At 70.2% G+C, this 327,006-nt stretch carries 296 protein-coding genes, 1 tRNA gene, 6 pseudogenes and 1 riboswitch; of the genes and pseudogenes, 133 read left to right on the plus strand and 170 right to left on the minus strand.

Annotated features, from left to right (window positions below; all coding sequences use genetic code 11):
* Positions 1–494 precede the first annotated feature (494 nt).
* The gene (locus ACFVYE_RS00005; protein ID WP_383975335.1) at positions 495–1,136 is read right to left on the minus strand and encodes a DNA-3-methyladenine glycosylase; all 642 of its coding nucleotides are present in this window, start codon (positions 1,134–1,136) and stop codon (positions 495–497) included.
* A 73-nt stretch (positions 1,137–1,209) separates the two neighbouring features.
* Between ACFVYE_RS00005 and ACFVYE_RS00010 the strand changes: the two genes are divergently transcribed.
* The 3 genes from ACFVYE_RS00010 to ACFVYE_RS00020 all read left to right on the plus strand — a co-directional run bounded on the left by ACFVYE_RS00010 (position 1,210) and on the right by ACFVYE_RS00020 (position 3,239).
* The gene (locus tag ACFVYE_RS00010; RefSeq protein WP_327275987.1) at positions 1,210–1,992 is read left to right on the plus strand and encodes a sporulation protein; all 783 of its coding nucleotides are present in this window, start codon (positions 1,210–1,212) and stop codon (positions 1,990–1,992) included.
* 52 nt (positions 1,993–2,044) lie between these two features.
* Entirely contained in the window at positions 2,045–2,575 is a 531-nt protein-coding gene (locus ACFVYE_RS00015; RefSeq protein WP_383975338.1) for a YbhB/YbcL family Raf kinase inhibitor-like protein, read from the plus strand.
* 157 nt (positions 2,576–2,732) lie between these two features.
* A complete protein-coding gene (locus ACFVYE_RS00020) occupies positions 2,733–3,239 on the plus strand; it encodes an HNH endonuclease (protein WP_093895792.1) in 507 nt (168 codons plus the stop codon).
* A gap of 61 nt (positions 3,240–3,300) precedes the next feature.
* Here the strand turns inward: ACFVYE_RS00020 and ACFVYE_RS00025 are convergent, their stop codons facing one another.
* The 4 genes from ACFVYE_RS00025 to ACFVYE_RS00040 form a co-directional block, all read right to left on the minus strand.
* Positions 3,301–4,068 carry a sulfite exporter TauE/SafE family protein gene (locus tag ACFVYE_RS00025; RefSeq protein WP_383975342.1) on the minus strand — a complete coding sequence of 256 codons (768 nt, stop codon included), beginning with the start codon at positions 4,066–4,068 and terminating at the stop codon, positions 3,301–3,303.
* Positions 4,069–4,130: 62 nt separating this feature from the next.
* Complete coding sequence (locus ACFVYE_RS00030) at positions 4,131–5,060, minus strand: SPFH domain-containing protein (protein ID WP_093895790.1); 930 nt, start codon at positions 5,058–5,060, stop codon at positions 4,131–4,133.
* 146 nt (positions 5,061–5,206) lie between these two features.
* On the minus strand, positions 5,207–5,635 hold the full coding sequence (locus ACFVYE_RS00035; protein ID WP_383975346.1) for an NfeD family protein: 429 nt from the start codon (positions 5,633–5,635) through the stop codon (positions 5,207–5,209).
* A gap of 89 nt (positions 5,636–5,724) precedes the next feature.
* Positions 5,725–6,522, minus strand: a complete 798-nt coding sequence (locus ACFVYE_RS00040; RefSeq protein WP_383975349.1) for an ABC transporter ATP-binding protein — start codon at positions 6,520–6,522, stop codon at positions 5,725–5,727.
* A gap of 143 nt (positions 6,523–6,665) precedes the next feature.
* Here ACFVYE_RS00040 and ACFVYE_RS00045 point away from each other — a divergent pair, with 143 nt between their 5' ends.
* Positions 6,666–7,445, plus strand: a complete 780-nt coding sequence (locus ACFVYE_RS00045; protein ID WP_383975352.1) for a hypothetical protein — start codon at positions 6,666–6,668, stop codon at positions 7,443–7,445.
* A gap of 143 nt (positions 7,446–7,588) precedes the next feature.
* Here ACFVYE_RS00045 and ACFVYE_RS00050 read toward each other — a convergent pair whose 3' ends face one another.
* The 3 genes from ACFVYE_RS00050 to ACFVYE_RS00060 form a co-directional block, all read right to left on the minus strand.
* Positions 7,589–7,837 (minus strand): chaplin, encoded by a 249-nt coding sequence (locus ACFVYE_RS00050; RefSeq protein WP_383975355.1) that lies wholly within the window; start codon positions 7,835–7,837, stop codon positions 7,589–7,591.
* A gap of 145 nt (positions 7,838–7,982) precedes the next feature.
* Complete coding sequence (locus ACFVYE_RS00055) at positions 7,983–8,627, minus strand: response regulator (protein WP_383975357.1); 645 nt, start codon at positions 8,625–8,627, stop codon at positions 7,983–7,985.
* Entirely contained in the window at positions 8,620–9,765 is a 1,146-nt protein-coding gene (locus tag ACFVYE_RS00060) for a GAF domain-containing sensor histidine kinase (RefSeq protein ID WP_383975360.1), read from the minus strand. Before ACFVYE_RS00060 ends, ACFVYE_RS00055 begins: the two co-directional genes overlap by 8 nt.
* A gap of 853 nt (positions 9,766–10,618) precedes the next feature.
* Between ACFVYE_RS00060 and ACFVYE_RS00065 the strand changes: the two genes are divergently transcribed.
* Positions 10,619–11,404: a transglycosylase SLT domain-containing protein gene (locus tag ACFVYE_RS00065; RefSeq protein ID WP_383975362.1), complete on the plus strand. Its 786-nt coding sequence runs from the start codon at positions 10,619–10,621 to the stop codon at positions 11,402–11,404.
* A 96-nt stretch (positions 11,405–11,500) separates the two neighbouring features.
* Here the strand turns inward: ACFVYE_RS00065 and ACFVYE_RS00070 are convergent, their stop codons facing one another.
* Positions 11,501–14,104 carry an FHA domain-containing protein gene (locus ACFVYE_RS00070; RefSeq protein WP_383975365.1) on the minus strand — a complete coding sequence of 868 codons (2,604 nt, stop codon included), beginning with the start codon at positions 14,102–14,104 and terminating at the stop codon, positions 11,501–11,503.
* Positions 14,105–14,491: 387 nt separating this feature from the next.
* Here ACFVYE_RS00070 and serB point away from each other — a divergent pair, with 387 nt between their 5' ends.
* On the plus strand, positions 14,492–15,748 hold the full coding sequence (gene serB / locus ACFVYE_RS00075) for a phosphoserine phosphatase SerB (RefSeq protein WP_389603350.1): 1,257 nt from the start codon (positions 14,492–14,494) through the stop codon (positions 15,746–15,748).
* Between the two features lie 103 nt (positions 15,749–15,851).
* Here serB and ACFVYE_RS00080 read toward each other — a convergent pair whose 3' ends face one another.
* The 4 genes from ACFVYE_RS00080 to ACFVYE_RS00095 all read right to left on the minus strand — a co-directional run bounded on the left by ACFVYE_RS00080 (position 15,852) and on the right by ACFVYE_RS00095 (position 18,253).
* Positions 15,852–16,370, minus strand: coding sequence for a histidine phosphatase family protein (locus ACFVYE_RS00080; RefSeq protein ID WP_093895780.1), 519 nt, complete (start codon positions 16,368–16,370; stop codon positions 15,852–15,854).
* A 74-nt stretch (positions 16,371–16,444) separates the two neighbouring features.
* The gene (locus ACFVYE_RS00085) at positions 16,445–16,651 is read right to left on the minus strand and encodes a hypothetical protein (RefSeq protein WP_383979368.1); all 207 of its coding nucleotides are present in this window, start codon (positions 16,649–16,651) and stop codon (positions 16,445–16,447) included.
* A 151-nt stretch (positions 16,652–16,802) separates the two neighbouring features.
* Positions 16,803–16,913 carry an SGM_5486 family transporter-associated protein gene (locus tag ACFVYE_RS00090; protein WP_266365722.1) on the minus strand — a complete coding sequence of 37 codons (111 nt, stop codon included), beginning with the start codon at positions 16,911–16,913 and terminating at the stop codon, positions 16,803–16,805.
* 26 nt (positions 16,914–16,939) lie between these two features.
* Positions 16,940–18,253: a CynX/NimT family MFS transporter gene (locus ACFVYE_RS00095; RefSeq protein WP_383979371.1), complete on the minus strand. Its 1,314-nt coding sequence runs from the start codon at positions 18,251–18,253 to the stop codon at positions 16,940–16,942.
* Between the two features lie 128 nt (positions 18,254–18,381).
* Between ACFVYE_RS00095 and ACFVYE_RS00100 the strand changes: the two genes are divergently transcribed.
* Entirely contained in the window at positions 18,382–19,056 is a 675-nt protein-coding gene (locus ACFVYE_RS00100; RefSeq protein ID WP_383979374.1) for a FadR/GntR family transcriptional regulator, read from the plus strand.
* 47 nt (positions 19,057–19,103) lie between these two features.
* Here the strand turns inward: ACFVYE_RS00100 and ACFVYE_RS00105 are convergent, their stop codons facing one another.
* The 3 genes from ACFVYE_RS00105 to fabG all read right to left on the minus strand — a co-directional run bounded on the left by ACFVYE_RS00105 (position 19,104) and on the right by fabG (position 21,157).
* On the minus strand, positions 19,104–19,496 hold the full coding sequence (locus tag ACFVYE_RS00105; protein WP_383979377.1) for a hypothetical protein: 393 nt from the start codon (positions 19,494–19,496) through the stop codon (positions 19,104–19,106).
* Between the two features lie 168 nt (positions 19,497–19,664).
* Entirely contained in the window at positions 19,665–20,432 is a 768-nt protein-coding gene (gene fabI / locus ACFVYE_RS00110; RefSeq protein WP_383977647.1) for an enoyl-ACP reductase FabI, read from the minus strand.
* Between the two features lie 5 nt (positions 20,433–20,437).
* The gene (fabG, locus tag ACFVYE_RS00115; protein WP_383977645.1) at positions 20,438–21,157 is read right to left on the minus strand and encodes a 3-oxoacyl-[acyl-carrier-protein] reductase; all 720 of its coding nucleotides are present in this window, start codon (positions 21,155–21,157) and stop codon (positions 20,438–20,440) included.
* Positions 21,158–21,389: 232 nt separating this feature from the next.
* On the opposite strand from fabG, the gene ACFVYE_RS00120 reads away from it, so the two are divergent.
* From ACFVYE_RS00120 to tyrS, 3 genes are read left to right on the plus strand one after another with little or no spacing between them, the layout of a single operon-like run.
* Positions 21,390–22,913 (plus strand): TldD/PmbA family protein, encoded by a 1,524-nt coding sequence (locus tag ACFVYE_RS00120; protein ID WP_383977642.1) that lies wholly within the window; start codon positions 21,390–21,392, stop codon positions 22,911–22,913.
* Entirely contained in the window at positions 22,910–24,304 is a 1,395-nt protein-coding gene (locus ACFVYE_RS00125; RefSeq protein ID WP_383977640.1) for a metallopeptidase TldD-related protein, read from the plus strand. Before ACFVYE_RS00120 ends, ACFVYE_RS00125 begins: the two co-directional genes overlap by 4 nt.
* A gap of 55 nt (positions 24,305–24,359) precedes the next feature.
* Complete coding sequence (tyrS, locus tag ACFVYE_RS00130) at positions 24,360–25,625, plus strand: tyrosine--tRNA ligase (RefSeq protein ID WP_383977637.1); 1,266 nt, start codon at positions 24,360–24,362, stop codon at positions 25,623–25,625.
* 105 nt (positions 25,626–25,730) lie between these two features.
* On the opposite strand, the gene ACFVYE_RS00135 is transcribed toward tyrS, so the two are convergent.
* Entirely contained in the window at positions 25,731–26,006 is a 276-nt protein-coding gene (locus tag ACFVYE_RS00135; protein WP_383977634.1) for a GlsB/YeaQ/YmgE family stress response membrane protein, read from the minus strand.
* Positions 26,007–26,254: 248 nt separating this feature from the next.
* Between ACFVYE_RS00135 and ACFVYE_RS00140 the strand changes: the two genes are divergently transcribed.
* Both ACFVYE_RS00140 and ACFVYE_RS00145 read left to right on the plus strand, forming a co-directional pair.
* Positions 26,255–26,620 (plus strand): DUF3099 domain-containing protein, encoded by a 366-nt coding sequence (locus ACFVYE_RS00140; RefSeq protein WP_389603355.1) that lies wholly within the window; start codon positions 26,255–26,257, stop codon positions 26,618–26,620.
* A 267-nt stretch (positions 26,621–26,887) separates the two neighbouring features.
* Positions 26,888–27,148, plus strand: a complete 261-nt coding sequence (locus ACFVYE_RS00145; protein WP_383977628.1) for a hypothetical protein — start codon at positions 26,888–26,890, stop codon at positions 27,146–27,148.
* Between the two features lie 37 nt (positions 27,149–27,185).
* Here the strand turns inward: ACFVYE_RS00145 and moaA are convergent, their stop codons facing one another.
* The 3 genes from moaA to ACFVYE_RS00160 all read right to left on the minus strand — a co-directional run bounded on the left by moaA (position 27,186) and on the right by ACFVYE_RS00160 (position 30,374).
* Entirely contained in the window at positions 27,186–28,175 is a 990-nt protein-coding gene (moaA, locus tag ACFVYE_RS00150) for a GTP 3',8-cyclase MoaA (RefSeq protein WP_383977625.1), read from the minus strand.
* Between the two features lie 196 nt (positions 28,176–28,371).
* Positions 28,372–30,012 carry a cation acetate symporter gene (locus ACFVYE_RS00155; protein WP_383959477.1) on the minus strand — a complete coding sequence of 547 codons (1,641 nt, stop codon included), beginning with the start codon at positions 30,010–30,012 and terminating at the stop codon, positions 28,372–28,374.
* Positions 30,009–30,374 carry a DUF485 domain-containing protein gene (locus ACFVYE_RS00160; RefSeq protein WP_383959479.1) on the minus strand — a complete coding sequence of 122 codons (366 nt, stop codon included), beginning with the start codon at positions 30,372–30,374 and terminating at the stop codon, positions 30,009–30,011. Before ACFVYE_RS00160 ends, ACFVYE_RS00155 begins: the two co-directional genes overlap by 4 nt.
* 291 nt (positions 30,375–30,665) lie before the next feature.
* Here ACFVYE_RS00160 and ACFVYE_RS00165 point away from each other — a divergent pair, with 291 nt between their 5' ends.
* Positions 30,666–32,201, plus strand: coding sequence for a S8 family serine peptidase (locus ACFVYE_RS00165; protein WP_389603358.1), 1,536 nt, complete (start codon positions 30,666–30,668; stop codon positions 32,199–32,201).
* A gap of 105 nt (positions 32,202–32,306) precedes the next feature.
* A complete protein-coding gene (locus ACFVYE_RS00170) occupies positions 32,307–33,728 on the plus strand; it encodes a CoA transferase (protein WP_389603360.1) in 1,422 nt (473 codons plus the stop codon).
* Here the strand turns inward: ACFVYE_RS00170 and ACFVYE_RS00175 are convergent.
* The 3 genes from ACFVYE_RS00175 to ACFVYE_RS00185 are packed head-to-tail and all read right to left on the minus strand — an operon-like array spanning position 33,718 to position 36,347.
* Positions 33,718–34,761 (minus strand): zinc-dependent alcohol dehydrogenase family protein, encoded by a 1,044-nt coding sequence (locus ACFVYE_RS00175; RefSeq protein WP_383959485.1) that lies wholly within the window; start codon positions 34,759–34,761, stop codon positions 33,718–33,720. The two genes, ACFVYE_RS00170 and ACFVYE_RS00175, sit on opposite strands and share 11 nt — an antisense overlap.
* A 21-nt stretch (positions 34,762–34,782) precedes the next feature.
* The gene (locus tag ACFVYE_RS00180; protein WP_383959487.1) at positions 34,783–35,472 is read right to left on the minus strand and encodes a lysoplasmalogenase; all 690 of its coding nucleotides are present in this window, start codon (positions 35,470–35,472) and stop codon (positions 34,783–34,785) included.
* Positions 35,469–36,347: a sterol desaturase family protein gene (locus tag ACFVYE_RS00185; protein ID WP_383959489.1), complete on the minus strand. Its 879-nt coding sequence runs from the start codon at positions 36,345–36,347 to the stop codon at positions 35,469–35,471. The genes ACFVYE_RS00180 and ACFVYE_RS00185 overlap by 4 nt, the downstream gene beginning before the upstream one ends.
* Before the next feature lie 149 nt (positions 36,348–36,496).
* Here ACFVYE_RS00185 and ACFVYE_RS00190 point away from each other — a divergent pair, with 149 nt between their 5' ends.
* Entirely contained in the window at positions 36,497–39,598 is a 3,102-nt protein-coding gene (locus tag ACFVYE_RS00190) for an NACHT domain-containing protein (protein WP_389603363.1), read from the plus strand.
* Here the strand turns inward: ACFVYE_RS00190 and ACFVYE_RS00195 are convergent.
* The 5 genes from ACFVYE_RS00195 to ACFVYE_RS00215 are packed head-to-tail and all read right to left on the minus strand — an operon-like array spanning position 39,595 to position 44,526.
* The gene (locus tag ACFVYE_RS00195; RefSeq protein ID WP_383959493.1) at positions 39,595–40,308 is read right to left on the minus strand and encodes a VIT family protein; all 714 of its coding nucleotides are present in this window, start codon (positions 40,306–40,308) and stop codon (positions 39,595–39,597) included. The two genes, ACFVYE_RS00190 and ACFVYE_RS00195, sit on opposite strands and share 4 nt — an antisense overlap.
* 25 nt (positions 40,309–40,333) lie before the next feature.
* On the minus strand, positions 40,334–41,557 hold the full coding sequence (locus tag ACFVYE_RS00200) for an amidohydrolase family protein (protein ID WP_383959495.1): 1,224 nt from the start codon (positions 41,555–41,557) through the stop codon (positions 40,334–40,336).
* Entirely contained in the window at positions 41,557–42,834 is a 1,278-nt protein-coding gene (locus ACFVYE_RS00205) for an amidohydrolase family protein (protein ID WP_383959497.1), read from the minus strand. Before ACFVYE_RS00205 ends, ACFVYE_RS00200 begins: the two co-directional genes overlap by 1 nt.
* A gap of 10 nt (positions 42,835–42,844) precedes the next feature.
* Positions 42,845–43,729 carry an SDR family NAD(P)-dependent oxidoreductase gene (locus ACFVYE_RS00210; RefSeq protein ID WP_383959499.1) on the minus strand — a complete coding sequence of 295 codons (885 nt, stop codon included), beginning with the start codon at positions 43,727–43,729 and terminating at the stop codon, positions 42,845–42,847.
* Positions 43,726–44,526, minus strand: coding sequence for an acetoacetate decarboxylase family protein (locus ACFVYE_RS00215; RefSeq protein ID WP_383959501.1), 801 nt, complete (start codon positions 44,524–44,526; stop codon positions 43,726–43,728). Before ACFVYE_RS00215 ends, ACFVYE_RS00210 begins: the two co-directional genes overlap by 4 nt.
* 142 nt (positions 44,527–44,668) lie before the next feature.
* On the opposite strand from ACFVYE_RS00215, the gene ACFVYE_RS00220 reads away from it, so the two are divergent.
* The 6 genes from ACFVYE_RS00220 (at position 44,669) to ACFVYE_RS00245 (ending at position 50,246) form a co-directional block, all read left to right on the plus strand.
* Complete coding sequence (locus ACFVYE_RS00220) at positions 44,669–45,343, plus strand: TetR/AcrR family transcriptional regulator (protein WP_383959503.1); 675 nt, start codon at positions 44,669–44,671, stop codon at positions 45,341–45,343.
* A gap of 29 nt (positions 45,344–45,372) precedes the next feature.
* Positions 45,373–46,371: a DEDDh family exonuclease gene (locus ACFVYE_RS00225; RefSeq protein WP_383959505.1), complete on the plus strand. Its 999-nt coding sequence runs from the start codon at positions 45,373–45,375 to the stop codon at positions 46,369–46,371.
* A 64-nt stretch (positions 46,372–46,435) separates the two neighbouring features.
* Positions 46,436–46,669, plus strand: a complete 234-nt coding sequence (locus ACFVYE_RS00230) for a hypothetical protein (protein ID WP_078852816.1) — start codon at positions 46,436–46,438, stop codon at positions 46,667–46,669.
* A 71-nt stretch (positions 46,670–46,740) separates the two neighbouring features.
* On the plus strand, positions 46,741–47,565 hold the full coding sequence (locus tag ACFVYE_RS00235; RefSeq protein WP_383959618.1) for an SURF1 family protein: 825 nt from the start codon (positions 46,741–46,743) through the stop codon (positions 47,563–47,565).
* Between the two features lie 120 nt (positions 47,566–47,685).
* Complete coding sequence (locus ACFVYE_RS00240; protein ID WP_383959507.1) at positions 47,686–49,485, plus strand: glycoside hydrolase family 15 protein; 1,800 nt, start codon at positions 47,686–47,688, stop codon at positions 49,483–49,485.
* Positions 49,486–49,490: 5 nt separating this feature from the next.
* On the plus strand, positions 49,491–50,246 hold the full coding sequence (locus tag ACFVYE_RS00245; RefSeq protein ID WP_389603368.1) for an SDR family oxidoreductase: 756 nt from the start codon (positions 49,491–49,493) through the stop codon (positions 50,244–50,246).
* Positions 50,247–50,329: 83 nt separating this feature from the next.
* Here the strand turns inward: ACFVYE_RS00245 and amaP are convergent, their stop codons facing one another.
* The 5 genes from amaP to ACFVYE_RS00270 are packed head-to-tail and all read right to left on the minus strand — an operon-like array spanning position 50,330 to position 52,647.
* Positions 50,330–50,908 (minus strand): alkaline shock response membrane anchor protein AmaP, encoded by a 579-nt coding sequence (gene amaP / locus ACFVYE_RS00250; protein WP_383959620.1) that lies wholly within the window; start codon positions 50,906–50,908, stop codon positions 50,330–50,332.
* Positions 50,909–50,913: 5 nt separating this feature from the next.
* Positions 50,914–51,600, minus strand: coding sequence for a DUF6286 domain-containing protein (locus ACFVYE_RS00255; protein ID WP_383959511.1), 687 nt, complete (start codon positions 51,598–51,600; stop codon positions 50,914–50,916).
* Positions 51,597–51,950 carry a hypothetical protein gene (locus ACFVYE_RS00260; protein ID WP_383959622.1) on the minus strand — a complete coding sequence of 118 codons (354 nt, stop codon included), beginning with the start codon at positions 51,948–51,950 and terminating at the stop codon, positions 51,597–51,599. Before ACFVYE_RS00260 ends, ACFVYE_RS00255 begins: the two co-directional genes overlap by 4 nt.
* Before the next feature lie 5 nt (positions 51,951–51,955).
* The gene (locus ACFVYE_RS00265) at positions 51,956–52,147 is read right to left on the minus strand and encodes a hypothetical protein (RefSeq protein WP_327366611.1); all 192 of its coding nucleotides are present in this window, start codon (positions 52,145–52,147) and stop codon (positions 51,956–51,958) included.
* Positions 52,148–52,179: 32 nt separating this feature from the next.
* Positions 52,180–52,647: an Asp23/Gls24 family envelope stress response protein gene (locus ACFVYE_RS00270; RefSeq protein WP_383959514.1), complete on the minus strand. Its 468-nt coding sequence runs from the start codon at positions 52,645–52,647 to the stop codon at positions 52,180–52,182.
* A gap of 92 nt (positions 52,648–52,739) precedes the next feature.
* Between ACFVYE_RS00270 and ACFVYE_RS00275 the strand changes: the two genes are divergently transcribed.
* The gene (locus ACFVYE_RS00275) at positions 52,740–53,441 is read left to right on the plus strand and encodes a hypothetical protein (protein ID WP_389603371.1); all 702 of its coding nucleotides are present in this window, start codon (positions 52,740–52,742) and stop codon (positions 53,439–53,441) included.
* 70 nt (positions 53,442–53,511) lie between these two features.
* Here ACFVYE_RS00275 and ACFVYE_RS00280 read toward each other — a convergent pair whose 3' ends face one another.
* The 3 genes from ACFVYE_RS00280 to ACFVYE_RS00290 all read right to left on the minus strand — a co-directional run bounded on the left by ACFVYE_RS00280 (position 53,512) and on the right by ACFVYE_RS00290 (position 56,616).
* A complete protein-coding gene (locus tag ACFVYE_RS00280) occupies positions 53,512–54,303 on the minus strand; it encodes an enoyl-CoA hydratase/isomerase family protein (RefSeq protein WP_382898823.1) in 792 nt (263 codons plus the stop codon).
* Positions 54,304–54,454: 151 nt separating this feature from the next.
* Positions 54,455–54,676 carry a helix-turn-helix domain-containing protein gene (locus ACFVYE_RS00285; protein ID WP_018518904.1) on the minus strand — a complete coding sequence of 74 codons (222 nt, stop codon included), beginning with the start codon at positions 54,674–54,676 and terminating at the stop codon, positions 54,455–54,457.
* Between the two features lie 341 nt (positions 54,677–55,017).
* Complete coding sequence (locus ACFVYE_RS00290) at positions 55,018–56,616, minus strand: ABC-F family ATP-binding cassette domain-containing protein (RefSeq protein WP_383959519.1); 1,599 nt, start codon at positions 56,614–56,616, stop codon at positions 55,018–55,020.
* Positions 56,617–56,886: 270 nt separating this feature from the next.
* On the opposite strand from ACFVYE_RS00290, the gene ACFVYE_RS00295 reads away from it, so the two are divergent.
* Together ACFVYE_RS00295 and ACFVYE_RS00300 are read left to right on the plus strand one after the other, a co-directional pair.
* Positions 56,887–57,777, plus strand: coding sequence for a neutral zinc metallopeptidase (locus ACFVYE_RS00295; RefSeq protein ID WP_389603373.1), 891 nt, complete (start codon positions 56,887–56,889; stop codon positions 57,775–57,777).
* Between the two features lie 116 nt (positions 57,778–57,893).
* Complete coding sequence (locus tag ACFVYE_RS00300; protein ID WP_383959523.1) at positions 57,894–58,307, plus strand: VOC family protein; 414 nt, start codon at positions 57,894–57,896, stop codon at positions 58,305–58,307.
* Positions 58,308–58,364: 57 nt separating this feature from the next.
* Here ACFVYE_RS00300 and ACFVYE_RS00305 read toward each other — a convergent pair whose 3' ends face one another.
* The 3 genes from ACFVYE_RS00305 to ACFVYE_RS00315 form a co-directional block, all read right to left on the minus strand.
* A complete protein-coding gene (locus tag ACFVYE_RS00305; RefSeq protein WP_383959624.1) occupies positions 58,365–59,675 on the minus strand; it encodes a hypothetical protein in 1,311 nt (436 codons plus the stop codon).
* A gap of 185 nt (positions 59,676–59,860) precedes the next feature.
* Positions 59,861–60,988, minus strand: a complete 1,128-nt coding sequence (locus tag ACFVYE_RS00310; RefSeq protein WP_389603376.1) for an alpha/beta hydrolase — start codon at positions 60,986–60,988, stop codon at positions 59,861–59,863.
* A 124-nt stretch (positions 60,989–61,112) separates the two neighbouring features.
* The gene (locus ACFVYE_RS00315; RefSeq protein ID WP_383959527.1) at positions 61,113–61,772 is read right to left on the minus strand and encodes a class II aldolase/adducin family protein; all 660 of its coding nucleotides are present in this window, start codon (positions 61,770–61,772) and stop codon (positions 61,113–61,115) included.
* A 263-nt stretch (positions 61,773–62,035) separates the two neighbouring features.
* On the opposite strand from ACFVYE_RS00315, the gene ACFVYE_RS00320 reads away from it, so the two are divergent.
* The 9 genes from ACFVYE_RS00320 (at position 62,036) to cobI (ending at position 75,116) form a co-directional block, all read left to right on the plus strand.
* Positions 62,036–63,301: an anion permease gene (locus ACFVYE_RS00320; protein ID WP_383959529.1), complete on the plus strand. Its 1,266-nt coding sequence runs from the start codon at positions 62,036–62,038 to the stop codon at positions 63,299–63,301.
* 35 nt (positions 63,302–63,336) lie between these two features.
* On the plus strand, positions 63,337–63,567 hold the full coding sequence (locus tag ACFVYE_RS00325) for a hypothetical protein (protein ID WP_114243854.1): 231 nt from the start codon (positions 63,337–63,339) through the stop codon (positions 63,565–63,567).
* Between the two features lie 175 nt (positions 63,568–63,742).
* Positions 63,743–63,874, plus strand: a riboswitch (cobalamin riboswitch).
* A 144-nt stretch (positions 63,875–64,018) separates the two neighbouring features.
* The gene (locus ACFVYE_RS00330) at positions 64,019–65,047 is read left to right on the plus strand and encodes a cobalamin biosynthesis protein (RefSeq protein WP_383959533.1); all 1,029 of its coding nucleotides are present in this window, start codon (positions 64,019–64,021) and stop codon (positions 65,045–65,047) included.
* Positions 65,044–66,561 carry a cobyric acid synthase gene (locus ACFVYE_RS00335; RefSeq protein WP_383959535.1) on the plus strand — a complete coding sequence of 506 codons (1,518 nt, stop codon included), beginning with the start codon at positions 65,044–65,046 and terminating at the stop codon, positions 66,559–66,561. Before ACFVYE_RS00330 ends, ACFVYE_RS00335 begins: the two co-directional genes overlap by 4 nt.
* 8 nt (positions 66,562–66,569) lie before the next feature.
* On the plus strand, positions 66,570–70,235 hold the full coding sequence (gene cobN / locus ACFVYE_RS00340) for a cobaltochelatase subunit CobN (RefSeq protein WP_383959626.1): 3,666 nt from the start codon (positions 66,570–66,572) through the stop codon (positions 70,233–70,235).
* Between the two features lie 100 nt (positions 70,236–70,335).
* On the plus strand, positions 70,336–72,345 hold the full coding sequence (locus ACFVYE_RS00345; protein ID WP_383959537.1) for a putative cobaltochelatase: 2,010 nt from the start codon (positions 70,336–70,338) through the stop codon (positions 72,343–72,345).
* Complete coding sequence (gene cobO / locus ACFVYE_RS00350) at positions 72,345–72,944, plus strand: cob(I)yrinic acid a,c-diamide adenosyltransferase (RefSeq protein WP_383959539.1); 600 nt, start codon at positions 72,345–72,347, stop codon at positions 72,942–72,944. The genes ACFVYE_RS00345 and cobO overlap by 1 nt, the downstream gene beginning before the upstream one ends.
* A gap of 10 nt (positions 72,945–72,954) precedes the next feature.
* Complete coding sequence (locus ACFVYE_RS00355) at positions 72,955–74,373, plus strand: cobyrinate a,c-diamide synthase (RefSeq protein WP_383959541.1); 1,419 nt, start codon at positions 72,955–72,957, stop codon at positions 74,371–74,373.
* Positions 74,370–75,116, plus strand: coding sequence for a precorrin-2 C(20)-methyltransferase (gene cobI / locus ACFVYE_RS00360; protein ID WP_383959543.1), 747 nt, complete (start codon positions 74,370–74,372; stop codon positions 75,114–75,116). The genes ACFVYE_RS00355 and cobI overlap by 4 nt, the downstream gene beginning before the upstream one ends.
* 23 nt (positions 75,117–75,139) lie before the next feature.
* On the opposite strand, the gene ACFVYE_RS00365 is transcribed toward cobI, so the two are convergent.
* A complete protein-coding gene (locus ACFVYE_RS00365; protein ID WP_383959545.1) occupies positions 75,140–75,862 on the minus strand; it encodes a ZIP family metal transporter in 723 nt (240 codons plus the stop codon).
* 105 nt (positions 75,863–75,967) lie between these two features.
* Between ACFVYE_RS00365 and cobM the strand changes: the two genes are divergently transcribed.
* From cobM to cobC, 6 genes and pseudogenes are all read left to right on the plus strand, one after another.
* Entirely contained in the window at positions 75,968–76,816 is an 849-nt protein-coding gene (cobM, locus tag ACFVYE_RS00370; RefSeq protein ID WP_383959547.1) for a precorrin-4 C(11)-methyltransferase, read from the plus strand.
* Positions 76,813–78,069 (plus strand): precorrin-6y C5,15-methyltransferase (decarboxylating) subunit CbiE, encoded by a 1,257-nt coding sequence (cbiE, locus tag ACFVYE_RS00375; RefSeq protein ID WP_383959549.1) that lies wholly within the window; start codon positions 76,813–76,815, stop codon positions 78,067–78,069. The genes cobM and cbiE overlap by 4 nt, the downstream gene beginning before the upstream one ends.
* Positions 78,066–79,790 (plus strand): precorrin-3B C(17)-methyltransferase, encoded by a 1,725-nt coding sequence (cobJ, locus tag ACFVYE_RS00380; RefSeq protein ID WP_389603381.1) that lies wholly within the window; start codon positions 78,066–78,068, stop codon positions 79,788–79,790. Before cbiE ends, cobJ begins: the two co-directional genes overlap by 4 nt.
* Positions 79,787–80,395, plus strand: a complete 609-nt coding sequence (locus ACFVYE_RS00385; RefSeq protein ID WP_383959553.1) for a precorrin-8X methylmutase — start codon at positions 79,787–79,789, stop codon at positions 80,393–80,395. Before cobJ ends, ACFVYE_RS00385 begins: the two co-directional genes overlap by 4 nt.
* Positions 80,392–81,300, plus strand: coding sequence for a sirohydrochlorin chelatase (locus tag ACFVYE_RS00390; RefSeq protein WP_383959555.1), 909 nt, complete (start codon positions 80,392–80,394; stop codon positions 81,298–81,300). Before ACFVYE_RS00385 ends, ACFVYE_RS00390 begins: the two co-directional genes overlap by 4 nt.
* Positions 81,233–82,372: pseudogene (gene cobC, locus ACFVYE_RS00395) on the plus strand (Rv2231c family pyridoxal phosphate-dependent protein CobC); the annotation flags it as partial. The gene ACFVYE_RS00390 and the pseudogene cobC, both read left to right, overlap by 68 nt.
* Positions 82,373–82,477: 105 nt before the next feature.
* Here the strand turns inward: cobC and ACFVYE_RS00400 are convergent.
* Positions 82,478–83,506, minus strand: coding sequence for an SCO1860 family LAETG-anchored protein (locus ACFVYE_RS00400; RefSeq protein ID WP_389603384.1), 1,029 nt, complete (start codon positions 83,504–83,506; stop codon positions 82,478–82,480).
* 334 nt (positions 83,507–83,840) lie between these two features.
* On the minus strand, positions 83,841–84,917 hold the full coding sequence (locus ACFVYE_RS00405) for an amidohydrolase family protein (protein ID WP_389603706.1): 1,077 nt from the start codon (positions 84,915–84,917) through the stop codon (positions 83,841–83,843).
* 132 nt (positions 84,918–85,049) lie between these two features.
* Here ACFVYE_RS00405 and ACFVYE_RS00410 point away from each other — a divergent pair, with 132 nt between their 5' ends.
* From ACFVYE_RS00410 to ACFVYE_RS00440, 7 genes are all read left to right on the plus strand, one after another.
* Positions 85,050–86,156 (plus strand): pyridoxal-phosphate-dependent aminotransferase family protein, encoded by a 1,107-nt coding sequence (locus ACFVYE_RS00410; protein WP_383959559.1) that lies wholly within the window; start codon positions 85,050–85,052, stop codon positions 86,154–86,156.
* A 394-nt stretch (positions 86,157–86,550) separates the two neighbouring features.
* Positions 86,551–87,015 carry a diaminobutyrate acetyltransferase gene (ectA, locus tag ACFVYE_RS00415; RefSeq protein ID WP_383959629.1) on the plus strand — a complete coding sequence of 155 codons (465 nt, stop codon included), beginning with the start codon at positions 86,551–86,553 and terminating at the stop codon, positions 87,013–87,015.
* A gap of 94 nt (positions 87,016–87,109) precedes the next feature.
* Positions 87,110–88,378, plus strand: coding sequence for a diaminobutyrate--2-oxoglutarate transaminase (ectB, locus tag ACFVYE_RS00420; RefSeq protein WP_383959561.1), 1,269 nt, complete (start codon positions 87,110–87,112; stop codon positions 88,376–88,378).
* Positions 88,379–88,446: 68 nt separating this feature from the next.
* Positions 88,447–88,845 (plus strand): ectoine synthase, encoded by a 399-nt coding sequence (locus ACFVYE_RS00425; RefSeq protein WP_093539722.1) that lies wholly within the window; start codon positions 88,447–88,449, stop codon positions 88,843–88,845.
* 3 nt (positions 88,846–88,848) lie between these two features.
* Positions 88,849–89,742, plus strand: coding sequence for an ectoine hydroxylase (gene thpD, locus ACFVYE_RS00430; RefSeq protein ID WP_383959564.1), 894 nt, complete (start codon positions 88,849–88,851; stop codon positions 89,740–89,742).
* Between the two features lie 105 nt (positions 89,743–89,847).
* Positions 89,848–90,873, plus strand: coding sequence for a VOC family protein (locus ACFVYE_RS00435; RefSeq protein WP_383959566.1), 1,026 nt, complete (start codon positions 89,848–89,850; stop codon positions 90,871–90,873).
* Between the two features lie 56 nt (positions 90,874–90,929).
* Complete coding sequence (locus ACFVYE_RS00440; protein WP_389603387.1) at positions 90,930–91,151, plus strand: hypothetical protein; 222 nt, start codon at positions 90,930–90,932, stop codon at positions 91,149–91,151.
* Between the two features lie 11 nt (positions 91,152–91,162).
* On the opposite strand, the gene ACFVYE_RS00445 is transcribed toward ACFVYE_RS00440, so the two are convergent.
* The gene (locus ACFVYE_RS00445; RefSeq protein ID WP_383959570.1) at positions 91,163–92,239 is read right to left on the minus strand and encodes an alkene reductase; all 1,077 of its coding nucleotides are present in this window, start codon (positions 92,237–92,239) and stop codon (positions 91,163–91,165) included.
* Between the two features lie 156 nt (positions 92,240–92,395).
* Here ACFVYE_RS00445 and ACFVYE_RS00450 point away from each other — a divergent pair, with 156 nt between their 5' ends.
* On the plus strand, positions 92,396–92,881 hold the full coding sequence (locus tag ACFVYE_RS00450) for a MarR family winged helix-turn-helix transcriptional regulator (protein ID WP_383959572.1): 486 nt from the start codon (positions 92,396–92,398) through the stop codon (positions 92,879–92,881).
* Between the two features lie 41 nt (positions 92,882–92,922).
* Here ACFVYE_RS00450 and ACFVYE_RS00455 read toward each other — a convergent pair whose 3' ends face one another.
* The 4 genes from ACFVYE_RS00455 to ACFVYE_RS00470 all read right to left on the minus strand — a co-directional run bounded on the left by ACFVYE_RS00455 (position 92,923) and on the right by ACFVYE_RS00470 (position 96,695).
* Positions 92,923–93,984, minus strand: coding sequence for an aminotransferase class V-fold PLP-dependent enzyme (locus tag ACFVYE_RS00455; RefSeq protein WP_383959574.1), 1,062 nt, complete (start codon positions 93,982–93,984; stop codon positions 92,923–92,925).
* A 119-nt stretch (positions 93,985–94,103) separates the two neighbouring features.
* Positions 94,104–94,823 (minus strand): DsbA family oxidoreductase, encoded by a 720-nt coding sequence (locus tag ACFVYE_RS00460; RefSeq protein ID WP_383959576.1) that lies wholly within the window; start codon positions 94,821–94,823, stop codon positions 94,104–94,106.
* 136 nt (positions 94,824–94,959) lie between these two features.
* Positions 94,960–95,670, minus strand: coding sequence for an Imm52 family immunity protein (locus ACFVYE_RS00465; protein WP_389603390.1), 711 nt, complete (start codon positions 95,668–95,670; stop codon positions 94,960–94,962).
* A gap of 44 nt (positions 95,671–95,714) precedes the next feature.
* Entirely contained in the window at positions 95,715–96,695 is a 981-nt protein-coding gene (locus tag ACFVYE_RS00470; protein ID WP_383959580.1) for a GlxA family transcriptional regulator, read from the minus strand.
* Positions 96,696–96,765: 70 nt separating this feature from the next.
* Between ACFVYE_RS00470 and ACFVYE_RS00475 the strand changes: the two genes are divergently transcribed.
* From ACFVYE_RS00475 to ACFVYE_RS00500, 6 genes are all read left to right on the plus strand, one after another.
* Positions 96,766–98,184 carry an MFS transporter gene (locus ACFVYE_RS00475; protein WP_389603393.1) on the plus strand — a complete coding sequence of 473 codons (1,419 nt, stop codon included), beginning with the start codon at positions 96,766–96,768 and terminating at the stop codon, positions 98,182–98,184.
* 826 nt (positions 98,185–99,010) lie between these two features.
* The gene (locus ACFVYE_RS00480; RefSeq protein ID WP_383959584.1) at positions 99,011–100,795 is read left to right on the plus strand and encodes an ATP-binding protein; all 1,785 of its coding nucleotides are present in this window, start codon (positions 99,011–99,013) and stop codon (positions 100,793–100,795) included.
* A 120-nt stretch (positions 100,796–100,915) separates the two neighbouring features.
* Positions 100,916–101,335, plus strand: a complete 420-nt coding sequence (locus ACFVYE_RS00485) for a roadblock/LC7 domain-containing protein (RefSeq protein ID WP_383959586.1) — start codon at positions 100,916–100,918, stop codon at positions 101,333–101,335.
* Positions 101,332–101,688, plus strand: a complete 357-nt coding sequence (locus tag ACFVYE_RS00490; RefSeq protein ID WP_383959631.1) for a DUF742 domain-containing protein — start codon at positions 101,332–101,334, stop codon at positions 101,686–101,688. The genes ACFVYE_RS00485 and ACFVYE_RS00490 overlap by 4 nt, the downstream gene beginning before the upstream one ends.
* Positions 101,669–102,286, plus strand: a complete 618-nt coding sequence (locus tag ACFVYE_RS00495; protein WP_383959588.1) for an ATP/GTP-binding protein — start codon at positions 101,669–101,671, stop codon at positions 102,284–102,286. The genes ACFVYE_RS00490 and ACFVYE_RS00495 overlap by 20 nt, the downstream gene beginning before the upstream one ends.
* Positions 102,283–103,539: a cytochrome P450 gene (locus ACFVYE_RS00500; RefSeq protein WP_383959590.1), complete on the plus strand. Its 1,257-nt coding sequence runs from the start codon at positions 102,283–102,285 to the stop codon at positions 103,537–103,539. Before ACFVYE_RS00495 ends, ACFVYE_RS00500 begins: the two co-directional genes overlap by 4 nt.
* Positions 103,540–103,672: 133 nt before the next feature.
* On the opposite strand, the gene ACFVYE_RS00505 is transcribed toward ACFVYE_RS00500, so the two are convergent.
* The 4 genes from ACFVYE_RS00505 to ACFVYE_RS00520 all read right to left on the minus strand — a co-directional run bounded on the left by ACFVYE_RS00505 (position 103,673) and on the right by ACFVYE_RS00520 (position 109,065).
* Positions 103,673–104,902, minus strand: coding sequence for a cytochrome P450 (locus ACFVYE_RS00505; protein ID WP_383959592.1), 1,230 nt, complete (start codon positions 104,900–104,902; stop codon positions 103,673–103,675).
* A gap of 473 nt (positions 104,903–105,375) precedes the next feature.
* Positions 105,376–106,095 carry a DinB family protein gene (locus ACFVYE_RS00510; RefSeq protein ID WP_383959594.1) on the minus strand — a complete coding sequence of 240 codons (720 nt, stop codon included), beginning with the start codon at positions 106,093–106,095 and terminating at the stop codon, positions 105,376–105,378.
* 191 nt (positions 106,096–106,286) lie between these two features.
* A complete protein-coding gene (locus ACFVYE_RS00515) occupies positions 106,287–107,879 on the minus strand; it encodes an ABC transporter substrate-binding protein (RefSeq protein WP_383959596.1) in 1,593 nt (530 codons plus the stop codon).
* Between the two features lie 661 nt (positions 107,880–108,540).
* Positions 108,541–109,065 (minus strand): ATP-binding protein, encoded by a 525-nt coding sequence (locus ACFVYE_RS00520; RefSeq protein ID WP_389603708.1) that lies wholly within the window; start codon positions 109,063–109,065, stop codon positions 108,541–108,543.
* 120 nt (positions 109,066–109,185) lie between these two features.
* Between ACFVYE_RS00520 and ACFVYE_RS00525 the strand changes: the two genes are divergently transcribed.
* Both ACFVYE_RS00525 and ACFVYE_RS00530 read left to right on the plus strand, forming a co-directional pair.
* The gene (locus tag ACFVYE_RS00525) at positions 109,186–110,064 is read left to right on the plus strand and encodes a Scr1 family TA system antitoxin-like transcriptional regulator (protein ID WP_389603397.1); all 879 of its coding nucleotides are present in this window, start codon (positions 109,186–109,188) and stop codon (positions 110,062–110,064) included.
* A complete protein-coding gene (locus tag ACFVYE_RS00530) occupies positions 110,061–110,267 on the plus strand; it encodes a DUF397 domain-containing protein (RefSeq protein ID WP_383959602.1) in 207 nt (68 codons plus the stop codon). The genes ACFVYE_RS00525 and ACFVYE_RS00530 overlap by 4 nt, the downstream gene beginning before the upstream one ends.
* A gap of 88 nt (positions 110,268–110,355) precedes the next feature.
* Here the strand turns inward: ACFVYE_RS00530 and ACFVYE_RS00535 are convergent, their stop codons facing one another.
* The gene (locus ACFVYE_RS00535) at positions 110,356–110,967 is read right to left on the minus strand and encodes a DUF1349 domain-containing protein (RefSeq protein WP_389603400.1); all 612 of its coding nucleotides are present in this window, start codon (positions 110,965–110,967) and stop codon (positions 110,356–110,358) included.
* The gene (locus ACFVYE_RS00540) at positions 110,964–112,484 is read right to left on the minus strand and encodes an aldehyde dehydrogenase (NADP(+)) (RefSeq protein WP_389603402.1); all 1,521 of its coding nucleotides are present in this window, start codon (positions 112,482–112,484) and stop codon (positions 110,964–110,966) included. The genes ACFVYE_RS00535 and ACFVYE_RS00540 overlap by 4 nt, the downstream gene beginning before the upstream one ends.
* A gap of 154 nt (positions 112,485–112,638) precedes the next feature.
* Between ACFVYE_RS00540 and ACFVYE_RS00545 the strand changes: the two genes are divergently transcribed.
* The 3 genes from ACFVYE_RS00545 (at position 112,639) to ACFVYE_RS00555 (ending at position 115,438) form a co-directional block, all read left to right on the plus strand.
* Positions 112,639–113,409 carry an IclR family transcriptional regulator gene (locus ACFVYE_RS00545; protein ID WP_266362358.1) on the plus strand — a complete coding sequence of 257 codons (771 nt, stop codon included), beginning with the start codon at positions 112,639–112,641 and terminating at the stop codon, positions 113,407–113,409.
* A gap of 2 nt (positions 113,410–113,411) precedes the next feature.
* A complete protein-coding gene (locus ACFVYE_RS00550; protein ID WP_383959608.1) occupies positions 113,412–113,885 on the plus strand; it encodes a GNAT family N-acetyltransferase in 474 nt (157 codons plus the stop codon).
* Between the two features lie 101 nt (positions 113,886–113,986).
* Complete coding sequence (locus tag ACFVYE_RS00555) at positions 113,987–115,438, plus strand: peptidoglycan D,D-transpeptidase FtsI family protein (RefSeq protein WP_389603405.1); 1,452 nt, start codon at positions 113,987–113,989, stop codon at positions 115,436–115,438.
* A gap of 108 nt (positions 115,439–115,546) precedes the next feature.
* Here the strand turns inward: ACFVYE_RS00555 and ACFVYE_RS00560 are convergent.
* The 4 genes and pseudogenes from ACFVYE_RS00560 to ACFVYE_RS00575 form a co-directional block, all read right to left on the minus strand.
* Positions 115,547–115,675, minus strand: a pseudogene (locus tag ACFVYE_RS00560) (sugar ABC transporter permease); the annotation flags it as partial.
* Positions 115,676–115,816: 141 nt separating this feature from the next.
* Positions 115,817–117,553: an L-arabinonate dehydratase gene (gene araD, locus ACFVYE_RS00565; protein ID WP_389603710.1), complete on the minus strand. Its 1,737-nt coding sequence runs from the start codon at positions 117,551–117,553 to the stop codon at positions 115,817–115,819.
* Entirely contained in the window at positions 117,550–118,452 is a 903-nt protein-coding gene (locus ACFVYE_RS00570; protein ID WP_383959635.1) for a dihydrodipicolinate synthase family protein, read from the minus strand. Before ACFVYE_RS00570 ends, araD begins: the two co-directional genes overlap by 4 nt.
* A 32-nt stretch (positions 118,453–118,484) precedes the next feature.
* Positions 118,485–119,147 (minus strand): GntR family transcriptional regulator, encoded by a 663-nt coding sequence (locus ACFVYE_RS00575; RefSeq protein WP_383959612.1) that lies wholly within the window; start codon positions 119,145–119,147, stop codon positions 118,485–118,487.
* A 266-nt stretch (positions 119,148–119,413) separates the two neighbouring features.
* Between ACFVYE_RS00575 and ACFVYE_RS00580 the strand changes: the two genes are divergently transcribed.
* A complete protein-coding gene (locus ACFVYE_RS00580; protein WP_389603407.1) occupies positions 119,414–120,646 on the plus strand; it encodes an MFS transporter in 1,233 nt (410 codons plus the stop codon).
* Here ACFVYE_RS00580 and ACFVYE_RS00585 read toward each other — a convergent pair.
* Positions 120,629–121,807, minus strand: coding sequence for a hypothetical protein (locus ACFVYE_RS00585; protein WP_389603409.1), 1,179 nt, complete (start codon positions 121,805–121,807; stop codon positions 120,629–120,631). The two genes, ACFVYE_RS00580 and ACFVYE_RS00585, sit on opposite strands and share 18 nt — an antisense overlap.
* Positions 121,804–122,763 (minus strand): 5-dehydro-4-deoxyglucarate dehydratase, encoded by a 960-nt coding sequence (locus ACFVYE_RS00590; RefSeq protein WP_383959616.1) that lies wholly within the window; start codon positions 122,761–122,763, stop codon positions 121,804–121,806. The genes ACFVYE_RS00585 and ACFVYE_RS00590 overlap by 4 nt, the downstream gene beginning before the upstream one ends.
* 331 nt (positions 122,764–123,094) lie before the next feature.
* Between ACFVYE_RS00590 and ACFVYE_RS00595 the strand changes: the two genes are divergently transcribed.
* Positions 123,095–123,904: an NAD-dependent epimerase/dehydratase family protein gene (locus ACFVYE_RS00595; RefSeq protein ID WP_389603411.1), complete on the plus strand. Its 810-nt coding sequence runs from the start codon at positions 123,095–123,097 to the stop codon at positions 123,902–123,904.
* A gap of 130 nt (positions 123,905–124,034) precedes the next feature.
* Entirely contained in the window at positions 124,035–125,255 is a 1,221-nt protein-coding gene (locus ACFVYE_RS00600; RefSeq protein WP_383979733.1) for a TerD family protein, read from the plus strand.
* Positions 125,256–125,364: 109 nt separating this feature from the next.
* Here ACFVYE_RS00600 and ACFVYE_RS00605 read toward each other — a convergent pair whose 3' ends face one another.
* From ACFVYE_RS00605 to ACFVYE_RS00620, 4 genes are all read right to left on the minus strand, one after another.
* The gene (locus ACFVYE_RS00605) at positions 125,365–125,589 is read right to left on the minus strand and encodes a hypothetical protein (protein WP_327275883.1); all 225 of its coding nucleotides are present in this window, start codon (positions 125,587–125,589) and stop codon (positions 125,365–125,367) included.
* A gap of 78 nt (positions 125,590–125,667) precedes the next feature.
* Positions 125,668–127,248 carry a TROVE domain-containing protein gene (locus ACFVYE_RS00610; protein ID WP_383974367.1) on the minus strand — a complete coding sequence of 527 codons (1,581 nt, stop codon included), beginning with the start codon at positions 127,246–127,248 and terminating at the stop codon, positions 125,668–125,670.
* Positions 127,249–127,792: 544 nt separating this feature from the next.
* Positions 127,793–129,265 carry an alkaline phosphatase PhoX gene (locus ACFVYE_RS00615; RefSeq protein WP_383974364.1) on the minus strand — a complete coding sequence of 491 codons (1,473 nt, stop codon included), beginning with the start codon at positions 129,263–129,265 and terminating at the stop codon, positions 127,793–127,795.
* A 219-nt stretch (positions 129,266–129,484) separates the two neighbouring features.
* Positions 129,485–130,939 carry a hypothetical protein gene (locus ACFVYE_RS00620; protein WP_389603414.1) on the minus strand — a complete coding sequence of 485 codons (1,455 nt, stop codon included), beginning with the start codon at positions 130,937–130,939 and terminating at the stop codon, positions 129,485–129,487.
* 197 nt (positions 130,940–131,136) lie between these two features.
* On the opposite strand from ACFVYE_RS00620, the gene ACFVYE_RS00625 reads away from it, so the two are divergent.
* On the plus strand, positions 131,137–132,984 hold the full coding sequence (locus ACFVYE_RS00625; RefSeq protein WP_383974358.1) for an endonuclease/exonuclease/phosphatase family protein: 1,848 nt from the start codon (positions 131,137–131,139) through the stop codon (positions 132,982–132,984).
* Positions 132,985–133,031: 47 nt separating this feature from the next.
* Here ACFVYE_RS00625 and ACFVYE_RS00630 read toward each other — a convergent pair whose 3' ends face one another.
* Positions 133,032–133,745: an antibiotic biosynthesis monooxygenase gene (locus tag ACFVYE_RS00630; RefSeq protein WP_383974355.1), complete on the minus strand. Its 714-nt coding sequence runs from the start codon at positions 133,743–133,745 to the stop codon at positions 133,032–133,034.
* Between the two features lie 135 nt (positions 133,746–133,880).
* On the opposite strand from ACFVYE_RS00630, the gene ACFVYE_RS00635 reads away from it, so the two are divergent.
* From ACFVYE_RS00635 to ACFVYE_RS00645, 3 genes are all read left to right on the plus strand, one after another.
* Positions 133,881–135,014 (plus strand): lipid II:glycine glycyltransferase FemX, encoded by a 1,134-nt coding sequence (locus ACFVYE_RS00635; protein WP_389603417.1) that lies wholly within the window; start codon positions 133,881–133,883, stop codon positions 135,012–135,014.
* Positions 135,015–135,112: 98 nt separating this feature from the next.
* The gene (locus tag ACFVYE_RS00640) at positions 135,113–135,370 is read left to right on the plus strand and encodes a hypothetical protein (RefSeq protein WP_389603419.1); all 258 of its coding nucleotides are present in this window, start codon (positions 135,113–135,115) and stop codon (positions 135,368–135,370) included.
* The gene (locus tag ACFVYE_RS00645; protein ID WP_383974347.1) at positions 135,367–135,810 is read left to right on the plus strand and encodes a GNAT family N-acetyltransferase; all 444 of its coding nucleotides are present in this window, start codon (positions 135,367–135,369) and stop codon (positions 135,808–135,810) included. The genes ACFVYE_RS00640 and ACFVYE_RS00645 overlap by 4 nt, the downstream gene beginning before the upstream one ends.
* A 17-nt stretch (positions 135,811–135,827) precedes the next feature.
* Here ACFVYE_RS00645 and ACFVYE_RS00650 read toward each other — a convergent pair whose 3' ends face one another.
* Entirely contained in the window at positions 135,828–136,466 is a 639-nt protein-coding gene (locus tag ACFVYE_RS00650) for a DUF4232 domain-containing protein (protein WP_383974370.1), read from the minus strand.
* 210 nt (positions 136,467–136,676) lie between these two features.
* Between ACFVYE_RS00650 and dapA the strand changes: the two genes are divergently transcribed.
* Positions 136,677–137,561: a 4-hydroxy-tetrahydrodipicolinate synthase gene (gene dapA, locus ACFVYE_RS00655; RefSeq protein WP_389603421.1), complete on the plus strand. Its 885-nt coding sequence runs from the start codon at positions 136,677–136,679 to the stop codon at positions 137,559–137,561.
* On the opposite strand, the gene dapD is transcribed toward dapA, so the two are convergent.
* Both dapD and ACFVYE_RS00665 read right to left on the minus strand, forming a co-directional pair.
* Complete coding sequence (gene dapD, locus ACFVYE_RS00660) at positions 137,558–138,547, minus strand: 2,3,4,5-tetrahydropyridine-2,6-dicarboxylate N-succinyltransferase (protein ID WP_383974342.1); 990 nt, start codon at positions 138,545–138,547, stop codon at positions 137,558–137,560. The genes dapA and dapD overlap by 4 nt on opposite strands.
* A gap of 89 nt (positions 138,548–138,636) precedes the next feature.
* Positions 138,637–139,866, minus strand: a complete 1,230-nt coding sequence (locus ACFVYE_RS00665; protein ID WP_383974339.1) for an MFS transporter — start codon at positions 139,864–139,866, stop codon at positions 138,637–138,639.
* A 111-nt stretch (positions 139,867–139,977) separates the two neighbouring features.
* Here ACFVYE_RS00665 and ACFVYE_RS00670 point away from each other — a divergent pair, with 111 nt between their 5' ends.
* Entirely contained in the window at positions 139,978–140,865 is an 888-nt protein-coding gene (locus ACFVYE_RS00670) for a winged helix-turn-helix transcriptional regulator (RefSeq protein WP_383974336.1), read from the plus strand.
* A 105-nt stretch (positions 140,866–140,970) separates the two neighbouring features.
* Here ACFVYE_RS00670 and ACFVYE_RS00675 read toward each other — a convergent pair whose 3' ends face one another.
* Both ACFVYE_RS00675 and ACFVYE_RS00680 read right to left on the minus strand, forming a co-directional pair.
* Positions 140,971–141,507 carry a TetR/AcrR family transcriptional regulator gene (locus ACFVYE_RS00675; RefSeq protein ID WP_389603424.1) on the minus strand — a complete coding sequence of 179 codons (537 nt, stop codon included), beginning with the start codon at positions 141,505–141,507 and terminating at the stop codon, positions 140,971–140,973.
* Positions 141,507–141,827, minus strand: a complete 321-nt coding sequence (locus ACFVYE_RS00680; protein ID WP_351078852.1) for a multidrug efflux SMR transporter — start codon at positions 141,825–141,827, stop codon at positions 141,507–141,509. The genes ACFVYE_RS00675 and ACFVYE_RS00680 overlap by 1 nt, the downstream gene beginning before the upstream one ends.
* A gap of 112 nt (positions 141,828–141,939) precedes the next feature.
* On the opposite strand from ACFVYE_RS00680, the gene ACFVYE_RS00685 reads away from it, so the two are divergent.
* Positions 141,940–143,043 (plus strand): hypothetical protein, encoded by a 1,104-nt coding sequence (locus tag ACFVYE_RS00685; RefSeq protein ID WP_389603426.1) that lies wholly within the window; start codon positions 141,940–141,942, stop codon positions 143,041–143,043.
* Positions 143,044–143,049: 6 nt separating this feature from the next.
* Here the strand turns inward: ACFVYE_RS00685 and ACFVYE_RS00690 are convergent, their stop codons facing one another.
* The 10 genes from ACFVYE_RS00690 to ACFVYE_RS00735 all read right to left on the minus strand — a co-directional run bounded on the left by ACFVYE_RS00690 (position 143,050) and on the right by ACFVYE_RS00735 (position 151,589).
* Positions 143,050–143,415, minus strand: coding sequence for a VOC family protein (locus ACFVYE_RS00690; protein WP_389603428.1), 366 nt, complete (start codon positions 143,413–143,415; stop codon positions 143,050–143,052).
* A gap of 64 nt (positions 143,416–143,479) precedes the next feature.
* A complete protein-coding gene (locus ACFVYE_RS00695; RefSeq protein ID WP_389603430.1) occupies positions 143,480–144,874 on the minus strand; it encodes a DUF3616 domain-containing protein in 1,395 nt (464 codons plus the stop codon).
* A gap of 141 nt (positions 144,875–145,015) precedes the next feature.
* On the minus strand, positions 145,016–145,369 hold the full coding sequence (locus ACFVYE_RS00700; RefSeq protein ID WP_383972177.1) for a metal-sulfur cluster assembly factor: 354 nt from the start codon (positions 145,367–145,369) through the stop codon (positions 145,016–145,018).
* Positions 145,366–145,821, minus strand: coding sequence for a Fe-S cluster assembly sulfur transfer protein SufU (gene sufU, locus ACFVYE_RS00705; RefSeq protein ID WP_114243911.1), 456 nt, complete (start codon positions 145,819–145,821; stop codon positions 145,366–145,368). Before sufU ends, ACFVYE_RS00700 begins: the two co-directional genes overlap by 4 nt.
* Positions 145,822–145,847: 26 nt before the next feature.
* Complete coding sequence (locus ACFVYE_RS00710; RefSeq protein ID WP_093539688.1) at positions 145,848–147,104, minus strand: cysteine desulfurase; 1,257 nt, start codon at positions 147,102–147,104, stop codon at positions 145,848–145,850.
* On the minus strand, positions 147,101–147,865 hold the full coding sequence (gene sufC / locus ACFVYE_RS00715) for a Fe-S cluster assembly ATPase SufC (RefSeq protein ID WP_114243913.1): 765 nt from the start codon (positions 147,863–147,865) through the stop codon (positions 147,101–147,103). Before sufC ends, ACFVYE_RS00710 begins: the two co-directional genes overlap by 4 nt.
* Before the next feature lie 7 nt (positions 147,866–147,872).
* Positions 147,873–148,190, minus strand: coding sequence for a bifunctional 3-phenylpropionate/cinnamic acid dioxygenase ferredoxin subunit (locus tag ACFVYE_RS00720; RefSeq protein WP_093899509.1), 318 nt, complete (start codon positions 148,188–148,190; stop codon positions 147,873–147,875).
* Complete coding sequence (gene sufD / locus ACFVYE_RS00725) at positions 148,190–149,371, minus strand: Fe-S cluster assembly protein SufD (protein WP_383972182.1); 1,182 nt, start codon at positions 149,369–149,371, stop codon at positions 148,190–148,192. The genes ACFVYE_RS00720 and sufD overlap by 1 nt, the downstream gene beginning before the upstream one ends.
* 59 nt (positions 149,372–149,430) lie before the next feature.
* Positions 149,431–150,852 carry a Fe-S cluster assembly protein SufB gene (gene sufB, locus ACFVYE_RS00730; protein ID WP_093899511.1) on the minus strand — a complete coding sequence of 474 codons (1,422 nt, stop codon included), beginning with the start codon at positions 150,850–150,852 and terminating at the stop codon, positions 149,431–149,433.
* Positions 150,849–151,589 carry a helix-turn-helix transcriptional regulator gene (locus tag ACFVYE_RS00735; RefSeq protein WP_383972186.1) on the minus strand — a complete coding sequence of 247 codons (741 nt, stop codon included), beginning with the start codon at positions 151,587–151,589 and terminating at the stop codon, positions 150,849–150,851. The genes sufB and ACFVYE_RS00735 overlap by 4 nt, the downstream gene beginning before the upstream one ends.
* Before the next feature lie 136 nt (positions 151,590–151,725).
* On the opposite strand from ACFVYE_RS00735, the gene ACFVYE_RS00740 reads away from it, so the two are divergent.
* From ACFVYE_RS00740 to ACFVYE_RS00750, 3 genes are all read left to right on the plus strand, one after another.
* Positions 151,726–152,652 carry an ABC transporter ATP-binding protein gene (locus ACFVYE_RS00740; protein ID WP_383972190.1) on the plus strand — a complete coding sequence of 309 codons (927 nt, stop codon included), beginning with the start codon at positions 151,726–151,728 and terminating at the stop codon, positions 152,650–152,652.
* A complete protein-coding gene (locus ACFVYE_RS00745; protein WP_389603435.1) occupies positions 152,649–153,416 on the plus strand; it encodes an ABC transporter permease in 768 nt (255 codons plus the stop codon). Before ACFVYE_RS00740 ends, ACFVYE_RS00745 begins: the two co-directional genes overlap by 4 nt.
* Positions 153,417–153,492: 76 nt before the next feature.
* Positions 153,493–154,506: a heme A synthase gene (locus ACFVYE_RS00750; protein WP_383972195.1), complete on the plus strand. Its 1,014-nt coding sequence runs from the start codon at positions 153,493–153,495 to the stop codon at positions 154,504–154,506.
* A 161-nt stretch (positions 154,507–154,667) separates the two neighbouring features.
* On the opposite strand, the gene ACFVYE_RS00755 is transcribed toward ACFVYE_RS00750, so the two are convergent.
* The 12 genes from ACFVYE_RS00755 to ACFVYE_RS00810 form a co-directional block, all read right to left on the minus strand.
* The gene (locus ACFVYE_RS00755) at positions 154,668–155,663 is read right to left on the minus strand and encodes a sugar kinase (protein WP_383972198.1); all 996 of its coding nucleotides are present in this window, start codon (positions 155,661–155,663) and stop codon (positions 154,668–154,670) included.
* Positions 155,660–156,529, minus strand: a complete 870-nt coding sequence (locus ACFVYE_RS00760; protein WP_383972201.1) for an SMP-30/gluconolactonase/LRE family protein — start codon at positions 156,527–156,529, stop codon at positions 155,660–155,662. The genes ACFVYE_RS00755 and ACFVYE_RS00760 overlap by 4 nt, the downstream gene beginning before the upstream one ends.
* Positions 156,526–157,167 (minus strand): bifunctional 4-hydroxy-2-oxoglutarate aldolase/2-dehydro-3-deoxy-phosphogluconate aldolase, encoded by a 642-nt coding sequence (locus tag ACFVYE_RS00765; protein ID WP_383972203.1) that lies wholly within the window; start codon positions 157,165–157,167, stop codon positions 156,526–156,528. Before ACFVYE_RS00765 ends, ACFVYE_RS00760 begins: the two co-directional genes overlap by 4 nt.
* Positions 157,155–158,003, minus strand: coding sequence for a hypothetical protein (locus ACFVYE_RS00770; protein ID WP_383972205.1), 849 nt, complete (start codon positions 158,001–158,003; stop codon positions 157,155–157,157). Before ACFVYE_RS00770 ends, ACFVYE_RS00765 begins: the two co-directional genes overlap by 13 nt.
* Before the next feature lie 5 nt (positions 158,004–158,008).
* A complete protein-coding gene (gene dgoD, locus ACFVYE_RS00775; RefSeq protein ID WP_383972208.1) occupies positions 158,009–159,154 on the minus strand; it encodes a galactonate dehydratase in 1,146 nt (381 codons plus the stop codon).
* On the minus strand, positions 159,151–159,894 hold the full coding sequence (locus ACFVYE_RS00780; RefSeq protein ID WP_327248583.1) for a FadR/GntR family transcriptional regulator: 744 nt from the start codon (positions 159,892–159,894) through the stop codon (positions 159,151–159,153). The genes dgoD and ACFVYE_RS00780 overlap by 4 nt, the downstream gene beginning before the upstream one ends.
* Positions 159,895–159,934: 40 nt before the next feature.
* A complete protein-coding gene (locus tag ACFVYE_RS00785) occupies positions 159,935–160,693 on the minus strand; it encodes an SDR family NAD(P)-dependent oxidoreductase (protein WP_383972213.1) in 759 nt (252 codons plus the stop codon).
* Positions 160,694–160,799: 106 nt separating this feature from the next.
* Complete coding sequence (locus tag ACFVYE_RS00790) at positions 160,800–162,902, minus strand: alpha-galactosidase (RefSeq protein WP_389603440.1); 2,103 nt, start codon at positions 162,900–162,902, stop codon at positions 160,800–160,802.
* Entirely contained in the window at positions 162,899–163,792 is an 894-nt protein-coding gene (locus ACFVYE_RS00795; RefSeq protein ID WP_389603442.1) for a carbohydrate ABC transporter permease, read from the minus strand. Before ACFVYE_RS00795 ends, ACFVYE_RS00790 begins: the two co-directional genes overlap by 4 nt.
* Complete coding sequence (locus ACFVYE_RS00800; protein WP_389603444.1) at positions 163,789–164,727, minus strand: carbohydrate ABC transporter permease; 939 nt, start codon at positions 164,725–164,727, stop codon at positions 163,789–163,791. The genes ACFVYE_RS00795 and ACFVYE_RS00800 overlap by 4 nt, the downstream gene beginning before the upstream one ends.
* 1 nt (position 164,728) lies before the next feature.
* On the minus strand, positions 164,729–166,018 hold the full coding sequence (locus tag ACFVYE_RS00805; RefSeq protein WP_389603446.1) for an ABC transporter substrate-binding protein: 1,290 nt from the start codon (positions 166,016–166,018) through the stop codon (positions 164,729–164,731).
* Between the two features lie 158 nt (positions 166,019–166,176).
* A complete protein-coding gene (locus ACFVYE_RS00810) occupies positions 166,177–168,288 on the minus strand; it encodes a glycoside hydrolase family 27 protein (RefSeq protein WP_389603448.1) in 2,112 nt (703 codons plus the stop codon).
* A gap of 521 nt (positions 168,289–168,809) precedes the next feature.
* Here ACFVYE_RS00810 and ACFVYE_RS00815 point away from each other — a divergent pair.
* The 5 genes and pseudogenes from ACFVYE_RS00815 to ACFVYE_RS00835 form a co-directional block, all read left to right on the plus strand.
* Positions 168,810–169,985, plus strand: coding sequence for an ROK family protein (locus ACFVYE_RS00815; protein WP_383972219.1), 1,176 nt, complete (start codon positions 168,810–168,812; stop codon positions 169,983–169,985).
* Between the two features lie 162 nt (positions 169,986–170,147).
* Positions 170,148–170,480, plus strand: a pseudogene (locus tag ACFVYE_RS00820) (ABC transporter permease subunit); the annotation flags it as partial.
* 84 nt (positions 170,481–170,564) lie between these two features.
* Positions 170,565–172,400, plus strand: a complete 1,836-nt coding sequence (locus ACFVYE_RS00825) for an alpha-galactosidase D (protein WP_383972222.1) — start codon at positions 170,565–170,567, stop codon at positions 172,398–172,400.
* 138 nt (positions 172,401–172,538) lie between these two features.
* Positions 172,539–174,965, plus strand: coding sequence for a glycoside hydrolase N-terminal domain-containing protein (locus ACFVYE_RS00830; protein WP_389603450.1), 2,427 nt, complete (start codon positions 172,539–172,541; stop codon positions 174,963–174,965).
* 61 nt (positions 174,966–175,026) lie between these two features.
* Positions 175,027–175,170: pseudogene (locus ACFVYE_RS00835) on the plus strand (SGNH/GDSL hydrolase family protein); the annotation flags it as partial.
* 89 nt (positions 175,171–175,259) lie between these two features.
* On the opposite strand, the gene ACFVYE_RS00840 reads toward ACFVYE_RS00835, so the two are convergent.
* A complete protein-coding gene (locus ACFVYE_RS00840) occupies positions 175,260–175,616 on the minus strand; it encodes a hypothetical protein (protein WP_383972231.1) in 357 nt (118 codons plus the stop codon).
* 98 nt (positions 175,617–175,714) lie between these two features.
* A complete protein-coding gene (locus ACFVYE_RS00845) occupies positions 175,715–176,668 on the minus strand; it encodes a heme o synthase (RefSeq protein ID WP_383971879.1) in 954 nt (317 codons plus the stop codon).
* Between the two features lie 455 nt (positions 176,669–177,123).
* Between ACFVYE_RS00845 and tkt the strand changes: the two genes are divergently transcribed.
* The 6 genes from tkt to ACFVYE_RS00875 all read left to right on the plus strand — a co-directional run bounded on the left by tkt (position 177,124) and on the right by ACFVYE_RS00875 (position 184,153).
* Positions 177,124–179,226 (plus strand): transketolase, encoded by a 2,103-nt coding sequence (tkt, locus tag ACFVYE_RS00850; protein ID WP_383971882.1) that lies wholly within the window; start codon positions 177,124–177,126, stop codon positions 179,224–179,226.
* A 34-nt stretch (positions 179,227–179,260) separates the two neighbouring features.
* Positions 179,261–180,379, plus strand: a complete 1,119-nt coding sequence (gene tal / locus ACFVYE_RS00855; RefSeq protein ID WP_189277150.1) for a transaldolase — start codon at positions 179,261–179,263, stop codon at positions 180,377–180,379.
* A 5-nt stretch (positions 180,380–180,384) separates the two neighbouring features.
* Positions 180,385–181,917: a glucose-6-phosphate dehydrogenase gene (gene zwf / locus ACFVYE_RS00860; protein WP_383971885.1), complete on the plus strand. Its 1,533-nt coding sequence runs from the start codon at positions 180,385–180,387 to the stop codon at positions 181,915–181,917.
* A complete protein-coding gene (gene opcA, locus ACFVYE_RS00865) occupies positions 181,914–182,936 on the plus strand; it encodes a glucose-6-phosphate dehydrogenase assembly protein OpcA (protein ID WP_389603454.1) in 1,023 nt (340 codons plus the stop codon). The genes zwf and opcA overlap by 4 nt, the downstream gene beginning before the upstream one ends.
* On the plus strand, positions 182,933–183,715 hold the full coding sequence (pgl, locus tag ACFVYE_RS00870; protein WP_389603456.1) for a 6-phosphogluconolactonase: 783 nt from the start codon (positions 182,933–182,935) through the stop codon (positions 183,713–183,715). The genes opcA and pgl overlap by 4 nt, the downstream gene beginning before the upstream one ends.
* A gap of 78 nt (positions 183,716–183,793) precedes the next feature.
* Positions 183,794–184,153, plus strand: coding sequence for a VOC family protein (locus ACFVYE_RS00875; protein ID WP_389603458.1), 360 nt, complete (start codon positions 183,794–183,796; stop codon positions 184,151–184,153).
* A 9-nt stretch (positions 184,154–184,162) separates the two neighbouring features.
* On the opposite strand, the gene ACFVYE_RS00880 is transcribed toward ACFVYE_RS00875, so the two are convergent.
* The 14 genes from ACFVYE_RS00880 to ACFVYE_RS00945 all read right to left on the minus strand — a co-directional run bounded on the left by ACFVYE_RS00880 (position 184,163) and on the right by ACFVYE_RS00945 (position 198,970).
* Positions 184,163–185,734 carry a PH domain-containing protein gene (locus ACFVYE_RS00880; protein ID WP_383971897.1) on the minus strand — a complete coding sequence of 524 codons (1,572 nt, stop codon included), beginning with the start codon at positions 185,732–185,734 and terminating at the stop codon, positions 184,163–184,165.
* The gene (locus ACFVYE_RS00885; protein WP_383971900.1) at positions 185,731–186,234 is read right to left on the minus strand and encodes a PH domain-containing protein; all 504 of its coding nucleotides are present in this window, start codon (positions 186,232–186,234) and stop codon (positions 185,731–185,733) included. Before ACFVYE_RS00885 ends, ACFVYE_RS00880 begins: the two co-directional genes overlap by 4 nt.
* Positions 186,235–186,238: 4 nt before the next feature.
* Complete coding sequence (gene pgi / locus ACFVYE_RS00890; protein WP_383971903.1) at positions 186,239–187,915, minus strand: glucose-6-phosphate isomerase; 1,677 nt, start codon at positions 187,913–187,915, stop codon at positions 186,239–186,241.
* A gap of 155 nt (positions 187,916–188,070) precedes the next feature.
* Positions 188,071–188,406, minus strand: a complete 336-nt coding sequence (locus ACFVYE_RS00895) for an RNA polymerase-binding protein RbpA (RefSeq protein ID WP_072483070.1) — start codon at positions 188,404–188,406, stop codon at positions 188,071–188,073.
* A gap of 109 nt (positions 188,407–188,515) precedes the next feature.
* On the minus strand, positions 188,516–188,752 hold the full coding sequence (gene secG, locus ACFVYE_RS00900) for a preprotein translocase subunit SecG (protein WP_093899524.1): 237 nt from the start codon (positions 188,750–188,752) through the stop codon (positions 188,516–188,518).
* 114 nt (positions 188,753–188,866) lie between these two features.
* Complete coding sequence (tpiA, locus tag ACFVYE_RS00905; RefSeq protein WP_383067741.1) at positions 188,867–189,643, minus strand: triose-phosphate isomerase; 777 nt, start codon at positions 189,641–189,643, stop codon at positions 188,867–188,869.
* Between the two features lie 6 nt (positions 189,644–189,649).
* On the minus strand, positions 189,650–190,861 hold the full coding sequence (locus ACFVYE_RS00910; RefSeq protein WP_383971908.1) for a phosphoglycerate kinase: 1,212 nt from the start codon (positions 190,859–190,861) through the stop codon (positions 189,650–189,652).
* Positions 190,862–190,970: 109 nt separating this feature from the next.
* Positions 190,971–191,978 (minus strand): type I glyceraldehyde-3-phosphate dehydrogenase, encoded by a 1,008-nt coding sequence (gap, locus tag ACFVYE_RS00915; protein ID WP_383971911.1) that lies wholly within the window; start codon positions 191,976–191,978, stop codon positions 190,971–190,973.
* A 260-nt stretch (positions 191,979–192,238) separates the two neighbouring features.
* On the minus strand, positions 192,239–193,228 hold the full coding sequence (gene whiA, locus ACFVYE_RS00920; protein ID WP_024494235.1) for a DNA-binding protein WhiA: 990 nt from the start codon (positions 193,226–193,228) through the stop codon (positions 192,239–192,241).
* Complete coding sequence (yvcK, locus tag ACFVYE_RS00925; RefSeq protein WP_383971914.1) at positions 193,219–194,253, minus strand: uridine diphosphate-N-acetylglucosamine-binding protein YvcK; 1,035 nt, start codon at positions 194,251–194,253, stop codon at positions 193,219–193,221. The genes whiA and yvcK overlap by 10 nt, the downstream gene beginning before the upstream one ends.
* Positions 194,250–195,221 (minus strand): RNase adapter RapZ, encoded by a 972-nt coding sequence (gene rapZ / locus ACFVYE_RS00930; protein WP_383971917.1) that lies wholly within the window; start codon positions 195,219–195,221, stop codon positions 194,250–194,252. Before rapZ ends, yvcK begins: the two co-directional genes overlap by 4 nt.
* Positions 195,218–197,329, minus strand: coding sequence for an excinuclease ABC subunit UvrC (uvrC, locus tag ACFVYE_RS00935; RefSeq protein WP_383971920.1), 2,112 nt, complete (start codon positions 197,327–197,329; stop codon positions 195,218–195,220). The genes rapZ and uvrC overlap by 4 nt, the downstream gene beginning before the upstream one ends.
* A 119-nt stretch (positions 197,330–197,448) precedes the next feature.
* Positions 197,449–198,327 (minus strand): hypothetical protein, encoded by an 879-nt coding sequence (locus tag ACFVYE_RS00940; RefSeq protein WP_389603463.1) that lies wholly within the window; start codon positions 198,325–198,327, stop codon positions 197,449–197,451.
* 4 nt (positions 198,328–198,331) lie between these two features.
* The gene (locus ACFVYE_RS00945; protein WP_389603465.1) at positions 198,332–198,970 is read right to left on the minus strand and encodes a papain-like cysteine protease family protein; all 639 of its coding nucleotides are present in this window, start codon (positions 198,968–198,970) and stop codon (positions 198,332–198,334) included.
* A gap of 229 nt (positions 198,971–199,199) precedes the next feature.
* Here ACFVYE_RS00945 and ACFVYE_RS00950 point away from each other — a divergent pair, with 229 nt between their 5' ends.
* Positions 199,200–200,126, plus strand: coding sequence for a hypothetical protein (locus tag ACFVYE_RS00950; RefSeq protein ID WP_389603467.1), 927 nt, complete (start codon positions 199,200–199,202; stop codon positions 200,124–200,126).
* Positions 200,127–200,143: 17 nt separating this feature from the next.
* Here the strand turns inward: ACFVYE_RS00950 and ACFVYE_RS00955 are convergent, their stop codons facing one another.
* Both ACFVYE_RS00955 and uvrA read right to left on the minus strand, forming a co-directional pair.
* The gene (locus ACFVYE_RS00955; RefSeq protein ID WP_383971929.1) at positions 200,144–200,572 is read right to left on the minus strand and encodes a Rieske (2Fe-2S) protein; all 429 of its coding nucleotides are present in this window, start codon (positions 200,570–200,572) and stop codon (positions 200,144–200,146) included.
* A gap of 436 nt (positions 200,573–201,008) precedes the next feature.
* Entirely contained in the window at positions 201,009–204,068 is a 3,060-nt protein-coding gene (gene uvrA, locus ACFVYE_RS00960) for an excinuclease ABC subunit UvrA (protein ID WP_383979136.1), read from the minus strand.
* A gap of 175 nt (positions 204,069–204,243) precedes the next feature.
* On the opposite strand from uvrA, the gene ACFVYE_RS00965 reads away from it, so the two are divergent.
* Together ACFVYE_RS00965 and ACFVYE_RS00970 are read left to right on the plus strand one after the other, a co-directional pair.
* Complete coding sequence (locus ACFVYE_RS00965; protein WP_389603469.1) at positions 204,244–204,933, plus strand: maleylpyruvate isomerase family mycothiol-dependent enzyme; 690 nt, start codon at positions 204,244–204,246, stop codon at positions 204,931–204,933.
* A gap of 10 nt (positions 204,934–204,943) precedes the next feature.
* Complete coding sequence (locus ACFVYE_RS00970) at positions 204,944–205,600, plus strand: MBL fold metallo-hydrolase (protein WP_382898691.1); 657 nt, start codon at positions 204,944–204,946, stop codon at positions 205,598–205,600.
* 123 nt (positions 205,601–205,723) lie between these two features.
* Here ACFVYE_RS00970 and ACFVYE_RS00975 read toward each other — a convergent pair whose 3' ends face one another.
* The 5 genes from ACFVYE_RS00975 to ACFVYE_RS00995 all read right to left on the minus strand — a co-directional run bounded on the left by ACFVYE_RS00975 (position 205,724) and on the right by ACFVYE_RS00995 (position 212,850).
* On the minus strand, positions 205,724–206,728 hold the full coding sequence (locus ACFVYE_RS00975; protein ID WP_389603471.1) for a TerC family protein: 1,005 nt from the start codon (positions 206,726–206,728) through the stop codon (positions 205,724–205,726).
* A gap of 255 nt (positions 206,729–206,983) precedes the next feature.
* Complete coding sequence (locus ACFVYE_RS00980) at positions 206,984–208,936, minus strand: TerD family protein (protein ID WP_389603473.1); 1,953 nt, start codon at positions 208,934–208,936, stop codon at positions 206,984–206,986.
* 133 nt (positions 208,937–209,069) lie between these two features.
* Positions 209,070–209,648 carry a TerD family protein gene (locus tag ACFVYE_RS00985; protein WP_073747806.1) on the minus strand — a complete coding sequence of 193 codons (579 nt, stop codon included), beginning with the start codon at positions 209,646–209,648 and terminating at the stop codon, positions 209,070–209,072.
* A 131-nt stretch (positions 209,649–209,779) separates the two neighbouring features.
* Positions 209,780–211,900: an excinuclease ABC subunit UvrB gene (uvrB, locus tag ACFVYE_RS00990; protein WP_383967251.1), complete on the minus strand. Its 2,121-nt coding sequence runs from the start codon at positions 211,898–211,900 to the stop codon at positions 209,780–209,782.
* Between the two features lie 62 nt (positions 211,901–211,962).
* Complete coding sequence (locus ACFVYE_RS00995; RefSeq protein ID WP_383967254.1) at positions 211,963–212,850, minus strand: MHYT domain-containing protein; 888 nt, start codon at positions 212,848–212,850, stop codon at positions 211,963–211,965.
* Between the two features lie 214 nt (positions 212,851–213,064).
* On the opposite strand from ACFVYE_RS00995, the gene ACFVYE_RS01000 reads away from it, so the two are divergent.
* The 3 genes from ACFVYE_RS01000 (at position 213,065) to ACFVYE_RS01010 (ending at position 216,090) form a co-directional block, all read left to right on the plus strand.
* Complete coding sequence (locus ACFVYE_RS01000) at positions 213,065–214,015, plus strand: glycerophosphodiester phosphodiesterase (RefSeq protein WP_383967256.1); 951 nt, start codon at positions 213,065–213,067, stop codon at positions 214,013–214,015.
* A gap of 59 nt (positions 214,016–214,074) precedes the next feature.
* On the plus strand, positions 214,075–214,617 hold the full coding sequence (locus ACFVYE_RS01005) for a methylated-DNA--[protein]-cysteine S-methyltransferase (RefSeq protein ID WP_383967258.1): 543 nt from the start codon (positions 214,075–214,077) through the stop codon (positions 214,615–214,617).
* A gap of 135 nt (positions 214,618–214,752) precedes the next feature.
* Positions 214,753–216,090: an MFS transporter gene (locus tag ACFVYE_RS01010; protein WP_383967336.1), complete on the plus strand. Its 1,338-nt coding sequence runs from the start codon at positions 214,753–214,755 to the stop codon at positions 216,088–216,090.
* Between the two features lie 4 nt (positions 216,091–216,094).
* On the opposite strand, the gene ACFVYE_RS01015 is transcribed toward ACFVYE_RS01010, so the two are convergent.
* The gene (locus ACFVYE_RS01015; protein ID WP_383967261.1) at positions 216,095–216,457 is read right to left on the minus strand and encodes a cupin domain-containing protein; all 363 of its coding nucleotides are present in this window, start codon (positions 216,455–216,457) and stop codon (positions 216,095–216,097) included.
* 133 nt (positions 216,458–216,590) lie between these two features.
* On the opposite strand from ACFVYE_RS01015, the gene ACFVYE_RS01020 reads away from it, so the two are divergent.
* Together ACFVYE_RS01020 and ACFVYE_RS01025 are read left to right on the plus strand one after the other, a co-directional pair.
* Positions 216,591–217,601, plus strand: coding sequence for a pseudouridine-5'-phosphate glycosidase (locus ACFVYE_RS01020; RefSeq protein WP_383967264.1), 1,011 nt, complete (start codon positions 216,591–216,593; stop codon positions 217,599–217,601).
* Positions 217,598–218,494, plus strand: a complete 897-nt coding sequence (locus tag ACFVYE_RS01025) for a carbohydrate kinase family protein (protein WP_383967267.1) — start codon at positions 217,598–217,600, stop codon at positions 218,492–218,494. Before ACFVYE_RS01020 ends, ACFVYE_RS01025 begins: the two co-directional genes overlap by 4 nt.
* A gap of 32 nt (positions 218,495–218,526) precedes the next feature.
* Here the strand turns inward: ACFVYE_RS01025 and ACFVYE_RS01030 are convergent, their stop codons facing one another.
* The gene (locus ACFVYE_RS01030; protein WP_383967270.1) at positions 218,527–219,174 is read right to left on the minus strand and encodes a uridine kinase; all 648 of its coding nucleotides are present in this window, start codon (positions 219,172–219,174) and stop codon (positions 218,527–218,529) included.
* A 79-nt stretch (positions 219,175–219,253) separates the two neighbouring features.
* On the opposite strand from ACFVYE_RS01030, the gene ACFVYE_RS01035 reads away from it, so the two are divergent.
* Positions 219,254–219,472 carry a hypothetical protein gene (locus ACFVYE_RS01035; RefSeq protein WP_383967272.1) on the plus strand — a complete coding sequence of 73 codons (219 nt, stop codon included), beginning with the start codon at positions 219,254–219,256 and terminating at the stop codon, positions 219,470–219,472.
* A 27-nt stretch (positions 219,473–219,499) separates the two neighbouring features.
* Here the strand turns inward: ACFVYE_RS01035 and ACFVYE_RS01040 are convergent, their stop codons facing one another.
* Positions 219,500–220,168 carry a winged helix-turn-helix transcriptional regulator gene (locus ACFVYE_RS01040; RefSeq protein WP_383967275.1) on the minus strand — a complete coding sequence of 223 codons (669 nt, stop codon included), beginning with the start codon at positions 220,166–220,168 and terminating at the stop codon, positions 219,500–219,502.
* 86 nt (positions 220,169–220,254) lie between these two features.
* On the opposite strand from ACFVYE_RS01040, the gene ACFVYE_RS01045 reads away from it, so the two are divergent.
* Positions 220,255–221,466: a pyridoxal phosphate-dependent aminotransferase gene (locus ACFVYE_RS01045; RefSeq protein ID WP_383967277.1), complete on the plus strand. Its 1,212-nt coding sequence runs from the start codon at positions 220,255–220,257 to the stop codon at positions 221,464–221,466.
* A gap of 13 nt (positions 221,467–221,479) precedes the next feature.
* Positions 221,480–222,097: a peptidase gene (locus ACFVYE_RS01050; RefSeq protein ID WP_389603478.1), complete on the plus strand. Its 618-nt coding sequence runs from the start codon at positions 221,480–221,482 to the stop codon at positions 222,095–222,097.
* A gap of 317 nt (positions 222,098–222,414) precedes the next feature.
* On the opposite strand, the pseudogene ACFVYE_RS01055 reads toward ACFVYE_RS01050, so the two are convergent.
* The 3 genes and pseudogenes from ACFVYE_RS01055 to ACFVYE_RS01065 all read right to left on the minus strand — a co-directional run bounded on the left by ACFVYE_RS01055 (position 222,415) and on the right by ACFVYE_RS01065 (position 223,774).
* Positions 222,415–222,500, minus strand: a pseudogene (locus ACFVYE_RS01055).
* A gap of 32 nt (positions 222,501–222,532) precedes the next feature.
* Positions 222,533–223,264, minus strand: coding sequence for a hypothetical protein (locus ACFVYE_RS01060; protein ID WP_383967283.1), 732 nt, complete (start codon positions 223,262–223,264; stop codon positions 222,533–222,535).
* Between the two features lie 100 nt (positions 223,265–223,364).
* Positions 223,365–223,774 (minus strand): annotated as a pseudogene (locus ACFVYE_RS01065) (RidA family protein).
* Between the two features lie 200 nt (positions 223,775–223,974).
* Here ACFVYE_RS01065 and ACFVYE_RS01070 point away from each other — a divergent pair.
* Positions 223,975–224,487: a DUF3574 domain-containing protein gene (locus ACFVYE_RS01070; RefSeq protein ID WP_383967285.1), complete on the plus strand. Its 513-nt coding sequence runs from the start codon at positions 223,975–223,977 to the stop codon at positions 224,485–224,487.
* A 173-nt stretch (positions 224,488–224,660) separates the two neighbouring features.
* A complete protein-coding gene (locus ACFVYE_RS01075; protein ID WP_383967288.1) occupies positions 224,661–224,969 on the plus strand; it encodes a hypothetical protein in 309 nt (102 codons plus the stop codon).
* Between the two features lie 33 nt (positions 224,970–225,002).
* Here the strand turns inward: ACFVYE_RS01075 and ACFVYE_RS01080 are convergent, their stop codons facing one another.
* The 3 genes from ACFVYE_RS01080 to ACFVYE_RS01090 form a co-directional block, all read right to left on the minus strand.
* Complete coding sequence (locus ACFVYE_RS01080) at positions 225,003–226,319, minus strand: SWIM zinc finger family protein (protein WP_389603481.1); 1,317 nt, start codon at positions 226,317–226,319, stop codon at positions 225,003–225,005.
* The gene (locus tag ACFVYE_RS01085) at positions 226,316–229,255 is read right to left on the minus strand and encodes a DEAD/DEAH box helicase (RefSeq protein ID WP_389603483.1); all 2,940 of its coding nucleotides are present in this window, start codon (positions 229,253–229,255) and stop codon (positions 226,316–226,318) included. Before ACFVYE_RS01085 ends, ACFVYE_RS01080 begins: the two co-directional genes overlap by 4 nt.
* Before the next feature lie 193 nt (positions 229,256–229,448).
* Positions 229,449–230,402 carry a slipin family protein gene (locus ACFVYE_RS01090; protein ID WP_389603485.1) on the minus strand — a complete coding sequence of 318 codons (954 nt, stop codon included), beginning with the start codon at positions 230,400–230,402 and terminating at the stop codon, positions 229,449–229,451.
* Positions 230,403–230,659: 257 nt separating this feature from the next.
* Here ACFVYE_RS01090 and ACFVYE_RS01095 point away from each other — a divergent pair, with 257 nt between their 5' ends.
* Entirely contained in the window at positions 230,660–231,007 is a 348-nt protein-coding gene (locus ACFVYE_RS01095) for a hypothetical protein (RefSeq protein ID WP_383967338.1), read from the plus strand.
* Here ACFVYE_RS01095 and ACFVYE_RS01100 read toward each other — a convergent pair.
* The 4 genes from ACFVYE_RS01100 to ACFVYE_RS01115 form a co-directional block, all read right to left on the minus strand.
* Positions 230,991–231,458: a hypothetical protein gene (locus tag ACFVYE_RS01100; RefSeq protein WP_389603487.1), complete on the minus strand. Its 468-nt coding sequence runs from the start codon at positions 231,456–231,458 to the stop codon at positions 230,991–230,993. The two genes, ACFVYE_RS01095 and ACFVYE_RS01100, sit on opposite strands and share 17 nt — an antisense overlap.
* 102 nt (positions 231,459–231,560) lie before the next feature.
* Positions 231,561–232,016, minus strand: coding sequence for a DoxX family protein (locus ACFVYE_RS01105; RefSeq protein WP_383967302.1), 456 nt, complete (start codon positions 232,014–232,016; stop codon positions 231,561–231,563).
* Between the two features lie 110 nt (positions 232,017–232,126).
* Complete coding sequence (locus ACFVYE_RS01110; protein ID WP_383967305.1) at positions 232,127–232,822, minus strand: class I SAM-dependent methyltransferase; 696 nt, start codon at positions 232,820–232,822, stop codon at positions 232,127–232,129.
* A 129-nt stretch (positions 232,823–232,951) separates the two neighbouring features.
* Positions 232,952–234,070, minus strand: coding sequence for an ADP-ribosylglycohydrolase family protein (locus ACFVYE_RS01115; protein ID WP_389603490.1), 1,119 nt, complete (start codon positions 234,068–234,070; stop codon positions 232,952–232,954).
* 82 nt (positions 234,071–234,152) lie between these two features.
* Here ACFVYE_RS01115 and ACFVYE_RS01120 point away from each other — a divergent pair, with 82 nt between their 5' ends.
* Positions 234,153–234,431: a DUF6343 family protein gene (locus ACFVYE_RS01120; protein ID WP_383967311.1), complete on the plus strand. Its 279-nt coding sequence runs from the start codon at positions 234,153–234,155 to the stop codon at positions 234,429–234,431.
* Positions 234,432–234,489: 58 nt separating this feature from the next.
* Here ACFVYE_RS01120 and ACFVYE_RS01125 read toward each other — a convergent pair whose 3' ends face one another.
* The 4 genes from ACFVYE_RS01125 to ACFVYE_RS01140 all read right to left on the minus strand — a co-directional run bounded on the left by ACFVYE_RS01125 (position 234,490) and on the right by ACFVYE_RS01140 (position 238,205).
* Positions 234,490–234,855, minus strand: coding sequence for a tetratricopeptide repeat protein (locus tag ACFVYE_RS01125; protein ID WP_383967314.1), 366 nt, complete (start codon positions 234,853–234,855; stop codon positions 234,490–234,492).
* A 68-nt stretch (positions 234,856–234,923) separates the two neighbouring features.
* Entirely contained in the window at positions 234,924–235,526 is a 603-nt protein-coding gene (gene coaE / locus ACFVYE_RS01130; RefSeq protein ID WP_383967317.1) for a dephospho-CoA kinase, read from the minus strand.
* A 39-nt stretch (positions 235,527–235,565) separates the two neighbouring features.
* Entirely contained in the window at positions 235,566–236,504 is a 939-nt protein-coding gene (locus tag ACFVYE_RS01135; RefSeq protein ID WP_389603493.1) for a PAC2 family protein, read from the minus strand.
* A gap of 84 nt (positions 236,505–236,588) precedes the next feature.
* Positions 236,589–238,205 carry a flavin monoamine oxidase family protein gene (locus ACFVYE_RS01140; RefSeq protein WP_389603495.1) on the minus strand — a complete coding sequence of 539 codons (1,617 nt, stop codon included), beginning with the start codon at positions 238,203–238,205 and terminating at the stop codon, positions 236,589–236,591.
* A 244-nt stretch (positions 238,206–238,449) separates the two neighbouring features.
* Between ACFVYE_RS01140 and ACFVYE_RS01145 the strand changes: the two genes are divergently transcribed.
* Entirely contained in the window at positions 238,450–239,412 is a 963-nt protein-coding gene (locus tag ACFVYE_RS01145) for a right-handed parallel beta-helix repeat-containing protein (RefSeq protein ID WP_383967325.1), read from the plus strand.
* 93 nt (positions 239,413–239,505) lie between these two features.
* On the opposite strand, the gene rpsA is transcribed toward ACFVYE_RS01145, so the two are convergent.
* Entirely contained in the window at positions 239,506–241,017 is a 1,512-nt protein-coding gene (gene rpsA, locus ACFVYE_RS01150) for a 30S ribosomal protein S1 (protein WP_365464810.1), read from the minus strand.
* A gap of 398 nt (positions 241,018–241,415) precedes the next feature.
* On the opposite strand from rpsA, the gene ACFVYE_RS01155 reads away from it, so the two are divergent.
* The gene (locus ACFVYE_RS01155) at positions 241,416–242,228 is read left to right on the plus strand and encodes a class I SAM-dependent methyltransferase (protein ID WP_383967328.1); all 813 of its coding nucleotides are present in this window, start codon (positions 241,416–241,418) and stop codon (positions 242,226–242,228) included.
* A gap of 64 nt (positions 242,229–242,292) precedes the next feature.
* On the plus strand, positions 242,293–244,791 hold the full coding sequence (gene hrpB, locus ACFVYE_RS01160; RefSeq protein ID WP_389603498.1) for an ATP-dependent helicase HrpB: 2,499 nt from the start codon (positions 242,293–242,295) through the stop codon (positions 244,789–244,791).
* On the opposite strand, the gene ACFVYE_RS01165 is transcribed toward hrpB, so the two are convergent.
* The 3 genes from ACFVYE_RS01165 to ACFVYE_RS01175 form a co-directional block, all read right to left on the minus strand.
* Positions 244,778–245,788, minus strand: a complete 1,011-nt coding sequence (locus ACFVYE_RS01165) for a DUF3068 domain-containing protein (RefSeq protein WP_383967333.1) — start codon at positions 245,786–245,788, stop codon at positions 244,778–244,780. The two genes, hrpB and ACFVYE_RS01165, sit on opposite strands and share 14 nt — an antisense overlap.
* Before the next feature lie 40 nt (positions 245,789–245,828).
* A complete protein-coding gene (locus tag ACFVYE_RS01170) occupies positions 245,829–245,966 on the minus strand; it encodes an SPW_0924 family protein (protein WP_107451335.1) in 138 nt (45 codons plus the stop codon).
* Positions 245,967–246,112: 146 nt separating this feature from the next.
* A complete protein-coding gene (locus tag ACFVYE_RS01175; protein ID WP_389603500.1) occupies positions 246,113–247,765 on the minus strand; it encodes a lytic transglycosylase domain-containing protein in 1,653 nt (550 codons plus the stop codon).
* Positions 247,766–247,954: 189 nt separating this feature from the next.
* Between ACFVYE_RS01175 and ACFVYE_RS01180 the strand changes: the two genes are divergently transcribed.
* Positions 247,955–248,794: a DUF4184 family protein gene (locus ACFVYE_RS01180; RefSeq protein ID WP_383976766.1), complete on the plus strand. Its 840-nt coding sequence runs from the start codon at positions 247,955–247,957 to the stop codon at positions 248,792–248,794.
* A 33-nt stretch (positions 248,795–248,827) separates the two neighbouring features.
* Here the strand turns inward: ACFVYE_RS01180 and ACFVYE_RS01185 are convergent, their stop codons facing one another.
* Together ACFVYE_RS01185 and polA are read right to left on the minus strand one after the other, a co-directional pair.
* Positions 248,828–249,196, minus strand: a complete 369-nt coding sequence (locus tag ACFVYE_RS01185) for a hypothetical protein (protein WP_383976764.1) — start codon at positions 249,194–249,196, stop codon at positions 248,828–248,830.
* Positions 249,197–249,343: 147 nt separating this feature from the next.
* On the minus strand, positions 249,344–252,055 hold the full coding sequence (gene polA, locus ACFVYE_RS01190; protein ID WP_389603503.1) for a DNA polymerase I: 2,712 nt from the start codon (positions 252,053–252,055) through the stop codon (positions 249,344–249,346).
* 151 nt (positions 252,056–252,206) lie between these two features.
* Between polA and ACFVYE_RS01195 the strand changes: the two genes are divergently transcribed.
* The 7 genes from ACFVYE_RS01195 to ACFVYE_RS01225 all read left to right on the plus strand — a co-directional run bounded on the left by ACFVYE_RS01195 (position 252,207) and on the right by ACFVYE_RS01225 (position 261,411).
* Complete coding sequence (locus ACFVYE_RS01195; protein WP_389603505.1) at positions 252,207–254,498, plus strand: FdhF/YdeP family oxidoreductase; 2,292 nt, start codon at positions 252,207–252,209, stop codon at positions 254,496–254,498.
* A 101-nt stretch (positions 254,499–254,599) separates the two neighbouring features.
* Entirely contained in the window at positions 254,600–255,070 is a 471-nt protein-coding gene (locus tag ACFVYE_RS01200) for a PaaI family thioesterase (RefSeq protein ID WP_383976759.1), read from the plus strand.
* 669 nt (positions 255,071–255,739) lie between these two features.
* Complete coding sequence (locus ACFVYE_RS01205; RefSeq protein ID WP_389603713.1) at positions 255,740–256,948, plus strand: branched-chain amino acid ABC transporter substrate-binding protein; 1,209 nt, start codon at positions 255,740–255,742, stop codon at positions 256,946–256,948.
* Between the two features lie 110 nt (positions 256,949–257,058).
* Positions 257,059–257,988, plus strand: coding sequence for a branched-chain amino acid ABC transporter permease (locus tag ACFVYE_RS01210; RefSeq protein WP_383979180.1), 930 nt, complete (start codon positions 257,059–257,061; stop codon positions 257,986–257,988).
* Positions 257,989–257,993: 5 nt separating this feature from the next.
* Positions 257,994–259,790 (plus strand): branched-chain amino acid ABC transporter permease, encoded by a 1,797-nt coding sequence (locus ACFVYE_RS01215; protein ID WP_389603508.1) that lies wholly within the window; start codon positions 257,994–257,996, stop codon positions 259,788–259,790.
* 5 nt (positions 259,791–259,795) lie between these two features.
* On the plus strand, positions 259,796–260,698 hold the full coding sequence (locus tag ACFVYE_RS01220) for an ABC transporter ATP-binding protein (RefSeq protein ID WP_383979177.1): 903 nt from the start codon (positions 259,796–259,798) through the stop codon (positions 260,696–260,698).
* Positions 260,695–261,411 carry an ABC transporter ATP-binding protein gene (locus ACFVYE_RS01225; RefSeq protein WP_383979171.1) on the plus strand — a complete coding sequence of 239 codons (717 nt, stop codon included), beginning with the start codon at positions 260,695–260,697 and terminating at the stop codon, positions 261,409–261,411. Before ACFVYE_RS01220 ends, ACFVYE_RS01225 begins: the two co-directional genes overlap by 4 nt.
* Positions 261,412–261,485: 74 nt before the next feature.
* Here ACFVYE_RS01225 and ACFVYE_RS01230 read toward each other — a convergent pair whose 3' ends face one another.
* Positions 261,486–262,148, minus strand: coding sequence for an ANTAR domain-containing response regulator (locus ACFVYE_RS01230; RefSeq protein WP_093896073.1), 663 nt, complete (start codon positions 262,146–262,148; stop codon positions 261,486–261,488).
* A gap of 98 nt (positions 262,149–262,246) precedes the next feature.
* On the opposite strand from ACFVYE_RS01230, the gene ACFVYE_RS01235 reads away from it, so the two are divergent.
* Both ACFVYE_RS01235 and ACFVYE_RS01240 read left to right on the plus strand, forming a co-directional pair.
* A tRNA-Leu gene (locus tag ACFVYE_RS01235) sits at positions 262,247–262,321 on the plus strand.
* Between the two features lie 109 nt (positions 262,322–262,430).
* Positions 262,431–263,207 carry a transcriptional regulator gene (locus ACFVYE_RS01240; protein ID WP_383962190.1) on the plus strand — a complete coding sequence of 259 codons (777 nt, stop codon included), beginning with the start codon at positions 262,431–262,433 and terminating at the stop codon, positions 263,205–263,207.
* Positions 263,208–263,215: 8 nt separating this feature from the next.
* On the opposite strand, the gene pyk is transcribed toward ACFVYE_RS01240, so the two are convergent.
* Both pyk and ACFVYE_RS01250 read right to left on the minus strand, forming a co-directional pair.
* Complete coding sequence (gene pyk, locus ACFVYE_RS01245) at positions 263,216–264,649, minus strand: pyruvate kinase (protein ID WP_383962192.1); 1,434 nt, start codon at positions 264,647–264,649, stop codon at positions 263,216–263,218.
* A 125-nt stretch (positions 264,650–264,774) separates the two neighbouring features.
* Complete coding sequence (locus ACFVYE_RS01250) at positions 264,775–265,479, minus strand: SIMPL domain-containing protein (protein ID WP_383962195.1); 705 nt, start codon at positions 265,477–265,479, stop codon at positions 264,775–264,777.
* Between the two features lie 167 nt (positions 265,480–265,646).
* Between ACFVYE_RS01250 and ACFVYE_RS01255 the strand changes: the two genes are divergently transcribed.
* The gene (locus ACFVYE_RS01255; RefSeq protein ID WP_383962196.1) at positions 265,647–267,452 is read left to right on the plus strand and encodes a bifunctional metallophosphatase/5'-nucleotidase; all 1,806 of its coding nucleotides are present in this window, start codon (positions 265,647–265,649) and stop codon (positions 267,450–267,452) included.
* Positions 267,453–267,546: 94 nt separating this feature from the next.
* Here the strand turns inward: ACFVYE_RS01255 and ACFVYE_RS01260 are convergent, their stop codons facing one another.
* The 3 genes from ACFVYE_RS01260 to pepN form a co-directional block, all read right to left on the minus strand.
* On the minus strand, positions 267,547–268,965 hold the full coding sequence (locus ACFVYE_RS01260; RefSeq protein WP_383962199.1) for a lysine N(6)-hydroxylase/L-ornithine N(5)-oxygenase family protein: 1,419 nt from the start codon (positions 268,963–268,965) through the stop codon (positions 267,547–267,549).
* Positions 268,962–270,359 carry a pyridoxal phosphate-dependent decarboxylase family protein gene (locus ACFVYE_RS01265; RefSeq protein ID WP_389603715.1) on the minus strand — a complete coding sequence of 466 codons (1,398 nt, stop codon included), beginning with the start codon at positions 270,357–270,359 and terminating at the stop codon, positions 268,962–268,964. The genes ACFVYE_RS01260 and ACFVYE_RS01265 overlap by 4 nt, the downstream gene beginning before the upstream one ends.
* A 229-nt stretch (positions 270,360–270,588) precedes the next feature.
* Positions 270,589–273,093, minus strand: coding sequence for an aminopeptidase N (gene pepN, locus ACFVYE_RS01270; protein WP_389603512.1), 2,505 nt, complete (start codon positions 273,091–273,093; stop codon positions 270,589–270,591).
* Between the two features lie 129 nt (positions 273,094–273,222).
* On the opposite strand from pepN, the gene ACFVYE_RS01275 reads away from it, so the two are divergent.
* The gene (locus tag ACFVYE_RS01275) at positions 273,223–273,759 is read left to right on the plus strand and encodes a MarR family winged helix-turn-helix transcriptional regulator (protein ID WP_266362137.1); all 537 of its coding nucleotides are present in this window, start codon (positions 273,223–273,225) and stop codon (positions 273,757–273,759) included.
* A gap of 64 nt (positions 273,760–273,823) precedes the next feature.
* Here the strand turns inward: ACFVYE_RS01275 and ACFVYE_RS01280 are convergent, their stop codons facing one another.
* From ACFVYE_RS01280 to ACFVYE_RS01330, 11 genes are all read right to left on the minus strand, one after another.
* On the minus strand, positions 273,824–274,897 hold the full coding sequence (locus tag ACFVYE_RS01280) for a Rieske 2Fe-2S domain-containing protein (protein ID WP_389603515.1): 1,074 nt from the start codon (positions 274,895–274,897) through the stop codon (positions 273,824–273,826).
* Positions 274,898–274,904: 7 nt separating this feature from the next.
* Positions 274,905–275,126 (minus strand): recombinase-like helix-turn-helix domain-containing protein, encoded by a 222-nt coding sequence (locus ACFVYE_RS01285; RefSeq protein ID WP_383962209.1) that lies wholly within the window; start codon positions 275,124–275,126, stop codon positions 274,905–274,907.
* 22 nt (positions 275,127–275,148) lie between these two features.
* Positions 275,149–276,111, minus strand: a complete 963-nt coding sequence (locus ACFVYE_RS01290; protein ID WP_383962212.1) for a PDR/VanB family oxidoreductase — start codon at positions 276,109–276,111, stop codon at positions 275,149–275,151.
* Positions 276,108–277,775, minus strand: a complete 1,668-nt coding sequence (locus ACFVYE_RS01295; protein WP_389603518.1) for a thiamine pyrophosphate-binding protein — start codon at positions 277,773–277,775, stop codon at positions 276,108–276,110. The genes ACFVYE_RS01290 and ACFVYE_RS01295 overlap by 4 nt, the downstream gene beginning before the upstream one ends.
* A gap of 67 nt (positions 277,776–277,842) precedes the next feature.
* Positions 277,843–278,628 (minus strand): SDR family oxidoreductase, encoded by a 786-nt coding sequence (locus ACFVYE_RS01300; RefSeq protein ID WP_383962219.1) that lies wholly within the window; start codon positions 278,626–278,628, stop codon positions 277,843–277,845.
* A gap of 101 nt (positions 278,629–278,729) precedes the next feature.
* Positions 278,730–279,524, minus strand: a complete 795-nt coding sequence (locus tag ACFVYE_RS01305) for an SDR family oxidoreductase (RefSeq protein ID WP_383962221.1) — start codon at positions 279,522–279,524, stop codon at positions 278,730–278,732.
* On the minus strand, positions 279,524–280,045 hold the full coding sequence (locus ACFVYE_RS01310) for a cupin domain-containing protein (RefSeq protein ID WP_376258901.1): 522 nt from the start codon (positions 280,043–280,045) through the stop codon (positions 279,524–279,526). The genes ACFVYE_RS01305 and ACFVYE_RS01310 overlap by 1 nt, the downstream gene beginning before the upstream one ends.
* A 44-nt stretch (positions 280,046–280,089) precedes the next feature.
* A complete protein-coding gene (locus ACFVYE_RS01315; protein WP_389603520.1) occupies positions 280,090–280,902 on the minus strand; it encodes an alpha/beta fold hydrolase in 813 nt (270 codons plus the stop codon).
* Positions 280,899–281,735 carry an aspartate dehydrogenase domain-containing protein gene (locus tag ACFVYE_RS01320; RefSeq protein ID WP_383962227.1) on the minus strand — a complete coding sequence of 279 codons (837 nt, stop codon included), beginning with the start codon at positions 281,733–281,735 and terminating at the stop codon, positions 280,899–280,901. The genes ACFVYE_RS01315 and ACFVYE_RS01320 overlap by 4 nt, the downstream gene beginning before the upstream one ends.
* Positions 281,732–282,697 carry a VOC family protein gene (locus ACFVYE_RS01325; RefSeq protein ID WP_383962230.1) on the minus strand — a complete coding sequence of 322 codons (966 nt, stop codon included), beginning with the start codon at positions 282,695–282,697 and terminating at the stop codon, positions 281,732–281,734. The genes ACFVYE_RS01320 and ACFVYE_RS01325 overlap by 4 nt, the downstream gene beginning before the upstream one ends.
* A 29-nt stretch (positions 282,698–282,726) precedes the next feature.
* The gene (locus tag ACFVYE_RS01330) at positions 282,727–284,220 is read right to left on the minus strand and encodes an aldehyde dehydrogenase (RefSeq protein WP_383962233.1); all 1,494 of its coding nucleotides are present in this window, start codon (positions 284,218–284,220) and stop codon (positions 282,727–282,729) included.
* A 337-nt stretch (positions 284,221–284,557) separates the two neighbouring features.
* Here ACFVYE_RS01330 and ACFVYE_RS01335 point away from each other — a divergent pair, with 337 nt between their 5' ends.
* Positions 284,558–285,976, plus strand: a complete 1,419-nt coding sequence (locus tag ACFVYE_RS01335) for an MFS transporter (RefSeq protein ID WP_389603521.1) — start codon at positions 284,558–284,560, stop codon at positions 285,974–285,976.
* A gap of 150 nt (positions 285,977–286,126) precedes the next feature.
* Here ACFVYE_RS01335 and ACFVYE_RS01340 read toward each other — a convergent pair whose 3' ends face one another.
* Positions 286,127–287,341 (minus strand): beta-ketoacyl-[acyl-carrier-protein] synthase family protein, encoded by a 1,215-nt coding sequence (locus ACFVYE_RS01340; RefSeq protein WP_389603523.1) that lies wholly within the window; start codon positions 287,339–287,341, stop codon positions 286,127–286,129.
* Positions 287,342–287,755: 414 nt separating this feature from the next.
* On the opposite strand from ACFVYE_RS01340, the gene ACFVYE_RS01345 reads away from it, so the two are divergent.
* From ACFVYE_RS01345 to ACFVYE_RS01355, 3 genes are all read left to right on the plus strand, one after another.
* On the plus strand, positions 287,756–288,592 hold the full coding sequence (locus tag ACFVYE_RS01345) for an alpha/beta fold hydrolase (RefSeq protein ID WP_389603525.1): 837 nt from the start codon (positions 287,756–287,758) through the stop codon (positions 288,590–288,592).
* Positions 288,585–289,139 (plus strand): TetR/AcrR family transcriptional regulator, encoded by a 555-nt coding sequence (locus ACFVYE_RS01350; RefSeq protein WP_389603527.1) that lies wholly within the window; start codon positions 288,585–288,587, stop codon positions 289,137–289,139. The genes ACFVYE_RS01345 and ACFVYE_RS01350 overlap by 8 nt, the downstream gene beginning before the upstream one ends.
* Positions 289,140–289,226: 87 nt before the next feature.
* Positions 289,227–290,051: a hypothetical protein gene (locus ACFVYE_RS01355; RefSeq protein ID WP_389603529.1), complete on the plus strand. Its 825-nt coding sequence runs from the start codon at positions 289,227–289,229 to the stop codon at positions 290,049–290,051.
* 127 nt (positions 290,052–290,178) lie between these two features.
* On the opposite strand, the gene ACFVYE_RS01360 is transcribed toward ACFVYE_RS01355, so the two are convergent.
* Together ACFVYE_RS01360 and ACFVYE_RS01365 are read right to left on the minus strand one after the other, a co-directional pair.
* A complete protein-coding gene (locus ACFVYE_RS01360; protein ID WP_383962250.1) occupies positions 290,179–290,517 on the minus strand; it encodes a chorismate mutase in 339 nt (112 codons plus the stop codon).
* Positions 290,518–290,528: 11 nt separating this feature from the next.
* Positions 290,529–291,422 (minus strand): helix-turn-helix domain-containing protein, encoded by an 894-nt coding sequence (locus ACFVYE_RS01365; protein ID WP_383962253.1) that lies wholly within the window; start codon positions 291,420–291,422, stop codon positions 290,529–290,531.
* A 225-nt stretch (positions 291,423–291,647) separates the two neighbouring features.
* Between ACFVYE_RS01365 and ACFVYE_RS01370 the strand changes: the two genes are divergently transcribed.
* On the plus strand, positions 291,648–293,462 hold the full coding sequence (locus ACFVYE_RS01370) for a beta-galactosidase family protein (protein WP_383962255.1): 1,815 nt from the start codon (positions 291,648–291,650) through the stop codon (positions 293,460–293,462).
* 25 nt (positions 293,463–293,487) lie between these two features.
* On the opposite strand, the gene ACFVYE_RS01375 is transcribed toward ACFVYE_RS01370, so the two are convergent.
* A complete protein-coding gene (locus ACFVYE_RS01375) occupies positions 293,488–294,264 on the minus strand; it encodes a S1 family peptidase (RefSeq protein WP_389603532.1) in 777 nt (258 codons plus the stop codon).
* 224 nt (positions 294,265–294,488) lie between these two features.
* Between ACFVYE_RS01375 and ACFVYE_RS01380 the strand changes: the two genes are divergently transcribed.
* Positions 294,489–295,430: a hypothetical protein gene (locus ACFVYE_RS01380; RefSeq protein ID WP_389603534.1), complete on the plus strand. Its 942-nt coding sequence runs from the start codon at positions 294,489–294,491 to the stop codon at positions 295,428–295,430.
* A 50-nt stretch (positions 295,431–295,480) separates the two neighbouring features.
* Here ACFVYE_RS01380 and ACFVYE_RS01385 read toward each other — a convergent pair whose 3' ends face one another.
* A complete protein-coding gene (locus ACFVYE_RS01385; RefSeq protein WP_389603717.1) occupies positions 295,481–296,401 on the minus strand; it encodes an SDR family oxidoreductase in 921 nt (306 codons plus the stop codon).
* Positions 296,402–296,568: 167 nt separating this feature from the next.
* Between ACFVYE_RS01385 and ACFVYE_RS01390 the strand changes: the two genes are divergently transcribed.
* From ACFVYE_RS01390 to ACFVYE_RS01405, 4 genes are read left to right on the plus strand one after another with little or no spacing between them, the layout of a single operon-like run.
* Positions 296,569–297,312, plus strand: coding sequence for an enoyl-CoA hydratase family protein (locus ACFVYE_RS01390; protein ID WP_383962264.1), 744 nt, complete (start codon positions 296,569–296,571; stop codon positions 297,310–297,312).
* 23 nt (positions 297,313–297,335) lie between these two features.
* Positions 297,336–298,208 carry a CoA transferase subunit A gene (locus tag ACFVYE_RS01395; RefSeq protein WP_383962334.1) on the plus strand — a complete coding sequence of 291 codons (873 nt, stop codon included), beginning with the start codon at positions 297,336–297,338 and terminating at the stop codon, positions 298,206–298,208.
* A complete protein-coding gene (locus ACFVYE_RS01400; RefSeq protein ID WP_383962266.1) occupies positions 298,205–298,945 on the plus strand; it encodes a CoA-transferase subunit beta in 741 nt (246 codons plus the stop codon). The genes ACFVYE_RS01395 and ACFVYE_RS01400 overlap by 4 nt, the downstream gene beginning before the upstream one ends.
* Positions 298,945–300,009: an NAD(P)H-dependent flavin oxidoreductase gene (locus tag ACFVYE_RS01405; protein WP_389603536.1), complete on the plus strand. Its 1,065-nt coding sequence runs from the start codon at positions 298,945–298,947 to the stop codon at positions 300,007–300,009. Before ACFVYE_RS01400 ends, ACFVYE_RS01405 begins: the two co-directional genes overlap by 1 nt.
* 51 nt (positions 300,010–300,060) lie before the next feature.
* Here ACFVYE_RS01405 and ACFVYE_RS01410 read toward each other — a convergent pair whose 3' ends face one another.
* From ACFVYE_RS01410 to ACFVYE_RS01430, 5 genes are all read right to left on the minus strand, one after another.
* Entirely contained in the window at positions 300,061–301,737 is a 1,677-nt protein-coding gene (locus tag ACFVYE_RS01410) for a DEAD/DEAH box helicase (RefSeq protein ID WP_383962271.1), read from the minus strand.
* Positions 301,738–301,915: 178 nt separating this feature from the next.
* Positions 301,916–302,119 carry a cold-shock protein gene (locus tag ACFVYE_RS01415; RefSeq protein ID WP_003969786.1) on the minus strand — a complete coding sequence of 68 codons (204 nt, stop codon included), beginning with the start codon at positions 302,117–302,119 and terminating at the stop codon, positions 301,916–301,918.
* Between the two features lie 348 nt (positions 302,120–302,467).
* A complete protein-coding gene (locus ACFVYE_RS01420) occupies positions 302,468–303,625 on the minus strand; it encodes an acetyl-CoA C-acetyltransferase (protein ID WP_383962274.1) in 1,158 nt (385 codons plus the stop codon).
* A gap of 31 nt (positions 303,626–303,656) precedes the next feature.
* Positions 303,657–304,268 (minus strand): TetR/AcrR family transcriptional regulator, encoded by a 612-nt coding sequence (locus ACFVYE_RS01425; protein ID WP_383962277.1) that lies wholly within the window; start codon positions 304,266–304,268, stop codon positions 303,657–303,659.
* A 30-nt stretch (positions 304,269–304,298) separates the two neighbouring features.
* On the minus strand, positions 304,299–305,081 hold the full coding sequence (locus ACFVYE_RS01430) for an SDR family oxidoreductase (RefSeq protein WP_383962279.1): 783 nt from the start codon (positions 305,079–305,081) through the stop codon (positions 304,299–304,301).
* A gap of 93 nt (positions 305,082–305,174) precedes the next feature.
* Here ACFVYE_RS01430 and ACFVYE_RS01435 point away from each other — a divergent pair, with 93 nt between their 5' ends.
* Genes ACFVYE_RS01435 through ACFVYE_RS01445 form a run of 3 tightly spaced genes read left to right on the plus strand, consistent with a single transcriptional unit; the run spans position 305,175 to position 308,238 of the window.
* On the plus strand, positions 305,175–306,056 hold the full coding sequence (locus ACFVYE_RS01435; protein WP_383962281.1) for an enoyl-CoA hydratase: 882 nt from the start codon (positions 305,175–305,177) through the stop codon (positions 306,054–306,056).
* Entirely contained in the window at positions 306,056–307,201 is a 1,146-nt protein-coding gene (locus ACFVYE_RS01440) for an acyl-CoA dehydrogenase family protein (protein WP_383962284.1), read from the plus strand. The genes ACFVYE_RS01435 and ACFVYE_RS01440 overlap by 1 nt, the downstream gene beginning before the upstream one ends.
* Entirely contained in the window at positions 307,201–308,238 is a 1,038-nt protein-coding gene (locus ACFVYE_RS01445; RefSeq protein ID WP_383962286.1) for an acyl-CoA dehydrogenase family protein, read from the plus strand. The genes ACFVYE_RS01440 and ACFVYE_RS01445 overlap by 1 nt, the downstream gene beginning before the upstream one ends.
* Here ACFVYE_RS01445 and ACFVYE_RS01450 read toward each other — a convergent pair.
* From ACFVYE_RS01450 to ACFVYE_RS01460, 3 genes are all read right to left on the minus strand, one after another.
* Complete coding sequence (locus tag ACFVYE_RS01450; protein WP_383962289.1) at positions 308,218–308,724, minus strand: pyridoxamine 5'-phosphate oxidase family protein; 507 nt, start codon at positions 308,722–308,724, stop codon at positions 308,218–308,220. The two genes, ACFVYE_RS01445 and ACFVYE_RS01450, sit on opposite strands and share 21 nt — an antisense overlap.
* A gap of 103 nt (positions 308,725–308,827) precedes the next feature.
* Complete coding sequence (locus ACFVYE_RS01455; protein WP_383962292.1) at positions 308,828–309,391, minus strand: HutD family protein; 564 nt, start codon at positions 309,389–309,391, stop codon at positions 308,828–308,830.
* Positions 309,388–310,131 carry a vWA domain-containing protein gene (locus ACFVYE_RS01460; RefSeq protein WP_383962295.1) on the minus strand — a complete coding sequence of 248 codons (744 nt, stop codon included), beginning with the start codon at positions 310,129–310,131 and terminating at the stop codon, positions 309,388–309,390. Before ACFVYE_RS01460 ends, ACFVYE_RS01455 begins: the two co-directional genes overlap by 4 nt.
* A gap of 138 nt (positions 310,132–310,269) precedes the next feature.
* Between ACFVYE_RS01460 and ACFVYE_RS01465 the strand changes: the two genes are divergently transcribed.
* Positions 310,270–311,193 carry a rhomboid family intramembrane serine protease gene (locus tag ACFVYE_RS01465; protein WP_383962298.1) on the plus strand — a complete coding sequence of 308 codons (924 nt, stop codon included), beginning with the start codon at positions 310,270–310,272 and terminating at the stop codon, positions 311,191–311,193.
* 117 nt (positions 311,194–311,310) lie between these two features.
* On the opposite strand, the gene ACFVYE_RS01470 is transcribed toward ACFVYE_RS01465, so the two are convergent.
* The 3 genes from ACFVYE_RS01470 to ACFVYE_RS01480 all read right to left on the minus strand — a co-directional run bounded on the left by ACFVYE_RS01470 (position 311,311) and on the right by ACFVYE_RS01480 (position 318,498).
* Complete coding sequence (locus ACFVYE_RS01470) at positions 311,311–312,771, minus strand: glutamate synthase subunit beta (protein WP_383962301.1); 1,461 nt, start codon at positions 312,769–312,771, stop codon at positions 311,311–311,313.
* Positions 312,764–317,323 (minus strand): glutamate synthase large subunit, encoded by a 4,560-nt coding sequence (gltB, locus tag ACFVYE_RS01475; protein WP_383962304.1) that lies wholly within the window; start codon positions 317,321–317,323, stop codon positions 312,764–312,766. Before gltB ends, ACFVYE_RS01470 begins: the two co-directional genes overlap by 8 nt.
* A gap of 440 nt (positions 317,324–317,763) precedes the next feature.
* Positions 317,764–318,498: a VIT1/CCC1 transporter family protein gene (locus ACFVYE_RS01480; protein WP_383962307.1), complete on the minus strand. Its 735-nt coding sequence runs from the start codon at positions 318,496–318,498 to the stop codon at positions 317,764–317,766.
* Positions 318,499–318,762: 264 nt separating this feature from the next.
* Here ACFVYE_RS01480 and ACFVYE_RS01485 point away from each other — a divergent pair, with 264 nt between their 5' ends.
* Genes ACFVYE_RS01485 through ACFVYE_RS01515 form a run of 7 tightly spaced genes read left to right on the plus strand, consistent with a single transcriptional unit; the run spans position 318,763 to position 326,648 of the window.
* Positions 318,763–319,965, plus strand: coding sequence for an ADP-ribosylglycohydrolase family protein (locus ACFVYE_RS01485; protein ID WP_383962309.1), 1,203 nt, complete (start codon positions 318,763–318,765; stop codon positions 319,963–319,965).
* Entirely contained in the window at positions 319,965–321,254 is a 1,290-nt protein-coding gene (locus ACFVYE_RS01490) for an ADP-ribosylglycohydrolase family protein (RefSeq protein WP_383962312.1), read from the plus strand. The genes ACFVYE_RS01485 and ACFVYE_RS01490 overlap by 1 nt, the downstream gene beginning before the upstream one ends.
* A complete protein-coding gene (locus ACFVYE_RS01495) occupies positions 321,199–322,386 on the plus strand; it encodes an ADP-ribosylglycohydrolase family protein (protein ID WP_389603542.1) in 1,188 nt (395 codons plus the stop codon). Before ACFVYE_RS01490 ends, ACFVYE_RS01495 begins: the two co-directional genes overlap by 56 nt.
* Positions 322,383–323,756 (plus strand): ADP-ribosylglycohydrolase family protein, encoded by a 1,374-nt coding sequence (locus tag ACFVYE_RS01500; protein WP_383962318.1) that lies wholly within the window; start codon positions 322,383–322,385, stop codon positions 323,754–323,756. The genes ACFVYE_RS01495 and ACFVYE_RS01500 overlap by 4 nt, the downstream gene beginning before the upstream one ends.
* Entirely contained in the window at positions 323,753–324,637 is an 885-nt protein-coding gene (gene rbsK / locus ACFVYE_RS01505) for a ribokinase (protein WP_383962320.1), read from the plus strand. Before ACFVYE_RS01500 ends, rbsK begins: the two co-directional genes overlap by 4 nt.
* A complete protein-coding gene (locus ACFVYE_RS01510; RefSeq protein WP_389603545.1) occupies positions 324,634–325,833 on the plus strand; it encodes a CaiB/BaiF CoA transferase family protein in 1,200 nt (399 codons plus the stop codon). The genes rbsK and ACFVYE_RS01510 overlap by 4 nt, the downstream gene beginning before the upstream one ends.
* A complete protein-coding gene (locus tag ACFVYE_RS01515) occupies positions 325,830–326,648 on the plus strand; it encodes an HpcH/HpaI aldolase/citrate lyase family protein (RefSeq protein ID WP_389603547.1) in 819 nt (272 codons plus the stop codon). Before ACFVYE_RS01510 ends, ACFVYE_RS01515 begins: the two co-directional genes overlap by 4 nt.
* The last annotated feature ends 358 nt before the right edge of the window (positions 326,649–327,006 follow it).

Consider the following 327,006-nt stretch of genomic DNA (forward strand, 5'->3'; position numbering starts at 1 on the left):
CAACATATCTGGCGTTGACTTTTGGCACGCTGTTGAGTTCTCAAGGAACGGACGCTTCCTTTGTACTCACCCTCTCGGGCTTTCCTCCGGGCTTTTCCCTTCGGTCTTGCGTTTCCGACTCTATCAGACTCTTTCGTGTCCGATTCCCGGTCGAAGCGGGGTTGCTTTCCAGTTCTTCGCTTTCGCGTTTCCCTTTCCGGCGGTTCCAACCTTACCAGATTCTTTTTCGTTCCGTTTCCGGTCCGAATTTGAATTCTGATGGCCTTTGGAGTGGCCTTGCCTTTCGGCGTGTCCACTACATTAACCGATTTCCTTGGCAGCTCATAATCGAGCCGATGGGGTCGAATTACGGCATGCCGAATTCGCACCCGTCAGGGTGATTCGTAGGTAGTGGTTGGCCGCTTCCGGATGCTCGGGGCGGTCCGATGGACCGTACCGACAGCAGTACCCGTTTCAAGCGGCTCGGACTACATTAGGCGGCCCCCAAGGGCGAGTCAAGTTGCGCGGCGGCGTGGCACATGCGCTCTGTAGGGGCTCACCGTGGGGTCTTCGTCGATCCAGAAGCGCCACGGGTGTGTGGCTCCGTCGCCGCCCACTCCGGTGCGCGGACCGTTGCGTACCTGGTCGCGGGGTGGTGGGGTGCCGTGCAGTACGGACAGCGGGGCGCCGGGGTGGGCGATGGCGTCGGTGCCGTTCAGTGCGCGGTCGACATCGAGAGCGGTGGCCAGTCGGGCCGGGCCTTTGGCCAGTTCCTTGTCATTACGGGCCGAGATTCGACGTTTACGAGTGAGGTCGGCGCCGACCTGGATGTCTCCGGCGCGGAGCAGGACACCGCTGGCCTTGCCCTCCGGGCCGCACACCAGGTTGAGGCAGTGCCACATGCCGTACGTGAAGTAGACGTACGCGTGGCCGGGTGGTCCGTACATGACGCTGTTGCGCGGGGTGCGGCCTCTGAATGCATGCGATCCGGGGTCGATCTCGCCGGCGTAGGCCTCCACCTCGGTGAGACGGAGTTCGATGGGGCCGTCGGGGGTGGTGCGCACCAGAGTCCGGCCCAGAAGGTCGGGTGCCACGTCCAGTACGGGGCGGTCGAAGAAGTCACGTGTCAGTGGCGTACGGTCCAAGCCCTCGATCATGGCGTTCGAGGTTACCGGGAACCGACTACGGTCGTGGCGCGTATCTAGGGGTCAGGACCAAGGAGGAGTAAACATGGGCTTCAAGCGGCTGCTCGCGAGCATGGGTGCCGGTGGTGCGTCGGTGGAGACCGAGCTGACCGAACTCAATGTCGTACCCGGCGGGGTCGTCCAGGGAGAGGTGCGGATCCAGGGCGGATCCGTGGATCAGCAGATCGAGGGGCTCTCCGTCGGTCTGCAGGCCCGGGTCGAGGTCGAGGGCCAGGACACGGAGATGAAGCAGGACATCGAGTTCACCAAGCTTCGGCTCGGTGGCGCGTTCGAGGTGCGGGCCGGTGCCGTGCACGTCGTACCGTTCGGGCTCGAGATTCCGTGGGAGACGCCGATCACGATGTTCGCCGGTCAGCATCTGCACGGCATGAACATCGGCGTGACCACGGAGCTGGAGATCGCGCGGGCGCTGGACTCGGGCGACCTGGACCCGATCAACGTGCACCCGCTCCCGGCCCAGCAGGCCATTCTCGACGCCTTCGGACAGCTCGGCTTCGGCTTCCGCAGTGCGGACATGGAGCGCGGCCACATTCGCGGTACGCGCCAGCGGCTGCCGTTCTACCAGGAGATCGAGTTCTTCCCACCGCAGCAGTACCGCGGGCTGAACCAGGTGGAGCTGACGTTCGTCGCGGACGACCGCGAGATGGACGTCGTCCTGGAGATGGACAAGAAGCCGGGGCTCTTCAGTGAGGGCAGCGACTCGTACCGCGCGTTCAAGGTCGGGCTGAACGACTTCCAGGGGACCGACTGGGCGGCTTACCTCAATCAGTGGCTCGCCCAGGTCGGCGGTCAGCGCAACTGGCTCTAGGGTCGGTGGGAGACCTGCTGACAGCAGTGGGGCGATCAGGAGAGGTGCTGACGTGACCGAGCCGAAGAGGGCGCCGCTGCCGCACGACTTCCATCCCGAGGTGCCGTCGTTCACGGTGGTGAGCGAGGATCTCGCGCCCGGGGCTGTGCTGGCGGATGCCCAGGTGTTCGCGGCCGGGAACACCTCGCCGCAGCTGCGGTGGGAGGGATTCCCGGATCGGACCAAGAGTTTCGCCGTGACCTGTTTCGATCCCGATGCTCCTACGGGCAGCGGATTCTGGCACTGGGTGCTCTTCGACATCCCGGTGTCGGTCACGGAGCTGCCGGCCGGTGCGGGCAGCGGGAAGTTCGAAGGCCTGCCGGCCGGTGCCGTACAGGTCCGTAACGACTACGGGTCGAAGGACTTCGGCGGTGCCGCGCCGCCGGCCGGTGAGAACCACCGCTATGTCTTCACCGTGTACGCGGTGGACAGCGAGAAGCTGGGTGTCGACAGTGATGTGTCGCCCGCGGTCGTCGGATTCAATCTGCGGTTCCACACGCTGGGCCGTGCTCAGCTGATCGGTGAGTACATGGGTCCCGCCTAGTACCCGGTGATCCGAGAGTTCCCCTGCTGTTTGCCCTGCCCTGGTCCTGGAGAGATCAGGGCAGGGCATTTTTTTATTGCGTTGTCCATCACGGCCTGCCCGGCCAGAGTTGATCCGGGCCTGCCAGGGGGCGGGCGGCACACGGGAGGTGGGCGAGATGCGGGACACGCTGGTACTGAACGCGAGCTTCGAGCCGCTGTCGACGGTGACGCTGAACCGTGCGGTGGTGCTGATTCTGCAGGACAAGGCTGTCGTCGAGCAGTCGCACCCCGATCTCCGTATGCGTGGCGCCGCCGTGGACATTCCGGTGCCCCGGGTGATCAGGCTCTGCCGGTACGTACGGGTGCCGTTCCGAAGACAGGCGCCGTGGTCCAGAAGGGGCGTGCTGATACGGGACCAGCACCGGTGCGCGTACTGCGGGCGGCGGGCGAGCACCGTCGACCATGTGGTGCCGCGTGCCCAGGGCGGTCAGGACACCTGGCTGAACACGGTGGCGTCCTGCGCCGAGGACAATCACCGCAAGGCGGCCCGGACGCCGGAGCAGGCGGGGATGCCGCTGCTGCGGCAGCCGTTCGTACCGTCTCCGGCGGAGGCGATGCTGCTGGCGCTGGGGGCCGGCGAGCGGTCGGCGCTGCCGGAGTGGCTGGACCGCACCGCGGCGTAGTCGACGTACGCATGTTGTCGTATTGGATGCCCGTCTCCTTGCGGAGGTGGGCATCCGTGTGTCAGCGGAGCAGCAGCTGGACGATGGCGACCGTGCCGACCGCGACGACGAGTATGCGCAGAACAATGGGGCTGAGGCGGCGGCCGATCTTGGCGCCGATCTGGCCACCGAGCGCGGAGCCGACCGCGATCAGTGCGACGGCCGTCCAGTCGAAGTCCGCGACGAAGAGGAAGAAGAGCGCGGCGATGCTGTTGACGACGGCAGCCAGGACGTTCTTCACGGCATTGAGACGCTGCATCGTGTCGTCGAGCAGCATGCCCATCAGGGAGAGGTAGATGATCCCCTGGGCGGCGGTGAAGTAGCCGCCGTAGACGCTGGCAAGCATCAGTCCGACGAAGAGGAGCGGGCCGCCGTCGGGGCGGGCGGGGGTGCCGGTGTGTTCGCGTCGGCGCTGGACCGCTTTGCTGATGCGTGGTTGCAGGATGACCAGGACGAGGGCCAGGGCCACCAGGATCGGCACGATCGTCTCGAAGGCCGTGGAGGGCAGGGCCAGCAGCAGGGTGGCCCCGGTGAGGCCGCCGATCAGGGCGCCGATGGCGAGCTTGAGGACGCGGCGGCCCTGTCCTGCGAGTTCCTCGCGGTAGCCGATGGCCCCGCTGATGGAACCGGGGATCAGACCGAGAGCGTTGGAGACGGTGGCCGTGACCGGGGGCAGGCCGGTGGCGAGCAGCACCGGGAAGGTGATCAGCGTTCCCGATCCGACGATCGTGTTGATCGTGCCGGCGCTGATGCCCGCGACGAAGACGGCGAGCATCTCCCAGGTGGTCATGGCGAATCCCCCGTGCATGATCGGTGCTTGGTGCACTGATCATGCACGAGGGCGTGTACGCGTCAGTCGACCGGGGGCTGCTCTCGGCGTTCCTTGCCGGTGTCGAATCCGGGGGCGCCGTTGCCGAGGTTGCCGAAGGCCCCGCTGAGGCCCTTGAGGGCGTCGCCGATCTCGCTGGGCACGATCCAGAGCTTGTTGGCGTCGCCCTCGGCGATCTTCGGGAGCATCTGGAGGTACTGGTACGAGAGAAGCTTCTGGTCCGGGTCGCCGGCGTGGATGGACTCGAAGACCGTACGGATGGCCTGGGCCTCGCCCTCGGCGCGCAGGGCCGAGGCCTTGGCCTCACCTTCGGCACGCAGGATCGCGGACTGCTTCTCGCCCTCGGCGGTGAGGATCGCGGACTGCCGGGTTCCTTCGGCCTGAAGGATCGCGGCGCGCTTGTCGCGGTCGGCGCGCATCTGCTTCTCCATCGAGTCCTGGATGGAGGTGGGCGGTTCGATCGCCTTGAGCTCGACGCGGTTGACGCGGATGCCCCACTTGCCGGTCGCCTCGTCGAGGACTCCGCGGAGGGCGGCGTTGATCTCCTCACGGGAGGTCAGGGTCCGCTCCAGGTCCATGCCACCGATGATGTTGCGAAGGGTGGTGACGGTGAGCTGTTCGATCGCCTGGATGTAGCTGGCGACTTCGTAGGTCGCGGCCCTTGCGTCGGTCACCTGGTAGTAGATGACGGTGTCGATGTTGACGACCAGGTTGTCCTGGGTGATCACCGGCTGGGGCGGGAACGGCACGACCTGTTCACGGAGGTCGATGCGGTTCCTGATGGAGTCGATGAATGGAACGACGATGTTCAGGCCTGCGTTGAGCGTGCGGGTGTAGCGGCCGAAGCGCTCCACGATGGCGGCGCTGGCCTGCGGGATGACCTGGATCGTCTTGATCAGGGCGATGAAGACGAGCACCACCAGAATGATCAGGACGATGATGATCGGTTGCATCGTGTTCCTCGTTGCCCTTCGGTTGCCGACGGATCGCGATGATCGAGGTCGAGATCGCGGGAGGGGCCGTATGCCTCGACGGCCCCGATCTCATGATGATCGACATCGAGTCTGACAGAACGCGCTCTGCTGTGCGGGTAGTTCGGTCACATGACGACTGCCGTAGCTCCGTCGATGTCGACGACATCGACCTGTTGGCCCGGATCGAAGCTCTGGCCCTCGTCGAGTGCACGGGCGGACCAGATCTCTCCGGCCAGCTTGATCCGGCCACCGCTGCCGTCGACCCGTTCCAGGACGACGGCCTGACGGCCTTTCAGCGCATCGATGCCGGTGGCGAGTTGGGGCCGGTCGTCACGGTGTCTGGCGGCGATCGGGCGGACCACGGCGATGAGGGCCACGGAGACCGCGACGAATACCAGTACTTGGGCCACGATACCGCCGCCGAGTGCCGCGACGACTGCCGCGGCGACCGCTCCGACGGCGAACATGCCGAACTCGGGCATCGCGGTCAGGACGAGCGGGATGCCCAGTCCCACCGCGCCGATCAGCCACCACACCCACGCGTCGATGTCCACGTGGTCATCGTAGGACTGCGGGTGCCCTCGCGGACAGGGCGCGGGCGGACGGCTGCGGCGTTGTGTCCGGAAGCGTCGTCCGGCTGCGGCTACGAGAGCGGCAGTCCGTGGGCCGTGTAGCGGTCGCCGGTGTGCTCGACGACGAGCGGCAGGCCGAAGCAGAGGGAGAGGTTGCGGGAGCTGAGCTCGGTCTCCATGGGGCCCGCGGCGAGCACCTTGCCCTGGCGGATCATCAGGACGTGGGTGAAGCCGGGGGCGATCTCCTCGACATGGTGGGTGACCATGATCATGGAGGGGGCGTACGGGTCGCGGGCCAGTCGGCCGAGGCGGCGGACCAGGTCCTCTCGGCCCCCGAGGTCGAGGCCCGCGGCGGGCTCGTCGAGGAGCAGCAGCTCGGGGTCGGTCATCATGGCGCGGGCGATCAGGGTGCGCTTGCGCTCGCCCTCGGACAGGGTGCCGAACTTGCGGTCGAGGTACTCGGTCATGCCGAGCCGGTCGAGGAAGGCGCGGGCGCGCTCCTCGTCGACGGCTTCGTAGTTCTCGTGCCAGGTGGCGGTCATGCCGTAGGCGGCGGTGAGCACCGTCTGCAGAACGGTCTGGCGCCTGGGCAGCTTCTCGGCCATGGCGACGCCCGCGATACCGATGCGCGGGCGGAGTTCGAAGACATCGGTGCCGACGCCGCCGAGCTGTTCACCGAGGATCTTGGCGGTGCCGGTGCTCGGGAAGAGGTAGCTGGACGCGATGTTGAGGAGGGTGGTCTTGCCGGCGCCGTTCGGGCCGAGGATGACCCAGCGCTCCCCCTCCTTGACCTGCCAGGAGACGTCGTCCACCAGAGCGCGTCCGTCGCGGACCACGGATACGTCCACCAGCTCCAGTACATCGCTCATGGCGCGTTGTCTCCCCATGCAGTGTCGAGATCGTCGCGTGCCTGTGGGCACAGCTCCCAGGGAAATCTACGCCACCGCAGGAGAGCTCCCGGCGCTGGGCCCGTGTGACGACAGGCCCCGGGTCCGTTCCCTAGGCTGTTCCCATGCTTTCGGAACCACGCTCAGGGCTGCTGGCCGCTTGGGGAAACGCACTGCTGGCCGGACTTGTGTCGCCGGACGACGCGGCGCTCGCCATTGTCGGGGAGGACGCGGTGCACCGCGTCGAGGGACTGCCGGGTGAGACGGGGCCTGTCGGGCTCACGCTGGCGCTCGGACGGTTGCGGGGTCTGGGGGTGACCGGTTTCCGGGTCGCGCTGCCGGCTCCCGGGCATCCGCTGGGACTGAGCGGGCCGCCGGACTTCAATGCGCGGGCGTTGGACGCCGAGGAGGCGGTGGTCGCGTTCGGTGCGCCGTACGGGCTGGTTCCCGAGGTGCGTGAGGTGGGCCCGGACGGGGATCTGCACGTCGAGGTGGTGTGGCGTTGTCTGCCGGTACGGGAGGCGCCGCCGGCCGATGTGCCGTCGCTGGGTGAGGCGGAGCGGGAGCTCGCGGAGGCGTTGCGGGATGCGACAGCGGTGCTGTCACGGTTGGATGTGGCCGGTTCCGGGCCGGTGGCGGAGGCGGCGGTGGATGCGTACCGGGCGCGGACGGAGCGGGGGCGCGAGGTACTGGCTCCGGGGTATCCGCCGCGGGCGGTGCGGGTGCTGGAGCTGGCGCAGCGGGTCGGGCTGTTGATCTCGGTGGCGTACGAGAACGGGCACGGCGGGGCGGTGAGCGCGTCGGAGATCTCGGCTCGGCAGGAGGCGCTGAGGCCGGTGGAGCGGGTGGCCCGGCGGGCGCAGGTTGCCGCGTACAACGCGTATGTGGAGGAGCGGGAACGATAGTCCTGGGCGAGATGCCTTGCTGCCCGGAGCCGTCCGGGAGCCGTTTCGTCCTCGATCGCCGGACGGATCGAGCGTGCCGGAGTGGGCTTCGGATGTCGCCGGGCGGGCTCGGTGCGCCCGGCGACACGGGACCGTGAGGTCGGTCAGCCGTTCAGGCCGAAGTTGCCGAAGGCCGGGTTGAGCAGGCCGATCACATTGACGGTGTTGCCGACCACGTTCGCCGGAATGTGCACCGGGACCTGGACGACGTTGCCGCTGACCACGCCCGGGGAGTGGGTCGCGGCACCGTGGGCGCCGGCGCCGTGGCCGGTGGCGGAGGCCGCGCCGGCACCGGCGGCGATGATTCCACCGGCGATCATGGTGACGGCTGCGGCCTTTTTCAGGTTCTTCACTTCAGGATCCTCCTAGCGTGGCTGCGGCCAGCCGCCGCAGCACCCTGGAGAACGCCTCGGGGTCGAACAGGTTGCGCCGTCCGGGTGACATACACCCGACAGTATGAATCTCGGTCCGGAGGGAGACAGTCCGCTTCGGTGCCGGTCAGCCCGCCGCCCCGTGCCGGACGGCCCAGAGAGCCGCCTGGGTCCGGTCCGAGAGATCCAGCTTCATCAGGATGTTCGAGACGTGTGTCTTGACGGTCTTCTCGGAGAGGACCAGTGCTCGCGCGATCTCGCGGTTGGACCGGCCGTCGGCGATCAGGCCCAGTACCTCTCGCTCCCGTTCGGTGAGGGTGCTTCCCCGGCCCGTACCGCCGCCCGCGTCGTCCTGGGCGAGCAGGGCTCCCGCGACCTCGGGCTGGAGCAGGACGTGGCCCGCGTACACCGAGCGGATGGCGCCGGCCAGGGCGTCCGGGTCGACGTCCTTGTATACGTAACCGGAAGCTCCGGCTCGCAGAGCGGGGACTACGGTGCGCTGCTCGGTGAAGCTGGTGACGATGAGGACCTTGGCCGGGTTCTCCAGCTCGCGGAGCTTGCGCAGGGCCTCGATCCCGTCGGTGCCGGGCATCTTGATGTCCATCAGGACGACGTCGGGGCGGAGCTCCTCGGTTCTGGCCACTCCCTCGGCGCCGTCGGACGCCTCGCCGACCACTTCTATGTCGTCCTGGACCTCCAGGAATGTACGCAGACCGCGGCGGACCACCTGGTGGTCGTCGACCAGCAGCACCCTGATGATCTTGTCAGCCACCGGGTACCTCCATCTCGATCGTGGTGCCCTTGCCGGGCGCCGATTCAACGGTGAGCCTTCCGCCGACACCGCTTGCGCGGTCCCGCATCGACACCAGGCCCAGGTGGCGGCCTGCCTGCCGGGTCGCTGTGGGTTCGAAGCCACTGCCGTCGTCGGTGATCCGCAGCAGCGTGCCGCTGCCGTGCCGGGCCAGGGTGACGTCGACGTGCTCGGCGCCCGAGTGGCGCAGTGCGTTGTGCAGGGCCTCCTGGGAGACCCGGAGCAGGGCTTCTTCCTGGGCGGCGGGCAGGGCCCGTACGCCCAGGCTCTCGAAGGTGACCCGGGCCGCGTGGGCACGGTCCAGGACCTGGATCTGGGTACGGAGTGTGGCAATGAGGCCGTCCTCGTCGAGCGCGGCCGGGCGCAGTTCGACGACGGCGGCGCGCAGCTCTTCCACGGCTTCCGCGGCGAGCGCGGCGACCTGGTGGAGCTCGCCCTTGGCGCGAGCCGGGTCGCGGTCCACCAGGGCGGTGGCGGCCTGGGCCGTCAGTCGCAGTGAGAAGAGCTTCTGGCTGACCGCGTCGTGCAGCTCATGGGCGAGCCGGGAGCGCTCCTCGGCGATGGTGAGCTCGCGACTGCGTTCGTACAGCCGGGCGTTGGTGAGGGCGATCGCCGCATGCTGCGCGAGGATCGACAGCAGTTCCTCGTCCTCGGCGGTGAAGCCGCAGCTGCCCTCGGGTTTGGGGCAGCGCTTGTTGGCGAGGAAGAGTGCGCCGATGATCTCGTCGCCGTCCCTGATGGGCAGGCCGATGAAGTCGGACATGTCGGGGTGGGCGGCGGGCCAGCCCTCGAAGCGGGGATCCTTGCGGACGTCGGCAAGTCGCTCGGGCTTCGCCTCGTGGAGCATCGCGGCGAGGATGCCGTGCTGCCGGGGCAGGGGACCGATGGCCTTCCACTGCTCGTCGCTGACGCCGTCGACGACGAACTGGGCGAAGCCGCCGTGGTCGTCGGGAACGCCCAGGGCGGCGTACTCGGCGTCCAGCAGCCGGCGGGCCGAGGCGACGATCGTCTTCAGGACATCACGCACTTCGAGATGCCGGCTCATGGCGAGCAGCGCGGCGCTCACCGCCGCGAGGCCCGACTGTGGGCGATGACTCATGGCCTCACCGTACCGGCGGGACTGGGACGCCGTATCCGCCTGTGGACGGTGCCGATCGGGACGCAGGGACTAGGTCCGGTCCAGGTCCTGTCGGCCCGGGCCGAAGTGCCTTGTGGCGCGACCGGTCACCGCCCGGCTCGTGCCCCGCTGACGCCGCACTCGGGGGGGCGTCGGCGCAAGGCGCACGAGCCGCCGTACCCGGAGCGTCTCGCGGAGCACCTGGGCGGACGGGCGATGGCGGGAGACGGGCAGGCGGATCGTCGCGGTCGGTACGACGGCGGCGCGGGCACTGGAGTCGTCGGCCGGGGCGGACGGGGTGTGCGGGCAGCCTCGGGGTGGACGGATCTGGTGGTGACACCGCAGCGGGGCGTGCGGGCGGCGGACGGTCCGCCGACCGGGCCGCACAAGCCTGAGGCCTCGCATCTGCCGATGCCGGCAGCGGTCGCGGGGCGGGATGCCCTGGCGTCCGGATCCGCCCGGGAGCTGCGCCATCGGTACCTCCGACATGAGTCCGAGGGTGTCCATCCACCGCTCCGAGAGCCGGAAGCTCACAATCTGAATTGCTGCAGCAACGGTTGGTGAGTTCGTTACACGGTCGATGTGAGGCCGGGCATAGGACCCACGTCACTTACGAAGCCGGCTAGTGGATACATAAGCGCCACATCAGTGGGCATGAGCGCGGACCGTCACGTTCGAGCGCGGCCGTGATCCACTATCCGGGGTCGTACGTCACACCTTTGCCACGGGATTTTGCTGGCGCTAAGAATTGCACTCGTCCCCGACGGAGATGCGAAAACACCGCTTCCCGTCTTCGTCCTCCGTGAGGACTCCCGCGATTCGTTAGAGGTCCTGTATGTCCGTGTCCAGCATCCCCGGCAGCCGTCGTCGCCTGAACAAGACCCAGAAGCTCTCCGTCGCGGGTATCTCCGCCATCGCTGTCGCATCGCTCTCGTTCTCGCTCGTCCCCGCCAATGCCGAAGGCAAGCCCGAGGCGCAGACCCCTGCGTCCGCCGCCCCCGTGGTCCTGGCATCGGTCGCCGGTACTCCGCAGGTCAAGGCCGTGCAGGCCAGTATCATCGAGCAGCACTCCACCGCCGAGAAGCTGGTGAAGGCCGCCGACCTCGCCAGGGCCAAGAAGGCCGCCGCCGTCAAGGCGAAGGCCCAGGCCGCCGCGAAGGCCAAGGCCGCCGCCGCTGCCGAGGTCAAGGCCCGTGCCGAGGCGAAGGCCGAGGCCGCCGCCCGGGTGAAGGCCAAGGCCGTCGCCGAGCGCACCGAGACGCAGGCCGCCAGCCGCTCCGCGGCCCGTACCCCGGTCTTCGCCAACAACCTGAACGGCTGGATCAACCAGGCCCTGGCCATCATGAAGGCCCACGGCATCCCCGGCTCGTACGACGGTCTGCACCGCAACATCATGCGGGAGTCCACCGGTAACCCGAACGCGGTCAACGGCTGGGACATCAACGCCCAGAACGGCACCCCGTCCTGCGGCCTGCTGCAGGTCATCCAGCCGACGTTCAACGCGTACCACGTCCCCGGCACCTCGACGAACATCTACGACCCGGTCGCCAACATCACCGCCGCGGCCAACTACGCCGCCGACCGTTACGGTTCGATCGACAACGTCAACAGCGCGTACTGATCGGCTCCGGACGTCCTCGGACGACATACGCACACGCCGAAGGGCGGCGCCCCGCATGGGGTGCCGCCCTTCGGCGTTCCGTGCCGGTGCCCGCGCCTACTTGCGCATGACCTCGGGCTCGTGGCGGCGCAGCAGTCGCGCGACCGCGACGCCGCAGATGATGCCGAGGAGCAGCAGCACCGAGATGTTCATCCCCCACTGACCGGCCGAGTGCTCCCACAGCGGGTCCAGGTCGGTCGGGTTCTTCGGGTCCCACGGCGCCATGAGGTGCGAGAGGTCGAGCGTCGTGCCCGCGCCGGCGATGGCCCAGCGGGACGGCATCAGCCAGGCGAACTGCTCCAGGCCGGGCGATCCGTACACCTGGAAGAGGATGCCGGTGAAGACGACCTGGACGATGGCGAACATGACCAGCAGCGGCATGGTCTTCTCTGCGGTCTTCACCAGTGAGGAGATCACCAGGCCGAACATCATCGAGGTGAAGCCGAGCACGATGATCGTCAGGCAGAGCTCGACGGCCGGCGGCATGATCAGGCCCTCTGCGGGCAGCTCGCGGGTCGCGAAGCCGATGCCGCAGATGATGACGCCCTGGATGGCCGTGATCACGCCGAGGACGATCACCTTGGACATCAGATAGGCGGAGCGGGACAGACCGGTGGCCCGTTCCCGTTCGTAGATGACGCGTTCTTTGATCAGTTCTCGTACGGAGTTGGCCGCACCGGAGAAGCACATGCCGACCGCGAGGATCAGCATGATCGTTCCGGCAGCTCCGTTGAACCGGGACGGCGGCTTCGGCGGGGCCAGGCCGAAGTCGGCCGGGATGACCACGCTGACGACGCCGAGCACGGCGGGCAGGATCACCATCAGGCCCATGAAGCCCTTGTCGGACGCGATCACCGAGACGTAGCGGCGCATCAGCGTCCACAGCTGGGCCGCCCAGCTCTGCGGCTTCGGCGGGCGCATCTGCTGCGGGGGCGGCATGTGTACGGACTGCGCGGCGACGGCGTCGATGTCTGCGGCGTACATCTGGTAGTGCTGCGAACCGCGCCAGCGGCCCGCCCAGTCGTAGTCGCGGTAGTTCTCGAACGCGGAGAAGACGTCGGCCCAGGTGGTGTAGCCGAAGAAGTTGAGCGCTTCCTCCGGCGGGCCGAAGTAGGCGACGGAACCGCCCGGCGCCATGACGAGCAGCTTGTCGCAGATCGCCAGCTCGGCGACGGAGTGCGTGACGACGAGGACCGTACGGCCGTCGTCGGCCAGGCCGCGCAGCAGCTGCATGACATCGCGGTCCATGCCCGGGTCGAGGCCGGAGGTCGGCTCGTCCAGGAAGATCAGCGACGGCTTGGTGAGCAGCTCCAGGGCCACGGAGACACGCTTGCGCTGGCCGCCGGAGAGCGAGGTGACCTTCTTGTCCTTGTGGATGTCGAGCTTGAGCTCGGCAAGGACCTCGAGGATCCGGGCCTGGCGCTCGGCCTCGGTGGTGTCCGCGGGGAAGCGGAGCTTGGCCGCGTACTTGAGGGCCTTGGTGACCGTGAGTTCCTTGTGCAGGATGTCGTCCTGCGGGACCAGACCGATGCGCTGGCGCAGTTCGGCGAACTGCTTGTACAGGTTCCGGTTGTCGTAGAGGACATCGCCCTGGTTGGCGGGCCGGTAGCCGGTGAGCGCCTTGAGCAGGGTGGACTTGCCGGATCCTGACGGGCCGATGACCGCGACGAGCGACTTCTCCGGGACGCCGAAGGAGACGTCCTTGAGGATCTGCTTCCCGCCGTCGACCGTCACCGTGAGGTGGCGGGCGGAGAAGGAGACCTCACCGGTGTCGACGAACTCTTCCAGCCGGTCGCCGACCAGGCGGAAGGTCGAGTGGCCGACGCCGACGATGTCGTTCGGGCCGATGAGCGCGGAGCCGGACTTGGAGAGCGGCTGGCCGTTGACGTAGGTGCCGTTGTGGGATCCGAGGTCACGGATCTCGAAGCGGCCGTCGGGCGTCGCGTGGAACTCGGCGTGGTGGCGCGAGACCTGGAGGTCGGAGACGACCAGTTCGTTCTCGAGCGCACGACCGATGCGCATGACGCGGCCGAGGGCCAGCTGGTGGAACGTGGTCGGACTGCGGTCGCCGTACACCGGCGGGGCCCCCGCGACACCGCCGGGCCCGCCCGCGTGGGGCGTCCTCGCCATGCCCTGCTGATGCGGGAACTGGGGCTGCTGGGGCTGCGCGGGCTGCTGTTGCGGCTGGACCTGAGGGGCCTGCTGCCAGCCCTGCTGCGGCTGTTGCTGCTGCGGCTGTTGCTGCTGCGGCGGAACGGGGGCCTGCTGGCCGGGCCAGCCGACGCCACCCTGCTGGGGCTGCTGGACGGGGGCCTGCTGCGCACCCGCACCCTGCCCGCTGTACACATCGGCGCCCGCTGCGGCGCCGATGCTCAGCCGCGGTCCGTCAGTGGCATTGCCCAGGTGCACGGCGGAGCCGGGCCCGATTTCCAGTTGATGGATCCGTCGGCCCTGCACATAGGTGCCGTTGGTGCTGCCGTGGTCCTCGATGAACCAACTGTGGCCCCCCCAGCTGATCGTGGCATGCCGCCACGACACCCTGGCGTCGTCGATCGTCAGGTCGCCCTGCGGATCGCGCCCAAGGGTGTACGACCTGGACGGATCGAGCGTCCAGGTCCTGCCATTCAATTCCAGTACGAGTTCCGGCACTCCGCGCCCCACTAGTTGTCCCCCGAGTTACCCCCATCACAGGGAGTCTAGGGATGCTGAACATCGTGGGGAACTATTCCAGGAGCAGTCCCCGATACGAAAGTCGGGCGAGGTGAAGACCCAGCCGAGACCTGCGTCGTTGTGCCGTCGAACCGGGAGGAACGGGCTCGGAGAGTGGCAAGTCCCATGAGTGCGCATGAGTGCGTGCGGATCGTGAGCGAACAGGCCGGCCCGAGGCATCCGGGTCCACTCGGATCCGCCCTCGGTCGCCGGGCGTGCCCGAGCGCATGCCGTCCGTCGCCTGCCTGTGCTCCGGGCGGGCGTACGGGGACGACGCGCTGTCCGGTCCTCGGGACGGGCCTCCGGCGCGATGAGGCGGACCGATACGGTGGGAGCACCATGAGCGCACCTCAGCCACCTCAGTCTTCCCCGTTTCCTGAGCCTCCTGAGTCCCGTCAGGGCACGGACACACCCACCCTTCTCGTGAAGATCTTCGGGAAGGACCGCCCCGGGATCACTGCCGGGCTCTTCGACACCCTCGCCGCCTACTCGGTCGATGTCGTCGACATCGAGCAGGTCGTCACCCGTGGCCGCATCGTCCTGTGCGTGCTGGTCACCGCCCCGACCGCGGGCGGCACCACCGAGGGCGACCTGCGGGCGACCGTGCACAGCTGGGCCGATTCGCTGAAGCTGCAGGCCGAGATCATCTCCGGTACGGGTGACAACCGGCCGCGCGGCTACGGACGCTCCCATGTGACGGTGCTCGGGCACCCGTTGACCGCGGAGTCGACCGCCGCCATAGCGGCCACGATCACCTCGACCGGCGGGAACATCGACCGGATCTTCCGGCTCGCGAAGTACCCGGTCACGGCAGTCGAGTTCGCGGTGTCCGGCACCGGGACCGAGGAGCTGCGGACGGCGCTGGCGACGGAGTCCGCCGGAATCGGTGTCGATGTGGCGGTGGTGTCGGCCGGGCTGAGCCGCCGGGCGCAGCGGCTGGTCGTCATGGACGTCGACTCGACGCTCATCCAGGACGAGGTCATCGAGCTCTTCGCCGCCCATGCCGGCTGCGAGGACAAGGTCGCCGAGGTCACCGAGCAGGCGATGCGCGGCGAGCTCGACTTCGAGCAGTCGCTGCACGCGCGGGTGGCGCTGCTGGCGGGGCTCGATGTGTCGGTGGTGGACAAGGTACGCGCCGAGGTGCGGCTGACGCCGGGCGCCCGCACCCTGATCCGTACGCTGAAGCGGCTCGGTTACCAAGTGGGCGTGGTTTCGGGCGGGTTCACCCAGGTCACCGACGATCTGAAGGAACGGCTCGGGCTCGACTTCGCCTCTGCCAACACCTTGGAAGTGGTCGACGGAAAGCTCACCGGACGGGTCGTCGGTGACATCGTCGACCGGGCCGGCAAGGCCCGGCTGCTGCGCAGTTTCGCCGCGCAGGCCGGGGTGCCGCTGGCACAGACCGTCGCGATCGGTGACGGTGCGAACGACCTCGACATGCTGAACACCGCCGGGCTCGGGGTGGCCTTCAACGCCAAGCCGGTGGTCCGCGAGGCCGCGCACACCGCGGTGAACGTACCGTTCCTGGACACGGTGCTGTACCTGCTCGGCATCACCCGCGAGGAGGTCGAGGCAGCCGACGGTCTCGTCGACTGACGCGTACCCGCGTACGAGCAGGGCCCCGGTCGTTTCCGTACCGGGGCCCTGCTCGTACGACAGCGGAAAACCGTACGGCAGCGGGAGCCGTACGACAGCGGGATCAGTCGTTGGGCGTCCAGTACTCGACCAGCTTGCCCACTCCGTGCTCCACGCCCTTCCAGGAACCGGAGAACTCGACGACGGCGAAGGCGGCGGTCGGGAAACCGCCGCGGTTCATCCGGGCCAGGGCGTCGCCCTCGGCCGATTCCGAGAGGGCGTCGGCGACGGCGTGCATACCGGGGTTGTGGCCGATCACCAGAAGGTCGTGCACATCGTCGGGGGTCTCGTTGATCAGGGCGATCAGTTCGCCGGGAGACGCCTCGTACAGTCGCTCCTCATACACGGTCCTGGGACGGTGCGGCATCTCGTGCACCGCCAGCTTCCACGTCTCGCGCGTCCTGACAGCGGTCGAGCAGAGGGCCAGATCGAGGACGATCCCGGAGTCGACGAGTTTGCGGCCTGCGACGGGGGCATCCTTGCGGCCGCGCTCCGCGAGCGGCCGCTCATGGTCGGAATCCTGCGACCATTCCGCCTTTGCATGCCTGAGAAGGACGATCCTGCGAGGTGTATCGACGCTCATACACCTCAGCTTCGCACGAAATGTGCCGCCCGGCGCAGGGTGTTGAAGGGCTCCTGCAGTGGGCGCGGGCGCCGTCAGCGGGTCATCAGGGTCATGATTCGCTCAAGCAACCGGCCGACCGCGGGGTCGGTCGTCGCCGCGTGCGCCTCGCCGGATCCCACGATCAACAGCAGGAGCGCGGCGAACGCGATCGCGGGCAGCGCGACGGCCCACCACGGCAGCCGGACCTCGACGCCGCCCGTGGCCGGATGGGTGGACCGGGTGTGCGTACGGGCCGACATGTCCGCCTCCGTGGGTCATCGGTTCTGATACCCAGAACCTACGGATGCGGGGGCGCCGGTCCCATCCGGTGACCCACCCACTCGACCCTGACCCTGGCCCCCTAGGGGATGGTGGTGCCAGCCCCACCATCGGCCGTCGGGGCCGCGCGGCTCAGGGGGATGCGACCGAGGCGATCACCGCGATGATCACGGTGACCAGCAGCATCGCCCCGAGCACGAGGAGGAGCTTCTTCTGACCGTTCTGGGGATTCGGGTCGAGCACAGGAGACATGGGCTCAGTCTCGCATCTCAGCATTCGTCCTCGATCGTCCGGTCCCGCCCGGCCAGGACTCCGGCCACCATCTGCGGCACCATGAGGCCCGCCATCAGTGCGATCGGCAGCCCCCAGCCACCGCTGTGCTGATGGAGCACGCCGACGAGCAGCGGGCCGGGGATCGAGATCAGATACCCGGTGGACTGTGCGAACGCGGACAGCCGTACCACTCCGGCGCCGCTGCGGGACCGCATGCCGATCATGGTCAGGGCGAGCGGGAAGGCGCAGTTCGAGATACCGAGGAGCAGCGCCCAGGCCCAGGCCCCGCCGGCCGGTGCGAGGTAGAGGCCCGCGTATCCGATGAGCCCGCAGCTGCCGAGGAGGACGACTATCGGGCCCTGGGTCTTCATCCGGGTGGCGACTCCAGGGATGACGAAGGCGAGCGGCACGCCCATCGCCATGGTCACGGCGAGCAGAACGCCCGCCGTACCGGCCGAGACCCCCGCGTCGCGGAAGATCTGCGGCATCCATCCCATGGTGATGTACGCGGCGGTGGCCTGCAGACCGAAGAAGCAGGCCAGGCCCCAGGCGGTACGGCTGCGGGTGATCCTGAGAGCCGGGACGTCCCGGTGGTGGGCGGCGGACTGCCCGGAGGTACCGCGCCGGTCCCGTACCAGCGGAATCCAGGGCAGGATCGCGGCGGCGGCGAGCACGGCCCAGATGCCGAGGCCCGCCTTCCAGCTGCCGCCCAGCGCATTGGTCATGGGCACGGTCACTGCGGCGGCGAGCGAGGTGCCGAGGGCCAGGGCCATCGAGTAGAGCCCGGTCATGGAGCCGACGCGGTCCGGGAACCAGCGCTTGACGATCACCGGCATCAGGACGTTGCTGACAGCGATGCCCATGAGGGCGAGGGCGCTCGCGGCGAGGAAGCCGGCCGTGCCGCCGACGAGGGGCCGGATCACCAGACCCGCCGTGATGGCGATCATGCCGGCGCAGACGACCGCGCCCGGGCCGAAGCGGCGGGCGAGGCGGGGCGCCATGATGCCGAAGACCGCGAAGCAGAGCGGCGGTACGGAGGTGAGGACACCGGCGACGCCGGCGCTCATGTGCAGCCCGTCCTGCACCTCTTCGAGGAGGGCGCCGAGGCTGGTGATGGCGGGGCGGAGGTTGAGCGCGGTGAGGACGAGCCCGACGGTGACCAGCCGGAGCAGCCACGGGGAAGGCCCGGCGGCGGCATGTGCCGTCTGCGGGGCCTGTGGGGCTTGCGGAGCCGGGGTTTTCGTGGGGGCGTCCGCCGTGATGGCGGGGCTCAGGGTCCGGGTCCGGTACTGGGTCTCGTCGTCGGGCATGAGACCCATCATAGAATCATGGGATGATTGATTGTCCAATCCTCCGAGAGCTCCTCTGAGACCATTCGCTGCAAGCAGAGCAACCCCCATCACCTCCCATCACCCCAGCAACCCGAGCAAGGAGCACCATGGCGCTGACGACTCCGCGGCGTTCGGCACTCGCCGACCAGGTGATTGCCCAGCTGAGGAATCAGATCTCCTCGGGCGAGTGGCCCGTGGGTTCACGCATTCCCACCGAGCCCGAGCTGGTGGAGCAGCTGGGGGTGGCCCGTAACACCGTCCGCGAGGCCGTGCGCGCGCTCGCACACAACGGCCTGCTCGACATCCGGCAGGGCTCGGGCACCTATGTCGTCGCCACCAGCGAACTGGCCGGGGTGATGCACCGCCGTTTCGCCTCCGCCGACCCTCGCCATGTCGCCGAGCTGCGCTCCACCCTGGAGTCGTCGGCGGCGCGGCTGGCCGCTGCCCGGCGCACCGAGCGGGATCTGAAGCAGCTGGACGCGCTCATGGCGCGCCGGGAGGAGACCTGGGCCGCGGGCGACGCCGAGGCGTTCGTCGCGGCGGACGCGACGCTGCATCTGGCCGTGGTCGCGGCCTCTCACAACGACGTGCTGACCGGCCTCTACGCCGACCTGGGCGATCTGCTGCGCGACTATCTCAGGGTCGATGTCGGTCATGAGCTGCGACCGGAGAACCACATGGACCACGGCCGGCTGGTCGAAGCGATCCGGGCGGGGGATGCGGAAACGGCGGCGGCCGAGGCCGCGAGTCATGCGCTGCGCTGTCTGGTGGACCGGGTCTAGTGCCGTGACCGGGCGGGGCGACGGGGCAAAGCCTGCCGGGAGGGGCACTAGGCCGGACGGCGTTGAAGCGCGTCCTGCACCCGGTGCGTGATCCAGACGGAGCCGATTTCCTTCCAGCAGCGGTCGTCGAGCCGCACGGTCTGTCCCGGTCCCACGTCGACCGGGGTGGCGTCCGCGTCTATGTCCCACCAGCGGCGGCATTCGGTGTGCAGCTGCACGCGGTCGGTGGAGGGGTACGGGTTGTGGCAGTAGGCGACGACCCGGGAGCCCCGGACCGACGTACGGCATTCGGATCCGGCGGGGTCGGGGCTCGGAGCGACGGGCGCGGACGCCCCGGCTCCTGCCCGCCCCGCCATGGATATGCCCAGGGGAGCGAGAAGTGCGGCGACGGCTATGGAGGCCGCCAGCAGTGCCCAGGTTCGGCGACGTGTGGAGCGCACAGCGACCTCCTCCCCGCAGCCTGACCAAAAGTCCGGTTCCACCACATTCTGCGGTGGATCGACCATCTTTTCGACTTGAGCGGGTCGGGGCCGGGCGCAGACGCACGACGGCCGCGTACCGCCTGATCGAAGGCGGTACGCGGCCGTGTCACAGCCTGTTGTGCGGGATCAGGCGCCCATCATGTGCACGCCGCCGTCGACGTGGATGATCTCGCCCGTGGTCTTCGGGAAGAAGTCCGAGAGCAGTGCGACGACACCGCGGCCGGCCGGCTCCGGGTCGGCCATGTTCCAGGCGAGCGGGGAGCGGGTGTTCCAGACGTCCGCGAGCTCCGAGAAGCCCGGGATGGACTTGGCGGCCATCGAGCCGATCGGGCCCGCCGAGATCAGGTTGCAGCGGATGTCGTCCTTGCCCAGGTCGCGGGCGAGGTAGCGGGAGGTGGCCTCCAGCGCGGCCTTGGCCGGGCCCATCCAGTCGTACTGCGGCCAGGCGAACTGTGCGTCGAAGGTGAGACCGACGATCGAGCCGCCCGCGCTCATCAGCGGCTTGCAGGCCATGGCGAGCGACTTCAGCGAGAACGCCGAGACGTGCATCGCGGTGGAGACGGACTCGAACGGGGTGTTCAGGAAGTTGCCGCCGAGCGCGTCCTGCGGCGCGAAGCCGATGGAGTGCACGACGCCGTCCAGCGAACCGAGCTCCTCACGGACCAGGCCTTCGAGCCGGTCCAGGTGCTCGGTGTTGGTCACATCCAGCTCGATGACCTTGGCCGGCTTCGGCAGCTTCTTGGCGATGCGCTCCGTCAGCGTGGGCCGGGGGAAGGCGGTCAGGATGACTTCGGCACCCTGCTCCTGGGCCACCTTGGCGGTGTGGAAGGCGATGGACGACTCCATCAGCACACCGGTGATGAGGATGCGCTTGCCGTCGAGAATTCCGCTCATGGTGATCAGTGACCCATGCCCAATCCGCCGTCAACGGGAATGACGGCTCCAGTGATGTACGACGCGTCGTCGGAAGCGAGGAAGCGCACTGCGGCGGCGATCTCCTCGGGCTGCGCGTAGCGGCCGAGCGGCACCTGGGACACGATGCCCTTGCGCTGCTCCTCGGTGAGCACCTGGGTCATGTCGGTGTCGACGAAGCCGGGTGCGACGACGTTGAAGGTGATGTTCCGCGAGCCGAGTTCACGGGCCAGCGACCGGGCGAAGCCGACCAGACCCGCCTTGGAGGCGGCGTAGTTCGCCTGCCCGGCCGAGCCGAGGAGCCCGACGACGGAGGAGATGAGGACGACGCGGCCCTTCTTGGCGCGCAGCATGCCGCGGTTGGCGCGCTTGACGACCCGGAAGGTGCCGGTGAGGTTGGTGTCGAGTACGGACGTGAAGTCGTCCTCGGACATCCGCATCAGCAACTGGTCCTTGGTGATACCGGCGTTGGCCACCAGCACCTCGACCGGACCGTGCTTCTCCTCGATTTCCTTGTAGGCCTGCTCCACCTGCTCGCTGTCGGTGATGTCGCACCGGACGGCCAGAACGCCCGCCTCGGTGAGGGCCTGGGGCGGCTCGCCCGAGCGGTACGTGATCGCGACCTTGTCGCCGTTTTCGGCGAAAGCGCGGGCGATGGCGAGGCCGATGCCCCGGTTTCCTCCGGTGACGAGAACCGAGCGGCTCAACGGATCACCCTTTCGATAGCGGTCTGGTACCTCGAAAACCTATCGGTACCACCCGCCTCACGGGGAATCGGCCCCTGACAGCGCCTCACCCCGGGCACTGTGGGGTTCCTACAGAGGTCCACCCTCCGGGTCGCACCGCGCCCGGCTGTGCGCAGGCAACGCCCGATAACCCCGGGTGCGGTCACCGTCCGGCGTGGTTCACTTCCGTGGTGTATCGAGAAGGGAATTCCCTGTGCCCCACGAGGTAGATCAGTCATTCCTGGCCCTGCCCCTGCGGGCCCTCGCCGACGCGGCGCTCGCCCGGGCCCGGGCGCTGGGCGCCGTCCATGCGGACTTCCGCTTCGAGCGGGTGCGCAGTGCGTCCTGGCGGCTGCGGGACGCCCGGCCCTCCGGGACTTCGGACACCACCGATCTCGGGTACGCGGTGCGTGTGGTGCACGGCGGGGCATGGGGGTTCGCGTCCGGCGTGGATCTGACCATGGACGCGGCGGCGAAGGTCGCGTCACAGGCGGTCGCCATGGCGAAGCTGTCGGCCAAGGTGATCGCGGCGGCCGGGTCCGACGAGCGGGTGGAGCTGGCGGACGAGCCGGCGCACGGTGAGCGGACCTGGGTCTCGGCGTACGACATCGACCCCTTCGACGTACCGGACGAGGAGAAGGCGGGGCTGCTCGCCGAGTGGAGCAGCCGACTCCTGGACGCCGAGGGCGTCGCGCATGTGGATGCCTCGCTGATGACCGTCCACGAGAACAAGTTCTATGCGGACACGGCGGGCACCGTCACCACCCAGCAGCGGGTGCGGCTGCACCCGCAGTTCACCGCGGTCGCCGTGGACGGGACCACCGGTGAGTTCGACTCGATGCGGACGATCGCCCCGCCGGTGGGCCGCGGCTGGGAGTACCTCACCGGGACCGGCTGGGACTGGGACGCCGAGCTTGAGCGGATCCCCGGGCTGCTGGCCGAGAAGATGCGGGCGCCGAGCGTCGAGGCGGGGACGTACGACCTGGTCGTCGACCCGTCCAATCTCTGGCTGACGATCCATGAGTCGATCGGCCACGCCACCGAACTGGACCGGGCGCTGGGGTACGAGGCGGCGTACGCCGGGACCTCGTTCGCCACCTTCGACCAGCTGGGGAAGCTGGCGTACGGCTCCCCCGTCATGAATGTGACGGGCGACCGCACCGCCGAGCACGGACTCGCGACCATCGGGTACGACGACGAGGGTGTCGAGGGCCAGTCCTGGGACCTGATCAAGGACGGGACGCTGGTCGGGTACCAGCTGGACCGGCGGATCGCGAAGCTGACGGGTCTGGGCCGTTCCAACGGCTGCGCGTACGCGGACTCGCCGGGCCATGTACCCGTGCAGCGGATGGCGAACGTGTCGTTGCAGCCGGATCCGGGCGGGCTGTCCACGGAGGATCTGATCGGCGGGGTGGAGCGCGGGATCTATGTGGTCGGTGACCGGTCCTGGTCGATCGACATGCAGCGCTACAACTTCCAGTTCACCGGGCAGCGGTTCTTCCGCATCGAGAACGGCAGGCTGGCCGGGCAGCTGCGCGATGTCGCGTATCAGGCCACGACGACGGACTTCTGGGGCTCGATGGAGAAGGTCGGCGGCCCGCAGACGTATGTCCTGGGCGGCGCCTTCAACTGCGGCAAGGCCCAGCCCGGCCAGGTCGCGGCCGTCTCGCACGGCTGCCCCTCCGCCCTCTTCCGGGGCGTGAACATCCTCAATACGACGCAGGAGGCCGGACGATGAGCCGCGTCAGCAAGCCGCACGAGATCGTCGAGCGGGCGCTCGAACTGTCCACCGCCGACGGCTGTGTCGTCATCGCCGACGAGGAGTCGTCCGCGAATCTGCGCTGGGCCGGCAATGCGCTCACCACGAACGGGGTGACGCGGGGGCGGACCCTGACCGTCATCGCGACCGTCGACGGTGCGCAGGGCACCGCGTCCGGGGTGGTGTCGCGGTCCGCAGTCACCGCCGATGACCTGGAACCGCTGGTGCGGGCCGCCGAGGCCGCCGCGCGCGGGGCCGGTCCGGCGGAGGACGCGCAGCCGCTGGTCGGCGGGGTGCCCTCGTCGCCCGATTTCACGGACACGCCGGCCGAGACGGGCTCGGACGTCTTCGCGGAGTTCGCCCCGGCACTCGGCGACGCCTTCGCCCGTGCCCGCTCCGGTGGCCGTGAGCTGTACGGCTTCGCCCACCACCAGCTGACCTCGACGTACCTCGGTACGTCCACAGGGCTGCGGCTGCGCCACGACCAGCCGAACGGGACGCTGGAGCTCAACGCCAAGTCCCCCGACCGGACCCGTTCGACCTGGGCGGGCCGCTCCACGCGCGACTTCAAGGATGTCGATCCGGCCGAGCTCGACGCCGAGCTGGCGCAGCGGCTGCGCTGGGCGGAACGCCGTATCGAGCTGCCCGCCGGGCGGTACGAGACGCTGCTGCCGCCGACCGCCGTGGCCGATCTGCTGATCTACCAGCTGTGGTCGTCGACGGCACGGGACGCCGCGGAGGGCCGGACGGTGTTCTCCAAGCCGGGCGGTGGGACGAGGATCGGCGAGACCCTGTCCGAGCTGCCGCTGTCGCTGCGCAGCGACCCGCACGCACCGGGCCTGGAGTCGGCGCCGTTCGTGATCGCCCATGCCTCGGGGGACGGCGCTTCCGTCTTCGACAACGGTCTGCCGCTGACGTCGACCGACTGGATCCGGGACGGCAGGCTGGAGCATCTGACGACCACCCGGCACACGGCCGGGCTGACCGGGCTGCCGGTCGCGCCGGCGATCGACAACCTGGTGCTGGAGGGCGGCGGGGAGCAGTCGCTGGAGGAGATGGTGGCCGCGACGACCGGCCGCGGGCTGCTGCTGACCTGCATGTGGTACATCCGGGAGGTCGATCCGGCGACACTCCTGCTGACCGGGCTGACCCGCGACGGGGTGTATCTCGTCGAGGGCGGCGAGGTCGTCGGCGAGGTGAACAACTTCCGGTTCAACGAGTCGCCGGTGGATCTGCTCTCGCGGGCCACGGAAGCGGGCCGTACGGAGAAGACGCTGCCGCGCGAGTGGGGCGACTGGTTCACCCGGGCCGCCATGCCCGCGTTGCGGATCCCGGACTTCAACATGAGCTCGGTGAGCCTGGGCGTGTGACCCGCCTAGACTGACTGTTGCCTTTCGATACACGTAGCTGAGGAGACACGGAACCGTGACGGACATCGTCGACGAGCTGAAGTGGCGTGGGCTGTTCGCCCAGTCCACTGATGAGGACGCACTGCGCAAGGCTCTCGCGGACGGTCCCGTCACGTTCTATTGCGGCTACGACCCCACCGCGGCGAGTCTGCACGTCGGCCATCTGGTGCAGGTGCTCACCATGCGCCGGCTCCAGCAGGCCGGTCTGCGGCCGCTCGCCCTGGTGGGCGGGGCCACCGGTCAGATCGGTGACCCGAGGCCGACCGCCGAGCGCACGCTGAACGACCCGGAGACGGTCGCCAACTGGGTGTCGCGGCTGCGGTCCCAGATCGAGCCGTTCCTGTCCTTCGAGGGCGAGAACGCGGCAGTCATGGTCAATAACCTGGACTGGACCGCGGGCATGTCGGCGATCGAGTTCCTCCGGGACATCGGCAAGCACTTCCGCGTCAACAAGATGCTGACCAAGGACTCCATCGCCCGGCGGCTGGAGTCCGACGAGGGCATCAGCTACACCGAGTTCAGCTACCAGCTGCTGCAGAGCATGGACTACCTGGAGCTGTACCGGCGCTACGGCTGCACCCTCCAGCAGGGCGGCAGCGACCAGTGGGGCAACCTCACCGCGGGCCTCGACCTGATCCACCGCCTGGAGCCGGGCGCCGAGGTGCACGCGCTGGCGACCCCGCTGATGACGAAGGCGGACGGGACCAAATTCGGCAAGTCCGAGAGCGGGGCCGTCTGGCTCGACCCGGTGATGACGACGCCGTACGCGTTCTACCAGTTCTGGCTGAACGTGGACGACCGGGACATCTCCCGGTACATGCGCATCCTCAGTTTCCGGAGCCCGGCGGAGCTGGCGGAGCTGGAAAAGGTCACCGAGGAGCGTCCGCAGGCCCGGACGGCGCAGCGCGCGCTGGCCGAGGAGCTGACGACGCTGGTGCACGGCGCCGACCAGTGCGCTGCGGTCATCGCGGCGTCGAAGGCGCTCTTCGGCCAGGGTGAGCTCGGCGAGCTGGACGAGGCGACGCTGAGCGCCGCACTGTCCGAGGTGCCGCATGCGCAGGTCACGGAGCTCGGCCCACTGGTGGACCTCCTGGTGGAGGTCGGCCTGGCTCCGAGCAAGTCGGGCGCCCGCCGCACGGTGAAGGAGGGCGGTGCGTACGTGAACAACGTCAAGGTCACGGACGGCGAGAGCGCACCGGCCCGCGAGGAGCTGCTGCACGGGCGCTGGCTGGTGCTGCGCCGGGGCAAGAAGAACCTCGCAGCCGTCGAGGTCACCGGCTGATCCCTGAACGTCGGCACTGCGGCCGGGCACGCGTGACGCGTGCCCGGCCGCAGTGCGTGTGGCCCGGTGGCCCAGGCCGTCTGTCGGCCCAGGCCGTCTGTCGGCTCAGGCCTTGTGTCTGGTGCCGCGGAACGAGGCCCACAGCATGTCGCCGACACCGACGATGACCACCGCGCCGATCAGCTGGAACAGATGGCGCGTCCAGTCGATGCCCTTGGTGTCGTTGACACCGATCCAGGTGGCGACGGCATTGCCGAGCACGCTGCCGATGATGCCGAAGATCGTCGTCAGCCAGAGTGGGATGTTCTGTTTGCCGGGCAGGATCGCCTTGGCGATCAGGCCGAGCACCAGACCCACGATGATTGCCCACAACCAGCCCATGTCGCCTCCTCGTGCGACGTGATGTCGCGCATGTGCGCCCAGTCTCGGCGCGTGGACCGTACGCCGCATGTCGGACGCGTCCGTACGTGCGGCACGGCTGCCGAAATGCACGAATGCGGCGTGCCCCGGTCTCGAAGCCGTCGCACGCCGGGCGTACGGTGGATGCGGTCCGGTCCGGGGAGCGTCCGGCGCGGGAATGAGGTCTCCTCCGGCCCGCGAGGCGCTGGGGGAAGGGTGGTGGAGACGTGATGCGGAAGCAGAGCGGTGTCGAGGTCTTCCGGATCACGGGGGCCCGGCAGGGGCTCGCGGACGATGTGCGCGGCAGGCAGCGGCGCTATGTGATCTCGATGTCCGTGCGGACGGTTTCGGTGATCCTGGCCGCCGTACTGTGGAACGTCGAGCGGTATGTCGCGATCGTGGCGCTGGCGCTCGGTGTTCTGCTCCCGTACGTGGCGGTGGTCATCGCCAATGCGGGCCGGGAGAACACCCCTTCGCTTCCTTCGACCTTCGTCCCGGCGCCGGTGCGTCCGGCGCTCGACGCGGCGCCCGCGGCCGGATCCGAGCAGTCCGGTCCGGAGGCCGACGGGGCCCGGCGCGGCGGGGAATCGGCATGATCGAACAGGCATAAGCACAGTTGGGGCCGGACCGCACCCAAGGCTCAAGAAAAGCTCAGATCAATCATGAAGTTACGGTGCACCGCACCCCGGTCTGCGTGACATACTTCGTAGGCGCTCCGCATCCCCCGTCGGAGCGACAGACCGACGCCGGGCAGCTCCCCCCGTGGCTGCTCGGCGTCGCTTTTTCGCCGGTTCTCCCGGCAGGGGATGCGTCGGGCGGTCGGCCCGTGGGGCCGGCACAGGCGCTGACCTAGGGTTGAGTCCGTGAACTCCCCCGAATCCGCGGCCGAGAGCGCTGCCGCCGCACCCATCTGTTCCGCCAAGGGCTGCCGTGCCGACGCCGTATGGGTGCTCGCCTGGAACAACCCGAAGCTGCACACCCCGGAGCGCCGTAAGACCTGGCTGGCCTGCGAGGAACACCGGGAGCATCTCTCCTCGTTCCTGGGCGTCCGGGGCTTCCTCAAGGATGTCGTGACGCTGACGGAGTGGGAGTCCGGCGGCGGATCAGGGGCGGACGGGCGCTAGGGCCCCAGGGCCGGGGCAGGACCTGGCCGGACAGGCCTTAGCCGCCGATCGCCGACATCGGCCGCTCGGGCTGCAGGAAGGACGGGTCGTCCAGACCGGATCCGGCCTTCTTTCCCCACATAGCGAGCTTCCAGATCCTGGCGATCTCCTCGTCCGGCGCGTCCGAGCGCAGGGCGCCGCGCAGATCGGTCTCCTCGCGGGCGAACAGGCAGGTGCGCACCTGGCCGTCGGCGGTGAGCCTGGTCCGGTCGCAGGCCCGGCAGAAGGGGCGGGTGACGGAGGCGATGACACCGACACGGTGGGGTCCGCCGTCGACGAGCCAGCGCTCGGCGGGGGCGGAGCCGCGCTCGCCGTCGCCCTCCTCGGTGAGGGTGAAGCGGGTGCGCAACGACTGGAGTATGTCGCCTGCCGTGATCATGCCGTCGCGCTTCCAGCCGTGCTGCGCGTCGAGCGGCATCTGCTCGATGAAGCGCAGCTCGTAGTCGTGCTCGACGGCCCAGGCGAGCAGGTCGGGGGCCTCGTCGTCGTTGAGTCCCGGCATCAGGACGCTGTTGACCTTGACCGGGGTGAGACCGGCGTCGCGCGCGGCTTCCAGGCCGGCCAGCACGTCGTGGTGGCGGTCACGGCGGGTGAGTGTCTTGAAGACGTCGGGGCGCAGGGTGTCCAGCGAGACATTGACCCGGTCCAGACCGGCGGCCTTGAGCGCGGCCGCTGTGCGCTTCAGCCCGATGCCGTTGGTGGTGAGCGACATCTTGGGGCGCGGACTCAGGGCCGCGCATCGCTCGACGATGGAGACGAGCCCCGGGCGCAGCAGCGGCTCACCGCCGGTGAAGCGGACCTCGGTGATGCCGAGCCGGGTGACGGCGACACGGACCAGCCGGACGATCTCGTCGTCACTGAGCAGGTCGGGCTTGGCCAGCCACTGCAGGCCTTCTTCCGGCATGCAGTACGTGCACCGCAGATTGCACCGGTCGGTCAGCGAGACACGCAGGTCGGTGGCGACCCGGTCATAGGTGTCGATGAGCATGTGGGCCCCCTCCCCCAGCAACTTCCGGCTGCGGATCTGGCTCTTCCGGCTGACTTCTCCGAGACTACGCGAGACCTGTGACATCGGAACGGCCCGTTTGCCACGAGGAGCGGCGTGGCCGCGTCGTAGGACTCTACGACGCGGCCACGGAACCGGAGTGACGCGTGGAGCGAACTCCTCGGAAAACTTTCCCCTCTCAGTGCGCCCCGACGCCCGTGAGGGACTTGACCTCCAGCTCGGCGTACTTGCCCTTGTCCGGCTGCTCCTTCGAGAGGAGGGAGCCGATCCAGCCGAGCAGGAAGCCCAGCGGGATGGAGATCAGGCCCGGGTTCTCCAGCGGGAACCAGGCGAAGTCGACGCCCTTGAACATCGACGTCTTCGGGTTGCCCGAGACGACCGGCGAGAACAGCACCAGGAACACCGAGCTCGCCAGACCCCCGTAGATCGACCACAGCGCGCCCTGGGTGGTGAACCGCTTCCAGAAGAGGCTGTAGAGGATCGTCGGCAGATTGGCGGAGGCGGCGACGGCGAAGGCGAGTGCCACCAGTCCGGCGACGTTCATGTCGCGGGCGAAGGCGCCCAGGGCGATCGCGACCGCACCGATGAGGACGGTGGCCCAGCGGGCGGCCCGCATCTCCTCCTTCTCGGTGGCCTTCCCCTTGCGGATGACGTTGGCGTAGATGTCGTGCGCGAAGGAGGACGAGGAGGCGAGGGTGAGCCCTGCGACGACGGCGAGGATGGTGGCGAAGGCGACGGCCGAGATCACGGCGAGCAGCACGGCGCCGCCGGTGGAGCCGACCCCGCCGAGGTACTCGGCGAGCTGCGGGGCGGCCGCGTTGCCGGCCGGGTTCTTCGCCTTGATCTCGTCCGGGCCGATCAGGGCCGCGGCGCCGAAGCCGAGCGCGATCGTCATCAGGTAGAAGGCGCCGATGATGCCGATGGCCCAGTTGACCGACTTACGGGCGGCCTTGGCGGTCGGCACCGTGTAGAAGCGGATCAGGATGTGCGGCAGGCCGGCGGTGCCGAGGACCAGGGCGATGCCGAGGGAGAGGAAATCCAGCTTCGAGGTGCCGGTGGCACCGTACTTGAGGCCGGGCTCCAGGAACGCCGCTCCGTGGCCGCTCTTCGAGGCGGCCGTGCCCAGCAGGTCGGAGACGTTGAAGTTGAACTTCAGCAGCACCAGGAAGGTCATCAGGAGGGCACCGGCGATCAGCAGCACGGCCTTGACCATCTGAACCCAGGTGGTGCCCTTCATGCCGCCGATGGTGACGTACACGATCATCAGTACGCCGACCAGCGCGACGATGAGGATCTTGCCCGCGTCGCTGGTGATGCCGAGGAGCAGGGAGACCAGGACGCCCGCGCCCGCCATCTGCGCCAGCAGGTAGAAGATCGAGACGATGATGGTGGAGACGCCGGAGGCGGTACGGACCGGGCGCTGCCGCATCCGGTAGGCGAGGACGTCGCCCATCGTGTAGCGGCCCGAGTTGCGCAGCGGTTCGGCGACCAGCAGCAGGGCCACCAGCCAGGCGACGAGGAAGCCGATGGAGTACAGGAAGCCGTCGTAGCCGAAGAGGGCGATGGCCCCGGCGATCCCGAGGAACGAAGCCGCCGACATGTAGTCGCCGGAGACGGCGAGTCCGTTCTGGAAGGCGGTGAACTGGCGTCCGCCGGCGTAGAAGTCGGAGGCGCTCTTGGTCTGCCGTCCGGCCCAGACGGTGATGCCCAGGGTCGCGGCGACGAACACGGCGAAGAGCGTGATGATCAGCGGCCGGTGCTCGGTGGTCGAGGAGGCGGCCAGTTGGAGGGCGGGGTGCGAGTGGTACGCGGCGCTCATGCGTCGGCCTCCATACGGGACTTGATGGCCTCGGCCTTCGGGTCGAGCTTCGCGGCTGCGTGGCGCGAGTAGAGCCAGGCGATGAGGAATGTGGTGACGAACTGGGCGAGGCCGAACACGAAGGCCACATTGATGTTGCTGTACACCTTGGTGCCCATGAAGCCGCCCGCGTAGTTGGACAGCAGCACGTACAGCAGGTACCAGAGGACGAAGGCGATGGTCAGCGGGAAGGCGAACGAGCGGTACGCGTGGCGCAGTTCGCCGAACTCCGTGCTCTCCTGCGTCGCGATGAACGCCTCGGTCGTGGTCTCGGCAGGGCGGGTTTCCGCAATGCCCTCGGGCGGCGGTGCATCGGTTGCCACGGAATCTCCTCGCGACGCGGGTGCGGTGGTGGTGGGGACGGTGGATTTCACTGGGGATCCTCGTTATCGGGGGGATGATGCGCCTCCCCCTGACAACGGCACGGAGGGCGCGGCGAAGCGGTTCACCGCGGGTCCGCACTTCTCGAACTCGCTTCTTCGCGGCCGTCCGGCCGAACCGGGTATCCCGAACTCATTGATCAGCAGGGATGATCAGCGATAGCTTCACTCGTCATGTACGCGACTGGGCACACCCCGTGTCCGGTCGACCGGCACGGATGATGTGGAGACCCCATGGCTCATCTGGGATCCAGACGGACGCGCGCACTGACGCTGCCCGTCGGATTGGCACTCACGGCCTCGCTCGGCTTCCTGCCGACGGGCGCCGCCTCTGCCGCACCGGTGGACGCGCAGCCCACGGCGGCGGTGTCGACTGACGGCCCGAAGCTCTCGTACGTGGTCAACACACGGGGCGGTCACGGGACCGTCAAGCAGGTGAAGAAGGCGATAGCCGAGGCCGGCGGCACGGTGGTGATCGCCTATGAGCAGATCGGTGTCATCGTCGTCCACTCGCAGAACCCGGACTTCGCGAAGTCGATCCGCCGGGTCAGGGGTGTCGATTCGGCAGGGGCCACCCGCACCAACCCCATCGTCCCGCAGGCCACCAAGGACATCGGGGTCGAGCAGCCGCTCACCGCCGAGCAGGCGAAGAGCGCGGCTGCGCAGGCGACGGCGGACCAGGATCCGATGGAGCCCCTGCAGTGGGATCTGCCTGCCATCAAGGCGGACCAGGCGCACCGGAAGTCGCTGGGCAGCAGCAAGGTCACGGTCGCGGTCATCGACACGGGTGTCGATGACACCCACCCGGATCTGGCGCCGAACTTCGACCGCGGGGCCTCGGCGAACTGTGTGTCCGGTGCGCCGGACACGACGGACGGCGCCTGGCGTCCGAAGACCGGTGAGAGCGACCACGGCACACATGTCGCGGGCACCATCGCCGCCGCGAAGAACGGCATCGGCGTGACCGGGGTCGCGCCGGGCGTGAAGGTCTCCGGCATCAAGGTGGCGAACCCGAACGGGTTCTTCTACACCGAGTCGGTCGTCTGCGGCTTCGTCTGGGCCGCCGAACACGGCGTCGATGTCACCAACAACAGCTATTACACCGATCCTTGGCTGTTCAACTGCAAGAACGACCCGGACCAGGGCGCCCTGGTCGAGGCCGTCACCCGTGCCACGCGGTACGCGGAGCGCAAGGGCACGGTCAATGTCGCCGCCGCCGGCAACTCGGCCGAGGACCTGGCCGCCGACGAGATCGAGGACACGACCAGCCCGAACGACACCACGCCGGTCACCCGGACGATCGACCCGCGCGAGTGCTTCGACATCCCGACGATGCTGCCGGGCGTGGTGACGGTCTCGGCGACCGGTGCCAAGGGTCTGAAGGCCTCGTACTCGAACTACGGGAACGGTGTCATCGACGTGGCGGCCCCGGGCGGCGACTCGACGGTGTACCAGACGCCCGCACCGCCCGCCACGAGCGGTCTGATCCTGTCCACGCTGCCGGGCGGCAAGTACGGCTACAAGGCCGGTACGTCGATGGCCTCCCCGCACGTCGCGGGTGTCGCGGCCCTGATCAAGTCGACGCACCCGCACGCCTCGGCGGCCGCCGTGAAGGCGCTCCTGACGGCCGAGGCCGACGCCACCGCGTGCGGCGCACCGTACGACATCGACGGTGACGGCAAGATCGACGCCGTCTGCGAGGGTGGCAAGAACCGCAACGGCTTCTACGGGGCCGGTGTGGTGAACGCGCTGAACGCGGTCCGCTGGTAGGTGACACGACGGAGCGGGAGGGGCCCGGAGTCATCGGCCGGCCCCTCCCGCTGCTTGCCCCCTGGTCGCTTCCCGGCTCGTGGCACTCAGTGCCATAGTGCGGGAATGACTCATGCGCGAAAGTCCGGTACGGAGCAGGCCTGGGCGGCGCTCGGCGGTGATCCCGCGCTGCTTGCGCACATCGGGGCGAGCGGCCTGGACGGGCTGCTGCCCGCCCGGCTGCCCGCCATGGAGCTGGCCCGTTCCGCCGTCGCGGTCTGCTCACTGGCCGCCGCCGAACTGGCCGCCCGCCGCACCGCGCGCCCCGTGCCGCAGGTCCTGGTCGATGACGGTGCGGTGGCCACGGCGTTCACGAGCGAGCGCCATCTGCGGATCGACGGGCGCGCACCGACCAACTTCGCCCCGCTGTCCCGGTTCTGGCGCACGGCGGACGGCTGGGTCCGTACGCACGCCAACTACCCGCACCACCGGGCCCGGTTGCTCGCCACGCTGGGGCTGCCCGCGGACACCTCGGACGACATCGCCGTGGACGCCGTCGCCGCCTCGTTCGCCGGGCGCCGGGGACCGGAGATCGAGCGGACGGTGTACGCCGCGGGCGGCCTGGCCGTGGTCGCCCATACGCCCGAGGAGTGGGCGGCCGACCCTCGGGGTGCCGCGGTCGCGGGCACGCCGCTGGTGGCCAGGGACCGTATCGACAGCGCGCCGGTCCGCCGGACGGCGGCGCTCGCCGGTGAACCGCTGCTGCCCGCTGCCGGGTTGCGTGTGCTGGACCTCACCCGGGTCATCGCGGGGCCGGTCGCCACCCGTACGCTCGCGCTGCTCGGCGCGGACGTCCTGCGGATCGACGCCCCGCAGCTCCCGGAGAGCCAGGACGCACACAGCGACACCGGTTTCGGGAAGCGGTCGGCCGACCTGGATCTCGGCAGCCGCTCCGGTACGGCCGCGTTCGACGAGCTGCTGGGCGGTGCGGATGTGGTCGTCATCGGCTACCGGCCCGGGGCGATCGAGCGGTTCGGTCTGACGCCGGAGTCCCTGGCCGCGCGCAGGCCCGGGCTGGTGATCGGGCGAATCTCGGCCTGGGGACACGGGCCATGGGCGCAGCGGCGCGGCTTCGACAGTCTGGTACAGGTGGCCACCGGCATCGCCTCGGCAGAGGCCGCGGCAGGGTCCGAGAACCCGCCCGGTGCGCTGCCCGCCCAGGCCCTCGACCACGGCACGGGCTATCTGCTGGCCGCCGCCGTGCTGCGCGCATTGACCGAGCAGCACGACGACGGCGGCTCCCGGCTGGTCACGCTCTCGCTCGCCCGTACCGCCGCCTGGCTGCTCGACGAGCTGCCCGCCCGGCAGGAACCCGGCGCCGGGGCCGGGAGTTCGTACGACCCGGAGAAGTGGCTCACGGAGACGGACAGCCCGCTGGGCCGGCTGCGTCACGCCCTGCCGCCGGTCGCCTTCGACGGTTCCCCCGCCGACTGGTCGCGCCCGCCCGGCCCGCTGGGGGCGGACGCGACCGCCTGGCTCACGGCTTGATGAGCACCTTCAGCGCCGTCCGGTCGTCCATCGCCTTGTAACCAACGGGGACGTCGTCGAGGCCGATGGTCAGGTCGAAGACGGGCGACGGGTCGATCGTGCCGGACAGCACGTCGGGGAGCAGCTCCGGAATGTACGTGCGCACGGGGGCGACGCCGCCGCGCAGGGCGATGTTCCGGTCGAACATGACGCCGAGGTCCAGGCCGGTGCCGCTGCCGTGCGGCACGCCGACGTAGCCGATGGAGCCGCCGTCGCGGGTGATCCCGACGGCGGTGCGCATGGACTGCTCGGTGCCGACGGCCTCGATCACGGCGTGTGCGCCCTCGCCGCCGAGCAGTTCCCGTACGGCTTCGACGGCCGCTTCGCCGCGCTCGGCGACGACGTCCGTGGCGCCGAAGGTGCGGGCGATGTCCGTACGCACCTGGTGGCGGCCGAGCGCGATGATCCGCTCGGCGCCGAGCCGCTTGGCGGCCATGACGCCGCACAGTCCGACCGCTCCGTCGCCGACGACCGCGACCGTGGTGCCGGGCTTCACGCCCGCGCCGACGGCGGCGTGGTGTCCGGTGCCGAGCACATCGGACAGGGCCAGCAGCGCGGTGAGCAGGTGGTCGTCGGAGGCCGCGGCGGCGGGGAGCTTGACCAGAGTGCCGTCGGCGAACGGGACGCGCACGGCCTCGCCCTGCCCGCCGTCGGAGCCCACCGAGCCCCAGAAGCCGCCCTGCGGGCAGGAGGTGGTCAGGCCCTCCGCGCAGTACGCGCAGGTGCCGTCGGACCAGACGAAGGGCGCGACGACGAGGTCACCGACGGCAAAGCCGGCCACCTCGGAACCCGCCTCCTCGACGATCCCGAGGAACTCGTGCCCGATGCGCTGGCCGGGCTGCCGGGCGGACTCCCCGCGGTACGCCCACAGGTCGCTGCCGCAGATACAGGCCCGCAGAACCCGCAGCACCACATCGGTGGGCTGCTGGATCGACGGGTCCGGCACCTCCTGCACACGTATGTCGTGGGGGGCGTGGATGACGGTGGCGCGCATGCGTGGGGGTCCTTGCTGATCTCAGATACTGATACTCCGCTCACGGTACGCCCCAGGAGTGGCACCGGCCCATTTCGCACCTGGTGCGAGCGCCCCGACAGTCAGCAGGAACTGCGCCGCGATGTAGGTGAGCATGACCCAGAAGTCGGGCGCGGGCAGCTGCGGCCAGTCGGCGATCCCGGTGGCGATGAGCGCGTCGGAGAGAAGGAAGAGCGCCCCGCCGGCAGCCGCGTACCGGCCGAGGGTGCCGGCGCGGTACGCCATCGCCGTGAGCAGCAGGCTGTAGCCGGTCATCGGAATCCGCATGTCCGCCGGCAGCCCGCTCCAGAGCAGCGCGACGAAGGTGGCCAGGACGGCGGCGTACGCGAACCCGACGGGCAGCGAACTGCGGGCACGTCCGAAGAGCCACAGGTAGCAGACGTGACCGGCGGCGAAGGAGCCCATCCCGATGAGGAAGGCGACATCGGCATCGGGCAGCAGCAGCGTGTCGCCGCCCCAGCCGAACAGGAGCGCCGCGATGAGCAGCCGGGGGCCGCGCCGGGCTGCGGCGTAACCGGCCAGCAGCGGCATCAGCAGGGGCTTGGCGACGACGTGGGCGACCGGGACTCCGGCGAGCACGCCGAAGAGGTCGACGGCCGAGGCCACGAGGAAGGCGATGAGCAGCGGGCGCACAAGACGCTCCCGCCGGTCCAGGACGGCGTCGGCGCTCATCCGGTGCGCTCCCGGGCGGGGAGGGCCGTACGGGGGGCCGTTCCGGCCGGCTGCCAGCCGGGCCCGCGGAAGATCCGCCCGGCCCGCTCGCTCCAGTTGCCCGCCGACCGCACGTCGCGGGCGATGGCGGCGTACTCATGGGTGGCGACACGGAGCGGATTGAATGTGTCGATGTTCTTGGTGAGACCGAACACGGGCCGCTCCGTCTCGGCGGTGAAGGACCCGAAGAGCCGGTCCCACAGGATCAGGATGCCGCCGAAGTTCCGGTCCAGGTAGCCACCCTGCGATGCGTGGTGCACCCGGTGGTGGGAGGGCGTGTTCAGTACGTACTCGAAGGGCCTGGGGAGCTTGTCGATGCGCTCCGTGTGCACCCAGAACTGGTAGACGAGGTTCGCCGACGAGCAGAAGGCGAGCGCGGCCGGATGGACACCGCAGGCGATGAGCGGCACATAGAACGGCCAGACGGTCAGCGACGTCCAGGGCTGGCGCAGCGCGGTGGAGAGGTTGAACTTCCGGCTGGAGTGGTGGACCACATGGCAGGCCCAGAGGATCCGGATGACGTGGTGGCCCCGGTGCGACCAGTAGTAGAAGAAGTCCTGCGCGAGCAGCATCAGCAGGACGGTCCACCACAGCACGGGGACGCGGAGCGGCGTCAGCTCGTAGACCGCGGTGTAGATCGCGACGATGGGCACTTTCCACAGCAGGTCGAAGACCAGGCTGCCGAGCCCCATGGTGATGCTGGTGACGGCGTCCTTCGCCTCGTACCCGGCGGCTTCGTCATCGGGGTGGAAGTGGTGGAGGGCCATTTCGAGGACAGTGAGCAGGACGAAGGCCGGTATGGACCAGAGCACGACATCGGGCAGGTTCGGCGGCATGCGAGCACCGTAGAGCCGCAGGTCGGCCGGGGACTAGACGTTGTTACCAACAAGTATGCGAGACATGGTGTCAGCAGTCTTTGGTGACTTCTGCCAATGCGGGCGTCGTACGATCCCTGTACTGGAGCTTCCATGGGGGAGGAACTGCCGTGCAGGGTCTGGAAGTTGCGATGCTCCGGCTGGCCACTACGGTGATCGGCACCGTCGCCAAATCGCTGGTGACGCCGAAGCCCGGCGCGGGCCTGGTCCCGGACCCGGTGCGCCCGCTCCCCCGCCCGGCGAAGCCGGACCGTCTGGCGAAGGTGCTCGGCGGGCGACTGGCCCAGTCGTACGCCGGAGTGCCGGAGCACGAGCGGCTGGCCGCCGTGGAAGCGGTACGGGACACCTTCGCGGCAGCGGGCGAACTGACGGTGGACCGGCTGTTCGCCGTGGACCTGGAGCCCGAACGGCTGCGCGCCGAGCTGTCGGCGCCCGCCGCGGGCCTCTCGGAGCGTGCGGTCGAGCTGTACGAGGAACTGCTCGGCCGGTGCTGCCTTCATGTCGTGGAGCAGCTGACCGCCCAGCCGTCGTTCGCGGCGCGGGCGGCGGTGGAGCAGGTCCGCGCGGCGGAGCGGACGCGGGAGCTGGTGGAGGACGTCCGGGCCCGGGTGGGCCCGCGCCCGGACGCGGCGGCGCTGGACTTCGAGCGGCGGTACGCGGAGTTCGTGGCCGCGGCGAACAGCCGGATGGGGTTGTTCGGGCTGACGCTGGGGCGCTCGGCGAGTGAGTGGCCGTTGGAGACGGCGTACATCAGTCTGGCGGTGAGTTCCCACGACACCGGTCCGCAATGGTGGGAGCTGTCCACGCCGGACCGGGTGACGGTCAGGGCCGAGCAGGCTCTCCTGGAGACCAACCGGCTGCTCCTGCGCGGCCCGGCGGGTTCCGGGAAGAGCACGCTGGTGCAGTGGCTGGCGCTGAATGCCGCACGCCGCACGTTCGACAGCGAGCTGATGGACTGGAACCGCTGCGTACCGTTCGTCCTGCGGCTGCGCGCCTTCACGTCGTACGGGACCCTGCCCGCCCCGGACGACTTCCTGCGCGCGACCGGTGTTCCGCTGCACGGCTCGGCGCCTGCCGGGTGGGCGGACCGGCTGCTGACCGAGGGCCGGGCGCTGGTCCTGGTCGACGGGGTGGACGAGGTCCCGATGCGGCTGCGCAACCGGACCGAGCGCTGGCTCAAGGACCTGATCGCGGCGTACCCCCAGGCCCGGTACGTGGTGACGACCCGGCCGTCCGCCGTCCCGGACGGGTGGCTGGGGCAGCAGGGCTTCGTCGCACACTCGCTGCTGCCGATGGAGCGGGACGACATCCGCGCGTTCATCGGGCACTGGCACGACGCGGCGAGGGCGGAGTGCCTGTCCGACGACGATCGGGAGCAGCTCGACACGTACGAGGGCTCGTTGCGGCGGGCGGTCGGAATGCGCCGGGATCTGGGCCGGCTGGCGACCAATCCTCTGATGTGCGCGCTGCTGTGCGCGCTGAACCGGGACCGGCGGACGCAGCTGCCGCGCGCCCGCAAGGAGCTGTACGACGCGGCGCTGGACATGCTTCTCGTACGCCGGGACACCGAGCGCGAGATCGTGGGCGTGGAGGGCGTCGACCTGACCCGGGAGGAGCAGACCGCGCTGCTGCAGCGGTTGGCGTACTGGCTAATCCGTAACGGGCAGGTGGAGGCGGATCGCGAAGAGGCCGTCGCGATGGTGGCGGAGTGGCTGCGGGCGATGCCACAGGTGCGGGGCACGGCGGAGCAGGTGTTCGCGCACCTGTTGATCAGGAGCGGGCTGCTGCGCGAACCGGCGCCGGGCGCCGTGGACTTCGTGCACCGGACGTTCCTGGACTACCTGGGCGCGAAGGCGGCGGTGGAGGCGCGGGACTTCGGGGTACTGGTGCGCAATGCGGACGATGACGGGTGGGACGACGTGGTGCAGATGGCGGTGGGGCATGCGCGGGTGGACGAACGGGCCGTGCTGCTGAGTAAGTTGCTGCATCGTTCCGAGGAGGAGCCGGAACACCGCCATCGTCTGGTGCTGCTGGCGGCGGCGAGCCTGGACCATGCGCCGGAGCTGCATCCTGGTGTGCGGTCCGAGGTCCAGGCGCGGACGGAGGAGCTGCTGCCGCCGCTGGATCTCGAGGACGCCGACGAGCTCGCCAAGGCGGGTGAGCTGGTGCTGGACCTGCTACCGAAGCCCGGCAACCTGAGCGAGGGGACTGCGGCCGCGATCGTACGGACGGCGGCACTGATCGGGGGAGATGCCGCGTTCGAGGTGATGGTCGGGTTCAGAGAGGACGAGCGACCGGAGGTCTCCCGTCAACTGGCCGAGGGCTGGGGCACCTTCGTGGCCGAGGAATACGCCCGGGAGGTGCTGTCCGCCAGTTCCTGGACCAGGTCATATCTGTACGTTCACAGGCCCGATCAGCTCAGCGCGCTGCCCCACACGCGTGGGGCCCGGCGGATTCACCTGAGCGGCGACCATTGCGATCTCGCCCCCCTGCTTCTGCTGGATGCCCCGGAAGCACTCTTCCTGTACGACAACCATGCACTGACGAACCTCTCCGTCCTGGCCTCTGTGCCCTCGCTGACCGACGTGGGGCTCAGCCGCTGTTCACGGGTGCAGGACCTGAGCCCTCTGGCCGGCCCCGCACTGAGGAGCCTCCTGCTGTACGAGATCAACCCCGAGGTCTCCATCGAGCCGCTGCGCGACATGACGGGGCTCAAGGACTTCACGGCTCAGCAGCCTCTACTCATCGAGAGCGTGGGCGAACTGCCCATCGGCCCTCAGCTCGTCAACCTCGGGCTCTCCCGTCAGACCCGGTATCTGAGTCTCGACGGCATCGAGCGCTGGCCGCACCTGGACTCGCTCACGGTCGGGGGCCCGACCCAGCTCCTCCAGTTGGAACGGCACCCCACCCTCTGCATGCTCACGGGACTGGGAGTGCACGAGGTCGATCACTTCGACCCTCGGCTGATTCCCGCCCTTACCGGGCTGCAGCGGCTCTTCCTGTTCCGCTGCGGAACCGTCGGCGATCTGACTCCCCTGCGCGACCTGCCCGGCCTCACCTCGCTCCGGCTGAGCCACTGCGCCCAGGACGCTCCCCCGATCGATCTGAGCCCGCTTGCCGGAATCAAGCGCCTCACTGTCACGCTGCTGGACAGCACCCGGGCCACCGGCACCGAACTCTTCCCGCCCGAGCGCATCATCCGCCGCTCCTAAACCCCCACCGCCCCCAACAACTGCCCCGCGGCATATGTAACCGCCATCGCCACCGCCCCGCCGCCCATGTTCCGCAGCACCGCGGGCCCCGGCGTCGCGTCCCCCAGCCGTGCGCTCCACCAGCCCGTCAGTGCCAGCGCCGCCAGTACCGACAGCACGGTGATGATCAGCCGCAGCGACGCCGGGGGCAGCACGATCGCCAGCAGCGGCAGCAGCGCGCCCGCCGTGAACGCGAGGAAGCTCGCCCCCGCCGCATGCCACGGGTTCGTCAGCTCGTCCGGGTCGATGCCCAGCTCGACCTCCGCGTGGGCACGCAGCGCATCGCGTGCGGTGAGCTGGAGGGCGGCCTCGCGGGCGACATCCCGGCTCAGCCCCTTGCCCTCCAACAGACCTGTCAGCTCGGCGAGTTCGGCCTCCGGAGCCTCCGCCAGCTCCCGTTTCTCCGTCGCCAGCGCGGCCTTCTCCGAGTCGCGCTGGGTGGAGACCGATACGTACTCGCCCGCCGCCATCGACATGGACCCGGCCAGCAGCCCGGCCAGGCCTGCCGTGAGCAGAGCGCCGCGGTCGCCGGTGGCGCCGGCCACGCCGACGACCAGGCCCGCGGTGGAGACCACACCGTCGTTGGCACCGAGGACCGCGGCACGCAGCCAGTTCAGCCGCGTGCCGAGCCCGTTGCCGTGCGCTTCGTCATGCGCCTGGGTATCCGTCACCCGGGGATGGTCTCACCCGGCCCCGTCACCAGACACGTACCGACCCGCCCGGCGCGAAGGCGGGGCTGGTCGCGTCCGGCGGAACCTCCTTCAGCGGCTCGGCGATCTCTTCGACCGTCGGGCCGACCCCGGCCGCGATGCGGTCGAGCGCCGCCAGGTCGAACCCGTAGACGCGCGCGGCGTTGCCGCCGGTCATCGCCGCGATCTCCTCGGGCGGCAGTCCCGCGTACGCAATCCTCAGGCCCTGCCGTGAGTACGGGGCAGTGCCCTCGTCGTGCGGGTAGTCGCTGCCCCACATGATCTTGTCGAGGCCGATCCGGTCGCGCAGCGGCACCTCGTGGGGCCGCATGAAGCTGGCGCCTACGAAGCAGTTGTCGCGCCAGACCTCACTGGGGCTGTTCCCCATCGAAGCAGCCAGTCCCGCACCGAACTTGGACTCGGCGGTGGATGCCCGGGCCGCCGCCGCGACCAGCCGTCCGTGGTAGTAGTCCAGCATCTCCACGACACCCGGGATCCAGCCGGAGCCCTGCTCGGTGAGGACCAGTTTCAGCCCGGGGTGGCGGCGGAACGCTCCGCCGAAGACCAGGTGCCACAGCGCCCGGTGCGAGAACCAGGTCGTCTCCACCATGAAGACGGCGCGGGCGGCCGGTTCGTCGCCGAGCGGCGGGGAGGCCGAGCCGCCGTGGTGGTTCACCGGTACGTCCAGTTCCTCGCAGACCGCCCACAGCGGGTCGTACACCTGCGAGTACAGCTCAGGAATGCCGGATCCGGGCGGGGCGCCGGGCAGCAGGATGCCGCCGGTCAGGCCCGCAGCCTTGATGCGGCGGACCTCGCGGACCGCCTCCGCCGGGTCGTTGAGGAGGATCTGTGCCACACCCGCGCGCCGGCCCGGTACCTGCGCGCAGAAGTCGGTGAGCCAGCGGTTGTGGGCGCGCAGGCCGGCCCAGCGCTGTTCGTACTCCGTCTGCGACGGCGCGGGCGCCATCAGGGAGGCGGAGGGGAAGAACGGCGGGATGGTGTTGGGGAAGACGACCTCCGCGACGATGCCGTCCGCCTCCAGCTCCGCGACACGGCGTGCGGAGTTCCAGTTGCGGTCGGCGGTGTCGGCGAGGAGGTCCTCGTACGGATTGACGTAAGTCGCCGCCCACGCGTCGAAGTCGTCGTGGTACTTCGCTTCCAGGTAGGGCCTGTAGTCGAGGAGATCGGCTCCGGCATGGCAGTCGGCGGAAATGACCGTGTAGCGGTCCATCACTGAACCCCCAGGACCGGGAAGTCATGATCGGTCAGCCAGTGCCGACCGACCTCGCGCGAGCGCGCCCAGGACGCCTCGACCTCCCTCTGGTCGGCGCTCTGGCCCAGGTCCTCGGGTGTGGGGCCGATGCGCTCGGCGATCGGGGCGAGCTTCGCCGTGTCGAAGCCGAAGACCTCGGCCGCGGCGAGGCCCAGCATGCGCCGGGTCTCGGACACCGGGATGTCGTGGAAGGTGTTGCGCAGCCAGTTCGCGGTGTTCGGCCAGGTGCCTTCGGGGTGCGGGAAGTCGCTGCCCCACAGGATGTTGTCGACGCCGATCTCGTACCGCTGGGCGAGTTCGCGGCGTTTGGTGTTGGTGGCGCAGATGAAGACCTGGCGGTCGAGGTACTCGTGCGGGGGCCGTTTCAGTTCGGCGAACGGGGAGAGTTTCTTTCCGCCGTGGGCGCCGAGGTAGAGCCGGTCCATGAACCAGAGGAGGTTCGGCAGCCACCAGCAGCCGGACTCGGCGACGCCGAACCTCAGCCCGGGATGGCGTTCGAAGGCGCCCGACCAGAGCAGGAACCAGAGCGGGCGGGAAGGCCACCAGGTGACCTCGGAGACGTAGATCCCGAGATGGTCGCCGTACTCGTGGCGCGGGGCCGCACCCGAGTGGGTGACCACCGGCATGGCCGTCTCGGCGGCGGCCGCCCACACGGGGTCGTAACGACGGTCGTGGTACGGGGCCTTGTCCACCCACATGGAGGGGATCATGAGCGCGCCGAGTCCGGACTCCTTCGCCCGGTGGATCTCCGCGACGACCCGGTCCACCTCTCCGGTGACGGGCAACAGGGCGACCCCGCAGTGGCGTTCGGGGTTCTGCGAGACGAATTCGGCGAGCCAGCGGTTGTGGGCCTGCGCGCCCGCCATGCCCAGTTCCGGGTCCTGATCGCCGGAGAGCCCGAGGCCCACGCCGAACGGGGCGGCGGTCCGGCTGTCGACGGCGTCCGCGTCGGGAAAGACGACCTCGGCCGCCACCCCGTCGCCGTCGAGCTCCTTGAGCCGCTGTGCGGCGTCCCAACCGCCCCTCAGCCCTTCCTCGTTGTCGTGGAACCACTTGTCGGCGAAGGCCTCGTTGCGTACACCGAGGCGGGTCATCTCCTCGCGGCGGCGGTCGCGCCCGGCGAGGAAGTCGTCGAAGTCCCGGTGGAAGCGGGGGTCGAGATAGGGCCGGTACTCCTCGGTGGGCAGCCCGGCGTGGCAGTCGGAGGAGATGATCAGGTACGGGTCGTCGGTCATCGCTCGCTCCTCAGTCGAGTATGAAGCTCTCCAGGTACGACGGATTGGTCCGGTCGAGCATCGACTGCGACCTGGCGCGGATCTGCCGGTCGCTGTGCTCGCTGTCCGGCAGCATCCAGAAGCGGTCGGCGCGTATCCCGTCCACGACGGTCCCCGCGACGTCCTCCACCGGGGTGAACTCCACCTCGTGGCCCGCCGCCCGCATGGCGGACTCCCACTGGCCGAGGCTGCGGTACGGGGTCCTGCGCGGGCGCTCCTTGGCGTACCGCTCCGGCCGGTTGCGGTGCGACTCCCACAGCCCGGTACGGAGCATGTGCGGGCCGGGAAAGAGCACCGAGGCGCCGACTGCCGAGCCCTCCGCCTTCAGATGCGCGTAGAGCGACTCGGTCATCGTGACGACGGCGGACTTGGTGACCGCGTAGACGGAGGCGGTGGGCAGCGGGGCGATGCCGCCGTCGCCGGACGAGGTGTTGACGACCCGGCCGGGGTCGCCGCCCTCGATCATCCGGGGCACGAAGGCCTGGACGCCGTGGAAGACGCCCCACACATTGACGGCGAACGCCCACTTCCAGTCGTTCGGCTCGTGCTCCCACATCCGGCCCTCGGCGCCGGATCCGACGCCCGCGTTGTTGCACAGCACATGGACGGCGCCGAACGTGTCGTACGCGGCGTCGGCGAGAGCCTGCACGGAGTCCCGCTCGCTGACGTCGACCACCCGCGCCAGCACCTGCGCACCGTCCTCGCGCAGCTCCCCCGCCGCCTTGTCGAGCGCGCCCTCCTCCACGTCGGCGAGGACGACCTTCAGCCCCTCGGCAGCGAACCTGCGTGCCATCGCGAGGCCGATGCCGCTCGCGGCGCCGGTGACGACGGCGACCTGGCCCTCCTCCAGTCTCATCGGACGCTTCCTTCCGGCGGGCCGTCGTGGATCTGCTGCGGGTCGTCGTAGCGCTGGTGGATGTACGGCAGCAGGGCCCCGGCGCTCACCCGCTCCACGGCCCTGCCCTGCTGGTCGCTGGTCTTCTCGCCGATGGTGAGGTCGACCAGCCGTCGTACGGGGAGGTCGGCGACCGGGTCGTACATCGACTCGCGCAGCACCACATCGCCCGAGATGCGTTCCAGTCTGCGGACCTTCTCGTGACGGGTGCAGTGGATCAGGACGGGGTCGGAGTCGAAGCCCTCGCCGTCCACCGCGGGCAGGAATTTGAAGTAGAAGTCGAGCTTGGTCGTCGGTCGGGGCAGCGGGAGCGGCCCGCTGACCGCGCCGCGCACCTCGACGAACGCGATGCCGTGCCGGGCGAGCGCGGCCCGGACGACGAGGCCGTCGCGTTCGACGGTCACCTCGCCGAGCTTCTTCGGTTCGCCGAACACCTCACGGCCGCCGATCAGAGCCCGTTCATGGGTCATCGGCATGACGAGCGGATACCAGCCCTCGTGGCCGTCGTGGACGGCGGCGACGGCGACGGAGCCCGCACCCAGTGGGTAGCCGGGGAGTTCGACCGTACTGATGTTGGCCCGGACGAGCGGGCGCTGCGCGGGTTTGAGGGGCGGCGGGAGGACGGCCGCCACCGCGTCGGGGTCGCTCTCCCAGAGGGCCACCACACCGGTGGACCAGATGTCGGGGAGTGTGGAGCGGGCCGCGCGGGCCGCCGCGATCTCGGCCTCGGTGCGCGCGCCGTACCGTACACGTGCCATGCCGTACCACCCTTTCTCGATCGTCCGTGAATCGGTTCTCCGTGTCTCGGTTCTGCGTGCCGGTCCTGTAACACAGTTACACCGACGTCGATGAAGGGTAAATAGGCATGCATGTAACGGAGTTCGAGAATCAAGGAGCGCTGTGGCGCGATCGTCACTGACCCGCGAAGAGGTCCTGGACACGGCCGGCGCCCTGGTGAAGCGGCACGGCCCGCAGGCCCTCACCATGCGCGGCCTCGCCGCGGAACTGGGCACCGCGGTCACGTCGATCTACTGGCACGTCGGCAATCGTGAATCGCTGCTGGACGCCCTCGTCGAGCGCACCGTGCAGGAGATGGGCACTCTCCGCCCGGCCGGCCGGACCCCGGCGGCCCGTATCGTCTCCGTCGCCCGCGGCCTGCGCCGCGAACTGCGGTCCAGGCCGCATCTGATCGCGATGGTCCACGAACGAGGGCTCACCGAGCGGATGTTCCTCCCCGCGCAACAGGCCCTCGTCCACGAGGTGCACGCCGCGGGGCTGCGCGGGGCGCGGGCGGCGGCAGCGGTGCGGGCGGTGCAGTTCCAGACCGTCGGCTTCCTGCTCGTCGAACGCAACCGGGAGCGGTCCCCCGTCCAGTCACCCGGCGAGGGCGATCTGTGGGCCGCGTCCACCGCGGACGACGACCCGGCACTGGCCCGCGCACTGACCCGGCCCGCCGACCCGGACCGGCTGTTCGCGGATTCCGTGCGGGCCCTGGTGGAGGGGCTGCTGGCGGGCCCCGTACAACAGGGGTCGCGCCGCGGAACCGGCATGCGGGGGCGGGAGACAGCCGAATAGGAGACTGTCAGTCGCGGCCCGTATTCTCTGTGACCATGCTCGACGACCGCCAGACCGCAGCACCGTGGCCGACCGCCTACCCGCAGGGGTACGCGGTCGTCGACGTGGAGACCACCGGACTCGCACGGGACGACCGGATAGTGTCCGCTGCCGTCTACCGCCTGGACGCGCAGGGCAATGTCGAGGACCACTGGTACACCCTCGTCAACCCTCAGCGTGATCCCGGTCCTGTCTGGATCCACGGGCTGACCAGTGATGTCCTCGAAGGCGCTCCGCTCTTCCCGGAGGTCGCCGCCCAGCTCTCCGAGCGGCTCGCGAACCGCGTGCTCGTCGCGCACAACGCGGCTTTCGACTGGTCGATGCTGGCCCGGGAGTACGCACGGGCCTCGGTCACCGCCCCCGTCGAGCAGCGGCTGTGCACCATCGCGCTCTCCAAGGAGCTGCGGCTGCCGCTGCCCAACCACAAGCTGGAGTCGCTGGCCGCGCACTTCGGAGTCGTGCAGCAGCGCGCCCACCACGCCCTGGACGACGCCCGGGTGCTGGCCGAGGCGTTCCGGCCGAGTCTGCATGCGGCGGCGCGGGGCGGGGTGCGGCTGCCGTTGCTGGAGTGCCGGCCACTGACCGAGTGGTCGGACTCCCCGGTCACACCGCGGGTCGGCTACCAGGCTTCGTACGGTCAGAACAGCTGGCGCCCCTCGCGCAAGCGTCCGGCGTGCCCGTATCCGAACCCCGGGCGGTACGAGAAGGACAAACCTCTCATGCAGGGCATGCGGGTGGCGTTCTCGGGGGACACCTCCGTCGACCGCGAGCTGCTGGAGGACCGGGCCGTGGAGGCCGGTCTGCACGTGGCGACCAGTGTGTCCCGGCTGACCAGCCTGCTCGTCACCAATGACCCGGACTCGGCGACGTCGAAGACGGTGAAGGCGAAGTCGTTCGGCACACCGGTTCTGGACGAGAGCGCGTTCACCCATCTGTTGCGCGATGTGGCGCCGGCGTCGGCGCGGGCGGCCGCGCCGTCATCGGAGTGAACCGGGGGCGACTCGCCCGCCCGCCGCTCGCCCGCCGCCGCCCTTGCGTCCCAACCTGTGGCGCATGGCACGTTGCGAGGTTTGTGGAAACGACTACGGCATGTCCTTCGAGGTGCACGCGCAGGGCGCGGTGCACGTCTTCGACTGCTTCTCCTGCGCCATTCACCGCATGGCGCCCATCTGTGAACACTGCAGGGTCCAGGTCATCGGCCAGGGAGTCGAGGTCGACGGGCACTGGTTCTGCGGCGGTCACTGCGCCCGCGCCGAGGGGAAGGTGGGCATCATCGACAAAGTCTGACCACCGGCCGCCGCGCACCCTTCCCCCACCCCTCCGCGATGCACCCCATGACGCAGTTGTACCGTCATGGGGTGTACCGCTTCCTGTTGACCCGGCAGTGGCTGATCCTCGCCCTCCTCTCCCTCGTCCTGATTCCCACGATGGTCGAGCTGGGCTTCTGGCAGCTGCACCGGCATGAGCACAAGGTCGCGCAGAACTCTCTGATCTCCCACAACCTCAAGGCAAAACCGGTTCCGGTCGCCTCGCTCACCTCTCCGGGTCACACGGTCCCGCGCTCCGACTACTGGCGGGCGGTGACGGCCACGGGTACGTACGACACCGCGCACGAGGTGGTCGTACGCCGCAGGACCTCGACCGACGGCCGGATCGGTGTCCATGTACTGATCCCGCTCGACCTCAAGGGCGGCGGCACGGTCCTGGTCAACCGCGGCTGGGTACCCTCCGCCGACAGCCAGCGCGCCTTCCCCGACGTACCGGCCGTGCCCAGGGGCGAAGTGACCGTCACCGGGCGGCTCAAGGCCGACGAGACGACGAGCACCAGCGGCATCAAGGACATCTCGGACCTGCCGGACCGCCAGGTGATGCTGATCAACAGCGCCCAGGAGGCCAAGAGGCTCTCCCGGCCCGTGCTCGGCGGCTACATCGAGCAGACCGGACCCGAGCCCTCCGGCGACTCCCCGGAACTGATCGCGGCTCCCGACGACAGCTCGATCGGCCCGCACATGGCGTACGCCGTGCAGTGGTGGCTCTTCGCCGCCGGTGTCCCGGTCGGCTTCGTGGTCCTCGCCCGCAGGGAGAAGCGCGACCGGGTGGAGGCCGCGGCCAAGGCCGCCGACGAGGAGCAGGATGCCTCCGAGACGAAGAGGCCGGAGCAGCCGGAACCCGCGACGGCCTGACACCGGCTCCGCCGAGGTGCCGGCGAGCTGCCCGAGAGCCGGCCTCGGCTGTCCGTCGGAGTGACCCCCATCTCTCCTGGAACTGCTTAGCGGGGCCCAGGTTCGGGAACACGCCAGAACGTGACCCCACGCATCGAGGACTATGCCCTCATCGGCGATCTGCAGACAGCCGCCCTGGTCGGCAGGAACGGTTCTGTCGACTGGCTGTGCCTGCCCCGCTTCGACTCGGGCGCCTGTTTCGCGGCCCTGCTCGGCGACGAGGACAACGGCCACTGGCGGATCGCCCCGAAGGGCGCGGACACCTGCACCCGGCGCGGCTATGCGGGTGACTCCCTCGTCCTGGAGACCTTCTGGGAAACGCGCACCGGCACGGTCAAGGTCATCGACTTCATGCCGCAGCGCGACCAGGAACCCGATGTCATGCGGATCGTCGAGGGCATCAGCGGGACCGTCGACATGAGTTCCGTGATCCGGCTGCGCTTCGACTTCGGCTCGGTCGTACCGTGGGTGCGCCGCTCGCAGGGGCACCGGGTGGCGGTCGCGGGACCGGACTCGGTCTGGCTGCGCAGCGAGCCGCCGGTCAGAACGTGGGGCCAGCAGTTCTCCACCTGTTCGTCGTTCACCGTCTCCGAGGGCGAACAGGTGGCGTTCGTCCTGACCTGGCACCCCTCGCACTCGCCCCGCCCCGATCTCGTCGACCCGTTCGGGGCGCTGAGGAGCACCCTGTCCGACTGGACGGAGTGGTCCGCGCAGTGCAAGTACCGGGGCCCGTACCGGGAGGCGGTGATCCGCTCGCTGATCACGTTGAAGGCGCTCACCTTCGGCCCGACCGGCGGCATCGTGGCGGCTCCCACCACCTCGCTGCCCGAGGAGATCGGCGGCGTACGGAACTGGGACTACCGTTTCTGCTGGCTGCGGGACTCCACCCTCACCCTCGGTGCCCTCATCTCGGCCGGTTATCTGGAGGAGGCCGCCGCCTGGCGGGACTGGCTGCTGCGGGCCGTTGCCGGGGACCCGGCCGACCTGCAGATCATGTACGGCCTGGCGGGCGAGCGCAGACTGCCCGAGGCGGAGCTGCCGTGGCTGAGCGGGTACGAGAACTCCAGCCCGGTCCGGACCGGTAACGCCGCGGTCCGCCAGCGTCAGCTCGATGTGTACGGAGAGGTCATCGACTCGTTGCGGCTCGCGCGCGAGGCCGGCCTGGACGACAAGCCTCACGCCTGGAATCTTCAGCTCAGCCTGCTCGGCTTCCTGGAGTCCACCTGGCGCGAGCCGGACGAGGGGCTGTGGGAGATCCGAGGCCAGCGCCGCCACTTCGTGCACTCCAAGGTGATGGCCTGGGTCGCCGCCGACCGTGCCGTACGCACCCTGGAGAAGAACCCTGCGCTGGCCGGCGACGCCGAGCGGTGGCGGGTGATGCGGGACGCCGTGCACCGGGAGGTGTGCGAGAAGGGGTTCGACCCGGTACGGAACACCTTCACGCAGTCCTACGGCTCCCGGAATCTGGACGCCGCGACGCTGCTGATCGCCCGGACCGGGTTCCTGCCGCCGGACGATCCCCGGATGATCGGGACGGTCGACGCGGTCCGGGACGAGCTGGGCAGCGGCTGCCTGGTCCGCCGCTACAGCACGGACGGCAGCTCGATCGACGGGCTGCCCGGCAGCGAAGGGGCCTTTCTGGCGTGCTCGTTCTGGCTGGCCGACGCCCTGCGCCTGACCGGGCGCGCCGAGGAGGCCAGAGAACTCTTCGAGCAGCTCCTGGGGCTCTGCAACGATGTGGGGCTGCTCGCCGAGGAGTACGACATCGTCGGGCACCGGCAGCTCGGCAACTTCCCGCAGGCGTTCAGCCACATCGGACTGGTGGGCACCGCCATGGCGCTGGCCGGGGAGGACACGATGGAGGGCGACACGGCAGGATAGGGCCCATGGATCTTGGACTGAAGGACCGTGTGTACATCGTCACCGGAGCGAGCCGAGGGCTGGGCAATGCCACGGCGCGGGCGTTGGCCGAGGACGGCGCGAGGGTGATCATCACCGGCCGGGACGAGAAGCGCGTCGAGGCGGCCGCCGCCGAGCTGGGGCCGGACGCCGTCGGCCTCGCCGCGGACAACGCCGACCCCGCCTCCGCGCAGCGTCTGGTGGACAGCGCGCACGAGCGTTTCGGCCGGCTCGACGGCATTCTCATCAGCGTCGGCGGACCGGCACCCGGCTTCGTCGCCGACAACACCGACGAGCAGTGGCAGTCGGCCTTCGAGTCGGTGTTCCTGGGCGCGGTACGCCTCGCCAGGGCCGCGGCGGCCACGCTCGGCGAGGGCGGAGTCATCGGCTTCGTACTCTCCGGCTCCGTGTACGAGCCGATCGCCGGGCTGACGATCTCCAACGGTCTGCGCCCCGGCCTGGCCGGTTTCGCCAAGTCCCTGGCCGATGAGCTCGGCCCCCGGGGCATCCGCGTGGTGGGGGTGCTGCCGGGCCGGATCGGCACGGACCGGATGCGTGAGCTGGATGCGCTCTCGGGCGATTCGGAAGCCTCTCGTACGGCCAATGAGGCAGGTATTCCGCTGCGGCGCTACGGCACTCCGGAGGAGTTCGGCAGGACCGCGGCGTTCCTGCTCTCGCCTGCGGCGTCCTACGTGACGGGCATCATGCTGCCGGTCGACGGCGGCTCCCGGCACGGCTTCTGAACCGGCCCGCTCCGCCCTGGATCGCCGGACGGGTTCGACTCCTCAGGCCCCTCCGGCGATCGGGGACACCCTGACAGCAGCCGTCAACTCACCCTTTCGGCACGGTGCTTGACCGCCCTCAACCGCACCTCGGCCGGGAGTTCCGCCAGCCCGGCCGAATCCCGCGCATGGGCCAGTGCCTCGTCGGTGAGGCGGCCGAGCGCCTCGTCCGGCGCCGCGTGCGGCTCCATCAGCAGGCGGATCCTGGCGTGCGGCGAACTGCGCCGGCCAGTCAGCACGACCTGGGCGCGAGCCACCCCGTCCAAGGTCCCCGCCTCATCGGCGAGCACCCCCTCCAGGGCCCGGCCCCGCAGGAGCGCGCCCTCGCCGTCGCCGCTGTCCACCAGCACCTCGGCGAGACGGGCGCGGCGCAGCTGGGCCAGCAGCCACCACAGGGCGAGGACGACCACGACGGCCAGGACCGCGATCACCGTCGGCCACCACCAGCCCTCGCCGCGCCAGCGGTCCCGGTCGGCCACGCTGAGGAGCACATCGCCCTTGCCGTACCAGGGCCACCAGGACGGTACGGAGAGGCCGAGCCCGGCCGCGAGCACCGCACCGCCGCCACAGATCAGCACCAGCCCGGCCAGGCCGAGCAGTACCCGGTTGACGGTCCTGAGCAACGGGCTCACCCCTTCTTCGCGGGACGGCGGACATATACGGACAGGCTCGGTGGCCTGGCCAGGCCCAGTTCCTTGATGCCGGTCCCGAGCACGGTGTCCAGATCGGCCCGTACGTCGTCGAGTTCCCGGAAGTGCGACACCGCACGCACCCCGGCCTTGCTCCGGCCCATCCGGACCCGTACCGACTGCACACCCGACACCTCGATGGCCCGGTCCCGCAGAACCAGTGCGGCCGCGGCCCGGTCGAGGCCGGCCCGTACGCCGGGGCGGTCGCGGCGCATCGGCAGCAGGTCGCGGAGTCCGGGGGTGACGGCGAGCACGAGCAGCCACAGGCCGATCGCCACGGCGGCCGCCGCGCCGGCCAGCACCCAGATGTTGTCCAGCGGCCGGCCGGCGAGCTCGTCGGCCAGCGTGCGGCGCCACTGCATCGCCGGGTGGTCGGCCCGTACCGCCGCCACGTCGTAGAGCAGCAGACCGGTGCCGCCGAGGATCACCAGGGCGAGGATCGCCGCGGGGATGCGGCGCGCGGACCAGAAGCGGCCCGCCCTGCCGCCGCTCTCCGGCTGCGCGGGCACCGGGTCGTAGGCGGCGGACGAGGCGGACTGGTCGAGTTCGGGCACGGTCCCCTGTTCGACGGGCCGGGTGGTGGGCAGCCGTTGCGTACGGTGTTCCGGTTCGTGGGGCTCGGTCATCGGATCCTCCCCTGTGCCGCGATGCTCGCTCCCGTCGGATGCAGGCGCTCGACCTGTACGGCAACCTCGGGCACTTCCATCCCCGCCAACGCCTTTACCCGCTCGGTGACATGCCGACGCACCCCGCCGCACTGGCGGCCGATGTCGGAGGGGTATCCGAGCTCCAGGCTCACCCGGACCCGGGCGGTGTCGCGGTGCACCGTGACCGTGGCGCGCGGCGAGGCGCCTTCCTTCGGCGGCTCGTCGATCGCCTCCTTCGCCGCCTGTGCGGCGATCTTCGCGACCACGCGGTCGGCGATCCGGGTCTCCCCGCGCTCACCGGCGGCGACCCGGCCGCTCACCCCCGACAACGCCGTCACCGCCGTCGGTCGCCGCGCTCGCGACTCCGGAAGAAGTCGCCGGGCTCCAGGTCACCCTCCAGGAAGCGACCCGCGATGAAGCCGATCGCCCCCAACGCGGCCACCAGCAGAAAGGCTCCGAATCCGCCGAAGTACCCGGCGAATCCGAGCGCCATGCCGGCCACCATGCCGACCACAGCCATGTTCATCCTGCGCTCCTCAACTGCCTCGGTCAGGAGGCCTACTGGAGACGTGGCTCGGGTTCTTCTTCTTCCTCGTCGGGCAGCTTCACATCGCTGACCGCGATATTGACCTCCACGACTTCGAGGCCTGTCATCCTCTCGACCGCCGCGACCACGTTCTCCCGTACGTCCCGGGCGACATCGGCGATCGACACGCCGTAGTCGACGACGATCTCCAGGTCGAGGGCGGTCTGTGATTCGCCGACCTCCGCCTTGACCCCTCGGGTGACGGACTTCCCACCTCCGGGTACCCGTTCGCGCACCGCTCCGAACGTACGCGAGAAGCCACTGCCCATCGCATGGACACCGACCACGTCACGTGCCGCCATTCCCGCGATCTTCTCGACCACGCCGTCGGCGATGGTCGTACGGCCACGGGTGGCGGGGTCTCCCCCGCCGCGCTTGGTGATCGGGCTCGATTCCTTGTCGGGGCTCTCGGGACGGTTCCGCTGTGGGGTGTCGGTCATCGCCACTCTTCCCTTCGGGGCAGGTTGGACCTCGTTGCCCACATTAAGCGCGCTTGCCCCGTCTCGCGCCGTGGATGCGGCAGGCTGGGGAAATGACGACGGCTGACAGCCCGCACAGGGCCGACGGATGGACGGCAGCGGTTCGGCAACGGCTCGGCCTCGGCCGGCTGCTTCCGCTGGGCGGTCCGGCGGACGGGGCCTGGATCTCGGAGCGGGCCGCGGCCCGGGTACTGCGCGACGCGGTGGGCGGTCCGGGACCGGGACCGGTGCTCGGGGAGCTCAGGATCTCCGTGGCCGATCCGGACCGGGCCCCGGACGCGGAGGTGGAACCGCCGCCGAGTGCACTGCCGCCGGGACCGCTGCGGATCGAGGCGACCATGTCGGCGATGTCCGGCCGGCCGCTGCCCGCCGCGGCCGCTGCGCTGCGCTCGGCACTGCTGACGGCAGCCGGGCACCGGCTGGGCCTGGTGGTCGCCGAGGTGGATCTCCGGGTGACGGAGCTGCTGGACACACCGCCCGAACGGCGGGTGTCCGCACCGGCCGAGGTGCGCTCGGCGAGGGCGGAGGGGGCGGCGGGGCTCGCTGCCGCGGGTGTTCCGGGTGTCGTGACGCTGACCCGGGTGCTGGGCGACGCGGTGCACGCGGGCCCGGACACCGTACGGGTCGAACTGGCGACGGACTCCGGCCACCGGGCGCTCGATGTGGCACGTGCGGTACGGGGCGCGGTGGCGGATGCGGTGGAGGGGCGTCCCTCGGTCACGGTGCTGGTCACGGCGGTGGTGGAGCGGGACTGACCACCGGACGGGACTGATCGCCGGACGGGACTGTGGAGCGAGTCCACCCGGCGATCGGGGCACAGCCCTCTCAGTCGGTGATGCCCGCCAGGTCGCGCAGACGGCGGCCCTGCGCGGCGCGCTCGGCGACGCGCTGCTCCTCGTAACCACGGGAGACGGCACCGCTCAGCAGCGCCTTGGTCTCCACGACCGCGTCGCGCGGGGCGGCCAGCAGTGCGCCGGCCAGATCGCGGGCGGCTGCGTCCAGTTCGTCGGCGGGGACGACGAGGTTGGCCAGGCCCGTGCGCTCGGCCTCCGCTGCGTGTACGAAGCGGCCCGTGGCGCAGATTTCGAGCGCACGGGCGTACCCCACCAGGTTGACCAGGGGGTGTGTGCCGGTGAGGTCGGGGACCAGACCGAGGCTGGTCTCGCGCATGGCGAACTGCACGTCCTCGGCGACGATCCGCAGATCACAGGCGAGGGCGAGCTGGAAGCCGGCACCGATCGCATGCCCCTGGACGGCCGCGATCGACACGATGTCGTTGCGGCGCCACCAGGTGAACGCCTCCTGGTACTCGGCGATGGTCGCGTCGAGCTCGGCCTCCGGGCCGCGCGCCATGTCGAGGAAGGACGGCTCACCGTCGAACCCCTCGGGGGTGAACGCCTGCCGGTCGAGGCCCGCGGAGAAGGACTTGCCCTCGCCGCGGAGCACAACGACCCGCACATTGCCGGGCAGTGCCCGTCCGGCCTCTGTCAACGCCCGCCACAGAGCGGGGGACTGAGCGTTGCGCTTGGCCGGATTGGTGAGGGTCACCGTGGCAACCGCGTCATCGACGGTGAGTCGTACGCCGTCCTTGTCGAGCACAGAGTCGAGCGAGGTCATGGGGCGCCTCCGGATCGGGTCAGTCAGCACTTCGAGCTAAGTGACTGAACAGTAACCACCCGGCCGACATCACGATCGACCGGGTGGCCACCGCCGAAACCGGTGAGCCCCGGGGCGGGCCGGACGACCTGCCCCGATCCGCCGAAGGCCGTCAGGCCGTGGCGGCCTTCTTGCCCCGTGTCGCTCCGCCGCGTCCACGCAGCGTTACTCCGGACTCACTGAGCATCCGGTGGACGAATCCGTAGGAGCGGCCGGTCTCTTCGGCCAACGCCCGGATGCTCGCACCGGAGTCGTACTTCTTCTTCAGGTCTGCCGCGAGCTTGTCGCGCGCGGCGCCGGTAACCCGGCTGCCCTTCTTCAGAGTCTCGGCCACCCGTGCCTCCTCATGGGAAGTGCGCTCTGGACTCTCATGATCACCCCTCGGAGGCTTCCTGGCCACCCATTCAGCAAGGTCCGTGCAACCGGATTCCTGTCCGGGGAACGGGCCCACACGATCGGAATCCCGCATTCCGCGGGGCTGTGGGGGTGAGTGGGGACAAGCTCGGGATGAACCGGCAGGTCAGGGCCACACGGGGATTGCGGCCCCAAATGGGTGCGCCCGGCAGGTATCTGCCGGGCGCCGCGCCGAGGTACGAGACGTACTCACGCAGATGATGGATCACGCATAGGCCGAATGATCCAGACGAAGTGGATCAGACGGTGACGGGTCCGGGATCAGGCCAGCGCGACCAGGTCCCGGTAGTCCGCGCCCCACAGGTCCTCGACCCCGTCCGGCAGCAGGATGATCCGCTCCGGCTGGAGCGCCTCGACCGCTCCCTCGTCGTGCGTGACGAGGACGACGGCGCCCTTGTACGTACGCAGCGCGCCGAGGATCTCCTCGCGGCTGGCCGGGTCGAGGTTGTTCGTGGGCTCGTCCAGGAGCAGCACATTGGCGGAGGAGACCACCAGGGTCGCCAGCGCGAGACGGGTCTTCTCACCGCCGGAGAGGACGCCGGCGGGCTTGTCGACGTCGTCGCCGGAGAAGAGGAACGAGCCCAGCGTCTTGCGGACCTCGACGAGATCGAGGTCCGGGGCGGCGGAGCGCATGTTCTCCAGGACGGTGCGCTCCGGGTCGAGGGTCTCGTGCTCCTGGGCGTAGTAGCCGAGCTTGAGTCCGTGGCCCTCGATGACCTCGCCGGTGTCCGGCTTCTCGGCGCCGCCGAGGAGCCGGAGCAGGGTGGTCTTGCCCGCACCGTTGAGGCCGAGGATGACGACGCGGGAGCCCTTGTCGATGGCGAGATCCACATCGGTGAAGATTTCGAGCGAGCCGTACGACTTGGAAAGACCCTCCGCCATCAGGGGGGTCTTGCCGCACGGCGAGGGCTCGGGGAAGCGCAGCTTGGCGACCTTGTCGGAGACCCGGACGGCCTCCAGGCCGGAGAGCAGCCGCTCGGCGCGCTTGGCCATGTTCTGCGCGGCAACGGTCTTGGTGGCCTTGGCGCGCATCTTGTCGGCCTGCGAGTTGAGGGCCGCGGCCTTCTTCTCGGCGTTCTGCCGCTCGCGCTTGCGGCGCTTCTCGTCGGCCTCGCGCTGCTGCTGGTAGAGCTTCCAGCCCATGTTGTAGATGTCGATCTGCGAGCGGTTGGCGTCGAGGTAGAAGACCTTGTTGACGACCGTCTCGACGAGCTCGGCATCGTGGGAGATCACGATGAAACCGCCGCGGTAGGTCTTGAGGTAGTCGCGCAGCCAGACGATCGAGTCGGCGTCGAGGTGGTTCGTCGGCTCGTCGAGCAGCAGGATGTCGGCGTCCGAGAACAGGATGCGGGCCAGCTCGATGCGGCGGCGCTGACCGCCGGAGAGCGTATGGAGCGGCTGTCCGAGCACCCGGTCGGGCAGGCTGAGCGCGGCGGCGATGGTGGCGGCCTCTGCCTCGGCGGCGTATCCGCCCTTGGTGAGGAACTCCGTCTCCAGGCGCTCGTACTTCTTCATCGCCTTCTCACGGGTGGCGCCCTTGCCGTTCGCCATCCGCTCCTCGTTCTCGCGCATCTTGCGCAGGATCTCGTCGAGACCGCGGGCGGAGAGGATGCGGTCGCGGGCGAGTACGTCGAGGTCGCCGGTGCGCGGGTCCTGCGGGAGGTAGCCCACCTCGCCGGAGCGGGCGATGGTGCCGCCGGCGGGGTTGCCCTCGCCTGCGAGGCACTTGGTGAGGGTGGTCTTGCCCGCTCCGTTGCGGCCGACGAGGCCGATGCGGTCGCCCTTGGCGATACGGAAGGAGGCGGACTCGATGAGGATGCGGGCGCCGGCGCGCAGCTCGATGCCGGAAGCGGTGATCACGGTAAAACTCCAGGGCGGTGTGGACGGCGGACGGGACGAGGGCGGAGGTGTCTCGACGCCGTCTAATGCACAAGGAGAATTGCCATACGGGTCATTCTACTGGCGGTGTGCAACTGCTTTTCCGCATGCGCTCACGGCACTTGCCGAAATCTCGCTCAGCGCTGCCGCTCCACTCCACCGCGCGACCAAAAAAGGGCATTGCGGTGTGAACTACCCAATACTCGGCGGAGGTGGTGAGATCACCACGGCCGCAGCAGAGGGTGGTGCTCCATGCAGTTCGACGACGACGCCGATCTGGACACGTCCGAGGTCCAGGATGTGCGCGGCAGTCGCATCCCCGGCGGCAAGGCCACCGTGGGCGGCGGCATCGCCGGTCTCATCGCACTGATCCTGGGGCTGTTCTTCGGCGTCGGCCCCGATCAGCTCGGCCTGTCGTCCGGCGGCTCGGGCACGACGGCGACCGCGTCCTCGGCGGCCCAGGTGCAGCAGTCCTGCCGGACCGGGCAGGACGCGAACACCAGGGAGGACTGCCGGATCGTCGCGGTGGTCAACAGCGTGCAGGACTACTGGAAGCAGGAGTTCCGGCGGCGTGGCGGGACGTACACGGATGCGCCGACTGTCCTGTTCACGGACCGCATCGCCACCGCGTGCGGCACCGCGACCTCGGCGGTCGGGCCGTTCTACTGCCCGGGTGACCGGAAGGTCTATCTGGACCTGGGTTTCTTCGACGAGCTGCGGACGAAGTTCGGCTCCAGCGGCGGCCCGTTCGCCCAGGCGTATGTCGTCGCCCATGAGTACGGGCACCATGTGCAGGACCTCATGGGAACTCTGAGCCGCGCGCAGGACAGGCAGACCGGCGCCAACAGCAATGCGGTCAGGGTGGAGCTGCAGGCGGACTGTTACGCCGGGGTCTGGGCGCATCACGCGACGACCACGCCCGACGAATTGACCGGGCGGCCGCTGATCACCTCATTGACACAGGCGGACATCCGGGACGGACTCGACGCGGCGGCCGCGGTCGGCGACGACCGGATCCAGGAGAAGTTCCAGGGCCGGGTCACACCTGAGTCCTGGACGCACGGCTCGGCCGCGCAGCGGCAGCAGTGGTTCACCACCGGCTTCCGCAGCGGAGACATGGCCGACTGCAACACCTTCCGCTGAGCCGGGCCTCTTGAGCCGAGCCGGGCCGTTGTCAGTGGCCGGTGGAAGACTGAGACGCAGATCACAGAGTCAGGTCACAGAAACAGGTCCCGGGAGTACGAGAAGGGGTGAGCGCGATGGCAGGCGCACCGGCCGGCGTTCCGACGATCTATCCGACGATTCTGTACGACGACGCGAAGGCCGCGATCAGGACGCTGACGGAGGGCCTCGGCTTCACCGAGGAAGCGGTGTACGAGGGCGAGAACGGCACGGTGCTGCATGCGGAGCTGTCCTGCGGCAACGGCAGGGTGATGCTTGGCTCCAAGGGCCGCGAGGGTGTCTTCGCCAAGGCGATGCAGGGCGCGGGCCCGGCCGGTGTCTACGTCGTGGTGGACGAGGTCGATGAGCATCACGCCCGGGCCGTGGAGTACGGGGTGGAGATCCTGATGCCGCCGACGGACCAGGACTACGGCTCCCGCGACTTCATTGCGCGGGACGCGGAGGGCAATGTGTGGAGCTTCGGGACGTACGCACCGGGGTCGGCGGACTGACGGGCGGTCGGCCGGACGGGCTCGGGGCCGAGCCCGTCCGACGCGGACTCACCCGCGCTACGCACCGCCCGTGTGCACCTGGAACGCGGCCCGGCGCACGGCTTTGGCCAGCGCCGGGTCCGGGTGCGCGGCGGCCAGGGCCACCAGGACCTGCACGGTGCGCGGGTGGCCGACCGCCCGCACCTCGTCCAGCAGAGCCGGCACCGTGCCCTGGACGGCCGAGTCGAGATGGCGGACCAGCAGCCCGGTCTCGCCGTGGTCCGCGACCGCCGCCGCGGTGTCGACCCAGAGCCAGGTGGCTTCCTCGCGGCTGAGGACGTCCTGGGCGTCCTCGGGGTCCGTTCCGCCGTACTCGGCCAGCCACAGCAGCGCGTAGGGGCGCAGCGAGGGGTCGCCCACGACGGAGCGAACCTCGGGCTCGGCGGGGGCGCCGACGACCCGGAGAGCCTCGAAGGCGAGCCCGCGCAGCAGCGCGTCCTCCCCGCGGGCGACGCCGAGGAGTTCGGCAACGGCGCTGCCGACGGGGCGGGCGGCGAGCCAGGCCCGGTATTCGGCGCGGGCCGGGCCCGGGGTGAGCCGGGCGCAGCCGAGCAGCATGTCCGCGGCGGACTGCTCGATGTTCCCGGCCGGACTCTGGGCCGCGACGCAGATCTGTTCCAGCTTGACCCAGACCGCCCAGTTGCCGAGCGGGGTGAGGGTGGCGTGTCCGGCGCCGAGGGTGAGCGCGCCTACCGCGGCCAGTCCCTCAAGGGCCCAGTCGAGAAGGAGGGAGACCAGGGCTGCGGGGTGTGCCGCGGGGGCGGATTCGGCCGGTGCGGGCGGCGCCTGCGGCCCGTACGGCACCTCGCAGCGCTCCTCGTGGAGTTCCGCGACGCGCTGGCCGAGAAGGTCCAGGAGGGCGGGCACGGTGACCGGGCCCGCCGAGAGCTGGAGGAGGGAGAGCACCTGCGGCACGGCCTCGACAGTCTCTGCGACCGCGGTGGACTCGATGCCCTCGGGCGCGGGGTGGACGAGTGACCAGGCGTCGAAGAGCGCCACCCAGCCGCGGAGCACGGCGGAGTCGTCGCGGTCCCAGGCGCGCAGCCGCCAGCCGGGGCGTGCGGTGTCGCCGTGCAGTTCGACCAGACCGGCGAGCCGGGCCCGGTCCCAGCCGGAGCGCACCTGGGCCGGGGACAACTCCAGGGCTGTCGCGGCCCGTTCGAGGGCCTGGGCGGCCAGGGGCGGCGCGCCGGGGATCGCGCCGTCGGCTGCCCAGCGGGCGATCCGTACGGCGTCGGCGAGGGCCGTCCTGGCCTGGCGGGCCAGTTCCGCCCTGGGAGGGGTGCCCTCCGGGGGGCGGGGAGCCGGCCTGGTGCGCCGGGTGGTCACGGCCTTGCGAGCGGTGACAAGGGGTCGCGGGCGGACAAGTCGCAGCCTGGAGTCGCGCGGGGTACGGGACGTCACGGGGAGCAGTCTTGCCCCTGACGGCCCGAAAGCCCAAACGGAACCCGAATTCGCGGTGGAAGGGGGTGGCGGGCGGGTCCGGCACCAATCGGCCGATCCCTCGCATCGGGTCACATCAGGGGCGTGAGGAAGCGGCGCAGGGCCTCTTCGTAGTGGACCGGGTCGGCATTCCACATCGCCGCATGCGGAGCCTGCGGTACGGCGCGCAGGGTGACCAGGTCCGGACGGCGGGCGGCAAGATCGCGGGACGGCTGCCAGGGGGCCAGGGTGTCGTCCGGGCCGTGGAAGATCAAGGTCGGGACACGCAGCGCCGTTGCGAGGGAGCCGTCCAGGAGCCGGGCGCCGCGCATCCCTGTCTGCCCCTGGGCGGCGCGGACGGCGAGCGGCAGCAGTGCGGCCGGGACACCGCGGGCGACGGCCAGGGCGCGCAGCGTGGTGACCCAGTCCAGGACCGGGGAGTCGAGGACGAGACCGCAGATCCGATTGCGGAGCGCGGAGTTGACGGCCGCGTGCAGCGCCATCGAGGCGCCGGTGGACCAGCCGTGCAGGACCACCTTCTCGGCTCCGTACCGCACGGCGAAGCGGATCGCCGCGTCCAGGTCGCGCCATTCGGACTCGCCGAGGTGAGCGAGGCCGTCCGGGGAACGCGGGGCCCCAGCGTCGCCGCGGTAGGCCGGATCGAGCACGGGCAGGCTCAGATCGTGCAGGAACTCCATGACGTTCATGGGGTGTTCCCTGGTGGTGCCGAGGCCGTGCACGGTGATGACCCAGGTGTTGCGGGGACCGGGCAGGAACCAGGCGGGCAGGGGACCGAGTTCGCCGGGGATCTCGACTTCCCTGTGATCGAGTCCGAGGGCCGATGAGGGGTCGCCGCTGTGCAGCTGCGGGGTGATGCGGACCTCGGCGCCGGTTTCCAGGCTGCCGCGGTTGACTCGTTCCAGTCTGCGGACGACGGTGTCGGGGGCGTGGTGGGCGTGTTCGATCACCGGGCCGACGACGGCGTGGACGTCGTCGCCCACCAGTCCGTACGTACCGGGCCGCAGGGCGGCGAAGGAGCGCGTCAGGGTGACCTGCCCGGCTGCTGTGGCGTGCACTGTGAGTCTGCGGTCGGCGGGGAGCGGTCGTCCGGACGGCACCCCGAGGGCGGCGTCGCTGGCGTACCGGCCGGCCGCGACCGCTGCCGCACCGACGCCGAGGATCGTGGTGACGGCTGCTGCCGTGACTGTTGCCGGGCGCACTGCTTCAGTGTCGGGGGGTGCGCCGCACCCTGCCAGCGGACGCGGGCCGTCCGGTGCCCCGGCAGGGGCAGGACGGGCGGATGGGACGGGACAGCCGGGACGGCGGGGACCGGCAGGGGTCGGGTCAGCCCGGTTGTCCGTATCCCTTCAGTGCCTCCTGTACGTCGCGCAGCCGGGCCGGGGAGAGCAGGGTCGGGGTGTGTCCGGGGACGGAGCTCGCGGTGAGCCAGAGTCGGCAGAGCCATTCCAGCTGGGCGGTCCTGTCGTACGCCTCGTCCAGGGTCGCCCCGTAGGTCACGGTTCCGTGGTTCTGGAGCAGGCAGCCCGTACGGCCCTGCAGAGCGTCGAGCATGTTCTCGGCCAGCTCCTCGGTCCCGTAGCGCGCATAGGCCGCGACCCGGACGGGGCCCCCGAGCATGGCGGCGGCGTAGTGGACCGGAGGGACCTCGGGGACCAGGGTGGAGACGGCCGTGGCGTGCACCGCGTGGGTGTGCACGACGGCGGCCGCGTCGCTGTTCCGGTAGACCGCGAGATGGAGCGGGAGTTCACTGGTCGGGGCCAGTTCGCCGAGGACGCGGTTGCCTTCCAGATCGACGCCGACGGCATCCTCGGGGCGGAGCCGGTCGTACGGCACTCCGCTCGGGGTGACCAGGACCGTCCCGCCGACCCGTGCCGACACGTTTCCCGAGGTCCCGACGACGAGGCCGTCCGCCGCCGTCCTGCGGGCGGTGGCGACGACGCCGTCCCAGGCACGTTCGATCGCGTCCCGTTGCTGATCGCTCATGCGGAGATCCTGTCAGCCCTGGAGGCGAACGGGCATGCGATCGGCGGGATAAGTCACAAACCGGAGAAGTTCATAAAAGGGGTGACAGGGGCGCGAATCGGGTGCGAATCGGCCCTGCGCCCGGTCCGCACCGCACCGCGAAGGACAAACGGAACGACCTGACTCCAGTTGGAGTCACCACAGCGCCCTGCCCAGTTCATCTTCCGTTCATCCAGGTTGCCTACGGTCCACGTGCCAATGACGTCGAACGATTGCCTGGGTAAATGGAACACATCACGCTGCTACTCGCGATTGTGATCGTGACAGCTCTAGTGTTCGATTTCACGAACGGTTTCCACGACACCGCCAACGCGATGGCGACCACCATCTCGACCGGCGCACTCAGACCGAAGACAGCGGTGGCCATGTCCGCCGTTCTCAACCTCGTCGGCGCGTTCCTGTCGGTCGAGGTCGCCAAGACGATCTCCGGCGGGATCATCAACGAGGACGGGCTGCGGACGGAAGTCATCTTCGCGGCACTCGTCGGCGCCATCCTGTGGAATCTGCTGACCTGGCTGGTCGGACTGCCGTCCAGCTCCTCGCACGCCCTGTTCGGCGGTCTGATCGGCGCAGCCGTGATGTCGGCGGGCTGGTCGTCGGTCAACGGCGGCACCGTCGTCACCAAGGTGCTGCTCCCCGCGGTCGCCGCCCCGATCGTCGCCGGTCTGGCCGCACTGCTGGCCACCAGGCTGACGTACCGGATCGGCGGGAAGATCCGCAACGACGCCCAGGAGAAGGCCACTGCCAAGGGCTACCGCGCCGGCCAGATCGCCTCGGCCGGACTGGTCTCCCTCGCCCACGGCACCAACGACGCGCAGAAGACCATGGGCATCATCACCCTGGCCCTGGTCACCGGGGGCGTCCTGCACCCCGGCTCCAACCCGCCGGTCTGGGTCATCGTCTGTGCCGGTACGGCCATCGCACTCGGCACCTACCTGGGCGGCTGGCGCATCATCCGCACCATGGGCAGCGGCCTCACCGACCTCAAGCCGCCGCAGGGCTTCGCCGCCCAGACCAGCGCGGCCACGGTCATCCTGGCCTCCTCGCACCTCGGCTTCTCCCTCTCCACCACCCAGTCCTGCTCCGGCGCCGTGATGGGCGCGGGCCTCGGCCGCCAGGGCGGCGTGGTCCGCTGGTCCACCGCCACCCGGATGTTCGTCGCCTGGGGTCTGACCCTGCCGGCCGCAGGCCTGGTCGGCGCGGGCGCGGAACTCCTCACCAAGCAGGGCACCTGGGGTGTCGTGGTCGTCGCGGCGCTGCTGGTCGCGGGCTCCGGGGCGATCTGGCTGGTGTCGCGCCGCAAGCCGGTCGGCCACGGCGATGTCGCGCCGACAAGCGGCGACGCCGAGCCCGCAGGCGTCGTCACCACGGCCATCGCCGCCGTCAGCCCGCCGCTCACCGCGGCCCAGGCAGCGGCTCAGGACCTCAAGACCACCATTCCGGCTCCGGCCGGAACCACCCAGGACCCGGCGCGACCCGCCACCGTCTAGGCCGGCCACCCGGGCAGGCCGTCTAAGGATTCAGCATGAACATCGACTGGGCAGCCCTCGGCTCCGTCTTCGGCGTCTCCCTCGTCGTCACCGTCGCGCTGGTGGGTTTCTTCACCCTGGGCATCGTCGGTCTCTCCAAGCAGCCCGAGCCGGCGGCGCAGGGCGGCTCCGGCGGCTCGCTGCTGCTGGCCCGCGCCGGCGCGTACGTCTGCTTCGCGCTGTGCGCTGCGGCGGTCGCGTACGGGATCTATCTGATCGTCGCCTGAGCCCTTCCGCACGCACTCCCCCGTCGGGCCGGACACACACCTCGTGTGTGTCCGGCCCGTTGTGGTGTGTCCGGCCCGATGTGGGGCTCAGCACACTGCACCGTCGCAGGTCAACGGCAAGTTGACGGGCGTTCGCGGAGCGTGGTGGACTGCCGGAGCCAATTACGGCGACAGCAGAGGAAGCCGGTGCGAATCCGGCGCGGTCCCGCCACTGTCACCGGGGAGCAGTCCCCCACACCGGAAGTCACGGCACGCGCGAGCGGGTTGGAAGGCCGGGGGAACTGCGGATCCGGGAGCCAGGAGACTCTCGTCGCCGGTCACGTCGAACCAGGGCGCGGACCCTGAGTGAGGACATATCGCCATGCCTGGCTGCCGTGCGTCCGTTGCTGTGGCGCTCTCGACGAGAGCCGCCTGTACGAAGGTCCTTCGAGGCGTAACGGCCGGTTGAGCCGTGCGTGCCGACCGCATTTTCGCGTACGGCGCCACGGCCGGTCTGATCGGCGATCTGCTGCTCGGTGACCCCCGCAGGGGACATCCGGTCGCCGCCTTCGGGCGGGCCGCAGCGGACGTCGAGCGCCGTCTGTGGCGCGACCACCGTGGGTGGGGCGCGCTGCACACGCTCGTCTGCGCCGGAGGCGCCGCGGGTGGTGCCGCGCTGATCACCCGTGCCGTACGCAGTCACCCCGCCGCCTCCGTCGCACTGACCGCGGCCGCCACCTGGTCCGTCGTCGGCGGTACGTCCCTGGGACGTGAGGCGCGGGCGATCGGCGGCGCCCTGGCCGCCGGTGACATCGAATCGGCCCGCGAGCGGCTGCCGCACCTGTGCGGGCGCGACCCGTACTCCCTCGACGGACCGCAGATCGCCCGCGCCGTGGTGGAGTCCGTGGCCGAGAACACCTCGGACGCCGTGGTCGGCGCCCTGGTGTGGGGTGCGCTGGCCGGTGTGCCCGGGCTCGTCGGCTTCCGGGCCGCCAACACCCTCGACGCCATGGTCGGCCACAGGTCGCCCCGCCACCGGCGCTACGGCTGGGCCTCGGCCCGCCTCGACGACCTCGCGGGCTGGCCCGGTGCCCGGCTCACAGCCCTGCTCGCCGTGGCCGCCGGGGGGCGCCCACGTGGAGCGGTACGGGCGTGGCGGGCCGACGCGGCGAAGCACCCCAGCCCCAACGCGGGCCCGGTGGAGGCCTCGTTCGCGGGTGCGCTCGGCGTACGGCTCGGCGGGACCCTCGCGTACGGCGGCCGGGTCGAACACCGCCCCGTCCTCAACGGGGAGACCGGCCGGGCGGTGGAGACCGAGGACATCGAACGCGCGGTACGGCTGTCGCGCCGGGTGAGTGCGCTGGCCCTCGGCGTGTGTGTGGCGGGACGACTGGGCGCGGGCCTCGCCGCACGACGGATCGCAGGACGACGGATCGCAGGACTTCGGTCCGCAGGACTTCAGTTCACAGGACGTCGGATCGCAGGACGGAGACGGACATGAGCGGCGGGCTGCTGGTCGCCGGAACCACCTCGGACGCGGGCAAGAGCGTCGTCACGGCAGGTATCTGCCGCTGGCTCGTGCGCCAGGGCGTGAAGGTGGCGCCCTTCAAGGCGCAGAACATGTCGCTGAACTCGTTCGTCACCCGCGAAGGTGCCGAGATCGGGCGCGCCCAGGCCATGCAGGCCCAGGCCGCCCGGGTGGAGCCGACCGCGCTGATGAACCCGGTCCTGCTCAAACCCGGCAGCGACCGCTCCAGCCAGGTCGTCCTGATGGGCAGGCCGGTGGGCGAGATGAGCGCACGCGGCTACCACGGAGGCAGGCAGGAAGCGCTTCTCGGCACGGTCGTGGACTGTCTGGAGCAGCTTCGGGGCACGTATGACGCAGTGATCTGCGAGGGGGCGGGCAGTCCGGCCGAGATCAATCTGCGGCGCACGGACATCGTGAACATGGGCATCGCACGGGCGGCACGCTTCCCGGTGGTGGTCGTCGGCGACATCGACCGCGGTGGCGTCTTCGCCTCGTTCTTCGGTACGACGGCGCTGCTCGATGCCGAGGACCAGTCGCTGATCGCCGGCTACCTCGTCAACAAGTTCCGCGGCGACGTGTCGCTGCTGGAGCCCGGACTGGAGATGCTGCGCGGGATCACCGGGCGGCAGACCTTCGGGGTGCTGCCCTTCGCCCACGGCCTCGGCATCGACGAGGAGGACGGTCTGAGGGTCTCGCTGCGCGGAGCCGTACGCGAATCGGTCGTCGCGCCGCCGCACGGCGACGACGTGCTGCGCGTCGCGGTGTGCGCCGTACCCCTGATGTCGAACTTCACCGATGTGGACGCACTGGCCGCCGAACCGGGCGTCGTCGTCCGGTTCGTGGACCGCCCCGAGGAGCTGGCCGACGCCGACCTCGTCATCGTGCCGGGCACCCGCGGCACCGTGAACGCGCTGGCCTGGCTGCGCGAGCGCGGCCTCGCCGACGCCCTGGTGCGGCGTGCCGCCGAGGGCCGGCCGGTCCTCGGCATCTGCGGCGGCTTCCAGATCCTCGGTGAACACATCGAGGACGACGTCGAGTCGAGGGCCGGGCACATCGACGGCCTCGGCCTGCTGCCGGTACGCATCCGCTTCGACCGCGAGAAGACCCTTGCCCGCCCCGCCGGCGAGGCGCTCGGCGCCCCCGTCGAGGGGTACGAGATCCACCACGGCGTCGCCGATGTACGCGGCGGCGAGCCGTTCCTGGACGGCTGCCGGGTCGACGCGGTGTGGGGCACCCACTGGCACGGCTCGCTGGAGAGCGACGAATTCCGCCGTCGCTTCCTGACCGAGGTCGCGCGGGCCGCCGGCCGGCGCTTCGTCCCCGCCCCCGACACCGGCTTCGCCGCGCTGCGCGAGGAACAGCTCGACCGCCTCGGCGACCTCATCGAAGAACACGCGGACACCGACGCGCTGCTGCGGCTCATCGAGTCGGGCGCACCGTCAGGACTTCCCTTCATCGCCCCCGGAGCACCTGGAGCACGCGCATGAACGCCCCTATGAGCACCGTGCTGTTGCTGTCGACCGCCGACACGGACCTCCTCGCCGCCCGCGCCTCCGGCGCGCCGTACCGGATCGGGAACCCCACCCGCATCGACGCCCACGAGGAACTCCCCGCACTGATCGAGGGTTCCTCCGTCGCAGTCGTCCGGCTCCTCGGCGGCAAGCGCGCCTGGGAGGACGGGCTGGCCGTCCTCAAGGCGTCCGGCGTCCCCACCGTGCTGCTGGGTGGCGAGGCCGTGCCGGACGCGGAGCTGATGGCCGAGTCGTCCGTACCCGCCGGTGTCGTCGCCGAGGCGCTGCGCTACCTCGTGGAGGGCGGACCCGGAAACCTCGTAGAACTGGCCCGCTTCCTCTCCGACACCGTCCTGCTGACCGGCCACGGCTTCGCCGAGCCGCAGAAGATGCCCGAGTGGGGCCTGCACGGCGGCCGGGAGTTCGTCGAGGGCCGCCCGACCGTCGGCGTGCTCTTCTACCGGGCGCACCAGCTGTCCGGGAACACCTCGTTCGTCGACGTCCTCTGCGACGCGATCGAGGCACGTGGCGCCAACGCCCTTCCCGTGTACTGCGGTTCGCTGCGCGGCGCGGACGCCGGTCTCTACGAACTGCTCGGCAGGGCCGACGCCCTGGTCGCCACGGTGCTCGCGGCAGGCGGCACCCGTGCGTCGGACGCCTCCGCCGGGGGCGACGACGAGGCCTGGGACATCGGCGCGCTCGCCGATCTGAACGTCCCTGTGCTGCAGGGCCTGTGCCTGACCTCCGCGCGCGCCGCGTGGGACGCCTCCGACGCCGCGCTCTCCCCCATGGACGCCGCGATGCAGGTCGCGATCCCCGAGTTCGACGGCCGTCTGATCACCGTCCCGTTCTCCTTCAAGGAGCAGGGCCCCGACGACGTACCGGTGTACCGCGCCGACCCCGAACGCGCCGCGCGCGTCGCGGGAATCGCGGTGCGTCACGCCGTCCTGAAGCACAAGGCGAACGCCGAGAAGAAGCTCGCCCTCGTCTTCACCGCCTACCCGACCAAGCACTCGCGCGTCGGCAACGCCGTCGGTCTGGACACGCCCGCATCGGCGGTGCGGGTCCTGGACGCCCTGCGCGACGCCGGTTACGGAGTCGACGGGCACCCCGACAACGGCGACGAGCTCATCCACCGACTCATCAACGCCGGTGGCCACGATGTGGAGTGGCTGACCGAGGAACAGCTCGCGGCAGCCCCCGCGCGTGTGCCGCTCGCCGACTACCGGGCCTGGTTCGACAAGCTGGAACCGCAGCTGCGCGAATCGATGCTGGAGCACTGGGGCGAGCCGCCGGGTTCGCTGTACGTGGACGGGGACGACATCGTCCTCGCCTCGTTGCAGTTCGGGAACGTGGTGGTGCTGATCCAGCCGCCGCGCGGCTTCGGCGAGAACCCGATCGCGATCTACCACGACCCGGACATGCCGCCCTCCCACCACTACATGGCGACGTACCGCTGGCTGGAGGCCGCAACATCGGAGGGGGGCTTCGGCGCGGATGCCGTCGTCCACATGGGCAAGCACGGCACGATGGAGTGGCTGCCGGGCAAGGGCCTCGGCCTGTCCGCCGGTTGCGGCCCCGACGCCGTGCTCGGCGAACTGCCGCTGATCTACCCGTTCATCGTCAACGACCCGGGCGAGGGCACCCAGGCCAAGCGGCGTGGGCACGCCACGGTGGTGGACCATCTGGTGCCGCCGATGGCGCGCGCCGACACCTATGGCGACCTGGCCAAGCTGGAGCAGCTGCTCGACGAGTACGCGCTGGTCAGCGATCTCGACCCGACGAAGGCCCCGTCGGTCCGGGCGCAGATCTGGACACTGGTGAAGGCCGCCGAGCTGCACCACGACCTCCATGTCGACGAACAGCCCGGCGAGGACGACTTCGACTCGTTCGTCATGCACATCGACGGCTACCTCTGCGAGATCAAGGACGTCCAGATCCGGGACGGCCTGCACATCCTGGGCGGCGGTCCCGTCGACGAGGCGCGGGTCAACCTGGTGCTGGCCGTGCTGCGCGCCTCCCAGGTGTGGGGCGGTACGGCGAACGCGCTGCCGGGGCTGCGGGCGTCGATCGCCGAGCACTTCGGGCTCAGTGAGAAGGAGTTGCTGGCCGAGCCCGGTGCCGCGGTGAAGGTGCCGGTCGAGCTGACCGAACTGGTCGACGGCCCGGCGCGCACCGGTGCGGATGCGATCGACCTGCTGGAGCAGCTGTGCCGCCGGCTCGCCGAGGGCATGGAGGAGCGCGGCTGGGACATCGCGGCTGCGGCAGGACTGGTACGGGACGTACTGGGCTTCGAACTCCCGGACGCGGTGGCCGTGTTGGGCTTCGCGTGCGAGGAGGTCGTACCGCGACTGGCCCGGACGACGGACGAGATCGACCACATTCTGCGGGCGCTGGACGGCGGCTTCGTACCGGCCGGCCCGTCCGGATCGCCCACGCGCGGGCTCGTCAATGTGCTGCCGACGGGCCGCAACTTCTACTCCGTGGACCCGAAGGCGATTCCGTCCCGGCTGTCGTGGGAGGTCGGGCAGTCGCTCGCCGACTCCCTGATCGCCCGGTATCTCGCCGACACCGGCGACTACCCGAAGTCGGTCGGCCTGACCGTGTGGGGCACCTCCGCCATGCGTACCCAGGGCGACGACATCGCGGAAATCCTTGCACTGCTCGGCTGCCGGCCGGTGTGGGACGACGCGTCGCGGCGGGTGACCGGGTTCGAGGTCGTGCCGTCGAACGAGCTGGGACGCCCGCGCATCGATGTGACCGTGCGGATCTCCGGGTTCTTCCGCGATGCGTTCCCGCATGTGGTGGGGCTGATCGACGATGCGGTACGGGCGGTGGCGGAGCTGGACGAGCCGGCGGACGTCAACTACGTACGGGCGCATGCCGACGAGGACACGGCGGAGCACGGCGACCGACGTCGGGCGACGGCACGCATCTTCGGGTCGAAGCCGGGAGCGTACGGGGCGGGCCTGCTGCCGCTGATCGACGCGCGGAACTGGCGGAGCGACGCGGATCTGGCCGAGGTGTACGCGGTGTGGGGCGGTTACGCGTACGGGCGCGGGCTCGACGGGCGGGCGGCGCGCGGGGACATGGAGACGGCGTTCCGGCGGATCGCGGTGGCGGCGAAGAACGTCGACACCAGGGAACACGACTTGGTGGATGCCGACGATTATTTCCAGTACCACGGCGGCATGGTCGCCATGGTGCGGCATCTGACCGGCGAGTCGCCCGAGGCGTACGTCGGTGACAGCGCCACGCCGGACCAGGTGAAGACGCGGACACTGGGCGAGGAGACGCACCGGGTGTTCCGGGCGCGGGTGGTGAATCCGCGGTGGATGGCCGCCATGCGGCGCCACGGGTACAAGGGCGCCTTCGAGATGGCCGCGACCGTGGACTACCTCTTCGGGTACGACGCCACGGCGGGGGTCGTCGACGACTGGATGTACGAGAAGTTGTCGGCGGAGTACGTGTTCGACGAGACCAACCGGGACTTCATGAAGAAGTCCAACCCCTGGGCACTGCGCGGGATTTCGGAGCGGCTGCTGGAGGCGGCCGAGCGGGGGCTGTGGGCGGAGCCGGACGCGGAGACGCTGGAGCGGCTGCGGGCCACGTATCTGGAGCTCGAGGGCGACCTGGAGGGGGACGGGTGAGCGGGGTGCGCACGCCTGCTGACCGGGGGATCCGCTCCCGGACCCCCGCTCCTCGAACGCCCCAGGGGCTGACATCACACCGTTCACCCAAGGAGGCATCGTGAGTACGCCGTACCCGTTCACCGCCATCGTCGGGCAGGACGATCTCCGGCTCGGGCTGCTGCTCAATGCCGTCTCGCCCGCCGTCGGCGGCGTGCTGGTGCGCGGCGAGAAGGGCACCGCCAAGTCCACCGCCGTGCGTGCGCTCGCCGCGCTCATGCCGGAGGTTCCCGTCGTCGCCGGGTGCCGGTTCTCGTGCGACCCGGCGTCGCCCGATCCGGCGTGTCCCGATGGCCCGCATGAGGCCGGAACCGGCGTTTCCCGGGATGCCCGGACGGTCGAGCTTCCCGTCGGCGCGTCCGAGGACCGGCTCGTCGGGGCCCTCGACATCGAGCGGGCGCTCGCCGAGGGCGTGAAGGCCTTCGAACCGGGGCTGCTCGCCGACGCCCATCGCGGGATTCTGTACGTCGACGAGGTCAATCTGCTCCACGACCACCTCGTGGACCTGTTGCTGGACGCGGCCGCCATGGGTGCTTCGTACGTGGAGCGCGAAGGCGTCTCCGTACGGCACGCCGCGCGCTTCCTGCTGGTCGGGACGATGAACCCCGAAGAGGGCGAGTTGCGACCTCAGCTTCTGGACCGGTTCGGGCTGACCGTCGAGGTCGCCGCGTCCCGCGAGACCGATCTGCGGGTCGAGGTCGTGCGGCGGCGTCTCGCGTACGACGACGACCCTGCGCGCTTCGCCGCCGAGTGGGCCGACGAGGAAGGCGCGTTGCGGGCCCGGATCGTTGCCGCGCGTGCGCTGCTTCCCGAAGTTCGGCTCGGGGACGGGGCGTTGCGGCAGATCGCGGCCACCTGCGCGGCCTTCGAGGTCGACGGAATGCGCGCGGACATCGTGATGGCACGGACGGCCACCGCCCTGGCCGCGTGGGCGGGGCGTACGGATGTGCTCGCCGAGGATGTGCGACAGGCCGCTCTGCTCGCGCTCCCCCACCGGCGTCGGCGCAATCCCTTCGACGCGCCGGGCCTGGACGAGGAAAAGCTCGACGACACGCTGGAGCAGAACAGCAGCGAGGACGACGATCCGGACCCGGACGGCCCCGGTGGCGGCGGCCGGCCCCCGCAGGGCGACGGGCCCGACACGCCGCCGCAGCCCGAGGGCGAGGCCGGCGACACGCCCGAGCAGTCCGTGCCCGAGCAGGGGCAGGGCCAGCAGTCCTCCGGGGGCGGTGAGCAGCAGCCCGTACGCGCCGGCGAGCCGTTCCGTACGAAGATGCTGAGCGTGCCGGGTCTGGGCGAGGGCGCGGCGGGGCGGCGGTCCCGGGCGCGTACCGAGCACGGGCGTACGACCGGTGCGCGGCGCCCGCAGGGCGCCCTGACCAAACTGCATCTGGCCGCGACCGTGCAGGCCGCCGCCCCGCATCAGCGGGCGCGGGGGCGGTCGGGGCGGGGACTGGTGGTCCGGCGGGACGATCTGCGGCAGGCGACCCGGGAGGGGCGCGAGGGAAACCTCGTTCTCTTCGTGGTGGATGCCTCCGGGTCGATGGCTGCCCGGCAGCGGATGAGTGCCGTGAAGGGTGCGGTCCTTTCGCTGCTGCTGGACGCGTATCAGCGGCGGGACAAGGTCGGGCTGATCACCTTCCGGGGCAAGGATGCCGAGGTGGTGCTGCCGCCGACGTCGTCGGTGGACACCGCGGCGGCACGGCTGGAGATGCTGCCGACCGGTGGGCGTACCCCCGTCGCGGCCGGGCTGTTGAAGGCCCATGACGTGCTGCGGGTGGAGCGGCTGCGTGATCCGTCGCGGCGGCCGTTGCTGGTCGTGGTGACCGACGGGCGGGCGACCGGGGGGCCGGAGCCGGTGGCGCTGGCGTCGCGGGCGGCGCGGCTGCACGAGGTCGAGGGCATCGCGTCCGTCGTCGTGGACTGCGAGTCGGGGCCCGTACGGCTCGGTCTCGCGGGCAGCCTCGCGCGCGATCTGGGGGGCACCGCCGTCACGCTCGACGAACTGCGGGCCGACTCGATCGCCGGGCTCGTCAAGGACGTTCAGGGAACCAGCAGGAGGGCCGCGTAATGCCGCAGGGACAGCCGACCACCGTGCCGGACGACGGGCTCACCACCCGTCAGCGCCGCAACCGTCCGCTGCTGGTGGTGCACACCGGCATCGGGAAGGGGAAGTCGACGGCGGCCTTCGGGCTCGCGCTGCGCGCCTGGAATCAGGGGTGGCCCATCGGGGTCTTCCAGTTCGTCAAGTCGGCGAAGTGGAAGGTCGGTGAGGAGAACGCCCTGAAGGTCCTCGGAGCCAGTGGCGAGGGCGGGTCCGTCGCCTGGCACAAGATGGGCGAGGGCTGGTCGTGGGTGCAGCGCGACAAGCAGCTGAACAACGAGGAGGCGGCGCGCGAGGGCTGGGAGCAGGTCAAGCGCGACCTGGCCGCCGAGACGTACCGGCTGTACGTCCTCGACGAGTTCGCGTACCCGATGCACTGGGGCTGGGTCGACACCGACGAGGTGATCGAGGTGCTGCGGAGTCGTCCCGGTACGCAGCATGTGGTCATCACCGGGCGCAACGCGCCTCAGAAGCTGGTGGAGGCCGCCGACCTGGTGACCGACATGTCGAAGGTCAAGCACCCGATGGACGCCGGTCAGAAGGGCCAGCGGGGCATCGAATGGTGAGGGGTCCGCGGTGAACGTTCCGCGTCTGGTGATCGCCGCGCCCTCGTCGGGGAGCGGCAAGACGACCGTGGCCACGGGGCTGATGGCGGCCTTCGCGGGGCGGGGTCTTGCCGTGTCCGCGCACAAGGTCGGGCCCGACTACATCGATCCCGGCTATCACACGCTGGCCACGGGGCGGCCGGGGCGCAATCTCGACGCGTACATGTGCGGTCCTGAGCTGGTCGCTCCGCTGTTCGCGCATGGGGCGCGCGGCTGCGATCTGGCGGTCGTCGAGGGCGTGATGGGGCTGTACGACGGGGCGTCGGGGCTGGGCGAACTGGCGTCGACCGCTCAGGTCGCGAAGCTGCTGCGGGCGCCTGTGGTGCTGGTGGTCGACGCGTCGTCGCAGTCGCGGTCCGTGGCCGCGCTGGTGCACGGCTTCGCTTCGTGGGATCCGCAGGTGCGGATCGGTGGCGTGATTCTGAACAAGGTCGGCTCCCAGCGGCACGAGGTGCTGTTGCGGGAGGCGTTGGACGAGTCGGGTGTGCCGGTGCTGGGGGTGTTGCGGCGGGCCGAGCAGGTGGCTGTGCCGTCGCGGCATCTGGGGTTGGTGCCGGTGGCCGAGCGGCGGGGCGACGCGGTGGGCGCTGTCGCGGCGATGCGGGGGCAGGTGGTGGCGGGGTGCGATCTGGAGGCGCTGATGGCGTTGGCCAGGTCGGCGCCTGCGGTGCCGGGTGAGGTGTGGGATGCGGTGGAGGCGGTGGGCGCCTGCGGCGGGGCTGTTCCCCTGCCCGCCCCTTCCCACAACCGGGGCTCCGCCCCGGGCCCCGCGCCTCAAACGCCGGCGAGGCTGAAAACGGTCGCCGTCGCGTCCGGGGCAGCGTTCACCTTCTCCTACGCCGAGCACACCGAGCTGCTTGCCGCCGCCGGGGCCGAAGTCGTGCCGTTCGATCCATTGCGGGACGAGGCGCTGCCCGAGGGCACTCGGGGGCTGGTCATCGGTGGCGGATTTCCGGAGGTGTACGCGTCGGAGCTGTCCGCCAACACGGCACTGCGCAAGGCGGTTGTCGAGCTGGTGGAGTCCGGCGCTCCGGTGGCCGCCGAGTGTGCGGGCCTGCTCTATCTGGCGCGTTCGCTCGACGGGCTGCCGATGTGCGGGGTCCTCGATGCCGAGGGGCGGATGTCCGAGCGGCTGACGCTCGGCTACCGGGACGCCGTGGCGGTCTCCGACAGCGTGCTGGCGGCGCCCGGGACGCGGGTGCGCGGGCACGAGTTCCACCGGACCGTGCTGGAGCCGGGCGCCGGGGCCGAACCGGCGTGGGGTCTGCATCAGCCGGAGCGTCGCGTGGAGGGGTTCGTGCAGCAGGGCGTGCACGCGAGTTATCTGCATACGCATTGGGCTTCGGCGCCCGGTATGGCCCGCCGATTCGTTGAGAGGTGCAAGGGATGAACCACGATCACGGTACGAGCAGGCTGGTCGGCGTCGGTGTGGGGCCCGGTGACCCGGAGCTGGTGACCGTCAAGGGTGTGAACGCGCTGCGTGGTGCCGCGGTCGTCGTCGTACCGGTGATGGACACCGGTGAGCGGGGGCGGGCCGAGGCGACCGTCCTGCACTACGTGGCGGCCGACAAGGTCGTACGTGTGGTGTTCGCGCTGAACGAGCGGACGGACCGGGCACGCCGGGAGGCGGCGTGGGACGCGGCGGGTGAGCGGGTCGCGGAGCTGCTGCGTGCGCATGGTTCGGTGGCGTTCGCGACGATCGGCGACCCCAATGTGTACTCGACGTTCACGTATCTCGCGCACACGATAGGTGAGCTGCTGCCGGGTACGGCCGTGGAGACCGTGCCGGGGATCACGGCCATGCAGGATCTGGCCGCCCGCAGCGGTGCGGTGCTGACGGAGGGCACGGAGCCGTTGACGCTGGTGCCGGTGACCGCCGGGGCCGCGGTGCTCAAGGAGGCTCTGGAAGGCCCCGGGACGGTCGTCGCGTACAAGTTCGGGCGGCTGGCCGCGGAGGTGGCAACGGCGCTGCGTGAGACGGGGCGTACCGAGGACGCGGTGTGGGGTTCGGCGCTCGGGCTGCCCGAGGAGTCGATCCGGCCGGCGGCGGAGCTGGCCGAGGGGCCGTTGCCGTATCTGTCGACGCTGATCGCGCCCGCGCCGCGCGACGGCGGGCGGGGCGGGAAATTGTGAGGCGCCCGGGTGCGGCGCGGTGGTCAGTCCGCGATGCCCACCACAAGCCAGATGAAGCCCACCCCGGCCACCGTGCACAGCAGCGTGGAGCGGGCCGGGTGTTCGTGGTGTGCCTCGGGGAGGATCTCGGCGGCGGCCAGGTAGAGCAGTGCGCCGCCGAAGAAACCGAGATAGCAGCCGAGCGGTTTCTCCGGAAGGGTGAACAGCAGGGTCGTGGCCGCGCCCACGAGCGGGGCCACGGCGTCCGCGAACAGCATGAGCACGGCCTTGCGGCGGGCGTTCCCGTACAGGCTGGTGATCGTGTAGGTGTTGAAGCCGTCGGCGAAGTCGTGCGTGATGACGGCGAGGGCGACGGCGGCTCCCATGCCGGCGCCCACCTGGAAGGCCGCGCCGAGCGCGACACCGTCCATCAGGCTGTGGCCGACCATCGCCGCTGCTGCCGTGAGTCCGACCTGCGGCACTCTCTCCTCGCCCGCGCCGTGTGCCGCCTGGCGTACGGCGAGCAGACGCTCCACCAGGTGGGCGACCAGGAAGCCGCCCACGAACAGCAGCAGGGCCGCGGGGACGCCGAAGACCGGATCGCCCGCGGCGTCGATCGCCTCCGGCAGCAGGTCCAGGCCGACCACGCCGAGCATCAGCCCGCCGGCGAAGCCGAGCACCAGGTGGCGGCGGTCGGTGACGCGTTGGGCGACCCAGCCGCCGGTCAGGGTCATCAGGAACGCGCCGAGCGCCACGAACACCGCCATGCGCTCTTGCTAGCCGATTGACCCCGGTGCGCGCATCTCACCGCGCCCTGCCGTCCGTCCCACTCTTCTGTCCGGTTTTCCCGTTTCCCGAAAGGACCCCGTCCCATGTCCGAAGCAGTCGACGCAGCCGGCACGGTCGCCGCGCCCACCCACGGCAAAGTGACGTTCGTCGGTGCCGGCCCCGGCGCCGCCGATCTGCTGACCTTCCGGGCGGCGCGGGCCATCGCTGATGCCGACATCGTCATCTGGGCGGCCAGCCTGGTGCAGGCGGAAGTGCTGGAGCATGCCCGGAAGGGCGCGGAGATCCTCGACTCGGCGCAGATGTCGCTGGAGCAGGTCGTCGCCGTGTACGAACGCGCGGCCGCCGAGGGGCTGAAGGTGGCCCGTATCCACTCCGGCGACCCGGCGCTGTGGGGCGGCACGCAGGAGCAGGTCGACCGGTGTGCCGGGCTGGGGGTCGCGGTCGAGATCGTGCCGGGGGTGTCGTCGTTCTCGGCCGTCGCGGCGATCGCGCAGCGGGAGCTGACGATTCCGGAGGTCGCGCAGTCCGTGATCCTGACCCGTCTCGGTGGCGGCAAGACGCCGATGCCGCCGGGCGAGGAGGTACGGGAATTCGCGCGCCACGGCACGACGATGGCTCTGTTCCTGTCGGCCGCCCGGTCCGGGCAGCTCACCCAGGAACTGCTGGAGGGCGGCTATCCGACGTCGACGCCGGTCGTGATCGCGTACCAGGCGACCTGGCCCGAGGAGCTGATCCTGCACTGCACGATCGAGACCCTGGAGGAGACGGTCAAGGAGCACAAGCTCTGGAAGCACACCCTCTTCCTGGTCGGCCCGGCGCTTTCGGCTTCGGGGACGCGTTCGCACCTCTACCACCCGGGGCACTTCCACGGTTTCCGCAAGGCCGACAAGGCGGCGCGCGCCGAGCTGCGCGGCCGGCGGTCCGGCTCATGATCCGAGTCTTCGGTACGGGGACGGGCGAGCCGCTCGGTCCCGAGGCCCAGGACGCGGTGGCCGTGGCCACGTTGGTGGTCGGCGCCCGGCGTCATCTGGAAGCCGCGGGGCCGCCGGAGCAGGTCGAGCGCATCGTGCTCGGTCCGCTGGCGCCGGCGCTCGACCGGATCGCGGAGCATGCGCACGGGGGCGGGGCGCGGGTGGTCGTGCTGGCCTCCGGTGACCCCGGATTCTTCGGGATCGTACGGGCGCTGGCTGAGCGTTTCGGGGCGAGTGCGCTCGATGTGCGGCCGGGTTCGCCTTCCGTCGCGGTCGCGTTCGCCCGGCTCGGTCTGACGTGGGACGACTCGGTCGTGGTCAGTGCGCACGGCCGCGACCCGCGTACCGCGGTGAACGCGTGTCTGGCGCACCCGAAGGTGGCCGTCCTGACCGGGCCCGGCGCCGGGCCCGCGGAGCTGGCGGCCGGGCTGGTGCACGGAGCCGAGGGACGCACCCTGGTCGTGGCGACGGCGCTCGGCGATCCGGAGCGGGAGCGCATCGAGAGGCTGACCCCTGCCGAGGCGGTGGCCCGCGACTGGCCGGATCCGGTGAGTGTGGTGCTGTGTCTGGACGAGTCCCGGGTGCTCTCCCCGGTACGGACCGTCGCGGGGCCGCCCGCCGGGCCCGGCCGGTGGGCGCTGGACGAGACGGAGTTCGAGCACCGCGACTCGATGATCAGCAAGTTCGAGGTGCGGGCGCTGGCGCTGGCCCGGCTGGGACCGCGCACCGGTGACCTGGTGTGGGACATCGGTGCGGGTTCGGGTTCGGTCGCGGTGGAGTGCGCGCGGCTCGGCGCGGCCGCCGTCGCCGTGGAGAAGACCTCGGACGGGGTCGAGCGGATCAGGGCGAACGCGGCCGCGCACGCGGTGTACGTGCGCGCGGTGCACGGCTCCGCGCCCGCCGTGCTCGACGGTCTGGGCGACCCGGACGCGGTGTTCATCGGGGGCGGCGGGCGTGAGCTGCCCGCAATCGTGACGGCGTGCGCCCGGCGGGCGCGGCGGTCGGTGGTGGTGGCGCTGGCGGCGCTGGACCGGGTGCCTCAGGTCCGTGCGGCGCTGGCCGATGCCGGGCTCGTGCCCGAGGGCGTGCTGCTGCAGTCCTCCCGGCTGGCGCCGCTGCCCGGCGAGGTGACGCGGCTCGCCGCGACCAACCCGGTATTTCTGCTGTGGGGCACCCGCCCCGCGGTCCGTGCAAGTGAAGGAGCAACCCAGTGATCGGCCTGATCTCCGCCACGGCGGCGGGCACCGTCGCCCGTGACCGGCTGGCCGCGGCCTGGCCCGGCCGTACCGTGGTCTACGAGGGACCGGTGCGCGAGGCCGTGCAGCGGGCGTTCGCCGAGTGCGAGCAACTGGTGTGTTTCCTGGCGACGGGGGCCGTGGTGCGGCTGCTCGCGCCGCTGCTGTCGGACAAGTCCTCGGACCCGGGTGTCGTCTGTGTCGACGAGGCGGGTCGCCATGCCGTGGCGCTGCTCGGCGGGCACCGTGGCGGGGCGAACGCCCTGGCCGGGGCGGTCGGTGAGGTGCTGGGCGCGGCGCCGGTCGTGACTACGGCGACGGACGCGGCGGGGGTGCCGGGGCTGGACATGCTGGGCCTCCCCGTGGAGGGCGATGTGGCGGGGGTGTCGCGCACGATGCTCGACGGGGCGGGGGTGGAGCTGCGGGCGGATGCGGTGTGGCCGTTGCAGCCGTTGCCGTCGAATGTCTCCCCTGGCGCCGGGGGTGCTGCGGTGCTGCATGTCACCGACCGGATCGTGGAACTCGGGTCACAGGCGGCCGTGTTGCGGCCCGCGTCACTCGCTGTCGGGGTCGGCGCGTCCAAGGGCGCGCCGGCCGAGGAGGTCGTCGGGCTGATCCGGGACGCCCTGCGCGAGGCCGGGCTGTCGCCGCTGAGCATCGCGGAGTTGGTGACGGTCGATGCGAAGGCGGACGAGCCGGGGATCGTCGCCGCGGCCTCGCAGCTCGGCGTACCGCTGCGGACGTACGCAGCCGGCGAGTTGGCCCGTATCGAGGTGCCCAATCCGTCCGGCGCGCCGCTCGCCGCTGTCGGAACGCCCTCCGTCGCGGAGGCCGCCGCACTCGCCGCGGGAGGCGAACTCCTCGTACCGAAGCGGAAGTCGAACCCTGTGGGGCGGGCCGCGATGGCCACGTGTGCGGTGGTGCGCCGCAGCCCGCGCGGGCGCCTGGCCGTCGTCGGTCTCGGCCCGGGTGCGCGCGATCTGCTGACCCCGCGGGCCCGCGAGGAGCTGCGGCGGGCCTCGGTGCTGGTCGGGCTCGATCAGTACGTCGACCAGATCAGGGACCTGCTGCGGCCCGGCACCACCATCCTGGAGTCGGGACTCGGCGCCGAGGAGGAGCGGGCCCGTACCGCGGTCGCCGAGGCACGCAAGGGCCATGCGGTGGCGCTGATCGGCAGCGGTGACGCGGGTGTGTACGCGATGGCGTCGCCCGCGCTCGCCGAGGCCGGCGCCGATATCGATGTGGTGGGTGTGCCTGGTGTGACGGCCGCGCTGGCGGCTGCCGCGATCCTGGGCGCCCCGCTGGGCCACGACCATGTGTCGATCAGCCTCTCCGATCTGCACACTCCGTGGGAGGTCATCGAGCGCCGGGTACGGGCCGCGTCCGAGGCCGACATCATCGTGACGTTCTACAACCCGCGCAGCCGGGGCCGCGACTGGCAGCTCCCGAAGGCCCTGTCGATCCTGTCCGAGCACCGGGAACCGGCGACACCGGTCGGTGTCGTACGCAATGCCTCGCGCACCGACGAGAGCAGCCGGGTGACCTCGCTCGCCGGTCTGGACCCGGCGACGGTGGACATGATGACGGTCGTGACGGTCGGCAACACGGCCACCCGGGAGATCGCGGGCCGCATGGTGACACCGCGCGGCTACCGCTGGCAGTCGGCCACCACGGCCCCCGCACAGGAGGGAGCCGAGTGAACCGGCCCTGGGAGAGAACCGTTCACCCCATCGAGCAGGAGTCGTTCCGACGGCTGCGCGCCCGCCTGGACACCTCGCACTTCGCACCGCTGACCCGGGCCGTCGTGGAGCGGGTCATCCACTCCGCGGCGGATCTGGAGTACGCGACGGACCTGGTCTGCGACGAGGCGTCGCTCGTCGTCGCGCATGCGGCGCTGCACGCCGGTGCGCCGGTCGTCACCGATGTGGAGATGGTCGCGGCGGGCATCACCCGCCGCGAGACCGTGTGCCGTCTCAAGGAGGCCAGGTCCGGCCTGGGGCTGACCCGTTCGGCACATGCGATCCGGCTCGCGTACGAGCAGGTCGGAGCCGGTGCGATCTGGGTGATCGGCAATGCGCCGACCGCGCTGGAGGAGTTGCTCGTCCTCGATGCCGCGCCCGCGCTCGTCATCGGGCTGCCGGTCGGTTTCGTCGGCGCGACCGAGTCGAAGGCGGCGCTGCGCGAGAGCGGTCTGCCCGCCGTGAGCAATGTGTCCGAAAAGGGCGGCTCGGCCGTCGCGGCCGCCGCTCTCAACGCCCTGCTGTACCACCCCGTACCCCCCACGAACACCGAGGAGAACCTGTGACCACCCCGTCCACCCAGCCCGCACTGCTCATCGCCGGCCACGGCACCAGGGACGAGGGCGGGGCCGGAGCGTTCCGTGACTTCGTGACCGAGCTGGGCAAGCGCCACCCCGGACTGCCGGTCGCGGGCGGCTTCATCGAGCTGTCCCCGCCGCCGCTCGGCGATGCCGTGACCGAGCTGGTCGAGCACGGTGTGAAGCGCTTCGCCGCCGTGCCGCTGATGCTGGTGTCGGCCGGGCACGCCAAGGGGGACATTCCGGCGGCGCTGGCCCGTGAGAAGGAGCGCCACCCCGGCATCTCGTACACCTACGGCCGTCCGCTCGGCCCGCACCCGGCGCTGCTGAAGGTGCTGGAGCGCCGGGTCGACGCGGTGTTGGGCGACACCGACCGGTCCGAGGTGACGGTACTGCTGGTCGGGCGGGGTTCGACCGACCCGGACGCCAACGCCGAGGTGCACAAGGCGGCGCGGCTGTTCTGGGAGGGCCGTGGTTACGCGGGGGTGGAGACGGCGTTCGTCTCGCTCGCGGCGCCGAACGTACCGTCCGGTCTCGACCGTTGCGTGAAGCTGGGTGCCGGGCGCATAGTCGTTCTGCCGTACTTCCTCTTCACCGGCATCCTGCCGGACCGGGTGCGTCATCAGACCGAGGAGTGGGCCGCCGCCCACCCGGAGCTCGATGTCCGCTCGGCCGAGGTCATCGGTGCGGCCGAGGAACTGTACGACCTGGTCATGGAGCGCTACCGGGAGGCCGTCAAGGGCGATCTGCGGATGAACTGCGACTCATGCGTGTACCGGATCTCGCTGCCGGGCTTCGAGGACAAGGTGGGGCTGCCGCAGCAGCCGCACTTCCACCCCGACGACGACGGCCATCACCACCACCCCCACGGCGGTCATGCACACTCCCACTGAAAGACCCGACGCCACAGGCGCGGGCACGCACGATCTGCGGCACCACGGTGACGCGGAAGTACGGGGCCGGGATCTGACCGATCTCGCCGTCAACGTACGGGCCGATACGCCCCCGGCCTGGCTGAAGGCGCGGATAGCCGCGTCGCTGGGCACGCTCGCCGCGTACCCGGACGGCCGTCCGGCGCGGGCGGCGGTCGCGGCCCGGCACGGGCTGCCCGTGGAGCGCGTGCTGCTGACGGCGGGTGCGGCAGAGGCTTTCGTGCTGATCGCGCGGGCGCTGCCGGCCTGCCGTCCGGTCGTGATCCATCCGCAGTTCACCGAGCCCGAGTCGGCGCTGCGTGTGGCCGGGCACGAGGTGCGGCGGGTGCTGCTGTCGGCCGAGGACGATTTCCGGCTGGACCCGGCGGCGGTGCCCGAGGACGCGGATCTGGTGGTGGTCGGCAATCCGACGAACCCCACGTCGGTCCTGCATCCGGCGGCGGTGCTGGAGAAACTGGCGCGCCCCGGGCGGACGTTGGTGGTCGACGAGGCGTTCATGGACGCGGTGCCGGGCGAGCGCGAGGCGCTGTGCGGGCGTACGGACATCCCCGGGCTCGTGGTGCTGCGCAGCCTCACCAAGACCTGGGGGCTCGCGGGGCTGCGGATCGGTTACGTACTGGCCGCCCCGGAGACGATCCGCGCGCTGGAGGAGGCGCAGCCGCTGTGGCCGGTGTCGTCCCCGGCGCTGGCGGCGGCCGAGGCGTGCATGGAGCCGCGGGCACTGGCCGAGGCGGCTGCCGCGGCGGAGCGGATCGCGGTGGACCGGGACCATCTGGTCGCGGGGCTCAGGGAGTTCACCGAAGTGCGGGTGGCGGAACCGGCCGAGGGATCGTTCGTCCTGGTGCGGCTGGAGGGGGCCGTCGAGGTACGGGAGCGGTTGCGGGCGCTGGGGTTCGCGGCGCGGCGTGGAGATACGTTTCCGGGGCTCGGACCGCAGTGGCTGCGGCTGGCGGTACGCGACCGTGCGACGACCAACCGCTTCCTGCAGGCACTCGACCAGGCACTGCAGACGCTGACCGCGGTCACACGCTGACGGGACGGCCGTGCTCCGTGCCACGCCGACGGGGAGCGGCGTTCCGTCACGCGAACGCCGCTCCCCGCTCCCCTCCTGTGCCCCCCTCGGGCCTTGGTCGAGGGGTCAGTCCTGGGCGCGGCGCCTGGCCACGACCATCGCCCCGGCGCCCACTGCCAGCAGCACGGCCGCCCCGCCCGCGATGTACGGGGTCGTGGAGCTGCCGCCCGTCTCCGCGAGGTTGGAGCCGGCGGCCGGGGCGTGGCCGGTGCCGGTCTGGGGCTTCACACCGCCGCCGTCACCGCCCGTGCCCCCGGACGTGCTGCCACCGCTGCCGGAGGTGCCTCCGCCACTCGTCCCGCCGTTGCCGGAACCGCCGTCGCTGGAACCGCCGTCGCTGGAACCGCCGTTGCCGGAACCGCCGTTGCTGGAGCCTCCGGTCGTCTTCGGCGTCTCGCAGGTCGCCTCGGCGAGCGTGACCTCACCCTGTACGTCGGCGACATTCAGCTTGAGCGGGTTGACCGAGACCTTCAGCTGAAGCGCGGCCGCCGCTGCGGTGCGCGAAGTGGTGCGAGTCTTCGACAGGTCGAGGGTCACCTCGCCGACGCCCGGCACCTTCACCTGGGTGGTACCGCCCGCGGTGAGAGTGATCCGCTTGCCGAGGACCGACACATGCCCCAGCACGTTCGACTCGGCGACCGGCTTCCTGCCCACCTCGCAGACCGCCTTGGAGGTGACCTTCTCGACCTCGATCAGCGAGAGCAGCGGCAGTCCTGGCACATGGACCCGGGCCTTCGCGAGATTGCTGTAGCCCTCGGCCCTGTGCTTGCCGACGGTCGCCCTGGCGGTGGCCACATCGGCGCTCAGCACACTGAACGGCTGTCCGTGGTCCACCCCGTCGAGCCGCACGCTCAGCGCGGTCCTGTCGGCGCTGGCGGGTGCGTGCACTTCATTGAGCGTGGCCTTGAGCGGCACATCGATCGTCTTGTTCAGGAGCGAGACGTCGAGTGCGGTACGGAGCACGACCGCGCTCGCCTTCCCGTCGCCGGTGGTCGTGGTGGTCGCGGTGACGGCCTGCGCCGGGACGGCGACCAGCAGGGCGACGGGAGCGGCGGCGACCGCCAGGGCGGCCAGGCGGAAGGTATTGCTGTTCAAGATGGTGGAACCCCCACAAGAGACATGGAGCCACCGGCGCCGTCCAATGGGGGACATCGCGGGCACCGGTGACCTCGACCCCGAAAGCTTTACGCACGGAGGGTGAACTGGCAGACACCTGACGTGACTTCACTCCAAAGGGGGGTTTCCGCGTATGTATTCGAATATCTCGGTACGTTCGTTCCTCGGAGTCACCCGATCCACTGAGCGCGGACGGTGCGGAGGCCGACTGCGCCGGGGTGCGCGCAAGGGTGCTTCAACGACACGGCAGGGATTCGGTAACCGCCTGTCAACACGGCACACCCCGGTCGGAGGCGGCTCCATGAGCCGCCCCTCAGCCGATCACCCGTCCGTTCAGCACCACGCGTCGCGGCGCCGCCAGCACCCGTACGTCGGCCCGCGGGTCCTCGTCGTACACCACCAGGTCCGCCGGTGCGCCCTCCTCCAGCACCGGCCGGCCGAGCCACCGACGCGCACCCCAGGTCGTCGCGGACAGCGCGTCCAGGGCCGGGATGCCCGCCTTCACCAGCTCGGCGACCTCGTCCGCCACCAGCCCGTGGGCGAGCACCCCGCCCGCGTCGGTGCCGACGAAGACCGGGACCCCGGCGTCGTACGCGGCGCCAACGGTGTCGTAACGCCGCTCGTGCAGCCGTCGCATATGGGCCGACCAGCGGGGGAACTTGGCGTCGCCGCCCGCCGCGAGCGAGGGGAACGTGGCGATGTTGACCAGCGTGGGGACGATCGCGACACCGCGCTCGGCGAAGAGCGGAATGGTGTCCTCGGTCAGCCCGGTGGCGTGCTCGATGCAGTCGATGCCGGCCTCGACGAGATCGCGCAGCGAGTCCTCGGCGAAGCAGTGCGCGGTGACCCGGGCGCCGAGCCGGTGCGCCTCGGCGATGGCCGCCTCGACCGCCTCGCGCGGCCAGCAGGCGGTCAGATCGCCCACCTCCCGGTCGATCCAGTCGCCGACCAGCTTCACCCAGCCGTCGCCGCGGCGCGCCTCCTGCGCGACATAGGCGACCAGCTCGTCCGGCTCGATCTCGTAGGCGTAGTTCCGGGTGTATCTGCGGGGCCTGGCGATATGGCGGCCGGCCCTGATGATCTTCGGCAGGTCCTCGCGGTCGTCGATCCACCGGGTGTCGGCCGGTGAACCCGCGTCCCGCAGCAGCAGCGCGCCCGCCTCCCGGTCCGCGACGGCCTGCTTCTCGCTGGTCGCGGCGTCGACGGCACCGTGATGATCGAGCCCGACGTGACAGTGGGCGTCGACCAGCCCCGGCAGCGCCCAGCCGGTGACGGTCACCGCCTCGTCCGCGCCGGCCGGCCTCCCGTACGAGATCCGTCCGTCGACGACCCAGAGCTCGTCGCGGACGTCCTGCGGTCCGACGAGCACCCGCCCCTTCACGTGCAGCACCTGCGGTGCCTTGTGATCACTCATGAGCAGCACTGTACGAGGCACCGCCCGGCGCCCTGGGTACGCTTCGACGGAAGCACTGTCCGTACGCAGCACCGCGGCCCACCGACCCGATCCGAAGAGAGCACCACCGTGACGCACCCCTTCCTCGACCTCGCCCCGCTCACCGCCGCGCATTTCGCGGCCATCGAGAAGCGGGTGGCCGGCCTCCTCGCCACCGAGCAGGACGTCGTCATCATGCAGGGCGAGGCGCTGCTCCCCCTCGAAGGCTGCATCCGGGGCGGCGCCCGGCCCGGCTCGACCGCGCTGAACGTCGTCACGGGGCCGTACGGACAGACCTTCGGGAACTGGCTGCGGGACTGCGGTGCCAATGTCGTCGATCTGGCGGTTCCGTTCCACACGGCGGTCACCGCCGACCAGGTCGCACGGGCGCTGGCCGAGCACCCGGAGATCGACTTCGTCTCCCTGGTCCACGCCGAGGCGGCGACGGGCAACACCAATCCGGTCGCCGAGATCGGCGAGGTGGTCCGCTCGCACGGGGCGCTGTTCATGCTGGACGCCGTCGCCTCGGTGGGCGCCGAGCCACTGCTGCCGGACCTGTGGGGCGTCGACCTCTGTGTGATCGGCGCGCAGAAGGCGATGGGCGGCCCTGCCGGGGTGTCGGCGGTGTCGGTGAGCCGGCGGGCCTGGGAGCGGATCGCCGCCAACCCCCAGGCCCCGCGCCGCTCGTACCTCTCCCTCCTGGACTGGAAGGAGCGCTGGATCGACGGCGGTCGCAAGGCACTGCTGCACGCCCCCGCCCAGCTGGAGATGCTGGCTCTGGAGGCCTGCGTGGAGCGGATCGAGGCCGAGGGCCTGGACGCGCTGATGGCCCGGCACGCCGCGGCCGCCGCGGCGACCCGTGCGGGTGCGGCGGCGCTCGGCGGCGGTCTGTCGCCGTATGTGCACGAGGCGAAGGACGCGGCGCCCGTCGCGACGACGCTGCGCGCCCCGGCGGGCGTCGACGCCTCCGGACTGGTCGCGCGGGCACTCGCGGCCGACCCGTCGCTGCCGCTGATCGCGGGCGGCGGTGCGCTGTCCAAGGAGATGATCCGGGTCAATCACTACGGTGTGGACGCGACGCGGGGCGCGGTCCGGTCCTCGCTCGCGGCTCTGGGGGCGGCGCTGGCCGATTCGGGCCGGCAGGTCGACTTCGAAGCTGCCCGCAAAGCCGTTTCGGAAACCTGGCCGAGCGAGTAGATCCACACCGGAACGTCAATATTCCATAAATGCGGGGAGCTGCTTTATTCAGAGCAGCTCCCCGCATTCTTCTGCCCGCTTTCCCGGACCCTAAACACCCGAGTTTCCAGGAGCCCGATCCACACAATTCCGTTGCGTCACCCGAGAGTTACGACCTTGTGACCGACTCCACATCGCAGCCGTTATGCCGGATAAATAGCACCCAAAACGTAAGAAAGCACAGCCGGATCGCGCCGGTGCACGCGCCCGCGTGATAACACAGAGGATCACGCCACCCAACCCCTCACGTCGATGCAATTTCAGAATTTGCTGGGTAAATTCAATTCGCATGACCGCCGCACCAGCAGAATTTGCAAGTGCCCGAAGCGAATTCCTCACCATCGACACCCCACGAGTGGAGGACGGAGCCGCGATCTGGCGCATCGCCCGCGACTCCGAGGTCCTGGACCTCAACTCCTCGTACAGCTACCTGCTGTGGTGCCGTGACTTCGCGGCCACCTCCGTGGTCGCCCGCGACGAGACCGGCGGGCCCGTTGCCTTCGTGACGGGATACCTCCGGCCGGACCGCCCCGAGACACTCGTCGTCTGGCAGGTGGCCGTCGACCACGGCCACCGCGGGACCGGACTGGCGGGAAAGCTGCTGGACGCGCTGACCTCGCGGGTCGCAGCCTCGCAGGGCCTGGCCTCGGTCGAGACGACCATCACCCCGGACAACACCGCGTCGGACCGGCTGTTCACCTCTTACGCGCAGCGCCACGACGTGGCCCTGGAGCGTGAAGTGCTCTTCGACGGCGAGCTGTTCCCCGAGGGAACGCATCTGTCGGAAGTGCTGTACCGCATCGGCCCGTTCCACGTCTGAACGCCTCGGCCCGTTCCACGTCCGAGCGCCTCGGCCCGTTCCACGCCTGAGCACACCGCCGCCTGTCACACCCCCCTCAAGCAGGAGATTCCCTGTGACCATCACCCCGCCCGCGCTGAGTGTCTTCGAGACCCTGGAGTCGGAGGTACGGAGCTACTGCCGCAGTTGGCCCGCAGTGTTCGACCATGCGCAGGGCGCCCGTCTGACCGACGAGGACGGCCACACCTACCTCGACTTCTTCGCCGGCGCCGGATCTCTCAACTACGGCCACAACAACCCGGTACTGAAACGCGCGCTGATCGACTACATCGAGCGCGACGGCATCACCCACGGCCTCGACATGGCCACCACCGCAAAACGCGCCTTCCTGGAGTCCTTCCAGAACAACGTGCTGCGCCCGCGTGATCTCCCGTACAAGGTGATGTTCCCCGGCCCGACCGGCACCAACGCGGTCGAGGCGGCGCTGAAGCTGGCCCGTAAGGTGAAGGGGCGCGAGTCGATCGTCTCGTTCACCAACGCCTTCCACGGCATGTCGCTGGGCTCGCTCGCCGTCACCGGCAACGCCTTCAAGCGGGCCGGGGCCGGTATCCCGCTGGTGCACGGCACCCCGATGCCGTTCGACAACTACCTCGACGGCCGGGTACCCGACTTCCTCTGGTTCGAGCGGCTCCTGGAGGACCAGGGCTCCGGTCTCAACCAGCCCGCCGCCGTGATCGTCGAGACGGTGCAGGGCGAGGGCGGCATCAATGTGGCGCGCCCCGAGTGGCTGCGGGCGCTCTCCGACCTGTGCCACCGCCGCGACATGCTCCTGATCGTCGACGACATCCAGATGGGCTGCGGACGCACGGGGGCGTTCTTCTCGTTCGAGGAGGCCGGCATCACCCCCGACATCGTCACCCTGTCCAAGTCCATCAGCGGCTACGGACTGCCCATGTCGCTCTGCCTGTTCAAAGCGGAGCTGGACATCTGGGGGCCGGGCGAGCACAACGGCACCTTCCGCGGCAACAACCCGGCGTTCGTCACGGCCGCCGCCGCGCTGGACGCCTACTGGGCGGACGGACAGATGGAGAAGCAGACCCTGGCCCGGGGCGAGCAGATCGAGCAGGCGCTCCTTGCGATCTGCGCCGAACACGCCCGGCTCGGTGCGCAGTTCCGGGGCCGCGGCCTGGTCTGGGGCATGGAGTTCACCGACAAGTCGCGTGCCGTCGCGGTCTGCGCCCGCGCCTTCGAGCTGGGCCTCCTGGTCGAGACGTCCGGTCCGCAGAGCGAGGTCGTGAAGCTGCTGCCGCCGCTGACCGTCACCCCCGAGGAGTTGGACGAGGGCTTGCGGACCCTGGCCCGCGCAGTCCGCGAGACCGCCTGATCCCGGACCCGCCCCCGACGCGGGTCCGAAGAGAAGCACCGCCGCAGAGAGAAAGGCACCGACCCACCGTGATCGTCCGATCGTTCAGTGACATCGAGAACACCGACCGGCATGTGAAGGCCGCTTCCGGAACCTGGGAGAGCAAGCGCATCGTGCTCGCACAGGAGAAGGTGGGCTTCTCGCTCCACGAGACCACGATGTACGCGGGCACCGAGACATCGATGTGGTACGCGAACCACATCGAGGCCGTCCTGTGTGTCGAGGGCGAGGCCGAGCTCACCAATGACGAGACCGGCGAGAAGCACTGGATCACCCCCGGCACGATGTACCTGCTGAACGGCCATGAGCACCACACCATGCGGCCGAAGACCGACTTCCGCTGTGTCTGCGTCTTCAACCCTCCGGTCACCGGACGGGAGGAGCACGACGAGAACGGTGTCTACCCGCTGTTGACCGAGGAGGGCTGAACCATGACCACCGATGTACGTGCCGATCTGTACCCCACACGCGGCGCAGCCGAGATGATCACGCCCCGTCAGGACCCGGTCATCTGGTCCGCTCCCGGCGCCCCGGGGCCGGTCGCCGTGAAGGAGCTGCAGGGCTTCGAGCGCGACGGCTTCCTCGGCGTGGACCAGCTGATCACTCCGGACGAGGTCGCCGTCCACCACGCCGAACTGGACCGGCTGATCACCGATCCGGCGGTGCGGGCCGACGAGCGCTCGATCATAGAACCGAAGTCGCAAAAGGTACGGTCGGTCTTCGAGGTCCACCGGATCAGCGAGGTCTTCGCCCGGCTGGTCAGCGATGAGCGCGTGGTGGGCCGGGCCCGTCAGATCCTCGGTTCGGACGTGTACGTCCACCAGTCCCGGATCAACGTCAAGCCGGGCTTCGGCGCTTCGGGGTTCTACTGGCACTCGGACTTCGAGACCTGGCACGCCGAGGACGGTCTGCCGAACATGCGGGCCGTGTCCGTGTCGATCGCGCTGACCGAGAACCACGACACCAACGGCGGGCTGATGATCATGCCCGGTTCGCACAAGTCGTTCCTCGGCTGTGCGGGCGAGACACCGAGGGACAACTACAAGAAGTCCCTGAAGATGCAGGACGCCGGCACACCGTCCGACGAGGCGCTGACGAAACTGGCCGACCGGCACGGCATCAAGCTCTTCACGGGCAGGGCGGGTTCGGCGACCTGGTTCGACTGCAACTGTATGCACGGCTCGGGGGACAACATCACCCCGTACCCGCGCAGCAATGTCTTCATCGTCTTCAACAGTGTGGAGAACGCCGCCGAGGAGCCGTTCGCGGCACCGGCGCGGCGTCCGGAGTTCATCGGGGCGCGGGACTTCACACCGGTGAAGTGACGTGCCGGCGAGCTGAACCGGGCAGGGGTGGGGCGACATCCGTCGTCCCACCCCCTCTCCGAACCCGGTGGACCGTGACGGCCGTGAGCGGCGACAGTGTGGCCCATGACTTCACTGGTACGTCACATCACGATCGACTGCGCCGACGCCTACGAGCTCGCCGGATTCTGGTCCGGGGTACTCGGCGCCCCGCTCTCCGACGAGGACGCCCCCGGCGATCTCGAAGCACTCGTCGAGGCCCCCGGTGCCGCGCTGCTGTTCATCTCGGTGCCGGAGCCGAAGAGCACCAAGAACCGTCTGCACCTGGACATTCAGCCGCAGGACCGCACCCGCGACGAAGAGGTGGAGCGGCTGCTCGGCCTGGGCGCCACCCTCGTGGCCGACCACCGCAGGCCGAACGGGCGGGGCTGGGCGACACTCGCCGATCCGGAGGGCAATGAGTTCTGTGTCGAGTGCAGTGCGGCGGAACGGGCTGCGCTGACCGGGACCCGGCTGCCGGTCACGGCGGACGACGTGACCACCGCGGTCCGCCTCGCGGTCGACACGCTCCGGGAGTCCTCGGTGGACGACTGGCTGGTCCCGGCCGGGTCGTTGGAGTGGGACTGCTGGGAGACCACGGAGCATCTGAGCGACGATCTCTTCTCCTACGCGGCACAGCTGGGCCCGCGGCAACCGCCGCTGGAGACATACGTTCCGTACCGCTGGAGCGCCGATCACGAGGGCGGTCCGGCGAACGCGATCTTCGCGGACCGGTCGGCCGGACCCTCCGGACTGCTCCAGACGCTGGAGGCGAGCGGCGCGCTGCTCGCGGCGATGGTACGGACGGCCTCGCCCGAGGTCCGCTCGTACCACTCCTACGGGGTGTCCGACCCGGAGGGCTTCGCCGCCATGGGCATCGTGGAGACCCTGGTGCACGTGCATGACCTCGCCGCGAGCCTGGATGTCCCCTGGGCTCCGCCCGCCGATCTCTGCGACCGGGTGCTGGCCCGGCTGTTCCCGGACGCCCCGAAGGACACCGACCGGTGGGCCGTCCTGCTCTGGTCGACCGGCCGCGCCGGGCTGCCCGGTCATCCGCGGGTCACCTCGTGGAAGTGGCACAGCGCGCCGCTGGACGGGGCCGGCCGGGAGTAACGGGAGCCCGGACGGGCGCGGGCTCCCGCCCTGGGGGTGCTGCCGGAATCGGTGCTGTGAAACAGCCTGTCGTGGGCCTGGCCCACCTGCCCGGCCCCGCCGACCAGGTACTGGCCGTCGAGGCACAGAACCCCCGCCCGCCGCGCGGTGCCGATCCTCGGCCGGGCGAGGGGCTCTGGGTGGTGACCGACCTCCTGAGCCTTCAGAAGGATGTGCTGGACCTCCTCGGGGACGCCCGGTCCCAGGCCGTGTCCGCGGCCCGGCCGGCCGCCCTGTGACCCTCACGGCCTCAGGGCCGGACGGTGTCCAGTGCCGGGTAGTCGACGTACCCCTTCGCGTCCCCGCCGAAGAAGGTCGACGGGTCCGGGGTGTTGAACGGGCCGCCGGCCTTCAGCCGGGCCGGCAGGTCCGGGTTGGCGATGAACAGCGCGCCGTACGAGATGATGTCGGCGATCCCGTCATCGATCACCGAGTGGTCCTCCGGTCCGGTCGGCCCGTCCGTCAGCAGGTTGACGATGAAGGTGCCGGAGAACTGCTTGCGCAGCGCGAGGGTCAGCTCGCGGATTTCCACCGCCTCCAGGACATGCAGATAGGCGAGGCCGAGCGGCTCGATCTCCCGTACCAGCGCGGTGTAGACGGCGTCCGGCGCGGGCTCGTCGATGTCGTTGTACACGTTTCCGGGCGAGATGCGCAGCCCGGTCCGCTCCGCACCGATCTCGGCGGCGACGGCCTTGACCACCTCGACGGCGAACCGGATACGCGCCTCCTCGGAGCCGCCCCACTCGTCGTTACGCAGGTTGGTGCTGGGCGCGAGGAACTGGTGGATGAGGTAGCCGTTGGCGCCGTGCAGCTCGACCCCGTCGAAGCCGGCGTCGACCGCGTTGCGGGCGGCCGCCGCGAAGTCGGCTATGGTCTGCCGGACTTCGTCGCCGGTCAGTTCACGCGGCGTGGTGAAGTCCTCCAGTCCCGCGCCGGTGTAGAGCTGACCGGCGGGCTTGACCGGGGATGCGCTGACCGGGGTCAGTCCGTCCGGCAGCAGGTCCGGGTGACCGATCCGGCCGGCGTGCATGAGCTGGGCGAAGATCCGGCCGCCCGCCGCGTGTACCGCGTCGGTGACCTTGCGCCAGGACGCGACCTGCTCCGCGCTGTGCAGCCCAGGAGTGGAGGGATAGCCCTGGCCCACCGCCGACGGCTGGATGCCCTCCGTGATGATGAGGCCCGCAGAGGCGCGCTGGGCGTAGTACTCGGCGACGAGATCCGTGGCGGTGCCGCCCTCACCGGCCCGGCTGCGGGTCATCGGGGCCATCGCGATGCGATTGGCGAGCTGGGTACCGGACAGGTCGATGGGGTCGAATGCGGTGGTCATGGGGGCTCCCGAGAAAATTATGTGGTCGGCCAATCATCTTGGTACTGCGCCACTGTAGTCCATTACTTGGCCGACCAAGGTAAAGTTCACAGAAAGCGACGCGCTAACCTCCCGACCTGCCGGGAGCGCCGCCCGGCACCACCCCGAGGAGTCCCGATGAAGGCCGATCCCGCCTGTACCGAGCTGCCGAGCGCCGCCCGCGGCGGCCCCGTCAGCCATGCCGTCTCGCGGGTCGCCCGGCTGCACCGGATCGCCGCGGGCAAGCTGCTCAAGGGGCTCGGGCTCTACCCCGGCCAGGAGTTCCTGATGATGTACCTGTGGGACGCGGGTGCGGTGCGCCAGTCCGAGCTGATCAAGGCCGTCGACCTCGACCCCTCCACCGTCACCAAGATGCTCCAGCGCCTCGAACAGACCGGGCACGTCCGCCGCTGCCCCGACCCGGACGACCGCCGGGCCGTCCTGGTCGAGGCCACCGACGGCAGTTGCGCGTTGCACTCCGACGTCGAGCGGGCCTGGACGAATCTGGAGGAGCACACCCTCGCCGGGCTGGACCCGGCCGAACGCAAGGAGCTGGCCCGGCTGCTCGCCAAGGTCGAGGAGAACCTCTGCCACGAGACCGAGGACTGTCCCGAGCGCCGCTGATCCCCCGGTGTCCTGGCGGGTCCACGCGGATCCGGGCGGGTTCAGCCGGAGAGCACGTCCAGGACACGGTCCACATCGGCCTCCGTGTTGTACAGGTGGAAGGCCGCGCGCAGACTCCCCGCCCGGTTCGAGACCATCACCCCGGCCCGCGCCAGCTCCGGCTCCCGCCCGCCGAGTCCGGGCACGGCCACGATCGCCGACTCCCCCGGCACCGCCTCGTGCCCCAGCCCCGCCAGCCCGGCCCGCATGCGGGCGGCGAGCCCGGTGGCGTGGGCGTGGACGGCGTCGATGCCGACCTCGCCGAGCAGCGCGAGGGAGTGCTCGGCGCCGTGGTACGAGAGGAAGGCCGGCGGTTCGTCGTAGCGCCGGGCGGTCGGGGAGAGCCGCTCGACCGGGCCGTACGTACTGTTCCAGGGGGCATCGGAGGCGACCCACGCGGCGAAGACGGTCGGCAGGGTGCGCTGCGCCTCCTCGGTGACGGTGAGGAACGACGCACCCCGCGGGCAGAGCAGGAATTTGAAGCCGCCGGTGACGGTGTAGTCGTACGCCCCGGCGTCCAGCGGCAGCCAGCCGGCCGACTGGGTGGCGTCGAGCAGCGTCCGGGCGCCGTGGGCGGCGGCCGCCGCACGTACCGCGTCCAGATCGGCGATCCGGCCATCGGCGGACTGCACGGAGGAGAAGGCGACGAGATCGGTGCCGGGCCGTACCGCGTCGGCCAGTCCGTCCAGCGGGACGTAGCGCATCCTGAGATCGCCACGGACCGCGAACGGGCTGACGACGGAGCTGAACTCCCCTTCGGGCGCCAGGACTTCGGCCCCCGCCGGCAGCGAGGCCGCGATCAGCCCGACGTGTACGGAGACCGAGCTGCCGGTGGCGACCCGGTCGGCGTCGACACCGGCGAGACGGGCGAAGCCGGCCCGGGCCGCGTCCACCGCCTCGAAGTCGCCGGAGCCGGCCCTGCGACCCGTGGCGATCGCCTCGGCGAGCGCCTTCACCGCGTCCACGGTGCGCCGGGGGAGCAGCCCACAGGTGGAGGTGTTGAGGTAGGCGGTCTCCGGCGCGAACTCGTCGTCCATCGCACGGCTGAGCGAAGTAGTCTCCATGGGCCCAGCCTGAAGCCCCCTTGACTCATCGTCAATTACAAAGAGTCAAGGGGTGCACCCAAGCAATGCTTATGTATGCAGCTGAGCGAGGTGTCGGGCGACGGCGTCGGCCTGCGCGCTCAGGCGTTGCTGCCGGTCTGCGGGACCTCGCAGGCACCATCGGCATCGCACGCCGCGGCGTCTCCGCCGATCGCGGTCAGCGGCCGGTCCTTCCACGCCTGTTCGAGCGCCTGGGCGAAGACCTCGGCGGGCTGGCCGCCGGAGATCCCGTACCGACGGTCGAGCACGAAGAACGGCACCGCGTTGGCCCCGAGCTCGGACGCCTCGCGCTCGTCGGCCCGCACCTCGGCGGCGTACGCCTCCGGGTCGGCGAGGACGGCACGCGCCTCGGCGGCGTCGAGTCCGGCCTCGACGGCCAGCTCGACCAGTACGTCACCGTCGAAGACGGAACGCTCCTCGGCGAAGTTCGCCCGGTAGGCAAGGCCCAGCAGCTCGTCCTGGCGGCCTCGGGCCTTGGCCAGGTGGAGCAGCCGGTGGATGTCGAAGGTGTTGCCGTGGTCGCGGCCCTCGGTGAGGTAGCCGAGCCCCTCTGCCTGCGCGTTGGCCGCGACGTTCGCCTCCATGGCCTTCGCCTCTTCGCGGGTGCGCCCGTACTTCTGCGCCAGCATGTCGATCACCTGCACGGTGTCGCCCTTGGCATGCGTGGGGTCGAGCTCGAAGGACCGGTGCACGACCTCGACCTCGTCACGGTGGGCGAACCCCGACAGGCCCTTCTCGAAGCGGGCCTTCCCTATGTAGCACCAGGGGCAGGCGATGTCGCTCCAGATCTCGACGCGCATGTCTCTTCTTCTCTCCGTGTTCTCGTACGTACAGCTCAGGCGGCGCGGAGCCACCCTCCGCTCCCGTGCACAACGCAGGAGCGGACGCCCTCATTCCCCGGTTGCGCGGGGCCGGTCGTCCCGCCGGTCCGGACGGTCACAGCACGGCCCGGTCCATCGGGCACGGCAGCGGCTGCAGCGCACCGGCGTCGCGCAGCCGCAGGTAGGCCCGCAGTACGTCCTGCACGTTGCCTCGCGGAGCGATGTCGAGGAGAACGCCTCCGACACGGAGCTCCTTGTGCCCGGCCGTCATACCCTCCGGCAGCAGGGCCGCGCGTGCCGGGGAGAGATAGCCGACCCAGCCGATGCTGGGCTCACCGACGACGAAACCCGCATCGTCCTCCAGGGCGTCGAGCACATCGTCGTCGGTGACATCGCCGAAGTCGGGCTCCCATGCCTCGGCGACAGCAGCAAGGAGATTCCCGTCGGAGATCTCGGCGTCGTCCGGCGATCCGACACCGATCACCATCGACTGGTGGAGGAACTCCGAGACGCCGCCCCCGTTCCCGCTGACCTCGATCTTCCAGCCCGGCTCACCCGCGAGGACGAGTCGCAGCCCGAACCCGACACGGTCCGACCAGCCGTCGGCCTCCCGGGCCGCGCGCAGAGCGGCGAGGAGGGAATCCTCGTTCGGCAGGAGATCGGTTGCGGGCCCGGACGAATGGATCTGCCGCCACGTCCACACAGCTCCCGAGCCACCCGCCGGAAGGATCTCGGCAAGCTGGTCCAGGGTGAGCTTCCATCGCCGGGTCAGCGCCTCGGCCGACTCCTTCCGGGCCCCCCAGAAGCCCCGCACCACACGTCGCATGTCCTGCCTCCGCCGCTCTACGCCCGAACCCGCCCCGGGCCGGATCAGACCGTGGCCGCCGCGACCGGCGCCACGGTCAGTCTGCTGAAAGAGGCACGGTACGCGCTCGGGGTGAGGCCGAGGCGGCGCTGGATGTGCTGGCGCATCGAGTCCGCGGTACCGAGGCCGCTGGCGCGAGCGACCCGGTCCATGGGAAGGGTGGTGGTCTCCAGCAGTTCGCGGGCCCGCTCGATGCGCTGGTGGAGCAGCCATTGGAGGGGGCTGAGTCCGGTCTCGGCGTGGAAGCGGCGCGAGAGCGTCCGTACGGAGACGCCCGCGTTGCGGGCCAGGTCGGTGAGGGTCAGCGGTTCGTCGAGGTGCTGCATCGCCCAGGCGCGGGTGCAGGCGAAGGAGACGCCGCGCTCGGGCGGCAGCGGGGTGTCGGTGAACTGCGTCTGCCCACCGGGCCGTACCGGAGCGACGAGGGTGAGTCGGGCGACGCCGTTCGCGACGGCCGCGCCGTAGTCGGTACGGATGATGTGGAGGCAGAGGTCGATCCCGGCCGCGTATCCGGACGAGGTGAGGACCGTGCCGTCCTGGACGAAGAGGACGTCCTTCTGGAGATCGACGCAGGGGTAGCGGTCACCGAGTTCGCCGGTGTACGTCCAGTACGTGGTGGCGGCGCGCCCGTCGAGAAGGCCCGCCTCGGCGAGGGCGAAGGCGCCGGTACAGATGGAGGCGATGCGCTTGCCGTCGGCGGAGGCCCGGCGGAGCGCGGCGAGGATGCGCGGATCGGGCTCCTCGCGGGAGCCGGCGCCGGCGATGATCACGGTGTCCGCGGTGTCGATGACGTCCAGGCCGTGCGGAACGTGCACATCGAGTCCGCTGCTGGTGCGGACGGGACCGGGCTCCGCGGTGCAGAAGAGCGTCTCGTATCCCGGGGCACCGGCGATCTCGACCTTGCTGAACAGCATCTCGGGGATGGCGATGTTGAACATCGACACGGGCGGCGTCGAGATGACGACGACACGGTGCACAGGCGGCATGGCCAGAACCTCCGGAGGTATGGCATTCAGGCCGCTACTGTATGCCGGGGTCGATCGCCAGGCTTGGCACATGCCAACAGAGAACCTCGTTCAAGCACCGGATTCCGCTGCCGAGTTGCCCCGCGACCGGCACGCGCAGAGCCCCTCCCCTTCCCCCTCCCCCACCCTGACCCTGGTGGCCTCCCTGCTCGGCTTCGCGCTGATCATGCTGGACGCGTCGGTGGTGAATGTGGCGCTCCCGTCGATGGGCTCGGACCTCGGCGGCGGAATGGCGGGGCTGCAGTGGGTGGTCGACGCGTACACGATCGCCTTCGCCGCACTGCTGCTGTCGACGGGCGCGTTCTCGGACCGGATCGGTGCGACCCGTGCGTACACCGCCGGGATCACCCTGTTCACGCTGGCATCGGTCGCCTGCGGTCTGGCCCCGAACCTCCCGGCCCTGATCGGCTTCCGGGTGACGCAGGGCATCGCGGCCGCCGTCGTACTGCCGACGACCCTCGCCCTGGTGCGGCAGGCGTACGCCGATCCCGCGCAGCGCGGTCGTGCGGTGTCGCTGTGGGCGGCGGGCGGCACGACGGCTGCGGCGCTGGGCCCCGTCGCGGGCGGAGCGCTGACCACGGCCTGGGACTGGCGGGCGATCTTCTTCATCAATCTGCCGGTGGGCCTGCTCGCCCTCGCCCTGACGTCCCGCGCACCCCGCTCGGCCCGCCGCCCCGCGCCGCTGGACCTGCCGGGCCAGCTGACCGCCGTACTCGCACTGGCCGCGCTGGCCTTCGCGGTGATCGAGCACGGAACCCTGGCCCTGGTGGCGCTCGGGGTGGCGGTCCTGTCGCTGGCCGCGTTCCTCCGCATCGAGTCGCACCACCCGCATCCGGTGGTCCCGCTGGGCCTGTTCCGCAACCGGACGGTGGCGGTGGCGGTGACGGCCGGTTCCGCGCTGAGCGTCGCGTTCTACGGAATGATCTTTGTCTTCAGCCTCTTCTTCCAGCAGGTGCGCGACCAGTCGGCGCTGACTGCGGGCCTGATGTTCCTGCCGATGACCGGACTGCTCGTGGTGGTGAACGTGCTGTCGGGCAGGCTGGCCAATCGCCACGGTCCCCGGCTGCCGATGCTGACCGGTCAACTGCTCGCGGTGGGCGGCCTGTTGCTCCTGCTGCTCGTCGACACGGACACGCCACCGGTGCTGACTTCCCTGCTCCTGGTTCCGCTGGCCCTGGGCGCGGGCCTGGCTCTGCCGCCGCTGACCGCGGCCATGATGGAGGCCGTGCCGACGGACCGGGCCGGTGTCGCCGCGGGCGTCCTGAACGCCGCCCGCCAGGTCTCCGGCGGCCTGGGCGTGGCGGCGTTCGGTGCCTTGGTCGCAACCGGCTTCGAGGACGGCCTCCGGACGAGCCTGGCGATCAGCGCCGCACTGCTGACGCTGACGGCACTGGCAACGACCCGGCTGCCGAGTGGCGGGCCGGCCGCCTCGTCGAGAGACAGCAACTGAGCTGCCGGGAGCGGCGAGAGTGCCGGTACGGCCCGGTGCGGATCGCCGCCGGTCGGCAGCAGTGTTCAGACACTGCCGCCGCTCCACGTATCCCACCCCATGAACAGACCGACGAGCGGACCCCGTAGGGCACAGCCGCTTGCCGCTGCTGCCGGAACCCTGGCAGTCGCAACGGCAGGCGTCTCGACGGCGCGTGCCGGGCCGGGTCCGGCCCACGTCAGAACATGCCCGAGATCCTGCCGGATCCCACCCGGCGAACCAATGCGGTCACGGCACCGGATGGATGGCCGTCGCCCCGGGCTCCGCGAGGAACCCGGGGAACAGAACCCGGCGTACAGCCCGACTCGCCTGCCGCTCGCCTCGCCCGGGGCGTGCCGCCCTTCCGCTGACCGGGGTTCATCTCAGTGGCCGCCGCCCTCGCCGGGTGTTTCAACAGCCCTGGAAGTTGCGTGGGTTCGGCTTCGGCCTGCGCTTGGTTGGCTGGAAAGTGGTTGTTGGTGCCCGGAGTTGACGTGCGGACGGCGTTCACTTTTACAATTTTGACACTTCATCAACGCATTTGCAGCCCGCCTCTATGCGTCAGCCGGGCTGAAAGGATGTCATCTCCCATATCACGGACGGACATTCAGACGGTTGGTTCACGACGAACTTGGGTCACCGGCGGACTGTGCAGATAGTCGGATCTTCTCGCGCGGCAGTGTGGCTAGCATGAGCAGGTACCCGGTCGGAAGATCGCCTTCCTCTTGGCGACCCCCTTTCCGACCTGCGGCCGCCGTGAGTCGGCTGCCCCCGTTTCTTCTGATCTCATGGACCGAGGGACCGCGGAATGTCAGTGCCTGCACCGCTCAGTCAGCACCGGCCGGCGAAGACGCCGCGCACCTCGCCGACCACGCCCCTGGTCGTGCTGGTGGTGAGTGCCGCGGCCGGCGGCGTGTCCGTCGCCCTGGCGCCGTCCGGCGCCCGCGCCTGGGCGCTGACCGTGGCGGCGGTCGCCTGGGTGTGCGTGGCCGCGGCCGTCCTCGTCAGTCACCGGCTCGTCCGGCGGGCCCGGCACATGGTCGCAGCGCAGACCTCCGAGACCGGCCGTCTCAAGGCGCAGTCGACGCAGCTGTCGGCGGAGACCGCGCACCTGGTCAACGTGACACTGCCGGCTGTGGCCGGGCAGCTGCGGGACGGCACGAGCGCGGCCGACGCGCTGGGCAGCGTGCCCCCGCCGTCCGACCCGCAGCTGGGCCGGATCATGCACACCTTCGCCGCCGCCGTCGAGGAAGGCGTGCAGCACGCGGCCGCCCTGGACGGCGAGCGCCGGCAGGCCCAGTACGAGCTGAACGAGGCGGCCACCGCGCTGGAGCGGCTGGCGCAGGAGACCCTGCCCGCCGCGGTCGCCCGGCTGCGCGAGGGCCAGTCCGGCGACACGGTGCTCGCCGAACTCGACCTGCCGCGGCTGCCCGTGGTCCGCACTCCGACCGAGTCGTTCGTCCGCGAACTCGCCCACAGCGAGCGGCGCGCCGCCGCGGCACAGGCCGCCTCCGCCAGGGCGCTCAGCCGCGTCCAGGCCAAGTCCGTCAGCATGCTCGCCGACCTGCGGGACATGCAGGAACGACACGGCGAGGAGGTCTTCGGTGACCTGCTGAAGCTGGACCACAGCACCTCCCAGCTCGGCCTGATGACCGACCGGCTCGCGCTGCTCATGGGCGGCCGGTCCAGCCGCGCCTGGAACAAGCCGATCGTGATGGAGAGCATCCTGCGCGGCGCCGTCGGCCGAATCGCCGCCTACCAGCGGGTGCGCCTGCACTGCTCCACCACCGCCGCGATCTCCGGCTTCGCCGCCGAGGGCGTCATGCATCTGCTCGCCGAGCTGATGGACAACGCCGCGAACTTCTCCCCGCCCATCGACGAGGTGCACGTCTACGTCGAGGACCGCAGCGCCGGCATGGTCGTCACCATCGAGGACAGCGGCCTGAAGATGGCCGACGCGGCCATGCGCCGCGCCGAGGAGGCGGTGTCCGGTCACATGACCGACCTCGCCTCGCTCCAGGGCACCCGGCTCGGCCTCGCCGTGGTCGGACGGCTCGCGGTGAAGTACGGCATCAGCGTCAACTACCGCCCCTCGTCGCGCGGCGGCACCGGCGTCGTCGTCCTGCTGCCCCAGCAACTGCTCGCTCAGCAGCGCGAGTCGGTGTCGCGCGGGGCGGCCGGCCGCCCCGCCGCGGAGACCGCGCCCACGCCGGGCCCCGCCCCCGCCGCCTCGCCCGCCCCGGCGCCCGAGCCCACCTCGCGCCCCGGCGTCCCGGAGCGGCCCGCCGCCCGGCCGGAGCTGCCCGAGCAGGAACAGCCCCGGCGCGCCACCGGCTCCACGCTGAACGGCCTGCCCGTCCGCGCCCCCGGCCGCACCATGGCCGAGGCGGAGCGGGAGCGCGAGCAACGCCGGTCGGCGTCCGAGGCGACATCCGGGGCCGCGTCCGGGACGGCGGACGGAGACCGACCGGAGCAGCGCCCGGCACGCGACGCGGGCGCACGGTTCGGCGCCTTCCACCGCGGGCGCCGGGCCGCGGGCGGCACCGCCGGGCCGGATGCCCGGCCCGAGTCCGAGCCACCGGCCGCCCCGTAGCCGCCGACCCCTTTCCCGTACGGCGCCCGGGGCGTCGGCGCCCACTTCCCGCCCGAGTTCCTGAGATCGGAGGAACGGGCCGGTGACCGGTCAACCGGCACCACCGTCCCATCACCCATCATGCAGACCACCGACAACAGCCTCACCTGGCTCCTCCAGAGCCTCCTGGAGCGCACCCCCGGCACCCGGCACGCTCTGGCCCTGTCCCGGGACGGCCTGAAGCTCTGCTGGACCGAACACCTGACGGTCGACCAGGGCGACCAGCTGGCGGCGATCTGCTCCGGCATCCAGGCCCTGGCCCAAGGCGCGTCCATGGAGTTCGGCGACGGCACCGGCGGCGTCCGGCAGTCCATGACCGAGTTCCACGGCGGCCTGCTGTTCATCGTGGAGGCCGGCGAGGGAGCGCATCTGGCCGTCCTCGCCGAGGAGGACGCCGACCCCGGCGTGGTGGGCCATCAGATGACGGATCTGGTGGAGCAGATCGGCGAGCACCTGCGCGCCGACCCCCGAGAGCCCGTCCCGGGGAGTGCCACGTGGTGATGCGCAAGCCCGTGGACACCGGTGACCCCGACCGGCTCTACACGGTCACGGCCGGCCGGAGCCGCACCGACGACTCCTTCGACCTGGTCACCCTGATCGTCAGTGAGTGCCGGCCCACGGCGGGAATGCAGTCGGAGCACGCCCGGATCCTGGAGCTTTGCCAACACCCCACGGCTGTCGTCGAGATCGCCGCGGAGCTGAAACTGCCCATCACGGTGGTGCGGATCCTGCTCGGCGACCTGCTCGACATGGGCCGCATCACCGCCCGCCACCCGCGCGCGGCGCAGTCCGTCGCCTCGCTCCCCGATTCCGCCCTTCTCAAGGAGGTGCTCCATGGGCTCCGCAACCTCTGAGCCGCCCTCCCACCGCACGCCACTGGCCGACGCGGCGGAGACCGGCCTGAAGATCGTCATCGTGGGCGGTTTCGGTGTCGGCAAGACGACCCTGGTCCGCTCGGTGAGCGAGATCCGGCCGCTGAACACCGAGGAGGTGATGACGCAGGCCGGCGTCGGCGTCGACGAGACCAGTGCGGTCGCGACGAAGACCACCACGACGGTGGCGTTCGACTTCGGGCGGATCAGCCTCAACGAACGCATGGTGCTGTACCTGTTCGGCGCGCCGGGCCAGGAGCGCTTCTGGTTCCTGTGGGACAGGCTGTTCTCCGGAACGCTGGGTGCCGTGGTGCTCGTGGACACGCGCCGGATGAACGACTCCTGGTACGCGATAGACCGGCTGGAGCACCACAGGACGCCGTTCGTGGTGGCCGTCAATCGGTTCGACGACGACACCCACCGGTACTCCCTGGAGGAGATCCGCCAGGCGCTCGCGCTGCCCGAGCACGTGCCGATGCTCGACTGCGACGCGCGGGTCCGGCAGTCCGGCAAGGATGTGCTGGTCACCCTCGTGGACCACCTGTACGAACTGGCGATGGCCCAGGAGGCGACCCCATGACCGACCCCTCTTCCGCGCAACCGGCTCCGCCGGGCTGCCCCGCCCACACCGACGCGGTGCGCCTGGCGGGGCTCGAGTACCAGCAGACGCCGTCGCAGCTGTACCGCGCGATGCGCCGCGAGCACGGCGCGGTCGCGCCGGTGCTGCTCGACGGGGACATCCCGGCCTGGCTGGTGCTCAGCTATTCCGAGGTTACGTACGTGACCAGCCACGACGAGCTGTTCGCGCGGGACTCCCGGCGCTGGAACCAGTGGGAGAACATCCCGGCGGACTGGCCGCTGCTGCCGTACGTCGGCTACCAGCCGTCGGTGCTGTTCACCGAGGGCGACGAGCACCGGCGGCGGGCCGGAGTGATCACTCAGGCGCTGGAGGGCGTCGACCAGTTCGAGCTGGCGCGCAACTGCCAGCTGATCGCCGACCGGCTCATCGCCGGCTTCGCGGGCAGCGGGCAGGCGGAGCTGATGACCGGATACGCGCACGCCCTGCCGATGCGGGCCGTGGTGCAGATGTGCGGGATGCCGACCTCGGGTGAGGACACCCAGCAGCTCGTCGAGGACCTGCGGATCTCGCTGGACGCGGCGGAGGGCGACGACCCGGTGGCGGCGTACGGGCGCGTGGGCGAGCGGCTGCGGCAGCTGGTGAAGGACAAGCGGGAAAACCCCGGTCCGGACGTCACCTCGCGCATGCTGCTGGATCCGGCGGGACTGACGGACGAGGAGATCGTCCAGGACCTGATCTCGGTGATCGCCGCGGCGCAGCAGCCGACCGCGAACTGGATCTGCAACACGCTGCGGCTGCTGCTGACGGACGAGCGGTTCGCGGTGAACGTGTCGGGCGGCCGGCTCAGTGTGGGCGAGGCGCTCAACGAGGCGCTGTGGCTGGACACGCCGACGCAGAACTTCATCGGGCGCTGGGCCGTTCGGGACACCCAGCTGGGCGGGCGGCAGATCCGGGCGGGCGACTGTCTGGTGCTGGGGCTGGCCGCGGCCAACACCGATCCGCAGATCTGGCCGGAGGCGCACGTGGGCGCGGAGAACGCCGCGCACCTGTCGTTCAGCAACGGCGAGCACCGCTGCCCCTATCCGGCACCGCTGCTGGCGGACGTGATGGCGCGGACGGCGGTCGAGACGCTGCTGGAGCGGCTGCCCGACCTGGTGCTGTCGGTGGAGCCGGAGACGCTGACCTGGCGTCCGTCGATCTGGATGCGGGGGCTGACGGCGCTGCCGGTGCAGTTCACGCCGGTGGTGCAGTAGAGCGGGCGCCAGATGACCCGGCAGGGCGGGCGCCCGGTGGCGCGGCAGCCCGGCCCACCCGGTGGTGCGGCAGCGCGGGCACATGGGCCCCTGGGCGGGGCCCATCACCTCGGCGGTGGTGCCGGTATGGCGGTCAGGCGGCCGTCACGGGCGTGAACCGCACTGGCAGGCGCTGCGGTCCGCGGGTGAAGACGCCTTCCTCGACCGGGTCGAAGCCGTCGGCGAGGCGTATGTCGGGCATGGCGTCCAGCAGTTGGCTGATGCCGGTCTCGACCTCCGCCTTGGCCAGCAGCGCGCCGACGCAGAAGTGCCGGCCGAGCGCGAAGGCGAGGTGGTCGGCGGCGGCGGAGAAGGCGGTCGTGGTGGTCAGGTCGTCGCGGAAGATGTCGAAGCGGTCGGGGTCGCGGTAGCGGCTCTCGTCGCGGTTGGCGGCGCCTATCAGGCAGGTGACGGTGACACCGGCGGGTATGGTGCCGCCACTGAGCTTCACCTCGGTCGCGGACTGCCGCATGATCATGTGGACGGGCGGGGTGTACCGCAGGGTCTCGGCGAAGGCCCGCGGGATCAGGTCGCGGTCCGCGCGGACGGCGGCGAGCTGGTCGGGGTGGAGCAGCAGGTTCGCGAAGATGCTGGCGATCGCCTTGTCGGTGGTATCGCCGCCGGCGGCGAGCAGCAGGCTGCAGAACGCCTTGATGTCCTCGTCGCTCATCCGCACACCGTCGACCTCGGCGGCGCACAGCGTGGACAGCAGGTCGTCGCCCAGGTTCTCGCGGCGTTCCCGGATGACCGGCAGCATGTACTCGGCGAACTCGACACGGGTCCGGTCGCCCGCCGCGGCCACCTCGGGGTCGCCCGAGAGGTTGCCGAGGAAGGCGATGACGGACGTGTACCAATGGTGGAAGCGCGCGTGGTCCGCCTTGTCGAGGCCCAGCATGTCGGCGATCACGTTGACCGGGAAGCGGGTGGCGTAGTCGTCGACCAGGTCGGCGGAGCCGGAGTTCCGGAAGGCGTCGATCAGTTCGCGTGAGTTGCGCTCGATGACGGGGAGGAACTTCTCCTGGAGGTCGGCGCCGCGGAAGGCGGGGGCGACGAGGGCGCGGCGCACGGCGTGCTCACGGCCGCTGAGCTGGAGGATCGTCTTGCCGTGCACGGGCTCGATCTGCCAGTCGTAGTTGTCGGTGGTGAACTCGCCGTTCTTGTCCTTGAAGACGTGCTCGACGTCCTCGTAGCGCGAGATGATGTAACTCTGCGTGGCCTCGTGCCAGATGAGGGGCGCGGTGTCGCGCATCAGACGGTACGCCGGGTAGGGGTCCGCGGCGAACTCGGGCGAGAGGATGTCGGGCACCTGCTGCGCGGCGGACATGGGGCTCCCTCAAGGTCAGTGACTGGCTTACGGCACAAGGTAATTGATCAACGGTCAACCAAGACAGCCCCACTGCCTCCCCGGCCGCCCCACCAGCAACCGTTGGCTGAAAACCGCCACTTGAACTTGGCCAAAGCAGCCATGCCGTCGTATCGACCCATGCCTGCATACCTGTTCGCCTGCACCTCGGGGGCGGCGGCGTCCGATCGGGCGGGCGGCCGCGGCGGCCGGGGCGACGTGGGCGGCGCCCCGCGGGTTCCACCGGCCCGTCGGCGGCCCCGCACGCCTGCCTGCGCCGGCGCAACACCAACGCTCGCCACTCTGACCTGCCGGCCAAGCAACGTCGGGAACGCGCCCGTATCCGCAGCAAGAAAGGCATCCGCCGGGGCGGACGCGCTCACGCCGCAGGTCACGAACCGCTCGCCGGCGTGCCGACCGGAACGCCATGGAACACCCTCGTGGCGCGCCCGTGCCTACCCGGGAGTGGTGAAGCGGGCCCGCCACAGGTCGCGGAGCAACGCGATCTCGGCCATGTGGTGAATGAATTCGAGGTTGGCCCCCGCCAGCACGGCGATGAATGGGTTGTCGGGATCGGAGCCGTACGGGTACTGCGAGAAGCCGACCGTGTCGAGCTGCTCGTCGGTGACGGCGGCGACGCTGTCGCGCCAGCGGTCGATCAGCTCCCAGAACCGCTTGAGTGCCAAGGCGGCGGAGGGGGTGAAGTCGACCAGCAGCTTCGGCTCCTGCCGCCGTTCGCCGAAGGTCCACTCCCATTGCCCCGCGAAGCAGGAGTGCAGGTGTCCCAGCCGCCACGCGATGGTGGTGATCGGCGCTTCGTCGGGCTCCGGCGCACCGGTGTGGGCGAGGACCTGCTCGACCCGCTCGACGCTCACGCTCCAGTCATCGGCGATCTTGGCGACGGTCATGCCGCCGGCGGCCTGCCGGGCAACCTCGGCGTACTCATTTGCCGGGATGTCCGGGGCCCCCTTGTCGAGCACCCATTCGCCCGGCCCGTACGCCCTGGGCGTCGACGCCTCGCCCCGGCGCCGGATCGACCAGCAACCGGCCACCGGCTCCCACAGGTACTCCTCGTCACCGAGCCCCGTCAGCTTCACCTGGGCCATCTCCCTGGCCTGGTCGAACTGGTCGAGCAGCAAGCCCGCGCGGCCGGTTCGCGCGCCCTCGGTCTCCATGCCTGGCTCCATTCGTGATCGCGCCTCGTACCTCACTGTGCTCAGGCGGAAGTTAACGGCTCACCTCACGGGGCGCCACCGATTTCCTCGCCGACGAGGCGGTGCGGCACCACCCGCGTCACCGCACTCGTTCAGGCCGTCCTCACCCTCCACGTGACCTGCTCAAGCCGAGGTCGGCAAAGGCTCAGTGCCTAATACGCAGTGGTGAGTTCCCAGAACCGGAAGACAGTCGATGTGTCCAGGCAATTCTGAAGGCCCCGGACGTTCTCGTGGGCGACTGCGTACTGCTTGCCCTGCCAGAGCGGCAGGAGCGGCAGCTCGCGCGCCACGATGTCCTGCAGCTTGATGAACTTCTGCCGGGTGCTCGCGCGGTCGGTCATGGACGAGGTCTGCGGGATGATCCGGTCGATTATCTCGCTGTTCTCGTAATTGTTCGACAGGACGTTGCCCTTGCCGAAGAACGGCTGGGTGAAATTGTCGGGGTCGGGATAGTCCGGCACCCAGCCCTTGACGTAGACCCCGTACTTGCCGTTGGCGATGTCCTTCTCGTACTGGTCGAACGGGACAGTCTCCATCTTGGCGTCGAAGAGTCCGCTCTTGTTCAGCTGACCCGCGATGGTCCGCAGTTCGTCGTCGGTAGCGGGTCCGTACCGGCTCGGGGTGGACCAGAGGGTCAGTTTCACCTTGTCGGTGATACCTGAGTCCCTCAGGACATCCTTTGCCTTCTGGGGCTGCGGGCCATCGCCGTACGTGTCGAAGAAGGAGGTGCCGTGCCCGGTGATACCGACCGGGACGATCGAGTAGAGCGGCGTCGTCGTGGACTCGTAGACCTCGCTCAACAGGGAGTTGCGGTCGATGAGATAGGCGATGGCCTTGCGCACGGCGATCTTGCCGACCACGGGGTCTGCCATGTTGAAGACCATGTGCTGGACCTCGGCGCTGCTCCCCTGGACTACGTCGATACCGTCCGTCCCTGCGGTGGGCGAGGCATCCAGGGCGGCTATCGCCTTGGCGGTGAGGCCGCGGTATGCGACGTCGACCTCGCCCTTCTCCATGGAGGATTTGAGGGCCTGCTGGTCGCCCTCGAAGAGTCGCAGCGTCACGCCGGAGTTCTTCACGTCGGCGGTTCCGTGGTAGCCGGAGTAGACCGAGAAGACGGCCTTCGACTTGTCGATGGAGTCCAGCATGTAGGGGCCGGAGCCAACCGTCTTGCCGCCCTTGAGCAGCCTGTCCTTGGGATAGACGTGACGGTCCACGATGGAACCGGCACCCGATGCGATCTTGCTGGGAAATATCGCATCGGGCACCTTGAGGTGGAAGACGACGCTCTTCTCGCTCGGGGTGCTGATCGACGAGATGGTGGAGAGCAGCGGTGCCGGGCCCGCCGGGTCGTTGATTCCGATCGCCCGGTCGAAGGAGTATTTGACGTCCGCCGATGTGAGGCTGTTGCCGTTGCTGAACTTCAACCCGCCGCGCAGGGTGCAGGTGTAGGTCTTGCTGCCGTCCGAGAAATGACACTCCTCGGCGGCCTCCGGCACAGGGGTGGAACTCCCGGGCGGGAAGCTCATCAAGGACTGGAAGACGTTGTTGAACAGCAGCCAGGACCCCGGGTCGTACCCCGCGGCCGGATCCGTCGCGAGGATGCCGTCGGACATCCCGACGACCATTCTCCCCTTGTCCTCGTCGAATGGCCAGATCTCACCCTGGGAGCCACAACCCGTCAGCAGCACCCCTGCCAATCCCCCGGCGATCAGAGCGCTCGACCGCCTCGTACGAACCTTCACAGAACGTGCCTCATACTCTCGGCCGGCTCCATGGGGGTGTCCCCGGACAACCGGATCGGGTCAGGAAGTACTCGAACGCCGCGACCGTCCAGCACTGTCAGCCCGGCCGGACGCGGTGGTGCGGACCGGCAGCCTGCCCGGACCCGGCGTTCACCAGGAATTCAAGGCGTGGTGACTGGCTGCCAATTTTCCTGCCGGTGAACGAAAGAGGGCAGGTCATGGTCGGTCTCGTGGTGCCGTTCGGCAATCTAGTGGTGCACCGCGCCGCACGGTGGCACATCGTGCGCCAAAAATTCCGGCTGAAAGCCGGTGCTGTTGGCCTGGTATGCCTGGTATCAGATCATGGTTTTCGCGCCGCCCGACCCGGTCGTCACCCCGCCCGACGGACTGACGAACAAACACCGGAGGGGGCGGTAAGCGGGCCACATGGCATCACTGCGGGCCACCCTCCTGGAAACCATGGCGGCCCAACAGCTCCTGATCGCCCTCACGTTCCACCACCGCACCTGCGAGGCCGAAAATCGTCGATCATCCACGGAACACGCGAGGTCCTGACGTCCGTCTTCCGGCCATGGGTGCCCTCATGCCGGTACAGACGCGCATATAGCGTGTGGTGGGTGCGGATGGGCACCATTCCCGGTACGACGAGGTGCGGGAGTACTCACTCGCCACCGGGGGCCCGTTGGTTGTCGGGTCGGGGTGCGCAATCACCGGCAGGGTGTCGCCCGGCGCCCGTTCGCGTCGCGGAGACCTCTGCCCATACCGTCTTGCCGGACGGCGGGTACGGATGTACGCCCCAGTCCGCCGCCAGGGCACCGACGATGATCAGCCCCCGGCCTCCTTCAACGGCCTCCCGGGACGCGGCGGGGAGGCTTTCGCCGCGCGGGTCCGTGACCTCGATCCGCAGCCGTCCGCTCGGGAGGAGAGCAAGCCCGAGGCGGAACCCCCGCCCGTCCAGCCGCCCGTGCATGACCGCGTTCGCCGCCAGTTCGGCGACAACGAGCGCGGCCGCGTCGATGCGCTCGCCGTCACGCGGCCATCCCCATGCCGCCAGTTGCTCCACGGCGAGCAGGCGAGCCAGGCGGGCACCTCGGCGGGTGGCACTGAACAGCTGTGTGAACTGTGGTGCGGAAGTTGCCCGTTGCGGAATTTCGATCTCTGCGGATTCGCTCGTCACACCACTCAGCGTGGCCGAGTGACCGTACGCTGACCAGCAACGACAGCGGTACGTAGCGTGCGCGTACCAGTACGCACGGCGACCGGTACCGGTTGTCCGCCGTGCCGTGACGGCGCACACGGTCGGCCCATGGAACGAAAGCGGGCAGCAATGGAGCTGGACGGTGCGATCGGTGGCGACGACGACTCGGAGGAGGCCACGGACCTGTTCCGGGTGATCGGCCGCCAGGTCCGGCTGCTGCGGGAGCGGGCCGGCCTCACCCAGCGGGAACTGGGCGACCGGCTCGGGTACAGCGAGGACCTGATCCGGTCCTTGGAACGGGGGCGCAGGACACCGCAGCCGGATTTTCTGGACGCGGCGGACGACTTGTTTGAAGCGAGCGGGCTGCTGCGGGCCACGAAGGAGGACGTGGCGCGGGCGAAGGCACGGGCCCGGGTGAAGCATCCTGCGTGGTTCAAGGACTATGCGAAGCTGGAGGCGGATGCCGTCGAGGTCCACGAGTACGGCAGCCACGTCGTACCGGGACTGCTACAGACCGAGGCGCACGCACGGGCTCTGTTCGCCATGCGTAAGCCGTTGCTGGACGAAGCGACGATCGAGCAACGGGTGGCGGCACGACTTGCCCGACAGGAGCTGTTGACTCGGTGGCCTGCTCCGATCGTGACGTGCATCATCGAAGAGTCGGTCCTCCGTAGACCGATCGGCGGCGACGCAGTGCACAAGGCACAGCTGGAGCAGCTGATCGATCTCGGACAACTGAGAAGCCTGGAGCTTCAGGTCATGCCCACCAGGCGTAACGAACACGCGGGCATGGGCGGTCCCTTCATCCTGCTGGCGCCGAAGGGTCGGCCTCAGGTGGCATACCTGGAGGTCCAGAACATCAGCAGGCTGATCACCGATCCGGATGAAGTCCGTATCCTGGCCGCACGTTACGGCAGCATCAGGGCACAGGCACCCACACCATCCGAGTCCCTGACCGTTATCAAGGAGTTGCTGAGACAAGCATGAGCATCGATGACTCTGCGGGCATCACGGTGCCCCTCACGTGGATCAAAAGCAGCTACAGCTCCAACGAAGGGGGAGCATGTGTCGAGGTCGCCACTGCCGGACAGGCAATCCTCGTCCGCGACTCGAAGGACACAGCCCTCCCCCACCTGACACTCACCCGCACCGGCTGGACGCACTTCGTGCGGTACGCGGCCGGGGCCTGAGCCGAGGCGTCGCGGGCCCGAAGACGAACACCCTCGCCCTCCGGGCCGGAGGGCGAGGGTGCAGGTGACGGTGAAGGCGTCCGAGCGCTCAGCTGCCGTCGCGCAGGTCGTCAAGTCCCTTCGTACGGAGGGCGATCCGGTCGAACGTCGCCTCGCAGCCATCGCCGGTCGGTGACTGGACCAGGAAGCCGACCGACGCCTCGGCCGCCTGCTCGGGCTCGCCGAGGGCGAAGACGCGGACGAAGGTCCATTTCTCGCCGTCGGCCGAGGCGTGGAAGGCGAACGCGTTGCCCGTGCGGCTGAGGCGGAGCCAGCAGCTGTCGCCGTCGACGACGAAGGAGTTGACGTCGTCGGAGTGGCCACGGGTGACGACCGTGCAGATGGTGGGGCGGTCCGGGGAGAGCTCCAGACAGAGCTTGGCCCACTCCCGTTCCCCGACGTGGAGGTAGAGCACTCCGGCGTCGAAGGCCGCGGCGAAGCCGACCTTCACCCGGGCGATCAGCTGGAAGTCGCCCCGGGGTGCGGGTCCGAGGAGGCGGGGTGCGTCGCTCACGGTGTCGAGGGCGTCGCCGCCCGGCGGTACGAACCGGTCCTGACGGGCGCCCGCCCGGCCGGTCAGTACGCCGTTCTCGTACGTCCACTCGGCCTCGGGGCCGAACGGACGCAGGTCGAAGGGGAGTTCGGGGAGGTGCCGGGTCATGCGCGGCGGCCGTCCACTCGGCGGGGCAGGTTCAGGGGGTTGTCGTCGCGGAGCTCCGGCGGGAGCAGGACCTCGGGGGTCGTCTGGTAGGTGATGGGGCGCAGCCAGCGTTCGATCGCGGTGGCGCCGACCGAGGTGGAGGTGGAGGTGGTGGCCGGGTAGGGGCCGCCGTGGTGCTGGGCGGGGGCGACGGCCACGCCGGTCGGCCAGCCGTTGACGAGGACCCGGCCGGCCAGCGGGGTGAGGGCCGCGAGGAGTCCGGGGGCGTCGGCGTCGGCGCCGTCCGTGGCGGTCTGGAGGGTGGCGGTGAGGTTGCCGGGGAGCCGGGAGAGGACGGCGGTGATCTCGTCCTCGGAGGCGTACCGGGCGACGACGGTGACGGGGCCGAAGCACTCCTCCAGGAGCGCGTCGTGCGGGCCCTCGGTGGTGAGGAGGTGCGCCGGTACGGTCAGGAAGCCGGCCGCGACGGTGTGGTCGCCGCCCGCGCCGGGGGTGACCGGGGCCTCCACGTCGGGGAGTTCGGCCCGTTCGCGTACGCCTGCGAGGAAGGCGTCGCGCATCCGGTGGTCGAGCAGGACGCCCGCCTCGGTGTCGCTGACCGCATCGGTCAGGGACTTCAGCAAACGGTCGCCGGTCTCGCCGGCCGGGGCCAGGACGAAGCCGGGCTTGGTGCAGAACTGGCCCGCGCCCATGGTCATCGAGCCCCCGAGCCCGGCGCCGATCTGCTCGCCGCGCTCGGCGGCGGCCGCCTCGGTGACGACGACGGGGTTGAGGGAGCCCAGCTCGCCGTGGAAGGGGATGGGGGCGGGGCGGGCCGCCGCCGCGTCGAACAGGGCGCGGCCGCCGCGTACCGAGCCGGTGAAGCCGGCGGCGGCGACGAGCGGGTGCTTGATCAGCTCGATGCCCGCCTCGAAGCCGTGGACCAGGATCAGTACGTCCTCGGGCAGTCCGACCTGCGCCGCGGCCCGGCGCAGTACGGAGGCGCACAGTTCGGAGGTGGCGGGGTGGTCGGGGTGCGCCTTGACGACGACCGGGCAGCCGGCCGCCAGTGCGCTCGCGGTGTCGCCGCCGGGGACGGAGAAGGCGAGCGGGAAGTTGCTGGCCGCGTACACGGCGACGACCCCGAGCGGGATCTTGTAGCGGCGCAGGTCGGGCCAGGGCGGGGTCCTGGTGGCGTCCTCGTGGTCGATGTGGATGTCGAGGAAGGCGCCCTCGTCGACGACCTCCGCGAAGGCCCGCAGCTGGGCTGCGGTGCGGGCGAGTTCGCCGGTGAGCCGGGCCGGGCCGAGTGCGGTCTCCGCGTCGGCGGCCTCGATGACGTGCTCCCCGGCCTCGGCGAGCAGATCGGCCGCGGTACGCAGGAACGCGGCGCGTACGGTGCGGTCGGCGAGCGAGTCGCGTACCGCATGGGCGGCCCGGACCGCTCGGTCGACCTCCTCCGCTGTAGCCTCCACCGCAACCTGCTCACGCGGGTTCCCGGTGCGGGGGTCGACGCTCCAGACTGGTGCTGCTGCCACCGTGATTCCTTCCGCTCCACTGCCACACATCAGAAGTTGTTCGGTATTCTGAACAGAGTTCCTGATCGTGAATATGAAGCGACTCTATTTCCGGGCGTTCAGTGTGGCAAGGAGTCGCAGGGTTTCGTAAGTGGGCTGGAAGGGGCGTAGGGCGATGTCGGTTGCCGAGTCTGGTGGGGCACAGGTCAAGTCCGCGGTGCGGACCGTGGAACTCCTCGAATACTTCGCCGGGCGGCCCGGCATGCACTCGCTCGCCGCGGTGCAGGAGGCCGTCGGCTATCCCAAGTCCAGCCTCTACATGCTGCTGCGCACCCTGGTGGAGCTGGGCTGGGTGGAGACCGACGCGACGGGCACGCGGTACGGGATCGGCGTACGGGCCCTGCTGGTCGGCACCTCGTACATCGACGGTGACGAGGTCGTCGCTGCCGCCCGCCCGACTCTGGACCGGCTCTCCGACGACACGACGGAGACCATCCACCTGGCCCGCCTCGACGGGACGAACGTGGTGTACCTCGCCACCCGGCAGTCCCAGCACTATCTGCGCCCCTTCACCCGCGTCGGCCGCCGGCTGCCCGCCCACTCCACCTCGCTCGGCAAGGCGCTGCTCGCCACCCACAGCGACGAGCAGGTCCGCAAGATGCTCCCCGAGACGCTGCCCGCGCTGACCGAGCACACCATCACCGACCGCGAGAAGCTCATCGAGGAGCTGCACCTCATCCGCGAGCAGGGGTACGCGGTGGACCGCGAGGAGAACACCCTCGGGCTGCGCTGTTTCGGCATCGCCATCCCGTACCGCACCCCCGCCCGCGACGCCATCAGCTGCTCGGTGCCGGTCGCCCGGCTCACGCCCGCGCACGAGCAGATGGTGAAGGACGCACTGTTCGACGCGCGGGACCGGCTGACGCTGGCCACCCGGAGGCTCTGATCATGCGGGTTGCCCTGCGCGAGGTGCGCGACAGCGATCTGTCGTCGTTCTTCGCGTTCATGTCCGACCCGGAGTCCGTCAGGACGGCCGCCTTCACCAGCGAGGACCCCACCGACCGGCATGCGTTCGACGCCCACTGGCGACGGATCCTGGCCGACGGCTCCATCGTGATGCGGACGGTGGTCGTGGACGGCGCGGTGGTCGGCAACGCCGGGGCGTACGGGCCGCCGGACGACCGCCAGGTCACCTACTGGATCGACAGGGCGCACTGGGGCCGCGGGCTCGCGACGGCCGCGCTGCGCGCGCTGCTCGACGTCGTACCGGAGCGCCCGCTGCACGCACGGGCCGCGGCCGACAACACCGGCTCGCGCCGAGTGCTGGAGAAGTGCGGGTTCGCCGTCACCGGCAAGGACCACGGGTTCTCGCACGCCCGCGGCGAGGACACCGACGAACTGCTCTTCACGCTGCCGGGGTGACGGGGGCATCGCCCCCGGCCGCCCCGGCCCGATCATGAGGAATCGGTGAGAAGCGGCACAACCGGGAACGCCGCGCGGCGCGCCGCTCGTCCCTCACTGGGATGAACAAAACGATCAGACACGCCTCGGTCTTCTGCCTGCTGCTGGTCCTCGCCCTGCTGGTGCGGGCGACCTGGGTGCAGGCGTACCAGGCACAGGCGCTCGCAGACGACGAACACAACCGGCGGAACACCATCGCGCAGTACGCGCAGCCGCTCGGCGACATCATCGTGGCCGGGAACCCGGTCACCGGATCGAAGAGGACGGTGGGCAGCGACCTCGCGTACAAACGCACATATACGCAGGGCGAGCTCTACTCTGCCGTCACCGGCTACAGCTCGCAGGCGTACGGTGCCACGCAGATCGAAGGGATCTACAGCCATGTGCTGGACGGCACCGACGACCGGCTGAAGAACCCGATGGACATGCTGACGGGCAAGCAGGCCTCCCCCGGCAACGTCCTGACGACGATCGACCCCGATGTGCAGAAGGCCGCGTACGAGGCGCTCGGCGACGACAAGGGTGCGGCGGTCGCGATCGACCCGAAGACCGGGCAGATCCTCGGCATGGTCTCCACCCCTTCGTACGACCCCTCGACGATCAGCGGGACGGCGGACGGCGACGCCTGGAAGAAGCTGCTCGACGACGAGAGCAAGCCGCTGGTCAACCGTGCGCTGCGGCAGCCGCTGGCACCCGGTTCGACGTTCAAGCTGGTGGTGGCGGCCGCAGCGCTGGAGAACGGGCTGTACGGCTCCGTCGACGAGCGCACGGACAGCCCCAATCCGTACACCCTGCCGGGCACCAGCACCGTCCTGAAGAACGAGAGCGCCTCGGCCCCCTGCGAGAACGCCACGCTGCGCACCGCGCTCCAGTACTCCTGCAACAACGTCTTCGCGAAGGTCGCCGCCGACCTCGGCCAGGACAAGGTCAGGGCGATGGCGGAGAAGTTCGGCTTCAACACCGAGAAGCTCGATGTGCCCGTACGGGCCTCCCAGAGCATCTACCCGTCCGGCATGGACAAGCCGCAGACGGCGCTGACGGGCATCGGCCAGTTCGAGGTCACCGCGACACCGCTGCAGATCGCCATGGTCTCGGCCACCCTCGCCAACGGTGGCGAACTGGCCGCACCGCACATGGTGTCCGAGGTGACGGACTCCAAGGGCAACACGCTCGAGGACTTCGCGGACGGGGACACGAAGCGGGTCGTCTCGCAGTCCACCGCCGAGCAGCTGCGCAGTGCGATGGTGACCGTCGTCGAAGACGGCACCGGCACCAACGCCCGGATCGACGGGGCCGAGGTGGGCGGCAAGACGGGTACCGCGCAGAACGGCGTGGGCAACAGCAAGACCCCGTACGCCTGGTTCACCTCGTACGCGAAGGACAGCTCCAGCGGCAAGGAGGTCGCGGTGGCGGTGATCGTCGAGGACTCGGGCGCGGCCCGCTCGGAGGTCAGCGGCAACGGCCTGGCGGCGCCGATCGCGCAGAAGATGATGAAGGCGGCGCTCAAGGAGTGAGGGAGGCGGGGCGACCGCGGCGAGCGGGGTGAGGAAGAGGCCGACCGCGAACAGCGCGCCGTGACCGGGGAAACGAAGCCGGTGCGTGCGCCCTCGCCGGTCGAGCCGCGGTCGCTGATGGAAGCCCAGCATCAGCAGCCCCGCGGGGGCGATCAGCAGATACGGCAGTCGGCGGGGGCTCGCGGAGCGGCGCCGGGGCACCTTGGGCGGTGTGGCCACAGCGGCGGCTTGGGCCATGACACGTCTCCGTTCTGTCTCAGGTGCTGGCGCGATGCGTGTAGCGCGCAAGCGCTTGCCGCACGGCGTTCGGTATCTCGGACAAGCGGTGCGCCGGAAGTTCGGTCGGCGTACGGGTCGCTCAGCCGGCGTATGGGTCGTTCAGCCGGCGTAGGGGTCGGGCACTTCTCCCTGCCGGGCCAGGAAAGCGAAGTCGCAGCCGGTGTCGGCCTGGGTGATCTGGTCGTGGTACAGCGCCCCGTATCCGCGCCCGTACCGGGTGGGCGGCGGCGTCCATACGGCCCTGCGCCGCTCCAACTCCTCATCGGATACGTCGAGATGGAGAAGACGCGCCTGGACATCCAGGGTGATCGGGTCACCGGTGCGGACCAGGGCGAGCGGCCCGCCGATGTAGGACTCGGGCGCGATGTGCAGCACGCACGCCCCGTAACTGGTGCCGCTCATCCGGGCGTCGGAGATCCGCACCATGTCCCGTACACCCTGCTTGAGCAGGTAGTCGGGGATCGGCAGCATGCCGTACTCGGGCATCCCGGGTCCGCCCTTGGGGCCTGCGTTGCGGAGCACCAGCACATGGTCCGGGGTGAGGGCCAGGGCCGGGTCGTTGATGGTGCGCTGCATCTCCTTGTAGTCGTCGAAGACGACCGCGGGGCCGGTGTGGCGCAGCAGTGCGGGCTCGGCCGCGATGTGCTTGATGACCGCACCGTCCGGGCAGAGATTGCCGCGCAGCACCGCCACGCCGCCCTCGTCCGCCAGAGGGTTGTCGCGTTCCCGGATGACATCACTGTTGTGGACGAGCGCCCCTTCGAGCTGTTCGCGAAGGGTGTCGTACGAAACGGTGGGCCGGTCCAGATGGAGTACGTCGGTGAGCCGGTCCAGGAACCCGGGCAGCCCGCCGGCGAAGTGGAAGTCCTCCATCAGGTACTGGCCGCCGGGGCGGAGATTGGCCAGGACCGGCACGGTTCGGGCGATCCGGTCGAAGTCGTCGAGGGTGAGCTTGATTCCGGAGCGGCCCGCCATGGCGATCAGATGGATGACGGCGTTGGTGGAGCCGCCGAGCGCGAGAACGGTGGCGACCGCGTCCTCGTAAGCCTCCGCGGTGAGGATCTGCGACAACTTCCGCTGCTGCATGATCAGTTCGACGATCCGCAGTCCCGACTGGGCGGCCATTCGGTCGTGTCCGGAGTCGACGGCCGGGATGGAGGAGGCCCCCGGCACGGTGACGCCGAGCGCTTCGGCGGCGGCCGTCAGGGTCGATGCGGTGCCCATCGTCATGCAGTGGCCGGGGGAGCGCGCCAGCCCGTTCTCCAGCTCGGCCATCTCGCAGTCGCCGATGAGGCCGGCGCGCTTGTCGTCCCAGTACTTCCACATGTCGGTGCCGGAGCCGAGAACTTCGTTGCGCCAGTGCCCCGGCAGCATCGGCCCGGCCGGTACGAAGACGGTCGGCAGGTCGACGGAGGCCGCGCCCATCAGCAGCGCGGGCGTCGACTTGTCGCAGCCGCCCATCAGCACGGCTCCGTCGACCGGGTAGGAGCGCAGCAGCTCCTCCGTCTCCATGGCCAGCATGTTGCGGTAGAGCATCGGGGTCGGCTTCTGGAACGTCTCCGACAGCGTGGAGACCGGGAATTCGAGCGGGAAGCCGCCCGCCTGCCAGACGCCCCGCTTGACCGCCTGCGCACGGTCGCGCAGATGGACTTGGCAGGGGTTGATGTCGGACCAGGTGTTGAGGATCGCGATGACGGGCTTGCCGAGGTGCTCCTCGGGGAGGTAGCCGAGCTGCCTCGTCCGGGCCCGGTGGCTGAAGGAGCGCAGCCCGTCCGTCCCGTACCACTGGTGGCTGCGCAGCTCCTCGGGGCCGATTCTGCCGTCCCGGGCCGTCATATCGACCACGCGGCGACCTCGTCGGCGACCTCGTCGCGCTGTGCCTCGGGCAGCACCCGGCTGGGCGGGCGGACATCGCGGCGGCAGAGTCCCAGCGAGGCGAGGGCCTCCTTGACGACCGTCACATTGTTGGCGGACTGCCGGTCGGCGCGCAGTTCCTCGAAGCGGCGGATCTGCTCCCAGACCTTCATCGCGGCCGGGTGGTCACCGGCCCGCAGCGCCTCCAGCATGGCGAGCGAGACGCCGGGGGCGACATTGACGAGCCCGGAGGTGAAGCCGGTGGCACCGGCGGAGAAGTAGGCGGGGGCGTACAGCTCGGCGAGACCGGCGATCCAGACGAAGCGGTCCAGGCCGGCGTCGCGGGCGAAGGCGGCGAACCGTGCGGCGTCCGGTACGGCGTACTTCACGCCGATGACATTGGGGCAGCTGTCGGCGAGCGCGGCGAGGTGTTCGCCGCTGAGCTGCGGGTTGCGGATGTAGGGGACGACGCCGAGCCCGGGGACGGCCCCGGCGATGGCCCGGTGGTAGTCGATCCAGCCGTCCTGCGAGACATACGGGTGTACGGGCTGATGCACCATCACCATCTCGGCACCGGCGTCGCGCGCGTGCTCGGCGGCGGCGACCGCGGTCGGCACGTCGTGCCCGACGCCGACCAGGACCGTGGCGCGGTCACCGGTCTCGTCGATGGTCAGCTCGGTGACGGTGCGCCGCTCTTCGGGGGTGAGCGCGTAGAACTCCCCGGTGTTGCCGTTCGGGGTGAGGGTGCGGACACCGCCGTCGAGGAGCCGCCGCAGCAGTCCGCGGTGGGCGGCCGTGTCGATGGTCCCGTCCTCGGCGAACGGGGTCACCGGGATCGCCACGACATCTGCGAGGGCCGCCTTCAGCGGTGTGAAGTCCATGCGGACAGGCCTTTCGTCGGTGTGCTGGTGGTTCATGCCCGGTCCCCCTCGCTCTCCGCTTCCTCGGGGAACGCGCGGCTGACGAACGACGCGATGTGGTCGTGCAGGGCCCGGGCCGCGGCGTCCGCGTCGTCGGCGAGCGCGAGCCGCAGGATCTCGCGGTGCTCGGCCGCCTCCCGCTCCCAGGACGGGATGGTCGCCCAGGCGACCGTCGACACGAGTGCGGCCTGGTCGCGGACCTCGTCGAGCATCCGGGCCAGCAGTGGGTTGCCGCAGGGCATGTAGAGCGCCCGGTGGAAGTCCCGGTTGGCGAGCGACCTGTCCGCCTTGTCGCCGGCCGAGTCGGCCCGCTCCAGGGCCTCCTGGGCGGCATCGAGCGAGGCCCTGCGGGTGATGGAGCGCCGCAGCGCCTCCGGTTCGAGGAGCAGGCGCACGTCGTACACCTCCCGTGCCATGGCCGCGTCGACCAGGCGCACGGTGACGCCCTTGTACTGGCTCATGACGACGAGCCCGGTACCGGCAAGGGTCTTGAGCGCCTCGCGCACCGGCGTCTTGGACACCCCGAACTGTGCGGCGAGCTCGGTCTCGACGAGCGCCTGCCCTGGTCTCAGCTGCGCGGTGAGGATCGCGTGCTTGATCGCCTCCAGCACGTACTGGGTGCGGGACGGAATCGGGGTGGGCGTCGCAAAGGTCATGGGTGAAGGGCTCTCACATCTCGCATATCGCGTCTCATATATGACGTACGAAGTACGACGCGATGAAGCTAGAGGCGCCGTGAATGTTTCGTCAACGCTTCCGACAGAAGAACTTCGCCGGATTACGACGTGTGCCCTACGCCGATCGCGGGGCCCGGCCACCCCCACCGCGCGGCCTACGACATCTTCCCGATGCCCCGCAACAGCCGTACCGGCCAGCCTGACTGCGTAACGGAAGTGCGGGTCAGGGAGGTTCGGTGGGCGCGATGGCAGGGCCGGCGGCAGGGCGGGTACTACGGGACCGGACGGCGGGGCTGTTCCTGGCAGCGGTCGTCGTCTCCGGATTCGGCAGTTCCGCGATGTCGCTGGCGGCGGGGATCTGGGTCAAGTCGCTGACCGGCTCGGACAGTCTGGCGGCGCTCGCCCTCTTCGCCGTCTGGCTGCCGGTGCTCTTCGGGCCGGCCCTCGGGGCGGTGGCCGACCGATGGCCCAGGAAGCCGCTGCTGGTCTGGTCGAACGTCGTCATGGCCCTGCTGCTGACCACCTTGACCGCGGTGGATTCGGCGGGGCGGATCTGGATCCTTTTCGCGGTGCTCGTGCTGTACGGGACCAGCTTCGTGCTGATGGACTCGGCCGAGTCGGCCCTGGTCGCACAGGCCGTGGACGCCCGCCTGCTGGGCGATTTCAACGGCTTGCGGATGATGGCGAATGAGGGCATGAAGCTGCTGGCCCCGCTCACCGGTGCGGCGCTCTACGCCCGCTTCGGGGGCGCCTCGGTGGCCCTGCTGGACGCGGTCTCCTTCGCACTGGCCGCCGGGCTCTACGGACTGCTGCGGGTACGGAAGCAGGACCCGGCGACGGTCGAGGACCGGGAGGGCGGATGGGCCGCCGGGATGCGGCAGGTCTGGGGGTCGCCGGTGCTGCGGCCGCTGGTGCTCGCCGGATCGGTCACGATGCTGTGCGCCGGGCTCAACGGGGCGACGCTGTACGCCGTCGTGGACGGGAGGCTCGGTCACTCCGCCTCGTACGCGGGTGTGCTCTCCGTGGCACAGGGCGTCGGGTCCATCATGATCGGGCTACTGGCCGGGCCACTGCTGCGGCGGCTGCCGGAACGGGTGTTCACGGCGGCGGGGATCGCCGTGTTCGCGGTGGCGGTGGGCCTGCGGGCGCTGCCGTACGACGCGGTGGCGCTGGTGGCCTGCGGCCTGATCGGGGCCGGACTGCCGTGTGTACTGATCGCCGCGATGACGGCGGTGCAGCGGGAGACGCCGGACGCGCTCCTGGGCCGGACGGCGGCGACCGCCGGCACGCTGATGTTTGCGCCCAACGCGGTGGCGCTGGCGCTCGGTGCGGGGCTGGTCGCGCTGGTGGACATCCGGGTGCTGCTGCCGCTGGTGGGCGCGGCGGCGTTGCTGACGGCGGCCCTGCTGGTCACGGGCCGGCGGGGACCGCTGACGGGGGCCCCCACCGGCCCGCTTCCTTCATCGACCGAGGCGTGACAGCGCTCCGGCGACGGTCCTGAGGTCCGGGCCCGAAGCCAGCCCGGCGTGGTACAGGCGCAGTTGATTCGCGCCGCACGATGCCGCATGCGCGGCGTCGCGCTCCAGCGTGGCGGGGCTGCCGCCCATCCCCGTGACCACGGTGAAGTTGGCCGCGAGCACACCCTCGCGCCCGGCGAACGGGCCGAGTACGCCCTCGCGCGCCGCGTCACCGCCGGTGCAGGGCAGCACCACACCGTCCGCCACGGACAGGATGTGCTCCGGGTCGACACCGACGTTGGCACCACAGCGGTACGGCGCGGGGTCGGCGTGCAGCAGCACCTGGAAGCCCGGCTCCGCCGCCGCCCGAACGGCGGCGACCGCGGACTCCTGGAGCGTACGGGCGACCTGGCCGCGCCACCGGAGGGTGGCGGCGGCGAGGTCGGCACCGAGGAGCTTCTCGATGCCCGACCACCCGGTCTCCGGGGAGCCGGAACCGGACCAGGCCGGTTTCAGCGCGCGGCGTACGGTCGCGGCCAGCTCATCGGCGTCCAGGCCCTGTTCGGCGTATCCGGTCCGGCAGTCGGGGCAGAAGCAGAGCGACATCAGATACTGTGCCGCGTCCCCGAGGCCGACGCCCGCGATCTTGTCGTGGGCGTGCAGATGCGCGAAGCCGTACCAGCCGCAGGACTCCAGCTCGGTACCGCGCGCACCGCCTCGTACCGCCGCCTCCGCCGCCAGAGCGACCAGATACTCGCCCACCGCGGGCCGTGCGATGCACGGCGCCCAGGGGTAGCGGTCGCCGTACGCGTTGACCACGGAGGTGTCCGGATGCTCGGCACCCAGCCGGGAGTTGTGCGCCAGGACCACCCAGGTGTGCACCTCGAGACCGGCGTCGGTGAGGGCCTGTGCGGCTTCGGCGTACGGATCGTCCGAGGTCACCCAGGACTGCTCGTACGGACGCAGTTCGCGCCCCGCCCACCGGGCGGCATCCGGCGGGTAGAGCACCGCGGCATGCTCGGCCGTGACGATACGGCGGCCGGGGTGGCGCGGGGTCAGCGCCCGGGTGGAGTGATAGGCGGCGGCGAGCGTCACCTGCTGGACTCCCAGGTCGGCGACGCGGGCGGCCGCGTCCGGGTCGCCGACGACGTCCCACGGATAGAGGAAGGCCGAGGTCTTCACCCGCGCTGCTCCTGCCCGTACTTCTCCAGCAGGGCGCGGCCGCGCGCGATGATCTCGGTGAGCTCCTCGACGTGGGCGGCGGGCGGCTCGCTGAGCGGGGTGCGGACCTCGCCCACGTCCAGGCCGCCCATCCGGACGGCTGCCTTGACGAGCGAGACCGCGTAGCCGCGGCCCTTGGCACGCAGTTCGACGAGCGGCCGGTAGAAGTGGTCGAGGAGTGCGTTGGCCAGGTCGTCGTCGCCGGAGTCCAGCGCCCGGTGGAAGGCGAGCGCGATGTCCGGCGCGAAGGCGAAGACGGCGGAGGAGTACAGCGTGACGCCGATGCCCCGGTAGGCGAGGCCGGTGAGTTCGGCGGTGGGCAGCCCGTTGAAGTAGAGGAAGTCCTGGCCGGGCAGTTCGGTGCGGACGGCGCTGACGATCCGCTGCATCAGGTCGAGGTCGCCGTAGCCGTCCTTGAGGCCGATGATGCCGGGCGTCCCGGCCAGTGCGACGACGGTCTCCGGGGTGAAGACGGCATTGTCACGCTGGTAGACGATCGTCTCCAGACCGGTGGCCGCGGCGAGCGCCGTGTAGTGGCTCAGCAGCCCTGCCTGGTCGGCGAAGACCAGATACGGGGGCATGGCGAGGAGCCCGTCCGCGCCCGCGTCCTCGGCGAGCTTCGCGTACTGGATCGCAAGCGCCGTGCCGTATCCGGCTCCCGCGACGACGGGCACCTCTCCGGCGGTCTCCTCGACGGCCGCGGCGACGACGAGGCGGAATTCCTCCGGCGTCAGGGCATGGAACTCACCGGTGCCGCAGCAGGCGAAGACGGCAGCCGCACCGGCGTCGATACCGGTCCGCACATGCGCGCGGAAGGCGTCGATGTCGATCGCGCCGTCCGGTCCGTACGCGGTGACGGGGAAGAAGAGCGGCCCGGCGACACGGGTGAGTCGGGCGGCAAGAGGGGCTGAGGTCACGGGCGCTCCCTGAGCAGGTTCAGGCGTGCACAATTCTGATCGGTGTCCATATTTATGAACGCTCTCACGCTAAGGCAGCATCCCGGCACAGGTCAAGGCGGGAGCGCGCAACCCGTCCGATCACGAAGACAGAGTTACCGACTCCACGAGAGACTCCGCGAGAGAGGCACCCGACACTTGACGCCGTACGTCATGACTTCTTAGCTTGTCCATCCATATGAATGCTGTCCATGGATTTGACGTCCCACGGGTACATGTCGCAGGTACCGCAGGGGCCGTGCACGCGCGCGCAGGCCGCGCGCGTGCACCTATGTACCGAGGAGATCCGCGTATGCCCGCTCCCCGCACCGTCCTGCTCACCGGCGCCGCCGGCGGCCTCGGCACCCTGATGCGCGGACTTCTGCCCGCGTACGGCTACGAGCTCCGCCTCTTCGACGTCGCCCCGATCGAGGGCGAGCCGGACGCGATCACGGCCGACCTCGGTGACAAGGAGGCGCTGCGCGAGGCCGTGCGGGGTGTCGACGCGATCATCCACCTCGCGGGCATCTCCCTGGAAGCCTCGTTCGACAAGATTCTGAAGGCGAACATCGAGGGGACGTACAACCTCTACGAGGCCGCGCGCGAAGAGGGCGTCGGGCGCATCGTGTTCGCCTCCTCCAACCATGTCGTCGGCTACACCCCTCGCCCGCTCCCCGGCGACCCGCTGATCCCCGTCGACGCCCCGCGCCGCCCCGACACCTTCTACGGCCTGTCCAAGTCCTTCGGCGAGGACCTCGCCCAGCTGTACTGGGACCGGCACGGCATGGAGACCGTCTCCGTACGCATCGGCTCCTGCTTCCCGGAACCGACATCCGTACGGATGCTCTCGGTCTGGATGAGCCCCGAGGACGGCGCCCGGCTCTTCCACGCCGCACTCACCGCCGGGGACGTGCGGCACACCGTCGTCCACGGCTCGTCCGACAACACCCGGCTGTGGTGGGACCTGACGACGGCCCGCTCGCTCGGATACGAGCCGAGGGACGACTCGGAGCCGTACGCGGCCAAGCTCATCGCCGAACAGGGTGAGCTGGACCCGGACAACCCCGACCACGCCCACCTCGGCGGCCACTTCTGCACCAACCCGCCGATCTGGCCGCACTAGCCGGTCCGGCCGGGCCGGCTAGCCCGGCAGCGCAGCCGCGCAGCCGCGCAGCCGCGCAGCCGCGCCAAGAGTGCGCCAAGGCGGGTGAAGGTAAGGGAACGGCAAAGCCCGGTCGTTCGTTACCCCGTGCATGACCGCTATGACCCCCGGCTCGAACATCCCTCTCTCCGCCGCCCGCGTGGCAGTGGACGTCTCCGCACCGGTGCGGCTCGACGTTTCGGGCCTGCTGCTCACCGCCGACGGCAAGGTGCGCTCCGACGACGACTTCATCTTCTACAACCAGCCCGCCGGCCCCGGCGTGACGTATCGCTCCGGCGGCGGCACCGCACCGGACGCGATCGTGGTGGACACCACCGCGGTCCCGTCCGGCATCGAGAAGATCGTCGTCACGGCGAGCCCGGATGCGGCGGGCCAGACCTTCCAGGGCATCGAGCCCACCGCGACCGTGCGCAACGCCGACGACGGCAGTGTGCTCGCCACGTTCACCCCGCCCCAGCTGGGCGCCGAGACGGCGCTCGTGGTCATCGAGGTCTATCTCCGCAACGGCGCCTGGAAGGCCCGCGCGGTCGGCCAGGGCTATGCGAACGGACTGGCCGGTATCGCCACGGACTTCGGCGTCTCGGTCGAGGAGGAGCCCGCCGCCGCTCCCGCGCCCGCCCCCGTCGCACCCCCGATGCCCGCCGCGGCCCCGGTGGACCCGCGGATCGCCGCGCCTGTGGCCCCCGCGGCCCCGCCGGCCCCGCCCGCCGCCGCTCCCGCGCCCGCCGCCTCCGGCAAGATCAACCTCGACAAGGGCCGGGTCAGTCTCCAGAAGAACCAGACGGTCTCCCTGGTCAAGGGCGGCCGCCCATTGCTCTCCCAGGTCAAGATGGGCCTCGGCTGGGAGCCCGCGTTCCGCGGCAAGGACATCGACCTCGACGCCTCGGTGATCGCCTACGGCCCCAACCGGAACCACCTGGACAGCTGCTACTTCGGCAAGCTCTCCATCCTGAACGGCGCGGTCAAGCACTCCGGCGACAACCTCACGGGCGAGGGCGCGGGTGACGACGAGGTGATCGTCGTCGACCTTGGCCGGATCCCGGCCGAGGCGACCGGTCTGGTCTTCACGGTCAACTCGTTCACCGGCCAGAAGTTCACCGAGGTCGCCAAGGCCTACTGCCGGCTGATCGACGCCACCACCGGCGAGGAGCTGGTCCGCTTCGACCTGACCGGCGCCGAGCCGCAGACCGGCGTGATGATGGCCAAGCTGATCAAGCAGTTCTCCGGCGAGTGGGAGATGACGGCCATGGGCGACTTCGTGAAGTCGCGCACCGTCCGGGGCATGGTGAAGCCCGCCGCCCAGGCGCTGTAGCGCCGCAAAGGTCCCCGACACGGCTTCAGGGGCACCTGCGGGTGCAGGTGCCCCTGAAAGCCGAAGAGCGTGACGGGGACGCGGACGCTGCGCGTGCTCGCCGCCTCTCTCAGAGCTTGGTCAGCTTGGAGTACGGGCTCAGGATCCTCCCCTGTCGCCCCGAGAAGTCGATGAGCACTGCGTCGTTGTCGCCCTCGACAGCCAGGACTCGACCGAGTCCGAACTGGTCGTGCGACACCCTGTCGCCCACATCGAACAATTCGACCGGTGGGGCCGCCTGGGCCGGGCGGTTGAAGGGACTGGAAGGCAGGTATCGCCGGGCTGACTGTTTCATTACCTTGAGTATGCGCCCTGGGAACGCCCGACGCCATGCCCGTCGACTCCTGGGGGCGCACTGATGCCGGATTCGTAATCAGCGATTCCAGGGCCAGTCCGCGTCCCGGCCCGCTTCCAGCAGGGGCACCATGCGGAACGCCGCGTCCGAAAGACCCCCGAAGGTGTGGCGGTTCCCACCTCCCGACGGGGCGTGCCCGACCCGGTATCCGGCCAGGTTCCAGGTGTAGACGGGCACGCCGGCCGGCACGGCCGCGGTGGCATCCGCGGCGTACGAGAACGACGCCTGCTCATCGGTGACGATCAGTACCCGGTCATGGGCCCGGTAGTGACGGCGCACCGCCTCCGCGGTGTTGGTGCCGCCGAGGTCACCGAAGCGCTCCAGGACCTTCAGCACGGACTCGCCCCGGCGATACGTCACCGGTGCGCTGTTCGTACCGAACTGCACCAGATCGGCGTCGGCTGCCCGCAGCGCCAGCGCCGTACCGAAGATCGCGGCGGCGTCGGCCCGGTTGAGCTGTGAGCGGTCCGAGAGCGGCGACCACATCGAGCCCGAGCGGTCGACCAGGACCAGCGTCCGCCCCGGCAGCGCGGGCACACTGCCCAGGGAGTGGCCGAGCGCCTTCTCCAGCGGGTGTGCCCAGCGCAGCGAGGGCGCGTGCTGATAGGCGGCGAGGTAGCGGAACGGGAACTGCCGAGATGCGGCGACCACGGCCGGGTCGCAGATCTTCGCAGCCACCTGCGCGGCGACCTCGTCCGAGACGCCCGCCTCGTCGAAGTTGCGCAGATTACGGACGAGCGCCATCGCGCCCATCGACGGAATCACCGCTTCCCAGGCCTTGGCGTCCATCGGCCCCTGCAGCCAGCCCGCCAGGGCCTCCCAGGTCATGCCTGCGGCAGCCAGCCGGTCCGCACCGTCCGCACCTACGACCACGGCACGCCGCTCCTCGACCGGCAGCTCCATCAGCGCACGGTGCGCGGTGAGGGTGCGGTCGGAGACCGGCACCACGGCCGCCTCCGGGTGGTGGCGGCGGTCGAGGGCGTACCGGAACAGCTCGCCCTGCCACGGCTTCTGCGGGTCGGGCGCGGCGTGCACCAGGTTCAGGATGTCGCCGAAGCGGTAGCCCTTGGACGCGGTGTCGTACTTCAGCAGCGACTTGCCGTTGTAGAGGCGGCGCACGGCATCGGCGATGCCGCGCTTGACGGGCTTGGGCACGGCACGGCCGTAGCGCGAGGTCCAGTACCCGAGGAGTTCGCCGGGCTCGTCGGCGCGCAGCAGAACGGAGTCGACGACCTGCCGGTTGGACGGCCCGTCCTCGGCACCCGCGTCGAGCCGTGCCTTCACGTACTCGGCGGCGCCGACGATCGAAGCGGTACGCATCTGGCCGTCGCGGCGCAGCCAGTGGAGCAGACCGGCGGTCCACTCGGGGTCGGCGACGGCAAGGACCCGCACCAGTTCGGCGAATCGGCTGTCGCGCTGCTCGCCGTCCTCGTAAAAGGTCTGCTGCGAAACGAAATTGGCGACGGCGAGCAGAAAGAGCTCGGATCGATTGTCACGGAGATGTCCACGGCCGCCCTGGTGGGTCGGTGCGGTGCGCCCGGTCGACTTCACGGGCGAGGTGGCGCGGGGCTTGATGATGCGGATGTTGAAGCGTGCCATGTGAATTCCCCCGAATTCATTGGGAGAAGGCACAGCGGGAAAAGGGTGCCCGAGATCAGGAGTCGGCGACGGGCTTGCCTGATGCTCTACCGCTTGAGCTACCGGCCGTGGCCGGACGGGACTTGAACCCGCAACCGTCAGATCCGAGAAGTATCCGTCACCTGCGCACCGGGCACCCCCCGATGTCTGTGCCTCCCGAGATCAGAGTCGGCGGCGGCGATTTTCGTTTCAAGAAGTAGCCGCAGCCTGCGCACCGGGAGGTGCATGCAGTACTTGCCTGTGAAGTTTTGATGTCCAGAGATCGGAGTCGGCGGAACCGACGAAGGCGCTCTGCCTCTGAGCTACGCCTGTACGAATACGGGCGGCGGGACTCGAACCCGCGACATCCTCCTTGGAAGTAGGTCCTGCCTGCGCACCTGGACACAGACAGGACTCTAGAGGGGTGGTTCCGCGGCGCGCGAGGGAATTACGTGCGAAGGGTGGACGCGCACGGGATCACGCCCGAGGAGGATTCCGCGCGGACGGCTTCCGGCGGTGCCGGCCTTCAGTGGCGGTTCGGCTGGCGCTTCCACGGACCGGTGATGGCGAGCATGATGCCCGGCGTCTGGATGTTGGCGTACAGCGTCCTGCCGTCGGGCGAGAACGTGACACCGGTGAACTCGCTGTACTCCGGCTCCTGTTCGCTGCCGATGTTCAGCTCGTTGCGGGCGATCGGGTACGTGCGGCCGCTGTCGGTCGCCCCGAACAGGTGCTGGATGCCGTTGCCGTCCTCGGCGATGACCAGACCGCCGTACGGCGAGACGGTGATGTTGTCCGGGCCGTCGAAGGCGCCGTCCTTCGACGGGTCGGCGTTCACACCGAGGAGCACCTTCAGTGTCAGCGTGCGGCGCTTCGGGTCGTAGAACCAGACCTGGCCGTCGTGCTGGACCGGGCTCTCCTCGCGGGCGAACGAGGAGACGATGTACACGCCGCCGTCACCCCACCACATGCCTTCGAGCTTGCGCGCGCGGGTGACCTCGCTGTCCGCGAACTGCTTGCGCACCGAGACGGTCTTCGCGTCACGGTCGGGTACGTCGACCCAGTCCACGCCGTACACCGTGCCGATCCTGGTGGCGCGGGACAGGTCGTCGACGAACTTGCCGCTGCTGTCGAAGCACTTGGTGGCCTGGAGGACACCGGCGTCGTCGGCGAGCGTGCGCAGCTTGCCGCGGCCGTGCCGGAAGCCGTGCGGCGGAACCCAGCGGTAGAGCAGTCCGTTGGGGCCCGCGGCGTCCTCGGTCAGGTAGGCGTGGCCGCGCTTGGGGTCGATGACGACGGCCTCGTGGGCGTACCGGCCGAGCGCCTTGATCGGGCGCGGGTCGCGGTTGGCGCGCTTGTCGTACGGGTCGACCTCGAAGACGTAGCCGTGGTCCTTGAGCAGGCCGTTCTTGCCGGCCTTGTCCTCGGTCTCCTCGCAGGTGAGCCAAGTGCCCCACGGGGAGGCGCCGCCCGCACAGTTGGTGGACGTACCGGCGATGCCGACCCACTCGGCGGTACGGCCGTCGCGGCGGGTCTCCACCACGGTGCAGCCGCCGGCCGCGACCGGGTCGTAGACGAGACCCTCTGCCAGCGGCACCGGGTGCTCCCAGCCGGCGCGGGTGCCGCTCAGCTCGTGGTTGTTGACGAGCAGGGTGACGCCGCGCGGGCCCTCGAAAGTGGCCGTGCCGTCGTGGTTGGAGGGGGTGTACTCGCCGGACTCCAGCTTGGTGACACCGCTGTGGGTGATGACCTTGTAGGAGAAGCCGGCGGGCAGCGCGAGGAGTCCCTCGGGGTCGGCGATCAGGGGCCCGTAGCCGGGCTCGTGGCTGTGACCGTGACCGTGGTCATGACCGTGGCCGTGGCCGTCGTGGCCGTGCTTGGAGTCCTCTGCGGCCAGGGCACCGGGCGCGGTGGCCAGCGCGGCGACCGTACCGGTCAGGGCGATGCCGGCACCGGTGAGGGCGGACTGTCTGGTGAATTCCCTGCGCGTGAAGGGCATCACGTACTCCTGGAGCAACTGGACGGGTTGTTGGTGCGCCCACAATCGCGCTCCTGTGCCAACACCAGTTGAACTACGGACGACGTCGAGGGGCATCCTTCCTGTGCAGTTGGCCGGATGCGGTCGGCCGGAGTGGATGCCGCGCCCGGTCCGTGCCGTCCGCCGCGAACCGCCACGCTCACGCCGCCCGCGTGAGCGGGCGGCGCAACCGCCCGGGTCTCAGGCCCCTGTCCGCGACCGCGCCTTGAAGGCCGCCTTGCGGGCCTCCTTGGCCTTCTTCTTGTCGCTGTGCAGCCGCCCCATCGCTTCGAGGACGTCCGCCGTCGCCGGGTGTTCCACCCGCCACGCCTCGTCGAAGAAGCCGCTGTGCTGGCCTGCCAGGCCCTCGACCAGGCTCTGGAGCTCTTCCAGCTCGCCCTCGGACTCCAGCTGGGCCGCGATCGTGTCGATGGTGAGCCAGAAGATCATCGACTCCGGCGGTGCGGGTACGTCCGCCGCGCCCAGCTCCGCGAGCCAGACCCGTGCGAGACCGCCCAGTTCCGGGTCGTCCAGCACCGCGCGCACCGCGGGCTCCGCCTCCGCGCCGACCAGGGCGAGCGCCTGCTGGCAGTGGAGGCGGCGCAGCGGTGCCTGCTGGTCCGCGCCGCGTGCCGCCGCGAGGAGTTCAGCCGCGGCGCCGTCCGCGCCGCGCCGGGTGAGCCACAGCTCGACCTCGCTGCGCGCCACCGTCTCGGGGTAGTACGCGATGCCGCCGAGGAGTGCGTCGGCGCCCTTGTCCGCGAGGTCGCCGATCACCGGGGCGTCCACTCCGGCCTCCAGCATCCGGGCCCGGATGCCGTACAGGCCGAGCGGGGTCAGCTTCACCATTCCGTAGCGGGTGATGTCCTCGTCGTCGGCCTGCGGGGCGGCGTCCTCGCCCGCCTCGACCAGCAACGTCTCGTCCACCGGGCGGTATTCGACGATCCCGATGGGTTCCAGGACCCGGAACTGGTCGTCGAGGCGCATCATCGCCTCGGACACCTGCTCAAGGACGTCGTCGGTGGGCTCGCCCATGTCGTCGGGCACGATCATCGACGCGGCGAGCGCGGGCAGCGGAACGGGCGCCGTGTCCGCTCCGCCGTCGCCGACGGTGAGCAGATACAGATTGCCGAGGACCCCGTCGAGGAATTCCGCCTCGACCTCCGGGTCCCAGTCCAGGGCTTCGAAGTCGACCGAGCCGTCCTCGCCGACCAGATCGGCGAGATCATCGAAGACGGGCGCGGTGGCGTCGGCATGGACGGCCTCCAGACCGTCGAGCCAGATCGAGAGGACGTCCTGCGGTGAACCGCCGGTGATCAGCGCCAGATTCTCACCGGCGGCGGCGGTCCCCTCCGCGCCCTCTCCCGCGGCCTCCTCCGGGTCCTCGATGTCGACGAGCCCCGCGTCGACCGCGAGCCGCCACGCCTCGCTCGCCTCCGCCGCACCGTCCTCATCCGCCGTGAGGCCGAGGTGCTCGGCCGCCGCGGGCAGCTGTTCCTCGACGAGCTCGCCACCGGCGCCGACCCGGGTCTCCGGGCCCGCCCAGCGGGCGAGCCGGACAGCGCGGGCGAGCAACGGCGCGGCGAGCGCGTCCCGTGCCAGCTCGGCCTCGGTGTGCAGCCGTACGGGCGGCAGGGTGGGGCGCTCTGCGGACATCAGGTGGTTCTCCTCGGGACGTACGGGGCGTACGGGTTCAGGCGGCCCAAGCGTAGACGCATTTCGCCCCATGCCACCCGGTTCATGCGACGGACAGCGGCAGTCCACCCGGGGGACCTTGACAACTGCCTTGCCCACACAAGAGATTGACGCGCGTAGACCTCCACTCCTGACCCTCGATACCCCCGGAGCCCGTGATGCCCGCCGCATCGTCCAGAACGACCGCTGTCTCCGCCGTAGTCACCGCTGCGCTCGCCGCGGGCCTGCTCACCGGCGCAGCCACCGCCTCCGCGTCCGCCTCCCCGTCCGCCGACGGCCAGGTCCGTATCCACGACATCCAGGGCGCCACCCGGATATCCCCGCTCACCGGCCGGCAGGTCAGCGGTGTCACGGGCATCGTCACGGGTGTGCGGACGTACGGCTCGAAGGGCTTCTGGTTCCAGGACCCCGAGCCCGACGCCGACCCCGCCACCAGCGAGGGCGTCTTCGTCTTCACCGGCTCCGCACCGACCGTCGCGGTCGGTGACGCGGTCACGGTCTCCGGCACGGTCACCGAGTACGTCCCGGGCGGACTCTCCTCCGGCAATCAGTCGCTCACCCAGATCAGCAGGCCCACCGTCGCGGTGATGTCCTCCGGCAACGCCCTGCCCGTGCCGGTGACGGTCTCGCAACGCTCGGTCCCCTCGCGGTACGCCCCGGAGGGTGACCCCGCGGCGGGCGGCTCCATCGATGCGCTCCCCCTCGCCCCGGCCCGCTACGCCCTGGACTACTACGAGTCCCTGGAGGGCATGAACATCCGCATCGGCACCTCTCGGGTGGTCGGCGCCACCGACCCGTACGCCGAGCTGTGGGTGACGGTGAAGCCGCACGAGAACGCAAGCCGCCGCGGCGGGACGGTCTACGGCTCGTACACCGCGCAGAACACCGGCCGGCTCCAGATCCAGTCGCTGGTGCCGCTCGCCGAGCAGCCGTTCCCCACCGCCGATGTCGGTGATGTGCTGTCCGGTACGACCGAGGGTCCGCTCGACTTCAACCAGTACGGCGGCTACACGCTGACCGCCCGCACCCTGGGCACCGTCACCGACAAGGGCCTGCGCCGGGAGACGACCCGCAAGCAGCGCGGCGGCGAGCTGGCGGTGGCGACGTACAACGTCGAGAACCTCGACCCGGGCGACCCGCAGGAGAAGTTCGACGCGCTCGCCGCCGCCGTGGTCGACAACCTCGCCTCGCCCGACATCGTGGCACTGGAGGAGATCCAGGACAACAACGGCGCGAAGAGCGACGGTACGGTCGCCGCCGACCGGACGGTCCAGAAGTTCACCGACGCGATCCTGGCGGCGGGCGGCCCGGCGTACGAGTGGCGTTCCATCGACCCCGAGGACAAGAAGGACGGCGGCGAGCCCGGCGGCAACATCCGCCAGGTGTTCCTCTTCAACCCGGAGCGGGTGTCGTTCACCGACCGCGCGGGCGGCGACGCGACGACGGCGACCGATGTCGTTCGGGAGCGGGGCCGGGCGGCCCTGACCCTCTCCCCCGGCCGGATCGATCCGGCGAACGCGGCGTGGCAGGACAGCCGCAAGCCGCTCGCCGGAGAGTTCAGCTTCCGCGGCCGTACGGTCTTCGTCGTCGCCAACCACTTCGCGTCCAAGGGCGGCGACGAGTCCATCGTCTCGCAGCACCAGCCGCCGGCCCGCTCGTCGGAGGTCCAGCGGCACGCGCAGGCCGAGGCGGTCAACACCTTCGTCAAGAAGCTGCTGAACGTCCAGAAGAACGCGGACGTCCTGGTCGTCGGCGACATCAACGACTTCGAGTTCTCCGGCACGACAAAGGCGCTGACGGCCGGTGACGTGCTGTACCCGGCGGTGAAGTCCCTGCCGCGCCCGGAGCGCTACTCGTACGTCTACCAGGGCAACACCCAGGTCCTCGACCAGATCCTGACCAGCCCGTCGATCGACGGCTTCCACTACGACAGCGTGCACATCAACGCCGAGTTCGCCGACCAGAACAGCGACCACGACCCGCAGGTGCTCCGCTTCCGCCCGTAGCCCGCTCGACGCCAGGGCCTGTCCCGCCCCGATCCGCTGGACAGGCCCTACGCGCCCGCCCTCGGCCTCATGCCGAGCGCGGGCGTGTACCGGTGCACGCCTCCGCCGACGACCCCCGGGTACGACTGCACCCGCTCCCACTGCGGCGTCCTCGACCCGACCCCGTCACCGGGCCCGGCCAGCGCGTCGACATGGGCCTGCGCGCTCTGCCATTCGGCGTAATTGAGTACGCGCGTTCCATCGGTGCTCACATGGAAGTGTCCGGAGATGCCGCCGGGGGCGTGCGCCGGATCGGTCCCCAACGCCTCGAACACGGTGTCCACCCAGTCCCGCTGCCGCGCCTTGTCCGCCCCCTCGAACTCGACGTCGACGATCACGATGCACCCCGGCTCCCGCCCCTCCCCCTCCCGCAGCAGCGCGGAGCGGTACAGCTCAAGGGTGTGCAGCCCGAGCCGCTGGATGCCCGGCACCGCGGCGTCGATGTCCGCGTTGCGCTCGTCCCGGCCGTGCCGGAAGAAGTCCTGATACGCCTGCTCCCCACTCCACTGGGTGTAATGGAACAACGTCTTCCCGTCCTCACCGGCATGGACGGTGTACGAGAGCAGCCCCGGGTGCGGCCACTCACGGCTGTCCCACGCCTTGCGAATGGCCTCGACCGTCTGCCGCTGCCGCTCGGGGGTGCCGACATCCCAGGTGCTCGCCTTGACCAGTCCGACGTCATTACGGGCAAGATCGGGACGGGATTCGAATTGCACGCTCATGCCGGGTCCTCCTGAATGGTGCACCCATGCGGTGCGCCGCTGCCGACCACACTGGTACGTCAAGTGCGCTTGAGGTCAACAACACTCCCCGTTGACGCCGTCAGGCCACCGACAGGACAACGAACGGAGTACCTCATGAAGCTGCGCCTCAAAGCGATCACCCGGGAGGAACATCTGGCGTTCGTCGCGAGCCGGCCCGCCGTGAGCCATATGCAGGTTCCGTCGTGGGGCGATGTGAAGCCCGACTGGCGCGCGGAGAGCATCGGCTGGTTCCACCGGGACGGCGCCGGCCCGGAACGGATCGTCGGAGCCGGGCTCGTCCTCTACCGGCCGATCCCCCGGGTGAGACGCTATCTGGCCTATCTGCCGGAAGGCCCCGTCGTCGACTGGCACGACGCCGGTCTGAGCCGGTGGCTGGATCCGATGCTGGCGCATCTGAAGGCGCAGCGTGCGTTCTCGGTACGCATGGGCCCACCCGTGGTCGCCCGGCGCTGGGACGCCGGGACCGTCAAGGACGCCATCGCCGACCCGGCCACCGGACGGCTGCGCGACGTGGAGGCGGATGTGAACGAGCCGCAGGCCGCCGCGCTCGTGGAACAACTGCGCCGACTGGGCTGGCAGCAGGGCGAGGAGGGCGGCGAGGACGGTTTCAGCGCCGGACAGCCCAGGTACGTCTTCCAGGTGCCGTTCGCCGAGCAGCCGCTGGAGGAGATCCGGAGCAATCTGAACCAGCAGTGGCGGCGCAACATCAAGAAGGCGGAGAAGGCGGGCGTCAAGGTCGTCGAGGGAGGCTACGAGGACCTTCCGGCCTTCTACGAGCTGTACCGCGAGACGGCCGAGCGCGACCGCTTCATCCCCCGCCCGCTCGTCTACTTCCAGCGCATGTGGACCGCGCTGCGGACCGAGGACCCCGACCGGATGCGGCTCTATCTCGCCCATCACGACGGCGAAACGCTCGCCGCGGCGACGATGCTGACCGTCGGGAACCACGTCTGGTACTCCTACGGCGCCTCGACCAGCCGCAAGCGCGAGGTCCAGCCGAACAACGCCATCCAGTGGCGCATGATGAGCGACGCGCACGAGAGGGGCGCGGCCGTCTACGACCTGCGCGGCATCACCGACACCCTGGACGAGAGCAACCATCTCCTGGGCCTGCTGCGCTTCAAGGTCGGCACCGGCGGCCGGGCAGCCGAGTACATCGGTGAGTGGGACTACCCGATCAACAAGGTGCTCCACAAGGTCTTCGCGCTCTACATGGCGCGCCGCTGACCTCACCGTCCCCAAAGAGCGTCGAGCCTTGCTGCTCGGCCTCGGCATGATCGCTTGCCGCGTCCGGGCGGCAGCGGGAACGGTGGGAGATGCTCTCCGTGGCGCACCTCAGCGATCCGCATCTCACCACCGGCGCCCTGGCCGGTGAGCCGGCGGCCGGGCCGAACCCGGCCCTGCGCCGGGTGCTCGCGCTCGATCCGCGGCCGGACGCGGTGGTGATCACCGGTGATCCGGCCGAGTGGGGGCGGTCGGACGAGGGCTCCCCGGGTCACGCGCACGGTGCCGGCCGGCCACGCAGCCGCACCGGTGCCCGGGTACTGAGCGCTCCGGCGCCCGTGCCAGACTCCGGAGCGTGATCCTTCGTACCGCCACCCGCGCCGACCTGCCCGCCGTCCTCGCCCTCCTCGAAGACGAGGAGCGGGTCGTCGACCCGGCCTCGGTCGTGGTCGACGACACGTACGAGAAGGCCTTCGCCGCCATCGAGAGCGACCCGCGCAACGAGATGCTCGTCCTGCTCGACGGCGACACCGTCCTGGGCTGTCTGCAGGCGACCTACATACCCGGGCTCGGCAAGCACGGCGAGGAGCGGGCGCTGATCGAGGCGGTACGGATCAGGGCCGACCGGCGGGGCGGCGGACTGGGCCGGGAGCTGATGAAGCAGACCGTCGACCGGGCCCGGCTGCGGGGGTGCGGGCTGATACAGCTGACCAGCAACAAGCGGCGTACCGACGCACACCGGTTCTACGAGTCGCTGGGCTTCGCCCGCAGCCACGAAGGCTTCAAGCTCGCTCTCTGATTCCCCTTTTCGCCGGGCTACCGGGACGGTTCGGTCCGCCAGGCGGTCATGTTCAGCTCGTCGAGCAGCCGTACGTCGCTTCCCTCCAGCGGGAAGGTGCGCGCCTCCAGGCCGGGGGCCGGTGCGATCTCCAGCGCGTCGCCCTCGATGAGGTCGCCGCCTGTCGGGGTGGAGACCCAGGCGAGGAGCGACCGCATCGTCTCTCCCGGCTTCAGCATGACCTCCTTCGGCCCCGGGTCGCTCCCCATGTAGGAGGAGCCCGGATTCACTGGGACCGGCAGCGGGTCACCGGCGTCGTCCAGGGCCCGGACGGACGGATATCCGTCGACGCGGTACGGCTTGCTGCCGCAGTTGGTGAGGGTGAGGCCGACGGCCCGGTGGCCCAGCGCGGCCTGTACCTCGCCCATGTCGACGACCACCCCGGAGGACGGGCAGCCGGCTCCGCCGACGCCCGCGGTGGGCGTGGGGGCGGGCCCCTGCGCCGACGGGGGCGGCGGCCGGTCGGGGAGCGCGGCGGGGATGCTGGGCAACGGTGACGGCAGCTTGTCGGCGTGCACCCCGTACGAGGCGCTCGGTGTGGGCTCCGGCTCGCCCTCGCCCGCCGGCACGAGAAATCCGGCGCATCCCGAGAGCGACAGGCCCAGCGCCCCGGCCATGAGCACGGCGGCCGTCGGCCTCCGTCTCCCGGTCCTCGCCCGATTCGGTTCCCGCACGCTCATGACCCCGCCCCCGTGTCGGTCCGCCGCATGGATGTTCGATCATGCCAGAGCGCGGAGCCCCCTCCCACAATTGTTGAGCATTTCTTCCTCTTGACCCCAAGAAGAACTAAGTGGACCTTCACGGTCCGGCCGACCGACACTTCAGGGATGACAGCACCCGTAGCCCCCTTCGGCCGCGCGCTCTGCGCGATGATCACGCCGTTCACCGCCTCCGGCGCGTTGGACCCGGACGCCGCCCAGAAGCATGCCGCCTCTCTGGTCGCCGACGGCTGCGACGGTCTGGTGCTCAGCGGCACCACCGGCGAGTCCCCGACCACCACCGACGCCGAGAAGACCGCACTGCTGCGGGCGGTGAGGGCGGCGGTCGGCGACGGCGTGCCGATCGTCGCCGGGGTCGGCAGCTCGGACACCCGGCACACCGCGGCCCTCGCCCAACAGGCCGAACAGGCGGGCGCGGACGGCCTGTTGGTGGTGACGCCGTACTACAGCAGACCACCGCAGGCCGCCGTCGAGGCGCACTTTCGTCGCGTCGCCGACGCGACCGGACTTCCGCTGATGCTGTACGACATCCCCGGCCGCACCGGCACCCGCATCGAGCCGGAGACCCTGCTGCGGCTCGCGGAGCACCCGCGCATCGTGGCCGTGAAGGACTGCGCGTACGACCTGCTCGGCTCCACGAAGGTGATCGGCGCAACCTCGCTGGCGTACTACTCGGGCTGCGAGGAGCTGAATCTGCCGTTGTACGCGGTGGGCGCGGCGGGCTATGTCAGCACGGTCGCCAATGTCGCGCCCCGGCAGCTGAGGGCGGTCCTGGACGCCTTCGATGCCGGGAACACCGCGGGAGCCGCCCGGCTCAACCGGCTGACCGTCCCGCTCGCCGAGCTGATGATGGCCTCCGGACTGCCCGGCACGGTCACGGCGAAGGCGCTGCTCGACGCCGGACCTGTCCGGGAACCGCTGCAGCCCGCCGGGCACGAGGCGACCGACGGGCTGCGAAGGGCGTACGAGGAACTCCTCGCCGCTACGAGCTAGTTGTGGCTGTGCAGGATGTCGTTGAGACCGCCCCAGACCGCGTTGTTCGGGCGGGCCTCGACGGCGCCGGTGACCGAGTTGCGGCGGAAGAGGATGTTCGAGGCGCCGGAGAGCTCACGGGCCTTGACGATCTGGCCGTCCGGCAGCGTGATGCGGCTGCCGGCCGTGATGTAGAGCCCGGCCTCGACGACGCACTCGTCGCCGAGCGCGATCCCGACACCGGCCTCGGCGCCGATCAGGCAGCGCTCGCCGATGACGATGCGCTCCTTGCCGCCGCCGGAGAGGGTGCCCATGGTGGAGGCGCCGCCGCCGATGTCGGAGCCGTTGCCGACGACGACACCGGCGGAGATCCGGCCCTCGACCATCGACGTGCCGAGGGTGCCCGCGTTGAAGTTGACGAAGCCCTCGTGCATGACGGTGGTACCGGAGGCGAGGTGCGCGCCGAGCCTGACCCGGTCGGCGTCGGCGATCCGGACGCCCTTCGGCGCGACGTAGTCCGTCATCCGGGGGAACTTGTCGACCGAGGTGACCTGGAGGTGCAGGCCCTCGGCGCGGGCGTTCAGCCGCACCTTCTCCACGTCGTCGACGGCGACCGGGCCGAGCGAGGTCCAGGCGACGTTGGTGAGGAGACCGAAGAGGCCGTCCAGGTTCTGGCCGTGCGGCCGGACGAGGCGGTGCGAGAGGAGGTGCAGGCGCAGGTACGCGTCGTGGGCGTCGAGCGGCTTGTCGTCGAGCGAGGCGATGACCGTACGTACGGCAATGATCTCGACACCGCGGCGGGCGTCCACGCCGACGGCCTTGGCGGCGCCCTCGCCGAGGAGGTTGACGGCCTGGTCGGGGGTGAGCCGTTCGGTTCCGGCCGGTCCGGGCTCTGCGGTGAGCTCGGGGGCGGGGAACCAGGTGTCGAGAACGGAACCGTCGCCGGCGATGGTGGCGAGGCCGGCGGCGACGGCGCCGGTGGTGCGAGCAGGAGTCGTGTCGGTCATGACACGAACCTAACCGGCGAGGCACCGCCGGAGCCAACCGGTCTCGCCGGATGGTCGCGCGCGGTCCCCGGGAGCCCAGGACCAGCCGGTCAGCCGGGCTGCGCCTGCCGTTCGGGTGCCGGTGCGGGTGCCTCCTCGCGCACCGGCCCGCGCAGCCGCCGCGCCGCCAGCACCGCCGCCCCCGCACCGCCCGCCAGCACCGCGCAGGCCGGCCAGAGCAGTCCGGGCGCCGCGGCGTAGAGGGCGCCGCCGATCGGCGGCGCCAGCACCTGGCCGCTGATGGAGGCGCCCGCGTACAGGCTCTGGAAGCGGCCCTGCGCATGGGAGGGAGCCTGGTCGGCGACGTACGCCGTCGCGGTGGTCTTGTAGAGGATCTCGCCCGCGGTCAGTGACGCCATCATGGTGACGGCGAACAGCGCCCCGGCCCCCGGGATCAGCACCGCGTATCCCAGCCCCACGAGCAGCAGCCCGGTGCCCACGATGCTCAGCGGTGCGCGCCGGCGCAGCGCGTGGGCCGCGGGGAGTTCCAGCAGCAGGATGAGGCCGCCGTTGACGGAGAGCAGCCAGCCGTAGAACTGGGCGCTGTGGCCGTGCTCGGACAGGAAGACGGGCAGCGTCGAGTACTGCTGCCGGTAGACGAGGTCGACGCAGAGGATCGCGGTGAGCAGGACCAGCACGGCGTGCCTGGCCCGCAGCTCCCGCCAGAGCCCGGGCGCACCGGGCTCGCGCACCGGCCGGTTGTGCGCGGTGCCGTGCGCCGGGAGCACCATCGACGCGTATCCGGCGAAGAGCAGCGTCCCGAGGCCGTCGGCGACGAACAGCCAGTCGTACGAGAAGCGGGCGGCGATCAGCGCACCGAGCGGCGGGCCGACGGCGAACGCCGCGTTGCTCCCGGCCCGCACGAGGGCGAAGCTCTGGCGCCGGCCGCCCTCGGGGACGGAGACGGCGACGAGTGCGGCGTTTGCCGCGCGTACGACACCTGCCGCGTACTGCGCGAGCGGCAGCACGCCGTACATCGCCGCGACCGGCAGGACCGGCAGGACGGCAAGCGCCGTCCCGCTCACCAGCGAACCGGTCAGGAGCATCCGGCGGTGGCCGTAGTGGTCGCCGAACCAGCCGCCGGTGAAGTTCCCCGCGACCAGGCCGATGCCGCCGACACCCGCGATCACTCCGGCCTGTGGGACGGTCAGTCCGCGCGGGCCGGTCAGATAGATGAAGAGATAGACGAAGGTGAAGCTGACGACTCCGTTGAGAAAGGAACCGAAGGCCAGCAGCCGTACCGTGCGCGGTACGTCCCGCACGATCCCGAAGAACCTCATTCGCAGCACCCTCCCCGGTGAGTTTCTCTTGGGAACTGACTATGGCATCATGATTTCCTGCAGGTCAATCAGGTGGGAGACGACCGCGGGAGACCGACGGAGGAGAAGCCCATGCCCCAGCGCACCAGCCTGGCCGACGCCGACTGCGCGATCGCCCAGGCGCTCGATGTCGTCGGCGACTGGTGGACCCTGCTGATCGTGCGGGACACGGCGCGCGGGGTGCACCGCTTCGACGCGCTCCAGGAAGAGCTGGGCGTGTCCCGCAAGGTGCTGACCGAGCGGCTGCGGCTGCTGGTCGACGCGGGAGTGCTGTCCCGGGAGCCGTACCAGGACCGGCCGCCCCGGTACGAGTACCGGCTCACCCGGCGTGGACGCGCACTGCTGCCCGTACTGATCGCGCTCCAGGACTGGGGCGACACCTGGGTGATGGGAGACGGGGAGATGATGGCAACGGCCACGGAGGCGTCGAAGGAGGCGGCCCGGGTGCACGCCCTGGTGGGCACGCGCCTGCCCGAGCTGCAACTGCTCGACTACGACGGCGTGTTGCGCGACCCGGTCGCCGGCACCCCGTACACCGTCCTGTACTGCTTCCCCAGCGCCTACGCCCGCCGGGACGCCTATCCGCCGGGCTGGTCCGAGATCCCGGGGGCGAGCGGCTGCACCCTCGAATCCTGTACGTATCGCGACCGGTCGGCCGAGTTCACGGCGGCGGGCGCGACCGTGCACGGGGTGTCCACCCAACGCCCGGACGAGCAGCGGGCGTTCGCGGACGCGGAGCGGCTGCGCTTCCCGCTGCTGTCCGACGCGGAGCTGGAGCTGACGGCGGCGCTGCGACTGCCGACGTTCCGTGCGGCGGGAACCAGCCGGCTGAAGCGGCTGACGCTGGTGGTGGACAGGGGCCGGACGATCCGCGAGGCGTTGTACCCGATCACGGACATCGAGGCGAGCGTGCAGGCCGCGCTGACGGCGATCCGAGGGGCCGGCCCGTCCGGCGGGTGAGGGGCACTTGAGGCCGGAGCGGCCCGGAAGCCCGGCCGCTCCGGCATCCGAGAACAGAGCGGCCCGGCAAACCTGAGCCGTCGGGCTCGATCGAGGGCGGAGCCATCAGCCGACGACGCGCCCCAGCATCTCCCGCGCATACGCCTCGTCGTACTCCCCGCCGGTGAGCAGCACCTGCAGACAGATCCCGTCCATGAGCGCGATCAGCGCCCTCGCCGTGGCCGGATCGGTGCGCCGGGACAGCAACTCGGCCGTGCCGTCGGTCCATTCGGCGGCCACGGGCCGCAATGCGGGCCTGCGGAGCGCGGCAAGATACAGCTCGTACTCCAGCTCGGCCCGCCCGCGCCCACCGGAGAAGTACTCACCCAGCAGCCCGGCCAGTTCCCCGGCGAGGTCGGCGGCCGGGTCCGTCAGGGCCCCGCACTCCCGCATGACCTCGGCGAAGTTCTCGTTCGACCGGCGCAGGGCCGCGATCAGCAGCTCGTCCAGCGAGGCGAAGTGATACGTCGTCGAGCCGAGCGGCACATCCGCCTCGGCCGCGACGGAGCGGTGGCTGAGCCCCGCGATGCCCTTGGCGCCGACCACCCGGATCGCGGCATCGATGATGCGGTCGCGCCGCTCGGGGTCGTAACGGCGTGTCATCAGTGGGCTCCTCCCAGATTCAGCACCACCACTCCGGCGATGACCAGCGCTATGCCCGCCAGCTTGACCAAATTGCCGGACTCCCCCATGAAGAGGATGCCGATGGCGGCGACCGCGGCTGTCCCGATTCCGGCCCAGATGGCATAGGCGGTGCCCATCGACAGCGTCTTCAACGTCTGGGCGAGCAGCGTGAAGGCTATGAGATAGCCCGCGACGGTGATGAGCGAGGGCCAGAGCCGTGTGAAGCCCTCGCTGTATTTCATGGCCGTCGTGCCGGCCACCTCCGCCGCGATCGCCGCGGCGAGCAGTCCATATCCCATGTGTACGAGTGTACGCATCGCTGCGCGCGCCACAGTACGGCAGCTTTGCGCCACCCGGGACGCTACGGTGTCCCGACCAGCACACAGGACGACAACACACAACGGAGCAGCAGTGGCGCAGGACGCAGGGTGGGGCGGCGGTCCGCCGTACGGCGGAGCACCGTACGCAGGGCCACCGGGATGGGGCGGCTGGATGCCGCCGCCGAAGCCCGGAGTGATACCGCTGGCACCCCTCAAGCTCGGGGACATACTCGGCGGCGCCTTCAGCACGATGGGGCGCTACTTCAAGCAGCTGTTCGGCATCGGTGCGGCCGTGTACGGCGGGGCGCTGGTCGTCGTGGGGGCGGCGGCCCTGATCGCGTACTCCGCGGTCAGTGACCCTCTGCACCGGGTCCTCTCGCTCAGCGCCGATGAGGACCCGGCATCGAAGGACCTCACACCGGTACTGATCGCCTTCGGCGCCGTCTGGCTGGTCGCCATGGTCGCGCTCATGATCAGCACAGCCATGATGTACGCGGCCGTTCCCTCGGTCCTGCAGGAGGCCGTACTGGGCAGGCCGACGACCTTCTCCGTCATCTGGCGCCGGGCCTGGGCCCGCGTGCCGGCGTTGATCGGAACGGTGATCCTGACGGCCCTGATCGCGGCGATCCCGGTGGTACTGGCGATGATCGGCTTCCTCGCCCTCATGATCGGCGCGATCGCACTGACGGACGGACCCGGCGCCGCGGTGTGGACCTCGCTCGGCTTCCTGGGCGCCCTGGCCACCGCACCTCTGGCGGCCTGGCTCTGGGTGAAATTCAGCCTGGCCCCCTCGGTCGTGGTCTTCGAGGGGCAGCGCCCTGTGGCGGCACTGCGCCGCTCGTCGCAGCTGGTGCGCGGCGACTGGTGGCGGATCTTCGGGATCAGCCTGCTGGCCTTCGGCATGGCGGCCGTGGCGAACTACTTCATCCAGATCCCGTTCTCGTTCCTCGGCATGTTCTCCGGCGTCATCGGCGGCTCGACCCTGGACGACGACCCGAACCCCGCGGCGATCGCCTTCGCCATGAGCGGCTATGTGGTGATCCTCTTGCTGGGACAGCTGATCGGTCAGCTCGTCTCGGCAACGTTCCCGCAGCTGGTGACCGGACTCCTCTACGTCGACCGGCGCATGCGTACGGAGAACCTGGGCCCGGTCCTCGCCGAGGCGGCGGCCGTACCGCCGCAGTACGGCCACTAGGGCCCCTCAGTCGATGAGCGAGTTCTTCGGGCTCAGCACACAGAACTCGTTCCCCTCCGGGTCCGCCAGCACCACCCAGCTCACATCAGCCCCCTGCCCGATCTCCACCCGCCGTGCCCCGAGCCCGATGATGCGCTCGACCTCGACGGCCTGGTCATCGGGGGCGAGGTCGATGTGCAGCCGGCTCTTGGCCGTCTTCTTCTCCGGCACGGGGACGAAGGTGATACCGGGAACCGCGGACTTGTCGGCGCCGATGACGATTTCGTCGTCGGCCTCGAAGAGCACCTTCCAGTCGAGCACTTGGCACCAGAAGCGGGCGAGCGACGGAAGATCGTGGGTGTCGACGACGATGCTGTAAAAGGAAACGGCCATGCCCGCCGGTCTGCCTGGCGGGCATGGCCGTTCACCACACCGAATCGCGAAGCCGCCCGATGCGTCAGCCGCCGACGGTGAACCAGACGGCCCGGGACTTCTTCCACTCGGCGTGGTCGAGGTCCTTCGCCTCCGTGCCGTCCCCGTACAGATCGGCCGATCCCGCGTCCGTGATCACCTGTGCCCGGGCGCCCGGAACCGTCAGGTCCGGAACGTCGACGACGGCCTCCCAGCCGCCCGGTTCGGCGGTCGGCAGATCGGCCCGCTTGACCGGCGCGTGTGAGGCGACACCGTCCCATGTGTAGAGGGCGTACGGGTCGGAGTTGTCGTCGGCCGCCCAGGAACCGGCCACGATCAGATACTGATCGGCGGCGTTCTTGCGGATGTCCCGGATGCTGAGCCCGCCGAGGTCCAGCTCGATCGGCGTACCGATGACCGCCTTCGCCCCGATGCCGGCCACCTTGTCGAAATTGGTGACAGGCACGATCAGGGCCTTGCCCCCTTCCTTCGGCGGCACGAGAGGCGCCCGGAAGCCGAGGTACGCGGTGGTCGTCGAGCCGGGCGCGAACTCCAGACCCTCGATGTTGAACCCGTCGATCTGCTTGGGCACTTCACCGTCCGCCGTACCTGCGGCGAAGCCGTACCGGTTGCCGTTCGCCCTGTCCCAGGCGACGAGGTCGTCCCGGAGCTTCTTGTACGAGCCGCCGACCGTCAGCTGGGTGGCGGCGCCCGACCCGGTCACCGTCGTGGTGAAGACGGTGTTGCGGTCGGACTTGTACTCGCCGTCCTTGTTGTTGCCGAGCGAACCGGTCCAGTAGACGGTGTTCCCGACCCGGGCCGCGCCCTCGATGTCGATCTCCTTGTCCGCCCCGAGCGCCGAGCCGACGTCCCAGCTCCTCACGGGCGCACCGGATGCCGAACGGCTGTACAGCCGCAGCGTGTTGGACTCGTCGTCGGCCACGACCGCGTACCCGCCGCCGACATCGACGGCGGCCGAGGCGTCCGAGGACCCGGTGAGGTAGCGCGTGTCTGCGGAGTTCTGCACGGCGGCGGACGCTGCGTAGTGCAGCGTCTTGGTGGCGGTCTTGCCGCCGAGCCCGGTGACCTTGATCGTGAGGTCCGTGTAGCCGCGCGCGTGCGCTGCGACCGAGAGCTGCCGGGTGGCGCCGGTCCCCGTCACGGTCACATCACCGGTTCCGGCAACGGACGACTTGGAGCTGGCGGACGCCGCCACACCGAGCGCGGTGACATCGGCGCCGCTCTGCGCGACGCTGACGGTGACCACGGGGTCGCCGGTCGCACCGACGGCACCGGAGAGGTAGGAGACCGAGAGCCCGATCGTCGGCGTTCCGTAACTCGCAGCGTGCGCGGGGGTGTTGACCCCCAAGGCGGCCAGCACGAGCACACCGCCCGCGGCGGCGGCCGCCCGGCGGTTCTGGAGCGAAAGCTGATGCAGCACAGCGTGCCTCTCGTCGGCGTGATGTCGAGGAGCAGGTTGCGGTTCCCGCGCCAACGGCAAAGACACGTCATGCGTACAGCAGACGAACAACGCGGAACGGCCCCCGGCAGAAGCCGGGGGCCGTTCCGCGTTGCAGATGGCTCAGACGTTGAAGCCGAGCGCGCGCAGCTGCTCGCGCCCGTCGTCCGTGATCTTGTCCGGGCCCCACGGCGGCATCCAGACCCAGTTGATCCGCAGCTCGCTGACGATGCCGTCGGTCGCGGACTTCGCCTGGTCCTCGATGACATCGGTCAACGGGCAGGCCGCAGACGTCAGGGTCATGTCGAGGGTGGCGATGTTGGCGTCATCGATATGGATGCCGTAGATCAGGCCCAGGTTGACGACGTCGATGCCCAGCTCGGGGTCGACGACGTCGTACAGGGCCTCGCGGACCTCCTCCTCGGAGGCCGGCTTGGTCGTCAGGCCCTCGTTGGATGTCACCGTGTTCTCGCTCATGCCGTCTTCCCTTCGGACAGCGCTTTCGCCGTCGCGTCCTTCCACGCCATCCAGCTCAATAGCGCGCACTTGACCCGGGCCGGGTACTTCGAGACACCGGCGAACGCGACCGCGTCCTCCAGTACCTCCTCCATCGCGTCGTCCGGCTCCAGCTGGCCCTTCGACTGCATCAGTTCCAGGAAGGTCTCCTGGATCTTCTGCGCCTCGCCCAGCTCCTTGCCGACCAGCAGGTCGTTCAGCACGGATGCGCTGGCCTGGCTGATGGAGCAGCCCTGACCCTCGTACGACACATCGGTGATGGTCTCGCCGTCGTACTTCACCCGGAGAGTGATCTCGTCGCCGCACGTCGGGTTGACGTGGTGCACCTCGGCGTCGCCGTCCCGCAGGCCGCGCCCGTGGGGGTGCTTGTAGTGGTCCAGGATCACTTCCTGGTACATGGAATCAAGCTTCACCAGTCAACCCTCAGCCGCTATGCCTATTAACCGAAAAAGTTCCGTACGTGTTCCAGACCGTCCACCAGGGCGTCGACCTCGGCGGGCGTGGAGTACAGATAGAACGACGCTCGCGTCGTCGCAGGAATTCCGTACCGCAGGCAGACCGGCCGTGCGCAGTGGTGTCCGACCCGGACCGCGATGCCCTGCTCGTCGAGTACCTGGCCCACATCGTGGGGGTGGATGTCGCCGAGCGTGAAGGAGATCGTGGCACCGCGGTCCTCGGCCGTCGCAGGACCGATGATCCTGAGGTCCGGGACCTCCAGGAGTCGCTTCACCGCGTATTCGGTGATCGCGTGCTCGTGCCGGTAGATCTTCTCCATGCCGATCGCCGAGAGGTAGTCCACGGCCGCGCCGAGGCCGACGGCCTGGGCGATCGGAGGCGTACCCGCCTCGAACTTGTGCGGCGCGGGGGCGTACGTCGACGAGTGCATCGACACGGTCTCGATCATCTCGCCGCCGCCGAGGAACGGCGGCAGGTCCTCCAGGAGCTCCTGCCGTCCCCAGAGAACGCCGATGCCGGTCGGGCCGACCATCTTGTGACCGGTGAAGGCCACGAAGTCCGCCTGCAGCGCCTGCACGTCGAGCACCATGTGCGGGGCGGCCTGCGATGCATCGATGCAGACCAGCGCGCCGACCTGCTGGGCACGGCGGATGATCTTCTCGACCGGGTTGATCGTGCCCATGATGTTCGAGACCAGGGTGAAGGAGACGATCTTCGTCTTCTCCGTGATGATCTCGTCGATGTTGGACAGGTCGAGACGGCCGTCGTCGGTGATGCCGAACCACTTCAGCTTCGCGCCGGTGCGCTGCGAGAGCAGCTGCCACGGCACGATGTTGGAGTGGTGCTCCATCTCCGTGGTGACGATCTCGGTGTCGTGGTCCACCCGGTAGGGCTCATCGGCCCAGCCGAGCATGTTCGCCACGAGGTTGAGCGACTCGGAGGCGTTCTTGGTGAAGATCACCTCGTTGCGGCTGGGCGCGTTGATGAACGCGGCGACCTTGTCACGGGCGCCCTCGTACAGCGCCGTGGCCTCCTCCGCGATCGTGTACACACCGCGGTGCACATTGGCGTTGTGCCGCTCGTAGTACTCGTTGAGGGCGTCGAGCACCTGGCGCGGCTTCTGCGAGGTGGCCGCACTGTCCAGGTAAACGATCTTCTTCCCGTCGTGGACCGTACGATCCAGCAGGGGGAAGTCCTTGCGGATCGCCTCGGTGTCGAGGAGGCCCGGCAGCTGTGTCACGCGGAAGCGCCACCCTTCACATATGCCTCGTAGCCCTCGTTCTCCAGCTTGTCGGCGAGCTCGGCGCCGCCGGACTCGGCAATGCGGCCGTTGGCGAAGACGTGCACGAAGTCGGGCTTGATGTAGCGGAGGATCCGCGTGTAGTGCGTGATCAGCAGAGTGCCGACCTCGCCGGTCTCGCGGACCCGGTTGACACCCTCGGAGACGATGCGCAGGGCGTCGACGTCCAGACCGGAGTCGGTCTCGTCGAGGATCGCGACCTTCGGCTTGAGGAGCTCCAGCTGAAGGATCTCGTGGCGCTTCTTCTCACCGCCGGAGAAGCCCTCGTTGACGTTGCGCTCGGCGAACGCCGGGTCCATCTGGAGCTGGGACATCGTCTCCTTGACCTCCTTCACCCAGGTACGCAGCTTGGGCGCCTCGCCGCGGACGGCGGTGGCGGAGGTACGCAGGAAGTTGGAGACCGAGACACCGGGGATCTCGACCGGGTACTGCATCGCGAGGAACAGACCGGCGCGAGCGCGCTCGTCGACGGTCATCTCCAGGACGTCCTCACCGTCCAGGGTCACCGAACCACGGGTGATCGTGTACTTGGGGTGACCTGCGAGGGAGTACGCGAGGGTGGACTTACCGGACCCGTTGGGGCCCATGATGGCGTGGGTCTCGCCCTGCTTCACGGTCAGGTCGACGCCCTTGAGGATCTCCTTCGTGGCGTTGTCGGCCTCGACGGAGACGTGCAGGTCGCGGATTTCAAGCGTTGCCATGGGTGACTCAGGACTCCTGGGTGACGGAGACGAGCACATCGTCCCCTTCGATCTTGACGGGGTATACGGGGACGGGGCGCGTCGCGGGAAGGCCGGACGGCTTGCCGGTGCGGAGGTCGAAGCTGGAGCCGTGCAGCCAGCACTCGATCATGCAGTCCTCGACCTCTCCCTCGGACAGTGAGACGTTCGCGTGCGAGCAGATGTCGTTGATCGCGAACACCTCGCCCTCGGTACGGACGACGGACACCGGGATGCCGTCGAGCTCCACCCGCTTCGGGGTGTCGTCCTCCAGCTCACTCAGCGCACAGGCTTTGACGAAGGCCATCAGACGGAAGCCTTCAGCTCGGTCTCGATCTTTTCGAGCAGCCGCGCCTCGACGTCCGGCAGACCGATCTGCTGGACGAGCTCGGCGAAGAAGCCGCGCACGACGAGCCGCCGGGCCTCCTCGGCCGGGATGCCGCGGGACATCAGGTAGAAGAGCTGCTCGTCGTCGAAGCGGCCGGTCGCGGAGGCGTGACCGGCGCCGACGATCTCGCCGGTCTCGATCTCCAGGTTCGGCACCGAGTCGACCCGCGCGCCGTCCGTGAGAACGAGGTTGCGGTTCATCTCATAGGTGTCGGTGCCCTCGGCCCTGGCCTGGATGAGTACGTCACCGATCCACACCGCGTGTGCGCCTTCGCCCTGGAGCGCGCCCTTGTAGGCGGCGTTGGACTTGCAGTGCGGGGTGTTGTGGTCGACCAGGAGGCGGTGCTCCTGGTGCTGGCCCTTGTCGGTGAAGTACAGACCGAAGAGCTCGGCCTCGCCGCCGGTGCCCGCGTAGCTGACGCGCGGGTGGAGACGGACGAGGTCGCCGCCGAAGGTGACGACGATCGACTTGAACGAGGCGTCCCGGCCGACCAGCGCATTGTGCTGGCCGACGTGGACAGCGGTCTCGTCCCAGTCCTGCACGGAGACGACGGTGAGCTTCGCGCCGTCACCGAGGACGTAGTCCACGTTGGCGGCGAGCACCGCGTCACCGGTGTGGTCGATGACGACGACGGCCTCGGCGAAGGCACCCAGCTCGATGACCTGGTGGCCGTAGGCCACGCCGCCCTCGCCGTGCACCGCGATGCGGATCGGCTCGGTGAGCACGGCCTCCTTGGCGACCGTGACGACGGACGCCTGCTCGAAGGACGTGTACGCCTGGGCGGCGACGCGGTCCACCGGGGTGCCGGCCTTCCCGAGCCGGGAGTCGTCGCGGCCGACGGTCTCGACCGTGACGCCCTCGGGAGCCTCGATCGCGACCTTCACACCGCCACCGGTGGCGACGGCCGTGCCGTCGTGCAGGCCGCGCAGCCGCTCCAGCGGCGTGAACCGCCACTCCTCCTCACGGCCGTGCGGGACCGGGAAGTCCGCGACGTCGAAGGACGGGGGCGCGCTCATGCGCGTGGCGACGGTCGACTCGGCGGCCACCGCGATGGACCCGGTGGTGGTGGACCCCGCCGGAATGTTCTGAGCCTCAGCCATGGCTGTCGTAGTGCTCGCTTTCTCTGTCAAAAGTCGGGGAATTCGGTCGTCAGGCTGTGCTAGCCGACCGAACCCTCCATCTGCAGCTCGATCAGCCGGTTGAGCTCGAGGGCGTACTCCATCGGCAGCTCCTTCGCGATCGGCTCGACGAAGCCGCGCACGATCATCGCCATCGCCTCGAACTCCGTCAGACCACGGCTCATCAGGTAGAAGAGCTGGTCCTCGGAGACCTTGGAGACGGTCGCCTCGTGCCCCATCGACACGTCGTCCTCGCGGACGTCGACGTACGGGTAGGTGTCGGAGCGCGAGATCGTGTCGACCAGCAGCGCGTCACAGAGGACGTTGGACTTCGCGCCCGGCGCGCCCTCGCCGATCTCGATCAGGCCGCGGTAGGAGGTACGGCCGCCGCCTCGCGCCACCGACTTGGAGACGATGTTGGAGGAGGTGTTCGGCGCCATGTGGACCATCTTGGCGCCGGCGTCCTGGTGCTGGCCCTCGCCCGCGAAGGCGATGGACAGGGTCTCGCCCTTGGCGTGCTCGCCCATCAGGTAGACGGCCGGGTACTTCATGGTGACCTTGGAGCCGATGTTGCCGTCGACCCACTCCATGGTCGCGCCCTCGTAGGCCACGGCGCGCTTGGTGACGAGGTTGTAGACGTTGTTCGACCAGTTCTGGATCGTCGTGTAGCGGCAGCGGCCGCCCTTCTTCACGATGATCTCCACGACCGCGGAGTGCAGCGAGTCGGAGGAGTAGATCGGCGCGGTGCAGCCCTCGACGTAGTGGACGTAGGCGTCCTCGTCGACGATGATCAGCGTCCGCTCGAACTGGCCCATGTTCTCCGTGTTGATACGGAAGTAGGCCTGCAGCGGGATGTCGACGCGGACACCCTTGGGCACGTAGATGAACGAGCCACCGGACCACACGGCCGAGTTCAGCGAGGCGAACTTGTTGTCGCCGACCGGGATGACGGTGCCGAAGTACTCCTTGAAGAGCTCCGGGTGCTCCTTCAGCGCGGTGTCGGTGTCGAGGAAGATGACGCCCTGCTCCTCCAGGTCCTCACGGATCTGGTGGTAGACGACCTCGGACTCGTACTGCGCGGCGACACCGGCGACCAGGCGCTGCTTCTCCGCCTCCGGGATGCCGAGCTTGTCGTAGGTGTTCTTGATGTCCTCGGGCAGGTCCTCCCAGGACTCCGCCTGCTTCTCCGTGGACCGCACGAAGTACTTGATGTTGTCGAAGTCGATGCCCGACAGGTCGGAGCCCCAGTTCGGCATGGGCTTCTTGTCGAACAGCCTGAGGCCCTTGAGGCGCAGCTTCAGCATCCACTCGGGCTCGTTCTTCTTCGCCGAGATGTCGCGGACGACATCCTCGGAGAGCCCGCGCTTGGCTGCGGCGCCTGCCGCGTCGGAGTCGGCCCAGCCGAATTCGTACGTACCCAGACCCTCGAGCTCAGGGTGGGCAGTCTCCGTAGGGAGCGTCATGCGGGGTTCCTCCCGGCCGTGCTTGCAGATGCTGAATTGGTGGTCTGTGGTGCTGAGTGGCCGCTGCGCGGAATGTACGTCGTACACACACCGTCGCCGTGGGCGATGGTGGCCAGACGCTGCACATGCGTCCCGAGGAGGCTGGAGAAGAACTCCGTCTCCGCCTCGCACAGCTGCGGATACTGCTCGGCGACATGAGCGACCGGGCAGTGGTGCTGGCACAGCTGCTCGCCCTGCTGCGGGCCGGGCGCGCTACGCGCCGTAGCAGCGTACCCGTCGGCCGACAAGGCCTTGGCCAGCGCCTCGGTGCGCGTCTCGGGATCCGCGGCCTCCATCGCCGTGCGGTACACCTCGGACTGGGCCGCGAACCTGGCCCGGGCGAAAGCGACGACCGCTTCGTCGCCCGAGGTCTCGGCGATCCAGCGCAGCGCGTCCGCGGCGAGCTTGTCGTAGGACTGGTCGAAGGCGTCCCGCCCGCAGTCGGTGAGGGCGAACGCCTTGGCCGGGCGGCCACGGGTCCGCGCCCCGTACACCCGCTGCTCGCGGGCTTCGACGACGCCGTCGGCGACGAGGGCGTCGAGATGGCGGCGGACCGCGGCCTGAGTGAGGCCGAGGCGCTTCGCCAGCTCGGCGACGGTGGACGGGCCGTGGTCCAGGATGGAGCGCGCGACCCGGTTGCGCGTCGAGCGCTCTCCGGTCGCGAGTTCCTCCTGCGGAGCCTCGCCAACGTATTTCACAACGCCATTGTTGCGTAATTCATCGGCCCCTGACAACCACGGTCCGGAACGATCTACGGTGCCGTTCATCACTTAGGGTTACCTAATTCGGCCCCGGGGGACTCACCCGCCGGGCCGCTGCCTAGACTTACCGGCCATGAAGAACGAGCCGGTCGTGCAGATCCGGGGCCTGGTGAAGCGGTACGGCACCAAGACCGCCGTGGACGGCCTCGACCTGGGCATACGCACCGGTACGGTCACCGCCGTCCTCGGCCCCAACGGCGCCGGCAAGACCACCACCATAGAAACTTGCGAGGGCTACCGCCGCCCGGATGACGGGACGGTACGGGTCCTCGGACTCGACCCGGTCACCGAGGCCGCGAAGCTCCGCCCCCGGATCGGCGTGATGCTCCAGTCGGGCGGCGTCTACTCCGGTGCACGCGCCGACGAGATGCTCCGCCACATGGCGAAACTCCACGCCGATCCGCTGGATGTCGACGCCCTGATCGAGCGCCTCGGCCTCGGCAGCTGCGGCCGTACGACCTACCGTCGGCTCTCCGGCGGCCAGCAGCAGCGGCTCGCCCTGGCAATGGCCGTCGTCGGCCGCCCCGAACTGGTCTTCCTGGACGAGCCGACCGCCGGCCTCGACCCGCAGGCCCGCCGCTCCACCTGGGATCTCGTACGGGAACTGCGGGCCGACGGTGTGTCGGTCGTCCTCACCACGCACTTCATGGACGAGGCCGAGGAGCTCGCCGACGACGTCGCCGTCATCGACGCGGGCAAGGTCATCGCCCAGGGCAGCCCCGAGGCGCTCTGCCGCGGCGGCGCCGAGAACACCCTGCGCTTCACCGGCCGCCCCGGTCTCGACCTCGGCTCCCTCCTGAAGGCACTGCCCGACGGCACGGAAGCGGCCGAGCTCACTTCCGGCACGTACCGCATCACCGGCGACGTCGACCCGCAGCTGCTGGCCACCGTCACCTCCTGGTGTGCGCAGCACGGAGTGATGCCGTCCGGCATCTCCGTGGAGCGTCGCACCCTGGAGGACGTCTTCCTGGAACTGACCGGCAAGGAGCTGCGCGCATGAGCGCCGGTACGTACACCCCGCAGGCGGGCGCCGCCCCGCTGTCCCGCATGATCACCGCGCAGACCGCGCTGGAGACGCGGATGCTGCTGCGCAACGGCGAGCAGCTGCTGCTGACCGTGATCATCCCGACGCTGCTGCTGGTGCTCTTCAGCGCGGTCGACATCGTGGACACGGGGGCGGGCAGGTCCGTCGACTTCCTGACGCCGGGCGTTCTCGCGCTCGCCGTGATGTCCACGGCCTTCACGGGCCAGGCCATCGCCACCGGTTTCGAGCGGCGGTACGGGGTGCTCAAGCGGCTCGGCGCCTCGCCGCTGCCCCGCTGGGCTCTGATGACCGCCAAGACGCTTGCGGTACTGGTCACCGAGGTGCTGCAGGTGGTCCTGCTCACGGTGATCGCGTTCGCGCTCGGCTGGTCGCCGCACGGCAACCCCTTCGCCGTGCTGATGCTGCTCGTACTCGGCACCGCGGCCTTCTCCGGGCTCGGGCTGCTGATGGCCGGGACGCTGAAGGCGGAGGCGACGCTCGCCGCGGCCAATCTGGTCTTTCTGCTGCTGCTGGTCGGCGGCGGGGTGATCGTGCCGCTGGACAAGTTCCCGGGCGTGGTGCAGTCGGTGCTGGGGCTGCTGCCGATCGCGGCGCTGTCGGACGGACTGCGGGATGTGCTCCAGCACGGCGCGTCGATGCCGTGGAGCGACCTCGGCATCCTCGTGGTGTGGGCGGTGCTCGGGCTGGGCGCGGCGGCGAAGTTCTTCCGCTGGGAGTGAGCCGGCGGACGCGCTCCGTCGACGTTTCGGGGTAACTCGTCCCCCTCGTGAAAGCTTGCACAAGCCTCCGCCTACGATGGTGCGCGTGCCCAAGCTGACCCGAGCCGAAGTCGCTCAAGCCGCGCGGAACCCGCTCCTGTGCATCGCCGAGCGATGGACTCCGTCCCCCCGCACGGTCCGCCGTGCGGCCATGTCGGCCGTCGTCATGGCCGTGCTCATCGTCGTGACCGGCGGCGCGGTACGGCTGACCGGCTCCGGCCTCGGCTGCCCGACCTGGCCCAAGTGCACCGACGAGAGCCTGACGGCGACGAGCGCGATGGGCTTCCACGGCGCCATCGAGTTCGGCAACCGGATGCTGACGTACGTCCTTTGCGCGGCGGTCGGGTGGGCGATCATCGCCGCCCGGTCCGCGAAGCCCTGGCGGCGCAGCCTCACCCGGCTCGGCTGGGCGCAGTTCTGGGTGGTCATGGGCAACGCGGTGCTCGGCGGCATCGTGGTGCTGGTCGGCCTCAACCCGTACACCGTCGCCGCGCACTTCCTGCTCTCCACGGCGCTGCTCACCGTCGCGATGGTGACCTGGCAGCGGGTCCGTGAGGGCGACGCGGCGCCCCGTCCGCTGGTGGGCAGGGCGGTGTCCCAGCTGACCTGGCTGCTCGTGGTCGTGGCGGGGCTGCTGATCGCGGTCGGCACGGTCGTCACGGGCGCCGGACGGCACGCGGGTGACTCCAGCGACGTCCACCGCATTCCGATCGACTGGAAGATGATCACGCAGCTGCACGCCGACCTGGCCTGGGCCGTGGTGGCACTGACCGTCGCTCTCTGGTTCGTGCTGAAGGCAGTGGACGCGCCGGTCGGTCCGCTCCACCGCGCCCGTGATCTCTTCCTGGTGCTGCTGGGGCAGGGCGTGATCGGTTACGTCCAGTACTTCACGGACACCCCGGAGATCCTCGTCGGCCTGCACATGTTCGGCTCGTGCCTGGTGTGGATCGCGGTCGTGCGGGTGCTGCTGTCGCTGCGTGAGCGCCCGATGGCCGTCGCCGCGGTGCCCGGTGCTGCTGCCGAGCAGCCGGAGCCCGCCGCGGCGGGCTGAGCCTGCGGCTGTGACCCCGGCGTTCGAGGCCGGGTCCACGGCAGCCCGACCTGCCCGTGGACCGGTCCGGCGGGCGGTCGCCACCCGGTGACCGAGCGCCGGGGACGGGCCCGGCCCTCGGTGTCGTGGCGCCGTCGTTGCCCACCCCGCCCGCGGCCGGGTCACTGTCCTCGGGCCCAGTCCTCCGGCGCCGCGTCCAGCAGTTCGGCGATCCGGGCGCGGTCCGGCAGCGGCCCGTGGTCACCGGTGACCCGCAGCGCGGCGCCCGCGGTGAGATGCCCCAGCCGCAGCGCCCGTACGGTGTCCCCGCCGCGCAGCAGCCCGGCGAGGTACCCGGCCGCGAACGCGTCGCCCGCGCCCACCGGTTCGACGACCTCGACCCCTGGGGCGGGCACGGTGTGGACCCGGGCGCCGTCGAACGCGGTGGCGGCCCGCCCGGCGTCCTTGACGACGAGGATGCGCGGCTGGGGCAGCAGCTCCCGCACGGCGGCCGCGTCGGCCAGTCCGTCCCCCCACAGGGCCTGGGCCTCGTCGAGACCGACGAAGGTGATGTCGGCCCGCCGGGCGAGGGCGAGCAGTACGGCGGCCGCCGTGCCGTCCGTCCACAGGGCGGGCCGGTGATTGACGTCGAAGCTGACGGGACAGGGGCGATCATGGGTGGCGGGCTCCAGCAGCGCGGTGACCAGCTCGCGGCAGCCCTCGGAGAGTGCCGGGGTGATGCCGCTGAGGTGGACGAGCCCTGCGGTGCGCACGGCGTCGTCGTCCAGCAGCTCCGGGGTCAGGGCCGAGGCGGCGGAGCCGCGGCGGTAGTAGTGCACCCGGGTGCCGTCGGTGCCGGGGTCCTTGACGAGGAGTCCGGTCGGGCGGTGCGGGTCGGTGCGCACACCGCTGATGTCGACGCCGGACGCGGCCACTTCGGTACGGATCCGGCGGCCGAACGGGTCGTCGCCGAGGGCGGAGACCCAGCGGGCGGGCACTCCGTGGTCGGCGAGGTACATCGCCACATTGGATTCGGCGCCCGCGATCCGTACCCCGAGCTGTCCGGCCCCCTCCAGCGGGGCGGCCGGTTCCGGCACCAGCGCGGCCATGGTCTCCCCGATGCAGGTCACCGGGGGCCGGGCGGGCCATCGGCCCCCCGGACGGGATGCCGGGGTCATGCGGAACTCCCCGGCCGGTAGGCGGCGGTGGGCAGGCCCGGAACCTCGACCCGCACGGCGAAGACCGCGCCGTCCAGCGGTCCGGGTGCGGCGAGACCGTGCCGGGCGCTGGCGACGTACAGGGTGTCCCCGTCGAGGCACAGCCCGGCCGGCTGCACCGCGGGAAGCCGGATCTGCCGGTCCAGGGTGCCGTCGGCGCGGTAGCGGTGGACGGTACCGGTGCCCCAGACCGCGGTCCACAGGGCGCCCTCGGCGTCGACCGTCATGCCGTCCGGGCTGCCCCGGTCGAGCACGGCGAAGGTGTCCGGCGCGCCCGGCAGCCCGCTGTCCGGGTCGACCGGGTAGCGGCGGATGACGCCCTTCGCGCTGTCGGCGAGATACATCACGGTGCCGTCCGCCCCGAACGCCGGGCCGTTGGGCACGGTGAGGCCGTCCAGCACCCGGGTCACCGTTCCGTCGTGGCCGACCCGGTAGAGGGAGCCCGCTCCCTCCTCGGCGTCGTACGCCATGCTGCCCGCCCAGAACCGCCCCTGTGGATCGGCGGTGGCGTCGTTCATCCGCATCGGCGTGGCAGCCCCGTCCTCGGGGCGGCCGAGCCACTCGGGGCGGCCGTCCGGGGTGATCAGGCAGATGCCGGTCCCGGCGGCCGCGATCCAGTGGCCGGGGTGCCCGTGGACGGGGGCGACCGCGCCCAACGGCTCGGTCAGCCGGGCCAGTTCGGTCAGCGGGGCCGTGCGGTCGGCAGGGCCGGTCAGCAGCCGTCCGGTGAGGATGTCGACGAGGACGATGCGGCCGTCGACCGCGCGGATACCCTCGCCGAGCCCGAGCCGGTCCTGCCACTGGACGGCCGGTGCGCCGGCGCTCATCGCCCGGCGTCCGCGGGGAGGCGTACGGCATCGAGGAAGGCGCGGGTGCGTTCGCGCAGCGCGTCGAGGCTGCCCCCGTCGGCCGCGTCGCCGACCAGTGGGGAGCCGACGCCCACGGCGGTCGCGCCCAGGGCGAGATAGCTACGGGCCAGTTCGGCGTCCACTCCCCCGACCGGCACGAACGGCGCGTCCGGGAACGGCCCGCGCAGCGCCTTCAGATAGCCGGGGCCACCGGCCTGCTCGGCGGGGAAGATCTTGTACGCGTCGGCGCCGAGCCGTTGCGCGGCGACGATGTCGGCCGGGGTCATCACTCCGGCCAGTACGGGCAGCCCGAGGCGCTTCGCCTCGGTGACGCCCTCGCAGACGGCCGGGGTGACGACGAAGTCGGCTCCCGCGTCGCGTACCGCCTGTGCGTCCTCGGCGGTCAGGACGGTGCCCGCGCCGAGCGGCGCCGTCGGGCCGAGGGCGGCGCGGGCCCGGCGGATGACGTCGAGCGTGTCCTTTCCGCTGAGGGAGACCTCGATGAGGGCAAGGCCCTCATCGGCCAGGGTGAGTACGGTCCTGAGCGCGGCATCCGCGTCGGCGCCGCGCACGATGGCGACGATCCGGTGGGTGCGCAGCGCGGTCAGCAGATCCACGTGCGGTTTCCCTTTCCCTTCTGTACTGCTGTTGCTGTCTCTGTCTGCGTTGCCGCTTCCGCCGTCACGGTGAGGCGCCAGCGGACCTCGCCGCTGTCCGGGACGCGGGCGGCGTCCCCGTCCCCTGCGGCTGCCAGGTCGAAGACCCGGCCGAGCATCGGCTCGACCCCGATGGAGCGGTACGGCTCCTGCTCGGGAAAGCCCCCGAGGTTGCGCCACAGCGCGACGGACACCGGCTGGCCCTCGGCCTCGACGGCCAGCCGGAGAGTGGCCGCGCCGTCGTGGACGTACACCTGCGGGGTGTCGACGATCGCGCCGACGGCCGTCCCGTCGTCCGGACCGAGCCGGTCGAGCCCGCCGTCCCGGCCGGGCTGCGAGGGCCAGGAGCAGGGGGTCCACTCCGCGCCGCCGTCCGGGTAGAGGCGCATCGGCGCGCCGTCCCTGATCCCGATGCGGGCACCCGGCGCGAGGTCGAGCAGGGCGTGGGCGGCCCACAGGAAGCGGTAGCCGGGGTCCGCCGTGAGCCGGTAGTCGACCACCACCCCGTCCCCGTCGGCATGGATCAGACGGCTGAGTCCGAAGTCGGGGCAGTCGACGGACTCGGTGCCGTCGGCGGCCCGTTGCCAGGGCCGGGCCCAGGCGTCGCCGTGGTCGGGAGTGCCGCGCACCGTCGGTACGCACTCCTCCAGTCCACCGGCGTCGGCGAAGGCGTCGCCCGGACGGACGCCGGGACGGCGCGGCTCCTCGCGATGCCAGAGCCATTCGCGTCCGGCCGCCCGCAGGGACGTCCACCGTCCGCCGTGCGCCGGGTCGGTCCCGATCCGCGGCGGGGTCATGGCGCTCACCACTCGGCGAAGGCGCCGTCGTCGTGCCGCCACACCGGATTGCGCCAGGCGTGTCCGGCGCGGTCGGCCGCGCGGACGGCGTTCTCGTCGACGGTGATGCCGAGCCCCGGCAGGTCCGTCCGCCGGGCCTGTCCGTCGTCGAAGCGGAACGGTTCGGTGTCGACGACGTACGAGAGCAGGTCGGCGTCCTTGTTGTAGTGAATGCCCCGGCTCTGCTCCTGGATGAGGAAGTTCGGGGTGGCGAAGGCGATCTGGAGGCTGGCCGCGAGGGCGATGGGGCCGAGCGGACAGTGCGGGGCGAGCTGTGCCCCGTAGGTCTCGGCGAGCGAGCCGATGCGGTGGACCTCGGAGATGCCCCCGGCGTGCGAGAGATCCGGCTGGGCGACCGCGATCCCGGCCGTCAGGGCGGGCAGGAACTCGGCGCGCCCGTAGAGCCGTTCGCCGGTGGCTATGGGGACGGCGGTGGCTCCGACGAGGGCGGGCAGCAGATGCCCCTGCTCGGGCAGGAGGGGTTCCTCCACGAACAGCGGGTGCAGCGGCTCGATGGCGTGCAGCACCCGGCGGGCCCCGGCAGGACCGAATCTTCCGTGCATGTCGATGGCGACATCGCGGCCGGGACCGAGCACCTCGCGGGCGGCGGCCACCCGTTCGACGACGGCGGCGGTCTCGGCGGGGGTGGCCAGCGGTGAGGTGCGGCCCGCCGCGTTCATCTTGACGGCGGTGAAGCCGGCCTCGACCTGGGCGGTGATCTCCTCGGCGAGCCGGGCGGGTTCGTCGCCGCCCACCCAGGCGTAGACCCGGACCCGGTCGCGCACGGGGCCGCCGAGCAGCGCGTGCACGGGGGCGCCGTAGGCCTTTCCTGCGATGTCCCACAGGGCCTGGTCGATTCCGGCGACGGCGCTGGAGAGTATCGGGCCGCCCCGGTAGAAGCCGCCCTTGCTGAGCACCTGCCAGTGGTCCTGGATGCGCAGCGGGTCCTGTCCGATCAGATATTCGGCGAGGACGTCGACGGCGGCCCGGACCACCTCGGCCCGGCCCTCGACCACGGGTTCGCCCCAGCCGACGACTCCTTCGTCGGTCTCGATCCGGCAGAACAGCCAGCGGGGCGGGACGAGAAAGGTCTCGATGCGTGTGATCTTCACCGGGTCCCGGTCCCCTCGTCGGTGGCCGCGCCGGTGCCGTGGACCCGGTCGAGGTCGCGTACGGCCTGGTCGAGCAGGGCACGCATGGCGCGTTCAGCGGCGGCCGGGTCCTGCGCCCGCACGGCGTCCAGGACGGCACGGTGACTGGGTACGGGGTCCTCGCCGTGCAGCGAGCTGTGCACGATCTCGTCGCGGTGCGCGAGGCCGGACTCGATGACCATCTCCATGCGTTCCAGCAGTTCGTTGTGGGTGGCCGCGAGGAGCGCGCGGTGGAAGGCGAGGTCCGCCTCGACCGCGTGGGCCGCGCCGCCCTCCTGCTCGCCCATCGCGGTGAGGGCCGCTTCGAGTGCGTCGAGGTCGGTGTCGGTGCGGCGTTCGGCGGCCAGCCGGACGGCGGCCGGCTCGATGATGCCGCGGACCTCGCCGAGGTTGCGCAGCAGCGCCAGGTCGGCGCCGGATTCGGGGCCGCCCGCGAACTGCCAGCGCAGCACGTCCGCATCGAGCAGATTCCAGTCGGAGCGGGCTCTGACGAAGGTGCCGCGCTTCTGGCGCGCGTCGACCATCCCCTTGGCCGCGAGGACCTTCAGGGACTCCCGCAGGGCGGTCAGGCTGACGTCAAGTTCGCCCTGGAGCGCCACGAGGTCGAGTGTCGCCCCTTCGGGGATCTCGCCGCTCAGGACCCGGCGCGCAAGAGTCTCCACGGTCTGGCCGTGCACTCCGCGGCGCGCGTATGGCGTCATGTCTGTGTGCCTTTCTGCTGTGCGATGGGTACGGCGGCGCTCAGGCCGAAGCCTTGACGACGGACCAGCCGCCGTCCACGACCAGGCTCGTTCCGGTGATGTAGGACGCTTCGTCGGCGGCGAGGAACGCGATGGCCGCCGCCGCCTCCTGCGGGGTGCCGAACCGGCCCGCGGCGGTCTCGGTGACGCTCTTTCGGCGGTCCTCCTCCGCGACCCGGTCCCAGGCCGCGGTGAGGATGGGTCCGGGCAGCACGGCATTGACCCGCACCTCGGGTCCGTACTCCACCGCGAGCTGTCCGCACAGGGAGAGCAGCGCGCCCTTGGACGCCGCGTAGGCGGGGTGTCCGGGGATGCCCTTGTGGGCGTGGACCGAGGAGGTCAGCACCGCGGCGCCGCGGTGTTCGCGCAGGTCGCGCAGGACCGCCCGGAAGCCGAGGAAGCTTCCGGTGAGGTTCACCGCGAGCTGGCGCTCCCAGGAGGCGACGGTCATCTCGTGGGCGGGGGTGACGTCGACCGTGTAGGCGTTGCTCACCAGGACGCCGACGGGTCCGAAGGTGTGCGCCGCGGCCACGGCCCGCTGCCAGTCGGCCTCGTCGGAGACGTCCGTACGGACGAAGAGGGCCCGGCCGCCCCCGGCGCGGATGCCCTCGGCGACGCTCTCGCCGGGGCCTTCCGCGATGTCCGCGAGGATCACCGCGGCGCCCTCCGCGGCGAGCCGTTCGGCGGTGGCCGCGCCGATGCCCGAGGCGGCTCCGGTGACGACGGCCACCTTGTCTGCGAAGCGGGGGTTCTGGTTCATGGGGCGGGTCGACTCCTCGGGGTTCCTACGTGTTGCCGGCTTGTCGGCGACTCTAGTGACGGCATGTCAGGCGGGTGGCCACTGAACGGTGACCACTGGTCCGTGGCTACTGCCTGATCAGGACGACGAGTTCAGCGTCGTACTGCGCGGTCCAGGCGAACGGCAGTCCGTAGTGCAGCAGATGGGCGCCGCTGTGGACGGCCTCGGTCCGCTGATCGGTGTAGCGGGCGGCCGGGTCCAGGCCGCGCAGCCGCAGCCGGGCGGCACGGCCGGGGACGAGCGGCGCCCCGTCCAGACGTCCGGTGTTCCAGGCGGTGACGGCGATGCGTGTGCCGCCCTCCTCCTCGTACTGGATGCCGCAGGTGGCGTCGGCCGGGGTGCCCAGCAGCCGGACCTCGCCGTGGTGGAGGAGGTCGCGGATCTCCTTGTAGCGGCTCACCCACCCGGCCGCTTCGGTGCGCTGTCCGGCGGACCAGGTGCGGATGTCGGCGCCGATGCCCAGGACCCCGGCCATGGCGGTGACGAAGCGGAAGCCGAGGGAGCGGGGCCGGGGGTCGAAGACGCCGGGCGAGTCGGTGACCCAGGAGCTCATGGTGTGCGGGGCGTGTGCGTGCAGATAGCCGTACTGGATGGCGAGGCGGTCCAGCGGGGCGGTGTTGTCGCTGGGCCACACCACGTCCGTACGGGCGAGGGTGGCGTGTTCGATGCGGCCGCCGCCCCCGGCACAGCCCTCGACGGTGACGTGCGGATGGCGGTCGCGCAGATGGTCGAGCACGCGCAGGTATCCGGCGACGTGGGCGGCGTCCAGGTCCTGTTCCTCGACGGGGCCGCCGCCCGGCCGGCCGCGTTCGGTGGGCGGGCGGTTCATGTCCCACTTGAGGTAGCTGACGGCGTGGTCGCCGAGGAGCCGGTCGAGGGTGGCGATGACGAAGTCCTGGACGTCCGCGCGGCCGAGGTCGAGGAGCAGCTGCTCGCGCACCAGCGTGGCGGGGCGGCCGTCGATCCGGTAGACCCACTCCGGGTGTTCGGCGTACAGCCGGGACGCCGGGCTGATCGCCTCGGGTTCGACCCACAGGCCGAAGTCCATGCCGGTGGCGCGGACCTCGTCGATGAAGTGGTCGAAGCCGTCGGGGAAGTTCGCCGGGTCGGGGTGCCAGTCGCCGAGGCCGCCGGTCTCGTCGTGCCGGCCGGTGAACCAGCCGTCGTCGACGACGAAGAGCTCGGCGCCCATGTCCGCCGCGATCCGGGCGAGTTCGAGCTGGCCGGCGGCGTCGACGTCGAAGCCGGTCGCCTCCCAGGAGTTGTAGAGGACCTTGCGGGTCCGGTTCATCCGCTCGCCGCTGAGCCGGCGCTCGAAGCGGTGCCAGACCCGGGCCAGGCCGTCGAGGCCCTCCGGGCTGAACGCGCAGGCCAGCCGGGGGGTGGTGAGGGTGGTGCCGGGGGCGAGCCGGACGGCGCCCTCGTGGGGCACCCGGCCGGCCGCGACCCGTACCGCGCCGCCCGGTTCGGCATCAACTGTCAGGTGCCAGTTGCCCGACCACTCCAGTGCGACGCCGTACGTCGGGGTGTCGCCCCCGTCCGGGGCTGCGGCGTCCTGGACGGCGAGCCAGGGCGCGTAGGCGTGGCCGGGGACGCCCTGCGTGGAGGCCATCTCGAAGCGGCCACGGGTGAGTTCGAGCTGGGTGCGGGTGAATTCCTGGGACCACTGGCCGGTGAGGTAGGTGAGCCGGGCGCCGTCCGTGACGGGGACGGTGACGGCCGCGGAGTCGATGCGTTCCAGCCGCAGTTCCTCCTCGCCGGTGCAGCTCAGCTCCGTCCAGCGCAGGATCACATCGGTGCCGGGCACGGTCTCGTAGCAGAGGACCGCGCGCAGTCCCTGCGACTCGTCGGTGAAGTCGAGGCGGAGCGCCCGGTCGCCGTCCCGGGTGGCGGAGTCGAAGGTCCACCAGGTGCCGCGCTCCTGCCCCGGGCGCCGGGCGACGAGTTCGGCGCCGGTGAAGGGGCGCAGCCCGTACGGGAGGTACTCGGCGGGGGCGGCGTCGGCGGGGGTGATGAAGTGGGTGCGGTGCGGCCGGTCGAAGGGGGACTCGCCCGTCTCGACGCCGTGCGGACCCCAGGCGACGAGTTCGGCCCAGCGGCCCCCGCCCGCGATCCGTACCGCGTAGGTGGTGTTCTCGGTGCGCAACAGCCACCGGTCGTGCGGGCTCACTTCACTGCTCCCAGATTGAGTCCGGCCACGAAGTGGCGCTGGAATTTGAGGAATACGACGACGGTCGGGGCCGCGGCGATGACGGAACCGGCCGCGATGACGTTCCACATGGAGACGTACTGGCCCTGGAGTCCGATGAGCGAGGCGGTGATGGGCATCTGGCTGTCGGTGCGCAGCACGGTGATGGCCCACAGCAGATCGTTGAAGATCCAGGTGAACGACAGGGCGCTGAGCGCGGCCATGGCCGGCTTGGCGAGCGGCAGGATGATCCGGGTGTAGATCTGCCAGGGTCCGGCGCCGTCGATGACCGCGGCCTGCTGGATCTCCGGCGGGATGGACCGCATGAAGCCGTGCAGCACGAAGACGTAGAAGCCGATACCGAAGCCGACCTGGACGCCGATGAGGGCGTACAGCGAGTCGTACAGGCCCAGCAGCTCACTGAGTTTGGAGACGGGGACCAGCAGGATCTGCGGGGGCAGCAGGTTCCCGCCGAGCATCAGCAGCAGGAGGGTACGGCGCAGCGGTACGTCGTAGCGGCTGAGCGCGAAGGCGGCCGTCGAGGCGAGCAGCAGCGACAGCAGCACCGTCGGCACGGTGACCAGGAGGCTGTTGATCAGGGCGCGCTGCTGTCCGCCGTCGACCCAGGCCTGGCGGAAGCCGTCCAGGGTGAAGGAGTGCGGCAGGCTGCCGACTCCGTGGGCGGCGACGTCGTCGAAGGACCGGACGCTGGTGACCAGGACCAGCGCGATGGGCAGCAGCCACAGCGCGGAGAGCAGTCCGGCGCCGATGTGGAATCCGGCGGTGCCCCAGATCCGGCGTCGTTCGCGCGGCACGGCCGGGGCGGTGTCCTGCGGATCCGTGCGCGGCGTCGGGGCGTGGGCGGCGGTCATGCGTCGGCCTCCCGGAAGGCGCGGACGAGGTAGGACGCGATCACGCCGAAGGCGAGTACGAAGATCACGACCGCGAGGGCGGAGCCGTAGCCCAGTCGCAGCGACTGGAAGGCGGTGGAGTACATGTAGGTGCTGAGGAGTTCGGAGGAGTGGTACGGGCCGCCGCGGGTGAGCGCCCACACGACGTCGAAGGAGCGCAGCGAGTCGATGACGATCACCGACAGGACGACGGCGTTGACACTGCTGAGCTGCGGCAGGGTGATGTGGCGGAACTGCTGCAGGCGGGTGGCGCCGTCCACCTTCGCCGCTTCGTAGAGCACCGGGTCGATGCCCTTGAGGCCGGCCAGGTACAGCACCATCACATAGCCGATCTGGCGCCACAGCGCGGGCACGATCACGGCGTACAGGGCGGTGTCCTGGTCGGCGAGCCAGGCGTGGGTGAGGCCGGAGAGCCCGACCGCTTCGAGGGTCTTGTTGATCAGCCCGTCCGGCTGGTACATCGCCTGCCAGACCAGCGCGGTGGCGACGAGCGAGAACACCACGGGCAGGAAGAGCGCGGCCCGGTAGAAGCCGACGCCCCGGCGCTCCTGCTGGAGCAGGAGCGCCGCGCCGAGGCCGAGGGCGGCCGAGAGACCCCCGAAGAGGAGCAGCCAGATGACGGTGTCCAGGGCGGCGGTCCGGAAGACGGCGTCGCCGAACATCTCGCGGAAGTTGGCCAGTCCGACGAACTCCGGGGCGGAGACCCCGTCCCACTTGGTGAACGAGAGGTAGAAGCCCTGGAGCGCCGGCCAGAACACCCAGAACGCCTCGGCGAGCAGCGGCACCAGGACGAATGCCAGGACGACGGGCGGGACCCGGGTCGCCCGCTTGCGGGCCGGAGGCCGGCCCGCGGTGTGCTCCCGGGTCTCCTTCCGTGCTGCGGTGAGTACCGCCATGTCACTGGCTCCAGATCTTCTGCGCGTCCCGCTGCCAGGTGGTGAGGATCGAACCGATCTCCTTGGGCTTGGCCAGGAAGCGGGTGAGTGCGGTGTCGGCAGTGGGGGCGAGGGCGTCGCTGGAGTCGCGGTTGAAGAACTGCGTGACGTCCGCGGCGCTCTCGATCAGCTTGCGGCCCTTGATGACCAGCGGGGTTCCGCTGTCCTTCGCGTCCGGGTGGGTGGGCAGCGAGGTGCCGGAGGAGCCCTTGAGGTAGATCTCCTGGGCCTCGGCGCCGGCGAGGTAGCGCAGCAGTTCCTTGGTCTCGTCCTTGCGGCCGGTCCGGGCGCTGGCGAAGTAGCCGTCGGTCGGGGCCTCTTCGGCGAGCGGTACCTTCGGGTCGATGACGGGGAACCGGAAGAAGTCGATGTCGCCGAGCTGGTCCTTGGGGGCGGCGTCGGCGAAGAAGGTGCCGATGAGCATCATGCCGGTGCGGCCCTGGAGCAGTGCGGTGGTCGCGTCCTGGAAGGGCAGCGCGGTCCCGTTGGGGTCGAAGTAGGGCAGTGCCTCGCTCCACCGGTCGAAGACCTTGCGGACCTCGGGGTCGTCGAAGCGGTGCTTTCCGGCCAGCAGGTCGCGGTGGTAGGCGGCCCCGTTGATGCGGATGTTGAGGTAGTCGAACCAGGAGGAGGCCACCCAGGGGGTGTTGCCGCCTGCGCCGAGGCCGATCGGGGCGACGCCCTTGCTCTTGAGCTTGTCGCACAGGTCGAGGAACTCGTCCCAGGTGCTGGGCTCCTTGACGCCCCACTTGGCGAAGTTGGACTTGCGGTAGAAGACGCCCCACCAGTAGTAGGTGGTCGGGACGAAGACCTTCTTGCCCGCGGAGTCGGTGCACAGCTTCTTCAGCGCGTCCGAGTAGCCGGCGAGCTCGGGCTTCTCCCAGATGTCGCTGACGTCGAGCAGCAGGTTCTTCTTGGCGTACGACTCCGCCACCGATCCCGGGTACCAGGTGTAGAGGTCCGGCGGGTTGGCCGAGGTGAGGTAGGTCGGCAGCTGCGTACGGAAGGTCTCCGAGGCGACGGTGTTGAGCGAGCCGCGTGCTCCGCCCCGCTTGTTGAAGGCGTCGATCACCTCCTGCATCGCCGACTTGGCCTGCGGTGAGGAGAGGTTGGACTGCAGGGTGACCGCTCCGCCCGAACTCCCCTTTCCGCCGCTCGACGACGAGGCCACGCAGCCGCTGGTCAACGCGGCGGCGCCGACGGCCGCGGCACCGGCGAGGAAGGTGCGGCGACTCTGTGCTGTGGTGTTCATGGGTCTCCCTGTGCGCCCACGGAACGGGGCCCGGCCCCCTGACGGCCGGGCCCTCGTCCGGCTGATACAGACTGACGGGGCACTGGGCCACCGTCAAGATTAATTACTAATTTATTTTTTCTTGCTCGGACCGGACCTGCATCAGGCCTCGCCCTCGCTCAGATCGCGCCCTGGCGGACGAGCCCGGCGACACCGCGGAAGGCCGTCAGCACTCCGCCGTCGGTCCCTGCCACGGCGCCCAGTTCCCCGTCGAAGGCCCCGCTGGCGAAGGTGTTCTGCCGGGACCAGTCGCCCCAGCCGCCGACGGTGGCATAAGTGCGCTGCCACAGGGTGTAGTCACCGGAGCGGGCATAGAGCCGCACCTGGTCCCCGGTGGCGACGAGCGTGGGGCTGCCGCTCACGGTGCCGCCCAGCGAGGTCCAGTCCGACCAGGTTCCGGACGCCTCCCGCACCCGGGTGCGCACCGAGTCGTCGTCGGTGCGGACAGCCAGATGCGTACGCCCCGCCGCATCGGTGACGGCCGAGGGCCGCCCGTACAGCGCCGAGCCCTCCGGGCCCTGGAACGCGGTCCAGCCGGTCGCGGCCCCGCGGGTGTGGATCCGCCCGTCCGTGCCCCGGGCGAAGAGGGTCCAGTGACCCGAGCTGTCGTAAGCGGCGGCCGGGGTGTCGGCGAGCGCGCCGCCGAGCTTCTGCCACCGGCCCCAGCGGCCGTCGGCGTAGGAGATCCGGTAGGCGGCGTCATCCGTGCCCCGGGCGAAGACGTCGATCCGGCCGGGCCCGGCCGAGTACGCGGCGGGCGCCCCCACGATCCTGCCGTGCGTCGGCCCGCCGAGGACGGTGGTCCCCGCGTTCCAGTGCCCGTCGCGCCCGCTGAGCTGCCGCAGCGAACCGTCCGCACCCCGGGTGAACACGCTCAGCCGGTCGCCGTCGCGCACCAGTGCGGGGCTCGCGTCGGACCGGGTGCCCAGCGAGGTGCCCGGGGCCTCGTCCCGGCCGCTCAGCGCGAGGAAGGCGGTGCCGTGCGCGGGCACCTCCACGGTGTACGAACCGGTGTGCGTGCCGCGGCCCTTCCTGGCCCGCAGGTCCCGCACCCCGACCGGGCCGCCCAGTCCGGTGTCGGCGAAGCTCACGGTGCGCTCGGCGGCCCGGTCGGAGCGGTTGAGGAGCACCACCGCCCGCTTGCCGGAGCCCTTCAGCACCTTGCTGTAGACATCGCCGGTGGCGTCGGTCGCGACGCGCACGCCCTGGATCGCCAGGGGGTCCTGGTCGACCGCGATGATCTCCGGGTTGCGCAAGGTGTCGATCATCTGCCTGGGCAGGGTGCGCGGGTCCGAGCCGATGACCAGCGGAGAGCCCATCTCGGCCCACATCACCAGCTGGGTGGTGGACTCCTCGGCGGTCAGCTCGTACGAGCCGTCCGTCAGCTTGCGCATCGGGATCAGGTAGTCGGGGTCGTTGTAGTGGCCCGGCCCCTGCGCCTCCGGGTGCCAGGCGTTGGCGTCCATGCTGCGCAGGATGTTGGGCCACTGACCGGCGGTCGGGGTGCCCCAGGCGATGTCGGTGCCGGTACGCCAGGAGTCACCGGTCGCCGGACCGTACACATAGGCGTTGTGGGCGTCCTGCGCCGGTGTGTGCGGCAGGCCCCAGTCGTCGGTCAGCGGGTTGCAGAGATTGAGCAGCATGCGTCGGCCGGACTTGGCGACGGCATCGCTGAACTCCTTGAACGCGGGCCCCGGATCGGCCTTCTCGGTGATCCCGCAGAGGAAGTCGACCTTGATCGCATCGACCTTCCAGCCGGCGAACTGCTCGGCGTCCTCCCGGTAGTGGCCGCGACTGCCGAGGCCGCACGTCCTGCCGCCGTCGTAGGTCCCGGCGTCGGTGTAGATACCGGCGCGCAGTCCGCGCCGGTGCAGATAGTCCACCAGGGCGGGGATGCCGGAGGGGAACCGGTCCGGGTGCGCGACCAGCCGCCCCTGACCGTCCCGCGGATCGTCGGCCTGCCATCCGCCGTCCAGCCAGACGATGTCGTAACCGCTGCTCTTGAGACCGCTGCCGACCAGGTAGTCGGCGACTCCCCTGACCTGGTCCTCCGTCGGGGCGCCCAGACCGTAGTAGGTGTTCCACCCCATGTACGGGGTCGGCGCGAGGCCGCTGTCGTAGTACGGCGGCGCGCCCTGGGCGGGCCGCTGGTCGGCGTGTGCGGCCGGCGCCGACACGGCGAGCAGTACGGCCGCACCCACGGCGGCCGCGGCGCGCCGGGCAGGCGTCATCCTTGCACCTTGCGAAATCAACTGGTTCTCCCAGGAGTTGGGGATGTCCGGCGTCCGGCCTCCGGAGATCAAGGGGCGGCGCCATGGACAGGACTGTGGCGGTCTCGCCCGACTCCCGTCAATATTTATTACTAATTAAATAAAACTTGATCCCCTCAGGGCATCCGGACCGGATGCGCCGCCACGCCCGCCCAGCCCGGCGCCGGCCCGCGCACGCGGTGACCGGCGACCGGTGACCTTCCATCCGAAGGCGCGGGCGCCGTCGGCGAAGCGCACCCGCAGCGAGGGGGTCCGTACCGCGGTCCGCCGTCGACGGGCGGTTCGTCACCGCGACCGCAGACATCGATCCTCGCGTTCAGGTTGCGCCACGAAGGCAGCGGGCCGCCAACTCCACCTCTGATCAAACGTCAGCTCCACGTCTCAGCATGCGATTTGCATGGATCTCTCATGCGGAGTTGAGATTTCGAAAGAGCCTGCTTCTTTCATTGACAGCAGAAAACAACGCCCTCTACGTTTCGGCCATGCACTCGTCCCCTGGTGCGGAGGCAGTCCCGGTCCCGACTCCGGCCGCTTCCCTGGTCTTCACCACCACGCTCTCGCACGGCCCTCTCACCCGTGCCGAGATCGGCCGTCGGACCGGTCTGTCACCGGCCGCGGTCACCAAGGCCGTACGGCCGCTGATGGCAGCGGGCTATCTCGTCGAGGGGGTGGACGAGGAGGCGCCGCCGTCGCTCGGACGGCCCGCCAACCTCGTACGGGTGGACGGCGGCCGCGCACTGTTCATCGGGGTCAAGGTCACCGGGGACGAGATCATCGCGGTACTGACCGACCTGTGCTGCCGCATCCGGGTCGCCCGGCACGTCCGGATCACCACCCGTGATCCCGGTGCCGTGCTCGCCTCGACCGCCGCACTCGTGCAGGAACTCCTCACGGAGGCCGAAGGGTTCGGGGTGCGGGTGAGCGGCATGGGTCTCGCGGTGTCCGGAGATGTGGACCGCGCCGCCGGAGTGGTCCGCTACTCACCGTTCCTGGACTGGCGCGATGTTCCGCTCGTCGAGCTGGCACAGACCGTGACGGGCCTGCCGGTCACGGTCGACAACGACGTCCGGGCACTGACGGTGGCCGAGCAGTGGTTCGGGGCCGGCGTGGGGGTGCCGGACTTCGCGCTGGTGACCGTCGGCGCGGGCATCGGCTGCGGCCTCGTGGTGCACGGCAGGGTGGTCTCCGGTGCGCACGGGGTGGCCGGCGAGATCGGGCATCTGTCCATCGACCCGCAGGGGCCGCCGTGCCACTGCGGCAACACCGGGTGCGTGGAAGCCATCGCGGGTGACGCCGCGATCATCCGCCGGGTGGCCGAGGTGACCGGGCTGCCGGTCACCGACTCCGCCGAGGCGCTGCGGCTCGCGCACCGGGGCGACCCCGGGGCCCGGGAGGTGTATGCCAGGGCCGGGGAGGCGATCGGCCGCGCCATCGGGGCCGTCGTCAATGTCCTGGGACCCCAGCGGGTGATCATCTCGGGCGAGGGCCTGGCGGCGTACGACCTGTTCGCCGAGCAGATCCGCGACACCTTCGCCGCGGCCGCCTTCGGCACCGCCGCCCAGTGCGACGTGATGACCCGCCCGCTCCCCTTCGAGGTATGGGCGCGCGGGGCCGCGGCCACCGCGATCCAGTCCTTCATCGGTACAGAACACGTATGAGGAGCAGTAATGACGACGCAGAGCCGCACCTCGCCCGCACCGGTCACAGCCGCCGTTGAGTGGTGCGCGGCACGCCCGGAATCGGCGCGGCGGCACCGGCCGCACACCTGCTGACGGCCTGCGGCGGCCCTTCGTCGGCCCCGAGGACGGTGACCTTCGGATCCGAGGGAGACCACGGAGGCGGCGCTGGTCGACGGCGCCCCGCACGGCGCCGGTTCTTCCGGATCGCGCTGCCGCTGTGCCGCCCCGCGTTCGCGGCGCTCGCCACCCTCGAATCGATCCGGATCCACAACGACTTCTCCTCATCGCTCGCCCTGATCGAGACCGGCGACAAGCGCCCGGTCACCTCCGCGCCCGCCAACCTCCAGGGCCAGTACTCACCGATCCCGACCTCATCGCGGTCTGCGCGCTGATGAGCGCGATCTCGACGCTGCTCGTGCATTTCGCGCTCCAGCGCCAGTTCATCAGCGGCCGGCCATCGGCTCGGGCAAGTAGCGAACGGCCCGGCCCGCACCCGGAACACCGCACCACCGCCGAATCCCCTTCCCTTTCGCCGAGAAAGCAAAGAGGTCCCCTCCCATGCGGTCACCCACCCGCCCCGCCGCAAGATCCCTGCGCTCCGCGCTGGTACTCGCAATCACAGCCGGCCTGGCCGTCGCCGTGCCGACGGCGCAGGCCGCACCGTCCACAACCCCCATCATCACCACCGCTGTGGCCGACGCAGCCGGCCCCGTTGAGGACGGCCCGGCCCAGAAGCCGTACATGGGCTGGAGCAGCTGGAGCCTCCAGACCACCTCGTACCCGGGAATCAATCCCGACGGCAACTACAGCTATCTCACCGAAGCCAACGTCAACAAGCAGACGGACGCCCTGGCCTCCAAGCTCAAGAAGTACGGCTACGAGTACATCAACATCGACGCCGGCTGGTGGCGCGGCTGGGACTGGACGCCGGAGTTCGACGCGTACGGGCGCCAGAAGGCCGACAAGGCACGCTTCCCGAGCGGGATGAAGGCGGTCGCCGACCGTATCCACGGCAAGGGCCTCAAGGCCGGCATCTATCTGCCCGTCGGTCTGGAGAAAGAGGGATACGGCGAGGGCAAGCTGCCCATCTGGAACACCGACAACTGCACCACCGGTGACATCGTCTACAGCGATCTGCGGACGACCAACGGCTGGGACAGCTCGTACAAGATCGACTTCTCGAAGCCGTGCGCCCAGAAGTACATCGACTCGCAGGCGCGGCTCATCGCCGACTGGGGCTACGACTTCCTCAAGCTCGACGGCGTGGGTCCGGGGTCCTTCAAGAGCGGCGACAACTACGACAACCGCGCGGACGTCGCGGCCTGGCAGAAGGCCATCAAGAGCACCGGACGGCCCATCCATCTGGAGATCTCCTGGTCGCTCGACATCAACTACGCCAAGGACTGGAAGGCCACGTCCAACGGATGGCGCGTCGACACGGATGTCGAGTGCTACTGCAACACGCTGGTGTCGTGGGAGAACTCCGTCGAGGACCGGTGGCGTGACACCCCCGGGTGGACGCGGTACGCCGGTCCCGGCGGCTGGAACGACCTCGACTCGATCAATGTCGGGAGCGCCGCCATGAGCGGCCTGACCAAGGCCGAGCGGCAGAGTTACATGACCCTGTGGGCGATCGCCAAGTCGCCGCTGTTCAGCGGGGACGACCTCACCCGGATCGACGACTACGGCCTGTCGCTGATGACCAACCGCGACGTGCTGAAGATCAACCAGCAGCCGGGGAAGCCCGCCAAGCCCGTCACCTCGGTCGGTGACGAGCAGGTCTGGGCGTCCGAGAACCCCGACGGCAGCTACACCGTCGCCCTGTTCAACCAGGGTGACTCCGCCTCCCCGGTGACCGCCGACTGGTCGGCCCTCGGCTTCACGGGCCAGGCGTCCGTACGTGACGTGTGGAACAGCGAGAACCTCGGCCGGTACAAGGACGGCATCACCCAGGCCCTGCCGGCCCACGGCTCGCGTCTGTTCACCGTCACCCCGCAGGGTCCCGCGCTGAAGACGACGGCGTACGAGGCGGAGTCCCCGGACAACGTCCTGACCGGTTCCGCGTCCGTCGCCGACTGCGCCGAGTGCTCGGGCACGAAGAAGGTCGGCAACCTGTATCTGGGCGGCACGCTCCAGTTCACGCAGGTCGTCGTCAAGCAGGCCGGCCGCTACCTGATCAACGTCGCCTACACGTCGGGTGATCCGCGGTCGATCGGCGTGTCGGCAAACGGCAAGGCGCCTGTCGCGACAGCCTTCCCGTCCACCGGTGGCTGGGGTGCGGCCGACACGATCAGCGTGCCGGTCACGCTGAAGGCGGGCAGCAACACCGTCACCTTCGACAGCGGTACGGGCTACTCACCCGACATCGACAAGATCGACGTTCCGCTCCGGTAGCCCCGTCGCACAACCGCAGTCGGGGGCGCGTCCCGATCGGCGCGCCCCCGTCCCGTGCTGACCCTGCCCGCGCTCCCGCCCGGATCCCCCGACGCCGTACCGCGTCCTCCACCATGTCCGCAGGAATGGAGTAGTCCCGTGAACGACCAGCATCCGCACACCCCTGCGCAGCCCAGCACCAGCACCAGCCGCCGTCGCGTGCTCTCGCTCGCCGCCGCCGTCGGATCGTTCACCGCTCTCGGCGGCCTCCCCGCCTTCGCCGCCACCGCCCCGCCGAAGCGCCCCACCACGTCCCCGATGCTTGCCGAGGGCCAGGGTTCGACGACGCGGATGTGGTACCGCGCACCGGCCGGCGAGAAGACGATGCTGGAGCGGGCACTGCCGGTCGGCAACGGCCGGCTCGGCGCTCTCGTCGGCAACGACCCCTCGCACGAACTGCTCTTCGTCTCCGACGCCACCATGTGGACCGGCGGGATCAATGACGTACTGGAGCAGGACGGGCAATTCCCGTACGGGCGGGCCGATTTCGGCAGCCTCACCCAGCTGGCGCACGTGACGGTCGACATCCCGGAGCACGATCTCGGCACGGTCAACAGCTACCGCCGCGAGCTCGATCTCGCCCAGGGCCTGGTCACCTCCAGCTACATCCGCTCGGGTGTGTCCTTCGAGCGCCGCGTCTTCGCAAGTCAGCCGGACGACGTGATCGTCGTGCAGTTCTCCCAGCGCGGTGGCGGTCACTACACCGGCACCGTCTCGCTCGACGGCACGCACGACGAGACGACATCGGCGGACGGCGCGCACGACAGCCTTTCTTTCGGCGCCGAGTTCGCCAACGGGCTCCGTTACGGCGCCGCGGTCACCGCGCACAGCATGAGCGGATCGGTCACCACCCAGGGCTCGAAGATCGTCTTCACCCGGTGCGCGGATCTGACGGTCGTGATCAGTGGTGGTACGAACTACTCCCCCGACGCGCAGGCCGGCTACCGGGACCCGGACCTCGACCCGGCCGCACTCGCCAGGACCAAGGTGGGCAACGCCGTACGCCATTCACCCACCACACTGCTGCACACCCATGTGGCCGACTACCGCGACCAGTTCGACGGCATGCAGATCTCGCTGGGCCCTTCCACGGCCGAGCAGCGGGCGCTCGACACCTGGGAGCGGCTGAAGGCACGGACCCAGCAGGACGAGCCCGACCCGGAGTTCGAGGCGCTGTACCTCCAGTTCGGCCGCTATCTGATGATCAGCAGCTCCCGGGGCGGCCTTCCGGTCGCCCTCCAGGGACCGTGGCTGGACGGCAACGACCCGGACTGGATGGGTGATTACCACACCGACATCAACATCCAGATGAACTACTGGATGGCCGACCGCACCGCGCTCTCCCGCAACTTCGGCGCGTTCACCGACTACTGCCTCTCCCAGCTCCCGGTCTGGACGGAACTCACCCAGAGCCTGTTCAACGATCCACGCAACCGGTTCCGCAACTCATCGGGCAAGATCGCCGGCTGGACCGTGGCGTACTCCACGAACATCTACGGCGGCCTGGGCTGGTGGTGGCATCCGTCGGGCAATGCCTGGCTCTGCAACACCCTGTGGGAGCACTACGAGTACACCCAGGACCGGCAGCATCTCGCGAAGATCTACCCGCTCCTCCAGGGCGCCTGCGAGTTCTGGGAGACCCGGCTGCTGACCATGACGGTCACCGACGCGGACACCGGCAAGGAACGTGAGGTCCTCGTCGCCGACAAGGACTGGTCGCCGGAGCACGGCCCCCAGGACGCGAAGGGCATCACCTACGCCCAGGAACTGGTGCGGGACCTCTTCGCGCACTACCGCGAGGCCAGTGCGCTGCTCGGCAGGAACGCCGCGTACAGCAAGACCGTCGCCGGGCTCCAGGAGCGGCTGTACATGCCCGAGGTCAGCCCGAAGACCGGCTGGCTCCAGGAGTGGATGTCCCCGGACAACCTCGGCGAGACCACTCACCGCCACCTCTCCCCGCTGGTGGGCCTGTTCCCGGGCGACCGTATCCGCCCCGACGCCTCGCCCGCGGCGCTGGTGAAGGGCGCGACCGAACTCCTCATCGCGCGTGGGATGGAGAACTTCGGCTGGGCGAACGCCTGGCGGTCCCTGTGCTGGGCGCGACTGAAGCACGCGGAGAACGCGTATCAGCTGGTGGTCACCAATCTGCGGCCGTCCGTCGACGGCAGCAACGGCAGCGCGATGAATCTGTTCGACATCTACGAGACCGGGAAAGGCCGCGGGATCTTCCAGATCGAGTCCAACTTCGGTACTCCCGCCGCCATGATCGAGATGCTGCTCTACTCGCGCCCCGGGCACATCGAACTGCTCCCCGCGCTGCCCGCCGCCTGGGCGCGCTCCGGCTCGGTCACCGGCATCGGGGCGCGCGGCGGTTTCGTCGTCGACCTGAGCTGGCGCGACGGCAGGGTCCGCGAGGCCACCGTCCGCAGTGTCGGCGGGCGCAGGACGACGGTGAGGGCGGGCGGCATCTCGCACGACGTCGACCTCCGCTCCGGGGAATCCGTCACGCTGCGGAACTTCCGGTGAGCGGCGCAGCGCACCGCACCGCGCCGTGATCGCGGTCGTGGCCCTCGCCGCCGCGGTTGAGGTACTGCGCAGTCCGTACGACCCGGAGCGGATCCTGCCGACGTTCGACGGGGGCGACCATCTGCACCCGAGCGACAAGGGGATGCAGGCGCCGGCGGACCCGGTCCGGCTCGGTGGTCCGGAGTGCCACCGCACCGGCGGGTGAGCCGGTACGGGGCCGAAGGGCGGCACGACAGCATCGAGGCCGGTCGGACAGTTGTCCGACCGGCCTCGGTCCGTTCCGCCCGCTCGGGCTCAGCCCTTGTCGGACGGGCCGCCGATCTGGATGCCGGCCATCCGGGTCCACTCGTACGGGCCGGTGTGGACCTTCGCGGCGAACTCCCCGTCGAAGGACTCGTGCATCGTGATCCCGGCCTTCCGAGTGGCGCTCTCGGCGATCGCGTACGACGGGGCGACCAGATCGCCCCAGCCGCCGTCCTCGCCCACGAGAACGATGCGGGTGCCCATCTGCCCGATGTAGGCGAGCTGTCCCTCCGCACCGCCGTGTGCCTTGGAGAAGGCGCCGATCTGCTTGGCGAGCTTCGCCGCCCTGCGCTCCGCGCGGGCCGCCTGCTTGCCGCTCTCCACCTGGGTCTCTGCCGTCTCTGCCATGCTCAAGATGCTACCGACGGGTAGATCAACGTGCGACGGGCGGGACACGTGGCATGGGCCACGTGCCCCGCCCGTCGGCAGGAATCGAGGGAGCGGGACTACCTGAGGAAGGGGTCGACCGCCACGGCGACGAAGAGCAGCGAGACATAGGTGATCGACCAGTGGAACAGCCGCATCTCCTTGAGCTTCCCGCCGGTCACCCCGGCCTTGGCCCGGTTGAGCAGGCCGTGCGCCTCCCAGAGCCAGAACCCACCGGTCAGCAGTGCCACCGCCGTGTAGAACCAGCCGGTGTAACCGAGCGGGGTGAGCAACAGCGAGACCGCCACCATCACCCAGCTGTAGACGACGATCTGGCGTGCCACCACCCGGTTGGAGGCAATGACCGGGAGCATCGGGACACCGACCCGGGCGTAGTCGTCCTTCACCTTCATCGACAGCGGCCAGTAGTGCGGCGGCGTCCAGAAGAAGATGACGGCGAAGAGGATGACCGCGGCCCAGGACATCGAGTCGGTCACGGCTGACCAGCCGATGAGGACCGGCATGCAGCCCGCGATGCCGCCCCAGACGATGTTCTGCGAGGTGCGGCGCTTCAGCAGCATCGTGTAGACGACGACGTAGAAGAGCAGCGCACCGAGCGACAGCGCCGCCGACAGCCAGTTGACCAGCAGTCCGAACCAGACCGTGGAGATCACCGCGAGGGCGATGCCGAAGGCCAGGCACTCACGCGGGCTCACCATTCCGGTGACCAGCGGACGCTGCGACGTACGGTCCATCAACGCGTCGATGTCGCGGTCGATGTACATGTTCAGCGCGTTGGCACCGCCCGCGGAGAGATATCCGCCGATGGTGGTAGTGAGAACGAGCCACAGATCGGGTACACCCTGAGCGGCCAGGAACATCACCGGAACAGTGGTGATGAGCAGCAGCTCGATGATCCGGGGCTTGGTCAGTGCCACGAATGCCTTGACACGGGCCCCGAACGGGCGATGGCCCCTTGGGCTGGGAGTCAAGGCGACCCCTGCGGGTCGGGACTCGACGGCCGTCACGCACACCCCTGACAGAGAAATCCCAGCAAGCTCCGGGCGTGAAGGCCCGGTAAAGACTTGCGCGAACCAGACCACTGTAGACGTTGGGGACAGGCCGCCCTTCGCGGGGGTGGGGTCGTGTTGAAGTGGCGCAGAAGTAAGCAGAAGTAAGGGACGCGCTCATCGGAGTGGCGCACAGGGGGTCTCGCTCACCGGAGTGGCGCAGAAGTAGGAGGGCGCGCTCATCGGAGGGCGCAGGAGTAGGGGGACGTGCTCATCGGAGGGCCCAGAAGTAAGGGGGCACGCTCATCGGAGTAGCGCATAAGTGAGCCGTTGCGCTCATACGGGAGGCGAACTCCGCGGACCGCCTGCACCCTGGAAAGCAGCCGGAAAATGCGCGTTCTGACGGGGGTAGGCTCGACAACGCCCGGTGCGGTAACCAGTCACCGGTTTACAACAGTGGAGAGGAGCCCTGACTCAGGGTGAGCACCAAGCCGACCACCACAGACCTCCAGTGGACCGAATTGGACCAGCGGGCCGTGGACACTGTCCGCGTCCTTGCCGCCGACGCCGTACAGAAGGTCGGAAACGGCCACCCGGGCACCGCGATGAGCCTGGCTCCCGCCGCGTACACCCTCTTCCAGAAGGTGATGCGGCACGACCCCGCCGACGCGGAGTGGACCGGTCGCGACCGGTTCGTGCTCTCTGCGGGTCACAGCAGTCTGACCCTCTACATCCAGCTCTACCTGGCCGGCTACGGCCTGGAGCTCGATGACCTCAAGGCTTTCCGTACCTGGGGCTCGAAGACCCCCGGTCACCCGGAGTACGGCCACACCACCGGCGTCGAGACGACCACGGGCCCGCTGGGCCAGGGCGTCGCCAACGCGGTGGGCATGGCAATGGCCGCCCGCTACGAGCGTGGCCTGTTCGACCCGGAGGCGGCCCCCGGCACCTCCCCGTTCGACCACATGGTCTGGGTCGTCGCCGGCGACGGCTGCCTCCAGGAGGGCATCTCGGCGGAGGCGTCCTCGCTGGCCGGGCACCAGAAGCTCGGCAACCTGGTCCTGCTGTGGGACGACAACCACATCTCCATCGAGGGCGACACGGAGACCGCGGTCTCCGAGGACACCCTGAAGCGGTACGAGGCGTACGGCTGGCACGTCCAGCGCGTCGACCAGCTGCCCAGCGGGGACCTGGACCCGGCGGGTCTGTACAGGGCGCTGCAGGCCGCCAAGGCCGAGACCGGGCGTCCGTCGTTCATCGCGGCCCGCTCGATCATCGCCTGGCCCGCCCCGAACGCCCAGAACACCGAGGCCTCGCACGGATCTGCGCTCGGTGACGAAGAGGTCGCCGCGACGAAGAAGGTCCTCGGCTTCGACCCCGAGAAGTCCTTCGAGGTCTCCGACGAGGTCATCTCCCACACCCGTGAGGCGCTGGACCGCGGCCGCGAGGCCAAGGGCGAGTGGGAGAAGGCGTTCGCCGCCTGGCGCACCGCCAACCCGGAGCGCGCCGCCGAGTTCGACCGGATCTCCGCGGGCGAGCTGCCCGCGGACTGGATGGACAGGCTTCCGGTCTTCGAGCCGGGCAAGAGCGTCGCCACCCGCGCCGCCTCCGGCAAGGTGCTCCAGCAGCTCGGCGAGGTCATCCCCGAGCTCTGGGGCGGCTCCGCCGACCTCGCGGGCTCGAACAACACCACGATCGACAAGACGTCGTCGTTCCTCCCGACGGGCAACCCGCTGCCCGGCGCGGACCCGTACGGCCGCACGATCCACTTCGGTATCCGCGAGCACGCCATGGCCGCGGCCATGAACGGCATCGCGCTGCACGGCAACACCCGCATCTACGGCGGCACCTTCCTGGTCTTCTCCGACTACATGCGCAACGCCGTACGCCTGTCCGCGCTGATGCACCTGCCGGTGACGTACGTGTGGACGCACGACTCGATCGGTCTCGGCGAGGACGGCCCGACCCACCAGCCGGTGGAGCACCTGGCCTCGCTGCGCGCCATCCCGGGCCTGAACATCGTCCGCCCGGCCGACGCCAACGAGACCTCCATCGCCTGGCGCGAGATCCTGCGCCGCCACACCAAGGTGTTCGGCAAGGGAGCCCCGCACGGTCTGGCGCTGACCCGCCAGGGCGTGCCGACCTACGAGGCGAACGAGGACGCGGCCAAGGGCGGCTACGTGCTCTTCGAGGCCGAAGGGCCCGAAGGGCAGAACACGCCGCCCCAGGTCCTCCTGATCGGTACGGGCTCCGAGGTGCACCTCGCCGTCGAGGCGCGCGAGGAGCTCCAGGCCGCCGGTATCCCGACCCGTGTGGTCTCGATGCCGTCGGTCGAGTGGTTCGAGGAGCAGGACCAGGCTTACAAGGACAGCGTTCTGCCGCCGTCCGTGAAGGCCCGGGTCGCGGTCGAGGCCGGTATCGGTCTGACCTGGCACCGGTACGTCGGGGACGCCGGCCGGATCGTCTCGCTGGAGCACTTCGGTGCCTCGGCCGACGCCAAGGTCCTCTTCAGGGAGTTCGGTTTCACGGGCGAGCACGTCGCCGCCGCCGCGCGGGAATCTCTCGCCGCCGCCGCACGCTGACGCCGTTATACGACTAGTAGGAGATGCAATTCTCATGACAGACGCACTCAAGCGCCTCTCCGACGAGGGCGTGGCGATCTGGCTCGATGACCTGTCGCGCAAGCGGATCACCTCGGGCAACCTTGCCGAGCTGATCGATCAGCAGCACATCGTGGGCGTCACCACCAACCCGTCGATCTTCCAGAAGGCGATCTCGCACGGCGACGGTTACGAGCAGCAGCTCACCGACCTCGCCACCCGCAAGGTCACCGTCGACGAGGCCATCCGCATGATCACGACGGCCGATGTACGGGACGCTGCGGACATCCTGCGTCCTGTCTTCGACGCCACGGACGGCCAGGACGGCCGGGTCTCCATCGAGGTCGACCCACGCCTGGCCCACCACACCGATGCCACCGTCGCCGAGGCCAAGCAGCTGGCCTGGCTGGTGGACCGGCCCAACACGCTCATCAAGATCCCGGCGACGAAGGCCGGTCTCCCGGCGATCACCGAGGTCATCGGCAAGGGCATCAGCGTCAATGTCACGCTGATCTTCTCGCTGGAGCGCTACCGCGAGGTCATGGACGCCTACCTGGCGGGCCTGGAGAAGGCGAAGGCCGCGGGCCTGGACCTCTCCAAGATCTACTCGGTGGCTTCGTTCTTCGTGTCCCGCGTGGACTCCGAGATCGACAAGCGGCTCGACGCGGTCGGCACCCCGGAGGCCAAGGCGCTCAAGGGCAAGGCGGCTCTCGCCAACGCCCGGCTCGCCTACCAGGCGTTCGAGGAGGTCTTCTCGTCGGACCGCTGGGCGGCCCTGGACAAGGCGCAGGCCAACAAGCAGCGTCCGCTGTGGGCCTCGACCGGTGTCAAGGACCCCGCGTACAAGGACACCCTGTACGTCGACGACCTGGTCGCCCCCGGCACGGTGAACACCATGCCCGAGGCCACCCTGGACGCCACGGCGGACCACGGGCAGATCACGGGCAACACCATCGCCGGCACCTACGAGCAGGCCCGTGCCGAGCTCGACGCCGTCGCGAAGCTCGGGATCTCCTACGACGACGTCGTCCAGCTACTTGAGGACGAGGGCGTCGAGAAGTTCGAGGCGTCCTGGATCGACCTGCTCAACTCGACCGAGGCGGAGCTCAAGCGCCTCGCCCCTTCGGAGGGCTGACCACCTTGTCTGGTGTTCCCGGAGCCAACCCGCTTCGTGACCCCCAGGACCGACGGCTCCCGCGCATCGCGGGACCGTCGGGCCTGGTGATCTTTGGCGTCACGGGCGATTTGTCCCGTAAAAAGCTGATGCCCGCCGTCTACGACCTGGCCAATCGCGGCCTGCTGCCGCCGGGCTTCTCCCTCATCGGTTTCGCGCGCCGCGAGTGGCACGACGAGGACTTCGCACAAGAGGTCCACGACGCCGTCAAGCAGCACGCCCGTACACCGTTCCGCGAAGAGGTCTGGCAGCAGCTCATCCAGGGGATGCGCTTCGTCCAGGGCAACTTCGACGACGACGAGGCCTTCGAGACACTGAAGGCCACGATCCAGGAGCTCGACAAGGAACAGGGCACGGGAGGCAACTTCGCCTTCTACCTCTCCGTGCCGCCGAAGTTCTTCCCCAAGGTCGTCCAGCAGCTCAAGAAGCACGGACTCGCCGACCAGAAGGAGGGCTCCTGGCGGCGTGCCGTCATCGAGAAGCCCTTCGGCCACGACCTGAAGAGCGCGCAGGAGCTCAACCAGATCGTGCACGACGTCTTCCCGCCCAACGAGGTCTTCCGGATCGACCACTACCTGGGCAAGGAGACGGTCCAGAACATCCTGGCGCTGCGGTTCGCCAACACGATGTTCGAGCCGATCTGGAACCGGAGTTACGTCGACCACGTCCAGATCACGATGGCCGAGGACATCGGCATCGGCGGCCGGGCCGGCTACTACGACGGCATCGGCGCCGCTCGTGACGTCATCCAGAACCACCTGCTCCAGCTGCTGGCGCTGACCGCGATGGAGGAGCCCGGCTCCTTCCACCCGAAGGCCCTGGTCGCCGAGAAGCTCAAGGTGCTCACGGCGGTGGAACTGCCGGAGGACCTCGGCAAGCACACCGTGCGCGGTCAGTACGCGCACGCCTGGCAGGGCGGCGAGGAAGTCCCCGGCTACCTCGAAGAGGACGGCATCGACCCCAAGTCGAAGACCGACACCTACGCCGCGATCAAGCTGACGATCAACAACCGCCGCTGGGCGGGCGTGCCGTTCTACCTCCGTACCGGCAAGCGGCTCGGCCGCCGGGTCACCGAGATCGCGGTCGTGTTCAAGCGCGCCCCGTATCTCCCCTTCGAGTCCGGCGCCACCAAGGAGCTGGGCGGCAACGCCCTGGTCATCCGGGTCCAGCCGGACGAGGGCGTGACCGTGCGGTTCGGCTCCAAGGTGCCGGGCACCTCGATGGAGGTCCGGGACGTCACGATGGACTTCGCGTACGGCGAGTCCTTCACCGAGTCCAGCCCGGAGGCGTACGAGCGGCTCATCCTCGATGTGCTGCTCGGTGACGCCAACCTCTTCCCGCGGCACCAGGAGGTCGAACTCTCCTGGAACATCCTCGACCCGATCGAGGAGTACTGGGACAGGCACGGCAAGCCCGCGCAGTACCCGGCGGGCACCTGGGGCCCGGCCGAGGCGGACGAGATGCTTGCACGAGACGGACGGAGCTGGCGCCGGCCATGAAGATCGATCTCACGGAAACCACTTCCAGCAAGATCAACCAGGCGCTGGTGTCGGCCCGCCGTGCCATCGGCACCCCCGCCATCGGCATGGTGCTCACCCTGGTCATCGTCACCGACGAGGAGAACGCGTACGACGCCCTCAAGTCGGCCGGCGACGCCTCGCGCGAGCACCCCTCGCGGATCATCGCGGTGATCAAGCGGGTCAGCCGCTCGCCGCGCAGCCGCCGGGACGCCCGGCTCGACGCCGAGGTGCGGGTCGGCTCCGACGCGGGAACCGGCGAGACCGTCGTCCTGCGTCTCCACGGCGAGCTGGCCAACCACGCCCAGTCGGTGGTCCTGCCGCTGCTGCTGCCGGACGCCCCGGTCGTGGTCTGGTGGCCCGAGGGCGCCCCCGACGATCCGGCGAAGGACCCGCTGGGCGCGCTCGCCCAGCGCCGGATCACGGATGCGTACTCGGCGGAGAACCCGGGTGACGAACTCGCGGTGCGTGCCCGGTCGTACACCCCGGGCGACACCGATCTGTCCTGGACCCGCATCACCCCGTGGCGCTCGATGCTGGCGGCCGCGCTCGACCAGCAGCAGGTCGACGTCGTCTCGGCGACGGTCGAGGGCGAGTCGGAGAACCCGAGCTGCGAGCTGCTCGCCATGTGGCTCGCGGACCGGCTCAAGGTTCCGGTGGAGCGCACCCAGTCCGCCGGCCCCGGTCTGACGGCCGTGCGGATGCAGACCAAGAACGGCGTCATCGTCCTGGACCGGCCGGACGGTTCGCTGGCCACGCTCTCGATGCAGGGCCAGCCGGACCGTGCGGTGGCGCTCAAGCGGCGGGACACCGCCGAGCTCCTCGCCGAGGAGCTGCGGCGCCTGGACCCGGACAACACCTACGAGGCGACGGTGAAGTTCGGCGTGGAGAAGCTCGGCGGACCGGCGGAGCCGAAGCCGGCCGAGCCCGCCCCCGCTGCCGCCCCTGCCGCCCCTGCCGCCGCGAAGAAGACCGCGGCCAAGAAGGCGGCGGCGAAGTGAGTGCTCCTCAGCTTGTCGTGCACCGCGACAAGGAGCTGATGGCGCAGGCCGCCGCGGCCCGGCTGATCACGAAGATCGTGGACGCCCAGGCCGCGCGCGGTCACGCCTCGGTGGTGCTCACCGGTGGGCGCAACGGCAACGGCCTGCTGGCCGCACTTGCCGAGGCGCCCGCCAGGGACGCGATCGACTGGTCGCGGCTCGACCTGTGGTGGGGCGACGAGCGGTTCCTGCCGGAGGGCGATCCGGAGCGCAATGTCACGCAGGCCCGCGAGGCCCTGCTGGCCTCGGTGCCGCTGACCCCGTCCCGGGTGCACGCGATGCCCGCCTCGGACGGCCCCTGCGGCAACGACGCCGACGCGGCAGCGGCCGCGTACGCCTATGAACTGGCCGCGGCGGCCGGTCCGGAAGACCACGGTCCGGTGCCGACGTTCGATGTGCTGATGCTGGGCGTCGGCCCGGACACGCATGTCGCGTCGCTCTTCCCGGAGCTGCCCGCGGTACGGGAGACCGAGCGCACCGTCGTCGGCGTGCACGGCGCTCCCAAACCGCCGCCCATCCGCATCTCGCTCACGCTGCCCGCGATCCGGGCGGCGCGCGAGGTGTGGCTGCTCGCCGCGGGCGAGGACAAGGCGGAGGCCGCGGAGATCGCGCTCTCGGGCGCCGGGGAGATCCAGGCCCCGGCAGCCGGTGCGTACGGACGCAGCCGCACTCTGTGGCTGCTGGACGCGGCGGCGGCCTCACGGCTGCCGCGCGCGCTGTATCCGCCGGCCTCTCCCTGAGTGGTCGTCAGCACCATTGTGCGCAGGCCCGGTTGACTCCTCGGAGTAGCCGGGCCTGCGGCATGAAAGGCTCGGCCCATGGTGCGTATCAAAACCGTGGTGATGGGTGCGTCGGACGTGCGGCGCGCGGCGGCCTTCTGGAAGGCGGCGCTCGGCTATGTGGAGCGCGAGCCCTCGCAGGACGACTGGGTGGTGCTGGTCCCGGCCGATGGACACGGCGTCGGGCTGTCCCTGGGGCGGAGCGGTACGCCGGTGCAGGAGGTCCCCCGGGTCCATCTCGACCTGTACACCGAGGAGCAGGACGCCGAGGTGGACCGGCTGGTCGCACTCGGCGCGGCGCGGGTCGACTGGGAACTGTACCCGGACGACCCGGATTTCGTGGTGCTCGCCGACACCGAGGGCAACCGGTTCTGCGTCATCGACACGACGCACGGCTGAGCGTCGCGGTCACCGGACCGGCGGGGTGCGCTCCAGGAAGGGCTCCAGCAGGCCGGGCACGGCCTCGGACGCGAAGTCGAGGCCCTCGCTCGCATCCGCGTCGTACGCCGTGTACGCGCCCGCTCCGGCGGCCGTCGTCGCGGTGAGGCTCAGCACCCCGGACCGCCGCTGGAAGTACGTCTGCCTGACCGTCCAGCCGATGACACCGGCCCGTTCCAGCGCGGCGGTCGAGCGCCGGACCGTGCCGGACCGCACCACCAGGTAGTCCCCGCTGATGGCGTGTCCCAGACCGCGGTACGCGTCCCGGGCGAGGAACACCCCGACCGGCAGCCCCACGACGGCGCAGGCGAACGCGATCCAGAGCAGGACGGGTGTCAGCAGCACACCCAGGAGGGCCAGGACGAGTACGGGGGCGGCGGTGGCCCAGAACGCCCGGCGCAGCCGGCGCCCGCGGGCCGCGAGGGGGTGTCCGGTCAGCGGGGCGCCGGTCGGGGACGTGGTCTCACGCAGGACGTCGGCGGCGACCGTGTCGGCGAAGGGCCGGGGCGCGGCGGGCAGCAGGGTGCTGTGGTCGCCGTGCTGCTCCTCGTCGTCCTTGGCCAGTCCGGTGGTGATCGCGTCGACCCGGGCTGCGCCGAACAGCCGGATGCCGAGCGGTTCGACGAGGTCGACGCCGCGCAGCCTCCGCTCCTCGATGGAGACGGACCGCGAGGTCAGCAGGCCGCGCCGGATGCGCAGCGTGCCGCCGGGTTCGCGCTCCAGCCGGTAGCTCCACCACATCTCGATCCACAGGCCGAGCGCGCCGACGACACCGGCGGCCACCGCGGCGACGGCGAGGATCACGATCATGGCGAGCAGTGAGGTGTCCCGGAACCGGTCACCGATCCAGTCGATCACCTGCCCCTGGGCGCCGAACCAGTCGCTGACCTGCATCACGGCGCCTACCGCCGCACCACCGAGCGCGGGGGCGACGAAGGAGACCGGTGCGTAGCGGATCCAGCGCGGGTCGAGGGCGGCGAGCTCGCCCTCGCGATGGGTGCCCGGGATGCCGGTGGCCGCACGTTCCAGCAGCTGGCGGCGGAGCCGTTCGCCCTCGGACCTGGGGACCGGGTCGAGTTCCAGGGTGGATTCGTTGCCGGAGTGCTCGCCGGTACCGATGCGGACGGTGACCAGGCCGAGGACCCGTTGCAGCAGATGGGCGGTGAGGTCGACGCTGCGGATGCGTGTCCGGGCCAGTGAACGCTTCTTGACCAGCAGCAGTCCGGTGTGGAGCTCGACCCGTTCGGCGCCGATGCGGTAGCGGGTGCGGCGCCACCGTACGTAGTCGCCGGCCGCGGCGCAGCCGATCAGCACGATCGCACCGGTCAGCACCCAGGCGACCGCGGGCCCGAACCCGAACCGTCCGGAGAGGCCGAGAGTGGTGGGCACGGCCGCACCGGCCGCCACCCCGGCCGTGACGAGTGCGCTGACGAGGACCGTACGCCGGTCCAGCCGCCGCCAGTCGGCGGCGGTGGCCGCCTCGGGGCCGGTGACGCCGCCCCGGCCCTCGGCATCCGGGGCAACGGCCGCCTCGGAGCTCATGTGGCGTCCCCGGGGGTGTCCCGGGTGATCCGGGTCAGCCGCTCGGCCAGCTCGGCCGCCAGTTCATGGCCCAGTCCCTCGATCCGCACCGCGCCCTTGGACGATGCCGTGGTCACGGTGACCGTGGCGAGCCGGTAGAGCTGTTCGAGCGGGCCGCGCACGGTGTCCACGGTCTGGATCCGGGACATCGGGGCGATCCGCCACTCCTGCCTCAGGACACCGGTTCTGACGTACACCGCTTCGTCGGTGACCTCCCAGCGATGGGTGCGGAACCACCAGAGGGGGAAGAGGACGGCGCAGCCGATGCCGAGGACCGCGAGGATCGCGGCGGGCAGCAGCAGCCAGAACCGGGCGGGCTCGATGAACGCGCCCAGCACGGCCAGCACCACTACCGGCACCGCGGTCAGCAGCAGCCACTGGGCCCGCCACCAGCCGACGGCCCTCGGGTCCAGTGTGTTGTTCGGCGGCCTCAGCCGCACCGTCCGCTCCCCCGTGGTCATCGGTTCAGCGCCCCCTGCGGGCGCGGTACGCCTGGACGAGCGCGGCGGTCGAGCTGTCCAGCTGCTCGCCCCCCTCCGCCGCGGCGGCAGCCGATGTCGACGTCTCGGTCAGCACCGGCTCGATCTTCTTGGCGAGGACCTTGCCGAGTTCGACGCCCCACTGGTCGAAGGAGTCGATGTTCCAGATGGCTCCCTGGACGAAGACCTTGTGCTCGTACAGCGCGATCAGCTGGCCGAGGACGGACGGCGTCAGCCTGTCGGCCAGGATCGTCGTCGTCGGGTGGTTGCCCCGGAAGGTCTTGTGCGGCACCAGCTCCTCGGCGACGCCCTCGGCGCGGACCTCGTCCGGCGTCTTGCCGAAGGCCAGCGCCTGGGTCTGGGCGAAGAAGTTGGCCATCAGCAGATCGTGCTGGGCGACCAGACCGGGCAGCAGGTCGGCGACCGGCTCGGCGAAGCCGATGAAGTCCGCCGGGATGACCTTGGTGCCCTGGTGGATCAGCTGGTAATAGGCGTGCTGCCCATTGGTGCCGGGGGTGCCCCAGACGACCGGTCCGGTCTGCCAGTCGACCGGATTGCCGTCCCGGTCCACGGACTTGCCGTTGGACTCCATGTCCAGCTGCTGCAAGTACGCGGTGAACTTGGACAGATAGTGGCTGTAGGGCAGTACGGCATGCGACTGCGCGTCGAAGAACGCGCCGTACCAGACGCCCAACAGGCCCAGCAGCAGCGGGACGTTGTCCTCGGCGGGGGCGGTGCGGAAGTGTTCGTCGACGAGGTGGAAGCCGTCGAGCATCTCGCGGAACCGGTCCGGTCCGATGGCGATCATCAGCGAGAGTCCGATGGCGGAGTCGTACGAGTAGCGGCCGCCGACCCAGTCCCAGAACTCGAACATGTTGGCGGTGTCGATGCCGAAGTCCGCGACCTTCTCGGCGTTCGTGGACAGCGCCACGAAGTGCTTGGCGACGGCGTCCTGATCGGCCTTCAGACCGGTCAGCAGCCAGTTGCGGGCCGAGGTGGCGTTGGTGATGGTCTCGATCGTGGTGAAGGTCTTCGACGCGATGATGAAGAGCGTCTCGGCCGGGTCGAGATCGCGCACGGCTTCGTGGAGGTCGGCGCCGTCGACGTTCGACACGAAGCGGACGGTGAGCGAGCGGTCCGTGAAGGAGCGCAGCACCTCGTACGCCATGGCGGGGCCGAGGTCGGAGCCGCCGATGCCGATGTTGACGATGTTCTTGATGCGCTTGCCGGTGTGACCGGTCCACTCCCCCGACCTGATGCGGTCGGAGAAGGCCGCCATCCTGTCGAGTACGGCGTGCACGGCGGGCACCACGTTCACGCCGTCGACCTCGATCACCGCGTCGCGCGGGGCACGCAGCGCGGTGTGCAGAACGGCGCGGTCCTCGGTGGTGTTGATCTTCTCGCCGCGGAACATCGCGTCCCGCAGCTCGGCCACGCCGGTGGCCACGGCGAGCTCGCGGAGCAGCCGGAGCGTCTCGTCGGTGACCAGGTGCTTGGAGTAGTCGACATACAGATCGCCGACCCGGAGGGTGTATCCGGTGCCGCGCTCCGGGTCGTCCGCGAAGAGCTGCCGCAGATGTGTCGCCCCGAGCTGCTCGCGGTGCTTGCCCAGAGCGGTCCACTCGGGCGTCTGGTTGAGCCTGGTTCGGCTTGGAGTATTCATCCCGGATATCAGCCCACTTCTTCTCGTGCCTGCAGATGCCCCGCTGCCCTTCCAACTTAATTGATCAGAGGGGTTGACGAGGCAATGGCGAGCTGCGGCACGGCAAAAGCAGTCCGGCCGGACACCCCGTGAGGTGTCCGGCCGGTGAACAACAACTAGATCTCACCCCGGAGTTTTGCCAGGGCCTCGGCGAGAATGGCCTCGCCGTCCGCATCGCTGCGCCGCTCGCGTACGTATGCGAGGTGCGTTTTGTACGGCTCGGTGCGCGGCGGGTCCGGCGGGCTGTCCCGGTCCTGGCCGGCCGGGAAACCACAGCGCGGGCAGTCCCAAGTCTCCGGTACCTGCGCGTCACTGGCGAAGCTCGGCTGCGTCTCGTGCCCGTTCGAGCACCAGAAGGAGATGCGGAGGCGCGGCGCGGACTCGCCCCGCTCGGCCTCCCCCATCGGCCCCGCTCCGACCCGGCTTCCCCGGATCGCGTTGCCACTTGCCACGGTCGTAACTCCCTGCGTGATGGTGCTCGAAGATGCCCCAGTCTACGTAAGGCCCAACGCGCGTCCAGTGAAAGGAGTTACACCCTCACCGGGAATCGCGTACGACGGGTCAACTGTCCAGCTTGATCAGCAGACCAAGCACAACAATGCACGCGAACCAGGCCAGACCGATGAACACGGTGATCCGGTCGAGGTTCCGCTCGGCGACCGAGGAGCCGCCCACGGACGACTGCATACCGCCACCGAACATGTCGGAGAGGCCGCCGCCCTTGCCCTTGTGCATCAGCACCAGCAGCATCAGCAGCAGGCTGAAGACGATCAGGGCGATCTCGAACGCCAAAATCACGGCTGGTCCCTACTTTCCGGAATTCTCTGGACTGCATGTGCGAACAGCGGGGGCCGGGAGGCTACACCCTCCTCGGCCCCCGCAAGGGTACGACGGATCCGCGCTACCGCATACTCACTGGTCGCGGAAGCGGACGATCTTGACGAACTCGTCGGCGTCCAGTGCGGCCCCGCCGATCAGCGCGCCGTCCACATCGGGCTTCGACATGATCTCGGCGACGTTCCCGGACTTCACCGAGCCTCCGTACTGGATACGGACCGTGTCGGCCAGTTCCTGCGAGTACAGCTCGGCGAGGCGGCTGCGGATCGCCCCGCAGACCTCCTGGGCGTCGTCGGCGCCGCAGACCTTGCCGGTCCCGATGGCCCAGACCGGCTCGTACGCGATCACGATCGACTCGGCCTGCTCGGCGGGGATGTCCTTGAGACCACCGTCGACCTGCGCGAGCGTGTGTGCGACGTGGTTGCCCGCCTCACGGACCTCCAGCTCCTCGCCGACGCAGAGGATCGGGGTCAGGCCGTGCTTGAAAGCGGCCTTCACCTTGGTGTTGCAGATCTCGTCGGTCTCGCCGTGGTACTGGCGGCGCTCGCTGTGGCCGACGGCGACATAGGTGCACTTCAGCTTGGCGAGCATCGGGCCGGAGATCTCACCGGTGTACGCGCCGGAGTCGTGCGCCGAGATGTCCTGGGCGCCGTACTTGATCTTCAGCTTGTCGCCGTCCACCAGGGTCTGCACGGAGCGCAGGTCGGTGAAGGGCGGCAGGACGGCGACCTCGACGGCGTCGTAGTCCTTGTCGGCCAGGGCGAAGGCGAGCTTCTGGACGTGTGCGATGGCCTCGAGGTGGTTGAGGTTCATCTTCCAGTTGCCCGCCATCAGCGGGGTACGGGTGCTCATGAAAAGTCAGTCCTCCAGTGCGGCGAGGCCGGGAAGCGTCTTGCCCTCGAGGTATTCGAGGCTGGCGCCGCCACCGGTCGAGATGTGTCCGAATGCGTTCTCGTCGAAGCCCAGGATGCGGACGGCCGCGGCGGAGTCGCCACCGCCGACGACACTGAAGCCCTCGGAGTCGACGAGGGCCTGGGCGACGGCCCGGGTTCCCTCGGCGTAATCAGGGTGTTCGAAGACGCCCATCGGGCCGTTCCAGAAGACGGTGACGGCGTCGGCGAGCTTCGAGGCGTACAGCTTGTTGGTCTCGGGTCCGTTGTCCAGGCCCATGAAACCGGCCGGGATGGCGTCCGCCGGAACGGTGCGGTGCTCGGTCGGAGCCTTGGTCCTGAGGTCCGGGAACTGCTCGGAGACCACGACGTCGACGGGGAGCACGAACTCCACGCCCTTGTCCTCGGCGCGCTTGAGGTACTCCAGCACCGCCGGGATCTGGTCCTCCTGGAGCAGGGAGCTGCCGACCTCGTGGCCCTGGGCCTTGAGGAAGGTGTACGCCATGCCGCCGCCGATGAGGATGCGGTCGGCGCGCTCCAGCAGGTGGTCAATGACGCCGAGCTTGTCGGAGACCTTGGAGCCGCCGAGCACGACAGCGTACGGGCGCTCGACGTTCTCGGTGAGCTTCTTCAGGACGCCGACCTCGGTGGCGATCAGGTCGCCGGCGGCGTGCGGCAGCCGGGCCGGGAGGTCGAAGACCGAGGCGTGCTTGCGGTGGACGGCCCCGAAGCCGTCGCCCACGTACACATCGGCGAGCTCGGCGAGCTGGTCGGCGAACGCGCCGCGCTCGGCGTCGTCCTTCGACGTCTCACCGGGGTTGAAGCGGAGGTTCTCGATGACGGCGACCTTGCCGTCGGTGAGCGCGGCGACCGTGGCGCGGGCGGACTCGCCGACCGTGTCGGTCGCGAAGGCCACGTCGGCGCCGATGAGCTCGCCGAGACGGGCCGCGGCGGGCGCCAGGGAGAAGGCGGGGTCCGGGGCGCCCTTGGGGCGGCCCAGGTGCGAGGCGACGATGACCCGCGCACCGGCCGCGGCCAGCTTCTCCACGGTCGGCTGGACGGCGCGGATGCGGCCGTCGTCGGTGATGGTGGTGCCGCTCAGCGGCACGTTGAGGTCGGCGCGGACGAATACGCGCTTGCCGGTGACCCCTTCGGCGAGAAGTTCGTCGATCGTCTTCATCTTGCTGGACTCCTTGGGATGACGAGAGAGCATGCAACGGGGCTCGAACGGCGCCGCGTTGCGCTGTTCGAGCCCCGTGCTCACATCGAGGTGCCTACCGATTCGGCGGTCAGAGCTGGCTGCCGACGAAGACGGTCAGGTCGACGAGGCGGTTGGAGTAGCCCCACTCGTTGTCATACCAGCCGATGACCTTGACCTGCGTGCCCTCTGCCATGGTCAGCAGCGAGTCGAAGGTGCAGGAGGCCGGGTCCGAGACGATGTCCGAAGACACGATCGGGTCCTCGGTGTAGAACAGCTTGCCCTTGAGCGGGCCTTCCTCGGCAGCCTTCTGGAAGGCGGCGTTGACCTCGTCGCGGGTGACCTCGCGCTCCAGCGTGATGACCAGGTCGGTGACCGAACCGGTCGGGACCGGGACGCGCATCGCGATGCCGTCGAGCTTGCCCTTGAGCTGCGGGAGCACCAGAGCGGTGGCCTTGGCGGCACCGGTCGTGGTCGGGATGATGTTCTCCGCGGCGGCGCGGGCGCGACGCAGGTCGGAGTGCGGGAAGTCCAGGATGCGCTGGTCGTTCGTGTACGCGTGGACCGTCGTCATGAGGCCCTTGACGATGCCGAAGTTCTCGTCCAGAACCTTGGCCATCGGCGCGACACAGTTGGTGGTGCAGGAGGCATTGGAGATGACGTGGTGGTTGGCCGCGTCGTACTTCTCCTCGTTGACACCCATCACGATGGTGATGTCCTCGTTCTTGGCCGGGGCCGAGATGAGGACCTTCTTGGCGCCACCCGCGATGTGCTTCTCGGCGTCGGCCTTCTTGGTGAAGATGCCGGTCGACTCGATGACGATGTCGACGCCCAGCTCACCCCAGGGGATGTCGGCCGGGTTGCGCTCGGAGAGCACCTTGATGGTGTGGCCATCGACGGTGATGCTGTCGGCGGTGTGGCTGACCTCGGCCTTGAGGCGGCCCAGGATCGTGTCGTACTTCAGAAGGTGTGCCGTGGTCGCGGTGTCACCCAGGTCGTTGACAGCCACGATCTCGATGTCCGCACCCTGCTCCAGCAGCGCGCGGAAGTAGTTACGACCGATGCGGCCAAAGCCGTTGATGCCTACGCGGATCGTCACGAACCGATCTCCTCGTTAGGTACGCGGGGTTTCCACCCCGGCGAGTTGTATGAGATGTCCCCGACCGCCTCCGACCCTACCTCTCCGACGGCCCCGGGGTGACATCGAGCGGGGCCGTAAGAACGGCCGAGGCCCATACTCCTCGGTAGGAGTACGGGCCTCCGGATACTCGACCGTACTTGCAGCGATGATTACGGAGCGTCAACGTTCCTGGGAATGCCGCGCGTTCTGTATTCGGCCGACTTCATGGCCGTCGCGGGTCAGCCCACCAGGCCGTCGGCGAGCTCCTCGCTGAGGGTGGATTCCGTGCTCGGGATACCCAGATCCTGGGCCCGCTTGTCGGCCATCGCCAGCAGCCGTCGGATCCGGCCGGCGACCGCGTCCTTGGTCAGCGGCGGGTCGGCGAGCGCGCCCAGTTCCTCCAGGGAGGCCTGCTTGTGCTCCATGCGCAGCCGTCCGGCCGCCGCGAGGTGCTCGGGCACCTCCTCGCCCAGGATCTCCAGCGCGCGCCCGACCCTGGCGCCCGCGGCGACCGCGGCCCGCGCGGAACGGCGCAGGTTGGCGTCGTCGAAGTTGGCGAGCCGGTTGGCGGTGGCGCGGACCTCGCGGCGCATCCGCCGCTCCTCCCAGGCCAGCACCGACTCATGGGCGCCGAGCCGGGTGAGCAGGGCGCCGATCGCGTCGCCGTCACGGACGACGACCCGGTCCACCCCGCGCACCTCGCGGGCCTTCGCCGCGATGGAGAGCCTGCGGGCCGCGCCGACCAGCGCGAGCGCCGCCTCCGGGCCCGGGCAGGTCACCTCCAGCGAGGAGGAGCGGCCCGGCTCGGTGAGCGAGCCGTGTGCCAGGAAGGCCCCGCGCCAGGCGGCCTCGGCATCGCACGTGGCCCCCGAGACCACCTGCGGGGGCAGGCCGCGGATGGGACGGCCGCGGCCGTCCACCAGGCCGGTCTGGCGGGCCAGCTGATCGCCGCCCGCCACCACCCGTACGACATAGCGGGAGCCGCGCCGCAGCCCGCCGGGAGCCATCACGATCAGCTCCGAGCTGTGCCCGAAGATCTCGAGAATGTCCCGCTTCAGCCGACGCGCCGCCATTGCGGTGTCCAGCTCCGCCTCGATCACAATCCGGCCGCTCACCAGGTGCAGCCCACCTGCGAACCGAAGAATCGCCGAGACTTCTGCCTTCCTGCAGCAGGTCCGGGTCACGGGAAGCCGAGAGATTTCGTCCTTCACCGCCGGCGTCATCGCCATGGGCCGATCCTTCCATGCATCCGAAAAATACGGTCGTACGCGGCGGCCAACAGCTCCGGATCATGGATCGGAACGCCGTCGGGTGAGGCCACCGGCGCCAGCTCGACCGCGGCACCGAGCCGCTTGGCGGCGTCGGCGAGGGACTCGCGATCGGGCACGGCGGCTTCGTCGGCCAGCACCACGTCCATGGCGAGTTTAGGGGCGTGTCGTCCCAAAACCTCCAAATGACGCTGCGGAGAGAAGCCATCAGTTTCGCCGGGTTGCGGTGCGAGGTTGAGCGAGAGGACCTTGCGGGCCTTGGTCTCGATGAGCGCGTCGAGCAGTTCCGGGACGAGCAGATGCGGGATCACGGAGGAGAACCAGGACCCCGGGCCGAGCACCACCCAGTCCGCGTCGAGGACCGCCGCGACGGCCTCGGGAACGGCCGGCGGGTCGTTCGGCACGAGGTGGACGGACTGCACCTCGCCCGGGGTGAGCGCCACGGTGGCCTGGCCGCGCACCGTGTCCACGTCATCCGGGCGGGCCGGGTCGTGTCCCCGTACGAGCGCCTGGAGCTCCAGCGGCACGGCGGACATGGGCAGCACCCGGCCGTGCGCCCCGAGGAGCTTGCCGACCAGGTCCAGGGCCTGGACATGGTCGCCGAGCTGCTCCCACAGGGCGACGATCAGCAGATTGCCGACCGCGTGCTCGTGCAGATCACCCTTGGACTGGAAGCGGTGCTGGATGACCTGGGCCCAGGTCTGGCCCCAGTCGTCGTCACCGCACAGGGCGGCGAGCGCCTTGCGCAGATCGCCGGGCGGCAGGACGCCGAGCTCCTCGCGGAGCCGGCCGCTGGAGCCGCCGTCGTCGGCGACGGTGACCACGGCCGTGAGATCGCCGGTGATCCGGCGGAGCGACGCGAGCGACGCGGACAGCCCCATGCCGCCGCCGAGGGCGACGACCTTGGGCTGCGCGCCGCGCTTGCGGCCGGAGATCGCAGAGGTGGCTCTGCGCAGCCGCCGCAGGCGCAGATTACGGCTGGTCACTCGCGCCCCATGTCCCGGTGGACGAGGACCGTCTCGATGCCTTCGGTCGCGAGTCTGGCCGCGAGCTTCTCGGACATGGCGACCGAGCGGTGCTTGCCGCCCGTGCAGCCGACGGCGATCGTCACATAGCGCTTGCCCTCGCGGCGGTACCCGGCGGCGATGAGCTGGAGCAGCTCCGTGTACTGGTTGAGGAATTCCTTGGCGCCGGGCTGGTCGAAGACGTAGGCGGAAACCTCTTCGTTGAGCCCGGTGAACGGGCGCAGTTCGGGGACCCAGTGCGGGTTGGGCAGGAAGCGGCAGTCGACCACCAGGTCGGCGTCGACCGGCAGGCCGTACTTGAAGCCGAACGACATCACCGTGGCGCGCAGCTCCGGCTCCTCGTCGCCGGCGAACTGGGCGTCCATCTTGGCGCGCAGTTCGTGCACATTGAGGCTGGAGGTGTCGATCACCAGGTCGGCGTCGCCGCGCAGCTCACGCAGCAGGTCGCGCTCGGCGGCGATGCCGTCGACGATCCGGCCGTCGCCCTGGAGGGGGTGCGGCCGGCGGACCGACTCGAAGCGCCGGACCAGCGCGTCGTCGGAGGACTCCAGGAAGACGATGCGCCGGGTGACGTGCTTTGCCTCCAGGTCCGCGAGGGACTCGCGGAGGTTGTCGAAGAAGCGGCGGCCCCGCACATCGACGACGACGGCGATCCGGGCCACATTGCCCTGCGAGCGGGCGCCGAGCTCGACCATGGTGGGGATGAGGGCGGGCGGCAGGTTGTCGACGACGAACCAGCCGAGGTCCTCCAGACACTTGGCCGCGGTGCTGCGCCCGGCGCCCGACATCCCCGAGATGATCACCAGCTCGGGGATGGCCGCATTCCCGTCAGCCGTCTCGATCGTGGTGCCCGTACTCACGTGTCCTGCTCCGTCTGCTCGGTCGGTGCTGTTGTGCTCGACTTCGTGTTCGTGTTCGTGCTCAGTCATGTCGTGCTGCCCCCGTCGTCATCTTCAATGATCTCTCCTGTCGCCGTGTTCACGGCGGGCGTGGCCGGGGCAGCCGAGGCCAGGGCGACAGCCACCGATTCCGCAGTCCTGCGGCCTATCCCCGGAACCTCGCAGATCTCGTCGATTGTCGCCTGCTTCAGCTTCTTCACGGAGCCGAAATGCTTGATCAGCGCCTGTTTCCGGGTCTCGCCGAGGCCGGCAACGGCATCCAGGGGGCTGGAGCGGATGCGCTTGGCCCGCTTGGCGCGCTGATACGTGATCGCGAAGCGGTGAGCCTCGTCACGGACACGCTGGAGGAGGTAGAGGCCCTCGCTGGAGCGGGGCAGGACGACGGGGTCGTCGTCCTCGGGCAGCCAGACCTCTTCGAGGCGCTTGGCGAGGCCGCAGACGGCGATGTCGTCGATCCCGAGCTCGTCGAGGGCGCGCTTGGCGGCAGCGACCTGCGGCTGGCCGCCGTCGACCACGACGAGCTGCGGCGGATAGGCGAACCGCTTGGGACGGCCGTCGTCCTCACGGGGCTCGGCGTCCGGATCGGGAGTGGTGTCCGGGACGGAGGTGATGGCTGCGCCAGGGATGGTGTCCACGCCGACGGCCGGGGCGGCCGGGCTGGCCAGGGCTGCCGGAGCGGTTTGCGGGGCCGGGACGGGGCCGGTCGGCGCGGGAGTCTCCTCCCACTCCCCCGTCCGCTCCTTCTCCTGGAGATACCGCTTGAAGCGGCGGCCGATCACCTCGTGCATCGACCGGACGTCGTCCTGGCCCTCGAAGCCCTTGATCTGGAAACGGCGGTACTCGCTCTTGCGGGCAAGACCGTCCTCGAAGACGACCATGGAGGCGACCACGTCGTCGCCCTGGAGATGCGAGATGTCGAAGCACTCGATGCGCAGCGGAGCCGTGTCGAGGCCGAGCGCCTCGGCGATCTCCTCCAGGGCGCGGGAGCGGGTCGTCAGGTCGGAGGCGCGCTTGGTCTTGTGCAGCCCCAGGGCCTGCTGGGCGTTGCGCTGAACCGTCGCCATCAGGTCCTTCTTGTCGCCGCGCTGCGGGATCCGCAGGCTGACATGGGAGCCCCTGCGATCGGCGAGCCACTGGGAGACCGCGTCGGGGTCCTCCGGGAGGGCCGGGACGAGGACCTCCTTGGGAACGGAATCGCCCGTCTCCTCGCCGTACAGCTGCTGCAGGGCGTGCTCGACCAGGCCCGAGGTGTCGACGTTCTCGACCTTGTCGGTGACCCAGCCGCGCTGGCCGCGCACCCGGCCGCCGCGCACATGGAAGATCTGGACGGCGGCTTCGAGCTCGTCCTCGGCGACCGCGATCAGGTCGGCGTCGGTGGCGTCGGCGAGGACGACGGCGCTCTTCTCCATGGCCCGTTTGAGGGCCTCCACATCATCGCGGAGCCGGGCCGCCCGCTCGTACTCCATCTCTTCGGCCGCCGCCATCATGTCCTTCTCCAGGCGGCGGATGTACGTGCCGGTGCGGCCGGCCATGAAGTCGCAGAAGTCGCCCGCCAGTTCCCGGTGTTCCTCGGGGGTGACCCGGCCGACGCAGGGGGCCGAGCACTTGCCGATGTAGCCGAGGAGGCACGGGCGGCCGGTCCTGGCGGCGTTCTTGAAGACTCCGGCGGAACACGTACGCACCGGAAAGACCCGGAGCATCAGGTCGACCGTCTCGCGGATCGCCCAGGCGTGCCCGTACGGACCGAAGTAGCGCACGCCCTTCTTCTTGGCTCCGCGCATGACCTGGACGCGCGGGAATTCCTCGTTGAGCGTGACCGCGAGATACGGATAGCTCTTGTCGTCGCGGTACTTGACGTTGAACCGGGGGTCGAACTCCTTGATCCAGGAGTACTCCAGCTGGAGCGCCTCGACCTCCGTGGAGACGACGGTCCACTCCACCGAGGCGGCCGTGGTGACCATCGTGCGCGTGCGCGGGTGGAGCGCGGCCAGGTCCTGGAAGTAATTGGCCAGGCGCTGGCGCAGGTTCTTGGCCTTTCCGACGTAGATCACCCGGCGGTGTTCGTCGCGGAATTTGTAGACCCCCGGAGAGTCGGGGATCTGTCCCGGCTTGGGGCGGTAGCTGGAGGGGTCTGCCATGTGTCCCACCCTACTTGCGGGCAGTGACAGTGCGGCCTGCTCGGCAGTGGTGCCGTGCTCCGGGGCGCGGGTTGAGGGAGCGCGCCCCGGAGCACGGGGTCAGCGGGTGCCGTTGCCGGTCACGGGGTTTCCCGGTGACGGCGGCGGTTGCGCAGTGCCGTGATGCCGCCGAGGGCGAGCACGACGAGGGCACCCGCTCCGGCGGCGGCCGGCATGGCGGTCGGGGCCGTGGCGGAAGCCGTGCTCGCGGCAGCCACCCGGTGGGTTCCGCCGGCGCCTTCCCGGGGGCCGGAAGCAGTGGCGGACGGTGCGTAGCCCCCCGCCTTGCCGGAGCGGTCGTAACCGGAGCCGGGGAGCTTGTTGCCGTATGCCTCCCGTACCCGGGCGCGGTAGGCGTCGAGTGTGGTGCCGCGGGCGCCGACCGCGCGGACCGCGTCCTGGTCCAGCGGGAGCACCTCGGCGCCCTTCTGGACGTACCAGGCGTCGATCTGCGGCTCGCGGAAGACCGTCCCGCCGGGGAGCTTGTGGGCGCCCGCGGCGGCGTACCGTGTCTCGTCGTCGCCGGTGGCGATGTTCACCACCTGCCAGCCGCCGTCCTTCCCTTCCTTCGGAAGGGTCCACAGGGATGCCTTCTGGCCGTCCGAGGCGACGGCCGTGGTGGCGAGGTAGTCCAGCCTGGCGACGGGCGCGCCCGGTCTCCCCGCGACGAAGTCCGGATCGAGGGTGCGTACGGGGACGGCGGTGCCCTCGATGCGCGGCGCGGCCGCCGACCTTGTGATCTTGCCTTCGCGGGCGAAGAACCGGGACAGGGTGTCCAGGGTCGCGGGGTCGGTGGCCGCTCGACGGGCGGCGGTCAGGGCGGCCGGATCGGCTGCGGGGCCGGCGGCGGCGGCCGCCTGCGGGGCCGTGACGGTGAGCAGGGCGGCGCCTGCCAGAACTCCCGTGGCAGCCAGGGCGGCAGCTGCGGACCGTGCGGTGCGTGCAGTCTTGGAGATCATTCCGTCACGCTCCGATCCGGTACAGCGAGTGGGTCCAGGAGAACTCGTTGTTGCCCACGTACCAGGCGTGCGAGGCCCAGTTGTAACGGTTGCTGGAGGGCCATGGATCGCCCCAGTAGACCCAGCTGTTCGCGTCGTCGTACCCGTACAGGACATGCATGTGGCCACCGCCGGCCGACCACTGGATGCGGGTCTCGACGGGGCGTCCTGCGGCGATCTCGGCCTGGACGGTGGGGTAGCGGAGCCAGCCGGTGACGTACGAACCGGGGTTGATGCCGGCCCAGTCGAGACCGTCCTGGACGTTGCCGAGCGAGGCCTGCGAGTTGGGGCACTCGTAGCCCTGGGATCGGCCGAAGGCGGCGTTGCAGAACTGGTTCTGCGAGTAGGTGCGGCCGAACCAGGTGGCGATGGTGTTGCCGGCTGCCGCCCAGCACCAGTTGGTCTTCTGCTGGGCCTGCATGGTGATGTTCAGGCGCTGGGTGGCGGCGATGCCGCTGTCGGCGGCAGCGGTGCCCTGTACTGCCGGGGCAGTCGTGGTGGGGGTCCGCGCTGCTGAGGCGGTCGCCGTCGGTACGGCGAGCAGTACGGCGGCGAGGACGGCCGTGATCGAGAGCCGTCCCGGTCGGATACTTCGGTTGCGCATTGCGTTCCTCCCGATGCAGGGGGTGTGTGATCGCAGGAGCGCGTCCGGACGCTGTTCGAGGAGCATCAACCGTTGTCGAGGACGGGTCAACACGCTTCAATGCGGGGGAACATCGCGGTGTGAACGGCGTGGCTGATATGTGAACGGCTCTCCCCCGGCCACCTGCGGCACCGCCCCCGCCGATGCGGTCTCCCCACCCCGCGTCGTGAACGTTCACCTGGAGGACCTCATGCAGCACACCGAGGCCGAGCTGGCGCAGGTGCTGCACACCGGCCCGTTCCATCTGGCGCTGCGCACCGCACTCGCGGTGCGCGGGCTGCCGCTCCAGCGGGTGCAGCACCATCTCGCACACCGCGGGGTCAAGGTCGGTGTGACCAGCCTGAGTTACTGGCAGCAGGGGGCCAGGCGCCCGCAGCGCACCGAGTCCCTGCGGGCGGTGAAGGCGCTGGAGGAGGTGCTGGAGCTGCCGGGGAACTCGCTGCTCCGCCTGCTGGAGACCGGGAACGGCCGTGTGGACGCCGACCGTCCGGCCGCGCGCTCGTACCGTTCCCTGATGGAGGCATCCGGCGCGGTGGAGCGGTTGCTCGCCACGATGGGGTCACCGATGGACGGCGGGCTGCACACCGTGGGGCATCACGAGCGGATACGGATCGGGCCCGGCCGGGAACTGCGGCAACGGGAATCGCAGCATGTGGTGCGCGCGCACCGGGACGACATCGACCGCTATCTCGCCGTCCACCGGGGCGATCCGGGCTGCGATCCGGCGCGGGTGGAGGTGGCGGCCCGGGAGAACTGCCGGACGGGACGGGTCCGCTGGGACCAGGAGACGGGAGTGCTGGTCGCGGAGCTGCTCTTCGACACCCGGCTGAGGGCGGGTGACACATACCTCTTCGGCTACGGCTTCGGCGATGCCACGGGAGGGCCGTGCGGCGAGTACGTGCGCGGCTTCAGCTTCGGCGGCGGACAGTACGTGCTGCAGGTGGGCTTCGACGAGGCCGCGCTGCCGGTACGGTGCCGGAGCTTCGCCCAGGTCTCGGCGGGGGCGCCGCGCGGCGCCCGTGCGGATCTCACGCTCACCGGCCGGCACCGGACCGTTCACCTGGTGGAGCAGGGGGTACGGCCCGGCCTGGTCGGCATCGACTGGGACTGGGAGTGAGTCCGGCCCCGAAGGTGTCAGGCCTCGGGGCCCGCGACGAGCTTTCCGCCCTCGATCCTGACCGGGACCGAGGACAGCGGCGCGGTCGCCGGGCCGTGCATGGCCTTGCCCGTCGTCGTATCGAAGCGGCTGCCGTGGCAGGGGCAGTTCCCCACGTTGTCCTCGACCTTGTCCAGCAGGCAGCCCGCGTGGGTGCACTGGGCGCTGAACGCCTTGTACTGGCCCTTGGCCGGGCACGTGACGATGACCCGCTGGTCGCGGTAGAGCTTGGATCCGCCGACCGGAACCTCTTCCGCCGCGCCGAGCTGGACGGGGGCGGTCGGTGTCGGCGTCTCGGCATGACCGAGCTTCGATTCGGTCGAGCAGGCGGCCACTCCCAGCCCGGCGGCGCCGGCGAGAGCGGCGCCCTTCAGCACGGTACGACGGGCGGCGGGCTGGCCGGGCATGCGGTCTCCACTGGTCGGGGGTCAGGGTGCAGAGGGGGTTACCGGGGGCAGCGGAGGCCTCGGAAGCACCAGGGGTACCCGGGGGCATCAGAGCCATCGGTGACAGAACCGACGATACCGGCGGAGATCGAGGGGTCCGTGGCCGGGCCACCCAAGTCCGGTTGTCCCTGGTCAGGGGGCCAGGCGCGGTTGGACAGGCGCGGTTGGACAGGAGGCACGGGGGCGTACGGGCAGGGGCGCGCGGGCGAACCGGGACGCTTCTGGGACGAGCGGGTGGACCGGGGTGCCTGGGGACGTGCGGGCGCGGGGGCGGGGCAGGCCTCACCGAACTCCGGTGGGCGCGCAGCCGTACCGGGGCCTGCGGCGAGGGGCGTGCCGCACCGGCCGAAGCGCCGGCCTCCGATTTTCCGGAGGCCGCCGCTTCGGCGCGGTGCCGTCAGGCCTTGCTCGCGCGGGTCGCCTTCTTCACCGCGGGCTTCTTCACCTCAGCCGTCCTGGCGGTCTTGGCCGTAGCGGACTTGGCGGCCTGGCCCGCACTCGTCCTGGCCGTGGCCGTCTTCCTGACCGGGGCCGACTTCGCAGCGACCGCCTTCTTCGTGGCCACCTTCCGCACGGGCTTACGTGCCGCGGGCACCGAGGCTTCGCTCACCCGGTCCGGGTCCAGGATGCCCTGGAGGAACTTGCCGGTGTGGCTGGCCGGAACCCCGGCGACCTGCTCCGGGGTTCCCTCGGCGACGACCAGACCGCCTCCGTTGCCCCCTTCGGGGCCCATGTCGATGACCCAGTCCGCGGTCTTGACCACATCGAGGTTGTGCTCGATGACGATCACCGAGTTGCCCTTGTCGACCAGCCCGGAGAGCACCTTGATGAGCTTGCTGATGTCCTCGAAGTGCAGACCCGTGGTCGGCTCGTCCAGAACGTAGACCGTGCGGCCGGTGGAGCGCTTCTGCAGCTCGCTCGCGAGCTTCACACGCTGTGCCTCGCCGCCGGAGAGCGTCGGCGCGGACTGGCCGAGCCTGACGTATCCGAGGCCGACCTCGTGGAGCGTGCGGAGGTGACGCGCGATCGTCGGGACGGCCTCGAAGAACTCCAGGCCCTCCTCGATCGGCATGTCCAGCACCTCGGCGATGGACTTGCCCTTGTAGTGGACCTCCAGGGTCTCCCGGTTGTAGCGCGCTCCGTGGCAGACCTCGCACGGGACGTACACATCCGGCAGGAAGTTCATCTCGATCTTGATCGTGCCGTCGCCGGAGCAGTTCTCGCAGCGGCCGCCCTTGACGTTGAAGGAGAAGCGGCCCGGCAGATAGCCGCGCACCTTCGCCTCCATCGTCTCCGCGAACAGCTTGCGGACATGGTCGAAGACACCGGTGTACGTGGCCGGGTTGGACCGGGGCGTACGGCCGATGGGTGACTGGTCGACGTGCACCACCTTGTCGACCTGGTCGTCCCCGTCGACCCGGGTGTGGCGGCCGGGCACCGACTTGGCGCCGTTCAGCTCGCGTGCCAGGTGGGTGTAGAGGATGTCGTTGACCAGCGTCGACTTTCCGGAGCCCGAGACACCTGTGACGGCCGTGAGCACACCGAGCGGGAAGGAGACGTCGATGTCCTGGAGGTTGTTCTCCCGGGCACCGTGCACCGTGAGCCTGCGTGACGGGTCGACGGGGCGCCGGATGTCGGGCATCGCGATCGACTTCTTGCCGGTCAGATACTGGCCGGTGATCGACTCACCGTTGCCCAGCAGCTCCTTGAGCGATCCGGAGTGGACCACCTTGCCGCCGTGCTCACCGGCGCCGGGGCCGATGTCGACGACCCAGTCGGCGACCTTGATGGTGTCCTCGTCGTGCTCGACGACGATGAGCGTGTTGCCCATGTCGCGGAGCCGGACCAAAGTCTCGATCAGCCGGTGGTTGTCCCGCTGGTGCAGACCGATGGACGGCTCGTCCAGCACGTACAGCACGCCGACCAGGCCGGAGCCGATCTGTGTGGCGAGCCGGATGCGCTGGGCCTCGCCGCCGGACAGAGTGCCTGCCGCGCGGTTCAGCGAGAGATAGTCGAGGCCGACGTCGACCAGGAACCTCAGCCGCTCGTTGACCTCCTTCAGCACCCGTTCGGCAATCTTCTTGTCGCGGGCGTTCAGCTTCATCCGGCCGAGGAATTCGGCGCACTCGCTGATCGACATCGCGGAGACCTCGGCGATGGACTTCTCCATCACCGTGACCGCGAGGACGATCGGCTTGAGCCTGGTGCCCTCACAGGTCGGGCAGGGCACCTCTCGCATATAGCCCTCGAAGCGCTCCCGGCTGGAGTCGCTCTCGGCCTCGGAGTGCCGCCGCTTGACGAACTGCACCGCGCCCTCGAAGGCGGGGGTGGTGTAGGCGCGCTCGCGGCCGTAGCGGTTGCGGTAGCGGACCTCGGTCTGGATCTTGTGGCCGTGGAGCAGGGCCTTCTTGGCGCGCTGCGGCAGCCCGGCCCACGGGATGTCCGTACGGAATCCGAGGGCTGTGGCGAGCGCGCCGATCAGCCGCCCGAAGTACTCCTTGGTGTGGCCGTGCGACCAGGGGTGGATCGCGCCCTCGTCGAGCGACTTCTCCTCGTCGGGGACGATCAGCTCGGGGTCGACCTCCATCCGCGTACCGATACCCGTGCAGTCGGGGCAGGCGCCGAAGGGCGAGTTGAAGGAGAAGGAGCGCGGCTCCAGCTCCTCGAAGGAGAGGTCGTCGTACGGGCAGTAGAGGTGCTCGGAGTACATCCGCTCACGCTCGGGGTCGTCCTCGGGGAGGTCGACGAAGTCGAGCACGACCATGCCGCCGGAGAGCCCGAGCGCGGTCTCGACCGAGTCGGTCAGCCGGCGCTTGGCACTGTCCTTCACCGTGAGGCGGTCGATGACCACCTCGATGGTGTGCTTCTCCTGCTTCTTCAGCTTGGGCGGCTCGGAGAGCTGGATGGTCTCGCCGTCGACCCGGGCCCTGCTGTAGCCCTTGGTCTGCAGATCGGCGAAGAGGTCGACGAACTCGCCCTTGCGCTCACGCACCAGCGGCGAGAGCACCTGGAAACGGCTGCCCTCGGGAAGGCCGAGCACCTTGTCGACGATGGCCTGCGGCGACTGGCGCGAGATGGGACGGCCGCACTCGGGGCAGTGCGGCTTGCCGATCCGGGCGAAGAGCAGCCGGAGGTAGTCGTAGACCTCCGTGATGGTGCCGACCGTCGAGCGCGGATTGCGCGAGGTCGACTTCTGGTCGATGGAGACGGCGGGCGAGAGGCCCTCGATGAAGTCGACGTCCGGCTTGTCCATCTGGCCGAGGAACTGGCGGGCGTACGAGGAGAGGGACTCCACGTAGCGTCGCTGTCCCTCGGCGAAAATCGTGTCGAACGCGAGAGACGACTTGCCCGACCCGGAAAGCCCGGTGAAGACGATGAGGGAGTCGCGGGGGAGGTCGAGCGAGACGTTCTTGAGGTTGTGCTCGCGAGCGCCACGGACGATGAGACGGTCGGCCACGCCGGTCCGCACCTTTCTAGAGAGAAGTGGGGGAACTGAGCCCCTGTCCCAGGGTATGGGGGGCGCCACAGCGATGTACGAAGCTTTCGACTCCGAGCGTATAGCACGCGCATTCGATTTACGGACGACCGCAGACTCCTTCACCCGAATGAGTGGCGGGGCTAGGCTCAGCCTCATGATTGATCATGCGCACGACCTGGACGCCGTACGTGAAGCGACCGATCGACTGCTCAGCGCCACCAGGAAATTGGACGACTCCGCACTCGCCGAGCCGTCGCGATTGCCGAGCTGGAGCCGCGGCCATGTCGTTGCGCACCTCTCTCGTAACGCCGACGCGCTCGTAAATGTTCTCCAGGGCCGGCCCATGTACGCAGACAGCGAAACCCGCGACCGCGACATCGAGCGCGACGCAACCCGGCCGAAGGCCGAGCAGTCGGCCGACCTGGCCGAGAGCGCGGCCCGTTTCGTGGCCGCCGCCTCGGCCCCGGCCGACTGGTCCCGCACGGTCACGATGCGCAACGGCGTGACCGACTCGGCCTCCCGGATCCCCTTCCGCCGCCGCATCGAGGTCGAGCTGCACCATGTCGACCTGGGCATCGGCTATGAGCTGGAGGATCTCCCGGACGAGTTCGTCACACGGGAGATCGACTTCCTCGCCGAGCGGTTCGGCGGGCACCCCGATGTCGTGTCCACGAGTGTGGCCGACGACAAGGGTCTGGCGTGGACGACGGGCGGCGGCGCGGAAGGCGGCCCTGTCACGGTCCGCGGTACGGCCCCCGAGCTGCTCGGCTGGCTCTGCGGACGCCGTGACGGCTCGGCACTGACCGTCGAAGGCGGCCCCCTTCCCGCTCTGCCCCCGCTATAGGCTGAGACGTATGACGTACAGCGGAACGGTCAAGGTCGGCGGGCGTGCGGATGTACACGAGTTGACGGATCTGATGATCTCCAAGGTCGCCGTCGGCCCGATGAACAACAACGCCTATCTGCTGCGCTGCCGGGCCACCGGTGAGCAGCTCCTGATCGACGCGGCCAACGAGGCCGGGACCCTGCTGCAGCTGATCGGTGACGACGGCATCACCTCCGTCGTCACCACCCATCGGCACGGCGACCACTGGCAGGCGCTCGGAGAGGTGGTGGCGGCCACCGGCGCGCGTACGTACGCCGGGCGGTACGACGCCGAGGGCATCCCGGTCCCGACCGATGTCCTGGTCGACGACAACGGCACGATCCAGGTGGGCCGGGTCGCCCTGACCGCCCGCCACCTCGTCGGCCACACCCCGGGCTCCATCGCGCTGATCTACGACGACCCGCACGGCGCCCCGCATCTGTTCACCGGGGACTGCCTCTTCCCGGGCGGGGTCGGCAACACGCACAAGGACCCCGAGGCCTTCGCGAGCCTGCTCCACGATGTGGAGACCAAGCTCTTCGACCAGTTGCCCGACGAGACCTGGGTCTATCCGGGCCACGGTCACGACACCACGCTCGGCGACGAGCGTCCGCAGCTGCCGCAGTGGCGCGCCCGCGGCTGGTGACTGCAGCCGCAGGGGCGCTCTCCACCCGTGCAAACACCGGCCGGGGCGGGCAACGGACAGTTGCTCGCCCCGGCCGGTGCCGGTTCCTGCCCGGCCGGACGGCCGCCGGGCCGTCCGCGGCGATCAGGCGTCGATGCTGGAACCCTTCTCCGCGGCCTTGTCCGCTTCCGCGGCCGCCTCGGCCTGCTCCTGCTTCTTGTTGGCGATGAGACTGGTGATCGTGGTGATCACCAGCACGCCGCAGATGACGCCGAGCGAGACCGGGATGGAGATCTCGGGGACGTGCACTCCGGACTCGTGCAGTGCGTGCAGCACCAGCTTCACGCCGATGAAGCCGAGGATGACCGAGAGGCCGTAGCTGAGGTGGACCAGCTTCTTCAACAGCCCGCCGATCAGGAAGTACAGCTGCCGCAGCCCCATCAGGGCGAAGGCGTTGGCGGTGAAGACGATGTACGGGTCCTGGGTCAGACCGAAGATCGCGGGGATGGAATCCAGGGCGAACAGCACATCGGTGGTGCCGATGGCGAGCATGACGACCATCAGCGGCGTCAGGACGCGCTTGCCGTTGTTACGGATGAAGAGCTTGGTGCCGTGGTATCGGTCGGCGACCCCGAAGCGGCGTTCGATCGTCTTGAGGAGTCGGTTCTCCTCGAATTCCTCCTCTTCCTCGTCGGCCCGCGCCTCCTGGATGAGCTTCCAGGCGGTGTAGATCAGGAACGCGCCGAAGATGTAGAAGACCCACGAGAAGTTGGCGATGACGGCGGCACCGGCAGCGATGAAGATCGCTCGCAGCACCAGCGCGATCAGCACACCGACGAGCAGCACCCGTTGCTGGAGGTGGGAGGGGACCGAGAACTTCGCCATGATCAGGACGAAGACGAAGAGGTTGTCGACGCTGAGCGACTTCTCGGTGATGAAACCGGCGAAGAACTCGCCCGACGCCTGGCTCTCGCCGAAGACCAGCAGGCCGAGTCCGAAGAGCGCGGCCAGCGCGATCCAGATGATCGTCCAGATTCCGGCTTCCTTGGTCGTCACGTCATGGGGTTTGCGCCCGATGAAGAAGTCGACGGCAATAAGGGCTGACAGACCAAGAATGGTCAGCACCCAGAGGGTCCATGAAACGTCCACTGCGCCTCCGGCAGTTCGCTACGGCTACTGATCAGCGTCGTCGCTGCCGGAGGTCTCTTCCACCCGGGCGCACGGGCTGCGCACCACGGGCCGACGCCCCGGGACCGGTCACAGTCCGTACTGACGGGCACGCCGCGTATGGGAGTACTCCCCTCCGCTCAAAGAACAGTACAGGGAACACCAAGGAAAGGTAAAGGGGAGGGTAAAGATCTTTCAAAAGAGCAGGTCAGGGGCGTGATACCTAGTCGCTGCCGCTCAGGGACGCCGGGGGTGGCGGGCCGCGGCCACCCTGGCGAGCACCTGCTCGAGCACCTGGCTGCCGGGCGGCATCCTCAGCGGCTCGTACGTCCAGGCGTGGCCCACCCAGGGATCGGCCAGGTGGTCGTCGGCGACCGGGGTGATCCGGAGCAGCGAGCGCCACAGCGGGTCGAGCACCGGCCCGTACGCGCCGGCGTCCTCGCGGTCCGCGACCATCAGCAGATGGACGCCGACCGAGGGCCCCTCGTCCGCGAGGTAGCGCAGCTGGGTGACGGCCCGGTCGTCGAAGCCGTGCGGGAAGTCGTTGACGATCAGCAGCTGTTCGCCTGTGTCGAGGTCCGGCGGAAGCGAATCGGCGGCGCCGGCCCGGATCGCCATCTGCACCAGGTCGACGCGCCGGGTGAGCTGCGCGAGGACCGTGGCCACTCCCCCGGCTCCGGCGGCGGGCGGCCCGGCGAGGGCCCCGGATTCGACCAGGGGGGCGAGCGCTCCGGCCGCCGAGCCCGCGGGGTCGATGACATGGACGGCGAACTCGTCGGCCGGATAGACGGCCAGCAGCCGGGCCGCGTGCGCCACCGCGTTCTCCATGGCCAGGCGGCGCAGTTGGGCGGTGTCCACCAGGGCTGCAGCCTCGGAGGCCGTACGGCCGCTGTCGACCCAGATCCCGCGCTCCAGAGGGAGCCGGACCAGCAGCGGGATTCGCAGGTCGGGGCTCTCGGGCAGATGGAGGTCGCCGATGCGCAGCGCCATCGGGATCTCCATCGGGACGCGATAGGCGTGCCAGACGGGGTTGTCCCATCCCGCGTACGCGGCGGGGAGCGCGGGTTCCACAACGGCGGACTCGGCGGCGAGCTGGGCGAGGTCGCGATCGAGGACCTCACGGGCCCGGGCGGTCAGCTCGTCGCGCTTGGCACGAGCCTGTTCGCGGGCCCGGTCGCCGGCGCCGCCGATCCGGTTGCGCGGGTCGGACAGGGTCCGGTCGAGCTCCTGGTCCATGCGGGACTCTGCGAAGTCGACGGCGCTGCGGTACGCGGCGGTGGTGCGGGCCAGGTCCTCGAACATGCCCCATATCTGGTTGTAGAGGCGCTCCTCCATGGACCAGCCGGTCGCGTCCCCGGCGACGGGCCGGGCGGCGCGGCCCGGCTCGGCGGGCGGGGCGGCGGGAGGGGGCGGCGGGGGTGCGGATGCCTGGCGGCGCGGGTGCGCGTAGTTGATGGGGCCGCCCGTCGTGGCCGCGGACGGCGGGGCGGTGGGCCCGGGGAGCGGCTCGGGGGGCTGGGTGGCCGTCGGCGGTGTGACAGGAGGTCGGCTGCCGTCCGAGGACGGTACGGGGCCCGTGCCGTGACCGACCCGGTCACCGTCCGGGGTGCGCGGCGGGGGCGGTGCGACCGAGCGGGCCATCGCCCGGGCGACGGCGTCCTGGATCGAGTGGGCCAGCTCGGCCGCCTGCGTCAGGCCCTGGTCGGCGAGCATGGCGGCGAGGCCGCCCGCGTAGCCCTGACCGACGGCGCGGACCTTCCAGGCACCCTGGCGGCGGTAGAGCTCCAGGGCTGTGACGGCGGACTCGGTGTCCAGGCCGGTCAGAGTGAAGGTGGCGATCTCGTTGCCTTCGAGCCCGGTGACGGCGACGAACGGTGAGGCGACCGCGCCGAACCGGACCGGTCCGTCGACGCCCGTGGGCAGGGCCAGCAGCACGGTGACCCGGTGCACCGAAGCCGGCAGGGCGTCGAGGTCCACGGCGAGCCGGTGTTCGGCGGCGGCCTGTCCGGACACCTCGAGCCCGGGCAGTTGTGGCGATCCCGGGTGGGCGACCCACTCGGTGCCGTGCACGGTGCCGTCCTCGTCGCCGAGCGTGGCACCGGCCACGACGGGCGTGCCGGCCGATACCCGGATCTCCAGACGGGTCTGGGGCAAGGTGTGGTTCTGCCCCCGGACCAGCTCGGCCGTCATTGCCCTGTCCCCTCGATGAGTTGCTGCTGCGTGGTGCAGTGTCGTGCGGTGCGGCGCGATGTGGTGCAGCTCCCGGCGGCCGATGCCTCCGGGAGCTGCGCGTACCGATATCGACCGGCTGGTGGGGCCGTACCTACAGGTGCGGCAGGATCGCCGGCATCAGGTCCTGGAAGGTGCGGCCGTTGGCCGGGTTGCCGAGGGCGGTCATCTGCCACCCGTTCCCCGAACGGTGCACCTTCGCCATGATCTGGGCCGTGTACTGCCCGCCGCCGTCCAGCGTGTAGCGGGCGAGCTCCTGGCCGTTGGTCTCGTCGACGATGCGACAGAAGGCGTTCTGCACCTCCTGGAACGTCTGGCCGGTGAAGGAGTTCACCGTGAAGACGATCTGGTCGATGTGGACCGGCACCCGCTGCAGATCGACGAGGATCGCCTCGTCGTCGCCGCCCGAACCGGCGCCGCCGACCAGATTGTCCCCGGTGTGCTTGACCGAGCCGTCGTCACTGACGAGGTGACGGAAGAAGACCACGTCGACCGGCTGCTTGTCGGCGAACAGCACCGCCGAAGCGTCGAGGTCGATCTCCCTCGTACGTGAACCGAACAGACCGCGGCGCGGCGCCGCCTGCCAGCCGAGCCCCATCCGCACCGCGGTCAGGGTCCCCCCGTCGCTCTTCTGCAGGCTGATGGCCTGACCCTTGGTCATATTGACCGTCACGCGCTGTCCCCTCTCCGCTTGCCCCGCAACCGTCCGTGCGCGGTTTCCCAGCACCCTACGCAGTCAAACCGAGCGCGTGGCCGCTTGGGGCGTCTTTGTGTCGGTCCTGCAACACACCAGGTGCGATGGGGTCAGGCGAGGCCCGCCTCCCGCATCTGACGCAACTCCTTCTTCAACTCACCGACCTCGTCGCGCAGTCGGGCCGCCACTTCGAACTGCAGGTCAGCGGCGGCTGCCCGCATCCGGTCGGTCATCTCCTCGATGATTCCGGCGAGTTCGGTGGCGGGCCGGTCGGTGACCACCGCGCCGCTGCCCCCGGCCTTCTTGGAGCCTGCCGTCTTGACGCCCAGCGTGGGAACGGGAGCCTTGGCACCCTTCGCCTGGCGGTAGCCGGTGCCGAGCAGCTGCTCGGTGTCGACCTCCTCGCGGGCGATCGTCGCAACGATGTCGTTGATCTTCTTGCGCAGCGGCTGCGGATCGAGGCCGCGCTCGGTGTTGTAGGCGATCTGCTTCTCGCGACGGCGATTGGTCTCGTCGATGGCCTGCGCCATCGCCGGGGTGATCTTGTCCGCGTACATATGGACCTGCCCCGACACGTTCCGCGCGGCGCGCCCGATGGTCTGGATCAGGGATGTCCCCGAGCGCAGGAAGCCCTGCTTGTCCGCGTCGAGGATGGCGACCAGCGACACCTCGGGCAGGTCGAGGCCCTCGCGCAGGAGGTTGATGCCGACCAGTACGTCGTACTCACCGGAGCGCAGCTCGCGCAGCAGCTCGATGCGGCGCAGGGTGTCGACGTCGCTGTGCAGATAGCGGACCTGGATGCCGAGCTCCAGGAAGTAGTCGGTGAGGTCCTCGGCCATTTTCTTGGTGAGGGTGGTGACCAGGACCCGCTCGTCCTTCTCGGCGCGCGTGCGGATCTCGTGCACCAAGTCGTCGATCTGGCCCTCGGTGGGCTTGACGACGACCTCCGGGTCGACGAGGCCGGTGGGGCGGATGATCTGCTCCACGAAGCCGTCGCCCCTGGAGAGCTCGTACTTCCCGGGTGTGGCGGAGAGATAGACGGTCTGGTTGATCCGACCCAGGAACTCCTCCCACTTCAGCGGGCGGTTGTCGAGGGCGGAGGGGAGCCGGAATCCGTGGTCGACGAGGGTCCGCTTGCGGGAGGCGTCGCCCTCGTACATGGCGCCGATCTGCGGCACGGTGACATGCGACTCGTCGAGGACGAGGAGGAAGTCCTCGGGGAAGTAGTCGAGGAGGGTGTTGGGGGCGGTGCCGGGTGAGCGGCCGTCGAAGTGCATCGAGTAGTTCTCGACGCCGGAGCAGGTGCCGATCTGCCGGAGCATCTCGATGTCGTACGTGGTGCGCATCCGCAGCCGCTGGGCCTCCAGCATCTTGCCCTGTTTCTCCAGCTCGGCGAGGCGCTGTTCCAGCTCCTGCTCGATGCCGTTGACCGCCTTCTCCATGCGCTCGGGGCCTGCGACGTAGTGGCTGGCCGGGAAGACGTGGAGGGACTGGTCCTCACTGATGACCTCGCCGGTGAGCGGGTGGAGGGTGGAGAGCGCCTCGATCTCGTCGCCGAACATCTCGATTCGGACGGCGAGCTCCTCGTAGACCGGGAAGATCTCGATGGTGTCGCCGCGGACGCGGAAGGTGCCGCGTGTGAATGCCAGGTCGTTGCGGCTGTACTGGATCTCGACGAAGCGGCGCAGCAGCTGGTCGCGGTCGATCTCGTCGCCGACCTTGAGCTGGACCATCCGGTCCACGTACTCCTGGGGCGTACCGAGGCCGTAGATGCAGGAGACGGAGGCGACCACGACGACGTCGCGCCGGGTGAGCAGCGAATTCGTCGCGGAGTGGCGCAGCCGCTCGACCTCCTCGTTGATCGAGGAGTCCTTCTCGATGTAGGTGTCCGACTGCGGGACGTACGCCTCGGGCTGGTAGTAGTCGTAGTACGAGACGAAGTACTCGACGGCGTTGTTGGGCAGCAGCTCGCGGAACTCGTTCGCCAGCTGGGCCGCGAGCGTTTTGTTCGGCGCCATCACAAGGGTGGGGCGCTGCAGTTTCTCGATCATCCAGGCGGTGGTCGCCGACTTGCCGGTGCCGGTCGCGCCGAGCAGGACGACATCCTTCTCATCCGCACGGATGCGCCGCTCCAGCTCGGCGATGGCCGCGGGCTGGTCGCCGCTGGGCTGGTAGGGACTGACGACCTCGAAAGGCGCCACCGAACGTTCGATCTTCGAAACGGGCCGCATGCAACCACCGTACGACCCACCGCTGACAACCGGGCCGGGTCAGCCGCAGTGCCGGGCCGAGGTCACCATTCTCCCGGCGGCGCGGGATCGCGCGGCCGCGAGTGGAACGACGCCGGGTCGGCATGTGTTCCGAACCGCGGGACCTGCCGCTGGGCCGGGATTCCGGGGGGCCGTCCGGCCCCGTTCATGGCCCCGGGGTCGTCCCAGTCCGGGGTTCCCATCACCATCAGGGGGTCGAACATCACGACCACCGCGGCAAGGAGCAGGAAGCAGCCGGGGCCGATCAACAGTGGCAGGAGAGGGGCGGTCCACCCGTCGGCCGAAGCCGGGTCGGCGAGGGCGCCGGGGTGCAGATGGACGTTCAGCGCGGCCATGCCCGTGTAGTGCATGCCGCTCACCGCGACGCCCATCACGACGCTGGCGCCGAGGCTGGGCAGGAAACCATGGATGGAGACGGCCGCCCAGAGTGCGGTCGTGGCGGCCACCACGGCTATGACGACGGAGAGGGCCACGGTGAACGTTTCGTACTCGAACTGTCCCTCAAGACGCATTCCGGCCATGCCCAGGTAGTGCATGGTGGCCACGCCCAGCCCGGTGATGGTGCCGCCCGTCACCATTGCCATACGGGTGGCGCCTCGGTACCCGACTATGAAGATGCCGATGGCGACCATGCCGATCGCGACGGCGAGGCTGGCGAAGGTGATCGGCTTGTCGTAGCTGATGGTCACCCCTTCGACGGAGAAGCCGATCATCGCGATGAAGTGCATCGTCCAGATGCCGGAGCCTATGGAGGTCGCGCCGAGAGCCAGCCAGCCGGCCTTGAAGGAACGCTCGGTGCGCAACGAACGGCTCGTACAGCGCAGCCCGAGGGCCGCACCGAGGCAGGCCATGAGGAAGGCCGCGACGGGCGTCACCGCCCCGTAGCTGAAACCGTCGATCGTGCCCTGCATGCTCGTACGCCCTTCGCGGAAGCCCGGGTTCGGGGGTGACCATAAGACGCGAGGCCCGGCAGACAAAAGAAGAGCTGCATTTTATCGACATGGAAATCGGCCCGTGACCCGGTCTCACGAGCGGCGTTCACGTTGTGGCCATCCTTCGCCTGTTCCTCGTTGGGGGGCGGCTGCCACTCTCGGCCCGTCCGTAACTCTGACGCAAGGAGTACACGTGTACGCACGCACCGCAACCGCCGCCGTCGCTGCCGCCGCCCTCATGGGTGCCGGCGCGTTGCTGATGTCGACCGCTGATACACAGACCACGGGCAGGAGCACGGCCACGGCCGGGCACACGAGCACAAGCACGAGCATCCGGACCGTGAGCGCCCGGACCACGGACACGAAGCCGGGCGCCCCGGTCGTCTTCGCCCACCGGGGCGCTTCGGCCTATGCGCCGGAGAACACCCTGGCCGCCGTCGACAAGGCCGACGCCCTCGGCTTCGACTGGGTGGAGAACGATGTCCAGTTCACCAAGGACGGTGTGCTGGTGGTCGTGCACGACACCGACCTGAAGCGGACCACCGACGTCGAGGAGGTCTTCCCGGACCGCGCCCCGTGGGCGGTCAAGGACTTCACGGCCGCCGAGATCGCCCGGCTGGACGCAGGCAGCTGGTTCGGTCCGCAGTTCGCCGGAACCCGGGTGCCCACCCTCAAGCAGTATCTGGACCGGATCGAGCGAAACCACCAGAAGCTGCTGCTGGAGATCAAGAGCCCGGAGATCTACCCGGGCATCGAGAAGGAGACCCTGCGGGTGCTGAGCCGGAAGGGGTGGCTCGACCGCAACCACGTCAGGAACAGGCTCGTCATCCAGAGTTTCGGCGCGGACAGCGTGAAGAAGGTGCACCAGCAGCGTCCGGACGTCACGACCGGCTTCCTCGGCACCCCCGCAGTGGCCGATCTGCCTTCGTACGCAGCGTTCACCGACCAGATCAACCCTTCGTACACGTCGATCTCCGCCGACTACGTGACGGCGGTACATGCGCTGAAGGGCGCACACGGCAAGAAGCTCCGGGTCAACACCTGGACGGTCAACGACGCGGCGACCGCGGCGAAGACGGCGGGCTTCGGCGTCGACGGGATCATCACCAACACCCCCGATGTGGTGCGCGAGGCCACGGGCTGACAGCTCGGACGCCACGTCTGCGCGGCCCGTTGTCAGTGGCCGGTCGTACGGTGGTTCCCATGAACAGCAACGGGGTTGTCGAGTGGGCCGTCGTCGAGAGCGACATCGGCCCGCTGCTCCTTGCCGCGACCGACGCGGGACTGGTGAGCGTGGTCTTCCACGCCCGTCCCGAGGTGCGGGAGAAGGCGGTCGAGCAGTTGCGGTCGCGACTCGGTGCGGAGCCGGTGGAGAGTCCCGGCTCCGCACGGCTCGCCGAGCCGATACGTCAGCTCGCGGCGTATTTTGCGGGCTCGTTGCGGGAGTTCTCGCTCGGCCTGGACTGGTCGCTGGCCTCCGGCTTCAACCGCCAGGTGCTCCGCGAGCTGGCGGCCGGGGTGCCGTACGGGGCGGTCGTCGGATACGGGGACCTCGCCGGGCGCGTGGGGCAGCCGGGGGCGGCTCAGGCGGTCGGGGCCGCCATGGGGTCCAATCCTCTGCCGGTGGTGGTGCCGTGTCATCGGGTGGTGGAGAGCGACGGCGGACTCGGCGGGTTCGGCGGTGGCCTCGAAACCAAGCGGAAGCTGCTGGCTCTGGAGGGCGTGCTGCCCCAACCGCTGTTCTGAGTCGGTCGTGGAGACCCGACTCCCCGCGCCGGGGCACCGGGTCCGTGCGCGGCCCGGCCCGGACGGAACCCGGTTTCGTGCCTGTGTACGGGCTGGCACACTGCGCCAGTGACCAACACCTTCGATGCACCTGACATGCCCACCGGGCCCGGCCACCCCGCCGGCCGGGTGACGGCGGCCGAGCTGCCCCGACTGCGGCGCAGAACGTCCGCAGTGCTCATAGCCAGCCAGATACTCGGCGGCCTCGGCGTCCCCATCGGTATCGCCCTGGCCCCGGTCCTGGCCACGGAGGTGAGCGGCTCCGAGGCGCTGTCCGGTCTGGCCCCGACCGCTTCGGTGACGGGTACCGCGCTGCTCTCGCTGCCGCTGGCCGCGCTGATGACCTCACGCGGCCGGCGCCCCGGTCTCGTCCTGGCGTACCTGATCGGCGCGCTCGGCGCGGGGCTCGTGGTGCTGGCCACCGTCGTGGAGAGCTTCCCGCTGCTGCTGCTCGGCATGGCCGGGTTCGGTGCCGGTTCCTCGGCCAATCTGCAGGCCCGGTTCGCCGCCGCGGATCTGGTCGAGCCCGACCGGCGCGGCCGGGCGATCTCCACTGTCATCTGGGCCACGACGATCGGTTCGGTTCTGGGGCCGAACATCGCGGCCCCGGTGGGGCATGTCTTCCGCGGCACCGCGATATCGGAGAAGGCGGGCCCGTTCTTCTTCGCGGCCGGGATCTTCCTGCTGGCCGCCGCGGTGGTCGGGGTGCTGCTGCGGCCGGACCCGCTGCTCACCGCGCGGGCGCTGGCGCCGCAGGACAACGAGTCCCCCGCAGGCCGTTCACTGCGGGCCGGTGTCGCAGCGGTCCGGGCGTCCCCGATGGCGCGACTGGCGCTGGTGACGGTGGCCGTCTCGCACACCGCGATGGTCTCGATCATGGTGATGACCCCGGTCGATCTGGGCCATCACGGAGCCGGACTCCAGCTGATCGGCCTGGTCATCAGCGGCCACATCGCGGGTATGTACGCGTTCTCCCCGGTGATGGGCTGGCTGTCGGACCGGTTCGGCCGACTCGCCGTGATCGGTCTGGCGGTCGGGCTGCTCTCCTGCGCCGCACTACTGGCCGGCACCGCGGGCCCCAGCCACGGTCAGACGGCGGCAGGCCTGTTCATGCTCGGGCTCGGCTGGTCGGCCGGGCTGGTCGCCGGTTCGGCGCTGCTCACCGACTCGGTACCGCAGCCCGCCCGCGCCGCCGTGCAGGGCCTGTCGGACCTGACCATGAACACGGCGGCGGGCATCGGCGGTGCGATCGCCGGAGTGATCGTCGCCCGGGCGAGCTACGGCTGGCTGAACGCGGTCGGAGCATGTCTGCTGCTGCCGATGGCGGCGCTGGCACTGCGCCGGGCGCTCGCCCGGCCGGCCGCGCCCGATGCGCTCGCCTCGCCCGACGCAGCCGGCACACCTGCACCCACGCCACCCACCTTTGACCTCTGAGGTTTCAGAGACTGATGTGGTAGGCCTTGCGCAACGTCTCGTGCACGGTCCACGTCGTTCGGTCGCCCTCGCGCAGCACGCAGGCGTCACCCGGCCCGACCTCCAGCGTCGCCCCGCCCTCGACCACCACGGTCGCGCGCCCGCTGACGACCACGAACAGCTCGTTGGCCTCCGTGTCGGTGACCACGCCCGGCGTGATCTGCCAGATCCCGCGCAACTGCTTGCCGTCGGGCGACTCCCAGAGCACCTTGCCGGTCACCGCGGGCTCACCCGAGACGATCTGTGCGGGGTCGAGCGGTTCCGGTTCGAGCTCGGCGTCCGGAATGTGTACGGCGAACGAGGCGGGAGCTTGATCAAGTGTGGTCATGGCCGGTCACCCTAGCGACCGCTTCGGGGCGACTCGACACCAGGACCGGGAGAACATGCAGCGGGAACGGGTGATTCGGCCGGTATCCCGGCCGCACGTTTGAGGTCGATGCGCCCGCGACAGAGATGTGGACATGTCACTGAATGCGTCGCACAGCGCACACTCCTACGCCCCCGCCCTCTCCACCGAGGTACAGGCGGCCCTCGCCACGCACCACCCCGTCGTGGCTCTGGAGTCGACGATCATCGCCCACGGTCTGCCACGCCCCCGCAATCTGCAGGTCGCCGTGGAACTCGAAGGGCTCGTACGGTCCGCGGGCGCCGTGCCCGCCACGATCGCCGTACTGGACGGACGGGCCCACATCGGTCTGGACAAGGCCCAGTTGGAGCGGGTCGCCGCGGACCCGGCGATGCGGAAGCTGGGACACCGGGACCTCGCACCGGCCCTGGCGACGGGCGCGAGCGGGGCGACGACCGTGTCCGCGACGGCGTTCCTGGCCGCACACGCGGGCCTGCGCGTCTTCGCGACCGGCGGCCTCGGCGGCGTACACCGGGAGTGGACCCGGACCCAGGACGAGTCCGCGGATCTCCGGCTCCTCGCGCGGACCGGCATCACCGTGGTGTGCGCGGGGGTGAAGTCGATCCTGGACGTCCCCGCCACGCTGCAGCGCCTGGAGACGCTCGGCGTCGGAGTGCTCGGTTACGGCACCGACCGCTTCCCCGGCTTCTACCTGAACAGCTCGGGCGAACCGGTCGACTGGACGGTGCGGACGCCCGAGGAGGTCGCGGAGGTGATGCGGGCCCAGGACGCGCTCGGCGGTCCCGGTTCCGCGCTGATCGTCGCCAACCCCGTATCCGTGGAGGACCAGTTGGATCCCGCACTCCACGACCGCGTGCTGGCCGAGGCCCTCGCCGCATGCCGGGATCGCGGCATCGTGGGCCAGGCCGTCACCCCGTTCCTGCTGGACCGGCTGATGCGGGGAACCGGGGGCGCTTCGCTGGAGGCCAATCTGGCGGCCGTACGCGGAAACGTATCGCTTGCCGCGCGGATCTCCGGCGCATGGGCCGTCGCCGCACAGGACACGGCAGCGCACCGGAATGCGCAGGACGCGACATCGCACCGGAATCCGGCGGTCGGCCGATGACCGACGGCGGCCTTCTCGTCGTCGGTGACGTGGTCACGGATGTCGTGGCCCGGCACGGAACGGCGCTGATCCACGGCACGGACACCTCGGCCCGGATCCGCACCGTCCCCGGCGGCGCGGGCGCCAACGTCGCCTGCTGGGCGGCGCGTTCGGGCTGTCGCGATGTACGGCTGCTGGCCCGGGTCGGCGCCGACAGTGCGGCCTGGCACCGGGACGCGCTGCAGCGGGCAGGGGTACGTTGCCTGCTGGCCGTGGACGACGACGTACCGACCGCCACCGTCGTCGCCCTCGTCGATTCCGCCGCCGAGCGCACCTTCCTCACCGACAGCGGTGCCGTGCTCCGCCTCTCCCCCGACGACTGGTCACCATCGATGCTCGACGGCATCGCCCATCTCCATCTCTCCGGGTACCTTCTCTTCGCCGCGACGAGCCGGGCGACGGCCCTGCTCGCTCTGCGGGAGGCCCGGAGACGGCAGATCCCGGTGAGCGTCGACCCGGCTTCGGCCGGCTTCCTCGCCGAGCTGGGCGTCGACCGGTTCCTGACAGCCGTGGAGGGCACAGATCTGCTGCTGCCCAATGCGGACGAGGCCCGGCTGCTCACCGGACTCCCCGAACCGGCGGACGCCGCAGCCAAGCTGAGCCTTCAGGTACCCCGGGTGGTCGTCACGCTCGGCGAGGACGGAGCTCTGCTGGCCGTCGCGGGCGCGGTGACCCGGCGCATCCCGGCGGTCCGGGTGCGGGGTGCCGTGGACTCGACGGGCGCAGGCGATGCGTTCACCGGCGGCTTTCTCGCGGCGCACCTGTCGGGGGCGGACGACGCCTCGGCCGTGGAAGCAGGCTGCCGGTCGGGGGCGGAAGCGGTCACCACCGTGGGGGGCCGCCCCGGTCCATGACACACCCGGCCCCGTGAATCAGCCCCGGCCTGCTACCCGTCTTGCCCCCACCCGGTCCAGGCGGGGTGCAGCGGATCGTCGGCCCGTACGACCGCATCGGCGCGGTCGCCGGGCGCCACCTCGTCCTCGTACCGCGCGAAGGCGGGCAGGGTCCAGCGCTCGCTCTCCTCGGTACGCCGCCGCAGTGCGCCCGGCGACAACCGCAGATGGACACTCAGGTCGAACGGGAACCAGTGCCCCAGCAACAACGGGCCGTGCACCACCAGCACACCGCCCTCGGGAAGGAGTTGATACGGACTTCGAGTGGCCCGGTCCGTCACGGGATCCCAGAGATCGGGCAGTACCCGCCCGCTCCCGCCCGCCTCCAGCGGCCCGAACACCTCGCGCCACAGCGCGCCCGTGTCGAACCAGCTGTCGTAGTACGAGTCGGGGTCCTCCTTGCCGTACTCGTACCGAAGACTCGCCGGCCGCAGGAACCCCTGGGTGGACACGACGAGCACCGCACGCCCCCGGACCCGCAACGCCTGTGCGACTCGCCCGGCCGACTCCCCGGTACGGGCCGCCGGCGCACCGTCGACGGCGACTTTCAGCCAGGGGCCGGCGTCGGCCGGGTTCAGACCGTCGGCGTGCACGGCGAAGGCTTCGGCCAGCCGCTCCCAGGTGATCGCTTCAAATCGCACGCACCCATCATCACCCCGGCCTCGCGCGTCGGCGTCGGCCGTCCCGCCGGCGAGGTTCTTCCTCGTCGGTCCCCGCCAGGTGGTTCTCGGCCAGGCGCACCACGCGGTCGGCGAGCGGACGCAGGCCCGGTTCTCGGTCTGCGGCCGTGTCGGCGAGGCTGCCGATGTCGGCCAGCCACTGCCCTGTGACATCGTCCGGCGCAACCAGATCGGCGGCCGCGTGAACGAGGTGCTGATCTTCCGCGACGGCCCGGCGATCTCCGACTTCGGGGCATACGGGGAGACGCTCGCCGACTGACGGCCGGTGCCGACGCCGGCCCGGCGGTCACTCGCCACGAAGTTCGGCGGCGAGCGGCCCGTCGCCCGACACCTCGATACGTCCGTCCTCGACGGCCTCGGCGAATGTCAGCTCACCCTGCCCGAGCGCCAGGCAGACCTCGACGTCGAGCGCGATACGGGCATCGGCCCGGGCCGCAGGACCGTCCCCGTACACAGCCGCACCGGCCGTCGCGCCACCGGCGCGCACATGGAACTCACCCTCGTCCAGATGGACTTCTACGACTCCCGCATGCGTCAGCCCGTCCAGCGAGCGCAGCAGGGGAAGTGCGAACCAGTGTGCCCGTACCGCATCGGTGGGCCGCCGCTCGGCGAGCGCGGGCGCACCCCACTCGGCGAGCGCGGCAAGTACGGGCAGCAGCCCGTGGCCGCGCTCTGTCAGTTCGTACACCGAGGCCGCGGCGGGCGGCGGCAGCCGGCGGCGGGTGACCAGGCCGCCCTGTTCCATGTCCTTGAGCCGGGAGGCGAGGACGTCCGTACTGACGCCCGGCAGGTCGGCGTGGAGGTCGGTGTAGCGGCGGGGGCCCGCCAGCAGTTCACGGACGATCAGCAGGGTCCACCGGTCGCCCACGGAATCGAGGGAGCGTGCGGTGGCGCAGAACTGGTCGTAACTCCGGCGGCGAGCCGAGCGTGTTGCGGACTGTTGCTGACGTGGCATGCGACGCAGTCTAGACATGTTGTTGGACTTTCCAAGCCCAAGCTTGGTAAAACCAAGTATCGCAATCAGGTCGGGGAGGCCACCGCATGGAATTCCGGCAGTCCAGCAAGCTCGACGAGGTCTGTTACGAGATCCGGGGCCCGGTCATCGAGCACGCCAACGCCCTGGAGGAGGCGGGTCACAGCGTGCTCCGCCTCAACACGGGCAATCCCGCGCTCTTCGGTTTCGAGGCGCCGGAGGAGATCGTCCAGGACATGATCCGGATGCTTCCGCAGGCCCACGGCTACAGCGATTCGCGCGGCATCCTGTCCGCTCGCCGGGCAGTGGCGCAGCGCTACCAGGCCATGGGTCTGACGGATGTCGGGGTCGATGACATCTTCCTCGGCAACGGCGTCTCCGAGCTGATCTCCATGGCCGTCCAGGCACTGCTGGAGGACGGTGACGAGGTACTGATCCCGTCCCCGGACTATCCGCTGTGGACCGCGGTGGTGACCCTCGCGGGCGGCAAGGCCGTGCACTACACCTGCGACGAGGCCTCGGACTGGAACCCGGACCTCGCGGACATGGCGTCGAAGATCACCGACCGGACCAAGGCCGTCGTGATCATCAACCCGAACAACCCGACCGGCGCCGTCTATCCGCGCGAGGTCCTCGAAGGCATCCTCGATCTGGCGCGCAGGCACGGCCTGATGGTCCTCGCCGACGAGATCTACGACCAGATCCTCTACGACGACGCCGAGCACCACAGCGTGGCGGTCCTCGCCCCCGATCTGGTCTGCCTCACCTTCAGCGGTCTGTCGAAGACGTACCGGGTGGCGGGGTTCCGCTCCGGCTGGATGGTGGTCTCCGGCCCGCAGCAGCACGCCCGCAACTATCTGGAGGGGCTGACCACTCTCGCCTCGATGCGCCTGTGCCCCAACGCGCCCGCGCAGTACGCCATCCAGGCGGCGCTCGGTGGCCGGCAGTCCATCCGGGAACTGGTCGCGCCCGGCGGCAGGCTGTACGAGCAGCGCAACCGGGCCTGGGAGAAGCTGAACGAGATTCCCGGCGTGTCGTGCGTGAAGCCGAAGGGCGCGCTGTACGCGTTCCCGCGCATCGACCCGAAGGTGCATCCGATCGTCGACGACGAGAAGTTCGTCCTGGATCTGCTGCTGCGGGAGAAGATCCAGGTCGTGCAGGGCACCGGCTTCAACTGGCCGCGGCCCGACCACTTCCGGATCCTGACACTCCCGTACGCTGACGATCTCGACGCGGCGATCAGCCGCATCGGCCGCTTCCTGACCGGATACCGCCAGTGATCGGATACCCCTGGTGACCTGCCCCGCCTGCCGCGTTCCCGTCCTCACCCAGTTCGCCTCGTTCGAGCTCGTCGGCCCGATCGTGGAGGGCGGACTCGATCCGGCCACCGACCCGGCCTGGGCGGAGTCGGGAGCGGCATCACCGGCCGAGTACGCGCGCTGGGCAGGCCATCTGTGCGGTATGACCTGCCTGCGCATGGCGCTAGGCGCCGGGGCCCCGCCCCTGTTCGCGCTGCGCGACGGTGCGCTCAAGTACGGCGCGTACACGGAGGATGCGGAGGGAGTGATCCGGGGCCTGATCTACGCCCCCTTCGCAGAGTACGTACGCGAGATGCACGGTGTGGACGCCACGGTCCACCGGCATCTCTCGTCGCAGGAGATCCTCGGCCTTCTCGACGGCGGCCGGACGGTCATGGCCTCGGTCCACTACGGCATCCGCCATCCACAGCGGCCGGCTCCGGGGAGGGGCGGGCACCTGGTGCTGCTGACGTCCCGCACGGCCGACGGCACCGGCGTCCACTTCCACAACCCGTCCGGTACGACGGCCACAACGCGTGCCGCGGATATTCCGCTGCCCGACTTCGAGCGCTTCTTCGCGGGGCGCGGGGTGTCACTGCCCGCGGGCGCGTGACGAACGTCCCGGGAAACGGGAGCGGGCCCGGGGGCGTAGCCGGCCCCCGAGCCCTGAAGATGCCACCCATTCGGCACGCCGACACTTTTAAGGACCCGTGTCAGGTTTATGTCGTCGCGTCCTGCCTTTAGACGACCGCAGATCGAAGCTCTGCGGGCCGGAGTCGAACCGGCATCTCGACGCCCATGGGCACGGGCCCGATTGATTCGGCGATCGGTGGCGAATGCTGAGTCTGGAGCAAGAGTCTGAGATTGATCGCGGTCTGCCTCTGCCAGTTGGGCCACCCCGGCCCGTCCGTGTGCGCAGAACGCACAGAATGCCGGGAGGAGGACTCGAACCTCCACTGGAACCGCGTCGTCACGACAAGCTTCAGTTTCAGCTTGCGCTCCTCGCGCACCCCGGCCGAAGTGCTCCGGCCGGGGAATCCATGGTCGGTTACCCGAAGAGGTAACCGAATACCGCATCACCCACCCGCTGGTCGGTGATGTCCACGCCGTTGGCCTCCTCGCGGGCGAACTTCACGGCCTGCTGGAGCTTCTCCACCCGGTCCAGCAGTTCGTTGACCCGCCGTGCGGGGAGAGCTCCGGAGAACTTCACCGTCGTCCAGTACCCGATCGGAATGTCCTCGTAGTACACCTCGACCTGCGCCGGGTGCTTGTCGGTGGCCTCCGCCTTCACATGGTTGCGGGGCACCTTCTTCGTACGAAGAGTCCTCACCGGCTCGGTCTTCCAGGAGTCCGTCGACGGATCCTGTGTCCATGCCTCGGAGGCGTCGAGCACCGGAAGCTTGCGAACAAAGGTGTTGATGTCCGTCAGCTGCTTCTCCAGGAAGAGCAGATACGACACCGGCACCTCGCTCACGAGTACCCGTCCGTCGACCTTCACATCCGCGCGGGCCGAACAGTTCGCCCAGTCCTTCGTGGCGGTCACATCGAAGAGCCGGGTCAGGGTCGTCGCAGTCTCCCGCAGCACGTCCTCGGCCTTGATCTGCACCAGGGTCGACTCGGGCGGCAACTGCTCGCCCTCCTCGTCCTTCGGCTGATACGTCCGCGAGATCCCGGCCAGCAGACCGGTCTTCTGAAGGCCGTGATGCGCCGCCGTCAGGTCCTGGTGAGCCTTGGACTTGACGCCCTTCTCCACTGCGATGATCTGATTGAGTTTCGCCACATCGAGGAAGCTAGCAGCGCCGAGCCCCACGGAGCCAAAGGTTTTCGCGGTGCCGGCCGCCCCAACCGGGCACCGGGGTCCGGGCGTGTGGGTCGCACGCTCAGCCGGGCAGTGCCGCGGTGAGGCCGACCTCGATCAGCTGTCCGGGGAAGCCGGGCCGCGCGACGCCGAGCAGCGTGCTCGCGGTGGTGAACGCGGGCCCGATGACCGAGCCCGTGAGCCGGCGCCAGGCGGCTCCCAGGACCGTGACGTCATCGCTGACCACGTAGATGACCGACCGGACGCCCCGGAAGGGTTCGGCGCCCACGGCCGCCAGGGCGAGCAGGGCATTGGCCGCCACCTGATCGATCTGGGCATCGAAGTCGCCCGGACCCACCGGCGCGCCGCAGCGGTCGAGCGGACACTGCCCGGCCAGGAATACGGTCCCGCCCGCCTCCACCACAGTGATGTGTGATAGCCGGGCGTGGGGTGCAGCTGGTCCGGATTGATCCGGCTGATCTCCTCAGTCATGCGGATGAGCCCGACAGCCCGGGCCACGGGGCGCAGCGGGGTTTCACGGACCCGCGGGCCGACCCGTACGGGTGGTTTCCGGCGGATGCCCATGTCCTGCCGCCGTCCGGCGGGGGCCGCTTGTCACAGTGAGCCGCGCGCATCCGCGCCGCAGGCCCACGCAGACTCCGCCCTCACAGGCTCCGAACGAAGGTCCCGCCGTGCCTCGCTTCCCCCGTCTCACCAGCACGAAGGGTCTCACCGGCCCGAAGCAGCACACCGCACTCACCGCGGCCGCCGCCCTGGCCGTACTGGCCGTGGGCACGCCCGTCGCGTACGCCACACTCGGCGACGGTGTCCCCTCCGCCTCGCAGTCGGCGACATCGGCCGGCGCCGCACGCGGGAAGGCCTACATCGAGACCCGGTTGTTCTTCGGCACCGAACGTCCCGACGGCGGACCGGACGTGACTGATCGCCAATTCCTCGCGTTCATCGACGAGGAGGTCACGCCCCGCTTCCCGAACGGGCTGACCATCCAGGACGGCCGGGGGCAGTGGCGGGATTCCCACGGGGTGATCGAACGGGAGCGCAGTTACGAACTGACGCTGCTCTACCCGGCGTCCGAGGCACGCGTACGCGACGTCCAGATCGAGCGGATCCGGAACGCCTACGAGAAGGCGTACGCCCAGGACTCGGTGGCCCGGATCGAGGAGCACACGACCGCCGACTTCTGACACCGCCCATCGCCCTGCCGCGCCACTCCCCGATCACGCTGCCACGCAGACCACGCGCCCGTCATGTCGTCGATGCCGTGCTGCCTCGCTGAGGGCGGCCCCGGGGCGGTCGGGTACTGTGCCGCGGCCGGGTACCGAGACCAGTCACATGCGCGGAGCAGGGAGCTGTCCACATGGGTGCGCCGATACGCCACTACACAGCCATGACGCCCAACGGTGAGGTGTTCACGGTCAATATGGAGCGGGACTTCCGGTACGACCCGTACCGCGACTTCCTGGTCTGTGCGCACTGCGGCTGGTCGCCGTCGCTCCTGACCATGAAGAAGATCATCGACATGGCCGGGGAACATCTGGCGTCCGCGCACGGCGCCGACCGGGGACTGTCCCAGCAGGAGAACGAGTCGTTCCGGAAAGCGCGGCTGATCGTGCTGCCGATCGTCGTCGTGCTGCTGATCGGTCTCTTCGTCCATCTGCGGAGTTGAGAGGCTGAGGGCCGGTCCGGGGCCGGCCGGGGGTCAGCCTCCGCTGAGTTCCATGAGTGCGCCCACCGGGTCGGAGTCCGGGGTGGCGCGGGGCCACCAGTCGTCCTCGCCCGGCTCGGATTCGTAGCCGTACCAACGGCCGTCGTGGCCGAAGCGGAGCTGAAGTGTGCCGCTGGGGTGCGTGAGGTGGTTGCGCCAGGGTTGGAAGCGGGGGAAGTCGGCGGCTGCGAGCGCGGGGCGGGCGCGGTCGAAGGGGCCGGCCGGAGGATCCCAGGGTGTTTCGAGAACGGCCAGTCCTTCGGCGCCGCCCTGGCGCCAGGCCGCGACGGCTCGGGCCAGGTCGGTGGGGGTGCGGCCGGTGGCGTACGCCAGCTCGCGGTAGAGGGCGCGGGTGGTTGCGGTGAGTCCGGCGGTGGGGCGGGACGCGGCCAGCCGTACCGCGTCCTGCCAGGAGGTGAGGCCGGCGAGCGGGTCCAGGCCGGTGGTGAGGAGCGTGTGTGCACGGGACGCCGCATCCGTGGCGAGGTGGTCGAGGGCGAGAGGGTCGCGGGCGCCGGGCAGGCTCGGGTACGAGGGTGGCTGCCCGGGATGCGGCAGGACCGGGAGCGGGGCGGGGAGGGGCGGGAGGTAACGGTCGGCGAGGGCTTCGCGGGCCGGTACGGACGGGGTGGCAGGGGCCGTGGGGCGTTCCCGGGCGGAGTGTGCGGCGTTACGACGGCCCAGCTCTTCGAGGAGTTCGCGCTCGCCCCTGCCGCGCAGCAGCAGAAGGACGAACGGGTCGGCGTCCAGGAGACGGGCCATCTGGTAGCAGAGGGCGGCCACATGTTTGCAGGGCCAGCCGTGGTCGGGACAGGAGCAGCCGGGGTCGAGATCGCCCGCGGCGGGCAGCAGTCCGACACCGGCCTCGGCCGCCGTGTCGACCAGCGAGTGCGGCATCTCCTTGGTGAGCAGCGAGGCGAGGTGACCGGGGCGGGCGGCGACCGCGTCCAGGAACGTGTCCCAGTCGGCGTCGGTGAGCGAGCGCAGACGCAGCTCGGCGCGGTAGGGGCGGGGGCGGCTGCCGTGCACGTAGGCGACGACCCGTCCGGGGGTGACGGTGATCGCAGCGACCTTGCCGCTGTCGGCGTACGTACGGCCGCGGGAGAGCCGTCCCTCGTCCATCGACAGGGACTCCAGGGCGGCCACCCAGGCGCGGCCCCACCAGCTGTCCGCGAAGGGTTCGTCGCCGTCGGACGTGCGGGGCGGCACGGCCTCGAAGGTGCGCCGCAGATCGTCGGGGCCGGGGCGCGAGCGTGCGACGGGACGGGGCTCGGGGCGGGCGTACGAATGGGGCCGGGGACGGGGGCTCATGACGGCCTCCGGAGCGAGACGAGATCGGCCAGGTCACGATCGCTGAGCTCGGTCAGCGCGGTCTCGCCGGCGCCGAGGACCGCGTCGGCCAGGACCCGCTTGGCCCGCAGCAGCTCGGCGATCCGGTCCTCGACCGTGCCTTCCGCGATCAGCCGGTGGACCTGCACGGGTTGCGTCTGGCCGATGCGGTACGCCCGGTCCGTGGCCTGTTCCTCGACGGCCGGGTTCCACCAGCGGTCGTAGTGGATGACGTGGGCGGCCCTGGTGAGATTCAGTCCGGTGCCCGCCGCCTTGAGGGAGAGCAGGAAGACCGGGACCTCGCCTGACTGGAAGCGGTCCACCATCCGTTCCCGCTCGGCCACCGGCGTGCCGCCGTGCAGGAGTTGAGAGGGGATGGCGCGCGAGGCGAGGTGGGCGGAGAGGAGCCGGGCCATCGTCACGTACTGGGTGAAGACGAGGACGGAGCCGTCCTCGGCGAGGATCGTGTCGAGGAGCTCGTCGAGCAGGGCGAGCTTTCCCGAACGGCCGACGAGGCGGGTCGGTTCTTCCTTCAGATACTGCGCGGGGTGGTTGCAGATCTGCTTGAGCGAGGCCAGCAGCTTCATGATCAGACCGCGGCGGGCGATGCCTTCCGAGGCTTCGATGAACGCCATCGTCTCGCGGACCGCAGCCTCGTAGAGCGTGGCCTGCTCACGGGTGAGGAAGACGGGGTGGTCGGTCTCCGTCTTGGACGGCAGCTCGGGGGCGATGCCCGGGTCCGACTTCTTCCGGCGCAGGAGAAAGGGCCGGACCAGCCGGGAAAGCCGCTCGACCGCTTCGTCGTTGGCGAGCCCGGCAGCCGTCCCGGTGTTCTCGACGATACGGGCGTGCCGGGCCCGGAACGCCTTGAGGGGGCCGAGCAGTCCGGGGGTGGTCCAGTCGAGCAGGGCCCACAGCTCGGAGAGGTTGTTCTCCACGGGGGTGCCGGTGAGGGCGACTCTGGCCGGGGCCGGGATGGTGCGCAGCGCCTTCGCCGTGGAGGAGTGCGGGTTCTTCACGTGCTGGGCCTCGTCGGCGACGATCAGTCCCCAGGTGTGGCCGGCGAGTTGCGCCGCGCTCGAACGCATCGTGCCGTATGTGGTCAGGACGAAGCCGCCGTCGGGTTCGTCGAGTGTGCGGTCGGTGCCGTGGAAGCGGCGCACGGGCACGCCGGGGGCGAAGCGGTTGATCTCCCGGTGCCAGTTGCCCAGGAGGGAGGCGGGGCAGATCACCAGGGTGGGCGCGGGGTGGGCACGGTGCAGATGGAGGGCGATGAGGGTGATCGTCTTGCCCAGGCCCATGTCGTCGGCGAGGCAGCCGCCGAGGCCGAGTGAGGTCATCCGGTCCAGCCAGGCGAGGCCGCGCAGTTGGTAGTCGCGGAGCGTGGCGTCCAGGCCGGGCGGTGGGGCGATGGTGGTGTCGTCGGCGGTGATGCGGGTACGGAGTGCGGCCAGCGCTCCGACGGGCACCGCTTCGACCTGTTCGCCGTCGACCTCGGCGCTACCGGTCAGGGCGACGGCAAGGGCGTCGACCGGATCGAGCAGGCCGAGCTCCCGCTTGCGCGCCTTGCGTACGAGCGCTGGGTCGACGACGACCCACTGGTCCCGCAGGCGCACCACCGGCCGGTGGGCTTCCGCGAGAACGTCCATCTCCGCCTCGGTGAGCTGCTCTTCGCCCAGCGACAACTGCCAGTTGAAGGCGAAGAGCTGCTCGGCGTCGAAGAACGAGGTGCCGTCGGTGGCCGAGCCGGGAGCGGGTCGCACGACGGCTGCGGCGGTGAGGGAACGGACGAGCTCCCTGGGCCAGTGGACGCTCACCCCGGCCGCGGCCAGCCGGGCTCCGGCGTCGCCCAGCAGCTCGTACAACTCGTCCTCTTCGAGTGCGAGCACGTCGGGCACCGGCTGGTCCAGCAACCGCTCCAGCGGTGCCCAGACACGGGCGGCGCGGCGCAGTGCGAGCACTGCGTCGATCCTGGCCCGCGGGCCGAACGGCTCCCCCACCCCGCCGAGCCACAGTGCGGCGGCGTCGACAACATAGGTCGGGTCGGCCAGGCTGTGCACCTGGGTGATGGCCGCGGCGGCGTGCCGCGCGGCGCCGGGACGGGCATCCGCGGCCGTACCGGAGGCCCAGTCGTCGTCGGAGGCGTCGGGGGTGTCGTACGTATCGGCCGTGTCGAAGAGTTCGTACGCCGACAGGTCGAGACGCAGCGAGACCCGTACGCCCGCATCGAGCCCGGCCGCGACCTCGACGGCCCAGTCGCGGGCTCCTGGCAGATGCTGGGCCTCACGGGCTGCAAAGGCCGCACCCATCGCGTACGCCGCGGCGGGTGTACGGGGCAGGGCATCGGCAACCGCGTCGAGGAACGCCCCGATCAGCCACTCCGGGTCGGGGACTTGAAGTGGTGTGCGATCCGGGAGCGGCACCGCGTGCCCCTCGACCGGCATGGCGGCCGCGATCGCCCGGAGATGGGCGATGTCCTCGGCGTCGCGCGGTCCGGCCCGCCAGGCGTCGTGGTCGTCGCCCGTCAGGCCGGGGAGCAGCCTGCCGCGCGCCACCAGGTTGAGCGCCTGGAGTGCGGCGGCACCCCAGCAGCGGGTGGCGGGGTGGGCGGACTGCTGGTGCCGGGCGCGGGCCAGCAGTGGCAGGGCATCGGTCACGGGCAGCAGGACGGCGGGCACCGTACGCCGACGGGCGCCGTCCTGTTGTCCATGCCGACGGACGACGGTGATCTCTGTCGAGGTCGGACCGGGTGTCCAGTCCTCGGAGTCCGCGGAGTCACCCGGCTCCGGGAGGGGGCCGCCGTCGGGATCCCAGAAGGCGACGCGCCCGTCCCGCGGCAGCGATGCGGGCAGGAAGACAGCGGCACAGCTCAGGAGGCGGGCAGCGGACGCGTCCAGCTGATGTTGTGCCGTGGTCATCGGTCCCCCCTCCCGTCCCGCCCTGATCCTCTTGATCGTCTTGATCCTTATGACTCCTGCGAGTCTAGGCGGGGGGTCTGACAGCCGGTCGCGCACCCGCATTCCAGCAGGTCAGATGCGATACAGGCCTTGATACTGCCTTGCCGACGGGCCGACTGGACCGGCCCGGGGGCAGGGAACGGCGCGGTTCGGCTCAGTGCCTGGCGAGCGGCTTCGGGCGAGGGGGCCGCGCGGGCGCCGTGCCCGCGGGGACAGCGGGCGCGGAAGCGGGAGGGGGCGCGGGCGCCACGGACGGCTGCGGCTGCGCCTGTGCGGGGCGCTGTGCCTGTGCGGGCTGCTGCGGCGGCCGCACGGTCTGCTGCGGCTGCGTCACCTGCTGCTGCCCGGGCTGCTGCGCCCGCTCCAGGAAGCGGAGCAGCTCCACCGGGAACGGGAGCACCAGCGTGGAGTTCTTCTCGGCCGCGACCGCAACCACCGTCTGCAGCAGGCGCAGCTGGAGCGCGGCCGGCTGGGAGGACATCTCCTTCGCCGCCTCGGCGAGTTTCTTGGAGGCCTGAAGCTCGGCGTCCGCGTTGATGACGCGGGCTCGCCGCTCACGGTCGGCCTCGGCCTGACGGGCCATGGAGCGTTTCATCGTCTCCGGCAGCGAAACGTCCTTGATCTCCACCCGGTCGATCTGCACACCCCACCCGACCGCTGGGCTGTCGATCATGAGCTCAAGGCCCTGATTCAGCTTCTCGCGGTTGGACAGCAGATCATCCAGATCGCTCTTGCCGATGATCGACCGCAGTGAGGTCTGTGCCATCTGCGACACCGCGAACCGGTAGTCCTCCACCTGGATCACGGCACTCGCCGCATCGACCACCTTGAAGTAGATGACCGCGTCCACCCGCACCGTCACGTTGTCCCGGGTGATTCCGTCCTGGGCGGGCACCGGCATCGTCACGATCTGCATATTGACCTTGCGCAGCCGCTCGATGCCGGGGAGCACCATGGTGAAACCGGGCCCTCGCACATCATCACGGAGCCTGCCGAGCCTCAGTACGACGCCCCGCTCGTACTGCTTGACGACCTTGGCCGCCGCCGCCGTGTACAGCGCGCCCGCCGAGGCCGCCCCCACTATTGCGATTACGAGCTCCTGGACCATGACGGCCCCCTGAACGCCGGAAACATCTGAAACACCGAAATCAATCGCTATTACCACGGTATGCCCAGTATCAACCGATATGAACATAGATCCGAGGCTCACCCGGTACGACTGTCGCCCGGCCGGCCGCGCACCGGATGCCGGGCCACCGGGGAGCAGGCAAGGTGACCAGCGTCAGCACGTTCTCCGTGGCGCATGCGGCTGTGGCGTACGCCGTGCTGACGGATGAGCCGGACGAGACAGACGAGGACCCGCCCATGCCCGTGATCGATCACCGGCGCCGCCGTCTCGGCATCGCAGCCGGGACCGCGCTCCTGACCCTCACCGTCGCAGGCTGTTCCGGCCTCGGCCGGACCGCGGTCGGGCCGATCATCTACACGACCGAGCGGGACGCCGTGATCATGGTGAACAGCCCTTCGGTGAAAGGCTGCCACCCGCTTGCTCCCGCCGGCGCCAAGGAAGTGAGTAATGGCACCCTGATCGACATCATTCTGTACCGCACACCCAACTGCACCGGTCCGGGTACGACGTACCTCGCGACCACGTTCAGTGACGTCAACGGGGCGGGCGCCCTGCCGTGGCGCAGTTTCAGCACGGTCCACTGACCGGCCGCACGCGGAGCGGAAAGCCGCTGAAGGGTGTCCGCCGGCGCTCGGTGCCGAAGTTGATGGAGCCGGTCTCGGCGGCCTGGATCACCGGGCCGCCGATGCCGGGCGTCCCGCTGATCGTGTTGTGCACGTCGCCCGCGGGTGCCGACTCGGTGAGGGTGGCGCGGAGCTCGTCCGCCGCCTGCGGATCCGCGGCGAGCCTGCGGCGCAGCCGTGCGCGCCATTCGGCCTCGACGTCCCCGGCCGGCGGGTCGTCGCCCTCGTCCCGCGCGGCGGTCAGCTCACCGCGCGAGGCCTCCAACTCGCCGGTCACCACCGCCTCTTCCTCGGTCGTCGCTCCGTTCCGCGCGAAGAAGGCCACCAGCCGTTCGCGCACCTGGCCCCAGGAATCGGCCACCATGTGCTGCACGAGCGCCGTTGCCACCGATGCCGCCAACTCGGCTTCCACCGAACCTCCTTCGACCGTGGAGTACACGCCGTCGGCTACCGCCGTCCACGTCGGCGGCCCGGCACCGAGCTGCCGACGTGGACGAGAGCCGCTCCATAGCCGCTACGCACGCCTTCGGACGAGCGCGACCAGTTCCGCCGTACGCGCCCGCCGCTCCCGGGCAATCAGGACGAGCAGCACGATGAGCAGCGCCGGCATGATCGCGTTCACCCGGTCGAGCAGCGTCAGTTGGACGATGGAGGCGCCGGCCATCAGTCCGCAGAAGGCCATGGCCGCCACTCCTGCCAGGACCGGGATCAACAGGGCAATGGCCCCTGCCATCTCCAGCCCTCCGATGGTGTACATCGCGGCCTGGTTCCAGCCCATCCGGTCGAAGGACTCGATCGCCGTCTCATGGGCGATCAGCTTGGCGAATGCGCTGAACCCGAAGAACAGGGCAAGTACGACGCGTGCGGCGGTCAGCGCAACGGCCCCGCGGCTGCGACCGCCTGCTCGATTGTCGGAAGAGGTGGCAAGGGCGGCAGCGGGGGTGCTCCGGACCGGTGTGCGCTCGGACATCAGGGTCTCCTCGGGAAAGCTTCGCATGGTGTTGCCCACGAAGAGATAGACCGGTCCGCGGTCCGGAACTCATCGCTTCCCGGACCGCGGATCTCCTTCGCTCCGAGGAGCTACTTCGGAAGGGCCCGAACCCAGACCCCGTCATCCGTGAGATACCGGTCGACGGTCAGACCCGCCGCGTCCAGGTACCCCTCGAACTGCTCCTTCGACAGCTCCCGCGCCAGGAATGTCTGGGTCCATCGCGCATCGTCGAAGAGGTACTCGGCATGCACCGAGTTCACCCCGTCCCCCACGGGCTCGGCCGAGACGATCCGTACGGTGCAGCCGCCCGGATCGACCCGTTCCCGCGGCAGGTCGGTGTGGTAGTCGGCGCCCTCGCGCTGGATGAGTACGACCCCGCCGTCCTTGACGTGGCGCCGGCAGGCACGCAGCATCCCGTCACGCACCCGGTGCTCGCTCGCGTGCACGAGGAACGACGCCAGCATCACCACGTCGAACGTCTCGTCACCGAGGTCCAGCGACTCGATGGGGCTCTGTACGGTGCGGGCGCCGCGGATGTGCTCCAGCATCTGTGCCGACTCGTCCACGGCGGTGACGTCGAAGCCTCGCTCGATCAGCGGATGGGTCACCCGGCCCGCCCCGCAGCCCAGTTCCAGAATGCTTGCCCCGGCGGGTACGGCCGCCGCGATCACCTCCGGTTCCTCGCCGACGGACAGCCGTCTGTACAGTTCGACCGCGCAGCCGTCCGGCGTGATCGCGCCGGGGCCCGTCCCTGAATATCCCTCACGCACCAGTCGTCCGCTCATGTAGAGCCGAACGAACGGACGCCGATGGCCGTTCCTGACACGCAGTCTTCCCGTCACACCGAGCGACAGGCGACCAGGGCGGCGGTGACGCGCCGACAGGTCGTCGGTGCGCAATGTACGGGCCGGCCGTCAGTACGCCGGGTATCGGTCGGCCGGCCACACGACGGCGTGCTCGAACTCCACGCACAGATCGTCGGCCACCTCGGTGATCACCGCTCGCCCTTCGGTCGCCACCAGCCAGGACGGCGGAAGGTGTACGTCCCCGTGGCGCGCGCCGAGCAGATTGCCACAGACCGCACCGGTGGAGTCGCTGTCGCCCGAGTGGTTGACCGAGAGCAGCAGCGACTGGGCCACCTGATCGGCACCCGGCAGCACGAGGGCGCAGTACACGGCGATGGCAAGGGCCTCCTCGGCGACCCAGCCCGCGCCGAGCTTCTCCACCTTCTCGGCCCTCGGCTCGCCCTCGGCGGCCAGGTCGACGGCCGCGCGCAGCGCCGCCGTCGTCTCCTCGTGCCCCGGGTGGCGGCCCAGCAGTTCCATGGCCCGCAGCACCGCACCCGCCATCGAGTCGCCGTCCAGAAGATGGGCGACGATCGCGGCGAATGCCCCGGCCGCATACGCACCGGTCGGGTGGCCGTGGGTGATCTGCGCGCACCAGTAGGCGAGCCGGAAGCCCACCTGGGCGTCCTCCCCCACCAGTCCGAAGGGGGCGGACCGCATCACCGTGCCGCAGCCCTTGGACCCGGTGTTGACGGGACCGGGCTCACCGAGCCGCCCCGTCGGTTCCGGGACGTGGCCGGTCGCGAGCCCCGTCAGGCAGGCATTGCCGGGGGCCCGGCGCGCGTACAGCCAGGGCTGCTGTCTGAGCCAGCCGGTCCGTACCGGGTTGTCGGCTCCGCCGGCCGGCGGAGTGGGGTGGTTCTGGGTGTCCAGCCAGCGCAGATAGGCGTTCCGCACGATCCCGATCTCGGCTCCGCCGATACCCTTCGACATCGCCCGGGAATGGGCCCTGATCAGCCCTTCGGCCGTGAACAGGGTCATCTGCGTATCGTCCGTGACACGTCCGACGACCCCCTCCTCGTCCGCGACAAGTCCTTGCACACCGTGTTCACCGTGCGCGCGACGGATACCGGCGAGCGAAAGGAACTCCACCGGGTTCCCCAGGGCGTCCCCGACCGCCCCGCCCAGCAGACAGCCCCGGACCCTCGCCCTGCGGCCGGTACGGTCCCCCCACGATGTGCCGTTCACGCACGATCCCCTCAATCCGATCCCATGCCGACATGTCCCAAAACACCGTCGCGGGTCCATCCTGGTAGGAGAGGCGATCGCCATGCGTACTGGTAATGAACCGACGACTGCACGCAGTCCTCTGCGGCTGCGGCTCTGTCTGAGTCTATGGGGGCTGGCCTGGGCCGTCTTCGGCCTGGCTGCGTTCACGCTGACCGACCGCCCGGGCTGGGCCGCGGCCTGCGGTCTGCTGCTCCTGCTGGTCCTCGTGGACATCGTGGTGATCGTCCACCACATCCACCAGGGCCCGCACTACCAGCCGGGACGCAATATCCCGCCGTACGAACCCGACCACGGCGGACGCGGCAGGTACGGGCACTGACGCGGACGCGCCGGGGCCGGGACGAGCTGCGGCGCACGCCCGGGCCCGGCAGCGGTCGTCACTCTGTACGGAAGCGGGCCGCGTTCAGATACTCCGGGTTCGGATCGAGTGCGGCGGCCAGCCGGAAGTGGCGGGCGGCCCGGTCGGAGCGGCCGGAGCGCTCGAAGGTGCGGGCGAGCGCGAAGTGCGCGAAGGCGTTGTCCGGTTCGCGTTCCAGGACGAGTTCGAATTCGAGCTCGGCAGGGCGCAGTTGCGCGGCGGCGAAGAAGGCACGGGCCCGCAGCAACCGGGCGGCCGTGTTCTCCGGATGGGACGCGATCACCGAGTCCAGGAGCTTGACCGCGCCCCGGGGGTCGCGCGCCGCCAACAGGTGTTCGGCCGCGCGGAAGTCGATGACGTCGGTTTCCGGGGTCCTCTCGGGCACGATCGCATCCTTCCCTTCACTACCGGGTTCTCAACGTCCGGCCGCCGTCCGGTATTCCGATCCGGAGATCAGCCGACCGCGGCCCGTTGGGTCAGCTCCGACCAGACCTTGCGGACCTGCGGCTCCAGTTCCTCCAGCGGTCCGTCGTTGTCGACGATCAGATCGGCCACGGCACGCCGCTGTTCCCGGGTGGCCTGCGCGGCCATGCGGGCGCGGGCCTCGGACTCGGTCATGCCGCGCAGCCGCACGAGCCGGTCGAGCTGGGTCCCGGGACTGGCGTCCACGACGACGACCAGGTCGTAGAGCGGCGCGAGACCGTTCTCGGTGAGGAGGGGAACGTCATGGACGACGACCGAGTCGGGGCCCGCGGCCCGCTCCAGCTCGGCGGAGCGGGCGCCTACCAGCGGGTGGACGATCGCGTTGAGGGTGGCGAGCCGGTCGGCGTCGGAGAAGACGATCGAGCCGAGCTTCGGCCGGTCCAGGGTGCCGTCGGCGGTGAGGATGCCGGCACCGAACGCATCGACGACGGCCGCGAGACCGGGGGTCCCCGGCTCCACGACCTCCCGGGCGATCCGGTCCGCATCGATCAGCACGGCTCCGTATCCGACGAGCAGCCGTGACACTTCACTCTTGCCGGCGCCGATCCCACCGGTCAGACCCACTTTCAGCATGCCGCGCAGCCTAGTACGAGGGGTGACGGGCGCGGCCGGTCAGGCGTCCCCCTCGCGCTCCGCGAGGAATCGCTCGAATTCGAGACCGATCTCGTCGGCGGACGGCAGGTCGACCGGCTCGGCGACCAGGTTGCCCCGGGTCTCGGAGCCCGCGACCGCGTCGTACTGGTGCTCAAGGCCCTCCACGAGCGAGACGAGCTCCTCGTCGCCCTGGTCGATCTGCCGGTCGATCTCCGTCTGGGTGCGGTGAGCCTCCGTCCGCAGCGCATGGGCGACGGTCGGCAGGACCAGACCGGTCGCGGCCGTGATCGACTCCAGGGCGGTGAGCGCCGCGTCCGGGTAGGCGGAGCGGGCGACGTAGTGCGGCACATGGGCGGCGACACCGAGGACGTCGTGTCCGGCCTCCATCAGCCGGTACTCCACCAGTGCCTCGGCGGAGCCGGGCACCTGCGCCTCGTCGAACGGGCTGCGGTGGCCGGGCATGAGATCCGTGCGGTTGCCGTGCGGGGTGATGCCGACGGGGCGGGTGTGCGGTACGCCCATCGGGATGCCGTGGAAGTTCACCGCGAGGCGGACACCGAGGCGTTCGACGATCTGTTCGATGGCGGCGGCGAAGCGCTCCCACTCCACGTCCGGCTCTGGCCCGGAAAGCAGCAGAAAGGGTGCTCCGGTGGCGTCCTGGACGACCCGTACGTCAATCGTCGGGGTCTCGTAGGCCGCCCAGCGGTCGCGCCGGAAGGTCAGCAGCGGGCGCCGTGCGCGGTAGTCGACGAGCCGGTCGTGGTCGAAGCTGGCAACGACCTGGTGCGGCAGCGTTTCGAGCAGGCCGTCGACGATCTGCTCACCGGTCTCACCCGCATCGATGTATCCGTCGAAGTGATAGAGCATGACCAGGCCGGCCGACTCCTGGGCGAGCGCCATGTCGACGACGGCCAGTCCCTTCGGCTCCCATTCGTACAAACTCTGCGGATCAGGCACGGTTACCGCTCCTCCTCGTGTTCTTGGAGAAGAACGCCCGGCGGGGCACGGGCATTCCCGGACCGTGCCCCCTCACCCGGCGTTTCATGCCAGAACGCGGGTGTGCAACGCCGTCACCGCCTTCCGCGCGGACGTGAACGCGCCGTGCTGCCAGGCGTCCGCGTAGCTCAGATAGTCACCGGCGAAGTAGACGCGTCCGGCGGCCTGGTTGAGCGGTGCGAAGGCCGGCGCGTCGGGGCCTCCCGACAGGGAGTGCCAGGAGGCCTCCAGGTACGGGGTCTGCCGCCAGTGGTGGGAGAACGCCGTGGCGAGCTCCGTACGGTACTTGTCACCGTGGATCTTCACGCCCTGGGCGATGGCCCGTGCCTCCCTGTCGCGCGGGGTGAGAGCGGCGTACGCGTCGGCGTTGGAGCCGGTGTTGTAGTACCCGATGATGGTGCCGCGCTTGCCTTGGTGGCCGTAGGACGGGTACCAGATGTGGGACAGGTCCATGTCCGTCTCCGTGATGCCGCCGTAGATCCGGTGGTCGCTCTCCCACCAGCGGCTCTTGTACTCCAGCCCGATCTTGCCGGCCGAGGACGGCTTGCAGGCCTCCAGGGCGCTCTGGACGGCCGGGCCGAGGTTGTGGGCGGTCTTGGCCAGAATGTTGGGCGGCAGTGCGGCGATGCAGTAGTCCGCTTCGATGCTGCGGGTGCGGCCCGACTGGGTGTAGGTGACGGTGACGCCGTGAGCCGTGTCGGTGATCTCGGTGACGGCCGCGCCGGTGCGGATCCTGCGCTCGCCTATCGCCCGGGTGAGCGCGGCGGGTATCCGGTCCATGCCTCCGACCGGCTGGAACATCAGCATCGCCTGGTCGTACTCGAACTCGAAGGCGAAGTACCGGCCGACGCCGCTCGCGAACACCTCGGAGGCGGAGGGCACGGAGCCGAGCTCCTCACCGGGGGTGCCGGCGGCCGCGGGGTCGATGCGGTAGCCGCGCCGGGGGCTGCCGGTGTAGGCGAGGGAGTCACCGATGTCACCGAAGTCCTTGAGGAACTCCAGGAGTCGTTCCTGGTCCTCCGCAGTGATCCGACGGTCGAGCGCCCCCATGTCATTGGCCTTGGAGAGGAGTTCGGCAACATAGCCGTACACGTCGGCCTTGGCGGTTCGATAGCGCACCGGGGCCTTCATGCCGGCCTTCTCGTTGAAGATATAGGCATTGGCGTTCACGTTGGTGAACACCTCGATGGGGACGTCGAGTTCGCGACAGTAGTCGAGGGTGACCATCCACTGCGGGATCCGACCGGGCCCCGCGTTCATGTACTGCCCGTCACTGAAGTGCGCGGTCTGCTGGTTGCCGTAGGTGTCGGTGGTGGAATCGCCGCCGCGTACGGTGAAGTTGCGGCCGCCCGTACGGCTCCGGGCCTCCAGGATCGTACAGTCGTAGCCCGCCTTGCCCAGTTCGTACGCGGTGGTGAGTCCGGCGATGCCGCCGCCGACGATCACGACCTCGGCCGCAGCCTTCCCCTTCAGCGTGAAGTCACTTCTGCTGGGTGCGTAAAAGGCGGGTTCGCGGCTTGCCGCCTGGGCTGTGGGGGCGAGGCCGAGGGCCCCCATGGTCGCGAACATCGCGCCCGCGCCACCCGTGATCCCTACATTGCGCAGAAACGTGCGGCGGCTCGCGCCCGGCATCACGGGCGAGTTGTGCGAAGTGTGTGTCATGTCCCGGCTCCCCTTCGGATCTTGAGGTTGCCGGGATCCTGGCAAGGGTGTGTTACGGGCCGTCAGTTACTCGTGTATCCCGCACGTTTCCCTCTGTTCACCCCACCCGGCGCCGCCATGAACAATGGTCCAGACCTTGACATGGCCACACCTCACCCCTACCGTCACTGGGCAGCACGTTCAGAGACTCGCCCCAAGTTCACGTACGAGAACTCTCGAACTCCTTCGACGGGAAGGCACCCCCATGCGTACCCGCACGCTGCTCCCCGCCCTGCTGGCCACCGCGCTCGCCGCCGGCAGCCTCGCCCTCGCCTCCGCCACCGCCGCGGACGCGGCGACGGCCATCGATGTGAGCACCGCCGCCCAGCTCAAGTCAGCCCTCACCGCCGCAGCCCCCGGCGACACGATCCACCTGGCCGACGGCATCTACACCGGCAACTTCAAGGCGACCGTCCCCGGCACCGCCTCCGCCCGGATCACCCTCACCGGATCCGCCAAGGCGGTCCTCACGGCCGGCGGCGGCTACGGACTCCACCTCAACGGCGCCTCCTACTGGACCGTCCAGGGCATCACCGTCACCGGCGGCCAGAAGGGCATCATGGCCGACACCGCCACCGGGGTCGTGATCGATTCGGTGACCGTGCACGATCTGGACATGGAGGGCGTCCACTTCCGCAAGTCCAGCAAGAACGGCGTCATCAAGAACTCGCGGATCTACGACACCGGGCACGACGGCCGCGGCATGGGCGAGGGCGTCTATGTCGGCACGGCGGGCGATCTCACCGACAGGAGCGACCAGGTCCAGATCCTGAACAACACGATCGGACCGGGGGTCGGCGGCGAGAACATCGACATCAAGGAGGGCACCACCGGGGCGCAGATCATCGGCAACACCTTCGACGGCAGCGGGCTGACCGGCGCCAACTACGACGACTCCTGGGTCGACGTGAAGGGAAACGACGTCCTGGTCGAGGGCAACAAGGGCTCCCGTACGACCAACAACGGCTACGAGACCCACACCCAGCAGAGCGGCTGGGGCTGCGGCACCGTTTTCCGCAACAACACCTCGGACCTGGCCGGCTCCACGGGCGACAAGCAGATCGCGTTCAACGTGACCAACTACAGCACGAGCTGCCCGACCACCGTCTACAGCAGCAACACGGTGACCGGCGGCAAGGGCCTGACCAACATCACCGTTACTCCATAACCCCGCCGCAGATACGAGTGAGGCCCGCTCCCCGAAGGGAGCGGGCCTCACTTTCAGCTACTGCAGCCGATCACCGGCCGGAGGGACAGAGCGTCAGCTCTGGCCGCCCGCCAGCTTCTCGCGCAGGGCAGCCAGGGCCTCGTCCGACGCCAGGGCGCCGGAGTTGTCCGCGGACTCCGAGGAGTACGAGCCGCCACCGGTGCCACCGGAGGCAGCCGGGGCACCGCCGGCCGGGGCAGCAGCGCCCTCGGCCGCAGCGGCCTCGTCGGCCTCGCGGGACTTGATGACCTGGGCCTGGTGCTGCTCGAAGCGCTGCTGCGCCTCGGCGTACTGCGTCTCCCACGCCTCGCGCTGGGTCTCGTAGCCCTCGAGCCAGTCGTTGGTCTCGGGGTCGAAGCCCTCGGGGTAGATGTAGTTGCCCTGGTCGTCGTAGGACGCGGCCATGCCGTACAGGGTCGGGTCGAACTCGACCGAGGCCGGGTCGGCACCGAAGGACTCGTTGGCCTGCTTCAGCGAGAGGCTGATGCGGCGACGCTCGAGGTCGATGTCGATGACCTTGACGAAGATCTCGTCGTTGACCTGGACGACCTGCTCCGGGATCTCCACGTGGCGCTCGGCCAGCTCGGAGATGTGGACCAGACCCTCGATGCCCTCGTCGACGCGCACGAACGCACCGAACGGAACGAGCTTGGTGACCTTACCGGGAACGACCTGCCCGATCTGGTGCGTACGGGCGAACTGCTGCCACGGGTCTTCCTGCGTCGCCTTGAGCGACAGCGAGACGCGCTCGCGGTCCATGTCGACGTCGAGAACCTCGACGGTGACTTCCTGGCCGACCTCGACAACCTCGGAGGGGTGGTCGATGTGCTTCCAGGACAGCTCGGAGACGTGCACGAGACCGTCGACGCCGCCGAGGTCCACGAACGCACCGAAGTTGACGATCGAGGAAACGACGCCGGAGCGGACCTGACCCTTCTGCAGGGTCGTGAGGAACGTCTGGCGGACCTCGCTCTGGGTCTGCTCCAGCCAGGCACGGCGGGACAGGACCACGTTGTTGCGGTTCTTGTCCAGCTCGATGATCTTGGCCTCGAGCTCCTTGCCCACGTAGGGCTGGAGGTCGCGGACGCGGCGCATCTCGACAAGGGAGGCCGGCAGGAAGCCACGGAGGCCGATGTCGAGGATGAGACCACCCTTGACGACCTCGATGACGGTACCGGTGACGATGCCGTCTTCTTCCTTGATCTTCTCGATCGTGCCCCAGGCACGCTCGTACTGAGCGCGCTTCTTGGACAGGATGAGGCGGCCTTCCTTGTCCTCCTTCTGGAGAACCAGGGCCTCGATCTCGTCGCCGACCTTGACGACCTCGTTGGGGTCGACGTCGTGCTTGATCGAAAGCTCGCGGGAGGGGATGACGCCTTCGGTCTTGTAACCGATGTCGAGCAGGACCTCGTCCCGGTCGACCTTCACGATGACGCCGTCGACGATGTCGCCGTCGTTGAAGTACTTGATCGTCTCGTCGATCGCGGCGAGGAAGGCTTCCTCGTTACCGATGTCGTTGACCGCTACCTGCGGGGTGGTGGCGGTGGTCTCGGTGCTGCTCGTCATGTGGGAAAGGGCTCCGGTACGGACAGTGAGTCGTAGGTACTGCTACGCCGGGAGCCCGTATCGCCTCTGCAGAAGCCGGACAGCCCGGGAAACACCGAACCCGCTGGGCGGGAGGCGCCTCGTGAACCGAGGGGACATACAACAGACGCGAGCGCGGCCTGCTAGGTCTGAGGCGCGCAGGCTCGCAGCGCAACTTGTAGCATACGGGGACAGCCGGGCACGGTCAATGCGCGAAGGCGCACACCGGGGGCACAACGGCCCATATCCGGCACAATTCGTGTTCTCCGAGGCCACATCGGCCCCGGGAGATAATCCGTGGGTACGGAGCCGTACTCACGGGTGCCCCTGGGTGCCCACCGCGTGCGGCGGGGTGAAGGCAAACTACAACGACGGACACGATGAGCCAAGAGATCTACGCGGCCGAACCCGAAGCGACCCGCCGCAGCGCGTCGGAGGCCGAGAGCAGCCGGGCAAGTCGCGGCTGGTGGGACCGGAACGCCGACGAGTACCAGAGCGACCACGGCTCCTTCCTCGGCGACGACCGTTTCGTCTGGGGCCCGGAGGGGCTCGACGAGGCCGAGGCCGGTCTGCTCGGCCCCGCCGAGTCACTGAAGGGCCTCGACATCCTGGAGATCGGTGCGGGCGCGGCGCAGTGCTCGCGCTGGCTGGCCTCCAAGGGCGCCCGCCCGGTGGCCCTGGACCTCTCGCACCGGCAGCTGCAGCACGCACTGCGGATCGGCGACGAGGTCCCTCTGGTGGAGGCGGATGCCGGGGTGCTGCCGTTCCGGGACGGCTCCTTCGACCTGGCTTGCTCCGCCTACGGCGCGGTGCCGTTCGTCGCCGATCCCGTGCAGGTGTTCCGCGAGGTGCACCGGGTGCTGCGCCCCGGGGGCCGCTGGGTCTTCTCGGTGACGCATCCGGTCCGCTGGGCGTTCCCGGACGAGCCGGGCCCCGAGGGCCTCTCAGTCGCGTCCTCGTACTTCGACCGCACTCCCTATGTCGAGCAGGACGAGCAGGGCAATGCCGTGTACGTCGAGCACCACCGGACGCTGGGCGACCGGGTGCGGGACGTGGTGGCCGGCGGATTCCGGCTGGTCGATCTCGTCGAACCGGAGTGGCCCGCCTGGAACAACCAGGAGTGGGGCGGTTGGTCCCCGCTGCGCGGCAACCTGATCCCGGGGACGGCGATCTTCGTCTGCGTCCGGGACTGATACGGAGGTCCTGGTACCGGTCTCGGGGTACGGGAGCCCCGGTGCCTCGTACGAGACTGGGAGCGTGATCCGTACCGACGCCCTGGACCAGTTGCCCGTACGCACCGCTGTGCCCGCCCTGGAGCGGGCCCTCGACGACCGCGGTGTCGCGGTGCTGTGCGCGCCGCCCGGCACCGGCAAGACGACCCTCGTACCGCTGGTCCTGGCCGGTCTGACCGGTGGTGGCCCGGTGCGCAGGGTGGTGGTCGCCGAGCCGCGGCGCATCGCGGCACGGGCAGCGGCGCGCCGCATGGCGTGGCTCATCGGTGAGCAGGCCGGCGGGCGGGTGGGCTTCACGGTCCGCGGGGAGCGGGTGGTGGGCCCCCGCACCGTGGTGGAGGTGGTGACCACCGGGGTGCTGCTCCAGCGGCTGCAGCGCGACCAGGAGCTGGCCGGGGTCGATGCGGTGATCATCGACGAGTGCCATGAGCGGCATCTGGACGCGGACACGGTCGCCGCGTTCCTTCTCGATGTGCGGGAGGCGATCCGGCCCGATCTGCGGCTGGTCGCCGCGTCCGCGACGACGGACGCGGAGGGCTGGGCACGGCTGCTGGGCGACGCTCCGGTGGTGGAGGCGCAGGGTGTTTCGCATCCGGTGGAGGTGGTGTGGGCCCCGCCCGCCGGGCCGGTGCGGCCGCCGCACGGGATGCGGGTCGATCCGGCGCTGCTGACGCATGTCGCCTCGACGGTGCGCCGGGCGCTCGCCGAACGGCAGGGCGATGTGCTCTGTTTCCTGCCCGGTGTCGGCGAGATCGGGCGGGTCGCGGGGCAGCTGGCGGGGGTGGCCGCCGAGGTGCTCCAGGTGCACGGGCGGGCTCCGGCGGCGGTGCAGGACGCTGTGCTGGCCGGGTCGTCCGACAGTCGGCGGGTGGTGCTGGCGACCTCGGTGGCGGAGTCGTCCCTGACAGTGCCCGGGGTGCGGGTCGTGGTCGACTCGGGGCTGGCCAGGGAGCCGCGTACCGATCACGCGAGGGGGCTGAGCGCGCTGACGACGGTACGGGCGTCGCAGGCGGCGGGGCGGCAGCGGGCGGGCCGGGCCGGGCGTGAGGCGCCGGGGGCGGTGTACCGGTGCTGGGAGCAGGCGGAGGACGGGCGGCTGGCGCGGTTCCCGTCCCCGGAGATCAAGGTCGCGGATCTGGCGGCGTTCGCGTTGCAGGCAGCGTGCTGGGGCGATCCGGACGCGTCGGGGCTGGCGCTGCTCGATCCGCCTCCCGCAGGTGCGATGGGCGCGGCGCGCGAGGTGCTGACGGCAGTCGGCGCGGTGGACGCCGACGGGCGGGTGACCGACCGGGGCGTACGGATGTCACGGCTCGGCCTGCATCCGCGGCTGGCGCGGGCCCTGCTGGACGGCGCTGCCGAGGTGGGCGGCCGCCGGGCGGCCGAGGTCGTGGCGCTGCTGAGCGAGGAGCCGCCGCGCGAATACGGGGATGATCTGGCGGCCGCGCTGCGTACCGCCCGGCGGGGCGGGGACGGCTATGCGGCGCGTTGGCGGCAGGAGGTCCGGCGGCTGTCCTCGTCGGTCGAGGACGTGGGCGGGGGTTCCGGTCCGGACGATGGAGCCGTCGGCCTGGTGGCTGCGCTGGCGTTCCCGGAGCGGGTGGCGCGGGCCCGGGGCGAGGGTGCGTTCCTGATGGTGTCGGGCACGGGTGCGGAGCTGCGGGACGGGTCGGGGCTGCGCAGCGCCCCGTGGCTGGCGATCGCGGTCGCCGACCGGCCCGCGCACGCGGCGTCCGCGCGGGTGCGGCTCGCCGCCGTCATCGACGAGGACACGGCGCGGACGGCCGCCGGGCATCTGCGGTTCGCGGGCGAGGAGGTCCGCTGGGCCGACGGCGATGTGGTGGCCCGCAGGGTGGAGCGGCTGGGTGCCGTCGAGCTGTCGGTGCGCCCGCTGAAGGAGCCGGTGCCCGAACTGGTGCGCGAGGCGCTGATCGAGGGTCTGCGGCGCGAAGGGCTCGGGCTGCTGCGCTGGACGCGTGAGACCGAGCAGTTGCGGGAGCGGCTCGCCTTTCTGCACCGGACGTTGGGCGCGCCCTGGCCGGACGTGTCGGACGGTGCACTGCTGGACCGTACCGATCAGTGGCTGGAGCCCGAGTTGTCACGGGCCCGGCGGCGCTCCGGTCTCGCGCGGATCGACGCGGGGCAGGCGTTGCGGCGGCTGCTGCCGTGGGCGACCGGTGAGGCGGCCCGGCTGGACGAGCTGGCGCCGGAGCGGATCGAGGTGCCGAGCGGCTCCCGTATCAGGGTGGAGTACGGCGGGGCGCAGCCCGTACTCGCGGTGAAGCTCCAGGAGCTGTTCGGCCTGCAGGAGACCCCGAGGGTGGCCGGGGTGCCGGTGCTGGTCCATCTCCTCTCCCCCGCCGGCCGTCCCGCGGCCGTCACCGCGGATCTGGCGTCGTTCTGGCGGGACGGCTACCGGGCCGTGCGGGCGGAGCTGCGCGGCCGCTATCCGAAGCATCCGTGGCCACAGGACCCCACGACGGTGGAGGCGACCCGGTTCACGAAGGCGCGGCTCAGGCGGGAGTAGGTTCCGGGTCCGGGTCGGGAGCCGGTGCCCCGTCGGGCCGTTCGCCGTCCGGGCGCCGGGAGCGCGCCTCCAGCCACAGGGCGAGCGCGAGCAGGCCGGCGCCGAGGACGACGAAGCCCCAGGGCAGGTAGGAGGTGAGCAGCAGGACCAGCACGCGCTGGGACTTGACCAGGGCGACGATCGAATCGACGTAGTCCTCGCGCATCTTCACATGCCCGGCGAACGCGGTGACGGTGTCCTGGGACATGCCCATCGCCTTGGCGTTGCGCAGCTCCTCCTTGTGGATCTCCTCGCCGTTGACGGGCGCTCCGGTGACCGGGTCGACCCAGAACATCCGCTTGGTGGTGTACCAGCGGGTCATGCCCGTCTTGGCGACCTGTTCCGCGGTGACGCCCTTGATGGGCATCTTCTTCGGCATCGGGACCTTGGTCCAGGGGATGGTCTGCTCGAAGTAGTAGACGTCCATGCCGTGGAAGGTGCGGGTGCCCTTGTAGTGGATGGGCGAGCTCGTACGGGTCTGGGCGTCGAAGTACTCGTAGTCGCGCTTCTGGGTGAGGAAGGGCCACTTGAACTCGATGCCCTCGCGCCTGACCGGGTCGCCGTCGACCGATTCGCCGGTGGCGTGGACGGGGGCCTGGCTGTGTGCGTCGAAGATGTAGCGCTCGGGGATCTCGGAGACCATCTTGCCGTTCGGGTCGGCGACGTAGCTGAGGGAGTCCCAGACGACGACGTCGCGGCCGGAGCTGCGCTCGATCTTCTCGGACTCCTCCACATTGCCCTTGAGGGTCTGCACGATGGTGACCTTGGGGACCTGCTTGACCTTCATGTTGTCGTTGTAGTCGAGGAGGGTGGCGGGCTTCGCCTCCAGCACCGTCTCCTGGTACTGGCTGGGCGGGATCTTCGCCAGCCTCGGGAAGGCGTACCAGCGCAGCAGTGGCGACATGGCGGCGAAGAAGACGGCGAAGGCCAGGAGTACGAGGCTGGCTCTGCGGCGCATGGTGGTGCCCTCCCTCAGCTTCTGTTGCTTCTTCCGGTGGCTAGTTCTTGGGGCCCGGGACGGTGGTCAGCAGGGGTTTGGGCGAGGTCTCTCCGGGCGGGGCGCCGATCGTGGTGATGGTGAAGACGAGCGCGAGGGCTGCGGCCAGCCCGATGGCGGCGGCGACGAGGGCACGCATGCCGGTCCTCCCGGGGAGCACGGATCTGATGGATCGTCAGGGTTGGGGCACCGTAGCAATGCGGGCGCGAGATGAGAACACGTGGAACAGCCCCTCTGCCGGGTGGTGGCGGAGGGGCTGTCGTGAGTGACGTGCGGCCGGGCGGGTCAGGCTGCGGGGGCCTGCGGGGCCTCGACCTCGAGCTCGATGACGACCGTGGCGCCGCCCTCGGTGGTGAGGCGCAGCTTGTACGTTCCCGCGGTGCCGTCGGCGTAGATCTTCGGGAGCTTGAGGATGCCGTCGGCGTCGGTCTCGAGGTCCGTGAGGGTACGGACCGTCTTGCCGTCCGCATCCTTGAAGTACGGGCCCTTGTCGTTCTCCACCGGCTCCGCGGCATCGGTGATCATGGTTGCGGTGACGGCGACACCGGCGGCGACCGCGTCCTTGTAGGTGGCCTTGACCTCGACGGTGTCGGCGAACTCGGCGCCGGGTGCGGCGGTCAGTGCCTTCTCGTCGGTCCTGGCGATGGCATCGGCCTGCCGGGCGGTGACGGTCGCGGTGTAGGTGACGGCGGGCAGTGAGCGGCCGGTGGGGACGGCCCGCACCGTGAACTGCCCCGTCTTCTCGCCCGCCTGCAGCACCGGGGCGGTGACTGTGCCGTCGGCTCCGGTGAGGAGGGTGACCGCGTTCTTCCCGCCGGCGAAGGTGGCGTCCGTGTCACCGGCGATGGTGAAGGTCACGGACGCCTTGGCGAGCGAATCGCCGAGCTTGTTCTCGGCCCGCACCTTGATCCGCTCGGCAAACGCGTCGCCCGCGGTCGCGGTGAGCGTGCCGGTGCCGGCGTTCTCCACGCGTGCGACGGTCTGGGACGGCGGGGGCGTGGGTGGGGTGGGCTTCGGACTGGTCGGAGTGCCGCCGCCCGGCCTCGGCGGCTTCGGGCTCGGAGGCGGGGTCGGGGAGGCGCCGGGGGTACCGGGGTTCGGGCTCGGGTCCGTACCGCCGCCGAGGCCGGGCGGGACCGCGCCGGTGCCGTCGGGGATCTCGTGGGTGCCGCGCTTGTAGTAGTCGAACCAGGAGCGGACCGTACGGAGGTAGGCGTCCGAGTGGTTGTAGCTCAGGACCGCCCGGTCGAGATCCGTGGCCATGGACAGATCGCGGGAGCCGGCGCAGAGATAGCGTCCGGCGGCGAGCGCCGCGTCGTAGATGTTGTTGGGGTCCTTGCGGCCGTCTCCGTTGCCGTCCTGGCCCCAGGTTGCCCAGGTGGACGGGATGAACTGCATCGGGCCGACGGCACGGTCGTGCGTCGAGTCCCCGTCGTACGCCCCGTTGTCGGTGTCCTTGATCATGGCGAAGCCCCGGCCGTCGAGGACCGGGCCGAGGATCGGGGAGAACGTGGTGCCGTTCGCGTCGACCCTGCCGCCGCGGGCCTGGCCGGACTCGACCTTGCCGATCGCGGCGAGCAGCTGCCACGGCAGCCGACAGGCGGCGTCGCTGTCGGCGACGGTCTGTTCGGCCTTCTTGTACGCGGCCAGGATCGAGGCCGGTATGCCGGATTCCGCACTGCCGGTGACGGGCAGATTCGTTGACGTCCCCGGCTTGTTGGGCGTGTTCAGTGGCGGCAGGTCCGTGTAGTACGGCGAGTTGCCGGTGGCCGCGGAGTCGTCGGGCGAAGGTGTCGTTCCGGCGGACTGCTGATCGTCACTCCCGGTGGCCAGCGTTGCGCCAGGGGCCCCTGAGGCGGAGAGTGCCGCCACGGCGACTGCGGCCACAGCGGTCGTGGTCGCCCCCTTGCGAAGTCGGCGACCGAATTGCGCTGCCATACCTCTGGCCCCTCCCCTTCGACGGCTGTCCGCGCTCCCCAGCGCCAGGACTCAGGCGACACTACGGCAACTTGTGCCGCCGGAACACCGTGCACTGACCGGTTCTTACCTGTTTTTCACGTTCCGGACAGCAAGTTGTACGGCAGTCGTCGGGCAGGCGACGGCGGCGGCTCACGCATACTTGCCGCCATGCCGTTCACACTCAGTCATGCCGCGGCCGTGCTGCCGGGGATACGGCGGAACGGAACGGCGCGCGGGCCGCTCCTCGCCTCTGCCCTCGTCGCGGGTTCGTTCGCCCCCGACATGACGTACTACGCGGACACCGCGATCCCGGGCGCCATGGAATTCGGGCAGGTCACCCACTCGGTGTGGGGCGTGTTCACGGTCGATGTGCTGATCACCGCGGCCGTTGTGGCGCTGTGGCTGCTGCTGCGCGAACCGTCGGTGGCGCTGCTGCCGAGGGCCTGGCAGGGGCGGGTGCATGCGTTCGTGCGAGGGCAGCGGTGCGGATCCGACCGAGGGGCGTGGGGTGTCCGGGACGGTGGGTGGTTCGTACTGTCGGCGGTCATCGGGTCCGCCACTCATGTCGTCTGGGACGCCTTCACCCATCACGACCGATGGGGTGTGCGGTTGGTGCCGGTGCTCGACGGGAGCGTCGGCGGGTTTCCCGTGTTCCAGTTGGTGCAGTACGGCAGTTCGGCGGTGGCACTGGCCGTGCTCGCCTGGTTCACGGCTTCGGGGCTGCGGCGCACCGGGGCGCGCCCGGTCCCGCCGTCCGTGCCGGTGCTGGGCCGTCGGGGGCGGTGGTCGGCGGGGGTGCTGCTGAGCGTCTGCGTCCTGCTCGGCGTCGTGCACCGGTGCGCACGCTGGTATGCGTACTTCGGGCACATCGACACCCCGCTGGACATCATCCCGACCGCCTGCTTCGGCGCCGGGGCGGGACTGGCGGTGGGCCTGGTGCTGTACGGGGCGTGGATGCGGCTGCGGCGGTCGCGCGCTTCCGTGCCCTCGGTCGCCGGACGGGCCTAGCCAGTGCCTCTCGGCCGGCGCCTCTCGTTCGGATCAGGCCGGACCGGGCCCCGCCGTCGCGGCCCGGCTGCCGCGGCGCAGGCCGATGAGCTCGGCGACCGTGTCCGGCCGGCGTGCGGCGCGCGCCTCGTCATCCCGTGTGCCGGCGACCTGGGCGGCGGCCTCCGGCCAGTCCCGCAGGCATGCGGACGCGGCACCCGACGGCAGGGGCTCGGCCGGCCCGGCCGGGTACGCGAGGCCGGGCCGGACGATCTTCGCGACGTACGTCACCGAGCGCGGCAGCACACCGAGCCGGTCGAGGGTGACGGCGGCGATCGCACCGTCGCCGAAGAGCGCGGTGCGGAAGGTGTCGCGGCTGAGGCCGTGGCGCAGCAGCGCCTCGGTGCCGGTGGCGGCGAGCACCGTACGACCGCACCAGCCCCGGAACCCGACCAGGTCACGGCGTACTGACGCTTGGACCGGAGTGCCTCAGCGGCGCATGAGCCCCGCGACAGCGGCGCGCGCCCGGTCGTCAGGGTTCCTCGCCCGGGCCCGTCCGGCGCCGCCGCGTCAGTGCGCTGCGGACTCCCAGTCCGTACCGACACCCACCGATACATCCAGCGGAGCGCGCAACTGCACGGCCGTGGACATCTCGTGGCGGAGGATCTCCTCCACCTGCGCCCGCTCGCCCCCGGCGATCTCCAGGACGATTTCGTCGTGGACCTGGAGCAGCATCCGGGACTTCAGCTTCGCCTCGGTCAACACCCGGTCGACCTGGAGCATGGCGACCTTGACGATGTCCGCAGCCGTGCCCTGAATCGGTGCGTTGAGCGCCATGCGCTCGGCCATCTCGCGGCGCTGGCGGTTGTCGCTGTTGAGGTCGGGGAGATAGCGGCGGCGGCCGAAGACCGTCTCCGTGTAGCCGGTGGCCCTGGCCTCCTCCACCACACGGTGCAGATAGTCACGCACTCTGCCGAACCGCTCGAAGTAGGTGTCCATCAGACCGCGCGCCTCGCCCGCCTCGATGTTCAGCTGCTGGGAGAGGCCGAACGCGGAGAGCCCGTACGCGAGTCCGTAACTCATGGCCTTGATCTTGCGGCGCATCTCCGGGTCGACGGCCGACTTGCCGACGCCGAAGACCTGCGAGGCGACCGTCGTGTGCAGGTCCTCGCCGGAAGTGAACGCCTCGATCAGGCCCGCGTCCTCGGAGAGGTGGGCCATCACTCGCAGTTCGATCTGGCTGTAGTCGGCCGTCATCAGCGTTTCAAAGCCCTCGCCGACGACGAAACCCCGGCGGATGGCCCGGCCCTCGTCCGTACGGACGGGGATGTTCTGCAGGTTCGGATCGGTGGAGGAGAGCCGGCCGGTCGCCGCCACCGTCTGGTTGAACGTGGTGTGGATACGGCCGTCCGCCGCGATCGTCTTGATCAGGCCCTCGACGGTGACCCGCAGCTTCGCCTGCTCGCGGTGGCGCAGCATGATGACCGGCAGCTCGTGCTCGGTCTGCGCGGCGAGCCAGGCCAGGGCGTCGGCGTCCGTCGTGTACCCGGTCTTCGTCTTCTTCGTCTTGGGCAGGCCCAGCTCGCCGAAGAGGACTTCCTGGAGCTGCTTGGGCGAACCGAGATTGAACTCGCGGCCGACCGCCGCGTGCGCCTCCTTCACCGCCTGCTGCACCGCACCGGCGAACTGCTGCTCCATGCCTTCCAGATGGGCCCGGTCGGCGGCGATGCCGTGCCGCTCCAGACGGGCGAGCAGAGCGGACGTCGGCAGCTCCATGCCGTGCAGCAGATCGGTCGCGCCGACCTCTGCCAGCCGGGCGGTGAACGCATCGCCCAGATCCAGGACCGCGCGGGCCTGCGCCATCAGGGCGTCGGCCTCGGCCCGGTCGTCCGCGCCGAAGGCCAGCTGGCCGTCGGACGCCGCCGCGGGGGCCAGCTCCCGGCCCAGATACTCCACCGTCAGCGCGTCCAGCGCGAAGGAGCGGCGGCCGGGCTTGACCAGATAGGCGGCCAGCGCGGTGTCCATCGTGACGCCGTCGACCTGCCAGCCGTGCTCGGGAAAGACCCGCATGACGCTCTTCGCGTTGTGCATGACCTTCGGCCGCCGCGCGTCGGCGATCCAGGCGGCGAACGCCTGCTCGTCGCCCTCGTCGAGCTCCGCGGGATCGAACCAGGCCGCCGCCCCGTCGGCCGCGGCGAGCGCGATCTCGGTGACCGTGCCGCTGCCCACCGCCCAGGTGTCGACGGTGGCGACGCCGAGCGGCTGCCCGCCGTGCTCGGCGAGCCAGGGCGCCAGCTCGCCCGCGCCCAGCACCGCGCCGTCCAGCTCGATGCCCGCGGCGGGCGCCGGGGTCTCGTCCTCGGCCGCGCCCGGGTCGACGGCCAGCAGCCGCTCGCGCAGGCTCGGGTTACGGATCTCCAGGACGTCCAGCACGCCCGTCACCGCAGTGCGGTCGTACGGTGCGCGCTCCAGGTCCTGCGCGGTCTTCGGCAGCTCCACGTCGCGGACCATCTCGGTCAGCCTGCGATTGAGCCGCACCGCGTCCAGGTGGTCCCGGAAATTCTGCCCGGCCTTGCCCTTGACCTCCTCGGCGCGCTCCACCAGCTCGTCGAACGAACCGAACTGGTTGATCCACTTCGCGGCGGTCTTCTCACCCACACCGGGGATGCCCGGAAGGTTGTCCGACGGGTCACCGCGCAGCGCCGCGAAGTCCGGGTACTGCTGCGGCGTGAGCCCGTACTTCTCCTCGACCTTGGCCGGGGTGAAGCGCGTCAGCTCCGAGACACCCTTCGTCGGGTACAGCACGGTGACGTTGTCCGTGATCAGCTGGAACGAATCCCGGTCACCGGTGACGATCAGCACCTCGAAGCCGGCCGCCTCGGCCTGGGTGGCCAGCGTGGCGATGACGTCGTCCGCCTCGAAGCCGTCGACCGCGAAACGGTCGGCGTGCATCGCGTCGAGCAGCTCGCCGATCAGCTCGACCTGACCCCTGAACTCGTCCGGGGTCTTCGAGCGGTTCGCCTTGTACTCGGGGAACTCCTCCGAGCGCCAGGTCTTGCGGGAGACGTCGAACGCCACCGCGAAATGCGTCGGCGCCTCGTCACGCAGCGTGTTCGCCAACATCGACGCGAAGCCGTACACCGCGTTCGTCGGCTGCCCCGACCCTGTCGTGAAATTCTCCGCAGGCAGCGCAAAGAACGCCCGGTACGCCAGGGAGTGCCCGTCCATCAGGAGCAGGCGCGGTCGGTTGTCTGCCGTCTTCTTCGATGCCGTCTCAGCCACGCCCCCGATCCTGCCACGGACCACTGACAATCCCGACCGGACATGGCTCGCCGGACTCTCTGTCGGTGCCTCGTGACAGGATCGAGGCAGGAACACGTACTGCATCACCGCGCACCGCGCAGTGATGCAGTTGCTCAAAGGGGAGCAAGAAATGGCCACGAAGCCGCCCACAGGTGACCCGGTCCAGGATGCGCCGCAGGTCGAGCCGGCGCAGCACGCCGCCGCCGGACTGCCGGCCGTCGCGCACAGCCTGCTCATCGCCCAGCAGCAGATGGGCGTGCGGCGCACCGCGCAGACCCTCCTCAAGGTCAACCAGAAGAACGGCTTCGACTGCCCCGGCTGCGCCTGGCCCGAGGGCGACAAGCGGCACACGGCGGAGTTCTGCGAGAACGGCGCCAAGGCCGTCGCCGAGGAGGCGACGCTGCGCCGTGTCACCCCCGACTTCTTCGCCGCGCACCCGGTCGCCGATCTCGCCTCGCGCAGCGGGTACTGGCTGGGCCAGCAGGGGCGGATCACCCAGCCGATGTACCTCCCCGAGGGCGCCGAGCGGTACGAGGCGGTGACCTGGGAGCGGGCCTTCGGAATCATCGCCGAGGAGCTGGGCGCGCTCGCCTCCCCCGACGAGGCCCTCTTCTACACCTCGGGGCGCACCAGCAACGAGGCGGCGTTCCTGCTCCAGCTGTTCGCCCGCGAGTTCGGCACGAACAACCTCCCCGACTGCTCCAACATGTGCCACGAGTCCTCCGGCTCTGCGCTGACGGAGACCATCGGCATCGGCAAGGGCAGCGTCTCGCTGGAGGACCTCCACCAGGCGGACCTGATCATCGTCGCCGGGCAGAATCCCGGCACGAACCATCCCCGGATGCTCTCCGCCCTGGAGAAGGCCAAGTCCGCGGGCGCGAAGATCATTTCGGTGAATCCGCTGCCCGAGGCCGGCCTGGAGCGGTTCAAGAACCCGCAGACCCCGCTCGGCATGATCAAGGGCGCCGCGCTCAACGATCTCTTCCTGCAGATCCGTATCGGCGGCGACCAGGCCCTCTTCCGGCTCCTCAACAAAATGATCCTGGAGACCGAGGGCGCCGTCGACGAAGCCTTCGTACGGGACCACACCCACGGTTACGAGGACTTCGTGGCCGCGGCCCGCGAAGCCGACTGGGAACAGACCCTCGCCGCCACCGGCCTCGACCGCAGCGACATCGAAGAGGCCCTCGCGATGGTCCTCGCCTCGAAGCGCACCATCGTGTGCTGGGCAATGGGCCTCACCCAGCACAAACACTCCGTGCCGACCATCCGCGAAGTCGTCAACCTCCTTCTGCTGCGCGGCAACATCGGCCGCCCCGGCGCCGGAGTCTGTCCCGTCCGCGGCCACTCCAACGTCCAGGGCGACCGCACCATGGGCATCTTCGAACGGCCCGCACCCGAATTCCTCGACGCACTCGACAAGGAATTCTCGATCACCTCACCGCGCCACCACGGCTACGACGTCGTCCGCTCCATCCAGGCCCTGCGCGACGGCGACGCCAAGGTCTTCTTCGCCATGGGCGGCAACTTCGTCGCGGCCACTCCCGACACAGAGGTCACCGAGGCCGCGATGCGCCGCGCCCGCCTCACCGTCCATGTCTCCACCAAGCTCAACCGCTCGCACGCCGTGACCGGCACCCGCGCGCTGATCCTGCCGACGCTGGGCCGGACCGACAAGGACGTCCAGGCGAGCGGCAAGCAGTTCGTCACGGTCGAGGACTCCATGAGCATGGTCCACGCCTCGCGCGGCAACCTCACCCCGGCGAGCCCGCATCTGCTCTCCGAGCCCGCCATCGTCGCCCGCCTCGCCCGCGCCGCCCTCGGCCCCGGATCGGCCACCCCCTGGGAGGAGTTCGAGAAGGACTACGCGACGATCCGCGACCGCATCTCCCGCGTCGTCCCCGGCTTCGAGAACTTCAACGCCCGCGTCGCACACCCCGGCGGCTTCACCCTCCCGCACGCCCCGCGCGACGAGCGCCGCTTCCCCACCGCGACCGGCAGGGCCAACTTCACCGCCGCACCCGTCGAGTACCCCGAACTCCCCGAAGGCAGGCTGCTGCTGCAGACCCTGCGCTCGCACGACCAGTACAACACCACGATCTACGGCCTCGACGACCGCTACCGCGGCATCAAGGGCGGCCGCCGCGTCGTCCTGGTCAACCCCGACGACGCCCGCACCCTCGGCCTGGCCGACGGCGCGTACGCCGACCTCGTCAGCGAATGGAAGGACGGCGTGGAGCGCCGCGCCCCCGGCTTCCGCATCGTGCACTACCCGACCGCCCGGGGCTGCGCCGCCGCCTACTACCCGGAGACCAATGTGCTGGTCCCCCTCGGCTCCACGGCCGACACCAGCAACACCCCCGCCAGCAAGTCCGTCGTCGTGCGCTTCGAGAACGTGCAGGGGCAGACCGCCCAGAGGTAATCCGTACCCACAACCCACTAAGCGTTCGCTCAGTCGTCTGATAAGAACGATGCACACAGCAATAAAGCTATGAACCACGCAGACGATCGGAGCCGGACCCCATGGGCGAGCACACCGCACCCAAGTTCCCCCAGGAGATCATCGACGAGTACGCCGCACTCGGCGTCGATCTGCCCGCACTCTTCTCCGCCGGCCACCTCGGCGAGCGGATGGGCGTCACGATCGTCGAAGCCTCCGCGGACCGCGTCGTCGGCACCATGCCCGTCGAGGGCAACACCCAGCCGTACGGACTGCTCCACGGCGGCGCCTCCGCCGTCCTCGCCGAGACACTCGGCTCGGTCGGCTCCATGCTCCACGGCGGCGCCAACAAGCTCGCCGTCGGTGTCGACCTGAACTGCACCCATCACCGAGGGGTACGGAACGGACTCGTCACAGGCGTCGCCACCCCCGTACACCGCGGCCGCTCCACCGCCACGTACGAGATCGTCATCACCGACGAACACGACAAGCGGGTCTGCACCGCCCGCCTCACCTGCATGCTCCGCGACGCACCGCAGAACAGCGCCGCCTGACGGGCCGAAACACACCGCACGACACCCCCGACACCACTGCCCGGCCGGACCGCATTCCGGCCGGGCATTGCCATTCCCGCCCACAACCACCCATCCACAAGGCATCATTGAGCAATCGAACCGGCCAACACCCTTGACCACACGGCTGCTTGTATGGCCAACTCAGCACCCCGGCCACACCCGACACACACCCCGCGCACACAACACCGCGTCGACCACATCACCCCAGATGTAACACTGCGTAACAAGTGCGCAATGCGCAAACATCTCCGCGCAGCACTCCGACCCGGCCCCGCAGGCACCGGGCGGCTTGTCGCGCCCTCGCGAGACCCTCCTCGCCCCTCACCGCGCGACAGCAGCAAGATCGGCTCAAGCCCCTTAGCAGAGCTGCGCGTTCTCACGATGCGGTCACTTCACCGACCGGTAAAAAGCCGTACATGTCCGCACAGCCACCTCAAGCCTTGCTCAAGGGCATAACAAGACAGTCACATCCTGCGGCGGACCCATCCCGGACCCCCACACCTGCGCCTAGAGTCACCGCCAGTCACCGCGCCGCCGGGCGCGTCTGCAGCACGGCCCTGTACCAACCAGTACGGCCCGGCGAACGACACGGCACCTCAAGCAGAGGAGGCCGCGCCAGGGAAAGGACCTTTCGTGCGACACCGTTCTTTGCTCATCCTCACCACAGTGCTCACCACAGGAGCACTGACACTCACCGCCTGCGGGTCGCGCGACGACAGCAACAAGAGCAGCAGCGGCGACACCCAGACCGTCGTCATCGGCGTCGACGCGCCCATCACCGGCGACCTGTCCGCCCTCGGCCTCGGCATCAAGAACTCCGCGGACCTCGCCGCCAAGACGGCGAACAAGGAAAAGACCGTCCCCGGCATCAAGTTCGAGGTCAAGCCGCTCGACGACCAGGCACAGCCCTCCGTCGGCCAGCAGAACGCCCAGAAGTTCATCGACGACGACACCGTCGTCGGCGTCGTCGGCCCGCTGAACTCCGGCGTCTCCCAGTCGATGCAGAAGCCGCTCAACGACGCCTCCCTCACCCAGGTCTCCCCCGCCAACACGGGCACCGAGCTCACCCAGGGCGAGAACTGGAAGACCGGCGACAAGAAGCGCCCCTTCAAGACCTACTTCCGCACCGCCACCACGGACCAGATCCAGGGCGCCTTCGCAGCGAAGTACCTCTTCAACGACGCGAAGATCAAGCAGGTCTACCTCATCGACGACCAGAAGCCGTACGGCGCCGGTCTCGCCGCCTCCTTCAAGGCGACCTTCACCACCCTCGGCGGCAAGATCGTCGGCACCGACCACGTCAACCCCGACGACCGCGACTTCAACGCCGTCGTCACCAAGGTCAAGAAGTCCGGCGCCAAGGCCGTCTACTACGGCGGCGAGTACCCCGCCGGCGCACCCCTGAGCCAGCAGCTCAAGGACAGCGTCCAGATCCCCCTCATGGGCGGCGACGGCATGTACAGCGCCGACTTCATCAAGCTCAACAAGAAGGCCCAGGGCGACATCGCCACCTCCGTCGGCAAGCCCGTCGAGGAACTCGACTCCGCCAAGAAGTTCATCGCGGACTACAAGACGGCCGGATACAAGGACGCCTACGAGGCCTACGGCGGCGGCACCTACGACGCCACCTGGGCAATCATCGAGGCCGTCAAGCTCGCCGTCTCCGAGAACAACGGCAAGCTCCCCGACGACGCCCGCGTCAAGGTCCTCGACGCCATGAGCAAGGTCAAGTTCGACGGCGTGACCGGCCCCGTCTCCTTCGACGAGTACGGCGACACCACCAACACCATGATGACCGCCTACCAGGTCGACGGCGGCAAGTGGACCTCCAAGCTCAGCGAGGCCTACAAGCCCTGACCCCCAGCCGTGCCCTCCCGGACACGCACTGACTGACCCCAGACCGCGCGGGAGCGCTACCAGCGCTCCCGCGCGGTGCCATATCCGAACCACTCCACGGAGGCCCTGCGGTGAACGAACTGCCGCAACAGCTGGCCAATGGACTCATCCTCGGCGCGATGTACGGTCTCATCGCGATCGGCTACACGATGGTCTACGGAATCATCCAGCTCATCAACTTCGCCCACGGCGAGATCTTCATGATCGGAGGCTTCGGAGCTCTCACCGTGTACCTCTGGATGCCGGCCGGCGTCTCCCTCCTCGCAATCATCCCACTCATGATCATCGGCGGCGTCATATGCTCCGTCGCCGTCAGCACAGCCGCCGAACGCTTCGCCTACCGGCCCCTGCGCAACGCCCCCCGACTGGCCCCGCTGATCACCGCGATCGGACTCTCCCTCGCACTCCAGCAGGCCATCTGGAAGTGGTACCCCGACGCCAAGAAGGACCGCTCCTTCCCCCAGTTCAAGGGCGAAGCGATCGACATCTTCGGCGCCCACATCCAGCGCGGTGACCTCTTCGTCCTCATCACGGCACCCATCTGCATGCTCGCCCTCGGACTCTTCGTCTCCAAGACCCGCTCCGGCCGCGGCATGCAAGCCACCAGCCAGGACCCCGACACCGCAAAGCTCATGGGCATCAACACCGACCGCATCATCGTCATGGCCTTCGCCATCGGTGCCGCGTTCGCCGCCGTCGCCGCCGTCGCCTACGGGCTCAAGAACGGCCAGATCGGCTTCAAAATGGGCTTCATCATGGGCCTCAAAGCCTTCACCGCAGCCGTACTCGGCGGCATCGGCAACATCTACGGCGCCATGCTCGGCGGCGTCGTACTCGGCATCGCCGAATCCCTCGCCACCGGCTACATGAGCAACGTCCCCGGCATGGAACTCTTCGGCGGCGGCGCCTGGAAGGACGTATGGGCCTTCGTCCTCCTCATCATCGTCCTGCTGCTCCGCCCCCAGGGCCTGCTCGGCGAACGCGTCGCGGATCGGGCGTGATACCGATGACCACCAACCACACCACCGCACCCGGGGCCGCCCCCTTCCTCGCGATCCCCGCAGCCGCGGCCCGCATCGGCACCCTCGCAGGCGCCACCGTCGCACTCGCCGGCACCTTCCTCGCCTGGACCTGGACCAGCGAATTCCCCGGCGACCTCACCGTCACCGGCTACCCCGGCGGCCTCCAGGTCCTCACCCTCATCAGCGCCGCACTCACCCTGCTCCTCGCACTGTCCGGGTACGGCATCCGAGGACTCCGCTGGCTCACCCCCGGCGGCACCAACAGCCCCGTCCGCCTCCTGGCACTCGGCACCTTCGGCACCACCGGCTACACCATCGGCGCCATCGCCTACGACCTCGGCGGCGTCGTCAACCTCGAACCCGGCGCCTGGGTCAGCGGCATCGGCGCACTCATCGCCGCCGTCGCCGCACTCGGACTCCCCGGCGACCAGCCGATCCCCGACACCACAACAACCGGCGCCTGGCAACGCTTCCGCAACAGCCTCGGCGCCCCGTCGGCCCCCCGCGCCAAAGCACTCCCCGACTGGGCCGAGATCCTCATCATCGCCGTGTCGTTCGGCATCGGCCTCTACGTCTTCGCCTACGGCATCGACACCGACTACACCGAACTCTTCATCGGCTTCCTCATCACCGTCGGCTTCGGCTTCACCGCACTCCACCGAGCCGGACTCGTCTCCCGCCTCACCGCGCTGACCACAAAACACCGCAACATCACCCTCGCCGCCGCCCTCGTCGCCGCCGTCTGCTTCCCATTCACACAGCAGAAGGAGGAATACGCGCTCATCGGCGCCAACATCCTCATCTTCGGCACCGTGGCGCTCGGCCTCAACGTCGTCGTCGGCCTCGCCGGCCTCCTCGACCTCGGATACGTCGCCTTCCTCGGCGTCGGCGCCTACGCCGCCGCCCTGGTCTCCGGCTCCACCATGTCGGCCATCGGCGTCGAATTCCCCTTCTGGGCCGCCGTCCTGACCGGCGCCGGCGCCTCGCTCGTCTTCGGCGTCCTCATCGGCGCCCCGACCCTGCGACTACGCGGCGACTACCTGGCCATCGTCACCCTCGGCTTCGGTGAAATCTTCCGCCTCACCGTGAACAACCTCAACGGCAACAGCGGACCCGACCTCACCAACGGTTCCCAGGGCATCCCGAGCATCCCCGACCTCAACTTCTTCGGATTCGACTTCGGGATCAAGCACGACATCCTCGGCTTCACCCTCGGCAGGTCCGCCAACTACTACCTGCTGATGCTCGTCTTCACAGCCGTCGTCGTCCTCGTCTTCCGCCGCTCCGGAGAATCCCGCATCGGCCGCGCCTGGGTCGCCATCCGCGAGGACGAGACCGCAGCCACCGCCATGGGCATCAACGCCTTCCGGCTCAAGCTGCTGGCCTTCGCCCTCGGCGCCACCCTCGCCGGCCTCGCCGGAACCGTCCAGGCACACGTCAACTACACGGTGACGCCCGAGCAGTACCAGTTCGCCGGCTCCGTACCGCCCAACTCCGCATTCCTCCTCGCCGCCGTCATCCTCGGCGGCATGGGAACCCTCAGCGGACCCCTCGTCGGCGCCGCACTGCTCTACCTCATCCCGGCCAAGCTGCAGTTCATGCAGGACTACCAGCTCTTCCTCTTCGGCGTCGCACTCATCCTCCTGATGCGCCTGCGCCCCGAGGGCCTGGTCGCCGACCGCAGGAAGCAGCTCGAATTCCACGAGACCGACCAGCTCGACGTACCGGAGCCACGGCAGTCCGAAGAGACCGACGCCGGCATCGCCAAGGCGGGGGCGTGACCACCATGACCACCACCACGAAGACCGCCACCACCGTCCTCGACGCAAGCGGCGTCACCATGCGCTTCGGCGGCCTCACCGCCGTACGCAACGTCGACCTCACCGTCAACGCGGGCGAGATCGTCGGCCTCATCGGCCCCAACGGCGCCGGCAAGACCACCTTCTTCAACTGCCTCACCGGCCTCTACGTCCCCACCGAGGGCAAAGTCAGCTACAAGGGCACCGTCCTGCCGCCCAAACCCCACCTCGTCACCCAGGCAGGCATCGCCCGCACCTTCCAGAACATCCGGCTCTTCGCCAACATGACCGTCCTGGAAAACGTCCTCGTCGGACGCCACACCCGGACCAAGGAAGGCCTCTGGTCCGCCCTCCTGCGGCTCCCCGGCTTCACCAAGGCCGAAAACGCCAGCCGCGAACGAGCCATGGAACTCCTGGAGTTCATCGGCCTCCAGGACAAGGCCGACCACCTCGCGCGCAACCTCCCCTACGGAGACCAGCGCAAGCTGGAAATCGCCCGCGCACTGGCCAGCGACCCCGGGCTCCTCCTCCTCGACGAGCCCACCGCCGGCATGAACCCGCAGGAAACCCGCGTCACCGAAGAACTCATCTTCGCCATCCGCGACCAGGGCATCGCCGTCCTCGTCATCGAGCACGACATGCGGTTCATCTTCAACCTCTGCGACCGCGTCGCCGTCCTCGTCCAGGGCGAGAAACTCGTCGAAGGCACCTCCGACGTCGTCCAGAGCGACGAACGCGTCGTCGCCGCCTACCTCGGCACCCCCTTCGAAGGCGCCCCCGGCGCCGAAGAAGTCGCCGAAGTCGAAGCCGCCGAAGCAGGCGCCACCAAGACAGCCGACACCACCAGCACCACCGACACCACCAGCACCGAGGAGGAGGACACCCGATGACCGCACTGCTAGAGGTCGAGGACCTCCGCGTCGCCTACGGCAAGATCGAAGCCGTCAAGGGCATCTCCTTCACCGTCGAAGCCGGCCAGGTCGTCACCCTCATCGGCACCAACGGTGCGGGCAAGACCACCACCCTGCGCACCCTCTCCGGGCTCCTCAAGCCCGTCGGCGGCAACATCCTCTTCGACGGCAAACCGCTCAACAACGTCCCGGCCCACAAGATCGTCTCCCTGGGCCTCGCCCACTCCCCCGAGGGACGCCACATCTTCCCCCGGCTGACGATCACCGAGAACCTCCAGCTCGGCGCCTACCTCCGCAACGACAAAGCAGGCATCGAAAAGGACATCCAGCGCGCCTACGACCTCTTCCCCATCCTCGGGGAACGCCGCAAGCAGGCCGCCGGAACCCTCTCGGGCGGCGAACAGCAGATGCTCGCCATGGGCCGCGCCCTGATGTGCCGGCCCAAGCTCCTGATGCTCGACGAACCCTCCATGGGCCTCTCCCCGATCATGATGCAGAAGATCATGGAGACCATCGTCGAACTCAAGGCACAGGGCACCACCATCCTGCTCGTCGAGCAGAACGCCCAGGCCGCGCTCTCCCTCGCCGACCACGGCCACGTCATGGAGGTCGGCAAGATCGTCCTCTCCGGCACCGGCGCGGACCTCCTCCACGACGAGTCCGTCCGCAAGGCCTACCTCGGCGAGGACTGAACCCCGCCCGACCGAACGAGTAGGGCCCGCACCCCGATCGCTCCGGGGTGCGGGCCCTACTCAGATACGCGCGCCTACTGGTCGCCGTCCTTCGCCGCCCTCTTCTTCTCCTCGGCGTCCTCGATCAACGCCTCGGCAAGCTGCTGCATGGACAGCCGGCGGTCCATCGACGTCTTCTGGATCCAGCGGAACGCGGCCGGCTCCGACAGACCGTAATCCGTCTGCAGAATGCTCTTCGCGCGGTCCACCAGCTTCCGCGTCTCCAGCCGCTGGGCAAGGTCGGCAACCTCCCCCTCCAACGCCTTCAGCTCCGCGAACCGCGACACCGCCATCTCGATGGCAGGCACCACGTCGCTCTTGCTGAACGGCTTCACGAGATACGCCATCGCCCCGGCGTCCCGCGCCCGCTCGACGAGATCGCGCTGCGAGAACGCGGTGAGCATCAGGACCGGCGCGATGGACTCCTCGGCGATCTTCTCCGCGGCGGAGATCCCATCCAGGATCGGCATCTTCACATCGAGGATGACCAGGTCCGGCCGGTGCTCCCGGGCAAGCTCGACGGCCTTCTGACCGTCACCGGCCTCACCGACGACCGCGTAGCCCTCTTCCTCCAGCATCTCTTTGAGGTCGAGACGGATGAGCGCCTCGTCCTCGGCGATGACGACGCGGGTCGTCAGCGGCGGAACGTGCGACTTGTCGTCGTCGGCGACGGGCTGGGGCGACTCGGGGGCGGTCACGGGGCTCCTTGTTCCGGGGCAGGTACAGCTCCCTTGAGCCTACCCACCTGCGGTATGGTGGTCGCGCAGCGGGTCGAAGAACGCCTTCGATTCTGTGAGCCCCGGTAGCCCAATTGGCAGCAGGCAATGGATTCAAAACCCATACAGTGTCGGTTCGAGTCCGACTCGGGGCACTTTTCCTTTGATTCCAAGGTCACCGAGGAATAGTGGAACTTCACATGAACGTGTGAATGCTTGCCTATTCCACCTGCGGGTCATCAAGATCCAGACAGGATCGGCCCTGTGTACGACCTTGATACGCGCAAGCGCGCTCTGGCACTCATCGCCCAAGGCTTCAGCCAGAACTCCGTAAGCAAGCAGACCGGCATTTCGCGTGCCGCCCTCCGCTCGTGGCAGACACGAATAGAACCCCTCGGCTGGAACCGCGCTGCGGACTGTCCAAGGTGCGGCGACATGCCGAGCGATCCTGAAAACCCCGCCGCGTACGCCTACTTACTGGGCCTCTATCTCGGCGACGGCTGCATCAGCTCCGCCAAGAGGGGCGTGTACTTTCTCCGTATCGCCTGCGCCGATGCCTGGCCCGGCCTCATCGACGCCTGTGCCGAAGCCATGCAGATCGTGCGTCCCGGAAACAAGGTGTTCCGGATGCAGCGTCAGGGCTGCCAGAACGTGACGTGCTACAGCAAGCACTGGCCCTGTCTCTTCCCCCAGCACGGTCCCGGCAAGAAACACGACCGCAAGATCGCTCTCGAACCCTGGCAGCAGAGCATCGTGGATGCCCGTCCGTGGGAATTCATCCGCGGCCTCATCCACTCCGATGGATGCCGGATCACCAACTGGACCACGAAGCTCATCGGCGGCGAACAGAAGCGCTACGAGTACCCCCGTTACTTCTTCACCAACAGGTCGGACGACATCCGCAAGCTGTTCAGCGACACACTCACCGCTGTCGGGGTCGAGTGGACGACCCTCGCACGAGGGAGCAACCCGCTCAACATCTCCGTCGCCCGACGGGCGTCCGTCGCTCTCATGGACGCCCACGTCGGGCCGAAGTACTGACGACCGATCTACTTCGGGCTGTCGTCCTCACCGATGTGATGCACCCGGACCAGGTTCGTCGAGCCCGCGACTCCCGGCGGGGAGCCGGCCGTGATGACCACGACGTCGCCCTTCTCGCAGCGGCCGATCTTCAGCAGTTCCTCGTCGACCTGGGCCACCATCGCGTCCGTCGATTCCACGTGCGGGCCGAGGAAGGTCTCGACGCCCCAGGTCAGATTCAGCTGGGAGCGGGTGGCCGGGTCCGGGGTGAAGGCCAGGAGCGGGATGGGTGAGCGGTAGCGGGAGAGGCGCCTGACCGTGTCGCCGCTCTGGGTGAAGGCGACCAGGAACTTGGCGCCCAGGAAGTCGCCCATCTCGGCCGCCGCGCGGGCCACCGCGCCGCCCTGGGTGCGGGGCTTGTTCCGGTCGTTCAGGGGCGGGAGGCCCTTGGCGAGGATGTCCTCCTCGGCGGCCTCGACGATGCGGGACATCGTGCGGACCGTCTCGATGGGGTACTTGCCCACGCTGGTCTCGCCGGAGAGCATCACCGCGTCCGTGCCGTCGATGACCGCGTTGGCGACGTCGGAGGCTTCGGCGCGGGTGGGGCGGGAGTTGTCGATCATCGAGTCGAGCATCTGGGTGGCGACGATGACCGGCTTGGCGTTGCGCTTGGCGAGTTTGATCGCGCGCTTCTGGACGATCGGCACCTGTTCCAGGGGCATTTCGACGCCGAGGTCGCCGCGGGCGACCATGATGCCGTCGAAGGCGGCGACGATGCCGTCGATGTTCTCGACGGCCTGGGGCTTCTCCACCTTGGCGATGACGGGGAGGCGGCGGCCCTCCTCGTCCATGATGCGGTGGACGTCCTCGATGTCTCGTCCGCTGCGTACGAAGGAGAGGGCGATGATGTCGGCGCCGGTGCGCAGGGCCCAGCGGAGGTCTTCGATGTCCTTCTCGGAGAGTGCGGGGACGGAGACGGCGACGCCGGGGAGGTTGAGGCCCTTGTGGTCGGAGACCATGCCGCCCTCGATGACGGTGGTGTGGACGCGGGGGCCGTCCACGTCGGTGACTTCGAGGGTGACGCGGCCGTCGTCGACGAGGATGTGTTCGCCGGTGGTGACGTCGGCGGCGAGGCCGTCGTAGGTGGTGCCGCAGGTGTGGCGGTCGCCTTCCATGGGTTCGACGGTGATGGTGAAGCTGTCGCCGCGTTCAAGGAGTACGGGGCCTTCGCGGAAGCGTCCGAGGCGGATCTTCGGGCCTTGAAGGTCGGCGAGGATCCCGACGCTGTGTCCGCTCTCGTCGGAGGCTTTGCGTACACGGTGGTATCGCTCTTCGTGTTCGGCGTAGGTGCCGTGGCTGAGGTTGAGGCGGGCGATGTCCATTCCCGCTTCGACCAGTGCCTTGATCTGGTCGTATGTGTCGGTGGCGGGGCCCAGGGTGCAAACGATTTTTGCTCGGCGCATGGTTTGAGCCTAGACCTTACCTACGGGTAGTTATTTGGCTCCGCATGACGACCCAACAACCTTTGGGTGAAGGGTTATTGACAAGTGTTGAATTGTGCGACGGGGTGCTCGGATGAGCATTCTCTTTATAGCTTTGGCGGTGACATGGTGAAGCGGGCGTTCACCTGTGCGTAGACCGTCTGGCGTTGCGGTTCGAGGTCGAGGGCCGGGGCGGGTTCGGCGGCTGCTCCGCCGTATGCCGCGCGGCCCCGGAGGCCTCCGGGTGCGACGGGCATGGCTGTGGCCGGGGCGGTGTTCTCCGCGCCGAGGTCGGCGAGTTCGACCAGGGCGGTGAGGTGGGCTCCGAGGGCGTCGGCGTATTCGCGGGCGCGTTGGACGGCTTCGCGTACGGCCTGGCGGCGGGCGTTCGCGTGGGCGGGTGAGTCGGGGCGCAGGGCCCACCAGGGGCCGTTGACGCGTGTCATGTCGAGGTCGGCGACGCGGGTGGTGAATTCGCCCAGTGCGGTGAAGTCGTTGAGGACGGCGGTGACGTGGACGCGGCCGTGGTAGGCGCGGATTTTTTCGTCGCGGCCGCGTTGGGTGAGTTCGGGGGTGATGGAGAATGCGCCGGTTTCGAGTTTTTCGACCGCTTGTCCGTAGGAGCGTGCGAGTTCGAGGACGTGGTTGTTGCGTCGGGTGAGGTCTTCGAGGGCTGCGCGGCGGTCTTTTCCGCGGGCGCTGACGGTGATGCCGATGTGGGCGGTCTCGGGGTCGACTTCGAGGCGGGCTTCGCCTCGGACGGCGACGCGGGGGTGGTCGGGGGTGCCGTAGGGCGGCGGGGTGTCGGCCATGGGTCCACTCTCGCATCCGGGTAGGACAACGGGTGGTCATCAGATCGAAACCCGCAAGGGGTGTTGCCGGGTGTGGCTCGTGGGTCATTATCTACGCGCGTTGTGCACTGCGAGAACTGAGCTGTACGAGAACTGAGCTGTATGAGAACTGAGATGTGGGAGACGAAATGCCGCTGAACCGTAGGACGTTCCTGGGCACATCGGCGGCTGCCGGTGCCGGTGTGGCGATCGCTGGTGGTTCCGCCGTTCCCGCCGCGGCCCACGGTCATGGGCACGGCCACGGGCGTCCGCCGAAGCGGTACTCGTTCACCGTGATGGGCACCACCGATCTGCACGGGAATGTCTTCAACTGGGACTATTTCACCGACAAGGAGTTCGACGACAAGGCCCACAACGATGTCGGTCTGGCGAAGATCTCCACGCTGGTGGACCAGGTGCGCCGGGAGAAGGGCCGCCACAACACCCTGATGATCGATGCGGGTGACACGATCCAGGGCACCCAGTTGTCGTACTACTACGCCAAGGTCGATCCGATCACGGCGAAGCGCGGCCCGGTGCATCCGATGGCGCAGGCGATGAACGCGATCGGCTATGACGCCGCGGCGCTCGGCAACCACGAGTTCAACTACGGCATCCCGGTGCTGCGGAAGTTCGAGGAGCAGTGCGACTTCCCGCTGCTGGGTGCGAACGCGCTGGACGCGAAGACGTTGCGGCCGGCGTTCGCCCCGTACGTGATCAAGAGGATGCGTACCCCGCACGGTCCGGATGTGAAGGTCGCGATCCTGGGTCTGACCAACCCGGGCATCGCCATCTGGGACAAGGCGAATGTCAGCGGGAAGATGGTGTTCCCCGGTCTGGAGGAGCAGGCGGCGAAGTTCGTGCCGCGGTTGCGTTCCATGGGTGCGGATGTCGTGATCGTGTCGGCTCACTCGGGCAGCAGCGGTACGTCGTCGTACGGTGATCAGATCCCGTATGTCGAGAACGCGGCGGGTCTGGTGGCCGAGCAGGTTCCGGGTATCGACGCGATTCTGGTCGGGCATGCGCATCTGGAGATTCCCGAGTACTTCGTGGAGAACAAGCAGACCGGCAAGAAGGTGGTGCTCTCCGAGCCGTTGAAGTGGGGGCAGCGGCTGACGCTGTTCGACTTCGATCTGGTGTGGGAGAAGGGCCGCTGGGTGGTGGAGAAGGCGGGTTCGCAGGTGTTGAACTCCAATACCGTGGCCGAGGACCCGGAGATCACGAAGCTGCTCATGGATGAGCACAAGAAGGTCGTGGCGTACGTCAATCAGGTGATCGGCACGTCCACGGCGGCGATGACGACGGCGGAGGCGGCCTGGAAGGACGAGCCGATCATCGATCTGATCAATGTCGTCCAGGCGGAGACGGTGAAGGCGGCGCTGGCGGGTGGTGAGTACGCGGCGCTTCCCGTTCTCTCGCAGGCGTCCTGTTTCTCGCGTACGGCGCAGATCCCGGCCGGGAATGTGACGATCAAGGATGCGGCGGGTCTGTATCCGTTCGAGAACACCCTTGAGGCGCGGCTGCTGACGGGTGCGCAGGTCAAGGATTATCTGGAGTTTTCGGCCCGGTACTACGTGCAGACGGCGGCCGGTGCTCCGGTGGACACGGCGAAGCTGACGAATGCGGACAACACTCCGGACTACAACTACGACGCGGTGTCGGGTCTGACGTACGAGATCGACATTGCGAAGCCGAATGGTTCGCGGATCGTGAATCTGTCGTTCGAGGGCAGGCCGATCGATCCGGCGGCGCAGTTCGTGCTGGCGGTGAACAACTACCGGGCGAGCGGTGGTGGCAATTTTCCGCATGTGCCGGGTGCCAAGCAGTTGTGGGCGAACTCGGAGGAGATCCGTAACACGATCATCGGCTGGGTGCAGGCGAAGGGTTCGGTGGATGGTGCGCAGTTCGCTTCGGTGGACTGGCGTCTGACGCGGGACGGTGCGCCGGTGTTCTAGGCGGTCGCCCTTTGGGGTGTGGTGGTGTGTGTGGGCGGCCGTCTTTTCCTTGTGGAGGGGCGGCCGCCTTCTGTCTGTGTGTGGGGGGCGGGTGTCAGTTGCCTTGGGCGAGGGGGATGAGGTCGGGGTTCTGGGTGGGGACGGTCGGGTTCTGGGGGGTGAGGCCGAAGGTGGTGAAGGCGGTGCGTTCCGGGAGGGGGTAGGCGTTGGTGCCGGTGAGGTTGTTGAGGATGGTGGCGCTGCGCCAGGCGGCGAGTCCGAGGTCGGGGGCGCCGACGCCGTGGGTGTGGCGTTCGGCGTTCTGTACGTAGACGTTTCCGGTGACGGTGGGGTCGAGGACGAGGCGGAACCGGTCGTCGATGCGGGGGCGTGCGGAGGCGTCGCGGTGCATGTGGGGGTCGAGGCCGGTGAGGATGCGGTCGAGGGAGCGTTCGCGGTAGCCGGTGGCGAGGACGACGGCGTCGGTGGTGAGGCGGGATCGGGTGTTCTGCTGGGTGTGTTCGAGGTGGAGTTCGATGCGGGTGTTGGCGACGCGTCCTGCGGTGCGTACGGAGACTCCGGGGGTGAGGGTGGCGTCGGGCCAGCCGCCGTGGAGGGTGCGGCGGTAGAGCTCGTCGTGGATGGCGGCGATGGTGTCGGCGTCGATGCCTTTGTGGAGTTGCCATTGGTGGGGGACGAGTTCGTCGCGTACGGATTCGGGCAGGGCGTGGAAGTAGCGGCTGTAGTCGGGGGTGAAGTGTTCCAGGCCGAGTTTGGAGTACTCCATGGGTGCGAAGGCCTGGGTGCGGGCGATCCAGTGGAGCTTTTCGCGGCCTGCGGGGCGGGAGCGGAGGAGGTCGAGGAAGATTTCGGCGCCGGACTGTCCGGATCCGATGACGGTGATGTGTTCGGCGTCGAGGAGTGTTTCCCGGTGGTGGAGGTAGTCCGCGGAGTGGATGACGGGGACGGATTCGGCTTCGGCGAGGGGTTTGAGGGGGTCGGGGATGTGGGGCTCGGTGCCGATTCCGAGGGCGATGTGGTGGGTGTATGTGCGGCCGAGTGCTTCGGCTTCGCCGTCGGTGTCGAGTTGGGTGAAGTCGATTTCGAAGAGGCTGCGTTCGTTGTTCCAGCGGACGGCGTCGACCTGGTGGCTGAAGTGGAGGCCGGGGAGTTGGTCGCTGACCCAGCGGCAGTAGGCGTCGTATTCGGCGCGCTGGATGTGGAAGCGCTCGGCGAAGTAGAAGGGGAAGAGCCGGTCGCGGCTGCGCAGGTAGTTGAGGAAGGTCCAGGGGCTTGCGGGGTCGGCGAGGGTGACGAGGTCGGCGAGGAAGGGGACTTGGAGGCTGGCTCCGTCGATGAGGAGGCCGGGGTGCCAGTGGAAGGCGGGGCGCTGTTCGTAGAAGGCGGCGGCGAGGGGGTGGGGGTTGCCGGGGATGCCGTGGGCGAGGGCGGCGAGGGAGAGGTTGAAGGGGCCGATGCCGATGCCGACGAGGTCGTGTGGCTGGTCGGTCTCAGGGGTGGGCAGGTCGGTCATCGGGGGGTGTTGCCTTCCGCGAGGTCGTTGGCGAGGTGGTTGACGAGGTCGAGGAGTGTGCGGAGGTTTTCGGGGGTGGTGTGGGGGTTGAGAAGGGTGGCTTTGAGCCAGAGGCGGTTGTCTGTGTGGGCGCGGCCGAGTACGGCGTGGCCGCGGGTGAGGAGGGTGCGGCGGATGGTGGCGACGGTGTTGTCGTCGGCGTCGGTGGGGCGGAAGAGGACGGTGCTGATGGTGGGGCGGTCGTAGAGGTCGAGGGTGGGGGTTTTGGCGATGAGGTCGGCGAGGTGGTGGGCGGCGGCGACGGTGTGGTCGATGAGGTCGGCGAGTCCGGTGCGGCCGAGGGCTTTGAGGGTGACGGCGATTTTGAGGGCGTCGGGGCGGCGGGTGGTGCGCAGGGAGCGGCCGAGGAGGTCGGGGAGGCCGGCTTCGGTGTCGTCGTCGGCGTTGAGGTAGGAGGCGCGGTGGTGGAGTGCGTGGAGGTGGGTGCGGTCGGGGACGGCGAGGATGCCTGCGGATGCGGGTTGCCAGCCGAGTTTGTGCAGGTCGAGGGTGACGCTGTGGGCGCGGTCGAGGCCGTGGACCTTGCCTCGGTGGGTGGGGCTGAAGAGGAGGGGGCCGCCGTAGGCGGCGTCGATGTGGAGTTCGGCGCCGTGGGTGGTGCAGAGGTCGGCGATGTCGGCGAGTGGGTCGATCTGGCCGGTGTCGGTGGTGCCTGCGGTGGCGGTGACGAGTAGGGGGCGGTGGAGTTCGGTGAGGGCTTCGTCGAGTGCGGCGAGGTCCATGACGCCGGTGGGGGCGGGGATGACGACGGGTGTGGGGAGGCCGAGGAGCCAGGCGGCGCGGGTGATGCTGTGGTGGGCGTTGGCGGCGCAGATGGTCTGTACGGGGCCGTTGCGTTCGCGGGCGAGGAGCAGGGCGAGTTGGTTGGCTTCGGTGCCGCCGGTGGTGATGAGTGCGTCGGGTGAGGGCCGGCGGGGGTAGATCTCGGTGGCGAGGGCGGCGGTGAGGTCGGCTTCGAGGGCGGAGGCTGCGGGGGCTTGGTCCCAGGAGTCCATGGAGGGGTTGAGGGCGGAGGCGGCGAGGTCCGCGGCGGTGGCGAGGGCGAGGGGCGGGGTGTGGAGGTGGGCGGCGCAGAGTGGGTCTGCGGGGTCTGCGGCGCCTTCGGTGAGGGCGCTGACGAGGGTGCGCAGTGCGTCGTGGGGGCCGGTGCCGTGGTCGGGGATGACGGGGTGGGTGGCGGTGCGCATCCGGGGGGTGACGGCGTCGGGTCCGCCTGTGGGGAGGGGGCCGTCGCGGCGGTGGGCGCCGTCGTGCAGTGCGGTGAGGACGGTGTCGATGAGGGGGCGCAGGGCGGCGGGGCCGGTGGTCGAGCCGGCGAGGGGCGGGGTGGGCATGGTGGCGGGGCCCTTCGGGTGCGCATGGGTGGACATGCCAGCTTGTCCGGGTTTTCGGGGGTGCGGCCGCAGAGCTCGGTGATCTGAACTCGAAAGGGGGATGTGGGAGGGATGGGGGGTCGTTGTCGGGGGTTTCGGTGGTATGGGTGTGGCGCCGGATATGGGTGTGCCCGGCGCCTCCCTGTGGGGTGGGAGTGGCGCCGGGCACGGGTGGTGCCGACCCTGACGGTCAGTGGGTGTCGCGTACGGCGAGGGCGCGGCGCAGGTCGTCGATCTGGTCGATGAGCTTGCGGCGCAGGGCCGGGATGAGGTCCTTGTCGTTCAGGGCTTGTTCGCCGAGGTGGAGGCTGTCGGCGTCGACGGCGTACGCGGGGAAGGCGTGGCGGCCGGCGGCTTCGGCGATGGCGGGGCCGCGGCGGGTGGCGAGCCGGGTCGCTTCGGGGTAGTAGCGGGGCACGTAGTCCTGTACGAGGTCGGCTTGTTCGGGCTGCCAGAAGCCCTGGGCGGTGGCGGTGAAGAGGTAGTTGGAGAGGCTGTCGTCGTTGAACAGGGCGTGCCAGGCGGCGGCCTTGGCCTCGGGGGTGGGGAGGGCGGCCCGGCAGCGGGCGGCGCCTTCCTGTCCGGTGGCGCTGGGGTCCTGTTCGAGTTCGGCGGCGATGGCGGTTTCGTCGGTGGCGCCGAGGACGGCGAGGCGGGTGAGGATGCGCCAGCGCAGTTCGGGGTCGAGTTCGGGTCCGCCGGGGACGGTGCCGTTGGTGAGCCAGTCCTGGATGGTGTCGGGCTGGGTGGCGGCGTCGATGAGGTGGCGTACGGCGACCAGGCGCAGGCCGGGGTTGTGGCCGTCCTCGGTGCGGCGGATGAGGTCGCGGCACAGGGCGGTGAGGGTGGCGAGGGCGGCGGGGCGGTTCTCCGGGGCGAGGTAGCGGCCGGCGATCTGGTTGTCGGCGAAGGCGAGTACGCCCTGGGCGAGGGCGAGGTCGGTCTCGTGCGGGAGGTGTGCGCGGGCCGCTTCGAGGTAGGTGGTGGGGGCGAGTTCGCCGTCGCGGACCAGGTCGCGGGCGGTGTTCCAGACGACGGCGCGGGTCAGTGCGTCGGGGATGCCGGACAGGTCGCGTACGACGGTGTCCCAGGACTTGGCGTCGAGGCGGACCTTGGCGTAGCTGAGGTCGCCGTCGTTGAGGACGACGAGGGCGGGGCGCCGGCCGGGCAGCGCCTTGACCGTGTCGTTCTGGGGGACGTCGATCTCGAACCGGTTGCGCAGGACGAGGCGGTCGGGGCCGGAGTGGGCGTCCGGGGCGTGGTCGTATGCGCCGACGGCGATGCGGTGGGGGCGGCTGCCGTCGCGGTCGACGGTGAGGGACCACATGCTGTCGGACTCCTCGACCCGGGGGGTGAGGGTGTCGACTCCGGTGGTGCGCAGCCAGGCGTCGGCCCAGGCGTGGACGTCGCGGTCGGTGGCCGATGCGAGGTTGTCGATGAAGTCGGCGAGGGTGGCGTTGGCGAACTTGTGGCGGGCGAAGTGGGTGTTGATGCCGGCCAGGAAGTCCTTCTCGCCGAGCCAGGCGACGAGTTGGCGCAGGGCGGATGCGCCCTTGGCGTAGGAGATGCCGTCGAAGTTGAGCATCGCGGACGCGGTGTCGGGGACGGCTGCCGGGTCGGGGGCGACGGGGTGGGTGGAGGGGCGCTGGTCGGCGTCGTATCCCCAGCCCTTGCGGGCGACGCCGAAGTCGACCCAGGTGTCGGTGAAGCGGGTGGCCTCGGCGAGGGTCTGGTAGCCCATGTACTCGGCGAAGGACTCGTTGAGCCAGATGTCGTCCCACCAGGCGAGGGTGACGAGGTCGCCGAACCACATGTGGGCCATCTCGTGGGCGATGACCATGCCGCGGGTCTGGCGTTCGGTGTCGGTGACGGCGGAGCGGTAGACGAACTCGTCGCGGAAGGTGACGAGTCCGGGGTTTTCCATGGCGCCGGCGTTGAACTCGGGGACGAATGCCTGGTCGTAGGAGTCGAAGGGGTAGGGCTCGTCGAACTTCTCGTGGAAGCGGTCGAAGCAGGCGCGGGTGATGTCGAGGATCTCGTCGGCGTCCGCGTCGAGGTACGGGGCCAGTGAGCGGCGGCAGTGGATGCCGAAGGGCAGTCCGGCGTGTTCGGTGGTCACGGAGTGCCAGGGGCCTGCGGCGACGGCGACGAGGTAGGTGGAGATCAGCGGGGTGGCTGCCAGGGTCCACCGGCCGTCGCCCCGGTGCTCGGCGATGCCGTTGCCGAGGACGGTCCAGCCTTCGGGGGCGGTGACGGTGAGCTCGAAGACGGATTTGAGGTCGGGCTGGTCGAACGCGGCGAAGACGCGCTGGACGTCTTCCATGAACAGCTGGGTGTAGAGGTACGTTTCGCCGTCGGTCGGGTCGGTGAAGCGGTGCATGCCTTCGCCGGTGCGGGAGTAGCGCATGGCGGCGTCGATGCGGAGTTCGTGTGTGCCGGCGGTGAGTGCGGTGAGCGGGAAGCGGTTCTCGGTGAGGTCGGCGGGGTCGAGGGGCTGTCCGTCGAGGCTGATCGAGCGCAGGGTGGCCGGCTTGAGCTCGACGAACGTGTCTCCGGCCGCGGCTGCGGTGAACTGGATGACGGTGCGGGAGTCGAAGGTCTGCTCCCCTCCGGTCAGATCGAGGTCGATCGTGTACCGGTGTACGTCGAGGAACTGGGCTCGGGTCTGCGCTTCGTCGCGCGTCAGTACGGACATGCGCCCATGCTGCCGTACGGCCCGGGCGGTGCGCAGGCGGGTTCTCCCAGGGCTGAGCGGGAGGGATCGGTGGGCCTTTCAGGGCTAAGATTCTTACCCATTGTGTTCCTGTACGGAGGAGTGCCCGGAATGGCGAAGAACGCGGCTTCCGCTTCCGCGACGCGGCAGGACGCGGTGGCGTCGATCGTGGAGGACTGGCGGCGGGAGCGGCCGGATCTGGATACGGCTCCGTTGGAGGTGTTCGGCCGGCTGCACCGGGCGTTCCTGCGGTACAGCGCGGCGATCTCCCGGCCGGTGGAGCGCAAGGGCCTGTCGATGGCCGGATTCGATGTGCTGACGGCGCTGCGCAGGGCGGGGGCGCCGTTCCGTCGTACGGCGGGTGAGCTGGCCGATTCCGGTTTGATCAGTTCGGCGGGGGTCACTCTGCGGATCGACCGTCTGGAGAAGGACGGGCTGATCCTGCGGGAGCGTGATCCTCAGGATCGTCGGGTGGTGCACTCGCGGCTCACGGACGAGGGTCTGTCGACGATCGACGAGCTGTTCGCTGAACATTTGGACAATGAGCGGCGGATGCTGGCGGGGCTGACTCCCGCGGAGTGCCGGCAGCTGGCGCGGCTGCTGGAGAAGCTGGAGCGGTCGGTGCTGGCGGCGGAGGAGGACGCGTAGTCGTCCCTGATCGCCGGACGGGCGGAAAATCCGAGCCCGTCCGGCGGTTGAGGGCGTCTCGGGTTCAGTCCGTCGCGCCGGCCTGCGCTTCCGCCTCCGTGCGGTACATGCGGCGTACGCGGACCACACCCAGGTCGTGCTGGTACAGGTTCTCCGCCTGGTCGGCATCGGTGCGGAGTTCTTCCAGCATGATGCGGTCCTGTTCGAGGACCTCCCAGTGCCGGTCCTCCAGCACGGTCTTGTACAGGAACCGCCAGGTGTCGCGCTGCCAGTCCGTCACCCGCCGGTAGCGCCAGAAGAAGACGGCGCAGCGCTCCTCGTCGATGGGGGTGGCCATGCCCACGATGCCGAAAGGTCCTCCGGGGCCCGCGGTGGGCGGGTACGGGATGGTGAGGTCGACCCAGTCGGCGCCGGTGCGGCAGAGCTCGACCCAGTCGAAGTTGACGCCGCTCTGGTCGGTCTTCTCGAAGAAGAAGCCGCGTTCGGTCTCCCGGATGCGGAAGCGGGCGGTGGTCTGCCCCTCGGACATGCTGTGCGAGTCGCGGTGCAGGAACGACCCGTGCATCGGGTCGAGCAGATTCTCCACGGCGTAGCGCCAGTTGACGTTCCACTCGGCGTAGCAGAGGAACGCCGTGGTGCCGGGGTCGGTGAGCTGCTCGGGCAGTACGAGCGGTGCCGGTTCGGGATGCCGGCCGTCGCCGAAGTAGGCGAGGATCGCGCCGCCGGTCTCGATGACGTGGGGTGCGGCGACGAGCTGTTTGCCTTCGAGGTTGCAGCCGGGCAGCCCGGGGACGGCGGCGACGGTGCCGGTGCCGTCGACCTGGACGCCGTGGTACCAGCAGGCGATGCGGTCGCCGAGGTGTTTGCCCAGGGAGAGGCGGGCGCCGCGGTGGGGGCAGCGGTCCTCCAGCATGTGCAGGGTGCCGTCGGCGCGGCGGAAGAGCAGCCATTGTTCGCCGAGGAGGGTGAGCCGCTTCATGCCGCCGGCGGGGACGAAGTCGGAGGGGCAGACGGCGTACCACTGGTTGCGGATGCCGGTGGCGAAGAGCCGGTCGGCGGTGCGGTTGCCGGGGCGGGCGACTTCGGAGGGCCGGGTGGCCTCGCCGCTGACCGTCGCGGTGGTGGTGTCGGTGGTCATGGTTGTCTCACGCTCCCAGTCGTCGCATCTCGCTGCGGAAGGTGTCCTCGGTCCACGGGCTGCCGTCGGGGGCGGGCAGGTCTCGGGCGTTGAGTCCGGCGACGAGGCCGGGCAGGTCGTGGGTGCCGGTGCCGAAGACCTCCTCGATCACTGCGGCGAGCTTCTTCTCGTACGGGGTCGGCTCGGCGCTGCGTGCCTGGTGGGGGTTGAGGTACTGCGTGGTTGTCATGTCGGCTCCCTTCGGGGGCGGTTCACAGATCGAGGACGAGACGCGGGGTGCGGGAGCGGGAGACGCAGAGCATCATCGAGGTGCCCGCCGCCTTCTCGCCCTCGGAGAGCAGGAAGTCCCGGTGGTCGGGGGTGCCTTCGAGGACCTTGGTCTCGCAGGTGCCGCAGATCCCGTCGCGGCAGGAGGACGGCACGGTGATCCCGGCGCCCTCCAGTGCGTCGAGTACGGAGCTGCCGGGGCCGACCTCGACGGTGCGCCCGGTGCGGGAGCAGATGACGTCGAAGCCGGTGTCCTCGCCGTCGCGCGGCGGTGCCGCGGGGGCGGCGAAGCGTTCGGTACGGGCGGCCGGGCAGCGTTCCTCGACGGCGGCGAGCAGGGGTTCGGGTCCGCAGCAGTAGACCTGGGTGCCTGTGGGAACGTCCCCGAGGAGGGTGTCGAGGTCGATGTGTCCGCGCTCGTCCTGGGGTACGAACTCGACTGATCCGCCCGGGATTTCGGCCAGCGCGGCGAGTTCTGTGCCGAAGGCCATCGAGGTGCGGCTGCGGCCTCCGTGGACGAGCCGCCAAGGGGTCCGGGTGCGGGCCGCCTCGCGGGCCATGGCGAGGATCGGGGTGATGCCGATGCCTCCCGCGATGAAGAGGTATGCCTCGGCGTCGTGGTCGGCGTCCAGCTCGAAGTGGTTGCGGGGGCCCTGGACCTGGAGGATCTGGCCGGGCCGCAGCTGGGTGTGGATGTGGGCGGAGCCGCCGCGGGATGCGGGTTCCCTGAGGATGCCGATGCGCCAGCGGGTGGTGTCGGCCGGGTCGGAGCACAGGGAGTACTGCCGGATGTGCCCGCCGGCGTGTACGTCGATGTGGGCGCCGGGCTGCCAGGCGGGCAGCGGGCTGCCGTCCGGGTGGGTGAGTTCGACGCCGAGGACGCCGTCGGCCTCCCATGTCATCCGGTGGACGAGCAGGTCGAGGCGGGTTTCCTGGGTGCTGGTCATTGCGGGGTGCCTCCCTGTCCGGTGGCGGTGGCGGTCGCGGGGAGCTTGACGGGCGGGGTGAACGGGGTGTTCATCGGGCCGAGTGCGGCGAGGTCGATCTCGACGAGGACCGGCCCCTCGGAGGCGGTGGCCTCCTTGATGACGGGGGCCGCGTCGGCTTCGGAGGCGATCCGGGCGTACGGGAGACCGACGGCGGCGGCGAGCTGCTCGAAGTCGGGGGTGGTGAGGTCGACGCCCGAGCGGCGCGGGAAGTGGTTGTCCTGCATGTTGCGCAGGACGCCGTAGCCGCCGTCGTTGAAGACGAGGAGGGTGAGGTCGGGCTTCTCCTGGGCGAGGGTGAGGAGTTCGCCGAGGTGGACGGCGAGGCCGCCGTCGCCTGCGATGACGACGGTGGGAACGTCCGGGCGGCCGAGTGCGGCACCGATGCCCATGGCGAGGCCCTGTCCGATGCCGCCGCCGCGCGGGAAGACGTTGGTGGCCGGGTCGTTGATCTCCAGGAGCCTGTTTCCCCAGGTGGAGGAGGGGATGGTGACGTCGCGGGCGATCACGGACTCTGGCGGGCAGGCGTCGCGGATGGCGTCGTTGATGGCGGCCTGCGGTCCGATGGCGTGGCGCTGTGCGCTGCGGGCGTCGGTGCGGGCCTTGCGTACGCGGGCCGGCCAGCTCGCCTCCGTGCTGCCGCTCGTCACGCGTCCCAGGAGTGCGGCGAGGACGGCCGCCGCGTCGCCGTGCAGGGCGCAGGTGGCCGGGTAGACGCGGCCCGGTGCGGCCGGGTCCAGGTCCAGCTGGATGTGGGCCGGGGGGAGTTCGAGGGTGTAGTCGGCAGTCTCGTTGGAGCGGAAGTGGGTGCCGATGGAGAGCAGCACGTCGGCTTCGGCGAGCAGCGCGCGGCCCGCGGGGGCGGTGGCGTAGTTGCCGAGGACCCGCTGGTCGGACTCGGGGACCGAGCCGCGGCCGGAGTTGGAGGTGACCAGTCCGGCGTTCAACGCGTCGAGCAGTGCGGCAAGTTCGGGGCGGGCACTGTTGGCTCCGCCGCCCGCCCAGACGAGAGGGCGGCGCGCGGCGGACAGCAGCGCGGCGGCCTCGTCGAGGAGTGCCGGGTCGGGCAGGGCGGGCGCGGGTGCGGTCCGCACGGGTGTACCGGTGAGCTGCTGGGGGGCGAACTGCAGGTCGATGGGCCATTCGACGCTGACCGGGCCGTGCGGGGCGGTCAGCGCGCGGGCGGCGGCGTCGCGCAGGATGTCGCCCGCGCTCGCGGCGTCGGTGACGGTGACCGCATGGGTGGAGACCGCGCGGAGCATGCCGAGCTGGTCCTTGGTCTCGTGGATGAAGCCGCGCCCGGAGCCGAGGTACTCGCTGTCGATCTGTCCGGTGATGTGGAGGACGGGGGTGCCGGAGCTGAGGGACTCGATGAGGGAGCCTGCCGCGTTGCCCGCTCCCGTACCTGTGCTGGTCAGGGCGCAGCCGAGGCCGCCGGTGGCTCGGGCGTAGCCGTCGGCCGCGTTGACGGCGGCGGCTTCGTGGCGGACGGGGACGAAGCGCAGATCGCGGTCGACGGCTTCGACGAGCGGCAGGTTGTGCACGCTGACGATGCCGAACACCGTGTCGACGCCGAGTCCGCGCAGCGTCTCGACGAGCAGGTCGCCGCCGTTGGGTTGGGTCATGTCGTTGCGCTCCTGAGGGGGGTTCGGTGGGTTGCGGTCTGTCCGGCGGATCGGGGTCGGACAGGTCCTAGGCGATGGCCCGGTTGACGCCGCCGCAGACGTCGACGGTGGTGCCGGTGATGTACGAGGCCTTTGGTGAGAGCAACGCCGTTACGGCGTAGGCGACTTCGTCGGCGTTGCCGAGGCGGCCCAGTGCGATGCCGCGGTCGGCGGCGAGTTCGGCCTGCCAGGCGGCGTAGTCGAGGGGGCTGCCGGAGGCCGCGTACCGGCGTTCCCACTGCCCGGTGTCGACGAGGCCGAGGCAGACGGAGTTGACGCGGATGCCGTCGGGGGCGAGTTCCTTGGACAGGGAGGTGGAGAGGTTGAGGATGCCGGCGCGGGCCGCGCTGGTCGTCATCAGCCGGGTCTCGGGCTGCTTGGCGAGGACCGCGTTGATGTTGACGACAGAGGCGCTGCCGGATTTCCGCAGGTGGGGCAGGGCGGCATGGAGGGGGTTGAGGACGCCGAAGAACTTGAGTTCCAGTTCGTCGCGCCAGTCGTCGGCGGTGGTCTCGGCGAAGGGTTTCATCCGGGAGGCGCCGGCGTTGTTGACGAGTCCGTCGAGGCCGCCGAATCGTTCGGCTGCGGCTTCGGTGAAGGCCCGTACGGCGGCTTCGTCGCGTACGTCGCAGGGTGCGTGGTACAGCCTGTCCGGTCCGGCGAGACCGTCGAGGGCTGCGGTGAGGGCGTCGGCGCGGCGGCCGCAGGTGGCGACGCGGGCGCCTTCGGCGAGCAGCATCCGGACCGTGGCGAGGCCGACGCCGGAGCTGCCGCCGGTGACGAGGATGCTGCGACCGGCGAGGCCGAGGTCCATGTCGTACTCCTTGGTTCGAGGGGGGTGTCGCGCGGGCGGGGGCCGCACCGGGGTCGGTCGAGGGGTGTCCGGTGCGGCGTGCCCGTCCGGGCGTGAGGGGTTCAGTGCATCGTGAAGCCGCCGTTGACGGCAAAGGTCTGGCCGGTGATGTAGCCGGACTCGTCGCCGACGAGGAAGGCGATCAGGCCGACCAGGTCCGCCGGTTGCTGCGGCCTGGAGATCGCCCTGCCCAGCCTGTACAGCTCGTGCCGTTCGGCGGGGATGTCCACGGAGGACTCCCCCTCGGTCAGCCCTGGGGCGACCGCGTTGACGGTGATGCCGAGGTCGCCGGTCTCGCGTGCCATGGCCCGGGTCAGGGAGATCACGGCGCCCTTGGAGGCGATGTAGTGGGCGAGTCGGGGCGATCCGTACAGGGCCGCGTCCGAGGCGAGGTTGACGATCCGGCCGCCGCCGCCTGCCACCATGAGCGGCAGGAGGGCTCGGGCGACGAGCCAAGGACCACGGGCATTGACCGTCATGATGCGGTCCCATGCCTCGATGTCGATCTCGTGGAACGGTTTGCCGCCGACCGCGTTGGCCAGACCGGCGTTGTTGACCAGTCCGTACAGCCGGGTGGAGTCGCCCGCGAGGGCCGCGGCGAGGGCGTCGACGGAGTCCGGGTCGGCGACGTCGAGCGGATGGAAGTCTGCTGCGATGCCTTCGGCGCGGAGCTCGTCGGCGGCCTGCCTGCCGGTGGCCTCGTCGAGTTCGGCGATGACGACGCGGTGGCCGTCGCGGCCGATCCGGCGGGCCGCGGCCAGTCCCAGGCCGCGGCCGGCGCCGGTGACGACGACCGTACGAGAGGCATCCGCCGCACCGGAGGTGCCCGGTGTACGGGAGGTGTCGTCGGTGGCCATCAGTCGCGGGTGATGCCGTGCATCGGGGAGTGCTCGGGGTAGGTCGGGACCTGCGGCTTCTGCGTACCGATGATCACGCAGAACAGGGCGTCGGTGTCGCCCTCGTTCTTCAGCGAGCGGGCCACTCCGGCGGGCACGACGATCATGTCGCGGTAGCCGAGGGTGCGGTACTCGACCTCGTCGGCGCCGCGGTGGATGCCGACCCTGACCTGGCCCTCCAGGACGAAGAAGGCTTCCTCGACGTCGTGGTGGGTGTGCTCGGGGCCCTCGGCGCCCGGCGGCAGCAGCATGTTGGAGAAGGTGAAGCCGCCGGACGGGATGATCCGGTTGTCGTTCTCGTGGTTGCCGGTGGCGCCGGAGCCGACGTAGCGGATCTGTGCGCGCTTGTACTGGTCGCCCGCCTTCGCCTGGAAGGAGAGGGTGTTCCAGTCGGGCTCGCGGGAGTCCTTCGTGGCGATCAGCGAGTCGGTGTACTTCGCGAGGTCGCCGTCGGTCTCGTAGGGGGTGTTGTCGATGGGCACGGGATGCTCCTCGGGTCGTTGCTGCGGGTGGGGGCGGGCCGTCGTCACGCGGGGATGCGGGCGACGACGTGGAGGTGGGCGCGGACCCAGGCGTTGAATGCCTCGGGCCGCTCCTGGTTGGAGAGGTGGCCGGCGCCGGAGAGGGTCACGTACACGGACCTGGTGAGGGCGCCGGCGATGGCCTGCGACTCCTCGGTTCCGGTGACGGTGTCCTCCTCGCCGCACAGGACGAGGGCCGGTGCGGTGATCGCCGGCAGGTCGCCGGTGAGGTCGGCCTCGGCCATCGCCTCGGCCGCGTACCCGTATCCGGGCGTACGGACGGAGGCGGCCATGGTCGCCACGACCCGTTCGACGAGTGCGGCGGGCGCGTCGCCGGAGACCAGGCGCGGGCCGCGGGCGGCGGCGAAGGCGTCCGGCCCCTCGGCGGCGAGCTGGGCCGAACGGCCGCGCATGGCCTCGGCCTTGTCGGGGTGGGTGCCCGAGCCGCGGCTGGAGTCGGCGACGATCAACGAGGCGACGAGGTCCGGGTGGCGGACGGCGAGGCGGAGTGCGATGACGCCGCCCCAGGAGACGCCCAGGACATGGGCTCGGCCGCCGCGTTCGCGGATGAGTGCGGCGGCGGTGTCGGCGTAGCCGTCGAGGCCGGGGGCGCGGTCGGGGTCGGCGGAGGCCGCGTAGCCGGGGGCGTCCCAGGCCACGACCCGTACCCGGTCGGAGAGTGCGGCGAGTTGCGGGGCGAAGGCGGCGGACGAGGAGCCGATGCCGTGCAGGCACAGGAGCAGCGGTGCGTCCGGGTCTCCGGCCTCCACGGTGTGGACGGTCCCGTCGGCCGGGGCGGCGGTCGCAGGAGCGGTCACAGGATCTGTCCCGCCCGGCCGACGACGGCGCCGAGGCTGCGGAGCACGGCGTGCGGCACGACCTGGCTGGTGGCGGGGTTGGCCGCGTCGGGCCGGTGGGCGACTTCGAAGCGGTAGGTGCCGTGCGGCCCTGCGGCCTCGATGACGTGCCGGGTGAGGGTGGCGGCCGGGTCGGCGACGACGACGACCTCGACGAGGTCGGGGTCGCCGGTGGCGAGGGCGACGGATGCGGCGACGTTGGTGGACTTGGGGAACTTCACCGGGACGTCGCGGGCGGTGCCGCGCATCACCTCGACCGGTTCGGTGGTGGTCCGCAGCCGCTCGGTCAGCTCGGCGTCCATCCATGGCTGGTGGAGGGTGGCGGGCAGCTTGGTGGTGGTCAGGGTGACGGAGGTGAGGGCGCCCAGGCCCCGTACGGCCTGGAGGAGGTCGAGTCCGCCGACGGCGCCGCCGGTGAAGTAGACCCGGCCGGGTCCGGCCTTGCGCAGCCGCTCGACGAGCTCGGCGTCGACGAGCGCGCCGGTGGAGGCGATCAGCAGGTCGGCGCCGCTGTCGAGGACCCGCTCGGCCCACTCGCGTACTACTGCCTGGCCTGCGGCTTCGACGATCAGGTCGCAGACGGCGAGTGCGTCCTCGAACGACAGCTGGGGTGCGGGGGCGTCGACGAGGGGCCGGTTGTCGACGATGCAGGTCAGTTCGGCGCCGGGGATGTGTCCTTCGGCGAGGGCGGTGCCGACGACGCGGCCGATGGCTCCCCAGCCGACGAGTCCGATGCGTCGCGCGGAGCGCGTGGGGCGTGCGGCGGGAGTGGGGCGGGTGGTGGTGGCGGTCATGCGGACACCTCGTCGGTGGCGGGGGCCAGTGGCCCGGGGTCGGGTTCGCCCGCCATGTGGCAGCGGATCTTCTGGGACGGCGGACCTGCTGTCCCCCACAGGTCGGAGAGCTCGGGGACCCGCCGCCAGACCTTGGCGATCCAGGCGTCCTCGACGATCTGGGCGACCTCGGAGGTGTATTCGCAGACGAGTCCGGCGGGGTCGGTGAAGTACGAGAAGGTGTTGTTGCCGGGACCGTGCCGGCCGGGCCCCCACTGGGGGTCGATGCCGTGGTGGCGGAGCCGTCCCAGGCCGCGCATGAAGTGGTCGACGGACGTCATCTCGTACGCGACATGGTTGAGGGAGGCCCACTCCGCCTGGTTGAACGCGATGCAGTGGTGGTCGGCGTTGCAGCGCAGGAAGGCCATCTGGTGCTCGGACCAGTCGGAGACCCGCAGCCCGAGGACCGAGGTGTAGAAGGCGACGGCGGCGTCGATGTCGGTGGTGTTGAGGACGGTGTGGGTGACGCCGACGGGTACGGCACTGTCGCGTCCGCGCGGGGCGACGGCGTGGGTCTGGGCGCTGAGCTCGATCAGCCGGCCTTCGGGGTCGGTGAAGCGGAGCCCGTAGCCGCCGCCGACCTGGTCGAGGGGGCCGGGGCCGGCGACGGGGACGATGCCGCGGGCGAGGAGCCGGCGGGCGGCCTCGTCGATCTCGGCGGGGGTGGCGACGGCGAAGGTGATGCGGCCGAGGCCGTTGCGTTCGCCGCGGGTGAGGGCGAGGACGTGGTGCTCCTCGCCGGTGCCGCGCAGCCAGGTGGCGTCGGTTTCCCGTTCGACGGGTTCCAGTCCCCAGACCTCGGTGTAGAAGTCGGCGGACTCGGTGAAGGCGGGGGTGTGCAGCTCGACGGAGCGCAGGGCGCGCAGCCGGGCGATCGGTTCACGCTGCCCGGTGGGGCGGGCGTGGAGGTTCTCGTAAGCCATGACGTTTCCCAACTCCTCTCTCTGCGGCATCAGTTGACGGCCCAGGGCAGCGGCGTGGTGTCGGTGCCCCAGTAGAGGGACTTCTGCCGCTGGTAGCCGCGGATCAGATCGCGGCCCTTCTCGGTGCCGATGCCGCTGTCCTTCAGCCCGCCGAACGGGGTGGAGATGCTGAACTGCTTGTACGTGTTGATCCAGACGGTTCCCGCGTCGATCCGGCGGGCCAGCCGCCAGGCCCTGGCGTGATCCCGGGTCCAGATGCCGCAGGCGAGTCCGTAGACGCTGTCGTTGGCCTGGGCGACGAGGTCGTCCTCGTCGTCGAAGGGCAGGGCGACGACGACCGGGCCGAAGATCTCCTCCTGGCAGACGCGGGCGGTGTTGGGCAGGCCGTCCAGGACGGTGGGGAGGTAGTAGGCGCCGTCACGGTAGAGGTCGCCTTCGGGTGCCGCTCCCCCGCATCGCACAGTGCCGCCCTCCTCGCGGGCCAGGTCCACGTACGCGGCGACGCTGTCGCGGTGCTTGTGGTGGACGAGCGGGGCGACCCGGGTGTCCGGGTCGGTGCCGGGTCCGATGCGCAACTTCCGGGCACGGGAGACGAGTTCGCCGACGAACTCCTCGTACCGTGCACGGGCGACGAAGAGCCGTGAACCTGCGATGCAGCTCTGCCCGCTGGACGAGAAGACGCCGTACATGACGCCCGCCAGGGCCTGCTCCAGGTCGGCGTCCTCCAGGACGATTGTCGGGGACTTCCCGCCGAGCTCCAGCGATACGGGGATCAGCTTGTCGGCGGCGACGTGCGCGAGGGTGCGCCCGGTGTTCGTGCCCCCGGTGAAGGTGATCTTCCCGACGGCCGGGTGGCGGACGATCGCGTCGCCGATGACGCTGCCGCGGCCCGGCAGCACGGAGAGCAGCGCGGCCGGCAGACCGGCTTCGGTCAGGGCCCGGTGGACGAGGCGGCCCAGGGCGAGGGCTACGAGCGGGGTCCATTCGGCGGGCTTGAGGAGTACGGCGTTGCCCGCGGCGAGTGCGGGGGCGAGCTTCTGGGCGTCGCTGGCGATGGGCGAGTTCCAGGGGGTGATCGCGCCGACGACGCCGATCGGCTCATGGACGCTCATCGTGACGTACGGGCCGCGGGACGGGGTGATCGCGTCCTCGGCGGTCTCCAGCGCGGCGGCGGTGTAGCGGAAGGTGCCGGCCGCGCTGAGCACGAGGGCGCGGGTCTCGGTGCGGCACTTGCCGGTGTCGGCGGTCTGGAGTGCGGAGAGCCGGTCGGCGTCCTGTTCGACGAGGTCGGCGATGCGGTGGAGCAGCCTGGCTCGGAGGTGGGCGGGCAGTTCGCGCCAGGCGGGGTCCTGGGCGGCGTGCGCGGCGGCGGTGGCGGCCTCCTCGACATCGGCGAGGGATGCGGCGTGCACGGTGGCGATGACCTGGCCGGTGGCCGGGTCGACGGTCTCGATGAGGGCACCGCGGCCCTGTCGCCACTGTCCCGCGACCAACGCCTCGTCCAACACCTCGTCGGCAAGCATCAGTTGGCCTCCTGCTATCGAATCGGTTACCTCAGGGCTAAAAATCTAAGTGCTTAAGTAATTGATCGCAAGACCCCAAGGCAAAATCTCTTTTGCCCTGGAGGTCTTGACGGCGACCACCGGCGAACCGGTAAAACTTAAGCGCTAAGAAACTAGGCGCTTACAGAGAACAGTGGCCGGAGAACGGCGACGGAGAACAGTGGGCGAGTTCACAAGCTCACGAGCCCCGCACGGCCGCCCGCACCCGTACGCTCGGCTCACCCCCGCACCCCACTGAACTCTTCTACGCCTGGCTCCCCAACGGCTCCGCCCCCACACGGAGCAGGAGGAACCCCGGATGAGCACCGACATCTCGCAGGACGACTCGCCCGACGCCGCACGGGCCCGGGCCACCCGCGCGTCCATCGCCGCCCGCTTCGAACGGCTGCCGCTCTCCCGCTGGCATGTCACCGTCCGGCTCATTGTCGGCGTGGTCACCTTCTTCGAGGCCTTCGACCAGCTGCTGATCGCGTACGCCCTGCCGGAGCTCCGCCGGGAGTGGCACCTGACCACCGGTGACGCGACGGCGGTGCTCACGGTCGGCTCGGTCGGGATGCTCATCGGCGCCCTGCTGTCGGGCCGCCTGGCCGACCGGTTCGGCCGGGTAAGGGTGATCGCGTACTGCGTGGCCGCCTCGGGCGCGGTCAGCCTGGCCCTCACCGCGTGCACCTCACTGACCCCGTTCCTGGCACTGCGCTTCGTGCAGGGTCTGGCGATCGGCGGCGAGGTGCCGGTGGCGGCGGCATTCATCAGCGAGATCACCCGGAGCTTCAAGCGCGGCCGCTTCGTCCTGCTGTACGAACTGGTCTTCCCGGCCGGCCTGACGATCGGCGCCCTGGCCGCGGCCTGGGTGGTTCCGGCGGCCGGCTGGCGCGTGATGTTCGCGATCGCCGCCGTGCCCGGGCTGCTCGCCTTCCTCGTCCAGCGCAAGGTCCCCGAGTCACCGCGCTGGCTGGCGGACCGGGGCCGGCCGGCCCAGGCCGAGACGGTGATGGCCGAGATCGAGGCGAAGGTATCGGCGGCGACGGGCGAACCGTTGCCACCCCTGAGCGCCCCCGCCACTGTTTCGGGCCCCTCGACGCCAACGAACCCCGCCCCTTCAGGCATGCGCGGCCTCTTCACCGGCCGCTACCGCCGCCGCACGGTCGTCGTCGGCGCGATCTGGTTCACCGGTTACTTCGTGAATTACGGCATCACGTCGTGGCTGCCCAGCATCTACAAGGACGAGTACGGCCTCACCCTCTCCGACGCCCTGCTGTACTCCACCGTCACCTCGGTCGCGGGCCTGCTCGGCTGCCTCGTGGTTGCCCTGACGGTGGACGTCCTGGGCCGCCGCAAGATCATCGCGATCTTCCTGGGCGGCGCGGCGGCACTCCTGCTCACCCTCGCCGCACTGGGCGCCCACACGCCCACCCAGGCCCTGATCTGGACCTCCCTGTCGGCGGTCGGCTTCTTCGGCGCCAACATCTGCCTCTACCTCTACACACCGGAGCTGTACCCGACGAGGATGCGCGCCCTCGGCTGCAGCGTGGGCGGCGCGGTCAACCGCCTGGGCGTGATCCTGGGCCCGATCCTTGTCGGCATGGTGTACGCGGCCGGGGACGGCGTCGCGCCGGTGTTCGTGATGCTGGGGGCGGTGGCACTGGTGGGCGCGGTGGTGGCGGGCACGTTCGCGGAGGAGACGGCGAACCGCCCACTGGAGGAGATCTCGCCGTGAGGGGCGCGCACCCCGCCATGAGGTTGAACTCGTGATGCCGTGACCGGCCTGATGGTCAGGTCGGTCTGAGCAACGACACGACATCCCGAGTGGGCGGCAACCGGGCCCGAGGGGCCCATGCCGCCCGGCGTGGCGGTCAAGGTCTCGTCGTCACTCGGTGAAGACGAGACTGACGTTGTGTCCGCCGAACCCGAACGAGTTGGCCAGCGCAGCAGACCACTGACCGGTGCGCCGCTCACCGCGCACCACGTCCAGTTCCACGCGCGGGTCGAGTTCGTCGAGGTTGAGCGTGGCCGGCACCGTGCCGTCCTTGAGCGCGAACAGAGCGGCCATGGCGCCAACCGTTCCGGACGCACCCATCATGTGACCTGTCATCGACTTCGTCGCCGTCACCGCAGCGTGGCTGCCGATCACTCGGCCGATCGCCTCGGCCTCCGCCAGGTCACCGGACTCCGTCGAGGTGGCGTGGGCGTGCACGATACCGATGTCCGCCGGGGCCAGTCCGGCGTCGCGCAGCGCCAGTTCCATGGCGAAGGCCTGGCCTTCCGCGTCGGAGGCCGTGATGTGGTTCGCGCTCGAACTCACGGCACTGCCGGCCAGCGTGCCGTAGGCACGTGCTCCACGGGCCCGGGCGAACTCGGCGCGTTCGAGCACCATCATCCCCGCGCCCTCGCCCATGACGAACCCGGACCGCTTGACGTCGAACGGGCGGGACACGGCCTCTGGGTCCACGGACTGCGTCGACAGGGCCTTCATCTGGGCGAATGCCGCGATGGTGAAGGGGTGCAGGCATGCCTCCACCCCACCTGCGACGACCACGTCCGCCCGCCCGCCGCGGATCAGATCCTGCCCCAGGGCGAGGGCCTCCGCCCCGGACGCACAGGCACTCACCGAAGTCCTGGCGCCTCCCTTCGCGCCCAGGTCCATGCTCACCCAGGCAGCCGGCCCGTTGGGCATCAGCATGGGGACTGCGAACGGCGACAGCCGGCGAATCCCGGCGCGTTCGAAGACGTCGTCCTGCCCCAGCGTGGTGAGGACACCACCGGTCCCAGTACCGATGACGACGGCGAATCGTTCCGGCTCGACCTGCGGAGGACCGGCGTCCTGCCAGGCTTCGCGCGCGCTGAGGATGGCGGCCTGCTCACCGCGGTCCAGCTTCCTGGCCTCGGCCCTCGGAAGCAGGGAGGCAGGGTCCACCGTGAGCCCGGCCGCAACGTGCACGGGCAGGTCCGCGGCCCACTCCTCCTCCAGGAAACGCACCCCCGACTTACCGTCCAGCAGCCCCGACCACGACGACGGCGCATCGGCTCCCAGTGGCGTCATCGCACCGACGCCCGTCACCAGCACACGACTGTTACGGGTCACACGAGCCTCCTTGAATTGTCTAGATGTTACATAGTCCCTGACTTGCCCTCATGGGGATCATGCCAGCGTTCAGAAGGGAAATCGGGATAGGAGTCGACTGATTCGAAAGCGAGAGATTGTCCTGTTCCAACAATTAAGTAGCCAGCTTCACTCCAATCACCCCGCCGCGTCCCCGATCACCCCGAACCTCGAATGGGGTTGCCGTCGGTACATGACCGGGGCATGGGCCCTCTGGATCGGAGTCGGGGTTCTGATCTTCCGGGCGCCGTCCACGCGCTCGTACGCGATGTTCGCCGCTGCCGCATGGCGCCTCCCGACCGAAAGGCTGGGTGCGCGCGGAATCCGGGAGGGTTGACGCAGCTCGGCTAATTACATTAGCTTTATGGCTACATTCATTAGCTCCGGAGGGTGGACGTGACCGAGTTCGTGACGATTGACGGCGCACAGCTCGCGTACGAAGTGACCGGCGAGGGCCCGCTGATCGTGCTGGCCCACGGCATGGGCGACAACAGGGCGGCCTACCGAGATGTGGCCTCCCGGCTCGCGACGGCAGGATTGCGGGTCGCCGCCATGGACCAGCGCGGCCACGGTGAGTCCAGCACCGGTTGGGCGTCCTACACCCGTACCGACGCAGCGGCCGACCTCCTCGCCCTGATCAGGCATCTGGGTGGCCCCGCCGTCATCGTGGGCCACTCCTTCGCCGGCGGCGCCGCCACCATCGCCGCGGCCCAGGAGCCCGAACTGGTCAGCGCCATCGTCGAGATCAGCCCGTTCACCCGCGCACAGAAGATCAGCCCGAGTGCTCTGCTGTCCCACGCCCGCTACCGCAAGGGCATGAGCCTGCTCATGGGCGCCGGCCTGCTGCGCAGCGTCGGGCTGTGGAAGCGCTACCTCGACCATGCCTACCCGGGAGTCAGGCCCGCCGGTTACGCCGGCCATGTCGCCGCCCTCGACGCCGACCTGCGCAGGCCCGGCCGGATGGCCGTCGTCAGCAGGATGGGCATGTCCGCGCCCACGGACGCCGGCGCCCGCCTCGGCGCCATCCAGTGCCCCGCCCTGGTCATCGAGGGCACGCTCGACCCCGACTGGGTCGACCCCGGGGCCGAGGGGGAGGGCATCGTGGCCGACATGCCCGCAGGGCTCGGTCGGCTCGAGGTGATCGAGGGAGCCGGTCACTACGCGCATGTCCAGTTCCCGGACGAAGTCGCCACGGCCATCCTGGCCTTCCTCGAGGTCGGCGCGCGTGGCTAGGGCAGCGCTCACCACGGATGCCGTCGTCGATTTCGCGCTGCTGATCATCGACGAGAGCGGCCCCGCCGCCCTGACCTTGTCGGCGGTGGCCGGCCGGGCAGGCGTCGCCACCCCGTCCCTCTACAAGCACGTGCGCAATCTGGCCGAGCTGCGCGACCTCATGTCGGCGCGGATCATGAACGAGATCGCGGACCAGGTCGGTGAGGCCGTGCTGGGCCGCTCCGCCGACGAGGCGATCCGCGCGCTCATGATGGCCTGGCGGCACTACGCGCTGCAGCACCCGCACCGCTACTCGGCGCTGATCCAGACGCCCGAGCCGCGCACGGTCGAGGCCGGGACGCGACTGATCAACATCATGCTCGCCACTTTCCGTGCGTACGGAATGGCAGATTCCGCAGCGATCCACGCAGCCCGCTGCCTGCGTGCGGCCGTCCACGGCTTCGCAGTTCTGGAGGCCGAGGGCGCGTTCGGGCTCCCGGAGAAGCTGGACGAGAGCTACGACCTGCTGATCCACATGATGATCACAGGCCTGCACGCGCCTCGTTGATCAGGCCATGATGAGAGACCTCTGACCAAGCACATCACAGAACCACATCATCAACGACAACCGAGCTCGGCGGGAGTATCGGGGCAGATGGACCATATGGGGCAGGCAGTGTCCGAAGCGGTGCGTGGGGCTCCGGGGGCGGGCGCGGACGTCGCACGGCGGCGGGCCGTGGGGGTCGTGCCATGGGGAGTGGCGGCGGGTGCGGTTGCCTGGTGTCTCGCGGGAAGCCGGCGCGCCGCGCACATGGAGAACTACCCCTGGAACGTCTGGACTCCGATCGGTTACGGCGCGGTCAAGGGCGTGTTCCTGGGGCTGCTGGCCGGCTGGTGTGCCGTGCTGAGCCTCCGGGTCGGCCGGGCGGCCTGCCGGAAGGACAGCGGGGCAGCGCGTTTCGCGGGGCTGGTCTTCGGCGGCGGGCTGCTGGGCGGGGTGGTGCCCGGGTCGGTCCGGGACTTCATGGGTGCGCCGCAGCCGCGGACCCTGTACTACTTCGACGGGCCGAGGCCCGAATCAGAGTGGTACTGGCGGCCGTTGCTGTCCGAGTGGCTGACCTACACGGTGCTGCCTGCACTGGGCTGCGCGGTGCTTCTGACAGCGGGTGCTCTGGTGTCCGCCCGGTCCTCGCGCCGTGAAAGCGTCGGCTGGGCGTTGCCCGCCCTGGTGGGAGCGGGACTGCTGGTCCTCCCGCACTACGCGGCCGCCGGGCTGCCCACGCCACAGGGCAACGGCGACCATGTCAACGAGTCGGCCTCGGCCGGGCTCGTCGTTCTAGCCACGGGGCTCGGTCTGCTCGTGAGTGCCTGGGTGGCGTGGTCGAGGCGCAGACGCTCGATCGGGCGGTCCGGCCCGTATCCGTCGCACCGGGCGGGCGAACCGCCCCCAGTTCGAGGCGAACCGCCCTCAGCTCATTAGGAAGTGGAGAGCTATTACCGCCAGTCCCCCACTCCCGAGGCCACCAAGCCGATCCCGATCAGTCCCTGGTGGGCGAAGGAACGGAAGAACCCCCGCTCGGCCCGCAGGGACCAGCCCCCGGCCCCGTTCACGACCCGGCGCCGGTCTCCCCGTTCGTCGCCGACTCCTCCGCGATCCGTTCATGGTGGCGGATGACCTCCGCCACGATGAAGTTCAGCAGTTTCTCCGCGAAGGCCGGATCCAGATGCGCGCTCTCCGCCAGCTGCCTCAGCCGGGCGATCTGCCGGCTCTCGCGGGCCGGGTCGGCCGGGGGGAGCTGGTGGGCGGCCTTGAGGTGGCCGACCTGCTGGGTGCATTTGAAGCGCTCGGCGAGCATATGGACAACAGCGGCGTCAATGTTGTCGATGCTCTCGCGCAGCCGGTTCAGTTCCGCGTTCACGGACTCGTCGATGTCCCTCGTGGTCATGGTCAGCGAGCTTAGACGGCCGGGCCCAGGGGGGTGATCGTCGGTGGGTGTTCCGGGTCCGGGACCTGGTCGCTCCAGCCGCCCGGGACGCTGCGGCCCTGCTGATCGCGGAACCGGACCGGGGCGGTGCCGACCCGGCGGGCGAAGAGGCGGGAGAAGTACGCCGGGTCGTCGTAGCCGACGCGTCGGGCGACTGCGGCGACCGGCAGGTCGGTGGCGGCGAGGAGCTCCTTGGCGCGGCCGAGCCGGATGCCGAGGAGGTAGTCCTTCGGGCTGCAGCCCGCGCCCCGCCGTACCGCCGTGCGCAGTTCGGCGGGTGTCATTCCGTGCCGGGCCGCGTGCTCGGCGACGGAGAGCGGCTGGAAGGCGTCGCGGGCGAGGGCCTGCAGGACCGGGTCGCCGTCGGGGCTGACATCGGCGCGGGCCCGGCGCAGGGCGACGAGGAGTTCATGCACGGCGGCGCCGGTCTCGACCTCCAGCAGCGGGTTGCCGCGCCGTGCCGCGCGCACCATCCGCCCCACCGCTGCACGGGGGGCCGCCGTGTCGGCGAGCGGGACGAGCGGGCGGTCGGGTTCGATGTAGCCGAGCTCGGTGTACGTGGCGGTGGCGGGGCCGGTGAAGTCGACGAAGCTCTCGTCCCAGCCGGTGCCGGGATCGGCGCCGTAGTGGTGCGGGGTGCCGGGGGTCAGCCAGATCAGGCTGGGCGCGATGACGGGCACCCGGCGGCCGTCGGCTCCGATGAACCAGCCGCTGCCGGAGTTGATGACGACGGCCACATGGTGGTCCAGGGTGCGCGGGCCGACCGTCGGCAGGGCGCCGTGCTGCAGCCCCACGCCCAGGCAGACGAGGCCCAGCCGGTGGTGGAGCGGGCTGGGAGTGAAGAAGCGCATCCAGGTGTGGTACATCGGCCTTCCTTCCTCCCCTTTTCTTTGCGTCGGTCCGAGCATTTCCTGTCCGAACAATTGTGTCCAAACAGCAGTGATCTTTGTCCATGGACCGGCCGCACGCCAGGGGGCGAAGGTTGGTTGCAACATTCCTCCCGGGTTCGCCCGCTCCGTGGTGCGTGCCGTCGTGCGACCCCTGGGCGGCGCGGCTCCGGGGGACCGCACGCACAGGAGAGTACGAGCACGATGGCTGACTTCACCGTGGGGGACGACCACTTCCGGCTCGACGGGAAGCCCGTACGGCTGCTGTCGGGGGCCCTGCACTATTTCCGGGTCCATGAGGCGCAGTGGGACCACCGGCTGTCGATGCTGCGCGCCATGGGTCTCAACTGTGTCGAGACGTATGTGCCGTGGAATCTCCATGAGCCGCAGCCCGGCCGCTTCCGGGACGTGGCGGCGCTGGGCAGGTTCCTGGACGCGGCGCAGCGGGCCGGACTGTGGGCGATCGTCCGCCCGGGACCGTACATCTGTGCCGAGTGGGAGAACGGTGGTCTGCCGGCCTGGGTGACGGGGCGGTTCGGGCGACGGGTGCGGACCCGTGACGAGGAGTACCTGAGTGCCGTGGAGCGGTGGTTCACGGCGCTGCTGCCGCAGGTGGTGCAGCGGCAGATCGGGCTCGGCGGCCCGGTGATCATGGTTCAGGCGGAGAACGAGTACGGGAGCTACGGCACCGATCGGGTCTATCTGCAGCGGGTGGCCGGGATGCTGCGGGAGCGCGGGGTGACCGTGCCGTTGTTCACCTCCGACGGTCCGGAGGACCACATGCTCACCGGCGGCTCCGTGCCGGGGCTGCTCGCCACGGTGAACTTCGGGTCGGGTGCGCGGGAGGCGTTCGAGGTGCTGCGCCGCCATCAGCCGAAGGGGCCGCTGATGTGCATGGAGTTCTGGTGCGGGTGGTTCGAGCACTGGGGTGCTGCGCCGGCGGTGCGGGATCCGGCGGAGGCTGCACAGGCCCTGCGGGAGATTCTGGAGTGCGGGGCGTCGGTGAATGTCTACATGGCGCACGGGGGGACGAATTTTGCGGGCTGGGCGGGGGCGAACCGCTCGGGTCCGGTGCAGGACCAGGATCTTCAGCCGACGGTGACGTCGTACGACTACGATGCGCCGATCGACGAGTACGGGCGGCCGACGGAGAAGTTCTGGCTGTTCCGGAAGGTTCTGGCGGAGTTTGCGGACGGTCCGCTTCCGGAGCTGCCGCCGGAGCCGGTCGGGCCCCCGGCGCCGGTGCGGGCGGAGCTGACCGAGTGGGCGCCCCTGTCGGTGGCCCTGGAGGTACTGGGCGACCCGGAATGGGCGGAATCCGGTGTTCCGCCGACGTTCGAGGAACTGGGCGTGGACCGGGGCCTGGTGCGGTACGAGGTCACCGTTCCGGGTTTGCGACGCCCGTATGCACTGGGTGTGTCCGGGCTCCGGGACCGTGCGGTGGTGCATGTGAACGGCGTCCGGCAAGGTGTGCTGAGCGGCGAGAACGCCACCCTCGACGAGCCGGTGGCCGGGCCCGCGGAGGTCGAGCTGTGGGTGGAGTCGCTGGGCCGGGTCAATTACGGGCCGCGGCTGGGTGAGCCGAAGGGCATCACGGGCGGCATCCGGCACGAGCGGCAGTATCTGCACGGGGTACGGGCGCGGGGGCTGCGGCTGGCCGCTTTCGAGGAGCCGGGTGCGGTGGACGCGGTGCCTTTCGGCGGGGTCGCCGAGAGGGGCCGTGCCGGGTTGTACCGGGGTTCGTTCGAGTCGGCGGAGTCGGGACTCGCGGGTCTTCCCGATCACGCGGGGCTCGAACTGCCGGGCTGGACGCGCGGGTTCGTCTGGGTGAACGGTTTCTGTCTGGGACGGTACTGGTCGGCGGGTCCGCAGCGGACGCTGTATGTGCCGGGTCCGGTGCTGCGGGAGGGCGTCAACGAGGTATGGGTGCTGGAGGTGGAGGGCGCCGGGGATCCATGGGTGGAGCTGGGTCCGGGTGTGCCCGTCCGGACGGGCACACCCGGGGGTGCTCAGAGCTGATCGGTGGGACCGGCCGGGGCCTGGGTCAGAGCGTGGCCGCCGCGGAGGCGATGTTGGCGGCGAACGTCGAGACCTCGCTGTACACACCCGGGTAGCCGGGCTCGGCGCAGCCCTGGCCCCAGCTGACGATGCCCACCTGGATCCAGGCTCCGGCGTTGTCCTTGCGGAACATGGGGCCGCCGGAGTCGCCCTGGCAGGTGTCCACGCCGCCCGTGTCGATCAGTCCGGCGCAGATCTCGTCACCGGGGACGAGGTCGCTGCCGTATGCGCCCTGGCAGACGGCGTCGGAGACGAACGGCACGGTGGCCTTCAGCAGATACCGCTGCTGGCTTCCGCCCTCGGTGGCGGCGCCCCAGCCTGCGATGTTGAAGGTGCCTGTGTTGTACGTGGTGTTGGTGGCGATCTTCAGGGTGGGCAGGTCGATGGGCTTGGCGAGCTTGATCAGTGCCCAGTCCTTGCCCTTGCCGTTGTAGCCGGGGGCCTGGAGGACCTTGGTGGACTTGACCTTGACCGCGCTGGAGGACTGGAGGTCGACGACGCCCGCGGTGGCGGTGATGGAGGTGTTGTTGCCCGAACCGTCCACACAGTGCGCGGCGGTGAGGACGATGTCCTTGGCGTAGAGAGCGCCGCCACAGCCCATCGACAGCCGGACCATGAACGGGAATTCACCCTGGGCGGCGCGGGTTCCGCCGACGACCGGGGTGGGGGCCGCGGACGCTCCGGCGGGCTGGAGGCTGACGGCCGCGAGGACCACGGCGGCTATGACGGAGCATCTCTTCACGGCGCGCAGAAGCTGCTTCAACGGACTGCCTTCTTTCGTGGGGGGTTCTTGTGGGGGGTTGTACGTGGGGGTGCGTGCCCTCGCCCGGGGTCCTGGCCACGGGCAGCAAAGCCCCGTTGGTCATGCCCCCGACAAAGGCATGATTCGGATTATCGGGAAATGATCACGGCCCCCACAAGGTTCACTTTTCGGCCAAGATCACTCACGTCGCTGCGGCTACAGTGGAGGCCGGTCGAACGTCGCGGATGGGGGGCGGGGACGTGACGGACAACAGCCGGAACCACGGCCGGGGCGGCGGAAGTCCGGTCGTCCACGGCTTCCCTCATCTCGGCACCGTCCGGTCCGCGATCACGGCGCTGTACCGCAGGCTGTCGTACGACGGTGTCCGCGGTTACGCCACGAGCCTCGCCCCCGCCGACGCCGCCTTCTCCGACCAGGACGATCTGTACCTCGGCGCCCAGCGGGTGGCGCGGGCCATGGTCCAGCATCTGCACCTGCCGGACGCCCGCATGATCGTCGGCTTCCGGGCGATGGAACACGCCGCCGGTGTCGAACTCGCCGCGGGGCCCGAGTACTTCATCGAACTCAACGACCGCTTCCGCACCCATCGCAGGGACATCGGCGCCGCACTCTCGCACGAGGTCATGCATGTGCTGCTGCACCGCCTCGGCCTGGAGTTCCCCGGTACGCGCGACAACGAGATCCTCACCGACACCGCGACGACATATCTGGGCGCGGGCTGGCTGCTGCTGGACGCCTTCCGTGAGGACGCCGTCTCCAGCCAGAAGCTCGGCTATCTCACCCCGGAGGAGTTCGGATACGTCCTCGCCAAGCGGGCGTTCGCCTTCGACGAGGATCCCTCCCCGTGGTTCACGAGTCCGCAGGCGTACACGGCGTACACGAAGGGGCGCGCCCAGGCCCTCCACGACACCCGGCAGCCGCCCCTCGCGGCGGCCGGCTGGGCGGGCCGGCACCGCTACGCCAAGGACCGGCGGTACGCCCGGGACCATCCGGGTGCACAGGCGGCCCCGGGCCCCGACGCCCCGTACACGTTCGAGAACGGCCCGCAAGGACTCCGGGTCTCCTTCGCCTGCCCCACCTGCCATCAGCGCATCCGCGTTCCGGTACGCGGCCGGGTACGGGCCCGGTGCGGGTTGTGCCGGACGGTCCTGGACTGCAGCACCTGAAGCAACCGGGGGGTCCGCCCCGCACCTCGCACACCGGAGAGGATGAATAGTCAGCCTCGCCGACGGCTGGATTTCGCCCCGTACACCGGCTGCGCCGGCTCCGCCTCCGACAGCAGCTTCCGTGCCGCTTCCCCCGCCTCCGCCGGCGCCCACCGTGCCCCCCGGTCCGCGGTGGGACCGGGGCGCCAGCCCTCCATGACCGTGATCCGGCCGGCCTCCGTCTCGAAGATCCGCCCGGTCACCCCGTCGCTCGCGGCCGAGCCGAGCCACACCACCAGCGGGGACACGTTCTCGGGGGCCATCGCGTCGAACTCCCCCTCCCCCGGCGCCGCCATCGTCTCCGCGAACGTCTGCTCGGTCATCCGGGTCCGTGCCGCCGGGGCGATCGCGTTGACCTGGACCCCGTACCGTCCCATCTCCGCGGCCGCGACGAGCGTCAGCCCCACGATGCCCGCCTTCGCAGCGGAGTAATTGCCCTGTCCGACGCTCCCGAGCAGCCCCGCACCGGAGCTTGTGTTGACCACTCGGGCCACCGGCGCGCGGCCTGCCTTCGCCTCGGCCCGCCAGTGCGCGGCGGCGTGCTTCAGCGGCAGGAAGTGGCCCTTCAGATGGACCCGCATCACCGCGTCCCAGTCGTCCTCGTCCAGATTCACCAGCATCCGGTCGCGCAGGAATCCGGCGTTGTTGACCAGTGTGTCCAGCCGCCCGAAGGCCTCCAGCGCGGCAGTGACCAGCGACGCCGCCCCCTCCGTCGTGGCGATGTCGCCGCCGTGGGCGACCGCTTCGCCGCCCGCCGCCACGATCTCGTCGACCACCTGCCGGGCCGGACCGGCCGAGCCCCCGTCGCCGTCCGGGCCGACGCCGAGATCGTTGACCACGACCTTTGCCCCCTCGGCGGCGAAGGCGAGCGCGTGGGCACGGCCGAGCCCGCGCCCTGCACCCGTCACGATCACGACGCGCCCGTCGCACAGCCCACCGACGCTTCCTCCGCCGTCTCCCCCTTCGCTTCCCCTTTCACTTCCCCTGTCCCGTCCGTCGCTGCTTGCGGTCATCACACATCTCCTTGTTGGCGATGCGGGGGCAGGCTGCTACCTTCCACACCTAACAAATGTTTGGTGGAAAGGTAGCTGATTCGCCCATGGGTGTCTCCACCGCAAGTCCCGGCAAGGGCATCTCCCTCGTCACGGTCGACTACCCGCCCGTCAACGCGCTCCCCGTACAGGGCTGGTACGACCTCGCCGACGCCCTCCGTGCCGCGGGCCGCGATCCCGGGGTCCGCTGTGTCGTGCTGGCCGCCGCCGGGCGTGGATTCAACGCGGGCGTCGACATCAAGGAGATGCAGCGCGACACCGGTCACACCGCCCTGATCGGCGCCAACCGCGGCTGCTACGAGGCGTTTTCGGCCGTGTACGAGTGCGAGGTCCCGGTCGTCGCCGCGGTGAACGGCTTCTGCCTCGGCGGCGGCATCGGCCTCGTCGGCAATGCGGACGCGATCGTGGCGAGCGACGATGCGACATTCGGCCTGCCCGAGCTGGACCGGGGCGCGCTCGGCGCCGCAACCCATCTCGCCCGGCTCGTGCCGCAGCACCTGATGCGCGCGCTGTACTACACCTCGCGCACCGCCACCGCCGCGGAACTGCACGCCCACGGCTCGGTCTGGAGGGTTGTACCGCGCGATGGACTTCTGGATGCGGCAATGGAGCTGGCGGGCGAGATCGCATGCAAGGACGGGTATCTGATCCGGCTGGCCAAGGCCGCGATCAACGGCATCGACCCGGTGGACGTACGCCGCAGCTACCGCTTCGAGCAGGGCTTCACCTTCGAGGCCAATCTCAGCGGTGTCGCCGACCGCGTCCGCGACACCTTCGGCAAGGAGGCATGACCGTGACCGGAATCGGTACCGACATGAGGACCGACAAGACCATGACAGCGCAGGACGTCGTCTCCCGGCTCAGCAGCGGGATGACGATCGGCATCGGCGGCTGGGGCTCCCGCCGGAAGCCGATGGCACTGGTCCGGGCGCTGCTCCGCTCCGGGATCACCGACCTCACCGTGGTCTCGTACGGCGGCCCCGACGTCGGCCTGCTCGCCGCCGCCGGCAAGATCCGCAAACTGGTCGCGGCCTTCGCCACACTCGACTCGATCCCGCTCGAACCCCATTTCAGGGCGGCCCGCCAGCGCGGCGCGTTCGAGCTGATGGAGGTCGACGAGGCCATGTTCATGTGGGGGCTGCACGCCGCCGCGAACCGGCTGCCGTTCCTCCCCGTCCGTGCCGGAATCGGTTCGGACGTGATGCGGGTCAACCCGGGCCTGCGAACGGTCACTTCGCCGTACGAGGACGGTGAGGAGTTCGTCGCGATGCCCGCCCTGCGGATGGACGCGGCGCTGGTCCACATGAACCGCGCCGACCGGTTCGGCAACGGCCAGTACCTCGGCCCCGACCCGTACTTCGACGACCTGTTCTGCGAGGCCGCCGACAACGCGTACGTCTCCTGCGAACGCCTGGTGGAGACTGCAGAGTTGACCGAGAAGGCGGCCCCGCAGACCCTCCTCGTCAAGCGGCACTCCGTCACCGGTGTCGTCGAGACCCCGAACGGCGCGCACTTCACCTCCTGCGTCCCCGACCACCCGCGCGACGAAGCGTTCCAGAAGGCGTACGCGACCGCGGCCGCCGACCCCGACGCCTGGGCGGCCTTCAGCGACCGCTTCCTGCCCGCACAGGGCGACGAGAAGAGCTATCAGTCGGCCGTCCAGACCTGGCACGAGGAGCAGAAGTGAGCAACCGGACCGCGACCCGGGCCGAGTACTGCGTGATCGCCTGCGCCGATGCCTGGCGCGACAACGGGGAGGTGCTCGCCAGCCCGATGGGACTCGTCCCGTCCGTCGGCGCCCGGCTCGCCAAACGAACCTTCTCGCCCGATCTGCTGCTCACCGACGGCGAGGCGCTGATCGTCGGCCCCGACGGCACGACGGAGGGCTGGCTGCCGTACCGCCAACACCTCACCGTGGTCACGGGCGGCAGGCGTCACGTGATGATGGGGGCGAGCCAGATCGACCGGTTCGGCAACCAGAACATCTCCTGCATCGGCGACTGGGAACAGCCCGCCCGCCAGCTCCTCGGCGTACGCGGCGCCCCGGTCAACACCCTGAACAACCCGGTCAGTTACTGGGTGCCCAAGCACTCCACCCGGGTCTTCGTCGAGCGCGTCGACATGATCTGCGGGGTCGGTTACGACAGTGCCGCGGCGGCCGGTCCGTCCGCGACCCGCTACCACCGCATCCCGCGCGTCGTCACCGATCTCGGCGTCCTCGACTTCGCGACCCCGGACCGCTCGATGCGCCTCGCCTCGCTGCACCCCGGCGTCACCGCCGACGAGGTCCGCGAGGCCACCGGCTTCGCGCTCACGATCGCGGACGACGTCCCGTACACGCGGGAGCCGACCGCCGAGGAGCTGTGCCTGATCCGCGAGGTCATCGACCCGGAGGGCACCCGGAACCGCGAGGTCAGGGTCTGATGCGGACCGCGCTCACCGATCTTGTCGGCGTCCGCCACCCCATAGTCCAGACCGGCATGGGCTGGGTCGCGGGCCCCCGCCTGGTCTCCGCCACGGCCCGCGCGGGCGCACTCGGCATCCTGGCCTCCGCGACGATGACCGTGGAGCAGTTGCGGGCAGCGGTACGGGAGGTCAAGTCCCGTACGGACGAGCCGTTCGGCGTCAATCTGCGCGCCGACGCCGGTGACGCGCGCGAGCGGGTACGGATCATCGTCGACGAGGGCGTGAAGGTGGCGTCCTTCGCGCTGGCCCCTTCGAAGGAGCTCATCGCCGAGCTGAAGGACGCGGGTGTGGTCGTGATCCCGTCGATAGGTGCCCGGCGCCATGCCGAGAAGGTCGCGGCGTGGGGCGCGGACGCGGTGATCGTGCAGGGCGGCGAGGGCGGCGGCCACACCGGTGATGTGGCAACCACCGTGCTGCTGCCCCAGGTTGTCGACGCGGTGGACATCCCGGTGATCGCGGCGGGCGGCTTCCACGACGGCCGGGGCCTGGTCGCTGCGCTGGCGTACGGGGCGGCGGGCATAGCGATGGGTACGCGGTTCCTGCTGACGTCGGACTCGACCGTGCCGGACGCGGTGAAGGCCCGCTATTTGGCGGCGGGCGTCAAGGACGTAACGGTCACCACGGCGGTGGACGGGCTCCCGCACCGGATGCTGCGTACGGAGATGGTCGCCGCGCTGGAGAACGCGGGCCGGATCCGGGCGTTGGCCCAGGCGGTGCGCCGGGCGGCGGAATTCAAGCGGATCTCCGGGACCGGCTGGTCCCGGATGGTGCGCGACGGTCTCGCGATGAAGCACGGCAAGCACCTGTCCTGGAGCCAGGTCCTGCTGGCAGCCAACACCCCGATGCTCCTGAAGGCGTCCATGGTCGACGGCCGCACGGATCTGGGCGTGATGGCATCGGGCCAGGTGGCGGGGCTGATCGAGGACCTGCCCAGCTGTGCGGAGCTGGTGGAGCGGGTGATGGGGGAGGCCTGCGCGGCGCTGGGCGCGGTGTCGAGCGCCGTACGCCCGTCCGGCGATTGAGGACGGAGCGGCGACCGGACCGGATCCGGTCACCGCACGTCATCCGTACCGCTATGCGGCCCTGCGGCCACGCCCAGCCGCCGCACCACCGCGTCCGGCCCCGGCCCCGGAACGCCCGGCCCCGGCACCGCGTGCCTCGCCACGGCCACCACCGGCCCCGGAACCGGCGCCACGAGCCGAGCCGCCCGCACCGCCGCCGCGGGCGGAGGAACCCCCCGTGCCCCGGCCTTCACCGCTGCCGCCCTGCCCGGCACCACCGCGCCGGCCCCGGCCGCGGCTGCCCGAGCGGAAGCCCGCGCCACCGGCCGCGGCCCCGCCCGACCGCGTGCGCGGCTTCGGCGGGGTCGGCTGGGGAACCTCGATGACGATCGCGACGCCGGACGGCTCACGGGCGCCGGTGATCCGGGTGAGTTCCTCGTCGCTGGACTTGATCCGGGTGGTCCGCGGAGCGATGCCCGCATCGGCCATCAGCCGGGTCATCTCCCGCTTCTCCTCGGGCAGCACCAGGGTGACGACGCTGCCGGACTCCCCGGCACGCGCCGTGCGCCCGCCGCGGTGGAGGTAGTCCTTGTGATCGGTCGGCGGGTCCACGTTCACGACCAGGTCGAGGTCGTCGACATGAATGCCGCGCGCCGCCACATTCGTCGCGACGAGCGCGGTGACCTGACCGTTCTTGAACTGGTCCAGCGTCCGGTTGCGCTGCGGCTGCGAACGCCCGCCGTGCAGGGCGGCAGCCCGTACACCGCTGGCGAGCAGCCGCTTGGCGAAGCGGTCGGCGGCACGCTTGGTGTCCACGAACATGATCACCCGGCCGTCGCGGGCGGCGATCCTGGTGGCCACGGCCTTCTTGTCGGTCTCGTCGGCCACGTGCAGCACATGGTGCTCCATGGTGGTGACCGCGCCCGCGGACGGGTCGACCGAGTGCACGACCGGGTCGGTCAGGAACATCTTGACCAGCCGGTCGATGTTCTTGTCCAGGGTCGCGGAGAAGAGCATCCGCTGGCCGTCCGGCTCGACCTGCTTGAGCAGCGCGACGACTTGCGGCATGAAGCCCATGTCCGCCATCTGGTCGGCCTCGTCGAGGACGGTGATGGCGACCTGGTCGAGGCGGCAGTCGCCGCGCTCGATGAGGTCCTTCAGCCGTCCGGGCGTGGCGACGAGCACCTCGGCGCCGCGGCGCAGCGTGCCGGACTGCTTGCTGATCGACATGCCGCCGACGACGGTGGCCAGACGCAGGTTCACGGACGTCGCGTACGGCGTCAGCGCGTCGGTGACCTGCTGGGCGAGCTCACGGGTCGGGACGAGGACCAGCGCGAGCGGGGCGCGCGGCTCGGCGCGCCGTCCGCCGGTGCGGGCCAGCAGCGCGAGACCGAAGGCGAGGGTCTTGCCGGAGCCGGTGCGGCCGCGGCCGAGGATGTCCCGGCCGGCGAGCGAGTTCGGCAGGGTGGCGCCCTGGATCGGGAACGGATCGGTGACGCCCTGCGCGGCAAGGGTTTTCAGCAGGGCTGCGGGCATGTCCAGCTCGGCGAACGCCTCGACGGCGGGCAGTGCGGGGGTCATGGTTTCGGGCAGGGCGAATTCGCCCTGCGGCGGCGTGGCCCTGCGACGGGGCGACGCCTTGCCGGATCCCTTGCCGGAACCCTTAGCGGTTGCCATTGCCGGGGCCGTGCCGCGCCCCCTCGACGGGCGGTTGCGGGCGGGTCGGTCCTGGCGTTCGGAGCGGGTCATACGGAATTGCCCTCCTGGGGGATTCCTGAGGATTCCTAGGGATTCCTGGGAACTGCGTGGGACTGCTGGGGAAGCACTGCGGGAACGGCGCGCTTCTTCGCCATGTCCCGGGGACAGCACAAGCCGGGACCCGCACCTTCACGGTGCGGGCCCCGGCTGCGAGGTACGCGTCCGGCAATTAGGCCGGGACGATGTTCTCCGCCTGCGGGCCCTTCTGGCCCTGCGTGACGTCGAAGGAGACCTTCTGGCCCTCCTGGAGCTCACGGAAGCCCGAGGTGGCGATGTTGGAGTAGTGGGCGAAGACGTCGGCGCCGCCGCCGTCCTGCTCGATGAAGCCGAAGCCCTTTTCCGAGTTGAACCACTTCACGGTTCCAGTAGCCATGTCATTCTCCTAAAAGAGGTGCAGTGCCGGAAATCCGCACTTTACGAATTCCAAGTCGCCGCATTGAGCCCCATCCGGAGAAAGCCGGAAAACAATAATGCGCCTGAGGAAGCATTCCCGTCAGGCGCACATAAAGTTCATGGGTACCAAAACTGCAACTCGGCAACCGTAGCACGTTCTGCCGACCGGCGGCGGAACACGCCACGCCGCCGGCCGGCGGATTTCTGCCCGGGCCCTTGGGGCAACTGGCCCGGAGCGAGCTCCGAACTCCGCCGAAACTTGTTCCCGGAGCTCTGTCGGAGCGGTTCGTGGACCTGGTCAGTGGCCGGTCAGGGGCCGGGGCGGGGGTCAGAGCCGTTCGATGATGGTGACGTTCGCCTGGCCGCCGCCCTCGCACATGGTCTGCAGCCCGTAGCGGCCGCCGGTGCGCTCCAGCTCGTGCAGCAGCGTCGTCATCAATTTTGTACCGGTTGCGCCGAGCGGGTGACCCAGGGCGATCGCGCCGCCGTTGACGTTGACCTTGTCCGGGTCGGCTCCGGTTTCTTTCAGCCAGGCCAGGACGACCGGGGCGAATGCCTCGTTGATCTCGACCAGGTCGATGTCGTCGATGGTCATTCCGCTCTTTTTGAGCGCGTGCGCGGTGGCCGGGATCGGCGCCGAAAGCATGCGGATCGGGTCCTCGCCGCGCACCGACAGGTGGTGGATGCGGGCGCGCGGGGTGAGACCGTGCTCGGCCACGGCGCGTTCGGAGGCGATGAGCATGGCTGCGGCCCCGTCGGAGACCTGCGAGGAGCAGGCGGCGGTGATCGTGCCGCCGTCCAGGACCGGCTTGAGGGCCGCCATCTTCTCCAGGGTGGTGTCGCGGCGCGGCCCCTCGTCGGTGGCGACGTCGCCGTAGGCGACGGTCTCGCGCGCGAAGCGGCCCTCGTCGATGGCGCGGATCGCACGCCGGTGGGAGCGGAGGGCGAACTCCTCCATGTCCTGGCGGCTGATGCCCCACTTCTCGGCGATCAGCTGGGCGCCGTGGAACTGGTTGACCGGTGCGTCGCCGTACCGGGCGCGCCAGCCCTCGCTGCCCGCGTACGGGCCGTCCCTGAGGCCGAGGGGCTCGGCGGCCTGACGGGAGGCGAAGGCGATCGGGATCTGCGTCATGTTCTGCGTGCCGCCCGCGACGACGAGGTCCTGGGTGCCGGACAGGACGCCCTGGGCGGCGAAGTGCACGGCCTGCTGGGAGGAGCCGCACTGTCGGTCGACGGTGACGCCGGGGACCTCCTCGGGCAGTCCGGCCGCCAGCCAGCAGGTGCGGGCGATGTCACCGGCCTGCGGTCCGACGGTGTCGAGGCAGCCGAAGACCACGTCCTCGACGGCCGCCGGGTCGATTCCGGTCCGCTCGACGAGGGCCTTGAGGACATGGGCGCCGAGGTCGGCGGGGTGGACCGGGCCGAGTCCTCCCTTGCGCCGGCCGACCGGAGTGCGTACCGCTTCGACGATGTATGCCTCGGCCATGACTTCTGCTCCTCGGTGAGCTCGGGTGGGGTCAGGTTTCGAGGGCGATGCCGTCCAGAACCATCGAGAGGTACTGGCGGGCGATCTCCTCGGGGCTGTGCTGTCCGCCCGGCCGGTACCAGGACGCCGCGACCCAGACGGTGTCGCGGACGAAGCGGTAGGTGAGGCGGATGTCGAGGTCGGCGCGGAAGGTCTTGTCGGCGACGCCGCGTTCCAGCGTGCCGAGCCAGGCCTTCTCGAACTTCTGCTGGGAGTCGACGAGGTACTGGAAGCGCGGCTGGGTGGCCAGGTGCTTGGACTCCTTCTGGTAGATGGCGACGGCGGCGCGGTGCCGGTCGATCTCCCGGAAGGACTCGGTGACGAGGGCCTCGATGGTCTCCCGGGGTCCGAGTCCGGCGGCGAGCACCGCGTCGTACCCGTCCCAGAGTTCGGTGAGGAACGTCGAGAGGATCTCGTCGATCATCGATTCCTTGGAATCGAAGTGGTAGTAGAGGCTGCCCGCGAGCATCCCGGCCGCGTCCGCGATCTTGCGGACCGTGGTGGCGTTGTATCCCTGCGCAGCGAACACCTCGGCGGCGGTGGCGAGCAGTTCGCGGCGACGCTCGGGCGAGGGGGTCACCTGGGGCTTCTTCTTGGTAGGCACCCGCCCATTCTCCGCCCGGCGGTCCCCCCGTCAGGCATGCCGGTTGCTGACGGAGACGACCTCGCCCGTCATGTAGGAGGAGTAGCCGCTGGCGAGGAAGACAATGACGTTGGCGATCTCCCACGGCTCGGCGTAGCGGCCGAATGCCTCCTTCTCGGTCAGTTCGTCGAGGAGTTCGGCGGAGGTGACCTTCACCAGGTGCGGGTGCATGGCGAGGCTGGGGGCGACGGCGTTGACGCGCACGCCGTACTCGGCGGCCTCGATCGCGGCGCACCGGGTGAGCGCCATGACGCCCGCCTTGGCGGCGGCGTAGTGGGCCTGGCCGCTCTGGGCGCGCCAGCCGACGACGGAGGCGTTGTTGACGACGATGCCGCCGCGGCCCGCCGCCTTGAGCGAGCGCAGGGCGGCCCGGGTGCAGCGGAACGTGCCGTTCAGGGTGACGTCGAGGACCTTGGTCCACTGTTCGTCGGTCATCTCGGTGAGTTCGGCGGTGCCGCCGAGGCCGGCGTTGTTGACGACGATGTCGAGGCCGCCGTGAGTCTGTTCGGCGAGCGCGAAGAGTGCCTGGACCTGGGTCTCGTCGGTGACGTCGCAGGGCAGTGCCGCGACATGGTCCGCGCCGAACTCCTCGGCGAGCGCCTGCTCGGTCTCCTTCAGCCGGCGGGCGTGCGCGTCGCCGATGACGATGCGGGCGCCCTCCTCAAGGAATTTACGGGCGGTGGCGCCGCCGATTCCGGCGCCCGCGGCTGCGGTGACGACGGCGCTGCGGCCGGCCAGCAGGCCGTGTCCGGGTACGTACTGCGGTGCGCTCACGCCCGCGCCTCCTCGGTCTCGGCCCGCGGATCCTCGACGGTCCTCGTGCTCGTACGTTAACCTACCAAACACTTGTTAGGGAAGGATGAGCCGATGCTCGATGCCCACGACACATCCGCCGGTGACGCCGGCGACCTCCGGTCCGATCCCGTGCTGTACGAGCGCCGGGGCCCGGTCGCGTACGTGACGCTGAACCGCCCGCGCTACCGCAACGCCCAGAACTCGGCGATGACCTACGCCCTGGACGCCGCGTTCTACCGGGCCGCCGAGGAATCCGAGGTCAAGGTGGTCGTGCTGGCGGGCACCGGGGAGCACTTCTCGGCGGGCCATGACATCGGCACACCCGGGCGCGACGCGCATCTGCCCTTCGAGCGCAGGGCCGGTCTGTGGTGGGACCACTCCGACAAGACCGGCGCGGAGAGCCGCTTCGCCCGTGAGTCGGAGGTCTATCTCGGCATGTGCAGGCGCTGGCGCGAACTGCCGAAACCGGTCGTCGCCTCCGTCCAGGGCGCGTGTGTGGCCGGCGGGCTGATGCTCGCCTGGATCTGCGATCTCATCGTGGCGAGCGAGGACGCCTTCTTCGCCGATCCGGTGGTGCGGATGGGCATCCCCGGCGTCGAGTACTTCGCACACCCCTGGGCGATGCCGCCCCGGATCGCGAAGGAGTTCCTGTTCACCGGCGACCGGATGAGCGCCCGCCGGGCGTACGAGGTCGGCATGGTGAACAAGGTGGTGGAGCGCGGCGAACTCGCCGGGCGTACCCATGAATTGGCGTTGCGGATCGCCGGGATGCCACGTCTGGGACTGGCCCTCACCAAGCGTGCGGTCAACCAGGCCGAGGACCTTCAGGGGCTGCACACCGGCATCGACTCGGCCTTCGGGCTGCACCATCTCGCTCATGCGCACAACGCGGAGACGGCGGCGGACCCGCTCGGCGGCATGAACATCGCCTCGATGAAGAAGGCGGGTGCGTGATGGATCTGTCGTACACGGCCGAGGAGGAGGCGTTCCGGGCCGAGGCGCGGCAGTGGCTGCGGGCCAACGTACCCGCCGAGCCGCTGCCGTCCCTGGAGACCGCCGATGGCTTCGCCGCGCACCGGGAGTGGGAGGCGCGGCTGTACGCGGACCGCTGGTCGGTCGTCTCCTGGCCGGCCGAGTACGGCGGCCGGGGCGCCGGCATCTTCAAGTGGCTGATCTTCGAGGAGGAGTACTACGCGGCGGGCGGCCCCGGCCGGGTCTCGCAGAACGGCATCAACCTGCTCGCCCCGACACTCCTCGACCACGCGACGGACGAGCAGCGGGCCCGGGTCCTGCCGTCGATGGCGAGCGGGGAGGTGATCTGGGCACAGGCCTGGTCCGAGCCGGAGTCGGGCTCGGACCTGGCGTCACTGCGCTCGCGGGCGGTGCGCACGGACGGCGGCTGGCTGCTCTCGGGGCAGAAGACCTGGTCCTCGCGGGCCGCGTTCGCGGACCGGGCGTTCGGCATCTTCCGTACGGATCCCGAGGCCGCGAAGCCGCACCACGGGCTGACGTATCTGATGTTCGACCTGTCGGCGCCCGGGGTTTCGGTCCGGCCGATCGGGCGGCTCGACGGCAAGCCTGCCTTCGCCGAGCTGTTCCTGGACGAGGTGTTCGTACCGGACGAGGACATCATCGGGGAGCCCGGACAGGGCTGGCGTATCGCCATGTCGACAACGGGCAACGAGCGCGGACTGACGCTCCGCTCCCCCGGCCGCTTCCTGGCCGCCGCGGACCGGCTGGCCGGGCTGTGGCGCACTCACGGCGACCCGTCCGACACGGCGCTGCGGGACCGGGTGGCGGACGCGGTGATCGGGGCGCGCGCGTATCAGCTCTTCACCTGTACCAACGCCTCACGCTTCGCGGCGGGGGCGGACATCGGCGCGGAGTCCAGCCTGAACAAGGTGTTCTGGTCCGAGTACGACATCGCTCTGCACGAGACGGCGCTCGATCTGCTGGGCCCGGACGCGGAGCTGGCGGAGTCCGAGTGGGCCGAGGGGTACGTCTTCTCCCTCGCGGGCCCCATCTACGCCGGTACGAACGAGATCCAGCGCGACATCATCGCCGAGCGGCTGCTCGGCCTGCCGAAGGGACGGCGCTGATGCGTTTCCTCCTCGACGACGAGCAGCGGGAGTTCGCCCGCTCGCTGGACGCGATGCTGACCGCCTCGGACACCCCTGCGGCGGTACGCGCCTGGGCCGCCGGGAACCACGGACCGGGCAGGGCCCTGTGGGCGCGACTGGCACAGGCGGGGGTGTTCGCCCTGGCGATACCGGAAACGTACGAGGGCGTCGGACCGCTGCCGGTGGAACTCGCAGTCGCCTTCACCGAGTTGGGGCGGCACGCGGTGCCGGGGCCGGTCGTGGAGACGGTTGCGGCCGGGGTACTGCTCGGGGGTGTGGGCGGCGCGGCGGCCAAGGAGTGGCTGCCGCGGCTGGCGTCCGGTGCGGCATCGGCGACGCTCCGGATGGACGGGTACGGGCCGTATGCGCTGGACGCGGATGCCGTGGACGCCGTGTTCGCCGTGACCGGCGACGAGTTGCGGCTCGCACCCGGACCCGGCGCGCTCAGCGTGTCGTCCGACCCGGCCCGGCGGCTGTGGCGGCCCGGGCCGGGCGGGGAGCTGCTCGCATCCGGGCCCCGGGTGGCGCAGGCCGCGGGGCGGGCCGCTCGGTGGGCGGCGTTCGCCACGGCCGCGCAGGCACTCGGCACGGGCGAGGCGCTGCTGCGGGCCACGGTCGCGTATGTGAAGCAGCGCACCCAGTTCGGTACGGCGATCGGCTCCTTCCAGGCGGTCAAGCACCGGCTCGCGGACACGCTGATCGGCCTGGAGTTCGCCCGCCCGCTGCTGTACGGGGCGGCGTTCGCGCTCGCCGGACAGGCGCCGGACGCCGGTGCGGAGGTGGCGGCCGCCAAGGTGACGGCGGGCGAGGCGGGGTACGCGGCGGCGCGGGCGGCACTGCAGTTGCACGGTGCGGTGGGGTACACGCAGGAGCTGGATCTGTCGCTGTGGCTGCGGAAGGCGCGACCGCTGCGGGACGCATGGGGGACGCCGGGGGCTTGCCGGGCGCGGGTGCTCGCCCACGGGCCGGCCGCGTCTGCCGCCCGGCCCCCTGTGTCAGAAGTTCTCGCTCAGTGAGCCGTCGTCGTTGCCCCTTCGGAAGGTGCGCAGCGGGTGACCGGGGCGCCACACCTGGATGACCAGGGTGTCGCCGCCTTCGAGACCGGTGCGTACCACCTCGGCCAGCTCCACCCGGAAGAGATGGAAGGGTTCCGGCGGCTTCACCTCCTCGATGAAGCGGGCCAGCACGGCGGGGTCGGTCACCTCCACCGCGCGGCCGGAGACCCGGACGTCGCCGTCCGCCATCTCGGCGTCCGGTCCCGGATTGGCCTGCACCGCGAACCGTGGATCGCGCAGCAGGTCCAGCGCCTTGCGCGAGTTCGGCATCATGCCGAGGAACGGCTCACCCAGCCGGAAATCCACTTCGAGGCCGGTCACGCGCGGCGATCCGTCCTTGCGCAGGGTCGCCAGGACGTGGTGCTTGTACTGCTGGAAGCGGGTCCGGACGGTATCGGCGAAGGCCGGCTCCGCCGACTGGAACTCTTCCCAGGAACTCGATGTCATGCGTCCATGGAACCCTGGAATCCCGACATCTTCTGTCTGCTTTTCCCGGCCGCACCCGATCGGCCGCACAACTTCCGGGCTCCCGTCATCCGCCTTTTGCCCGTCATCCGTCCGACAGGGTGACCAGCAGGGCCCAGCCCTGGGTCCGGAGCACGCCCGGCGGTCCCTCCCGCATCAACAGCGCGTCGTAGCGGTCGAGTTCGATGTCCGAGCCGTCGACCACCGCACCGTCCTCCAGCGCGACGGCCAGAACCGCCCCGCCCCGAGGCACCGACAGCCGGACGGTGCCTCGTACCACCGCGACCTCCGCGCTCGTACGCTCCCTGCGGTACATCACATTGAAGTTCACGACCGGGCCACCGAGCAGCCGGCCCTCCGTCTCCAGGTCACCGGGGAAGTCGTGCGGCCAGTACTGCTCGTCGACGATGTGGTGCTCGCCGCCCACCATGAGGTCCATCCCGGCGCCCTCGACCACGGTCAGTGTGCGGTCGACCCCGGGGAACGAGGAGAACGGCCCGTCCCGGGACACATCGGCGAGGCTGACCCGCCAGTCGAAGGCGTCCAGCGGCGCGCCCTCGGGGGACGCCGCGATCTCGCGGGTGACTCCCCCGCCGTTCTTCCAGGGCGTGGCCGTGCGGTCGGCCGCCCGCAGCACCCGGGCCGTCACTTGACGATCCCCTGTGCCCGGGCCGCGGCCAGCCACTGCGGGAATTCGGCGACCAGCCGGTCGTACAGTTCGGCGTCCGGGACCTTGCGCGGGTCGAGTCCGGCGTGGAAGAAGCCGGCGTTGTCCACGGGGCGCCTGGCGGGTACGGCCAGTTCGTCGAGCTTGTGCAGGAAGTCGAACTGCGTGCTCTGCTTGTTACCGAAGCCGATGAACTGCCAGAACAGTGGCAGTTTCGCCGCCTTGCACAGATAGCGTTCGGCCGCGTGCTTGCTGATCGGGCCGCCGTCCGTCTGGAAGACGACCAGCGCGGGGGCGGTCGAGCCGCTGTCGATGTAGTGGTCGATGACGGCGTCCATGGCCAGGTGGTAGCTGGTCTTCCCCATGTGCCCGAGGCCCGCCACGATCGCGTCGACCCGGCCGCGGTGGTTGTCCAGGGCTATGTCGGTGACGGCGTCGACATCGGTGGAGAAGAAGACGACCGGTACGCGGCCGTCGTCGTCCAGATGTGCCGAAAGACCCAGCACCCGGTCCGCCAGGGCCTGGACGCTGCCGTCCTTGTAGTACTCCTTCATGGAGCCGGAGTAGTCGAGCACCAGATATACCGCCGCGCGCTCCCCGCCCAAGCCGTGCTTCGCCAGCGGGATGGAGGCGCTCTTGTAGAGGCTGACCAGCGCGGGTGCGGTCTCTTCGATCTTACGGAGGCTGATGGCCGGACCTGTTGCGGCGGACGAGCCGGCCATGCGGATTCTCCGATCCTCGACGTGTGAGAACCCTGAGCGTAAGGCACCCGGATATGTCCGGGGCGGCGGTGTTCGCTATCTTGATCGCCGCCGTCCCCACCGGCCGCTCGTGTCCGCCCACCCGTGAAGGAGCCTGCCGTGGAGGCCGCGGTCACCACCTGCTATCGCCATCCGTCGTACGAGACGTATGTGAGCTGCACTCGCTGTGAACGGTTCATCTGCCCCGACTGCATGCGTGAGGCCGCTGTCGGTCACCACTGCGTGGAGTGTGTGAAGGAGGGGCGGCGTTCGGTCCGGCAGGCGCGCACGGTGTTCGGCGGTGCGGTGCCGAGGAGCGCGGTGCCGCTCGTCACGTATGTGCTGATGGGCCTGAACATCCTGGCGTATCTGGGCGAGTTGGTCCGTCCGGGGATCGTCGACCGGTTCGAGATGCTCGGTGCGGGGCTGAACGGCCCGGACGGAGGCCGGTACGTCTACGAGGCCGGGGACTTCCCCGGCCTCGATGTGATCGGTGTGGTGGACGGCGAGTGGTACCGGCTGCTGACCGGGGCCTTCCTGCATCTCCCGCCGGGCGAATCGTCCTTCGGCTCGTTGCCGTTCGGGGTGCTGCACATCCTCTTCAACATGTACGCGCTGTGGAATCTGGGCCGGGTCGTCGAGGAGCAGCTGGGCCGTGCCCGCTACCTCGCGCTGTATCTGCTGTCCGCGCTGGGCGGTTCGGTCCTGGTGTATCTGATCGCACCGTTCGACGGCACGGTGGGTGCCTCGGGTGCGGTCTTCGGTCTCGGTGCGGCGTTCTATGTCATCAACCGGCGCCTCGGACGCGATATGGAGGCGGTGAACCGGTTCATGGCCGGGTTCCTGATCTGGATGCTGATCTCGGCCGGATTCACCTCGTGGCAGGGCCACCTGGGCGGGCTGCTGACGGGCGGCATCGTCACGGTCGCATACGCGTACGCCCCGGCGAAGCGGCGTACGACGATCCAGGCCGCCGCGGGCGTGGTGCTGCTCGCCGTGCTGGTGCTGCTGGTGGTGCTCAAGACGTCCGCGCTGACGGGCTGAGCCCGCGTCCGTCCCCGGAACGCGCCACGGCGCCTGCCGAGATCGTCCGGTCGGGGACGGGCAGGCGCCGCGTTCAGTTCCGTACGCCTTTGTACGGGACGTCCATGTGTGCCGTGATCAGACCATCAGGGAACGGTCCGTCGGGCGGATCGGGGCCGGCAGTGCGCTGGCTCCGGTCAGGAAGCGGTCCACACCGCGCGCCGCGGAGCGGCCCTCGGCGATGGCCCACACGATGAGGGACTGGCCGCGGCCCGCGTCACCGGCGACGAAGACTCCGTCGACGTTGGTGGCGTAGTCCGCGTCGCGCGCGACATTGCCACGCTCGTCGAGCTCCACACCGAACTGCTGGACGAGGCCGTTGGACTGGTCGGTACCGGTGAAGCCCATGGCGAGTGTGACCAGCTGCGCCGGGATCCGGCGCCCGGTGCCGGGCTTCTGCTCCAGCTTGCCGTCCTTGAACTCCACCTCGACGAGGTGCAGCGCCTGGACGTTGCCGTCCTCGTCGCCCTCGAAGTGGGTGGTGGAGACGGAGTAGACCCGCTCGCCGCCCTCCTCGTGCGCGGAGGTGACCTTGTACAGCATCGGGAAGGTCGGCCAGGGCTGGTTGGCGTTCCGGTCCTCGCCCGGCTTCGGCATGATCTCCAGCTGGGTGACGGAGGCCGCGCCCTGGCGGTGGGCGGTGCCGACGCAGTCGGCGCCGGTGTCGCCGCCGCCGATGACGACGACGTGCTTGCCCTCGGCGGTGATCGGGGAGACCGTCAGGTCGCCCTCCTGCACCTTGTTGGCGAGCGGCAGGTACTCCATGGCGAAGTGCACGCCGTTCAGCTCACGGCCCGGGACGGGCAGATCGCGGGAGACGGTGGCACCGGCGGCGATGACGACCGCGTCGTACCGGCGGCGGAGCTTGGCGGCGTCGAGGTCCTTGCCGATCTCCACCTCCGTACGGAACTTGGTGCCTTCCGCGCGCATCTGCTCGATGCGGCGGTTGATGTGCGACTTCTCCATCTTGAACTCGGGGATGCCGTACCGGAGAAGACCTCCGATGCGGTCCGCGCGCTCGAAGACGGCGACCGTGTGGCCGGCCCGGGTCAGCTGCTGGGCAGCGGCGAGACCCGCCGGGCCCGAGCCGATGACGGCGACGGTCTTGCCGGACAGCCGCTCGGGCGGCTGCGGGGTGACGTCGCCGCTGTCCCACGCCTTGTCGATGATCGAGACTTCGACGTTCTTGATGGTGACGGCCGGCTGGTTGATGCCGAGCACACACGCCGACTCGCACGGGGCCGGGCAGAGCCGCCCGGTGAACTCCGGGAAGTTGTTCGTCGCGTGCAGGCGCTCGGACGCGGCCGTCCAGTCCTCGCGGTAGGCGTAGTCGTTCCACTCGGGGATGAGGTTTCCGAGCGGGCAGCCGTTGTGGCAGAACGGGATGCCGCAGTCCATGCAGCGGCCGGCCTGCTTGCTGATGACCGGGAGCAGCGAGCCCGGAACGTAGACCTCGTTCCAGTCCTTGACGCGCTCGCCCACGGGGCGGGTCTCGGCGACCTCGCGCCCGGTGGTCAGGAAGCCCTTGGGGTCAGCCATTGGTCGCCGCCTCCATCATCTTCTCGGTGGTCTCCTGTTCGGAGAGACCGGCGAGCTCAGCGGCGTCCTTGGCGGCGAGCACTGCCTTGTAGGTGGACGGGATGATCTTGCTGAAGCGGGCCACCGCGGTGTCCCACTCGGCAAGAAGCTTCTCGGCGACCGTGGAACCGGTCTCCTCCTGGTGGCGGCGCACCACATCGTGCAGCCACTGCTTGTCGGTGTCCAAGAGGGCCTCGATCGCGTCGAGGTTGCCGACGTTGACGTTGTCGCGGTCCAGGTCGATGACGTACGCGACACCGCCCGACATACCTGCGGCGAAGTTGCGTCCGGTCTCGCCGAGCACGACGGCGTGACCGCCGGTCATGTACTCGCAGCCGTGGTCGCCCACGCCTTCCGAGACGACCGTCGCGCCGGAGTTGCGGACGCAGAACCGCTCGCCGGTCCGGCCGCGGAGGAACAGCTCGCCGCCGGTGGCGCCGTAGGCGATGGTGTTGCCCGCGATGGTGGAGTACTCGGCGAGGTGGTCTGCGCCACGGTCCGGGCGGACGATGACGCGGCCGCCGGAGAGGCCCTTGCCGACGTAGTCGTTGGCGTCGCCCTCCAGGCGCAGCGTCACACCGCTCGGCAGGAACGCGCCGAACGACTGGCCGGCGGAGCCGGTGAAGGTGATGTCGACGGTGTCCTCGGGCAGGCCCGCACCGCCGAACTTCTTCGTCACCTCGTGACCGAGCATGGTGCCGACGGTCCGGTTGATGTTCCGGATCGCGATCTGGGCCCGGACCGGCTGGGCGTCCTCGGCGCTGTCCGCGTTCAGGGCGTCGGCGGCGAGCTTGATCAGCTCGTTGTCGAGGGCCTTGGCCAGACCGTGGTCCTGCTCGATCTGCTGGTGCCGGACGGCACCTTCGGGCAGCTCCGGGACGTAGAACAGGGGCTCCAGGTCGAGGCCCTGCGCCTTCCAGTGCGTGATGGCACGGTCGGTGTCGAGCAGCTCGGCGTGGCCGACGGCCTCTTCGATCGTGCGGAAGCCCAGCTCGGCGAGGAGCTCACGGACTTCCTGGGCGATGAACTCGAAGAAGTTGACGACGTACTCGGCCTTGCCGGCGAACCTGCTCCGCAGGACCGGGTTCTGGGTGGCGATGCCGACCGGGCAGGTGTCCAGGTGGCAGACACGCATCATGACGCAGCCGGAGACGACGAGCGGCGCGGTCGCGAAACCGAACTCCTCGGCGCCCAGCAGCGCGGCGATGACGACGTCGCGGCCGGTCTTCAGCTGGCCGTCGGTCTGCACGACGATGCGGTCGCGCAGACCGTTGAGCAGCAGGGTCTGCTGGGTCTCGGCGAGGCCGAGCTCCCAGGGGCCGCCCGCGTGCTTCAGCGAGGTGAGCGGTGAGGCGCCCGTTCCGCCGTCGTGGCCTGAGATCAGGACGACGTCCGCGTGCGCCTTGGAGACACCCGCGGCGACCGTGCCGACGCCGACCTCGGAGACCAGCTTCACGTGGATGCGGGCCGCCGGGTTGGCGTTCTTGAGGTCGTGGATCAGCTGAGCCAGGTCCTCGATGGAGTAGATGTCGTGGTGCGGCGGCGGCGAGATCAGACCGACACCCGGGGTGGAGTGCCGGGTCTTGGCGACCCACGGGTAGACCTTGTGGCCGGGCAGCTGGCCGCCCTCGCCGGGCTTGGCACCCTGCGCCATCTTGATCTGGATGTCGTCCGCGTTGACCAGGTACTCGCTGGTCACACCGAAGCGGCCGGAGGCGACCTGCTTGATGGACGAGCGGCGTGCCGGGTCGTAGAGCCGGTCGGCGTCCTCGCCGCCCTCACCGGTGTTGGACTTGCCGCCCAGCTGGTTCATGGCGATGGCGAGGGTCTCGTGCGCCTCGCGCGAGATCGAGCCGTACGACATGGCGCCGGTGGAGAAGCGCTTGACGATGTCGGAGACGGACTCGACCTCGTCGATCGAGATCGCCTCGCGGTCGCTCTTGAAGCCGAACAGACCACGCAGCGTCATCAGGCGCTCGGACTGCTCGTTCACCCGGTCCGTGTACTTCTTGAAGATGTCGTACCGCTTGTTGCGCGTGGCGTGCTGGAGGCGGAAGACCGTCTCCGGGTCGAACAGGTGCGGCTCGCCCTCGCGGCGCCACTGGTACTCGCCGCCGATCTCCAGCGCGCGGTGCGAGGCGGAGATGCCGGAGGCGGGGTAGCCCTTGGCGTGCCGGGCGGCGACCTCCTTGGCGACGACGTCGAGTCCGGCGCCGCCGATCTTGGTCGCGGTGCCGTTGAAGTACTTCGCGACGAAGTCCTCGTCCAGGCCGACGGCCTCGAAGACCTGGGCGCCGCGGTAGGAGGCCACGGTCGAGATGCCCATCTTGGACATGACCTTCAGGACGCCCTTGCCGAGCGCGTAGATCAGGTTCCGGATGGCCTTCTCGGGCTCGATGCCCTCGATGAACGTACCGGCGCGGACCAGGTCCTCGACGGACTCCATCGCCAGGTACGGGTTGACCGCGGCGGCGCCGTAACCGATCAGCAGCGCGACGTGGTGGACCTCGCGGACGTCCCCGGCCTCGACCAGCAGACCCACCTGGGTGCGCTGCTTGGTGCGGATGAGGTGGTGGTGGACGGCCGAGGTGAGCAGCAGCGACGGGATCGGCGCGTGCTCGGCGTCGGAGTGCCGGTCGGACAGGACGATCAGGCGGGCGCCGTCCTCTATGGCGGCGTCGACCTCGGTACAGATCTGCTCGATCCGCGCCGCGAGGGCATCGCCGCCACCGCCGACCCGGTAGAGACCGGAGAGCGTGGCGGCCTTCATGCCCGGCATGTCGCCGTCGGCATTGATGTGTATCAGCTTGGCCAGCTCGTCGTTGTCGATCACCGGGAACGGCAGCGTTACGCTGCGGCACGACGCGGCGGTCGGCTCCAGCAGGTTGCCCTGCGGGCCGAGCGTGGAGCGCAGCGAGGTGACGAGCTCCTCGCGGATGGCGTCCAGCGGCGGATTGGTGACCTGCGCGAACAGCTGGGTGAAGTAGTCGAAGAGCAGCCGCGGACGCTCGGAGAGGGCGGCGATCGGCGAGTCCGTGCCCATGGAGCCGAGCGGCTCGCCGGCGGTGCGGGCCATCGGCGCGAGGATGACGCGGAGCTCTTCCTCGGTGTAGCCGAAGGTCTGCTGGCGGCGGGTGACGGAGGCGTGCGTGTGCACGATGTGCTCCCGCTCGGGGAGGTCCTCCAGCTCGATCTCGCCGGTCTCCAGCCACTCCTGGTAGGGCTGCTCGGCGGCGAGGCCGGCCTTGATCTCGTCGTCCTCGATGATGCGGCCCTCGGCCGTGTCGACGAGGAACATCCTGCCGGGCTGGAGGCGGCCCTTGCGGACGACCTTCGCGGGGTCGATGTCCAGGACACCGACCTCGGAGGAGAGCACGACGAGGCCGTCGTCGGTGACCCAGTAGCGGCCCGGACGCAGACCGTTGCGGTCCAGGACCGCGCCGACCTGGGTGCCGTCGGTGAAGGTGACGCAGGCAGGGCCGTCCCAGGGCTCCATCATCGTGGAGTGGTACTGGTAGAAGGCGCGGCGGGCCGGGTCCATGGAGTCGTGGTTCTCCCACGCCTCGGGGACCATCATCAGCACCGAGTGGGGCAGCGAACGGCCGCCGAGGTGGAGCAGCTCCAGGACCTCGTCGAAGGAGGCGGAGTCGGAGGCGTCCGGGGTGCAGACGGGGAAGATCCGGTCCAGCTGCGCAGCCCCGAAGAGGCTGGAGGCGAGCTGGGACTCGCGGGCCTTCATCCAGTTGCGGTTGCCCTTGACCGTGTTGATCTCGCCGTTGTGCGCGACGAAGCGGTACGGGTGGGCGAGCGGCCAGCTCGGGAAGGTGTTCGTGGAGAAGCGCGAGTGGACCAGTGCGACGGTGGTGGCGAAGCGGCGGTCGGAGAGGTCCGGGAAGAACGGCTCCAGCTGCCCCGTGGTGAGCATGCCCTTGTAGACGATCGTGCGGGCGGACAGCGAGGGGAAGTACACCCCGGCCTCACGCTCGGCGCGCTTGCGCAGCACGAAGGCCTTGCGGTCGAGCACGATGCCGGCGCTCTCGCCGTCCGCGACGAAGAGCTGACGGAACTCGGGCATGGTGGCGCGGGCGCCGCTGCCGAGGAGGTCGGGGCTGACCGGGACTTCGCGCCAGCCGAGGACCTTCAGGCCCTCCTCGGCGGCGATCTTCTCCAGCTTCTGGACGGCCTCGGTGGAGTCGTCCGCGGGCAGGAAGGCGATTCCGACGGCGTAGCCACCGGCCTCCGGGAGGTCGAAGGGGACCTCTGCGCGGAGGAAGGCGTCCGGTACCTGGAGCAGGATTCCGGCGCCGTCGCCCGAGTCGGGCTCGGATCCGGTGGCGCCGCGGTGCTCGAGGTTGCGCAGTACGGTCAGCGCCTGCTCGACCAGCTCATGGCTGGCCACACCGGTAAGAGTGGCCACGAACCCGACACCACAGGCGTCGTGCTCGTTACGGGGGTCGTACATCCCCTGCTGGGCGGGGCGACCGTCCATGGGCGACCAGGCGTCGGAACGCATTGGCTCTCCCGTCGTCGTCGTGGCATATGCAGTGCCGAGGGACGACGTTGGCCCTCTGCGAAATTTCGTGCAGGTTACATGATGGGGCGCTTCTCAAGAAGCGGATAGCTCGTTCCAACATGCGGACACCGCATGAGGCGGTGAGGGTGGGTCGCAGTCGGAGGATCGGCGCCCGGGGGGACCGCAGAGAGCAGGCGTCGTTGCCTGCGGTGTCTACGGCTCATGCCCAGCGGCAAAGGAAACGAAACCGCCAGGTAACGGCTAATTATGCGTAGCCTTGTATAGGGACTCATTTTACGCCTGGTGAGGCCGTCCGCCCAGGGGCGGACGCCAAGACGTACGTCACACGAATGGCGGACGCGTTACGGAAATAAGCCCGTCCGGCATCCGGAGGAAGCCTTCGGCCGGACGGGCCCCTGTCACACTCCTGCCGAGGAGCCCTAGCTTCCGACGGCCACACCGAACAGTGTGCCCAGACCGTAGGTGATCGCCGCCGCGGCCCCGCCCAGCACCAGCTGACGCAGCCCGCTGTACAGCCAGCTGCGCGCCGTGACCCTGGCCACCACCGCACCGCAGGCGAACAGCCCGACCAGTGCGAGCAGCACGGCCGGCCACAGCGCACTCGCGCCGAGCAGATACGGCAGTACGGGCAGCAGAGCCCCCAGCGCGAACGCACCGAACGACGAAACGGCGGCGACGAGCGGCGAGGGAAGATCGCCCGGGTCGATGCCGAGCTCCTCGCGGGCGTGGATCTCCAGGGCCTGCTCCGGGTCGCGCGACAGCTGCCGTGCGACCTCGCGGGCGAGCCCGGGCTCGACGCCACGGGACTCGTAGAGCTCGGCGAGCTCCCGCTCCTCGTCCTTGGGATGCTTGTGCAACTCGCGTCGCTCGACGTCGAGTTCGGCCTCGACGAGCTCGCGCTGCGAGGCGACGGAGGTGTATTCGCCCGCCGCCATGGAGAACGCACCGGCTGCCAGGCCCGCCAGACCGGTGATCACAATCGTCTGCTGGGCAACGGCACCGCCCGCGACGCCGGTCATCAGCGCGAGGTTGGAGACCAGCCCGTCCATGGCGCCGAACACCGCCGGGCGCAGCCAGCCGCCGTTCACATCGCGGTGGCTGTGGTTGTCGCGGTGCGCCTCGTGCAGTACGGCGTCGGTCTCGATGATGGACACAGCTCTCCCCTTCTCCGGCAGCGGGTTTCACGCGCTCCGCCCCCGCTCAACACCATCGAAAGTACGCACGAAAAAGGCCCCCCGCCAGCAAGGCAGGCCGTACTTACCTGCCCCTGTGACCAGGTAAGTACGGCCTGACTTACTGCCTCTGAGCCGTCATCCGACTGGCCCTTTTGTTGCGATTATCGGCCTCTGTCGGGGCTCCGCGTGGCACAGATCGAGCAGGTACGAGAACTGGCTCGGTGTGAGCGAAGGGTCGACGCGATGGAGTTGATTGCAGGAAATCCGGCAGAGCCGCGGACGGGCGGTACGGAGGCGGCGGTACGAGGTGGCACGGACCGGGGCGAGGTGTCGCGGGGAAACCTGGGCGACCGGGCCCGGGGCTCCCTGCTCGGCCTCGCGGTCGGTGACGCGCTGGGCGCACCGGCGGAGAATCTGCGGCCGTCCGAGATCCGTCGTCGCTGGGGCCGGATCGAGGGCTTCGTGAGCGACGACCCCGCGGGTACGGACGACACGGAGTACGCGATCTTCTCCGGGCTGCTGCTAGCCCGGCACGGTTCGGCGCTGACCGTCACCCATGTGGAGCGGGCCTGGCATCTGTGGATCGCCGACCTGGACGAGGGGCCGTTCCGCGGCGCCGGGTTCAGTGAGCGGGGCACGCTGGAGAATCTGCGCCGGGGCCTCGCCGCCCCGATCTCCGCTCAGCACCGGCACGCCTGGAGCGACGGCCTGGCGATGCGGGCGGCGCCGTTCGGCGTCTTCGCGGCGGGCCGGCCGGACGAGGCGGCGCGGCTGGTCGCGGTGGACGGGCGGGTCAGCCATGACGGGGAGGGCATCTACGGCGGCCAGGCGGTGGCGGCCGGGGTGGCCGCTGCGATGGTGGGTGCCGGGGTCGCGTCGGTGATCGCCGCCGCGCTGTCCGTCGTCCCCATGGACTCCTGGACAGCGCGCTCGCTGCGGCGCGCGGTGGCGGCGGCACAGCGCACGTACCCCGACCGGCTCACCAGGGAACGCGCGGTGCGCTCCGCGGTTGTCGTCGGCGGCTATCCGTGGACGGACCTGGCGCCCGAGGCGGTCGGCCTGGCCTTCGGCGCGTTCGCGGCGGCGCGCGGCGACTTCCGTACGGCAGTGCTGACCGCGGTCAACATGGGCCGCGACGCGGACACGACGGCCGCGGTGGCGGGGGCCCTGGCCGGCGCCCTGCACGGGGCGTCCGCGATTCCGCGGCACTGGGGGGAGGCGATCGGCCCGGTCCGGGGCAGTTGCCTGCCGTCGATGCGGGGCTACCACGTCCTGGACATCGCGGAGTTGCTCACCCCGGACGACGCGGACGAGGTGTACAAGGGCGCGCGGAACGACGCCGGTACGCCGGAGGGCGCCCCGGCGCGGGACACCGGCACCGGGTACGCGCCGCCCGGCGCCCCGTCCGCCACCTCCCCCACCACGGGCGGAACGGTGGTGGAGTGATGACCACCGCGCGCGGCACTCGGAAGGACCCCCACCCAGACGCCCCGCACGATGCCCCCCGCACCGCCGCCTCCCGTATCCGTACCCGTCCCGCCCCCGGGCACAGGGCCCGGATCGAGGGGCTGTTGCTCGGGCTCGCCTCCGGGGACGCCGCCGGGTGGCCCGCCGCGCGGCACCGGGCCGCCAGGATGCCCGAGTGGACCCGGCGCCTCACCCGGGAACTCGACACCTTCGCCGAGCAGAACGCCACGACCACGCTGCCCGTGCCCATCGCGCTCAACCAGCCGCCCGAACCCCTGCGCCTCGGGCCCTCCGACGACGCCGAATGGGCGGCGTTCGCCGCCGGGACCGTGCTCACCTCGGCGGCCGGTCCGCTGCACGGGCTGTCCCCCGAACGCCGAGTGCGGGCCGCCATCGACGTCGCCTGGAACGCTCTGGCGGCCGAGGTCGCCGCGGCTGCCGCCCGTGCCCCCGAGGTCGAGTCCGCGGTGCTCCCCCTGCGCGCCCGGATCTCGGTGCGGGCCGGGCTCGGCAATCTCGCCGCCGGGTTGCGCCCGCCCGCCACCGGTCACGACAACCCGCACTACTTCGACGACGCGGCCTGCGTACGGGCCGCCGTGCTCGCCGTCGTCCACCCCGCGGACCCCGGGGCCGCCGCCGACCTCGCCGAGTTCGATGCCCGCTACACCCAGGACGGCGACGGTGTGCACGGTGCCCGCGCGATGGCGGCCGCGATCGCCGAGGCCCTGGGCGGTGCGGACGTGGACACCGCGGTGAACGCCGCGCTCGCCCAGCTCCCCGACGGCACGGAGATCGCCCGCAACGCCGCCCACGCCGTCCGGATCGCCCGCGACTTCGTCGGCGAGGCGGCCGGCGCGTTCGCCCTCGTACCGGTGCTGGAGCATCAGATCGTGGACCACGTCTACAGCTACGGGATCGCCGCTGCCGAGACCGTCCCGGTCGCCCTCGCCCTGGCCACCGCGGCCCGCGGCCAGATCGCCCAGGCCATTCCCGCGGCGGCATGCCTGTCACGGGTGGCCGACTCGGCGCCCGCGCTGGCCGGCGCTCTGACCGGTGCGCTCGGCGGCATCGGCGCCCTCCCGGACGGCTGGCGCGAGGCCTGCCGCACCCTGGCGGGGTGTGCGCTGCCCCGACTCGCGGGGACCGATCTCATCGAACTCGCCGGGCTGCTGGCAGACACGGAACCGAAGCCCGCGGGTGGACAATTCGGACATGACATCCACGACGCCCATGCGGTCCGAGGCGAAGACCACGGCACTCACACTTGATGAACGGATCACGGGAGCGCTCGTCGGCGCCGCGGTCGGCGACGCGCTCGGCGGTCCGGTCGAGGGCCGGCCCCCCGAGCAGATCGTGGCACGCCACGGCGGGCGGATCAGCGGCGTCGTCGGCCCGTGGGACGGCGACGACTGGCGTACCGCCCGCCCCATCGCCCCGTACCACAAGGGCGACGGACACGTCACCGACGACACCTTGATGACCCATGCGCTGGTGCGGGTGTACGGCGCCGTGCGCGACCATCTCGACGCGTACGCGGTCGCCGACCATCTCGTGCCGGAGCTGATCTCCACCCCCCGCTGGATCCCGGAGCTGGAGGCCCACGCGCTGCCGCTCCAGCGGATCTTCCTCGCCGAGAAGTGGATCGTCGCGCGGCTGCACTACGGGCATGTCGATCCGCGCGAGGCGGGCTCCGGAAACATCGTCAACTGCGGTGCGGCGATGTACATGGCACCGGTCGGCCTGGTCAACGCCGCCCACCCGCAGGCCGCGTACGCCGAGGCGCTGGATGTCGCCGGTGCCCATCAGTCCTCGTACGGCAGGGAGGCGGCCGGAGTCTTCGCGGCGGCCGTCGCCGCCGCCTGCGCCCCGGACGCGACGCCCGCCACCGTCGTCGACACCTGTCTGTCGCTCGCCAAGGACGGGACGCATGCCGCCATCGAGGCGGTGTGCGAAGTGGCCGTACGGCACCGCGACTTCGAGTCGGCGCTGACTCCGCTGCGTACCGCCGTCGCACCCTTCGACACCGTCGGCCCCGACTATCGCGCCCCGTCCCTCGGCGCCCGCCGGCCGTCCCGGCTGCACTCCATCGAGGAGCTCCCGATCGCGCTCGGCATGCTGCTGGTAGCGGACGGCGACTACCGGCACGCGGTCCTCGGCTCGGTCAACTACGGCCGGGACTGCGACTCGATCGCCACGATGAGCGGCGCGATCGCGGGCGCGCTCCACGGTGAGCGGGCGATCCCCGCCGCCTGGGCGAGAACGGTCGCCGAGGCCAGCCGGCTCGATCTGCACGCCCCCGCGCGGACCCTGGCCGACGTCTCCCGCGACGTGTTCGTACGGGACACGGCCCGGCGCCGCGCGCACGAGTCGGCGTTCGCCGCGCTGGTGGGTACGCCATGAAGGTACGGGTGACGTGGGTGCAGCCCGAGGACCTGGTCGGGCACGAGCTGCGCCAGGCGGCCGAGGACGGACGGGACGCGCGAGCCATCGCGCGCCGGTGGTACGAGGCGGGCGGCGCCCCCGCCCCGGAGCGCGCGGGCGCGTCGACGCCTGCGGCACCCGAGCTGCGCGCGCTCGCCGAACGGCTGCTCGACGAACTCGCCCTGCTGGAATCACCGTTGGAGGCCGACGAGCCGACGGAGCTGACCGCGATCCGGGCGGCCTGCCCGGACTGGCCGGTCCCCCGCACGGACCCGCCGCCGGTGAGTCAGGACCGCCTGCACACCGCCTGGCTGGGCCGGGCCGCCGGCTGTCTGCTCGGCAAACCCGTCGAGAAACTGCCGCTCACAGGAATCCGCGCACTGGCGCGCGCCAGTGGCAACTGGCCACTGTCCACCTGGTTCACCGCCAAGGGGCTGCCCGCCGAACTGGCCGCCACCTACCCCTGGAACCGACGCTCCGCACACACCTCCCTGGCCGAGAACATCGACGGCATGCCGGAGGATGACGATCTCAACTACCCCCTTCTCACTGTCTTGTTGCTCCAGCGGTACGGTCCCTCCTTCACCACCTGCGATCTCGCCCGGCTCTGGCTCGACGAACTCCCGGCCGGCCGGACGTTCACCGCCGAGCGAGTTGCGTACCGCAACCTGCTCGACGGGATCGAGCCCCCGCACACCGCCAGGTACCGCAACCCGTTCCGGGAGTGGATCGGTGCCCTGATCCGGGCCGATGTGCACGGCTGGACGCATCCGGGCGACCCGTCGGCCGCGGCGGAGCAGGCGCACCGGGACGCCGTCCTCACCCATACCGCCAACGGGGTGTACGGGGCGATGTTCACCGCCGCGGCGCTCGCCGAGGCGGCCGGCGGTGAGAGTGATGTGCACGACTGTCTGGCCGCCGGACTGCGTGTGGTCCCGCCGCGTTCACGGTTCGCGCACGCGGTGCGTTTCGGTGTCGGGGCGGCCCACGGCGAGAGCGGCTTCGACGCGGTGGCCGACCGGCTGCACGCCGAGTACGGCAGCTACCACTGGGTCCATGTGCTGCCCAATGCCGCACTGCTCGCCGCCGCCCTCACACACGCCGACGGAGACTTCTCCGACTCCATCTGCCGTGCCGTGTCGGGTGGCTGGGATACCGACTCGAACGGCGCGACTGCCGGTTCGCTCGCCGGTCTGCTGGCCGGGAGCCCCGACGCGCTGCCCGACCGCTGGACCACCCCGCTGAAGAACCGCCTCGCCACGTCCGTCCCCGGTTTCGACTCCATCGGCTTCGACGCACTCGCCGAACAGACCCACCGGCTCACCCACAAGGAGGCACTCCGCCCATGACCGGCATCGCGGTGCTCGGCAGCACCAATATGGACCTTGTCGCCTACGTCGCACGGGCTCCGGAGCGCGGAGAGACCGTCACCGGACGGGACTTCCGCACCATTCCCGGCGGCAAGGGCGCCAACCAGGCCGTCGCCGCCGCCCGTGCGGGCGGCGAGGTGACGATGATCGGCGCGGTCGGCGACGACGAGTACGGCACCCTGCTGCGGTCCAACCTGGAGCACGCCGGCGTCGACACCGATCTGCTGCACACCGCGGACGGCCCCAGCGGCACCGCGCACATCGTCGTCGACGACATGGGCTCCAACTCCATCGTGGTGATCCCCGGCGCCAACGGCACCGTCACCGCCCTCGGCCCCGGTGAAATGGCCGCCATCGCCGGAGCCGATCTGCTGCTCCTCCAGCTGGAGCTGCCGCTGCCCGCCGTGATGGAGGGCGCGCGGGTGGCCCACGCCCAGGGCGTACGGACCATCCTCACCCCCTCCCCCGTACAGCCCCTGCCTTCCGAACTCCTCGACTGCGTCGATCTGCTGATCCCCAACGAGCACGAGGCGGCCGAGCTCACCGGTTCCGCGGATCCCCGTGCGGCAGCGCAGATCCTGCTCAGCCAGGTCCCGGCGGTCGTCGTCACACTCGGCTCGAAGGGCTGCCTCTACGCGGCCCGGGGCGGCGAACCCATCCTCTTCCCCGCCATCGAGGTCACCGCCGTCGACACCACCGGGGCCGGGGACACCTTCGTCGGCACGCTCGCCGTGGCTCTCGGCGAGCGACGGCCCGTACCCGAGTCACTGGCCTGGGCATCGTCCGCCGCCGCGCTCTGCGTACAGAGGCCGGGCGCCTCGACCTCCATGCCGTACCGCAGCGAGATCGACGCCGCATGAACACGACTGCGCAGGCGCCTCTGACCGGACTGCGGGTCATCGACCTCGCCACGCTCTTCGCAGGCCCCCTCTCCGCCACCATGCTCGGCGACTTCGGCGCCGAGGTGATCAAGGTCGAGCATCCGCGCAAGCCCGATCCGTCGCGCGGGCACGGCCCCACGAAGGACGGCGTCGGCCTGTGGTGGAAGCTGCTCGGCCGCAACAAGCGCAATCTGACCCTCGATCTGTCCAGCCCCGACGGGCGCGACATCCTGCTCCGGCTGGCCGCCGGGACCGATGTGATCATCGAGAACTTCCGGCCCGGGACGCTGGAGCGCTGGGGTCTCGGCTGGGCGGAACTGCACGCCGTCAACCCGCGGCTGGTGCTGGCCAGGGTCACCGGCTTCGGCCAGTTCGGCCCGTATGCACACCGCCCCGGTTTCGGCACACTGGCCGAGGCGATGAGCGGATTCGCCGCGATCACCGGAGAACCGGACGGACCGCCCACGCTGCCGCCGTTCGGGCTCGCCGACTCGATCGCGGCGCTGGCCACCGCGTACGCCGTGATGGCCGCACTCGCCGGACGCGACAGGACCGGGGAGGGGCAGATCGTCGACATGGCGATCATCGAGCCGATCCTGACGGTGCTCGGCCCGCAGCCGGTCTGGTACGACCAGCTCGGCTACGTACAACCGCGCACCGGCAACCGCTCCCGGAACAACGCCCCGCGCAATACGTACCGCACATCGGACGGGCACTGGGTGGCCGTCTCCACGTCCGCGCAGTCGATCGCCGAACGGGTCATGCATCTGGTCGGCCGGGCCGAGCTGATCGACGAACCCTGGTTCGGCTCCGGCACCACCCGCGCCGAGCACTCCGACGAGCTCGACGAGGCGGTCGGCAACTGGATCGCCCGGCACACCCGTGAGGACGCGGTCTCCGCGTTCGACAAGGCGGAGGCGGCGATCGCGCCCATCCACGACATCCGGGACGTGATGGAGGATCCGCAGTACCGGGCCCTGGACTCCATCACCGAGGTCGACGATCCGGAGCTGGGGCCGCTGCGGATGCAGAACGTCCTGTTCCGTCTCTCGGGGACACCGGGCGCAATCCGCTGGGCGGGCCGGCCGCACGGTGCGGACACCGACGCGATCCTCACCGGACTGGGTCTGTCGGGCCCGGAGATCGCCGCGCTGCGGGCGGAGCACGTCCTGTGACGGCGACGGTCCCCCTCACCCTGCTGTACGTCCCCGGGGACCGGCCCGAGGTGGTACGCAAGGCGCGCGACTCGGGAGCGGACGTGGTGATCGTCGATCTGGAGGACGCGGTCGCGCCGGACCGTAAGGAGTACGCACGGTCCGCCACCGCCGAGCTCCTGTCCGAGGTGGTCGAGGAGACGGCCGTGCCGATCCATGTCCGGGTCCACACCGAGGCGGACGTCCTCGCCCTGGCCGGGCTGCCGGGCCTCGCCGAACTCCGGCTGCCGAAGATCACGCATGCGGCGTCCGTCCATCACATCGCCGCTGTGGCACCGGGGGTCGCGCTCTGTCCGCTGCTGGAATCGGCGCTCGGCATCGAGCACGCGTACACGGTCGCCGTCTCCCATCCCCAGGTCCGCTCCATCGCACTGGGCGAGGCGGACCTCCGGGCCGATCTGGGGGTACGGGAGGACGCCGGGCTGGACTGGTCGCGCAGCCGGGTCGTGGTCGCCGCCCGCGCGGCCGGGCTCGCGCCACCCACCCAGTCGGTGTTCCCGGACGTACGGGACCTGGACGGCCTCTGGGCGTCCTGCGCGCATGGCCGCGCGCTGGGCTTTCTGGGCCGGGCGGCGATCCATCCCCGCCAGCTCCCGGTCATCGAGCGGGCGTTCCACCCGACGGCACAGGAGGTCGAGGCGGCGAAGGAGATCGTGGCGGCGGCCGTGACGGACGAGGGCGCGCTGGCTCTCCCCGACGGCCGGTTCGTCGACGCGGCTGTAGTGGCATCGGCCCGCCGCACGCTGGCGCTGGCACAGAGGCTGGGCGACGGGTGAGGTGCTGGACGGGTTCCGGCGCGAGCCCCATCCGCCTGACGGTTCCGTCCTCGATCGCCGGACGGGCTCGGCCTTGCCCAGCCGGCGTTCGCGTACAGACGCGGGTTTGATCCATCCGCCCGGCGACCGCGAGCACCGACGGCGCGAGGCCGAAATCAGGCCCGCCGAGGGGCCCCGCCCATGCCCTTGAGGCTGTGGTGGAGATCGAGGACACACTCTCGGCCGCAGGCCGGCGTAAAGCGTGGGGGGGGGGGGGGGGCCCGGCGGGGGGGGGGGGCCCCCGGCGGGGAGTTAGAAAAAAGAACAAACAACCCCACACAAACAAAAATAAATTAAATAATTGCGAGCTGGTAGAGGA

The organism is Streptomyces sp. NPDC058239 (genome assembly GCF_042882185.1).
GTDB lineage: Bacteria > Actinomycetota > Actinomycetes > Streptomycetales > Streptomycetaceae > Streptomyces.

Coding starts and splice junctions, on each gene's coding strand:
- ACFVYE_RS00005 (WP_383975335.1), bottom strand. CDS start 1,136: ATGATCGAGGGCTTGGACCGTACGCCACTGACACGTGACTTCTTCGAC.
- ACFVYE_RS00010 (WP_327275987.1), top strand. CDS start 1,210: ATGGGCTTCAAGCGGCTGCTCGCGAGCATGGGTGCCGGTGGTGCGTCG.
- ACFVYE_RS00020 (WP_093895792.1), top strand. CDS start 2,733: ATGCGGGACACGCTGGTACTGAACGCGAGCTTCGAGCCGCTGTCGACG.
- ACFVYE_RS00025 (WP_383975342.1), bottom strand. CDS start 4,068: ATGACCACCTGGGAGATGCTCGCCGTCTTCGTCGCGGGCATCAGCGCC.
- ACFVYE_RS00030 (WP_093895790.1), bottom strand. CDS start 5,060: ATGCAACCGATCATCATCGTCCTGATCATTCTGGTGGTGCTCGTCTTC.
- ACFVYE_RS00040 (WP_383975349.1), bottom strand. CDS start 6,522: ATGAGCGATGTACTGGAGCTGGTGGACGTATCCGTGGTCCGCGACGGA.
- ACFVYE_RS00045 (WP_383975352.1), top strand. CDS start 6,666: ATGCTTTCGGAACCACGCTCAGGGCTGCTGGCCGCTTGGGGAAACGCA.
- ACFVYE_RS00060 (WP_383975360.1), bottom strand. CDS start 9,765: ATGAGTCATCGCCCACAGTCGGGCCTCGCGGCGGTGAGCGCCGCGCTG.
- ACFVYE_RS00065 (WP_383975362.1), top strand. CDS start 10,619: ATGTCCGTGTCCAGCATCCCCGGCAGCCGTCGTCGCCTGAACAAGACC.
- serB (WP_389603350.1), top strand. CDS start 14,492: ATGAGCGCACCTCAGCCACCTCAGTCTTCCCCGTTTCCTGAGCCTCCT.
- ACFVYE_RS00080 (WP_093895780.1), bottom strand. CDS start 16,370: ATGAGCGTCGATACACCTCGCAGGATCGTCCTTCTCAGGCATGCAAAG.
- ACFVYE_RS00085 (WP_383979368.1), bottom strand. CDS start 16,651: ATGTCGGCCCGTACGCACACCCGGTCCACCCATCCGGCCACGGGCGGC.
- ACFVYE_RS00095 (WP_383979371.1), bottom strand. CDS start 18,253: ATGCCCGACGACGAGACCCAGTACCGGACCCGGACCCTGAGCCCCGCC.
- ACFVYE_RS00100 (WP_383979374.1), top strand. CDS start 18,382: ATGGCGCTGACGACTCCGCGGCGTTCGGCACTCGCCGACCAGGTGATT.
- fabI (WP_383977647.1), bottom strand. CDS start 20,432: ATGAGCGGAATTCTCGACGGCAAGCGCATCCTCATCACCGGTGTGCTG.
- ACFVYE_RS00125 (WP_383977640.1), top strand. CDS start 22,910: ATGAGCCGCGTCAGCAAGCCGCACGAGATCGTCGAGCGGGCGCTCGAA.
- ACFVYE_RS00135 (WP_383977634.1), bottom strand. CDS start 26,006: ATGGGCTGGTTGTGGGCAATCATCGTGGGTCTGGTGCTCGGCCTGATC.
- ACFVYE_RS00140 (WP_389603355.1), top strand. CDS start 26,255: ATGCGGAAGCAGAGCGGTGTCGAGGTCTTCCGGATCACGGGGGCCCGG.
- moaA (WP_383977625.1), bottom strand. CDS start 28,175: ATGCTCATCGACACCTATGACCGGGTCGCCACCGACCTGCGTGTCTCG.
- ACFVYE_RS00155 (WP_383959477.1), bottom strand. CDS start 30,012: ATGAGCGCCGCGTACCACTCGCACCCCGCCCTCCAACTGGCCGCCTCC.
- ACFVYE_RS00165 (WP_389603358.1), top strand. CDS start 30,666: ATGGCTCATCTGGGATCCAGACGGACGCGCGCACTGACGCTGCCCGTC.
- ACFVYE_RS00170 (WP_389603360.1), top strand. CDS start 32,307: ATGACTCATGCGCGAAAGTCCGGTACGGAGCAGGCCTGGGCGGCGCTC.
- ACFVYE_RS00175 (WP_383959485.1), bottom strand. CDS start 34,761: ATGCGCGCCACCGTCATCCACGCCCCCCACGACATACGTGTGCAGGAG.
- ACFVYE_RS00180 (WP_383959487.1), bottom strand. CDS start 35,472: ATGAGCGCCGACGCCGTCCTGGACCGGCGGGAGCGTCTTGTGCGCCCG.
- ACFVYE_RS00185 (WP_383959489.1), bottom strand. CDS start 36,347: ATGCCGCCGAACCTGCCCGATGTCGTGCTCTGGTCCATACCGGCCTTC.
- ACFVYE_RS00200 (WP_383959495.1), bottom strand. CDS start 41,557: ATGGACCGCTACACGGTCATTTCCGCCGACTGCCATGCCGGAGCCGAT.
- ACFVYE_RS00205 (WP_383959497.1), bottom strand. CDS start 42,834: ATGACCGACGACCCGTACCTGATCATCTCCTCCGACTGCCACGCCGGG.
- ACFVYE_RS00210 (WP_383959499.1), bottom strand. CDS start 43,729: ATGAGACTGGAGGAGGGCCAGGTCGCCGTCGTCACCGGCGCCGCGAGC.
- ACFVYE_RS00215 (WP_383959501.1), bottom strand. CDS start 44,526: ATGGCACGTGTACGGTACGGCGCGCGCACCGAGGCCGAGATCGCGGCG.
- ACFVYE_RS00230 (WP_078852816.1), top strand. CDS start 46,436: ATGGCACGTTGCGAGGTTTGTGGAAACGACTACGGCATGTCCTTCGAG.
- ACFVYE_RS00245 (WP_389603368.1), top strand. CDS start 49,491: ATGGATCTTGGACTGAAGGACCGTGTGTACATCGTCACCGGAGCGAGC.
- ACFVYE_RS00255 (WP_383959511.1), bottom strand. CDS start 51,600: ATGACCGAGCCCCACGAACCGGAACACCGTACGCAACGGCTGCCCACC.
- ACFVYE_RS00265 (WP_327366611.1), bottom strand. CDS start 52,147: ATGAACATGGCTGTGGTCGGCATGGTGGCCGGCATGGCGCTCGGATTC.
- ACFVYE_RS00270 (WP_383959514.1), bottom strand. CDS start 52,647: ATGACCGACACCCCACAGCGGAACCGTCCCGAGAGCCCCGACAAGGAA.
- ACFVYE_RS00275 (WP_389603371.1), top strand. CDS start 52,740: ATGACGACGGCTGACAGCCCGCACAGGGCCGACGGATGGACGGCAGCG.
- ACFVYE_RS00280 (WP_382898823.1), bottom strand. CDS start 54,303: ATGACCTCGCTCGACTCTGTGCTCGACAAGGACGGCGTACGACTCACC.
- ACFVYE_RS00295 (WP_389603373.1), top strand. CDS start 56,887: ATGCAGTTCGACGACGACGCCGATCTGGACACGTCCGAGGTCCAGGAT.
- ACFVYE_RS00300 (WP_383959523.1), top strand. CDS start 57,894: ATGGCAGGCGCACCGGCCGGCGTTCCGACGATCTATCCGACGATTCTG.
- ACFVYE_RS00315 (WP_383959527.1), bottom strand. CDS start 61,772: ATGAGCGATCAGCAACGGGACGCGATCGAACGTGCCTGGGACGGCGTC.
- ACFVYE_RS00320 (WP_383959529.1), top strand. CDS start 62,036: ATGGAACACATCACGCTGCTACTCGCGATTGTGATCGTGACAGCTCTA.
- ACFVYE_RS00325 (WP_114243854.1), top strand. CDS start 63,337: ATGAACATCGACTGGGCAGCCCTCGGCTCCGTCTTCGGCGTCTCCCTC.
- ACFVYE_RS00335 (WP_383959535.1), top strand. CDS start 65,044: ATGAGCGGCGGGCTGCTGGTCGCCGGAACCACCTCGGACGCGGGCAAG.
- cobN (WP_383959626.1), top strand. CDS start 66,570: ATGAGCACCGTGCTGTTGCTGTCGACCGCCGACACGGACCTCCTCGCC.
- cobO (WP_383959539.1), top strand. CDS start 72,345: ATGCCGCAGGGACAGCCGACCACCGTGCCGGACGACGGGCTCACCACC.
- cobI (WP_383959543.1), top strand. CDS start 74,370: ATGAACCACGATCACGGTACGAGCAGGCTGGTCGGCGTCGGTGTGGGG.
- ACFVYE_RS00365 (WP_383959545.1), bottom strand. CDS start 75,862: ATGGCGGTGTTCGTGGCGCTCGGCGCGTTCCTGATGACCCTGACCGGC.
- cobM (WP_383959547.1), top strand. CDS start 75,968: ATGTCCGAAGCAGTCGACGCAGCCGGCACGGTCGCCGCGCCCACCCAC.
- cbiE (WP_383959549.1), top strand. CDS start 76,813: ATGATCCGAGTCTTCGGTACGGGGACGGGCGAGCCGCTCGGTCCCGAG.
- thpD (WP_383959564.1), top strand. CDS start 88,849: ATGACCACCGATGTACGTGCCGATCTGTACCCCACACGCGGCGCAGCC.
- ACFVYE_RS00435 (WP_383959566.1), top strand. CDS start 89,848: ATGACTTCACTGGTACGTCACATCACGATCGACTGCGCCGACGCCTAC.
- ACFVYE_RS00445 (WP_383959570.1), bottom strand. CDS start 92,239: ATGACCACCGCATTCGACCCCATCGACCTGTCCGGTACCCAGCTCGCC.
- ACFVYE_RS00450 (WP_383959572.1), top strand. CDS start 92,396: ATGAAGGCCGATCCCGCCTGTACCGAGCTGCCGAGCGCCGCCCGCGGC.
- ACFVYE_RS00455 (WP_383959574.1), bottom strand. CDS start 93,984: ATGGAGACTACTTCGCTCAGCCGTGCGATGGACGACGAGTTCGCGCCG.
- ACFVYE_RS00460 (WP_383959576.1), bottom strand. CDS start 94,823: ATGCGCGTCGAGATCTGGAGCGACATCGCCTGCCCCTGGTGCTACATA.
- ACFVYE_RS00465 (WP_389603390.1), bottom strand. CDS start 95,670: ATGCGACGTGTGGTGCGGGGCTTCTGGGGGGCCCGGAAGGAGTCGGCC.
- ACFVYE_RS00470 (WP_383959580.1), bottom strand. CDS start 96,695: ATGCCGCCTGTGCACCGTGTCGTCGTCATCTCGACGCCGCCCGTGTCG.
- ACFVYE_RS00475 (WP_389603393.1), top strand. CDS start 96,766: ATGCCAACAGAGAACCTCGTTCAAGCACCGGATTCCGCTGCCGAGTTG.
- ACFVYE_RS00480 (WP_383959584.1), top strand. CDS start 99,011: ATGTCAGTGCCTGCACCGCTCAGTCAGCACCGGCCGGCGAAGACGCCG.
- ACFVYE_RS00485 (WP_383959586.1), top strand. CDS start 100,916: ATGCAGACCACCGACAACAGCCTCACCTGGCTCCTCCAGAGCCTCCTG.
- ACFVYE_RS00495 (WP_383959588.1), top strand. CDS start 101,669: ATGGGCTCCGCAACCTCTGAGCCGCCCTCCCACCGCACGCCACTGGCC.
- ACFVYE_RS00500 (WP_383959590.1), top strand. CDS start 102,283: ATGACCGACCCCTCTTCCGCGCAACCGGCTCCGCCGGGCTGCCCCGCC.
- ACFVYE_RS00505 (WP_383959592.1), bottom strand. CDS start 104,902: ATGTCCGCCGCGCAGCAGGTGCCCGACATCCTCTCGCCCGAGTTCGCC.
- ACFVYE_RS00510 (WP_383959594.1), bottom strand. CDS start 106,095: ATGGAGACCGAGGGCGCGCGAACCGGCCGCGCGGGCTTGCTGCTCGAC.
- ACFVYE_RS00525 (WP_389603397.1), top strand. CDS start 109,186: ATGGAACGAAAGCGGGCAGCAATGGAGCTGGACGGTGCGATCGGTGGC.
- ACFVYE_RS00530 (WP_383959602.1), top strand. CDS start 110,061: ATGAGCATCGATGACTCTGCGGGCATCACGGTGCCCCTCACGTGGATC.
- ACFVYE_RS00535 (WP_389603400.1), bottom strand. CDS start 110,967: ATGACCCGGCACCTCCCCGAACTCCCCTTCGACCTGCGTCCGTTCGGC.
- ACFVYE_RS00545 (WP_266362358.1), top strand. CDS start 112,639: ATGTCGGTTGCCGAGTCTGGTGGGGCACAGGTCAAGTCCGCGGTGCGG.
- ACFVYE_RS00550 (WP_383959608.1), top strand. CDS start 113,412: ATGCGGGTTGCCCTGCGCGAGGTGCGCGACAGCGATCTGTCGTCGTTC.
- ACFVYE_RS00555 (WP_389603405.1), top strand. CDS start 113,987: ATGAACAAAACGATCAGACACGCCTCGGTCTTCTGCCTGCTGCTGGTC.
- araD (WP_389603710.1), bottom strand. CDS start 117,553: ATGACGGCCCGGGACGGCAGAATCGGCCCCGAGGAGCTGCGCAGCCAC.
- ACFVYE_RS00570 (WP_383959635.1), bottom strand. CDS start 118,452: ATGGACTTCACACCGCTGAAGGCGGCCCTCGCAGATGTCGTGGCGATC.
- ACFVYE_RS00575 (WP_383959612.1), bottom strand. CDS start 119,147: ATGACCTTTGCGACGCCCACCCCGATTCCGTCCCGCACCCAGTACGTG.
- ACFVYE_RS00580 (WP_389603407.1), top strand. CDS start 119,414: ATGGCAGGGCCGGCGGCAGGGCGGGTACTACGGGACCGGACGGCGGGG.
- ACFVYE_RS00595 (WP_389603411.1), top strand. CDS start 123,095: ATGCCCGCTCCCCGCACCGTCCTGCTCACCGGCGCCGCCGGCGGCCTC.
- ACFVYE_RS00600 (WP_383979733.1), top strand. CDS start 124,035: ATGACCGCTATGACCCCCGGCTCGAACATCCCTCTCTCCGCCGCCCGC.
- ACFVYE_RS00605 (WP_327275883.1), bottom strand. CDS start 125,589: ATGAAACAGTCAGCCCGGCGATACCTGCCTTCCAGTCCCTTCAACCGC.
- ACFVYE_RS00610 (WP_383974367.1), bottom strand. CDS start 127,248: ATGGCACGCTTCAACATCCGCATCATCAAGCCCCGCGCCACCTCGCCC.
- ACFVYE_RS00615 (WP_383974364.1), bottom strand. CDS start 129,265: ATGCCCTTCACGCGCAGGGAATTCACCAGACAGTCCGCCCTCACCGGT.
- ACFVYE_RS00620 (WP_389603414.1), bottom strand. CDS start 130,939: ATGTCCGCAGAGCGCCCCACCCTGCCGCCCGTACGGCTGCACACCGAG.
- ACFVYE_RS00625 (WP_383974358.1), top strand. CDS start 131,137: ATGCCCGCCGCATCGTCCAGAACGACCGCTGTCTCCGCCGTAGTCACC.
- ACFVYE_RS00630 (WP_383974355.1), bottom strand. CDS start 133,745: ATGAGCGTGCAATTCGAATCCCGTCCCGATCTTGCCCGTAATGACGTC.
- ACFVYE_RS00635 (WP_389603417.1), top strand. CDS start 133,881: ATGAAGCTGCGCCTCAAAGCGATCACCCGGGAGGAACATCTGGCGTTC.
- ACFVYE_RS00650 (WP_383974370.1), bottom strand. CDS start 136,466: ATGGCCGGGGCGCTGGGCCTGTCGCTCTCGGGATGCGCCGGATTTCTC.
- dapA (WP_389603421.1), top strand. CDS start 136,677: ATGACAGCACCCGTAGCCCCCTTCGGCCGCGCGCTCTGCGCGATGATC.
- dapD (WP_383974342.1), bottom strand. CDS start 138,547: ATGACCGACACGACTCCTGCTCGCACCACCGGCGCCGTCGCCGCCGGC.
- ACFVYE_RS00665 (WP_383974339.1), bottom strand. CDS start 139,866: ATGAGGTTCTTCGGGATCGTGCGGGACGTACCGCGCACGGTACGGCTG.
- ACFVYE_RS00670 (WP_383974336.1), top strand. CDS start 139,978: ATGCCCCAGCGCACCAGCCTGGCCGACGCCGACTGCGCGATCGCCCAG.
- ACFVYE_RS00675 (WP_389603424.1), bottom strand. CDS start 141,507: ATGACACGCCGTTACGACCCCGAGCGGCGCGACCGCATCATCGATGCC.
- ACFVYE_RS00680 (WP_351078852.1), bottom strand. CDS start 141,827: ATGGGATATGGACTGCTCGCCGCGGCGATCGCGGCGGAGGTGGCCGGC.
- ACFVYE_RS00690 (WP_389603428.1), bottom strand. CDS start 143,415: ATGGCCGTTTCCTTTTACAGCATCGTCGTCGACACCCACGATCTTCCG.
- ACFVYE_RS00700 (WP_383972177.1), bottom strand. CDS start 145,369: ATGAGCGAGAACACGGTGACATCCAACGAGGGCCTGACGACCAAGCCG.
- sufC (WP_114243913.1), bottom strand. CDS start 147,865: ATGGCAACGCTTGAAATCCGCGACCTGCACGTCTCCGTCGAGGCCGAC.
- ACFVYE_RS00720 (WP_093899509.1), bottom strand. CDS start 148,190: ATGGCCTTCGTCAAAGCCTGTGCGCTGAGTGAGCTGGAGGACGACACC.
- sufD (WP_383972182.1), bottom strand. CDS start 149,371: ATGGCTGAGGCTCAGAACATTCCGGCGGGGTCCACCACCACCGGGTCC.
- sufB (WP_093899511.1), bottom strand. CDS start 150,852: ATGACGCTCCCTACGGAGACTGCCCACCCTGAGCTCGAGGGTCTGGGT.
- ACFVYE_RS00740 (WP_383972190.1), top strand. CDS start 151,726: ATGAAGAACGAGCCGGTCGTGCAGATCCGGGGCCTGGTGAAGCGGTAC.
- ACFVYE_RS00745 (WP_389603435.1), top strand. CDS start 152,649: ATGAGCGCCGGTACGTACACCCCGCAGGCGGGCGCCGCCCCGCTGTCC.
- ACFVYE_RS00750 (WP_383972195.1), top strand. CDS start 153,493: ATGGTGCGCGTGCCCAAGCTGACCCGAGCCGAAGTCGCTCAAGCCGCG.
- ACFVYE_RS00755 (WP_383972198.1), bottom strand. CDS start 155,663: ATGACCCCGGCATCCCGTCCGGGGGGCCGATGGCCCGCCCGGCCCCCG.
- ACFVYE_RS00760 (WP_383972201.1), bottom strand. CDS start 156,529: ATGAGCGCCGGCGCACCGGCCGTCCAGTGGCAGGACCGGCTCGGGCTC.
- ACFVYE_RS00770 (WP_383972205.1), bottom strand. CDS start 158,003: ATGACCCCGCCGCGGATCGGGACCGACCCGGCGCACGGCGGACGGTGG.
- ACFVYE_RS00780 (WP_327248583.1), bottom strand. CDS start 159,894: ATGACGCCATACGCGCGCCGCGGAGTGCACGGCCAGACCGTGGAGACT.
- ACFVYE_RS00785 (WP_383972213.1), bottom strand. CDS start 160,693: ATGAACCAGAACCCCCGCTTCGCAGACAAGGTGGCCGTCGTCACCGGA.
- ACFVYE_RS00795 (WP_389603442.1), bottom strand. CDS start 163,792: ATGACCGCCGCCCACGCCCCGACGCCGCGCACGGATCCGCAGGACACC.
- ACFVYE_RS00800 (WP_389603444.1), bottom strand. CDS start 164,727: ATGGCGGTACTCACCGCAGCACGGAAGGAGACCCGGGAGCACACCGCG.
- ACFVYE_RS00805 (WP_389603446.1), bottom strand. CDS start 166,018: ATGAACACCACAGCACAGAGTCGCCGCACCTTCCTCGCCGGTGCCGCG.
- ACFVYE_RS00810 (WP_389603448.1), bottom strand. CDS start 168,288: ATGACGCCTGCCCGGCGCGCCGCGGCCGCCGTGGGTGCGGCCGTACTG.
- ACFVYE_RS00815 (WP_383972219.1), top strand. CDS start 168,810: ATGCACTCGTCCCCTGGTGCGGAGGCAGTCCCGGTCCCGACTCCGGCC.
- ACFVYE_RS00825 (WP_383972222.1), top strand. CDS start 170,565: ATGCGGTCACCCACCCGCCCCGCCGCAAGATCCCTGCGCTCCGCGCTG.
- ACFVYE_RS00840 (WP_383972231.1), bottom strand. CDS start 175,616: ATGGCAGAGACGGCAGAGACCCAGGTGGAGAGCGGCAAGCAGGCGGCC.
- tal (WP_189277150.1), top strand. CDS start 179,261: ATGACAGACGCACTCAAGCGCCTCTCCGACGAGGGCGTGGCGATCTGG.
- opcA (WP_389603454.1), top strand. CDS start 181,914: ATGAAGATCGATCTCACGGAAACCACTTCCAGCAAGATCAACCAGGCG.
- ACFVYE_RS00875 (WP_389603458.1), top strand. CDS start 183,794: ATGGTGCGTATCAAAACCGTGGTGATGGGTGCGTCGGACGTGCGGCGC.
- ACFVYE_RS00880 (WP_383971897.1), bottom strand. CDS start 185,734: ATGAGCTCCGAGGCGGCCGTTGCCCCGGATGCCGAGGGCCGGGGCGGC.
- ACFVYE_RS00885 (WP_383971900.1), bottom strand. CDS start 186,234: ATGACCACGGGGGAGCGGACGGTGCGGCTGAGGCCGCCGAACAACACA.
- pgi (WP_383971903.1), bottom strand. CDS start 187,915: ATGAATACTCCAAGCCGAACCAGGCTCAACCAGACGCCCGAGTGGACC.
- tpiA (WP_383067741.1), bottom strand. CDS start 189,643: ATGAGCACCCGTACCCCGCTGATGGCGGGCAACTGGAAGATGAACCTC.
- ACFVYE_RS00910 (WP_383971908.1), bottom strand. CDS start 190,861: ATGAAGACGATCGACGAACTTCTCGCCGAAGGGGTCACCGGCAAGCGC.
- whiA (WP_024494235.1), bottom strand. CDS start 193,228: ATGGCGATGACGCCGGCGGTGAAGGACGAAATCTCTCGGCTTCCCGTG.
- rapZ (WP_383971917.1), bottom strand. CDS start 195,221: ATGACTGAGCACGAACACGAACACGAAGTCGAGCACAACAGCACCGAC.
- uvrC (WP_383971920.1), bottom strand. CDS start 197,329: ATGGCAGACCCCTCCAGCTACCGCCCCAAGCCGGGACAGATCCCCGAC.
- ACFVYE_RS00940 (WP_389603463.1), bottom strand. CDS start 198,327: ATGATCTCCAAGACTGCACGCACCGCACGGTCCGCAGCTGCCGCCCTG.
- ACFVYE_RS00945 (WP_389603465.1), bottom strand. CDS start 198,970: ATGCGCAACCGAAGTATCCGACCGGGACGGCTCTCGATCACGGCCGTC.
- ACFVYE_RS00950 (WP_389603467.1), top strand. CDS start 199,200: ATGCAGCACACCGAGGCCGAGCTGGCGCAGGTGCTGCACACCGGCCCG.
- ACFVYE_RS00955 (WP_383971929.1), bottom strand. CDS start 200,572: ATGCCCGGCCAGCCCGCCGCCCGTCGTACCGTGCTGAAGGGCGCCGCT.
- ACFVYE_RS00965 (WP_389603469.1), top strand. CDS start 204,244: ATGATTGATCATGCGCACGACCTGGACGCCGTACGTGAAGCGACCGAT.
- ACFVYE_RS00970 (WP_382898691.1), top strand. CDS start 204,944: ATGACGTACAGCGGAACGGTCAAGGTCGGCGGGCGTGCGGATGTACAC.
- ACFVYE_RS00980 (WP_389603473.1), bottom strand. CDS start 208,936: ATGACGGCCGAGCTGGTCCGGGGGCAGAACCACACCTTGCCCCAGACC.
- uvrB (WP_383967251.1), bottom strand. CDS start 211,900: ATGCGGCCCGTTTCGAAGATCGAACGTTCGGTGGCGCCTTTCGAGGTC.
- ACFVYE_RS00995 (WP_383967254.1), bottom strand. CDS start 212,850: ATGCAGGGCACGATCGACGGTTTCAGCTACGGGGCGGTGACGCCCGTC.
- ACFVYE_RS01005 (WP_383967258.1), top strand. CDS start 214,075: ATGAACAGCAACGGGGTTGTCGAGTGGGCCGTCGTCGAGAGCGACATC.
- ACFVYE_RS01010 (WP_383967336.1), top strand. CDS start 214,753: ATGCCCACCGGGCCCGGCCACCCCGCCGGCCGGGTGACGGCGGCCGAG.
- ACFVYE_RS01015 (WP_383967261.1), bottom strand. CDS start 216,457: ATGACCACACTTGATCAAGCTCCCGCCTCGTTCGCCGTACACATTCCG.
- ACFVYE_RS01020 (WP_383967264.1), top strand. CDS start 216,591: ATGTCACTGAATGCGTCGCACAGCGCACACTCCTACGCCCCCGCCCTC.
- ACFVYE_RS01025 (WP_383967267.1), top strand. CDS start 217,598: ATGACCGACGGCGGCCTTCTCGTCGTCGGTGACGTGGTCACGGATGTC.
- ACFVYE_RS01040 (WP_383967275.1), bottom strand. CDS start 220,168: ATGCCACGTCAGCAACAGTCCGCAACACGCTCGGCTCGCCGCCGGAGT.
- ACFVYE_RS01045 (WP_383967277.1), top strand. CDS start 220,255: ATGGAATTCCGGCAGTCCAGCAAGCTCGACGAGGTCTGTTACGAGATC.
- ACFVYE_RS01075 (WP_383967288.1), top strand. CDS start 224,661: ATGGGTGCGCCGATACGCCACTACACAGCCATGACGCCCAACGGTGAG.
- ACFVYE_RS01080 (WP_389603481.1), bottom strand. CDS start 226,319: ATGAGCCCCCGTCCCCGGCCCCATTCGTACGCCCGCCCCGAGCCCCGT.
- ACFVYE_RS01085 (WP_389603483.1), bottom strand. CDS start 229,255: ATGACCACGGCACAACATCAGCTGGACGCGTCCGCTGCCCGCCTCCTG.
- ACFVYE_RS01090 (WP_389603485.1), bottom strand. CDS start 230,402: ATGGTCCAGGAGCTCGTAATCGCAATAGTGGGGGCGGCCTCGGCGGGC.
- ACFVYE_RS01095 (WP_383967338.1), top strand. CDS start 230,660: ATGCCCGTGATCGATCACCGGCGCCGCCGTCTCGGCATCGCAGCCGGG.
- ACFVYE_RS01105 (WP_383967302.1), bottom strand. CDS start 232,016: ATGTCCGAGCGCACACCGGTCCGGAGCACCCCCGCTGCCGCCCTTGCC.
- ACFVYE_RS01110 (WP_383967305.1), bottom strand. CDS start 232,822: ATGAGCGGACGACTGGTGCGTGAGGGATATTCAGGGACGGGCCCCGGC.
- ACFVYE_RS01120 (WP_383967311.1), top strand. CDS start 234,153: ATGCGTACTGGTAATGAACCGACGACTGCACGCAGTCCTCTGCGGCTG.
- coaE (WP_383967317.1), bottom strand. CDS start 235,526: ATGCTGAAAGTGGGTCTGACCGGTGGGATCGGCGCCGGCAAGAGTGAA.
- ACFVYE_RS01140 (WP_389603495.1), bottom strand. CDS start 238,205: ATGACACACACTTCGCACAACTCGCCCGTGATGCCGGGCGCGAGCCGC.
- ACFVYE_RS01145 (WP_383967325.1), top strand. CDS start 238,450: ATGCGTACCCGCACGCTGCTCCCCGCCCTGCTGGCCACCGCGCTCGCC.
- rpsA (WP_365464810.1), bottom strand. CDS start 241,017: ATGACGAGCAGCACCGAGACCACCGCCACCACCCCGCAGGTAGCGGTC.
- ACFVYE_RS01155 (WP_383967328.1), top strand. CDS start 241,416: ATGAGCCAAGAGATCTACGCGGCCGAACCCGAAGCGACCCGCCGCAGC.
- ACFVYE_RS01165 (WP_383967333.1), bottom strand. CDS start 245,788: ATGCGCCGCAGAGCCAGCCTCGTACTCCTGGCCTTCGCCGTCTTCTTC.
- ACFVYE_RS01170 (WP_107451335.1), bottom strand. CDS start 245,966: ATGCGTGCCCTCGTCGCCGCCGCCATCGGGCTGGCCGCAGCCCTCGCG.
- ACFVYE_RS01175 (WP_389603500.1), bottom strand. CDS start 247,765: ATGGCAGCGCAATTCGGTCGCCGACTTCGCAAGGGGGCGACCACGACC.
- ACFVYE_RS01180 (WP_383976766.1), top strand. CDS start 247,955: ATGCCGTTCACACTCAGTCATGCCGCGGCCGTGCTGCCGGGGATACGG.
- ACFVYE_RS01195 (WP_389603505.1), top strand. CDS start 252,207: ATGGCCACGAAGCCGCCCACAGGTGACCCGGTCCAGGATGCGCCGCAG.
- ACFVYE_RS01200 (WP_383976759.1), top strand. CDS start 254,600: ATGGGCGAGCACACCGCACCCAAGTTCCCCCAGGAGATCATCGACGAG.
- ACFVYE_RS01215 (WP_389603508.1), top strand. CDS start 257,994: ATGACCACCAACCACACCACCGCACCCGGGGCCGCCCCCTTCCTCGCG.
- ACFVYE_RS01220 (WP_383979177.1), top strand. CDS start 259,796: ATGACCACCACCACGAAGACCGCCACCACCGTCCTCGACGCAAGCGGC.
- ACFVYE_RS01225 (WP_383979171.1), top strand. CDS start 260,695: ATGACCGCACTGCTAGAGGTCGAGGACCTCCGCGTCGCCTACGGCAAG.
- pyk (WP_383962192.1), bottom strand. CDS start 264,649: ATGCGCCGAGCAAAAATCGTTTGCACCCTGGGCCCCGCCACCGACACA.
- ACFVYE_RS01250 (WP_383962195.1), bottom strand. CDS start 265,479: ATGGCCGACACCCCGCCGCCCTACGGCACCCCCGACCACCCCCGCGTC.
- ACFVYE_RS01255 (WP_383962196.1), top strand. CDS start 265,647: ATGCCGCTGAACCGTAGGACGTTCCTGGGCACATCGGCGGCTGCCGGT.
- ACFVYE_RS01260 (WP_383962199.1), bottom strand. CDS start 268,965: ATGACCGACCTGCCCACCCCTGAGACCGACCAGCCACACGACCTCGTC.
- ACFVYE_RS01265 (WP_389603715.1), bottom strand. CDS start 270,359: ATGCCCACCCCGCCCCTCGCCGGCTCGACCACCGGCCCCGCCGCCCTG.
- pepN (WP_389603512.1), bottom strand. CDS start 273,093: ATGTCCGTACTGACGCGCGACGAAGCGCAGACCCGAGCCCAGTTCCTC.
- ACFVYE_RS01275 (WP_266362137.1), top strand. CDS start 273,223: ATGGCGAAGAACGCGGCTTCCGCTTCCGCGACGCGGCAGGACGCGGTG.
- ACFVYE_RS01280 (WP_389603515.1), bottom strand. CDS start 274,897: ATGACCACCGACACCACCACCGCGACGGTCAGCGGCGAGGCCACCCGG.
- ACFVYE_RS01285 (WP_383962209.1), bottom strand. CDS start 275,126: ATGACAACCACGCAGTACCTCAACCCCCACCAGGCACGCAGCGCCGAG.
- ACFVYE_RS01290 (WP_383962212.1), bottom strand. CDS start 276,111: ATGACCAGCACCCAGGAAACCCGCCTCGACCTGCTCGTCCACCGGATG.
- ACFVYE_RS01295 (WP_389603518.1), bottom strand. CDS start 277,775: ATGACCCAACCCAACGGCGGCGACCTGCTCGTCGAGACGCTGCGCGGA.
- ACFVYE_RS01300 (WP_383962219.1), bottom strand. CDS start 278,628: ATGGACCTCGGCCTCGCCGGTCGCAGCATCCTCGTCACCGGCGGCAGC.
- ACFVYE_RS01305 (WP_383962221.1), bottom strand. CDS start 279,524: ATGGCCACCGACGACACCTCCCGTACACCGGGCACCTCCGGTGCGGCG.
- ACFVYE_RS01320 (WP_383962227.1), bottom strand. CDS start 281,735: ATGACCGCCACCACCACCCGCCCCACTCCCGCCGCACGCCCCACGCGC.
- ACFVYE_RS01325 (WP_383962230.1), bottom strand. CDS start 282,697: ATGGCTTACGAGAACCTCCACGCCCGCCCCACCGGGCAGCGTGAACCG.
- ACFVYE_RS01330 (WP_383962233.1), bottom strand. CDS start 284,220: ATGCTTGCCGACGAGGTGTTGGACGAGGCGTTGGTCGCGGGACAGTGG.
- ACFVYE_RS01335 (WP_389603521.1), top strand. CDS start 284,558: ATGAGCACCGACATCTCGCAGGACGACTCGCCCGACGCCGCACGGGCC.
- ACFVYE_RS01355 (WP_389603529.1), top strand. CDS start 289,227: ATGGACCATATGGGGCAGGCAGTGTCCGAAGCGGTGCGTGGGGCTCCG.
- ACFVYE_RS01360 (WP_383962250.1), bottom strand. CDS start 290,517: ATGACCACGAGGGACATCGACGAGTCCGTGAACGCGGAACTGAACCGG.
- ACFVYE_RS01365 (WP_383962253.1), bottom strand. CDS start 291,422: ATGTACCACACCTGGATGCGCTTCTTCACTCCCAGCCCGCTCCACCAC.
- ACFVYE_RS01370 (WP_383962255.1), top strand. CDS start 291,648: ATGGCTGACTTCACCGTGGGGGACGACCACTTCCGGCTCGACGGGAAG.
- ACFVYE_RS01380 (WP_389603534.1), top strand. CDS start 294,489: ATGGGGGGCGGGGACGTGACGGACAACAGCCGGAACCACGGCCGGGGC.
- ACFVYE_RS01390 (WP_383962264.1), top strand. CDS start 296,569: ATGGGTGTCTCCACCGCAAGTCCCGGCAAGGGCATCTCCCTCGTCACG.
- ACFVYE_RS01395 (WP_383962334.1), top strand. CDS start 297,336: ATGAGGACCGACAAGACCATGACAGCGCAGGACGTCGTCTCCCGGCTC.
- ACFVYE_RS01405 (WP_389603536.1), top strand. CDS start 298,945: ATGCGGACCGCGCTCACCGATCTTGTCGGCGTCCGCCACCCCATAGTC.
- ACFVYE_RS01410 (WP_383962271.1), bottom strand. CDS start 301,737: ATGACCCGCTCCGAACGCCAGGACCGACCCGCCCGCAACCGCCCGTCG.
- ACFVYE_RS01415 (WP_003969786.1), bottom strand. CDS start 302,119: ATGGCTACTGGAACCGTGAAGTGGTTCAACTCGGAAAAGGGCTTCGGC.
- ACFVYE_RS01420 (WP_383962274.1), bottom strand. CDS start 303,625: ATGGCCGAGGCATACATCGTCGAAGCGGTACGCACTCCGGTCGGCCGG.
- ACFVYE_RS01435 (WP_383962281.1), top strand. CDS start 305,175: ATGCTCGATGCCCACGACACATCCGCCGGTGACGCCGGCGACCTCCGG.
- ACFVYE_RS01440 (WP_383962284.1), top strand. CDS start 306,056: ATGGATCTGTCGTACACGGCCGAGGAGGAGGCGTTCCGGGCCGAGGCG.
- ACFVYE_RS01445 (WP_383962286.1), top strand. CDS start 307,201: ATGCGTTTCCTCCTCGACGACGAGCAGCGGGAGTTCGCCCGCTCGCTG.
- ACFVYE_RS01450 (WP_383962289.1), bottom strand. CDS start 308,724: ATGACATCGAGTTCCTGGGAAGAGTTCCAGTCGGCGGAGCCGGCCTTC.
- ACFVYE_RS01460 (WP_383962295.1), bottom strand. CDS start 310,131: ATGGCCGGCTCGTCCGCCGCAACAGGTCCGGCCATCAGCCTCCGTAAG.
- ACFVYE_RS01470 (WP_383962301.1), bottom strand. CDS start 312,771: ATGGCTGACCCCAAGGGCTTCCTGACCACCGGGCGCGAGGTCGCCGAG.
- gltB (WP_383962304.1), bottom strand. CDS start 317,323: ATGCGTTCCGACGCCTGGTCGCCCATGGACGGTCGCCCCGCCCAGCAG.
- ACFVYE_RS01485 (WP_383962309.1), top strand. CDS start 318,763: ATGGAGTTGATTGCAGGAAATCCGGCAGAGCCGCGGACGGGCGGTACG.
- ACFVYE_RS01490 (WP_383962312.1), top strand. CDS start 319,965: ATGACCACCGCGCGCGGCACTCGGAAGGACCCCCACCCAGACGCCCCG.
- ACFVYE_RS01495 (WP_389603542.1), top strand. CDS start 321,199: ATGACATCCACGACGCCCATGCGGTCCGAGGCGAAGACCACGGCACTC.
- ACFVYE_RS01500 (WP_383962318.1), top strand. CDS start 322,383: ATGAAGGTACGGGTGACGTGGGTGCAGCCCGAGGACCTGGTCGGGCAC.
- rbsK (WP_383962320.1), top strand. CDS start 323,753: ATGACCGGCATCGCGGTGCTCGGCAGCACCAATATGGACCTTGTCGCC.
- ACFVYE_RS01510 (WP_389603545.1), top strand. CDS start 324,634: ATGAACACGACTGCGCAGGCGCCTCTGACCGGACTGCGGGTCATCGAC.